Origin of the sequence: Lactobacillus acidophilus, assembly GCF_034298135.1 — a bacterium.
GTDB lineage: Bacteria > Bacillota > Bacilli > Lactobacillales > Lactobacillaceae > Lactobacillus > Lactobacillus acidophilus.
The window spans coordinates 749,728-1,211,100 of record NZ_CP139575.1 but is presented as its reverse complement, the minus strand read 5'-3'; the positions used below and the strand labels follow the sequence as shown (position 1 = coordinate 1,211,100).

Here is a 461,373-nt window from a genome sequence, read left to right as displayed (position 1 = left end):
GAAATTACTAAGGATGCCGAAGAAATATTTAATCGACATTTTCTTTTGGTTGATGTCAGAAATGAACAAGAATCAACTACTAAGCATTATTTTCTGCAAGTTGATAATCAACATAAAATTGAATTCTTACAAAGAATGACAAAATTAGATCATTTTAAAGGTATTCTTTTCTTTGATTCAAATAAAACGATGATGCGTTTTGCTGGAATTTTTGGGCATACTAAAACTAAGTTTGAACTACTAGCTAATGAATTTAGTAAACAAAGACGTGAAAAAGCTCTGAGTGACTTAGCTAGTGGCAAGACTAAGCTTCTTTTAGCTACAGATTTGGCTGCACGTGGGCTTGATATTCCAGGCGTAACATACGTGATTAATTTTGATATTCCTAGTGAGCAAAATACGTATATGCATCGCGCTGGTCGAACTGGAAGAATGAATGCGGAAGGATATGTTGTTACATTAGGTGATGATCATGATTTCCGTGATTTGAAAAAACTTTTAGCAGATCAAGTTGAAATTGAGCGAGCATACTTTGCCGGCTATCATTTAACAACGAAGAAGCCTAAAAATAAAAAAGATAAGAAAGATAAAGAAGATAAAAAGAAAATAACTGAACCTAAAAAGTCTGCTAAATCTAAGAAACGCAAGAAGCGAAATAAAAATAAGGGTTATCATCCACATTACTTGAAGGTGAAGAAATGAATCGATTAGTTAGATGGTTAGAAGATTATGTTTTACCTATAGCTAGTCGGTTGGGACGGATTAGATGGTTGGTAGCATTAAGGGATGCTTTTGTATCTTTGATGCCAATCACGATCGCGGGGTCATTGGCCGTTTTAATTAAGAGCTTAATAGAAGCAGCTCAAACTCATTTGAGCTGGACTACTTTTGCTTTTGCAATGCAGCCATTGGTTTCAATTAGTAATTTAGTATGGCGAGGTACATTTTCGCTATTTGCTTTTTTCTTTGCATTAGCGCTTGGCTATCAATTAGCTAAATCTTTTGAAGGAAATCGGCTAGCAGCGGCACTTGTTTCGCTGTCTTCATTTGCATTAAGTATTGCTAGTGTAGCTAAAATTAAATTTCATGGTGATAGCGTCACAATAAAAAATGCATTTGATATTAGCCAATTTTCAACTACTGGTCTATTTACAGCTATTTTATTTGGATCGATTGGTTTTGCAATATATTTGGCTTGTTATAAGGCTAGAATAATGCTTCATTTATCCGCTAATATGCCACATGCAGAGCAAGCCGCTTTTGATTCACTAATTCCAGCAATGATTGCAATTTTTGGTGTAGGTGGTGTTAATTATCTGTTCCAAACTTTAACAGGTGAGTATTTTGGCACTTGGTTACTAAATAGTATTCAACTTCCTTTGGTTAAATGGGGGCAAGGCCTTGGTACTGTGCTTTTGGTTACGTTGCTTGTTCAGGTATTTTGGTTCTTTGGAATTAATGGACTTGGAGTTTTATCACCAATTCTTGATTCAATTTGGCTAACTGCACAAAACGGTAATATTACTGCGATTAAGAATGGTCATGTTCCCCCTTATGTTTGGGTACGTGGCTCATTTGACGTATTTGCATGGTTTGGAGGCGCCGGTGGTACATTAATGTTGATTGTTGCAATATTGATTTTTTCAAAAAGAAGTGACTACCGTACAATTGCCAAAATTGCCTTAGCGCCAGGAATTTTTAATATTGGAGAACCAATTTTGTTGGGCTTACCTGTAGTGTTAAATCCAGTTTATTTGATTCCATTTTTGTTAACGCCTGTAGTTAACGTGGCATTTTCATATTGGGTAAGCATCATGGGATTGGTTAATCCGGTTCAAGTAGCCGTGCCAAGTGTAATGCCGCCAATTATTGGACCGTTTTTAGCATGTAATTATGATTGGCGAGCAATTGTTTTAAGTATTATAAATATGTTAATAGCACTTGCTATTTGGACTCCTTTTGTAATTGCGGCTGATAAAATTGCCAATAATAATCCTAAGAAATTTTTTATGACTCAATTCTAAAAAAAGATTAACTATTAGCTCAAAGTTTGGTAAAGTTAATCTTAGGTTTGACCCCGTAGTTCATCTGGATAGAACAATGGTCTCCTAAACCGTAGAGGTGAGTTCGAATCTCACCGGGGTCATAATGAAAAAAGATATTCAATGTTTTCAAAACATTGAATATCTTTTTTAGTTAGCCCAACGGATTGAGCATTATAAACGTAATAAGTCCCCAAACTACAAATACACATATTAGAGCGGTATAGAGTAAGTATTTTCTGGTTTTAGGTGCTTTCGACTTATCTAAACCGAATACTAAGCAAAAGCAGCCGATAACAATGATTAATGCTGTTGTAACTAAAAGTAATAAACTTAAATTCATTTTTTATCCAACTTTCGTAACATTTAATTTTATTAAAGCACATAATTTTGATGCAAGATAGGGTTAAATCGGTTATAGTTAAGTTTAGTTATCGGAGGAAACTTATGAACAAGATTAAAGTAATGACTGTTTTTGGTACCCGACCAGAAGCAATCAAGATGGCACCACTTGTTTTAAAATTAAAGCAAGATGAACGTTTTGAAGAAGTTACGGTTGTTTCAGCGCAGCACCGTGAGATGCTTGATCAGGTACTCGATATTTTTAAAATTAAGCCAGACTATGACTTTAACATCATGCATAAAAACCAGACTTTGGAAGAAATTACTTCTAAAGTGATGATTGATTTGGCTAAAGTAATTAAGAAAGAAAAGCCTGATATTGTTTTAGTTCATGGCGATACTACAACTAGTTTTGCGGCAGGACTTGCCACCTTTTATGAACAAACAACTCTGGGGCACGTAGAAGCCGGTCTTCGTACTTGGAATAAATATTCACCGTTCCCTGAAGAGATGAATCGTCAAATGACTGATGACTTGGCAGACTTATATTTTGCTCCAACTGAAGTGTCCAAGGCAAATTTATTAAAAGAAAACCATCCAGCAGATAATATTTTTGTTACAGGTAATACAGCTATCGATGCGCTTCATGAAACTGTTCAAAAAGATTATCATCACGATGTTTTAGATGAAATTAAACCGGGAAATAAAGTTATCTTGGTGACAATGCATAGACGAGAAAATCAGGGCGAACCTATGCGTCGCGTATTTAAAGTCATGCGTCAGGTAATCGATAGCCATGATGATGTAGAAATTATTTATCCAGTCCATTTATCACCAAAAGTACAACAAGTAGCAAATGAGGTACTCGGAGGTGATCCACGTATTCACTTGATTGAACCGCTTGATGTGGTTGATTTTCATAATTTAGCTAAGCGGAGCTACTTCATTATGACTGATTCTGGTGGCGTTCAAGAAGAAGCACCAAGTCTTGGTAAACCGGTACTTGTGCTTAGAGATACTACTGAACGTCCAGAAGGCGTTAAGGCTGGCACCTTGAAATTAGTGGGCACCGAAGTAGATAAGGTAAGAGAAAGTATGCTTGAACTGCTTGAAAATAAAGAAGCATATGACAAGATGGCTAATGCCAAGAATCCATATGGAGATGGTCATGCCAGCGATCGAATCATGAATGCAATTTATTACTACTTCAATAGAGATACCGTAATCAAACCTAAAGATTTTGAATAAAAAAGAAGCGACTTATTTGTCGCTTCTTTTATTTTTTTGTTCTTGAATGCGCATTTTTGCGCGTTCGATCATAGTGTGTTCTTGCTTTTGAAATACGGATCTAGTAGTAAGGTAGTTGAAAACGCCGACTAGTACTTGGTCTATAATCTTGACAAGTAAAGCATTTAAATGAAGCCAGGATAGACCAACAAGCATAATTAAGGTATCAGGAATCAGACTAATTACACGATACGTAAAAAAGACAATTAACTTATGCCAAGTACTGTGATCATGATCGACATTATTAATAAAAACGGCTTTTTGATTAAAATAAAAAGAGGCTAAATTTGACACAATGAAAGCAATGGTATTAGAAATAACCATTACATTATGCCACCATGAGTGTAAAATCATGAACACAACTGTGTTAATAAGCGCTGCAATAAAACCGAAAATCATGTATACCCATAAATTTCGGTGTCGTTTGAGTAATTTTTGACCTAATTTACGAATTTGAGCTTGATCGGTAGCAGTAATTTCTTTTTTATTTTTAGTCATTTAGCTTATCGGCCATTTCCTTTGCGGCGTTATCGATCAAATCGATAGCGTCATCATCTGGAGCATTTTCGATAGTTACAGGTTTAGTAATTTCAGTTGCATGACAATCCAAAAACGCTTTTTCAAAATCAAAAACATTCTCACAGTAATGTTCTCCGTATGTTTTGTCGCCTGAGCCCATTACCGCAAAATATTTACCGCTAAGATCTAATTTCTTTAATTCTTCGTAAAAATCCGCAAGTTCATCAGTCATTGCACCTTCACCATAAGTATAAGTAATGAAAATACAAATATCACTGTCTAAATAATCGCTTGCGTCAGTGAAACCAACATCACTAGTTTCAACATCGAAACCATAATCTTGAAGATCTTCTTCTAATATATCTGCCATATCTTCATCGTTACCAGTCATACTGGCATAGACAATTCTTGCTTTCATGATTTTTCATACCTTTCACTGCATTATACGACACCCTATTATACATGAAACCGTGAATTTTTCTCTCAGTTTTGATAAACTTTTAAAAATATTCATTAAAACGTTATAATAATAGGGAGAATAATTATAAAGGAGAAATTATTTTGATTACAATTAAATCAATTCGTGAACTTAAAGGTATGCAAGCTTCAGGCCATCTTCTTGCAACAATGTTTGAAGGCTTACGTGATGTTATCAAACCAGGAATTTCAACTTGGGAAATTGAAGAATTTTGTCAAGATTTTGTTAAAAGTCGTGGTGGTCGTCTTTCAGAACAAGGTTTTGAAGGCTACAAATATGGTACTTGTATTTCAGTTAATGATGAAATTGCTCACCAAACCCCAAGAAAAGATCGTATCTTAAAGGAGGGCGACATCGTTAAGGTTGATGTTACTTGCAACTTGAATGGCTATGAATCAGATTCTTGTACTACTTACCCAGTAGGTAAAATTTCAGAAGCTGATAAGAAGTTGATTGAAGTAACTAAGAAGGCAATGTATCTTGGAATCGATCAAGCTGTTTTGGGTAACCGTATTGGTGACATTGGTGCTGCAATTCAACATTATGTTGAAGTAGAAAATCATTATGGTGACGTTCGTGAATTAATTGGTCATGGTATTCAACCTTCAATTCACGAAGATCCGGAAGTTCCTCACTGGGGTAAAGCTGGTCATGGTCTTCGTCTTCGTGAAGGTATGACTATTACTTGTGAACCAATGGTAGAAGCTGGTGGAGACTGGCATATTGATCAAAGAACAGTTGATGATCCAAACGATGATTGGGTATATTACGCAACTCCAGATGGTTCAAATGCTGCACAGTTTGAACATACTTTTGCTATTACTAAAGATGGTCCTAAGATTTTAACTTTACAACGTCCTTATGATGGCTTAGAAAAGTACATCCCACACTTTGATGAAATGGATGACTAGGTTTTTTAATGGAGAAAAAAGAAAATCAACTAAAGAATAAATTTGTTCAATTCATTCTTACGTTGCGAACAACTCTTTCACAAGGAGAAATATTCGATAGTTCGATTATAATTGCCTATTACATTTTATTTTCTATTTTTCCAATTATCATTATTATTGGAAATGTATTACCTTTATTCCATATTGATACTGCACCAATTGCTAAGTACCTTAATATCGTTTTTCCTGATCAGGTGTCTAGTTTTATAATGCCTATTGTTAATTCCCTTTTAAAAACAACTTCAACGGGTTATATGTCTTTTGGTATTGTGCTTGCAATTTGGTCGTTCTCTAATTTAGTAAATGCAATTCGTTTAGGCGAAAATCGATTGTATGGTGTGCATCAGATCGAGTTAAGGTTATCAATTATTAATTTTATTTGGACAAGAGTTATTACTGTGGTATTTACTGCATTAATGATTATTATCTTTACTTTTGCAAGTATTGTCTTGGTATTTGGCCAACAGGTATTAAATTTCTTAAAGCCGATTACTAATTTACCTGTAGAAGAAATTAGTCGAGTCTTTAGTTATCGTTATCCGGTTGTATTGTTAATGATGGTTTTGGCGGTCTTTTACTTAAATTATGTATTACCAAACATCAAACTAAAAAAACGAGTAGTTTGGCCAGGTGTATTTGCAACAGTTATTGGTTGGCTGGCGTTATCATTTTTATTTAGTTTTTATCTCCATCATTTTCCAATTACATGGGAAAACTATGGTATTGTGGGGACATTTATTATCTTCATGCTTTGGCTTAATATAGCTGCATTTTTATTTCTTTTTGGAGTGGCAGTTAATGCGGCTATTATCCATAACCGAGTAGGAGAGTTAGAGTATTCTGCTGGTCGAATTGCTAACTATATTCAAAACAAAAGAAAAAAACAAAGTAGATGAGAATCTAAAAATTTGCTATTATGATCTTAAATATAAGTTGAAAAAGAAAGTGTATATATATGAAAGTAAGAAAAGCTATTATTCCTGCAGCTGGGTTAGGTACTAGATTCTTACCTGCAACTAAAGCTTTGCCAAAAGAAATGTTACCAATTGTTGATAAGCCAACAATTCAATTTATTGTTGAAGAAGCTAAAAAATCTGGAATTGAAGATATCCTGATTATTATTGGTAAAAATAAGCGCCCAATTGAAGACCATTTTGATGCAAATCCTGAACTAGAACAGGATTTGAAGGAAAAAGGGAAAGATGAACTTCTTGAATTAACTCAGGGAATTACTAATTTGGGTGTTAACTTATATTACACTAGACAACCTCATCCAGCAGGCCTTGGAGATGCAATTTATCGTGCCCGTAGTTTTGTTGGAGATGAACCTTTTGTAGTTATGCTTGGTGATGATTTGATGGACGACAAAGTTCCATTAACTAAGCAATTAATTGATCGATACAACAAGACTCATGCCTCAACTATTGCTGTTATGCCAGTACCACATGAAGAAGTATCAAAATATGGTGTTATCGAACCAGAAAATGAAATTTTACCTGGTTTAATTAACGTTAAGTCATTTGTCGAAAAACCAGATGTTGACAAGGCACCAAGTGACTATGCAATTATTGGCCGCTATTTGTTAATGCCTGAAATTTTTGAAATTTTAGCAAATCAAAAACCAGGTCGTGGTGGAGAAATCCAATTAACTGATGCCATTGATACAATGAATAAGACTCAACGTGTATTTGCCCATGTCTTTAAGGGTGAACGTCATGATGTTGGTAACAAAGAAGGATATCTTGAAACTTCAATTGAATATGGTTTAAAGCATCCAGAAATTAAAGATCAATTGCGTGAATATATTCAACGCTTAGGCAAAAAATTTGAAGCTGAAGATAAGCGAAAAAATAAATAATTAGTTAAATTATTGAAAGGCTACGCATTTGCGTAGTCTTTTTATATAATCCTTAATATTTTTTTGTTATTATCATATTTGTCAAAATTTACATATGTAGAGGGATATTATGAAAGATATTTATATTGTCGCTGCTAAAAGAACCCCTTTTGGCAAATACCGTGGTTTTTTTAAAGACGCTTCTGCAGTTGATATGGGAGTAATGGCACTTAAAGGAACTTTAAAAGCAAGTGGAATTAATCCTGAAGATGTGCAAGCTTTATTTATGGGAAATGTTTTAGAAACAGGACTTGGTGAAAATATGGCTCGTCAAGTTGCTCTTTATTCGGGAATGAAGGAAAGCTCTGCTGCAGTTACAATTAATGAAGTTTGTGGATCGAGTTTAAAGGCCGTCCGACTCGCACAAGGTCAAATGGAGATGGGAGATCTTGATTTAGTAGCCGTTGGTGGAAGCGAGAGTATGACTCGTGCACCATATTTTATCAATAAAGAAGATAAAGATAATCCAGAGAAGATGACCAGTACAATGCTTAATGACGGTCTAATGGATGCTTTTTCAGGTAAGCACATGGGAATTACTGCAGAAAATGTTGCAGAAAAATATAATGTTTCGCGTGAAGAAATGGATAAATTTAGTTTAGCATCACATCAAAAGGCTGCTAAAGCTACTGAAGCTGGTTTGTTAAAAAATGAAATTTTGGATGTTGAGATTGATGGTCAAGTATTGGATCACGATGAACCAATTCGTCCAGGCACTAGCTTAGAAGCATTGGGTAATTTGAAGCCAGTATTTAAAGAAGATGGTCAAGTAACAGCCGGAAATGCTTCACCTCTTACTGACGGTGCCAGCATGGTGATTTTGGCTACTAAAGAAAAGATGGAAGAATTAGATTTAACTCCTGTTGCTAAATTAGGTGATTTTGCGGAAGCCGGTTTTGATCCTGCATATATGGGATATACCCCTTACTTTGCTGTAAAGAAGCTATTAGCCAAAACTGGTCGTTCAATTAATGACTATGATCTAATTGAATTAAATGAAGCTTTTGCAGCACAAAGTATTCCAGTTGCACGAGACTTAGAAATTCCGATGGATAAGTTAAATATCATGGGAGGAGCAATTTCTCTTGGTCACCCATTAGGTGCGACGGGTACTCGTTTGATTAGTACAGCAGTTAATGGATTGAAAAATAATGATGGCAAGTTGGCTTTAGTCACTCTATGTATTGGTGGTGGTCAAGCAATTGCTTATGAAATCGAGAACGTGTAATGAAGTTTTATCAATTAAAGCCTGAACAAAGACGAGAACTTTTACAAGCTGAAGGAATTAAATTAGAAAAAATTAATGAAGAAGTGCTTAATCGCTTAGATGAATTAAGTGAAAATGTGATTGGCCAATTGCGCTTACCATTAGGTGTTGTTCAACAATTACATGTGAATGGTCGTGAATTCTGGGTGCCAATGGCAGTGGAAGAGCCGTCGGTTGTAGCTGCTGCTAATCATGGTGCAAGTATTTTTGCCAAAAATGGTGGAATTTTTGCACAAAGCATGCGGACAGGAATTTATGGTCAAATTGTTTTAAAAGTAAATGATGAGTTCTCTTTGTCTAATTTAAATAATAAAATTCCAAAATTAATTGATTTAGCTAATCAGGAATTTGTTAGTTTAATTAAACATGGTGGCGGAACTAGAACTATCTCTGCTGATCAAAAAGAAAATCTAGTTTATCTTAAGGTATTGGTTGATCCTGCAGAAGCAATGGGAGCCAATAAAACTAATTCAATTCTGGAATTTTTGGGAAGAAAGTTAAAACAATTTGCAGGTGTAGAAGAAAAACTTTTTGCTATTTTGTCGAACTATCCTAGTCAATTAACTAAGGCAAAAGTAAAAATAGATCCAAATACAATTGGTGGTTTGAAAGTTGCTGAAAGAGTTGCACTATTAAGTAAAATTGGCTATGAAAACGTGTATCGTGCAGTTACTAATAACAAAGGAATTATGAACGGCGTGGATGCTGTTTTGCTAGCTACTGGCAATGATTATCGTGCAATTGAAAGTGCAGCTGCAGTACTGGCAAATCAAGATGGACATTATCGTAGTTTGTCTAAATGGACAATGGAAAATAACATGTTAATAGGCGAATTGACTTTGCCAATGGCAATTGGCGTTGTCGGTGGTTCGATTAAAGCACGAAAAGATGTCCAACAAAGTTTTGCAATTTTAGGGAAAAATGTTGATAGTAAAACTTTGGGTGAAATTATAGTTGGAATTGGGTTAGCTAATAATTTAGCTGCTTTATTAGCTATTTCGACTGTAGGCATTCAAGCAGGTCACATGAAACTCCAAGCTCGTAATTTTGTTGCTGAACTTAATGCAAGTGAGCGGGAAAAAAAGCAGGTTTTGGGTAGAATGATTGAGGAAAAGAAGTATTCTGAAAGCCATGCTAGAGAAATTTTACAAGAAATTAGAGAGGGTAATTAAATGCAAGTAGGAATTGATAAGATTGGACTTTTTACACCAAATAAATATGTAGATATGGTGGACCTAGCACATGCTAGAAATCAAGATCCCAATAAGTTTTTAATTGGGATTGGTCAAAGTGAAATGAGTGTAGCCGATCAAACTCAAGACGCAGTTTCAATGGGAATTAACGCTACAATGAAATATATTGACCGCATTGATAAAGATAAGGTTGGGTTGCTCGTTTTAGGTACAGAAAGTGGAATCGATCAATCAAAATCTGCGTCATTATTTGTAAAAACTGCTTTAAAATTAAAGCCTGAAGTTAGAACTTTTGAAGTTAAGGAAGCTTGCTTTGGGCTAACTGCGGCTGTAATGATTGCTAGAGACTTTGTTAGAGTTCATCCTGATCAAACTGCAATTGTAATTGGTAGTGATATTGCACGTTATGGTGTTAATACTGGGGGCGAAGTAACGCAAGGCGCTGGTAGTGTAAGTATGTTAATTAAGGCAGATCCAAAGATCCTTGCTTTAAATGATGGTCATAGTGCATATAGTGAAGATATTAATGATTTCTGGCGTCCCAATGCTTCTCGTGTTGCTATGGTTGATGGTAAATATTCCACTCAAGTATATTTAGACTTCTTTAAGAAGACTTTCAATGATTACAAGAAGCAAAAAAACTTAGAAACTAGTGCTTTTGATGCCATTGTTTACCATTTGCCGTTTACTAAGATGGGACTTAAGGCAAATAGAATTGCAGTTGAGGATCAAGATCAAGCTGTAACAGAAAACTTAGAAACTAGTTTTGAAGCTTCTAAGCAATTGTCTCGTCGTGTAGGTAATATTTATACTGCTTCTTTATACATGAGCTTACTTAGTTTATTAGAAAATGGTAATTTAGCAGCAGGATCATTAATAGGTTTATTCTCTTATGGTTCAGGGGCTATGGGTGAATTTTACAGCGGTAGTTTAGTTGAAGGCTATGAAAAAGAAATAGATCAAATTAAGGATCAAGCAATGCTTGATCACCGTAAGAAGTTAACTATTTCAGAGTATGAAGATGTCTTCAATACTGCATTAGAAGATCCAGAAGATGGTGTAGTACTGGAAAGTGATGATAAAGAAGGTACTTGGTATTTTGCCGGTACGCAAGGCCATGTTCGTCAATACAAAGTTAAATAAAGCAAAAATGAGTTTGGATTTTTCCAAACTCATTTTACATTAGTACGGCGGTTCTGGAATCTTCTCTGATTTGTAAGCCAAAAAGAGGTATTTCTTGTTCATTTACTTTAACTCTTAAAGGGATGCCACGACCGTGGATATGAGCTACTAATTTAATTAATTTATTTTTGGTCATCGCAATTTTACCCGGGTAGAGAAGACATTTATCGTTTTCAATAGTCAATTTACCCCAAGGTAAAATTTGTTCATTGATTTTAAGATAAAACTTAGTATTAGTATTTAAATCATTAATAAGTTGTAATAAGTCTGTTAAACGCATTTTTAAGTATAATAAACATTGGTAATAATTAATTTTTAGCACGTGTGTTCTAGCTATCTTGTTAATTATATCAAACGCATGTTTTAAAAATAAAGGAATAAGAATTAGTATTTAAGAATATTGGAAGTGCAAAATGAAGAAAAAAGTATTACTATCATTGATTACAGGTGCAGGTATTGGTCTAATTGCAGCTGGAGAGTATTTTTTTAAATATGCCATGACACCTTATAAGAAAAAGCCAGATTCTAAAAAAATATCACCTAAAGATTCGCTATATCGTGAAAAATTATGGTTTAAAAATTTTCCCAAACAGGAATGGCATTTGAATACTAATAATTTAACTTTATGTGCTCAATATTTAGATCATCATTCCAATAAAACTGTAATTTTATTGCATGGTTTCATGAGTGATAGCGATAGTATGGGGGGTTTTGCCAAGATGTTTTATGATTTTGGCTATAATGTACTTTTACCTGATGCACGTGCTCAGGGCAAAAGTGAAGGCCAATATATTGGCTATGGCTGGGTTGAAAAAGAAGATATTGCTAAATGGATTAATGAAATAATTCAAAAAAATGGAGCAGATTCGAAGATTGTAATAATGGGTCAAAGTATGGGCGGTGCTACAATCATGATGGTCAGTGGGATGAAATTACCAAAGCAAGTTAAAGCTTTTATTGAAGATTGTGGTTATAGTAATGTAAAAGAAGAAATAAAATACCAAGCAGGTAATTTATTTAGCATTCCCAAGATAATTCAAACACCTTTGATTGAAACTGTTAGTGGTATTAATAAATTGAAAAACGGTTTTTTCTTAGGCAAAGCTTCATCGGCTAATCAATTAAGTAAAAATAACCGGCCATTTTTATTTATTCATGGTGGCAAGGATCATTTTGTCCCTACTAAAATGGCTTATGAAAACTATCAGGCAAGTAATGGTCCAAAGGAAATATGGATCGCTCCATTAGCTGGGCATGCCTTGTCATATCCGATGTATAAAACAGAATATCGCAAACAAATAAAAGCTTTTTTAGATAAATATGTTCATTAATGTTGCAAGCGGTTACATAAGCGGATATAATAAATATTGTGGACGAGGTAGAAATAAAATTAACAAAATATGTAAGTTTTTATCTCCAGAATTGTATTATTGGAAACTTAAAAGATTCTCTATATGTAGAGGTGTCAGCCATAAATCATTTAGTTATATTCAAATTATCAGTGGCTGTTCGCAAAAAAATCCAATTCATTAAAAAGTTACGTTTTATGTAAAGACCCGAACAAGTGAATGTTAATATTGGTTGCGATGATGCCATTGTTTTAAGTACATACCAAACAACTAAAAATCGTGACTATCAAATTGATGAGCTACCTGATCCACTTGATTAGCAACTGCTATTAGACAGAATTGTCTAGCAGTTGCTTTTTTTGATAAATAAAAGAACTGGAATATTCCAGTTCTTTGCTTAATATTTTATTTACGTAAAACTAACTTAGCGATTGCTTCACAACGTGGTGTTTGAGGTAACATATCAACATTTTGGATTACGCGAACATCGTATGCTTCGCTGAGCAAGACTAAATCTTGAGCAAGTGTTGATGGATTACATGAGATATATACAAAAGTTTGTGGTTTAACACGTAAAATTGTTTTGATAAGACTCTTAGCTAAACCAGTTCTTGGTGGATCTACGATTAATGCATCAATTGGTACACCATTATTTTGCAATTCTGGCAAAATCTTTTCAGTGCTGCCTTGAATGTAATTGGCATTTTTAATATGGTTAAGTTTAACATTATGTTCAGCGTCTTTTACTGCTTCAGGAATAGTTTCAATTCCGATTACTTGTTTAACGCGATCAGCTGCTAGGATACCAAGGGTACCCACGCCACTATATGCATCAATTAAAGTTTGGTCAGGTGAAAGGTCTAAGTACTTTAATGCTTCTGAATAAAGGTTAACTGTTTGGACAGGGTTAAGTTGGAAGAATGCCCGAGGTGATAAAGCAAACTTCTTGTCTAAAATTTCTTCTGTGATTTGATTTTTACCCAGAAGTTTTTCTGTCTTATTTCCCCAAACTTGAGGATTTTGCCATTCAGTTTCATTTTGGTAAACACTCACAACATGATCTAACTTCATGATTTCTTTAGCAAGTGGCATTAAATTTTTGATTTTGTGGTCAATGGTAATCAAAGTAACTTGAATTTCTTTAGTTGCTTCAGATTGACGAACAACCACAGTTTTAATACCTGGTAAGTGGCGACGATAGTTGGCAATAGGAACATGAAGTTTATCAATTAAAACTTTAATTTCACGTTCTACTTTTTGTGTATCTTCACTTTGAGTAGGCATTTTTGGTAAATCAATCAAACGGTGTGAATTTGGAGCAAAAAGACCTAACTTAGTCTTACCATGCAAATTCTCAATTTGATATTGGGCTTTATTACGGTAATGCCATGGATTTGGGGCGGGAATAGTTTTCTTAACTTTGTATTTTGCATAACCCCGTGGATGATATTTTTTAAGAGACTCAAGTACGTTATTCCGCTTAAATTCAAGTTGCTTATCATAAGATAAATGAGCTAGCTCTAGTCCGCCAATTTCTGGATCTACACCTTCTGGGAAGTCAACACGGTCTGGACTCTTTTCTTTGATACGAACAAGTTCACCTTGGATATAGTGAGGATAATCTTTAATAATTTTAGCTACAACTACTTCATCAGGTAGTGCACCCGGAATAAAGATGATCTTCTTTTTATAGTAACCAATTCCTTCACCGTTAATACCTAAACGTTTAACGGTAATAATGACATTTTTTTCGTTTTTTTGTTTATTTTTAGTAAATTTTCTATTCATTACCTTATTCTTTCTACTATAAACTAATTACATTGTTATTAATTGTACTACGTGAAAAAAGTTCTTAGCAAGGATTTAAAAAATTTGCTAGCATGTAACTGAGAAACTTTGCGAGGTGAATTTTAATGCTGATAACTAAAATTAGTGCACAACGACGACAAGGTCGTTATAATATCTTTTTGGATAACAAATATGCTTTTTCTGCTAGCGAAAAGACCGTTGCAGAGTTTGTTCTTTTAAAAGGAAAAGAATTAAATGCTGAAGAAGTTGAAGAAATTAGACAATTTGATGCTGATGCTAAAGCTAGTGATCTTGCAGCGCATTATTTGAGTTACGAACCTCGAACTATCTTTGAAGTATTGCAATATTTAAAAAAGCATGATATTTCAGATGAGGCAGCGAATAATGCTGTAGGTCAGCTGAATGAATTAGGATATTTGGATGATGTGCAATATGCTAAATTGTTTATTAAAAATGATTTGCAAATTGGAACAGACGGTCCTAAAAATTTATTGCGTAAATTAACTCAAAAAGGTGTAGATCCAGCGATTGGTCAAAATGAACTTACTGAAGTTAGTGATGCTGATTGGATCTTAGTTGGAAATCGAATTGTTAAATCACTGCTTAATCAAATAGGTAAAATATCAAGACGAGAGTTAGAGCGGAAAATGAGGACTAAGCTCTTGACGCATGGTTTTAATAGCGAAATTAGTAATGAAGTTATTTCTGCTTTAGAAATTGAAGAGGATGAAGATATCCAAAATGAAGCTTTAAGAAAACAAGGGATTAAAGCCTATAAACGTTTTCGTCGTTTTGATGAAGCTGAGCGTAAGTTTAAAATAAAAAAGTATTTGTATGGTCATGGCTTTTCATCCAGTGAGATTGACGCATTTTTAAATGGTGAAATAATTGATCTAGATGAGTTAGCTGAATATTAAGGAGAAAAAATGAAAAAGAATATCAAGAAGAAATTATTTGTCGGTCGTCCATTTCCAGATGCAATGATGGATGAACAAAAAAGTTTTACAGAAGTTAATCAACAAATGGAAAATGATGAAGTTTTCCAAAAATTTTTAGCAGATAATAATTTGGAAAACAAGCGTACAGTAATGGTTGTTTTCGGGCCTGAAAACTTCATGTATTGGTATGGCGTTTTAGTTGATGATATTGAAGTGCCTACAGGTTTAATGAAATTTGAATTACCTAAAGCAGAAGTAGCAGAAATAGAACAAGAAAATCAAAATTTGGTATTCTTTAATTTACCATTAAATGGTACTATGCCTGAATTTATCCATAAAATAGTTTCAGAGGGTATTGAAGTTTACCAAAATATCGGTGATAGCGAGACTCCATATGTTACCTGGGATCTTGATATGGATACAAAAAAACTGACCCAAGATTTATACTTAAAAGTCAGTGAATAAATTTAATGCTGTTTAGGATCTATAGATAAGTTATCGTATTCGACATAAGCTCCAAGACAAGTTGACACAAACATAATCAATAGTACAAATCCAATTGAGTTGCCTACTATTTGATCTAAAGTTAATGCCCAGCGAACTAAGTAAGTTGAAGCAAAACAAAGAATAAAATCCAAAACGATATTAGCAAATAATAAAAAGTAACGACGACGGATACTGAAAAAACGTAAAAGTTGTTTCAATAAACCATCGTTAGTCTGCATTGCTAACAAGTCAACTGGACGCTGAATAGTTGCTTTTACTGCAAACATAATAATTGAGCCAACTAATGCACCAATGATTGTGCGATATAGTTCAGCTGAATGTAGTACCAGCGCATTGTAGCCTATTCCTATGATTAATAAGCTGCATACATATGGAATAAGTAATAAAAATGTAAAAACAAGCAAGACATGGCTTTTTTTCATTGGTCTTACCTCCTATAGTCTTATGTGCTATTTTAACATAATGATAATTGCTCTATGCTATAATAATTTTATTTAGATGCTTTTTAAGAAAGAGAGTAAAAAAATGAGTAGTGATCCTGGAGCAGGGAATCTTTTTGATCGCTTGAAGAATCGTTTATCCGGTGAGAAAAAAGAAAAGTCTAAAGATCATTTGGAAAAAGAAATCATCAATCTACATGATAATCATAAGATTGATGATACGGAATTTTCAATGTTAGAAGGAATTTTAGACTTTCAAGGTAAAACAGCGCGTGAAGTAATGGTTCCGCGCACAGATGCATTTATGGTTGATGCCGACGTTAGTTTTCAGGATAATTTGAATGAAATCTTGCGAGAACCATATTCAAGAATTCCGGTATATAAAAAAAGATAAAGATAAAATTGTGGGCATTATTCACATTCGAAGTGTACTGCGTAAAGCTAGAGAAAAAGGTTTTAAGAATCTAGATTATGAAGACGTAATGACTGAGCCTTTGTTTGCACCAGAAACCGCCGAATTAGGTGACTTACTTATCGAAATGCAACAAACGCAGCGACAATTAGCAATTTTAGTAGATGAATATGGCGGAGTTACAGGGCTAGCTACAATTGAAGATTTAATCGAAGAAATTGTAGGGGATATCGATGACGAAGTAGATCATACAGAAGTTTTGTACAATCAAATTGCACCTAATAAATATATTATTTATGGGAAAATGCCCTTAGATGATTTTAATGAGCAATTTGGTACAGATCTTAAAATGGAAGATGTTGATACAGTAGCAGGATATGTCATTAATACTTTAAAAGTAATTCCGGCAAAAGGTGAAAAATTAACTGTCGATATTGGCAATGATATGACTTTGACAACTAGAAGAATGAAGGGGTCAAGATTGCTTACTGTTTTGTTATCAATAAATAAGAAAAAGGAAGAAGATATAAAAGACTAATGGATAAAGAGTTAGCAGAGAAAGTTGAAAAAAGAAGAACGTTTGCAATTATTTCTCACCCAGACGCAGGTAAGACTACTATTACTGAGCAGATGCTGTTGTTTGGTGGGGTGATTCGTAAGGCAGGTACTGTTAAAGCACGTAAAACTGGTAATTTTGCTACAAGTGACTGGATGGAAATTGAAAAAAAGCGTGGTATTTCAGTAACAAGTTCTGTTATGCAGTTTGAATACAAAGGTAAACGTATTAATATTTTGGATACACCAGGACACCAAGATTTCTCTGAAGATACATATCGTACTTTGATGGCCGTTGACTCAGCAGTCATGGTTATTGATTCAGCCAAAGGTATCGAGCCGCAAACTAAGAAATTATTTAAGGTTGTAAAACAACGTGGTATTCCAATTTTTACGTTCATGAATAAGCTTGACCGTGATGGTCGTCCACCACTAGATTTAATTGCAGAACTTGAAGATTTACTTGGCATTGAAGGTGTAGCGATGAACTGGCCAATCGGCTCAGGTCAAACTTTGAAGGGGTTATATGACATTGCCAATAATCGGGTAGAACTTTATCGTAAAGATGGTGAAGATAGATTTTTACCATTAAATGATGATGGTACATTGCCTGATAGTGAAGCGCTTAGTCAAGATCCACAATTTAAAGATACTCTTGATGAAATTGAATTAATTAAAGAAGCTGGTAACAAATTTAATCGTGAAAAGATCGCAATGGGTGATCAAACCCCTGTCTTCTTTGGTTCAGCTTTAACTAACTTTGGTGTTGAAACTTTCTTAAATAGTTTTGTTGATTTGGCACCAGCTCCAGAAAGTCATACTGTCAATGAAGATGAAGAATTAAGCCCTGAAGATCCAGAATTTTCTGGTTTTGTATTTAAGATTCAAGCTAACATGAATCCTAACCACCGTGATCGTATTGCTTTTGTACGTATTGGTAGTGGTGAATTTAAAAAGGGTCTGGATGTAACTTTAGCTAGAACAGGTAAACCAATTCGTTTGAATAATGCAACCGAATTTATGTCTAGTGAACGTGTGCAAGTCTCTGACGCAGTTGCAGGAGATATTGTTGGGCTTTACGATACTGGGAATTTTCAAATAGGTGACAGTATTTATTCTGGAAAACGAAAGATTGTTTATCCAGCTCTTCCAGAATTTACTCCTGAATTGTTTATGCGAGTAACTGCTAAGAACGTAATGAAGCAGAAGTCATTCCATAAGGGGATGAATCAGCTGGTACAAGAAGGTGCTATTCAGCTTTATCGTAATTACCAAACTGATGAATACATTTTGGGTGCAGTAGGTCAATTGCAATTTGAAGTTTTCCAGTTTAGAATGAAAAACGAATATAATTCTGAAGTTGAGATGAACAGCATTGGTCACCGTGTTGCACGCTGGATTGATCCTGAACAGCTTGATCCACAAATGTCTAATAGTCGAAACTTACTTGTGAAAGATCGTTATGGTAATCCTTTGTTCTTATTTGAAAATGAATTTGCAGAGCGTTTCTTCCGTGATAAGTATCCAGATATAAAATTGACAGAAAAATTATAATCAATAAAAAAGTAGGGCTAAGATTTAATCTAGCCCTACTTTTTTTACAAAATTTATCTTTTTACTACTTATCAACATGAATTTCAATTACATGACGACTTTTGTCGACAGTTAAAGTATATGAAGAATCATAATCTTTAAGTAAACGTTTAATTATGAATACAATTTCATCTTCACGAACACGACGATCATGATTTTCAAGTGCAATACCAATAGCATTTTTGCTTTCAGTATAAATTACAGAAGTATTACCTAAGGAATATACCTTAACATAATTAGTATCAGTAGTATTAAGTTGACTTTGAACCAAATCAGAATAATTGTTAGTTACATCAATTAAATGCATTAAATTCACCTGTTTCTCATAGTTTATCTTGTTAAATTTAGTATACAACAATTTAGAGTTGATATATTTATTTTTGCGTAAATCATACTGTATTTTCTAACAAAAAAGATTCTAAAATAAATAGTTTTAGAATCTTCTGGAATATAATTAAAATATTTATTTATGTTAGATTATTGAGCTGTTTCGTCACTGATTACGATTTGATCATTAATTACGTCAGCCTTTAAGTTTTTACTTTCAGTATGGTCAAGCTTGTAATCTGCAACTTTATCTTCAATTTCTTCTTGAATTGTACGACGAAGAGGACGGGCACCTAAAGCAGGATTAAAGCCTTCTTCAACAAGCTTATTTTTAGCAGCTGAGGTTACGTCAATATGTAAGCCTTGATCCTTAACCATATTGTTAGTGTTTTGAAGCATAAGATCTACAATTTCCAATAAGTCTGGCTTAGTCAATTCATTGAATTCAATTACATCATCTAGACGATTTAAAAATTCTGGTTTAAAGAATTGACTCATATTATTTCTTGCTGATTCGCTAGATTCGTCATCATTTTCAGCAGTAAAACCAACGCTGGCATTCTTGATACCTTGGCCTGCGTTAGAAGTCATAATAATAATAGTATCCTTAAATGAAACGGTTCTACCTTGAGAGTCAGTTAAGCGGCCGTCGTCTAAGATTTGTAAGAAAAGATTCAAAACATCTGGATGAGCTTTTTCAATTTCATCAAGTAGAATCAAGCTATATGGATTATGGCGAACTTGTTCAGTTAATTGACCAGCTTCTTCATAACCTACGTAACCTGGAGCAGAGCCGATTAATTTGGAGACAGAATATTGTTCCATGTATTCTGACATATCGAAACGAATCATGGCATCTTCTGAACCAAACATTTGCTTGGCTAGTTGTTTAGCTAATTCGGTCTTACCAACACCGGTTGGCCCAACAAATAGGAAGGAACCAATTGGACGTCCTGACTTATTGAAACCGATTCTGTTACGTCGAATAGCTCGAGCAACTTTTTCGACTGCCTTGTCTTGACCAATAACATTAGACTTTAAATCACTAGCCAAGTTTTGCAATTGATTTTCTTCTTGCTTTTGAATATCACCAACAGGAATTCCTGTCTTTTCTTCGACAATCTTGTTCATAATCTTATCGGTAATAATTGGTGATTTATCAGGATCAACTTTTTGATCCTTCATCTTTTCATATTTTTCGATTTGATCACGATAATAAGCTGCTTTTTCGTAGTCTTCGTTCTTTAAAGATTCCTCTTTTAATTGTTCTGCAGCGTTAATACGTTCTTGCATTTTTCCTTTATCAATATAAGGAATAGTTAAATTCATTCTTGAACCGGCTTCATCTAAAAGATCAATAGCCTTGTCAGGTAAGAATCTATCTTGAATGTATCTAGCTGATAATTTAACAGCAGACTCAATGGAATCATCGGAGTATTGAACATGATGATAGTCTTCATAACGTTGTTGGATTCCCTTCAAAATGCGAATCGTTTCATCAATTGAAGGCTCTTTTACTTCAACTGGTTGGAATCTACGTGCTAAAGCTGAATCTTTTTCAATATCACGATATTCTTTAATAGTAGTAGCACCAACTAATTGGAGTTCACCACGAGCTAAAGCAGGTTTGATAATATTACCTGCGTCCATACCGCCTTCGGCATTTCCGGCGCCTACAATTTCATGAATTTCATCAATAAAGAGGATGATATCATCATTTTGTTGTAATTCTCTAATCAATTGTTCCATTCTTTGTTCAAATTGACCACGAATGCCAGTACCTTGAACAAGTGATACAACATTTAATGAAATAATACGTTTATTCTGAAGTTTAGCTGGAACAGAACCATCTACAATTTCTTGAGCAAGGCCTTCAACTACAGCTGTCTTACCAACACCGGCTTCACCAATTAAAACTGGATTATTCTTAGTCCTTCTGTTTAAAATTTCAATTACGCGAGCGATTTCTTTATCACGACCGATAACTGGATCGATTTTACCTTTTTTAGCAAGAGCAGTTAAATCAGTACCATATTGATCAAGTAAGCTTCTACCACCTTGACCACCATTTCCACCACCCATTTGCATTCTTGGGTCGTTATTTTTCATATTATTATTGTTATTTGCGGCGTTGTTGTTATTTCCGTTTAATGCGTTAAATAAATCATCAAAGTCGCCAAAAAATTCGTTATTGTTGTTCATATTTTCTAGATTTCCTTGTTGATTTCTTAATTCTTGATAACATTGTTGACATAAATCAATTTCACGGCTTTGACCATTTACCTTTGTAAAAAGGTGAATAGCGGCAGGCCGTTGATGACAATTTTGGCAAAGCAAATATATTACCGCCTTTCAATTAAACTGTACCAAAATTATATATTTAGCACTCTTGGTAGTCAAGTGCTAAGCGCCAATTTAACTTATTTTTTGTAAGAATTAAATAAAATGTTAATATTTTAGAAAATTTAGTGTAAAGAGTAGAATAAAAAGAAGAAAAATTATAAAATTTAAAAAGTGTGGTGATATTTGTGGATTATCAAAAAATTTTAGACCAATTGGTTTCTGGCGAACTTAAAGAATATAGAGTAGAACCTAAAGATGCCTTTGATCTTCAAAAAACTATTAGAAATTATGGCAAACGACAATATATTACCGGCAGGGCCGAAAGAGGCGGATCTATCGTCTATACTGCGACAAATACCGATGATTGAATGATGTAAACTGTTACATTATTGTTGTCTAAACTGTAAAAACATGATAATCTATTACTCGAATGGGTATTTATTACCAGTTTAATTTTTTTCAATTTAAAGGAGATATTCATAATGGAAAAACGTGATTTTCATATTATTGCAGAAACAGGTATTCATGCACGTCCAGCTACTCTTTTAGTACAAGCTGCTTCAAAGTTTGGTTCAGACATTAACTTGGAATACAATGGTAAGTCAGTAAACTTAAAGTCAATCATGGGTGTTATGTCACTTGGTGTTGGTCAAAACGCTGACGTTACTATCACTGCTGAAGGTGACGACGAAAAAGACGCATTAGACGCAATTGCAGACACTATGAAAAAAGAAGGTTTAGCTGAATAATGACCAAGACTTTAAAAGGAATTGCTGCTAGTGATGGTATTGCCATTGCTCCAGCATATCTTCTTGTGGAGCCTGATCTTTCATTCTCAAAGTCTTCAGTCGACGACATTGATGCTGAAGTAGCACGTTATAACGATGCTATTAAGGAATCAACTGCCGAAGTTGAAAAAATTCGTGATATTGCTAAGAAGAGCTTGGGTGAAGAAGAATCCCAAGTTTTTGAAGCACACTTAATGATTTTGAACGATCCAGAATTTACTGGTGCAATTGAGAATGAAATTAAGGATTCAAAGATTAATGCAGAAGCTGCCCTTGATGAAACTGCACAAAAGTTTATTGCTATTTTTGAAGGGATGACTGATAATCCTTATATGCAAGAACGTGCAGCTGATGTACGTGATGTTTCAAAGCGTATTATGGCTCACTTACTTGGTAAAGAATTACCAAACCCAGCTTCAATTGATCACGAAGTTATTGTTGTAGCACATGACTTGACTCCAAGTGATACTGCACAACTTAACAAGAAATACGTTAAAGGCTTTATTACTGATGTTGGTGGTCGTACCGCTCACTCAGCAATTATGGCTCGTTCACTTGAATTGCCAGCTGTTGTTGGTACTGATTCAATCACCAAAGACGTTAAAAACGGCGACATGTTAATTGATGACGGTCTTGACGGTGTAGCTATTATTTCACCAAGTGAAGAACAAATAGCTGACTACAAGAAAAAGGGTGAAGACTTCCTTAAGCAAAAGGCTGAATGGAAGAAGTTAAAGGATGAACCATCAGTAACTGCAGATGGTAAGCAATTTATTATTGCTGCAAACATCGGTACTCCTAACGATATGCCAGGTGTACATGAAAACGGTGCTGAAGCTATTGGTTTGTACAGAACTGAATTTTTGTACATGGATTCATCAGACTTCCCAACTGAAGATGATCAATTCGAAGCCTACAAGAAAGTTATTGAAGGTATGAACGGCAAGCAAGTTGTTATCAGAACTATGGATATTGGTGGTGATAAGCACCTTGATTACTGGGATTTACCAGAAGAAATGAATCCATTCTTAGGTGTACGTGCTATTCGTCTTTCACTTATGAATGAAGAAATTTTCCGTACCCAATTAAGAGCCTTACTCCGTGCTTCCGCATATGGTAAGCTTGGTATTATGTTCCCAATGGTTGGTACATTAGCTGAACTTCGTAAGGCTAAGGCTATTTTAAACGATGAAAAGCAAAAACTTGTTGAAAAGGGAGTTAAGATCGGTGACAACTTACAAGTTGGTATGATGATCGAAGTTCCTGCTGCAGCTGTTTTGGCTGATCAATTTGCTAAAGAAGTTGATTTCTTCTCAATCGGTACTAATGACTTGATCCAATATACTATGGCTGCTGACCGTGGTAATGATAACGTATCATACTTGTACCAACCATATAACCCATCAGTACTTCGTTTGATTAAGCACACTATTGATGCTGCTCATGAAAATGGTATTTGGTGTGGTATGTGTGGTGAAGCTGCTGGTGATAACACCATGTTCCCAATTTTACTTTCAATGGGACTTGATGAATACTCAATGAGCGCAACTTCAATCTTACGTATTAGAAGCTTAATGAAGAAGCTTGATACCAAAGATCTTAAGGAATTAGCTAATGAAGCTTGTTTTGTTTCAGAAACTGCTGAAGAAAACGAAAAATTAGTTAACGACTTAATGAAGAAAATTAACAAGTAATTTTCAAAAAGAGACCATCTGGTCTCTTTTTTTATATTTTTAAGTAAAACAAATAATTTCTTCACAAATAATTCACGCTTTATTTTTAGAATATAAGTAGTTGTAAGTATAAAAGATAAAATGAGTACTTACAAAAAAGAAGTTAGTATGTTATACTGATTATAAGTTAAAGAACGTATACAAATATTTGTTCTGAGGAGCGTGATTTTTATGGTAGATTTATATGTCTCTCCTAGTTGTACCTCATGTCGTAAGGCAAGAGCATGGCTTGAAAAACATAATATTCCATTTAAGGAAAGAAACATTTTTTCTGAGCCATTAACTAAAGAAGAATTATTAAAGATCTTACGTATGACAGAAAATGGTACTGAAGAAATCATTTCTACTCGTTCAAGAGCTTTCCAACAATTGAAAATTAATTTAGATGATTTATCAATTGATCAATTACTTGATTTAGTAGAAAAGAATCCTAGTTTATTAAGAAGACCGATTATTATGGACGATCGTCGACTTCAAGTTGGTTACAATGAAGATGAAATTCGTCGGTTTTTACCACGTAAAGTTCGTCGCTTAGAATTGGCTGAAGCACAAAAGATCGCAGATTTATAAAATTTTAGAAGTGTTAGTGATATCACTAACACTTTTATTAATTTTTAACGAATAATGATTTTGTAGTAAATATCAGTAAATTTCATTTTAAGTATAAAGTACGATACAATATGATTAGATATTAATTCATGGAGGTGAAACCCTGTGCAAGTAGATCATATTAATGAAAATACGATAAGGGTCAGAATTAATAAAGATGAATTGGCTCGTCGCGGGTTGCGAGTTTTGGATCTATTAGGTGACAAAGAAAAGATTCAAAAATTCTTTTATTCAATTCTTTCAGAAGTAGACACGGATCATACCTTTACTAAAGGTGTACCTGTAACTTTTCAAGTAATGCCAAACAATGGTGGACTTGATTTAATGATTACCAAGGTAAAACCAGATGAGGCAAATAATTTACGTCAAATGATGTCAGGACTTGGTGATGACGATAATCAAACACAGGAGGAGCCTGATTCAAGGAGAAGCTTCTTCGACCTTGATCCTAAGGATGACTTAGATGCACAACTGGATCAAGATGATGAAGATAAAGATCTAGATGCCAATGAAGATGCTTCTGATATTGAATATTGGAAGTTTCAAAAGCGTCATGCATATAGTTTTGATGAACTCGGCGATTTAATTGAATTAGCTGATAATCTAAAAGTTAGTGATTTAGCATCTAGTCTATATTATCAACGTGGCAAGTATTACTTGGAATTAGCTTTTCTTGATGAAAATTATGCAGAATTAAAACCAGCTGATGCATGGGCAATTGCAAATGAATATGGGATTAAGATAGATAACGAAGAAATGAACACTGTTAAAGAGACTGGCAAGTGTATACTTAATCAAGATGCTCTAGGGCACATTCGTTATTATTTTCTTAAACAAATGAATTAAGTAATTATTAAAAGATATAAAGAAAAAGGGACGGTACAAAAAAACGTCTCTTTTTTGCGTAATAAAATATGGGTGAATATAAAATGTATGCAGCCATATTAAATGAAAAATTAGTACTTGCAGTTAATGAGGTATATTTAATTAATTCAGGACATAAAAAAATAAATCAAGAAATTTATCGTTGTCCGCATTGCAATAAAAAAGTGATATTAGTAGTTTCTCAGAAAAAATCAGCTTTTTTTAAGCATTTAACTAGTTATAGACATATGATGGGAGAAAAAGAAGAACATCATATGTCTAAAATACTACTAAAATCAGCTTTAACAGCAGCAGGTTTTAATGCAAAATTAGAAATACCGTTAGCAGATGGACAGCTGAGGGCAGATGTTTTAGCTTCAGAAAAGTTAGCATTTGAAATTCAGTGTGCACCTTTGAGTGAAAAAGAGTTTAAACATCGTCATTTTTTATATAAAAAAATTGGAATAATGGATATTTGGATTGTGGGACAACGCCATTATTTGAAAAGATTTTTAAAAGATACCCAATTAATCTTTTTTAGAAAAAATAAACAATGGGGAAATTATTACTTAGAAATCAATCCAAAGAAGAATAGATTTTGTTTAAAATATAATATCATGCAAGAACCACTAACGCGTGCTTTAAGGTATCAAATTAAATATTTTGCGTTGGATGAGATTAGTATGCAATCTTTTTGGCAATTTAAGCCAATTAAGAAAGATTATCAAGTGAAAGCGACAGAACAAAAACAATATTTAAAAAAACAAATTAAGCAAAAAACAAAATTAGGATTACAAATAGCTGAATTGCTATATAAACATAGGCTAAATATTAATGATTTACCAGATAATTTATTTAATTCCTTACGAGAACCTGGGGATCCTGATCCAGTTACAATTTTTTTAGAAAATAAAAAGCGCCTTAATTAGATAAGGCGCAAATGATGTTGCTCAGGTAGATAGTGAGAAATAGGTTCATCACAATCCTGAAACAGTATATTAGCTAAGTCATGTTGGTTGATTGGACCATCTAACAAAATACCATTTTGGTCACTGTTTTCATCGAACAAAACAACAGTAGGGGTAGCTTTTATATTCCATTGATTAGCTAATTTTTGATCCTCTTCAATTGATGCACGAATGATGTAGTCATCCTGCTTGATTGATTCGAGTGAAGAGGACTTAATATTTAAATCAGTAGTAATTTTTTTCAATAATTCAGGCGAATACACTGAAGCATCGTGACTTAAACTTTTTTGTAATTCGTATAAATATTTACGAGCCTTTTTATTACCATAAGCCAGTTTAATAGCATGGTAATCTTGTAAAGCCTGATAAGTAGCTGAAGAAAACCTGCTGATGTCTGGCAATTTTTGTGCATCTTTTCGACGACGAATAAGATCATCGTTTACAAGACAAACATTAGCAATAGGAATATAGTGATAACAAACGTCAACTCCAAGCTCATCCATAGTTTTACGGATTTGCTTCTCCGTGTCATAACAATAAATCCCTATTGGATTGATGAATAGAAAAATCTCAAACATACTCTCGACCTCTTTAGTGATTTATTCATTGTTACTTTAGCAAGAAAAAAAATAAGTGACAAAAAATATGCTTTATTTTCTATATGGTATTTTTATGTGCACTGGCACGAGCAATTTTATTTTGGTTAGTATTATCGGCTGTTTGTGTGAAGTTAAAGTCTTTTTCAAGGATTTGTTGAACCTTTTGGATTAAAGTTGGATTAGTATTTTCGATTTCTAATTCGTAATCTTTATAGCTATCAGGATAAGATGTGGCATCTAAAGTTAATTCACAATTTTCGGGGCCATTCATCAAGATACGTCTAGTTTTACTCCAAGTAAAGATTGATAATTTATTTTGTTCAGAAGTAAAATGATTAGTAATATATTCTCCAATATTACCCTGAAAAATGACATGTTTTTGTTCAATTAGTTCTTTAGCTTTTTCACGAGTTAGGTTATCATTAATTTCAATAACTTCATGGAAGTTCTTTTGCACTGGGTTAGGATCAGGCACTTTCATTGTTTGTTCTGCATGATCTGCGTAGATCCTAATTCTTAGGCTAATATTATGTTTTTTTAAAAAGTCCTTTGGTGTATCAAAATAATAGTTTTCTTGAATAAAATTATTTTTAACTTGGAAACTATTAGTGATTTTTTGATAGACTTCTTTTGATAAAAGTGTTTTTGCTTCAATTTCTCGATGTTTACTCATAATTTTCCTCCAAAACCTTATATAAACAATTATATGTTAAAATTAGAGTGTTTGCTTAAGAAAGGGATGTTTTCTCATGGAAATAGATTGGGATAACTTCTTATGGCCATATAATGAAGCTGTTCGTGAACTTAAGGTTAAATTTCGTTCTCTTCGACAAGGATTTTTAACTAAAGGTGAGCACTCACCAATTGAATTCGTAATTGGTAGAGTGAAGACAGTAGATTCTATTAAAGAAAAAATGGCGAGACGTGTGATCAGTTCAGATGTAATAGAGATTGATATGCAGGATATTGCTGGAATTAGAATTGTGACCCAGTTTGTGGATGATATTTATAAAGTGGTTGATTTGATTCATGCTCGCGATGATATGGAAGTTGTAGAAGAACGTGATTATATTCAAAATGCCAAACCATCAGGTTATCGTTCATATCACATGGTAATTAGTTATACTGTATATTTACCGGAAGGACCTAAAAAATTAATTGCAGAAATTCAAATTAGAACTATGGCAATGAATTTTTGGGCTACAGTGGAGCATACTTTGAATTATAAATATCAGGGTGTTTATCCAGAAGATATTTCTAAACGTCTTAAATCAACTGCAGAAGCAGCTTATAAGCTTGATGAAGAAATGTCCTCCATCAAAGATGAAGTTCAAGAGGCTCAGAAGATTTTTACTAAAAATAAGGGCAAGGAAAAGTTATGAAAGTAACAATTGCGCACAATAATTACGATAAAACGCTGAAAACTGTTGCTTATTTAAAAGAAATATTAAAAAAGAAAAATGTGGTTTTTGATGCTAAGTATCCAGATGTAGTGATTTCTGTTGGTGGGGATGGTACATTAATCAATGCTTTTCATCGTTATGAAAATCAAGTAGACTCAGTACGTTTTATAGGTGTACATACAGGGCATTTAGGCTTTTACACCGATTGGCGTAATTACGATATCGATAAAATGGTAGATGCACTTTTATTAACGGACGAAGCCCCGGCCAAATATCCATTACTTGAAATTAAATTGATTACCGAATCAGGTGAAACAAAATATCATTTGGCTGTCAATGAGTCAGCTGTAAAACGAGTTTCGCATACACTTGAAGCGGATGTTTATATCAACGATGAGCTATTTGAAAACTTTAGAGGCGACGGATTGTGTGTTTCAACGCCTACTGGTTCAACAGCTTATAGCAAATCTTTAGGCGGCGCAGTTATTCATCCACGATTAAAGGCATTACAAATGACGGAAATTGCTTCGATTAATAATCGAGTATTTAGAACTTTATCTGCCCCGATTGTAATTGCACCAGATCAATGGATTACCATTGTTCCTAATGCGGATCACTTTGTAATGACTGTCGATGGAGCAAGAATTGATGTTAGAAACGCTAAAAAGATAGAATATCGCATTTCGCACCATTCAATTCAATTTGATCAATTTGGTCATCACCATTTTTGGTCACGTGTACAAGATGCATTTATTGGAGAAAACAATAGTAATGACTAGTTTATTTAAGCTAATTGTGCAGGAAAGAGACCCAAAAAAGTTGGGTCCTTTTTTGTTAAAAAAAGGTTTTTCACATCAGGCATTAAATAATGCAAAACATCATCATGGAATGATTTTGGTTAATCATAAACGAAGATATACTAGTTTTAATTTAAAAATTGGTGATGAAGTGATTTTTGTTAGTGGAGAAGAAAAGAAAAATCAATGGTTAAAACATTCGAATAATCCGGTTGATCCAGTTTTAGAAACTAAAAATTATATTTTAGTAAATAAACCTGCAAATGTTTTATCAATTCCTTCTAGATATGAAGATGATGACGCAATAGTTAATCGCTTGATGGGCTATTTTATGGAGAAAAAGGAAAAAGACTTAAAGCCACACGTAATCACAAGATTAGATCGCGATACATCCGGATTGGTTTTAGTGGGGAAGAATTCTATTGCTCATGCTCGTTTCAGCAAAATTGGAAAAGAGAAGTTTATAAAAAAATATCATGCAATTGTTCATGGTAATTTTGCAGAAGATAAATTAGAGGGGTTAATTGATCAACCAATAGGTAAAATTGATGCTGGTGTAAAAAGAGGCGTAGTACTAAATGGAAAAAGTGCTCAAACGGAGTATCGAGTTTTAGATCAGGTCTCAGGAGCTAGTTTGGTTGAGTTACGCTTGTTAACTGGTAGAACACATCAGATACGTGTTCATATGATGTATTTGGGTCATCCATTATACGGTGATCCATTGTATGGCATCGATGATAATTTTTCACGCCAAGCATTGAATTGTTTTTATTTAAGTTTTCCAGATCCATTTGATAATAAAGATAAAATTATTAAAATTGATGATCCATTAGATATGCGTAAATTATGGCAAAAACTAAAGTATAAAAATTCATAAATTTATTTAGCAAAATTGGTTAATTTCTTGCATATAGAAAGCGCTTTTTTTACAATAAGAATATGTAATATAAAACTATACTTATACAGGAAAAGAGGACATCTTTATGTATTATTCCAATGGTAATTACGAAGCATTTGCAGATCCTAAGAAACCTGCAGGCGTGGACAAGAAATCTGCTTATATTATTGGTAGTGGTCTAGCTGGTCTTTCTACAGCCGTATTTTTAGTACGAGATGCACAAATGAAAGGTGAAAATATTCATATTTTAGAAGAATTACCAGTTGCTGGTGGTTCTCTTGATGGTGCAGATCGTCCCAATGCGGGCTTTGTTGTTCGTGGTGGACGCGAAATGGAGAATCATTTTGAATGTTTATGGGATATGTACCGCTCAATTCCAAGTTTGGAAGTTCCAGGCGCATCGTATCTTGATGAATATTATTGGCTTGACAAAGAAGATCCCAATTCATCAAATTGTCGTTTAATTTATAATCGTGGAGATCGTCTTCCAAGTGATGGACAATATGGTTTAGGCAAATGTGCTAATGAAATTGTCAAGTTGATTATGACCCCTGAAAAGGAAATTGAAGGGCAAACTATTGAAGAATTTTTCAGTGATGAGTTCTTTAAGACTAATTTCTGGACATACTGGTCAACAATGTTTGCTTTTGAAAAATGGCATTCATTAGCCGAAATGCGCCGTTATGCAATGCGCTTTATTCATCATATTGATGGGTTGCCTGATTTTACTGCCTTAAAGTTTAATAAGTATAATCAATATGAATCAATGGTTAAACCACTTCTTGCATATCTTAAAGATCATGGTGTGCAATTTGAATATGACTGCCATGTTAAGAATGTCGAGGTAGATCATGAAGGCGACAGTAAAATTGCCAAGAAGATTGTTATGACGCAGAATGGCAAAGATAAAGAAATTGATTTAACACATAATGACATCGTCTTTGTAACTAACGGTTCAATTACTGAAAGTTCTACTTATGGTGATCAGAATACTCCAGCTCCAATTACTAATGCTAAAGGTGATTCATGGAAGTTATGGGAAAATTTGGCTAAGCAAGATCCAGCTTTCGGTCATCCAGATGTATTCTGCGAAAACCTACCAGAACGTAGTTGGTTTGTTTCCGCAACTGCTACATTGGAGAATAAGAAGCTTGCACCATATTTTGAGCGCTTAACCAAGCGCAGTTTGTATGATGGTAAGGTTAACACAGGTGGTATTATTACTATCGTTGATTCTAACTGGGAACTTAGTTTTACTATTCACCGTCAACCACATTTTAAGAGTCAAAACCCAGACCAAATTGTTGTTTGGATTTATGCACTTTATTCAGATACTGAAGGTAACTATATTAAAAAGAGAATTGTTGATTGTACTGGCAAAGAAATTGCAGAAGAGTTGCTTTACCACTTAGGTGTTCCCGAAAGCCAAATTAGTGAATTGGCCAGCGAGGAAAATATGAATACCGTACCAGTTTATATGCCATATATTACTAGTTACTTCATGCCTCGTCGTGATGGTGATCGTCCAGATGTTGTGCCAGAAGGATCAATAAACCTTGCCTTTATTGGTAATTTTGCAGAATCTCCAACAAGAGATACTGTGTTTACTACTGAGTATTCTGTCAGAACAGCTATGGAGGCTGTTTATACATTACTTAATGTTGATCGTGGCGTACCAGAAGTATTTGACTCAATTTATGATATTCGCCAGCTTTTACGTGCTATGTACTACATGTCAGACAAGAAGAAGCTAGCAGATCAAGATATGCCTCTTCCTGAAAAGCTTGCCGTAAAGACAGGAATGAGAAAGATTAAAAAGACTTGGGTAGAAGAACTACTTAAAGAAGCAAATTTAGTCTAATAAAAAAGCTTGAGCATTCACTTAGCTCAAGCTTTTTTAGTACGCTTTTTTATCTCTCTCATAATTAATAAAATTGCTACAGCAAGGACGGCAATTACTATTATCCAAATAATAGATTTAATGATACGTGCACTATCCAGATGCAAGATTGAATCTCCGCCATAAGCATATAGATAAGCAAATGGTGCAACACCAATGATAATCGGGATTAATTGATTTTTACGACTACTTTTGTTAATCATAACATTAACATAACTAACCGTTGCACTAGGAATAAAAGGAATTAAGTATCCAATAGTTAAAGCAATCATAGGATATTTTTGTGTTGATAATAACTTATAGATTTTACTATGGGATATATGGTTAATATCATATAGTTTACGCAATAATTCCATTAAAATGACTTGTCCTAAGATATCACTGACCCAATTGACAATAAATCCGATTGCCGGGCCGTAAAGCACTCCATTTAGAACACAAAAGATCCCATTGGATAATCCAGGAATTGCAACACAAATTGCATTTAATACAAATAAAAAAGCAAGATCCTCAATACCATGACTACGTACCATCTTAATAAGTAGTTCTTCATTACGGTGATCAAAATGAAATACTAATTTTAATTCTGGTAAATAGTTTAGATAAAGTTTATATAAAACAAGTGCTCCTAAAATACCACCAAAAATAAACAAAATAATTCTAATAGTTTTTCGTTTCACTCTGTCACCTTCTTAATCAGATTTATATAATTATATTTTACTTTAATTTTTATAAATGAAAAAGGCATGACTATAAGGTCATGATCTATTTCCTACTTAGTAAAAAGAACGCGCGTACCTTCCGGTACTGGAATTTCTGTTTGAATAGGAGTTAATGTGCCATTTCCGCCGTTTCTTAAATATAATGTAGCATTATCTGTGTTTTGATTTGCTGCTACGACGTACTTTTGCGTTTCATCCCAGTTAAAGTCACGAGGGAAGTCGCCAAAAGTTGAAATTCGTTGTATTAAACTTAAAGTATGATCGTCATTCACTTTAAATACTGTGATTGAATTGTGGCCGCGATTAGAATTATAGATATATTTACCATCGTTAGTAATATATAAAGCAGCTGCACCGTTATGTTCAGTAAAGTCTTCAGGAATTGTCTTATAAGTAGCGATATCTTCAAATTCCCATGTGTTTTCATTAAATTTAACTACGTTAATTTGACTTGAAAGTTCACCTACAACGTAGAAATAATTGCCATCTTTTGAAAATACGATATGACGATCACCAAAGCCGGCTTCATTTTTATATTGAGCAAGATGTTTAAGCTCATTATTTTCAAGACGATAGAAATCAACAGTATCGTTACCTAAATCACAGCTTACTAAATTACCAGCAGGTGTTTCATCAAAAAAGTGTGGGTGTGGTCCATCAACTTGTTCAGGACGAGGTCCTAAAGATTCCGCTTTGTGAGTAGTTTGAGCAACTAAAGCCAGCTTACCGCTATTAGAATATTGAAATACTGATAAAACAGCAGTATGGTAATTTGCAGTATAGAGCAATTTCTTTTCTTTATTAATGCCTATATATGCAGGTGAAGCACCAGGTGTTAAATGACGGTCAATTTCATTTGAGCCATGATCACTTAACTTGAATGCACTAATACCACCTTCATCTCCGGCGTTATTAATTGTAAAAACTAAATCACCGTCTTTTTGAAAGTAAGTTGGTCCGCCAACGCTAATAATATTTTCGGCTTTTTCCAAATGTGCTTCATTATCTTCGCCAATAAAGGGTAATTCGTAAATTCCTTTAGAAGTTTTCTTAGTATATCCTCCGATTAATACTTTCATTGAAGTCCTCCGTTTCTATAGAAAAATACTACTTCAAATTAAGTATACCATGTGAAATACAACGATGGATTATGACTATTTTCATTTAAAAGTGTTAGAGTGTATCTATAAAGAAAAACGAATAGATCTTTATTTTGTTAAAGAAGGCGTGTGTAGATGGATGAAAAGAAAATCCGCAAACTATATGCTCAAAATAATATTAAAGATGTTTTTATTAATTTGCATTCTTCTGTTGATGGCTTATCACAAGACGAGGCTGATAAGCGATTAAAGAAATACGGTCTTAATGAAATAAAAAAGGCAGCAGCAGAATCAGAATGGCGCACTTTTTTAAAAAACTTTACTAGTATGATGGCAATTTTACTCTGGATTTCAGGTTTGATTGCTATTGTATCAGGGACACTTGAGCTAGGAATCGCCATTTGGCTAGTTAATGTGATTAATGGTTTATTTAGTTTCTGGCAAGAGCGTGCTGCTAAGCGTGCTACTGATGCTTTGAATAACATGTTACCAACGTATGTTGACGTGATTCGTGATGGTAAGAAAAAACAGATTGATAGTAAAGAACTTGTCCCTGGGGATGTCTTTGTATTACGAGCAGGAAATTCCATTCCAGCAGATGCGAGAATAATTTCTGCTAGTTCGATGCAAGTTGATCAAAGTGCCTTAAATGGAGAATCTGTTCCTGAATCTAAGACAACTAAATATGATCCAGGAGAAGGTAGTTATGCTGAGAGTAATTTGGTTTATTCTGGAACTACAGTTGGAGCAGGAACGGCTAGAGCAATAGCTTTTGCTACTGGCATGAACACAGAATTTGGACGTATTGCTAGTTTAACACAAAAGCAGACTAAGACAATTAGTCCATTGACGGCAGAATTGAATCGTTTAACTAAGCAAATTTCAATTATTGCTATTACAATTGGCGTGTTATTTTTTATTGCAGCGATTTTCTTCGTTAAATATCCATTAGCTAAGGCTTTTATTTTTGCACTAGGGATGATTGTCGCTTTTATTCCAGAAGGGCTACTTCCAACCGTAACTTTAAGCTTAGCTCAAGGTGTTAAAAGAATGGCCAAGAAACATGCTTTAGTTAAAGAATTAAATTCTGTTGAAACTTTAGGCGAAACCACAGTTATTTGTTCAGATAAAACTGGTACTCTAACTCAAAATCAGATGACAATTCATTATATTTGGACACCGGCTGGTGAATATCAAGTTACAGGAAATGGATATGTTAACAACGGCCAAGTAGAATTAAAACAAAAACAACTATGGTATGAAGAAAATCCTGATTTACATAAATTAGTACAAATTGCTGCATTGGACAATGATACGTCAGTTCAATCAGCTAAAGAAGGTGGTAAACCTAAAATATTAGGTACGCCAACTGAAGCGGCTTTAACTATAATGGCACAAAAAGCCGGTTTTGATAAACAAAAAGTTATAATTAAATATCCACGCTTAAGAGAATTACCGTTTGATTCTGATCGTAAAAGAATGTCAACGATTCATCATTGGAATGATACTCAATATATTATTTTTACTAAGGGTTCTTATAGTGACACGATTAAAGAATGCAATCGAATTCAAATCAATGGTAAAGTTCGTAAAATGACCGATGAAGATCGAGCACGTGCCCAAAAAGCTAATGCTGAATATGCTGCACGTGGTTTACGCAGTATGGCATTAGCCTATCGAATTATTGATCATGATGTTGATATCAATAAGATTAGTATTGAGGATGCAGAAAAGGACTTGATCTTTGTAGGTTTGGGTACAATGAGTGATCCACCACGTCCTGAAATTTATGATGCTGTTAAACGGTGCCATCAAGCAAAAATTAGAATCATCATGGTAACTGGAGATTCTAAATTAACTGCTAAATCAGTAGCTGTTCAAATTGGTTTGACCTCTGATAAGGCTCGCGTTATTTCAGGAACTGAACTTGAAACAATGAGTAATGAAGAATTACGTAAAGCTTTAAAAGGCGAAGTCATTTTTGCTCGTGTTGCTCCCGAACAAAAGTATCGGATAGTGAAAAACTGCCAGGCAAATGGTGAAGTTGTTGCTTCAACCGGTGACGGTGTTAACGATGCACCCGCATTAAAGCAAGCTGATATTGGTATTGCAATGGGAAAAACAGGTACTGATGTTGCTAAGGAAGCAGCTAACATGATTTTGACAGACGACAACTTTGCCTCAATCGTAGCTGCGATTGAAGAAGGGCGTGCAGTTTACAGTAATATCCGTAAATTCTTAACCTATATCTTGACTTCAAATGTACCAGAAGCTATTCCATCGGTTTTGTTTCTTTTTTCAGCTGGATTAATCCCATTACCTATGACAGTAATGCAAATTTTAACTGTAGATTTAGGGACAGATATGCTTCCTGCTCTGGGGTTAGGAGCAGAACCTGCCGATCCAGATGTAATGAAGCAGCCTCCTCGTAAAAGATCAGAACATTTATTAAATAAGAGTGTCATGCTCAGAGCTTTTTGTTGGTATGGCTTATTATCTAGTGTGATTTCGACTGCAGCTTACTTTTTTGTTAACTGGCAAAATGGCTGGCCAACAAAAGCTTTGGCTGCAAGTGGTCCAATATATATGAGAGCAACTACTATGGTTTTAGGTGCAATTGTCTTTACTCAAGTTGCTAATGTATTGAATTGTCGTACTAATAAAGTATCTATATTCAAAAAAGGATTATTTAGTAATAAAAATATTTGGTACGGTATAATTTTTGAAATTTGTTTATTCTTTGTTTTAACAATAATTCCAGGCATTAATAACATTTTCAATACTGTGCCGCTGAATGGGGTAGACTGGTTGTTTCTCTTCCTTCTTCCTATTCCGCTAGTTCTATTAGATGAAGTAAGAAAGTGGTTAATGTATTACAACAAAAATATTAATTAATTTTTATGTAACTTAAGTGTTTAACTGACCTTTCTTATGCTAGAATTGACTTTAAGGAGATATATAATTATGAAATGGATTTCAACTATAACACAAGTCGGTAAAAAAGCTGTCGATAATAAAGATGGCATGGTAATTTTATTTGGCGAAGGTGCTAACAAGGATTTAGAAGACGTATCCGTCATTCAAAAATTTAGTGCTGAAACACCAGTTAGTGATTTTGTATTTAAGAGAGGCGATACTCTTACTGTTGATGGTCAAACTTATGTAGCTAATTATGTAGGTCCAATGGTAGAAAGTAACATGAAGGCCTTAGGTCACGCTACATTATTCTTTAACCGTCCAGTACCAAAAGCACCATTGGCTAACGCTGTGTACTTTGATCCGGATGTTTCTCAACCACTTCCTACTTTTAAAGTAGATGATGATATTGTTTATGAACACATTTAATTATTAGGAATATAGATGAATTATAAAAAACATAGGGGTGAAACCTTATTTAAAAGATGGTTCCTAAATAACCGTTTTAGTATTGTTTTATTAAACATCTTATTATTCTTCTTAATTATTTGGGTTTTTAATAAAATATCATTTGTATTGAATCCTGCTTGGGTATTTTTCAGTGCGATTTTACCGCCATTACTTTTAGCACTTATTCAATACTATATTATGAATCCTGTTGTAGATTGGTTCGAAAAGAAATTCAGAGTTCCAAGAGTATTAACAATTATTGTTTTATTCTTGTTCGTAGTTATTGCTATGATCTGGATTATTAATATTCTGGTTCCTATTGCACAACATCAGATTAATTCATTGGTTAAAAACTGGCCTCATATCTGGAATGATGCAGTTAATGCTACGCAAAATGCATTGCGTGATCCACGTCTTCATTCGGTTAAGGGTAGTATCCAAGGTATGATTGATGATACGCAAAAGACTCTATTTAAGTCTGGACAAAATACTGTAAATTCAACTTTAGGCAATATTTCCTCTGCTGTAAGTATTATTACGATGATAGTAATGACTTTGCTTACTGCACCGTTCATATTATTCTTTATGCTTAAAGATGGTCATCAGTTACGTCCATATATTACTAAATTTGTGCCAGAAACTTGGCAACAAAGTTTTAGTAAATTGCTGTATGATATTAATTATGCTGTAGCCTCATATATTCGTGGTCAAATTACGGTTGCCTTTTGGGTAGGCGTTATGTTTACGATCGGCTATATAATTATTGGGTTACCATATGGTTTGGCCTTAGCTATTTTGGCTGGATTTATGAATTTAATTCCATACTTTGGTACACCACTTGCTTTAATTCCTGTAATTGTAATTTCAATTATGACTTCAGGCTCAATGCTGGTTAAAGTATTAATTGTTTTTGCAATCGAACAAACAATTGAAACAAGAATTTTGAGTCCATTGGTTATGGGGAATAAGATGCAAATGCATCCTGTTACCACAATCTTACTTTTAATCGGTGCAAGTTCTGTATGGGGGCTTTGGGGTGTTATTTTCGGTATTCCGATCTATGCCGTCTTGAAGATTATTGTGTCCCGCGTGTACAATTATTATCGAAGAGAATCTGATATTTTTAGTAACGAAGATGCTGCTTCTTTAACCACGGGGGATGCAGATGAAAGTAAGAAATAATACTAAATAGTTTTAAAGCGTGGCTTAAAAGCTACGCTTTTTTGATTAAGGAGTTTTTATAGATGACGAATCATGTAGTTTTATATGAGCCATTAATGCCTGCTAACACTGGAAATATTGCACGTACTTGTGCGGGTACAAACACAGTTTTAGACTTAATTGAACCCTTAGGCTTTCAAATTGATAATAAGAAAATGAAGAGAGCAGGATTAGATTATTGGGATAAAGTAAAAGTTCATCGTCATGATGATTTAAATGCATTTCTAAAGTCTTTAGGTCCAGATGATGAAATGTATTTAATTTCAAAGTTTTCTTCTAAGAATTATGTGGATGTTGATTATACTGATTCTAAGAAGAATTATTACTTTGTGTTTGGAAAAGAAACAACAGGTTTACCAGAGACATTTATGCGCGAATATTATGATCGTAATTTAAGAATTCCTATGTCTGATAATATTCGTTGCTATAACTTATCTAACTCTGTTGCCATGGTTTTATTAGAGGCATTGCGTCAACAAGGCTTTCCTAACATGGAAGAAACCCACCATTATGAAAATGATAAATTAAAAGACGATTATAACCGTCCAGCAAGATATGAGCGTAATTTAGGAGAATAATATGGATTTTGAAAAGCAAACACCGGTTACAGTGCAATCATTTCACTATGATTTAGTTGATGAAGGCGTAGCAGCTAAAAGTGAAGTTAACCCAGGTATTAGAAAGTTAGATGTAAGTGGCGATGATGAACATTCAGAAGAAGAAGGTAGCTACTATGATGTTGCTGTCTTTTTTGATGTGATCCCTGCACCAGCTGAATTTGAAGTTAGTGGAGCAATTCATCAAATCGTTCAAATTAAGAATTATCATGGAGATGGCACAGATATTAGCAATGCCGATTGGCAATTATTGAGTCGTCCACTCGTTGAATATATTGAAACTTTAACTTATGAAGTAACTCAAGTTACATTTGATAAACCGGTTAACTTGAACTTTAAAGCAGAATTTTAATCACTAAACTTAGGGTGAGTACATGCCTGTAAAAAGGAAAAAGAGAAAGACAAAAAGAAAATATAATAAAAAAAGTAAAGCAAGCAAAAAACAAGCTTTAAATTGGAGTATCTGGGGTTTAGTTCTTATTTTGCTGGCTGTTTTTGCCTTTGTTAGATTTGGAATTTTAGGCAAACAGATTGCTAATTTAATTCGAATATTTTTCGGGGATTCATATTTATTTGCCAGCGGGATATTAGCATTGTTTGGTTTGGTTAATTTGATTTATAATCAGCCAATTAAATTGCCAGTAAAACGTAGCATAGGTTTGTATCTTGCTTTTTTGGGTATTTTATTGCTTCAAAGCGGTATTTATTTTGAACATGAGTTGGTCAACAGTAATTTCTTAAATTCGTTTTGGCATGCCATGTCTGCCGAATTCGGTCGTGCTGGTGTAACAGAGAGTGTTGGTGGCGGTTTATTTGGTTCTTTAGGATACCAAATATTTTATCCATTATTAGGTCAGATTGGGGTAAAAGTTTTTGCTGTATTATTAATGCCAATTGGTATATTAATGTTCTTTGATGTGAAATTTAGAACGATTATTGAAAAATTTCAGTCAGTCGGTCAATTATTTATTCAAAAAAATAAAGAGGCAGGCACTAGATTAAAAGATAAATATAGTGATGTAGCTAAGCAAAAGATTCAAACCCATATTGCAAAACAAAATAGTGCAGATGAGTTAGATAATACTAAGACTATTTTCCCAGATGTAGCTGATTTTGATCCTGATAATGAACCGGAAGAAGATATTCCTGTAACAACTGATGAAGATGTTGAAGTTGACTCAACTCTTGTTTCTGAGCCACAGATCCAAGTTGCACCACAGCATAGTGAATCTAGTGAAGAAAAAGATTTACCTAAATCTCGTTCCTTTGTTGATGAAGATCAAAAATTAAAACAAGAATTAGACCAAGTTGACCATGGTGAAGTAAAAGATCAAAGGCCTATAAATAAGACTTATAAATTACCTCCATTAAGTTTACTTGATCCGATTAAGTCAACAGATCAAAGTGCAGATCGTGATTTAATTAAGAAAAATACACAGATTTTACAATCAACTTTTAAAAGCTTCGGCGTAAAAGTTATTATTAAAAAGGCAATTTTAGGGCCGACAATTACTAGATATGAAGTTCAACCAGCAGTTGGTGTGAAAGTTAGTCGAATTGTTAACTTAGCAGATGATTTAGCATTGGCATTGGCAGCAAAAGATATTAGAATTGAAGCTCCAATTCCAGGTAAGCCTTTTATTGGAATCGAAGTGCCAAACCGCGCTACGTCAGTAGTTTCTTTTAAAGATGTAATGGAACATCAAGATAAAAAAGATAAGGAAAAACCAATGGTTGTTCCTTTAGGTAAAGATGTAACAGGAAGCACTATTTCCGCTAATTTGGCTAAAATGCCGCACTTGTTAATTGCTGGTTCAACCGGTTCTGGTAAATCTGTCGCAATTAATACAATTTTAGCTAGCATTTTAATGAAAGATCGACCAGAAGAAGTTAAACTAGTATTAATTGATCCTAAAATGGTGGAACTTTCGGTTTATAATGGTGTACCTCATTTATTGATTCCAGTTGTAACGGACGCTAAATTAGCTGCTAATGCATTACGCAAGGTAGTTAAAGAAATGGAACGTAGGTACAAATTATTTGCAGCCGGCGGTGTTAGAAACATGACTGAATATAATCAAAAGGTAGCTGAAAACAATGAGGATAAGACTAAGCCTGTAATGACACCACTGCCATATATTTTAGTTGTAGTTGATGAGCTTAGTGACTTAATGATGGTAGGTGGTCATGACGTTGAAGGGGCAATTGTTCGTTTAGGACAAATGGCACGTGCAGCCGGTATTCACATGATTTTGGCAACGCAACGTCCTAGTGTTGATGTTATTACTGGTTTAATCAAAGCAAATGTTCCATCAAGAATTTCATTTGCTGTTTCAAGTGGAGTAGATTCGAGAACTATTTTGGACCAAACTGGAGCTGAAAAGCTACTGGGTCGAGGTGATATGCTCTATATGCCAATTGGTGCTTCAAAGCCCGAGCGTGTTCAAGGGGCTTATATTGCAAGTGATGAAGTTGAGCGTGTGATTGATTGGGTTAAAAAGCAACAAGAAGTCGATTATGACGAGAGCATGATTCCCAAAAAGGGTGAAAATTCCATAACTGGATCTAGTAATAATGATGAACCAGAAGACGAATTTTATAGTCAAGCAGTAGATCTAGTTCGTCGTCAACAGACAGCGAGTGTTTCAATGCTGCAAAGAAGGTTTAGAATAGGCTATAATCGTGCAGCTAGAATAGTTGATGAAATGGAAGCTAAAGGAATCGTAGGTCCGTCAGAAGGATCTAAACCTAGACAAGTATTGCTGCCACCTATAAAGAATGAAGGTAATTCAAACGATGCTAACAACTAATATAACAATTAGAAAAAATAAAAAATTTACAACAGCCGGAATAGGCTGTTTTTTGCGTTTACCGTTAACTAATCATAATTTAGCTTTTGCTAGTTTACTTTCGCGATTGCAAATGAATACTAGTTTGTCATATCCAACAATTGCTGCTCAACAAAGAAAGTTAGCCCAATTATATGATTTGCAGCTTGATATTATGCCGCAACTTTTTGGCAACCAAATTATTTTGATGTATTATGCTAATTTTGTTGAACCGATTGAAGTATTGGATCCAGATTATACTTATGAAGAAATAATCCAAACTATTAGCCAAATTATCAGATTTCCAGCATATGATAATAATTTATTCGATTATGCTAAAAGACAACTTGAAGATGAATATCGTGAAATTATGGTTCAACCTTCAAATTATGCTCTCGATCGCTTTTTTAAATTATGGTATGAAGATCAACCAGAATATGCTGAAAACTTTATGGGGCCAATTGATGAAATAAAAAATACTACGATTGTTGAGATGCGTGATTTTATTGAAAATTTGCGTGATATACCAATGGCGGTAATTGGCATGGGACGAGACAATCAATTAATGACTAAAATACTCAGAAATATTTTTAAAGGGGCTGGAATTATTAAAAAATTCCAAGTTAGTGATTTAGTTATTCCAGCTAAAAGAAAATTAATTGAAAAAGTTGATGAGCAAGACAATATTCAAGCTCAATTATTGATGGGATTTGGTTTTAAACAGAGAATTAGTTATCAAGAACAAGTTGTTGGTTTGCTTTTAGAACAATATTTAGCTGGTGATCAGTCTTCAAAATTATTTAGTCAGATTAGAGAAGAGTTAGGTGCGGCTTATGATGTTCAAGCAAGTGACTTTGCTAATAATTCTCTCTTTTTAATTAATGCTGGAATTGATCCTCAAAAAGTAGAACCAGCCAAAAGAATTATTCTTAATGAAATGCAAAAATTAATGGATGGTAATATAGATGAAGAGCTATTTAGAAAATCCAAAAAGGCTGTATATCGAAACACTAGGATTGGGTTAGACAATCAAAATTGGCAATTAGGACAGGCCTTGCGTGCCGAATTATTACCAGATTATTTAGATTTTGATAGAGAAGCTGCTATAAAAAAAGCAACGCCACATCAATTAATTAATTTTGTTCAAAATTTATTCTTTAATGAAAGTTATATTTTAAAATGATTACACCTAAAATTATAAAAAGAGAATATAAATCTGGCTTTAAAGCAGAAGTTATCTTAAAACCGCATTTTTATCAGCGTTTTTTTGGTATTATTATCGACTTTGGTAGTAGTGATGCACAAAAAATAGCTGGGTCAGCCCATTTTTTAGAACATAAATTATTTGCTAAAAAAGATGGCGATATTTCACATAAGTTTGAAGAAATTGGTGCGGATGTTAATGCATTTACATCATTTAATGAAACTATGTTTTATTGCAGTGGTATTGACCATACGCCTAAAATGCTCGATTTGTTGTTTGAATTAGTTGGAAAACCATACTTTACTAAGCAAAATATTGCTCAAGAAGCCCCAATTATTCAACAAGAATTGGCTATGTATAAAAATGATCCGATTTGGAGTATAAATAATGCGATTATGACTGCAATGTTTGATCATTCAAATTTAGGTACTGAAGTTGTGGGAACAGAAAAATCGATTAATGAGATTACTGTTCAAAACTTAACTAAGGCATATAAGAATAACTATATACCAAGTAAAATGCAGTTTGTAGCATGCGGTGATTTTTCAGATAATCAAGTCCAAACAATTTTACGTACAGTTGGTAAGCTGCAAGAAAAGTACTTTCAAAATAGAAAAGCGACTCCAACTAAAATTGAAATGCCAATTGGAAATTTAAAGGATCAAGTTATTCCTACTAAAAGTGGTTCTAATGTTTTTGGATTGGGTATTCGTTTTAAAAATTTTAAGAAAGTATTATCAAGCTTTGATTTGACTCAAATTCTGTTAGAAATAATGTTAGAATCAAAACTAAGTGTAATGGGCCCATGGTTTGAAAGGATGCGAAAAAATAAGTTATTAACTAATCCACTTCAAATTTCGGTTAATTACACTAGACAGGGTGATTTTGCAACCATTTTTGGTACTAGTCCGCAAGGACAGGAAGTAATTAATGAAATAAAGCATGTTTTAACTAAGCCATTAGTTAAAAATTCTGAACAATATCGCTTTATCGAAGAAAATTTTGAATTGCAAAAAAGAGAATGGCATGCACGCACTGTCAGAACAATTAATAATCTTTCATCATATGCTATTGAAATGGTAGAAGAAAATTTAGATCATGAAGACTTAGATTTAAATTTAAAGAAATTACAAGCAATGGGTTTTGAAGAATTCTATCAAACTTGTCAATTAATTATGAAAGATAGTGCAATTTGTTCCGCTTATTTAGATCCTAACAGGGAGGGATAATTGAATGAAGCGAGCGATTGTATTTGGTGCAACCGGTGGTATAGGAAAGGCAATTTGTCAAGATTTAGCTGAAGATGGCTGGTCACTTTATTTGCATTACAATACTAAAATGCAAGAAGCACAGCATTTAGTAGAACAATTACGGATTGATCATCCGGCGCAAGATTTTATGACTATTCAATTAAACTTTGATTCTGATGATGATGTTTTGGTAAATTTTGTTAAAACATTATTACCAGTTAATGCAGCAGTTTTTGCGCAAGGAATTACAGATTATAGTTTTTTAGGTGATGAAAAATTGGCTGAGATTACTAAGTTAATTAAAGTTAATTTAACTGTACCAATTAAACTAACCAAATTATTAGAGCCTAAATTAATGAAACAGGATTTTAGCCGAATTGTTTATTTAGGATCCGTTTATGGTGGAAGTGGTAGTGCGTTAGAAGCGGTTTATAGCGCTACTAAAGGTGGCTTGACACGTTTTGCACAGGCGTATGCGCGAGAGGTCGCGTCAAATGATTTAACAGTTAATGTTATTGCACCAGGCGCTGTTAAAACTAGGATGAATGCTATTTTTTCTGAAGATACAATTCAAGAAGTGCAAAATGAAATTCCTGCTAACCGCTGGGCGCAAGGACAGGACATTTCATATTGGGTTAGATCACTTTTAAATAAGCGCAGTAGTTATTTAACCGGTCAGACAATTTATGTTACTGGTGGCTGGCTTTTATAACTAAAGCGATTCATGAAGAAATTTATGGTATACTCAATTTGTTAAAATTAATTTTGAAGAGGTAATTATGGCAGATATCGGAGATAAATTAAAGAGCGCGAGAGAGGCAAAGGGACTTTCGATTGAGGATATTGAAAAGGCAACAAAAATTCAAAGTAGATATCTGACTGCAATTGAAAAGAACGAATTTGACAAGCTCCCAGGTGACTTTTACGTCAGAGCATTTATTCGTCAATATGCTCAAGTTGTTGGATTAGATGGTAAGGAACTATTAAGTGAATATCACGAAGATGTGCCTGAATCTAAACCAGATGAATATGTGGAAAATTCAATTGATAATAAGAGTGAAGAAGTACGCGAAACAACTGATAATAAAAAGAATTTATGGAAAAATTATTTACCAAGAATTGCAGTTGGCCTTGGAGTCATTATTGTAATTTTGGTAGTTTATGTTTTGTATGCTCGTCTTTCTTCTGGCGGACAACAACGGAATGAAGCAGATAACAATAGTGTAACTGTATCGTCCCAAAAGACTTCCTCATCTTCATCTAAAAAGCCAGCAAAGAAAGTTGCTGTAAGTCAAGTTAAGGTTAAGAAAATTAGTGATAACGAATATCGTGTTACTGGTCTTAAGAAAAATCGTCGTTTAGTTGTTAAAGCCGGTGATACACAAAATATTTCAGCTAGTGTAACAACTAATGGCACTCCAACTTGGCAATCGACTTTAATTGCTAGACAAAAGCACACTATGACACTTCCATCAGATGCTGAACGTGTTGTGGTAACATTGGGGAATGATGATGGTACCTCAATTACTATTGCTGGTAAGAAGATTCCATATTCAGCAAATAATGGGTACCGTACTATTACTTTGTTAATTGGTAGTGCTAAGAGATCAACTAATAACCATGATTCTAACAATTCAGGTTCAACTACTAATAACAGTACTGGTAATGGCAACACAACTACTCAAAGTAGTACCACTAGAAATAGCACAACTACTAGCAGATCAACTACTCAAAGTAGTCAAACTCAATCATCAACTGCTCAAAGTAGCCAATCTCATGAACAAAGTAGTCAAGCTCAACAATCTTCAACCACTACCCAATCATCAGCAAATACTCAAAATAATACTGGTGATACAGGCAATGGTGGAAATGAAAATAATGCCAACGGAAACGAAGGTAACTAATATTTAGGAGAATGTAGGAAGAATGAATTTACCTAATAAACTTACTGTTTTTAGAATCTTTTTGATTCCAGTATTTATGTTAATTATTATTTTTGGTGGGAATGCACACACTACGGTGGGTAATTTTACAGTTGTTTGGAGCTGGGTAATTGCTGCTATCGTATTTGCAGTTGCTTCAGCAACTGACTGGTTTGATGGTCATATTGCTCGATCACGTAACTTGGTAACAAATTTTGGTAAATTTGCTGATCCTTTGGCAGATAAGATGTTAACCATGACTGCATTTATTTTCTTAGTTGAATTAAAGCTTGCTCCAGCATGGGTAGTAGCTATTATTGTTTGTCGTGAATTGGCTGTTACTGGTTTACGTTTGATTTTGGCAGAAAATAAAGGTCAAGTATTGGCTGCTAAAATGCCTGGTAAAATTAAGACAACTTGCCAAATGCTTTCCATTATTTTCTTATTAATTGGTAACTTCTGGTACATTGGTACAATTTTACTTTACCTTGCATTGATCTTTACTATTTACTCTGGTTATGATTATTTCCACAAATCATGGGGCGTATTCAAAGGTTCTATGTAGCAATAACTCTAAAAGAGGCATGAAAATGCCTCTTTTTTACTTTCTAAGAAAAAATTGATCTTTTTTGCGTAATTAATAATAGACAACAGAATGTTTGAACATTAGTTTGTATTTTGCTTGCAAATTAGATATTGGTCAAAGTATAATTACATAAGTACAAAATTTAGGAGGATGTCATGGCCAAAGATGAAAAAAAGGCTGCTTTAGATGCAGCGCTCAAAAAAATCGAAAAGAATTTCGGTAAAGGTGCTGTCATGCGCATGGGTGAAAAAGCAGACACACAAATTTCTACAGTTCCCACAGGTTCTCTTGCTTTAGATGCTGCTATTGGCGTTGGTGGATACCCTCGCGGCCGAATTATCGAAGTTTATGGTCCCGAATCATCTGGTAAGACTACTGTAGCACTTCATGCTGTTGCTGAAGTACAAAAGCGTGGAGGCACCGCTGCGTATATTGATGCAGAAAATGCGATGGATCCAGCTTATGCCGAGGCACTTGGAGTAGATATTGATTCACTTATCTTGTCTCAACCTAATACCGGTGAAGAAGGTTTGCAAATTGCTGATACTTTAATTTCTAGTGGTGCTATTGATATTGTGGTAGTTGACTCAGTTGCTGCGTTAGTACCACGTGCTGAAATTGAAGGAGAAATGGGTGATGCTCATGTAGGTCTTCAGGCTAGACTTATGAGTCAAGCTTTACGTAAGCTTTCCGGTACCATTTCTAAGACTAAGACAATTGCGATTTTTATTAATCAGATTCGTGAAAAAGTCGGTGTTATGTTTGGTAATCCGGAAACAACACCGGGTGGTCGAGCACTTAAGTTCTATTCAACTGTTCGTCTTGAAGTAAGAAGAGCTGAACAAATTAAGCAATCAGGCGATGTTTTAGGTAACCGAGTAAAAATTAAAGTGGTAAAAAACAAGGTTGCTCCACCATTTAAGGTCGCAGAAGTAGATATCATGTATGGTAAAGGTATTTCTCAAAGTGGCGAATTACTTGACATGGCTGCGGATAAGGATATTATCGATAAAGCTGGATCATGGTATTCATATAAGAGCGATCGAATTGGTCAAGGCCGTGAAAATGCTAAGAAGTATCTTGAGGAACATCCAGATATTTATCAAAAAGTTCAAGAGCAAGTACGTCAAGCATATGGTATTGATGAAAAATCCATTGCTGATCGTGAAAATCCTGAAAAAATAAAGGAAAAACGTGAAGAAACTTCAGAAGAAAATAAGACTGATAATTCTGAAAAGACAAAATAAGAAATAAATTTAACCTTGGAATTATGTTCCAAGGTTTTTTATCTGGATTGACATGAACACCCAGGTTCTTTATCATAAAAGTTGTGTGAATAATTCTAAAAAAAGGCGATAGTAATCATGAATACAATAATTATGATTCCCGTCGCGACTGCTATTGTTTCACTTTTAGTGGGCACAGTTACTGGTTATGCTATTCGTAAGCATTCTTGGGAGCAAAAAGCTCAGAATGCTCAAAATGATGCTGACCATATCTTGGCTGATGCTAAAGCTCAAGTAGCGGCAGCGGAAGCAGAAGTCAATGCACAAAAGCAAGCAGCAATTGCTGTTAAACAAAGTGCAGAAAATACTAAGAAAGAAAAAATTCTTGAAGCACAAGAACAAATTCGAGATTATAGGCAAAAAACTGAAGATGAGCTAAATTCTAAAAAGGACAATTTGGCTCGTCAAGAAAATCGTTTACAACAACGTGAAGATACCTTAGATCATAAGAATTCTTTGTTAGATGAAAGAGAAGCTGGGCTTACAGAAAAAGAAGACCAATTAAAGCAGCAAAATGCTAGTTTAAAGGCAAAATTGGATGAAGCTGACGAATTAGTTGGGATTAGACGACAGAAACTTTATGACGTAGCAAAATTAGATAAAGATCAAGCTAAGAAGATTGTGCTAGATCAATTATCTGATGAATTAGTTAAAGAACGCGCTGAAATGATTAGAAATAGTAACGAAGAGGTTATGGCTAAAGCAGATCGTTATGCTAATCAAGTTATTATTGATGCTATTCAAAGCAGCGCTGCAGATACGGTTGCTGAAACAACAGTATCTGTTGTTGATTTACCAAATGAAGAAATGAAAGGTCGAATTATTGGACGCGAAGGCCGTAATATTCGTTCTTTTGAAGCTTTAACTGGTATAGATTTAATTATTGATGATACGCCGAAAGTTGTAACTTTAAGTGGTTTTGACCCAATTAGACGTGAAATTGCTAAAAGAGCGATGGAACGCTTGATCAAAGATGGTCGAATTCATCCAGCTCGTATTGAAGAGATGGTTGATAAGGCTAGAAAAGAAGTTAATGACGATATTTATGAAGCAGGTGAAAGTGCTCTGATGGAACTTGGAATTCATAGAATGAATCCAGAGCTTGTTAAAACACTTGGCCGCTTAAAATATCGTACTTCTTATGGTCAAAATGTATTGTCTCATTCAATTGAAGTTGGTAAATTAGCTGGTACTATGGCTGCCGAACTGGGCTTAGATGAAAAATTAGCGGTTCGCGCGGGATTATTACACGATATAGGAAAAGCAATCGATCATGATATTGAAGGCTCTCACGTAGAAATAGGTGTAGAGTTGACGCGTAAATATCATGAACCAGATGTTGTGGTTAATGCAATTGCTGCACACCATGGTGACGTGCCTAAATTATCATTTATTGCTGAACTTGTAGTTGCAGCAGATACGATTTCTTCAGCTCGACCTGGTGCAAGAAGTGAAAGTTTGGAAAATTATATCAGACGTTTAACAGATCTTGAAAAGATCGCTAAAAGCTACCAGGGAGTTAAGCAAGCATATGCAATTCAAGCTGGTCGTGAAGTTAGAGTTATGGTTGAACCTGATGAAATTTCAGATGATCGAACAGTAATTTTAGCACGTGACATTCGTAATCAAGTTGAAAAAGAGCTTGATTATCCGGGTAATATTAAGATTACCGTTATCCGTGAAAAACGAGTGGTAGCAATTGCTAAATAACAAAAAGAGTATGAGTTTTTGCTCATACTCTTTTTGTTATTTGTGCAAATACCGCTCTACTTGTATAATTAGAACAAGTATATAAGGAAAGTAGCCGAATATGTTTAAAATTATTGTTGAATTATTCTTATTAGTAATTATTTCAGCTGCAATTACGCCATTTATTAGGCGTTTAGCCTTTGTGTTAGGAGCGGTTGATAATCCTAATGCTCGTCGTGTTAATAAGAAACCAATGCCAACTATTGGGGGATTAGGTATTTTTGTTACGTTTAACATCGGTGCATTTGTATTACTGAGAGAACAATTTCCTACTCATGAAATTTTTTCGATATTATTAGCATCAAGTGTCGTTGTATTAACGGGATTAATTGATGATATTCTTGAACTGAAACCTAGGCAAAAAATGTTTGGTATTTTTATTGCTTCATTAATTATTTACTTCTTAGCAGGAATTAGAATGAATGTATTAAAATTACCATTTATTACCAATGAGATTAACTTAGGTTGGTGGAGTTTTCCAATTACTATTTTTTGGATATTAGCTTTGACTAATGCAGTTAATTTAATTGATGGCCTAGATGGTTTAGCTGATGGTGTATCTATGATATCTTTAACGACTATGGGGATCGTGGGATATTTCTTTTTACATACGCATCAATTGTATGTGCCAATTGCCTGTTTTATGTTAGCAGCATGTTTATTAGGTTTTTTGCCATATAATTTCCATCCTGCCAAGATTTTCTTGGGTGACACAGGTGCACTTTATATTGGGTTTATGATTGCGGTTTTGTCTTTAAAAGGACTGAAAAACGTAACTTTCATTTCATTGTTAGTGCCAATAATTATTTTAGGGGTGCCAATAACTGATACAGTTTATGCAATGATTCGTAGGAAATTGAACAAAAAACCGATTTCAGAAGCTGATAAACATCACTTACATCACCAATTAATGCGAATGGGACTAACTCATAGACAAACAGTTTTAACAATCTATGCACTCTCATTAGTTTTTTCATTCATTTCACTTTTATTTTTACTATCACCAGCTTGGGGAACTTGGCTTTTGATTCTTGGTTTACTGGTTGCACTTGAATATTTCGTGGAATCGATTGGTCTTTTAGGTGAGAAATATCATCCTTTAATGCATATCATTCAAAAAGTTATTAATCAAAAGAGTAAAATTGATCCAACAGTCGAGGTTTGGCATTTAGGTGATGAAAAGCCAGATCAATTGAAAGCAGAAAAGGATAGAAAAAATTATAAAAAGTAAAAGCGTTTGGCCTAGCCAAGCGCTTTTATTGTTCATGATAATTATTATTTTCTACGGGGATTTCGTTATATCGTTTTACACCCTTTTTAAAAGTAATTTGTCCTGATAATAAATTGGTTAAGTCATTTTTGACTGGGGCTTGATTATCATTATCTAGAAAAATATGAATTGTAACATCTACACCATATTCTGTATTAGCAATAAATACGTTATTTGTTTTTAAATAATGATCTACTTCATCAAAACGATTGTAAGGAACATTAAAAATTAATTCTTGTTGTAAAACTCGTTTAATGACACCAACTTTTTCGACTACGCTTGTAACACTGTTGGAATAAGCACGGATTAATCCTCCAGCTCCTAGTTTAATGCCGCCGAAATATCTTGTGACAACGACAGTGACATTTTTTAAATTCATTAATTGTAATGCTTTGAGTTCAGGAACACCGGCAGTACCAGATGGCTCACCATTATCACTTTCTTTTACCTGATCGTCATTTATTCCGATTGTGTAAGCAAAAGTATTATGAGTAGCATCACGATATTTTTTAGAAATTTGTTGAATAAATTCATTTGCTTCTTCAGTAGAACTGGTTCTAGCAATACTAGCGATGAATCTACTCTTTTTGATAATTAATTCATTACTACCATTTTCTTTAATTGTTAAAAAATTTTCTTTTTCTGACAAAAAAATCGCCTCTTTTTACGTAATAGATAATAGGGGTGAAATATGGAAAATATAACTCTATTATCAGGTCGTCAATGGATTGTTAATCAAGAGGATTCTAGCATATTTGAGGGATGCAGCAAAATTTCAGCAATAAAAAATGGGATATGTAATAGATGCGGTACTAAAGTTCAATATAAATTGCCAAGCGGAAAATTTTATTGTCGAAGTTGTATTGGACTAGGTCGGATTGCTGAGGGAGATTTTTTAGCTCGATTGGATGACAATCATATTTTTACTCCAAAAGAAAATGGTGGAAAAACATGGCAAGGGAAATTAACACCGTTGCAACAAAAAATATCTGATAATTTAGTGATAAATTTTCAGCAAAAGAAAAATAGTTTAGTTCATGCTGTTACTGGAGCGGGAAAAACAGAGATGTTGTTTGACTTAATTGCAGAATGTATGAAAGAAGGGAAAAGAGCATGTATAGCTACTCCTAGAATTGATGTGGTAAATGAACTTTTTCCACGTTTTCAATCAGCTTTTGCTGAAATTGAAATTGGTAAATACCATGGTCGTGAATATAAAGAGCCAGGGCTAGAACAATTAACCATTTGTACTACTCATCAATTAATGAAGTTTTATCATGCTTTTGATCTATTAGTAATTGATGAGGTAGACTCTTTTCCTTATGTTGGTAATAACCAATTGCATTTTGCAGCCAAAATGGCAGTAAAGATAACTGGAGTACGAATGTATTTAACAGCTACTCCAACTGAAGATTTGCTTCAAGAGGTAAAGAATAAGAGCCTAAAAATTTTAAAATTAAATCGACGTTTTCATGGTGGATTATTACCAGTTCCAAAAGAAAAACTATTTATAAAACCATTTTTAACCCGTAATAAACTTCATCCTAAACTCTTGCTAGAAATCAAGAAGGTATTGAAAAAAGAGTATCCTTTATTACTTTTTGTTCCTAGAATTGAACAAATTCCCATTTATTTACAAATATTGAAAGAAAAATTGAAGGATGAAAAGATAAGAATTGATGGCGTTCATGCGCAGGATCCTAATCGATTAGAAAAAGTACAAAAATTTCGGGATCGTAAATTAGATTTATTACTAACTACAACAATTTTAGAACGTGGTGTAACTTTTAAAAATGTTTGGGTAATTATTATTGCTGCGGATGATCCTATATATACGGCGGCTAGTTTAGTACAAATTGCAGGAAGAGTTGGACGAGATAAAAATGATCAATCGGGCTTAGTTTTGTATTGCTATCACAAATATACTAAGGATATTCGAAGTAGTATTAAACAAATTAAGGAAATGAATAAATGAAGCAATGTTTATTATGTAATCAATTTTTTACGCCGCCAGTATTATTTACGCAGATCTTTAGATTGAAAAAATATAGAGAAAGAAAATTATGTTCATATTGTTTAAAGCAATTTGAACACTTAATAGGCAATAAATGTGCTTTTTGTTCTAAAGTACTAAAACAAGGGGTTATTTGCGTGGATTGCAAAAACTGGCAAAAAAAATATTCAAATAATCTTCTACATAATTATGCTTTGTATCACTATAATTCAACTTTTCATGATTTAATGGTAGATTATAAGCGGCGAGGTGATTATGCTTTGCGGGAAGTATTGCAAGAATTATGTTACGAATATCTACATAAAACCAAATATGATTATTATGTCCCAATACCTACTTCCCCTGAACATATTAAGAAACGACAGTTTGATACTATATTTGCTATATATGGCGATATTTTGCCGCTTACACCCATTTTAATTAAAAAAGAAGGCAGTCATGCACAAGGGAAAAAGAATAGGGAAGAGAGGCTAAAAACACCGCAGAGCTTTTTAATTGATAAAAATATAAAAAAAAGAGAAAATATACAAACAGGTAAAGTATTAATTTTGGATGATATTTATACTACTGGACGAACGCTGTATCATGCGCGAGACTGTTTAAGACAAGATTTTCCAGAGTTACAAATTGAAAGTTTTTCAATTTGTCGGTAGATTTGTTATGAACCGCTTACATTTTTTGGTATAATAAATGTACAAGATAAAGAACCGCTTAGCGGTGAAAGGAGAATCTTATATGTTAAAATACAATGTTCGTGGAGAAAATATTGAAGTAACTGATGCTTTAAGAAGTTATGTTGAAAAGCGATTAAACAAATTGGAAAAGTATTTTGAATTGAACCAAGATGTGATTGCTCACGTAAACTTGAGAGTTTACCGTGACCATTCTGCTAAGGTTGAAGTTACTATTCCTTTACCATACTTAGTTTTGAGAGCCGAAGAAACCACGGATGATATGTATCGTAGCATTGACTTCGTTTCAGAAAAACTTGAACGTCAAATTAGAAAGTACAAGACTCGTGTAAATAGAAAGAGTCGTGAAAAAGGTTTACAAGACTTCTTTGTAGAACAACCTGAGGAAGAAAAGAAACCTAGCGAATTTGATATTGTTCGTAATAAACGCGTAAGCTTAAAGCCAATGGATCCTGAGGAAGCAATTTTGCAAATGGATATGTTGGAACATGATTTCTTTGTATTTGAAGATGCAGAAACTAATGGCACTAGCGTTGTTTACCGCAGAAACGATGGTCGTTACGGTTTGATTGAAACTAACGAATAATTTTGTTAAAAGCTCATTAATGTAGAAAGCCCCGCGTTTGTACGTCGGGGTTTTTATTTGGAATATTTTTATTTTGCAAATAATCATGTTAAAATTAATCTGTATTTTTAGACTTTACGATATATAAGGACCGATTTAATGGCAAATATTTTAAAGAAACTATATAACACTGATAAAAGAGAACTTAAAAAATTTGAAAAATATGCAACTAAAGTAGAAGAACACGCTGATGAAATGAGTAAATTGTCAGATGAACAATTGCAAGCTAAGACACCAGAATTTCGTGAGCGCATTAAAAATGGTGAAAGCTTAGATGATCTTTTGCCAGAAGCATTTGCAGTTGCTCGTGAAGGTGCAAAGCGTGTATTAGGGCTTTACCCATTCCACGTTCAAATTTTGGGTGGTATTGCATTACACTTTGGTAATATCGCTGAAATGATGACTGGTGAAGGTAAGACTTTAACCGCAACAATGCCCGTTTATTTAAACGCCTTGGAAGGCAAGGGTGTGCACGTTGTTACTGTTAATGAATACCTTTCTAGTCGTGACGAAGAAGAAATGGGACAGCTTTATAGATGGCTCGGCTTAACTGTTGGTTTGAACATTAACTCAATGTCACCAGATGAAAAGCGTGAAGCATATAACTGTGACGTTACTTATTCAACTAACTCAGAACTGGGTTTTGACTATTTACGTGACAACATGGTTGTCTATAAAGAGCAAATGGTTCAACGTCCATTGAACTATGCTATTATCGATGAAGTTGACTCCATCTTAATTGATGAAGCTAGAACTCCTTTGATTATTTCTGGTGAAGCTGAACAAGCAAATAGTGATTATATTCGTGCTGATCGTTTTGTTAAGACTTTGACTGAAGATAAGAGCGATGACGATGCAGATGATGATGAAGATCACGGCGATTACAAGATTGACTGGCCAACTAAGACTATTTCACTTACCAGAACTGGTATTGAAAAGGCTTGTGAACACTTCGGCTTAAAGAACTTATACGATGTTGAAAACCAAAAATTGGTTCACCATATTGATCAAGCACTTCGTGCAAATTATATTATGTTGAAAGATATTGATTATGTCGTTCAAGATGGTGAAGTTTTAATCGTTGATTCCTTTACTGGTCGTGTAATGGAAGGTCGTCGTTATTCAGATGGTTTACACCAGGCTATTGAAGCTAAGGAAGGCGTCAAGATTCAAGAAGAATCTAGAACGCAAGCTACTATTACGTATCAGAACTTCTTTAGAATGTACAAGAAATTATCAGGTATGACTGGTACCGGTAAAACTGAAGAAGAAGAATTCCGTGAAATTTACAACATGCAAGTAATTACGATTCCAACCAATCGTCCAATTGCTAGAAAAGATATGCCAGATATTTTGTATCCAACTTTAGATTCAAAATTCCATGCTGTAATTGAAGAAATTAAGAAGCGTCATGCAAAGGGACAACCTGTTTTGGTTGGTACTGTTGCTATCGAAAGTTCAGAACGACTTAGTCATTTGCTTGATGAAGCAAATATTCCACACGCTGTGTTAAATGCTAAGAATCACGCTAAAGAAGCACAAATTATTATGAATGCAGGTCAGCGTGGAGCAGTAACTATTGCGACTAATATGGCTGGACGTGGTACTGATATTAAACTAGGGCCTGGAGTTAAAGAACTTGGTGGTTTAGCAGTTATTGGTACTGAACGTCATGAATCACGTCGTATTGATAACCAGCTTCGTGGTCGTTCTGGTCGTCAGGGAGATCCAGGTTACACTAGATTTTACCTATCACTTGAAGATGACTTGATGAAGCGTTTCGGTGGAGACCGCGTAAAAGACTTCTTAGATCGTCTTTCAGATAATGATGATGAAAAGGTAATTGAAAGTCGTTTGATTACCCGTCAAGTTGAATCTGCTCAAAAGCGTGTTGAAGGTAATAACTACGATACTCGTAAGCAAACTTTGCAATATGATGATGTTATGCGTATCCAACGTGAAATTATCTATGGTGAAAGAATGCAAGTGATCGAAGCAGATAAGTCATTGAAGAACGTTTTGATTCCAATGATTCACCGTACTATTAATAGTCAAGTGGATATGTTTACTCAAGGCGATAGAAGTCAATGGCGTTTAGATTCATTACGGGATTTCATTTCTTCAAGTCTAGCTTCAGAACAAGTCACTGATTCAATTGACTTTAAGACAATTAGTGTTGAAGATTTGAAGAAGAAATTATATGACATCGTTGAAAAGAACTTTGAAGACAAAGAGAAAGCTTTAGGCGATCCAAGTCAAATGCTTGAGTTTGAAAAAGTTGTTATTTTGCGTGTTGTTGATGACCGCTGGACTGATCATATTGATGCAATGGATCAATTACGTCAATCAATCGGACTTCGTGGGTATGGACAACTTAATCCACTTGTCGAATATCAAGATTCTGGTTATAGAATGTTTGAAGAAATGATTTCAAATATTGAATTTGATGTAACTCGTTTGTTCATGAAGGTTGAAATTAGACAAAATCTTAGTCGTTAATAAAGAAAAAGGGGAGTTAGCAACTTCCCTTTTTTTGTGATAAATAAGGAGAAAATTGATGGAAATTAGTGAAATTCAAAATGTATTAGATGAGTTGAAGAAACGTTTAGACCACTTTAGGGGGTCTCTTTGACTTAGATGGTATTAATGAAAGTATTGAAATAAATGAAGCTAAAATGGCTCAGCCAGATTTTTGGGATAATCAAGAAAAAGCTCAAAAACTAATTAGTGAAAACAATGTTTTAAAGGAAAAAAGAGACTCATTCTTAAAATTAAGCGAAGATTATGAAAATGAGTTAACTGCACTCGATTTGCTGCGTGAAGAGCCAGATTCAGATTTACAAACAGAAGTTGAAACAGATTTAATAGCTTTACAGGAAGCTTTTCATAATTATGAATTAGATTTACTTTTGTCTGGCAAATATGATAGTCATAACGCATTATTTGAAATACATCCTGGTGCAGGTGGTACTGAAGCAATGGACTGGGGACAAATGCTCCTTAGAATGTATCAGCGCTATTGTGATACAGCAGGTTTTAAATTTGAAATAAATGATTATGAACCAGGAGAAGAAGCAGGAGTAAAAAGTGTTACTGCTAGAGTAGTCGGCCATAATGCTTATGGAATGCTAAAGTCGGAAAATGGTGTTCATCGCTTGGTTAGAATTTCACCATTTGACTCTGCCAAGAGACGGCATACTTCTTTTGCATCAGTTGAAGTAATTCCGGAGATTGATGATAGTATCAAAATTGATATCGATCCTAAGGATTTAAGAATCGATGTATATCGGTCAAGTGGTGCAGGTGGACAACACATTAATAAAACATCAAGTGCTGTAAGAATTACGCACTTACCGACTGGAATAGTCACTACATCACAGGCTCAACGCTCACAGATTCAAAACCGTGAGACTGCAATGAATGAGTTGCGGGCTAAGCTATTTCATTTAGAAGAAGAAAAAAAGCGCAAGCAAAAGCAGGCTTTGAAAGGTGATCAAAAAGAAATTGGTTGGGGTTCACAAATTAGATCATATGTATTTCATCCGTACAATTTAGTTAAAGACCTTAGAACTGGATACGAAACAGCTGATACAACTGGTGTAATGGATGGGAAACTTCAACCATTTATTTATTCGTATTTGCAATGGTTGCTTAGTCAGGAAAATCCAGAATAGGTGAAGAATGAGTTTTTTAAGTATAGTTATGCTGGTTTTAACAGCATTAGTTCTCTTAAGCTTGTTATTTGTATTTTTTAAAGCTTTAATTCTCTTATTACCAGTAGCTGTAATTGCAGTCATAATTATATGGCTGATCTATTGGTTTGAGAGAAAGAAGAATAATAACAATATGCCAAGCGATGGAAATAATTATAATAAGTTTAGTTCGAGTGATTCTACTAATAATGCACGTACTAGAAAAAAAGCTCGTGATGTAACTACTAAAGATATCGATAAATAGTTAGGGGGCACAGTTATGGCTGATGAAGTAAAATTAAGTAAATTAATTAAGGATAATAAGAGTATTCTTGAAGTTTATCAAGGACAAGAATATGTTAATGCTAAAAAAATCTATGTTTCAGATATTTATCGTCCGGGGCTAGAATTAACAGGATATTTTGATTTTTATCCTGCACAACGTATTCAGTTGTTAGGAAGAACTGAAATTTCGTATGCAGCTAGACTTGATCATGAGATTAGAACTCATGTATTTACTAAGATGGCTACTAAAGCTACCCCATGTTTTTTAATTTCACGTTCGCTACCAGTACCTGAAGAATTATCCGAAGCAGCAGAAAAAGCAAATATTCCTATTCTACGTACTAGTGAATCTACTACTTATATTTCTAGTATTCTAACTGAATATTTGCGAGCACGATTAGCAAAGAGAAATAGTATTCACGGTGTTTTGGTTGAAATTAAAGGTATGGGTGTACTGTTAACTGGTGCTTCTGGTGTAGGTAAATCTGAAACAGCACTTGGTTTAGTTCAAAGAGGTCATAGACTTATTGCTGATGATCGTGTCGATGTTTTTCAAAAAGATCATAATACAGTTGTAGGTGAAGCACCCAAAATTCTAAGACACTTAATGGAAATTAGAGGAATTGGAATTATCGATGTCATGAATTTGTTTGGCGCAGGTGCAGTTAAAAGCAGAACCGAAATTCAATTAGTAATAAATTTGGTTAACTGGGATCCTAAAGCAAATTATGATCGTCTAGGTTTTCAAGAAAATACTCGCGAAATATGTAATGTTGAAATTCCACAGGTTAATATTCCAGTTAAAGTTGGTCGAAATATTGAAATTATTATTGAAGTAGCTGCTATGAACTTTAGAGCTAAAAAAATGGGATATGATGCTACTCAAATGTTTGATAATAATTTAACTAACTTAATTTCAGAACACTCAAAAGAAGATACAGATAAGGTGCAACATGATGACTAAACTGGTAATTAATCCTGTTGCCTTTCAATTAGGAAGTTTAAGTGTGAAATGGTACGGCATAATCATGGCCGTAGCTATTGTATTAGCCACATGGATGGCAATTAGTGAAGGTAAAAAAAGGCAAATTATTAGTGATGATTTTGTCGATCTTCTTTTATGGGCTGTTCCATTGGGGTATGTTGGTGCTCGTATTTATTATGTGATTTTTGAGTGGGGCTACTATTCTAAACATCCCAATCAGATAATTGCTATTTGGAATGGTGGGATCGCAATTTATGGTGGCTTAATAGCCGGATTGATTGTCCTGCTAATCTTTTGTCATAAAAGAGATCTACCACCATTTTTAATGTTAGATATTATTACTCCCGGTGTAATGGCCGCACAAATTTTGGGGCGTTGGGGAAATTTTGTAAATCAAGAAGCTCATGGTGGTCCAACAACGCTTCACTTTTTACAAAGCTTACATCTGCCTGAATTTGTTATTCAGCAAATGAAGATAGGTGGAACATATTACCAACCTACATTTTTATATGAATCTTTTTTTAATTTAATTGGCTTAATAATAATTTTGTCCTTACGCCATCGTAAACATGTATTTAAGCAAGGCGAAGTTTTCATGTCGTATCTTCTTTGGTATAGTGTAGTAAGATTCTTTGTTGAGGGAATGCGTACTGATAGTTTATACATTTTTGGTATAATACGTGTATCACAAGCATTAAGTTTGGTTCTCTTTATTGCTACAATTATTCTATGGATTTATCGGCGTAAAGTTGTTAAACCTAAATGGTATTTGCAGGGGAGCGGATTAAAATATCCGTACACAAGAGATTAAATAGTAAAAATTTTAGTTTAGAAAGTTTGAGATATTAAAATGACAAAAATCGCAGTTTTAGGTAATGGTTCATGGGGCTCAGTATTAGGATCAATGTTAGCTGATAATGGTAATGATGTGGTTCTTTACGGTAACATTGAAAGCGTTAATGATGAAATTAATGCTACTCATACCAATAGTCATTATATGAAAGATTGGAAATTAAACGAAAATACTAGAGCAACTGGTGATTTAGAAGATGCACTTGATGGTGCAGAAGTGGTTTTGTTTGTTTTACCAACCAAAGCTGTTAGAATTGTTGCAAAAAATGTTCGTGAAATCTTAGATAAAAGCGGTGCTAAACCACTTTTGGTTACTGCAACAAAAGGTATTGAACCAGGTACTAAAAAACTTATTTCAGAAATTTTAACTGATGAAATTTATCCTAATGATGAAGATAAAATTGTGGCTATTTCTGGTCCAAGCCATGCAGAAAATGTTGCTCAAAAAGATTTAACTGCAATTGCATGTGCTTCAACTAATGAAGAAAATGCCAAGAAAGTTCAAAAACTATTTTCAAACGATTATGTTCGTTTCTATACTAATGATGATTTAGTAGGTGTAGAAGTAGGTGGTGCAGTTAAAAACGTTATTGCGATTGCTGCTGGTATTTTAGTTGGGCAAGGATATGGTGATGATGCTAAAGCTGCATTAATGACTAGAGGATTGGCTGAAATTACTCGTTTAGGTGTTAATTACTTTGGTGCTAAGCCAATGACCTTTAGTGGTTTATCGGGTATAGGTGATTTAATTGTAACTTGTACTTCCGTTAACTCACGTAATTGGCGTGCGGGTAAACAAATTGGTGAAGGCAAGAGTTTGGACTATGTTTTAAAGAACATGGGACAAGTGGTCGAAGGCGCAACTACTGTTAAGGCAGTACACGAGCTTTGCGAAGAAAAGAATATCGATATGCCAATAAGTGAAGCAATTTATCGTGTTCTTTATGAAGGTACCGATGTAGAAACTGAAATTAAAAAGATGATGGGCAGAGCACCAAAACCAGAAATTCGTCTTTAATAGGCTGAATAGTTTGAAATAAACAAAATTTATAGTATCGTTTACTTATAAAAAGTAAGTGAAAGGAGCGGCGAATATGGCCGATAAATATGACGTAATTGTAATTGGCGCTGGACCAGGTGGTATGACAGCGGCTTTATATGCTACCCGTGCTAATTTAAATGTATTGGTGCTTGATCGTGGACCATACGGTGGTCAAATGAACAATACTGATGCAATTGATAATTATCCAGGCTTTACTGAAGTTAAAGGACCAGAACTTAGTCAAAAGATGTATGATACTTTAATGAAGTTTGAACCTGATTATAAATACGGTAATGTACAATCAGTTGAATTAGATGGAGACGAAAAAGTTATTAAGACTGACGATGAAGAATATCGCGCTCCAGTCTTAATTATCGCTACTGGTGCAGATCATAGACACTTGAATGTTCCAGGTGAAGAGGAATACTCAGGTAGAGGAGTTTCTTATTGTGCTGTTTGTGATGCTGCATTTTTTAAGGATGAAGATGTGGTTGTAGTGGGTGGCGGTGATTCCGCTATCGAAGAAGGAATTTATCTTTCTCAAATGGCCAAGAGCGTAACTGTTATTCACCGTCGTGATCAATTACGTGCTCAGCCTACTTTGCAAAAACGTGCATTTGCAAATGAAAAAATGAAGTTCATTTGGAATGCTCAAACAGAAGAAATTCTAGGTGATGGTAATCGTGTAACCGGTGTTAAGTATCTAGATAAAGAAAATGGAGAAACTAAAGAAGTTTCTGCTGCAGGTGTATTTATTTATGTGGGTGTGTTACCACAAACTGAACCATTTAAAAAACTAGGTATTTTAAATGAACAAGGTTGGATTCCAACTAATGAGCACATGGAAACAAAAGTATCAGGTATTTTTGCTTTAGGTGATGTTCGTGATAAAGATTTGCGTCAAATTGCTAATGCGGTTGGTGAAGGTAGTGTAGCGGGGCAGGCTGCATATAATTATTTTCAAGATTTAAAAAACTGATATAAAAATTAAAAATTTTAAAAATAAGACCATATTTTATTAATAAATATGGTCTTATTTTTTTACTATACATAGATAAGTGATATATAATTAAAAGTAAAGGAGAATCTTATTTATAATCAAAGTAAGCGCTTTCCGCTTTTTGTAAACTGTAATTTTGATTTTGGAGAAAGCAGTATGGTAACGATAGTGGAGGTTAAACAACATATTAAAAAATTTGCAGCTGGCAATGAGCTATATCTTCAAGAAGTATTAGGGTGTCATTATGAAAATGATATCTATACTTTTAGAGTATGGGCACCAAATGCGCAAAAAGTTTGGCTAGTTGGCGATTTTAATGATTGGGATAAATCATTAGAAATGAGTCAGACTTTAGATGGAGTTTGGGAAATAAAGACCAGCTTACCCAAAGAAGGACAGCTATATAAGTTTCTAGTTAAACAAGCTGATGGTCGTGAGGTAATGAAAATTGATCCTATGGCGTTCGAATTAGAGCCTAGACCAGGCAGTGCAGCTGTGATTGTTAAGTTACCTAATAAAAAGTGGCTTGACGGTGCATGGATGGGACGAAATAAAAGATCGAATCATTTTGCTCGACCAATTAATATTTATGAAGTACATGCTAGTTCATGGAAAAGACATACAGATGGGTCTCTGTATACTTTGAAGGATTTACAAAAGGAATTAATTCCGTATGTTAAAGAACAAGGATTTAATTATATCGAATTTTTGCCTTTAACAGCACATCCTTTAGATGCTTCATGGGGATATCAAACAATTGGTTATTATGCTTTGGAGCGTACTTATGGTACACCACGAGAGCTGCAAGATTTTGTTGAAGCATGTCACAAAGAAAACATCGGTGTTTTGGCTGATTGGGTACCAGGACACTTTTGTATTAATGATGATGCCTTGGCTTATTATGATGGCACACCATGTTATGAATTTAGCGAAAAATGGAGAGCCGAAAATAAAGGCTGGGGAGCTCTAAATTTTGATTTAGGCAAACCGGAAGTGCAATCATTTTTACTTTCTAGTGCCCTATTTTGGCTAGAATTTTATCATTTGGATGGCTTGAGAGTTGATGCTGTTTCTAACATGATTTATCGCGATTATGACCGCAGTGACGGTGAATGGAAAACAGATAAATTTGGTGGAAATCGTAATTTAGAGGGGATAGAATTCCTACAAAAACTAAATCGAACCATTAAAGGCAAACATCCAGAATGTTTAATGATTGCCGAGGAAAGTTCTGCTCAAGTAAAGATAACTGGTCGAATAGAAGATGGTGGGTTAGGTTTTGATTTTAAATGGAATATGGGTTGGATGAACGATATTTTACGTTTTTATGAGATGGACCCATTATTTAGAAAATTTGATTTTAATCTAGCTACTTTTTCATTCATGTATCGAATGAGTGAAAACTTTATTTTACCTTTATCACATGACGAGGTTGTTCATGGTAAGCGAAGCCTAATGAATAAAATGTTTGGCGACCGTGATAAGCAATTTGCTCAATTACGTAATTTACTTACATTGCAAATGACCTATCCTGGTAAAAAGCTTTTATTTATGGGAAGTGAATTTGGACAATATCTTGAATGGCGATATAACGATGGCTTAGATTGGGCAGAATTAAAGGATGAACTGAATGCTAAAATGAAGCATTTTGATCAAGATTTAAATAGTTTTTATTTAAATGAGCCGGCTTTGTGGCAATTAGAACAAAGAGAAGATTCTGTTCAAATTATTGACGCAGATAATAAAGATGAGTCAGTCTTGTCATTTATTCGTCAAGGTAAAACTAGACATGACTTTTTAATAGTTATTTTGAATTTTACACCTGTTGATCGAAAAAAATTACAATTGGTGTTCCATATGCTGGTAAATATTGTGAAGTCTTTAATAGTGCCAGAAAAGAATATGGTGGCAGTTGGAACCAAGAAAAGCAGAATTTGAAAACTCAAAATAATTCATTTAAGAATTTTAATTATCAAGTGCAATTGGATATACCGGGTTTTAGTGCTGTGATTTTAAAACCTGTAGATGTTCATATAAAAAGAAGAATTAATAGAAAAACAAAAACTAAGTAATAAGGAGAAAAAACAATGAGTACCGAAATGTTGGGCTTGATTTTGGCAGGAGGAAAAGGAACAAGATTAGGTAAATTAACCAGTGATCAAGCAAAACCAGCTGTCCCTTTTGGTGGCCGATATAGAATTATTGATTTTACTTTAAGTAATTGTGCTAATTCTGGTGTAAAAAATATAGGAATCATTACACAATATCAACCATTATTGCTTAATGAGCATATTGGTAATGGAGTAAGCTGGGGATTAGATGGATTAAATGCAAGTGCCACAATCTTACAACCATATACTGACAATTCTGGTAGTAAATGGTTTGAGGGCACGGCTCATGCCATTTATCAAAATATTGATTATATTGATAGTAAGGATCCAGAATATGTATTAATTCTTTCCGGTGATCATATTTATAAAATGGATTACGAATCTATGTTGGAAGAACATATTAAGAACGGTGCGTCATTGACCGTAGCTGTAATTGATGTTCCTATGAAAGAAGCATCTCGTTTTGGAATTATGAATACGGATGTTAGTGGTAGAATTACAGAATTTGAAGAAAAGCCTGAGCATCCAAAAAGTAACCATGCATCAATGGGAATTTACATCTTTAATTGGAAGAGATTGCGTGAAGTTTTGACCACCGGATTCACTACTAATGATGATATGGTGGATTTTGGTAAAAATGTTATTCCATATTATTTAAAGAGCGATGAAAGAGTATTTGCATATCATTTTTCTGGTTATTGGAAAGATGTAGGAACTATTGATTCCTTATGGGCTGCAAACATGGAATTTTTAGATGGCAGTGATGGTCTTAACTTATATGATCGTTCCTGGAGAATATATTCTAAAAATCCAATTGATCCTGCACAAGTTATTACTGAGAATGCAGAAGTTAACAATTCAATGATTGTAGATGGATGCTATGTAGATGGTACGATTAATCATTCGATTTTATCGACAGATGTTGATGTACAACGTGGCTCTGAAATTACTGATTCTGTGATTATGCCAGGAGTAAAAATAGGTAAGGACGTTGTTATTAAGCACGCGATTGTTGGTGAGAATGCTCAGATTGGGGACGGAGCTGTAGTTGAGGGGAATAAAGATAACATTAAAGTGATAGGTAATTCAGAAAGAATTGGAGTATTGCCAAATGAAGACTAATAAAATGGCTGCAATTTTTAGTAATCAACATGAGTATAATGAATTACGCCCGTTGACTGACGAACGTTCATTATCTGCTTTATATTTCGCAGGTAAATATCGCATTATGGATTTTGCTCTTTCAAGTATTGTAAATGCAGGAATTAATAATGTGTATACCCTGATTAGTCAAGAAAAAGTAAGATCATATCTTGATCATTTAGGCGGAGGCAAAGAATGGGGGCTAGATACTATAGGCTCTTATGCATATCTTGATTTTTATCAAAAATTATTGCAAAGCCAAGCAAATGGAGGAGAATATTTTAATGATTTAATTACCTTCTTGGCTACAGCTAATGCTCCATATACTGTTTTTCTTGAAAATAAAATAGTTGCTAATGTTGATTTGCAGTCGGTATTACATTTCCATCAAGAAAATGGAAATCGTATTACAGCTGTCTTTAAACGTGTAAGTAAGAAAAATGTGGCGCCAGATGATCAGCTATATATTTTAGACGAAGAAAATACCATAATGTCTTGCCAACAAGCTATTGATACTCAAAGTCAAGATAGCTATAACTTAGGTTTGAATATTTATGTGGCAGATACTAAATGGTTGATTGCTGAATTGAAGAAAGCCCAAAAATGTGGCGCTCCTATTGATATTGGTCAAAGATTTGCAAGTCTTGCAGCAAAATACCGTACAAATGCTTATGAATATACCGGTTATTTGCATAATGTCCATGACATTAAGAGTTATTACGATTCCAATATTGAAATGCTTGATAAGAAAAATCGTGACTCACTTTTACACGGTAATCAAAGAATTATTACAAGAATTAGAAATGAAGTAGGTACGTATTACACTACTTCTTCTAAAGTTAAGAATTCTTTATTTGCAACTGGCTGTAGAATAAATGGAACAGTAGAAAATAGTATCTTATCAAGAAGAATAGATGTTGCTGAAGATAGTAACGTTAAGAACTCTATTGTAATGGCAAGTTGTACTTTAGAAGCCGGTAGTAGTGTTGAATATGCTATTTTAGATAAAAATGTAGTAATAAAAAAAGATGTAGTAGTTAAGGGAACCCCAGATAATCCAGTGGTTATTAAGAAGGGTGACGTTGTAACTAAAGATTTAATTGTTGAATAAGGAGAAATCGTGCGAGTTTTATTTACTGGTGCTGAATGTGCACCTTTTTTCAAAACTGGGGGATTGGGCGATGTATTAGGCTCTTTGCCTAACCAATTAGCTAAAGAAGGTGTTGATGTTGGTGTCGTCCTTCCTTTGTATCAAGATTTACCAGAAAAGTATCGTAAAAATTTAAAATATCAAGGTAACTTTATTGTGCCAGTAGGTTGGCGTAATCAATATTGTGGAATTTTTACTTTGAAATTAAATGGTGTGAATTACTTCTTTATTGATAATGAATATTATTTTAAGCGTCCGGGAATTTATGGTTATTATGATGATGGCGAAAGATATGCTTATTTCCAACAAGCAGTCATCATGATGATGGAGCGTTTTGATTTTATTCCGGATGTGTTGCATTGCAATGATTATCACACTGCATTTATTCCATTTTTACTCCATGAAAAATGGGGCTTTGTCGATGCATATAAAGGGATTAAAACAATTTTAACTATTCATAACTTAGAGTTTCAGGGGAAATATAATGCAAAAACTTTACCGGATTTCTTTGGTATGAATTACGACTGGTTTGATAGTGGTATTGTCCGAATGGATAATGATGTTAACTGGATGAAAACCGGCATTTTATATGCAGACCGTGTAACTACGGTTAGTCCATCTTATGCTCGTGAAATTCAAACTGTTGAATTCGGACAAGGCTTAGATGCGATTTTAAGAATGTGTTCACATAAGTTAACTGGTATTTTAAATGGGATTGATTTTGAAAAATATAATCCCAAGACTGATCCCGTAATTAAGAAAAATTATGATGTTTATCATTTACATCATAAATCAAAGGATAAAATAGCACTTCAAAAAGAATTAGATTTGCCAATTAAGCCAAATATTCCTTTAATTGGTATGGTTTCACGTTTAACTGCACAAAAGGGCTGTCAATTATTGCTTGACGAGTTAGATAATATTTTGCAATTTAATGTTCAGATTGTAATTTTAGGTAATGGTGATCCATATTATGAACATCGTCTAATGGAAATTGCTGAGCGTTATCCAGATAAACTAAAGGTTATTTTAGCGTTTGATGTTAAATTGGCTCAAAGAATTTATGCTGGAGCAGATAGTTTCTTAATGCCTTCTGCGTTTGAACCGTGTGGACTTTCACAGCTAATTGCATTGCGTTATGGTACTTTACCAATTGTTCATGAAATTGGTGGGTTAGCAGATACTGTTTGGGTATATGATGAGACTACCAATGAAGGTACTGGCTTTGGCTTTAAGGAATTTAGTGGTTATCAAATGGTACAAGCAATAAAGAAAATGTTAGCGTTGTATCAACAAAAGAATAATTGGCTTAAAATACAAAAAATAGCCATGAAATCGGACTTTTCATGGAAAAATTCTGCTGATAAGTATAAGTGGATGTATGGAGAGTTAATTGGGTAATCCAATTGGTGTAAAAATATGCAATTAACAAAAGATGAATTTAAAAAGAAACTAAAAAATAAGGTAAATATTTATTTTGAAGAAGAACTTGATGAAGCATCAAATAGTGAGTTATACACTGCATTAAGTGGAGTGGTTAGAGATGGATATGCACCGCAATGGCGTCGTACCCGTATTTCCGAAGCTGATCAAGGACAAAAACAGGTTTATTATTTTTCAATTGAATTTTTGCCAGGAACTTTACTTAAAACTAATCTGCTAAATTTAGGCTGGCTGGATACTGTTAGAGCTGCATTGTCAGATTTGGGATTAGATCTAGACAAGATTGCTGCAGCAGAACCAGATATGGCTTTAGGTAATGGCGGTCTGGGACGATTGGCTGCAGCTTTTATGGATTCTCTTGCTTCAACTGGCTATACCGGAAATGGAAATGGTATTCGTTATAAGTATGGTTTATTCAAGCAAAAATTTGTAAATGGCTATCAAAAAGAACTACCAAATGATTGGCTTAAAAAAGACGATCATTGGGAAGTTAGAAGAGAGAGCAAATCTGTTTTAGTAAGATTTGGCGGTAAAGTACGTATGGTTGATGATAATGGGTGGATGACACCTCAATATGAAGGTGGCGATGTTGTCAGAGCTGTACCGTATGATACTGCAATTGTAGGTTATAGAGATGGTGTAACCAATACATTGAGATTGTGGGATGCAGAAATTCCACCAGAAGAAGAATTGTCATATCCTACTATTTCAGATAGACGTCGTATAGAAGATTTAACTTCAATTTTGTATCCAGATGATTCTAATTATGAAGGTAGATTATTAAGATTAAAGCAAGAATATTTCTTTGTTTCAGCTGGATTACAAAGTATTTTAGATTATTATGTTAAAAAACTTGGTAATAAAGATTTCACTAAATTACCAGATTACGTGGCTGTTCATATCAATGATACGCATCCAGCAATGGCGATTGCAGAATTGATGAGATTGCTAGTTGATGAACATCGTGTCGATTGGGAGACTGCCTGGGATATCACTTTAAAGGTGATGAGTTATACCAATCATACAATTATGTCAGAGGCAATGGAAAAATGGGATACAAATATGCTGTCTCAATTGTTGCCGAGAATTATGCAAATTATTACTGAAATAGATCGTCGTTATTGTGCTTATTTAAACGGACAAGTCTCTAATGATGTAATTGAACGTACTCGAATTATAAAAAATGGACAGGTCCAAATGGCGCATTTAGCAATTATTGGCTCACACTCAATTAATGGGGTAGCAGCATTGCACACCCAATTATTGGAAACCAAAGTGTTAAAAGATTTTTATAATTTATATCCTGATCGCTTTAATAATAAAACTAATGGAATCACTTTGCGTAGATGGCTACAAATTGCTAATCCAGAATTATCTGATTTACTTGATCAAACTATTGGTAAAGATTGGCGTAAAAATAGTGATAAGATGCTCAATTTTGAAAAGTACTACAACGACACTTTAGTATTAGAGCGTATTAATCAAATTAAACTAGATAATAAGAAAAAACTAGCTGAGTTTATCAAAGAACAAATGGGAGTAGAAGTTGATCCAAACGCTATCTTTGATGTGCAAGTCAAGCGACTACATGAATATAAACGCCAGACTTTAAAGTTATTACATATTCTAAAGTTATATCAAGATTTAAAAGCAGGGATTGATCATCCTAAGCGAGTAGTTATATTTGGGGCTAAAGCTGCACCAAGCTATGTATTTGCTAAACAAGTAATTAAAGTGATCAATGAAACAGCTAATATGATCAATTCAGATCCAGATATTAACGGCAAGTTAAAGGTAATCTTTTTAGAAAATTATGATGTTTCTCTAGCTGAAAAAATTATTCCCGCAGCTGATGTAAGCGAGCAAATTTCGACCACTACTAAAGAAGCTAGTGGTACAAGCAACATGAAATTGATGGCCAATGGTGCTTTAACTGTGGCTACAATGGATGGTGCAAATATTGAAATTGCGGATGCAGTAGGTGAGGATAATATCATTACGTTTGGCTTAAATAAGGATCAGGTTTATAAATATTATGCAGAACATTCTTATCACCCAAGAGAAATGTACGAATCAGATCCAGTAATGAAGAAAACAGTTGATGCGTTAACTGATGGTACAATTCCTAATTGTTTTTCGGAAGGACAAGCTCTAGCAAATAAATTTTTGAGTGATAATGAGCAATTCTTTGTTTTAGCAGACTTTGCTGATTATTTAAAAGCTCAAGAGAAAGTAGAACAAGAATGGAAAGATAAACATTCTTGGGCTCAAATGAGTTTGGTAAATATTGCTCATTCAGAACGTTTTGATGTTGATAAGACAATTGAACGATACGCACAAGATATTTGGCATTTAAAAAAATTAAAAGTTGAAAAAGTTGATCACTAATGAAAATAACTTATGATTCTTGGCAAGAGCAGTATAAAAACCCTTTTGGTGCTGTTAAAGCTGGTAATACAGTTAAATGGTCAATCAAAATAGATCAAGTAATACAAGGAGCTGTCTTGTGGTTGACTAAAAGTCGAGAAACACCAGTGGCTTATCCGATGAACTATGATGAACAGACTAAAATGTATACCACACAGGTAAAAATTGGTACATCTGGTTTATACAATTACTACTTTGCTTTGCAACAAAATAATCAAATAGTTTATATAGATCAAGGACTTTTTGGTAAAGGACACGTAACTAAAAGTGATCATGATTTAAGACAGTTTCAATTAACTTGTTATGATATTGCAACTCCACGAATCGATTGGTATCAAAAGGGCATTGTTTATCAAATTTTTCCGGATCGCTTTGCTAATGGAAATCCATATGAAGAAGTTATAGGTAAAAAAAGGAATAGTTTTATCTATGCTACTAAAGAAGATATTCCATATTATATAAAAAATAGTGAAGGTGCTATAGTGCGGTGGGACTTTTTTGGCGGTAATTTAACTGGAATTAGAAAAAAGATCCCTTATTTAAAACAACTAGGTGTTACAGTCCTTTATCTTAATCCAATTTTTTTAGCTAAAAGTAATCATCGCTATGATACAACAGATTTTATGAAAATCGATCCAATGTTGGGTGATGAAAAAGATTTAGCTGACTTAATTAGGGAATTACATGAGAATAATATGCATCTAATATTAGATGGAGTATTTAATCATGTAGGTTTTGATAGCATTTATTTTCAAGGAGCGATTACTGACAAAAATAGTAATTATCGTTCTTGGTTCAACTTTCAAGACTATCCAAATAAATATCAGTCTTGGTGGGGTGTAAAGTCTTTACCGACTGTTAATAAAGATAATTCTGAATATCAAAATCTTGTTTATGGCGATCATGGTGTATTAGCTAAGTGGAAAGTTGATGGTTGGCGACTTGATGTAGCTGATGAGTTACCGATGGATTTCTTGCGTAATATTCGTAACCGTTTGATAAAGGAAAATTGTCCAATTTTGATTGGGGAAGTTTGGGAAGATGCTTCAAATAAATTTGTAAATGGTGAATATCGAACTTATACAGCTGGTGATAATTTAATGGGGGTTATGAATTATCCGATACGCAATTTTATTATCAGTTTGTTATCAGCTCAAGATAGTACTATAGAGATAGAAGCAATGAATGACCTGGCTTTACTGATTGAAAATTATCCAACTGACTTTTTGCATAATTGTTTAAATAATATCGGTACCCATGATACGGTAAGAATTAAAACCGTTTTGAATAAAAATGATAATTTAGTCATGATGGCTTTTGGCTTATTATTTATGATGCCCGGAGTTCCATGTATTTATTATGGCGATGAGGCTGGCTTAATTGGTAAAGAAGATCCAGATAATCGACGTTACTTTCTATGGGGACATGAAGATAAAAAGCTAATAGATTGTGTTAGCAGTTGGACCAAAATACGCAAGCAAAATCCAGTATTGGTAAATGGCAAAATCGGTTTTGTACATTTGTCGGCTGGGGTTAATAGTATAGTTAGATATAATGATCAAGAGATGATTATGTATTGCGTTAATTGTACTAACGAAGATGTGATACCGTTGCGTGAAAAGTATTCATTTTATTGGTTGCCGAGCATAATTATTGATAAAATCAAGGATACTTTGGACCAAATTCAACTTAAAGCACAAACAGATTTTATTAAGAAAATATCGCTATAGTTATTTAAATTAGTTAAATTTAAGTTTTATAATAATACGTGGATAATAGAAAAATATTGATAATTTAAAAAGACATTAGAAATCCATAAATATACGATTTTAATGAATAGAGGAAAAGATGGAAGCTAAGGAAATTTTTAAAGAATGGCAAAATGCTACTGGGTTACCAGATTATTTAAAAGATCAATTAGATACTTTAGGTAAAGATGAAAAATGGATTGAAGATGCCTTTGGTCAGGATATTAATTTTGGTACTGCAGGAATGCGCGGACGCCTTGAACCAGGTACTAATCGAATCAATCTGTTTACTGTGGGTCGCGTTACTGAAGGTTTAGCGCGTTTGATTGATGAAAATGGTGAGGAAGCTAAAAAACGTGGAGTAGTAATTGCTTTTGACTCAAGATATCATTCAAGAGAATTTGCAGAACACGCTGCTAGAGTACTTGGTGCACATGGTATTCATGTTTACTTATTTGATGACCTAAGACCAACTCCAGAATTATCATATGCAGTTCGTCACTTAAATACTTTTGCAGGAATAAATATCACTGCTTCGCATAATGCTAAGCAATATAATGGATACAAGGTTTACGGTGAAGATGGTGCACAAATGGCCCCAGAAAATGCCGATCGTTTATTTGCTTATGCACAAAAAGTTACTGATATTTTTGGTGTTGAAGTTGCTTCAGTTAAAGAATTACGCGCAAATAATACTTTGCAATTAATTGGTGAAGATGTTGATGAAGCTTATTTAAATGAATTAAAGCAAGTTACAGTTGATAAAGAAATGGTAAAAGCTAATGCTGACAAGCTTAAAATCATTTATACTCCACTTCATGGTACAGGTAAAATGCTTTATGATCGTGCATTTAGACAAGGCGGTTTTGACAATGTAATTCCTGTTCCAAGTCAATCAATTATCGATCCAGAATTTCCAACAACTATTAAGCCTAACCCAGAATATCGTGATGTATTTGAACCAGGCTTTAAGCTGGCTGATAAAGTAGATGCCAATGTAATTATTGCAACTGATCCTGATGCAGATAGAATGGGTGCAGCTGTGAGAAAATCCGATGGTGATTTCCAAGTTCTAACTGGTAATCAAATTGCTACTTTAATGGCATATTATTTGTTAGCTCACCTTAAAGAGAGTGGCAAGTTAACTGATGATTATGAAATTGTTACTTCAGTAGTTTCAAGTGCATTGCCATTTAAGATTGCCGAAGATTTTGGTATTAAGACTAAACATGTTTTAACTGGTTTTAAGTATATCGGTGAAGAAGTTGACCGTATGAATAAAGCTGGAGATGCTAAGTTCTTAATGGGCTTTGAAGAGAGTTATGGTTACTTATTTAAGCCTTTTGCACGTGATAAAGATGCTATGCAAGGTGCATTAATGTTTGCTGAAGTTGCAAGCTACTATGCTTCTCGTGGTATGACCGTATTTGATGGCTTACAAGAAATTTGGAAGAAATATGGTGTCGCTTACGAAATTACTCGTGCCATTGAAATGCCTGGTATTGGTGGTCAGAAGAAGATGGCTGAATTGATGAGCAAGCTTCGTAATGAACATCTTACTGAAATTGGCGGTAGCAAAGTAGTTAAAATTCAAGACTTTTTAAAACAAGAAACAATTGAAAATGGTGAAAAGACACCACTTGAAGGTTTCCCAGAATCAAATGTTTTGAAATACTTCTTAGATGATGAAACTTGGGTTGCTCTTCGTCCATCAGGCACTGAACCAGTTATTAAAGCTTATGTTGGTGTAAATAAAGAAAATATTGAAAAAGCAGAAAAGGCTGCAGAAGATTACCAAACTGCCTTGGCAAATTTACTTAAATAATCAAGCATATTGTGTGCGAAAACACGTTCGTGGTAGTAAAATATAAATACTAATTAGAGAAGTTGGACAAAAAGTCCAACTTTTTTCGTGAGGAGCTTTGCTATGATAAAACGACAAAAAGATCGTAAGTTTGAATTAGTATCAAAATTTAAGCCGGCAGGGGACCAGCAGCAAGCTATCAATAAGTTGACAGCGGGTTTTGAAAAGGGATATAAGGAACAAATTTTAGAGGGTGCCACTGGTACTGGGAAGACTTTTACCATGGCTAACATTATTGCTAAGCTTAACAAGCCAACTTTGGTCATTACACATAATAAAACATTGGTTGGTCAGCTTTATGGCGAATTTAAGGGATTTTTCCCTAATAATGCGGTTGAATATTTTGTCTCATACTATGATTACTATCAACCAGAAGCGTATGTTCCACAATCCGATACATACATTGAAAAAGATTCTGCAATTAATGATGAAATTGATCAATTGCGGCATGCTACTACTTCAGCTTTAATGGAGAGAAATGATGTAATAGTTGTTGCTTCGGTTTCATGTATTTATGGGTTGGGTGATCCTAAAGAATATGCTCGTAGTGTATTAATGATTCATGAAGGACAAGAATATGAACGTAATACGTTATTACGTGATTTAGTAAACTTGCAATATGATCGAAATGATATTGATTTTCAACGAGGACGTTTTCGGGTCCGTGGTGACGTTGTAGAAATTTTCCCAGCAGGAAATTCTAACCATGCCTATCGTGTTGAATTTTTCGGTGATGAAATTGACCGAATTGTTGAGATCGATTCTTTAACTGGGGAAGTAATTGGTGAGCGTGAGAGTATATCGCTGTTTCCGGCTACGCACTTCATGACTAATGATGAACAATTAAGACGAGCTCTTAAGGCGATTTCTAAAGAAATGAAAGTGCAAGTTAAAAAGTTCGAAGGCGAAGGTAAATTGCTTGAAGCCGAAAGAATTAAACAAAGAACTACCTATGATATGGAAATGATGGGAGAAGTTGGTTATACCAACGGAATTGAAAATTACTCAAGGCATATGGAAGGTAGAAAAGTAGGAGAGCCACCATATACTTTGCTTGATTTCTTCCCAGATGATTTTTTGATTTTAATTGATGAATCTCATGCAACCATGCCAGAAATTAGAGCGATGTACAATGGAGATCGTAATCGTAAAAAGACCTTAATTGATTATGGCTTTCGTTTACCATCGGCACTTGATAACCGTCCACTAAAGTTGGCAGAATTTGAAAAACATGTTAACCAAATTTTATACGTTTCTGCTACTCCTGGAGATTATGAACTTGAGAGGACAGATCACAAGGTAGAGCAGATTATTCGTCCAACGGGATTATTGGATCCTAAGATTGAAGTAAGGCCAATCGAAGGACAAATTGATGATTTAGTCGGAGAAATAAATAAGCGGATAGATCGTAATGAACGTGTTTTTGTTACTACTTTAACTAAAAAGATGGCCGAAGATCTGACAGATTATTTAAAAGATCTGGGTATTAAAGTTCGTTATTTACATTCAGATATTAAAACGCTTGAAAGAATGCAGATCTTACGTGATTTACGTTTGGGTAAATTTGATGTACTGATTGGGATTAACTTACTTCGTGAAGGTATTGACGTGCCTGAGGTATCGCTAGTGGCGATTTTAGATGCAGATAAAGAAGGTTTTCTTAGAGCATACCGGCCATTAGTTCAAACAATGGGGCGTGCAGCACGTAATGCAAATGGAGAAGTAATTATGTATGCTGATACGATTACCGATTCGATGAAAGCAGCTATCGAGGCAACCCAGAGAAGACGCAAGTTACAGGAAGAATTTAATAAAGAACACGGGATTGTTCCTAAGACGATTATTAAACCTGTTCATGATGTTATTTCAATTACTAAGCCATCTGAAGACTCTAAGAAAGAAAAAACAGATAGTTTTGCAGATTTGAATTTTGATGAATTAACAGCTAAACAAAAGAAGACGATGATTAAGAATTTGCAAGAACAGATGAAAGAGGCCGCTAAGAAACTTGACTTTGAAGAAGCAGCAAACTTGCGGGATGCAATAATGGAATTGCAGTCATCATCTAGAAGACCAAAAACAAGAAAAGGGAAGGCATTAAATGGTAAACGATAAGATTGTTGTTCGTGGAGCACGTGAGCATAATTTAAAAGATATTGATTTAACTATTCCCAAAGATAAATTAGTTGTAATTACTGGATTATCTGGTTCTGGTAAAAGTTCATTAGCCTTTGATACCTTGTATGCAGAAGGAAGAAGACGATATGTTCAATCACTTTCTAGTTATGCAAGACAATTTTTGGGTCAAATGGATAAGCCAGACGTTGATTCAATTGATGGGTTAAATCCAGCTATTTCTATTGATCAAAAAACTACGTCTCATAATCCACGTTCAACTGTAGGTACTGTTACTGAAATTAATGATTATTTGCGACTTCTTTGGGCAAGAGTAGGGCATCCCGTTTGTCCTAATGATGGTACGTTGATTGAGCGTCAATCAGTTGATCAAATGGTCGATCGAATTATGGGATTGCCTGAAAGAACTAAGATTCAATTACTTGCACCGGTAGTTAGAGCTAAGCGTGGTGAGCATAAAGAAGTATTTAAGCGAATTCAACGTGCAGGTTATGTTCGAGTAATTGTTGATGGTGAAATGCATGAGATTGGTGAGGAGTTTAATTTAGAAAAAAATAAGCGACATTCAATTGACATTGTAGTTGATCGTTTAATTGTTAAAGATAGCATTAGATCACGTTTGTTCGATTCAACTGAAGCAGCTTTACGTTTATCAGATGGTTATATGAACGTTGATGTGATTGATGGAAAGATGCTTAACTTCTCTGAAGATTATGCTTGTCCAAAATGTGGTTTTACCGTAGGTGAAATGGAGCCAAGATTATTTTCATTTAATGCGCCATTTGGTGCTTGCCCTGATTGTGATGGATTAGGGATGAAACTGGAAGTTGATGAAGATTTAGTTGTACCTGATAAGTCTCTAACTTTGGAAGAAGGGGCACTTGCTCCATGGAAAACTTCCAATTATTATTCAGAAATGTTAAAGCAAGCTTGTGATGCACTGGGTATTCCAATGGACAAGCCATTTAACAAACTAACTAAAAAGCAAAAGGATATTATTTTACATGGTTCAACTAAGCCGGTAAAGTTTAATATTACAGGTGATTTTGGCGTTAATGCGACAACTCAACCATTTGAAGGTGTAATGACGAATGTTGAGCGACGGTATCGAAGACCAATGTCTAAGTTTATGCGTGATGTTATGGGCAAATACATGACCGAATTAACTTGCTCTACTTGTCATGGTAAACGACTTAATGAAAAAGCATTAGCTGTAAAGGTTATGGGCAAGGATATTGCACAAGCTTCAGATCTTTCAATAAAAAAGGCATTGGATTTTTTCAGTAATATAGAGCTTAGTGAGCAAGAAACAATAATTGCTAAACCTGTTCTAAAAGAAGTACGCGATCGACTTTCATTTTTAGATAGCGTTGGTTTAGATTATTTAACTCTTTCAAGAACTGCTAATACATTATCTGGTGGCGAAGCTCAAAGAATTCGTTTGGCTACACAAATTGGATCTAATTTATCAGGTGTTATGTATGTTTTAGATGAACCATCGATTGGGCTTCATCAACGTGATAATGACAGACTGATTGCTTCTCTTAAGCGAATGCGTGATTTGGGGAATTCGTTAATTGTAGTAGAACATGATGATGAAACTATGCGTCAAGCAGATTATCTGGTTGATATGGGACCAGGTGCAGGTGTTTACGGTGGTAAAGTTATGGCACAAGGTACACCAGAAGAAGTAGAAAAAGATCCTAACTCTTTAACAGGACAATATCTTTCTGGTAAAAAATTTGTTCCTGTCCCATTAAAGCGACGTAAAGGAAACGGTAAAAAGATTACAATAACTGGTGCTACTGAAAACAATTTAAAAGATATTGATGTAAGCTTCCCCTTAGGAAAATTTATTGTAGTTAGTGGTGTTTCTGGTTCAGGTAAATCTACTTTAGTTAATATGATTTTAAAGCGAGCTTTGGCTCAGAAATTAAATAATAATTCAACTAAGCCTGGTAAGTATAAATCAATTCGTGGTTATAAAAATATTGAAAAAATAATTGATATTGATCAAAGCCCAATTGGTCGTACACCACGTAGTAACCCAGCTACATATACAAGCGTTTTTGATGATATTAGAACATTGTTTGCGCAAACTAATGAAGCTAAGATGCGTGGATACACTAAGGCACGTTTTTCATTTAATGTTAAGGGTGGACGCTGTGAAGCTTGTCATGGTGATGGAATTATCAAAATAGAAATGAATTTTTTACCTGATGTTTATGTTCCTTGTGAGGTATGTCATGGTACTCGTTATAATTCAGAAACTCTTGAAGTAACTTACCGCGAGAAAAATATTGCTCAAGTTCTTGATATGACTATTAATGAGGCATGCAAATTCTTTGAAAATATTCCTAAGATTGAACGTAAGTTAAAAACAATTGTGGATGTGGGATTAGGATATGTGAAATTGGGTCAATCTGCCACAACATTATCTGGTGGTGAAGCTCAAAGAATGAAATTAGCTGCTGAATTGCAAAAATTATCAACTGGTAAAAATTTCTATATTCTTGATGAACCAACTACCGGTTTACATACTGATGACATTAAGCGGCTACTTGAAGTATTGCAACGTCTTGTCGATGAAGGTAATACTGTTTTGATTATTGAACATAATCTTGACGTAATTAAAAATGCTGATTGGTTAATTGACTTAGGCCCAGAAGGTGGTGAAGGTGGTGGAACTATTGTAGCTACTGGAACCCCTGAAGAAGTAGCAGAAGTTAGGGAAAGTTATACTGGTCAATATCTGAAACCTGTTTTAAGGCGAGACATACTCTTGACTAAGAGGGCTCAAAAATAGTTTAGCGGTTAAGTGTCTTTTATCCTCAAATAAGTGTAAAATATGGACCAAGGAGGATAAAAATGGATATTTTTTCTAGTTCTAAAGATAATCGCGGATTTGATTGGGGATCTTTTATTGCAGGTATTTTAATGGTTGTAGTTGCTTTTGTGCTTCTTAGACATCCTGCTAAAGGTTTACATGCATTCGTTTTAATTTTTGCAATTATATCAATCGTACAAGGTTTAGTATGGCTTGCAGGCTATTCACGTTTTCGTGAATTTTTTTCACGTAGTTGGGTAGCATTAATCTCAGGTATATTGGACATTATAATCGGTATTTTATTCCTATGTTCATATGATATTGGTGGCTTAACAATCGCTTACTTATTTGCAATTTGGTTCTTTGTAGATTCAGTTGTAGGGATTGTCTTTTCATGGCACTTACGAGATTTCTCAACAGGCTATTTTATCTTTAATTTAATTTTGAATATTTTAAGTTTAATTATCGCAATTTTCTTAATTTTTAATCCAGTATTGGCAGCTTTAAGCTTGGTATGGCTTGTTGCATTCTGGTTGTTAGTATTTGGAATAAATGAAGTTGTGGTAGCATTTATGCACCGTTAAAAAAAGGAAGCCAACGGCTTCTTTTTTTTGCACTATAATGAAACACCCGGTATGATATAATTTATAAGAGGAGGGGTTATTATGGCTGATGAAAAGAAACAATTATTAATTGTTACAGGAATGAGTGGGGCAGGTAAAACCGTCGTTGCTCATGATTTAGAGGATATGGGCTATTTTGTGGTTGATAATCTTCCTCCAACTTTATTAGGAAGTTTTTGGGATTTGATAAATAATTCTAATGATTTTCATAAAGTTGCAGTAGTAATTGACCTGCGTGTAAAAGCTTTTTATACAGATTTATTGGATGAAGTTAATTCATTAGAAGATAATGGCAACGTTCAAGCAACCATTCTCTATCTGGATGCATCAGATGATGTTTTGGTTGCCCGCTATAAAGAAACTCGGCGTCTCCCTCCATTAGCAAATAATGGTAAGGGCCGTCTACTAGATGGAATTCAAGAAGAGCGTCGCATTTTAACTCCAATTAAAAATCGTTCTAATTATATTGTTGATACTTCAAATTTATCAACAAAAGAATTAAAACAAAAATTAATTAATACGTTTAGTGATAAAAAACGTCAACCATTTTCAGTCAACCATTTTCAATTGAAGTAATGTCATTTGGGTTTAAATACGGGATGCCAATTGACGCTGATATTGTGATGGATGTTCGTTTCTTACCTAATCCATTTTATATTCCAGAATTACGTCCTTTTACAGGCTTAGATAAACGCGTGTTTGATTATGTAATGAATAAAGAAGAGACACAAGTCTTTTATAAGAAACTTTTAGATATGTTAGAAACAGCAATTCCTGGTTACATTAAAGAAGGAAAAGAAAAACTGACTATTGCAATTGGTTGTACTGGTGGGCAACACCGTAGTGTATCAATTGCTCAACAACTTGCGCGAGATTTATCTAAAAAGTATCCTGTTGATATTACACATAGGGAAATAAGTAGATACATTAGAAAGTAGGTGCAATGAATGCCGTATGGAGAAAATAAGATTGTCCGTGTGATTAAAGGAAGACGTCCGCGTGTTGTTGTAATTGGTGGTGGGACTGGCTTACCAGTTATATTAAACGCTTTAAAAAAGCAAAATGCGGAAATAACGGCAATTGTTACTGTATCTGACGATGGTGGTTCATCTGGCTCTATTAGAAATTTTATTAATGTTGTACCACCTGGTGATATTAGAAATGTGCTGGTTTCACTCAGTGATTTGCCAAGAGAAGAAAAAATATTTTTCAATATCGTTTTGATTCATCGGATGCATTTTTCTCAGGCCATGCTATTGGTAATTTAATTATTGCTGCTTTAAACGAAATGCACGGAAATATTTTTGATGCTGTACAATCTTTGTCAAAAATGATGCGTGTAGATGGTCATGTTTTTCCAGCTTCAAATGAATCATTAACTTTGAATGCGGAATTTATTGATGGAACAACAGAATCAGGCGAAACTGAGATAACATCTAAAGATAAGAGAATAAAACGTGTTTGGGTGACAGATACTGATTCGGATGATAAGCCAGAAGCAGTACTTCCAGTTTTGGCGGCAATTATGCAAGCTGATGCAGTTGTATTAGGACCTGGTAGTTTATTTACTTCAATTTTGCCTAATTTAATGATTTCTAATTTGGGCGAGGCCGTTAGAGAGACAGATGCAGAAGTAATTTATATTTGTAATATTATGACTCAACGTGGTGAAACTGATCATTTTAGTGATGCAGAACACGTTGAGGTAATTAATAATCATTTGGGTGGACATTATATCAATACCGCTTTGGTCAATGGCGCCAAAATTGATATGAGTAAATTTCATCCAGAAGATTATGATGAATATCTTGAGCCGGTTAGAAATGATTTTAAAGGTTTGAGAGCTCAAGATTGTCGCGTTATTACGGATGACTTTATTGATCAACGTCACGGTCTTGTTTTTCATGATGGAGAAAAAGTAGCTAAGGAAATAATTAACTTAGCATTTGAAGCAATGTCACGTAAAAGAATGAAGGAAGATAATGGCTAGTTATGCTAGTGAGGTCAAAAAGGAGCTAACTTCGCTTGAGGTGCATCCAGAGCATGCCAAAGCAGAATTAGCTGCTTTTTTGCGAATGAACGGAGTGCTAAATCTCCATGATCATCAATTTAGTTTAGATATAACGACTGAAAATCCGGCAATTGCACGCCGAATTTTTAAATTAATTAAAGTTGCATATGGAATTGAACCATTATTAATTGTTTCTCGTAAAATGAAATTAAAGAAAAACAATCAATATTTAGTTCGCTTAAATCAACAAGTGCAAGAAATATTAGAAAACTTGCAAATTTGGGATACAGAAAAAGGATTAGTTACTAGAATTCCAAAAAGAATAATGAGTTCTCGTGAAGGTGCTATGTCTTATTTACGAGGTGCTTTTTTAGCTGGAGGAAGTGTAAATAATCCAGAAACTAGTCGCTATCACTTAGAAATTTATTCAACTTATGAGGACCATAATGAGGATCTTGCTAAGTTAATGAATGAATATTTTTATTTGAATGCCAAAATGACAAAGCGACGCAGAGGCTATATTGTTTATTTAAAAGAAGCAGAAAAAATTGGAGACTTTTTGCATATTGTTGGAGCATTAAACGCAATGCTTAATTTTGAAGATTTAAGAATTATGCGAGATATGCGTAATTCAGTTAATCGTTTAGTTAATTGCGATACTGCAAATATGAAAAAAACAGCTTCAGCTTCAGCTAAACAAGTTGAAGATATTCAGCTAATTCAAAAGGAAAAGGGTTTAGATGATTTATCTGAAAAGTTACAAATATTAGCAAACTTTAGATTAGCTCATCCAGAACTTACTTTAAAAGAAGTAGCTGATCAAATACCAGATGGTCCTATTTCAAAATCTGGTGTAAATCACCGTTTTAAGAAATTGCATGAAATAGCAGAGAGTTTAAGAGAATAAAAAATAAGGCTTGCTTAGCAAGCCTTATTTTAGTAGGTTTTAATTACTTTTTTTGTTGACCATAATTTCATCAATTAAGCCATATTCCTTAGCTTCTTCAGCAGTTAAGTAATTATCACGTTCAGTATCTTTTTGGATCTTTTCCAAAGGTTGACCAGTAGTTTCGTGCAAGATTTCGTTGATCTTCTTACGACTCTTCAAAATTTCATTAGCTGCAATTTGAATATCAGTTTGTTGACCTTGTGCACCACCTAATGGTTGGTGAATAAGAACTGTTGAGTTAGGAAGTGCAAAACGCTTACCCTTTGTACCACTTGTCAAAAGAATAGAAGCCATTGATGCTGCCATACCGATTGCAATGGTAGAAACATCCGACTTGATAAAGTTCATGGTATCCATGATTGCAAGACCAGAAGTGATTACACCACCTGGTGAGTTAATATATAATGAAATATCTTTAGTATTGTCTTGGGCATCCAAGAAAAGTAGTTGGGCGATAATTGAGTTGGCCATTTGGTCATTAATTTCGCCACTCAACATAATAATTCTGTCTTTTAATAAACGTGAGTAAATATCATAGGCACGTTCACCACGAGCAGTTTGTTCAATAACTGTAGGTACTAGCATAAATCTGCCTCCTAAATTTTATTGTCTAATAATTAGCACTCATACAAGTACTGTGCTAATTAAATCACTTCGTAATAAAAGTGTCAAATAAAGAGGCTCACTTGTATAAAAATTGTATTTTTGGAAACATCTTTTGTATATTATAATAAAAAAGTAAGATTAATATATGAGATTATGGAGGATAGTCTTGAAGTATACAAGTAAAATTTTGACTGCTACATCAGCTGTAGCACTTAGTGTTGGTTTGTTGATGGGTTATGCTAAGCCTGTCTCTGCTGCAGATTCTAATTCAACTGCCAAAACTGATAAAAATTCAGATAATTCTAGTAGTACTAAAAATGCAGCTGCACAAACTAGTACCTCATATGATTTAATGGTTAAGGTTGGTAGTGGTAGAAACTACAACGTATATAAGAGTATTAAAAATGGTAAGCCTGTTGGTAAAGTGGCAAATGCAAGCGATTATCAATATGCTCATATTCAATCAGATCAAAGAATTAAGACACAACAAAACGGTACTTATTGGCGTATTTATGTAGATGGACGTAAAGTTGGTTATGTTAATCAAAATTACTTTACCAGAAATACAATCGCCGTACCTAAGACTGTAAGTTTGGTAAGAAACAGTAATTATAGCTTTGATCCTTCTGATGCAATCAGTTACGCTACTAACAGTATGGGTACAGTAATCGATAATCAAGAAGTTAATATTTCTGAAGATATGATCGATTGTACTGAACCAGGTGTTTACAATGTAAAATACAGTTATGGTACTGCTAAGGCTACTGTTAAAGTTACTGTAAGAAAGAGCACCAAGGAAGGTGTTACTAATGCGGATAGTGTAACTGCTCAGCCATTTAATGGTAATTTGAAGTCTTGGAAGACTTATTATGGTAGTTCTGCTAATTATGTAACTAAGGCTGATTTTGCACCAGATAAGTCAAGACATACTTATGATAGTGATAATGGTAATTTAACGTTTAAGACTCGTTTCTTCCAACCGGTCCTATTGAGTGTTGCTAGAGATATTAAGGACGATGACTATATTAACCGTGTAGGTCATATTCCAGAAGGTATCACAATGTCTCAAGGTTGGCTTTACACTAGTCTTTTAAGCAGTACTACCATTAACAATGGTCATATTGTGGGCTACAACTTGAATCACTTAACTAATGCATTTAATGGACAATACTTACTTGATATGTCACAAAAGAAATTTAATTCTTACGTAAAGAACATCAAGGTAAGTCCTGCGATAAATGTAGGTCATGGTCAAGCAATGGGTTCTACAGATAAGTACATTTATGTATTGAATAACTACAATAGAATTGCTTATAACAGTACAGAATCAGAACAATTGATTCAAATCCGTAAGAGTGACTTATGTATTAATAAGATTTGGACAGTTAAGTGCTGGAATGGTGGCGATTCTGAAGGTCGTTACTTCCAAAACGGTGTGGTTGTAAATGATCATAAGATGTACACTACTGCTTACAACAAGGCTAAGGACCAAACAGAATACTGGGAATTTAACCGTACTGGTGATAACTGGTATCCAACTATCGTAGGTGCAACTAAGGGCGGAATTGTTACTAACACTTATACTCAAGGCTTCACTTATGATGCTAAGAATGATAATTTCTATCTTGCATTTAATGATGTAATCGCTAAAATAGCTAAGAATGGTGAAGTTAAGGATGCATATCAATTCCACACAGGTCGTGAAATTGAAGGTATTGCTGTTGATAATAACAGACTTTACATGAACTTAGCTCAACGTGCTGAATTATTTGAAAGTAATCAAAAATTAACTAAGTAAAAATGTTAATTAATCAAAAAGACGCTGCCATTGGCAGCGTCTTTTTGATGCTATTTATTCTTATTGATTTTCTTTAACTTCTTGATACTTTTTAATACCTGGAAGAATTAAACCTAATGCAATTAAAACGATAGGAGTCAAGATATTAAGAAGTAATGTGAATGGATCTGGTGAATATATACCAAAGATACAACAAGCTGCTGTAACTAAGAAACACCAAATACCTGCAGTATATGCTAGCCCTTGATGTTTAGTCATTTGATAAGTAGTCTCAAACTTTTCTTGATGCTTTCTTAAAGCAACATAGGCTGCAAATACCCAAAGGTAACGAAGTGGCATTGTAGTTGAGTTTAATTTAACAAGTTGAGCCATAACAGCTTGTGCGTTAGGGACAAGTGCTTGAATTGCAATTAATCCTCCAGATAATACAACTACCATCCAAATTCCATTAATGTAAGCACCGTGTTTATTGAGCTTAAGCAAGCCTTTAGGAATAAATTCCTCAGCTTCTTTACTACCTAATAACATTCTAAGTGGAGCATCAATACTAATTACTAAGGTTGAAAACTGTCCAATTACATTACACCATGAATAGATATACATAAATAATCCACCCACGTGATAGTATTCACCTAATTTTTGGAAAGCCATATATGCACCGTTTGAAATGTATTCATTAAGGTTAGCGTTAACTATTTTTGGATCAAACATAAGTGCCATAGCAAAAGTTCCCAAAATAGCTGAAATCATGACCATAATTGCTAAAGCCATCATTGCTCTAGGGAAGTTCTTGGATGGATCTTTTACTTTATTAACGTAAGGTGAAATCTTTTCACAACCACCAATGGCAAATACTAAAATTGAAAGTGAAGTAAAATATTTAACATTGAAGGTAGGCATTAAGTTCTTCCAATTGAAATCGATACTATAAAAACCAGCATGAGGATTAATTGCAGGTGCTGCAAACATCATGATAATGAATAAAATTGACATGATAAACATTGAAGAACCAGCAATAGTAGCTAAACCTTTTAAAACAGGCACCCCGCGGCTGGCAACCCAACAGAAGAATAAGAAAATAACTAAAGTTGCAAATTGTGTCCACGCTGTAGGTAGGCTGTCATACCATTGGGTATTTCCAAAAATTCCCCAAGCCATTGCTCTTAAACCACCAGTACCTTTACTTGAAATATATACTACGTGGCAAGCCCAGTAAGTCCATCCGGCATAATAAGCCCATTTTGCGCCCATCGTTGCATTAACCCAGGAGGAAACCCCACCTTCAGCATTTTTGAAAGTAGCGCCTAATTCCCCGACCATTAATGCATAAGGAACAAAGTAGAGCAGGAACATTACAACCCAACTAAAGATGACCTTTGTTCCATCAAAGTAGACATAACCATTAACAACATTACCAAATCCCCACACAGTAGAGAAGGCCATCATTGCTAATGTAATCCACGTCATCTTTTTGGGATTAGTTTGTGATTCAGTCATAAATTATCTCCCTATATACTATTTAATATTTATGCGAACTTTTTAATTATATAACAATAGCGTTTTCAAAGAGGGTATGTTAATGCTAATCTCATAAGAATTTAACGGCTGTAATCATATATATGACTACTATTGGAGTGGAATTTCATAAATCAATTTTTAATGTGAAAAATAATTTTAGATATTTTCTATCTCTTTTTAATTTGGTATGAATTATTGAGCTTGTGCTTTAGATTTAAAGCAAAAAAAGAGCAAAGATTACCTATTTCAGACAATCCTTTGCTCTCGGTTATCGTAATATGGGTCCCCTGGGAGTCGAACCCAGATTTTAAGAACCGGAATCTTACGTGCGATCCATTACACTAAGGACCCGTACAACTGTAACAGTATAACAAAAAATAATAATAAATAAAAATTATTTCACTCTTCTTAGGATATTTTTAAAATAGCACATCTTTTTCTTGAATTACTAAAAATACCTTGTTATACTAACAGTGTCGATTGGGAAATGTATGAATTGAAGAATCGTACGTTTCTCTTATATTTTTAAGTAATCTGGGACAGAAAGTGACACAGGGGTGGTCAATATACGTCCCAGGGAAAGGAGGGAACGATGGATTCGGACTTTTCTTTGCTCGAAGCGCTCGTTCCCGACGTCTTAAAGATCCTTCGACAAAGGTATCTTGTCCTTGAGCAAATTGCTTTGCATGCTCCGATAGGTCGTCGAAGTGTTGCTCAGCATTTAGGACTTTCAGAAAGAAACATTAGAACTGAAACTGAATATTTAAGTCAATTAGGATTAATTGAAATTAAAAGTTTTGGCATGTTTTTAACTGAAAAGGGCGAGAAGACATTAAAAGATGCAGGTCTGTTGATTGATCGTCTCTTTAATGCTCGTGAAACTGAAGTAGAGTTAGCTAAAAAACTTGGAATTGAAAGAACATTAATAGTTCCAGGAAATGCTGATTTGCAGGACCGAGTTTATGAGGAAATGGGAGAGAAATTAAGTTCAGCTTTGAATTTACTCTTGCCATTAGGTCATTCAATAGTTACAATTCTAGGTGGAGCTTCTTTAGCAAAATCTGCTAAATATTTATCTCCAGATCTTGGCAATAATCGCCAATTAGAATTTGTTCCTGGTCGAGGAGCTCTGGGCGAAAATGTAGAGACGCAAAGTAATACAATCGTTCAAGAGATGGCGGCTAAAACTTCAGGTACTTATAAAACTTTGTATTTACCTGAACAAGTTTCAGCTGATGCGTATAAGTCACTTATACGGGAACCTTCGATTGTGGACGTTCTGCAAGATATTTCACAAAGCGATGCTGTAATTCATGGAATTGGGTTAGCTCAAGAAATGGCACAGCGTAGAGGTTATGATTCAATTAAACTTTCAGAGCTTCGTGAAAAGAAAGCCGTCACCGAATGTTTTGGGTGTTTCTTCGATGAAAATGGTAAGGTTGTTGACCGTATCACCCAGGTTGGATTACAGTTTGACAATCTATATAAAATACCCCACATATTTGCCTTTGCTTGCGGTGCTAAAAAAGCTAAAGCAATTAAAGCATATATGCCCAATGCACCTCATCAAACCTGGTTAATTACTGATGAAGGGGCCTCAAATATGATTTTAAAGGGGAAATGAAATCCCGTTTAAAATAAATTGTTGTTTATAGTTCTTAAGGAGGACTTTAGGTTATGACAGTTAAAATTGGTATTAACGGTTTCGGCCGTATTGGTCGTTTAGCATTCCGTCGTATTATGGACTTGGGCGAAAAGTCAAAGGATATCGAAGTTGTTGCAATTAACGACTTGACTACTCCAGCACTTTTGGCACACTTACTTAAGTATGACTCAACTCATGGTACTTTCGACCACGAAGTTTCTTCAACTGAAGATTCAATCGTAGTTGACGGTAAGAAGTACCGTGTTTACGCTGAACCACAAGCACAAAACATTCCATGGGTTAAAAACGACGGTGTTGACTTCGTTCTTGAATGTACTGGTTTCTACACTAGCAAGGCTAAGTCACAAGCTCACCTTGACGCAGGTGTTAAGCGTGTATTGATCTCAGCACCAGCAGGTAACGACTTGAAGACTATCGTTTACTCAGTAAACCAAGATACTTTGACTGCTGACGACAAGATCGTTTCAGCTGGTTCATGTACTACTAACTCATTGGCACCAATGGTTAACGCTTTACAAAAGGAATTCGGTATTGAAGTTGGTACTATGACTACTATCCACGCATACACTTCAACTCAAATGATCTTGGATGGTCCTGTACGTGGTGGTAACTTACGTGCTGCTCGTGCTGCTGCTATCAACATTATTCCTCACTCAACTGGTGCTGCTAAGGCTATCGGCCTTGTTATTCCAGAATTGAACGGTAAGTTGAACGGTCACGCACAACGTGTTCCAGTTCCAGATGGTTCAGTAACTGAATTAGTATCAATCTTGGGCAAGAACGTTACTGCTGATGAAGTTAACGAAGCTATGAAGAAGTACGAAAGTCCTTCATTTGAATATGAACCAAACAATGTTGTTTCAAGCGACATTTTAGGCAGAACTGCTGGTTCAATCTTTGACCCAACTCAAACTATGGTAACTACTGCAGGTGACAAGCAATTAGTTAAGACTGTTGCTTGGTACGACAATGAATACTCATTCACTTGCCAAATGGTTCGTACTTTGTTACACTTTGCTACTCTTTAATCATTAATTTTAATTAACTGATTATAGTTAAGTGGTAATCGAGAAGGCGGAGGGAGATTCTTCCTTCCGCCTTTTTTTGAAGAAAAAATAAATATTTTTTGAGGAGAATATTAATGGCTAAATTAATCATTTCAGACCTCGACGTTAAAGGTAAAAAAGTTTTAGTACGTGTAGACTTTAATGTTCCTATTAAAGATGGCGTTATTGGTGATGATAACCGTATCGTTGCTGCACTTCCTACTATTAAGTACATTATTGAACATGGTGGTAAGGCAATTTTGCTTAGCCACTTAGGTCGTGTAAAGTCAGATGCTGATAAGAAGGAATTGTCATTGAAGCCAGTTGCTGAACGTTTAAGCGAACTTCTTGACAAGCCTGTAACTTTTGTACCATCAAACGAAGGTAAAGAAGTTGAAGAAGCAATCGACAACATGAAAGACGGAGATGTTGTTGTTCTTGAAAACACTAGATTCCAAGATATCGACAACGATTTCGGTAAGCGTGAATCAGGTAACGATCCAAAACTTGGCGAATACTGGGCAAGTCTTGGCGATATCTTTGTAAACGATGCTTTCGGTACTGCACACAGAAGTCACGCTTCAAACGTTGGTATTGCAACCGCTATGAAGGAAAATGGTAAGCCTGCTGCAGCTGGTTACTTACTTGAAAAGGAAATTAAGTACTTAGGTGACGCCGTTGATAATCCTGTACACCCATTTGTTACTATTTTGGGTGGTGCTAAGGTTTCAGACAAGATCGGTGTTATCGAAAACTTGATTCCTAAGTCAGATCACATCTTAATTGGTGGTGGTATGGCTTACACATTCTTAGCTGCTCAAGGTCACAAGATTGGTAAATCATTATTTGAAGCTGATAAGGTTGATCTTGCTAAGGAATTGCTTGAAAAGGCTGGCGACAAGATCGTTCTTCCAGTTGACAACGTAGCTGCAACTGAATTCTCAAACGATGCTTCACGTGAAGTTGTTGGTGACGACATTCCTGATAATATGATGGGTCTTGACATTGGTCCTAAGACTATTGCTAAGTTTAAGGACATCTTAAAGGATGCTAAGACTGTTGTTTGGAATGGACCAATGGGTGCTTTCGAAATGCCTAACTTTGCTGAAGGTACTTTAGAAGTAGGTCGTGCTTTGGCAAACCTTACTGACGCAACTACTATTATCGGTGGTGGTGACTCAACTGCTGCTGCTAAGCAATTGGGTATCGCACCTAAGATTAGCCACATTTCAACTGGTGGTGGTGCTTCACTTAACTACCTTGAAGGTAAAGTATTGCCAGGTATCGCTTGCGTTTCAGACAAGTAATTTAAGTTAAGGAGATAATAGACTAATGAGTCGTACACCAATTATTGCTGGTAACTGGAAATTACACATGAACCCAGAACAAACTACTGAGTTTGTTGACGCTGTTAAGGGTAAGTTGCCAGATCCAAGTAAGGTTGAATCACTTATTTGTGCACCTGCAGTTGACCTTGACGCTTTGAGAAAAGCAGCTGAAGGTTCAAACTTACATATCGGTGCAGAAAACTGCTACTTTGAAGATGAAGGTGCCTACACTGGTGAAACTTCACCTAAGGTCCTTAAAGAAATGGGTATTGACTACGTAATTATTGGTCACTCAGAACGTCGTGGTTACTTCCACGAAACTGATGAAGATATTAACAAGAAAGCTAAGGCTATTTTTGCTAATGGTATGAAGCCAATTATTTGCTGTGGTGAATCACTTGAAACTCGTGAAGCTAACAAGCAAGAAGATTGGGTAGTTGCCCAAATTAAGGCTGCTTTAGACGGACTTACTGCTGAACAAGTATCTTCACTTGTAATTGCTTATGAACCAATCTGGGCTATTGGTACTGGTAAGACTGCTTCATCAGATCAAGCAGAAGAAATGTGCAAGACTATTCGTGAAACTGTTAAGGACTTGTACAACGAAGAAACTGCAGAAAATGTTCGTATTCAATACGGTGGTTCTGTAAAGCCAGCTAACGTTAAGGAATTAATGTCAAAACCTGATATTGATGGTGGATTAGTTGGTGGTGCTTCACTTGATCCTGAATCATTCTTAGCTTTGGTAAACTACCAAGACTAATTGAAAAAAGCTCTTGCAGATGCAAGAGCTTTTTTATATATTTTAAAATAACGGCTTTAATTTACAAAATGAACTGGTAGAATTGACGTATAGATGGTTTTGAATCAAAAAATAACATTTGGGCCTTGAGTTTTTTTGGCAAAAAAGTATAATAGGTACTGGAGGCTAAGTATACGATTTAACCTCCAATATTCAGTCTCTGCCTAATAATTCCTTATTACTTAGTAAATACAAACCTTATGGCAGAAGATACATCTATATCTATATCACTTTCTAAGGAAGTAGTTATGAAAATTTTCATAACTACTTTTTTGTGTTTAATTAGGATTTACTCCAAACTTGTTGCCAATAGGTGGAAAAATTGGCAATTTTAAAGGAGTTACATGCCACTGAGTAAATAATACAGAGCTTAAAAGAATAAATGGGATATCTTCGGGCTTACTAATATCACATACCAAAACCACACCATGATCACCCATCATAGTTTTTACACTGGCTACATTTTTAATTCCGGATCTAAAGGTATAGGTACCATGTTTAATACTACCTGTAACAATATATTTTAATTTGGTTATATAAAATATATTGGTATTAGGTGTGTTTAATTTTTTTACACCTACTAGAGAATGATTTACGACGTCGATAGTAAAAGAAGCAATGAGTCCTGCTCCATCAGAAAACAAACGTCCAATTTCTTCTTTATTAGTGTTATCTAGATACAAAGTATGATTTGGATTATCGAGATTGCCTTGTATGATAAATTGAATTTGTCCGTCTTCACCAATAACAGGGATTTGACCATAATCTTTATCTTGATTGAGTTCTAGCCAAAAAATCATACTTTTACACCTCTAATTTTGCTTATTTTCTTTAATAAATTGATTAAGGATATGAGCAACACCGTCGTCATTATTTTTCTTAGTAACAATTTGAGCTAATTTTTTTATTGCTGGAATTGCATTTCCCATTGCTACACCAACGCCTGCTTCTTTGATCATACTTTCATCATTTAAATTATCGCCAATTGCTGCTATTTCTGATTGTTTAATTCCTTTTAATTTGGCATAATCTAGCAATGCATTACCTTTGGTAGCTTTTGCTGTGTTAATTTCAATGTTAGATGATGAACTGGAAGTAACCACTAAGTTCCCCATAGCATTAATATCTTTTTTAACATCGTCAAAAGCTTCATGACCACGAGAATCAAAAGCCAAAATTTTCATTACTTCAATATTAGGATCCTGAAGTAGTTCTTTAAAACTTCTAACTTGCTGCATATTCATAATTGATTTGTTACCTGCAGAAATGGCAACAGCTTGTTTAAATTCAAGTAATGGATTTAAATCTACCATTAAATGAGCCACATTTGAAATACGATTATTCAAATTCTCACTGTATACTTGGGATGCAGTAACGATTTCAAAATAGAATCCTTCTTGATGGAGTAGATCAACTATTTTCCGAGCAATAGGAGTAGGGATGCTATGTTTTACTAGTAGAGTACCCCGTTTGTTAAAAACAAGAGCGCCATTTAGATTAATAAAACCGGTGTGTAAGTCTGCATCTTTAAGGATAGAGCGTGATTCACGTGGAGCACGTCCGGTAGCAATTAAAAATTCAATGCCATTTTCTTGTGCATTTTTCACAGCTTGAGCATTCACTTTAGAAACTGTCATTTCAGAATTAAAAAGTGTACCATCAAGATCACAGGCGACTAATTTGATCATAATTTTCCTCCCAATTACTGTTAAATTAATGATACCATAAAGAAGATTAGAAAAGAGGGTGTAAGACTTGGCGAAAGAATTAATCGGTAATGATTGGGATCAAATATTAAATCCGATCTTTACAAGTGATAAATATCACGAACTTCATAATTTTTTAAAAAAAGAATATTCAACAAGGCAAATTTATCCGGATATGTATCATATTTTTACTGCTTTTAAACTAACGCCATTTAATAAAACAAAGGTAGTAATTTTAGGACAAGATCCATATCATAATCCCGGGCAAGCTAATGGTATGAGTTTCTCTGTTATGCCAGGTGCTCAATTACCGCCGTCACTTAGAAATATTTATAAAGAGCTTTATGATGATGTGGGAGCTATCCCAGTAAATCATGGCTATCTGAAGAAATGGGCTGATCAAGGTGTATTATTACTAAATGCAGTATTAACGGTTCCATATGGTCATGCAAATGGACATCAAGGCAAGGGTTGGGAAGACGTAACCGATGCGGCAATTAAAGCGCTTAGTAAGCGAGGCAAGGTAGTCTTTATTTTATGGGGACGATTTGCTCAGAATAAAATTCCATTAATTGATCAAAGCAAGAACTTTATTATAAAATCATCTCATCCGAGTCCTTTTTCAGCCGATCGTGGATTTTTTGGTTCAAGACCATTTTCTCGTTGCAATACGGCATTAATTAATTTTGGCGAGACTCCAATTGATTGGCAACTTCCAGAAAAGGTAAGTAAATCTGATTTAATATAAGAGGTATATAAATGAGCGTATTTTCATTATTCAAAGAACAAGTTGAACAAGCTGATGAAAAGAAAAAAATTATTTTCCCAGAAAGTAATGATCTTAGAATCTTAACTGCAGTTTCCAATTTAAATAAGGACAATATTATCGATCCAATTTTGATTGGTAAAAGAGAAGATATTGAAAAATTGGCTGCAGAAAATAATTTAGATCTTGATGGTGTAAAGATTTATGATCAAAATAATTATGCTGGTTTAGATGAAATGGCTGAAGCATTTGTTAAAGCTAGAAAAAAGGATACTAGTATTGCCGAAGCAAAGGCTAAGCTAGCAAAAGGTAATTACTTTGGTACTATGCTAGTAAAGATGGGAAAAGCTGATGGAATGGTATCAGGTGCTGCGCATTCAACTGCTAATACTGTTTTACCTGCTTTACAATTAATTCATGCTGCTAAGGGGATGCATCGCGTATCGGGTGCTTTCGTAATGGAAAAAGGCGATGAAAGATATATTTTTGCTGATTGTGCTATTAATATTGATCCAGATGAAGAAACTTTGGCAGAAATTGGTTATCAATCCGCTCAAACTGCTAAAATGGCAGGAATCGATCCTAAGGTTGCATTTTTAAGCTTTTCAACTAAAGGGTCAGCTGAAGGTCCTATGGTAAATAAAGTTCATGACGCTGCTGCAATGTTCCAAAAAGATCATCCAGAAATCCCTGCAGATGGTGAATTACAATTTGATGCTGCATTTGTTCCATCAGTTGGTGAAAAAAAAGCACCAGGCTCTAAGGTGGCAGGACATGCTAATGTATTTGTATTCCCAGAACTTCAATCTGGAAATATCGCTTATAAGATGGTGCAACGACTTGGTAACTTTACTGCAGTAGGTCCTATTTTACAAGGTCTAGCTGCTCCAGTTAATGACTTATCACGTGGTTGTAGTGAACAAGATATTTACGATTTGGCTATCGTTACTGCTGCACAAGCTTTGGCAAAGGATGAAAAGTAATGACTAAATTAGAGATTAATTCTGCTGAAGATATGCAAAAATTAGGAGCATCTTTGGCAAAAACTGCTGAACCACACGACCTACTGTTGTTAAACGGTGATTTAGGTGCTGGTAAAACTACTATGACTCAAGGATTAGGGCGTGAACTGGGAATTCATAGACCAGTAAAAAGTCCAACATTTACAATTGTCCGGGAGTATCGTGAAGCAAAAATGCCTCTATTTCATATGGATTTTTATCGATTAGAAGATAATGATCTATCTTCAATCGACTTGGAGGGATATTTAGCTGAACCAGGTTTGGTAGTAATTGAATGGCCACAACTTGTAATGGATGATTTGCCTGATAAATATCTTCAATTAACGATTACCCGAGTTGATGATAGTTGGGATTCAACTAAGCGATTAATTAAATTTGATGTACATGGTAAACGTAGCGAAAAATGGCTCGAGGATGCGTTAACAGAATTCAAGAAATAATAAAAACGGGTCTAACTGTGATACATTCCTTGTCTACTTGACAGGAAATGTATCAAACTTTTTTAGACTCGTTTTTATATTTGATAGACTAAATTTTTAATAGCTTCATCACCGAATTGCTTTTCCTGATTAATTAAAATACCAGCACAGGCTTCACTATCGCTTAATGCATTATGATGATGCCATAATTCTACATTGAGAGCATCAGATACTGTATCTAGCTTATGATTAGGTAATTCCGGTTCAAAGAGCTTGCTGGTAGCTAAAGTATCAATAACTAAATAATGAGGTTCTTCAATATTATAGCGCGCTAAACTCTGACGCATTACATTAGTATCAAAGCGGGAATTATGAGCAGCAACTAGCATACCGGGTTGATATAGTCCTTTAATTTTAGGCCAAACTTCTGCCATTGTTGGTGCATTTTTTACATCTTCAGCAGTAATTTGGTGGACTTGAATATTACGGGCATCAAATGGCATTTGTGGATTAATTACTGTATAAAATCGGTCAACAATTTTATTATTTCTCACCATTACTAGTGCAAGTGAACAGGCACTTTCGGGATAATGATTAGCTGTTTCAAAATCCATAGCAATAAAATTCATAAAATTCTCCTTTCAAAGAAGTATAACATTTTTTATGATGAAGCTAAGGCTTTTCTGCGGTAAAATAAAACAAGAAACAATAAGGAGGCAGAGGCGTGGAATTACTTAATTTAAAGAAACAAGGGATTGACATTAAAGAGCAAATTCCATTAAGCAGATATACTTTTACTAAAACAGGTGGGGAAGCTGAATATTTAGCCTTTCCTAAGACTACTGATGAAGTAGAAAAATTAGTAAAGGTGACTCAAGAAAATAAAATTCCATTAACGATTATTGGCAATGCCTCAAATTTAATTATTCGTGACGGCGGAATTGATGGTTTAGTAATTATTTTAACTGAATTAAAAAATATTGAAGTAAACGGTAATGAAGTAACTGCTGATGCAGGTGCTACGATCGTAGATACGGCTTTTACCGCGGCTAACCATGGCCTAAGTGGAATGGAATTTGCTGCAGGCATTCCAGGTAGCATTGGTGGTGGTGTATTTATGAATGCCGGTGCCTACGGTGGTGAAATGCAGGAAGCAGTAAAGAGTGTTAATGTTTTAACACGTGCTGGTGAATATAAAACTTATTCCAATCAAGAAATGGATTTTTCTTATCGTCACTCAATTATTCAAGAAAATGGTGACATTGTTCTTAGTGCAACATTTAGTTTAAAGCCGGGAAATAAGTTACAAATATTAGATCATATGGATTACTTGAATGCATTGCGGCGATATAAGCAGCCGCTTGAATATCCATCATGTGGCAGTGTATTTAAGCGTCCAAAAGGTCATTTTGTTGGACCAATGATTATTAAGGCCGGGCTTCAAGGAAAACAAATTGGTGGCGCTCAAGATTCAACTAAGCACGCTGGATTTATAGTTAATAAAGGTGGAGCTACTGCTACAGATTATTTAGATTTGATCCATCTTATTCAAAAGGTGATTAAAGAAAAATATGATATTGATTTACATACTGAGGTAAGAATCATCGGTAAAGAAAATTAGAAAATGAGAGACAAGCTACAGGCTGCAATGCTTGTAGCTGTTTTTATGGGGATGGATAATGGACATTATAAAATTAAAACATATTACTAAGCGATATGATGATGGTTTCATTGCACTAAAAGATATCAATATAACAATCGAGTCAGGAAAATTCTATTCGCTACTTGGTCCGAGTGGGTCAGGTAAATCCACAATTTTGAGAATAATTGCCGGTTTTACTCAACCAAGTAGTGGACAAGTCTTTTTCGATGGAAAAGATATTACTGATCTTGATGCATCAAAACGCCATATTAACACTGTTTTTCAGAATTATGCACTTTTTCCGCATTTAAATGTTTTTGAAAACGTTGCTTTTGGACTAAAAATCAAGAAAAAACCTCTTAATGAAATTAGGCCAGCAGTTAAAGATGCATTACATATGGTACGTCTTGATGGTTATGCTAATCGCGAGATTTCAGAACTTAGTGGTGGGCAGCAGCAACGTGTAGCAATTGCTCGAGCAATTGTTAATGAGCCTAAAGTACTTTTACTAGATGAATCATTATCTGCACTTGACAAAAGATTACGTAAAGATATGCAATTTGAATTAAGAGCTATCCAAAAAAAGTTGGGAATTACTTTTATTTTTGTTACACATGATCAAGAAGAAGCTCTATCAATGAGTGATGAGATCTTTGTTTTAAATGATGGGCAAATTCAACAAAGTGGTAGTCCTGTAGCAATTTATGATGAGCCGGTCAATGATTTTGTAGCACGTTTTATTGGAGATTCAAATATATTGCCTGGTCGAATGATTAAAGACTATGTAGTAGAGTTTGCTAACAATAAGTTTAGATGTGCGGATGGTGGAATTAAATCAAATGAAAAGGTTGAAGTAGTGATTCGGCCAGAAGATTTAGATATCGTTGCTCCTGAAAAAGGTAAAATTGTAGTAACTGCTCAAACACAATTATTTTTGGGAGATCACTTTGAAATAAAAGCAATTGATGCGAATGAGAATGAATGGTTAATCCACTCAACTAATGGTGTAAAGTTGGGACAAAGAATAGGTCTCTTCTTTGATCCGGAAGATATTCATGTAATGCGTCTTAATGAAAGTCAAAAAGATTTTGATGCCAGAATTGAGAAGTATGAGGGAGACGAAAATGAAGACTAGAAAAGCATTCTTTTTGATCCCTTACTTAATGTGGATCATTTTATTCGTAATTTTACCTATTTTGTTAATTCTATGGTATTCATTTACAGATAGTAATAATGGCTTCACATTGAATAATTATGCGGAATTTTTTAGAAATGGGACCTTTCTTAGAATGATGCTAAACTCCTTTTGGTATGCATTCTTGATTACATTGATTACGTTATTAATTTCTTATCCTGCGGCATATTTTTTAACCAAGATGAAAAATCAGCAGCTATGGTTATTACTAATTATTCTACCTACTTGGATTAATCTCTTGCTTAAAGCATATGCATTTATTGGAATTTTAGGAAATAATGGGCTAGTTAATAAATTTTTACAATTGATTGGAATAGGTCCAGTAAATATTTTATTTACAGATTTTGCATTTATTTTTGTAGCAACTTATATTGAAATTCCGTTTATGATTTTACCTATTTATAATGCTATCAAGGAAATTAATCCAGCAGTTATTCAGGCTTCAGAAGATTTAGGAGCAAGTCGATGGCAAACTTTTCGCTATGTTCTTTGGCCATTATCTAGACCAGGAGTAGAAAGTGGTGTTCAAGCCATTTTTATCCCATCATTATCATTATTTATGTTGACGAGATTAATAGGTGGTAACCGCGTTATTACTTTAGGTACGGCAATCGAAGAGTATTTTATGACAACTATGAACTGGAATATGGGTGCAACTATTGGAGTGGTTTTAATTGTATTAATGATTGTTGTCATGTTGATTACAGGTAAAAGATCTAAAAGAAAGAAGGTAAATCTATGAAAAATAGACATTTAATTGCAAAGATTTATCTTTCTTTGACTTTAGTTTTATTGTATGTTCCGATTTTTTATTTGATTTATTTTTCTTTTTCAAGCGGAAAAAATATGAATAAGTTTGAACATTTTACTTTTGCCCACTATCAGACTCTTTTTCAGGATGATCGCTTACTAGCAATTTTTTTGGAAACTTTGTTATTAGCACTTCTTTCTAGTTTGATAGCGACTATTATTGGGACGTTTGGTGCAATTGCAATTAATGGAATGAGAAGAGAGACACATAAAAAAACTACCTTAGCTTTAAATAATGTTTTGATGGTTTCGCCAGATGTCATCATTGGAGCTAGTTTTTTAATTTTCTTTACAGCACTAGGTATTGGCTTGAATTTTGGATCCGTTTTGCTTAGTCATATCGCATTTTCGATTCCTATTGTTGTTTTAATGGTTTTACCACGCCTCAATGAAATGGATATGTCACTGATTGATGCGGCGCGTGATTTAGGTGCTAATTCGTGGCAAGTATTTAGTGACGTTTTGATACCAACAATTATGCCAGGTATTTTTTCGGGCATGTTTATGGCATTAACATATTCGCTTGATGATTTTGCTGTAACGTTTTTTGTTACTGGAAACGGTTTTTCAACTCTATCCGTAGAAATTTATTCAAGAGCACGGCAAGGAATTGATCTTGAAATTAATGCATTAAGTACTGTGATGTTTTTGTTTGTACTTCTTTTAGTAGGAATATATTATTTTATTACCACTAAAAAGAGTAGGCGAAAGAATCACCGTGTAATTGGAGGATTGGTTAAATGAAAAAAATTGTTATAGCAATTATATCAATTCTCTTGGCTTGTACTGGACTTGCATTTTTGGCTCATCATTTAGATACGTCATCGGTTAAAAAAAGTACACAAAATCTAATTATTTATAATTGGGGAGATTATCTAGATCCGCAATTAATCAAAAAATTTGAGCGACAAACAGGTTACCATATTGTATATGAGACATTTGATTCTAATGAAGCAATGTATACTAAAATCAAACAAGGTGGAACAGCATATGATTTAACAATCCCATCTGAATATATGGTGACTAAAATGCGTAAAGCTCATTTGCTAGAAAAATTGGATAAAGAAAAAATTCCTAATATGAAATATATTGGCAAGACTTTTATGCATAAATCATTTGATCAGGAAAATGATTATTCTGTTCCTTATTTTTGGGGCACACTTGGCATAGTTTATAACGATAAATTTGTCAAACAAGGTGCAATTAAGACTTGGAATGATTTATGGAATAAAAAATATCACCATCAAATTTTACTTGTTGATTCAGCTAGAGATGCTATGGGGATGGCGTTAGTATCATTAGGCTATTCAATGAATACAACGAGCAGCTTGAAATTACAATTGGCTCAAACTAAGTTAGATGGTCTAGGTCCTAATATTAAAGCAATTATTTCTGATGAAATGAAAATGTATATGGTGCAAAATGAAGCTGCAGTTGGTATAACTTGGTCAGGCGAAGCACATGAAATGATGGAAAATAATTCTCATCTTCATTATGTAGTTCCTAAGCAAGGATCAAATTTATGGTTTGATAATTTTGTAGTTCCTAAAACCGCTAAGAATAAAAAAGCAGCATTAAAATTTATTAATTTTATGCTTGAGCCTAAAAATGCAGCACAAAATGCTCAATATGTTGGTTACGCTACGCCTAATATAGCTGCCCAAAAATTGTTGCCCCAGAGAATAAGAAATGATAAGCAATTTTATCCTGATGAAAAAACCTTACAGCATTTACAAGTTTTTAAAGATTTAGGTCCAAAGAAAACGCAAGAATATAATGACTTGTTTTTAGAATTTAAAATGTATGCACGATAAGATTGGTTAGTTATAATAAAAAAGAAAGGAGCACAAATGCATTTTAACGTATCTAATTTTTTTACCTGGAATAATTTGTCGATAGCTTTAGATGTATTAATCATTTGGTATTTAGTTTATCGATTAATCATGCTCATTCGTGGTACTAAAGCAGTACAACTAGCAAAAGGCATCGTCTTTATTTTTATTGTTAGAATTGTTGCTGGTTTACTTCAATTACATGCTGTTACCTATATTGTTGATCAAATTGTATCATGGGCAGTGATTGGAATAATTGTAATTTTCCAACCAGAAATTCGTCGTGGTCTTGAACGATTAGGACGTACACCTATTTTTAGCGGCCGTGGAGAAAGTGAGCATGCTCAGTCCGTAAAAATGGTGAATGAGCTGGATAAAGCAATCCAATATATGTCTAAAAGACGAATAGGGGCTTTGATTACTATTCAACAAGATACAGGTTTAGATGATTATATTGAAACTGGAATTAAGCTAGATGCAGATATTTCCGGTGAGTTACTTATCAATATTTTTATTCCGAATACTCCTTTGCACGATGGTGCAGTTATTATTACTAACAATAGGATTGCAGTAGCTGCAGCATATTTGCCTTTATCTGATAGTAGTATGATTCCTAAGCGATTAGGTACTCGACATCGAGCAGCTGTAGGTATTTCGGAAGTTACTGATGCAATTACAATTGTAGTTTCTGAAGAAACCGGTGGTGTAACTATTACTAGAAATGGTCGCTTTTTATTAGACTTATCTAGAGATGAATATTTGAAGTATTTAAATGCACAATTGGTACCTAAAGAAGAAAAGAAGATTCCTTGGATTCGTCGTGTAATTAACAGGGTTTGGAAATGGGGTGCAGACAAATGAGAGACTTTTGGGATAAACGTTGGTTTATCAAAGTAGTTTCATTGTTGTTTGCTATATTGTTGGTAGTTTATATTGACTCAACGCAAACTGGTTTTGTAACTCAAGGCGAACCTAAAAAAACTAAACAAACTGCTAATGAAACGCAAACTATTAGTGTACCATTGCAAGTTTCAGTTAATACAGATAAATATTATGTAGTTGGCTATCCTGAAAAAGTAAAAATCACATTAGAAGGATCCAGTGCGTTAGTTACTTCCACTGTTAATACGCAAAATTTTCGAGCATACATTGATTTAACACATAGAAGAACTGGTAAACAGACTGTAAAAGTACAAGTTACTGGATTAAATAGTCAATTATCATATACTATTAATCCGGCAACTATTAATGTCGATATTGAACGAAGAAAATCTCGTACCATGCCAGTTCAAATAGAGTATAATAAAAATGTTGTTGCTAATGGATATAATATTGGTAGAGCAAGTGTTGATCCACAAAAGGTAGAAGTCACAGGTGCAAGAGGCGAAGTAGATCAAATAGATCAAATCGTTGCTAAACTTGCCTTACCAAGTGGACTGGATCATACATATGAAAGACAGGTAATGTTGGTAGCTGAAGACAGTAAAGGTCGCCAGTTGAATGTATTGATTAATCCAGCAACAGTTAGAGCTAAACTCCCTATTTCTCTGTCAAAGAAAAAGGTTAAGTTAAATTTGAAACCTGAAAATGAAGATGGAAATAAAGTTTATTCAGTTACCGCGAGAAATGATGAGATAACTTTATATGGGAAGAAATCGGCATTGGCTAAAATTAAACAAATGGATGTTAATGTTGATTTAAAGGGAATTAATACTTCTACGATAAAGAATTATCCGCTAGTTTTACCTAAAGGCGTTGTTAGAACTGATCCTGCGGAAATTCAAATATCCGTTAAAGTAAAAAAAGCAAGCAATTAAAATTTGAAGAACAAGAAAGGTTGTTTATTAAATGTTAAAATATTTTGGAACTGATGGTGTTCGTGGAGTAGCTAATCAAGGTTTAACTCCAGAAATGGCTTTTAAATTAGGCCGTGATGGTGGTTATGTTTTAACTAAGAATAAAAAAGATGGTGAACAAGCTAAGGTCTTAGTTTCACGCGACACCCGTATTTCAGGTCAAATGCTTGAATATGCACTTATCTCAGGTCTTCTTTCCGTTGGTATTGAAGTTCTTGAAGTTGGTGTAATTACCACTCCAGGTCTTTCATACTTAGTTCGTGCTCAAGGTGCAGATGCAGGTATTCAAATCTCAGCTTCACACAATCCAGTAGAGGATAACGGTATTAAGTTCTTTGGTAGCGATGGTTTGAAACTTTCAGATGAAATGGAAGGCGAAATTGAAAAGTTAATTGATGCTGAAGAAGATACTTTACCCCGTCCTTCTGCTGAAGGTCTTGGTACTGTTACTGACTTCCATGAAGGTAGCGCAAAATATTTACAATTTATCGAAAATACTATTCCTGAAGAATTAGATGGTATCAAAGTCGTTATTGATGGCGCTAATGGTGCTTCAAGTGCGCTTATTTCAAGATTATTTGCTGATTGTGGTGTTGACTTTACTACAATTTACACTCATCCTAATGGTTTAAATATTAATGATCACTGTGGTGCTACCCATACCGAAAACTTACAAAAAGAAGTTGTTAAGCAAGGTGCACAACTTGGTTTAGCTTTTGATGGTGATGCTGACCGTTGTATTGCTGTTGACGAAAATGGTAACGAAGTTGATGGTGACCACATTATGTACGTAATCGGTTCATACTTAGCTGAACATGGTCGTCTTAAGAAGGATACTATTGTTACTACTGTAATGAGTAATCTTGGCTTTACAAAGGCTCTTGAAAAAGAGGATCTTAAGAATGTTCGTACTCAAGTAGGTGACCGTTACGTTTCAGAAGAAATGCGTGCACATGGTTACAATTTGGGTGGTGAACAATCAGGTCACGTTATTATGAGCGATTACCATAATACTGGTGATGGTATGCTTACAGGTCTTCACTTGATGTTAGTAATGAAGAAGACTGGTAAATCACTTAGTGAACTTTTGAAGGATTTCAAAGATTACCCACAATGTTTAGTGAATGTTCCAGTTACTGATAAAAAGAGTTGGAAAGAACATCAACCAATTCTTGATGTGATTGCTGAAGTTGAAAAAGATATGGCTGGCAATGGTCGTGTGCTTGTTCGTCCTTCAGGTACACAAGATCTTCTTAGAGTTATGGCAGAAGGTCCAACTCAAGAAGAAACTGATGCATATGTAGATCGCATTGTTAAGGTAGTAGAAAAAGAAATGGGTACTAATAAATAGTTTGTTTATTAGATACCATAAATAAAAAGTCGTGAGTTAACTCACGGCTTTTTGTATAATTAAAGTTGTATGTTTTAATGAGGTCAAGGGGGAATAAAAATGGCAATAAAAATAATCGCAGTCGATTTGGATGGAACTTTATTATCAAGTGGTAATGTTATTTTGCCTGAGACAGAAAGAGTTCTACGTGTTGCATCCGAAAGTGGAATTAAAGTTGTTTTAGCAACGGGAAGACCGCTTTCTGGAGCGTTGCCATTTGCACAACAGTTAGGATTATCTGGAGATGAGCAATACGCTATTGTGTTTAATGGTGCAGTAGTTCAAAGTCTAGATGGTCGTGTTTTAATGAGCCAAGAACTTAATTATCAAGATTTTAATAATATGCTTCGTTTTCAACGTTTGAGTCATGTTGATGTTCACTTTGAAACTACTAAATATTTCTTAACATGTGATCATGATTTATCTGTTCAAATGCAGATTAATGCAGCTTTGACTAATAATATAATTAAGGTTAGAAATCGCAAGGATATTCCCCAAGATTTTACTTTCAATAAAGTTGGTTTTACTTCTATTGAAAGTAGTGATCAAGTTGATAAATTATGGAATAGTTTACCCGCATGGGCATTTGATACATATGATATTGTACGCAGTTTTGATAGTATTATTGAGCTTAACGCATTGGGAGCTTCAAAAGGGAATGCCTTAATGGATTTAGCTTCACGCTTGAAAATTGATCAAAAAGATGTGATGGTCTTTGGTGATCAGGGTAATGATATCTCAATGTTTGAAAATCCTAACTTCAAGAAAATTGCAATGGGCAATGCTATTGAAGCAATTAAAGAAAAAGCAGACTATGTAACTGACGATAATGATCATAATGGTATTGCTAAGGCAATTAAAAAATTTGTATTGTAGGAATATAAAATAATTAAATTAATTGCAGTTGATATGGATGGTACACTTCTTCAATCTAACAATCAGATTGGTGAAGAAACTAGAAAAGCATTAAAAAAAGCAGATAGCTTAGGTATTAAAGTTGTTCCTGCCTCAGGACGACCACTTCCTGGAGTAATTCCATATATGAATGAGCTAGGCATAACAGGTGACAATAATTATGCCGTTTTGTACAATGGGGGCTTAGTTCAATCAATTTCTGGTAGAGTTTTAATAAGTCATCAATTTAATTTCGCAGAATTTGAAAAAATGCTAGAAATTCAAAAACGTAATTCTGGCGTTAATTTGCATTTTATGAAAGAGTATGAGTATTGGACGCTAGATCGAAAGATTTCACTTAAAATGGCAAAAATGTCTTTTGTAAGTGGAGCAACTTTTGTAATCAAAGATTTTAATGAAATTCCTGAAGACTTTAGATTCATTAAGGCAGAATTTACGGGTTCAGTTGCTGCAATGGATAAGCTGCCAGAATACTTTCCAGTTGGTTTTACTGAAGAATACAATGTGGCTAGAAGTGATCCACAAATTTGGGAAATTAATAAAAAAGCAGCATCTAAAAGTAATGGTATCCATGAGTTAGCACAGAAACTCGGAATTAAAGACGATGAAGTAATGATTTTTGGCGATCAGGGTAACGATATGTCTATGTTCGAAAATTTTGATTTTAAAAAAATTGCGATGGGTAATGCTATTGAAGCAATTAAAGAAAAAGCTGATTTTGTGACCAAGACTAATGATGAAGCTGGAATTGCATATGCAATTAATAAATTTGTTTTTTAAGAAGTGATATTTAATGACAAAAAAGAAAAGTCATGTTTTTACAAATTGTTTGCAGTCTGAAAAAAGTAGATAATTTAGAAAGAGTTTTTTTAGATGAATAACATTAAAAAAATAATTTTAAGAGTAGTTCTGGTAATTTGTACGGCAATTTCATTCTTTTTCCTTTTAACTAGTACGATTAGCTTGAAAATTAATGATACTAGGGCAATGGGGAAAGAGGTTATTGAACGAGTTGTTCAAGACACTGATAATCCTAACCTTAAAACAGGAGTCCAATTCCTTGAGGCTTCTGGGTTAGAGCAGACGCTGTTAAACCAGTTACCTAAAAAATATAAAATTGAAATGTCGTATGCTGATTTATATAAGTTATGCGAAAAATATAATGAAAAAGGCAAGATAACTACTAAAGATTTAAAATTAACTAGTAAAACCAAGTTAGAAGAGATTATAAATGAATATATGGTAAAACAGATTAATCATAATTTAAAAGAAAGATCTGATGAAGTATATCATGCAATCACAATCTATGAATATTCTATTTTTATAGTTGCTCTTTTGTTTTTACTTGCAGCAATTTTAATTTTGTTTGGACGAGCCTCAGCAGCAATTCCGCTATTTATAGCAACTATGGGTTCATTTATGGCCTTATGGATTGCAGCCAATGAAGTAATGACGACTTTACAAGATAATGTTTACAGCGGAATTATAGTTACTTTGTCGCAAGGAATATGGATTGGTTTAGGGATCGGTATAATTACTGCGATTATTTGGCCGATGTTGTTAAGGTTAATGAAGGACGTGAAAAATTAAGCAATGAAAAAGTTACTTTTTGTTTGTCATGGTAATATTTGTAGATCACCAATGGCTGAAGCAATTATGCAGTATTTAATTAAAGAAAAAGGATTAGAAGATCAATATGTAGCAGAATCTAAAGCTACAACAAGGGATGCATTAGGAAGTGGGATTGATCCTAGATCTCGGAGAATTTTAGAAGAAAATAAAATACCATATGACCGAGGGCATCGTGCAAGTCAAATGACTGCAGAAGATTATGATAAATACGAATATTTGATTTGTATGGATGAAGAAAATTTTGCTGATATGAATCGAATTACTGGCGGTGATCCTGAGAGAAAAGAACGTAAGATATTAGAATTTGCGGGTTCTTTTAAAGACGTTGATGATCCATGGTATACAAATGATTTTGATACTGCATATAAGGATATTTACCGTGGTTGCCAAGCCTTGGCTGAAAAATTAGCAGAAAACTAAAAGGGATGGAAAATTTTCCATCCTTATTTTTTTGCATTAATTAAGCGAACAATATTTTCAGTAGTACGTTCTACATTTTTAGGTCCATCTTTTAAAGCCTGATTGATATTTTCGGCTTTGTCCAAAATACCGAAAATAGCAGTAAATCCTTCTTTATACAATTGATCGATTCCTTGACCTAAATAGCCAGCAAGTGAGATGACGGGAACATTATATTTTTTAGCTATTTGAGCTACACCATATGGTGTTTTACCAAATTTAGTTTGAAAATCAGTACCGCCTTCGCCTGTAAAAACGTAATCGGCATCTTTAATTTTTTCTTCGAGATGCGTTTCTTGAGCAATTAAGTTAACTCCAGAATGAATTGTGGCATTGGTGAAAGCTAAAAGGCCAGCACCTAAACCACCCGCTGCGCCACTTCCGGGTATTTGGGCTATGTTTTTACCAATAATTTTGCCATAATGGGATAAGTTTTCATCTAATTCTTTAACAGCTGACTGATCTGCACCTTTTTGAGGACCAAAGACATATGAAGCACCATTAGTACCTGTGAGAGGATTAGTAACGTCACTAGCAATTAGAAATTCTGTATTTTTAATTTGAGGATTAATATTGGTTAAATCAATTCTACTGATTCGATTTAACATCCCACCACTTAATTTTTGATTTATTTCATGGTTATTTTGGTCAAAGAATTTGACCCCAATAGCTTGTGCCATGCCGCTACCACCATCATTGGTACTGCTGCCGCCGAGTCCAATAATAATTCTTTTAACATTATGCTTTAAAGCGGCATTGATTAATTCTCCAGTCCCAAAAGTAGTAGTTTTTTTGATGGTTTCAGAGGTCCTTTTTTCTTTAGGTACATATGAAAGACCACTTGCTTCAGCCATTTCGATAATCGCTGTTTGATTATCGCCTAAAATACCATAATGTGCTGTAACTTTATTATTCAATGGACCAGTGACTTCAACTGAATACTTTTTGCCATTAGTTGTATCGATTAGTGAATCAGTAGTACCTTCACCTCCGTCTGCCATTGGAATAGAAAAAATTTGTGCATTAAGGATTACTTTCTGTATACCATTTTTCATTGCTTGGCAAACTTCTTTTGCTGTCATACTTTCTTTGAATGAATCAGGTGCTAAAACAAATTTCATTGTCTTCTCCTTATCTTTCTTTTTCTCTATTTTAAAACATTTTCATTTTTTATAAAACAATTGTTGACACCGCTTTCAAAAATAGCTATTATAATAATTGTAAGTGAGCGGATTACTGATTCGATCAGGTCTTAGCTACTATAGAAATAAAATAGTATACCTTTTAGTATATAATTTTATTCGTAGTAGCTTTTTTGATAGCTCAGATGATTAAATAAGGTGATTCGTGATGAAATTTCTTAAAGCTTTTAATAATAGTGCGGCATTGGTAAGGAATGATGAAGGGCAAGAAGAAGTTGTTCTAGGTAAAGGAATTGGTTTTGGTCTTAAAGAAGGTCAAGATGTTGATGAAAATAAAATTGAACGTTGTTTTGTAACAAGCGATCAATCAGATGAAGTAGCTCAGGTTAAAGAGTTTAAATCACAAACAATTGATGTAACTAATCAGATTGTTAAAATGGTAGAACCGCTTCTACAAACACATTTTACTGATTATCAATTTTTGGCATTGGCTGATCACATTGATTTTGCCGTTACTAGAATTAACGATCATATTGATATTGATCCTGCAAATAATGATTGGGAAGTTAAAAATTTATTCCCTAAAGAATATGCAATTGCGGAAAAAGTTGTCGCGTTAATCAATCGAGAGTTACAGGTAATATTACCAAAAAGTGAAACAACTTTTATGACTTATCACTTGGTAAATGCAGCTTCCGATGATGCGCAAGTTCAAGAAACTATTCAAATTACTAATTTGATCAGTGGAATTATTAGTATTATTCAATTTCAATATAAAATAACTCTAGATACTACTTCTTTTAACTATAGTCGTTTTATTACTCATTTGCGTATTTTATTAGTAAGGCTGCTTCGTAAAGAAATAAAGGAAAATCAAAAGCTAGATCCTTCATTATTATCATTTATGAAGATCAAATACAATAAAGCTTATGACACAGCAGAACGAATCGCTACTTACTTACATTCAAAGATGAACTGGACATTAGATTCAGACGATAAATTTTATTTGGTGTTGCATATCTTTAGAGTAACATCAAGACAAGAAAAATAATATCTATTAACTTAGGTATGTTACTAAGAGAATTAGGCATGAACCCGAGTTACTGAAAGACGTTGAGCACTTTTGTGTTCTCTAGTTTTTGAGTAGCTTGGGTTTTTATTTTGAGGAGGATATCATGGCTAAGAACTATGATCAATTAGCTAAAACCATCATCAAAGATGTTGGTGGCAAAGATAATGTTAATAGCGTTGTGCACTGTGCTACACGTTTGCGTTTCAAGTTGAAAGATGAAAAAAAGGCTGACGATGATGCCTTAAAAAATACAGACGGTGTTGTTACAGTAGTTAAGGCTGGTGGACAATATCAAGTTGTTATCGGAAACGAGGTTGCCGATGTATATGATGCAGTCTTAAAAGAAGGCGGCTTCTCAGGCGGTGGCGAAGTTCCTGATGACTATAGTGAAGATGATAATTCAAGTTTTGTCGATAAAGCCGTCGCCTTAATTTCAGGTATTTTTACCGATATTTTAGCTCCGCTTAGTGCTGGAGGTATCATCAAAGGTTTAGTTGTTTTAGCTGCAGCTATGGGTTGGCTTTCAACTTCATCTGGTGCATATCAAATTTTATATGCAATTGGTGATAGCATTTTTTACTTCTTACCAATTTTCTTGGGAGTAACGGCTGCCAGAAGATTCCACATGAATCAATTTATTGGTTTAGCAATCGGTGCTACATTGACATACCCAACAATGGTGCAATTAGCTGCAAGTAAGACTGTTTTAGGAACACTTTTTGCTGGTACACCATTTGCTTCACAGATTCATACGACTTTCTTTGGTATTCCAGTAATTACAATGAATTATACTTCAACTGTTTTGCCAGTTTTATTCGCAGTTTGGTTTGCTTCAATTATTGAACATTGGTCTAAGAAGTGGATTCCAAGCGTAGTTCAAATGTTTTTGGTACCTGTAGTTACTATGATTATAACTTTGCCAATTGCCTTTATTGTAATCGGTCCTGTAATGACCTGGGTTGGGAATGCAATTGGTGCTGTAATGTCAGGTATTTACCACTTTAGTCCAATTATTGCCGGTCTACTTTTAGGTGGACTTTGGCAAGTATTGGTTATCTTCGGTGTTCACTGGGGGATCGTTGCCGTAACTACAGCCGATTTAGCTGCTCTTGGTTATGATCCAATTTTAGGTATGACTTGCATGGTCTGCTACGCACAAATCGGGGTTGTTTTAGCTATTATTAAACAAACCAAAGATAAGAAACTTAAAGAAAACGCTACTGGTGCATTCTTCTCAGGACTCTTTGGTGTAACTGAACCAGCTATTTATGGTATTACTTTGCCAAGAAAACGTCCATTTGTTTTAAGTTGTATTGCTGGTGCTGTTTCAGGTGCGATTATCGGTGCCTTCCATTCAGTTTTATACATTTTACCTTCAATGGGTTTCTTTGCAATTCCTGCCTACATTAACCCTAAAGGGGGTTCAATGACTCAAATTATCGGCGTAATTATTGCCGGAGTAGTTGCTTTTATAGTTGGTTTTGCTTTACAAATGCTCTTTGGTAAAAAGTCAGTAGATGCAAAATATGATAAAAAGCAAACTGAAAAAGTAGAAGTAAATGAAACTTTACAAACGACTCCAGATGTTGCTACTGCTACATTGGCTAGCCCAGAAAATGGTCAAATTATGCCACTTTCAGAAGTTAAAGATGACGTATTTTCAAGTGGTGCAATGGGTAAGGGAATTGCTATTGAACCAAGTGATGGGGTTCTTCATGCACCTGCAGATGGTAAGATCATTATGACCTTTAAGACTGGTCATGCAATTGGTATGAAAACTAAGAACGGTGCAGAAATTTTAATGCATATTGGTATGGATACTGTTAATCTTCAAGGTAAAGGTTTTGATACTTTGGTAGAAAAAGATCAAAAAGTTAAAGCTGGCGATCCATTAATTAAGTTTGATATTGATTTAATTAAAAAGGCTGGTTACCCTGTAACCACACCTATGGTAGTAACTAATTCACAAGACTTTGATGATATTAAACAGATTGTTAAAGGTGAAGTAAAGGTAGGACAAGCTGTACTCGAACTTGAAGCTCCTGAGGCAAAGGATGTAACTACATCAGTTAATGGACAAGTGCAATTAAATTAATAAGTTTTTGCAAAAGTAATCGCTTTCAGATAATATAAGTATTAAGTGATAAATAGATAAAATATAGAAAAGAGAGTAAATATGTCATTTCCAAAGAATTTTTTATGGGGCGGTGCAACCGCTGCTAATCAAATTGAAGGTGCCTACAATGTTGATGGTAAGGGCCTTTCAGTAACAGATATTACAACTGCGGGTAGTTTAGAACATCCTAGAATGTTGACCTACAAATTGAATGGAAAGCTTGAAGAATCTCCAGCATTACCTGGTGCGGGTTTACCAGAAGGTGCAGTTGGTGCAATTGATTCTAACGAATATTATCCTAACCATGTAGCAATTGACTTCTATCACCATTATAAAGAAGATATTAAGATGTTTGCGGACATGGGTTTTAAGACATTCCGTCTTTCAATTGCCTGGACTAGAATTTTTCCTAAAGGTGATGAAGAAAAGCCAAATCAAGCAGGTTTAGACTTTTACCGCCATGTCTTTGAAGAATGTAAGAAATATGATATTGAGCCTTTAGTTACTATTTCTCACTATGAAGATCCACTTTACTTAAGTGAAAAGTACCATGACTGGCAAGATCGTAAGATGATCGACATGTACGTTAAGTATGCTAAAGTTTTATTTGAAGAATATAAAGGCTTAGTTAAGTATTGGCTTACTTTTAATGAAATTAATACAGCCGTAATGATGCTAGATATGTTCGGCAACAATAATAATTCAGATGAAGCATACCAACATGCATACCAAAAACTTCACTATCAATTTGTTGCAAGTGCTCGTGCAGTTAAGGCAGCTCATGAAATTGATCCAAATTATGTAGTAGGTAATATGATCTGTGGTATCGTTGATTACCCATTAACTCCAGATCCAAAAGATGTATTGAAATGTCGTCATGATTGGGAAAAGAATATCTTCTATTGCGGTGATGTTCAATGCAAAGGTAAATATCCAACTTTTGCTAAGCGTCTTTGGAATGAACACAATGTTCATCTAGATATTACCGATCAAGATCTTGAAGACTTGGTTAAAGGAACTGTAGATATTTACACTTTCTCATACTACATGTCTAATGTTGTAACTACGCATGAAGTAAAGGATAAGGTAGGCGGCAATTTTGCAGCTGGTGCTAAAAACCCATACTTGAATTACTCAGAATGGGGCTGGGCAACAGATCCAACTGGTTTACAATACTACCTTGAAGTAATCTATGACCGCTATGAAATTCCAGTAATGGTAGTAGAAAATGGATTGGGGGCCGTTGATCAAGTTACTAGCGATGGCAAGATTCATGACGATTACCGTATTGACTATCTTCGTCAACACATTGAAGCAATGCAAAAAGCAATTGATGACGGTGTAGATTTGATTGGTTACACAACATGGGGCTGTATTGACTTGGTGTCTGCTGGTACTGGTCAAATGTCTAAACGTTATGGCTTTATCTATGTAGATCGTGATGATAACGGCGAAGGCTCACTTAAGAGACTTCCTAAGGATTCATTCTATTGGTATAAAAAAGTAATTGAATCTCAAGGTGAAGATTTAGATTAATGATAAAAAGTGATGACGAAAGTCATCACTTTTTGTATAGGCAATAATTACTAAAAAATGTCAATATACCATACGAATTTTAAAAGCGTATAATTAACTTTGTGTTATTTTATATAGGAGTTGACATTTTGAATAGAAAACGCAAAAAAGTTTGGTGGATAGTAGGAATTGCGATTGCTGTCTTGATCGTTTTAATTGGAGTAGGAGAAGCATACTTTTTCAATGTGGCTTTTGTACCGGGACAAAAAAGTGTGCTAAATAAATATTCAAGTAAGAAAAAGAAAGACCCATTCGCGCAAAATAAAAAATGGTATGCAGATGCTAAGAAAGAACAATGGTATATAAAATCTGCTTCATCAAATTATTGTCTTGACGCAAATTATATTCCAAAGAAAAATTCGCATAAAACTGCAGTCCTCCTTCATGGCTTTATGAATAATAAAGATACAATGGCTCCTTACGCAGCTATGTTTCATCAATTAGGATATAATGTTTTGATTCCGGATGCCCGAGCTCATGGTAAAAGTCAAGGAAAGTACATCGGATATGGTTGGCCTGAAAAATACGATGTTCAAAAATGGGTTAAAAAGGATATTGCTGAAAAAGGCAAAAAACAAAAGATTGTAATCTTTGGCGTTAGCATGGGGGGTGCAACTACTATGATGACAAGCGGACTTAAGATGCCGAAGCAGGTTAAAGCTTACATTGAAGACTGTGGTTATACTGATGTCAAATCTGAATTTTTGTATGAAGCAAAAGATATATATAAAATGCCTAAGCTAGTTGCTTCAAGTGCCGTTGCAATATTAAGTGGCGTAAGTAAGGCAAATCTTGGTTTTTATTTAGGGGATGCATCAGCTGTCAATCAGCTCAAGAAAAATAAATTACCAATGATGTTTATTCATGGAAGCAAAGATAACTTTGTACCAACTAAAATGGTATATCAAAATTATAAAGCTACTAATGGTCCCAAGGAATTATGGATTGCCGAAAAGGCAGCACATGCTCGTTCGTTTGAAACATATCCCCGTGAGTATAAAGCTCGTGTATCCAAGTTTTTGAATAAATATGTATAAAAAAATCACCAGATCATTTGATCTAGTGATTTTTTGTTTGGTTATAGTATTTTTTTACTTAGTTGCGCCTTGTGGCTTTCTGCGTCCAACAAGCCAAGTAGCAATCAAAGCGATAATAGCTTCAATGATAATCATTGCGATCTTCATAGAAAGGCTAGTGCTGCCAAGCCATACATCAAGGATAATAGAACCAATAATTAAAATTCCCATCCAAATCCATTGAGATTTATCAAAGGCAATACCGTATTCTTCTTCACGACGTCTAATACCTGGCAAAATAGCACCTAAACCAATTAATACGATTACAGCAACGATATTGATAATTAATTCGTACCACCAAAGACCGCTACCGTGCTTAACGTCTTGTGGTGCAAAGCCTAATATTGTGGCAACTGCAGTAACTATTAATAAAGCAAGACCGACTAGCCAAGCAAGTTTATCATTTTTAATATAAACGTATTTTGACGGATATTTAGCTGAGTTCTTTCTTATTCTCATAAATGAGTAGAAGATCCAACAGGTAACACCTGGTGAAACGATTGAATTTAAATTAAGTAACCAGTTAAAGATATCATTCATATCAGGTAGGAAAATACCTAAAATCATAATAAATGATGAAAGGGCAACTGTTAAAATGTAACCGTTAATTGGTAAGCCGTTCTTATCTTTTTTACGTAAGAATTTAGGCATGTACTTATCACCAGTGTCGGAAATAAGCATTCTAGTCATGGCATCCAATAATACGGCAACTAAGGCACAGTTGAATAGCAATGATGTCCAAGCCCAAAGATAAAGCAAGAACTTACCCATACCAAATTGTTCACCAACCATTTGGAAGACATAGTAAGCACCATTCATCTTTAAGTCATTTGGAATATGATATGCGTCGAAGTAAATACCAAGGGCAAATGATCCAAGAATGGTTAAAAATGCAGTCATAATAGCTAAAGCAATCATTGCCTTAGGGAAGTCTGACTTAGGTTTCTTCATCTTAGTTACATAAGGTGCAACTAATTCGCAACCATTCATGGCATAGATAAGCATCCCGACAGTTGACCAATAGTGTAAGTCAAATTTGGGAACGATTGTGTGCCAAGTAAATGGTTGAGTAGCCATATGACCGCCTGATTTTGCTAAACCAACAAAGGCTAAAAGAACAAATAAAACAGTCATAATAACCATTAATCCACCACCAATACTGGAAAGGAATTCCATTGAATTAGCAAAGTGGTGTTCAACAATAATAAAAACAATGAAAACAACAAATGTTAATGCCGCAAACATTGTTGTTGGAATTTTATCTTGAAATCCTTTAGACCCAGTTAATGCCCAGCCAAGGTCAACGATAATTTCGTTTGCTGAGTCAACTGCGTAAGGAATTGAAGCGGCCCAGTATGTCCAGGCCGTAAAGTAACCAAGAAATTCACCATCAGTACCACGTACCCATGATGAAAGTCCACCACCTTCATTACTAAAAGTTGATCCTAATTGTCCAACCATTAGTGAATAAGGGGTTACATAAAGTAAACACATAATAATCCAAGAGGTGATAACCGGCATCCCTTGGTTTTGAAAATTGTACATGATATCGTCTAATCCGATAACAGTACAAAGTGCCATCAAAGTCAAAACAGGCCAGCTGATGGTCTTCATTTTGCTAGTTGAAGTTAAATCGTCCAAGTAATTCTCATCCTTCTCTATTTCTATAGTCTAAACACTTCTCCCACAAATAAATGAGAATGCTGGCGATTTATTTTTAAATTCTTCTCGCATCAATAACTCCTATATAGAAATACCAATATAGATTCTACCTATTAGAAATAACCCTGGCTAGTGTAAAACGCTTTCTATTTACAAAAAGCTCTTTACTTATTTTATGTAAGTTGATATAATGGTACTAACGAAAAGTAAGCTTGTAAAAAGAAAGTAAAGGGGGAGTTAGTATGACAGGACAAATTATCGCTATTGCTATTATTGTGGCAGGTTTATCATTTTTAACTAGAGAGAAAATGCCTGCCGTAGAAAGAGTTAGAAGACACAGATAGAGGTTATATATGGCAAAAACATCACAAGTTATTCGTAATCATAAAGAAGCAAAATACTCAACTAGAGAATATACACGTTGTGAGCGTTGTGGTAGACCGCATTCAGTTTATCGCAAGTTCGGTCTTTGCAGAGAATGCATGAGAGACTTAGCACATCAGGGTCAACTTCCAGGTGTTAAAAAAGCTAGTTGGTAAAATATATACTTCATTAATTAAGTAAAATAAACATCCAAATAAAGTGAAGCTCGAGTTTACTCGGGCTTTTTTGTTGAATTTTTTAGTTTTCTTATCATCTGTTTAATATTATTTTTGGTAAAGTAATTAAAAAGGTACTAAAAAAGGAAGATAGGAAAAACTAAATGGATAAATTTCGTTTTACAAAACGTGAAAAAATATTTTTATTGTTAGCTTTATTTGTATTATTAATGCTATTTGTTTCAAGTTCAATGACGTATCAGCAACAAGAATTACATGATGGCGTAATGAATAAACATTTTAGTTGGCTAGAAGATATCGTTGCCGGTTGGAATTTTACTTATGGCGGAAGAATACATAATGTTCAAATAGATGGAAGGGCAGGCTTAGCCCAATTTGTCCTAAGAAAAATGGCCCATTTTGGTTCATATTTTTTACTTGGTGGTTTTGGGTATTTAGGATTACGCCGAATTTTTAAAGTAAAGTGGGTAGCTCCCATTTTAACTTGGTTTGCAGCAATTGCCTTTGCAGCCTTTGATGAATATCATCAATATTTAACGGGAGATCGTACTCCAAGTGTCCATGATGTGATTCTAGATGGCTTAGGTGCCTTAACTGCGATCCTGTTGATCATGTTTATTTCTTTCATTAAAAATCAATATTTCAGTAAGAAAAGCTAGGTTTAATGTTTGATACCATTGAATTTTAAAGTACTGTGAGTTAAGATAATAACGTTAATTAATATTAGAAAAAAGAAAGAAGGATCCTTATGTCAGGACATTCAAAATGGCACAATATTCAAGGCCGCAAGAATGCGCAAGACGCAAAGAGAGGTAAAGTTTTCCAAAAGTTATCTCGTGAAATTTATATGGCTGCAAAGAGTGGTGGTCCTGATCCTGATGGGAATCCTGCATTACGTATGGTAATTGATAAGGCACGCTCAAACAACATGCCTAAAGACAATATCCAACGTGCGATCAAGAAGGCCGAAGGTGGCTCAGATGAACACTACGACGAAATCACTTATGAAGGTTACGCTCCAGGTGGTGTAGCAGTATTTGTTGAAGCTTTGACTGATAACAAGAACCGTACTGCTTCAGATGTTCGTGTTGCTTTCACTCGTAATGGTGGTTCACTTGGTGCTACTGGTTCAGTTGCTTACATGTTCGACCGTAAAGGTTACATTGTAATTGATCGTTCAACTACTGATGCTGATGAAGATCAAGTTTTACTTGATGTTATGGACGCTGGTGGTGATGACCTTCAAACTAGTGATGATGCATACGAAATTTATACTGATCCTAAGCAATTTGCAGAAGTTCGTGATGCACTTATTAAAGCTGGTTACAAGCTCGCTGATGCTGAATTGACTATGATTCCACAAAACACCACTCCAGTTCCAGCAGATAAGAAGGAACAATTTGAACACTTAGTTGAAGCACTTGAAGATAGTGATGATGTTCAAAATGTTTATACTGCAGCAGCTGATGAAGATTAGTTAAAAAGATATAGCTTAGTCCAATTGGATTAAGCTATTTTTTATTAAAAAAATTTATTTATCAAAAGAAAAATTCTTCTTTTTTGCGTAATAAGTAGTGTGATGCAAAAAAGGAGGATTTTTTTATGCAAGTTAAAGAGATCATAAAGAAATTGTTAGTATCTGCTATTGAACTTAAAGCAAGCGATATTTTCTTTTTTCCTAAAAAAGAAAGCATAGTTGTTGATTATAGAACACATAGTGGCGTTATTAGGCAACGAAGTTATTCTTTATCAGAGGGACAAGAAATCATTAATTTTTTAAATATAGTGCTCAAATGGATATAGCAGAACATCGCCGCCCGCAAGTAGGAGCAATGATTTATAGCTTAGGTGAGAAGAAATATTACTTAAGATTATCAAGTTTAGGTGATTTTACTGATCAAGAATCTTTAGTTATTCGAATTATCTATGGAATTGAAAATAGTAAATATTTTTTTGATAAACAATTTATAAAATTAGAAAAATTAGCCACTAAGCGTGGATTAATTGTAACTAGTGGTCCTACAGGTTCTGGAAAAACTACAACTATGTATGAAATTGCTAAAAAATTAAGTGAAAACAGGATAGTTATGACAATTGAAGATCCAGTTGAAGTATATGAATCATCTTTTTTGCAATCACAAGTCAATAATGAAGCAGGAATAGATTATCAAAGCTTACTAAAAGCTGCATTGAGACATCGACCTGATATTTTGATTATTGGTGAAATTCGAGATCAAGGTACAGCGAGATTATCGGTTGATGCAGCACTTAGTGGACATTTGGTTCTTGCCACAGTACATGCTAAAAGTACTTTTCAAACTATTTCACGGCTAGAAGGGTTAGGAATTAGTAATGATGAACTTAAAAATTGTTTAACTGCTATTTCTTATCAACGTTTAATGCCTAGTGACAATGAAGTTAGGTGTTTGATGGATATCGCAAGTGGTGAATCACTTAAAAGTGAGCTGAACAAATCGATTCGTAGTGACTTTGTTAGTTGGCAGAAAAATTTAAATGCTTTATGGAAAGGAGGAGAGATTAATGATGAAGTATATTGGCAGTACCAAGAAGGATAAATTAAACGGCGAAGAACAATTAGCTTTTTTAGATTATTTGAAAAATAGTTTAAATAATGGCTTTTCATTAAGCAATTCAATTGAACTAATGCCAGTGTTATGGCCAAAACAAAGAGTATTAATGGGAAAATTGGCTCGTAGAATGAAAAATGGTGCTAGTTTAAGTGAAGAATTAATAAAACTGGGTTTTTCAAGAACTATGGTAACTCAAGTAAATTTATCACTGCAACAAGGCAATCTAACAGAATGCTTAGAGCAATTGGCTATATTAAGTCGCTTAAAACAGGAACAAATAAAAAAATTGCGTGCGGAATTATCCTATCCGCTTGTTTTAGCAATTATGATGATTGTTTTATTAATGTTTATGCAGTCTTTTATTTCAATGCAATTTAACAATACAAGTGAGCATTCTGGTGACTTGGTCATATTAATTTTGATTATCTTAATTGGAAGTGGAATTTACTTTTTTACAAGAATCATCTCATTGTTAAATAAGCAAGATTATATTTCAATGAAGAAATTAATTAGATATCCAATTATTGGGAGAATTATTTTATTATATGTAAATTATTTATTAGTTTATGACATTGGGATGTTGCTAGCTGGCGGTTTTTCACTGCAGAAAATGTGTGAGTATGCAATAAAACAAGAGAAAGATTCTCTTCAGCATACTTTAGGACAAAATATTGGGCAGCAATTGGTAAAAGGAAAGAGTATAGAAGAAATAATAAAAAAAGAAGATTTTCTGCCGACTAGTTTGCTTATTTTGCTTAAAACAGGGTCTCAAAGAAGCGATTTAAGTAAAAGATGTTTAATTTTGGGTCGAAGTTTATTTCTTGATTTGACTGCAAAAGTCGAAAAATTAGTTGTTAATATTCAACCTATTTGTTTCATTTTAATTGGGGTTTGCATTATTGGAATGTATCTGAAATTATTACTGCCAATGTATTCAATGATGCAAAATATTTAGAGGTAAAGATATATGAAGAATAAAATAAAGAGATATTTGCTAAATATTTTAGCGAAAAGTCGACGACAAGAGGGATTTACTTTAATTGAAATGGTAGTGGTAATTGCTATCATTGTAATTCTAGTTTTATTGATTGTCCCCAATTTATTAGGGCAAAAAAAGAAAGCAGAGACTAAAACTGGGGATGCCTTTAAAGTAACTATTCAAACTCAAGTTGAATTATATAAAGATGATAAGGGGAAATTACCAGCAAGCTTTGATGAATTAGTAAAGAATGATTATTTGACAGAAGATCAAAAGAAAAAAGCTGAAGAAAAGAAATATTCAATTAATAAAGATGGTGAAGTTGAAATTTCCAAGAATCAAGGCTAGTGCGTTTACTTTAATTGAAACCTTAATTACCTTAACTATTTGTTGCGGAATACTATTAATTGGAAGCTTGCAGTTAAGAAAAAGCCAAAACCGGTTAATTTTTGATAATACAACTAAAGAAGTTATGGCTGCTTTAGATCAGGCTTCGCGAATAAGCACAATTACAGACGATACCGTTACTGTCATTTTTTCAAAAGAAAAACATTATATTAATTTATCTGGTCCAAATTATAATAAGCAAATTGAGATTAATAAAAATATTGATATTGAAGGACTCAGTAAATTCCGCTTTAGCAGTTCAGGATCTTCTAAACCAATTACTGTAACTTTTAGTGGTTATGGACTAAGAAGAGAGAAAAAATATCAGATGCTGTGGGGACGTGCAACAGAATGAAGCGAATACAAGGATTTTTTATGTTAGAAAGCTGTATAGCGATTATTATCTCTGTTATTGCAGTGAGCTGCTTTTATTTAACCGTAGTAGAGAGTAGAAAAAATGGCTATAAAATAGAACGAAAAGCAGATCATGCATATGCTTACCATGTTTTACACAAAAATAATTTAGATCAAATTTTAGTTCATGATCGAATATATAAAAAAGCGGGACCAAATTATATTTATGACACGACTAATCATCAAAAAATCAAAATTAAAAACTAACGGGTTTTTATTGGCTGAAGCTATTTTTTCATTAGTTATAGTTATTTTGATTTTGACAATTTTGCAAAATATATTATTCAGTATTAAGAAAATAAATATGAGTGAAAATAATCAGGTCAATGATCTAGCATATGCGTATGTTCAATTAAATAATTTTATGCATGCTAAGGATACTAGAACAGTTTATCCTGTTAAAGATAATCATGATGATAAGAGTGCTACTTTTACTAGAATAGATAATAAGAAGAACGAGGAAACTTATAATATTGAATATTATTTAAAAAAGAAAGTGTTAAAAGTTTCTAAGGTAGGTACAAAAAGTACGGGTGGATATATGCCATTGATTTTCAATATTAGGGATGCAAAATTTGAAACTAAAAAAGATAAAATTATTATCCATATTGATGAGTACAATAAAGGGAAATCTGATCTAGTATTTCAACTTGACGAAAAAGTAGATGAAAAAGAAGATGTTAAAAAGAAAAAAGATCTCAAGAAAGCTAAAGGGAAGCGTATTATTTAGTAGCATATTAGTATTAGTAACTACAATACTTTTCATTCAAATGTATCAAAATATTTTTATTACTAGTATGGAAAATAATATGCTGATAATAAAAATATTAACGGAATAAATGACTTTTCTTGCACCTCTATTTACCTTTCTTTAAAATAGTGAGGTAATAGGGGGACTACTAAATGGAAAATTTTGAAAAATTATTTAATCAATTTTTAGATTGCGTACAAACTTTACAAAATGCATTGAATGTTTCATTCACAGAAGCATTAGTAGAAACTTTTGATAACTTAGAGCAAGGAAAAATCAAAGTTGAAAATGGTGCACCTGATGAAAAGACCGTTGCAGAATTAAGCAAAAAGTACCAAGCTCTTAATTATGACAGTATTAGTCAAAAGGAAAAAGCGCAAGTATTTACTTTTCTAACCTTAAAGGCGATCAATGATGATGGCCGTGAAGTAAATCAAATGCCAACTCCACCAGCAATTTCAACTGTGGTTGCTATGTTGATGCACAAATTGCTTAGTAATAAGAAAATGGAGATTGTTGATCCAACTGTGGGCACAGGTATTTTACTTTTCTCAGTTATTTCACAGCTCAAGGCACTTAACCATTCTAAGGATCAATATAAACTTGTTGGAATTGATAATGACGAAGAAATGTTGAACTTAGCTGATGTGGCAGCTCATTTAAATGATATTGATATTGAATTGTATTGCCAAGATGCATTAATGCCATGGATGTGTCCAAATGCTGATGCAATTGTAAGTGATCTACCAGTGGGTTATTATCCAATTGATGAGAATGCTAAAAACTTTGAAAATAGAGCAGAAAAGGGTCACTCTTTTGCACACTTGTTGTTAATTGAACAAATTATTAAGAATTTAAAGCCAGGAGGTTATTCATTCTTAGTAGTTCCTAAGTCGATTTTATCTGGTAAGATTGGTGCAGATTTTATGCCTTGGCTCACCAAAAAAGTATATTTAAAAGCCATTGTAGAATTACCTGATGATATGTTTAAAAATAAATTTAATCAAAAATCAGTTTTGGTATTCCAAAATCATGGTGGAGATGCAAAAGCAAGTGAAGTTTTATTAACTAAGCTTGAATCATTAAAGAAACAAGAATCTTTGATTCGCTTTAATGTCAAATTAAACGAGTGGTATACTAAAATCACTGAGTAATTCGCATGCTTAAAAATATACGAGTGGAGGAAAGTATTTTATGAAAAAGGTTTTGGCTATTAATTCTGGTAGCTCATCATTTAAATACAAGTTATTTTCATTACCAGCTGAAAAAGTAATTGCAAAGGGAATGGCCGATCGTGTTGGTCTTGCCAATGCATCTTTTGAAATTAAACTTGCTGATGGAACAGATCATGTTGAAAAAACAGATATTCCTGACCAAGAAGCTGCGGTTAGCTTGTTGTTAAAGTTTTTAAAAGAGTTTAATGTTGTTGAAGACTTAAATGAAATTGTGGGTGTAGGCCATAGAGTTGTTAATGGTGGTGAATACTTTAAAGATTCAACTATTATTAATAAAGAAAATCTACAAAAAATCTATGAATTACAAGATTATGCACCACTTCATAACCCAGCAGAGGGTCGTGGTATTGAAGCCTTTATGAATGTTTTGCCTAACGTTCCTCAAGTAGCAGTCTTTGATACTACTTATCACTATAGTCTTGATCCGGTACATTATTTGTATTCTATTCCTTATAAGTATTATGAAAAATATGGTGTACGTAGATACGGTGCTCATGGTACATCAATTCGTTATACTGCTCCTCACGCTGCAAAAATGCTGGGTAAAGACCTTAAGGACTTAAAACTAATAGTTTGTCATTTAGGATCTGGTGCTTCAATTACTGCAGTTAAAGATGGTAAGTCATATGATACGTCGATGGGCTTTAGTCCAATTGCTGGTGTTACAATGGCTACACGCTCAGGTGATATTGATCCTTCACTTATTCAACATTTGATGCATGTAGAACATAAGTCAATGGATGAAATGATTCATATTTTGAACAGTGAATCTGGCTTATTAGGTTTATCGGGTATTTCTCCTGATATGCGTGATATCAGAGAAAGTGATACTGAACGGGCTAAACTTGCTAGAAATATCTTTATTAACCGCATTGTTCGTTACGTAGGTGCATATACTGCCGAAATGGGCGGTGTAGATGCAATTATCTTTACTGCCGGAATTGGTGAACATGATGCTGGGGTAAGAAAAGCAGTTATGGATGCATTTAAGTTCTTAGGCGTTGAACCTGATTATGAAGCAAATGAAGAAAATGGTGAACACTTTATCACTAAGCCAGGTTCTAAAGTTAAAGCAATGGTTATTCCAACTAACGAAGAATTGATGATTGAACGTGATGTTGTTCGTTTAACTAATATTAATTAGTTTTTTATTCGCTCATTTTGCTGGTCTGTGCTACAATAGGAGAGTCTCAAGGGGATGTTTTGGGATTCGACAGGCGTAGACCCGCATTGACTGCGATTCGTAGGTTACGTCTACGTAAAAACGTTACAGTTAAATATAACTGCAAATAACAAAAATTCTTACGCATTAGCTGCTTAATTTAGCGCATGCGTTGCTCTTGACCAGTTTACTCGTGACTGGTTTTCGAGTATCAACTTTAGCGAGTTACGTTTAACTACCTCACCTGAATAGTTAAAAAGAGTCTTAACAGGTTAGCTGGTTCATACTAGCCCTGTTATATGGCGTTTTGAACTAGTGAAGTTTAAGTAATATAACTATGATCGTAGAGGTTAATGACGAGATGCGTTTGGACAGGGGTTCAATTCCCCTCATCTCCATAGATAAAAATAGAACCGCTCTAGTAAGTTGTCTAGAGCGGTTTTTTTGATGCTTTGCTAGAAAATGCACTAAATTTAATTCAGTCATAAATTCAATCTATATAAATTAAAGATAATCTTTAGTTATGGATAAACTATATAAATAAGTATTAAACATTATAAGTTGCAATAAGTATAATAACCAATGTTAAATAGATTGGAAAAAAAGGAGAATTAAATGATCGAATACAAAAATAATTATTTTGAAGGAGAACGAATTATTTACGGTTTAAACGATGCTACTCTCGATGGTATTACTTTTGGAAATGGTGAATCTCCTTTAAAAGAAACAAAGAATATAAATTTAAAAAATTCAATTTTCAAATGGAAATATCCACTTTGGTATGCTGAAAATATAAATGTAGAAGATACTATTTTTGAAACTATGTCTAGAAGTGGAATCTGGTATACCACTAACATTTCTATAAAAAATAGTGCGTTGCAAGCTCCTAAATTATTTAGAAGAGCCAATCATATTGTTTTAGATAACGTTCATTTTTCTAATGCGGAAGAAACAATGTGGACTTGTGATGATATTAGAATTACTAATTCCCAAATTAATGGCGATTACTTCGGAAAAGATAGTAAAAATATTTATTTAGACAACGTTAGTGTTATTGGAAATTATGTTTTTGATGGAGCTGAAAATGTAGAAGTACATAACTCAACTTTTATTTCTAAAGACGCATTTTGGAATTGTAAGAACGTTGAAATATATGATTCTACAATTGATGGTGAATATTTAGCTTGGAATACTAATAATATAAAATTTATTAATTGTAAAATTGAAAGTGATCAAGGTTTAAATTATATTGATTATTTAACAATTAAAAATAGTTCATTAATTCATGCTGATTTGGCATTTGAATATGTGTCAAATATGGACGTAGAACTTAATGCTACAATTGATAGTATAAAGAATCCGATTTCTGGAAAAATTTCTGTACCTGAAATCAGAACTTTGATTATAAATTCCAATAAAGTGGACCATGCAAAAACAGAAATTGTTTGTTCAAATATTATTCAAAAAGTAGATCATTCAGATACACATCAACAACCAAAGGATTAGTGATAATATGCAATATGATTTTGAAAATGCGCCAGATAGAACAAATACTGGTTCGGTAAAATGAAATGTAAATTCAGGCGAATTACCTATGTGGATTGCAGATATGGATTTTAAAACTGCCCCTGAAATCATTAAAGCTATGAAACAGAAGATTGCCTTGGGTGCATTTGGTTATGAATTTCCTAAAGAAGATTATTTTAATGCAGTAGCGGATTGGTATGAAACAGAGCATAAATATCGTCCAGAGCATAATTGGATGATTTTTACTACGGGTGTTGTACCTGCTATTTCTTCAGTTGTACGAAGAGTTTCTCACATCGGTGACAATGTTCTAGTGCAGGAGCCAGTATATAATATTTTTTATAATTCAATTTTGAATAATGGGCGACATGTTTTATCAAGTGATCTAAAATTTGATGGTCAAGAATATATTGTTGATTGGCATGATTTAGAAGAAAAATTAGCTAATCCATTAACAACATTGATGATTTTTTGTAATCCTCATAATCCTGTTGGTAGAGTTTGGACTGCCGAAGAAGTGCAACGAATTGCAGATCTTTGTTTTAAGCATCATGTAGTTTTACTATCGGATGAAATTCATGGTGATTTGGTTAGAAAAGGTCCAGACTATATACCTGCTTATAGTGTTAGCAGCAAAGCCCGCAATAATGTAATTTCATTAGTTTCTCCAAGTAAGACCTTCAATGTTGCTGCTCTTCATGCAGCAACAGCAATTATACCGGGTGAAAATTTACGGGCAATAGTTAATAGAGGGCTAAACAGTGATGAGATTGCAGAACCTAATCTTCTAGCTATTCCTGCAACTATTGCAGCTTATGAGAACGGACATAAATGGCTTAAAGCTTTAAAGAAACAATTAGATAAAAATTTTGAATATGCGGTAGATTTTATTCGAGATAATATTCCGGAATTAAGAGTTATTAGTGGGGATGCAACCTATTTAATGTGGATGATACTCAAAAAGTTACGATAAGTTCTCAAGAATTAGCTAAATTTATTAGGGAAAAGACAGGCTTAATAATTTCAGCAGGCAATGTTTATCGTGGAAATGGTAACAATTTTATTAGGATAAATTTAGCTTGTCCATTAAAGATGGTTAAAGATGGTATGGCTAGGTTAGCTACAGCTATAAGTAAATATAAAAATTAATTATATATTTAAGAAAAGGGTTTCATTTTTATCAATATAAAGTATATACTTTATGTGAGGTGATTTAAATGGAACCATTATTTTTGACCCCGTACTTTAGACCTAAAATTTGGGGCGGTCGTAAATTAAAAGATATTTTTAACTATGATATTCCAGATGGAAAAGTTGGTGAAGCATGGATTATTTCTGGCTATAAGGATGATGCATCAACTGTTACTGATGGCCCACTTAAGGGTAAGTCATTAAGAGAAGTTTACTTAGAACATCCAGAATTATTTGGTAATCCTAAGGCTAAGGAATTTCCATTACTTGTTAAATTCTTAGATGCTAATGACAATTTATCAGTACAAGTACACCCGGATGATGACTATGCACGTAAGGTGGAAAATGATTCAGGTAAGACTGAAAGCTGGTATGTAATGCAAGCAGATCCAGATGCTTATATTATCTATGGTCACCATGCTAAGAATCGTGAAGAACTTGCAGATATGATTCACAAGGGCGAATGGGATAAACTTTTAAGAAAAGTTCCAGTTAAAGCCGGCGACTTTTTCTATGTTCCAGCAGGCACAATTCATGCTTTAACCAAGGGATGTCTTGTAATTGAAACACAGCAATCAAGTGATGTTACTTACCGTCTTTACGATTATGATCGTGTTGATCAAAAGACTGGTAAAAAACGTGAACTTCATATGCAAAAGTCAATTGATGTAACAACTGTTCCACATGTTGATCCAAAGCTTAATGTGCATACTGAAAAAGATCAAGATGCTGAAATCAAAACTTTAGTAGAGCCACCAGTTTCACCACACTTTTATTTATGGCAAATTGATTTGGATGGTACTTGGAAGACCGGTTTAAAGAATCATCCATATTTGTTAGTTTCTGTAATTAAAGGCGAAGGAAAGCTTGAAGCTGATGGAAAATCATATGATTTAAAGATGGGAACTAATTTAATTATTCCAAATGAGATGAAGAAATTCACATTCACTGGTAAAATGAGAATAGTTATGTCTGCACCAGGTGAGGAATAACCGTTTAATTTATCAGAATTAGGAGTGAGAATTTGTGATCTATATCGCTTGTGGCTCAGTTATGATGGTGATTGGTATAATTTGGCTGATTTCACCGGCTAAAAAACCTAATCGAATTTATGGCTATTTATCTTATCTTGCGCAAGTTAATCAGGAGAGTTTTAAATTTGCTCAGAAGAGGGCAAGTTTGTATTGTATTCTTTTTGGTTTGATTCAAGTTGTGATAGGATTAATTATTCACTTTTTGAATTGGGATCGCTTTTTTCTCGTTTGGCTCTTAACTTTTTATTTATTTATTTTATTGCCAATAGTTTATACCGAAAAAAGTTTGAAAAAATTTTTAGTTAAGCGGCATGAGCTACCACATGACTATATTGATCCCGACAAAGTGAAGCGTCAAAGAACAAAAGGATTTAGGGATCGATAATGAGTTTAAATATATTAATGGTTGAAGATGACAACTCCGTTGCTGAAATGATGGGGATGTTTTTCAAAAAAGAAGGTTGGCAACAAGATATTGCTGTTGACGGTGTCGAAGCCGTCGACATGTTTAGAAAAAATGCAGATAAGTATGATTTAATTACTTTGGATTTGAATTTACCTAAAAAAGACGGTATTCAAGTTGCCAAAGAAGTGAGAGCAATTTCACCTACTGTACCAATTATTATGCTTACTGCTAGGGGAAGTGAATCAGATCAAGTACTAGGTCTTGGTATTGGAGCTGATGAATATGTCACTAAACCTTTTAGTCCAATTGCTTTAATTGCTAGAATCAAGGCACTTCATCGTAGAGTTATGATGGAAGAAGAGCCGGATACTGCTAAAGAAGATAAGCAAGATTATGAAATTACCACAAAACACCTAAAAATTTCTAAAAATAGACGAGAAGTATTGTTTGACAAGCAACCTGTAACTAATTTAACTCCAAAGGAATTTGACTTGCTTTATACGATGGCTCAAAAGCCTAAGTAAGTCTTTTCTCGTGAACAATTATTAGAGCTGGTTTGGGGATATGAATACTACGGAGAAGAAAGAACAGTAGATGCTCATATTAAGAAACTGCGCCAAAAATTAGAGAAAGTTGGAGCTAAAGTTATCCAAACCGTTTGGGGAGTTGGATATAAGTTTGATGATTTGCAGGTAGAATAATAATGAAATTAATTTACCAAAATATGCTAGGGTTTCTATTAATTATTGTAACTACAATTTCAATTATTGGATATTCCGAGATAGGCTATGCACGTGATCAAGCATATATGCAAAATTATCAAAGAATGGAAGGTTATGCTAATTCTTTAGGAAATTTAGCAGCAGCTGAGGGAAAAGACGATACAGCAATATTAAGCAATAGCTTTTTAAATCAGTTAGAATTTATTCTTCGCGGGGATGATGTTCATTTACGAATTTTTAATGAAAAAAATGAGCAAATTTATCCTAAGACTAGAGAAAAAATACAATTATCTAAAAATATTTTTGCTACTTTAAAAAATGGTCAAGAGATTCGTATTCAAAATAATCACAATGAAAATGCGCCAATTGCATCAACTAAGGATGCCTATACAGGTGTTTTAGTTCCTTGGATGAATGGGAAAAATTTAATTGGTGTAGCGTGGATAAGTTCCAGAGTTAAGCATGTTGAAAGACCGATATATATGGCCAAACGCAATTTGCTTAGAGCGTTGTTGACTACAGTTGCAGTTGGTTTGATTCTGAGTTTTATTATTTCATATTACTCTACTAAACGAATTAAACGTTTATCACGCGCTACGCAAAAAGTAGCTTCAGGTAACTTTAATGTGCAGATCAAACATAAAGATAGCGATGAAATTGATCAGTTAGCTGAAAACTTTAATCAAATGGTATTAGCATTAAAGCGATCCAATGAAGAAGTCAAGGCGCAAGAAAATCGGCGGGACCAATTTATGGCAGATGCTGCTCATGAAATGAGAACACCATTAACTACTATTAATGGAATTCTCGAAGGATTACAATATGATGCAATTCCAGAAGAATCTAAACCTAAATCGATAGCATTGATGCAGAGAGAAACTAAACGATTAATTAGATTAGTTAATGAAAATTTGGATTATGAAAAAATTCGTAATAATCAAATCAATTTAATTAAAACTAATTTTAATGCTACGCCGGTATTATTAGACTTAAAATCGCAATTAATGCAGAATGCTAAAAAAGCTGGCGATAAGTTGATTTTTGAAGTACCGACTGATCTACCAATTTATGCGAATCGTGATCGTTTCACTCAAGTAATGGTCAATTTGGTACAAAATGCAATTCAATTTACTCATGATGGTAAAATTAAAGTCTCTGGTAAAAGATTAAAGCATGGAGCTGAATTTAGTGTTAAAGATAATGGTATTGGTATGAGTGACGATCAAATTAAATATATTTTTGAGCGTTTCTTTAAAGCTGATCCATCCCGTGCGCGAATGGGAACAGGTGAATCAGGACTAGGACTTGCTATCGTATCTTCGTTGATTAAGCAGCATGGTGGTAAGATAACCGTTGATTCTAAGCCTGGTCAAGGAGCTACATTTACGGTAACTTTTTATGATAAAGGTTATGAACAATTTATTGAAAAATAGTGCTGAAACGACGTTAGAAGCATCTAACGTCGTTTTGTATTACATAAGATATTGACCTTCTTCATTTTTGTGATATTATGCTTACTAAAAGTAAGCTAATTGAAACTAAGGGAGGCATATTATTATGAACGTAAAATTAGATATCTCATCATTTGGTGAAACTACCCCTTTAGAAAAAACAGGTAAAACTATTAGTCATGATCAACGAATTCGTGATCTATTGAAAGAAATAGTTTTAGCAGACCATCTTGGAATTGATGCATTTGCAATTGGAGAGCATCATAGAAAAGATTTTGCAGTTTCTGCTCCTGAGATAGTTTTAACTGCTGCCGCTGCTAAAACTAAACAAATCCATCTGTCTAGTGCAACGACTAATATGCCAACTATTAATCCAATTCGAGTCTATGAACAATATGCAACTATGCACCAGGTCGTATTGAAATTATGGCAGGACGTGGTTCATTTACTGAAGCATTTGATCTTTTTGGCTATGATTTAGAAAATTACGATGAGCTCTTTATCGAAAAATTAAAAATGTTGCTCAAAATGAATGAGAGTGAAATATTAGATTGGCAAAAAGGTAAATTTACACCGCAGGTTGATCATGTTGGTGTCTACCCACGTACTAATGTACCACTTCCTATTTCTGTTGCTACTGGTGGGAATATCGAATCAACTATTAGAACTGCAGAGATGGGGCTGCCAATTGTATATGCCATTATCGGGGGAAATCCATTAGACTTTAAGCCTCTGATAGATTTGTATCGGGCAGTTGGTAAAAAAGTTAATAATGATTTAAGTAAAATGACGGTGGGAGCTCATTTTTGGGGATGGCTTAATCAAGACAAGGAAAAGGCGATTGATGAATACTTTTATCCTACTAAATTACTTATTGATCAAATTAGTAAGGAAAGACCACAGTGGCAAGAGATGACATATAAGCAGTATTTAGAAGCTGTTGGAGAAAACGGCGCAATTTTTGTTGGAGATAGTAATACAGTTGCCAATAAGATTATTAAAACAATGGAAAATTTGGGATTAAATAGTTTTTATTTACATTTGCCTATTGTCTCAATGCCACATGAAGATATACTCAATGCTATTAGAATTTATGGTACAGAAGTTGTACCTAAAGTTAAGGATTATTTTAGTAAAAAGGACAATACAAAAGCTATTAATTTTAAATAGAAAGAATAACAGGTAGGCGATAACGCCTACCTGTTATTTTATCGTATTGGAACTACTAGATTGACTATTTTTAGTAGTTACATTTTTAATATCTTGAGAAACTTGAGTAATATCCTGAGTTCGATTCTTTAATTCTGGTGCATTAGTACGATAAAGGTTAGTTGTGGTTCCGTGATGCTTACTATAAAGAGAAGTCGAATTAGATGCAAGTTCTTTTCTAATTTCAAGCATCTTTTGATAATTTTCAGAATAGTTAAACTGAGTTGGATCAGTAGGAACAAAACCAGTAGGAGTGTAGAATCGTAATAAATTATGATTATTGAGCAAATCAGAATAGTGAAGAGAATCTTTAGCTTTTTGAGCTAATTCTGTTATTTCTTTCTTTTCTTGAGAGGTAAAGTTAATAATTTGTTTACCATTTTTACGATTATAAACTGTGCCTTTAATTCCTTTTGCCCCAACTATTACGTATTTTTCACTAACAATTGTACCATTTCGAAAAACGATCCAGTTTTGTCTATTCTGTGAAAGCATATCGCTACCAAATTGAACATATTCTTTGGTATTGATTCCCAATAAATGCAGTAAAGTTGGTAAAACATCAATCTCACCAGCAATTTCGTGATTTATTTTACCTTTTAAATTGTTAGCATGAATCATAAATGGAACACGTTGCATTTGGACATTATTATAAGTATTCCAGGTATCAGAACTTTCACCAATAATAGGTGCTAAAGTTTCATTTTCAGAGTTGCTTAAACCGTAGTGATCGCCATAGATGACGACCATAGTATTTTTATAAAGACCAGAAGATTTTAAGTAATCAAAGAATTCTCGAAGAGCTTCATCTAAATAATGAGCTGTTTCAAAATAATTATTTATTGTTTGATCACTAGTGTTAGTCGTTTTAAAGCTAGAATCTTGATCTTCTTTATCTAGATCAAATGGAATATGGTTAGTAACTGTAATGAATTTAGTATAGAACGGCTGTTGCATTTGCTCTAAATATTTAATACTTTCGGCAAATAATAATTTATCCTTTAGGCCATATCCACTACTATCTTTGGCTTGCGAAGTATAATAATTTTTATCGAAAAAGTAATTATAGCCCATGTTTTTATAAACATCGTTTCTATTCCAGAAACTACCTACATTGCCATGAAAGACTGCTGAAGTATAACCATCACTACGTAAAATTTGTGGTGCTGCTTGAAATGTGTTTTCAGAGCCTAATGATGTAAATAAAGAGCCATCTGAAATTCCATAAGTACTAGTTTCAAGCATATTTTCAGCATCACTAGTTCTACCTAAACCTACTTGATGATAAAAGTTATCAAAACTGATAGTATGTTTGTTTTTATAAAGTGAGTTTAAAAATGGAGTAACTTCTTTTCCATTAACTTTTAAATTAATTAAAAATTGCTGGAAGCTTTCAAGGTGAATAACGATAACATTACGATTTTTTTCAACACCGAAATAAGATTTTGCCGGTTTAGCATAATTCTTTTTGGTGAAATTTAAAATGTTGTTTAGGTCAGATGCATTGGCATTTTTAGTAACTTGTACGTTTTGTGCGCTTTTGAATCCGTCATAGGCACTAAATGCATCAATACCTAAGTATTTAACTACATAAGAACGATCGAATGTATTTCTTAAAAGACGAGGACGCGAAGTTTCGGCTAAAAAGAGATTTAAAGTTAAGATTAAAGCTCCGACTGATGTAATTGCGAATGGAGTTGAAAGACCATAGGATTTTTGATCAATTTTGATTTTATGTAGGATCAATAATGTGATGATAACAATTAAATCAATCCAGATAATAATATCGGTTGGATGAAGTAGGGCTACGGTACTTTTCCCTAAGCCTTGTGATACTTTACCAGCATTCGTCATTGTTTTAATTGTTAAAAAATCCGAAAACTGGCGATAATAAATTATGTTAGCAAATAATAGGGCCGTATTAGCAAAGTCCATTACCAGCATAGCAACATAGGAGACAATTGGTTTTGGAAAATAAAAACCAATACTAATTAAAATTGTAGCTGTACCTATGGGACTGAGCCACATGATTATGTGTTGGTATGGATCAGATAAACCCAGGTTGAAGTCGAAATAAGCTGCAAAAATATATTTTATCCAAAAACAAAATACCAAAAGAACTAAGAAGCCTGTACGAGTTTGGATAAAGTTAATAAGTTTCTTTTTCTTCATGATTACTCCTTTAACTTCCTTTAATTTTAAAGGTTGAAACGGGTTAAAACAACGTTTTGCAAAGAGTTATCTCTTTTTTAATAATTTGACAATTGAAAAATGGGTATAATCTATAATGAATACTTTAGAAAGGGGCAAAGTATGCTGTTTTTTGGCCCGCTGTATAGTTTCTTGGCAAAACAATATGCGACAAATATCAATCATTTTGCATTAGTTAAGCTAACCTTGCTCGCTTTAGATAAAACTGTTTTTTATTTTTTGATTTTTGCTGTTATACGTTTAATATGGTTGCTGTTTGTGCGTCGAAGAAGATCAATAAAATCAGAAGCCGGTGTCTGGATTTTTGCATTTTATTTGATTTTGATTTTGATGTTAACAACATTTAGGGATACGTATTTTCCTTGGCAACCTAACTTAAATTTTAGCAGGCCACTTAGTGACGTTAACTTAATTTTTATGAAAGAAACTTGGAAAATGATTTATGCACCTAGTCGGTTAGATTTCTTTTATAATTCCTTTGGTAACGTACTTTGTTTTGTACCTTTTGGAATATTATTTCCAATTGTATTTTCGAAAAAAGAATCTTTTTTAAAAACTACAATTTCAGGTATGTTTCTGTCAATAGGTATTGAAACGCTACAGTTTTTATTAATGACAGGTGTTAGTGATATTGATGACGTGTTTTTTAACACTTGTGGCGCTATTTTAGGCTATTTAATATATATTCTTTTCAAAAAAAGGTGAATGCGCTTATAATTGGTACTGGTATTCAAGAAATAAGATTGTTAAAATAAAAATGTTAAAATTTTTAATAGTTAGGAAGCAGATTTATGAGTTTAATTAAATTTGATAGTAGTAAGTTAACTCCATTTATTCATGAAAATGAATTATCTGAAATGCAAGCAATGGTTAATGCTGCTAATGAAGAATTACGTGATGGTACTGGTGCAGGCAGCGATTTCCGCGGTTGGTTAAATTTGCCAGTTGATTACGACAAAGAAGAATTTGACCGTATCAAGAAAGCAGCTAAGAAGATCCAATCAGATTCAGATGTTTTGATTTGTATTGGTATCGGTGGTTCATACCTTGGTGCACAAGCTGCAATTGAATTCTTGAATAGCAATTTCTACGGCAAGGAAGACAATGGCATGCCAACTGTTGTATTCTGTGGTAACTCACTCTCAGGTTCATACCTCTATGACCTTATTGAATGGGTAGGTGACAAGGACTTTAGTATTAACGTAATTTCTAAGTCAGGTACTACTACTGAACCATCAGTAGCATTCCGTATCTTCAAGGACAAGTTAATCAAGAAATACGGTAAGGAAGAAGCTGCTAAGAGAATTTACGCAACTACTGACCGTCAAAAGGGTGCTTTGAAGACTGAAGCTGATGCAGAAGGCTACGAAGAATTTGTAGTTCCAGATGACATTGGTGGTCGTTACAGTGTTCTTACTGCTGTTGGTTTACTTCCAATTGCTGCTTCAGGTGCTGATATTGATGAATTAATGAAGGGTGCAGCAGATGCTCGTGCTGATTACACTGATACTGATTTGTCAAAGGCTACTCCATACCAATACGCAGCAATCCGTAACATTCTTTACCGCAAGGGTTACACTACTGAAATTGTAGAAAACTACGAACCAAGTTTAAGAATGTTTGGTGAATGGTGCAAGCAATTAATGGGTGAATCAGAAGGTAAGGATCAAAAGGGTATTTGGCCATCAAGTGCTAACTTTACTACTGACCTTCACTCACTTGGTCAATACATCCAAGAAGGTTTACGTAACTTATTTGAAACTGTTATTCGTGTTGAAAATCCACGTCATGATGTTAAGATTCCAGGCGATGAAAAGAACTTGGATCAACTTAACTTCTTGGAAGGCAAGAGCTTAAACTACGTAAACGATCGTGCTTACGAAGGTGTTGTTTTGGCTCACACTGATGGTGGTGTTCCAGTTATGACTATTAATATTCCAGATCAAACTGCACATACTTTAGGTTATATGATTTACTTCTTTGAATTAGCTATTGCTATTTCAGGTTACTTGAATGGTATTAATCCATTCAATCAACCAGGTGTTGAAGCATACAAGCGTAACATGTTTGGTCTTCTTAATAAGCCAGGCTACGAAAACTTACACGACGACTTAGCTAAGCGTCTTTAATAAAAAATATACTCAGCATATTCGATAGTATGCATTTTAATATAATCAGTTATTGATTAAAGAAAGAGTAGAAACAGTGAGTTTCTACTCTTTTTGTTTGTAAAAGGGGATTTATGAAAGAGAATACTAAAAATATATTAGCAGTTTTATCTGCTGCATTTATGTCTTTTGTGGGGATACTAACTGAAACGAGCCTAAATGTAACTTTTCCAACAATGATGAAAGAATTTAATGTAACGTTAGATACAATACAGTGGACTACCACAGGGTATTTATTGGCGATTGCAATTATTATGATTTGTTCGTCCTATTTAAATGAACGCTTTACAGCTAAGCAATTGTTTGTCGTAGCATGTATTGGATTTATGGTAGGTAGTGTGATAAGTGCAATTGCACCGAACTTTCCCATTTTACTTTTAGGTAGATTGATTTCAGCTTTAGGTGCAGGTCTTAGTACACCATTAATGTTTAACCTAGTGACTGAAATTATGCCACGTGCTAAGTGGGGAGCATATATGGGAATTGCTGGGTTAGTTGTAGCTATGGCACCAACTTTAGGACCAGCATTTGGTGGTATTGTTACTTTTTATTTGAATTGGCGTTACATTTTTGTGTTTGTGACAATTTTTGCAGTTATTGTTTTCTTTGCTGGTTTAACGGTTATTGGTAAGTATCATGAACAAAGTAAAAATAGTTTTGATTGGTTATCATTTATTGTTTTAGCCGTTTCATTTATGACTTTAACCATTGGGGTAAATCAAATTGGTAATGGTATTGCTAACCCGTTATTGTGGATTTTATTAGTGGTGACGGTTGTATTAATTGGTGGTTTTGTAAAATTATCAAAGTGGTCATCAAAAAAATTGCTTAATTTAGGAGTGTTCAAGCAAAAAGCATTTATTTATGGTGCATTAGCATATTTTTTACTTCAGTTTAATAATATCGGCATTAGTTTTGTGTTACCCAATTATATTCAAATTGTAGGAAAGCAAAGTTCATTAATTGGTGGCTTAATTTTACTTCCAGGTAGTATCATTGCGGGATTACTTAATCCATATTTTGGTAGTTTATATGATAAAAAAGGTGCACGTTTACCCCTTTATACTGGTGGATTTTTGATGGCAATTAGTTGTTTATTATTTGCTATTTTCGGTTTGAATTTAACTTCAATGTTAATTATTGTTTTCTATGGCATTATGATGTTGGGACATAGAATGGCTTTTAGTAATACAATGGCTGAAGCGCTAAAAGTAGAAAAAGGAACGTTACGTGCAGATGCAACAGCAGTTTGTCAAACTAGTCAACAACTTGCTGGTTCAGTTGGAACTACAATTTTAGCTTCAATCATGTCTATTTGGCAAAAAAGAGCTAATATACCTTATACTCTAGCAACCGCAGAAGGAAGTCGAGCAGCGTTCTGGTTTACTTTGCTGATTAGTTTAATAATTTTATTTAGTTATTGGAAAATGTTTAAAGTAGAAAAAAGTAAGACAGTTAAATAAAAATAAGTTATAATATAACTCGAATGATGAAATTTAGTGAGAGATAAAAAGGCAGCTGACACACAGTTGCCTTTTTTCTATTATATTTTAGAATTTTCATTTAAAAAGCTACGAATAATTTTTTCGCGCATAGCCAAGAAAATAGTGTTGTGGCCAGTAGGATGGACTCTATTAGTTAATAGGATTAAGCCGGATTTTTTTAGTCGATCCAAAATTATTAGAGTACCTGTAAAGCCGGTATGCAGAATAATAGGATAATGATATTTAGGATCAAAGCGAATATCCCAGCCCCAGGAACGTGGTTTTACGCCTTTAGGTGTTTTATCATCGAACAATTCGCTAACAGTGTCTTGACTGTAAGGAAGGACATTTCTTTTTAGACCTAGATAGCCTTGACTAAAAGTAATTAAATCGCGCATATTTGAAAATAGACCGGCTGACCCACAATCTAAACCTAGTTGTCTAGCTTTAGGATCATGGGGAATACCTTGTAATACTTGATCGTTAATGATTGCGGTTGGAACACATTCGCTTTTATTCGGTGTGAATGTAGTATTGATTAAAGGCATTTGGTCAAAGATCTCTTTGGTAGCCACTTCTTGAACAGAGGCACCAAAGATGCTTTTAATTACCAAGCCTAAAAGGATAAAATTAGTATCTGCGTAACGCATTTTATGCTCAAACTCATCAGTAACTGGCAAGTTGATTAACGCATTTAATAATTCATCATGGCTTAACTCATCACGATGAGGGATCCAGCCTCTAATACCGCTTGTATGAGTTAACAGATGATATAATCTTACTTTTGGGTCTTTAAATGTAGGGATAAATTCCTTTAGTGGTTCTGTAAAGTTAAGTTCACCTTGATCATAGAGCTTTAGTAGTACATTCTCTGTTGCTAAAACTTTGGTTAAACTAGCTAAATCATATTCTGCAAAAGGACTAAGTTGGGTAACTTCGGGATAGATACTTGCAAAGCCAGTAGTTGAAGTGAAGATTTGTTTATTTTTAATAAAAGCGTAGTTAACACCAGGGACTACACGTTCAAAAACCATTGATTCAATCAAATGTTGTGTTTTGTTGTAATTAATCATTATTTCACCATTCCTACTGAATTATTATAGACAAAATGACTTGACAAGCATAGAAGAAAAAAGCATAATTATGAGTGTTGATTCGCCCGTTGGTCAAATGGTTAAGACGCTACCCTCTCAAGGTGGAGTTATGAGTTCAATTCTCGTACGGGTGATTTACTGAGATATAGCCAAATTGGTAAGGCACAGGATTCTGGTTCCTGGATGTTTGGGTTCGAGCCCCAATATCTCAATTTTGAGAAAATGTCTTAATGCTGAAAGCTTTAAAAGCCCAGTGTTAAGGCATTTTTGTTTTTTGCGATTTTCTGAAATTAGGTGAAAATAAGCAAAATAATACAATATTCTAAGCAATATTTTGACTGTCATTTACTAGCATCAAAAAATATAAAATTGGTCTAGTTGAAATTATTTTAGTGTGTAGGTGGGCTGATCTTAGATGTTTAGCCATGATATAATAAGCATGTATCATATTTATGTTAATAACCAATGAACCAACGATAAAAAGCGTTGGTTTTATTTTTAGGTAAAATATAGTTAAAAGTAATACATTAAGCATTAGGATGTGGTTTAATTATGATTAAATACAACAAGGGCGTAAGGCATTTTTTTAAAGAAGACTATCCAAGATTATATTTATTATCAGGTAGTCAGATAACCACCAAAATTAATTTAAAGGATAAAAGCCGTGTGGGCTATTATTGGAATATTTTCGCCGTAACATGGTTAACTATCAATAGACTTGAAGACACGCCACAGCATCCCTATAAAACGATTATTGTAGAGCGGTTTGTTAAGCGTACAAGCATGATAAAAGTAAGAGAATTAATTAGTTATAGTCAAGGTAAAAGCAACGATTTAGCTAACCAAGCTCTTAAAAAATTTACTGAAATATTTAAACAGGAACAGATTAAGAACAAGGTTTATCCACTGTTAGAATTTAAATAAAAAATAAGCACCAGTAAGTAATTTACTAGTGCTTTTAGTATGCTGTCAGATTGATTTTAAGAGGGTATAGAGCGATTTTATTAGTGATTTAGTATGACTATGCTTAATAGTGTAAAAATAGTTCAGGCTTTAAATTAAGCAGATAGGACTAAAAGCCATATACCACAAGGGATGCGACATATTTTTTTAGCCTAAAAAAAAGCCCCGAAAACTGAACTTTTCTGCGGTTTTGGAATGCAACATTTAAGGGCGAAAACCTGAATAAACCTGATTTTTTTCTATTGCTGACAGTGGGTTAAATTGCTTCGATGCGTGCAGCTAAAACGTTTGTACTACATTAGCCACGGTTAAAAAAGCCACCATATTAGGAAAAAAGGCGGAAATTTTTTAGTAAGGTTTTGACAGGTTTTAAATTAACTGAAGTTCTTTGAGGGTGTATTGAAACCTCCGTATCTGTGGATACGTATGTATAGGTAGAGCTAAAAAAGCTAGAATGTTAGCAATTGTTAACAATTATTGCGCCGATTTAAGCATTAATAAGAAACGGTATACCTCCGTATCTGTAGATACGCTGGTGAAATCCCGTATTTTTCCCAATTTATCACACCTAAAAACCCCGAAAAACTCTACTTTTCTACACCTAGCATGTGCCGAATTCGCCATTAATCAAAATCGCCCCAATCACTAATATAACTTAGTTTACATAAGGTTTTCTAAGTAAGTAAAAAGCCCCTAAAACGGTCATTTTAAGGGTAGAGAATTATATTAGTATTTATTTGTATAAGTAGAGCTAAAGTCCCAAAATAAGATTGGTTGAGTAAATCCGCTCTTATTCAAAACAATAGCGAAATTATCATTAGTTTTTAAATCAATTCAATTTTAAATCGGTCTCACTTAACATCATGATAACAAAATAGGTGTATCCCTTGAATGGAATACACCTAATAATTAATATTTTGCTCGATGTCTATGTATACGATCTGGTGAACATGTATAACGATAGCCTTTCATTTTGTCGTTAATGGTTTCAACGATTAACCTACCAGTAGTGGGATGAAGCTTGAACCTAATAATAAATCGTGGCGAATCTAGTTCGCTTAAATAATCGTTTGTTTGAGCTATAACTGCCAGTCGTGTTAAATCATTAGCCATATTTCTGGCTATGGTATGACCGTAATTACATTCAGTTTCTTTAATGAATTGCATAATGTTAGACTGTATGGAATCAGGATTAGTTATTTTTGCTCTTCTATGTGTCATAAGTAATTTTCTTTCTAGCAGACCACTGCTATTGGCGTAGAGGTGGTTTGTTGTTTTGGCGAGTTGTTTAATTCAAATACAAAGTGTGGACGTAAAAACACGTCCATTGGACTTATTTAACAAAGTTGTAAAGCGTTGGGACTGTAAGAACAGGACACAAAGGACGCTAAAAACACGTTCTTTTTTAAACTATATATATGTTAAATTTTATTTGACTTGTTTTACTTTTATTATATTTATGTCTTTTAAGTCCAAAGTATATATATTGTAGTAATATCAAGGCTTTAGCATGGACTTAAACTAATTATTTTCGCGTCCATTCAAGTCTTTTAAGTCCATATCGTTCAAATTACCCGAATCGGTTTTTAATTGAATGTTTAACCAAACATCCATTTTGCGACCGTTTCTCATTTTTCTACTTTGTTTTAATCCAATGTCTTCACGCATCCTTTTATTAAAGCCTCTGTAAGTTTCAAGTCCAAATTGATGACCTGTAATTTCAAACCATTTTTTATAGGCTTGATAGGTGTCATCTTTAAATCTATAGCCATTGGTTGTAGGAACAATAATATCATTAGTAAATTGAAGAAATGAATCGCTGTCTATCTGGTTTTCTTTTAAAATCTCATTACTTTCTTGTGTACGAATCATTACACCATCAATTTTTACATCAATCGCTTTTTTAACAATCCATTCCAGTAATTCTTTATTAGAAATGTATTCATCTTTGACCCTTCTATTTTTAGCATTTTCAATATATTTCTTGTTGAATTTAATTACTCTAATACGCCGATATGTGGCATCAGTATTATCTTTAAAGACGGGTAAAGCGTTTAACGATTGAACGATTAAGCATGTAGGTTTATAAGAATAAGCCTTTTCAAATTTGTCATTGATAACAATAGGGTCACCAGTTGACGCACTTTTGAAATTTTCGCTTGAATCAACCGCCCTGTTAGGGTCATTATCATCGCCTATTACAAGTGGTTTGTTTACTATAGTCGCTAAAATTGGTGCTTTTTCAAATTGATTCAGTTTAATCGTTGCGTAATTATTTGGTCCCGCAATATTTTCTAATAATGCTTCAAACGTTCCTTTACCTGCTGACCCTTTTTTACTATCAATCAAGAAAACGGCGGAATGATAACTATAATTACTATTCACTACAGCCTTAATTGTTTGCCAAATAAGTTTTATTTTGTCTGTCTTGTTTTCTGCTATATCTTCATTAATCCACTTGCTAAAACTCCAATTATCAAATCGGGGCTCTTGAGCATTAGGATTATAATTTACAGCTATCTTAGATGTAAAAACACATTTAGGGGAATATGCTAATAGCTTATGCTTTTTAGCATCAAAAATTCCATTGCCTAAAGCATATAAATTAGGGTCATTTGTTAGAAAAAGCCTTTTGCTCTCAATCCTAAGTTTAGATTTAACTTCTTTTATATTTCTTTCTGTAATTTGTGGCTCAACTGTATTTATCAATTCTTCAATCAATAATGAATCTTTTTCATAGATACCACTTTCAGTATTGTAAAAATATAAAGCCGATTTTTGCCAATCTTCTTTGTCGTTGCCTAAAACAGCCCAAATAATGTGGTATTCAAGAATATTTGTTACTGTTCTCATAGGCAAAATAATATTCTTGTCTTTCTTATCGCTTTTATCTTTTAATAGTTGCCTTCTCTCATGACCATCATTTCTCAATATACTTTTAAGGTATGTTAAACTAATAGGAGAATTATTAAATTCATCTACAAGTTTTTGATCTAATTTAGGTGTTATATTTTCCATGTACAAAAGTTCCTTTCACATAAATTATTAATAATCCGATATTATATGTAACTCAATTTAAACCACCACCTTTTAGTTAAATACTTAAGATTAATCTACCTGCACAATTAATATTCTTTAGTCCTTAACTACGCCCATAGTTACGGGCTTTTTATTTTGCTTTTGGGACGGCATCTCATGGGACGCAAGCCACGCTGTTATACTTGCTTTTCCATAGAGTTTGCGACCGTCAATATTAGCCACCGGCATTCCTAAAGAAGCCCAGTATGTAATAGTTGAATCGGCAACGCCAAAATATTTGGCAATTTCTTTGCGGTTTAAGTAAGGCTTGCTTGATTGCATCTTTAACCACATTTAATACATAGGTTTTGATTTCTGTTTCTTGCTGTTCATCTAATTTAAATTCCATGGTTATCATTCCTTTTCTATTGATTTAGCGTTATCTATTAATCTTGTCCCTAAGTCGAAAACATCTTCACTTAAATATTTAAGCGTCTTTTTGGTTGTGATAGGGTCGTTGGGGTCATCTTCTGTTAATTGTTCAATCTCATCTGTTAATGCTTTATAAAGTGGGTAAAGCTGTTCCGCTACGGCTTTCATTTCATATAATGCTTGGTGCAATTTAATTTCATTGTTCATGGTTTAAGCCTCCAAATCTAATAAAACATTTTTCCATTTTTTTCGTCCGTTTATAGAAATAGCATCATCATGTAAAGCTTGTTTGATAGCCTTTTTAAGTGGTTCTTTATCAATCCCAGATAAATTAGGACAGTCGTTATGGTGAATAGCGCTTTGCGGTAAATATCCCAGTACCGTTAAAATGTCGCTTTCATCTTGCGTAGGCATCCCTTGTGGGTAGGAATATTCAACGCCCACATAACCATTTTTAATAGCCCACTCGGTCGGTTCACCCTCGGCATCAATAAAATTAGCTTTTAGTAAATGCTGATAGGTTTGTTCAAGGCTTAAATTAATGCCATGTGCTCGTAGGTCTCTTTGCATATCTATAACTAATTTGCTGTTCATTGTTTAAGCCTCCTCGGGTTCAAAGTCGTCAAAATCATATTTACCACCTTGCAAGTCGTAGACGGTTTGGGCTAGTTCATTTCTCATAACCTCTATATATCTTTCAGGAATCTTATTTCGTCCATATTCCATAATCGTACCGTCTACAAATGCACAATAGAGGTAACCGTCTTTATACCAACGATCAACCACGTTTGAACCGTCTGAACTGTAATTAGTCATTGTTTACCAACTCCTTTGTGGGATGCACTACCGCCGTGTGGGATTGCATGAAATCATCAATAGCGGTTTTGCTAATGCGCTTAGAGTTACCGAACTTAATTACAGGTAATCCTAGCTTAATAACTTTTCTTAAACTGTCGTACGTGGTGAATCCCATGTATGACATAGCCTCTTTTAAAGTTAAATATTCTTTACTCATTTTTGTACTTCCTTTCATCAATACAATTTTGTATTCATGAGTAAATTATACAATACATTTTTGTATAATCAATACGAAAATGTATTATTTTTAAATAAAAAATGCTATTATATGCTAAAGAGGTGAATATTAAAATGAATAGAATAAGAGAAATAAGGGAAAATAAAAAATTATCACTTAAGAAAACTACAGAACTTTTAAAAAGCAATGATCTTTTAACGTTAACCCCTGATGCTTTAGCTAAATACGAAAGAGGGGATAGACAGCCCAACGAACCCACGTGGCAAGCATTGGCTAACTTCTTTAATGTTTCAGTGGACTATTTAAAGGGCCATGGTTATTCAAAAGAGCATATTTATAAATGTTTGGATAATGCTTACAAAGAACCATATACCAAAGATTATGAGATTGAACCACCGTTCACTAATCCTGTGTTATCTGCTAAAGAAGAAATTGAAAAATATTGTGAGCAAAATAAAATCAGTATCCCGAAAGATACTGACTTAGATTTTTGGAAAACTAACTTCAATTTTATTTTTAATGATAAATCAGTTAATCGACTGTTAACTACTAAGGATAAATACAGCGATAGCGATATTAAAGAATTAATTATTAATGCTATTTTCTTTGCTAGTTTAAGCCCAGAAACTAAGCGAGCATTAAATTTAATGAAACACAATTCTTAATGCTGACATCGTGATTCTAAAGCCTAGTTCGTTCTAATTAACTGATAATTATTAAACCTGCATCCCACGGGTTGCCCTAAAATGAGGCAACCCACATATTCAATTCATGTTAAATATTTAAGATTAGTCTACCTGCACACGTACTAATTAAAAGAGGTTATTAACATGAATAATGATATTAAGGAATACACCACGCCTAGTGGTAAAAAACGTTATGGGTTTAATTTATATGTGGGTGTTGATGAAACAACAGGACATTCAATTCAAATTAGAAAACAAGGCTATAAATCAAAGAAAGAAGCACAAGAGGCATATTTAAACTATCAACTTAAAATAATTAAGGGTGAGTATATCCCAGAAAGTAAAGGGCATATTACTTTTAATAAGCTGTATGAAATGTGGCTTAAGCTTTATCGTGAAACCGTTAAGACTAGCACATATGCTACTACTACACGTTATTTTGAAGACCATATCCTAAAGCAATTAGGTAGTAAGTATATTGATAAATTAACCGTTCTAGACTGTCAGAAAGCCGTAAATATTTGGTTTAATGATGCACCTAAGACTTATAAGCGGTTCATGCGTTATACGAATAATGTTTTGAACTACGGCATCAATAATTTAGAACTGATTAGTAAGAATCCAATGAATAAGGTTATCCCACCTAAAGCTAAAAATGAACCTAAACCATTCACCGACTTTTACTCAAAGGATGAATTAAACACCTTTCTAAGGAATGCAAAAGAATACAACTTCAAGTATTTTGTTTTCTTTAGATTGTTAGCTTATTCAGGGATGCGTAAAGGTGAGGCACTGGCACTTAAATGGTCGGATATTAATTTTAAGGATAATACTATTAGCATTAATAAGGATGTTACCGTTGGTTTAAATAATGAATTGTATGAAGACACGCCTAAAACTGAAAATAGTTTCAGAACTTTAGACATGGATGCAACCACAATGGAATATTTAAAAGAGTGGCGGTTAATGCAACAAAAGACCATGCTTGAGTTAGGCTACAACTTCTTAAATATTGATAATTTGCTTTTTCCTACTATTAATAATGGTTATCTTTCAATGTCAAAACCACGGCAGTGGAATGTGGCTATTTGTAAGAAGTACGATTTAAGAAGAATTAAAATTCACGGCTTTAGACATACTCACGCTTCTTTATTATTTGAAGCTGGTGCATCAATGAATGAAGTTAAAGCACGTTTAGGACTAACACGACCATGAATATTTATACCCACGTTACAGACGACCAGAAAAAGGATACAGCTAACAAGCTTGTGCGTCTGGTAGAGGGTAAATAATCAATATTCTAATCAATATTATTTTTTAGGTTTAAAAATGCAGATATACCAAGGCATTGAGACGATGTGATTTGAGCCCCAATATCTCAATATAATTAAGGCTACGACATGGGTCGTAGCCTTTTTTTGTACAAAAAATGATCCGTAAGATCTTACGGATCATTTCAGTTTTACATACCAGCTTTGATAATTTTCTTTTCAGCCATTTTCTTTCTAAGTGCAAGCATTGCAGTATAAGTTGAAAGAATGTAAACCTTCTTGGTTGGTAATTTCTTGATTTCTTCAATCAAGCTATCATCATCTGGATTAGTACTCATCTTGCCTGGATCAAAACCAGCGATTTCAAGTCTAAATCCCATGTCGTGCCAGCGCTGGCCACCAACAAGTACTTTCTTAATCTTGCTACGATCAAGTCCTTCAAAGTCTGCATCCCAAATCCAAGAAGTATCAATCCCATCGGCATGGTTTGCATTTAATAAAGCTACTAATGAATAATCATCTTTTTCAGTGTTAAGCATATGAAGAACTTCATCAAGTCCAACCGGATTCTTAACCAAGATTAAATCAATGTCTTTTCCGCCGTAGTGAATCAATTCTTGACGGCCAAAGATTCGCTTATTTTCAGCAAATGCTTGTGCAACTTCTGCTTCAGTTAAACCAAAATGGCGAGCAACAGAATATGCAGCTAAAGCGTTATAGATATTGTAGGTACCACCAATATTAATCGAATAATCCTTATTACCCATTTGGAATTTTACGCTGTTAGGTGTTTGTTCAAGAATCTTGTTAACGGTAAAAGTTAAATCAGGACGATGATAGCCGCAGTTAGGGCAGAAGAAGTCACCTAAGTTTGCGTAAATTCTTTCATGATAATGTAAAATATGATCACATTTTGGACAAAGAACGCCATCAGTATTAACTGGTGCTTTAAAATCATTCTCTTTTTTATCGTCAGGCAATTTGAAACCGTAGAAAATTTTCTTATTTGGTAAATCTACTGATGAAAAGATGCTGGCGTCACCATTGGCAATAATTGTAGCGTCAGGTGCTAGTTTAATACCATCAACAATTTTTTCATAAGTGGTATAGATTTCACCATAACGATCCATTTGATCACGGAAAATATTAGTTAAAACAAAGACGCTGGGATGAAGCAATTTCGTAACCATTTTTACGTTAGCTTCATCAACTTCTAATACAGCGATTTTACGTTTAACATGCTTATTTTTATGAGCTAAAAATGCTGTGACAATACCTTGTTGCATGTTTGAACCAGATGGATTAGTTAAAACGTCACCATATTTTTTCTTCAATGCTTCAACAATCAAAGCAGTTGTCATAGTTTTACCATTGGTACCTGTAACAATCACTGTTTCATAACCTTTGGCTAAAGAGTTAAGAACATTTGGATCGATTTTCATTGCAAATTTGCCAGGAAAACTAGTACCACCTTTTAAAACATTGTGTAAAAACCAATAACTAGATTTTCCAGCAACTTTAGCGATTCCTGATTTAAAACTCATGTACATCCCTCACTTTAAAACTATGTTTTAGTTTAGCATAGAGTAGGGATTAAAACGAGGTTTTACCATTCATTTAACTGCACAAATTTGATTTTTCCTCTATACTATTAAAGCGAAGACTTTTTGATCAAAAGGGAGGGGCCAAAAGTGGCGCAATTATTTTTTCGTTACGGTGCAATGAGTAGTGGTAAGACGATCGAAATCTTAAAAGTGGCGCATAATTATGAGGCTCAAGGTCGCAAGATTGCTTTAATGACAAGCGGGCTTGATAATCGTAGTGGCGTAGGAACAGTTGCTTCAAGAATAGGAATTCATCGTAAAGCAATCCCAATTACAGAAGAAATGGATTTGTTTGAATATATTAAAGAGATGAACAACCATGATTTAGCAGATGGTGATGGTAAGTTGGCTTGCGTTTTAATTGATGAAGCGCAATTTTTAAAGCGGCATCATGTTTTAGAATGCGCTAAAATTGTTGATGAATTCAATATACCTGTGATGACGTTTGGTTTGAAAAACGATTTTCAAAATCATCTATTTGAAGGTAGCGAGAACTTGTTGATTTTTGCTGATAAAATAGAAGAGATGAAAACCATTTGTCATTATTGTGGCCATAAGGCAACAATGAATTTAAGAATAAATAATGGCAAGCCTGTATACGAAGGTGAACAAGTACAAATCGGTGGAGATGAAAGTTACTACCCAGTTTGTCGTTATCACTACTTTCACCCCAATGTTGTGAGATAGAGAGGAATTAATTTTATGGATAAAGTTATGGCTCAATTAGAGAGCTTAGTAGCCCACTATGAAGAACTTCAAGAAATGATGGCGGATCCTGAAGTCATTAATGATACTAAACGCTACATGGAAATTTCTAAAGAAGAAGCTGATTTGCGCGAAGTTGTACAAAAGTACAAGAAATATAAAGAAAATAAAAAAGAAATTGAAGATAATAAAGAAATTATTTCTAATGAAACAGATTCTGATTTAATTGAAATGGCTAAAGAAGAAAATGCTGAATTAGAAAAAGAAATTCCCGAACTTGAAGATCAAATCAAGATTTTAATGCTGCCAAAAGACCCTAATGATGATAAAGATATTATTATGGAAATTCGTGGAGCAGCTGGTGGGGATGAAGCATCATTATTCGCTGGTGATTTGCTTAGAATGTATGAAAAATATGCTGAACGTCAAAATTGGAATGTTTCAATGATCGATTCAGAACCAACTGAAGTTGGTGGTTATAAGCGTGTTGCGATTATGATTACTGGTGATAAGGTTTATTCAAAATTAAAGTATGAAAATGGGGCTCACCGTGTTCAACGTATTCCAGTAACTGAATCTCAAGGTCGTGTTCATACTTCAACTGCAACCGTAGCAGTTATGCCAGAATATGAACAAGTAGATATTGATATTGATCCAAAAGATATTCGTGTTGATGTTTATCGTTCAAGTGGTGCCGGTGGTCAGCACATTAACAAGACTTCAAGTGCCGTTCGTATGACTCACCTTCCAACCGGTATTGTAGTAGCAATGCAGGATCAACGTAGTCAACAGCAAAACCGTGAAAAAGCGATGCAAATTTTGAAATCTCGTGTTTATGACTACTATGAAAGTCAAAATCAAGCTCAATATGATGCTAAGCGTAAGAATGCTGTTGGTACTGGTGACCGTTCAGAAAGAATTAGAACATATAATTACCCACAAAACAGAGTCACTGATCACCGTATTGGTTTAACTCTTAATAAACTTGACCGTGTAATGAATGGTGAATTAGATGAAATTATTGATGCATTGATTCTTTATAATCAAACTAAGCAATTAGAGGAGTTGGCTGATAATGCCTAAAACTTTAAAGGAAATTCGAGCTAAGGCGGTGGAAACTGCTGAAGATGTCCGTCCAGAAGATGTTGATTATGTTTTAGCTGAACGTCTTAATTTAACGCCTAGTGAATTTGAATTGAAACAGGACATGACTTTGTCTGATGACCAAATTAAACAGGCGAATAAAGATATAAAGAAACTAGCTAAAGGTGTTTCTCCACAATATATTTTGGGTTACGCTTGGTTTTTAGGTTATAAAATCATGGTTCAACGCGGTGTATTAATTCCACGTTTTGAAACTGAAGAATTGGTTACATGGGCGCTTGAATCACTTAAAAACGGTGACACTGTACTTGATTTAGGTACTGGATCGGGATGTATTACTGTTGCTCTTTTAAAAGAAGCTGAAAAAAAGGGCATTAAAGATATTTCTATGTATGCTAGTGATGTTACAGATAATGCTTTAAGAATAAGTGAAGAAAATTTCTTAAACTATAATCTTGATGTCACCACTCGTAAAGCTAATGTTTTAATTGGACTGGGAAAATTTGATTTAATCATTTCAAACCCACCATATATTAAAACTGGTGAAAAGAATGAAATGGATAAAAATGTATTACAAAATGAACCTGAAGAGGCTTTATTTGGTGGAAAAGACGGTCTAGACTTCTATAGAAGGTTTGCCAAACAAGTGCGGGCTCATTTAAATAGTCACGGAGAATTTTTCTTAGAGTTTGGCTTTAGTGAGGAAGATCAACTAAGAGAATTGTTTGCTGAAGAATTACCTGATTTTGATATTGAATTTAGAAAAGATATGGCAGGTAAGCCACGAATGGTTCACGGAAGGTGGCAAAAATGATAGAAACAAAAATTTTTAAAAAAGATCAACTAGATGATGCTGTTGAATTATTAGCAAAAGGTGAGTTAGTAGCTTTTCCAACTGAAACTGTATATGGACTTGGAGCAATCGCAACAAAAGAGGATTCTGTTAGAGGAGTCTATGCGGCCAAAGGCCGTCCTAGCGATAATCCTTTAATTGTTACGGTTTCAGATGAAAAGATGATGGAACGCTATGCAAAAGAAGTTCCAGAAAGAGCTAAAAAATTAATTAAGCATTTTTGGCCAGGTCCTTTGACCATTCTTTTATTTGTAAAACCTAACACTTTACCTGATGCAGTTACTGGTGGATTAAAGACTGTGGCTTTTCGTTGCCCAGATGATTCATTAACGCATGATTTAATTGCAAAATTGGGTTATCCAATTGTTGGACCTTCTGCCAATACTTCCACTAAACCTAGTCCTACTACCGCAGAGCATGTTTATCATGACTTAAAAGGAAAAATTGCCGGTATTATTGATGGGGGACCCACTCGTGTAGGACTTGAATCAACAATTATTGATTTATCTGTAGAAACTCCAATTGTACTTCGTCCAGGTGAGATTACCCCGGAAGAATTAAGCGAAGTTTTAGGTGAAAAAGTATTAATCAATACTGGAAAAGTATCTGATAAAGATGTACCAAAAGCTCCAGGGATGAAGTATCGTCATTACGCTCCAAGTGAACCTGTAATTGTAGTTGACGATCCTGCTGACTTTTCTAAAATCAATTTTAATGAAAAAACAGGTGTTGCTGCTTTAGAGTCTGTTCTGGCTAATATTGATTTACCCGATGAAAATAAATTTAATTTGGGTAATGATTTAGTAGATGCTGATCATAATCTATTTGGCAGTCTACGATATTTTGATGATAAAGATAACGTAGAAACAATATATGTTCAAGGCTTTGATGAAGGCGAAGAAAGTTTAGCTTATATGAACCGACTTAATAAGGCAGCAGGCGGCCATCATTTGAATAAATAAAAAATAAAACGCAAAGGGCTTTAAACCCTTTGCGTTTTTGATTAAAATATTTAATGAATTAAGTTATTTGTTAATAGGAGGCATATATGGGAAAGTTTGTAGTTTTGGATCACCCTTTGATTCAGCACAAATTAACAATTATTCGTCGCAAGGACACAGGTTCAAACGAATTTCGTAGAATTGTTGGTGAAATCGGTGGATTAATGACCTATGAAATTACTAGAGATTTACCACTTGAAGATGTTGAAATTGAAACACCAATGGGTAAGACAGTCCAAAAAGAAATCGCCGGCAAGAAATTGACAATTGTGCCGATTTTGCGTGCAGGTATGGGAATGCTTAACGGTGTTCTTGAGATGGTACCATCAGCTAAGATTGCTGTTATTGGTATGTATCGTGATGAAGAAACTTTGAAGCCGCATGAATATTTCTTTAAAGCTCCAAAGGATATTGCTGAACGTGAATGTTTAGTTGTTGATCCAATGCTTGCTACTGGTGGTTCTGCTAATGACGCTATCGCTGCATTAAAGAAGCGTGGTGTTAAGGATATTAAATTGGCAGTTTTAGTAGCAGCTCCAGAAGGTATTAAGGCAGTCCAAGAAGAAAATCCTGATGTTGATATTTATGCTGCATCAGAAGATGATAAATTGCTGGACAATGGTTACATTTTCCCTGGTTTGGGAGATGCCGGTGACAGACTCTTCGGTACTAAGTAAACACCTTTTCACAAAAAATATTTACTCTAATGCGCTTTCATTTTACACAAAGAAGATATTTGGTGTTAAGATGATTTACGTGTTCGAGTTTTATTCAACACGAGAAGGGAGGTCACGAAGTAATGGAGAAATCATTTGTTTTTAAATTCATGGGCTTGAATTTTGATCTTACTGGGATCATTGGTTCAACGCTAATGGCTTTGGCAGTTTTTCTTATCTGCGTTTGGCTTGCACGAAAAGTAGAAATGAAACCAAATAAAAGACAAAATGTATTTGAATATCTATTAGATTTTACTGACGGTATTGTAAAAGATAACGTTAGCGATGTAGATGCTCAGAAGCACTTGTCATTATATGCTTTCGTTTTATTCCTTTTCATTTGGTTTATGAACCAATTGGGAATGTTCCTAGAAGTCAAAGTTGATGATTGGGTGTTTATTAAATCACCAACTGCCGATCCAGTAGCGACAATGTCGTTTGCAATGATGACCTTGCTTCTATCGTTCACATTCGGCGTACAAAGATTTGGTGTAGGCGGATATTTAAAGAATTATGCGCAACCAGTTGGTTTTTTACTTCCAGTTAATGTAATTGAAGAATTTACCAACTTCTTAACCTTATCATTACGTCTTTATGGGAATATATATGCTGGTGAAGTTTTGCTAACATTAATTGGTAATGATCTAGCACATGCTGGTGGACCATTTACATTGATTCTAGCAGCTCCATTAGCCATGGTTTGGCAAGGTTTCTCTGTCTTCATTGGCTCTATCCAGGCATATGTTTTCGTAACTTTGTCAATGGTTTACATTGGTAAGAAAGTTACTACAGAATAAATTTTTGGAGGTATAAATTTATGACTTTTATGTCAGAAGCTTTTAAATATCTCGCTGCAGCCATTGCAGCTGGATTAGCTGCTTTAGCTGCATCATTAGGTAACGGTAAAGTTATCTCAAAGACAATTGAAGGTATGGCTCGTCAACCTGAAAGTGCGGGTAATTTAAGAGCAACAATGTTCATTGGTGTTGGTTTGATCGAAGCCGTTCCTATTTTGGCTATTGTTGTTGCCTTCTTGATTCTTTTCCTTTAATAAAAAACAAAAATTTTTATTTGAAGGATTTAAGTATAAAGAGAGAAGGGCAGTAAATGACTATTCAAACATTGTTTGCCGCCTCACATCATATTTACCTAGGTAATGCTATTTGGTATTTACTTTGTTTTGCCATCTTGATGCTATTGATTAAGCATTATGCCTGGGGTCCAGTATCAGACATGATGGAAAAACGGCGACAAAAAATTATTAGTGACTTGGATTCAGCTGCAAGTGATCGTAAAAAAGCTGAAACGCTTGCTAATGAGCGTGAAGCTGCCTTGAAGAACTCAAGACAAGAAGCAACACAGATTCTCTCTGACGCTAAAACTAATGCGCAAAATACAAGCAAAGAAATTGTAGCTAGTGCAAATGAAGATGCTGCAGCTATTCGTAAAAAAGCAAATGAAGAAGCTGCTAAAGCTAAATCAGATGCTTTGGATGCTGCACGTGATCAAGTTGCTGATATTTCTGTAGCAATTGCTGAAAAAGTTATTGCCAAGAATTTATCTGCTGAAGACCAAAAGGATTTAGTCGACCAATTTATTAAGGGGTTGGATGATTAATGGCTTTAAGTAGAGAAGAAGTAGCTGCGCGCTATGGTACCGCTTTGTTCGGTTATGCGCAAGATAATAAAGTGTTGGACACAGTTTATGATGAAATGATGGCTTTAAAAAAGGCAGCAATTGCTAATCCTAAATTCATCAGTGTCCTAAGTGATCCTATTTTAAGTAGTAAAGATAAAAAGTCTATTTTGACTGCTGTTGAAAAAGATTTTTCAGATGAAGTACAAGGCTTTTTGAATTTATTACTTGAATATAATCGCTTTGCTGATTTGATTGATATTATTGATCAATTTAGTTTACTTTATGATAATGAAAATAAGATTGCATCTGGTACTGCAACTACTGCAGTGAAGCTAGATGATGATCAACTTGAGCGTTTAAGTGAAAGCTTTGCTAAGAAGTACGATTTAAACGCAGTGCGTCTTGAGAATAAAGTTGATCCAAGTATATTAGGCGGCGTGATTCTTCAAGTTAAGGATCGCGTGATTGATGGATCAGTTAAAAATAAACTGAAGAAGATCCGTGCGCAAATAATTGATGAAAATTAAAAGAGGTGAAACCATTGAGCATTAAAGCGGAAGAAATTAGCTCCTTGATCAAGCAACAACTTGAACATTACGATGATAAGCTCGATATCAACGAAGTTGGTGTTGTAACTTATGTTGGTGATGGTATCGCCCGAGCTCACGGACTAGATGATGTATTGTCTGGTGAGTTATTAAAATTTGATAACGGTTCATTTGGTATTGCTCAAAACCTTGAATCAAATGATGTTGGTATCATTATTTTAGGTCAATTTGACAATATTCGTGAAGGTGACCGTGTTCAAAGAACTGGTCGAATCATGGAAGTTCCTGTTGGTGACGCCTTAATCGGTAGAGTAGTTAACCCATTGGGTCAACCAGTGGACGGTTTAGGTGAAATTAAGTCTGACAAGACTCGTCCTATTGAAGCTAAAGCTCCAGGTGTTATGGACCGTCAATCAGTTAATCAACCACTTCAAACTGGTATTAAGGCTATTGATGCCTTAGTTCCTATTGGTCGTGGTCAGCGTGAATTGATTATTGGTGACCGTAAGACTGGTAAGACTAGTTTGGCTATTGATACTATCCTTAATCAAAAAGGACAAGACGTAATTTGTATTTACGTTGCTATTGGTCAAAAGGAATCAACCGTTAGAACTCAAGTAGAAACTTTAAAGCGTTTTGGCGCAATGGATTACACTATTGTTGTTGAAGCGGGCCCAAGCGAACCAGCTCCTATGCTTTATATTGCACCATATGCTGGTACCGCAATGGGTGAAGAATTTATGTACAATGGCAAGGATGTATTGATCGTATTTGACGACCTATCCAAGCAAGCTGTTGCTTACCGTGAACTTTCCTTGCTTCTCCGTCGTCCGCCTGGTCGTGAAGCTTATCCAGGTGACGTCTTCTACTTGCACTCACGTTTACTTGAACGTAGTGCTAAGTTAAGTGACAAACTTGGTGGTGGATCATTGACAGCTTTGCCAATTATTCAAACTGAAGCCGGAGATATTTCTGCATATATTCCAACCAACGTAATTTCAATTACTGACGGGCAGATTTTCTTGCAAAGTGATTTATTCTTTGCTGGTACTCGTCCAGCTATTGACGCTGGTAACTCAGTTTCTCGTGTTGGTGGTAATGCTCAGATCAAGGCAATGAAGAAGGTTGCTGGTACTTTACGTACTGACCTTGCTGCTTATCGCGAACTTGAAAGTTTCGCCCAATTTGGTAGTGATCTTGATCAAGCAACTCAAGCTAAGCTTAATAGAGGTCAAAGAACTGTTGAAGTTTTGAAGCAACCACTTCATGATCCAATTCCTGTAGAAAAGCAAGTTTTAATTCTTTATGCTTTGACTCATGGCTATCTTGATGCTATTCCAGTCGAAGACATTAGTCGTTTCCAAAATGAATTGTTTGATAATTTTGATAGCAGTCATGCTGATTTGCTTAAGACAATTCGTGAAACCGGTAAATTACCAGATGACAAGGAATTATCAGCAGCTATTGAGGAATTCAGTGAAAGCTTTACACCAAGTGAAAAATAGGAGGTAGATTATGCCTGCATCTTTACTTGAGTTAAAGAGAAAAATTGCTTCAGTTAAACAAACTGGTAAAATTACAGAAGCTATGAGAATGGTTTCTGCATCAAAGTTGAATCAAACAGAAAATCGTGATAAGGATTATACAGTTTATAACGATCATGTTCGTAAAACTATTTCTCACTTAATTAGTTCACAAGTGGTTGATAGTTTACGTGAAAGAGATATTTCAATTGATAAAAATAATATCTCTAAGATCGATTATACTGATGTCTTTGGTCTAGGTATTACTGCTGATATGATTCAACCACGTAAGAATATCAAGACAACCGGATTCTTAGTTGTTACTGGTGATCGTGGATTGGTAGGTTCTTACAATAGTTCAGTTATTAAGAATATGATGAGTATTTTTGATGACGAACGTGCACAAGGACGTGAAGTGAAAGTTCTTGCTGTTGGATCTGTTGGAGCACAATTCTTTAAGAAAAATAACGTTAATGTTGTTTATGAAAAAGATGGTGTTTCTGATGTGCCTACTTTTGATGAAGTTTTACCAATTGTTTCAACCGCTATTAAGATGTTCTTGAATGGCGTATATGATCAGCTTTATGTATGTTATACGCACCATGTAAATTCATTGTCATCTGCTTTCCGTGTTGAAAAAATGTTACCAATTGTCGATTTAGATATTGGTGTTAAAGAAGCTGAAGCACATAAAGAATTAGAATATGATATTGAACCAGATGTTAACAGCGTATTAATGAAGTTACTTCCTCAATATGCTCGTTCAACTATCTATGGTGCTATCTTAGATGCAAAAACTGCTGAACATGCTAGTTCAATGACAGCAATGCAGAGTGCAACTGATAACGCTAATGATTTAGTATCAAATTTAACTACAAAATTAAATCGTGCTAGACAGGCACAGATTACCACTGAAATTACTGAAATTATCAGTGGTGCAAATGCCTTAGAGTAATAAAGAAAAGGAGGTAGATGTTTTGAGTGAAGGTGAAATCGTTCAAGTAATCGGCCCTGTTGTCGATGTAAAATTCCCAATCGATAAGAATTTACCTGATATTAACAACGCCTTACGTGTAATCAAGTCCGAAGATGAAAGCATCGTTCTTGAAGTTACACTTGAACTCGGTGATGGTGTTTTAAGAACAATCGCCATGGAATCTACCGATGGTCTTCGTCGTGGTATGAAAGTCGAAGATACTGGCGCTCCAATTTCAGTTCCAGTTGGAGAAGACACTTTAGGTCGTGTGTTTAACGTTTTAGGACAGCCTATTGATGGTGGTCCAGCCTTTCCAAAGGATCACCCACGTGAGGGTATCCACAAGGAAGCACCTAAATATGAAGATTTAACTACTAGTCGTGAAATTCTTGAAACTGGTATCAAGGTTATCGACCTTCTTGAACCATATGTTCGTGGTGGTAAAGTTGGTTTGTTTGGTGGTGCCGGTGTTGGTAAAACTACTATTATTCAAGAATTAATTCACAACATCGCTCAAGAACACGGTGGTATTTCCGTATTTACTGGTGTTGGTGAAAGAACTCGTGAAGGTAATGACCTTTACTTTGAAATGAAAGCTTCAGGCGTTTTAAGTAAGACTGCCATGGTATTTGGTCAGATGAACGAGCCGCCTGGTGCCAGAATGCGTGTTGCATTAACCGGTTTGACACTTGCTGAATACTTTAGAGATGTTGAAGGTCAAGACGTATTGCTCTTTATTGACAATATCTTTAGATTTACTCAGGCTGGTTCAGAGGTATCTGCTTTGCTTGGTCGTATGCCAAGTGCCGTAGGTTATCAGCCAACTTTGGCAACAGAAATGGGTCAATTGCAGGAAAGAATTACTTCTACTAAGAAGGGTTCAATTACTTCAATTCAAGCCGTTTATGTTCCTGCCGATGACTATACTGACCCAGCTCCATCAACCACATTCGCACACTTGGATGCTACTACTAACTTGGAACGTAGTTTAGTAGAACAAGGTATTTATCCAGCTGTTGATCCACTTGAATCATCTTCAAGTGCCCTTGATCCTGAAGTTGTTGGTCAGGAACACTATGAAGTTGCTACTCGTGTTCAACATGTTTTGCAACGTTACCATGAATTACAAGATATTATTTCTGTTTTAGGTATGGATGAATTGTCAGATGAAGAAAAATTGATCGTTGCTCGTGCACGTAAAGTTCAATTCTTCTTGTCACAAAACTTCTTTGTTGCAGAACAATTTACTGGTGTACCAGGTTCATATGTTCCAATTAAAGAAACCATTAAGGGCTTTAAGCTTATCTTAGATGGTCACCTTGATGATTTACCAGAAGATGCCTTCCGTGGTGTCGGCCCAATTGAAGATGTTTTGAAGAAAGCACAAGAAATGGGTGTAACTCCAAGTGATCCAGAAGCTAAAGCATTACTAGAAAAGTAGGGTGATGTCAAATGGCAGATCCAGAGAAACTTTTTAAAGTAATTGTTGTAACTCCTAATGGAATGATTTATTCTCATCGTGGAAGCATTGTTGATGTACGTGCTATTGATGGTGAACGTTCAATCTTATATAATCACATTCCAATTTTGACTCCACTTGCAATTAGTGAAGTCAAGGTTAAACGAAGTCGTGAGATGGGATCTAGAATTGATCATATAGCCATTAGTGGTGGTTATATTGAGTTTTCCAATAACGTTGCAACTATTGTTGCTGATAGTGCTGAACGTGCTAGAAATATTGATGTGTCTCGTGCACAAGCCGCTAAGGAACGTGCCGAGAAACGTTTAAGAGAAGCGCGTGAGAAGCATGATGAGCGTAATTTGGAACGAGCACAAGTTGCTTTGAAACGAGCAATGAACCGAATTAGTGTTTACAACGCTAGAGGTCATTAAAATAAAAGTGGTCTGGGGAGTTTTCCCAGGCCATTTTTGTTTATTTAAGTAAAAAATAAAGGAATTTTTATGTTTCAATTAGGAATTCATGCCATTATCAGTATAATAGTTTATTTGATTGCAATTGGATTGTCTTTTCAGGCAATGAAAGCTGTTCAATTAGAAAAAATAATCCGCAAAGGACATGTCTTTGAAACGCAACTGTTATATTTATTTTTAGCAATTGCATTAGGATTTTTAATAGGTAACTTTGTGATAACCTTTATAGATACGTCTATGCAATTAAGTAATTTGTTTTAAAGATTATGTTAAAACATTGACAGTAAAGGAAACTATTCGTTATTTATGGTAAAATTAACGATGAATAATTATGGAGGGTTATTGTGGCACGAGATATAGGAATCGATTTAGGGACAGCTAATGTACTAATCAATGTTTCTGGTAAGGGTATCGTTTTAAACGAACCTTCAGTTGTTGCTGTGAATACTGATACAAATAAAGTAGTTGCAGTTGGCTCGGATGCATATGAAATGGTAGGTAGAACTCCTGGTAATATTCGTGTAATTCGCCCATTAAAAAATGGGGTAATTGCAGACTTTGATATTACAGAAGAAATGCTGTCTTACTTTATTGAAAAATTAAACGTTAAAGGCTTTATGTCCAAGCCAAATATTTTAATTTGTGCTCCTACAGGAGTTACTTCAATTGAACAAAAGGCAATTATTCAAGCAGCTGAAAAATCAGGTGGAGGAAAAGTTTACCTTGATTTTGAACCAAAGGTTGCAGCTGTAGGTGCCGGCTTGGATATTTTTAAGCCACAAGGTAATATGGTAATCGACATCGGTGGTGGAACAACTGATGTTGCAGTTTTATCTATGGGTGAAATTGTAACTTCTCGTTCTTTACGTTATGCTGGTGATCGAATGAATCAAGCTGTTATTAGTTATATTAAGAACAAGCATAATTTGTTAATTGGTTCTAGAACTGCTGAACAAATCAAAATTGAAATTGGTAGTGCATTCGAACCAGAAGAAGATAAGCAAATTACTGTACGTGGTCGTGACGTGGTTGATGGTTTACCTAAGCAAACAACAGTCACTGCGCCAGAGATTCAATCAGCTTTGCAAGATGGATTAATGTCTATTGTTGCAGCAGCTAAAGAAGTTTTGGAAACTACACCACCTGAGCTTTCTGCCGATATCATTGATCGTGGTATCATGCTTACAGGTGGTGGAGCATTATTAAAGAATATTGATAAGTTGATCTCATATTATTTGCAAGTACCAGTTTTAACAGCTGATCATCCACTTGAAGCAGTTGCTTTAGGTACAGGTACTTTGCTTAAAAATATTGAAAAGCATCAACGACACTAAGTGAGGAGATTACTTGCGCAAGGTTTTGATTTTTGTGGTACGAGTTTATCAGAAATTAATTTCGCCGCTTTTTCCACCAAGTTGTAGATACTATCCAACATGCTCTAACTATATGATTGATGCCTTAAAAAAGCATGGCCCAATATTGGGACTAGTGATGGGAATTTGTCGTATACTAAGATGTAACCCATTTATTCGTGGTGGAGTGGACCCAGTTCCTGATAATTTTACTATTTTTCGAAATCCGCATCCGGAAAGATATGAAGATGAAATTATCGCATCTAAGTTTCATCCGGATAGCAAGTAGGAGGATTTATGTCTAAAAAGTTAGAAAATATTGATATTGAAGTTAATGAACTTAAGGGCAAAAATTTGCCAACCTGGGAAGTTATTATTCCTAATAAAAAGTCCATTGGTTTAATTGAAAAGGTAGAAGGTCGATATCGTGCTACTACTTCAAAGACAAGCAACGTATTGTTTGCCAATAGTCTTGAAAGTAGTATTAACGATTTGCTTTCATACTTTACATTACATGAAAAATAAAGTTTAAGTAGTGATTATTTAATGGCAAAAGTTGAAAATAAGACGAGCTTAGTAGATCGATTAGCTTGGAATATCATTATTCCTGTAGCACTTTTGGCTTTAATTAGTTTGTACTGTATTTATGTAGCAGCTTTAGGTGATCCGAGTCATATTGGTTCACCAGTTAGAGCGGTTGTTATGCAGGCATTATGGTATTTAATTTCGGTAGCAATTGTTATAGTGGTCATGCAGTTTGATGCAGATCAATTGTTTAAAATTGCTCCGATATTTTTTGGAATAGCGATATTCTTGCTGATAGCGGTATTGTTCTTGTATAACCGTAGTGTGGCCGCAGATACAGGGGCTAAAAGTTGGTTTAAATTAGGGCCGATTACTTTTCAGCCTTCGGAATTAATGAAGCCTGCTTTTATTTTAATGCTGGCTCGCGTGATTAAAGACCATAATGACAAATATGGTCATACGATCCGAACTGACTGGCTTCTTTTAGGTAAGATAATTGCCTGGTTAGCTCCGGTAGCAATTTTATTAAAATTACAAAATGACTTTGGTACTATGTTAGTTTTCATTGCCATCGTTGGTGGTGTAGTTTTAGTTTCCGGGATATCATGGAAAATTATCATTCCGATTTATGGTATGGTAATTATCGGTGCGATTGCTATAATTTTGTTAGTTGTAACTCCAGGTGGACAGTCATTTTTGAGTCATTTCTTCCAAGCTTACCAGTTTGAAAGAATTAAATCATGGCTTGATCCATCTGGCGATACGTCTTCTGGTGCTTATCAATTATGGCAAAGTATGAAGGCGATTGGTTCAGGACAATTGTTTGGTAATGGCTTTGGTAAAGCTAGCGTATATGTTCCAGTTCGTGGATCTGACATGGTTTTCTCAGTTATTGGTGAAAACTTTGGTTTTGTCGGCTGTGTAGTTTTGATTTTGATTTATTTATACTTAATTGTCCAAATGGTAAGAATTTCATTTGATACAAGAAATGTATTTTATTCATATATTTCTACCGGTGTTATCATGATGATTTTATTCCATGTTTTTGAAAATATTGGTATGAATATTGATTTGTTACCATTGACTGGTATTCCATTACCGTTTGTATCGCAAGGTGGTTCCGCTTTGTTAGGTAACATGATCGGTATCGGTTTGATCTTATCAATGAAATTCCATAATCGTGATTACATGTTTAGTACAGCAGGCGATTTTTAAGATAATAAAAAAGATTGATTCAGTTTTCTACTTGAATCAATCTTTTTTTATACAAAAATTATTAAATTATTTTTCTAAAGCATCAGCAATTTCTTCAGCACGGCATACTAAAACGTCACATTTTGAAGTTCTAGTTACATATTCAGTAACGCTACCAATTAATAGACGTTCAACAGCGTTTAATCCGGTAGCACCGACAACGATTAAATCAATGTTATGCTTCTCAGGGAAATCACGAGCAATAATTGTCTTAGGTGAACCAAATTCGATTGAATAGTGTGAATCTGTTACACCAGCTTTGGCAGCACGAGCTTGATAATCTTTCATTCTCTTTTCTGCATCTTTAGAAACTTGTTCAACCATTGCTGAATCAAAGCTAGATACATTTTGAAATGAACGAGTATCAATAACATGTAAAATCTCTAATGTTGCATTATTACGCTTGGCAATAGCAACAGCCTTGCTGAAAGCTAAATCGGCTTCTTTTGAGCCATCGACAGAAACTTGAATATTCTTATATTGTGAAAGCATTTTCTTTGCACCTCTTTCTTATATCTATTTTACCAAAATTCTAGCTATTATTAGGAATTAATTATCTTTTATTATTGGTAATCAGTAGGCTGAACGTCAGGATAGTTAATGAGGCGAGGAATAAAGTAATTAAATTAAGATATTTATTGCCCATGAATAAGATAAAAATTCCAATGACACTTTCAATTAAAAGTGCGATTGAAGTCCATTTTAAAACGTTAGATAAACGAGGATCGCCACCAACATCATAAATTAAGAAATGACCATTGCGTCTGTGCCACATATACCAAGAAGTAAGTAATAATAAAAGGATAAAAATGATCATTACAATTTTAATCGCCATACGTAATTTCTCTCCAACCGTAAAAAAAGACGGCCCGTTAAGACCGTCTTAGTTAATATTCTAAAAAAATCCGAGTTGACTAAACATAGCATAATGACGCTTGTTGAACCCGCAATGTTCAAAAATTCGGTCAGCATCGCAGCGAATATGGATCCTGCAACAAGGCAGTATTCCGATTCGGTAGTTATTTGCCAACCACCACGTCTTATAGTTTGATCGGTCAACTTTATACATTTAAGCTTGCTGATCAACTCAGATCACATATTATGATACGCAATATAATATTTTTTGTCAACAATTATGGGTTCTTAGGACTTCGCTTTGTTAATCCTTTTTTCTGCATATCTTTTAAGTTTTTATAAGTAACTTTATAACGCTCCTCTGCTTTAGAATTGCCCTTAGGAGTAAAGTATTCTGCTTGAGTTAAATTATTGGGCAAATATTGTTGTGGGACCCAGTCATTTTGATAATCATGTGGGTATAGATAATCAATACCATGACCCAATTTCTTAGCACCAGAATAATGGGCATCTTTTAGATGGTCGGGAATAGACCCGATTTTTTTGGTTTTTACATCAGTAAGTGCCGCATCGATAGCAGAAATGGCACTGTTACTTTTGGGCGATAAAGCTAGCTCTATTACGGCATTTGCAAGTGGAATTCTTGCTTCGGGTAATCCGATCATTTGAGCAGCCTGAACGGCAGTTACAGCACGTTCAGCAGCGGGTGGATTAGCTAAACCAATATCTTCGTATGCGATAACCGTTAATCGGCGACAAATAGAAATTAAATCTCCGGATTCAATCAAACGAGCTAAATAATGTAAGGCAGCGTCTGTATCTGAGCCACGAATAGACTTTTGAAAAGCCGAAACCAAATCATAGTGTCCATCACCGGAAGCATCAAAGTTTTGGATTTTAGTTTGAATAGAATCAGCCATTTCTTGCTGTGTAATTAAAATGGTCGACTCGTCTTTATGATTATCTTTTAATTCTTGCTTGGTAGAGAGAACGGCTAATTCAAGGCTATTTAATGTTGTTCGTAAATCACCATTGCCTTTTTCAATTAAAAGATCGCGTGCATCCTCAGTTAATTGAACTTTATATTTCCCTAAGCCATTTTCTGTATCTTTGAGCGCGCGGTCAATAGCCTTAGATGCATCTTCTGCAGATAATGGTTTTAATTCGAAAATTTGACAACGAGAGCGAATGGCAGGAGAAATAGAGATGTAAGGATTTTCAGTTGTTGCCCCGATTAAAATGATTTGACCAGATTCAAGCAGAGGTAATAAAAAATCTTGCTTTGTTTTGTCAAGTCGATGAATTTCGTCTAAAAGCAAAATTACTGTACCACTCATTTTTCCTTCTTCAGCTACTTGTTGTAATTGCTTTTTTCCATCAGTGGCGGCATTCAATTTTCTAAATGCGTATTTGGTTGAACCTGCGATCGCACTTGCAATACTTGTTTTTCCAATACCAGGAGGTCCATATAAAATCATTGATGAAAGAATACGAGCTTCAACCATTCGCCGAATAATCTTTCCAGGACCAATTAAATGTTGCTGACCAACGACTTCATCAATCTTTTTTGGTCGCATACGATATGCTAATGGTTTCATTTTTAGTCCTTATGAAATAAATGGTGCCAAAAACTTTCATGCTTTTTACTTGGCGCACTTAGCTCTGTTTTTGGCATTTCTGGTGGGTAAACTTGGTTAATTTCAACTCGTGGATGATTGATTGCAGTTTTAGCAACAACTAAGATAGCAGTATCTTCAGGACCGGTCTTCGCAGTTTCGTTGTTAACTAAGGTGAAGGGAATATCTTCCTTACTGCAGGCAGCTTCTACTTCGCCCAAAAAACCATCATCTGTGATATTTCCATTAATTAAAATAGTGTATCCCTTAAAATCAGTTATATGTTTTAAAAATAATGCAGTTAACTTAGGATCTTTAACTTCTGTATTATTTAAACGAACTAAGACACGTTCACGTAGAGAACCTAAATAACGTCTACGTTCATCTGGTTTAGTTTGAGGAGTAATACCTTGTGCGGCTTGCTCAACACGTTTATTTAAATCTTCAGTCATAATTAGCCATCCTTTCTATTTTATTAATAATTGTAACAAAAAACCTTTCCCATAAAGAGAAAGGTTTTTGGACAAAATAAAATGTAAAAATTAAAGTAACTTGTTGTACCATTCAACAACGAGTGATTCGTCAATTTCTGGTTCCATTTCGTCACGTTCTGGTAAACGTACAAGAGTACCTTCCATCTTGTTTTCATCAAATGAAACAAATGATGGACGAGCAGTAGTTGCTTCCAAAGCATCCCTGATTTGTTGCAAGTTCTTTGACTTATCCTTCAAGCCAATAGTTTGACCAACACTGACTTCGTATGAAGGAATGTCAACACGCTTGCCATCAACAGTGATGTGACCGTGGTTAACTAATTGTCTAGCTTGTTCTCTAGTAGTAGCTAAACCGAGACGGTAAACAATACTGTCTAAACGGCGTTCAAGCAAGATCATGAAGTTAATACCGTGTTGACCTTCACGAATCTTACCAGCGCGAATGAATAAAGTTCTAAATTGGCGTTCGTTTAAACCGTACATCCAACGTAACTTTTGCTTTTCGTGTAATTGTTGGCCATATTCTGACAAACGACCACGGCTGTTAGGACCGTGTTGACCTGGAGCGTAGTTACGACGTGCAAGTTCCTTACCAGTACCTGAAAGTGAGATACCTAATCTTCTTGAACGCTTCCAACTTGGACCTGTATATCTTGACATGAAAAATCCTCCATAAAATTTAAATAATAATTTCTGGAGTAAAATATTACGAATAAGTTTAACATTCGTGCATCTTAAATTTACATTTTCGCCCAATGCAGCGCGGGTTACTCGTTCACTAAAGCGTTTTAAGATGTTGACGTTCTTGTCACTTATTGCTGCAAATATTTTACACGAATAGTATTATATAGAGTTCAAAATAATAAATCAAGAAAAAGACAGCTTTTCCACCTCTTTAGGCCATGTTTTGTTATAATTATGTTAGTTTTGGAGGATAAACAATGTCATCAATTCAAACTATTATTATTATCGCCGTTGTCATCCTTATTATTGTCGTTATTGCTTCAATGTTACTTGTTAATCGTAAGCAAATGCGAGAAATTGAAGTAATTGATGCATCAGTTAATGAAATTTTAAAAATGCATCTGGAAAATGATATTGAACGACTGGATAAAATGGATTTGGCCGGTGAAAGTCTAACCACATTAAATACCTGGCGTAAAAGTTATAAAGAAGCTTCAACTAAGAAATTACCGCGTGTACAAAAATTAGTCGAAGAAGCAGCAAATGAAAATACAACTTATAAACTTTTTAAAGCTAGAAAGAATATCAAAGAAGCACAGGAAATTATTAAGCCGACCTTAGAGGATGCACGCAATACTAAGGCTGTTTTTACAGAGCTTCTCGAATCAAATAAAGAAAATCAGATTCAATATGATGCTTTGATTAAGGTATATCGTGAGCTGAGAAAAGAAGTTTTGGCAGAATCATTTGAGTATGGAGAAGCTATTGATCAAATTGAAGATCAGCTTGCTTCTATGGAAAGCGATTTTGAAGAAGCAAAGAATCTTTCTTCTCAAGGTGATCATGTTGAAGCTAAACGTGTCCTTTCTAAAATTAGGATGGCTTTAGGTGCTTTGCAAAAGAAACTTCCTAAAATTAAGGAAGGACATCATCAATTAGAAATTGTCTTTCAAGATCAACTTAAAGAGATATCTGATGCATATAAAAAGATGTTGTCAGAAAAATATTACATTACTGACGTAGATGTTTTAGGACGAATTAAAGATATACATGGCGAAATCGATGAAGCAAGAGAACTTTTAGCGGAAACTAAAGTAGATGATTTAGCTAAAGCAAATAAGAAAATTTCTGGTGAAATTAATGATTTGTATGATATTTTAGCTAAAGAATATAAAGCTCGACCATTTGTTGAAAAAAATCAAGCAAAGATGTTAACTTTAATCACTCATCAACAAGCTGCTTCAAAGAAATTAGTTGAAAAATTGCAACATATTGATGAGAGTTATGAATTAACTCATGGTGAATTAGAAAAAAGTAAAGAACTTGAAAAAGAAGTTAACGATATGAATCGTCAATATACGGTTGATACTCAAAATATTGCTGATGGTAAAGGTGTTTACTCTGCAATTCAAGATTCTTGGCTTCAAATGCTTGATCGCTTACGCGAAATAGATGATGAACAAGCAAAGATGTCTACAGATGTTGATGGACTTTATGATTCAGAAAATGTTGCTAATGATTCAATTAAGCACTTTAAGCAAGATGTTTCGTTAGTATATCGTCGTCTTGAAAGACGAAATTTACCAGGTAATCCTGATAGTTTTATTCAAATGTATACTTTGGTTGTTAATGAAATTGGACATGTAAGTGATGAATTAAGTCAAGTAAGAATCAATATGGAAAAGATATCTGCTGAATTAATTCAAATCTCTGACGATGTTGAAAGACTTAAACGTGAAGCTGACGATATAATTAATTCTGCTAACTTGGTTGAATTAACAATGCAGTATTCAAACAAGTATGCTGATAATGAATCTATTAAGCAAGCGCAAAAATTGGCAATGCAATATTACAATGAATATAACTATAAAGAAGCACTTGATACTATTGCTACAGCAATTGAAAAAGTAGAACCAGGTAGTTATCAACGTCTTGAAAACTCATATTATTCGGATCAAAAGAATAAATAATTGAAGCATTTCATTATTTAGGATAAAATTTAAAAGTCATTAAAACGGTCAATTTCTTGGCCGTTTTTTAGTAGAGGGGTAATATTTGTGATTTATTTTGATAATAGTGCAACAACTAAAATAGATCCTCAAGTTTTGGATACATATAATAAGGTAGCAACCAATATCTGGGGAAATCCATCAAGTTTACATAAAATGGGTGATCGTGCCCACCAGTTGCTTGAATCATCACGTAAACAAATTGCTGAATTACTTGGTACTAAGCAACATGAGATTTTCTTTACTTCTGGTGGTACAGAATCAAATAATACTGCAATTAAAGGAACTGCTATTCAAAAGCGTGAATTTGGTAAGCATATTATTACTTCAAGTGTTGAACATGCATCAGTTGCTAATAGTTTAACTGCACTTGAAAATTTAGGGTGGAGAGTAACTCGCCTTCCAGTAGATAAGGAAGGTAGAGTTAATGTCAATGATTTAAGAAATGCCATTGACTCAGATACGACACTTGTTTCAATCATGGGTGTAAATAATGAAATAGGGACTATTCAACCAATTGATGAAATTAGTGACTTGCTTGAAAATTATCCGACTATTCAATTCCACGTTGATAATGTACAAGCTTTAGGGAAGGATATCTGGGATAAGGTCTTTACACCAAGAGTTGACTTATCAAGTTTATCTGCTCATAAATTTCACGCTCCACGTGGCATTGGTGTTCTTTATAAAAAAGAAGGTAAGATGCTTGCCCCATTAAATGATGGTGGTGGCCAAGAAAAGGGTATTCGTTCAGGTACTGAAAACTTACCTGCAATTGCTGGTATGGCCAAGGCAATCCGTTTGCTTTTAGAAAATGAGCCCGAAAAAGCTAGTCGTGAAGCAGCTATTAAGGCAAAGATTGTGGATTACTTAAAAGATAAGCCAGGAATTGATATCTTTTCACCAGTAAGTGACGGCTTTGCCCCACATATTCTTTGCTTTGCCTTAGAAGGTATTCGTGGTGAAACTTTGGTCCATACTTTAGAAGATCAAGATATTTATACTTCAACTACTTCTGCCTGTGCTTCGAAGACAGCAGATGAAGCAAGCACCTTGGTTTCTATGCGTATTGATGATAAGATTGCTACTAGTGCAATTCGTTTAAGTTTTGATGAAACGAATACGCTCGAAGAAGCAGATGAATTTATTAAGGTCTTTGATAAGATCTACAATCATTTTGCTAAAATTAATCACTTGGGAGAAAATTAATGGAATATACAGAAGTTATGGTCCGTTACGGGGAACTCTCAACTAAGGGAAAGAATAGAAAAGACTTTATCAATCGTTTGGCAACTAACGTTGAAAGAGTTTTAAAAGACTTCCCACAAATTGAATTTCATCCTCGTCATGACCGAATGCATATTATTTTAAATGGCGCACCATTTACAGAAGTAGATAAGCGCCTTAAAAAAGTATTTGGTATTCAAACCTACTCACCTGCAATCAAAATTCCTAAGACTTTAGAAGATATTGAAAAAACTTCTTTGGAATTGATGAAAGAAACTTTTAAGCCAGGAATGACTTTTAAGATTAATACTAAGCGTAGTGATCATAAGTTTGAATATGACACTAACCAACTTAACAACTTAGTTGGAGACTTCTTGTTTGATAATATTGATAACTTGAAGGCTGAAATGAAGCACCCTGATTTAGTTCTTAGAATTGAAGTGCGTCAAGATGCTGTTTATATTTCTAACCAACTTCTTCATGGTGTTGGAGGGATGCCGGTTGGTACTGCGGGTAAGGCGGTAATGATGCTTTCGGGTGGTATCGATTCGCCAGTTGCATCATGGCTTGCTCTTAAACGCGGCGTAGATATTGAAATGGTTCATTTCTTCAGTCCTCCATACACTACTGAAAAGGCATTGGCTAAGGCTAAGGAACTTACTGGCATTTTGGCAAATTATGCAGGTAAGATTAATTTTATTGCTGTGCCATTTGCTGAAATTCAAGAAACTATTAAAGAGAAGTTGCCTGAAGGTTACTTGATGACTGTTCAACGTCGTTTCATGCTTCAACTTGCTGATCGCATTCGTGCGATGCGCGGTGGTTTAGCTATCTTTAACGGTGAATCCGTTGGTCAAGTTGCTTCTCAAACTTTGGAATCAATGGTCGCAATTAATGATGTCACAACTACACCAGTTATTCGTCCCGTTGCAACAATGGATAAGACCGAAATTATTGCTAAGGCTGAAGAAATTGGTACTTTCGATCTTTCAATTCAACCATTTGAAGATTGTTGTACGATTTTTGCTCCACCACGTCCTAAGACTAAGCCAAAGCTTGATAAGGCACGTGAATATGAAGCTCGTCTTGATGTTGAAGGTTTAATTCAAAGAGCTTTGGATGGAATTGAAGTAATGCCAATTTATCCAAATCAAAAGTTCTTAGATGATAAGGCACAAGAAGACGCAGACTTATTGTAGGAAAAAAGCTAGAAGCCAGACTTCTAGCTTTTTTTATAGGTGAAATATGAGAATTGATAAATATTTAGCCAACATGAATGTTGGTTCAAGAAAAGAAGTTCATCAATTAATCAAAAAAGGCTTAGTTGATGTTAATGGTAAAACTGTAAAAACACCAAAAGAAAAAATTAATGAAGATGACGTTGTTACTGTAAATGGTGAGAAAGTAGCTTATCAAAAGTATCATTACTTTTTGTTGAATAAACCTACAGGCGTGCTATCTGCAACGGAAGATCGAAGTCAAAAGACAGTTATTTCATTACTTAAGCCTGAAGATCGTTATCAAGGAATAGCCCCTGTGGGTAGGTTAGATAAAGATACGACGGGCTTGCTTCTGTTGACTAATGATGGTCAATTAAATCATGAGTTGTTAGCACCTAACAAACATGTTGCAAAAGTTTATCGAGCGCAAATTGCGGGTGTAGCGGATGATGAAACTGTAAAAACTTTCGCATCGGGTATGACACTGGGCGATGGAACTAAGTTAAAGCCTGCTAAGTTGAGGATTTTAAAGCAGGATAGAGAAAATGCTACTTCTGAGATTGAAATTGAAATATCTGAAGGAAAGTATCACCAAATTAAAAGAATGTTTGGTGCGGTAGGGATGAAAGTTATGGCATTGGATAGATTAGCGATGGGAAAGTTATGTTTGCCAGCTGATCTGAAACGCGGAAAATATGTTGAGCTTAGCTTAGATGAAATAGAGAATGTAAAGTGATAATTTATAAGAAGCAAAGGATATAAGTTTGCTAAATGGAAACATCATCAAGCATAATGTACTAAGTATATTTAAATTTTTTTGGGGGAAATTTAGTAGAATATTAAATTGCTTATAATATAAAGGTAATTTTATTGTAGTCTTTAAATAATAAGAAAATTTTGGGCTCTTTGTTTGATCCGGTTGATGAAATAGATGAAAATAATTCTGTCTTAACTGATACGGGGCGACTAACTGATAATCAAGATACTTATGGTCAAGCAGTCGGTGAATATTTGGAGCGAGAGTACTACGATTCACTTGATTATGAATAGCTCATGTTAAATAAACTTTCTTTTTAAATATTAGAAGAGTCTAGAGAAAATAAGTCAATTCGGTTAGCTTTCCAAATGAAATAAGCACGAAATTCTGTTAATTGAGAATTTTGTGCTTTTATTTTGATCAAAGTAGTTCTTCATATTCATTGACTAGGATTGAATAGCTATATTACTATAATCTAAATCTGTGTCAATTATGGTAATATTAAATTCATTTTAAATTATTCTGAATTCCATACTCTTTGGTTTTAAGTCAGATTGCTCAGACTTGTTTTTATTAAATTATATATATTAGATAAACCAATACATGACGCTTGAAGTGCTCTCCATAAATCTTATTTCCTCATTACCAAATCTCTAATAAATATATCTCTTTTACCATATTAAAAATTTTTAGAAAAAACAATAAATAATTCTATACTTGTGAAAAAATTTATGTTAAGAAGTTCTACCCAATTAGCAGTTACAAATACTGTGAATAAGAAATCTAAGAAGAGTTACATTTTAGCTACTGTTGAAGGGTTTAAGATGATAGCTTCTTTATAAAGAGGTAAGCTTACTAAGTAATATGGTTATGGTCATAAAATTGTCAAAAAAGAAGAAATAATGGTAAGACCTACTACAGTGTCTATGGCAAAAGGCTTTGGGTTCGTGCTAAAGACATCAATTTAATCAAATAAATTATTGAAATCCCTTACCTACTTCAATAATTAATAGACTCATGCTATAATCGTAAACAAAGCCATAATCAAGAGGAATCGACTTTATTTACAGAGAAAAGCCATTGAAGCTGAGAGGCCAGAAGTTGATTTGTAGCTTGATTGCTGATTAACTGAACATAAGTAGGTTAATCCGGACACTTCAGCGCCGTTATCGCTTATTGAGAGAAGCATATTTTATATGCTTAAACCATAGGTGGTACCGCGGTTAGTAAATCGTCCTAGACAATATTGTCTAGGACTTTTTTATTGGAGGAATTTTAATGACAGATTTAGCACCTAAATACAACCCTAATGAGGTTGAAAAAGGCAGATATCAAGAATGGCTTGATGAAGATCTATTCAAGCCATCTGGTGACAAAAAAGCTCACCCATATTCAATTGTTATCCCACCACCAAATGTTACTGGTAAGCTTCACTTAGGCCATGCATGGGATACAGCAATTCAAGATACTTTGATTCGTTTTAAGCGAATGGAAGGCTACGATACTTTGTACTTACCAGGTATGGACCACGCCGGAATCGCTACCCAAGCTAAGGTTGAAGCAAAATTGCGTAAGCAAGGCAAAGATCGTCATGAAATGGGACGTGAAGCCTTTGTTAAGCAAGTATGGGACTGGAAAGACGAATACGCTAATATTATCAAGAGCCAATGGTCAAAATTAGGCCTTTCACTTGATTACTCACGTGAAAGATTCACTCTTGATAAGGGACTTTCAAAGGCTGTTAAGAAGGTTTTCGTTCAACTTTACAACGAAGGTCTTATTTACCGTGGTGAATACATTATCAACTGGGATCCAACGCTTGAAACAGCACTTAGTGATATTGAAGTTATTCACAAAGACGATAAGGGTGCCTTCTACCACGTTAAGTATCCATTTGCAGATGGTTCAGGTTTTGTAGAAATTGCTACTACTCGTCCTGAAACAATGTTTGGTGATACTGCTGTTGCTGTTGCGCCAGGAGACCCAAGATACAAGGATATTGTTGGCAAGGAATTAATCTTGCCACTTGTTGGTCGTCATATTCCAATTATTGAAGACCAACACGTTGATCCAGAATTTGGTACTGGTCTTGTAAAGATCACTCCAGCCCATGACCCTAACGACTTCCAAGTAGGTAACCGTCATAACTTAAAGCGTATCAACGTAATGAACGATGATGGTACGATGAACGAAGAAGCTGGCAAGTATGCTGGTATGGATCGTTTCGAATGTCGTGAGGCTTTGGTTAAGGATCTTAAAGAAGAAGGTTACTTAATTAAGGTTGAACCTATCGTTCACTCAGTTGGTCACTCAGAACGTTCAGGCGTTCAAGTTGAACCAAGATTATCTAAGCAATGGTTCGTTAAGATGAAGCCACTTGCTGACAAAGTTTTGGAAAACCAAAAATCTGAAGGTAAGGTTAACTTCGTTCCTGAAAGATTTGAACAAACTTTGAACCACTGGATGGAAAATGTTCACGACTGGGTAATTTCTCGTCAATTATGGTGGGGACACCGTATTCCTGCTTGGTACAACAAGAAGACTGGTGAAACTTACGTAGGTGAAGAAGCTCCTAAGGATATTGAAAACTGGGAGCAAGATCCAGATGTTCTTGATACTTGGTTCTCAAGTGCTCTTTGGCCATTTTCAACTATGGGTTGGCCAGACACTGATAATCCAGACTTCAAGCGTTATTTCCCAACTAATGCATTAGTTACCGGTTACGACATTATCTTCTTCTGGGTATCAAGAATGATTTTCCAAAGTCTTCACTTTACTAAGGAAAGACCATTCAAGGACGTTGTTTTACACGGTCTTATTCGTGATGAACAAGGTAGAAAGATGTCTAAATCATTGGGTAACGGTATTGATCCAATGGACGTAATTGACAAATATGGTGCTGATGCTCTTAGATGGTTTCTTTTGAACGGTACTGCTCCTGGTCAAGATACTCGTTTCAGCTACACCAAGATGGATGCTGCTTGGAACTTCATTAATAAGATTTGGAACGCAAGTCGTTTCGTAATTATGAACTTGCCAGAAGATGCTAAGCCAGCTCATATGCCAGATACTTCCAAATTTGACTTATCAGACAAATGGATCTTTGATCGTTTGAACCACACAATTGGTGAAGTAACTCGCTTGTTTGGTGAATATCAATTCGGTGAAGCAGGAAGAGAAGCTTACAACTTTATTTGGAATGACTTCTGTGATTGGTATATTGAAATTTCTAAGGTTGCTTTAAATGGCGATGATGAAGAATTAAAGGCAAGAAAGCAAGAAAACTTAATCTGGATTCTTGATCAAATCTTACGTTTGATGCACCCAATTATGCCATTCGTAACTGAAAAGTTATGGCTTTCAATGCCTCATGAAGGCAAGTCAATCATGACTGCATCATATCCAGTAACTCACAAAGAATTTGAAAACAAGACTGCCGATCAAGAAATGGATTTCTTAATTGAAGTAATTAAGGCTGTTCGTAATATCCGTATGGAAGTTAATGCTCCAATGTCTTCAGAAATTGACATCATGATTAAGCTTGATGATCTCAACAACAAGCATATCTTAGATGAAAACGTTGATTATGTTGAAAACTTCTTGCATCCAAAGAAGCTTGAAGTTTCTGCAGATATCGAAGCTCCAAAACTTGCTAAGACTGCTGTTATTCCAGGTGCACAAATCTTTGTTCCATTAACTGAACTTGTTAATGTTGATGAAGAACTTGCTAAGATGGAAAAAGAAGCTAAGCGTCTTGAAGATGAAGTTGCACGTTGCGAAAAGAAGCTTTCTAATAAAGGATTTGTTGATCATGCTCCAGAAGCAGTAGTCAATAAAGAAAAGGAAAAGATGGCTGACTACGAAAGTCAATTAAGCGGTGTTCGTGAAAGAATTCAAGATTTGAAAGAGAGTAAATAATTGAAGTTTACTAGTGCTCAAAAAATAATTGATTATCTGTATTCTTTGCCACATTTACATCCTAAAAATGATCTATCCTTTATCAAAAGATTGTTAAAAAAATTAGGTAATCCGCAAAATCAGGTAAAAACAATTCATATTACGGGTACAAATGGTAAAGGTTCAACTTCCTACTATTTATCAAATCTACTAAAAAAGGCCGGTCAAAAGGCTGGCCTTTTTGTATCACCTTATGTCTATCGATTTAATGAGCGAATTCAGTTAGATAATCAAGACATTAGTGATCAAGATTTGATTGTAGTAGCTAACATTGTTCAAAAAGCTTATGAAGAACTGCAAGAAGAAGATTCAGCCTTTTCTTTAGTTACTTTTGAATATGAAGTTGCTTTAGCTTTTGTATACTTTGCCCAAAAAAAGTGTGATTATGCTGTAATTGAAGTTGGTATTGGTGGTGAGCATGATAAAACTAATGTAATTATGCCCGAGGCAAGTATTATTACAACGATTGGTTTAGATCATGAACAAATTATTGGACCTACAATCCAAGATATTGCACGTGAAAAAAGTGGAGTTATTAAGCATAATCGACCTGTAATATTAGGGAATATTCCTAAAAATGTTTTGCCAATTTTAGAACAAAAAGCCAAGATAGAAGATGCGCCTATCTATTTATTAGGTAAAGATTTCAATGTGAGCATTGATCAGAAAATCCATTATATCGATTCACAGTATAAGTTGAATTTTGTATTACGTGCGCAAGTTGAAGCATATGATATTGCAGTTGCCTTTAAAACTTTTTCATTATTGAATTTGAAGTTAAGTGATGAAGACATTGAAAATGCAATTGATCAAACAATTATTCCGGGACGTTATCATATTTTGGAGCAAAAACCATTGGTTATTTTAGATGGTGCGCATAATATTCAGGCGATGACCAATCTGCTTAATACAGTTCATCAGCTTGCTCAAAAGCGTGGTGGACACGTACATGCTCTAATTACAATGATGAAAGATAAAGATTTGGAGCAAGTATTTAGTTTATTCAATAAAGACGATGATGTGTTACTTACCACGTTGTCATATGCGCGAACTGCGAAAAAAATGATTTTCCAATTGACGTGGAAAGAAGATATAATTATGACAGAGATTATCGGTCTGGGTTTACTAAATTGAAAAATAAAATGGCAGATAATGATGTATTACTTGTCACAGGTTCTTTTTATTTAGTAAGTGCAATTTTAAATTGGAAGAGGCGAAAGAATGCGCGTTAAAGGAATAGATGACAATATTAAAGGCGTGATTTTTGATATGGACGGCTTACTTGTTAACTCAGAAAAATTATACTGGGATGCAAATATTCAAGCCGCAGAAGAAGAAAATATTAATACGCCGAGAGATTCGTATCTAGAATTAACAGGTGCTACAGTTAAAGAAATGCAAGATTTTTATCATAAGTATTTTAAAACTGAAGAGGCTCGCGACCGATTTATTAAAAGGACTGATGATCTGGTCTGGCAGTGGACCGATCAAGGAAAATTAAAACTGCAAAAAGGCGTACAACAGGCCTTAGATGAATTTCAAAAGCGTGGATTACACATGGCGATTGCATCAAGTAATTATGAAGATGTATTACAACATGTGCTCTGGAAAACTGGGATTAGAAATTATTTTGATTTTCATCTTAGTTATTTAGATGTGCAAAAAGGGCATATTAAGGCAAAGCCGGCTCCAGATATTTATCTGGCAGCAGCCAGAAAGATGAATCTTCCTAAAGAAAATATTTTGGTTTTTGAGGATTCATCTACTGGTGTGCAAGCAGCAACTAGTGCTGGGCTGAAATGCGTGATGATCCCAGATTTGATTGCGCCAACAGACAAGGATCGTCAAAATGCCGTAATGATTTGTGATAGCTTTTTAGAATTCTTGAAGAAAATTTAACTCTTTTTTACGTAATAAGTAATGAGGAGGAATTGTATGAGAGATCAAATTTCAAGTCATTACTTTGTTAATACAGATTTTGAATTGGCAATGAAGTTATCTGATCAGATTAAAGATAAAGGTATTGACAATTTTTATGAGTTAGAAAAATTTTTAAAAGATAGAAAAATAGTTTCTTTTGACGATTTGCTTAAATTTGTTACAGGACCAGATTGTTCAAGTGACATTGCAATTGCAGCAGAAGAGTTGCTAGATCGTTTACGTATGGCTTCGCCTAAACGTAAAACTGCATTGACATCTAGTGTAGAACTTGGTACGTATCTGGCTGATAAGCTAGCAGGTCATAAGCAAGAAGAATTATGGGCGCTATATATTGATAATAGTAATCACATTATTGCTGAAAAGAAGCTTTTTCAAGGAACTTTAAACAGATCATTTGCTCATCCACGCGAAATTTTTCGCTGGGCTGTAATCTATGGCTGTTCAGGGATTTTCATTGTTCATAATCATCCTAGTGGCAAATTGACACCGTCTTCTAGTGATTTTGAGTTGACGGAAGATCTATTTGAAGCCGCAAAAATGATGAAAATAGATTTTTTAGATCATTTTATTGTGGGGCAAGGACGATATTTGAGCATGCGTGAAGAAAAATTGTTTTAAACTTCTTTAAAATTCGCGCGAAAATCACCTTTAAAGTTATAGTATGCTATAATTATTCAAGATTTAGAGACCGCAACGATTAAGGAGAGATTTTTGTGTTTGGATTAGGTACAAAAAATATTGGTATCGATTTAGGTACAGCCAATACACTCGTTTATATGGAAGGTAAAGGTATTGTTTTAAGAGAACCTTCCGTAGTAGCAAAGAACACACAAACAGGTGAAGTAATTGCAGTGGGTTCAGAAGCCAAAGAAATGATTGGTAGAACACCAGGTACTATCGTAGCTATCCGTCCTATGAAAGACGGTGTAATTGCTGATTACGATACGACTGCTGCTATGCTTAAATACTTTATGGAAAAGACTGTTGGTAATTCTAAGCCTTCAGTAATGGTATGTGTTCCTTCAGGTGTTACTGAAGTTGAAAAGCGTGCTGTTATTGATGCAGCTAGAGTAGCTGGTGCACGTGAAGCATTTGTGATTGAAGAACCATTTGCTGCAGCTATTGGTGCAGGACTTCCAGTTATGGATCCTACTGGTTCAATGGTTGTTGATATTGGTGGTGGTACTACTGATGTTGCTACAATTTCATTAGGTGGTATCGTGTCATCAACTTCAATTCGTCAAGCAGGTGACAAGTTTAATAATTCAATCATCAATTACATTCACTCAAACTTTAACTTATTAATTGGTGAAAGAACTGCTGAAGATATTAAGATTCAAATTGGTTCAGCTTCTATTGAAAAGGCCAAAGATATCGAATCAATGAATATCCGTGGTCGTGATTTAGTTACTGGTTTACCAAAGTCAGTTGATGTTGATGCAGTTGATATTGCTAAGGCAATTCAAGATGTTGTTCAAGATATTATTGTTGCAATCAAAGAGACTTTGGAACAAACTTCACCTGAAATTGCTGCCGATGTTATCGATCATGGTATCGTATTAACTGGTGGTGGAGCTCTTCTTAAGAACTTGCCAGAAGTTATTTCTGAAGCAACCAAGGTTCCTGTATTTATTGCTCAAGATCCACTTGATTGTGTAGCAATTGGTACTGGTGAATCACTTAAAAATATTGAAGTAATGCGTAGAAGTCGCAAATAATAAAAAAGCCGGCTGTTGCCGGTTTTTCTTTAGGATAAATTCTTAATGAAAAAATTTCTACAAAACAAAAAATTATTATCAGCATTTATTATAGTTGTTGTTATTTTGGCCGTTTTAGGTGGGAGTGTTAATTTGCGCAATAAGCGTAACACGCCATTATTAATTCAAAGTTTAGGCAATGATGTTGTTGCTTGGGGAACTAGAATCGTAGATGTTCCTGTTGGCTTTATATCGGGCGGTCTAAATAGTGTTCATGATATTTTAAATACTCAAGAAGAAAATAATCATTTAAAACGCGAAGTTACTAACTTAGGTCAAACTAAAGCGAGAAATTCAGTATTAGAAAAAGAAAATAGTCAATTAAAATCAGCATTAAAATTAAGAGATACATTAAGTGGCTATACTTTAGTTAATGCCTCAGTTATTTCTCGTGCACCTGATACTTGGTCAGATTTATTGACAATAGATAAAGGTAGTTCTGCTGGAATTAAAAAGAATATGGCCGTAATGTGTGGTGGCGGTGTCATTGGTAGAATCATTGAAACCAATGCTGCTTCATCGAAGGTGGAATTAATTACTACAACTGATGAATCAGCTAACCGTTTTTCAGTTCAAGCAGATGCAGCTAGTGGTAAAACAGTTCATGGAATTATTACTGTAACTAATAATAATAATCTGGCCTTTACTCAAGTAGTTGATGGTCAAAAATTAAAAGCCGGTACACGTGTTTATACTAGTGGTATGGGAGGCAATTCTCCTAAAGGACTTTTGATTGGTACAGTAACTACTACAACTCGTGATTCATTTGGTTTATCAGATCAGATTAGAATTAAGCCAGCAGGTAATATTAATGATCCATCAGTTGTAACAGTTATTGAAAGACAGGTGGCTAATTAATGTCTGTTTTTCGTAAATGGGTTTTAGCAATTAGCTTATTTGTTGCTTTAGTCTTAGAAGGCGTTTGTTCATTTTATCTACACCAATTTATGACTTATGGTAACTATGGAGCTTTTAGTGTAATCTTGCCAATTAGTATTATGTTAATTGGTTTATTTGATGATACTAATGAGAATGAAATTTGGTTAGCTTTGGGTACAGGAATTATTGCCGACATCTATTTTTATGGAATAATCGGTATTTATACCGTATTTTTGCCACTTAGCTGTTGGGCTGGCCAAAAAATTGCTCGTTTTTTACCTGAAATATTTTGGGCACGATTAATTGTAGTTTTAATAGATACGACTGCGTTTATCGTTTATAGTTGGTTAGTATTTAAAATGATTGGCTTTGCGTCAATTTCAATTCATATGCTTTTAATGAGTTTATTAGTAAATCTAGGTTGGACAATTTTATTTTTTGTTCTGCTATATTGGATTTGGGGTAATTTAGCACAAGATTATCCTTTCTTAATAGATTTGAATGCATATCGAGTATAAAAGTAAAAAGACACGAGAAAATTTTCTCGTGTCTTTTTTTAAAACATTCCTGCACTAGCCATTGAACCAAGTACAGAAACGACAACAGCTGCTAAAGTAATGACAGCCATCAGCCAAGCCATTACAATAGTCAATTTTTGAAAACCGGATTTCTTTCTTTTCTTTCGTGCCATAAAACACCCTCCTACTTGAACAATATTTTATGCTTATTAATAGTTTTTTTCAATTCAATTGTAGTTTAAAATGGTTGATGGAGGAACTTTTATGCTTTATATTTTCCTATTACCAATTATTGGTTTAGCTCTTGCTTTTATAATTAATAAAATTTTTCCGCGAGCTCAATTTAGAGGTTATGATGTATTACCTTTCTTTTTTATCGCAGCTTGTAGTTTAATTACTTTACACATAAATAGACCATCTTTTTTGCCATATGGCTTTTTATTATATTTTATTTTAGTGATTGTAGTTTCATTAAGTGATGCAATTAGAAATAAAAACATTTCTTTAGGTAAAACGATTCGTAAATTATGGGATTATCTAGCAGCATGTACGTGCTTTTGGTATCTTGGTTTATTAATAATGATGTTTTTATAATTAAAAATTATTACTGTAGTTAAAGCGACAAATATTTAAATATTTGCTCGCTTTTTTATATTGTCAAAGAAATTTTATAAAGAAATTTAAAAATATGTATTTTTTTCTTGTGCATGTGGTAGAGAGTGGGGAATTGTGGTAAATTATTTAGTGGAAGGGGGCTAGACCATGTTCATGGGTGAGTATCACCACAATCTGGATAGCAAGGGCCGCTTAATTATACCAGCGAAACTTCGTGAACAGATTGGTGATAAGATGGTGCTCACGCGAGGAATGGAAGGCTGTATTTTTGGCTATCCGATGGAAGAATGGCAAAAAATAGAAGCCAAATTAGCAAAACTTCCGTTGACTAAGAGAAACACGCGTAAGTTTATGCGTATGTTTTACTCTGGTGCGATGGAATGTGAGTTTGATAAACAAGGCCGTGTTAATCTAACACCGACATTGAAATTACATGCTAAACTCATAAAAAATTGTGTCATTATAGGTGTTTCTGATCGAATAGAAATTTGGTCTAAGGAACGTTGGGAAAGCTTTGAAGAGGAAGCTAACGAAGACTATGATGACATCGCGGAAGATTTGGACGACATTGAACTATAAAACAAACTATGAAATTCAAACACACCAGTGTACTCTTACACGAAACTATCGACAATTTAAAACCGAAAAACGATGGTCTTTATGTAGATGCAACTTTTGGCGGTGGCGGGCATGCTAAGTATTTACTCAGTAAAATTGACACCGGTACGTTGATAGGTTTTGATCAAGATGAATACGCAATAAAATCGGCAGAGTTGAACTTTGCTAATTTATTGAAGCCGGATAGTGAGCCTAAATTACAACTTGTACATGACAATTTTAGCAATTTGGAAGAGAATCTGGTTAAGCTAGGTTATACAGATGGCATAGATGGCATATATTATGATTTAGGCGTATCTTCTCCGCAATTTGATCAAGCTGATCGCGGTTTTTCATACCGTTATAATGCAAGGCTTGATATGAGAATGAATCAAGATCAAGATCTCGATGCATATCAGTTAGTTAATACTTTAAGTCAAAAAGAGCTGGCAGATATTTTGTATCAATATGGTGATGAAAAATTTTCTCGCCAAATTGCTCATAAAATCGTAGAAAAGCGTAAGGAAAAGCCAATTGTGACAACTTTTGAATTGGTTGACATAATTAAAGATGCTATTCCTGCATATGCACGAAGAACTGGGGGACACCCTGCTAAGAAGAGTTTTCAAGCTTTACGGGTGGCCGTTAATCACGAACTTGATGTTTTACAAGCATCATTGGAAGAGGCTATTAAGGTTTTGCGACCTGGTGGTCGAATTAGCGTGATTACTTTCCAGTCTCATGAGGATAAAATCGTTAAGAAAATTTTTAAAAAGTATTCAGAGGTTGAAGTACCAAGAGGAATGCCTTTTATACCAGATGATATGAAACCAACACTCAAATTGGTAAATCGCAAACCAATTGTTGCTTCTGATTCTGAATTAGAAAATAACAACCGCTCACACAGTGCAAAACTACGGGTTGCAGAGAAATTATAAAGAGGAAAATGCTATGGCTGACAGCTCAGCAAGAAAAATAGAATATGAACCAAGAAAAAGAAATGGTTCCAAGAAACGACAACGAGTTATCCTTGACCCACATAAAGTTCCTTACAGTATCCTAGAGAAAACGTTATTAATTTTAGGTAGTGTCATCACTTTGGGAATGATGATTTTTTTAGTTTCTTCTAGTATTTCTGCAACTTCAGCTCAACATGAGTTGACCGAAAATCAACAGTCAGTTGCTAAGGAACAAAACAAGGTTACCGATTTACGTCAAGAAATTGGTGAGTTAACTTCTACTACACGTCTAAATAAAGTTGCGCGTGAAAAGGGATTAACTCTAATTAATAAAAACATTAGGACAATTCGCTAATGAAAAAAAACAGTAATTTAAAATTACAAAAATCCAAAGCCCACAGCTACCGCTTCACAGTAGGGAGATTTCTCCAAGTAGCTGTCGCTTTGGTTTTTCTTGTATTTACGGCTAGATTTTTATATATAGGTATATCTAAAACGGTTAATGGACAAAATTTGTCCGCTAGAACACAACAGCTTTATAGGCGAAATCAAGTTATTAAGGCAACGCGTGGAACTATTTATGATAGAAATGGTTTAGCCATTGCTGAAGATTCGCATTTATATACTATTTATGCAATTTTGGACAAATCCTCGATTAACTATAAGAATAAACCAGAATATGTTGTTAATAAAACAGAGACAGCAGAAAAACTAGCAACAGTGTTGCCATTATCTGCTGATAAAATTTATCAATATTTAAATCCCAAGCATAAAGCTTTCCAGGTTCAATTTGGAACAGGTGGTAGTGGGTTAACAATTAAACAAAAGAAGAAAATTGAAGCAATGAAATTACCAGGGATTAAGTTTTTGGCTACACCATCTCGTCTATACCCTAATGGTAATTTTGCTTCTCATATTGTTGGCTTAGCTCAACCTGAATATGATAAAAAGACCAATGATGAAACTTTGGTTGGGACTATGGGAATTGAAGCTTATTTCAATAATACATTGACTGGTACAGATGGTTATCGAATTTCTTCAGTAGATGCATCGGAATATCAGATGCCTAACGGTAATCAAGTTTATAAACCGGTTAAAAATGGTAATAACTTGTACTTGACACTTGATTCCCAACTTCAAAGTTATCTTGAATCACGCTTAACTGAAGTTCAAAAGGCTTATGATCCAACTTCAATAACTGCAGTAGTTGAGGATATGAAGACAGGTAAAATATTAGCTGCTTCACAGCGTCCAACGTTTAATCCGCAGACTAAAAAAGGTTTGACCAAATCATATAGAAATATTTTAGTTCAAGATACATATGAGCCAGGTTCTGTCTTTAAAATACTATCGTTTGCTGCTGTAGTAAATAGTGGTAATTATAATCCGAATGAGTATTATCGTTCAGGTTCAGTAAACGTTGGGGGATCTACTATTCACGATTGGTTGACCTCTGGTTGGGGAACTATTCCATTTTCACAAGCCTTTGAACGTTCAAGTAATACTGGGTTTGTTAAGTTAGAACAAAAAATGGGTTCGAAAACTTGGAAGAAATATTTGAATAAATTCCATATTGGAGAAAAAACAGGTATCACTCTTCCTGGAGAACAACCAGGTTTCATTTCATTTAAAACCCCAGTCGATCAAGCGGTTACTGCATTTGGCCAAGGCGTAAATGTTAATGTAATGCAGATGATGCAAGCATATAGTTCATTAGCAAATAATGGTCAAATGGTAAAGCCACAATTGGTTGATAAAGTTACCGATTCAGATGGCAATATGATTAAAGGATACGAAATTCAAAAAGTAGGGTCACCTATTTATAGCAGTAAAACTCGAAAAGTTGTTTTAGCTAACATGAAACGAGTTCTTAACAAACAGTCAGGTACTGGTAATGCTTATAAGATGGGGAATGCAGATATCGCTGTGAAGACCGGTACAGCACAAATTGCCAATCCAAAAGGTGGCGGATATCTCAAAGGTGATAGCAATTATATCTTCTCAGTGGTCGGCGTTTACCCAGCAAGTAATCCTAGATATTGTGTTTATCTGACGATTAAACAGCCTCATTTAGTAGGTGGTGCTACTGCTGAAAAGATCTTAGCATCTATTTTTAAGCCAATGATGAGTAGAATTATTTCTATGGCCAAAAATGATGATACTTCAACTACTGTTAGTGTGCCAGACTTTAAGAACTTAACTTATAGCCAAGCTCTAGCTAAGGCAAAACAAGTGGGACTCAATTTGGTTAAAGTTGGCGACGGTGACAGAATTACCGAACAAGGCCTTAAAAAGGGCGAAAAGTTGGAATCAGGGGATAAAATATTTGTATCTACCTCTGGAAAAGTTGTTTGTCCTAATATGAAAAATTGGAGTATAAATGATTTGCATCAATTTACCAATTTGACAGATGTTAAATTTAGTATAAAGGGAACCGGAACTGTTTCTAGTCAAAGTATAGCTGCAGGAACAGAATTAAAAGCCGGAAAGAAAATAAAAGTTAATTTAAAGGAGTAGCATAGAATGAGTATTATGCTAGCAAGTTGTATTGCTTTAGTTAGTTCACTAGTGTTGACGGTAATTTTTTTACCTGTCTTGATTAATTTCATGCATTCTCACCATGAGGGGCAAGAAATTCGTGATGAAGGGCCTAAATGGCACCAAAAGAAGTCAGGAACGCCTACAATGGGAGGAACCATCTTTGTAATTGCGGCAGTTATCTCTGTTATTTGGGTAGCTGCCTGGCAACATAGTTTAAACAAAGTTGTCTGGATTTTAGTAATCAGTTTATTAGGATATGGAATTATTGGTTTTCTTGATGATGGTATTAAGCTTTACTATAAGCGTAATTTGGGATTAAGAGCTTGGCAAAAGTTGGCATTGCAAATTATTATTGCCGTTGTAATTGTCTTGATTGCCTCAAGCGATCATTTTCAATTTGGTTTATATATTCCTTTTGCAGGTGTTGTTCATAGTATTGCATTATTTACTATCTTCATTATTTTCTGGCTGGTTGGTTTTTCTAATGCTGTTAACCTTTCAGATGGTCTTGATGGTTTAGCAACTGGTTTATCAATTGTGGCATATGGTACATATGCTTATATTGCATTTAAACAAAAGAATTTTGCCGTTTTGGCTTTTTGTATGAGTGTGATCGGTGGATTAATTGCCTTCTTTATTTTTAACCATAAGCCGGCTAAAATCTTTATGGGGGATGCGGGTTCACTTGCTCTTGGTGGTGGACTTGCAACCGTAAGTATTATGCTTAACAGACCATGGTCATTATTACTTATCGGTATTGTATTTGTTTGTGAAACTGCTAGTGTAATTTTACAGGTTATTTCATTCCAAACTACAGGTAAGAGAATTTTTAAGATGACTCCTATTCACCACCACTTTGAAATGCTTGGTTGGTCAGAATGGAAAGTTGATATTGTCTTTTGGCTTGTTGGCTTAATTTGTAGTATTTTGTATTTAGCAATTTGGGGATAAAAAATGAAAGATATTAAAACTTATGATAATAAGAATATTTTAGTTTTAGGATTAGGAAAAAGTGGCTTTGCAGTTAGTGAACTTCTTTTAAAATTAGGTGCTAATTTAACTTTAAACGATAAAGCTGATCTTGATAAAAATGAAAAGGCACAAGAATTAAAAGCTAAAGGTGTGCGCGTAATTGGCGGATATCATCCAGTTGATTTGCTTGAAGAAGAACATTTTGATTATTTAGTTAAAAATCCAGGTATTCCGTATGAAAATCCAATGGTTAAAAAAGCTGAAGAATTAGATATTCCAATTATCACTGAACCTGAAGTTGCTTTAAGCTGTAGTGACGCTCCTTATGTATGTATTACTGGTTCAAATGGTAAGACTACTACTGTAATGCTTACACAAAGAATTTTGGATCATCATTTACAAAAAACAGGCCATCATGCATATGCAGTTGGTAATATTGGTGTTCCTATTTCAGAAGTAGTTCCTAAAGCTACTAAAGATGATATTTTAGTAGTTGAAATTTCAAGTTTCCAATTATTAGGTGTAACTGATATTAAGCCTAAGGTAGCAGCGATTGTTGATATCTATAATAATGTTCACCTTGATTATCATAAGACTTTCGAAAATTACGTTGATGCTAAATTAAACGTTACTAGAACTCAAAATAGCGATGATTACTTTATTGCTAACTTTGATCAAAAAGATATTTTGGCAAAAGAAAAAGAAGTATCCCCAGCCAAAATGCAGACTTTCTCAGAAACTGATCACAATGCTGATTACTTTATTGGTGATGAGTATCTTGAAAGTCAAGACGAAAAGATTATGAAGATTGCGGATATTAAACTTCCAGGCGTTCATAATTTACAAAACAGTCTTGTAGCAATTGCAATTGCTAAACTTATGGGAGCAGATAATGAAGATATTGCTGCTGTATTAAGTACTTTTACTGGTGCTAAACATCGTTTACAATATGTAACAACACTTGATGGACGTAAGATTTATAATGATTCTAAGTCGACTAATATTGAAGCTGCTACGGTAGCTATTCCTGCGTTTAAAGAACCCGAAGTTTTGATTGCAGGGGGACTAGACAGAGGATTTACATTTGATGATTTAGTTCCATTATTTAAGAAACATGTTAAATCAATTGTACTTTATGGTGAAACTAAATATTTATTAGCTGATGCCGCTAGAAAAGCAGGTATTAAGGAGATTGTAATTGTTAATACCCTTCAAGAAGCAGTTCCTAGAGCATATGAATTAACTGAACCAGGTGATGTAATACTATTTTCACCTGCATGTGCTTCATGGGATCAATTTAGAACTTTCGAAGAACGTGGCGATTACTTTGTTAGATTTGTTGAGGAATTAAAAACTAAATAAAAATGAGAGTTATATTTACAGGTGGTGGCACAGGTGGTCACATTTATCCAATCATGGCAATTATTGAACGTTTGAAAGAACGTGGCATTAGTAAAAACGATGAAATCTTATTTGTAGGTACACAAAAGGGATTAGAATCAAAAATTGTGCCTGCTGCAGGTGTTAATTTTGAAACAATCCAAATTCAAGGATTTAATCGTAAACACCCGTTAAAAAATTTTGAAACAATTAAATTGTTCTTCCAAGCTACCAAGAGCGCACGTAAAATTTTGCAAGAATTTAAACCCGATGTCGTTTTAGGTACTGGTGGTTATGTGAGTGGTGCTATGGTATATGAAGCTGCAAAAATGCATATCCCTACTATGATTCATGAATCAAATTCTGTTGTCGGATTAGCTAATAAATTCTTGGGGCATTATGTTGATAAGATTTGTTATACTTTTGATGACGCAGCTAAAGAATTCCCTGAGAAAAAGAAATTGGTAAAAACAGGAAATCCGCGTTCACAACAAGTTTTAGGTCTTCATGAAGATAAGGTGAACTTGCAAAAAGAATTAGGCTTAAATCCGCAAATGCCAACTGTCTTAGTATTTGGTGGATCTCGTGGTGCATTAGCAATTAACCGAATTATGCTTAAATCTTTGATGGAACTTAAGAAAAAGCCATATCAAATTATTTGGGCTACTGGTACCTACTACTTTGATTCTGTTCAAAAGAAATTAGAGGGCGTTGACTATGGTGATAACATTAAGATTTTGCCATATATTCAAAATATGCCTGCATTACTTCCAGAAATGACATGTGTTGTTTCAAGATCTGGTGCAACAAGTATAGCTGAATTTACTGCTTTAGGTGTACCTGTCATTTTAATTCCTAGTCCAAATGTAACTCATAATCACCAAATGAAGAATGCGCTTGATTTAGAAAAAGCAGGTGCTGCATTAGTAATTCCTGAAGATGATTTAAATCCTAATAATTTCGTTTCTTCTATTGATCATATTTTATTAGATGAAAAATATGCTAATGAAATGAGTGAAGCCTCAAAAGCACTTGGAGTACCAGATGCATCTGATCAAGTAATTAAAGTGATGGAAGAAATTTCACGCTAAGAAGGTAGGTGAGGCAGATGGCAAAAAAACCGGTAACTAAAATTGATCCAAGAAAAGAATTATCACCTTACTTGAATCATGAGTTTAACCAACAAAAAAATAGTCGCAAATCTAAAGCAAAGATTTCTGCCTCACTTTCTAGTTTACAGGCAGAAAGACGTAGGTCATTAAGGCGCAGGCTCGGGTTAATAATGACGATTTCAATCTTAGCAATTGCGGCTTTAGGGTACTATATTTCTCCGTTGGCAAATATTAGTACGGTAAAAGTAGTAGGAACTACTGATTTACCAGTTAAGGAAATTGTTAAGATATCCAAAATTAAGGCCAGCGATAAAGTATTTGATTATCTATTTCAACAAAAGGATCTAAGTCAAAAATTATCTAGGAAATATCCGGAGATTCAAAGTGCTCAAGTGCATTTAGGTCATGTAAATCAATTAATTTTGCAAATCAATGAACGTAAAACTTTGGGATATTTAAAAGATGGCGATAGTTATCGTAAAATTTTAGATAATGGTAAATTAGCTACTAAGTCAGTAAAATGGTCACAAGTAGATCAAGATAAGCCCGTTTTTGTTGGATATAGTAAGTCGGCTCCTTTAAAAGAAGACCTTAAGTTGTTTGATAGTTTGCCTAAAACATTCAAAGATCAGGTAAAATTATTAAGTGGAAATACCAGACGAGATTCCCAAGTTATTTTGGTTATGAAAGATGGCAATGTAATAATTGGTAATATTTCAACTTTGAAGAGTAAAGTTAAATATTATGATACGATTAAATTAAAGGCCGGAAAGAATAGTCTAATTGATTTGGAAATAGGTGCATTTAGTAGACCATTAACCTCGAGTGAAAAGAATGCTTATGGTTTATCATAGCGTGTTTACAGAATCATATATGTTAAAATTTTTAATGGTAAGTATTATGGGGGCTTAATTTTGGAGAATTCAAATCTTTTAGTGGGACTTGACATAGGAACCACGAGCGTAAAAGCCGTTGTTGCAGATTCTGGAAAAGTTATTGGCGCAGTCACTACGCCAAATTCTGGGATGCGACATGGACAAATTGTTGATATTGACCAAACTGCAGCGGCAATTAGTCGTGCACTTAAAGGTGTGGCAGAAAAGACAAATGCTAAAATTTATAGTGTTGTTGCAGGTATTCCTGTTGGAATGCTTCAATTGGAGACCGCTACAGGTTTTGCTAATGTAGGTGAACAAGGTCAAGAAGTTGATAATAATGATGTTAGAAGAACGATTCAATCTGCAATTCGTTCAGCAGCAAAAGATAATCGCGAAGCAATAACTTTTTTGCCAAGTAGATTTTTGATTGATGGTAAAACAGAAGTCGATGATCCTAGAAAGATGATTGCGCGTTCTTTGGGTGTAAGTGGAATTTTGCTTACAGCACCTACTGGTCCACTTCATAATATTAAAAAAGCAATTGAACGTGCTGGATATCATAATAACTTTTTTGTACCTACTCCTTTGGCAATCTCTAGTGTTGCTTTAAGCGAAAGTGAAAGAACTTTTGGTTCTGTTATAATTGATCTTGGTGGCGGTGTAAGTACTGCTACTGTCATTAAAGAAGGTCAAATTAAGTATGCGAATATTGACTTAGAAGGCGGAAGCGATATTACTAATGATATTTCTACTGTCTTAAGCATTTCTAAAAGTGATGCAGAACAAATTAAATTAGACTATGGTTTTGCGGATCCAAACTTTGCTTCAAAAAATGATAAATTTTCTGTTAATAGTGTTGGCGCAAATGGTCAACATATGGTTGATGAAGTATATCTTAGTGAAATTATTAATGCAAGAGTTGAACAAATTTTGACTAGACTTGGTAAAGGCCTTGCCAAGCATAATGCTTTAAAGCAACCTGGTGGAATTGTAATTACTGGTGGTACTAGTTTATTACAAGGAATTGACACTTTGACAGCCAATGGCTTAAATGTAAAAGCTCGTATTTATCAACCTGACCAAATCGGAATGCGAAACCCTATTTATACAGCAGCTTATGGCATTGTAAATTACTCTTATAGAATGTCAGAAATTGATTATCTTGTTAATGGCGTAATTTATGGTTTTGGTGAAATTGCTACTGAAGAAACAGAATCTAAGCCAAAAAGTTCCAAGATTTCTAAAAGAACGGTTTCTAGTAGTGAAAGTGAAGCCAAAGAAGCATATAATAGAGGCAAAATGTCCGCAGATGATTCTACTGAGGACGAAGAAAATAATAAAGAAAAAACAAATGGCTTGAAGAGTTTCTTTAAGAAATTCTTTGATTAAAGGTGGTTAATTTAATGGATTTTACATTCGATTCAGACGACAATAAAAATGCTGTCATCAAAGTTATTGGTGTTGGCGGTGCCGGAGGCAATGCTGTTAACCGAATGATCGACGATGGCGTGCAAGGTGTTTCATTTATTGCAGCAAACACAGATGTTCAAGCTTTAAATAGTAATAAAGCTGAAAATAAGATTCAGTTGGGGCCTAAATTAACACGTGGTTTAGGTGCTGGTTCACATCCTGAAGTTGGACAAAAAGCTGCCGAAGAAAGTGAACAAACAATTGAAGATGCACTTAAAGGTGCAGATATGATTTTTATCACTGCTGGTATGGGCGGTGGTACTGGTACTGGTGCTGCTCCTGTAGTCGCAAAAATCGCCCGTGAAACAGGGGCATTGACTGTGGGTGTGGTTACACGTCCATTTAGTTTTGAAGGCCCTAAGCGCTCAAAAAACGCTGCAGAGGGGATCTCTCAATTAAAGCAATATGTTGATACTTTGGTTATCATTGCAAACAATCGTTTACTTGAAATGGTTGATAAGAAGACCCCTATGATGGATGCGTTTAAAGAAGCAGACAATGTCTTAAAGCAAGGTGTTCAAGGTATTTCAGATTTGATTACTTCAACTGACTACGTAAACTTGGACTTTGCTGATGTTAAGACAGTTATGGAAAACCAAGGTGCCGCTTTGATGGGGATTGGTCGTGCTAGTGGTGAAAATAGAACTGTTGAAGCAACTAAGTTAGCAATTTCTTCACCACTTCTTGAAGTTTCAATTGATGGTGCTAAGCAAGTACTACTTAACATTACTGGTGGACCTGATCTTACTTTGTTTGAAGCTCAAGATGCTTCAGAAATTGTATCTAAGGCTGCAGGTGACGACGTAAACATTATCTTTGGTACATCAATCAATCCTAACTTAGGTGATGAAGTAGTAGTAACAGTTATTGCTACAGGTATTGATTCTGAAGCTGAAGAAGCTGCTTCAAAGCAATTACCAGGAAGAAGCCACCAAATTAAGGCACAACCTAAGAAAGAAAGCGAACCCGCTCAAAATAATGATGTCGTTCAACCAAAGGTTCAAACTGTTGATCGTCCTGAAACTATTCAACCAGAAAATAATGTTTCAGAACCTGAAGTTAAGAAACCAAAGCAAACTATGGTTGATCCAACTAGTGTGTGGGATTTAAATAATAATCAAGATAATCAAAGAAGAAATACTAAACCTGCTGAACCTGAAGAAGATAGCGAAAAGTTTAATGCGTTTAGTGACCAAGAACAAGAAGGTATTTCTCAAATTGAAACTAGTGCACAAGACACAAGTGACGATAACAGCGATATTCCATTCTTCAAGCACCGCGGTGAAAACTAGTTTTGGAGGTAGATGTAGATGGCTTTTGACAAATTAGGTAGATTCTTCGGTATTTCTAATGACGATGAATTAGCAAATGATGAAGAATACACTACACAAAATGAAGAAAATAATGAAGACTTGCCTCTCAACTCTATTAATCGTGATAATGTAGTTTCAATCAAATCAGGATTGAACTCATCTAAGAGCAAGATTGTTTTGTATGAGCCACGTGTCTATTCTGATGCTAAGGATGTAGCACAAAATTTATTAAATAATAAAGCGGTAGTCATTAATTTTAGCAGAATGGAAGATAGCTCAGCTCGTAGAATTGTAGATTTTATTACTGGTACTGTGTATGCCTTAAATGGTGAAATTCAACGTATTGGTGACAAGATCTTTTTAGCTACTCCACCTAAATTTGTTACTGATGGTAAAATTAGTGATTTAGTGGATAAGAAAGATAATTTAAGTTAATGTTTAATGTATTGCATTTAATTTATATGATCCTTACTTGGCTTTTATGGCTTTATAGTCTTTTTATCGTAATTGATGCAATTATGAGCTGGTTACCTATGCTGAGTAATTCAGTAGTAGGTAGATTTTTGGATAAGATTGTAGATCCATATTTGAATTTGTTTAGAAGAGGGCCATTTGCCAAACTAGCTTATTCAACAGGAATAGATATTTCTCCAATAAATAGGATTGTTTATTTTATATTTCGTTCAAAATTATGTTTTAGTTTGGATATTTAATATTTTGTTGAGGTTAGTAGGGTAGTGGAGCGTAGACAAGCAAGTAAGTTTTACCCACATTTTAATCAAGAAGAAAGACCAGTAATTGACTATTTTACTGGTCTTTTTAATCAGCTCATTTTTAAACATGAACCGATTTTAACTTCTTTTTTGGATCCGGGTAAGCGAAATATTTTAAAAACAATAGTTGGTAATGATGCATTTATTCAAGAATATGGTGGCTATGCCAATGCAGAGAAAAAGCGAGTATATTTAAGTGAAGAATGGGTAAATCTTCGACCAGATAATTATCAAATTCAGCCGTATGAAATTGAATATCCTCAAAAATTCGTTAAAATTACACATAGTTCCATTTTAGGTACACTTGCTAATTCAGGCATTAATACTGATGCTTTTGGAGATATTATTACTGATGATAATGGAACTTGGCAATTTTTTGCTAAAAAAGAATTAACCGATTTTTTTGAAGAACAAGTTGATCGAATTGGAAGAACGCAAGTTAAACTTAAACCAATATCATTTAAAAACGTTATAGTACCTGAGGACGATTCTATTGAAAAAACTGAAATAATTGCATCCATGAGAGTAGATGCGGTTTTATCTGGAATAAGTAAACAGAGTCGTGGTCAAATTCAGAAAATGATTGATTCTAAATTGGTCAAATTAAATTGGCATGATATAACAGGTTCTAATATAATGGTAAAAGAAGATGATGTCTTAAGCTTAAGACATTTTGGTCGAGTTTTAATTGAAAATGTTTCGGCTACAAGAAAAGGTAAGTATAAGGTGGTGCTAAAACTTTGGCAGACAAAGAAATGCAATTAACCCCGATGGATATTCATAATAAAGAATTTAAGCCTCGAGGCCGTAATGGATACGATCGCTATGAAGTTGATAATTTTTTAGATGAAGTTGTTGACAATTATGGTGATGCTCTTGATGAAGTTGTTGATTTGAAGAATACTGTTATTTCTTTAAATAAAAAGATTGATGACTTACAAGCTCAAGTGGACGAATACAATGAAAAGAAAAAGTCATTGAATAAATCCCTTATCTCAGCTCAACAAACTGCTGATGAATTAAGAGAAAAGGCAGAAGCAGAAGCTAAAAGCATGATTGAAAATGCTAAAAAACAAGTTGAAGTTGATACAGATTATCAAAAACAGCAAAGAGATGTTATTGAGGGTGATTATAAGCGTTTAAAGAAGCAAGTGGGTGAATTTCGTAGCCATATTCAAGCAATGCTTCAAGCAGAAATTGATAATCTAAATGATGAAGATTGGCAACGTGCTTTGGATAAATACTTCCATACAGACCGTTTTTATCCAGGTGGTGACGCAGAACCGATTCCTGCAATTTCAGATACGGATATGGACGATTATGATGAAGGTGAAGACATATTAATCGACGATGAACATGATGAAGATATTGACAACGACGATGAAAATGACGTAAACTCTTCTCAAGACCCTGATGATGAAGCGGAGAGTCCTGCTCCACAACCAATGACAGGGGATAGTCCAAATCATGAGACAATTAGTACTAGAGATGATACAAGTAAGTTGAATCCAACTATTGTCTTTCCGGACGATTATAAAAAATAATAATTAGATTGACAGTAAAACTTAGTGGCGATTCAGCGAGTTAGAGATGGTGTGAGACTAACATAAGTGCCCAAAAGTTGATCGGCTGCCATATTGATCTAAGCGTTTTTTGCACGTTACGCAAAAGTAAGTGGAATTCTTTTTAGAATTCAATTTAGGTGGTACCACGATTAACCTCGTCCTAATTTGGACGAGGTTTTCTTTTTAGAAAGGATTTTATTAATGAGAATTAAAGATACTCTTAATTTAGGTAAAACTAAATTTAAGATGCGCGGTAATTTACCTGTTCGTGAAGCTGAATGGGAAAAAGAATGGGAAGATAACCATTTGTATGAACAAAGATTAAAGTTAAACGAAGGTCATCCTCGTTTTGATTTACATGATGGCCCTCCATTTGCCAATGGTAACATTCATATGGGACACGCTTTGAACAAGATTTCTAAAGATATTATTGTTCGTTACAAGAATATGAATGGTTACTATGCACCATATGTGCCAGGTTGGGATACTCACGGACTTCCTGTGGAACAACAACTTGCTAAAAAGGGCATTGACCGTAAGACTATGGATCGTGCTAAATATCGCGAACTTTGTCGTCAATATGCTGAAGAACAAGTTCAAAAGCAAATGACTGACTTCAAGCGCTTGGGTGTTATGGCTGATTGGGATAATCCATACATTACTCTTCAACATGAATTTGAAGGTCAAGAAATTCGTGTATTTGGTGAAATGTACAAGAAAGGCTACATTTACAAGGGTAAGAAACCTGTTTACTGGTCATGGTCAAGTGAATCAACTTTAGCTGAAGCAGAAGTTGAATATAAAGATGTAGAAGCAAATTCTATCTTTGTAGCTTTTCCAGTAGTGGATGGTAAAGGTATTATTGATCCAAAAGATACCTATTTTGTAATTTGGACTACTACTCCTTGGACTATTCCAGCTAACGAAGCAATCTGTGTTAACCCTAAATTTGATTACTCTGTAGTTCAAGTTGGTGACAAGAAATACGTTGTAGCAACTGGTTTACTTGATAAGGTAGCTGAAGAAATTGGTTGGGATGACTACAAGGTTGTTCAAACTGTTAAGGGTGCAGACATGGAATACATGAAAGCAAAGCACCCACTTTATGACAAGGAAAGTCTTGTAACTGAAGGTTTCCACGTAACTTTAGATGATGGTACTGGTTTAGTTCATACTGCACCAGGCTTTGGTGCTGATGACTTTAACGTAGGTCAAAAATATGATTTGCCAGTATTCAGTCCAGTAGATGCACATGGTCGCTATACTGATGAAGTACCAGAACTTGAAGGTATGTTCTACCAAGATGTAGATAAGTTGATGGTTGAAAAACTTAAAGATGCGGGTGCACTTCTTAAGCTCAAGGTATTTACTCACTCATACCCACACGACTGGCGTACTAAGAAGCCTGTAATCTTTAGGGCTACTACACAATGGTTCGCTTCAATTGCTCCATTTAGAGATCAAATTCTTGAACAAATTGATAATGCTAAATTTATTCCTTCATGGGGTAAGACACGTCTTTACAATATGATCAAGGATCGTGGTGATTGGGTAATTTCACGTCAACGTGCATGGGGTGTTCCACTTCCAATTTTCTATGCAGAAGATGGTACTCCAATTGTTACTCCAGAAACAATTGAACATATTGCAGAAATCTTCGATAAAGAAGGTTCAAATGCTTGGTATACTCATACAGCTAAGGAATTATTACCAGAAGGCTTTACCTCAGAACATTCACCAAATGGTGAATTTACTAAGGAAAAGGACATCTTAGATGTTTGGTTTGACTCAGGTTCATCTTGGTCAGGGGTAATGGAAAAACGTGATGGTTTGCATTATCCTGCTGATTTATACCTTGAAGGTAGTGACCAATACCGTGGCTGGTTTAACTCAAGTTTGATTACTTCTGTTGCTGTAACTGGTAAGGCACCATATAAGGAAGTTTTATCACAAGGATTTGTTCTTGATGACAAGGGACACAAGATGTCTAAGTCACTTGGTAACGTAATTTCACCTAACGATGTAATTAAACGTATGGGTGCTGAAATTATCAGACTTTGGGTTGCTCAAGCTGATACTACTTCAGACGTGGCAGTTTCAATGGGTATCTTGCAACAATCTGCAGAAAGCTACAGAAAGATCAGAAATACTTTCCGTTACATGCTTGCTAACACAAGTGATTTTGATCCAAAGGAAAATGGTGTAGCATACGATGATCTTCGTTCAGTTGATCAATACATGGAAATTAAGTTAAATGACTTAGTTGCAGAATGTCTTGCAGCATATGATAAATTTGACTTTACCACTGTATTTAAGAAGATTTTCAACTTTATTTCAAATGATCTTTCAGCATTTTATCTTGATTTTGCTAAAGATGTTCTTTACATCGAAGGTAAAAACAGTCTTGAACGTCGCTCTATGCAAACTGTTATTTACGATGCAGCAGTTAAATTGACTAAGATTTTGACTCCAATCTTGCCACACACTATGGAAGAAATCTGGGGCTTCTTGAAGGAACCTGAAGATTATGTACAACTTGCTAATATGCCTAAGGTTGAGAACTATACAAATCATGATGAGCTCCTTGAAAATTGGGGTAAATTCATGAATTTACGTGATGATGTCTTAAAGGCACTTGAAGATGCAAGAAATAAGAAGTTAATTGGTAAGTCATTTGAAGCAGCTGTAACTATTTATCCAGATAAGGAAACCAAGGCTATGCTTGATGATTTAGATGCTGATTTCAGACAAATTTTAATTGTTTCTAAATTAACTATTGTTGATGGTGAAGCACCTGAGAATGCTGAAAAATTGAACAATGCAAGCATTGTAGTTGAACATGCCGAAGGTGAAGTTTGTCCTCGTTGTAGAATGATCAGAACAGATATTGGTGAAGATCCTAAGTTGCCAGAACTTTGTGAACGTTGTGCCAAAATCGTAGAAGAAGATTTTCCTGAAGCAGCTCAAGAAGGATTGGAAGAATAATGCGTTTAGGTACTGTTAAGCAATTTGATGACGGTAGCAGTTATGGCTTTATTGAAGATGATAAAAATCATAAATCATACTTTGTTTTTTATAAGGCCATTAAAGAAGAAGGCTATAAATCATTGCGAGTTGGTGACCGAGTTAAATATCAATTAGCTCAAGGAAAAAATGGCTTACAATGTGTCAATGTATATTTAGCCTAAGAAAGGGTATGAGACCTAGTGGATTTAAAAGAAACAGAAATCTCATCACAACAAATTTTTCAAGGACGAATTTTAGATTTATCTGTTCGTACGATTAAGCTTCCTAATGGCGAAACAGCAACTAGAGAAATAATAAAGCATCGTCCAGCATCTGGCGTTATAGCAATTAATGATGAACAAAAAATGCTTTTAGTTAAGCAATGGCGCGAAGCGATTAAACAAATTACGTTAGAAATTCCAGCTGGATTAATTGATCCTACTGATGCTAGCCCGTTAGGTGCTATGAAGCGTGAATTAAATGAAGAGGGTGGCTATAAGGCCGATTATTGGGAAAAGGTGAGCGAATTTTATTCTTCACCTGGTTTCTGTGACGAAAAAATGTATCTCTTTTATTGCGATACATTAACTAAATTGCCTGATAAGCGTTCACTCGATGCAGATGAATTTTTAACTGCTGATTGGTATAGTTTAGATGAACTAAAGAATTTATTAGCTGAAGGAAAAATTGTTGACGCGAAAACTATTTATGCAATAACAGTTTGGGAAAACATGTTATTACGTAATGCGCAGGCCGACAATAAGGAATAAAATGGCAGAAAAACGTTCTGATTACCGTAAAAAGCAGAAAAAAAGTTTAATAGATAAAGTAAAGTCTGCTTTTTCAAATAATGATTCAGAAGAAGTTGATGTCAATCCTGATTTTAAAAGGGAAAGTTCAACCTCGCAGGGTAAAAGGCGCCCTTTAAATGGGAATGGACAAGAATTTTATCAACAAGATGAAACTATTGATAAAGAAATAGTACAAGAGAGTAAATCTTTAAGACTGAAAAAAAGATTAAATCGTGCTATTCTGTTAGTAATTGTACTAATTGTTTTGGTGCTACTTGCACTGTTTCATTTATAATTTGGAAATGAGGAATAAAATGAAGATTGCGATTATCGTTCCAATGGCTGAAGAAGCTGAATTTTATCGTAATCATTTCCATTCAGAAAATAAAGAAATGTTCGGATCAACTGAATTCGAACATTTTTCTGTTAATGGCAATGATGTATATTTGGGTTTAAGTGGTATTGGTAAAGTCCAAGCAGCTATGAATCTTTCAAGTTTGTTAACAAGTGTTGACATAGATGTAATATTTATGACTGGTTCAGCTGGTGCACTTAAGGAAGATGTTCATCAAGAAGATCTAGTTTTACCAAATGCATTTGCCTATTATGATGCCCATAATACTGCAGCTGGTGATTATGTAGAAGGACAAATTCCTCAACAGCCAGCTCAATTTGTACTTGATTCACCAGAGCGTGCAGCTTTTGCAAATTACTTAAAGAAGCAAAAGGTTGCTTTTCGTGAAGGATTGGTTGTAACAGGTGATTCATTTATTGCTTCAAATGAGCAAAAAGATATGATAAAGAAGAACTTTCCAGATGCCTTATGTGTTGAAATGGAAGGAGCAGCTTTTGCGCAAGTCGCTAATGCATTTAAGAAACCATTAGTTGCTATGCGAGCAATTTCTGATAATGGTGATGGCTCAGCTAACGAAGACTTTGATACTTTTGTAAAGAAAGTAGGAGCTAAGGCAGCTAAATTAATTAGTGATTACGTAGAAGAGTTGAATTAATAAGTATAAGTTGCAATATTCTTATTTTTTAAGTGACATATATTGTGCTTTATTCTGTGAAGCTGTTAAAAAATTAATCTGAAAATAAATAGTTGCTTTTAAAAAGAAAGTAACTTATTATAAATAAGTGAGGAAAATTATGGCAAATACAGTTGTGATTAATGGTGATAAACGTAAGTTTACGTTAAATGCTGAATTAAAATTATATGCTTTAATTGATGCTGGTTTCGTAAAGACCGCTAAGGGGAATTTTAATTATGAGCATCCTCTGTATAATGATTCACCTTATAATGCACCAACTAAATTAAAGATAACTATTAATAAAGCTTTAGATCATTGGACTATGGTTGTCACTGATCGCAGTGGTTTGCAGAAAGTTAATATTTTTAAGAATAAGCAATTAGCTCCAACAGTTGAACTTTTGGATTATATCTTAAAGGATTTGGAGGAGCGCAAGATAATTGCTCAGGTAAAGGATTGATTGGATAATGGTTGACAATAGTAAGATTAGAGTAGTTGTTGGAATGAGCGGCGGTGTTGATTCATCCGTATCAGCACTTTTGCTCAAACAACAAGGCTATGATGTTGTCGGCGTCTTCATGAAAAACTGGGATGATACCGATGACTCAGGTGTTTGTACTGCTACAGAAGATTACGAAGATGTAAAAAAAGTTGCCGATAAAATTGGTATTCCATACTATTCAATTAATTTTGAAAAAGAATACTGGCACCGCGTCTTTGAGTACTTTTTAGATGAATACAAGAAGGGCAGAACTCCTAATCCGGATGTTATGTGTAATAGCCAAATTAAGTTTAAGTCTTTCTTAGAATTCGCTATGGACCTAGATGCTGATTATATTGCGATGGGTCACTATGCTAAAACTATAACTGATGCAAATGGTGTAACCCATATGATGCGTCCTAAGGATGGCAATAAGGACCAAACTTATTTCTTGAGTCAATTGAGTCAAGATCAAATTAAGAAGGTTATTTTCCCATTGGCTAACTTAACTAAGCCTCAAGTTAGAGAAATTGCATTAGCAAATGGCCTGGTTACTGCTAAGAAGAAGGATTCTACTGGTATTTGCTTTATCGGTGAAAGAAACTTTAGAAAGTTCTTGAGCGAATTCTTGCCAGCTAAGTCAGGTAAGATGGTTACTCCAGAAGGTAAGGTTGTCGGTGAGCATGCTGGTCTTATGTACTATACTATTGGTCAAAGACAAGGCTTAGGCTTAGGTTCAACTAAGGAATCAACAGATCCATGGTTTGTTGTAGGTAAGGACTTAAAGAAGAATGAATTAATTGTTGAGCAAGGCTATGATAGTCCACTTCTTTACGCTAGTCGCTTAAAGGCTAGTGATATGTCATTCTTTACTGGCAAGCCTGATCATGACTTTGAAATGCACTGTACGGCTAAGTTTCGTTACCGTCAATGTGATATCGGTGTGACTGTTAAATATCATGCTGATGATAATACGGTAGATGTTTACTTTGATGAGCCAGCACGTGCCGTAACACCTGGTCAAGCTCTTGTTTTATATAATGGAGAAGAGTGTATTGGTGGCGGTAATATCGATGCTGCTTTCCAAGAAGATAAGCAATTACAATTGGTCTAATATCTTAAAAAGGACGTTCGAATCATCGAACGTCCTTTTGTTTGTGTTAAACTATTAATATTAACATAGACAATTTGGGGAGAATAGAAATGCAGATTTATTTTGTACGTCATGGAAAAACTGAATGGAATTTAGCCAGTCGTTTTCAAGGCGGGCATGGTGATTCACCATTATTACCACAAAGCTTAGAAGATATAAAAAAATTGGGTCAACATTTAATAGGCGTAAAATTTAGAGGAATTTTTGCTAGTCCGTTAGATCGTGCTTTTAATACTGCGCAAGGAATTGATAACGCAATGAATGCTAATTTACCTGTAGTAATTGATGAAAGATTGCGGGAATTTAATCTTGGTGATATGGAAGGGATGAAGTTCGAAGAAGCAGAGAAAAAGTTTCCTGAACAAATGAATAATTTTTGGCACCATCCTGATAAATATGACCCAACTGAACTTCATGGGGAAGACTATATGCATGTTATTGGTCGTGGTAAATCATTTGCTGAAGAAATGGCAAAGAGATTTCCAGATGACAATGATAAAGTTTTAGCAGTTAGTCATGGTGCAGCTTTATCAGCTATTATGGGAGGCCTTTTAGGCTATCCTTTAAAAGATATTCGAAAAAATGGTGGATTAAGTAATACTAGTCTAACTATACTTGAAACACTTGACGGAGGGAAAACATTTAAACCTGTTGTTTGGAATGAAACTAGTTATTTAGGCAGAAAGTTATCGAAGACGGATTCTCTATAATGGATAAAAAATTGCACAACTTTATGATGAAGGCAAAGTAGATCAGGCGATTCATTTATTGGTTCAAAGAATAGATGATAAACCACAAAATGTTGATAATTATTTACAGCTATCAACCTATTTAATTGAGCAGGGAAGTTTAGATCAGGCACAACAATTGTTAGAACATGCTCAGCATTTGGTTAAAAAGCCTAAAGAATTAAATTATAATTTGGCTATTTGTTATTACATGCACGGAGATTTTGACAAAGCTTTAAATTTATTAGATCAAATTCCTAACGATGATTTAACGCTTTATCAAAAGGCGTTAACTTATTTAAAACTAGGTCAGAGTCAAAAGGCATTAGCATATGCATTAACAATTAAAAATATAGATGAACGTGCTCAGGAATTACTTGGGGATATTTGGATGAGCATGGGTAATAATGATATGGCTCGGCAGATGTACTTAAAGATTCCTTTAGAAAAACGAACAGCAAAGATCTATTTTTTATTGGGTGTATCAACTTTGGAAAAAGATCGTACTCAAGCAAAAGAATATTTTGATCGTGCCAAAAAAATGGATGAAAAATACTATAAACGTGCTATGGATCAATATGCTTCAATTATGAAGATGCTAAATGATAAGGAAAAGAAAAAATAATGGTCGAATTTACCGGTAGAATTAACGGGATCGTTTTCGAAAACGACAAAGATTTATATAAAATTTTAGATGTAGAAATTATTGGTTCGCTTGAAAATTATTCACGTGATGAAATAAAGGTAATCGGTAATTTTGGTGATATTCAAATTGGAAGTAGTTATCGCTTTGATGGTAAGCTGGTTATGCATGAAAAGTTTGGCCTACAATTCAGGGCCAGCAGTTATAAGCAAGTCTTACCACATGAGGAAGGCTCTTTAACAAAGTATTTAAGCTCTGATAAATTTCCAGGTATTGGTAAAAAAGCAGCTAATACTATTATCGATGAATTAGGATTAAATGCTTTAGACATTTTAAAAGAAAGCCCAGCTAAAATAGATACCCTGTCTTTAACAAGTAAGCAAAAAGATAGTTTATTATCTGGACTGAATACAATGGATTCATATTCGGAAATAGTATTAAAACTAGCTAAGTATGGGATTAATAAACGAGTTGCAGGTAAAGTGTACCAGCTCTATCATGGCGATAGTTTAGCTAAACTAGAAAAAGATCCCTATGTGGCAGTTAATGAAGTTGCAGGTTTTGGTTTTAAAACAGCTGATACTTTAGGTAAACAGTTAGATATCAGACTGGATGATCCTCGAAGAATAAAAGGGGCTATTTATCAAGTATTGCTAGATGCATTGAATGGTGAAGGAAATACTTATGTAACTTTAGCAGATTTATTAACGCAGGCTAATGAATTACTACAGATTGAACAATTTGATCCGATTGCTAACTGTATAAATGAATTGCAAGAACAGGGAAAAGTTGTTGTCAGTGGAGATACTGCTGCTTTACAAAATATCTTTCAGACTGAAATAGATATTGCTCGTTCAATGAAAAATTTGGTTCAAAACCAAGCTTTGCAAGAAAATGAAAGTTATGATGATGCAGAAATTGAAGCAGCGATTGAAGATGCTGAAGATAAACTAAAAATTAAATATGATGGTACACAAAAATTAGCAATTAAGAATGCTCTTAAGAATCCTATTTCAATTTTGACAGGTGGACCTGGGACCGGTAAAACTACTATTATTAATGGGATTTTGTTAGCATTAAGAAAATTGGCTGAAATACCTGCTGCTGCATTGTATAGTGATAATCCACCATTCTTATTGGCTGCCCCTACGGGAAGAGCTGCCAAAAGAATGGGTGAGATTACTGAAATTAGTGCTAAGACAATTCACCGGATGTTGGGTTTAGGTATTGGTGATATAGATACTAGTGAATTAAATGAATTGAATGGTGAAATTTTAATTATTGATGAAATGTCAATGGTTGATATGTTCTTGTTTAGACAATTATTATCTAGCATTAATCAGGTGAAACATATTGTCTTTGTAGGTGATAAAGATCAATTACCATCTGTTGGAGCAGGGAATGTTTTTAGTGATTTAATTAAATCAGGTGCGTTTCCTACTGCTATTTTGAAACAAATTCATAGACAAGGCGATGATTCAACTATTATTGCTTTAGCCCATGATGTTAATGAAGGTAAGGACGAGCAGGCTCTATTTAAAAAAACAAAAAATTATTCATTCATTAGCTGCCGCCCTGAACTGGTGGGGGATGCAGTAGGTCAAATCGTAGAATTAGCATTAAAACGTGGATTTGCTAAAGATGACATTCAAGTTTTAGGAGCAATGTATCATGGAAATGGTGGAGTAAACAATTTAAACGATATTATTCAAGATATTATGAATCCACCAAAAGCTAAGAGTAAATCTATTGAAGTCCATAATGAAATTTTTAGAATTGGAGATAGAATTTTACAGTTACAAAATAATCCGGAAAAAGACATTTATAACGGTCAAATCGGTAAAATTATCAGTATTGATGAAAATAATTCCCAAAAATGTATGGTAGCTAATTTTGATGATCGTGAAATAACTTTTAGTAAAAAAGATATGAATGACATAACTAGAGCATATGCAATTACTATTCATAAATCTCAGGGCTCAGAGTTCCCATTGGTTGTTTTAAATTTGACCATGCAAAATTTCGTTATGCTTAAACGTAATCTTTTGTATACAGCAATTACACGTGCTGAAAAAAATCTAGTACTTGTTGGCGATTCCCGTGCTTTTTTAGCTGCTTTTAAAACAGCAGGAAATGATCGAAAGACTGGTTTATCGGAAAAAATTTGTGAGCAACTTGATATTAAAACAAAAAATACTAGTGATGAAGATGAAAAAGTAAAAGAAAAAGAAAGTACTGAAGTGAAAAAAGAAAGTGAAGATTATATTTTAACGCCTGATAAGATATATTCTGGTGAGATCGATCCAATGATTGGTATGATAGATATTAAGTTGTAAAAAAAGCCCCATGATTCTTAATTCGTGGGGCTTTTAGAATATACAAAAGAGTGTTATAATTATTGCTTATAAACATATGTTCAGTTGGTGGTAATTTAGTAGTGAATATTATAATAATTATAAGTGCAATAGGTGTGTTAACCTATTATTTTTTTCGATCAAATAAGAATAAGGATAAAATGAAAAAAACTGAGCTTAGTGATATAGACAAAGAAGAATTAACAAAGATAGAAAAAATCGTAGGCAAACGCATACCATATACATTTGCCAATGAAAAAGGATTGGAATTTCAAATTATAGAATTTATTCGACCAGGTTATATTAAGCGAAGAATTTTTGATCATAGAGGTCATTGTCATTATTTGATTAAATATAATCTTGATCGATCAATTGTAGAATTTATTGAATTTGGAATCAAAGATGGTAATTTTTATCGTAAAACTGTTTTTGATTCAGATAAAGTTAAAGAAGAATTTTATCAAAATAATAAAAGGCGAGTTGCAAATATAGCACAGATAAAAGCAAATTTTAGTTATTACAAATCAATAATCAATGAAGTGCGTGCGATAATAATGCCTATTGAGGCAGATTTAAAACAATATGCTAAAGAGCTTGAAAATCATGCTTATTATCAAAAAGAATGGGTAAGTCGAAATAAGGTAACTAATTCACAAGAAGTATCTTCAATTACTAAAGTTGAAAAAATAGATTTTGCTAAAAAAAGGGATTTACGAAAAGCTTTAAATTCCAATAATATTACAAGAATTAAGGCAATTAACTCAGGTTTTAAAACTTATAATTCATTAGTCGAAAATTTTCAAAAACGTTTAGCTATGTTGCAATTAGATGATGTTAAATATTTACACTCAATGGATATTTTATCTAATAAAGATTTACTGAATATTAGTAATCTTCTTAGTGGCACAGCAGCTGAAGCATTAGTAAATAAAAAAATCCGAGAAGTTCAAGCTGGCAAAGAATTGATGTATAATCTAGTTTTACCATATCCATATAATAAAAAAGATAGTCTGGATAGTAATCAAATTGATCATTTAGTAATTGCAACTAGTGGAATTTTTTGCTTGGAAACAAAAGCGCGAACTATTAAACAAGGAGAATATGATACATCCGAGGATTATAATGATGTAGCAGATCAAGTTTCTAAACATAAGGAAAGTATCAAATATGTACTAGAAAAAAGCCATAATCCTGTAATTATTCAACTTTTAAAGCGAGTACCAATAGACAAGTTAATTCGTAATGTAGTAGTTTTTGTTAGTAGAACAGACGATAATTTTGAGCTTAAGAAAATAGATCGTTATACAAAAATGGATATTGAAGTAATACAATTGAGTGATCTTCAAGCATTAATGGTACGAGCTAAAGATAAGATAAGTTTACAGTCAGAGGAAATTGAAGCACTTAGAGAAGAATTAGCTAATAATAATAGTTTAGAGGAAGAAAAAGCATTTAAGAAGAACGTACTTCTGTTTAGTGAAGGTAATGATTTGGATGAACAAAAAGTAAATGAACAGCTATATCACGCTAATCAGATAATTAAACATATTGAACGAATAAATGGCTTGTTAGATAAATATTTAACTGATGCACGTAAATGGAAAAAGCAATATCAAAATTATCGGTACTGGAGAAAGTTTTATCAAGAAGTTAGTACTTTTACAAGTTCAAAAACTTACTTTAAATCACATCAAGAACACAAAAACATTTTGGATAAAATATAAAAATCGAGTCTAGAAATTTCCTAGACTCGATTATTTTAATAGATTAAAGTGGTTAATTTTAAAATTTACTTTAAAATTTTGTTTATCTACATCTTCACCATCAATTTGTGCATATTCAGGCTTCTTAGTTTCAACTTGGATTTCTTTTGCTTCAACATAATGAAATTCAGGTGCAGTAACATGGGAACCATTTGTTATTAGCTTACCAAAAAGAAATAAAGTTCTATTTAAATTTGGCTTTTCTACAATTACGGTATCTAAATGATGGCTATAGATATCAGCTTTAGGTAAAATAGCAAAGCCACCACCAAAATAGGGATGATTAGTGGTGGTGACTAAGTAAGCATCCCCATAACGTAAAGTTTGGTCAGCAGTTTTGACAGTAACTGCGAAAGTTTTTTGGTTAATTAGAGCTTTAACTACATTTAAACCATAAATTAAATTTCCTGAATTTATATGATTCAATTTCTTTTTTAAAGAAGTATGATTGCTCTGATGAACAACAAAAGCATCGAACCCTATGCCAAAATTATTTACAAAATATCCACTTGGTATTTCAGCTATATTTGATGTGAAATAGCCACAATCCACTTTTTCAGGTTCAGGATCTTGTAACAAATTATTAATTAATTGAAATGGATCATCAGTTAATCCGGCACCACGAGCAAAATCATTTCCTGTACCGGCTGGGAAATAAGTTATTGGAGTTTCAGGATAATGCGATTGTTTGATTCCGTTTAATACTTCATTGAAAGATCCGTCACCACCAACCACAATTAGTATGTTATTCTTAGCCGGATTGTTATTTGCATACTCACAAGCTAGTTTAGTTAATTCACCAGGATAATTACTTTTTTGTTGATCAAAAGGAATATTTAACTTGTTTAAAACTGCATGTAATTCTGTATTTGCCTTAATAGCATTGCCATTACCAGCTACTTCATTTACTAATAAATGTACATTAATTTTCTTACTCATATCGTGTTCTAATTTTATTAATAATAAAAGACTCCCGAAGGAGTCTTAATATTTATTTCTTTTCAATGATAATTGGTAAAATCATTGGACGACGTTCAGTCTTAGAATATAAAAAATCTGATAGATTTTCAGTAATTGCTTTCTTAATTTCGCTTTCCTTTGGTTTATCTGATTTAGACATTTCATTTCTAAGAACATGATATACATGTTTTTGAGCTTGGCTAATTAATTCTGTCGATTCACGCATATAAACGAATCCACGGCTGAGAATATCAGGACCAGCTAAAACACGCTTATGTTTATAATCTACTGTAGCAACAGCAACAACTAAACCTTCTTCGGAAAGAATTTGACGATCGTGGACAACAACATTACCAACGTCTGCTGTACCCGATGTATCAACATAAACATCACCGGCTGGAATCCTACCAGCTAGTCTTGCACCGTTAGGTCCAAAACAAACAACCTCACCATTTGATAAAACAAAAGTATTCTCTGCAGGCACCCCAGCTTGTTGAGCAAGCTGAGTATGAATAACTTGCATTCTGTATTCACCGTGAACAGGAATCATATATTTTGGTTTAGTCAAACGAACCATCATCTTCAATTCTTCTTGACCACCGTGACCGGAAGTATGGACATTATTAACACGTCCATGAATTACATTAGCTCCACCTTCCATTAACTTATTAATCAAGTGGTTAACGCTTAATGTGTTTCCTGGAATAGGGTTAGAAGAAAAGATTACTGTGTCGCCAGGTTGTAAGGTGATTTGTCTGTGAGTTCCATTAGCAATTCTTGATAATGCTGCCAATGGTTCACCTTGTGAACCAGTACATAAAATCATTACTTTATCAGGCGGTAATTTATTGATCTCTTCAGCATCTACAATTAGATCCTTAGGAATATCTAAGTATCCTAGATCAATACCATTATCGACACCATTTTCCATACTACGACCGAAAATTGCGACTTTTCTACCAGTATCTATTGCAGCTTGAATAGCTGTGGAAACACGATAAAGGTTAGATGCAAAAGTGGCAAAAATGATTCGTCCATGAATACCAGTAATAATATTATGCAATGACTGAGCTACAAATCTTTCAGACTTGGTAAATTGAGTAACTTCAGCATTCGTTGAATCTGAAAGCAATGCAAGCACGCCTTCATTTCCCAATTTAGCCATTTTTTGAAAGTCTGGCGCAGGTTGATCCATTACTGGAGTTAAATCAAATTTAAAGTCTCCAGTAAATACAACTGCACCCAATGGAGTATGAACAGCAATACCTAAAGTATCAGGAATGGAGTGGGTAGTTCTAAAGAATGAAACTGAAAGTTTCTTAAATTTTAAAACAGTATCCTCGTGTTCTTCATGTAGTTCTGTTGTCTTTAAAATGCCATGTTCTTCCAATTTACCTCTGATCAAAGATAGAGCAAAGGGCGTTGCATAAACAGGGATTTCTGGAATTTTCTCTAATAAAAATGGAATACCACCGATATGGTCTTCATGTCCGTGACTAACTACAAGAGCTTTAATTTTTTTGCGATTTTTGATTAAGTATGAATAATCTGAAATTACGTAATTAATACCTAATAAATCATCTTCGGGGAATTTGATACCACAGTCCATGATGATAATTTCATCTTGATACTGTACACAATACATATTTTTGCCAATTTCATGCAAACCCCCGATTGCATAAACGGCTACTTCATTATTTTTAATTCGCACTCTTTATTACTTCTTGTCGAACTTCGTTAACTTAAAGTCAGCGTGTTCTTTTTCGTAAGTTAAAGAATTACCTGTTAATTCTTGGATGAGTTCAATGTTATAGGGGGTATTGTCCTCAACCATAGTTCTTGCTTCGACCATATTGTCAGCTTCCATGTAAAGAGTTTGAGTGGTTTCTCTACGAGGATTGACAATCTTGTCTTTTTGATACAAAACTTTGTAAATCATGAATGATTCTCCTTAATTAATGTATAAACGTTCAATTTAGAGTAAAAATACTCAATAGCTATAAAAATTTTATCATATTTATAAAAAGAAGTATATAAATATGTTTTTGTTGAATGATTACTCTAATATTTTTTATGAATTTAGTTAATATTATTGACATAAAATAACATTGGTTGTACGATGAACGTGTAGTGAATGATTAATAAAAACTCATTTACTCGTTATAAGAAGTCTCTTCAATCTTCTTAATTCCCAATGTATGAGCCACTGGTCTAGTCACCCAGTGGTTTTTTATATCAAAAAAGCCTGCTTACGCAGGCCTTTTTTGTTAGTTAAATAACATTAGGAGATCACTACTGTATCTTCTTTGAGTGAATATGGATCCTTTTTGTTGATTCTGTCATAGAATAAGTGTCCATTTAAGTGATCAATTTCGTGAGATGCAACAATTGCTGGGTAATCCTTTAAACGAATTGTTTTTTCTTCACCATCAACTGTGTAGTAGTGAACAGTTAATTTATCAGGACGAGGAACGTAGCCATTGATTACTTCATCTACACTAAGGCAGCCTTCGCCTTCACTTAAACAAGCTTGGCGAACAGATTCAGAAATTATTTCTGGATTAACAAAAATGTCTTTAAAAATGATGTTACCTTGATCATCTGGAACTAAAAGTGCAGCCATTTTAACACCTTCGCCAACTTGTGGTGCTGCTAAACCAACACCTGCTCTAAGTTGATGTTTTTCTGCAATTTTAGGATCTTGTGAATTAATTAGATACTCCATCATATCATCTGCAAGTTTTTTATAGTGATCGCTAAGTGGAAAAGTTAAATCATCTGATACTCTTCTTAAAACCGGATCGCCATCACGTACGATATCTTTCATTAAGATCAAAATAAATTTCTCCTTTTTCAAAAAAATAACCTAAATATATTTTTACCATAATTTAAAGGATTTTGCTTAGTTTTAGCTAAAGTAAATGAAAAGTTAACTTAAAGGTTAAGCGTTGACCCGCGTGCAGTTAGGTGGTAAAATTCACTAACGTAACTATACAGATCAAGAAAGAAGCACTTCGATAAGGCGCATTGCGTTACCGAAACTGTGACGAAGTCACAGTTTTTTTATTGAAGAGTGGGGAGGAATACTTTTGTCAGAAAAAAGAAGAGACGATCTTAGAAACATTGCTATCATTGCCCACGTTGACCACGGTAAAACTACTTTGGTTAACCAATTATTAAAGCAATCAGATACTTTGCCAGAACATATGAATCTGGAAGATCGTGCTATGGACTCAAATGCCATTGAACGTGAACGTGGTATTACTATTTTGTCTAAGAATACTGCTGTTCGATACAAGGGTACTACTATCAACATTTTGGATACACCAGGTCACGCGGACTTTGGTGGTGAGGTTGAACGTGTTATGCACATGGTTGATGGTGCCTTGCTTTTGGTTGATGCATATGAAGGTCCAATGCCACAAACTCGTTTTGTTTTAAAGAAAGCTTTGGAAGCCGGCGTAAAGCCAATTGTTGTTTTGAACAAGATTGATCGTCCAGGTGCACGTCCAAAGAAAGTTTTGGATGACGTACTTGAACTCTTCATTGAATTAGGTGCTAACGATGAACAACTTGACTTCCCAGTTGTTTATGCATCAGCTTTGAATGGTACTTCATCATACGATTCAGATCCAAGTGCTCAAGAAGAAACTATGGATCCAATTTTTGATACTATTATCAAGAATATCCCTGCACCAATTGATAATTCAGATGAACCATTACAATTCCAAATCACTATGCTTGATTGGGATGACTACGTTGGTCGTATCGGTGTTGGTAGAATTTACCGCGGTAAGGTTAAAGTCGGAGACAACATTACTGTCATGAAACGTGATGGTTCAACTCAAAACTTCCGTGTTACTAAATTATTCGGTTACTTCGGTTTGAAGCGTAATGAAATTAAGGAAGCTAAAGCCGGCGATATTATTGCCATTAGTGGTATTAATGATATTTACGTTGGTGAAACTATTGCTTCAGCAGATCAACCAGAAGCATTACCACTTCTTAAGATTGATCCACCAACACTTCAAATGGACTTTGTTGCTAATGATTCACCATTTGCAGGTCGTGAAGGTGATCAAGTAACTCCTAAGAAACTTGAAGATCGTTTGATTCGTCAAACTCGTACCGATGTTTCTTTAAAGGTTGAACCAACTGATCAAATTAATGCATGGACTGTTTCTGGTCGTGGTGAACTTCACCTTTCAATTTTAGTTGAAGAACTTCGTCGTGAAGGCTTTGAATTACAACTTTCACGTCCTAAGGTTATTTACCGTGAAATTGATGGTACTATGTGTGAACCTTTTGAAGCAGTTCAAATTGATACTCCAGACGAATACGTTGGTTCCGTTATCGATTCTCTTTCACAAAGAAAAGGTGAAATGAAGAATATGGAATCAACTGGTAATGGTCAAACTCGTCTTGAATTCTTAGTACCATCACGTGGTTTAATTGGTTACAACAACGAATTTATGTCACAAACTGGTGGTTATGGTATTATGAATCACACTTTTGATTCATACAAGCCGGTCGTTAAGAACTGGAACCCAGGTCGTCGTAACGGTGCTTTGGTTTCAATTAACCAAGGTCAATCAACTACTTACTCACTTCAATCAGTTGAACAACGTGGTGAATTATTCATCGGTGCTGGTGTTGAAGTTTATGAAGGTATGATTGTTGGTCAATCATCTCGTGAACGTGATATTGCGGTTAACGTAACTAAGGGTAAGAACTTAACTAACACTCGTGCTGCTGGTAAGGATCATGCTGCTGCAATCAAGACCCCTAGAACTTTGACTCTTGAAGAAGCTATTGAATTTTTGAATGACGATGAATACTGTGAAGTAACTCCAGAATCTATTCGTTTACGTAAGAAGATTTTGAATACTTCAGAACGTCAAAAGGCTGATAAGAAGCGTAATCGCGCTAACTAATTTTTTATATAAATTTTAAAAAGTCATCGCTTAAATAGAAGTGGTGACTTTTTTGTTTTATAATGAAAAAAGTATTATTTCACATAAAGGGGCAACGCTCGTGCGTCGAAAATTAAGATATCTTAATTACCGAATTTTAATCCCATACTTAATTTTAGTAGTTGTAGGAATAATTTTGGTATATTCAGCAAGTTCAGACATTTTATTAGTTAATGGATTTAAGCCAGATGTTTATGGAATTCGTCAAGCAATCTATGCTGCTGTAGCATTTTTTGGATTTGGTATTCCTTTTTTTGCATTAAGGCTAAAGGTTATTAAAAATCCAAAATTTGTAGCTGGTTTTTTAATAATCTGTATTTTAATGCTGCTATGGTTGGTCTTTTTAAGATTTGCTCATGGTAGTGCAGCAGCCGTTAATGGGGCTGTTGGTTGGATTAACTTGGGTTTCATTAATCTTCAGCCGTTAGAAGTTACTAAATTGGCTTTAGTAATTTATTTAGCTTATGTTTTGGATCGAAGAGACGGAAAATTAGTAAGGGGAAAAATTAAAGATAATCTATCTCATCCTGCTATGCTAGCTGGTTTCTTAATGTGTTTAGTTATTGTAGAGCCTGACTTTGGTGGTACCGCAATTTTATTCATGATTACGTTAGTAATGTTTTCCGTATCTGGTGTACCAGTTAGGTTAGCACTAACTTGGCTACTCGGAATCATACTATTAGTTGGGGCAGTTTTTATTTTAGTAGTTCTTTGGAATCCTAAATTTTTGCAGGATAGTTATCAATTTCAACGATTGATGTCATTTTTACATCCCTTTCAACTTGAAAGAAAAGGTGGAGCCCAATTAGTTAATTCTTACTATGCAATCCATAATGGAGGATTGTTTGGTGTAGGATTAGGGAACAGTATGCAAAAACGAGGATATTTGCCAGAACCATATACTGATTTTATTTTATCTATTACAGCCGAAGAAATTGGCGTTATCTTCACGATTGTACTGGTTGGTCTATTATTTTATTTAATGTGGCAAATTATGGAAGTAGGTATTAATGCCGTCTCACAATTTGATGCATTAATTTGCTTTGGCGTGACAACAATTATTTTTACTGAAGCATTGTTTAATATCGGTGCTGTATTAGGTCTATTACCAATTACTGGTGTTACGCTGCCATTTATTTCGTATGGTGGTTCTTCTATGATCGTTTTAACTGCTGCAATTGGGTTAGTGCTGAATGTATCTGCTAATGAAAAAATGTTAAAAGAAAAGGATGAAACAATTGCATGAGTGTCAATAAAGAAATTGAAAGTACGCACCTGATTAAGCGTGTAGCTCTAATTATTTATTTGAAATCAATTAGTGATCAATATAAATTGCGGCATTATGGCGATATCGTATATTTTTCTAAAAAGATGAAATATTGTGTTCTTTATGTAAGCAGATCTGAAGCAAAAGAAATTCAGAGACAAATTGCTCATTTAGATTTTGTTACCTATGTTGAAATTTCCGCTGAAGAAAAAGTGAATTTAGATAGTCAATATATTGAAAGTCAAATAAATGAAATGGCCAAAGAAGCTGAAAAGAAATTACAACTTGAACAGGAAAATAATGGGGAAGAGATGCAATGAGAATTATTTCAGGTAAATATGCTAAAAGAAATTTATTTACGTTAAAAAGTAATCGTACTCGTCCAACTAGTGATAAAGTTAAAGAATCACTTTTTAATTCATTAGGTCAATTTTTTGATGGTGGCAATGTATTAGATTTATATGCCGGTAGTGGAGCATTGGGAATTGAAGCCGTGTCTCGTGGATATGATAGAGCAAGTTTGGTAGATATAAATCGTGCTGCTTGTTCAATTATTAAAAAGAATGTGGCTTTAACCAAAGAAGAAGCTAAATTTAGCGTTTATAATATGCGCAGTAACGTTGCATTAAAGACATTTGCTGAAAATGGAGAAAAGTTTGATTTAGTTTTTCTTGATCCACCGTATGCTAAAGAAAAGATTGCTAAAGACATGCAACAAATGAATAATTTGGGTCTCTTAAATGAGAATGCAATAATTGTCGCAGAAACTGATGATCATACAGAGTTAGGTAATATTGAAGGCTTTTTATTAATTAAAGATCATCATCTAGGTAAAACTATTGTAAGAATTTATCGAAAGGATAAATAATGACTATTGCACTTTTCCCAGGGAGTTTTGATCCTATCACAAATGGGCATGTTGAAACAGCTAAAAAAGCAGCGCAAATGTTTGATAAAGTTTTTGTGGTAGCAATGACGAATACTTCTAAGAAATATTTATTTACTGCAGAAGAACGAACTGCATTTGCCAAAGATGCTTTAAAAAATATATCTAATATTGAAGTTTTGGAGAAACCGGAAGAATTAACTGTAAAGTTGGCACATGAACTTAAAGCTAATGTAATTGTACGTGGTGTTCGCAATAGTGCGGACTTTTTGTATGAGCAAGAAATTGCGGGGATCAATAAACGTTTAGCCCCTGATATTAATACTGTGCTTTTATTTAGCAGCCCAGATAATAGCTTTGTAGCTTCGAGTATGATTAAAGAATTGGCTCGTTTTGATGAAGATGTTAGTCAATTTTTGCCGATTAAGGCCGCTAAAGCATTAAGAAAGAAACTAAGACATGAATAATGAAGTTAAAAAACATCGTTTACGTAATTGGCTAATTATAGTAATTGCTATCATAGCTGTTGGAGTTCTTGCTTTTTGGCCAACTAATTATTATATCGAGTCTCCTGGTGAAGTCGTACCTGTTAATCAGTTCATTAGATCTAAAAATAAAAAGCCTAATAATTTTTATTTGGTGACAGTTAGTGTAACGAGTCAGCCAGCGTCTATTTTGCAGTATTTGTGGAGTTATACTAGACCATATGATGAACGAGTACCAAGTAAAGAATTACTAGGAGGACAAACTAGTTCGCAATATAATGAATTGCAAAATTGGTATATGGAGACTAGCCAGCAGAACGCCATTTATTACGCAGCTAAAAAAGCAGGGAAAAAACATAGCTTAAAATATTTAGGTGTCTATGTAATGGAAGTGCAGAAGAATTCTAGCTTTAAAAATAAGCTGCAAATTGGTGATACAGTTTTAGGTGCTAATGGACACAGGTTTCACTCGACTGAAGAGATGATGACTTATTTACGTAAACAGAAAATAAATAGTAAAGTAACCATTTCTGTATTAAGAGGTAAAGAGAAAAAGAAATTTACCGGCAAAATTGTTAAGGTAAAGGGTACTGATAAACCAGGAATAGGTATTCAGTTAGTAGAACATGTAACGGTTAAAACAGAACCTGAATTAACTATTAATGCTGGTGAGATTGGTGGACCTTCAGCTGGCTTGATGTTTACATTAGAAAGTTATGAGGTCTTTACTAAACAAAATTTAAGCCATGGTCATAAAATTGCGGGAACCGGTACAATTTCTCCTACAGGGAAAGTCGGAATAATTGGTGGAGTAGATAAAAAAGTGGTAGCGGCAAGTCGCGAGGGAGCAGAAGTCTTTTTTGCACCGACTGATTCTACTAGCGTTTCTAAAAATCAAACCAATTATGCTGTAGCGAAGAGAACTGCTAAAAAAATACATACTAAGATGAAAATTGTACCTGTAAGTACTTTCGATGATGCACTAAATTATTTAAAATCACACTATAAAAATTAAGAGCTCAGAAAAAATTCTGAGCTCTTTTTGCGTAATAAATACTAGAGGTGATTTTATGGATTGGGAAAAGATAAAAGAATTTGTAATTGAGAAAAAAGTTTACGCTATTATTGTGCTAGTCGTCATTGTTGGAGGATTTTGGTTAAAAAAAGAAAATCAAAATAATTCTGAAGTGGAAAATATGCAAATGATGCAGTCGAGTAGTATGTCGTCTTCTAGTTCGACATCCAATGTAAGTAATACTGTTCAAACAAGTAATACGACGTCAAGTAATTCTAAAACTATAACTTGCGATATTTCAGGTGCGATTAAGCATCAGGGGGTTTATACGTTGAAAAATGGAGCTAGACTCCAAGAATTAATAGAAGCAGCAGGTGGGATTACTTCTAGAGCACAAGTTAAGGCAATAAATCGAGCTGTTTTATTGAAAGACCAGGATAAAATTTATATTCCATACAAAGGAGAAAAAGTAGAAAGTGCTGTCACCACACCTAATACTAATTCAGGTAATAATGATTCAGCTAATTCTTCAAATAAAGCAAGTGGCGATAAGGTGAATTTAAATACTGCTAATATAACAGAATTACAAAAGTTGACTGGTATTGGAGAAAAAAAGGCAGAACAAATTATTGCTTATCGAGAACAAAATGGATCTTTTCAAAAGATCGAAGATCTTATGCAAGTATCAGGAATAGGGGAAAAGACTTTTGCCAGTCTCAAAGATCAATTGGCTATTTGATAATGCAGCGGGTTTTTATTTAATAGAAAGCTTGTTATTAGTAACAATATCTTTATTTTGCTTTGCAAGCAGTGATGTAATTCAAAAATTAGTTGCTATAACATTCGGCTTATACTTTATTTTTTTATTAATGAAAAAATATAATTCTAATTTAAAGCTGGCTATCTGTTTATTGTTAGTGTTTTTGGTAGTTATCGTTTTTAATATCCAGAAAGAAAACCCCTTTACTTTAAGTGAGCAAAGCAAAATTGTAATTTATCCAAGTCAAGTGCAGGTTAAAGACAATTATTTAACAGGGATTGGCTCATATAGCCACGGCAAAATTTTATTGAGTGGAAAATTAACAAATGAACAAGAAAATTTGGTTAAGCAAGGTCGTCCACTAGAATTAACTCAGATTAATGGAGAATGCATCCCGATTGAACCAGCAACTAATATAGGTGAATTTAATTATCAGCAATATTATGCAGCGAAAAAGATTAGCCAAAAGTTGAAATATACTAGTTGTAATATAAAAATAACGCAAGTTAATTTGCTTGATAAGTTATACGAAATTCGTTTTTTACTGCAAGAATATTTTAAAACGATGCCACGTTTATTAAGCTTTTTTGCTAGTGAATTAGTATTGGGTGAAAATAATTCCCAAGAAAATCAAGAAGTATTAAATAATTATCGTGATCTAGGTGTAATTCATTTATTAAGTATTTCTGGGCTTCACGTTGCAATTTATGTGCTGATAATCAGCACTTTATGCTTTAGATTTAAATTGACAGATGAAGAAACTTTTATATTTTGTAGTATAGTTCTATCATTGGGGATTTTTTTGAGTAATGGGCAAGCAGGCTTTGTCAGGGCTAGTTTGACATATATTCTAGGCAAAATTTGTAAATTTAAAAATTATCATATTGCATCAGTTGATTTGCTAGGTATGACATGTATTATTCATCTACTCTTTGTACCTCGTTTATTTATGTCGACAGGCGCTATTTTGAGCTATATATTGGCATTTGGATTACAAATAACTAATGAGTTCAATGGCTTACGACAATCAATTTTACTTAATTTATTATTAACCCCATTATTGCTACTATTTTTTTATCAAATAAATTTACTAACAGTCTTATTTAATATGATTATTGTGCCGTATTTTAATTGGATAGTGATGCCATTAACTTTTGGTGGTATTTTTATCTGGCATATTAATAAAGATTTGGTATTTCTGGGCGAGCATATTTTAAGTGGTGGTGAAAAACTAATTGGAATATTTTCTCAATCAAAGTTAGGGTTGGTAATTTTTGGTCAAATTGAATGGTGGCAATCTTTAATACTATTAATAATTACAGGATTATTTATTATTACATTAAAAGAAAAGCCAAAGTGGAAAATAGATTCGAAAAAATTAGGGATTATATTATTAGGTATTTATACTATCTTTTTTAGTTTGATACATTTTCCATTGCGTGGGCAAGTGACTTTTATTGATGTTGGACAAGGCGACAGCATTTTAATTACTACACCTTTTCCACGTAGAGTCTACATGATTGACACTGGTGGAAAGTTGAATTTTACTGGGAAAAAGACGACACCACAACTTAACAGAATTACGATTCCTTTTTTGAAAAGTCAAGGAATTAATGAAATTGATGGAGTATTTGTATCTCATCAAGATGCAGATCATGTTGGAGATTTAGGTCCATTACTTGAACAAGTAAAAGTTAAAAGATTATTTATGGCAAAAGGATTAATTAAAAATTCTTCTTTTCAAAAAAGATTAAATGGTAGGATTAAACATACCCAATTAATAGAACTTTTAGCTGGGATGCAAGTTAAGGAGCCTCAACTTATATTTAATGTGGTCTATCCTGATCATTCAGGAGTAGGGAAAAATGAGGATTCACTGAGTTTGTTTTTCAAACTAGCAAATAAAAATTGGCTTTTTACGGGAGATTTAGATCAAGATGGTGAAAGCCAAATTATGCAAAAATTCAATTTGAATGTTGACTATTTTAAGTTGGGACATCATGGTAGTAAAACTTCGTCTAAAACGGAATTTTTACAAGCAATTCATCCCAAGATGGTATTTATTTCGGCCGGACGTAAAAATCGTTTTGGACATCCACATCAAGAGACTTTACATACATTATCAACTCAACAAATACCGTGGGTTTCAACTCAAGACTGTGGTATGATTAGCTGGTATTATGGTGGGATGCAAGATCCCGAGTTTAGTTACTTTTTAAAGCGGGGTAAAAAATGACCTTACTTTCTTTATTTAAAAATACAAATCGAAATGATAATTTGCATGCTTTGGTTTGGGGAGAAGATGATTTTCTTAACGATTATCTAGTTAATTCTTACGCTAAAGAAGAGCAATTTAAAGACTATGAACATATAGTGGTTGATTGCGAAAGCGATGGTTTAGATGAGTTAATTGCTGATTTAACTGAATCAAGTTTGTTTAGTGAGCAGAAATTAATTGTGATAAAAAATCCATTTTTTTTGACAGCTAAAGTTCCTAAAAAATTTAGTAAACAATTAGATGATTTACAAAAAATATTTGAGAAAATAGCTGATTTAGAAGATGTTGTAGTTATTGAGGCATCTTATGAAAAAATTGATCGGCGTAAGAAATTAACTAAAACTATTATGAAGCAATTTAATGTGTTTGAGCCTAAGATTAGGCCGTATGAAGTAGGTGCTATGACTAAAGCTATAATTAAAGCTGAAGGATACACAATTACACAATCTGCTTTACAAATCTTGGTAGAACGCAGTGATCAAGTTATGGATACAGTTTTGAGTAATTATCAAAAGCTTAAAATGGCTGCTGAAAACAATAAAATTACTGAAAAATCTGTTATTCAAAATGTTGATTTGTCATTAGCTCAAAATATTTTCGCTATTTTAGATGCAGCTTTAAATAAAAATTATCAAGAAGCAACTGACCGATTAAATAATCAATTACGTGAAGGCGCAACACCTATTCAGTTATTAGCGGTTTTTGAAAATCAATTAGAGTTGATTTTGGTAGTGAAAATATTGGCTCAAAGGCAACGTAGTGAATCACAAATTGTTAAAGAGTTAGGAGTGCATCCTTATAGAGTGAAACTAGCTATGAAAAATAAATTAGCAATAAATAAGCTAGAAAAGTTATTGGATGATGCAATTAAATTGGAATTCAATTATAAAAATGGAAATTATCATGAAGATAATTTCTTAAAACTTTTTGTTTTAAATGTTTAAAAACAAAAAAGAGAGAAGAAATATTTCTTCTCTCTTTTTTGTTATTAGTAATAAGTAAAATTACTTGTTTGCTAACTTAGTTAAACGACTCTTATCACGAGCAGCTTTGTTCTTGTGGATTAAGCCCTTTGAAGCAGCCTTGTCCAAAGCGCGAACAGCTTCTAAATGCAACTTGGAGACGTCTTCTTTACTATCAGTTTCAACAGCGTTCTTAAATTTCTTAATAGCAGTTCTTAACTTGCTTAATTCAGAAGCGTTGCGTTTGTTAGTAGCATTTTGCGTCTTAACACGTTTGATAGCTGATTTAATTTGTGGCATGAAATTCACCTCCAATGATTTAGAAATTTACTTCATACATTATACTTAAGAACTATCTAGGATGCAAGGTAATTTGTGCTTGCTTTTTTAAAAAATAATGTGTATTATAATTTTTGTGAACCATTAACGCTGTTTATTTGCTCACGCCGACGATGAACGTTGTTAATGGCAATTTATTTATTGAAAGGTGATTTTTAATTATGGCAATTTCAAAAGCTGAAAAAGATAATATTATTAAAGAATATGCAACTCACGAAGGTGATACTGGTTCTGTTGAAGTACAAGTTGCACTTTTAACTGCAGATATTAACAACTTGACTGAACACATGAAGAGCCACAAGCATGACCACCACTCATACGTTGGTTTACTTAAGAAGATCGGTCACCGTCGTAATTTACTTCGTTACTTAGAAAAGAACGACATTAATCGTTACCGTGAATTGATCAAGAGATTAGGTCTTCGTCGTTAATTTTAAAAAAATCAAGAGAGTCAGCCGACGGCTGGCTTTTTTTGTTTCCTTCTTTATGCTAAAATTGAAACAGATTATTTTTACGTTGTGATCTTATGATCCATAAAAAATTAAATTTTAAATTATAGAAAAGGAAATATAATGGCTAATCAACTAAAGATTATGATCTTGAGCGGTGTACGTGAACAGGGGAAAGATATGTTTGCCGTTCAAGTTAACGATGAAATTTTTGTTCTTGATGCCGGATTAAAGTATCCTGATAGTTCTTTATTTGGTATCGATGTAGTAATCCCTGATCTCGATTTTTTTGAACAATATGGAGATCGGGTAGCGGGGATATTTATAACACATGGACATGCAGATTCTATTGGAGCATTACCATATATTTTAAGAAAATATGATATTCCAGTATTTGGTTCACAGTTAAGTATTGAACTTGCTAAAATTGAAGTTCAACGCGAAAATAAGCATCGAAAAAACAGCTTATTCCACGTTATTGACGCAGATACTGAGATTGATTTTAAGAATGCAAGTATTTCGTTTTTCCATACTACACACTCAATTCCAGATTCTTTAGGGGTTGATGTGCATACTCCAGCTGGCGAAATTGTCTATACCGGTGATTTCAAGTTTGATCCAACTGCAACTAAAAATTACCACACAGATATGGATCGCTTGGCTGAAATTGAACAAAAGGGTGTATTAGCTTTATTAAGTGATTCATCTAATGCAGAAGCATCCTTCCCGAATGCATCTGAACAAGATATTGGTAATTTTGTTACTAATGTGTTCAGAAATGCAACCGGTCGAATTATTGTTGCCGCTAAAGCTTCGAATTTGAATCGTGTTCAAGAAGTTTTAAATGCAGCTAAAGCCACGGGCAAAAGAGTGTTACTAACTGGTCGTGATTTAGCAAAAATTGTTAGAACTTCTATGAAATTGGGCTATTTGGATGTGCCAGAAGGCCTTTTAATGCGTGTTAAAGATTTAAAGACCGTACCAGATGATCAAACCGTTATTTTGGAAACTGGTCGTATGGGTGAGCCATTAAATTCATTGCAAAAAATGGCTCAAAAGCGTCATAGCATGATTACTATTCAAAAGGGTGATTTGGTATTTATTGCGACTACTCCATCACATTCAGTTGAAACGATGGTTGCTGAAACCAGTGATCTAGTTTATAAGGCCGGCGGTACTGTAATTCAATTGGGACGAAATATCCATACAAGTGGTCACGCAACTGGTAGAGACATTCAATTATTAATTGATACTTTAAAACCAAAATTCTTGATCCCTGTGATTGGGGAGTACCGTTTATTGGAAATTGTTCGTGATCTTGCTATTAAAACAGGAATGGATCCTAAGAATATTTACATCACTAAAAACGGTGATTGTCTGGATTATGATTTTAAGAGAAAACGTTTCTACTTATCTGATCCTGTACCAGGCGAAGATACTATGATTGATGGTTCTGGTGTCGGTGATGTTGGTAATATCGTTTTACGTGATAGAGAAGTTTTATCAGATGATGGAATTTTTGTTGCCGTTGTTACGATTGATCGTAAAAAGAAAAAGATCATTGCAGAGCCTAAAGTGACCAGTCGTGGATTTGTATACATCAAAGCTAATCGCCAATTAATGAGCGAATCTATCGATGTGATTAAAAAGGCTATTAATAATAATTTTGAACATAAAAAATTTGATTGGACAGAGTTAAAGCAGGATATTCGCAGTGACTTAGAAAAATTTCTGTATAAAAAAACTAACCGTCGTCCTGTGATTTTACCGGTAGTGATGGAAGTAAATCAAAATCGTCATCGTGCAATGCAGAAGCGCAATGAAAAGACACAGAGCGTCTCTAATAAATCAACGAAAAAATCAAATAATAAGGAAAAGTAAAAATGACATCAGTGAGTCAAAAAAATTTATTGAAACTTGCTGAAGAAAATAAGCGTAATGGTAATTTGGAAGCAGCTATTCAGAACCTAGAAGAAGCACTACGTGGTGAATACTCACTTGAAGTTATTTTGCAGCTGTGCGAGTTATATTGCGCTAACAACCAAGAAGATCAGGCATATGCTTTAATAAAGGAAGAGCCTGATCTTTTTTCAAATCAGCAAATTTTTGAAATGTATTGCAAAATTCTAGAAAAGAATAATTATTTTATAGAAGCGCTACAATTAAAAAATTTAGGACAGATAGATTTGCTGCTTGAAGTTAAACCTGTCTCCGAACAAGCACAACAAAAAATCATGCAAAACTTTAAACAGAAAAAACAGATAAATCAATTTGACTATGCTAGATTGCACAAATTAAATTTAATTAATTTTAAGTCATTTGCTCAAAGTCTTTTGTTAGATCCTACAATTGATTTTGCCGTTCGTTTATCAATTTGCGAAGATTTAGTTAGATTGGGATTGACTGATGAGTTTAAAGTATGGGTAGCAGGAAACATGGAAAGTTTTATTCCAGCAAATGTTTCATTGTTAGAAAAAAATGCTAAATATCGAGAAATAATTTCAGCTATTGGGGCACGTTTTTCTCATAATCCCAGTCAATTACCTTTGATGATTGGAGAAGTTAATTTAGTTGTTGGGAGTTTATATCCCAAAATAAATAAATATATTGATGAACCAGATAGTTTTGCTAGTGATTTGGTATCCTATTTGCAACAAAAAAATGGCAGAAATCATCATAAATTGTTTGAGGATGTATATCAAAACCTACCAAATTAAAATAATAAGCAAAAAAGGTTTACATTTTCGAACTATTTAGTATAATTAGCAAAGGATATTTTCGTTAGGCATATCGCTTAATCTTTTTTACTAGGCATTTGCCGAAGAAAGTAGTACAATATTCAACAGAGAATTATCCGTTAACTTATCTCAACGGACTTCTTGCAAATTTACAGGAGGGTCATTTTAATGGCAGAAAAAGAACATTACGTTAGAACTAAGCCACACGTAAACATTGGTACTATCGGTCACGTTGACCACGGTAAGACCACTTTAACTGCGGCTATTACTACTGTTTTAGCTGAAAAGGGATTAGCTAAGGCTGAAGATTACTCACAAATCGATGCTGCACCTGAAGAAAAGGAACGTGGTATCACTATTAACACCGCCCACGTAGAATACGAAACTGAAAATCGTCACTACGCTCACATGGACGCTCCAGGCCACGCCGACTACATCAAGAACATGATTACCGGTGCGGCTCAAATGGATGGTGCTATCTTAGTTGTTGCTGCAACTGATGGTCCTATGCCACAAACTCGTGAACACATTTTGCTTGCTCGTCAAGTTGGTGTTAACTACATCGTAGTATTCTTGAACAAGTGCGATTTAGTTGACGACCCAGAATTGATCGACTTGGTTGAAATGGAAGTTCGTGACTTGTTGACTGAATACGATTACCCTGGTGATGATATTCCAGTTGTTCGTGGTTCAGCATTAAAGGCTTTACAAGGTGACAAGGAAGCTCAAGACCAAATCATGAAGTTGATGGACATTGTTGATGAATACATCCCAACTCCAGAACGTCAAACTGACAAGCCATTCTTGATGCCAGTTGAAGACGTATTCACTATCACTGGTCGTGGTACTGTTGCTTCAGGTCGTATCGACCGTGGTACTGTTAAGGTCGGTGACGAAGTTGAAATCGTTGGTTTGGTAGATAAAGTTCTTAAGTCAGTTGTTACTGGTTTGGAAATGTTCCACAAGACTTTGGACTTAGGTGAAGCCGGCGATAACGTTGGTGTATTGCTTCGTGGTGTTGACCGTGATCAAGTTGTTCGTGGTCAAGTATTGGCTGCACCCGGCTCAATCCAAACTCATAAGAAGTTTAAGGCACAAGTTTATGTTTTGAAGAAGGACGAAGGTGGTCGTCACACTCCATTCTTCTCAGACTACCGTCCACAATTCTACTTCCACACCACTGATATTACTGGTGAAATTGAATTGCCAGAAGGTACTGAAATGGTTATGCCTGGTGATAACACTGAATTCACTGTTACTTTGATCAAGCCAGCTGCCATCGAAAAGGGTACTAAGTTCACCATCCGTGAAGGTGGTCGTACCGTTGGTGCCGGTCAAGTTACTGAAATCCTTGACTAATTTCTAACGATATAGTTAAAAAAGATGCACTTCTTCACTGGAGCGCATCTTTTTTCTTTTATATTTGTTTTTTGTGCTAGTTTAAGGTAAGATAACTTAGTATGCAAGAAGCAAACTCAAAATTGACATTGGAGGTATTTTATTAATGTCTGTAAAATGGGAAAAAACCGGTAAGACAACCGGTGAACTTACTTTTGATATTTCAAAAGATGAAATTAAATTAGGTTTAGACCAAGCTTTTAAAAGAATAAAGAAAAATTTACGTGTTCCTGGCTTTAGAAAGGGTCACGTTTCTCGTGTTATTTTTGATCAATATTACGGTGAAGAAGCTTTATACGAAGATGCTTTGAATATCGTATTGCCAAACGCATATGCAGCTGCTGTTAAGGAAGCTGGTATTAATGCAGTTGGCCAACCACAAATTGTTCCTGTATCAATGGACAAGGACAAGGACTGGACTATGAAGGCTACTGTTACTGTACAACCAGAAGTTGAATTAGGCGAATACAAGGGTATTGAAGTTCCTAAGCAAAACACTCGTGTTTACCAAAAGGATATTGATGCTGAACTTGACAAGCGTCGTGAACAAAGTGCTGAACTTGTTCTTAAGAAGGGTAAGGCAGAAAATGGCGATACTGTAACTATCGATTACAAAGGTACTATTGATGGTAAGGAATTTGACGGTGGCTCAGCTGAAAACTACTCACTCGAATTAGGTTCAGGTACTTTTATTCCAGGTTTTGAAGATCAACTTGTTGGTCACGAAGCTGGCGATGATGTTGACGTTGTAGTAACTTTCCCTAAAGACTACGGTGCAAAGGACTTGGCTGGTAAGGAAGCACACTTTGCTACTAAGATCCATGAAGTTAAGTCAAAGCAACTTCCTGAATTAGATGATGAGTTTGCTAAAGACGTTGACGATTCAGTAGATACTCTTGATGAATTAAAGGAAAAGATCAAGAAAGATTTAAAGGATCAAAAAGAACAAGTTGCAAATGATGCTATTCAAGAAGCTGCAATCGAAGGTGCTGTAAAGAATGCTACCATCGATGAAATTCCTGATGCTATGATCCAAGAAGATGTTGATACTCAATTAAATCAATACTTGGGTAACATGCAACGTCAAGGTATTGACCCACAAACTTACTACAAGTTGACTAATACTACTGAAGATCAATTACGTTCACAATTTGCTAAGAATGCTGCAGAAAGAGTTAAGACTAACTTAGTTCTTGAAGCAATCGTTGCTGCAGAAGATCTTAAGGCAACTAAGGAAGAAATTGATAAGGAAATCAAGGACCTTGCTGCTGAATACAACATGGATGAAAAGGTTGTACGTAACACCTTGTCAGACGATATGTTGGGTCATGACATTACTGTACGTAAGGCTATGGATCTTATTACTGACAATGCTAAGCAAGTTGCTAAGTCAAAACTTGAAGCAAAAGATTCAGACGATAAAGAAAGCAAGTAAGACTAATTTACTTATTTCTTAAAAGGAGCGGCTTTAGGCCGCTTTTTTTAATGTTCAAGCTTAATATTTACTAATATTAGTTAATTTATGATAATCTAATTTTGGTAGATATAGGAGGAAAAGTTAATGGCAAATCAGTTTACAGATCAAGAAGAGATTAAATGTGCTTTTTGTGGTAAAACTCAAGACCAAGTTAAAAAAATGATTGCCGGAAACGGTGTATATATTTGTAATGAATGTGTTGACTTGGCTAAAAAAATTATTGACGATGAATTACGTGCAGATTCACTAAAAACTGCAAGTGAACTGCCTAAACCAGTTGAAATTAAAAAACAACTTGATCAATATGTAATTGGTCAAGATCGTGCTAAAAAAGTACTATCAGTTGCTGTTTATAATCACTACAAGAGAATCAGCCAAATGGATGTAGATTCATCAACAGAATTACAAAAGTCTAATATTGCAATGATTGGTCCTACTGGATCAGGTAAGACTTATTTAGCTCAAACACTTGCACGTATTTTAAACGTTCCATTTGCAATTGCTGATGCAACCACGTTAACTGAAGCTGGATATGTTGGTGAAGATGTAGAAAACATTTTGCTTAAATTATTACAAAATGCTGATTACGATCTTGAACGAGCACAACGTGGAATTATTTATATTGATGAAATTGATAAGATTTCTAAAAAATCTGAAAACGTATCAATTACACGTGATGTTTCAGGTGAAGGTGTGCAACAATCGCTTTTGAAGATTTTGGAAGGTACTATTGCTTCTGTGCCTCCTCAAGGTGGACGAAAGCATCCGCAACAAGAAATGATAAAGATGGATACTACTAATATTCTCTTTATTGTAGGTGGAGCATTTGATGGAATTGAACAGATTGTTAAAAGCCGTTTAGGTAAGAAAACTATTGGTTTTGGTGCTGAAAACGAAGTTAACAAGGTAGATGCTGATGATTGGACTCGTCATTTAACTACTGCTGATTTAGTTAAATTCGGTATGATTCCAGAATTCATTGGTAGAATTCCAATTATTACCACGCTTGATAAACTTGATAATAAAGATTTAGTTCGCGTATTAACTGAGCCAAAGAATGCTCTTGTTAAGCAATATAAGAAACTTCTATCATTAGATGGTGTAGAATTGAAGTTTACTGATGGTGCATTAAAAGCAATTGCTGATTTAGCTATCCAAAGAAATATGGGAGCTCGTGGTTTAAGAACAATCATTGAAAATTCAATTATGGATATTATGTATGAAACCCCAAGTGAAGAAGATATTGAATCAGTAGAAGTGACTAAAGACGTAATAACCCGTCACGCACAGCCTCGCATTACTCGTAAAAATGCTGAAGAAGTTCAGGTAAAAGCAAATGATAATTAAAAGTAGTGAATATGCTGTTAGTGCTGTGAAAGAGGAACAGTATCCGAAGGATAATTTGCCTGAAATAGCTCTAGCAGGCCGCTCAAACGTGGGAAAATCTAGTTTGATTAATACCCTGCTTAAGCGTAAAAATTTAGCTAGAACGTCATCACAGCCTGGTAAAACACAAACTTTAAACTTCTATTTGGTTAATGATGATTTTTATTTAGTTGATGTACCAGGTTATGGATATGCAAAAGTTTCTCAAAAAAGACGTCAAGAATTTGGTGAAATGATTCAGGACTATTTAGAAACTAGACCTAATTTAAAAGGATTAATTATTCTTATTGATAGTCGTCATGAACCGACTAAAGATGATATTTCCATGTATGAATATGCACAATATTTAAATATTCCCATCTTAGTTGTCTGTACAAAAATGGATAAAATCAAAAAAAACCAAACCAATAAAGTTATGACAGGATTAAGAAAAAAATTAGATCTTAATTATGATCACGTGACGGTTTTGACTTTTAGCTCAGTTACTAAATTTCATGTAACTGAATTAGGAAATTGGATTGAAGATAAGATTAGTCAATAAAAGCGTTGCTCTTTAAGGGCAACGCTTTTTTCTATGCTAAAGTAGTTATGCTGTTAAATTTAGGTAAGTTATCTATGAATTGTTCATATGCTTGTTGTTCTTTAGTTTCAGAAATTTGTACATTTGCAAAATTATTATTCCGTAGGTCACTTTTAGAAATAATGATGTGATGAGTAATTGTGGCATTACCGGTCAATTCAATCCAATATGTACTATCATCATAATGAACTTTTGTTTGAACCATACCACCGGGATTAAAAACGTCAATTTTTGAATTAATATCCACCATGTCAGGATGAGTTAGTAAAAGAGCTAATGAGGTAGCTGACATACCGGTACCGCATGCATTAGTAAAGCCTACTCCACGCTCATATGTACGAACAAATAGTTTATTCTTATCTAAAATTTGAGCAAAGTTAACGTTGACGCCATCAGTGAAGTAAGGGTTATTGTCATTTAGTCTTTTACCTATGTTTCCTAAAATTGGACCGGCGATCTGTTCTTGGTTAACAAAATTAATTAAATGAGGATTGGGTACGGCGATAGAGGTGAAACGCAGACCAGGATAAATTTCCGGTACAAATGTATCAATTAAACGGTTATGACCTAAATTAGTAAAAGGCAATGCCTCTTTATTAAATCTAACCGGTGAAATTTCAACTGAATAAGCTGGCACACCTTTAGCAAAATTTTCTTCTTTATGAACGCGTAGACTTGCATTCATTGTATCAATTAAAAAATGATCTTTTTGATATTTTTCACTTAAATAGCGAGCAACGGTTCTAAGACCATTACCGCACATTGAAGCTTCACTGCCATCTTCATTGATTACGCGCATTTGGGCTAAAGAATTCTTTCGAACGGACTTGTTAATTACTAAAACACCATCTGCTCCATTCAAAATTCCGGTTTTAGGATTAGTAATTTTTTTAGTAAAAGCTCTTAATTCTTTATCTGTAAGAGAATTGTCTAATTCAGTCTGATCTAAAATAAAAAAATGATTTTGTGAGCCATGTACCTTTAATAAATTAACCATACTGTACCTTTCTAATTAAAAAAATCTTGATAAATAATTTTTACTGCTTTATCTGCTTTTTCTTTCTTAGTACCAATCATTATTGAGATCTGGGATGCACCTTGATTAATCATTCTAGGCGTAATTCCTTGGCTAGCTAAAGAATCTAGAATTTGTCGACTAACGCCAGGAGTCTTCTTCATCCCTTCACCAACAACCATAATAATGGCATAGTCATCAATCCATTCAAGTTGATCAGGATTGATAGTAGCTTGAATTTCATTACAGATTTGATCAATTAGTTGATCATTTAAAAAATCGTTATTAAAAATAATAGTAATATCATCAATACCTGAAGGCATATGTTCGTAAGGAATATTATGTTTATATAAAATTTGCAGGATACGAAGAGTAAAACCAGCTTCTTTGTTTAAAAGATATTTGTGGAGATACAGAGCAGAAAAATGTTTTTGACTAGTTACTCCCGTTATGGTGTTATCTGGTGAAAAATTCTTTTCTGGCACAATCATTGTTCCCGGATTATCTGGTTCTTGAGTATTTTTAACATTGATTGGTATTTGTCCCTGAATAGCCGGAATTAAAGCTTCGTCATGGAAAACAGAAAAGCCTGCATAAGATAGTTCACGCATCTCTCGATAAGTCATTTTTTTAATTGAAATGGGATGCATAACAATATTAGGATTAGCTGCGAATATTCCGTTTACATCAGTAAAGTTTTCATAGATGTTTGCATGGAATCCACGGGCTAAAATAGCTCCTGTAATATCAGAACCGCCCCGAGAAAATGTAGCAATATTTCCTGAAGGAGTAATTCCAAAAAAACCTGGAAAAATGATTTTTTCATTGGGATCAATTTTTATTTGATCTAAATTTAAATAACTTTCTGGATTAACTAAAGCATCATTAGGTTCACCTGTTACGATTAATCCAGCATCGACTGGATCAAGAAAGCGGCTTTTAATATTCTCATGTTGTAAGATTAACGCTATCAAGCGAGCATTTAATCGTTCGCCATGTGCCTTAAATGCTGCCATCAAGTAATTATTATCAGGATAATTTTGATTTGGTAAGGCTAATAAAATATTCTGAATAATTTGTAATTTTTCATCGTTTAAACCAAAAAAATATCCAATTTCTTGGTATCTAGCAAAAATCTGTTTAACAATTGCATCTGTTTCTTCATGTTTTAAAACTTGTTCAGCATATTTAATTAAGAGATCCGTAACTTTAGTATCGGCATTATTTCTTTTACCTGGAGCAGAAACGACAATAACTTGTCTTTCTGGATCATTTAAAATTATATTTAAAGCTTGCTCAACGCTTTGTCCACTAGCTAATGAGCTACCACCGAACTTAACTACTTTCATACTAACACCTCATGATTATTGTTTGATAAACTGCTTTCATAAATTGTTAATTTATAGCAAGAGAAGCAAACTAAATTTAGTTGCCATTTTAACATTATTTTTTAATCATGCAACTAAAAAATGATAATAGCAATAATTATAGCTACCTAAAAAATAATAAAATTAAATTTTTATAATAAAAATATTGACTATCTTTTCATAAAAATGTAGACTACATGTAAATCATAGAGGCGCAACTGACAAGAGTAACAATTATAAGTTAGGCAAAACGATGATTAATTGTGAAAGGGGAGGTTGCCGAAGCTTAACCACGCCAAAGGTATAGGCTGGGTCGCAGTTGAATAAATTGCGAACTGTCGCGAAAATTTCGCGGAGCGCTATCGAATATAAGATTGAGTGAAAACTAATCCATTGTTTGCTTGGCGCAGGCAGTGGATTTTTTATTAGCGTTTCGCCTGCACGAACGGGAGAGAAAAGCATGAATCCACAAATTATGGAAAAACAAGTTAATGAAAAAGGGCATTTAACAATTGGCGGTGTTGATACTCTTGAACTTGCGAAGAAATATGGTACGCCGTTAGTTGTATATGATGTAAATCGAATCCGTAATCAAATTAGGGCTTTTAAAAAAGTATTTGAAGAAGAAGGCGTTAGTTATGCTGTGAGTTATGCTAGCAAAGCATTTGCCTGTATTGCTATGTATCAAGTAGCCAATGAAGAAGGTGCATATACTGATGTTGTTTCGGCTGGAGAATTGTATACTGCATTGAAAGCCGGCTTTCCAGCAGAAAAAATTAGTTTTCATGGTAATAATAAATCTTTAGCTGAAATTGAAATGGCAGTTAAAAATCATGTAGGAAAGATTATTATTGATAATTTTCATGAGATTGAACTGCTAGATCAGGTATTGCACCAATATGATACCCAAATAAATGTTATGTTGCGAATCACTCCAGGAATTTCGGCACATACTCATGAATATGATCAAACCGGTCAAATTGATAGTAAATTTGGCTTTGATCTAGAATCAGGACAGGCAGATTTAGCATTAGAGCGAGTTTTAGCTAATTCGAGAATGAATATGTTAGGTATTCATGCTCATATAGGATCACAAATTTTTGAATTAAATGGTTTTGAATTAGCTGCTAAAAAGTTAATGGAAGTAGCAGAAAATTGGCGTAGCCAATATGGATATACAGCAAAAATAATTAATGTAGGTGGCGGTTTTGGCATCAAATATACTGCTGATGATAATCCGTTAAAACCTGAAGAATTCGTAAGAACAATTATTGAAACAATAAAAAAAGGATCAGCTGATGCTGCTTTTCCAACTCCAGAAATTGATATTGAACCTGGTCGTTCAATTGTAGGTCCTGCTGGATATAACTTATATACTGTGGGAAGTTGTAAAACTATTCCAAGTTATAGTCCATATGTTGCCGTAGATGGTGGTATGGGTGACAATATTCGTCCTGCGTTATATCAAGCAAAATATGATGTGGTTTTAGCAAATAATCCTAAGGCGCCAGTCGTTAATCGCGTGAGGATCGCAGGTAAATATTGTGAGAGTGGCGATATTTTAGCTACCGAATCATTACCAGAAGTTAAATCTGGTGACGTACTAGCAATGCTGGATACAGGAGCATACGGATATTCAATGGCGTCGAATTATAATCGAAATCCTCGACCAGCTGTAGTTTTTGCAGAAAACAGAAAAGCGCACTTAGTCGTCAAAAGAGAAAGTTTAGAAGATCTAGTTCATTTAGACAGGTTTTGTAAGGAATAGTTATTTGTAAGGGAAAAATTATGACAAATTTAGATGCAAAAAGCATTATTGAATATATTGGAAATGCTCCTAAGAAAACACCGGTAAAGGTTTTTATTAAAGGTAATTTGGATCAACTTAATTTTCCAAATACAATTGAAAACTTTACTGAACAACATTCAGGTATAATTTTTGGTGATTGGAAAGATGTAGAACCATTTTTAAATGATAATAAGGAAAAGATTGTCCAATATCGAATTGAAAATGATGTTAGAAATTCTGCTGTACCTTTAATTGATTTGAAGAAATTTAATGCACGTATTGAACCAGGTGCAATTATTCGTGACCAAGTGGCTATTGGTAAAAATGCAGTAATCATGATGGGTGCGATTATTAATATTGGTGCTGAAATTGGTGATGATACGATGATCGACATGGGTGTTGTTTTAGGTGGACGTGCGATCGTTGGTAAACATTGTCATATCGGTGCAGGAAGTGTTTTAGCGGGTGTAATTGAACCAGCTTCGGCTAAACCTGTTCAAATTGATGATGACGTTGTTATCGGTGCTAATGCAGTAGTAATTGAGGGTATACATGTAGGTAAAGGTGCGGTTATTGCAGCCGGCGCCATAGTTACCAAGGATGTAGAACCATATACAATGGTTGCAGGTGTTCCAGCAAAAGTAATTAAAAAAGTTGATAATAAAACTTTAGATAAGACTGGATTAGAAGATGACTTAAGAAAGATTTAGTTATGACAGTTTTAAGTGAAAAAGAATTAATTCAAATTCGGCGGCATTTACATGAAATTCCTGAATTAGCTCTCCAAGAAAAAGAAACGCATGATTATTTACTAAAGGTAATTAAAAATTTAAAACAAGATCATTTAACTATTGTAGTGCCTAAGACATTACCAACTGCAATATTAGGTTTAGTTAAAGGAATTAATCCTAAAAAAACAATCGGCTATAGAACTGATATTGATGCATTACCTGTACAAGAAAAGACTGGCTTACCTTTTACTTCAAAACATTCTGGAATAATGCATGCCTGCGGACATGATATTCATATGACCGTAGCTTTAGGCTTATTAAGCTATTTTAGTGAAAATCAACCTAAAGATAATTTGCTATTTTTCTTTCAACCAGCTGAAGAAAGTGAGAGTGGAGGAAAACAGGCATACGAAAAAGGCTTATTTCAGGGAAAATTTAAACCAGATGAATTTTATGGGTTGCATGATAATCCAGAACTACCTGCTGGTAGTATTGGCTGTAGAATGGGAACCTTATTTGCTGGAACAACTGAAATAAATATTGATGTAATTGGTAAAAGCGGCCATGCTGCTTTTCCGCAAAATGCTAATGATACAGTTGTAGCGGCCGCAAATTTAATTATGCAAATTCAAACTATCATTTCACGAAGTATTGATCCAATTCAAAGTGGTGTCATTACTTTGGGTAAGGTTAATGCAGGAGTTATTAGAAATGTAATTGCAGGTCATACTAGAATTGAGGGAACTATTCGTGGGTTAACTCAAAAAATGATTCTACAAATAGATAGACGTTTGCAAGATGTATGTGATGGAATTGCACATAGCTATAATGTAGAAGTAAATTTGGAATTAAATCAAGGTGGCTATTGGCCAGTAGAAAATGATCCTAAGATAACTAAAAATTTCATTTCTTATATGAAGAAAAATCCTAAGGTTAACTTTATAGAAACAGAGCCTAAAATGACAGGAGAAGATTTTGGCTTTTTGCTAGCGAAGTTCCCAGGAACAATGTTTTGGTTAGGAGTTGGTGATCCAAGTTCACAATTACATTCATCTACACTTAATCCGGATGAAAAAAGTATTCAAAGTGGAATTGATGCAATTAAAGGATTTTTAATTGATAGAATGGGGTAAATAATATGGCTACACTAATTGATGCGGATTTGTTAACAGCGATTGTAACACCATTTGATGAAAATAATAAAATAGATTTTTCTAGCTTGGAGAAATTAGTTAATTATTTGATTGGTCAGGGATGCAATGGCTTTGTAGTGGGCGGAACAACAGGTGAAACACCAACCTTGACCCATGATGAAAAAATAGATCTATATAAACATTTTAGTCAGTTTGTTAATAAGCGTGTGCCAATAATTGCAGGAACTGGAAGTAACAATACTGCTGAAACTATTGCCTTTACTAATGAAGTAGCACAAATTGAAGGTATTGATTATGCATTAATAGTTGTACCACCATATAACAAACCAAATCAACGTAGTATGGTAGCGCACTTCAGTGCAATAAATGACGCTACTAAAATTCCATTTTTAATTTATAACATTCCCGGTAGAACTGGTGTAAAGATGGAAAAAGAAACAATCGTCCAATTATCGCGTTTGGATAACATTAAAGGGATTAAGCAATGTGCATCGCTTGAAGAAATGGAATATATTATTGAAAATAAAGACCCAGATTTCCAAGTGTTTACTGGTGAAGATACACAAGCACTTACTGCACGTTTATTAGGAGCTAATGGAGTGATTTCAGTAGCCAGTCATATATATGCAAATCAAATGCGTAGAATGTATGATTCTCTTTATGAAGGTAATTATCCATTAGCCGCCAAGATACAGCGCTGGCTTACACCAAGGATGCAAGCATTATTTATGTATCCTTCTCCAGCCCCAGTGAAAGCAGTCTTAAATGCTCAAGGACTTAATGTAGGTGGTTGTCGTTTACCATTAGTTGAATTAAATGATGAAGAAAAAATAACTTTAGCACAACGCTTAGGTTTGGATGATAATGCACTAATGCAAAAGTTACCACTTGATTTAGGAAAGGAACTTGAGGATGACTAAAAGGGTATTGATAGCTGGTTTTACTGGCGCAATGGGACAAAAAGCTGTTAATTTAGTTAATAGCTTGTCAGATTTTAAAATAGTAGCAGGGCTATCACCATCGGCAGAAAATGACCCTCAAAAATATAATTTGCCAGAGGATGCTCAAATTTTTAATAGTTTAGATGAAATACCTGATAATTTGACAGATATTTGGATTGATTTTACGCTTCCCAAAGCGGTATATAATAATGTAAAATTTGCTTTAACCCATCATATTTCACCAATTGTAGGAACTACTGGTTTAAGTGATGGGCAAGAAGCAGAATTAATTGAAATTTCTAAGGAAGAAAAGGTTGGTGGGATAATTGCCCCTAACTTCGGGATTTCCGCAGTATTATTGATGAAGTTTGCTAAAGAAGCAGCTAAATATTTCCCAGATGTAGAGATTATTGAAATGCATCATGCAGATAAGAAGGATGCGCCGTCTGGTACTGCTTTAGCAACTGCTAAAATGATTGCAGAAAATAGACCTGCTCATCAGACTGCTCCAGATGAAGTTGAAACTTTAGAAAATGTGCGTGGAGGAGATTATGAAGGGATAAAAATCCATTCTGTTCGTCTACCAGGTTATGTAGCACATGAGCAAGTTTTATTTGGTGGAACAGGAGAAGCTTTAACTATTAGACAAGATTCATTTGATCGTCAAAGTTTTATGAGTGGGGTTAAGGTTGCTTTAGAAAAAGTAGATCAATTAAATGAATTGGTTGTTGGTTTAGAAAATATTTTATAAAAGGGAGGCAATGTTATGCCAGAATTAGCTAGCGATTTAGGATTAAGCAAAAAAATTCAAGATGTAAGAGCTTCAGGAATTAGAATTTTTGATAATAAAGTATCAACTATTCCCGGAATTATTAAATTGACACTGGGTGAACCAGATATGAATACTCCTGAACATGTGAAAAAAGCTGCAATCAAGAGTATTGAAGAAAATGATTCACATTATGCACCACAAAAAGGAAAGTTAGAATTAAGAAAAGCAATTAGTAATTACTTGAATAAGGTAACCGGGATTGACTATAATCCAGAAACTGAAATTATAGTGACTGTAGGTGCAACTGAAGCTATTAATGCAACGCTTTTCGCCCTTACTAATCCTGGTGATAAGGTAGCCATTCCAACCCCAGTATTTTCATTATATTGGCCAGTTGCTACATTAGCAGATGCGGACTATGTCTTAATAAATACTGCAGAAGATGATTTTAAATTAACACCACAAAAGTTGGAAAAAGCTGTTGAAGAAAATCCAGCAATTAAAACTGTCATTTTAAATTATCCAACAAACCCAACTGGTGTTGAGTATACAGAAGATGAAATTAGAGCTTTAGCTAAAGTAATTGAAGAAAAACATTTATATGTAATTACGGATGAAATTTATAGTAGTTTAACATATGGTGTGAAGCATTTTTCAATCGCAAGTTTAATTCCTGAAAGGGCAATTTATATTTCAGGTTTATCAAAATCGCATGCTATGACAGGATATCGATTGGGCTATGTAGCTGGTCCTGCAAAGATTATGGAACAAATTGGTAAGGTTCATGGGTTAATGGTTACAACGACTACCGATTCTTCTCAAGCTGCAGCGATCGAAGCATTAGAAAATGGATTAGATGATCCTGACGAATATCGTAGAGTTTATCAAAAAAGACGTGATTTCGTACTTAAAGCATTAGAAGAGATGGGGATGCATGCGGTAAAGCCAGATGGAGCGTTCTACATTTTTGCTAAAATTCCAGCTAAATATGGTAAGGATGATATGCAGTTTGCTTTAGACTTAGCTTTTAAGGAAAAAGTAGGTATCACCCCAGGTAGTGCATTTGGTCCTGGTGGTGAAGGGTATGTCAGGTTATCATATGCTTCAAGTGATGAAAATTTGCATGAAGCAATGAAGCGAATAAAGCAATTTTTACAAGAGGATAAATAATGACTAAAGAATATAATGTTGCAATATTAGGTGCTACTGGTGCTGTTGGTAGAAGAATGATTGATCAATTAGCTAAATCAACGATTCCGGTAAAAAGTGTAAAGCTACTTGCTTCTTCTAGAACTGCTGGTACTATTCTAAAATTTAAGGATCAAGAATTAACTGTTGAAGAAACAACGCCTGAATCATTTGATGGAATTGATTTAGTTTTATCATCAGCCGGTGGTTCAGTTTCAAAGAAATTTTTACCAGAAGCTGTCAAAAGAGGAGCAGTTTGTGTTGATAATACCAGTGCATTTAGGATGGAGCCAGATGTTCCATTAGTAGTCCCAGAAGTTAATCCGGATGCATTGAAGGAACATAATGGCATTATTGCTAATCCTAATTGTTCAACTATTCAAATGGTCATGGCTCTGGAACCAATTAGAAGAAAATTTGGCTTAAAACAAATCATTGTTTCGACTTATCAAGCGGCATCTGGTGCAGGTCAAGCGGCGATTGATGAGTTAAAAAAGAATCTCAAGATTATTTAGAAGGTAAAGATATGCAAGAAGATGCTAAGATTTTACCGACTAAGGGGGATAAAAAGCATTATCCATTGGCATTTAACCTGTTACCCCAAATCGATGTCTTAGAAGATAGTGGTTATTCACATGAAGAATGGAAAATGATCCATGAAACTAAAAAGATTATGTTAGGCGATATGAATGCTAAGGATATCAAGGTGACTGCAACTTGTGTAAGAGTTCCTGTGCCAATTGCTCATGGCGAAAGTGTTTATTTTACTGTTGAAGATGAAAGTGTTACAGCGCAAGATATTATGGATGCAGTTGCTGATTTTCCTGGTGTTGTACTTGAAGATGATATTAAGAATCAAATTTATCCTCAGCCTATTAATGCTGCGGGCAAGAGAGAAACCTTCGTGGGTAGAATTCGTCCAGACTATGAAAATAAAGGTGCATTTAATATGTGGATCGTAGCTGATAATCTTTTAAAAGGTGCAGCTTGGAACACAGTTGAAAATGCTGAATATTTAGTAAAAATGAATTTAATTTAACAAAAAAGTACAGATGCTCTAAAAAAGCAAGTCTGTACTTTTTTGTTGTGGTAAAATATTCCAGAATAATTTTGTAGAGAAGGCTTTATATTGAAACAAACTAAAAAATTCTGGTTATTATTAATTTTGTTAGTGTCTACATTGGGGATGGCATTAGAACAAACGCAAACAGTAAATGCTAAGGTCTATTCTAATAGTCAATTACGTAAATATGTAAGAAAAACCCTAAGAAAGCATCATTTGCGTGGAAGCGTGGTAGTAGTCAAAAATGGACATAGTCAACAAATAAGTGAGGGTTATGGCTATTATAGACGTAGAATCAAAAATGGGAGTAAAAAGTTAGTATATCCAACCGGTTCTTTGCAAAAATCGATAACTGCTGCCATTATTGCTCAATTAATCTATCAAAATAAATTTTCACAAAATACTAAAATTTCAAAATGGTATGCCAATTTAAGAAATGCTTCTAAAATTAGCGTAGGGCAATTAATGACGCATACTTCAGGGATTGGTTTCAGTGGGACTGAATCTAATAATGGCGTTAATTTTTCTGAAAATGGCGCAGTTAATTGGGCAGTAGCAAGAGTAAATGCACAAGAAAATACCGGTATCAATAGTTTTAACTATAATAATGCCAATTACATTTTATTAGCTGGGATTATCCGCAAATCTACTGGTAAATCATATGCTACTAATGTAAAAGAACGCATAATTAAGCCATTACATTTGAAACATACTTATATTTATAACAATATTCCTCGTTCTCAAACGGATGCTATTTCATATCTTTACCGTTATGGCAAAAATTATGAAGCAGCTGCATATGCAAATAAAAATGTAGTTTCTCAATTGCCTGGTGCAGGGAATCTGTTTTCTACACCAGCTGATTATTTAAAAATTCAACGCAGTTTATATAATGGGAAAATTTTAACTGCTAAGCAATTCTCGTATTTAGCTCATTTAAAATCAAAGGTTAATACTTATTCAGGTGGTTTTTACTTGAAAAAAAGTGGTACTTTGAAATTGGCATATGGTAATTTTGGAGATACCCATTTTGTTAATTGGATGCAATTGACTAAAAATAATAAAAATGGAATTGTGATGTTTCTTAACCAAACTTATGGTACTAAGAATCAAATTAAGAGTGTTGGTTATAATATTTTGAAACATATTAAATCTAACACCTTTATAAAAGGATAAATAAAAATCACTTACCAATTTTGATAAGTGATTTTTTTATCGATGGCTTTTAGGCATTGCCGTTTTACGCTGAGCAAAAAGTTCACCGATTACTTTAAAGAAACCATAGATAATTAACAAGACACCAATAATAATAATTGATTGCCTATTAAAGGCTCTAGGATTAACAATAATAATAATGCCAAGTGCAAAGGCAAGTATTGCTTCAATTGCCACAATAATAATTCTAAGTAGTCCAGGTACTCTATGCAAAATTAATCGTCTTAGCCGTACATAGGAATAAATAATTAAAAATATTCCTAAAAAATAATGAGCAAGAAAGATTAATAAACGATTATTAGAGATTAAGGCTACAGAAAGAGCAAAAACAATTAAATAAGAAATAATAAAGAAATTTTTCTGTTTGTCTTTTAAAATTGTCTTAGCAGTATCCAATATTTGATGAACACTAAAGCCAATACCAGTGAAAGCTACTAATGCGCCAAAAGCTCTTAATGCGTACTGTGGTAGGGTTAAACTAATAATTCCGAGTATAACCATAATCCAGCCGACAATTGTATCAGTCGAAAATAATATTTGTGTTAAGTGTCGACTTTTGATCATCTGCCAGATTGATGAAAATAATGAGCCGAAAACAAAACGAGTTCTACGTGATGAAGTAGTTAATGATAACAAAATAGCACCAAAACCACCGAAACCGTTATTATCTAACTCATTAATCTTAGTTGCACCTCCTGCACCTAATGATGAGAATAAATCATTAGTCAGTGATTCACGTTCGTCTAATGTGGCATTACCAATCCATTGATTGATTAATTGGTTATATACTTTAGATTGCGGATTACGATGACGTTTAGTTTCAAATTTTGAACCATTAATTTGCCAACTGAAAGCATCATGCTGGCTTAAATTTTTTCTAGTACTGGTAACAATTGTAGGAGAAATACCTGCCGGTTCAAACAAACGTCCAATAACACTAAAGTCAGGTACAAAACGCCTTAAAGTATTTTGAAGAAACTTTAAAGGAAGCTGTGCTCCGACTTCTTCTGCCAGTCCTGGCGAATCAAATGTATAAATCCGTTTAATTCTTTTACGTAATTTGGGCTCAATATTAATTGCTGCATATTCAGCTAGGTTTCCACCTTTAGAGTGTCCACCTAAGTAGTAATCATTATTGTCAGCTTTTAAAATTCTTTCAAGTAGTTTTACAGCTTGTTTTTGTGCACCGGTTACTTTAAAACTGATTTCGAAGTCTTCTTTCCACCCGATAAGTGAATCATCTGTACCTCGAAAAGCGATGAAATTTGTTCCATCAGTTAATTCAATTTTAATTGCACTAAATTGTGTATGTTCGGTCAAAGTACTAACAAAATATGATAGCTGAGCTTTTTTAAATCGATTAGCTTCAGCCATCAACTTAAAAAGTTGTTGATATTGCATACTATCCTGACGAGGATAATTATCTGCAAAATATTTTTTAGCAGCTGCGTCTAAAGTAATTGTTGTTCCGTCACTATTAACAATATCGGTTAACTCTAAATAGGAAAAAATAGATAAAACAAGTGCATCGATATCGTTAAAAGGAGACGTGCTAAAATCAATATCGCCACGCCATTTAATATATGTAAGAATATTATTGTCTGGATACATGTTTTACCTTCTTCATTGAAAACTTTTAATTCCCTGTTCAATTTTAACTTAACTAATTATAGATAGCGTAACAAAAAAGTCCTTTTGAATAAAATTTCAAAAGAACTTTAACATTTTGCAATAACAATCGTTATTTATATGCTATAATTAAACAGGTAGAAGGGGATTCTACTACCTGTTGCGGGTCATAATTAGGACTTATAGAAACTTTAAAGACCCATAGCTAGTATATCAGTATTTTAAAAATAATGGTATACCAAATGACAATATCTTCGTAGAAAAATATGCATTTATTATAATATAGCAAATGCATATTTTTTTGGAAACGGAGGAATTGTGTAATGTTAAATGATGGCGTTTATTTGGCACAAGCTAGAGGTATGGCTGGTTTTGTTCATGCAAAGTTAACTGTTAAAGATAATAAAATTGTGGGTGTAGATCTAGATTTAACAACAGAAACTCCTGAAAATAAGCCAAAAGTTGAGCAACAACTAAAAAAGGAAATTTTAACTAGACAATCTGCTGATATTGATGCAGTGAGTGGTGCTACATTTACTTCTAATGGAGTTAAAGAAGCAGTACAACAGACATTAAAACAAGCAGAAAAATAGAAAGAGGATTTTTTTGCAAGTCACTACATATTTTGTTATTGCCGCTGTTATTTTAGCAATTATAATTATTTTTCGTTCTGAACGAAAATTTGAATTTTTAAAAGCTGCAATTTTATTTATAATTCAAGTATTTTTTAGTACGATTAATTTTTTAATATTTTTTGTAATTGCTTTTCTTTTGATGCATGATAGAGATTCAGTTAGTTTAGGAAACTTGTTTTTACTTTTAGCTATGTTTGTTGTCTTCTCAGGTATTTTTGTTTATTGGGGAATGAGATTGGCAGCACATGTATTTAAATTTTCAACTACCACACTTACATTGATTGAATATTATATTCAGTGGAGTTTAATCTATGTTACTGTTTATCAAGCAATTTTTAGTAACGTTAAAAAAATTAGTTCAATTGCTCATTTTATTAGAGTAGGAAATTTTTTAGATCCTAATTTAGCAATAGTCCTTATATTACCTTCATTTATTTCTGCATGGATTGCTGTGATTTTATACAAAAAACATATAAAAGCGATTTAGTTTATTGATATTAATGTTAAAATACTAATATTAATAGATAGTTTGGAGGAATATGAATGAAAAAATCTATTAAGGGAATAGTTATTGCCGGTGCGGTACTTACTAGTTTATTTACTGTTGGTGCTCAAGCGCAACATGTAAATGCTAAAAGTTATAGTAAGGCTGTAACTAAGATTGCTGGTACAAAGAATTATCCTATTTACCATAAGGTTACTAAGAATGGACCAAGCGGCAAGTTTACATCAACTAGTTACTTTAAGTACGGTCAAATTCAATCTAAGCAATATGTTTCAACTAAGAAAGGGAATTTTTGGAATATTATTGTTGATGGTCGACCAGTCGGTTGGGTAAGTGAAAACTGCTTTGCAAGAAACACTATTTCTGTTGCTAATGATGTTTCTTTAGTAAAGAATTCTGATTATCCATTTAATACTAGAGATGCAATCAATTATGCAACAGACAGTCATGGAACCGCTATTGATCCAGATCGTGTTCAAGTATCTCAAGCATCTGTAAGTACTAAGGCAACTACAGTTAATTATAGTTATGGTAAAGCCAAGGCATCAGTAAATATTGATGTTAGATCAGGTAATGATGAAATGGGAGAAGCAAATGTAACTCCTAAGTCAGGTTTCAAGACAACGACCACTTGGAATGGTGGTTCAAAAGGTTCATCAAGAAATTGGAATGCAGCACACCACTATACTTCGGAAACTACAAGTAATACTTTTAAGAGTAATGGCTTGACTCTTAGAACTCGTTTATTCCAACCACGTTTTGTTAGTTTAGGCTATGGTCAGTCTGCTGATAAAATGGGTCAAGTTGGTGTGATTCCGGAAGGTATGACTGTTAATGGTGGGATTTTTGCTACATCCATGTTTACCAGTAGTAGTGATCAACATGGACATATTGTTTCATATAATTTGAACACAATTAAGAGCAAATACGCAGTTCAAAATTTAACTACTATGAATTGGTCAACCTTTAAGTCATATGCAAATAATATTAAGGTTAGTCCATATATCAAGTTAGGACATGGACAATCACTAGGTTCATCATCAGATTACATTTATGTAATGGCTAATGATAATAACTACAACAATGGTCCTCGTTCTGAAGAAATTATCCAAATTCGTAAGAGTGATATGAAGATCAATAAAATTTGGACATTCAGAATTGCTGAAAATCGTTACATCCATAATGCAACTTTTGTAGGTGATAACACCATGTATGCTTTATTCCATAATGGTGGTCATAATCACTATGAATACTGGAAGCTGACTAGAAACGGCGATAGCTGGAAGGCAACCGAAGTTGGTGCCACTGCAGGTAGCTTTGTTTCTAACTCTCCAGTACAAGGTTTTGCATATGGTAATGGTAGTTTCTTTATTGGTTTTAACGATAATATCTTTAAGGTAAGTGAAAATGGTGCAGCTCAAAAGCATTACCGTTTCAATACCGGAAGAGAAATAGAAGGTCTTTCAGCAAATGGTTCTGACTTATATGTTCAATTTGCTCAACGTGCAGAATTAACTCAAGGTCGCTTTTAATAATTAATAAATAAACTAAAATACCAATTCCGATACATTTCGAAATTGGTATTTTTTATACAAAACTATTATTTTCTTTTGAGAATCTCATCCATCTTGTCGAAGAATAATTGCTTGTTAGCTTTAGTTACAAGGGTAACTTCTCGTCCATTGGGATCACGGACAAAGCTACCCGCACTAAGACCATCCGTAATTACTCTAGCATGGGCTTGTTCAGTTTCAACTACTTCAGGATAAAGAGCACTGATAGTGGTTAACACATCCCATAAGTATAATTCAGCTGATGGAATAGAAACGATCATACTGTATCCTTGTCCCACTAGATCTATAGCAGGATATCTGCGCAAACTTGCCCAGTGTTGTCTTAGCTCATCATTTAAAGGTAATTCTTCAGTACTTTCTAAGCCCACCATTTGAATTTTGATATTTGAATCAAATACGCGCTTTATAGCATATGGATCCCAGAAGGCATTCCATTCTTGACAACCATCAGCGTTAACAATGGCTACATTACCATGACCATCAAGAGATCCACCCATCCAATAGAGCATATCAATGTTTTTTTCAATATCAGGATCTGTGTCAAGTGCACGAGCTAAGTCGGTTAAAGGACCAGTCATAACTAAAGTAACAGGTTCTTTTGATTCTTTGATTTTTTCAACCATATCAAGGTGGGCAGGTAGCTCTGCTTGTTTAGTATCGATATGTCCTTTTTCATTTAACATTGGTAAATAGTTAAATGAATAGGTTGCCATACGCCATTCATGTGGAAATTGGTTAACTGCTCTTGAATTTGAACGAGCTACAGTTAATTCATCACTGCGTAAGTTAAATAAGTCGGTCATTTTGCGACAAGCTTCGACTGAAGGATCGATATAGCCGTCTGCATCAATTGCACCAACACCCAATAGTTTAATATCTGGTGCTTGCAAAAGTAATAGGTATGATACTAAATCGTCAATGTTACCATCGTGGTTGAAATAAATATTTTTCATATATTGTGTACCTTTCTAACTATGTATCTTTATTTTAGCAAGAGATTAGGAAAAATGATCATTTAAATAGTTCTTTTTTTGATAGTCATTGGGTATTATCTGATATTTTTGCTTAAATTTTGAATAAAATGAATTCTGATTGTGGATGCCAACTAGGTTACAAATGTCGGAAATGGAGTAATCACTTGAAGATAAAAGATATTGTGCTTATTCTAATCTCTTTTTAGTACGTAATTGAACAAAGGTGTAACCAGTTAATTGTTTGATTAGATTTAACAAACTAGGTATGTTTGATTACGAAAAGACTGAAAAGTTCTTCGACTTTGAAGATATTAATGAAGCTAACCAAGCTTCTGTATCAGGCAAGATTATTAAACCAGTTTTGATTATTGATAAGGATTATCAACCTAGTGAATAAAGATAAGGATTAGTAATAAATATTCGCTAAAAGGCCCTTAGATGGAACTTTTTTAATACAATAAAGGCATGAAGATTAATATAGAAAATCTCATTTTTGAGGTAAAATGTGGGAAGATAAAGACAAGGTCCAAAGGATTAAATCTGATGGCTAAATGAATAGCGAAAATATTTAATGTTATATCTCATTTAACATTTAAACTAAGGAAAATATTGAAAAATGAAAATTGGTGAAGCTTTAAAAAAAGAAAGAAAAAGTCATTTTTTATTACAAAAAGATATGGTTAAAGACTTAAATATTTCTAAATCACATTATTCTCAGATAGAAAGTGGGAAACATCGTGTATATACAGACGATTTACTGAAAATGCTGATTAGTAATGATATTGATTATCGAACCTTTTTTGATGAAGTAGTTACGAGTTATGGCTTTGATGAAATTAGAAGTAGATTGGAAACGGCTTTGACAAAAGCCTTTTATGAGAGGAATTTGGATAATGCCGTTAAAATTAAAAAAGAAATAATGATGTCCAACCAAGTATCAGTTGAATTAAAGTATCATGCATTTTTAGTGGTAGCTGAAATAAGCAATACTCAAATTTCAGATTCTATTAAAAAAGAAATACAAAATTTTTTGTTTAAAGATGATAATTGGACTGAACACCGTGATGCGCTAAGATTATTTGGAAATGCAATGAAATATTTTGATCCAGAGGCTAGAAGTGTGCTAATGAATTCTGTTCTAAAAAAATACAAAAATATAAATACATTTTCAAAAGTAACCCAAATTAGAATTTTAACGATTTATATAAATTATTTGTTCAATTATAAAGGAAGAATAGATAAAACTATAAAAGATATAATTCAAGAGATTAAATTAGTGGATCCCCAACCGCAATATTTAATTTATAAGCTATTAGGAACATATTTTGAATTAAAATATCAGGGGGATGAATCAAGTGCAGAGTTGATAAAAACGACTCTATCACTAGCAGGATACAATAAAATTGTAAAACAACTATAAAAAAGTTTCCTACAGAAAACTAATATAACTTTTTCCTAAAATCAATGTAAAGTATGTGTTGAAAGGAGAAATAATATGTTACTTGAAACTTTAACAGTTATCTTTAAATTGTTGTCCAACTAATGTGTGGTTATTCATGAAAGAAAAAGTTATGAAAAGTAAGAAGTTGTTAAAAGCAAGTTTAGCTTTAAGTTTAGTTTTTGGTAGTATTGTTCCAACAGTTGTTTCAGCATCGGACTTTGATACAAATGATACTAACAATATCAGTACAAAAAGTCAGAATGAGGAAATATCTCAAGATGTGGTAGAAAAAGCTGATCACTTTGTTGAGGTGCAGAATAATCAATTTGTATTGAGTAAAGATGCTGAGAATAAATTTGATGATTCTGAAATTTATTCAATTAAGAAATTGATTTCAGAATCCAATACACAGGTTAGACATGATCATTCGCAAATCGATACGAGTGATAAATCGTTTGAAGTAAATAGTGGGGATGCGAGTCCTTTTGTATCCTTTGCAAGTACGCGTAAAGAGTATACATATAAACATTTTTGGTGGGGAACAAGGTTTTATTTCAGAAGTAATGCAGCGTAAGAGAACTTAGGTCTTCAGCTAAGACTATGTCCGCTTTTGGATTGGGTGCTGGAGGAGCTGCAGTAGTCGCAGGTCCATATGCTGCAATTCCTGGCATGCTTTTAGGATTTGCGGCATATACTTATAATAATATGGCGGATTATCTTCATAATTATAATGAAACACATAAGCATCATCAAATTTACATGGATGTAAATTTGACGGCTAGTTATAAGTGTCATATTTTAAAATAGGAAAGTCACTATGCTAAACAATATTGTTTTAACGATAACTTTTATCATGATTGTCATTGCTATTATTGCTATAGTTATTAAAAAAAATTATTTCGTATCTGGTTTAGCGTCTTTGATAATTAGTATAGTTTTTACTTTAGACTTCTTTTTATTAAGGACTGAATTCTCAATAAATCTTATTTCAATTCCTGTACTTCTAGCAATGATTGGTATATTCTTTATTTTAAAGAGCCAATTAAAATGATAAAAAATATGATGTCAAGCCATCCTAAGGCAATAAAAAAGGGTAAAAATGACGGTCAAACAATTCAAGTTCAGAATTAGGATTGATCGTCTGTTTTGTATTTAAGAATTAGTTTTTTCTCAGGTACTTTAGTACAATGAAGTTATGAAAATTAATGATTTAAAAGAAGCTTTTGCAGAAAAAGCAAATGCGGATAACGCACAGCATATGGCTAAATATATGCGCAATCAATTTGTTTTTTATGGTCTCAAAACACCTGAAAGAAAAAATATCTACCACCAATTTTTAAAAGAGGAAAAGAAGAAAAAGCAGATTGATTAGGATCTGCTTGATCAGGCATGGAATGATGAACATCGTGAGATGCAATATTTTGTCTATGATTATCTGTTGGCGATGAAGAAATATGTGTCCTATGATTATCTGTTGGCGATGAAGAAATATGTGTCCTATGATGATCTGTTTAGAATAGAACATTATGTTCGAACTAAGCAGTGGTGGGATACGATTGACAGTCTGGTGAAGATCTATGGCTATGTAGGACTAAAGGATAAAAGAGTAGACCAACTAATGCTTAAGTGGTCAAAAGACCCTGATAAGTGGGTAAGGCGTGTAGCAATTGAACACCAATTGCTTAGGAAAGATAAAATGGATGAAATATTGCTTAGTAAAATTATTGAAAATAATTTGGATAGTAATGAATTCTTTATCAATAAAGCGATCGGCTGGGCTTTGAGAGATTATTCAAAAACTAACCCTAACTGGGTGAATGATTTTATTACAAGATATTATGATCATTTGAGTAAGTTAAGTATTACAGAAGGCAGTAAGTATATTTAGGATGCAAAAAATAAACGATCTTCAAAGTGATCGTTTATTTTTACTTTACATAATTTTATTTAAGCATGCTTATTATTAAGTCTACTTAAAAAGAATGAAACAATAATTACTAAAATAACTGCGCCTAGAATAGATGGAACAATTGCCATTCCAGCTACTTGAGGACCCCAATTACCAAGTAATGCTTCACCAAGTGATGAACCAATAAGACCAGCTAAGATATTAGCGATCCAACCCATGGATTTACCTTTACCAGTTATTGCGCCAGCGATCAAACCAATCACGCCACCGACAATTAATACCCATAGCCAATGTAACATTTTAGGTCACCTCAGTCCTTATCTTGTAAATCTTTTTTAACTTTATCAGCTTTGTCTTTGAGTTTACCTTTAGCTTGTTGTGCCTTACCTTCTGCTTCACGTAACTTATCGTCGGTAAGTTTGCCTTCAACTTCTTTGACTTTGCCGATAACTTTGTCTTTGAGACTACTATTTTCTTTAGTCATAATGCGTTCATTCCTTTCTATACAAATTATTGATTGACAAGTATATTTTACCCGCTCCGTGACATGTTGTCACGAAAATGAACATAAATTAAGAAATAGTTTATAAATTAAGTCATTTGATCATATAATAATTTATTTTTTATGATTAACCTACTTTTTAAACAAAAAAGAGTCAAGATACATTCTGACTCTGCTTATACATATCTATATCGAGTAAATTAACCTAGATTTTTACCATTTGATTCGATAACATTCTTATACCAGAAGAATGAATCTTTTCGTGAACGATCGAGTGTACCTTCGCCGGCATCGTTTTTGTCAACGTAGATAAAGCCGTAACGCTTATCCATTTGACCAGTACCAGCAGAGACTAGATCAATGCATCCCCATGGAAGATAACCCATCAAGTCAACACCATCAAGTTCAACAGCTTTTTCCATTTCTGAAATATGACTTCTCAAATAATCAATTCTATAATCATCGTGAATTGAACCATCTGCTTCAACCTTGTCATAAGCTCCAAGACCATTTTCTACGATGAATAATGGCTTGTGGTAACGATCTTGTAATTGGTTTAAAGCAATTCTGAGACCTTCAGGGTCAATTTCCCAACCCCAATCACTGCGCTTTAAAGTAGGATTTTTAGCAATTGCCTTAGCTAAATCAGTTAAATCATCCGGCATAACTTTTTTGCTTGATACAGTAGTAGATTGATAATATGAAAAGCCTACGTAATCAACAGTGCCTTCCTTTAATACGATTCTATCTTCGTCGGTGATGTCTGGACGGTAGCCATTTCTTTCAATGTAAGCTTCTACAGCATTTGGATATTCACCAAAGACATGAACATCTGAGAACCAATCACGGCGTTGTTCCCACTTATCTGCTAAGAGTACATCATCACTAGATGGAGTAAGTGGGCGAACAGGTGAGTAGTTAATCATACAACCAATTTGAAAATCAGGATTAATTTTATGACCAATCTTAACTGCTAAAGCAGAAGCAACTAATTCATAGTGGCCAGCTTGGTACATTGCAGCTTCTTTATCTTTATCAGTCATACCATCTTTAAATAAAATGCCTGAATTAGTAGCCATTAAGAAATCATCGTTAAATGCAGATTGATTATCTATTTCGTTAAAGGTCATCCAATATTTAACCTTGTTCTTATAACGCTTGAAGCAAACTTCTGCAAAACGAACAAAGAAATCAATTACTTTACGATTGGTAAAACCACTATAATTTTTAGCTAAATTAAATGGTATTTCAAAGTGGGAAAGGGTAATGACTGGTTCAATACCGTATTCATGACAAGTATCAAATAAGTCATCGTAAAATTTTAAGCCTTCTTCATTTGGTTCAGTTTCATCACCGTTAGGGAAGATTCTAGTCCATGCAATAGAAGTTCTAAATGCTTTAAAGCCCATTTCAGCCATTAATTTAATGTCTTCTTTATAATGATGATAAAAGTCAATAGCTGAATGATTAGGATAGTTTTTACCAGGTAACACACCGTCGGTGATTTCACGTGGCTTAGTAGCAGATCCTACTGTCATAACATCGGCAACGGAAGTACCTTTTCCGCCTTCTTTCCAAGCACCTTCAAGTTGGTGAGCAGCAACAGCACCGCCCCATAAAAAATTATTTGGCATTTTTGCTGAATACATTAAGTATAAGTCCTTTCTTTTTATATTATTGAAAACGTTTGCATAAGCAATTGTGACATAGTGCTATATTAATATCAAGTATTAATTAGCCACCATTTACAGTTAACGCGCCACGATCATATCTATTGCGTGATTCAGATAATTCAAATGGTCGTCCGTCTTCTAAATAAGCTTTTTGCTGAACACATAAAACTGGATCATCTTGTTTGCAATCTAAATATTTCATATCATAAGCATCAGATTTTTCAGCAGTAATTATCCGATCATCTTTGCCGAGTTTTAATCCCAATTCGTTTTGAATATATGAATAAACTGATTTATGCAAAATTTCTAAAGTAATACCTGGAACACGTTTAACTGGCATAATTGTGTATTCCAATTTAGCCGGTTTTTCATTTAAAATACGCTGCCTAATAATGTCGTAAACTTCATCATTTTTTCCTAAATTCAATGCTTTGCGTTCTTCAACACTAGGCTTACGAATATTGAAAGCAATAACATGACTAATTAATTTGAAGGCACTATTAATATGACGAGTAAACCCTTCGTGCTCGTTTACACCTGAATTAAGAAAAATATCTGGAATCGATTTGTTGGTAACAAAAGTACCATGTCCTTTAACAGTTTTGATTAATTTCTTATTTTGGAGAATTTTTAAAGCATGAACTATAGTTACACGACTAGTTTGATATTTTTCTGCTAATTCAAATTGTTCTGGCAGTTGTTGGATGTATTTCTTTTCAATAATATCTTTTTCTATATCATTGGCGATTTCTTGATAACGACTCAAAATATCGCCTCCTTTCTATTGTAAAGAAAAATATTACATATATATTCTAACAGCTTTTTTTAGCTGAAGTGAAAGCGGTTGCTGAAAAGTGTTATAATTCAAATTGATGCAGCCGTATGTAAACACTTTATATTTACATATGAATTATATGTATTTGAAAATGCTTACAAAAGAGTGCATAATATTGTCTGTAAGAAACAAAAGTATATATTTTATACTCGTGAGTTATTATATAAGCGCTATAAAAAATATGGCGTATGTATAATTTTTTGTTTACAAGTCAATGAAAGCGTTTTATAATAATTGGTGTAGATCAATTATTATAAAACGTAAGTAATCAGGAGGAATTGAATTATGGCTGAACAAACTATTATGTTAAATTGTAGTGCTGGTATGAGTACTTCACTTTTAGTAACTAAGATGCAAGCTGCTGCTCAAGAAGAAGGTATTGACGCTGAAATTTTTGCTTGTCCTGCTTCAGAAGCTGATGACAAAATGGCACAAAAACAAATTGACTGTGTTCTTCTTGGACCTCAAGTAAGTTACATGAGAGGTGAATTTGAAAATAAGGTTAAGGGCAAGGGCAAAGACGGCAAGGATATTCCATTAGATGTCATTAACATGCAAGACTACGGCATGATGAATGGAAAGAATGTTTTGGCTCAAGCTGAAAAGTTAATTAAGGGCTAATATTAAAAAAGGAGAGACTGATTATATGGCAGAAGAAAAACAAACTCCAGAACAAAAGGACCAAGAAACCTTGATGGCTGCTATGGGCTTAATTGCAAATGGTGGAAATGCAAAAAGTTTAGCTTTTGAAGCAATTCGTCTTGCAAAGACTGGTGATATCGAAGGCGCACGTGAAAAGTTAAAGGAAAGTGATAAGTCACTTCTTGAGGCACACAATTCACAGACAAGTATGCTTACTCAAGAAGCACAAGGTGATCATATGCACGTGACCTTATTGGTAGTACACTCACAAGATCACTTGATGAATGCTATTACCTTTAGAGATTTGGCTGGAGAAATGGTGGATCTTTACGAAAAGCTATATAATTCTGGCGCTCTTAAAAAAGAAGATAAGTAATCGCTAATTAAAAATAGCCCCTGTAACCAGCAGGGGTTATTTTTTTGGTCTAATAAATGATAAACTATGATTAATTAAAATATAAGTTTTGTTTGAGGAAACTGATTGAATGAATAAAGAAAATTTAGAAAAAGAGAAAGAACAAATTGCTAAAATAAAACATAAAGATAGCATCAAATATATGTATTTTAGTCGCTACTTAATGATTAGGTATATTGTAACTATTTTTTTCTTTATAAATTTGATGTGGTTAATTGTAAGTGTATCTTATGCTAGTGTGCTAGCAATTATTTTTTCTTTAATTATGGGGGGTTATGCTACTGTAGCAAGTATTGAACAGTTATCCAAAATGCATAATAGAAAAAAAGATATTCCTATAACCCGCGTATACGTTGGTATTCAGGCTTTAGTAAATATAATATTGGTCGTACTAATGTTTACACCAATAAGAAGATCTATTTTTCCATTTATCATTAATAATAGTATTTTGTATTTTATGTTTGGATTTTTGTTAATTGGAATTTTGCTTTGTGTATTATGTGAATATAGAATTCGACAGATACTTGAAGATAAATATTATAAAGTAATTAAGACGTTTGAGAAATATCAACAGTAATTTTATTTATACTTATTGATGACTGTTAAACCTTAATGTATCAAGAAATAATCATATATTTTTTATAGCAATATAGCATCTGTATATGAAAAGCGCTTACATCAGAAAAGATTTTACTATAATAAAATTGCCCAGATTTAATAACTTGTTTCAGATGCATTGGGGGAAAGAAAAATGGCTCAATTCAGTTTGTCACTATTCTTACCAAGACTAAAATAGTTGCGGGCGGTTATGAAGCATCTACTAGCGGTATTACTAGAATTGCTTCAGTAGGTATTTTTACCGGTTTAGTAATTGCTTGGTTAACTGTTCAAATATATCGTTATACTGTTAAGCATAACTGGAGAATTAAGATGCCTGCATCAGTTCCATCTGGTGTTTCTAATTCATTTAGTGCCTTAATTCCTGGTTTCTGTATTGCGTTAGTAGTTGCTATAATTGAATTGATTTTGGTAACTTTAGGAACTGATATTTTTAAGGTCCTTTACATTCCATTTTCATTCATTAGTAATATTGCTGATACTTGGTGGGGATTCCTAATCATTATCTTCTTGATCCACTTGTTATGGTGGTTTGGTATCCATGGTGCAACAATCATGAGTTCATTTTATACTCCTATTGTTTTGGCTAACATGGCTGCTAACGTAAAAGGGGCTACACACTTCTTTGCTGGTGACCCAATGAATGCTTTCGTAATTATCGGTGGCTCAGGTGCTACTTTAGGTATGGCTATTTGGTTAGCCTTTGGTTCACGTTCAGCCCAATTGAAAGAAATTGGTAAAGTTGAATTAGTTCCAGCCATCTTCAACATTAATGAACCGCTTTTGTTCGGGTTGCCAATTGTTTATAATATCAATTTATTAATTCCATTCATTTGTGCGCCACTTGCTTCAGGCATTGTAGGCTATGTCGCTGTATCGACTCATCTTGTACCTAAGATTATTGTTCAGCAACCATGGCCAACACCAGTTGGTTTGAGTGGTTATCTTGCTACTGTAAGTTGGCAAGGGGCAGTACTTTCTGTAGTTTGTGCGATTGTTGCTTTCTTGATTTGGTTTCCTTTCATTAAGCATTACGATAATGTTCTTCTTAAAAAGGAACAAGCAGGAGCTGCTAAGAACTAAGAGAGAAAATATTGTTAATTATTAAACTTTGACACTTATCTTTGAACTAGAAAAAGCCGTAACTCGATTGAGTTACGGCTTTTATATGCTGAGAGGGTGATTCTAAGCAGCCATATTTGCATAAACATTGTCAGCCATACGTTTTAGTTCTTTATTAGCTCCCATTTTCAGTTGCCAATTGTAAAACATGGTTTGTAGCTTACTATGTTGTTGACGTTCAAAATGAAGCATTTCTTCACTAAAGGTAATTTTAACGCCTTCATCATTATCTTCAGTTAAATACTTGATAATGATATCAAATCTATTAGAAGTAAAGTGCGCAGCATAAACTTTGCCACGTTCATATTCAGTAATTTTAACTTTGGCACCTGATTGTTCATACTCCGTACCAGATTTTAAAACAACCGGCATATCATTATTACGAGCTTTTTTAATACTTTCAATTAATTGACGATCGAGATAATCAAAAAAGTCGTTTGCTTTAAAATTGTATTGTTTAGAAATAGTAATCAATAAAAATCCTTCTCTCTATATCACCATATATATTAATCTTATCTTTTTATGAAAAAAGAGTCTAACTTTTTTGCTAGGCTCTTTATGGCTAATCTAAATCTTCACCATTAGAATCTATAACTTTCTTGTACCAATAAAATGAATCCTTAGGATAACGTTTAAGTGTTCCATTACCACGATCGTCTCGATCTACATAGACAAAACCGTAGCGTTTCTTCATTTCACCTGTACCATTTGAAACAAGATCGATTGCAGACCAGGTAGTATAACCCATTAAATCAACACCATCAAGAGTTACAGCATCACGCATTGATTTAATTTGGCTACGTAAGTAGTTAATACGATAATCATCATGTACTGAACCATCTTTTTCAAGAGTATCTGCAGAGCCTAAACCATTTTCAACTACCCATAAAGGTTTATGATAGCGGTCCCATAAATCGTTTAGAGCGATTCTCAATACATCCGGGTCAGTTGCCCATCCCCATGCATTACTCTCAAGATATGGGTTTTTAACACCACCAGCAGTAACATTACCAGAAGCTTTAGCATCAGCCTCATGAGTAGTTAAAACATTTGAAGTATAGCATGAAAAACTCAAGAAATCAGCGGGATATTTGGCAATTAATTCATAATCTTCTGGGTTATCGTTCAATTTAATACCATCTCGTTCATACTTCTTGAGGCGATAGTCAGGATAACGTCCACCAGTTTGAACGTCGCTATAGAAGAGCATGTCTTGTTTAACTTCCATAACTTTAAGCTGATCTTTAGGATCACAAGTATATGGATAGTAAGCTGAGTAAGCAAGCATTTGACCTACACGATTATTAGTGTCAATTTCATGAGCTAATTTTACTACTTTAGCACTAGCAACAAATTGATTATGTGCACCTTGAGCACGATTTTGTTCACTACCATCAATTAGGCCACCACCCATGTATGGTGCCATATCCATAGCATTGATTTCGTTAAAAGTAAGCCAATATCTAACCTTACCTTTATAATGGTTCATAACGATATCAGCGTAGTGAACAAATGCATCAATCAAATGACGATCTTTCCAGCCGCCAAAGCGGGTAATTAATGAGAGGGGAGTTTCATAGTGAGATAAAGTGACTAATGGTTCAATACCGTACTTAGCACATTCGTCAAATACTTTATCGTAAAATTCTAAGCCTTCTTCGTTGGCTTTCTTGTCATCACCATTTGGTAAAATTCTTGACCAATTCATTGATAATCTGAAGACATCAAAACCCATTTCAGACATTAATTTAATGTCTTCTTTGTAGTGGTGATAAAAGTCTGTTCCTTGATGACTTGGATAATAATAACCATCTAGGAGAGTAGGGACTGCACCATCTGGAAGTTTGAAATCTTGTCCCCATACTAATGGTGTAGCCCCTGTTTCACCATTTGACTTTTTCCAGGTTACTTTGCGTGGTTCGGTTGCAGAACCATTTGTTAAAACATCAACAGCGTTTAAGCCTTTTCCGCCTTCGTTATATCCGCCTTCATATTGATTAGCAGCGGTAGCACCGCCCCAAGTAAATTTATTAGTGAATGACATAAGTTACCTCTAAAATCTATTATTATCTAGTAATACGTAGTCACGTGTATCATAGCGATTGCGACTAGTTGAATATTCGATTGGTTGTCCATTGGTTAACCAAATAATCTGTTCAAGTTCAAGCATAGGATCGTCTTTTTTTGCGTTTAAATACTTTAAGTCGTATTTGTTAGGTTTGGCTGCACGAATTTTGCGATAAGCATGTCCAAACTTTAGATGCAACTTTTGATGAATATAATCATAAATTGAATTATGAAGGATCTCTTCATCTAATTCTGGTACCAATTTAATAGGCATATAGGTATGCTCAATAATAAATGGCTCATTGTTATAAAGTCTTAAACGAACAATATTATAAACGGGTTCATTTCTTTGAATAGAAAGATTTTTTTGCATTTGCTCATCAGGAAATTCGACAGAGAAGTGAAGTACTTTGCTTTCAACATGACTTTTGCCTAATGATTTTCTTAGACCTGTAAAAGCATTTGCTGGAGTATCCGTATCGGACTTTATAGGAATGTTTCCAGTTACAAAGGTACCTAAACCTGATTGCTTATATACTAAGCCTTGTCTTTCTAGACCATCAAAAGCTTTTTTAACGGTTAATCTACTAACATCGAATTCTTTGGCAAAGGCCTCTTGATCGGGAAGGGGCTCTTGCGTACTATATACATCGTTTTGGATTCTTTTTTTTATTTCTTCTGCGACTTCTAAATATTTTGCCTTTGCCATTTATATCATCTGATTTCTATTTTTAAATTTAAATATTATAGTGTTTTATATATATTTTATAGCAAAACTCTATACTTTACTAAAAAAGAGATGTCATTTTACTATTTTTTGTAGCTCAATAACATCTCTTTTTTATATTACTTAAAAGTTAGCTATACCATTTTCAATGGCAATTTCACAATCGTTATCGATCGGGATTCTTAAAATCATTTGTCCGTCGACTTCAATTCCCTTAGGAAGTTGAATAACTCCGGGAAAATGATATCCGTGATGGGCTTTAGTCTCATCATCTAAGTAAACAGAAACTTGTCCATCAGCTGCAACACCAATTTTGTAGTGATGATTATCTCGATCAAATTCTTTTACAATTTTAACTTCGTCTGACATTTTTTTGACCTTTAATAGTATAAGAGAAAATTAATAGCGAAATATTTCTTACTTGGCAGCGTCTTCTTGAGCCTTTTTAGCAGCTTCACGTTTAACAAGAACGTTATCGTACTTCTTAGCAAATGGCCAGTAAATAAGTGTTGAAATTACCAAAGTACATGCTTGCCAGATAGCCATCTTCCAACCACCGATTAAGAAACCGGAAATAATTGCTGGAGTTGTCCAAGGAGCAGCAAATCCGTTAAGTGGTGGAATAATACCAGTTCTAATTACTAAGTAGGTTGAAGCTGCAACAACTACTGGAGTTAAGAAGAATGGAACAGCAAGGAATGGGTTCATAACGATTGGTAAACCGAAGAGGAATGGTTCATTAATGTTAAAGATACCTGGTACTAATTCCAATTTACCAATTGACTTCAATTGAGCTGATTTGGCAGCGACAAGAATGAAGATAATTAAACCAATAGTAATACCTGAACCAGTTAAATTAATAAAGTTGTTGTAGAATTCGTTGGTAACAACGTGTGCACCTTGAGCAATAGTTAACTTACCAGCTTTGTATAATTGAGCGTTATCGAATGAGTTAGCTTGAAGCATAGGACCAGCAAGTGAACCAACAATCAAACCACCGTGAACACCAAAGAACCAGAAGAATGGAACAAGGAAACCAATAGCAAGAGCACCACCAAATGAGTCTGAGATACCTTGTAATGGAGTTTGAATAGTGTTATAAGTCCATTGCAAGAAGTCAGTATGTGCAAATAAGTTGAAGCATGCGTAGATAAGCATTGAACCGATTAAGATAATACCTGCAGGAATCATAGCAGTAAATTGGTTTGAAACTGCAGGTGGAACTTGCTTAGGAAGCTTAATAGTCCAACCTTTTTTAACAATAGCACTGTAAATCCAACCAACAAGAAGACCGATGATGATTGCGGCGATCATACCGTCACCACCAAGCCAAGTGATGTTAAATACACCGGTAACAGGTTGTTCAATATAAGTTTGAACAGCTTTTGGTAATTCGCTAATAGCAGCAGTAAATGCTTTAGCATTCATACCATTAGGAATACCACTGCTTAAAGCAGTTTTAACAGGACTAGCAATTGATAAAGTTTGAAGCATTAAGAATGCAGCACAGGATGTAAGACCTGGTGCTAATGGTTCCAAATTCTCATTCTTAACGTAAATATAGGCGATACCAATTGATGCCCAAAGTGACATTACTGAGAATGTTGTTGTGTAAGCTTGGTTAAAGATTGCTCCCCAACCAGAAGCATTAATCGCATTTGATACTGCAGGAATTGGAATATTTCCTAAAATTAAGAAAATAGAACCAATGATAATAAATGGTAAAGTATAAATCATACCATTTTGTAATGCAGTAATAGCTTTCGTGTTAACAAATTTCATTACAGGAGGCAAAATTTTGTTATTAACAAAACTGCTAAATCCTGATTGTTTTTGATCAGCCATTATAATTCATCTCCATTATCTTTAAGTATTTCTTTAAACCAATAAAATGATTTTTTAGGTACACGTTTCAAATCTTTTAAGTCATGATTTGATCTGTTTACGTAAACGGCGCCATATCTTTTTTCCATATCTGCATGAGAGCTTGGAATATCAATTAAACCCCAACCAAGATATCCTAAGACCTTAGCACCATCTAGGAACATTGAATCTTTCATGGCTTTAATATGATCACGGTGATATGCAATACGTTCATCATCTTCAATCATATTTTTACCATCCCAAGTTTCTTTAAGTCCAATACCATTTTCAATTGGGAAAATAGGGATACGGTAATGATTGTACATGGTAGTTATTGCATTTCTAAAGCCAAGTGGGTCGATTGCCCAACCCCAGTCATTGGTTTTAATGAATTTAGTAGGAACACCGCCTTCATTTAAGTAACGGTTTGGAGCTTCACCTTTAGGAATTTTATCACTTGATAATACCCATGAAGAATAATATGAAAAGGCAAGGAAGTCAGCTTTAGCATGCTTCATAATTTCTTTATCTTCATCAGTAATATCCATGTTGATATTATGATCCTTAGCATATTGCAAAACTTCAGGTGAATAGCCCGCACCAGTATCGGCATCGTAGATGTTGAAGTTCAAAAATTCTTGAACTTGCTTTGCTGCCCAAACATCTTCAGGCTTACAAGTTTCAGGATAAATTTGTTGGAAGGCAAGCATACCACCAATTTTAACATCTGAATAATTTTCATGAATATAATTGGCAATACGGATATGTGCCATCATTGTGTGATGGAAAATAGTGTACATATCATCTAAACTCTTATCGCCTTTTTTATAACCGGAAATATTGAAAACTTCATCTTGGAAGTAAAGGTTATGTTCATTGAAAACGATCCAATATTTTACTCGATCACCAAAATGATCAATCATCTTTTTGCTGAAACGAACGAACGCATCAACTACATGTCTTGACATAAAGCCATTATATTCTTTAGCTAAATGTAATGGCATATCAAAGTGGTAAAGACAAACCATTGGCTCGATGCCTCGCTTAATCATTGCGTTGATTAAACGGTCATAAAATTCGATCCCTTTTTGATTGAATTCACCGTCTCCATCTGGACATACACGTGACCAAGAAATTTGAATTCTGTACATATTCATGTGCATGTCTTTCATCAAGTCTAAGTCTTCATCATATCTATGATATTCATCAATTGCTACATGCCAATCAGTAGTATTGTCAGTAGCTGGGCGAACATCATAAACAGAAAGACCTTTACCGTCTTCATTCCAGGCACCTTCAGTTTGCATACTTGAAACTGAATTACCCCAGAAGAATGAAGATGGCATTTTACGCTTTTCAGTCATCTGATTATCTTCTCTCCCTCTGTAAGCGCTTTCATTTCTTTACACTAATAAGTATATCAGATTATTTTTGAAAATAAAGACTTATTTTAATAAAAATATATACTTTTGCTAAAAACAAAATAAAAAGCCTATTCTGATAGGCTTTTTATAGAAAAAATTGTATTAAAATAACATAAAATTACTGATTATTTATGATTTTGTTCGAAATCCGCAACTGCACCCCTAAGATTTGCATCGCTCTTTAAAGTGCATAAAACAATATCTGGTTTCAAGGTTACTAAATCCAAATCATCTCTTAAACGATCAATTTCTTTATTTAATAAAGAGACTAATTTAGGATTATTAGAAATACCGCCCCCGATAACAATTTTTTCTGGATCAAAACTGTGCTGAATATTATAAATTGCTACAGCTAAAGCATGAATTAAAGTTTGACGTACATCACTAGCTACAGGGTCATCTTGATCAGCAAGTTCAAAAACGGTTTTTCCGTCTAACTTTTTACCCGTTCGCTTATTATAGCGATTTGCCATTGCAACAGGAGAAGCTAACTCACTTAAAGTATGTGTTCCCATAATCATATAACCGAATTCACCACCAAATAAGTGAGCTCCATGCCAAATTTTTTGATCCATGATTAAAGCGCCACCAATACCAGTGCCAATAATAAAGAAAGCCATACTATTACAGCCTTTACCGCTACCTTCAGCTAGTTCACCAAGAGCGGCAGAGTTAGCGTCGTTTTCAATTGAAACAGGCAAGCCAAAGCATTTTTCTAATTCATCAACTATTTTAAAATTATGGATGTATGGAATGGCACTTGATCCACCAATAATCCCAGTTTTTTTATTTACTGCGCCAGGTGAGGAAATTGCTACCCCTTCAATAGGAGTATTTTTTTTAATTTTATTTACTTCATTAGTCAAGACCTGATAAAAACTGTCTAAATTTTCAGGAGTATCGATAGCATGTTTGTCTTGTAACTTTCCATCTTTCCAAGTTGCGATTTTAATAGTAGTACCACCAATATCAATTGCTGCTAAATTCATAGTAAAAATTCTCCTTAACAAAAATATATACTTTTAAATTTATAATAATTATTTTTGTAAGCGTTGTCAATAACTGGCTTAATGTTAGAATAAGACTAAAATAGATATAAATATATAGAGGAAACTCTAGGGAGAAAAAAATGGTAAATTCAATTTTTACAAAAAGAAGAGCTACTAGGCAATTTTTAACTAATTCAATTTCTGATGATAAGATTCAAAAGATTGTTGCAGCTTTTCAAACTTCACCATGTGGAATGCATCAAAATGACGTTATGAATTTAGTTGTTGTAAAAGATGAAGCTTTACGCAAAGAAATCGAAAAAGCAACAGATAATTCATGTTATGGTGCACCAGTACTATTTATTATTAATACCAAGAAGGAGAATATGTTTGGTGAACGTGATGCATCAGTTGCAGCTGAAAATATTATGCTAGAAGCTGCTGATTTAGGATTAGGCTCTGTTTATGTTATGGGTGGAGCAATTAAGTTAAATGATTATACTGATATTCAACGAGAGTTAGATATAGATCCTGACTTCCAAACTACAGTTGTTGTTCCTGTAGGTAAGATTGCAAGAGAACCAGAAAAAGAAGATCGTTCAAGTCGCTATCAAGTAACTATTTATTAATTAATACTGGTGAAAATTTAAATGGAAGTTTTGAATTTTTACCAGTTTTTTATGAACAAAAACATGAGGATGAGATGAAGAAAATTTGGACGGGTATAGCGATTGTATTAGTAACTAATTTATTAGCTGGATGTAGTCAAATCCATTTTGGCAAAGATGCAATCACAATTGGTGATGAGCAAAAAAATCTTTTAAAGAAGAATAAAAAGAAAAAAGTAGTACATCCTAAAATTGAAAAGAAAAAAACAAAAGTAAAAAGTGTTTGGAACAAAACAAAGTATCAGGAATTACAAAAGATTGTAAATAATTGGGGTAGGGTAAAAAAACAACATTATCATTTTTATGATGGCGTCCATTCTTTAAAAATAAAAGCAGGAGTTACATATCCAAAAGCTTTTGATCAAAATGGTTTCGTTTTAAATAAAGAAAAAATCAAAATAGGGTGGAGTCCAGAAGGTAAAAATACGTATCAATACAATGTTGTAGCAATTGCCAATGATAATTTTGAAACATGGCACAATACATATTTGTTTTGTTTAAGAAAGAATAAACCAATTATTTTATTAGATCAGTCAAAACGAAATAAGCTTGTATTAGTTAAGAAAGTGAATAATCCTACTCTTAATAAAGCCTTTAAACAAATTTTAGAAGATAAACAAAAAAGCATGTAGAAAATTAATCTACATGCTTTTTGTTGAAATTGTACTCGGTTAATCGAAATTAATCGTGGTCAACATCATCTGGGAAGAATGCAAGACGTTCGCCCTTGCCAAGTTCTTCTTCGATTTCAAGTAAGCGGTTGTACTTTTCAACACGTTCTGAACGAGCTGGAGCACCGGTCTTAAGTTGACCACCGTTTATAGCAACTGCCAAGTCAGCGATGAATGTGTCACCAGTTTCACCTGAACGGTGTGAAATCATAGTGTTGTAACCATTCTTACGTGACATACGGATAGTTTCAAGAGTTTCAGTAACAGTACCAATTTGGTTCAACTTGATTAATGAAGCGTTACCTGCACCTTCCTTGATAGCCTTCTTCAAAAGTGCTGGGTTAGTACAAATGAAGTCGTCAAGAACGATTTGGATACGGTCCTTGTGAGTTGCAGTAAACTTAACCATACCTTCAACATCGTTTTCGTCGTATGGGTCTTCCATTGACATTAATTCTGGGAATTCATCCAAAAGCTTGTCGTAGTATGCAGCTAATTCATCATCAGTAAGAACCTTACCTTCAAGGTGGTACTTACCATCTTCCTTGTTGTAGAAGTATGAAGCAGCACAGTCACATGCGATACCGATATCTTCACCTGGCTTGTAACCAGCCTTGATGATTGATTCGTGTAAAGCCTTCAAAGCTTCTTCTGAGTTCTTCATGTTAGGTGCGAAACCACCTTCGTCACCCAAGCCAGTTTCGTAACCCATGTCTTCAAGAACCTTCTTCAAAGTGTGGTATACGTTAACGATCTTTTCGAAACCATCACGGAATGAAGTCTTAGCAATTGGAGTAATCATGAATTCTTGAATGTCGATACCGTTGTCAGCGTGTTCACCACCGTTGATAACGTTGTGGAAAGTTTGTGGCATTTCAAGATCAATACCGCCAAGGTAACGGTAAAGAGGTTGACGGTTAGCGTTAGCTGCAGCAACAGCAGTAGCCATTGATACACCTAAGATAGCGTTAGCACCAAGACGGCCCTTGTTTGGAGTACCATCTAAGTCGATCATAGTTTGGTCAATCTTAGGTTGGTCAAATGGGTCCATACCCTTTAAAGCGTCGTTAATTTCAGTGTTAACATTGTTAACAGCCTTTGAAACACCCTTACCACCAAGACGTGAACCACCGTCACGTAATTCAACAGCTTCGTTTTCACCAGTTGAAGCACCTGATGGAACTTCAGCCTTACCTACGACACCGTTTGAAAGAGTAACGTGAACTTCAACAGTTGGGTTACCACGTGAGTCAAAAATTTCGAGTGCGTGTACATTTTCAATAACTGATTTGAGCATTATAAACCTCCTCAAAAATTATGGCATGTAACAAAAATTTTGCATGCCATACGGAACAATTTTTGCTCCGCTTTACAACACAAATTTTAGCCTAACTTTGTGATCGTGTAAACATATGAAAGCGGTTTACATTTTAAAAAATAGTAAAGCACAGTAAAAAATGCTATATCAAAGAGCTATAATATATGTATAACGTAACTAGTAAAAATTAAGGACTATAAAAATATGGAAAATATTAAAATAATTGTAGATTCAAGTTCAAATATGACAGATGATCCTGAACGTAACATAGAAGTAGTACCATTAACAATTTCATTCGGTGGTCATGACTATATTGATAATCCAAACTTAAATATACGTGAATTTTTGGATAATATGAATCAAAATAATGTAGCCGGCAAAACGACTTGTCCTAGTATTCAGGCCTGGCTTGATGCATTAAAAGGAAGCGAAAAAGCGATCATTATTACTATGACTAGTAGCATGAGCGGAACTTTTTCTTCAGCACTACAAGCTAAGGCAATATATCAAGAAAAATACCCTAATAGTAAAATTATTGTGGTTGATTCAAGAAGCGCTGGTCCAGAAATCGCGATTGTGGTTCATGGAATTGAAAAGATGTTAAAAGATGAAATTCGTTTTGTTGATTTAGAAGCGGCAATTGCTGAATATAGAGTACATACACATTTATTATTTGTATTACAATCTTTACATAATTTGTCTTTAAATGGTCGTGTTCCATCAGCTGTGGCAAAAATTACTGGCTTTTTAAAAATAGACCTAATTGGAACAGCAAGTAAAGAAGGAAAATTGGAACCACTTGCTAAGGCACATGGAATGAAAAAAGCAGTTCGCGAAATAATTAGATACATGAAAAAAGATAGCTATCATGGTGGTGAAGTAATCATTGATCATTGTAAAAATGAAAAAGATGCAATGGCAATTAAAGAAAAGATTTTGGCAGAATATCCAGATGCTAAAATTACTATTAGACCGATGAGGGGCCTTTGCAGCTTTTATGCTGAAGAGGGTGGAATTATGGTCGGCTTCCATGAATAAAATGAAAAAAGCGTAATACCGATAAAAAATTATTGTCGATATTACGCTTTTTAAATTGCTAAAAATAATTGTTGAGAAATACTAAAACAAATTATCGCTAAACTAGTAGCACCAATAACATCTGAAGGATAATGTGCTTTTAAACTTAAGCGCGAAATAATCACCATAATCCAAATTGCCACGATTGAAATTATGAAACCCATTCCTAGATCTTTGGCAAATAATTGAAGAAGAATCAATCCCATTGTGGTTGCACCAAGTACGTGACCACTTGGAAAACTATAGCCTTCTTCCATATCTGAATGTAAAATTGGTCGCTTGCGACGAATCGTCCTTTTTAAAATGATACCTGAAATATCGGCAAAGCCTAAAGTACCTAATACCCAAAGTGCCGTCAATTCACGTTCCTGATTTAATAAAAGTCCAGCTAAAAGCACGTCCCAAACGACCATTAGTTTAGGATCGTTAATAAAAGCAATAATTTGCCAGCTATAACCTGTACTTTTTCTGACTAGTTGATGATGCAACCAATGATCAAAAAGATTGAAGCGACGTGAGGTTTTAATATTAAAAATGAGTAACAATAAAATTGACGTTGAAATTAACGCTACAATACAACTATTCATTTAGACGCAATATCCCCATTACTTTTTTGATTAAATCTATTTTAACTGGAAAAATAAAAATAATGTTAATTTTTAAATAAAATTAACATTATTTTTGAATTGTTTTAGTTTTGATGGTTAAATTTAGTTTTATCAAGCATATCATAAGTGATCAAATTGCTGCTATCTAGATCTTCTTTATTCATATCAACAACGTTAATTTGTTTGTTTGAATAAGTGGTGTAGTAGAAAATACCTTTGTCTAAGTTAGTTCCATCAGAATAAATTGTATATTCAAATGAGTTTGGACCAACTTCATCCAGTCCCTTTTGTTGTTCAACCGAATGTAAAATGTGGAAGTAAGTATCAATATTTTCTTCTTCGGTTTCAGCAATTGGAGCATTAAATTTATTGAAAGCTACTCTGACAAAACGTGATTCAGAATCCATTCCACCTGGTAAGTTGTGAGACCCTAATCCACGGCTGTAGCCAGCCATATTTACTTTATCTGAGAAGTTATTTTTAGGCATTTTTGGAGATACGTCAGCATAGTTATTTAAATTGAATAATTGCTTTGGAAATTGTGGATTATTAGTTAAGCAGCCAACTGGATTATCATAAATATGCATTCCATCTTTGTCTGTTTCAACAACTAATGATGTACCTGTTTTATCTGCAATAAGCCAGTGAAGAGAGGAGGTTTGCATTTTTTCGCTGAAATTTAAATCGGCGATGTTGATTCTGCTAAGTAAATCCTTTACTTCGCTAATAGTGCTACACTGTCCTAAAATCCAAGGGATGAATTCAAAGGAAGCAATATTATCTTTATTTTCTTTTTCTTCATAATATGTAGCATTTCCTGGATAGTTGAGTCCGGCCATACCTAAACCTTTTTCATTTGTAGCGTCGAAATATAGGGGATAATCATCCATATCTAATGAGATACCAATCATTGCATAGTGCTTTTTTAAACTGGGCATCTTACGGAATTTAAAAGTGTAATTGCGTGGCGTAATAACAACTTGTTGACCAAAAGTAATTTCTAAATCAAGGTTACGACCAAAGTAATGATCTTTGGGACTGAATATAATTGATGTACACATATTTTTCTCTTTTCTATCAAACTCTATGTGAATTAAGAAACTGATCTAATTTTAACAGCCATATTAAAAATTTTCATCCTAGAATAAATTTATTTTGGACTATTTTTTATAATAGGTTATAATATTAGCGTTATGGAGTGTTGGCAGAGTGGTAATGCACCGGACTCGAAATCCGGCGAACCAAGTTTTCCTTGGCGCGCAGGTTCAAATCCTGTACACTCCTTTTTTACCCAACTAGAAGCCGCATGGTATCAAGCTTTTAACTTGCTCATGTTAGCCAAATGTTAGCCAATGACTCAAAAATTATGCATAATTAAGTTAACCGCTGACGTTTTCCTAAAAAGACCGTAACTATATTTTTTTCATAGTTACGGTCTTTTTTTACTATAAATTATCAAGTATTTCTGTAATTTTGTCATCTGACTTGTTGTTTAAGCTCATCGAGCATATAAGCATATTTTTTAGCAGTCGTGGACATATTGGCGTGTCCTAGACGTTTAGAAATTGCGTAAAGTGGAACACCCTTGAAGGGTAGAAGAGCAACGTGCGTGTGTCTTACGGAATGAAAGTGAAAGCTAGGCTTATCAATATTCAGCTTTTCCAATTGTTTTCTCCAAACTTTATTTACAGCATTGGAAGTGGGAATCGTTCCATCTTTACCAATAAAAATTTTTTCGTGGTCATTTTGTTTTAATTGACTAAGAATGTCCAAGAATTTTTTATCAACTTTAATAATTCTCACGGAATTTGTATTTTTAGTAGATTTATCTATTTCACTGCTATCATAATTATCAACTCTACCTTTGTCATGATTGTAAGACTTGTTAATATTTATTGTTTGATTTTTAAAGTCAATGTCTGACCAGGTCAAGACGGCAATTTCGCCTGGTCGCATCCCTGTGTATAATGCTGTTAGTATCATATATCTACTTATGTAAGTGTGCTTTATATTGTGTAGCAAGGAGTTTTTAAGTGATTGTATTTCTTCATAATTAAGATAATCAATCTTTCGTGTGCGCTCCGAATTCCATGTTAAATTTATTTTTTGAGTAAAATCTTTCTGAATAATGCCATCTGCAACACCATCACGCACACAAGAGCGGATAGAACCATTTGTTTTATAGACAGTATCCTTCGCGTGCTTCTTACCGTATTCGTTCATGAATATTTGATAAGACTTACGCGTAACTTTTGCTAATTTAGCCTTACCGTAGTACGCGTTTAGCTTTTTATAGATTGTTTCGTACCTTACTACAGTTGTTCTGGATTTACCTGGTATTTTATAAGTCCCATACCAGCTTTTAAAATAGTCAGCAAAAACGGGGTTAGCATCTGAAATTTGTTGCTGATCTTTTGCAACTTCCATTTATTGCCCCATTTGTTGGCTTGTGTTTTAGTCTTAAAGCCGCCTTTAGTTTTGTAATGACGCTTACCGTGTACATCATACCACGATACTTACACACTACACGTTTTATCACGTTTATAAAGCTGTGCCATGTTTTTCACCTCAATTTTTATAAGAAACTAATGTTCTTTTTAACCTTATAAATTAAGCCCGCTACCTGTTAAGGCGGCAGGCTTATTTTTATTGACCAGGTTTTACTGTTAAAGCAAATCTCATCGCTATAAATAGCAAAATAAATATAATTGCTGCTGCAATACCAGCATATTTAGCCATCTTTTTATTTTTCTTAACGAGTGCATAAATTAGTAAGATGATTGAAATTACAAATAAAATTATTAGAATCCAATCAATCGCAACTGTTAAAGTTCTCATTGGTCCCATTTTTATTCATCATCCTTCAAGAAATCATATTCGCTGTGTCCGTTAAGTGAAGAATATAGCACCTTATCTGGATTATCTGGATTAACAATTGAAACAAAATCAGCTAATTGCAAGTTCTTATACAAAGATCTTGAAAGGCTATCCATTGAATCGGTGAGGTCTTTCCAATCACTTGTGTCTTGAGTTGCTATTATGTCTAGTAATTCTTCCTTAAATTCTGTGCCAGTTGGTTGAATCATAAAAGCTTTATTGTCTGAGTCATACCAAACTTTAGCTTTGCCTTTAAAGTTTTTTCTCAAGAGTAGAAGAGTAGCAGCTTCTTTTTCTTCATCAGAAATCTCTTTGCTTTTCTTTGTTCCACTCTTTTTGGCCTTACTATGATTTTCGGCTTTAGATTGTTTAGCCTTTTTAGATGTTTGTACAGTTTGTGCGGAATTATTATCACTGTCGTCATCATCGGCACCTAATCCCAGCATATTGCCTATACCACCAACTATACTAAAAACGACTAAAACCCAAAAATACCATCTGGTATGTAATGGCTTGGTCATTTTTCCGTTTTTCTTTTTCTCCGGTTTGAACATGTTTTTGTCATACCAAAAAGCCCAAATGAGCAAGCCAATCCCGAAAATCGTAATTAATAAATACGTAAACACTTATCTAAATCCTCCAAAGTAGAAACTAATTGTCATAAGTTTATAGTCATTGGCTTTGGACTATACTCCCATCGTTAAATAAGTAATAGAGCTTTTTAGGAATACAGAAAGCTTTTGCAAATTTATAGAAGTTGTCAAAATGGTAGTCGTTTTCTTCACATTATTTATATAGCAGATTTATAGCAAAATTTATATAGCAGATTTATAGCAAAAATGTTTGCATTAGCTTCGCCACGATTTACAGTTTTATCGTTTAGATTGTAGTATGTTGGTTTTCGTTTGAGACGTGCGCAATTTCATGAGCTAATTGAAAAGGTATTTCGGTTGGATATGGCCAGCGAGAGTTCATGATGATTAATCTGCCTACGCGATTATAACTAAGAGGTGGTGCAAAAGGAGGAAGGCGATTAGAAAATTCAACACCTATTTTGTAATCGAACATTACAGCATTCATTAGATACTTTATAAGCCTGTCATAATTTTCTTTATTTTCTATGCTAAGTTCATCAAAAGATCTAATCATACTTTTTAATTCTTATTTAGATACTCAGGATGACGTTTGAAGTAACCACGTGCTATATCAGCATAGGTATCCTTTAATTCATCCGGTATTTCTCCACCATAAGGCATACCTAAATCGGCCCAAGTTAGTTCTGAGCCATTTAAGTCCAGTAAGGTATCAGCAGAAATATTGAGTGCTAATGCTATAGCTTTTAATTCATCACTAGATACTTTTCTAGTTCCTTTTTCTATCTTATTAAGAGCGGTTCGCTCAATTCCACTTTTATCTGCCAATTCAGCTTGTGTCATATCTTGAGCTTCTCGATAATTGGTAATTTTTTGAGCTAAATTAGTTTGATTGGTCATTTTATTCCACCTCTATTGCGCTTTTCGCAATAAATATATCATAAATAGCAACTTATGACTTAAAAAAATTGCGAAAAAAGTAGTTACATTGCGAAAATAGCAATGTAATATAATGCGTGTAAGATGAATTGCGAATATCGCAACTTGCAAAAGAGGTGAGCACATGAAAAAAGAAATTAACTTAGCTTTGATTCGTGAAAGACGATTAAAGCGAGGCTTCAGCAATGAGGATATGGCGAAAAGTCTAGGACTAGCTAGTTCCGATAAGTACTTTCGGAGAGAACATGGTATTTATAAGTTTCAAGCCTCAGAACTTCCAGCCCTTTCTAAGAAACTGGGTATTCCTTTAGAAAAATTTTTTATTTAAAATAGTGCGATTTTCGCACGGAAGGAGAGGCGAATGGAAAATTTCAATTATTTAATTTCGAAGGAAACAAAGTAAGAACCTTGAAGGTTGATGATGTACACTCCTTAAGCATGAAAAAGCGAACTAAGTTAATTTTTACTTAGTTCGCTTTTATTATGTTGTGAATAAATTTTCCCTTGACAAACTACTAAAATCAAAAGTAAATTAATTTCGATGATTATCTAAAGGATAGAGTATTTATAATACATGGAGTTGAGTTATGGGAAAAAAGAATAAAGTACCCCAGCTTAGCCGAAGCATGACTGCAGGTCAAATGGAAATGATTTCTCTTGGCGGTGCAATCGGTGTAGGTTTATTTATGGGGTCGACATCGACTATTAAATGGACGGGGCCGTCCGTACTTTTAGCCTATATGTTTGTAGGACTAATTTTATATATCGTAATGAGAGCATTAGGGGAAATGCTTTACATTAATCCAGGTACAGGTTCTTTTGCTGACTATGCAACGGAATATGTGCATCCATTGGCTGGATATTTGGCGGAGTGGGCAAACGTTTTTGAATATATTGTTGTAGGAATGTCTGAAGTGGTTGCTGCAACTGAATATTTGAAATATTGGTGGCCTAATATCAGTGCTTTATGGTCAGGTGTAATTATTATCGCTTTTCTACTTTTAGCTAATTTGGCTAGTGCAAAAGCATATGCATCACTTGAGTTTTGGTTTGCTATGATCAAAGTAATTACTATTATTTTAATGATCATCCTAGGCTTTATTGTAATTTTCTTTGGTGTAGGCAACGGTGGAAAGCCAATTGGTTTTAGCAATTTATGGGCTCATGGCGGTTTCTTTACTGGCGGAGTAAAAGGCTTTTTCTTCTCGATGTCAATTATTGTTGGTTCATATGAAGGAATTGAGTTGCTAGGCATTTCGGCAGGCGAGGTGGCTAACCCGCAAAAAGCAATTGTAAAGAGTGTCAAGTCTGTTCTTTTGAGAATTTTAATTTTCTACGTTGGTGCAATTTTTGTGATTGTAACTATTTATCCGTGGAATAAGTTAAGTAGCTTAGGTTCTCCTTTTGTAACTACCTTTGCTAAGGTAGGAATCACTGCTGCTGCTTCGATTATTAACTTCGTTGTATTAACTGCAGCATTGTCAGGAGCTAACTCGGGGATTTATTCATCAAGTAGAATGCTATTTAAATTGTCTCATGATAATGAAGCACCTAGTGTATTTAAGCATATTTCTAAGAGAATTGTGCCTGATCGCGCCATTATGGGGATTTCTGGTGGGATTTTTATTGGGTTTATTTTAAATATAATTGCATCTCAATTTAATCATTCGGCATCAGATTTATTTGTGATTGTCTTCAGTTCATCAGTTTTACCAGGAATGATTCCATGGTTTGTAATTCTATTGGCTGAGTTAAGATTTAGAAGACATAATCAAGATATGATGAAAGATCACCCGTTCAAATTGCCGTTATATCCATTTTCTAATTACTTCGCATTTTTAATGCTGTTAGTAATTGTTATCTTTATGTTTATTAATCCAGATACTAGAATTTCAGTAATTACCGGAGCATTGGTATTAATTGTGGCTACAATTGTTTATTTAGTTAGACATAAAGATGAATTTAGTAAAAATAATTAATGATTAAGAAGTCTTGAAATTTCAGGGCTTTTTATTTTTACCAAATACTAAATATTGATACTTGCATTATCAAAAATACTAGATCTATGGTATCTTAAAAAGAAATGATACTTAAAGGGTGAGATAAATGGCAATTCTTGAACAACCATATTTAGATTTGATTAATAAAATTATGATTGAAGGTCATGATAAAAATGATCGTACAGGAACTGGAACTAGGAGTTATTTTGGTGCTCAAATGCGCTTTGACTTATCAAAAGGGTTTCCAATTTTAACCACTAAAAAGGTTCCATTCGGTTTAATTAAAAGTGAACTCCTATGGTTCTTACGAGGGGACACTAATATTCGTTTTTTATTAGAACATAAAAATCATATTTGGGATGAGTGGGCATTTAAAAATTGGGTTAACAGTGATGAATATACTGGTCCTGATATGACTGATTTTGGTTTACGAAGTCAAAGTGATCCGGAATTTAATAAAATTTATCAAGCTGAATTAAAAAAATTTGATCGACGTATCCTTGATGATGAGAACTTCGCCAAAAAATATGGTAATTTAGGCGACGTTTATGGTGCACAATGGCGCCATTGGCAAAAGCGAGATGGTAGCTTTATTGATCAAATTGAAAATGTAATTGAACAAATTAAAAATAATCCAGATTCACGCAGGATGATTGTAACAGCCTGGAATCCAGAAGATGTACCAACTAGTGCTCTTCCTCCGTGTCATGTTATGTTCCAATTTTATGTGGTAGATGGAAAAATTAGCGTTCAGCTTTATCAGCGTAGTGGAGATATGTTTTTAGGCGTGCCATTTAATATTGCATCATATGCACTTTTATTAAATATGATTGCCAGAGAAACTGGTCTGCAAGTGGGTGAATTTATTCATACATTGGGGGATGCTCATATTTATAGTAACCACTTTAGTCAAGTGAAGGAAATGCTTAGTCGCAAGCCATATGAATCTCCACAGTTATGGCTTAATCCTGAAAAAAAACATATTGAAGATTTTGATATGCAAGATATTAAGTTAGTGGATTATAAGCATCATGGCACAATTAAGGCGCCAGTTGCTGTTTAAGGTGAAGTAATGATTGAATATGTTTGGGCAGAAGATAAAGAAAAAAATATTGGCTTGAATGGACATTTACCATGGTATTTGCCGGCTGATATGAAGCATTTTAAAGAAGTAACAATTAATCATCCAATAATTATGGGAAGAAAAACATTTGAAAGTTTTCCTAATTTGTTACCTAAAAGAAAACATATTGTTTTAACTCATAATGAAGAGCTAAAAAATAAATATCAAAATAATGATCAAGTGACTATTTTACCCACAGTTGAAGATTTACATAATTTTGTGGCAGAACATCAAGATGAGCGGATGTGTGCAATTGGTGGAGTGTCGATTTTTAACGCTTTAATGGACCAAGTAGAAGTATTAGAAAAAACGGAGATAGATGCGATTTTTGAAGCAGATACTAAAATGCCTGAAATTGATTATAGCCGTTTTAATTTAGTAGCTAAGAAGCATTATGAGCCGGATGAGAAAAATAAGTATCCATATACTTTTTTAACTTATAAATTAAAGTAAAAAAAGCCCGCAATTTGCGAGCTTTTTTGAATCTTAGGTATAATATTAATAAATATTAAGTTTCTTAGGTAATAATATATGAATGAAGAAAAAACAAATTTAAATACGGGCCTGACAGCTGCACAAGTTAAGCAAAAAATTGAAGCTGGTGAAATTAATAAGGCCGTTGATGATCAATTTAAAACAAATAAACAAATTATTGCAGAAAATTTATTTACTTACTTTAACTTGATTTTCTTAGTACTATCATTACTTTTGATTTTTGTTGGCGCATATAAGGATTTAACTTTTTTGCCAGTCATTGTTTTAAATACTGTAATTGGAATTGTGCAAGAAATTCGTGCTAAAAAAATATTGAACAAGTTAAACGTAATGAATGCTACAGATATTGGGGCTTTGCGAGATGGAAAAGAAGTACAAGTACCAATAGAAGAGTTAGTTAAAGGCGATATTGTTTTATTAAAAACAGGCGATCAGATTCCAGCAGATGGACAAGTGGTTAAAGGAAATATTCGTGTTAATGAATCGCTACTCACAGGTGAGGCAGATGAAATTTCTAAAGATGTTGGTGATGAACTGATGTCAGGCTCATTCGTTGTTTCGGGTTCAGCCTATATGCAGCTGGAAGAAGTTGGTAAGAATAGTTATATTTCCAAATTAACCATTAAAGCAAAAGCAATGGGTAGTAGCGAACAGTCTGAGATGGTGCGCTCAATTAATAAATTGATAAAATGGGTAGGTATTATCATTATCCCACTAGGGATAGCTCTATTTTCAATGAGTTATTTTGTCAATCGCATGTCGCTATATCGCAGTATTGTTTCTATGGAAGCCGCAATTATAGGAATGATTCCAGAAGGGTTGTATCTATTAACTACTATTGCTTTGGCATTATCTGCTGTTAGATTAGCGCGCAAAGAAGTTATGCTTCATGATATGAAAAGTGTTGAAACCCTGGCACGCGTGAATGTGCTTTGCGTTGATAAAACTGGTACTATTACAGAACCTAAGATGAGTGTAGAAAAGACGGTCAGTTCTAAGAGTTTTAAAGCTAATAATTTAGATCAAATTATTGGTGATTTTGCTAAAAACATGCCGCCTGATAATGCTACTATGAAGGCAATAAAGAACTTTTTTGCCAATAATACTGGTAAGAAAGCTAGCAGTATTTTGCCATTCACATCAGTAAATAAATATAGTGGTGTAATCTTCAATGATCATACAATTTTAATTGGTGCACCAGAAATGGTTTTACGTGATCAGTTTGATCAATATAAAGATGAATTTGAACAATATGCTTCAACAGGTTATCGTGTGCTAATTGTGGCAAATTATCCGGATGTTTTAACAGAAGATGATTCTAAGTTAACTAAAGACGTTGAAGTCTATGGATATATTTTACTAGCCAATCCAATTAGAAAAGAAGCTAAATCTACTTTTGAATATTTTGCTAAACAGGGAGTAGAGATTAAGGTTATTTCTGGGGATAATCCGGTTACTGTTTCTAGAGTTGCTCAACAAGCAGGTATCAAAAATGCTGAAAAGTATATTGATGCTCAAAAAATTGAAGAAGATGGATATGAAGAAGCAGTTAAAAATTATAATGTTTTTGGTCGAGTAAAACCGGAACAAAAAAGAAAATTTGTGAAGGCATTACAGAATTTAGGTAATACTGTTGCTATGACTGGCGATGGTGTTAATGATATTTTGGCAATGAAAAAAGCGGATTGTTCAATTGCGATGGCGTCAGGAAATAGTGCTGCAGTTCAAGCTTCACAAGTTGTTTTATTAGATTCTAATTTTGCTAAAATGCCTGATGTGGTAAATGAAGGTAGACAAGTAGTTAACAATATTCAACGATCAGCTAGCTTGTTTTTAGTAAAAAATATTTTTTCATTTTTAATGGCGATTTTCTCGTTAATAATGATTATTAATTATCCGTTACAACCATCACAAATTACATTAATTTCTGCATTTACGATTGGCCTGCCTTCATTTCTATTGGCTTTAGAAAGTAATCATAATCGCATTCGTGGGCAATTTATTCCTAACGTCTTATCTCGTGCAATACCAGGTGGTGTAACTGATATGCTTGCAGTAAGTATTTTGGTTATAGCTGGTGGATATATTTCACTTGATCACAACGATGTAGGTACCACTGCTACTTTACTTTTAGTTGCAGTAGGTGCAATGGTTTTATATCATATTTCAGCTCCACTTAATAAATTTAGATTACTAGTAATGTTGGGTTCATTTTTGGGTTTAATTTTAGCAATTATTTTCTTGCATGATCTATTCTCACTAACGATGATTTCAGATAAAGCAATCTTTATTTTGATTGTATTATTCTGTGCCGCAACTACTATTTTTCGTTGGCTATCTAGAATTTTGGATGGTGTGCGTGAGGTATTAATTATTTTTGATCAAAAAGGAAAGAATATGACTTTTGGTGATCTGCGTGAGGCTTATCAACGAGGACGTAAAAGTCCAAGTAATTAAGAAATAAGATAATAGTAGTAAAAATTAAAAAATGTGTTGACTAGATTAAAAAATGATGATAACTTATTTATAACAAATTATAACTAAACATCTTGAAGAGCTGAGTAGCGAGAATTTTATTTTTAAAGAGAGCTAACGTTGTGGTGAAAGTTAGCAAATAAAACCTGGTGAATATGGGCTTGGAACGATGACTGATGGTGACATTTAGCTATCAGCGGAGTTGTATCCGTTAACAATGCAGGCTATTATTTGATAGCTAATGAGGTTTATTACGTAAGTGATAAATGAATTAAAGGTGGTAACGCGAGCATTCGTCCTTTTGGATGAATGCTCTTTTTATTTTCATTAAAAAGATTAGGAGTGGAGTTCTTATGAGAAAGCGTAGACGGAGAAATACGATCATCTGGACAATTATTGGAATTTTAATTATTATTGCCGGCTGGTTTAGTTTTGGTCCGGGAATACCTAGTCAAGTACCAAACAAGACTGTAACTGTTGGAATTGTTGGCGAAAGTAAACAAGAAGAAGCTATTTGGAAGAGCGTTGCTAAAACAGCCAAAAAGAAATATGGTGTAATTATTAAAACTAAAAATTTTACTGATTATAATCAACCTAATAAGGCTTTAAAATCCGGCGACATTGATATGAATGCTTTTCAACATTATGCATTTTTAAATGATTGGAATAAAGCCAATAATGGTGGTGTTGTAGCGATTGGTAAAACATATATTGCACCAATTAGAATTTATTCAAAGAAATATCATAAATTAAGTGATTTGCCAAATGGGGCAACCGTTGCTGTACCAAATGATGCAACTAATGAATCCAGAGCTTTATTTGTTTTAAAGAATGCAGGTTTAATTAAATTAAAGAAGGGTAAAACACTTGTTACGGTAGCTGATATTGCTTCTAATCCAAATGATTTAAAGATTAAGGAAATTGGTGCTGAACAAACTGGACGTGTTTTAAACTCAGTCGATGCGTCTGTTGTTAATAATAACTATGCAGGACCCGCTGGTTTAATCGATAAGCAAACTGTTTATGTGGAACCAGTTAATAAGGATTCTGAACAATGGATTAATATTTTAGCAGTTAAAAAGGGCAATCAAGATAAGAAAATCTATCAGGATGTAGTTAAGGCCTACCAGACTGCTGCAACTAAGAAGTTATACCAAAAATTTTATGGTACATCTCAAATTTCTGCTTGGGATGTTAAGCTTAAGTAAAGGGGGAGCAATAAATGAGTATTATTGAGTTGAAAAATGTTGATGTGGATTTTCCGCAAAAAAAGGAAAACTTGTTAAGGCAGTAAATAGTGTTTCACTATCAATTGAAAAAGGTGATATCTATGGCATAGTTGGCTTTTCAGGAGCAGGTAAGTCAACATTAGTTAGAACTATTAATTTATTGCAAAAACCTAGTGCAGGTGACATTGAAGTTGATGGTACACAGTTTGTTAAGGATGGAAAACAAGTTATTTCCAATAAAGAATTACAATTAAAAAGAAGAAATATTGGAATGATTTTTCAAGGTTTTAACTTGTTAAATGAAACTACGGTTTTAGAAAACGTTGCTTTTGCCTTAAAACATGAAAAGCTAAGCGATGATGAATTAGAAAAGAAATCACTTGAATTACTTGAATTGGTTGATTTAAAAGAAAAGGCCAACTTTTATCCTTCAGAACTATCAGGTGGTCAAAAACAAAGAGTGGCAATTGCTCGTGCGCTTGCCAATAATCCAGATATTTTAATTTCCGATGAAGCAACTAGTGCTTTGGATCCTCAAAATACTCAACAAATTTTGGACTTGTTGAAGAGATTGAATAAGCAGTTTAATTTAACAGTTATTTTGATTACTCACGAAATGGATGCAGTAAAAAAGATTGCTACTAAAGTAGCCGTAATGGAACATGGACAAGTAATTGAAAAGGGCTCGCTTCGTCAAGTATTCTTACACCCAAAGCAAGAATTAACCAAGAAATTTGTTGGAGGATCACTTGAAGCTATTTCAACTTTGAATTCACTACATCTAGATAAATTAAGTAAAAATGAATCTATTTACCAGTTAGTATATAGCGTAAATAATGTAGCTAAGTCTATTATTATTGAGCTATACAAAGAAATTGGTGTTGAAGTCAGCATGCTTTATGGCAACGTTGAACTATTAAATGATGAACCAATTGGTACTTTGGTAGTACTTATTAAAGGGGATCAAGAAAAACAAAAACAAGCTAAAGAATTTTTACAAAAACAGGATGTTACATTGACTCGCTTAGATGAAAAGGGGAATATTTATGATTAGCTTTTTAGATAAATACTTACCAAATGTTGTTCAATTAGGCTGGGGGGGAGATGCTGGCTGGGGGACTAGTATTTTTCAAACTTTATTTATGACTTTTTGGTCCGCAATCTTTGGTGGAATTTTAGGAATTATTTTTGGTATTATTCTTGTTTTAACTAAAGATGATGGAATTCGTCCAAATAAATTTTGGTACAATCTTTCAGATAAATTAGTTTCAATTTTTAGAGCCATTCCTTTTATTATCTTACTTGCTTTTGTAGCACCGGTTACGCAAAAAATTGTTGGTACTCAGATTGGAATGAAAGCCGCACTTGTCCCATTGACTTTAGGTGTTTTTCCATTTTATGCTCGTCAGGTTCAAGTTGCTCTTGAAAGTGTTGATCCTGGTAAAGTAGAAGCGGCTGAAAGTCTAGGTGCAACGACTCGTGACATTATTTTTGATGTATATTTAAGGGAATCACGTTCTGAATTAATTCGTGTTTCTACTGTAACAATTATTAGTTTAATTGGTTTAACTGCAATGGCTGGGGCAGTTGGCGCTGGTGGTTTAGGTAATACGGCTATATCATACGGCTACAATAGATTCAACAATGATGTTACATTAGTAGCTACTATATTAGTAATTATTTTGATCTTTATTGTTCAAATTATTGGTGATTTCTTTGCTAAAAAATTAAATCATCAATCAAGATAAATTAAAAATGCTAAGTCTTATATTTTTTATAGACTTAGCATTTTTTACTTTGTATTGATCATAATTTTGATAGAATTTAAAGATATGAATTGTGGACATCGGTGTATATCTCTAATTGAAAAAGAAAACCTTTACAGGTATGATAAAAGTGATTAATTATTAACGATAACCTTATGTTCAGATATAAGGAGGAAAAATTATGAGTGAAGAAGAATATCGTATTGAAAGTGATACTATTGGACCAGTAAAAATCCCTAAAGGCGCATTATGGGGACCCCAAACAGAAAGAAGTCGTAATAACTTCCCAAGTGGTGAATTGATGCCATTGCAAATTATTCGTGCTTTCTTACATTTGAAAAAAGCAGCTGCCGAATCAAATGTTGAAGTAGGGGATGAACCAAAGGAAAAAGGTGAAGCAATCGAAGACGCAATTGATCATCTTTTGGCGTTAAGTGATGAAGACTTAAGAAAAGATTTTCCACTTCACGTGTTACAGACGGGTTCAGGTACACAAAGCAATATGAATGTTAACGAAGTAGTTGCTAACTTAGCTAATAAATTGCACTCAGGTTTGAATATTTTACCTAATGATGATGTAAATCGTGGGCAATCTTCGAACGATACTTTTCCAACAGCGATGAATATTGTGGCTGTTGAAGCTCTAGATAAGTTGGAACCAGCTGTTCAACATTTAATTGATGAATTAGTAATCAAAGAAAAGAAGTATTGGAAGACAGTCAAGGTTGGACGCACACACTTGCAAGATGCTACTCCATTAACTTTTGGACAAGAACTTTCAGGCTATATTTCGGCATTAAAGCATGATTTATCTTACATCAAAGAATTAAAGCCAACTCTTTATGAATTAGCTATTGGTGGTACTGCAGTAGGTACCGGTTTGAATGCCGCACCAGGTATGACCGAAAAAATCGCTGATAAATTATCAGCAGTCTATGGCCATGAATTTAAAGTTAAGACAAATAAGTTTTGGGGGCTAGCTCATCATTCAGGTCTTGATGTAGTTCACGGTGCTCTTAAGACTCTGGCAGCTGATATGTTTAAAATTGCTCAGGATATTAGATTCTTGGCATCAGGCCCACGAGCTGGTTATCATGAATTAAATATTCCAGCAAATGAACCTGGTTCAAGTATTATGCCAGGCAAGGTAAATCCAACTCAAGCAGAGGCTGTAACTATGGCGACTGCTAAAGTTTTTGGAAATGATACGACAATTACTTTTGCTTCAAGTCAAGGTAACTTTGAAATGAATGTATTTAAGACTGTCCTTATAGCATCATTTCTTGATTCATGTGATATTTTGACTGGGGCTATTATTGGATTTGCTGATAAAATGATTCATGGCTTAACAGTTAATGAAGAAAGAATGGATGAATTACTTGAAAATTCACTCATGACTGTTACTGCTTTATCACCACATATTGGTTATCATGCTGCTGCCGAAATTGCACAAACTGCTGATAAAGAAGGTACTACTTTAAAAGAAGCAGCATTGAAGAGTGGTAAAGTTACTGAAAAACAATATGATGAATGGATGGATTATATGAAAATGACTAATATTGATAAGTCAAATCCGGAAGAATAAATAGGGAGAAAATATGCCTAACGTTAAAGAATTAAAGAATAAATATGATGCAATTATAATTGGTTCGGGTGGTACTGGATTGACTGCAGCACTTCAAGCACATGAATTAGGTTTAAATGTAGTTGTTCTAGAAAAAAATGAAAAAACTGGTGGAAATACTAGCCGTGCTTCTAGTGGAATGAACGCCTCCGAATCTTTGGTTCAACTTGATGAAGGGATCATTGATAATAACCAAGATTTTTATAATGAAACCCTAAAAGGTGGCGGATTATTAAATGATCGTGCTATGCTTAAATATTTTGTCGATCATTCAGCTATCGCAATTAGTTGGCTAATGAAATATGGTGTGCGTCTGACAGATTTAACCATTACGGGAGGGATGAGCAAAAAAAGAGCCCATCGTCCCGGCTCAATGGAACCAGTAGGCTTTTATTTAACTTCTCGTTTAACTAATCAGGTAAAAAAATCAGGTGTTGATATTTTTACCGGTGCGAAGGTAACTAAATTATTACAAGATAAAAGTAACAAAGTTAATGGTGTTGAAGTTACTACAGAAGATGGTGTAAAAACTATTAAAGCTAAAGCGGTGCTTCTTGCAACTGGTGGATTTGGTGCATCTAAGGATATTATTAAGAAGTATCGTCCAGATTTAGTGGATTATAAAACAACTAACCAACCTGGAGCAACTGGAGATGGAATGAAGCTTGCAAAAGAAATCGGTGCACAATTAATGCAAATGAACTTTATTCAAGTTCACCCAACTGCAGATACTGACAATCCGCATGTTTACTTAATTGGTGAAGGGTTGCGTGGTGAAGGTGCAATTTTAGTTAATAAAAATGGTGATCGTTTTGTTAACGAATTAAGTACTCGTAAAATTGTTTCAGATGCTATTACTAATTTACATGAAGATGGTGCATATTTAATTTTTGATTCGGGTGTTCGTGCTCACTTTGGTGCAGTTGAATTCTATGATCAAATTGGTTTAGTTCAACATGGTGATACTTTAGAAGAATTAGCTAAAAAAATCGGTGTTGATGGTTATAACTTAAACGAAACAGTTGAACGTTGGGATAAGGCCGTTGAGAATCATAAGGATAAAGAATTCGGTCGTACTACAGGTATGGATCGTCAACTTGATCGTGGACCATACTTTGCTATTCATATTCATCCGGCTATTCACTATACTATGGGTGGTATTCATATTAATACTGATACGGAAGTATTAGATACTAACGGTAATGTAATTAAGGGCTTATATGCTGCTGGTGAAGTTTCTGGTGGACTTCATGGTAATAATCGAATTGGTGGTAATTCTATTGCTGAAACTGTGATTTTTGGTCGACAAGCAGGTATTCAGATGGCCAAATATGCTAGAGAGCATGGAAAAAAATAATCTGAAGAAAAAGGAGGCTAGTATACTAGTCTCTTTTTTCTTTAGATTAAAATAACAAACTTAAAGTGCGAAAAAGGATATTTTTAACGTTGTATAAAATTGCGTCTTGATGTTATTATCAGTGTATAAGCTATTGAAAGTATGAAGGACTTTTTATGAGCAAAATAACATTTTTTTCTAAAACAATACATATAAAAATTAAGTTTGTTGATATGGATAATTGGAGTCCGATCCTTAAGCCTATTGAAGTTAAAGGTAAAGAAGGAAAAACAATTGATTGTAGTATAAATAATCAACTTGAAGAGGCAAAAAAACAAGGATATGAACTTGCTAGTAATGAACTTGAACAAGATGGTCAGAGAAAAGAATTTTCTAGTGATAATGATGAATATATAATTGGCTTTCATCATGGTCAAGCTATTATTGATGCTATGCATCCTGGCTATGGATATACAAAGGGTCAATTAGAGAAAACAATTACTCAAATAGTTCATTATCAGGGAGCATCAAGTAAGACGCCAATTGACAATAAGATCTCAAGAGTTCTTAGGCGAAAATTAATAATTGATAAAGTAAATGGAAAGATAATTAATGATAGTGGCTGGAATAATCAAGGATATTTTAAATTGATTGCTACTCCTGTGGTCCCTGGATTCAAAGCAGATCATTTAATTGCAGGTGGTGGCAAAATTGATCCACACAATCCGGTTCAAAACTATGTGGTAGAGTATGCTTTAAATAATGAGCCAGTGTCTGAAAGGCAAACTGCTAAGATTCAATACGTTGATATATTAAACAATAATCGGGTAATCTTAAGTGATGAAGTGGTAGGAAAAGCAAATGATTGGATTGAATATGATCCTCAGAATAGAATCACTGAGTTACGAAAAAATGGATATGAATTAGTTGATAATGCGTTTAATGCAAATGGAAACGTTCAATTTTTTGGTGATAGCAATGAAGAATTTGTTTTCATCATTACAATGAAGCATACCTTTATCAATGTTGATATTAAGCATCCTTTTGATAAGATACTTCCTAAACAGTATCTTAAAGCAGTTAATTTTAGAGTAGTTTTTCAAGGGGCAGGTATTTTGACTCCGGATGAAATTACGCAAACAGCAATTTTAAATAGAAGTTTAAAGGTAATTCCTGAAACTGGAAGAGTATTATCTAAAACAAGATGGTTTAGTGATATTGACTCTTTTCATGATGTTAAAGTTCCAGTTGTTGAAGGTTTCGTAGCTGATAAACTAAAAATAAAGGCACCAGAAATCGTGCCAAGTGATATTATAGTTACTGTCAATTATATTGATGCGATGGTGGCCAAGCTTAAAAAAGCAGAAAAAAGATTGCAGGAACAAAAAAAGTTAGAAATGGCAATCATAACTTTTATTGATATTGACAAAAATGGTACACAAATTATGACATCTGGTGCAATAACTGGACAACCTGGAGAAAGTATTAATGATTCTTATAGTACTAAAGAACCTTTAAAAACTTTGAAGAATGAAGGGTATGAAGTTGTCTTTAATAATTTCGATATTCCAGGTATGGTTCAACGTTTTGATAATAATGATTTACAGCCACAAGTATTTACAATTGGCTTAAAAAAAGTGGCTCAAATAGAATCTAATCTTAAAATTGTTAGAGATAAGTCAGAAGCGACCATAATTAAATAATAAATTGTGCCTAATGAAAGCGCTTAGTGTATAATTGATATGTAAATTAAAAAAGATAAAATTCTTTTGAAAGGACTAATTAAGTTATGAGTAGAAAAGTGTTTCTTGTAGGTGATGGTGCTGTTGGTTCAACTTTTGCAAATGACTTATTGCAAAATACAACTGTTGATGAATTAGCGATTTTTGATGTTGCTAAAGATCGTCCAGTTGGTGATTCAATGGATTTGGAAGATATTACTCCATTTACAGGTCAAACTAATATTCATCCAGCAGAATATAGTGATGCTAAAGATGCAGATGTGTGTGTAATTACTGCTGGTGTTCCTCGTAAACCTGGTGAAACTAGACTTGACTTAGTTAATAAGAATGTAAAGATTTTAAAGACTATTGTTGATCCGGTTGTTGAATCCGGTTTTAAGGGTGTATTTGTTGTTTCAGCTAACCCGGTTGATATTTTAACCACATTGACTCAAAAAATATCCGGTTTTCCAAAAGATCGTGTAATTGGTACTGGTACTTCACTTGATTCAATGCGTCTTCGCGTTGAATTGGCAAAGAAACTTAATGTTCCAGTAGCTAAGGTTAACTCAATGGTTCTTGGTGAACACGGTGATACTAGTTTTGAAAACTTTGACGAATCAACTGTTGACAATAAGCCACTTCGCGATTACTCAGAAATCAATGATAATGTTTTAAGTGAAATTGAGTCAGACGTCCGTAAAAAGGGTGGAAAGATCATCACTAACAAAGGAGCTACATTCTATGGTGTTGCTATGATGCTTACTCAAATTGTTAGTGCTATTTTAGATAATCGTTCAATTTGTTTGCCATTATCAGCCCCAATTAATGGTGAATATGGCATTAAGCATGATCTTTACTTAGGTACTCCAACTATAATTAACGGTAATGGTATTGAAAAAGTTATTGAAACTAAACTTTCAGATGTAGAAAAAGCTAAGATGATCAATTCTGCAGATAAGATGCAAGAAGTTTTATCAGGTGTTGAAATGTAATAAATATATTTTTCTAAAAGCGCTCGGAGCAATCCAAGTGTTTTTGTGTTCTGAATAATACTTGCTATAAAAAATAAAAGAATGTATTATGATTGATAAATTAACAAAAAATTAAAAAGGAGAACTTTATGGCAATTATTTCAGATCAAGAAATTGCGGATTTTTCCGCAGATTTTAATTCTAATAGTGAAAACTTAGTTGCATCTTGTGCAGCTCGGCGTAATGGATTATTAGAAGCTTCTTTCAATGATCGAGTTTCAGAAAAATTAAATCATGTTTTTTCAACTGAACTTGATATTGGTGGTGTAACTAATCAAAAACAATCTGGGCGTTGTTGGGAGTTTGCCACATTAAATGTTTTACGACATTATTTTGGTAAGAAAAATAATGTGAAAGATTTCACTTTTTCTCAAGCATATAATTTCTTTTGGGATAAAATTGAACGGGCAAATGCATTTTATGATGCAATGATTCGCTTAGCCGATAAACCGATTAATGATCGTGAAGTTCAATCATGGTTATCTTTTGCAGGTGAAGATGGCGGATTATGGAGTATGGCAATTAATTTGGTTAAAAAATATGGGGTAGTACCATCATATGCAATGCCAGAAAGTTTTAATTCTAATCATACAGCTGGATTGATTGATTCACTTGCTCGTAAAGAAAGAAAAGATGCAATTCTTTTACGTAAATTAGTGAATGAAAATAGGCAAAATGAGATTGCAGAAACTAAGAAAAAGGCTTTAAATGAAGTTTATCGAATGGTTTCTGTAGCATTAGGAGAACCACCTAAAAAGTTTGATTTAGAATATCGTGATGATGATAAAAAATATCATTTGGAAAAAGACTTAACTCCACGTGCTTTTGTTCAAAAGTATTTTAAAGACTTTAAATTTGACGATTATGTAGTGTTATCTAATTGTCCAAATCATGAGTTTAACAAATTGTATCATATGCCGCTTTATGACAATGTGGATGGTGGTGATCAGATTAAGTTTTTAAATGTACCAATTGAATATCTTTCTCAAGCCGCTGTAGCTCAGCTTAAATCAGGGGATGCCGTAATTTTTGGCAATGATGTTTCCAAACAAATGGAGCGAAAAACTGGATATTTAGATACAAATCTTTATGAAACAGATAAATTATTTGGTGTAGATACTAAAATGAGTAAAGCAGATCGCTTGGCAACGGGAGAAGGATTTGCTACACATGATATGACTTTAGTTGGTGTTGATGAAGATAATGGTCATATTCGCAAGTGGAAAGTAGAAAATTCTTGGGGTGATAAATTTGGTCATAATGGATTCTATGAAATGAGTCAACAATGGTTTGAAGATTATGTCTATGACGTAGTAGTCAGAAAAGAATTTTTAACTGACGAACAATTAAAATTGGCAGAAGGTCCTGCAATTGATCTTAAACCATGGGATAACATTGGCTAAAAGTATCATAAATAGTAATAGTATATGAAAATAACTAAAAAAGCTCGCAAATTATTGTGAGCTTTTTTAGTTAATAAATAATAACAAGTATAGATTTGAACATATTTCGTAAGATATTTTACTTTTAAAATGATGAAAAAACATTATTTATTTTGAAATTATTTAAAAACAAAATAAAAAGTATATAATGAGTATGTGAAAAAATTCATTTTATATTGATTGCTTTGATAAAACTAAGCAGGGGAAGGAAAATGAAAACACTAGAAAAAGTAAATTATAAAGGCTTCATTTGGCCTTTGGCAGTCGGAATAGTTCTATGGTTAATCACTCCTTGGCGCCCTGGCGGATTATCGGTTCAGGCATGGGAAATGTTTGCTATTTTCGTTGCTACGATTGTTGGATGTATCACAAAGCCTTTACCGATTGGTGGTACCACTTTACTAGGAATGGTAGTTACGGTATTAGTTGGTCTTGCTCCCGTAAAGGATGTAGTTAATTCTAAGGGCGTTGTAATACAAACTGGAATTTTAAGTTCATTTGGTAATTCAGCAGCATGGTTAATTGCCATGGCATTTATCATGGCCCATGGTATTAGTAAAACAGGTTTAGGTAATCGCGTAGCTTATGTAATGATTGAAAAGTTTGGTAAGCGTTCAATTGGAATAGGCTATGCTATTACTGGACTTGAATTAATGATGGGGGCTTTGATTCCATCTAATAGCGCAAGAACTGGTGGTGTTACCTGGCCAGTAGTAGAATCAATTTCTAAAAGTTATGATTCTAAACCTAATGATCCTTCAAGAAAAAAGATTGGTGCATATTTAGACTTTATGGCTTTTCATGCCAATATTTTGTCAACTGCATTATTTATTACAGGTGCAGCACCTAACTTAGTTGCTCAACAAATGGCAGCACAAAAAGGTTACCAAATGAGTTGGGTTAGTTGGTTCTGGGCAGCTCTTGTGCCAGTTCTTGTAGCTACAGTTATTATTCCACTTGTGATATATAAAATGTATCCACCTGAAGTTAAAGAAACACCTAATGCTAAGAATTGGGCCGATGACAAATTAAAAGAAATGGGACCAATATCAAAGCCAGAAAAAATTATGGCTACAGTTTTTTGCTTAGCTATCTTGCTTTGGGTACTGTCTGGTTTCTTTAAGATTCCACAATTAGATTCTGCATTTGTTGCCTTTTTAGCTGTAACATTATTATTAATCACTGGTGTTTTAAGTATGGAAGATGCTTTGCACGAAACCGGAGCTTGGAACATTTTGATTTGGCTTTCAATTTTAATTTTTATGGCTGGTAAGCTTATTTCTTACGGTTTTATTGCTTGGTTTGCTAAATTTATTCAAAGTGAAGTACATGGAATTAATTGGGGATTAGTTCTTGTAGTATTAATTTTGCTTATGTTTTATACCCACTATTTCTTTGCATCAGGTACAGCACATATGACTGCACTTTATTTACCATTTTTAACTGTAGCTACTGCAATGGGTGCACCCCTTGGTCTTTCGGCAATGCTTTTGGCTTTTACGGGTGTAATTAATGCTTCAACTACTCATTATGCAAATGGACCAGCATCTATCTTGGCGACAACAGGCTATGTAAAACAAAGTGAATGGTGGAAGATGAACTTTATTTTAGGGCTTATTTACATGGTGATATTTGGTATAGTAGGAACTATTTGGATGAAAATTATTGGTATTTGGTAAAAATAAAGGCAATCTGATTTCATAGATTGCCTTTTTTGCGTGATAATTGAGGGGTAGGAATAGAAAGAAGAAAAAGATGAAATTTAAAACAAATGATAATGTAATTTTGCATTATACTGACACGGGTGAAGATGATAAACCGGTTATGTTGGGAATTCCTGGTATAGGTGGATCTATTGAGATGTGGCAAGATCTAATCCAACTTTTTAATGATAAATATCGCTTTGTAATGCTTGATCCAAGAAATCAAGGACAATCAGAGCGAACTTATCGCGGTCAAAGAATTAGTAGACATGCAGTTGATTTAAAAGAATTAATGGACAGATTAAATTTACAAAATGTTGTGGCTATTGGTAATTCAATGGGAGCCGCTAATATTTGGGCATATTTATCTTTATATGGTAAAGGTAGAATAAAGGCAATGATTGACCTGGATCAATCTCCCAAGATGATTGCAGATAAGGGCTGGAAATACGGTTTTAAAGACCTAAATTGGGACAATTATCCTGAGATGCTTAAATTAGATTTTGGTAAAGCTTTTTATCATCATATCGATGAAAAGATGTTTGAAGCTGCTAAAAAAGAATATAAAGAATTTCCGTATGATCCAGTAGAAAACTACAATTGTTTGGTAGAGCATGCAGAACAAGATTGGCGTGATATGATCATGGATACTCCAGTGCCTATGTTGGTAATTGCAGGTGAAAAATCACCATATTTTAATCCAGAATTTACTAAAGCAGTTAAGTATTTAAATGAAAATATACAAACTGCAATTATTCCTGAATGCGGTCATCTACCTCAGGCGGAGCGACCAGATGAAGTATATAAAATTATTAGTGATTTTTTGAAAAATTTAAAAAACTAGTTCTAAAATTGAAATAATTAAACTGCAGGAGTACACTGTTCTTGTGAAAAAGATTACTTTTTATTAATGCTTAGTAAGGTGGCACATTTATGGATAAAGTCGTTGATTTATTTTTAAGCGACACTTCAACTCGTAAAAAGTGGGAAGATCTACTGATTTCTCTTGGTTTACATGATTTTAGTGAACGGGAAATTGATGGAATTGACCATACTATTGGACTTGAAGATGAAGAAGGAAACTTAGTTGGTACTGGCAGCGTAGCTGGAAATGTATTGAAATACATTGGTGTGAAAAACGATGATGCAGAGCAAGGTACACGTTTTAATAAAGTGGTCTCTAGTTTGATGCAGTATTTGGTGAATGAAAAAATTTTTCATTCATATGTTTTTACTAAAGCTAAATATGCTGAAAGTTTTGAACATTTACATTTTAATTTATTGGCTAAAACTTCTGAAGCAGCTTTTCTGGAAAACGGTACTCCGGATATTAATGATTTTGTAAAAGCATTACCTCAAATAACTGATCAAGAGAACAAAAAGATTGCTGCAATTGTGATGAATGCCAATCCTTTCACATTAGGGCATAAACATTTAGTTAAAATGGCTAGTGAAGAAAATGATTTAGTTTATGTTTTTGTTGTAGCTAATGACGTTTCGTTATTCAATTTTGATGAACGAATGAAGCTTGTTAAAGAAGGCACAAAAGAATTTGATAATGTAAAAATTGTTTCTGGTGGTGATTATATGGTTTCACCAGCGACTTTCCCAGCTTACTTCTTAAAGTCATCGGATGATTTAATTGACGTCCAAACTGCAATAGATGCATCGGTCTTCAAAAATAAGATAGCTCCTGCTTTAAATATTACGCGTCGATATATTGGTAAAGAACCTATTTCAAGAACTACACATTTTTATAATGTAAGTTTAGCTCATGAACTAGGGCCAGATATCGAAGTAATCGTTGTTAAACGTTTGGAAAAAGATGGAGAAATTGTCACTGCTACAAAAGTTAGACAATTAATCAAAGATGGCAATTTGAAAGAAATAGATAAATTCGTACCAGAATCTACTTACTTATTTATTAAACAAAATATGGATAAATTACAATCCAGAATTAAGAAAGGTATGAGCATCAATGGAAATTAAAACTACTGCAGTTGCTGGAACACTTGAAAGCTCTGACATTCAAATCATGATTTCGAAAGGTTCCGATGGGATAAAAATTGATTTGGAATCAGAAGTAAAAAAAGCATATGGTGATCAAATTGAAAAAGTGATTACTGAAACTTTGAAAAAGTATGGCTTAGATAATGTTAATATAAAAGCTACTGATAAAGGTGCATTGGATTGTGTAATTAAAGCTCGTACATTAGCTGCAGCTCAACGTGCAACTGAAACACAGGATAAGCCGGATTTGGAGGTGCTCTAATGACTTATATTAAAAATCGTTTGCGTAGAACGATGATGTTTGTCCCAGGAAACAACCCTGCGATGATTAAAGATGCTGGTATTTATGGTGCTGATTCAATCATGTTGGATTTAGAAGATTCAGTGTCTTTAACTGAAAAAGATGCTGCTAGAATGCTGGTTTATGAAGCGATTAAAACTATTGACTTTGGCGATAGTGAAATCGTAGTTAGAGTTAATGGACAAGATACACCATTTTATGATGAAGATGTTCGTGCGATGGTTAAGGCTGGTGTTGATGTAATTCGTTTGCCAAAAACTGAATCAGCAGCGATGATTCAAAAATTGGTTAAGGACATTGAACACTGGGAAGATGAATACGGCATCGAAAAGGGCTCTATTGGTGTGATGGCTGCTATTGAAAGTGCTAAAGGCGTATTGAATGCTCCAGAAATTGCTACTGCAACACCATTAATGATGGGTCTTGCTGTTTCAGGTGAAGATTACACTGCGGATATGCATACGCATCGTTATCCAGATGGCCGTGAACTTGAATTTGCACGTAATATGGTGTTACAAGCAGCACGTGCAGCTAATGTTTATGCCTTTGATACGGTATTTTCTAATATGAAGGATACAGAAGGCTTTTATCGTGAAACTAATTATATTCATGAATTGGGGTATGACGGTAAAAGTTTGGTTAACCCGCGTCAAATTGAAATGGTTAATGAAGTCTTTAATCCAACTAAAGAAGAAATTGAACAAGCTAAAAATGTTGAAAATGCTATTCGGGAAGCTAAGGCTAAGGGTTCAGGTGTAATTTCACTTAATGGTAAGATGGTTGATAAACCAGTTGTAGAAAAGGCAACCCGCGTTCTTGAAACTGCTAAAGCTTCTAACTTGATTGATGAAGAAGGTAACTACATTGGAGAATAAAGTTAAACGTGAATTACCAGATAACTTAATGGAAAAGATGGATTTGAAGCCATTTGAGACTACTGAAATTGGTCACCCAGTAGTGCAACGTGTAGCACCAAAGGTAAGAGTCACAACTGGTCAAAATAAAATTGCTGATTCACTTGATAGTGTAATTAAAGATAATCTTAAAGATGGAATGACTATTTCATTCCATCATCACTTTAGAAATGGTGATTATATTTTTAATATGATCATGGATAAGATTATTAGTATGGGCTACCAAAATTTAACTTTGGCACCAAGTTCATTAACCGGTGTAATGAACGATAAGGTTATTGAAGCAATTAAAAAGGGTGTAATAACCAATATCACTTCTTCAGGGATGCGTGGGTCACTTGGTGATTTCGTTTCACATGGTGGGTTAAAGAATCCTGTAATCTTTCGTTCTCATGGAAATCGTGCTCGTTCAATTGAAGAAGGAGAAATTAAGATCGATGTAGCCTTTTTAGGTGTACCAGTATCTGATCCAGCTGGTAATGCTAATGGACAAGATGGGGATGCTGTCTTTGGTTCGTTAGGATATGCATTAATGGATGCACAATATGCAGATACAGTTATATTACTAACTGATAATATTGTTGACTACCCAAATACACCGGCTTCAATCAAGCAGGATCAGGTTGATTATGTGGTTAAAGTTGATAAAGTTGGTGATCCAGACAAAATTGGCTCAGGTGCAACTCGTTTTACTAAGGATCCTAAGGAACTTAAAATTGCACAAATGGTTAACCAAGTAATTGTAAACTCTCCTTATTACAAACCTGGTTTTAGCTTTCAAACTGGTTCCGGTGGTGCTGCATTAGCAGTAACTCGTTACTTACGCGAAAGTATGCTTGAGGATGGTATCACTGCTTCTTTTGCAGTTGGTGGTATTACTAAACCTACTACTGATTTACTCGAAGAAGGATTAGTTAAAAAGGTCATGGATGTTCAGGACTTTGATAAAGGTGCTGCACAATCAATGGCTAATAATAAGAATCAACAGGAAATTGATGCATCTTGGTATGCTGATCCGCACAATAAGGGAGCTGTTGTTAATAATCTGGATGTATCAATTTTGTCAGCGTTACAAATCGATACTAACTTTAATGTAAATGTTATGACAGGTTCGGATGGTGTTATTCGTGGTGCTGTAGGTGGACACCAAGATTCAGCAGCAGGGGCTAAAATGACTATTATTACAGCACCTCTTGTACGTGGTAGAAATGCTACAGTAGTACCTAGTGTAGAAACTATTGTTACACCTGGTTCATCTATTGACGTTTTGGTAACTGAACGTGGAATTGCTATTAATCCAGCTCGTAAGGACTTAATTGCTGCATTTAGTCAAGTTCCAGGTTTGAAGATATTAGATATTAAGGAATTACAAAAAATGGCTGAAAAACAAGTAGGCATTCCTAAACCACTTGAATATACAGACCGTACAGTTGCATTAGTTGAGTATCGCGATGGTACGGTAATTGATGCAATTAAAGAGGTTAAAGATTAGCTTGGAGATGAGAATGTGTTTTAAAGCACATTCTTTTATTTTGGCAAAAAATTTTGCAATTGATCAAATTCAATCTTTTTTATACAAAAACACTCCATTCATCTGAATGGAGTGCACGTATACAATATTTATTTCTGAGTAACTATATTATTGCATAAGGTGAAATTTATTTCATCTATTTTGTCTTAATAACTATTTTTTGATACAGTAGAAAAATAAACATCATAAAAGGGGAGTATGAAATGGAAAGTTGGTTATTTCTTGCATTGATTTTGGTTGTAGCATTATTAGGCAAGAACATGTCTTTGATTATTGCTACAGCAGTAGTTATGCTTTTTAAATTATTACCATTTACTGGAAAGTGGCTACCTACTATTCAGGCTAAAGGAATAAATTGGGGAGTAACTATTATTTCTGTGGCTATTTTAATTCCGATTGCTACTGGTCAAATAGGTTTTAAAGATTTAATTAGAACATTCAAAACACCAGCTGGGTGGATAGCTATTTTGGCTGGTATAGCAGTTGCTGTTTTATCAAGATATGGTGTTAATCAACTTGCTGCAGTTCCTCAAGTAACCGTTGCTTTAGTACTTGGAACGATTATTGGGGTTGTAGCATTTAAAGGCGTAGCTGCTGGGCCTGTAATTGCGAGTGGAATGACATATTTAGTAGTTACTTTGTTTAACCTGCATTTTTAGAATGATATAATTGGGGTGAAATGAGGTGATGACATGGCAATAATTGTACATGAAAATATAACTGAGCGACTAGATGATTATTTAGAGCGACGGTTGCGCAATTATGAAGTTATTACACCACCTATCCCCAGAAAGCCTAAAATTGTTACTATACCAAAAGATGACAAAAAGAGATCAAAAAGTTAATACTTTCTGGTCTCTTTTTTAGATAAATGGATTATAGAAACGACCGTGATCAATATGCCAAAGTAAGGCAACTATTAAAACAAGTACAATCGCTAATCCCATTACCCAATAATCATTTTTTAAAAGATTGAGAAACATACCAAGTACGTTTCTTTTTGGATCCGAAACGTCTAAGTTGCATTGCCGTACTAATTGTATCTATTCTATCAAGACTAGAAAAAATTAATGGCATTACAATATTTAGTGTTCCTTTAATACGCTGAGATAATTTGGCTTTTTTAGATAATTCAATACCGCGTGCTTGCTGAGCTGCTGATATTTCCCAATAGGAATTTTGAATATCCGGAATGTAGCGTAGAGCTAAGGCTACAGCATAAGAAATTTTATAGCTAATACCAATTTTGTTTAAACTAGCAGCAAATTGACTGGGATTAGTTGTAAGTAAAAATAGTAATACAATTGGAATGGAACAAACATATTTTAGCAATAAATTAAATAGGTAAAATACTTCTTGTAAAGTTAAAGTGAAATAACCTGCATGAATTAAAATACTGCGTGAATGATAGATATCTTGTCCATATGTTGGCTGAAAAAGATAAACAAATAATAGATTTAAAAGCATAAAAGCAGCAATAAATTTTACGATAAAAGAGATTTGACTCCACTTTATTTGTGCTTCTTTGAATAAAAAGACTGAAAATACACAGATAGCTAATAAAAATCTGGTGTCATAAGTTATCATACAAGCAGCAGAAACCAGTAGCATAAATACTAGTTTGGTTGTGGCATTTAATTGATAAATAAAACTAGTTCCTGGTTGATAACCTAAAATTTGGTTTTCATTATACATCTACTTATCCCTTTCCGAATCAATGTAGGCACGGACAAAATTGTCTGGATTGTTTAAATTATACTTCTTAGCTAAATAGTATAAACTAGTACGTTTTAGTGCTGCTTTTTTAACTAAATTCTTCACGGTTAATAATTTAATTGGGTTAGTATCAGCAATTAGTTCACCATTGGCAAAGGCTAATGAACGATTAGTATATTCCATCATTAAATACATATCATGAGTAATAATCATGATTGTTTTTCCTTGTTCATTTAACTTTTTTAGAAATGACATAATTTCTGTATAAGTCTTCCAATCTTGCCCTGCTGTCGGTTCATCTAAAATAATTAATTCAGGTTCAAGAACTAAAATAGAAGCAATGGTAACTCGCTTCTTTTGACCGAAACTAAGAGCAGAAATAGGCCAATTCCGGTAGGGATAAAGACCACAAATTTTTAATGCTTGATAGGCTTTATCTTTAATATCTTTTTTACTGTAGCCTCTTAATCGTAATCCTAATGCCACTTCATCAAAGATCATCTTCTGAGAAATCATTTGATTAGGATCTTGCATGACATAACCTATTTTTTCAGAACGTTCTTTTATGGAAAGATTACTAATATCTTCACCGTTTAAAAGAATACGACCTTCGTTTGAAATAAAACCACAAATAATTCTACAAAGTGTGGTTTTACCTGCACCGTTTTGTCCAACGATTGAAATAAAATCACCTTGATTGATTGTAGTATTAACATCATGTAAAGGATTTACCTGCATTTTATTATAACGATGACCTACATCTTTTAATTCTAATAAAGGTTTTGGTTCAATAGAATTAATTTTTAATGTATTTTTTTGTTCCCATTCTTTTAATTTCTCAGATATTATGCTGTTATCGGGTAATTTATCAACTGATGATATATCTGGAATTTGCTCAATATCTATATTGGCTTTCTCTAATGCTTTTAGATATAGAGGACTTCTTATTCCAATATTTTCTAATTTGTTTTCATGCAATAATTCATTAGGTGTTTTATTTGCTACAATTTGTCCATCATCAATTAAAATGATTCTATCAATTGGTTGACTCAGAACTTCTTCTAGACGGTGTTCGATAATAATTACTGTGGCGTTAAGTCTTTTTTGAATTTGATCGATTAAACTCATTGTCTTCATTCCTGAAGCTGGATCTAAATTGGCTAGTGGTTCGTCAAACAAAAGGACAGGAGATTCATCAACTAATACTCCTGCTAAAGCTACGATTTGTTTTTGACCGCCTGATAAGTTTTGAGGTGACTGCTTTAAGAGTTTACCAATTTCAAGTTCATCTGCCCAGCGATGGACAGTTTGACGAATTTTGTTTTGTGGTTGGCAATCGTTTTCTAACGCAAAAGCGATATCTTCGCCAACAGTTAAACCAATAAATTGGCTATCTGCATCTTGCAAAATGGTTGAAGTAGTAAATGATAAATCAAATAAGCTGGTTTCTGTGATATTTTTGCCATTAATAATACATTTACCAGTAATATCGCCAGAGTCAATATTAGGAATGAGTCCGTTTATACAGCGTCCAATAGTTGATTTACCACTGCCTGATGGCCCTGCAATTAATATTTTTTCACCCTTATTAATATCTAAGTTGATGTTTTTTAACGTGGGTTCTGCTTGGCTATCATACTTAAATGAGAAATCTTTAAATGTAATTATTGCTTCAGTCATAGCAAACCTTTCTAATCTTCCTTACGTAAACTACCTTTTTTAATTTTAGTACTGGCGTATGCTTTTAATAAAATTGTACCGATAATTAAGATTGAAATTCCATTAGAAATAGTAGCGCTAATACCTTGAACAAAAACTTTATTTGCTGGTTCACTATAAATAATGATGTCCCCAATTGGGGCAACTACAATCCAAGCTAATATATTGGCAATAATTTGTACTATATTAAATAAAATGATTTGCTTAAGACCAAAAATTCCATTTTTTAAGTCTAATCGTTTATAAGCTAAGCCAATAATCCAACCTAGAATACCTGTTGCAAGTACCCAGCTCCACCAAGTTTGTCCATACATAATAAAATCTGATAATGCGTGTCCAATAAATCCAACACTGAAACCTACAGTTGCTCCATAAATTGATGCAAAAAATGCTAAAAATGGAAAAACTAGTTCAATATTCGTATTTGGAATAGGGGTAGGAATTGAAGTAAAACGTGCTAAAATAACATAAATTGCTGAACCTATTCCTATGGCAACGACTTTTTTAACTGATAAACCTGTATTATTCATTGTTCTCTCCAAAATGTGATTATAATTAAAGGTATAATTTGTAAGCGATTGCCGTCAAGGTAATAGTGGTATTCTTTCATTAAAATCCAGGTTAGATTTGGTATAGTATAATATATATTGATATATAAGTGGTTTGATTAGAGGAAAACAATGGATAAAGAACAATTAAGAACAGATATTGGCAACTATGTTGCTTCTCAAACTAATATAGTTCGTGTTGATAAACGTACTTTACAAATAGCTACAATGATGATTGATTCTTATGGTGATACAGTTTATGTCTGGGTTGAGGAAGGAGAAGATCATTACCGAGTAAGTGATGATGGCAGAATTTTATTTAAGCTCGATCCAGGTCAAGAAGATAAAGAACTATATGATACTGCAGAAGATATTGCATTAGGCTCTGGTTACGAATTCGATGAAGAACATTGTGAGATTTATGTTGATATTGATAAGAAAAATGTGGCACAAGCTGCAATGAAGCTGGCACAATTGCAAGTTGCAATTTCATATTTAAACTAAAAACTATCCCTGCTAGCAGGGATAGTTTTATTCTTTTCTTTTGTTATCATGCTGCATAAAAATAAAGAATGCAGATACAATATTAACAATAACAGCTGGTAAAGCTAATGCAGCGGTAAAGCCATACAAAGCATTACCAATCACGCCTAAAATAGGGCCAACCATAGAAATTTGAAAATTGTGTGATTGTACCACGGCAATGGTATTTATAATGGCACCTGTCCAAGCAAACAAATAAAAGAACATTGCCATTCTGGTAGTGAAATCTGCACCAAAAATTGCAAACCACGAAATAATAAATAGGATACAGTTAAATAAATTAATGCCACCGATCCACAAGTCAAATTTGGATTTTTTCATAGCTTATCCTCCCATAAGTACTATACTTTAATGAAAAAGAAAAGCAATGTAAAAATTAATAACTATTTTGTAAAACACGGTTTGCTATATCATCATTGGTTACTAAATGAGTAATGACGCCACTGCGCAATGCACCCAATAAGGCATCTGATTTAAAGCGATTGCGAACAATACAAAATCGAATAGGGGTAGCCATAATATCTTCCATGGAGATACCACAAATATGTTGTTCAAAACCTTCAAAGAATTTACCGTTTATGTCATAAGGACGTCCCAATATCATTCCGGCTATATCATCTTTAGGAATATTCTGGAATAAACGAGGACCATAATTTTCATCCAAAAATTGATTAACATCGAATGATTGAATGGTTCCCAGACCTGTGAATAATAAATCTAGATTATGATAACAATTCTCGATTACCTTGAAGTAAGGCTCATGCTTTAGGGCTGGTATAATTTTAGGATTTACTACATAAAGTGGACCAGGCAGTGTCAGACTATGAGCATGTAATTTTTCAGCGGCTTCTTGAGTTAAAGGATTTTTACGACGATTAGAATTAATTGGATGCCCTAGCAGTTGAATAAGGTATAAATTGTCAAAATTTTTTTCATTGAAATCATTGATAACCCCACGCATTGTAGCACCCCAACTAATTCCGGCTACATGAGTCTTTTGCAAGTACATTTCAATTTCTTTTGCTGCAAATTTAACTACAATTTCATTATTTTCATCTTTATCTTCGTAGCTTTGCAAAATGAAAGCTTCTTTTAAACCAAATCTTTTTTGAAATTCACGTTCTAATACTTGATTACGTTTAATCCCCTGAGTAATTTGGATTTTAACAATTCCGCGTTGTTCAGCATCTTCCAGTGCCTTAGTGATAATATAGCGTGATAGATCGTACTTCTCGGAGATTTCAGCAATATTTAACTTGCTTAAATAAAAGTCATGTGCGATGCTTGCAAGTTCTTCATCAGATAATTGTGTCACTTTGTTATCGTCCTTTGTTTATATTTCTGTTAACTTTATATATCTATTATAAGTTTAAAATAATAAAAAGGGAGCTTCAAATTTAAAAAATGAAAGCATTTTAGCTTTGTTGGCTAATACGATACCTGTGGTAGAATAAAAGAGCTGTAATTTTATTAAAATTTAAGAATGAGGGAATTTGATTTTACCAATGGAAAATGAACAGGCACGTCGATTATCACAAAAACATCATATGAAGATCCTTTGGGAGGATTTTTTTAAAAGTGACGATGATACGATAGCTCAAGATGCTACTTTGGTTGAAAAGACATCTATTGTTGGACGAATAGGAATTATGTTGCTTAGTTGCGGTACTGGTGCATGGAGAGTCCGTGACTCAATGGATACAGTTGCTAGAACGCTTGGTATAACTTGTTCAACAGACATTGGTCTGGTTTCGATTGAATATACTTGCTTTGACGTTGATAATGAATCCTATTCACAAACTTTGTCTTTACCATCTACCGGTGTAAATATGACTAAATTAAATGAATTAGAAAAATTAATTCGTCAATTTGAAAAAGAACGTGGAAATTGGACAATAGGTCAAATCCATAAAAAATTGCGTGAGATTGAAAATCAGAAGTCTGCATATCCGTCTATAATAGCAGGATTAAGCGCAGGACTGGCATGTGCTGGATTTATCTTTTTATTGGGTGGAGGCCTACCCGAGGTTATCTGTGCATTTTTTGGAGCGGGTGTCGGTAACTATGTTCGCTCAATTATGGGAAAACGAAAAATTACATTAGTTGCCAAGATTGCAGTAGCAGTAGCAATAGCATGTGCTGTTTATTTTATTTGTTTTCATATTGGCATGATATTATTTCACTTGGATTATCATCATGCATATGGCTATATCGGTGCTATGCTGTTTGTTATTCCAGGTTTTCCATTTATTACATCTGGTCTAGATATGTCTAAATTAGATATGAGATCGGGACTTGAGCGTTTAACGTATGCAATTTTAGTCATTATTATTGCTACTATGGCTGGCTGGGCTGTAGCAACAATTTTGAATTTACATCCAGGTTCAATGCTAAGATTGAAAATTGATCCCGGTATGTTAACCTTTTTGAGGTTAATTGCAAGCTTTTGTGGAGTATTTGGATTTTCTATTATGTTTAATAGTCGTCCTCCAATGGCAGCAACTGCAGCTATTATGGGGGCGATGGCTAATACTTTGCGCTTAAGTTTAGTTGATTATGCACATATGGCACCTGCTCTTGCAGCATTTATTGGTGCTTTAACCGCGGGGCTGTTAGCAAGTGTTGTTCGCCAAAAAGTGGGATTTCCTAGAATTGCCATTACAGTTCCATCAATTGTAATTATGGTACCAGGGCTTTATATGTATAGAGCTGTCTTTAATTTCGGAGTCACTAATATTAATATTGGTGCTTTTTGGATTACTGAAGCATTGATGATTGTTATTGCTTTGCCATTGGGACTTTTAGCGGCACGTATATTGACTGATAAGAAATGGCGTCATGCTGATTAATTAATCAAAAAGAAGCAGTTTAAACTGCTTCTTTTTGATTGTTAATATTTTATTTTGCAATAGATATTGCGGTTACAATGACTGCTGCAGTCATTGCAACTACAAAGCCAATAATTCCGAATAGTATATTCATTTTTGTCATCCTCTTTAGTTTTTAAATACATCTATATATGTGTGGCATACGGATAGTTTACCATAAAAAAAGAGTGATGACACAATTATTTGAAAGCGTTTTTATTCTAGCAGATCGGCAAATTTGGCACTTGTTACTTTAGCTAGATCCTCAGGGTTTAAAAATACACTGCGCCCGAGTTTACCACTTGATACACCAATTTCTTCTTGTTCTTTCATAGAATTGTCCAGATAAATAGGAAAATGATGTGTATGGTAAATTCCAATAGGAGTATTGGCCCCATGTACATAGCCTGTTGTTTTAGCTAACTTCTTTAAAGGGAGCATTTCGCATTTTTTATTACCAGATACTTTGGCTAGTTTTTTCATGCTTAAGTGCTCTGTAATCGGTACAACGCCTACTAAAGGACCTGTTTTATTTCCTTCACAGACTAAGGTTTTATAGACGAATCGTTCTTTGTCCCTTAGAATAGAAGTGTCCATTTCTGCAACTCCACCTTTATCTTCGGAGACAGCAAATTCGGCTTGACGATACTTGATTTTATGTTGATCTAATATTTTTTCAACTAATGTTTTTTCAAGTTTATTTTTTTGTTTTTCTTCTTTGACATATTTATCACCTTTATACATGATAGCATTGCGCAAAGAAAATCCCAAAGGAGTTTATATTTATGAAATTATTGATTATTAAAATTGATACTAGTTATGAAGTAGAGGATGCATTAGGCGTTTTTGCAACTGATAATTTAAAAGCGTTAGGCATTGAGTCCAGAAAACGTAGTGATTTTGAACAAGCTGGTTGGTTACATGATTCAACTGTTGTAGAAATGGATGACATTAAAGACTTGCCTAAAGATACTTATTTTTATGCTTACTTTGATGAAGAAGCTGATAAAGATGAGCTTGTAGAGAAATTTCAAGCAAAACTTGAAGAGCTTAAGAGTTATGGTTTAAATACTGGTGAAGGTAAAATTACAACTTCTTATATTGAAGATCAAGATTGGAATACAGCTTGGCAAAAGTATTATCATGTAATAGACTTTTCGCGGCACTTAGCTATTGTTCCTGAATGGGAAGATTATCAACCAGCTTTTAGCGATCAACAACTCATTAAGCTTGATCCAGGTTTAGCATTCGGTACAGGAAATCATAAAACAACTCAATTGGCAATGATGGGAATTGAGCGTGCTATGGTAAAACCAATGAGTGTAGTTGATGTTGGTACTGGCTCTGGTATTTTAGCTATTGCCGCTTCTAAATTAGGTGCAACAAATGTTTTAGCAACTGATATTTCTGATGAATCTATGACTGCTGCTAAGCAAAATTCAGCATTGAATAACCTAACTAATATTAAGGTTCAAAAAACTAGCCTACTTGCAGGCGTAGAAGGTAAATTTGATATTATTGTTGCCAATATTTTAGCTGAAATTTTATTAGATTTAATTCCTCAAATGGATGCCCATTTGAATAAGGATGGACAAGTAATCTTTTCGGGTATCGATTATTTGCAATTACCTAAAATTAAAAAATCATCGGATGAAAACAACTTTAAGATAGATTTGACTATGAAACAAGGACGGTGGATAGGTCTAGCAATTACTAGAAAAGAAAAATAAACGTGGTAAAATATTATCAATTAAATTAGACTTTGATGAGAGGCATAATTCTTTGATGAAAAAGATAGGAGAAAAAATCAAAAATATTTCGATAATTAACAAGCTAAATACCTATGTATGGATGCCGCTTATCTGGTGGAGCATTTTAGTTGCAATATTACCGTATGCGTTTAGTATGTGTCACATACCAATTTTGTGGCGAGTGGGAATATTATTTTTTATAATTAATTGTTCAATTTCGTATCATTTAGGTAAATTAATTATTAAATTGCGATTATCTAAGTGGTGGGTTTTGTTTATGCCAGTAATCTTTTGCTTAGCAATATTACCTAAATTTGCTTTGTATAATTTAATATTTGGCTTAATTTATTTAATATTTGAAATATTCGGATTAATGAATAAAGATATTTACCGTTAGAAAGGATGACCAAAATGTCTAAATATGTTGAAATGACGCATGATCAAGTAATTGATACTTGTAAAAAGTATATGAATGAAGATCAAGTTGCCTTTGTTGAAAGAGCATATGAATTTGCTAATAAAGCTCATGCTGGACAAAAGCGGGCATCCGGACAACCTTATATTATTCACCCAACTCAAGTTGCTGGTACATTAGCCAATTTAGGACTTGATCCAGATACGATTGCCGCTGGTTTTTTACATGATACCGTAGAAGATACGCCAGTAACTAATGATGAATTAAAAGAAAAATTTGGTGAGGATGTTGCTTTCATCGTCGATGGTGTAACTAAGCTAAATAAGTATGAATATAATTCTCACCAAGAATTTTTAGCTGAAAATCACCGTAAAATGTTGATTGCAATGGCTAAAGATTTACGAGTTATTATGGTTAAATTAGCTGACCGTTTGCATAATATGCATACTTTACAACATTTGCGTCCTGATAAGCAAAGACGAATTGCTTCAGAAACGATGGATATTTATGCACCATTAGCTGATCGTTTAGGTATCGGAACAATTAAGTGGGAATTAGAAGATATGAGTTTCCACTACTTAAATCCTGAAGCATATTACCGTATTGTTAACTTAATGGATGTCAAAAGAAGTCAACGTGAGAAATATATTTCTGATACTATTAAGACTTTGAAGAAAACACTTGATGAGTTGGGAATTAAATACGATATTTATGGTCGACCAAAGCATATTTATTCTATCTATAAAAAGATGGTAAATAAGCATAAGGACTTTGATGAAATTTATGATTTGCTTGCAGTTCGTGTAATTGTTAAAAACGTTCGTGATTGTTATGCTGTTTTGGGTGCTGTTCATACTGAATGGAAACCAATGCCAGGTAGATTTAAAGATTATATTGCGATGCCTAAGGTCAACGGATATCAATCACTTCATACTACGATTATTGGACCAGGTGGTCGTCCACTTGAAATTCAGATTAGGACCGAGCAAATGCATGAAGTTGCTGAATACGGTGTTGCTGCTCACTGGGCATATAAGCGTGGTAATTTCAATGGGGTTGAAGCAACGTCGTCAGGTGAAAAGCTGGATATGGTTCGTGAAATTCTAGAATTAAAGGATGAGACTAAGGACGCCGGCGAGTTCATGAAGTCAGTTAAAAGTGATATCTTTTCTGATCGTGTGTATGTCTTTACTCCAAAAGGTGAGGTATATGAATTGCCTAAGGGATCAGTTACATTAGATTTTGCTTATGCAATTCATACTCAAGTAGGTAGTCATGCCGTTGGTGCTAGAGTAAATAATAAATTAGTACCACTTGATTATAAATTAAGAAATGGCGATGTAATTGAGATTATGACGCAGACCAATGCGGCTCCATCACGTGATTGGGCGGATATGGTTAAGACGTCAAGAGCTCGTAACAAGATTCGTCGTTACTTTAGAGGTCAAGACCGTGAAGAAAGTATCGAGCATGGTGAGCAAATGGTGGCTAATACCATTCGTGATGAAGGACTCGTGCCGAAAGACTTCATGGATAAAGAGCATATTGAAAAATTACTTGAACATTTTAATTACAATACTTCTGAAGAGTTATACGCAGCAGTAGGTTTTGGTGATCTGTCAGCACAAGCGGTTGTTAATAGATTAACAATTGATTTGCGTCGTGAAGATGAAAAACAAAAGCAAAAAGAACTAGAAGAAAAGATTTTGAATTCTGGTCAGCAGGCAATTAAAGAAGAACAACCTAAGAAAAATTCAAATTCTGTCATGAAAGTTAAGCATAAGAATGGAGTAATGATTCAAGGCGTTAGTGATTTAATGCTCCATTTAGCTAAATGTTGTAATCCGGTTCCTGGAGATGAAATTATTGGTTACGTCACTAAAGGACGTGGAGTGACTATTCACCGAACAGATTGTAGAAATATAACTAAGGAAGCGGAAGAACAAGGTCGATTGATTGATGTTGAATGGGAGAACGTTGAAGAAAACAATGTTCAATCATTTAATGCAAATATTGAGGTCTTTGGCTATAATCGTTCTAATTTGCTTAGCGATGTAATCAATAAATTGAACTCATTAACTAAAAATATTAATAATATTTCTGGTAAAGTTAATGATGATAACATTGCGCATATTTATGTGACTGTTGCTGTTAGAAATGCAAAGCAACTTGATGAAATTTTAAGCAAATTGCGTGATATTCCTGATGTATATGAAACAAAGAGGTCAGACAATTAATGCGAGTTGTAATCCAAAGAGTTAATCATGCCCAAGTAGATATTGATGGGAAAACGGTTGGTAATATTGGTAAGGGTTTTTTATTACTAGTAGGTATTAAAAATGGGGATGATTTATCAGTAATAAAAAAAGCAGCAGATAAAATTGCTAAAATGCGTATTTTTGAGGATGAAGAAGGAAAAACTAATTTATCTTTGAAAGATGTTAATGGTGAGATTTTAAGCGTTAGTCAATTTACATTGATGGCTAATACTAAAAAAGGAAATCGACCTAGTTTTGTTGAAGCAATGCGTCCACCAATGTCTAAAGAATTATGGGAAGATTTTAATAAAGAATTAGAAAATGATGGCTTTCATGTCGAGACCGGTGAATTTGGTGCCGATATGAAAGTGAGTCTGGAAAATGATGGTCCATTTACCATTGTATTAGATCTTTAGATAAAATTGCTTTCAAGTCTTGACTTTGATGCAAGAAAAATATAAGCTAAAAAAGAATTATCGATGACGAAGAATGAAGATTAGCAAGATCTATTTGAAGAGACTGTCAGGTTGGTGAGATGGCAGATAGATCGCGGTCTGTGACACCTTTAGCAGATAATGGTTCGTTTGGCGAGCGTTAATCGCAGCAACCAAAAAGGTGGTACCGTGCTAATGTAAGCGCCCTTGAATTTATTTCAAGGGTGCTTTTTATTTTAGTAAAGTTATCAAAATATAAAAAAGGATGATTAAATGAGAGTTCAAAAACCTAAGGGTACAGTTGATATTTTGCCTGATCAATCTAGTTCATGGCAAAAGGTCGAAGAAACTGCAAGAAATTTCTTCAATCGTGCCAACTATCGTGAAATTCGCACACCAAGTTTTGAAAACTATGAGATTTTCTCACGTTCAAGTGGTGACAGTTCAGAAATCGTTGAAAAACAAATGTATGATTTCAATGATAAGGGCGGTCGTCACATTGCCCTTCGTCCAGAAGGTACAGCTGGTGTTGTACGTGCCTATGTTGAGGATAAGATGTATGCACCTGAAGTTGTAAAACCATTCAATGTATTCTATATGGAATCAACTTTTAGATATGAAAGACCGCAAGCAGGCCGTCAACGTGAATTTCATCAAATTGGTGTAGAAAGTTTTGGCTCAAGTAATCCACTAGCTGATGTTCAAACTATTATGATGGGTCACGATTTACTTGCTGAATTAGGTGTTAAAAACTACCAGCTTCACATTAATACTTTAGGTAATGAGCAAGTACGTAAAGACTATCATGATGCGTTAGTGAACTACTTTACTCCAGTGAAGGATGAATTATCAGAAGATTCCCAAAGAAGATTACGTGATAATCCGCTTCGTATTTTGGATTCTAAAGATGAACGTGATAAGAAGTTCTTGCCAGATGCACCAAAGATCCGTGAATTCTTAGATGATGATACAAAGAATAATTTTGAATCAATTTTGAAGATGCTTGATCAATTAGGTATTGACTATGTAATTGATGATGATTTAGTTCGTGGTCTTGACTATTATACTGGTGTAATTTTTGAATTTATGGTGGAAGATAAGAGCCTGTGGGAATCAGCCACTACTATTTTAGGTGGTGGTCGTTATGATCACTTAGTTGAAGAATTCAACGGCCCGGCAACTCCAGCAGTTGGTTTTGGTATTGGTGAAGAAAGATTAATGCTTGTTTTAGAAAAGCAAAATCCTGCTTTGTTTGAATCAAATAGTATCGACTTTTTCATTGCTAATATTGGTGAAGGTACTGCTCAAAAGGCAATCGAAATTACTAGAAGTTTACGTAAGCAAGGCTTTGAAGCAGACTTTGACGTCAACCAAAAGAAGCTTAAGGCTCAATTTAAAAAAGCAGACCGCGATCATGCTAAGTATGTAATTACTTTAGGTGAAAAGGAACTTGAAAATGGTGTCTTAAATATTAAGCGTTTGTCTGATGGTAAAACAATCGATTTAAGTCTTGAAGATATCAATGATATGAGTAAAGTAATGGGAGAATTAAAGGACTAGTTTAATTATGGAAAAAAGAACAGATTATTGTGGTAATATCACTGAAAAATATATTGGCCAAGATGTAAATCTTTACGGTTGGGTGCAACGTGTGCGTAACCTCGGTAACTTAGTGTTTATCGATTTACGTGACCGTGAAGGTCTTGTACAAATCGTCGTTAACAAGGATTCTGGTAAGGATTTAATGGAAATCGCTAACTCTCTTGGTAATGAATATGTTATTCAAGTAAGAGGTAAAGTTGTTAAGCGTTCAGAAGCAAACCCAGATATGAAGACTGGTCAAGTTGAAGTTGATGCAACTGAAATTATTATTTTAAATGAGGCAAAGAACCCTCCATTTGAAATTAAAGATGGCGTTGAAATCTCTGAACAAACTAGATTAAAGTATCGTTACCTTGACCTTCGTCGCCCAGAGGTTCAAAAAGCAATTATTTTACGTTCAAAGATTTTGCGTGCTACTCATGAATTCTTCGATGAAAATGGTTTTATTGATATTGAAACCCCAATTTTAGGTAAATCATCCCCAGAAGGTGCACGTGATTACTTAGTACCATCAAGAATTTACCCAGGTAGTTTCTACGCACTTCCACAATCACCACAATTGTTCAAGCAACTTTTAATGGGTGCTGGCTTTGACAAATATTACCAATTGGCACGTTGTTTCCGTGATGAGGACCTTCGTGGTGACCGTCAACCAGAATTTACTCAAATCGATATGGAAATGTCATTTGCCGATGAGCAAACTATCCAAGACTACACTGAAGGTCTTTTGAAGAAAATCATGAAGGACGTTATGGGAATTGACCTTAAGACTCCAATTAAGCGTATGTCATGGACTGACTCAATGAACAAGTATGGTTGTGATAAGCCTGATACTCGTTATGGGATGCTTATTCATGACTTAAGCTCTATCTTTAAAGATAGTGACTTCAAGGTGTTCTCAGGGGCAATTGCTGACGGCGGATTTGTTAAGGGAATTGCTGTTAAGAATGGTGCTAAGGAATATTCACGCAAAAAGATTGATAAGAAGGCTGACTTTATTAAACGCTTCCATGCTAAAGGTTTAGCTTGGGTTAAATTTGAAGATGGTGAATTCTCCGGTCCAGTTGCTCGTTTCTTAACTGATGAAAATAAAGAAGCATTAAAGAAGGAATTTGATCTTGAAGGCGGCGAATTAGTAGTATTTGTTGCTGACAAGTGGAAGGTTGTTTGTGATTCATTAGATCACCTTCGTCGTGAATTTGCTAAAGAAACTGGTATTATTCCTAAAGGTGTTTATGACTTTGTATGGGTTGTTGACTGGCCATTATTCGAATATGATGAAGGTCTTGGCCGCTGGGTAGCAGCTCACCACCCATTCACTATGCCTGACGATGAAGGGGTAAAGCTTTTGACTACTGATCCACATAAGGCACATGCACGTAGTTACGATATTGTTATGAACGGTGATGAAATGGGTGGTGGATCAATTCGTATTCACAAACGCTCAATTCAAGAAGATATGTTCAAGGCATTAGGCTTTACTAAGAAACGTGCTTATGAACAATTTGGTTACTTAATGGATGCCTTTGATATGGGATTCCCACCTCACGCAGGTCTTGCAATTGGTCTTGATAGATTTGCAATGATGCTTGCTGGTAAGGACAATATTCGTGACGTATTGGCATTCCCTAAAAATGCAAGTGCTTCAGAACCAATGATGCACGCTCCAGCTCCAGTAGCAGATCAACAATTAGCTGATCTAGGTATTGAAGTTGAAAAGCAATACGAAGATAGTGTAAAGGCTACTGAAGAACGTCTTGAAAAGATGGCTGCAGAAGATGCAGAAGAAAATTCAACTTGGGATAAATAATATATATTCTAATCAAAAAGCGAGATCTCATAAGAAGAGATCTCGCTTTTTTGCTGTCTTATATTTTATAGATTATCAACGAAATTAGTAATTCTTTGTAAACTTTCACGAAGTTGTTCAGTTGATGAAGCATATGAAAGTCTTACGTATCCTTCGCCGCCTTTACCAAAGTAACGACCGGGTGTTACACCAACTTTTGCTTTTTGAGCCAGTTCAAAAGCAAAGTTTTCATCGTCGGTACCATATTTTTCAGGAATTTTAGCGAAAATATAGAAAGCACCCTGGGGTGTTGCCATTTCAAAACCTAACTTTTCAAGCCCGGTTTGCATAAAGCGTAAACGACTTTCGTAAATTTTTCTAGCTTCTTTTGGATCATTTTGACCATTGTTTAAAGCTTCAACTGCAGCCATTTGGACATTATCTGTAACGGAAGTAATTAAGAAAGAATTTACTTTGCGAATGGCTTTCATAATTTGTTTTGGTCCAGCAATATAACCTAATCGCCAACCGGTCATTGCATATGCTTTTGATAAACCAGAAATTAAAATATTGTGTTCAGGGATATATTCAGATAAAGAATGATGTTTTGCATCCCCATAAACTAATTCAGCATAAATTTCATCAGTAATTGAATAAATTTTATATTCCTTAATTATCTTTGCCAATTCCTTTAAAATTTCTTCAGGATAAACACGACCTGTTGGATTAGATGGATCTGTTAAAATTATGGCTTTAGCACCTTTACCACGTCCATTTAGAACATGGCGTAAATGCTCAGGTGTTAAAACAAAACCATCTTTTTTAGTGTCAATTTGAATAGGAATTGCACCAGTCATTTTAATTAATTGAAAATATAATGCCCAAACTGGAGTAGGTACTAGGATTTTATCTCCAGGATTGAGTAAAGTCATGAAAACATCATTTAATGCACCAGTGGCACCTACAGTTACACAAATTTCACTTTCTGGATCGTAGTGAACTCCAATAGAGCGATCAAGATAATTACTTATAGCATCCAGAAGTTCAGGTTTACCGGCTTGTGGGGCATAATGAGAATCATTAGCTTGAATATCATTAATTGCGGCATCTTTGACGTGATCTGGTGTAGCAAGATCAGGTTCGCCAATGGTAAGCTTGATGATGCCAGGAATACTTGATACTTTTTGATCAAATGCCCGAATTTTAGAAGCAGACAAATTATTAAGTCTATTATTAATAATTGATTGTAAATCATTAGATAAGTTTGGCATATGTAAAGTTCCTTTCTTTAATTACTTAAATTTTAATGTACGAATTCACATATGACAACCTTTTTAATATAAGTTAGGATAGTAATTTAAAAAATATTAATTTTAAAATTAATGATAAAATAAAACTAAATTTATTTTGAGAAAGGATATAACGACATGACGCGAATAGCAGTGTATATGACAGGAGGAATAGCAGTTTATAAAGCTGTGCAAGTTGTTCGTGACTTAGAAAAAAATGGTCATGAAGTACGAGTAGTAATGACAAAAAATGCAGAGCATTTTGTTACTTCAAACACTTTGGCTGCATTAACTAAATACCCAGTTCTAGATGATCTCTGGAGTAAGGAAAATGAAGCTAGTATTCCACACGTTCATTTAGCTCGTTGGAGTGAGCTAGCTTTAGTTGTACCAGCTACTGCTAATTTTATCGCTAAAATGGCAAATGGCCTTGCTGATGATGCGGCTAGTACAACAATTTTGGCTACTGCTGCTCCTAAAATGATAGTGCCAGCAATGAATGATCAAATGTGGAATAATCCAGCAACGCGTCATAATGTGCTATTTTTAAAAGAAAATGGTGTAAAAATTATGGATCCTGCGGTAGGAATGCTTGCAGAAAGTTATGCTGCTAAAGGAAGAATGCCTGAACCGGCAGATGTTGTTGATTGGGTAGAGAAATATTTGAACCAAAAAAATAGTTTGCAAGGTAAAATATTTGTAATTACAGCAGGTGGGACAGAGGAATCCATTGATCCTGTTCGTTTTATTGGTAATCGCTCTAGTGGTAAAATGGGCTTTGCTTTAGCGGAAAATGCAGCAAGATTAGGTGCAACAGTAAAGTTAATATATGGCAATGTTACTGCAAATCCACCACAAAATAAAAATATTAAAATGTATCATGCAACCAGTAGTGAAGATATGTTTGAACAAGTAAAAAGTGAATTTAAAAAAAGTGATGTATTAATTATGGCTGCTGCAGTGGCGGATTGGCGTATGCCTAAAGTAGCGGATCATAAACTAAAAAAGCAAATAGGTCAAGAAACTTTAAACTTAACCCTTATTAAAACTAAGGATATTCTTCAAGAAGTAGCGCATCACAAAAAACATAATCAACTTGTAATAGGATTTGCTGCGGAGACAAATGACTTGCTTGAAAATGCCGAAAAGAAGTTAAAGAAAAAGGGTGCAGATATGATCGTAGCAAATGATGTATCTCACAATGTTTTTGGAAATGATTATGATCAAGTCACTCTTTTGACTCAAGATGGTCATATCGACAAATGGCCTAGAATGTCTAAGCAAGAAATTGCTTATGGGCTAATAGAGAAAATTGCAAGGGAATTGAAGTAATAACAAAAATATTATGTAATATTTTTGTAAAATAACGTATAGATATTGATATGGTGGTTTTACTCATATATTTGTTTATTTAAAATCTAAATTAATACTTGTTTTACGCTTAAAAACTAGTATCATAGGTGTTGGGAATTAAGAGACTGAGGAGAAAGAGTTGATGATTATTAATCAGCCCTTTCTTTTTTTATACTAATATAAAAGGTATACAAGAATATAAATTATAATTACCTCACGAAAATTATAGATAGTTTATTATAGATTAAAATATTTTTTAAATACTCCAATATACTTTGGATAGTGCAGTTAGAGATAAGGTGTATAGATATGTGTTTTAATAAAAGTGTGATACTTAACAATGGAGAAAAAATTCCACAAATTCAATTGGGAACTTGGCTAATCAATAATGATGAAGTGAATAAAGTTGTTCGACAAGCAGTTAATATAGGATATCGCGGCTTTGATACAGCTAAAGATTATGGCAATGAAAGTGGAGTTGGTAAAGGAATCTGGAATTCGGATATTGAACGAAGTGATATATTTTTAACAACTAAATTACCTACAGCAGTTAAAGATTATGAAGGAACTAAGAAAGCAATTGATGCTGCTTTAGATAAGTTTGGTTTGGAATATATTGATTTGCTTTTAATTCATTCCCCTCAACCTTGGATTGAAGTGAATAGAACTAATGATCGTCATTTTAAAGGGAATCTTGAAAATTGGCGAGCAATGGAAGAAGCTGTAAAGGCTGGAAAAGTACGATCAATAGGTGTATCAAATTTTTTGCAAGAAGATATCGAGAATATTGTTAATAATGGTACAATAACGCCAGCTGTTAACCAGATTGAGGTACATATTGGTAAAGTGCCAGTGGAATTGATGGATTATTGTAAAAAGTTAGGTATTAAGATTGAGGCATATTCACCATTGTCACATGGAAAATTATTAAATGATGATCAAATAATTGCATATGCTAAGAAATATAATGTTACTCCAGCTCAATTAATGTTAGCTTTCGATATGCAATTGGGTTGTATTGTAATTCCTAAAAGTGATAATGTTACTGAGATGAAAGAAAATTTGAATATTAACTTTAAGATCAGTGATGAAGATATAGCTAAATTAATTAAAATTAAAGAATAATAATTTAGAGTGTTACTGTAGAGTGACGCTTTTATTTTTGAAGTGGAAATTATGAGAGATATTAAATTAATTGCAATAGATATTGATGGTACCTTAGTTAATTCTAAAAAAGAAATTACGCCGTTAGTAAAAGAGACTATTTTAAAAGCAAAAAAGTTAGGAAAACAAATCGTTATTTGTACAGGACGACCATTATCCGGTGCTCAGCAGTATCTAGATGAACTTGGATTAAACAATCAAGATAATGAATATGTAGTTAGCTTTAATGGAGCTGTAGTTGAATCTACCAGTGGTCAAGTAATTTTTGAACAAGGACTTACTTATAATGATTATATTGATCTAGAATCAATTGCTAGCAAGTTAAATTTGCACTTTCATAGTGTGAGTTTGGATAGGATTTATACTGCCAATCGTGATTTGGGCTACTATACAATATATAATTCGCAGATAGTAAAATTAGGTGTTTCCTATAGAACACAGGAAGAGATGCGAAGAATTCCAATTATAAAATGTATGTATATAGATGATCCAGATTATTTAGATAATAAAATTTCGAATCCTTTATTTAATACTATGAGAGATAGAGTGGTTTTTTCAAAGACAGAACCATTCTATTATGAGGCAACCGCTGCCGGTGTCGATAAAGGTAGTGGTTTAAAACGATTGTGTGAGTATTTAAATATTAAACCAGAAAATGTGATGGCTTTAGGTGACCAGGCTAATGATATGCCAATGTTAGAATATGCAGGATTAGGTGTAGCGATGGGGAATGCTGTAGACTATACTAAAAAGTATGCTAATGAAATTACTGAAGATTGTGATCATGATGGTGTAGCAGTAGCTATTAATAAAATTTTAGAATAGGCTAGTTTATTTTTGTATTAGTGCTATTGTTAAGTAATAATGAAGTCGAATAGAGGTTATAGAAACATGAATAAAGCAAAAGTTTTGGTTTTAGGTGGGTTAATAGATGATGCATTAGATGATTTACGCTCAACCTGTGAGGTAACTGTTGGACCAGTTGGTCATAGACCTAATGATGATCGACAATGGGTTTTAAAAAATATCGCTAAATATGATGGGGTAATTGTAGCTAAGATGATTTTTGATAAAGAAATAATCGATGCTGCTAAAAATTTAAAAGTAATCTCAACATATGGTGTAGGCTTTGATCATATAGATATTGATTATGCTAGAGAAAAGGGAATTGTAGTCACAAATTGCCCTAATAGTGTTTTGCGTCCTACTGCTGAACTTGCGTTAACTATGATTATGGCATCAGCACGTCGTATTCGTTATTATGATCATGCTTTACGCGAAGGAGTATTTTTAAATGTTGATGAATATGATAGTCAAGGTTATACAATTGAGGGCAAAACTTTAGGTATCTTAGGTATGGGCAGAATTGGACAACAAGTTGCACGTTTTGCTAAAGCTTTGGGAATGAAAATAATATATCATAATCGTCATCAATTGAAGCCTGAACTTGAAGCTGAGTTAAATGCTAGATATGTTGATTTTGCTTCATTGGTTAAGAATTCAGATTTTTTGAGTTTACATGCTCCTGCAACTGATGAGACATACCATATTATTGATAAAGATGTTTTTAATAATATGAAGGATACATCATTTTTAATTAATGTAGCTCGTGGATCACTGGTTGATAGTGATGACTTAGTAGCTGCATTAAAAGAAGGAAAAATTGCAGGAGCAGCACTTGATGTTTTTGAAAATGAACCATATCCTAAGCAAGATTTAGTAAATATGGACAATGTAATTATGACACCTCATGTTGGTTCAGCAACCCATAAGGCTAGATATAATTTAACTAAAGAAGCTGCTAATAACATTTTAACTTTCTTCAAGGAAGGAAAAGTAATTAATAGTGTTAACTAAAAAAAGACGCGATAGAATCGCGTCTTCTTTAGTTCTATTCATGATCTAATTGACTGTGATGATATCCATATGCAAAATAAATTATTGCACCTAAAACTAACCAGATGAAAGCCATTAAATAAACTTCAGAACTTAAATGGCAAATCATAAAAATACAGATTAAACCAGATATGATTGGTAAGAAAGGATATCCAGGAACTTTAAAGCCATCATTAGTAATATCTGTTCTTTTTCTTAATTTAAGAATTCCAAATGAAACTAAAGTAAATGCAAATAAAGTACCGAAGTTAACTAGATTAGCCAATTGATCTACTGAGAAAAATGCTGCGCCTAATGAGATGATAATGGTTACTGCGATCAAGGCATTTTGTGGAGAATTGTGTTTTTTATCTAGTTTACTAAAAGTAGATGGCAATAATCCATCACGAGCCATTGCATAAATTAGTCTTGAACTAGAATAAATCATTGTTAGCATCATAGTTGCCATTCCCAACATAGCACCGAATGAAAGGAGTTCGGCAACCCAGTCTTGATGAACGTATTGTAAAGCAAATGCTACTGGATTAGAAACATTAAGTTGTTTATAATTTACCATTCCAGTTAAAACAATCGATACACCAAAATATAGTAATGCTGCAATCGCTAAAGTTCCAATAATACCGAGTGGCATATTTTTCTTAGGATTTTTAACTTCAGCTGCTGAAGATGAGACAACGTCAAATCCTAAAAAGGCAAAGAAAACAGTAGTAGCACCCTTGATAACGCCAGAGAAATGATATGGTAAAAATGGATGATAATTAGCTGGCTTGATAAATTGTACACCCACGAAAATAAAAATTAAGATAATAGCAATTTTTATGAAAACCGCTATAATGTTAATCTTAATGGAATTTTTCATACCACGTGAAAGTAAAATACTAATAATTAAAATAACTAAAACCGACACTAAATCGAAGTATACCCCTTTTGAAAGGTTCATCGGTCCTGAGACTGCATTAGGAATTTTTAAGCCAAATGGACTAATAAATGAACTAAAATATGATGACCAACCAGCAGCAACAGTAGCAACTGATAACATATATTCTAGAATTAGTGCCCAACCAATTATCCAGCCAGTAAATTCACCATAAACGATATTTCCATATGAATATGCACTACCTGCAACGGGAATAGCTGAAGCAAATTCGGCATAACACATTCCTGCAAGGGCACAAACTATAGCAGCAAGCATGAAAGATAAACTTACTCCTGGCCCAGAAAGTGATGAAGCAACGGTCCCAGGCAAAATAAAGATACCTGTACCAATAACTGCTCCTACACCTAGTGAGATTAAATCTAGGGCATTCATTGTCTTAGAAAATTTAATATCTTTTCCTAAATAATTTTGAATGCTTTGTTTTCTAAAAATATTAAGTTTCATTAACATCTTCCCTTTTATATAAACTAGATTAATTTTACATTATATTTTTAATTTTTTGAAGAAGAAAAAAACCTATTAAAAATAGGTTTTTAGTAATTAATTAGTTTTAATCTTTTTTCTGTACCACTTTACAGAACCATATACTAAAGCAATTAAAATTAAAGCTGCAATGATTAATGAGTATTCTTCAAAAATCGTGACAATAACTTGCCAATTTTCTCCCATATATGATCCAAGACATACAAGAATAGTATTCCAAATCAAACTTCCTAATGTAGTGTAAATAAGGAATTTAGATAATTTTACTTTTGCTGTACCTGCAGGAATTGAAATTAAACTACGAATTACAGGGATGCAACGTCCATAAAAAATAGCACCTGTTCCGTATTTATCAAACCAGCGGATTGCTTTTTTTACATCACCTTTTTTAAAGCCAAGTATTTTAAACAGTTTATGATTAAATATCTTTTCTAAACGTTCTTCGTTTAAAAGATAGCCAATCCAATATAAAATTAAAGCTCCTAAAACTGCACCAATTGTTGAAGCAATAATTACTAATGGTACGGTCATTTGAGAATGGTGGGTAGCAAAACCTGCAAAAGAAAGAATAACTTCAGAAGGAATAGGGGGGAAGATATTTTCAATTGCAATTAAAAGACTAATGGCTAAATAGCCAGATTGGTTAATTAAGTCAAAAACTATATTAGTCATATAAATTTCTCCTGAGTTTTTATTTTAATATATCAAGTTTTAATGTGGATAGCTATTTGAATAAGCAAAATTAATATCTTCTTAAAAAAGCTATGGTAAACTATTAAATACAAATTTTTAGTAGGATGCGATAAAATGGCGACAGAATTAATAGAAAATAAATTGAAACTTTTGCCAGAAAAACCAGGCTGTTATTTGATGAAAGATATCAATGGTACAGTTATTTATGTGGGCAAATCTAAGAACTTAAAAAATAGAGTACGTTCATATTTTAAAAGTAAACAAGTAGGTAGACGTGCTGAATTAGTTCGTGAGATTAGAGATTATGATATCATCACTGTTTCTACTGATAAGGAAGCGTTTTTACTTGAAATAACTTTAATAAAAAAATATCAACCATATTATAATGTTCAGTTAAAACAAGGAACTGGGTATCCATATATTGAAATCACTAGAGAACATGATCCGCAAACTCGTCTTACAAGTGTAGTACATAAAGATGGGGGGTATTATTTTGGCCCGTATCCTAATGTTTATGCTGCACAGGCAACTTTGAAGTTTATTCGAAAGGTTTATCCATTAAGACGCTGTCATGGCTATCAGGGACGTCCATGTTTGTATTATCATATGGGACAATGTTTGGGAGCATGCTTTAAAAAGGTGCCTCAAAAAGAATATGATGAGCAAATTAAAAAAATTAAGAGTTTTTTGAATGGTGATATAACCTCTGTAAAACAAGATTTAACTACCAAAATGGAAAAAGCTTCTGAAAATCTTGAATTTGAACGAGCTGCTGAAATTCGTGATCAATTGAAGTATATTGAAGAAACTGTTGAAAAACAGAAAATTATTTCTAATGATAATACTCAACGTGATATTTTTAACTATTACGTAGATAAATCTTGGATTTCCATTCAGATTTTCTTCTTAAGGCAGGCGAAATTACTTAGAAGAGAAACTAGAATGTTTCCTTTAACTGACGCCGCTGATCCAGAAGATGCGTTTACTTCATTTATTGTTCAATTTTATGGGCAAAAAAATCGAATTTTACCTAAAGAAATATTGATTCCTTCAGGATTTGATGATGATACTCTAGCTGAAGTTTTAAATGTAGCAGTTAGAACACCTCAAAGAGGTCAAAAAAAATCATTACTTGATATGGCTAAAGATAATGCCAAACTAAAATTAGATGATAAGTTTAGATTATTAGAATTAGGCAATCGAAAAACTAAGGGGGCACAAAAAGAAATATTTGATGCCTTAGGCTTGCCTTATGGCCATGTAATTGAAAGTTTTGACCACTCTCATATTCAAGGAGCTGATCCAGTTTCTGCTTTAGTTGTCTTTAAAGATGGTGAACCAGATAAAACCTCTTATCGTAAATATAAACTAAAAGGTGAAGTAGAACATCAAAATGGTGGTGATGAAGTCAGAAATACTCGTGAAGTTGTTAGAAGAAGGTACGGCCGTCTTCTTCGCGAACATAAAAAGATGCCTGATTTAATTTTGATGGATGGGGGGCAAATTCAAGTTGATGCTTGTGAGGATGTATTACGTAATGAGCTCAATTTAAATATTCCGGTAGCCGGAATGGTAAAAGATGATAAACACCGGACTAATCATTTACTTTTTGGTGATCCAATTAATGGTATTCCATTAAAGTTAATCCCATTAGATCCTAAATCTGAGGGGTTTTACTTAATGACACGTATTCAAGATGAGGTACACCGGTTTGCAATTACTTTTCATCGTAGGCGTCATGCAAAGAATGCTTTATCAAGTAGATTGGATTCTATTAAAGGAATTGGACCAAAAAGTCGTAATAAATTACTTAGGAATTTTGGCTCATTGAAGAAGATTAAAGAAGCTTCTATTGAAGATTTGCGTGCAGCGGGATTAACTTTGCCTCAAGCACAAACAGTAAAATTAATGTTGTAAACCCAGAAAACGCATTAATTAGCACATTTTCTGTGGTATAGTATAAAAGTTAGATTAAGACGGAAGGAAGAGATAAACATGCCTACATTTGTTGATCAAACTAAAATTGAAGTACAGGCCGGAAAAGGCGGCGATGGCATGGTGGCTTTCCGCCATGAAAAATACGTTCCTAACGGCGGTCCAGCTGGTGGTGACGGTGGCCGTGGCGGTAGCATTATTTTTGTTGCTGACAGCGGATTGCGTACATTAATGGATTTTCGTTATCGTCGTAAGTTTAAGGCGGATAACGGTGAAAATGGTCGAATTAAATCACAATATGGCCGTGGAGCAAAAGACTTATATTTAAAAGTTCCTGTTGGAACAACAGTTTACGATTTTAATACAGGTGAATTAATCGGTGACTTGGTCGAAAAGGGACAAGAATTAGTTGTTGCAAAAGGCGGCCGTGGTGGAAGAGGTAACATTCACTTCGCAACAAGTGTTAATACTGCACCAGAAATTGCTGAAAATGGTGAACCAGGTGAAGATCGTGTCCTTCGGTTAGAACTTAAGTTGTTAGCTGATGTTGGATTAGTAGGATTTCCTTCAGTTGGTAAATCAACATTGTTGTCAGTTACAACTAAAGCTAAACCTAAAATCGCAGCATATCAATTTACTACTCTAACTCCAAATTTGGGAATGGTAATTTTACCTGATGGTCGTGATTTTTCAATGGCTGACCTCCCTGGTTTAATTGAAGGGGCTAGTCAAGGGGTAGGATTAGGTATTCAATTTTTACGTCATGTTGAAAGAACTAAGGTAATATTACATTTAGTTTCGATGGATCCAAATAATGGTCGTGAAGCCATTGAAGATTATCATACTATTAGACAAGAACTTAAGAGTTATGCAACAGATTTATCTGATAAGCGTGAATTAATTGTTGCTTCACAAATGGATATACCAGGTGCTGATAAAAAGCTTGCACAATTCAGAAAAGACTTGGAAAAAGAAAGCAATGATGAACCCGTTTATGCAATTTCAAGTGTTACTCATGCTGGTGTAAGTAAATTAATGAATGATACTGCTACTTTGGTTGAAGAAGTTGAAAAAGAACGTGTTGAAGAACCTAAAGTTGTTCAAAAGACCAAAGAATACAAGTATAAAGCACCACAAAGAAATGAATTTATGGTAGAAAAAGTTGGAGAACACGAATTTGTCGTTAAGGGTGAACAATTGGAGAGATTAGTTCAAATGACTAATTTGGATCACCAAGATGGTATTATGCGTTTAGCAAGACGACTTAAACGTTTAGGTGTCGATGATGCTTTACGTGAAAAGGGTGCTGTTAATGGCGACGATGTTGCTATTGGTAAATTTGTGTTTGAGTTCGTACAATAATAAAAAAGTAGAGAAAAATTATGAGAAAAAATCGGTTTATTACAGGGTATTCTGGTCTTAGAGCGTTAGCAGTAATCGGGGTAATTCTTTATCACCTTGATCCTAATTCCTTTATGGGAGGGTATCTGGGAGTACCGATTTTTTTCGTGCTTTCAGGATATTTGGTAACTGATCATATGTTCAATTCATATGATCAAACAGGTACATATAATAATCGACGTTTTTATTTAAACCGAATAAAAAAGATATATCCTCAGCTAATTTCAGTATTATGGCTAAGTGCAGCATATATTTTTCTGTTTCAACGTAATTTACTTGCTAAGCTGAATCAGATAGTATTTGCAAATATATTAAATGTTTATAACTTTTGGCAAATTCATAATGGTCAAAGTTATTTTGAACGTTTTGCAGCAAATGAATCACCGTTCACCAACTTGTGGACGATGTCAATTGAAGGACAATTTTATATTGTTTGGCCAATTGTGATTTTTTTGTTGGTTAAATTTGCTAAGAAAAAGAAAAATATTTTTTGGATATTAATGGGTTTGTCAATTGCATCTGCGATTATGATGACCAGTTTGTATTTGTTGAAAGCAGATATAAATCGTATATATTATGGTACAGATACACGCTTTTTCTCATTAGGTTTAGGGGCTGCACTGGCAGTAATTTGGCCAGTTGAGAAGTTAAATACAAATATTCGTAAGAAATATACAATAATTCTTGATGTTACCGGATTTGTTTCTTTTGCATTGTTAATATTGATGTATTTTTCAAAATTAATGGATCCACAACAAGCATTTACTTACTGCGGTGGAATGTTACTCTTCACACTTGATGTATGTATTTTTGCTGCAGTTATTGCTCATCCGGGCAGTCATTGGAATCAGATTATGTCCAACAAAGTTTTTGATTGGATAGGTTCAAGAAGTTATGGAATTTATCTTTATCAGTTCCCTGTAATGATTTTTTTTGAAGATAAAATTGGTAATATTGGTGAGCATCCATTTATGTATCATACTATCGAAGTGATTTTGATTTTGTTGATTAGTGAGATAACTTACCGATTAATTGAAAAGCCAATGGGAAAAATTAGTTGGGATAAGACCAAGAAATACTTCATACGTATCTTTAATATAGAAACTAAAGATTACGTTAAAAAATTTCAAGCTGTATTTGCTATGCTTGTTTTGATTGTAGGTAGTATTGCAATTGCTGTTTCACCAAATGTAAAAGCTGAAGATTTTAATAAGAGTCAATTAGCTCAAAGAATTAATCAAAATACCAAAAAGCAAAAAAAGATAATGCTAAATTAATTGAAAACCTGAAAAAGCAGAGGAATAAACAAGAAAATAAATCTAAGATTGTTAAAGAGGCGGCTCAAGAGGCTAAAAAACATCCAGTTAACAAATCTTATGTAAAGTATGGAATTTCGCAGCTTGATTTGCAATTAGCACAAAAAATTCAAGTCACCGCAATCGGTGATTCTGTGATGGCTGGAGCAAGTAACAATTTGAAGCAATTGATGCCTAAAGCACTAATTGATGCAGCAGTATCTAGACAATTAAATGTGGCTTTTGGTCTTTTAGACAATTATCAAAATCAAGGTGTACTTGCAGATAATGTATTAATAGGCCTAGGAACTAATGGACCATTTTCAATGGATGATTTAGATCGAATTATGCATCAAGTTGGACCTAAGCGTAAAGTATTTTGGATTAATGTCCATGTTCCAACTAGAGATTGGCAGAATCCGGTGAATGATTTGCTAAGACAAGGTGCAAAACGGTATCATAATCTTATAATAATTGATTGGTATTCATATTCAAAGAATCATCCAAAATGGTTCTACGATGACCATACACATCCAAATATAGAAGGATCAAAGTATTACAGTGCGTTGATTACCAAAACAATTGTTAAGCATTCAAAATTTTAAACATATAGAATAGGATTTTCATGGAATTACAATTTTTGGGAACCGGTGCAGGGCAGCCTTCTAAGCAGCGTAATGTTTCAAGTGTTGCGTTGAAGCTGTTAGATGAGTTAAATGAAATTTGGCTGTTTGACGTTGGAGAGGCTACTCAGCATCAGATTTTAAGAACAAATATTAGATTACGAAAAGTTACTAAAATATTTATTTCACATAATCATGGTGATCATATTTTTGGATTACCTGGATTACTTTCAACTCGCTCTTTTCAAGGTGATGTAGGCCCATTAACTATTTATGGACCTGCAGGAATTGAAGATTTTGTTAAAATATCTTTGAAAGTATCTAGAACTAAAATTTCATATCCAATCCACTATGTGGAATTATCTGAACCGGGGTTAATTTGTGAAGACAGAGGCTTTAAAGTGTATACGGATCGTTTAGACCATCGCATTCCTAGTTTTGGCTTTAGAGTTGTTGAGGATTCTCATCCAGGTGAACTATTAATTGACAAGTTAGCAGAATATAATATTCCTAATGGCCCAATTCTTGGTAAACTAAAGAATGGTGAGCAGGTTGCTTTGGCTGATGGAACTATTTTGGATGGAAAAGATTTCTTAGGTCCTGAAAAGCCTGGACGAATTATCACCATAATTTATGACACACGTTCAACATCAAGCATTGCACATTTAGCTAAAGATGCAGATGTATTAGTCCATGAATCTACTTTTGCTGGTGATGAAAGTAAAATGGCTCATAATTATTATCATTCTACATCTGTACAAGCAGCTAAAATAGCTCGACAGGAAAATGTTAAACAATTATGCTTAAATCATATCTCAGCTCGTTATATGGGTGCTAAAGCTAAGAAGTTAGAAAATCAAGCTAAAAAGGTATTTCCAAATACCATTTTGGTAAATGATTTTGATCGGGTTAATATTCCAATGAAAGGTTCAAAAAAATGAAAGATTCATTAAGAAACAAAGTTGTTGTTATTACTGGTGCTTCGAGTGGTATTGGCCGCTCAATTGCGCTTGAAAGTGCAGGCCGCGGTGCAACGGTGATTTTAATCGCTAGAAGAAAAGATCGTTTAGAAGAAATTACTGCTGAAGCAAAAGAATTATCGGGTGCAGAGGCATATGTTTTTCCAACTGATATGGGTAAGCCAGAGAGTATTGAAAAAACTTTTGATGAAATTACTAAACAAGTTAAACATATTGACTTTTTAGTTAACTGTGCTGGCTTTGGTAAATTTGAAGAATTCATGGAACAAAAGATGCAAGATGTTACTAATATGTTCCAAGTTAATGTTTTGGGGCTAATGTACTTTACTAGATTGATTGGTCGTGTCATGATGGATCAAAAGACTGGTCAAATCATTAACTTTGGTTCAATTGCGGGCAAGGTTCCAACAACTAAATCTGCTGCATATAGTGCATCCAAGGCAGCAGTTATTCAATTTTCTAATGTATTACGTCTTGAACTTAAGCCATTTGGTGTTAAAGTGATGACCGTAAATCCAGGTCCTGTATATACTAATTTCTTTAATGTTGCAGACAAGACTGGTAATTATGTCAAAAATGTTCAAGAGTTTATGCTTGATCCAGATGATGTCGCATGGCAAGTAGTTCATTTCTTTGGTAGTGATAAGCGTGAACTTAATTTGCCACTTAGTTTAGCAGTTTTAGCTAAGTTATATAATTTATTCCCAACAATTGGAGATAAAATTTCTTTGGAGTTTGCTTCTAGAAAGTAATAAAAATGGAAAATCAAAAAAATTTGATTATTGGTTCAATCGTAGCTTTAATTGCAGTAATTTTTGTTGTTTTAAATACTTCACCAGTAGCAATTAATTTTGGCTTTTTCAAAGTGAAATTACCTTTGATTGTCGTTTTAGTGGTAATGGTAATTATTGGGATGGTTATTGCGTGGTTTTTCGGTCGAAACAAAAATGAAAAACAGCATAATAAGCTGGCAATTTTAGATAAAAACAAGAAGAAAAACTAATAAATCTTGATTTATTGCTTTTAGAATAGTATCATTGAATCACGTGAGTAATTCAGAGTCATTTGACTTTGAAGCTTAAGATTACAATAAAGGAGATCAATTAAATGGCAGTTCCTGCAAGACATACTTCTAAACAAAAGAAACGTTCACGTCGTGGTCATATTAAGTTGAGTGTTCCAGCTATGCACTATGATGCAACTACTGGTGAATACCGCTTAAGCCACCGTGTTTCACCAAAGGGTTATTACAAGGGTCGTCAAGTTGTAAATAACAACGATAACGGCAATAACTAATTAAAAGACACCTGTGACCATGGTGTCTTTTTTTATGCCTAGATAAGGAATTAATAAATGAAATTAGTATTTTTACATTCTAGTGATACTCATGGCTTTTTATTGCCTACTGATTATCAAAATAAGACGGATTACAATGCGCCTTTCAGTTTGAGTAGAGTTAGCTCAGTAATTAAGGCAGAAAAGAAAAAATATGGCGATAACAACGTTGTTGTAACTGATGCAGGAGATTGTCTGCAAGGTTCACCACTTGCTTCTTATGCACATTCTACAGGTGATTATAGTGATTTACGTAAGTTCACTGAAGCATATAATGCAGTAGGATATGATGCACGTTGTTTAGGTAACCACGATTTTAATTTTGGTTTAGATTATTTAAGCTACTACGTTGATAATAATACTGCACCAATTATTAATGATAATGTTCTAGATGCAGAAACTGATGTACCTTTCTTTGGTCGAGAATATATTATCGTTAAAAGAAATGGACTCAAAATCGGTATTTTGGGTATAACTACTCAATATATTCCTCACTGGGAACCTAAGGAAAATGTCGCAGGATTAAAGTTTGCCTCTGCATATGATAAAATTAAGCATTATGCAAAGATTTTACGTCCACAAGTTGATGTTTTGGCTGTAATGTATCATGGGGGCTTTGAAAGCGATCCAGAAACAGGTAAGGCGACTGAACCTCATCGTGGTGAAAATGAAGGCTATAAGATTTTAGATGAGATTCCAGAAGTTGATGTCTTTTTAACTGGTCATCAACATCGGCGTTTGAATTTAGTTACTAAAAATACAGCTATTGTCCAGCCAGGGTACCGTGGAGAAGCTGTTGCAGAAGTTATTGTTGATGTAGACGATGACACTAAAAAGATTACTAATATGTCAACTAAGTTAATCGATACTAAAGATTATGATCCGGATCCAGAAGTTTGGGATAAAGTTGTCGATTTAGATAAAAGAACTCAAGCATGGCTGGATAAACCAATTGCTCATTTAAATAAGCCTGCCCGTATTGAAAATGCTATGGAGGGCAGAATTGAGGGAGCACCATTTATTAATTTAATTCAACAAATGCAAATGTGGTTTACTGGTGCTGATGTTTCAGCAACTGCTGTAATGAGTGAAAATGCTAAGGGATTTGATAAGACGGTTACAATGCGTGATGTTTTATTAAATTATCCATATGCAAACCAATTATGTAAAGTTAAGTTAACTGGTAAGCAATTACGCCATATTGTTGAGCATAGTGCCGGTTTCTTGAAAAAAGATCGGGATGGTAAGATTGGATTCATTGATCGTTGGATCAAACCTAAGCCAATGCTTTACCATTTTGATGTATTTTATCCAGTGGAATATGAAGCTGACTTATCAAAGCCAGAAGGTGAACGGATAACTAAGTTGACTTTGCATGGAAAGCCTATTGAAGACGATAAGATTTATCACTTAGCTGTTAACAATTATCGAGCAATGGGTGGTGGTTTTTATCCAGAATATAGCATGGATAAGATCGAAATGACACTTGATAAGGACTATGTACAAATGTTTAGTGAATATTTGACACATGGCGATGTTGAAGTAGATACTAAGAAAAATTACAAGTTTTATTAACTAAAGTAAAAAGGCTGATAACTCTCTCTTTGAGGTTATCAGCCTTTTTATCTAAAAATAATTATTTTAAATTACTGTATTTACTATTATCTTTATGTGAGTGAGCGGTAATAGTTGCAATAATTGCTGCAAAAAGAATGCCAAAGATAACACCAATAATCAAGCAATTTTTCATGTCATTTGCATTAAATGAGGCACTTTGAGTTAAAGGACCAGCAATAAAGCCTACAACAAACATGTAGATTACGCTCCATACGATTGTGACAATATAACGACCCATCTTGATTCCTTCTTTCGCATAGAATTTTATCAAAAATAAAGTTTAATTTCAAACCTGTTTAGTTCAATTTGTTATACTTAATTTAACATATTTAAGTATTGAAAGGTGGTAAATTTATGCAAGTAGCAGCACTTCAAAACTTAAGTTCATTTACATTACTTGATAGTCCTACTAAAGTTTCAGATTTGATTAATACTGCTAAGGAAAAAGGCTATCAATCTGTTGGATTGACTGATATAAATGTGACTTATGGTTTGGTTAATTTTTATGAATTAGCTAAAAAAGCTGGAATCAAGCCACTTTTAGGGATGCAGGTGCGGCTAAATGGTTTAATAGATAGTACTCAGAAATATGACTTAATTGTTTTTGCTAAATCTGATGCTGGCTATCATAATCTCTTACGTTTATCTAGTGCCATTAATTTGCTAACTGAAAATGGTCAAAACGATAAAATTTTAACATTGAAAGAATTGACTAAGTATCTTAGTGATTTGTTGGTTATTGTTCCTGCTAATACTAAAAGTGAATTAGTGGCCTTATTTGAAACTAACCAACAATTAGGTAGTGACTTTTTAAGAGAATTAAGAAAATTATCTAGTGATGTATATTTAGGTGTTTATGCTTCTAAAAATGGCGAAAATTATATTAATTATTTGCGGACTTTAAATAAGCAATTCAATTTGCCCTTAGTTGCAGTTGAAGATACGGAATATTTAAAACCGCGAGATCAATTTTTGCAAAAGACACTTAGATCGATTAACAGTGGACAAAAATTGCAGGATATATTGCCTCTGGCCAAACAATCCGGTTCGCATTATTTAGCTAGTGCTGAAGATGTACTAGAACGATATCATCAATTAGACTTAGATGAAGCTGTAAATAATACTTGGAAGATTGCTCAAGAATGTAATGCAAACGTTGTTTTTCAAAAACCAGTTTTGCCTAAATATCGACAGAATAAATTTACAACTTCTGAAGAATATTTACGTTATTTAGCACGAACAGGATTAAAAGATAGATTTAAGCAAAAAACAATCCCTGCTGAATATCAAAAAAGGCTTAATTACGAACTACGAATAATTAATCAAATGGGCTTTGATGACTACTTCTTAATTGTGTGGGATGTAGTTAATTATTGTCATCGCGTAAAGATTACTACAGGTCCAGGAAGAGGATCAGCATGTGGTTCTTTAGTATCATATGCCTTAAAAATTACAGAAGTAGATCCATTAGAATATAATTTGCTTTTTGAGCGTTTTTTAAACCCAGCCAGACATGAAATGCCCGATATTGATTTGGATATTCCCGACGTACAAAGAGATACCGTAATTAAATATATGTATCAAAAATATGGAATGGACCATGCGGCTCAGATTTTAACGTTTGGTACATTAGCAGCTAAACAAGCATTACGAGATGTGGGGCGCGTATTTGGTTTAACCATGGTGGAAATCAATAAATGGGCTAGGGCAATTCCTTATTCTAAAGGAAAAATATCTTTGAAGCAGGCTTATGAAGAATCACGTGAGTTACGTTTGTTGGTTGATGCAACGCAAGAAAATAAGTTGCTTTTTCAAACTGCTATGAATTTGGAAGGATTACCACGTCATTATTCTATTCATGCTGCCGGTTTAGTGATCAGTGATGATTCAATTGCAGGTATTTCTGGGTTACAGGCAGGTCCATTAGGAATTCCTGTGACTCAGCAGACTAAAAAATACGTGGAATCACTAGGTTTATTGAAGATTGATTTTTTAGGATTGAGGAATTTAACTGTTTTAGGAAATATTTTAAATTTAATATGTGAACAGGGAATAAAGATTGATCCTAACGAAATTCCATTAGATGATTCGGAAACTTTGCAACTTTTTCAAGAGGGGAAAACTGATGCTATTTTCCAATTTGAATCTGGTGGAATTAGGCAAGTTTTACGCAAATTGCATCCTAATAATTTTGAAGATTTGGTGGCTGTAAATGCACTATATCGACCAGGTCCGATGCAAAATATCGATATTTTTATTGCACGAAAAAATGGACAAGCGGGTGTTAAATATCCTGATCCTAGTTTGAAACGAATTTTACAGCCAACCTATGGCATTTTGGTCTACCAGGAGCAGGTAATGCAAACTGCACAAATCTTAGCCGGTTTTTCACTAGGCGAAGCCGATATTTTACGGCGAGCAATGTCAAAGAAGAAACAAGATGTAATTGAACAAGAAAAAAGTAAATTTATTTCTGGAACAATAAAAAAAGGTCACGCCAAAGAAGTAGGTGAGCGTGTATATCGCTATATTGAGCAATTTGCTAATTATGGATTTAATCGTTCTCATGCAGTTGCATATACCAAGGTGGCTTTTTGGTTAGCATATTTAAAAGTGCATTATCCAGCGGCCTTTTATACTGCAATGTTAAATTCTTCAACTTCCGTAAAGGCACAGTCATATATTATGCAGGCCCAGGAAGCAAATATTAAAGTTGTGTCACCTGATATTAATCAAAGCAAGTTGGATTATTCACTTGATAATAAAAATATTTTAGTTGGGTTAAAAGCAATAAAAGGGTTGAGAATGGACTTTGCTCAAGAAATTGCTAACAATACTAAACCATATAAATCGCTAAATGATTTTTTAAGACGAATCGATCCTAAATTTCTACAGGTTGATGCTATAGAGGCACTTATTATGGCTGGTGCTTTTGATCAGATTGAAGATAATCGAAATGAATTACTAATTAACTGTAAAGAAATTATTGCAAATGTGCAGTTAACAGGACAAAATATGTCTTTATCAGAAATTTTAGGGGATGCACCACTAAAACATGCAGATAAGCCAACAAATGCTGAAAAGGCTGAAATGGAAGAAAAAGTTTTGGGCTTTACGACAACTACTACTCCTTTAGTTGCTGTTCAAAAATTTGCTCGAAAATTTAATGCTAGACCATTAAGTCAATTTCAAATAAATGAGTCTGGAATTAGCGTTGGTAAGTTGATGAAATTTAAGCCAATCCGTACAAAAAATGGTAAAAATATGGCTTTTGCTAGTTTTGCAGATTCCTCTAGTGAACAAGAAGTTATTATTTTTCCACAGGTATATGACAAATTTAGTCCAGCTTTGAAAATAGGAGAAATTTATTTGTTAGGATTGCGTACACAAGGCGATCGATTTGATCAAAATAAAAAGCAATATATGTTAACCAATTTACGTAAAGTAAACTTTAAAGAATAATTGTCTACTTTAAAGAATTGAATTATCAATATATGTAAGTGCTAACATAAACTCTGAAGTGAGAAACAATAAATTAGCCCAATTTTTGTGAGATTTTTGGTCTAAAAAATGTTAATATTTACTTGATGTGAGAAATTACACAAAATAATCATGATGAGGTGAATTCATGAAACGGATTGGTATTTTAACTAGTGGTGGAGACGCCCCTGGTATGAATGCAGCAATTAGAGCTGTGACAAAGACTGCTATCCATCATGGACTTGAAGTCTTTGGGATTCGTTATGGTTTCGCTGGTTTGGTTGCAGGTGACTTTATTCCGCTTACTACGGAAAATGTTGACCACAAGATTAGTGAAGGCGGTACTTTCTTGTACAGTGCTCGCTTCCCTGAATTTGCACAAGAAGAAGTGCAACAAAAGGGTGTTGAGCAACTAAAGAAACATGGTATTGATGCTGTTATCGTTATTGGCGGTGATGGATCATATCATGGTGCTTTAGCCTTAACTCGCCACGGCGTAAACTCAGTTGGTTTACCAGGAACTATCGATAATGATATTCCTTATACTGACTACACGATCGGCTTTGATTCTGCTTGTCGTACTGCTATGGATGCGATTGACAAGATTCGCGACACAGCAAGTAGTCACCACCGCGTATTCGTTGTTAATGTAATGGGTCGTGAATGTGGTGATATTGCTATGCGTGTAGGTGTAGCTAGTGGAGCAGATGCAATTGTTATTCCTGAACGTCCTTATGACGTAAAGGAAATTGCAGAAACTATTAAACGTGGTTTTGCAGATGGCAAAGATCATGGTATCATTGTCTTGGCAGAAGGCGTTATGGATGCCGAAGAATTTAAGGATGAATTACTTAAATACGGTGATTTTGATGCTCGTGCTAATGTTCTTGCACATATGCAACGTGGTGGCTCACCAACTGTTGAAGATAGAGTAAATGCTACTAAGATGGGTAACTATGCTGTTAACTTACTTCTTGATGGGAAGGGCGGTTTAGCTGTCGGCATGGAGAATGGTAAGTTGAATACCCACGACATTTTAGATCTATTTGACAGTAAGCACCAAGGCGACTTTTCACTGCTAGATGTTAATGAAGAAATGACTAAAGATTAGTCAGTTTTTGGAGAGGATTTATTAAATAATGAAGAAAACTAAGATTGTTAGTACTTTAGGACCAGCTTCAAACGATATTGAAACTATTACTGCTTTAGCTAACGCAGGCGCAAACGTATTCCGTTTCAACTTCTCACACGGTGACCATGAAGAACACCGTTCACGTATGAACATGGTTCGTGAAGTGGAAAAGAATACTGGTAAGCTTCTTGGTATTGCTCTTGATACTAAGGGTGCTGAAATCAGAACCACTGAACAAGAAGGTGGCAAGTTTACTATCAATACTGGTGACACAATCCGTATCTCAATGGACGATACTAAGAAGGGTAACAAGGACATGATCCACGTTACCTACGACGGCTTGTACGATGATACTCACGTTGGTGGTCACGTATTAATCGATGATGGTTTGGTTGACCTTTTGATCAAGGAAAAGGACGACGCTAAGAGAGAATTAGTTTGTGAAGCTCAAAACACTGGTTTAATCGGTTCAAAGAAGGGTGTTAACGCTCCAGGTGTTGAAATTCGCCTCCCAGGTATCACTCAAAAAGATACTGATGACATTAACTTTGGTTTGAAGGAAGGTATCAACTTTATCTTTGCTTCATTCGCACGTAAGGCTCAAGATATCTTAGACATCCGTAAGCTTTGTGAAGCAGCAGGTGCTGACTACGTAAAGATTTTCCCTAAGATCGAATCACAAGAAGGTATCGACAACGCTGACGAAATTTTACAAGTTTCTGATGGTTTGATGGTTGCTCGTGGTGACATGGGTGTTGAAATTCCATTTATGGAAGTTCCATTTGTACAAAAGAACTTAATCAGAAAAGCTAACGCACTTGGTAAGCCAGTTATTACTGCTACTCAAATGCTTGACTCAATGCAAGAAAACCCACGTCCAACTCGTGCTGAAGTTTCTGACGTTGCTAACGCTGTTCTTGACGGTACTGATGCAACTATGCTTTCAGGTGAATCAGCAAACGGTTTGTACCCAGTTAACGCTGTTAAAGCTATGGCTGAAATCGATGAACGTACTGAAAAGCAAATGCTTAAGCGTAACACTTTAGCACTTCAAAGATTTGAAGCATACAAGGGCTCAAACGTAACTGAAGCTATCGGTGAATCAGTTGTACGTACTGCACAAGAATTAGGTGTTAAGACTATCATCGCTGCAACTAACTCAGGTTACACTGCTCGTATGATTTCTAAGTACCGTCCAAATGCTGACATCGTTGCAATGACCTTCGATGAAAAGATCCAACACTCATTGGCAGTTGTTTGGGGTGTACAACCAGTATTAACTGACAAGCCTAAGTCAACTGATGACATATTTGAAAAGGCAGCAGAAGTTGCTAAGGAAAAGGGCTACGTTAAGGATGGTGACCTTGTAATTATCGTTGCTGGTGTTCCAGTTGGTGATTCAGGTACTACTAACTTGATGAAGTTACAAATTATCGGTAACAAGCTTGTTCAAGGTTTAGGTGTTGGTAACGGTTCAGTTATCGGCAAGGCTGTTGTTGCAAACTCAGCAGAAGAAGCTAACAGCAAGGTTAAGGAAGGCGACATCTTAGTTGCTAAGACTACTGATCCAGACTACAACCCAGCTATCAAGAAGGCTTCAGGTTTGGTTGTTGAAGCTTCAGGTTTAACTTCACACGCAGCAGTTATTGGTTTATCATTAGGTATCCCAGTTGTTGTTGGTGCTACTGACGCTACTGAAAAGATTTCTGACGGTTCAACTATTACTGTTGATGCTCGTCGTGGTGCTATTTACCAAGGTGAAATCTCAAACCTTTAATAATATATAAATAAAACAGATTAGCTAATCAAAAAATAGTCAGCTTTTGAGCTGGCTATTTTATTTTGTTCGAATATCTCTTATACTTATATATAAAGAATATGTAAAGTAGGAGATTTTTTAATGCTTGGAACTATTGCAAAAGGAAAAATAATTGATAAAAATGATAAAGCTTACTATGTTCAAATAGATGGCATTACTTATGAGCTTAAGAAGCATGAAATTACTCAAGACGATATTCCCAAAATTGGTGATGTGGTTGAAGGATTTATTTATGATAATAAAGATCATGATCGTGAAATGACACAATTTTTACCTTTTGCTCAACCAGATCAATATGGGTGGGGGAAAGTGACCGAAGTTCGTCCGGGATTAGGTGTATTTGTTGATGTAGGTCTTCCAGATAAGGATGTAGTTGTTTCAATGGATGATTTACCACGAGAAAAAGAAAGATGGCCACGTCGTGATGATCAGCTTTTAGTACGATTGGAAACTGATTATAAAGATCGTATTTGGGCAAAATTGGCTGATGAAGATATTTTTGATCAATTAGCAGCTAATTTCCCACGTGGTATGAATAATCAAAATGTTTTTGGTACAGTTTATGCTAGTCGTGATATCGGTGCTTTTGTATTAACTAATGATTATTATCTTGGTTTTATCCATGAATCACAAATGCCAAGACCGATGAGACTTGGAGAACAATTTAAAGGTCGAGTAATTGGTGTTAGCCAATATGGACGTTTGAATTTAAGTGCATTACCACGTGCATTTGAAGAAATTGATGATGATGCGCAAATGATTTTAATGAGTTTACGTAGAAGAGAAACTAAAACATTGCCATTTTATGACAAATCTGATGCTCAAGAGATTAAAGCTTACTTTGGAATTTCTAAATCAGCATTTAAGAGAGCATTAGGTCATTTACTTAAAGCTGGTTTGATTGAAGAAGATAAGGATGCTGGTACTATTACTTTGATTAAGGATCCAGAAGAGAATACTGATGACGAATAGTAATTTAGAAGATCAAATTGATGATTATCTACGTTATAGTCAAATTGAACGTGGACTAAGTGTTAATACTATCAATGCATATCGTCAAGATTTAGAAGAATATTTAACCTTTGTTAAAAAAGAAAATATGACTTCGTGGCCTACTGAAGCTACTGATGTAGATGCCTTTTTGGCTCGTCAGCATGATCTTAATAAAGCGACTAGTTCAATTAGCCGTCTTATTTCGAGTTTACGGAAGTTTTATCAATGGCTAGCTCGTCAGAATATTCAAAAATTGAATCCAATGTTAGAGATTGATTTACCTAAAAAAGAGCATAAATTACCAATTGCGTTAACTCAGGACGAAGTGGTAAATTTATTGGATCAACCAAATACTAAGCAGAAATTAGGCTTGCGCGATAAAGCTATTTTGGAGACTTTATATGCTACAGGTATGCGAGTTAGTGAATTAATAAATTTGAAATTACAAGATCTTCATGAAGATCTTGGTTTAGTGCGAGTACTAGGTAAGGGGGCCAAAGAGCGGTTAATACCTATTAGTTCTGTAGCACTTGATTGGCTAAAAAAATATGAAAAGCAAGTACGTGACCCACTTATATTAAATGTGGGTAAAGATGATGAACATATTTTTTTGAATAATAGAGGAAAACAGCTCACTCGACAAGCTATTTGGCAGATGATTAAAAAGTATTGTCAATTAGCAGGGATTGCTAAAGATGTTACGCCTCATACTTTACGTCATACTTTTGCTACTCATTTACTTGAAAATGGTGCAGATTTACGAGTTGTACAAGAAATATTAGGACACTCAGATATTAGTACAACGCAAATTTACACTAATTTATCGCAAAAACATATCTTGCAAGTATATCAGAAGACACATCCTCGTCTTTAGGTGAGAAAAATGCTAATACAATATAAAAAAGATTATGAAAAAACGGCAATGGGTCTTTTATCTTATTTGCCGGATTTTAAAAATATAAAAAATTTGAATGAAGAAATATCTTTGAATCAAGAAGATAATGACTTTATGTTGTATCTTTACCGCAATGAACAAAATAATATTGTAGGAGTTTTAGGTACACAGATTTCGGATCAATTTGTTGTAATTAGGTATCTATCGTTAGCACCCGGTTTTCGTGAGATAAAATACGAAAAAGATATTTTAAATGAGTTAAAAAATGAATATCCTAAAAAGCGAGTAACTGCAGTACCTGAATACACTAATTTGATAAAGACGGTTGAGCAAAAAAATGAACAAAAGTAATTTAACATTAGAATTACCCAACTTTGAAGGTCCATTAGATTTATTGCTACATTTAATCCAATCACAAAAAATAGACATTTATGATATTCCAATTGCGCAAATTACTAGTCAATATCTTGAATATTTAAAGCGGATGCAAAGTTTAAATTTGCAGCTTGCAGGTGAATACTTTGTAATGTCGTCAACATTACTTAGAATTAAGTCGCAATATTTATTGCCACAAAATGATTTTGTAGATGAAATTGGACCTGAAGAAGATCCAAGAGATGAATTAGTACAACAGTTAGTGCAGTATTCAGTGTTTAAAAAGATATCTGCATATTTTAAAGAAAGAAATGAAAAAGTACCAATTACTGTTTCTAAGGAAGCGAGTGTTTCAAAGTCTGTTAAAGTACAGCCACTTCCTGAAGGGCAAATCACTTCAGATGAGCTTGCAACTACGTTTAGTATGGTTTTACGTAGATTAAAATTACGTAGACCAGATACTGCTTCAATTAAGGTGGCAGAAACACCTATTACTGAGATGATTACTTTCTTACAACAAAGATTAACTAGAAAAAAATGTGTAAGTTTTTTCAGTTGCGCTGATCAGATGCAAAATGTTTCCGATGTAATAGGACTATTTTTGGCAATGTTAGAATTATGCAAAAAACACGAAATTCATGTTTCGCAAGCAAGAGAATTTGGTGATTTAAATTTAGAAAGAATTGATGTAAATGGCAAGTAAAGAGGCAAATTTAGAGGCACTTCTGTATGCAGCTGGTGATAATGGCATTGAAGAAACGCATTTAATCGATTTACTTGAAGTTAATAAAGAAGAATTAAGTGAAATAGCTGACGAATTGGAGAAAAAATTATCAACTGATACAAATTCAGGTATCCAAATAATTCATATTGCGCATACTTATAAATTAACGACTAGTCCTCAAACAGCAAAAGTAATTGAAAAATATTTTCAAAAAGATCTGACTAAAAATTTAAGTCAATCTGCTTTAGAAATTTTAGCTATTATTGCATATCGTCAACCAATAACTAGAGTAGAAATAGATGATATTAGAGGCGTTAATTCTTCTGGTGCGTTACAAACTTTAATTTGGCGAGGACTAATTGAAACTAATGGCACTAAAGATGCACCAGGACATCCTAAACTATATGTAACGTCAGATTATTTTTTGCAATACTTTAATTATCAAAGTTTGGCAGATCTTCCGTTGATTGAAGAATTTGCAGATAATGAAAATGACATGGAAATGGATTTATTTGATTCAAAAGGTATGGTAGACAGACAAATAGAGAAAGAAGGAGAATAATGGCAGAAAGATTACAGAAAGTTATTGCTGAAGCGGGTATTGCTTCTAGAAGAAAAGCAGAAAAGATGATTACAGCCGGTAGGGTTAAAGTTGATGGTCAAGTAGTTACTAAGCTAGGTACAAAAGTTGATACTTTTAGTAACATTACTGTAGATGATGAGCCAATTGAAAGAGAAAGCTTACATACTTATATTTTTTATAAACCTCGTGGTGTAGTTTCTACTGCTGATGACGATAAAGGTAGAAAAACCGTAGTGGATTATTTCGAAGATATACCTTATCGTGTCTATCCTATAGGACGTTTAGATTATGATACTTCAGGACTTCTTTTAATGACAAATGATGGCGAATTAGCCAATTTATTAATGCACCCTAGAAATGAAGTTTCAAAGGTATATGTTGCTAAAATAAAAGGAATTTTAACACCAGAAGAAATTAAAAGCTTGACTAAAGGTGTAAAATTAGGTCGTTTTAAGTCTGCTCCTGCTAAGGTAAAGGTATTGAAGACTGATAAACGTAAGAATACTCAAATCGTGCAAATAACTATTCATGAAGGACATTATCATCAAGTTAAACGGATGTTTAAAGCCGTGGGTCACTTGGTTGAAAAATTATCTCGTGAAAAGTATGCATTTTTGACATTAGATTCGTTAACTTCAGGTCAATATCGTGAATTGTCTAAAAATGAAGTTGACAAACTCATGAAATTGAATTAGCTTATAAGTGTAAATATTAATATTACAGGTTGTTGTCTTCAGGGCAGGGTGAAAATCCCGACCGGCGGTTAGAGTCCGCGACCCACGTAAGTGGTTGAATCGTTAGATACCGATAGTTATAGTCTAGATGGAAGAAGACAGACTAATAAAAATAAATCTTACTTTACTTTTGTGGTCTGTTGCTGAAGCAATGGACCTTTTTGTTTAGAGAGGAAAGTAAGTTATGGATAAGTTAAAAACTGGTGTCAACAGTTTAACTAATACTATTGCTTATGCGTTAATTGGCTGTATTGCATTTGTAGTAATGAAATTTTCATTTCCAATTATTCCAGGAGTAGGTTTTTAAAGTTTGATTTTTCAGATGTAATCATTACAATTGGGATGTTTATATTTGGTGCTATACCAGGTGTAATAATGGCATTAATTAGAATGATTTTAAGTCTTATCTTTGAAGGATTTGCTTTGCCAAGTGTAATTGGTGAAATTGCTGCTTTTTTAGCCACTATGTCATTTTCGTTGCCATTTTATTATTTAAGCAGAAATATAACACAGGAAAATAGAAAAACAAAAGTTGGCAGATTAAAACCGATTTTAGGCTTAATTATTGGTATTTTGGCAATGACGTGTATTTTAGCTTTAGCTAATGCCTTTATTTTAACGCCGGCATATGCCGTGACGGCTGTACCTAATTTACCAACTATTAATAGTTATGGTGCGTTATATCATTTCACAGAAAAAGTATATTTGGGTCAATTATTACATTTACCATCAATGAGTACATATATCTTCAGTATTATTGTTCCTTTTAATTTGTTAAAGGGAATCATTAATGCGGTAGCAATATACTTGATTTTTGAGGCTACAATTAAAACTATTAAACCGTTTGTACGTAAAAGATTTAAATTAAATTAATTAAAATCCCGTTGACTTAAAAAGTCGATGGGATTTTTCATATTCAAAGAGACCTAAAATATGCTAGAATTAATCCGTTAAGTGAATGGAGGAATTTTAGATGGATAAAAAATCAACTGGACCATACCAGCATTATGAACGGCCTACTAAGAAGAGGAGCTCACAAGATAAGCAACCGAGAGGCTCAGCCCGCTGGATTGCAGTTATTGTAATTTTAGCAGTTATTTTGATTACTCTTATTCCAGCTGTTCATCGCTTGGCTTCAAAGCACTCTCAAAAAGCTGAGGAAGTTCAAACTCTTAAAAAGGTTTCTTCTAGTTCTGCTAAATCATCAAAAGAAAAGAAAACTTCGTCTTCTTCAGCTAAAAAGAGTTCGTCACAATCTAGTTCAAGCTCAAGCTCGTCTAAAGAGACAACACCTAAGACTTATACTGTTCAAACAGGTGATACTTTAACTAGTATTGCAGAGCAATATGGTATGACAGTTGATCAATTAGCCAGATTAAATAATCTTGAAGACTCTTCAAACGTCAATATTGGCCAAACACTTAAGTTGAAATAATTTTTCAGAAAGGAAAAAGAGATTGATGATAAGATCTCTTTTTGGTGGGGATGCAAGTAGCAATAGATGGTCCTGCATCAGCAGGTAAAAGTACTGTAGCTAAGATTATTGCAAATAAGTTATCATTTGTTTATATCGATACGGGTGCAATGTACCGTGCATGTACAGTTATTGCCCGTGATCATGATTTAGATTATGGGGATGAAGCTGGAATTTTAAATGCCATTGATAAAGATGGAATTGAACTTAAATCTGAAGATGGTGAACAAAAGGTATATGTAGCTGGAAAGGATGTTTCTAAAGAAATTAGAACTCCCGAAATATCAGCTAACGTATCACAGGTTTCTGCTTTGCCTAAGATACGAGAAAAAATGGTTAGTTTGCAACGTCAAATGGCAGGAAAAACTAATGTAATTATGGATGGCCGTGATATTGGAACGACCGTTCTACCTAATGCTGAAGTGAAAATATTTTTAGTGGCTTCAGCTAGATCTCGCGCTGAGCGTCGACTTTTAGATTTTAAACAGCGTGGTATTAAAACTAATCAAACAGTTGATGAAATTGAACAAGACATTGCACAAAGAGACTATAAAGACTCTCATCGCAAGGTTTCACCACTAAAAAAGGCAGATGATGCTATTGAAATTGATACTACAAATATGTCAATTGACCAGGTTGTAGATGCAATTTTAGCTAAAATCAAAGAAAATTAAAAAATTTTTTTAAAAAAACAGCACAAAATAGTAGAAAAATATCACAGTTTCCTTTAAAATGGGACATGATATTGGGAGGTACATATGTCAGAAAACAGTAATCAATTTTTAGACGCATTAAAGCAAATGCAAGGAGTTGAGGTCGGAGATATTGTCGATGTCGAAGTATTAGACGTTGAAGACGGCCAAATCGATGTTGGTGTTGAAAATGCCGGTGTTGAAGGTGTTATTACTCGTCGTGAATACACTTCAGATCGTAACGCAGACTTACGTGATTTAGTTAAGCCTGGTGACAAGTTCAAGGCCTTAGTATTAAGAAGAGCTGGTGGCGATAAGGAAAATGGTGAATTCTTCTTCTCAGTTACCCGCTTAAAGGAAAGAGAAGCTTTCGACAAGTTACAAAAAGACTTCGAAGAAGGCAATGCTATCGAAGGTACTGTAACTTCATCAGTTCGTGGCGGTTTGCTCGTTGATGTTGGTACACGTGGTTTCTTACCAGCTTCATTAATTTCTAACCGTTACGTTTCAGATCTTAAGCCATACATTGGTAAGACTATGAAGCTTAAGATTACTGAAATCGATCCAAACAAGAACCGTTTGATTCTTTCACACAAGGACTTAGTTGAAGAAGAACGTGAAGAAGCATTTGATAAGGTTGCATCACAATTAGTTGTTGGTGACGTTGTTGAAGGTAAAGTATCACGTTTAACTAACTTTGGTTCATTCATCGATGTTGGTGGTGTTGACGGTTTAGTTCACATTTCAGAAATTTCTTACAAGCATGTTGACAAGCCAAGTGATGTTTTGAAGGTTGGTCAGGATGTCAAGGTTAAAGTCATTGGTATTGACAATGATAGACATCGTATTTCCCTTTCTATTAAGCAAACTGAACCTTCTCCATTTGAACAAGCTACAGCTGACTTAAACGAAGGTGACATTTTTGAAGGTGAAGTTAAGTCATTGACTAACTTTGGTGCATTTGTTGAAGTTGCTGATGGTATCCAAGGTTTGGTACACGTTTCAGAAATTTCAAACAAGCATGTTGATAAGCCAAGTGACGTTTTGAAGGTTGGTCAAACTGTTAAAGTTAAGGTTTTGAATATCGACCCTAACGACAGAAGAATCTCACTTTCAATCAAGGCTGCTGACTCAAACTCTTCTTCATCAGATAACCACAATTCTCGTCCACGTCGTTCACGTAACGAAAATACAGTTAACAAGAAGTACATGAGTGACAACGACAACGGCTTTGCTTTAGGTGACATCATTGGTGACCAATTAAAGGACCGTAAGTAGTCATTTCTATAAAAAAGTCGACCTATGTCGGCTTTTTTTATTTTTATACATACTATAAAAATATTTTTGCGAAGGAGGGCGAAATATGGTTTTACCAGTTGTTGCAATCGTGGGACAACCTAATGTTGGGAAATCCACACTTTTTAACAGAATAATTAATCAACGTCTAGCAATTGTAGAAGATAAACCTGGTGTAACACGTGATCGTAATTATGCACAAGCTGAATGGATGGGACATAAGTTTGATTTAATCGATACTGGGGGAATTACCTGGGAAGGCGGTAAAATCGAAGATGAAATCCGTGCTCAAGCTGAAATAGCCATTGAAGAAGCTGATGTTATTGTCATGCTAACCAATGTGGTAAATCACGTTACTGATCTGGATGAAAGAATTGCCCGTCTTCTTTATCGAACAAAAAAGCCAGTCATTTTAGCAGTAAATAAAGCTGACAATCCTGAACAGCGAAATGATATTTATGATTTTTATAGCTTAGGATTAGGCGATCCGATTCCAGTTTCAAGCAGTCATGGTACGGGGATTGGTGATTTACTTGATGAAATTGTTAATGATTTCCCAGCTGAAAAAGATAGTGAAGCTGATGATGTTATTTCATTTAGTATGATTGGTCGACCGAATGTAGGTAAATCTTCTTTAGTAAACAAGTTATTAGGTGAAGATAGAGTAATCGTTGCCAATGAAGAAGGTACTACTCGTGATGCAGTGGATACTCCTTTTACTAAGGATGGTATTAAATTTAAAGTAGTGGATACTGCTGGAATCAGAAGACGAGGTAAGGTTTACGAAAAAACAGAGAAGTATTCCGTTTTGCGCGCTATGAGTGCTATTGAGCGCTCAGACGTGGTTTTATTAGTTCTTGATGCAAGTACAGGCATTAGAGAACAAGACAAGCACGTAGCCGGATATGCCCATGAAGCGGGGCGCGGTATTATTATCGTTGTTAACAAATGGGATTTACCTGAAAAAAACAGCACTAGTGCTAAAGAATTTGAACGAGAAATAAGAAGTGAATTCCAATATTTGGATTATGCTCCTATCTTATTTGTATCGGCTAAAACGGGTCAACGTATTGATCAGATTCCATCAATGGTTAAGGAAGTTTATGACAATCAAAATCAACGTATTCAATCAAGTGTTTTGAATGATTTACTTCTGGAAGCAAGTAAGTTGGTACCTACACCAATGATTAAGGGAAAGAGATTACGTGTTTACTACATGACGCAGGTAAGCACTAATCCACCAACATTTGTTGTCTTTGTTAATGATCCAGAATTAATGCACTTTTCATATGAGCGTTTTTTGATAAATCAATTACGCCAAAACTTTGATTTTACAGGAACACCTATTAAAATTCTTCCTCGGAAGAGAAAGTAATGAAAAAATTATCAATTTTGATAAAAAACCTTGTTGTAATAAGGGTTTTGTGATATTTTGGTTTTTAGGGAACAATGATTAGTCGTGATCATTTTTTCCTTGTTTTTTCAAAACAAAGAAAAAAACTTGAACTTCGGGTTCAATTCAGGAGGTGAAATTATTTATGGCAAATAAAGCTGAATTAGTTTCTGAAGTTGCTTCAAAGACTAAGTTGACCAAGAAAGAAGTTGCTGCTGCAGTAGATGCTATCTTTGGCTCAATTCAAGACAATCTTGCTAAGGGTGAAAAGGTACAATTAATCGGTTTTGGTACTTTTGAAGTACGTCACCGTGCTGCACGTAAAGGCCGCAACCCACAAACTGGTGATGAAATCGAAATCCCAGCAAGTGAAGTACCTGCATTTAAGCCAGGTAAGGCTCTTAAGGAAGCTGTTAAGTAATATAAAATTTACTTAATAAATAAAAAGGCGTTGGAATTTGATTCTAGCGTCTTTTTTAGTACAATAAAAACCTGATTGGAGGCAAAAATGAGCTATTCAGAACAACTACTCGATTCAATTCAAAATCATGACTTTTCACAAAGTAAGCACTTATTAAAAAATGCTTTAGATAATGATGATCCCGAAATTCTTGCATCTTTAGCAGAAAACTTAACAGGATTAGGTTTTACTGATCTAGCTAAAGAAGTATATCGTGCATTGATTTCTCAATTTCCGCATGAAGATTTATTTAAAGTATATTTAGCTGAGATACTGTTAAATGATGGTGAAGAAGATGATGGCTTATCACTGCTTTATAGCGTCCCTGAGGGCTCTTCTGCTTATTTAGATAGTCTACTGGTACAAGCTGATTATTATCAAACTAGCGGCTTGATAGAGACAGCTAAGGACAAGCTATTACAAGCACTTAAAATAGCACCCGAAGAAGATGCGGTGAAATTTGGCTTAGCTGAATTAGATTATTTAAGTGGTGATTATGAACAAGCCTTAGCATTGTATGAAGATTTAATTCAAAGGCAAAATGTATTTGGTGAAATTGATCTTAACCAAAGATTATTTGCTACAAATGCTAAATTGGGTAATTATGAAAAAGCTGCTGATATTATTAAAAAACGTGGTGATAGTATTTTAGATATTGATAGTAAATACGAAGCCGGTTTAGTAATGCTATCTGTTGGCGATGATGATCGTGCAATTAAATTTTTAGATGAAGTCATTCAGCAAAGTCCAGATTACGTAAATGCCTATCCGTTATTAGCGCAGGCCTATGAGCATAAGCATGATTATACTAAAGTATTAAGAACTGCTCAGGCAGGACTTGCATATAATGAATTAGATGAAACTTTGTATTCAATGGGTGCAAGAGCAGCTGCCAATTTGGATGAATTATCAACTGCACGTGAGTTATTAGAAAAAGGATTAAAAGTCGCTCCTGATAATAGTGACTTACGATTACAGTTATCTAATTTATACTTACATAATCATCAGGATAAGGAAAATATTGCTTTATTCAAAGATTTAGATAGTAATAATCTAGAGCCTCAAGCTCATTGGAATATGGCTTTATCTTATGAAAGACTAGATAATAGCGAAAAAGCCCAAAGTGAATTTTTATTGGCCTATCCGGACTTTAAAGAAAATCCAGACTTTTTACGACAAATGATTTTATTTTTCAATGCACAAAGTAATACCGATATTACAAAACAATTGCTTGAAAAATATCTTAAACTTGTACCTGAAGATGTTGAAATGCAAGATTTATATAATAATTTGTAAAAAAATAAACCGACAATTTTGCCGGTTTATTTTTATTTGCGTATGAAAAAGTGATGTTTTTTCTGATTATAAGTGAAACCTTCACCTAATGCTTCATGAACTTCAATGATTGAAACAAAAGCATTAGGATCTTCCTGTCTAATTAATTGCTTTATGGTAGCAATTTCTCTAGGAGAAACGACAACATAAATTACACGTTTTTTATCTTGTTTGTAGCCACCTAGAGCATTTAGATAAGTAAAACCACGTTCTAGTTTTAAATCGATCATTTGTCCTATTTGTTTGTATTTATCAGAAATAATTAAAAGGCCCCGAGCTGTGTATGCACCTTGTTGGACGGTATCCATTACACGAGATAAAACAAAGGAGGCTAATAAGGTATAAAGCATATGTTTAATATCTAAATAAGACAAGGATGCAAATAAAACTACAGCATCACAAAATAAAAGTACTTTGCCTGAAGATATTCCTAGTTTTATTTGACAAACTCTAGCAATAATATCTGTTCCGCCGGAAGTTCCGTTATAGCGAAAAACTAATCCTAATCCTAAACCAGATAGTAAACCTGCTGAAATTGCAGAAAGGAAGAGGTCGTGTTCTAAATCTAATTGTTTTATAATAGGTACTGAGCGCCAAAACCAAAGAAAGAATGAAAGGCAAAGTGTACCCCAAATGGTATAAGCCAAGGCACGTTTTCCCATAAAACGGTAGCCGATCAATATTAAAGGGATATTAAGCATTAGGGTAGATAACCCCATATTAATACCCCAGAAGTGGCGCAAAATAAGGGAAATCCCGCTTATTCCTCCATCGGCTAACTTATTAGGGACAGAAATCATATCTAGACTTATGCCGTAAATAGCACATCCAAGTGCAATCATACAAATTTCGATGAGTGTATGCTTGTTGATTTTTTGCATAATGATTACCTCCTTATGCTTTTTACTTCATTCTAACAGACAAAAGTGATAATTAAAGAATAAGAAGAATTGAGATTTTATTAATGATCAAAATAGACAATTTACCAAATATATTTACAAAGGCAATGCCTGTTTTGCAAAGATTAGAAGATGCAGGCTTTGAAGCATATTTTGTGGGCGGTTCAGTTAGAGATGTCTTACTTGATAGACATGTTCATGATATTGATATTACCACTAGTGCATATCCAGAAGAAGTTAAAGAATTATTTGAAAAATCAATTGATACAGGTATTAAACATGGGACTGTGACCGTTCTTTATGAAGGAGAAAGCTATGAAATTACTACCTTTAGAACCGAATCAGGCTATCAAGATTTTAGAAGACCGGATCATGTGACTTTTGTGCAAAATCTTGATGAAGACCTTAAAAGACGTGATTTCACTATTAATGCTTTAGCAATGGATATTCGTGGTCAAATTATTGATTTATTCAACGGTGTAGAAGATCTAAAAAAACGTGTTATTCGAGCAGTAGGGAATCCTGAAACAAGATTTCATGAAGATGCACTAAGAATGATGAGAGCTGTACGTTTCATGAGTCAGCTGGAATTTAAGCTTGAAGAAAAAACAGAACGCGCTATTAAAGACAATCATGAGTTACTAAAGAAAATTTCGATAGAAAGAATTCGTGAAGAATTTGTAAAGATGGGGTTAGGATCCCATTCAAGACAGGCTTTTCAAGTTTTTTTGGATACTCAGTTAAGTGAGGATGTACCAAATTTTGCTGGCAAAAAAGATTTATTATCAGTTTATCCTAAATTGCAGTTTAGTCCAACTATGGAAACCAGCTTGTGGTCAATCATCATAATTTTATTAAAGATGCCAAATGAAAGTATTGGTAAATTTATGCGTGCTTGGAAAAATTCCAATGCAATGACAGAAAAAGTTGAGCGCATTATTAATTTGTTTGATTTAATTTCTGAACATGCACCCACAGATTATGAGTTATTCCAAGCTGGAGAAGAAACATTAATTAATACAATTGATGTGGCACATATTTTAGGGCAGCCTATATCTTCAGAAGCTTTAGTAGATAGATATATGGCACTCCCAATTAAAAAGTCTTCGGAATTGGCAATTGACGGTCGATTTTTAATTGAACAGGGAATGCGTCCTGGGGCTAAATTAGGTGAAACTTTGAATAATATTCGTAAGTTGGTTGTTTCAAGTGAAATAGAAAATACACAAGAAGCAATAGAGGTATATTTAGATGAATTGAAGTAATAAAAAATGCGGAGGTTTAATATAAAACCTCCGCATTTTTTAAACATATAGTAAAACAGAAAAATACATTAAGATTGATCCCAATATAACGAATAAATGCCAGATGGTATGAATAAACGCTACGCTACGCATACTAAATAAAATTGCTCCAATAGTATAAGCGATACCGCCACCAACTAATAGCCAAAATCCAGTTGAACTTAGGCGGACATATAAATATGGTCCAGACAATATTACTAACCATCCCATGGCTACGTATAATATCGTATCGAAAATAACGTGTTTTCCTCGATTAAATACGTAATAGATAATTCCAAAAATAGTTAATCCCCAAATAAGTCCGAATAATGTCCATCCCCATACACCACCAATAGCTACTAGTGAATATGGAGTATATGAACCAGCAATTAATAGAAAAATTGATGAGTGATCAAAGATTTGAAAAACATTTTTAGCGCGGGTGAAGACCAAGCTATGATATAAAGTGGAAAATAAATAAAGTAAAACTAAACACGCTCCATAAATAGTAAATGTTACAATTCGCATAGGACTGCCCGTATGAGCTGCCTTAACGATTAAAACTACTAATCCTGCTATTGCTAATCCAAAGCCGATACCGTGGGTAATGGCACTAAAGATGTTATCTAAAAGATAATATCTTTTAGATCTTTGTTTAGGCTCTTGCCAAAGTTGATTAATTTTCATAATGTAATACCTAATCAATCCTTTTTTCTTATGTAATTTTTTTGATACAATACTTAGTATATATTGCTCACATTTTATCATAAAACAAGGGAAATAAATTAGAATTGAAGGCGAATACGTTGTCAAAGATAAAAGTTATGACGGATTCTTCTGTCCAATTAACACCAGAAGAAATTAAAAAATATAATATTACGGTAGTACCATTAACAATTACTATTGATGGGCATTCTTATATCGACGGGGTTGATATTACTAGAAGCGATTTTGTTAAAAAGATGAATGAAGCTGAGTCTTTGCCCAAGACTAGTCAACCTCCGATTGGACGTTTTGTTGAAACAATTGAAAAATTAACTGCTGATGGTAGTCAAGTTATAGGCATTTTTTTGGCCAAAGCACTTAGCGGAACTGTTGATGCTGCAAGACAAGCTGTTGAAATAGCAGGTCAAACAGATAATGTAACAATCATTGATTCAGAACTCACTGATAGGGCTGAAGGTTTTCAAGTATTAGCTGCAGCTAAAGATAGCCAAGCCGGCAAGAGCATGGATGAAATTATCGCCCATGTTAAAAAATTCGTGACAACCAGAAGTTAGAAATGATGGTTGTTAACTTGCAAAACTTAATTAAAGGTGGTCGTCTGGGTGCTGTATCTGGTCGAATTGCTACTATGTTAAATATTAGAATTTCACTTCAAATGCCTAAAGGCGAGTTACAAGTTTATAAAAAAGGTCGAGGCAAAAAGTTTACTCGTGCATTTGATGAACGTGTATTAAAAGAAATTGCAGACAACAAAGATAGAATTAAAGAAATAGGAATTTCTTATGTAGACACGCCAGAACAAATGCAAGAACTAGCTGATAAAATTAAAGAAATCAATCCTGATATTGATATTCTTGTTGCAGAAACTAGTCCAATTATTGCTACACATGCTGGTAACGGGGCTTATGCAATATTGTATTATTTGGAGTAACTATGGCTTATCGAGAAAGTTTTTATCGTTATTTGATGACACAAAGAGATGCTGATTCGTCAGATGAAGTAGCTCAATTTGCTAATAATGCACAACATGATCTGACTTTTCCTAAGCAAGAACAAGATTATGAAGAATTATCAGATTATTTAGAACTTAATGCTAGTTATTTACCAAGCATGTCAGTTTTTGATCGTGCATATAAAATGTATGAAGAAAAAATGATGTATTAAGCCCAAGCCTAAAAAGCCTGGGCTTTTTTATTGGAGGTGTAAGAATGAAAATAATGGTTTTTATAGGGATCATTATGTTGGCAGTAGCATTTTCAACAATGATCCAGCAACGTTTTTTTAAGATAATATCTGTTAATTACATTGCAATGGCAATGGGAATGATTCTGGCATTAATTCCTCAAACTAATTTATTAATTGAAAATTTTAGCTCTGAGGTTTTTATGGGGTTAATTGTTGCACCCCTTTTATTTTTTGAAGGACAAAGAACACGGCTATACAGTATATTAAGAAGTTGGCGAGCAATCCTTGGATTAACAGTAATAATGATTGTTTTGGCAACTATTACAGCTAGTTTTGGTATTTATCTAAGTTTAGGTGTGTCCTTGCCTTTGTCATTTATTTTAGCTGCAATATCAACTCCGACTGATGCTACAGCTACGGAATCTGTAACGCATGGCTTAAAGTTACCTAAAAAAATAGAATTTTATCTAAAAGATGAATCACTTTTTAACGATGCTTCAGGTATCATTTTGTTAAATATGGGTGTTGATTGGTATATTCATCAACGTCTACGCGTTGGAGCTGCCATAGGCAATTTTTTGTATTCTGCCGGCGGTGGAATAATTTTTGGTGTATTAATTGCTATTTTACTAATTTTTTTACGACAAAAAAGTCCGCGATCAAAATATCATTTAGCTAATAGTGTTTTAATGTCTATAGAAATTTTGTTTTTATTAACGCCATTTTTTATCTATTTTTTAGCAGAAGAGATACATGTTTCTGGTATTATTGCTGTTGTGGCTGCTGGATTAGTCCATAATGTGGAATCGGAGCGCAGCCGTTTGACTAATGCAGCCATTTTTTATAATAGTAAACAAATTTCACAATTATTAACTGATATTTTAAACGGTATAGTATTTATTGTATTGGGTATTATTATTGTTCGTTCTATGCGTGAGGATGTCTTTAATAAACAAACAATTGAAGCAATTATAATTGGTATAATTCTGTATCTTGCCAATTTAATAGTTAGATTTTTGTATTGTCGTTTTTCTCCTTTAATTAAGGGAAAAATAAGTTCAAAAGATGCTTGGATTTTTAGTTTAGGTGGCATCCACGGTGCTGTTACTTTTGCTTTAGCATACACTTTAAGTGAAATGAGTGTCAATATTGCAGATTTACACTTGATTTTAATAAGTGAAATTACATTAATTTTGTTAAGTATGATTGTACCTACAATTTTATTTAGATTTATTCTTGAACCAGATAAACCAGATTTAGATCAAAGAAAAGAAGTTGATCGTGTACGGGTAGAAATGGTTCAATATGCAATGGAGCAAATGAATAAAATTTATTTGCCTAAAAAGATAAAAAAGCAATTAGAATTTGATTTGCGGGCACAGATGAATCAAACTTCAATAGAAGATTTTATTAAAGAGCTTAAATATACTGCTAAACAAAAAGAATTGCCTGAGGATGAAAAAGATTTTAGAGCGACAGTGTATCGTTATGCGTTTAGGCAGGAACGTAACTATTTAGGAAGAATTGTGCAGCAAGAACGCGAATACAGACATGGTTTTTTAGTTTTATATCGTGAAATTTTGATTGCTGAAGTTATTTTCTTGGGCGATGAAGAAATTGATTGATAAAGTTAAAACAAAAGAAAGGAATTAACTAATATGGCAACAATTCAATGGTATCCGGGTCACATGAATAAGGCACGTAATCAATTAGAAGATAAGTTAAATTTAATTGATGTTTTAGTAGAAGTATTAGATGCAAGAATTCCTGAATCATCTAGAAATCCAATGATTGAAGAATTGGTGGGAAATAAACCGCATATTATTATTTTAAATAAAGCAGATTTAGCTGACCCTATTTTAACTAAAAAATGGGCTGAAAAATTTAGTGGACCAGATAAGTACGTTTTGGCACTAGATTCGCTTCATAATACCAATATGCAAAAATTAATTTCATTGGTAAAGAAAGCTGCATCTGATAAAACTAAAAAATTAGAAGCAAGAGGAGCTTCTAATCCAACTATTAGAATTGCTTTGGCAGGAATTCCAAACTGTGGCAAATCAACTATTATTAACCGGTTAGTTGGTCGTAATGTCGCTGAAGTGGGAAATAAACCAGGAGTGACTAAAGGTCAAAGATGGCTTAAAACAAGTGCTAATATTCAAGTGTTAGATACGCCTGGGATTTTATGGCCTAAGTTTTCTGATCAAACTGTTGGTTATAAACTTGCCGCATTTGGTGCAATCAAAGATAGTATTTTTCATGCTGACGATGTAGCTTTATATGTTTTAGAAAGATTACGCGAATATTATTTAAAAGATTTAATTAAATTTTCTAAGTTAAATAGTGCAGATATTGAAAATTTATCGGATGCAGATATCTTATTAGCAATGACTGAAAAATACGGTATGCGAGATGATTATGATCGTTTTTCGTTGTTTATGTTGCAACGACTTCGTAAAGGTGCAATTGGCAGGATTACTTTAGATAGACCGGATGAATATGACAATTAAAGAAATTAAAGAATTACTAAAAGGCGATGTAAGTGAAGAGGAAATTGCTAATTTAGAAAAAGATTCGCGTTCTGGCGTACAAAAATTATTAATTAGTTATCGTAAAAAGCAGAAAAAGCTATTCGAAAAAAAACAGGCGTTTTTAGAACGATTTTTATATGAAAAGCAATTTTGGCAAAAAGGTCAGTTAGTAGCTGGAGTGGATGAAGTAGGACGTGGTCCTTTAGCCGGGCCGGTTGTGACTGCAGCAGTAATTATTGATCAAGATTTTGATTTACTGGATGTTAATGATTCTAAGAAATTGTCACCAGAAAAGCGACTTAAACTTTATCCTAAGATTCTTGAAGAAGCAGTTAGTGTTGCAGTAGGCGTGAAAAATGCACAGGTAATTGATCAAATTAACATCTATGAAGCAGATCGTCAGGCAATGGCACAAGCTGTTAATGCATTAGATATTAAGCCTGATGCATTATTAGTTGATGCAATGAATGTACCGGTTGATTTGCCACAGATTGAATTGATTAAAGGAGATGCGAAATCTAATTCAATTGCTGCTGCCTCTATTGTAGCCAAAGTGTTTCGTGATAAATTAATGGATGATTATGATAAAATTTATCCACATTATGGTTTTTCTAGAAATGCAGGCTATGGAACTAAAGAACATATTGATGCATTAAAACAATATGGTCCAACACATATTCATCGAAAAACTTTTGCACCAGTGAGTGATTTTTTTAAGTAAAAATTAGCTTTTTAAGAAAAAACACCCTTTTTTACGTAATAAAAAGGGGAGGCTCTTTTTTATGAAAAAGACAAAATTTTTATTAAAACTTAAACTGCAAAAGGGAATTGGCTACGTAAAGTTGCTGACAATTGCTAATAAATTAGATAATAAGTCAGAAGTTAATTTGAATGATCTGGAAAATTTAGATTTACCAGAAAAATTAATGATGGCATGTTATCGAGCATTTCAAGATTCAAAACTTGATAAATTAGTCACACAAATTTACCGCCAATGTGAGGTAATTGGTTTTTTTGATAAAGAATATCCTGAAAAATTACGGCAGATTTATCGTCCACCGATAATTTTGTTTGCACAAGGAGATATTTCATTACTTAATAAAGAGATAACTACAATTGTTGGATCACGTTATCCTACTGGATACAGTAAAGATGTTATTACAAGATTAGTTCCTAATTTGATTGAACAAAATATTGTTGTAGCTAGTGGATTAGCTAGAGGAGTAGATGCCTTAGCACATATCGCTACTTTGAAAAATAATGGTAAAACAATTGCAGTTGTAGGCAATGGATTAAATTATTCATATCCAAAAGAAAATGTTGATTTGCAAAATCAAATTAAGCAAAAAGGATTAATAATTAGTGAATATTTACCAGATACACCGCCTAGACCATATAGATTTCCTGAGCGTAATAGAATATTAGCCGGATTAAGTAAAAGTATAATTGTTACGGAAGCAAGGGAAAAGTCTGGCTCATTAATAACAGTAAGCCTGGCTTTACAAGAAAATCGTGATATTTACGCAGTCCCTGGTCCAATTACTAGCTCACTTTCTGCAGGGCCCAATCAGTTAATAGAAGCTGGGGCAATGCCAATTGTAGATTTTAAATTTAAAACGGAAAGATTTGACAATTGTTAAAGTATTATTTAATCTGACAGTATAATTAGTAAAAATAATATTTATATAAGGAGGCATTTAATGCCTACTAAAGCAAAGAGTAAATCAAAAACTAAAAAACGTAAAAAAATATTGGTCATTGTGGAATCTCCTGCAAAGGCCAAAACTATTGAAAAATATTTAGGTAGAAATTATCACGTTATTGCCTCAAAAGGGCATATTCGTGACTTACCTAAGTCACAGATGGGAATAGACTTTGAAGATAATTACAAACCAAAGTATATTTCTATTCGTGGTAAGGGTGATACGATTAAGGAGCTGAAGAGTGAAGCTAAAAAAGCTAAAGAAGTATATTTAGCATCTGACCCCGATCGTGAAGGAGAAGCAATTGCTTGGCACGTAGCTCATGCTCTTGATTTAGATGAAAATGCTAAGAATCGTGTAACCTTTAATGAAGTTACTAAGGATGCTGTTAAAGAAAGCTTTAAGCATCCACGTAGCATTGATATGGATACTGTTGATGCGCAACAAGCTAGACGTGTCTTAGATAGAATTGTGGGTTATTCACTCTCACCGATTTTATGGGCTAAAGTTAAGAAGGGGTTAAGTGCTGGTCGAGTTCAATCAGTTGCCTTAAAATTAGTTATTGACCGTGAAAAAGAAATAAAAAACTTTAAACCAAAAGAATATTGGTCAATTGATGCTGAATTTAGTAAAGGAAAAGATACTTTTAAGTCATCATTTTATGGGATTGATGGTAAGAAAAAGGAATTACCTAATAATGATGCTGTCAAAGAAGTTCTAGCTAAAATTGATAAGAGAAAGAACTTCGAAGTAGAAAATGTTGTTTCAAGACAACGTCGTCGTCAACCCGCTGCTCCATTTACTACTTCAACAATGCAACAAGAAGCTAATAAACGTCTTGGTTATAGAACTCGTAGAACAATGAGTATTGCTCAGCAACTATATGAAGGAATTAGTTTAGGAAAAGAGGGAACTGTAGGTTTAATTACTTATATGAGAACTGACTCTAAGCGTACTTCACCAGTTGCTCAACAAGAAGCTTCTAAATTCTTGCACGAAAATTATGGTGCTGAATTTGCTGCTAAAAGTCAAAGACATTTTAAAAACCAAGAAGATGCTCAAGACGCTCACGAAGCAATTCGACCAACTAGCGTATATAGAACACCGGAATCTTTAAAGAGTGTATTGACTACAGAACAATATCGTTTATATAAATTGATCTGGTCACGCTTTTTGGCTAGTGAAATGACTCCGGCCGTTTACGATACAGTAAGAGCAGATATTGTTCAAAATGGTGTAATGTTTAGAACTACTGGTTCTAAAATGAAATTCCCAGGCTTTACCAAAGTTTATGATAATCAACAAGAAAAAAGTGTTGATTTACCAGACTTACAAGAAGGCGATAAAGTCAAAATGACTAAGTCAGATAATAAACAACACTTTACTTTGCCTCCAGCACGATATACTGAAGCCAGTTTAGTTCGTGCGTTGGAAGAAAACGGTGTGGGTCGACCATCAACATACGCTCCGACAATTGATACTATTCAACGTCGTTATTATGTTAAACTTGATGGTCGTTCAATTGTTCCAACTGAATTGGGAGAAATTGTTGATACATTAATTGAAGAATTCTTCCCAGATATTGCTAACGTTGACTATACAGCACATCTTGAAAATGAGCTGGATGAAGTTGAAGACGGAAAGAAAGAATGGGTTCATGTGGTTGATGAGTATTATCAACCATTTAAGAAAGAATTAACTAAAGCAGACAGCGAAATTGAAAAGGTTCAAATTAAGGATGAACCTGCTGGCTTTAATTGTGATATCTGTGGTGCTCCAATGGTAATTAAAATGGGGCGGTATGGTAAATTTTACGCATGTTCACGTTTCCCAGATTGTCGCAATACTAAACCCATTGTTAAGGAAATTGGCGTGGTTTGTCCAAAATGTGGTAAAGGTGAAGTCGTTGAAAAGAAGTCGAGAAGAAATCGAAAGTTTTATGGCTGTTCACGTTATCCAGAATGTGATTTTGTTTCATGGGATAAACCAATTGGGAGAAATTGTCCAAATGACGGACACTTTTTAGTAGAAAAACACTCTAAGAAAGGTCCAGTTGTTTTGTGTCCAAATGGTGATTATAAAGAAGAGCCACAAGAAGGCGAAACGGACAAATAATTTTATAGAAAATAAAAGGTGATTTAATGCCAGAAAATGTAACTGTAATCGGAGCAGGACTCGCAGGTAGCGAAGCTACTTGGCAATTGGCTAAACGTGGAATTCATGTAGATCTTTATGAGATGCGGCCTAAAAAAGAAACGCCAGCTCATGAGACTGGTGAATTTGCAGAACTTGTTTGCACTAATTCGATGCGTTCAAATCAATTATCAAATGCCGTAGGTCTTTTAAAAGAGGAAATGCGTCATCTTGATTCATTGATTATGAAAGCTGCTGATATGACTCAAGTACCTGCTGGTGGAGCATTAGCAGTTGATCGTGATAGTTTTAGTAAATATGTAACTGATACTTTAAAAGGTATGGATAATGTTACGGTGCATGAAGAAGAAATAGTTAAAATCCCTGAAGATGGAATTACTATTATTGCAACAGGTCCGCTTACAAGTGATGCCTTAGCAAAACAAATCCAAGCATTTTCAGGTACTGATAGTTTACATTTCTTTGATGCAGCGGCACCTATCATAGCAGCTGATTCAATTGACATGGATATTGTTTACAAAAAATCACGTTATGATCGTGGTGAAGCTGCATACTTGAATTGTCCGATGTCTAAAGAACAATATGAAAAGTTTGCTAATGAGTTGATTAAGGCGGAAACAGCTCAACTACATGGCTTTGAAAATAGTGATGTCTTTGAAGGATGTATGCCGATTGAAGTGATGGCAGCTCGTGGAGCTAAAACAATGCTTTTTGGACCATTGAAGCCAGTAGGTCTTGAAGATCCTCATACAGGCGAAACTCCATATGCCGTTGTGCAACTTCGTCAAGATAATGCAGCAACTTCAATGTATAACATCGTTGGTTTTCAAACTCACCTTAAGTTTGGTGAACAAAAGCGTGTCTTTTCAATGATTCCTGGCCTAGAAAATGCTCGTTTTGTTCGTTACGGTAAGATGCATAGAAATACTTACATGGCTTCGCCTAACGTTTTAACAGCTAGTTATGAGGCAAAGAATCGTCCTGGATTGTTTTTTGCTGGACAAATGACTGGTGTTGAAGGTTATGTTGAAAGTGCAGGAAGTGGTTTAGTTGCTGGAATTAATGCAGCACGTGAAGCATTAGGGAAAGAAACTGTTGCGTTTCCTAAGAATACGGCACTTGGTTCAATGGCTAATTATGTAACTACAACTAGTGCTAAGCATTTTCAACCAATGAATGCTAGTTTTGCTCTTTTACCAGCTCTGGAAGGTAAGAAAATTCGTAAAAAGCGTGAACGCCATGAAAAGATTAGTGAGCGTGGTTTAGCTAGTTTAGATGCATTTAAAACAGAAGTTTTAGATTAATGATAAAAGAAAATGATGAACTAACCCTTTTTATTTCTTATTTGCAAAATGAACGACATTATAGTTCTAAAACGATTGCTTCTTATAAAACAGATTTATTAGAAGTGGAAAAATTTTTAAAAGAAAATGGCGGCTATAATGGCTGGAAGAATATAACAGAACGAGATATTCAACTTTATTTGCAGCATTTGTCTGATAGAAAGTTAGCTAGAAGTAGTCAATTACGACAAATGTCTAGTTTGCATTCTTTTTATCGTTTTTTGACTAGAAGAAAAATTGTACAGGTTGATCCAACACAACAGATTACTTTAAGGCGAGGAGAAAAAAAGCTTCCGGAATTTTTCTATGAACCAGAAATTAAACAAGTTTTTGATTCGTTAAGCGGAGATAAACCGTTGACTGTGCGCAATTTGGCCTTGTTTCAACTATTTTATGCAACAGGGATGCGAGTTAGTGAAGTTAGTAGTTTAACCTTAAACCAAATTGATTTAACGATGCAGACTATTTTGGTACATGGAAAGGGTAAAAAAGATCGCTATGTTGCCTTTGACGATAAGACGAAAAGATCTTTGACTAAGTATCTTGAAATTGCTCGTCCTAAGTTATTAAAGAACGAAGATGAACCTCATGTATTTTTAAGTAATTTGGGTAAGCCGATAAGTAATCGTGGAATCCAATATGTAATGCAAAAAACTTTTAATCAGGCAGGAATAAGTGGTAAAGTACATCCACATGAGCTACGTCACACTTTTGCGACAGCTATGATTAATAATGGAGCTGATTTACGTAGTGTGCAGGAATTATTAGGCCATAGTAGTCTATCTGCTACACAAATATATACGCATGTGACAATGGCTCATTTGAAATCAGATTATGAAAAATATTTTCCTCGTAATAAAGAAAGTTGAGATTTAATAATGACAACAATTTGTTCAGTAAGATTTAATGGAAAAACAGCTATTGCTGGAGATGGTCAAGTTACTTTAGGTGAAAAAGTAATTGCTAAGGCAACTGCAAGAAAAATTCGTCGTATTTACCATGATCGTGTAGTTATCGGCTTTGCCGGTGGTGTTGCGGATGCTGTAAGTTTACAAGATATGCTTGAAGGAAAGCTTGAAAGTTATAGTGGTGATTTACGCCGTGCTGCTGTTGAAATGGCACAAGCATGGCGTAAAGATCCAACTTTGCAAAAATTAAACGCAATGCTGATCGCTTTTGATGATAAAGATCTTCTTTTGATTTCAGGAAATGGTGAGGTTCTTGAACCTGATGAAAATGTTGTAGCGATTGGTTCAGGTGGTAATTTCGCTCAAGCTGCAGCCATTGCAATGACACGTCATGCTAAAGAAATGAAAGCCGATGAGATCGCACATGAAGCAGTTAAGATTGCGTCAGGTATTGACGTGTTTACTGATGATCATATTGTTACTGATGAAATTTAGGAGTAAAAAATATGGCTATAAAGACCCCAAAAGAAATAGTTAAAATCTTAAATGAATATATTATTGGCCAAGATGAAGCAAAAAAATCTGTAGCGATTGCTTTGTATAATCGCTATCGTAGAATGCAATTGCCAAAACAAATGCAACGTGAAATCACACCTAAGAACTTACTTATGGCTGGTCCTACCGGTGTAGGTAAAACTGAAATTGCTCGCCGCTTAGCTACAATTGTTGAAGCTCCATTTGTTAAGGTTGAAGCAACTAAATTTACTGAAGTTGGTTATGTTGGTCGTGACGTTGAATCAATGGTGCGTGACTTAGTTGGCGAAGCCGTTAGGATGGAAGAAAAAGACCAATTTGCACGTGTAAAACCTCAAGCTACTAAAGAGGCTAATAAAGAATTAGTTCGTTTGCTTGCACCTGGCGAAAAGCGTGAAAAACGTGAGAATCAAGTACAACAGATGCAAGATATGATGTCCATGTTAATGGGTGGAATGAATAACCAAACTAATAATAACCAAGAGGAAATTAGTGAAGAAGTTCGTAACCAAAGAATGGACGTAGCTGAAAAATTAAATAAGGATCTTCTTGAAGACCGTGAGGTTACTATTGAAGTTGAGCAAGCTCCCAAAGCTAATCCAATGAGCGATATGATGGGACAAATGGGCATGGACATGGGCTCAATGCTTAATGACATTATGCCTAAAAAGAAGGTTAAGCGTACTTTACCAGTTAGAGAAGCACGTGAAGTTTTAATTCAAGAAGAATCACGTAAATTAGTTGACTATGATACTATTTACCAACGTGCAATTGAACGAAGCCAAAATAATGGTATTATATTTATCGACGAAATTGATAAGATTATTGCTGGTAATAAGCGTAATTCTGGTGAAGTTTCTCGTGAAGGTGTACAAAGAGATATTTTGCCAATCGTTGAAGGTTCAACAGTTAATACAAAATATGGTCCTGTTTCAACCGATCATATTTTATTCATTGCAGCTGGTGCATTTGCTGAAAGTAAACCAAGTGATTTAATTCCTGAACTTCAAGGTCGTTTTCCAATTAGAGTAGAACTTAACGCTTTAACTAAAGATGATTTTGTTAAGATCTTGAAGGACCCACAAAACTCACTTTTAAAGCAATATATTGCACTGCTTAAAGCTGACGGAATTAAATTGATTTTTACTCAAGAAGCAGTTGATAAAATTGCAGAAATTGCCTTCGATGTTAACCAAGGAACTGATAATATCGGTGCAAGACGCCTTTCTACTATTTTAGAAAAGTTGCTTGAAGATGTTCTTTACGAAGGGCCAGATATGGAAATGGGTGAAATTACTATTACTGAAGCTTATGTTGAAGAAAAGCTTGGTGATATCATCATGAATAAGGATTTAACTAAGTTTATTCTTTAGTAATAATTTGTATATTTTAAGCACTTGAATGTAAATTCTAAGTGCTTTTTTGCATAAAAATATTCTGTTATATTCAGCCAATAATGTTAAAATATAGGTAATCAAAGCGATTACATTATGTTTTTTTATTGTTTGATATGTAAAGGATAAGTAAGTTATGGATTATACAATTGAAAATAATATGATTAAAGTCGTGATCTCAGATCATGGTGCTGAAATTCAAAGTGTAAAAAGTGCACATACTGATGAAGAATTTATGTGGCAAGCAAACCCTGAAATATGGGGACGGCATGCCCCTGTGCTTTTTCCAATTGTAGGTCGTCTTAAAAATGATGAATATACCTACAAGGGTAAAACATATCATTTAGGTCAACATGGTTTTGCCCGAAATGCTGATTTTGAAGTAGAAAATCATACCAAAGAAAGTATTACTTTTTTATTGAAAGACAATGAAGAAACTCGTAAAGTTTACCCATTCAAGTTTGAGTTTAGAGTAAACTATAATTTAATGAACAACTTACTTGAAGAAAACTTTAGTGTTGTTAATAAATCTGATGAAACTATGATTTTTGGCGTTGGTGGACATCTAGGCTTCAATTTACCAACTGATCATGGTGAAAATAAAGAAGACTTTTATTTTGATATGCATCCATCAGTAACCCGTGTTAGAATTCCTCTTAAAGATGCTAGTCTTGATTGGAATAATCGTTCACTTGCGCCTACTGATAGTTTAATTGCATTAAGTGATGATTTGTTTAAAGATGATGCTTTAATCTATGAATTACGTGGAAATGATAATAAGGTTTCGCTTAGAACAGATAAAAATAAATTTCACGTAAATGTTTGGACAAGGGATGCACCATTTGTGGGTATTTGGTCACAATATCCAAAAACGGATAACTATGTATGTATTGAGCCATGGTGGGGAATTGCTGACCGTGATGATGCTGATGGTGACTTAGAACACAAATATGGTATGAATCATTTAAAACCAGGAAAAGAATTTCAAGCTGGTTTTAGTATGACATATCATTCAACTACAGATGAGGTAAAATAAAAATTTTTAATGAAGATGTACCTAGTAATTTTCATAGTTTGATGGTGAAAAAGGTATTTAAATCGAGTTATTTAACAAAATAACTCGATTTTTTGGTTTGATGAAACAAAAATAAAAATCCCATTGATATTTATCAATAGGATTTTTATTTCTTAGATATACAAATTAATTAAAATTTATGAGCATTCTTAAGAATTTCTTTTGCTTTTTCTAGTGAATGATGTTCTGCTCTATAACGTTTAATGTCATAACCGTCTTCGTCTTTCAAATGACTAAGCTTGTCATCTAGATCTTTAAATTCAGATTTAAGATCATCGATAACCCCAGCTTCATCAGTGGTATACACAGAGTCTTTACTGTCATCTTTTTCAGCTTCGATCTTGATATCGTCTTCGCCGACTTTTTTAGCATGTTTTAAGATAGACTTGATATCTTTAATAGTTTCGTGTTGTGCAGTACGGTGGCGCTTATCAGGTTCACTTTCTTCAATTTTAGTTAAATGACTTTCAGCATCAGAAATCTTCTTAGCAATTCTGTCCAATGCTTTTAATTGTCTTTTATTGTAATCTGCCATAATATGAACCTCCTAAATATATATATTTACTTAATACACGATCAGTCTAGGTCTATTCTTAAAAAATATCAAGTAAATACACACGGTAGTAAACTATTTTGCATTACAATAGAAAAAATAAATTAAATTTTGAAACGCTTTTTTTCTTGTCCTTTTTCTTTTAAAAATGTATATTTAAAGAAAAATGAAAAAGGGGATTTTTATGAATGAGGATAAAATAGTTAGTTGGCTTGTTAAGTACAAACAATTAACTTTTATAAAAATCTTACAACAGACAATGGTCTCGCTCTTTCCTGTTGCTTTGATTGGAACATATTGTTGGACATTGGTTAATAGTTGTTTAACGACAAATAGTTTTTTTGGTCGTTTAACCAATATAACCAAATGGTTTCCAGATCATAATTTTGCTAGTGCAATAGTTAATGATGTTAGTTTAGCTACAACGGGAATTTTTGCACTTTATGCGGCATTTGTCAGTGCAGAACTAACAATGCGACATTATGGAAAAGCTTCTAGTATTGTAGGTATAGCAAGTGTTTCGTCATATATATTGATTTTTGTTCATACTATTCGCAATACTCAACGAGTGGAAATGAGTTATTATGGTGCGACTTGGTTCATTTGCGGTATTATTGTGGGGTATTTTGTAGGATTAGTTTTTGCTAAAGTAGGGCATGATATTCCGCGTATTAAAGATCGAGATATTATTAAAGAAATTTTTATTAATATTCGTCCCATGTTAATTGTGTTAGCTGTGGCATTATTGATTCATTTAGCTTTTGCAACATATCGGCAATATCAAATGGATCGTATAGTTGCTCAAAGTGTATCAACTGTAGCTAATCAACATAGTAGTTATGGCCTATCAATTTTGATATCTTTAATTACTGCCTTTACTATGTGGTTAGGATATGCTGGAACATTAAACTTTAGTAGTAATATTTTTGGTAGTGAATCTATTGCTAATTTGTCATATGCGTTATCCCATAAGACACCTTGGAATATCCCGTATCCTTTTACCTTACAAGCACTTTTTAATGGATTTGGAAAAATTGGTGGAGTTGGCGCTACACTAGCTTTAGTCATTGCTTTGATTTTACTTAGTAATAGAAAGCAAAAGCAAAAAGTTGCATTAGCTAGTTCTGTACCTGTTTTTTTTAACGTTAATTTTGCTTTAGTATTGGGTATACCAACAATTTTGAATCCAATTTATTTAATACCATTTGTTTTAACGCCAATTGTGAATATGTTTTTAGGTAGTATTGCAATCTTACTTAAAATGTTTCCACCATTAGTTTATCCAGTACCAGATGGTCTACCAGGTATTTTGGGACCTTTAATGGGAACTGGCGGAAATAATTTAGCTTTGATTTATACAATTTTCATTTTAATAGTAGATGTTTGTATCTATCTACCTTTTGTTAAATTAGATAATAAAGTCGCTGATAAATACGAGGAAAGTTTAAAATGAAAATATATAAAAAATGTTTGTGTCCTATAGTAATTTTAATAATAACCATTGTATTGGCTATTCCAGCTACAATTTATGCAAATCAGAATGCAACTAAATTACAAATGAGACGGGATTCTAGGATGTCACCTGTGATTATGATTCCAGGAAGTTCAGCATCTATTAATCGTTTTGACACATTAGTACAAAAAATTAATGAAAGAGACCATAAGAACCATAGTTTGCTTAAAGTATATGTTAAAGAAAATGGTCAATTGGTTTTCACAGGACGAATAAGACGTCAAGATAATGAACCTTTTATTGTAGTTGGTTTTCAAAATAATCATGATGGTTATAGCAATATTAAGAAGCAGGCAAAATGGTTTAATCTTGCTTTTAATGAGTTAAAGCAACGCTATAACTTTAATAATTTTAAGGCAATTGGTCACTCAAATGGTGGTCTTATCTATACTGCATTTTTAGAGAATTATTTCAATACAACAAGTAATCGACTTATTCGGATGAAAGTTTTAATGACAATTGGCTCACCGTATAACTTTGCGGAAACATCAAACCGTCCAACACAAATGTTAAAAGACTTTATTAAGAATAGAAAAAATTTGCCTAAATATTTAACTATGTATTCAGTGGCAGGAACTAAAAATTATGTAGCTGATGGTATTGTACCTGTTTCTAGTGTGGAAGCTGGTAAGTATATTTATCAAGGTGTGGTAAAACATTATACTCAGATCACAGTTACAGGACGATTGGCTCAGCATTCGGAATTACCTCAAAACAATCAGGTTTTGCAATTAATTGAAGAATATGTATTAAATGATACAGATAGAGTAGGCAGAAATAATAGAAGATAAAAAATAAGCTAAGAAAATTTCTTAGCTTATTTTGGTAGTTGAAAATCTTCTGTAGCAACGTAAAGCATTAAATTCTTACGGTAATAGTTAAGTGACTTTATTGAAATATTCAGCGTTTGTAGAATTTCATTATCGGATAATTTATGATTGGAAATAATTGAATAGACGAAGCTCATCCTCAATTTATGCGATGTTAATTGCATCCCAATTTTAGAACGGTCAGGTGCAATTGTTTGGTTAATTTTGAAATCTGAAGCATAATGTTCACCATTTTTACGACTGAATATGTATGGATTATCATTATTTGAATAATCTGTGTGCTTAATTATGTATTGCTTGATTTCATCATTTTTAAGTAAATCTAGTAATGTGTTGGTCCTTAAGACCACGATTTCCTTAGGCTTAAATCCTACAGCAACTGCTGCCATCATTTTAATTGTTTCAGGATGTATTCCTTTAATTTTAGCTATTTCAGGTATATGGTCCATCCAATTAATAATATACTTTTGTTTGCGATCAAATCTGTTACCACGTAAAGTTAATAAAGGATAGGTAATAATATAACCATATTCACTTAAAAAAACGAAATACATCTTAATATGACTAAGATATTTATTCACCGTATTGCTTTTCATGTGGAGGTTCTCTTCTAGTGATGCTAAAAAGTTACGAATATCGCCAGCCTTGACTTCATTTATATCAGCATCTTTGCCAACATTAGCAGTATAGTAATTCCAAAAAGTACTTATTGATTTTGAAGCAAGAGAGATGGTAGAATCAGCTAATTTCTTTTTTTGTTTGCAATAAGCTCGAAATTTATTTTCATAAGGAAAGCTCATAGTATTTTTCCTTTCTAATTATTTCTTTTTATTATAGCATCAAGTATATTGTTACTAAATTATTTTCCAACTTAAACCTTGCCATTTAAAAAAAGAAGTTGTATATTTTTATTTGTAAAGTAAAAAGGTGATGACGTTCACCGTTAATCGAGAAATCTAATGACGTCTACTTTATCCCAAGGGGTGGAGTGGACGTTTTTTGTTTGGAGGAATTCGTTTTGTCTACAAAAACTGGTAATTACATTAGTATTGCAATTTTTGCTTTTTTTGGTGGAATAGCACGTGCATGGTTAAATTCTAGTTTTGGCTTTTATGGCACATTTTGGGGCAACATTATTGGTTGTTTTCTATTAGCATTTTTCACGTATTTATTTATGGAATTTAAAGATGTACGACAATGGTTAACAGTTGGATTAGGAACAGGTTTTGTGGGGGCATTTACTACTTTTTCAACTTTTAATTTGGATGTTTTAAAGAATATACAAGCTAATGTGCCAATAACTGCTTTAATTTATTTTTTGAGTTCAATCATTTTTGGTTTTTGTTTTGCTTATTTAGGAATGAATGCCGGTAAGCAAGTGGGAAATTTATTGAGAAAGGAAGATTAAGTTGAATTTTTTATTAGCGGGAATAGGCGCCTCAATAGGAGCAATGCTGCGATATGCAATCACTAATTATGGAAAAAAGCATTGGGAATGGATTGGTAATAAATTCTCTAATTTACCCACACCAACTCTATTTATTAACTTAACTGGGGCTTTCATCTTAGGATTTATTTTTGGAATTAAAACAAACGTCTTTATTTATGCAATTGTTGGTACTGGAGTCTTAGGAGGATATACAACTTTTTCAACTATGAATACTGAATTAGTGGAACTATATAAGAGTAAAAACTATCGGGGATTTATTTTTTATGCTTTGTCTTCTTATTTAGGAGGGTTAATTTTAGTTTTTGTAGGCTATTATTTGGCAATTTTATTTTAAGTCAAAAAAGAGTAAACGTGTTTTGTGCGTTTACTCTTTTTTAATTAAGCTTCTTTAGTCAATTCATAAATTGCTTCAGCATAGATAGCAATAGAATCAATTAAGTCATCAACTTTCATGTATTCATTTGCTTGGTGCATAACCATTGGCGCATCTTCAGGTTGAGCACCATATGCAACACCGTGCTCGAATAATCGGCCATAAGTACCACCACCGATAACAACTTCATGTCCTTTTTTACCAGTTTGACGTTCGTAAACCTTAAGTAAAGTTTGAACTAGTGGATCATCACCAGGTACATAGTGAGGTTTTTCAAATGAGTCAAAACTAGCACTTAAAATATCGCTAAATTTTTCGGTAACTTGTTTTACCATTGTACTTGGATCTGTACCTTGAGGATAACGAATATTGTCTTTAAGAATGGCAACACCGTCTTCTTCATATTCAAAGATAGAAGGAGCGGATGACAAATCACCCATTAAGTCATCATGATGAAATACACCTAATTTCTTACCTTGGAAGTCTTCATGTTCAACGTCTGCTAAGAAGTGAATATAATTTTTATCACGACCTGCAAAGTCAAATTGATCTAAGAATAAAGCTAAAAAGGTAGCAGCATTACGCCCAACTTGTGGAGCAGATGCATGAGCACCTTGGCCAGTTAATTCAATCTGAGCAATATTATCATCAATTTCAAAATGTCCCTCTAGATTATTTTCCGCCAGAAATTCACCAAATTTAGCTTTAATTTCGTCAAGATTGTCAGCTTGAATAGTGGCAAAAGCCTTTTGTGGTGTAACATTTGTAGCAATACCGGCTTTAAATTTCTTGAGGACTACTGAGCCTTTTGGCTTATCGTCTTTGAAATTAAGTTCTAATGTGTAGATGCCTTGTTCACCATTAATAATTGGATATTCCGCATCAGGTGAGAAAACTTGATCAGGAGTCGGTTCATGTTTTAAGTAGTAATTAATACCAACCCAATTAGTTTCTTCATTAGTACCGACAATAAAGTCAATTTTCTTTTTAGGTTTAAAGCCAGCTTCTTTAAGTAAAAGCATACCGTAATAAGCTGCCAAAGCAGGTCCTTTGTCATCAGCTGAACCACGACCAATGATTTTTCCATCTTTAATAATCATCTTAAATGGATCTGTAACCCAGCCATCACCGGCAGGAACTACATCCATATGCCCAATAACGCCTAAACGCTTTTCACCTTCACCGTAATCAACGCGACCAGCATAGTTATCAACGTTTTTAACGTGGAAACCATCACGTTCAGCAAATGATAAAAACTTCTTCATTGCCTTAACTGGGCCAGGACCAACAGGATATTCAATAGATGTATTGTCTAAATCTTCTGACGAGTCAATTGCAATTAATTCGCCAAGATCACGAAGAATATCTTCTTTTTTAGCTTGAGCTAATTCCTTATAATCTAAATTCATATTTTCCCTCTTTTCTTATTTTTCGTTAGTTAAAATTTTATCAGAAATTCATTACTTTTAGCAATGTAAATAATTGTCAGAACTGAAAAAGAACCGATTTAACCGGTTCTTTTTCTTAGTTATATATTCATTTCACGTTTTTCTTCACGTCTACGTAGCCAAGGCAATAAGAAGCCTAATCCAAAGAGTACGGTAACTGTGATGATATTCATGATCAATTGGTGATTAAATGCGGTACTACCAAATGTAGCTTCTGCTTCTTGAGGGATAAAACCTAAGGTAGCACAGATGAAAGTGAAGATTAAGCACCACCAACCCATGATTAGGGCACCCGTTCTATTTTTTATAAAAACATAATCGGAATGAAATTTCTTTTGGTGCATACGCATCATGATAAAAGCAAAGAATACCCAACAAGTTTTGTATGGTGAAATAATACCGTTAATGTTTAATAACCAATTATAAATAGAATTGATATTTGGTAAAGTACCAGTAAGTAAAAGCAAGAATAAAGCCAAGCCACAAGTCAAAGTGTAAGAGTGGATCGGACGTCCTGTCTTGTCCTTTTTGCCGGTAAGCCACTTAGGCATGTACTTATCGGCAACGTCACCTGCGAATACACGACTAGATGCATCTAGTAACACGGCTAATTGTGCCATCATAAAGATGGCTTGAACGACGGCAAAGATGTACATTAAGACTTTACCCCAGCCTAAACTTTCCCCTAAAAGTTGGAAAGCATAGTAAGGTCCGTTCATCTTAAAGTCGTGTGGAATATGGTGAGCATTAAAGAAGAGTGCTAATGCTAAAGTACCAAAGATGGTTAAAAAGCCAGTCATAATAGCTAGCATCCACATTGCTTTAGGAAATTCGTGTTTTGGATCTCGCATTTGTACAATGTAAGGCGCAGCAAGTTCAGCACCAGACATAGCAAAAATCAATAAACCAGTAGTTGAGAAATATCTCAAACTAAACGATGGTTTAAATGCACTTAAGTTAAATGGCTGAGTAGCAATATGATGACCATGCATAACGGCCCAAGCTGCAAGTAAGACAAACAGCATAGACATAATGAACATGGCACCCCCACCGATTAAAGAAAGAAGCTCAAGTGAGTTCTTAATAGCATTTTCTATCAGGATAAAAGCCAAAATAATTACAAATGTTAAGATTCCGAACCAGAAAGTAGACATGTGCTTGTCTAAAGTATTATTGCCTAAAATAATCCAAGAGAATGAAACAATAACTGAATTGGATACGTCAACTAGATAAGGGACGGTTTGTACCCAATACATCCAAGAGGTCCAATAACCTAAAGTATCATTTGATGAATGACGAACCCAAGAAGCAAGTCCACCTGCTTGATCTTTAAAAGTCAACCCCATTTGACTACACATCAAAGCATAAGGAATAACATAAGCAAATAAAAGGAAGATCCAAGAAACAACAACGGATAATCCTTGGTTTTGAAATGGATAAAAAATATTTTCAAAACTAATAATAGTAACAAAGTCAATCAAAGCAATGACTGGCCAACTCATATAATGCTTTTTGCCGGGTTCGAAATTAATAGTTTCAATTTCTTCTGACATGAAATTTTCCTCCAAGTATAGTTATTCAATTTTCAACACTTAAACTTCCATACTTGGAGGAGAACATGGCATATGCACTTGTTTAAAACCCCCAATATTTATATAATTTGTTATATACATGTGCTTTATTTTATGAATAAGTAAAACAAATGCACAGTTCTGTAAAAAGATTATAAAGATTTATTTAAGTTTTGCAATATGATAACGAGATTTATATGAAACCTAGAAAGGAAATAGATGGATTTTTTAAAAATAGCTATTGGAAATAATGTTAGTATCGATAAATTAAAAGATTGGACATTAGTTCCAATTGGTCAAGCTGAAAATAGTGCGGAGCTTGCAGCTATTGTCATTAAGCAAAATGATATCTTAGCTAAATTAAAAGCTGATGAATTAAAAAAACAATCTGGGTTTCCGATTCCTGTGATTGAAGTAGAGCAGCAAGTTGATTCAAAAGTAAAACAAGATATAATTCAAAAAGCGGAGAACTATCAACATGAAATGGTGCCCGGTTTTTTAACTGATTTGATTAATTTCGCTCAGGCTAAACCGATTAGTTTTACTACGCCGGGTCACCATAATGGTCAATACCTTGATTTGCATCCCGCTGGTGTAGTATTCAATAGGTTCTTTGGCAAGAATATGATGTTTGCAGATACAAGCGATACCGTTCCTCAATTGGGTGATACGATGACTCATACGGGTACACCACTTGACGCAGAGAAAAAGGCGGCAGAAACTTATCATGCTGATAAAGTGTATTTCTGTACGAATGGTACAACTAGTGCTAATTCTATCTGTGCAAGTGCGCTTTTGTCTGAAGGTGATTTAGTATTATTTGACCGTAATAATCACAAGTCCTTATACAATAGCGCATTAGTTATGAGCGGTGCTAAGCCTGTATATATTCCAACTGATCGCAATGCTTTGGGATTAATTGGCGAAATGGACCCTGACTTTTTAACAGAAGATAAAATTAGAGCTGAAATTGCCAAAGTTGATCCAAAAAAAGCTAAATTAAAGCGTCCATTCAGATTAGCCATTGTGCAAGCTGAAACTTATGATGGTATATTTTATGATGCTAAGTGGATTCTTGATCGAATCGGAAAACTTTGTGACTACATCTTATTCGATTGTGCATGGGGCGGATTTGAAGAATTTGTTCCAATTATGAAACACTTATCACCATTACTCCTTAACCTAGGGCCTGATGATCCTGGTATTTTGGTAACTCAATCACTGCACAAGCAACAAGTTGGTATGGCTCAGGCTTCTCAAATTTTGAAGAAGGACTCCCATATTCAAGGCCAAAAGCGCTATGTTGACCACAAGCACTTTAACCATGAATACTTGAAGTTTGTTACTTCTTCATATGCCTATCCACTTTATGCATCTTTGACTGTTAACTCTTATGTTACTGCTGGTGAAGGTAACAAAAAGTGGTGGGATGAAATCTTGCGTATGGGTATTGAATGGCGTAAGGAACTTCTAAAGAAGTCTAAATTATTTAAGCCATTTGTTCCAGTTAACTTTTTAGATATTCCGACTAATGAATTGGCAACTAATGCTAAGTATTGGAATATGAGCAAAGAAGATAATTGGCATGGGTTTACTAAGATGGGTAAAGGCGAAGCAATGATCGATCCACTCAAGATTACGGTAAAAACTCCTGGTATTGATGTCCAGAATGCTAAATATGAAGAAACAGGTATTCCAGGTGCAGTTGTAGCAGAATTCTTGATGGAAAATCATATTATTCGTGCAAAGAACGACTTGAATTCGCTTTTGTTCTTGCTAACACCAGGTGATACTAAAGAAGAACTTGATACCTTGCTTGATGCATTTTTGAAGTTTGAAAAGTATTATAACGATGATGGTTTGGTAAAGGATGTCCTTCCAGTTTTGTACAAAGAATATCCTGATCGCTACAAGGGCTACACTGTTAAGCATCTTTGTCAAGAAATGCACGAATACTATAAAGAAAATAATACTTTTGTTTTGCAGCAAGAACTATTTGAAAAGCCGGGGATGCAAGATTACAAGATGACTCCTGCAGAAGCTGATCAAATGTTTAAGCGTAATGAAAATAAAGTAGTCAACCTTGAAGATGTGGTAGGTGAAACCGCAGCTGAAGGTGCTTTGCCATATCCACCGGGAGTCTTTATTGTAGCTCCTGGTGAAAAGTGGGGCACAATTGATCAAAAGTACTTCGAAGTTTTGGCACATGCAATTGAAAAATTTCCAGGTTTTGTGCCAGAAATTCAAGGAGTATATTTGGATCAAAATGCTGATGGTACGTTGAGAGTACAAGCTGAAGTTATTAAGAAATAGAAATAAAGAAGAAAAGGAAGTAAAGAATGAGTTTTTCTTGGAAAGAGAATTTACCACAAGAATTAAAGGAAAAAGTTACTAAGGTTGAGAAGATGATTCAACCTCGAATTGAAGAAATTGATGAACAAGTTTTGTATAACCAACAACGTGTTCTTGATTTATTTAGAAAACACCATGTTGGTGAAGAAGATTTAGTTCCATCAACAGGTTATGGTTACGATGATATCGGTCGTGACAAGATTGAAGATATCTATGCAGACTACTTCAAGGTGGATGATGCTTTAGTAAGACCACAATTTGGTTCAGGTACACATGCAATTACCGTGGGTCTTTTCAGTATGCTTCGTCCAGGTGATACTCTTTACTACTTGACTGGTACTCCATATGACACTATTCAAGAAGTTATTGGATTAGCAGGTAATAAGCCAGGCAACATGAAAGAATGGGGTATCAACTTCAAGACAACCGAATTAACAGATGATGGTGAAGTTGATTATGAAAAGGCCAAGAAAGATCTTCAAGATAAATCTATTAAGGTTGTAGCTATTCAAAGATCTCTAGGTTATGCAACTCGTAAGACTTTCACTATGGACAAGATCAAGAAGATGCTTAAGTTCATTAAGGAAGTTCGTCCTGACGTTAATATCTTTATTGATAACTGCTACGGTGAATTTTCTGAATGTGAAGAACCAACTTTCTATGGTGCAGATATGATGGCTGGTTCACTTTACAAAAATGCCGGTGCTGGTTTAGTTAAAGGTGGTGCATTCTTAGTAGGTCGCCAAGACTTGATTGATGGTGCCGGCTCACGTTTAACTGTGCCAGGTGCTGGTAAAGGTGAAGGTGCAACTTGGGGCTACTTACGTGATATTTACCAAGGTTTCTTTATGGCACCTCATACTACTGGTGAAGCACAAAAGGGTATGGTCTTTACTGCTGCGCTTTTAGAAGAAATGGGTATGGAAGTTTCACCTAAGTGGAGTGATCCTCGTAGTGACATTGTTCAAACTGTTACTTTTGGCAAGCCAGATCCAATGGTTAAATTTTGTGCTGCAATCCAACACTATTCACCAATGAATTCATTTGTTGATCCAATTCCATATCACCAAGATGGTTATGAAGATGAAGTAGTTATGGCTTCAGGCTCATTTGTGGAAGGTTCAACTATTGAATTATCATCTGATGGTCCACTTCGTGATCCATATATGCTGTATATTCAAGGTGGTTTATCTTACGCACATGATAAGATTGCCATTACTCATGCAGTTGAAGAAACATTTTATAAGTAATGAAAAGGGCATTTTAAATGCCTTTTTCATTTGAGCAAAAAGATTACATTACTCTTTTTCATTTAAAGCTTACTAATAGTTGATAAATTGAAGGGGCAAAAAAGGTAAATTAAATATTGGTTCAAATAACATGAAGAGAGCTATTAAAGATTTAGGCTTTTAGAGAATAAAGTTTCACTTGAATTTTAAGCTTACCAACTTGATCCTAATCCACCTAAAAAGTACTTCAATCTTCAGATCATGAATTAACTCCTAGAATGAAGCAGATTGAAGACTATGCTCATCAAAGTGGTCTTGAGATGTACTTATAAATACACTTAAGAAAATTTCTAGTGAGGAAGATTAAAATGGATAAAGATAAGGCAGAAAAATAATAAATAATAAAAACAACCTTGAGAATGATATGTTCTCAAGGTTGTTTTTATATATTCAATAATTATTTTTCTTCTCGCAAGATATCGTCAAGTCTTTGAACTGCTTTGTTTGAGCCGATTAAGGTAATTTGATCATGCGGAGCAATGACATCTGTAGCAAGTGGAACCTGATTCAATTTTCCATCATGAACAATACCAATGACGCTAACATCATAGTTTTTACGAAAATCTAAATCACCAAGTGATTGGTTAAAAAATCGTGAATTTTCTACACTAACTTCGATTAGAGAAATATTTTTAGAAAGGTTAAAGTAGTTAACCACATTTGGATGAAGCTGACGAAAAATTAGTTGACGTGCCATATCTTGCTCAGGCTCAATTACATGGTCAGCACCAATTTTTTCTAGAACTAAACGGTGATTATGGTTATTTGCACGAGTAGTAACATCAGGAGCACCAAGCTTTTTGGCGAGCATAGTGGTAATAATACTCCCTTCGACGTTTTCTCCCATAGTGACGAAAACGTGATCGAAAGAGCCGATATCTAAATCCCGTAGTTCGTCTTCATCAGTTGCATCTGCAATTACAGCGTGAGTAACTAAGTGAGCAACATCGTTAATTACTTCTTCGTTTGAATCAATTACAAGCACATCTTGTTCAGCCTTTAAAAGAGCTACAGTTAGTGCCATACCAAATTTTCCTAAACCTAAAACAGCAAAACTTTGATCAGCCAATGATAATTTCCTCCTCTGGATAACGATAACTTTGTTTTGAAGGATGTGATTTGAAAATAGAATACATGAATGTGTAAATACCAACACGTCCGATAAACATCAAAGCCATAATAATAATTTTTCCGAATAAATTAAGGTGCGGGGTAAGTCCTAGTGTTAATCCAACTGTGCCAAATGCAGAAACAGCTTCAAAAACAGCCTTCGTGACACCATTGTGACCTAAGGATGGTTGAGTCATCGTTAATAATAATGTAGCTAAGATGATTAATAAAATTGCAGAAAAGAATAAGGTCAATGCGCGATTAATATTATCACGGGTGAACCGACGATGAGAAAATGCAGGTTCTTTACCAGTAAATGTTCCAATACTTTGCAGGAAAAGAATACCGATAGTTGAAGTCTTAACACCTCCAGCGGTTGAACCAGGAGTACCACCAATAAACATTAAAATAATAGTAATAACGATTCCGGCAGTACTTAGTTTAGTGTAAGGAACTGAGAAAAATCCAGCCGTTCGTGGCGTAACTGCTAAAAATAGGGTGTTAAAAAATCGATCTACTCCATTTAAGCTGCTACTAAACTGCTTAAGATTTTGCTCACTAAATAAAAAGCCAATGATTGATAATACTAAAATAATCAAACCAACTGTTAAAGCAAAGCGAGTGTGCAAGGTAATCTTATGGCGAATATGATATGTTAGTAAGTCTCGCCATACTAGAAAACCAAATGAGCCAGCGCCAATTAAAAGCATAAATACAGTTAAAATATACGGATTATTGTTAAGCTGTTCAACTGATGGACCAAATAAATCAAAACCCGCGTTACAATAAGCTGCTGCTGAGTGAAAAAGACTATACCAGATACCTTTTTTAACTCCTAAGGATGGCTCTAATGCAATAAAAAGTAGTGCAGCTCCAACTAATTGAATGATTAATGAAAGTCTAATAATTAATTGTACTACGCGAAGCTGCGAAAGGTGATGTAGGTTAAGTGCTTCCTCAGTCAGCATTCTGGCGCCTAGACTCATTCTTTGATGAGCAAAATTACTAAGCATAACAGCAAAAGTCATGAAACCTAAACCGCCTATTTCGACTAAAATCATAATAATTAATTGCCCAAAGAATGACCAGTGTGTTGCCGTTGTAACTGTACTTAATCCTGTGACACAGACTGCTGATGTTGCAGTAAAAAGTGCATCTGAGTAATCAGTTGCACGTCCCACTTTGTCTGCAAAAGGTAGTGATAATAAAATACTTCCGATAAATATCAAAATTAAAAAGCCAATGGTTAAAGCTAGTGAGAATGTGATACGTCGGTGGAAGAGATGTATCAATGTTTTTCCTTCTTTCTGACTTGGAATACTTTAATTATAATCCTTAGATACAGGCATGACTTGATTGAACTGCAAAAATTCGGCTATCTGCGTGATAAAGAAAAAAAGCAAAAAAATCTGTTAAAATAAGGAAAATGTTTCATATAAGTTAGGAAAATCTATGAATCCAGAAAAAGTATTAAAACAAACCTTTGGTTATGATAGTTTTCGTCCAGGTCAAAAGAGAGTTATCGATTTAGTTTTAAATAGACAAAATGTATTAGCAGTAATGCCGACAGGTGCAGGGAAATCACTTTGCTATCAAGTTCCAGCACTGATGAATTCAGGGATTACTTTAGTTATTTCACCTTTGATTTCGTTGATGAAAGATCAAATAGATGCATTAAAGCAAAATGGGATTAATGCGGCAGCTTTAAATTCAGCAACATCACAAGAAAAAGTTAATCCTATTTTGCGACAGGCTTATGAAGGAAAGATCAAGTTAATCTACATCACACCTGAACGGTTGGCAATGGATTATTTCAGATATCAGCTAAATTTTTTAGATATTGCTTTGGTAGCAGTGGATGAGGCTCACTGTATTTCGCAATGGGGACATGATTTTCGTCCGGCTTATCGGCGAATATATGAAGGGATTACTTCTTTAAAAAGTAATCCCAATGTTTTAGCATTAACAGCTACTGCTACACCCGCTGTTCAAGATGATATCAGTGAACAATTAAATATTCCTAAAAAAAATACTATAATAACTTCTTTTACAAGGCCAAACTTGAGCTTTAAAGTGGTCGCTTTCCCTCAAAATACACCACTGTATATTGCTAAATATATTAAGTTGCATCCTGATCATGCAGGAATTATCTATACAAATACACGCAAAAAAGTGGAAGGATTAACTAATTATTTAGCTAAAAATAATATTTCAGTTGGAGCATACCATGGCGGAATGGAAAATAAAGAACGAGAAGATGTTCAAGAGGCTTTTCAATTTGATCGTTTTCAAGTGATAGTAGCTACCAATGCTTTTGGAATGGGAATTGATAAAAGTAATGTTCGCTTTGTTATTCATGCTTCAAGTGCTAGAAATATTGAGAGTTACTATCAAGAAGCAGGTCGTGCTGGTCGAGATGGTGAGGAAAGTGAAGCAATTATGATTTATCACTCAGGTGACTTGAGACAATATCGCTATTTTATAGATAAATCAAACGCTGATGAAAAATATCGTGAATTACAGTATCAAAAATTACAGTCTATAACTGATTATGCTAATACCGGTGAATGTTTACAAAGATATATTGTCCGTTATTTTGGACAAGATTGTGAGCCATGTGGTAAATGCTCTAATTGTTTAAATCAAGATGATTTAGTGGATATTACTTCCGATGCACAAAAGGTAATTGCCATGATTTATGAACTGGATGGACGCTTTGGTAAAAATATTGTAGCGCAATGTTTAACTGGTTCAGATAATCAAAAGATGAGAGAACTTAATGCTAAACAATATAAACATTTTGGTAGTTTGAAATTAAATCAAAAGGCAACAATTAGTTTAATTGATTATTTAATTGCTTCTAAATATTTAGAAGTAGAGGGGACCAAATATCCATTAGTTCATGTAACTAATCGAGGTTGGGATGTACTTGATGGTAAAACTATTGTAAAAAGAAGAATTGCTAAGGTGCAAAAAAGTATACGTATTTTTGATCATAATGAAGATGCAAATCTGTTTGAATTATTGAGAAAAAAGCGGTGGGAGATTGCTCAAAAACAAAAAGTACCTGCTTTCATGATTTTTTCGGATCGTAGTTTACATGATATGGCCAAAATAAAACCACAGAATAAGACTGAACTTTTACAGGTAACGGGTATAGGAAAAGCTAAAATGGAAAGATATGGTGATATTGTAATAAATGCTATAAGTGAATATGAAAATTAAAAGTTATCATAAAATAAGCGCCTTTATATTGGCATGAGAATATTTTTTTATTACAATATGTCTAAATGAAGGAAGGACTAAGTTATGGCTAAAAAAACATTAATTTTATATTATTCTTGGTCTGGTGAAACCAAGAAAATGGCGGAAAAGATCAATAGTGAAATTAAAGATAGCGAGCTCAAAGAAGTAAAAGTATCTGAAGGAACTTTTGATGCTGATATGTATAAGACTTCAGATATCGCATTAGATCAAATTCAAGGAAATAAGGATTTTCCAGAAATCCAATTAGATAATATAGATTATAATAATTATGATTTAATCTTAATTGGTAGTCCAGTTTGGTCAGGCTATCCTGCAACTCCAATCAAAACTTTACTTGATCAAATGAAGAATTATAGAGGCGAAGTTGCATCATTCTTTACTTCAGCTGGAACAAATCATAAAGCATATGTTAGTCACTTTAATGAATGGGCAGATGGTTTGAATGTTATTGGTGTGGCTAGAGATGATAGTGAAGTTGATAAATGGAGTAAATAATTTAAATAGTTAATCACTATAGAAGAGTCATGATTTTTCATGACTTTTTATTTTGCTAGAAAGGGATAATTAATGACAATTCCGAATCAAATTGAAGTACGTGGCGGTCGTGTTCATAATTTAAAAAATATTGATGTTGATATTCCATTAAATAAATTCGTAGCAATTTCTGGATTATCTGGTTCTGGTAAATCTTCTTTAGCAATGGGGATTTTGTATGAAGAAGGATCACGGCGATATTTGGATGCGTTATCTACATATATGCGCAGAAGAATTAAACAAGGAAGTCAGGTGGATGTAACCTCCGTTAAGCATATCCCATCTGCTCTAGCATTACGTCAAAGACCAAGTGTTCCTAATGAGCGAGCCACTGTAGGAACAATGAGCGAAACTTTCAATATATTACGTCTTATTTTTTCACGGTTGGGCTCACCTGTTTGTCCTAATGGGCACAGATTAAAGCCCAGTTTAAAAATTGCGGAATCAATGAGTCTGTCAGGTGAAAAAATGGGTCAGTTAACTTGTCCTGTATGTGGCGAAAATTTTTATGCTCCAAGTGCAGAACAGTTTGCATTTAATTCTGAGGGTGCATGTATAGAGTGTGGTGGGACTGGTAAAGTTCGCCAACTTGATGAAGATAAACTTATCGCTGATGAAAATCTTTCTATTAAAGAGGGGGCTGTTGCATCATGGAGTTTACCTGGCAGAAACTTTATGCCTAATGTTGCTGAATATGCTGGGGTTAGAATTGATATTCCGTATAAAGATCTGACTGCTAAAGAAAAAGATTTTGTCTTAAATGGGCCAGAGAAAAAATATAAAATGGATTTCTTATCTGGTACAGGGCGGGTATTTCATGATTTTAACGTGCTTTATGAAAATGCACATCAAGCTGTTTATCGTTCTGCACAAACAAGTAAAAGTGAACGTGCCCAAAAAAGAATTGCAGAATTTTTTACGTATTCAATTTGTCCTGTTTGTCATGGAAGTAGATTAAAGCCAGAATTGTTAAAGCAATGGGTAGGAAATAGTAACATCAATCAAGTTTCTCAAAAACAATTAGGTGAGTTACCTACTTGGGCAGATCAAATTCAAGCAGAGTTACCCGCTAATATGCATAAAATGGCACATGCCTTATTTGCAGAATTTTTAGATAATCTTCAACCATTATTAGATTTAGGTTTAGATTATCTAACTATGGCTAGAAATGGAAATACTTTATCTACTGGCGAACTTCAAAGGATTCAATTGGCGAGAACCTTACGTACAGAAACAACTGGAGTTTTATATGTACTTGATGAGCCATCAATAGGCCTTCATCCAGCTAATGTTGCAGGACTAATTAAGGTGCTACGTAAGTTAGTAAATCAAGGAAATTCTCTAGTAGTTGTTGATCATAATGTAGATATTATTGCAGCTGCTGATGAGGTAATTGAAATAGGACCAGGTTCTGGAGAAAAGGGCGGTCAAATTCTTGATCATGGACCAATAAGTACTATCAAGAATGATCAACAGTCTTTAATTCGACCATATCTTGATGGTAGTGCTCAGCTTCTTGCCAGAAAAATAGCTAATCAAATTAATAATGATGGCATTTCATTTGAAGTCAAAAATTATTTTAATTTAAAAGATATTAAAGCAAATATACCGTTAAATCAATTGACTGCAGTGACGGGTTTTTCTGGTGCAGGTAAAACTTCTTTAATTTTGGATAGTTTAGTACCCGCTATTAAAGCCGAAAGTAAAAATGAAAAGTTACCTAAACAAATCATTAATTTTTCTGCACCTGTTTCAAATGTGGTTGGTGTTGATGCATCCCCGATTGGTAAGAGTACCCGTTCAACTGTAGCTACGTATACTTCAATTATGAATAACTTGCGGCGTTTGTTTGCAAGTCAGCCACTAGCTAAAGAGAAACATTTTACTCCAACTTATTTTTCATATAATAACAAGCAAGGAGCATGTCCAACTTGTGGTGGGACGGGAATTGTTACATTAGATATTCAATTTTTGCCTGATATGCAACAGGTTTGCCCAACTTGTCATGGTGATCGTTATAATCAAAAAGTGCAGCAAGTTAAATGGCAGGGGATGTCTATTGTAGACATTTTAAATTTAGATATTGAAGGGGCATTACCTTTATTTAAAAGGGTTCCTAAGATTGAACGTGAATTAAAATTATTAAAAGAAGTGGGACTAGATTATTTACATCTAGGTGAAAGTACTCCGACTTTATCTGGTGGAGAAGCTCAGCGTTTAAAATTAGTTACACATTTGAGTCACAAACAATCAGATACTTTATTTGTTTTTGATGAACCAACAATTGGTCTTCATCCATTAGATGTTAAGACATTAGTTAAAGTGATGCAGAAGTTGCTTGATCAGGGTGCAACTTTGATTACGATTACACACGATTTAAATTTAATTGCTAATTGCGATTATATTATTGATTTGGGACCACAAGGTGGTAATAATGGTGGTCAAATTGTAGCAAGTGGTAGAGTTATGGATTTGATTAAAGATCCACATAGTTTAACAACACAATATCTAGCTGTTTATTGCGGAAAATTTGATATGTTTAAAGATAATAATTGATTTATTAGCTTAATTAATATAAAATTAAATAAAAATTAATTAATTATATTTTACTGTGAAAAAGGTGAATATATGAATTTAGTTAATCAAGCTCGCAATTTTGGGCTAATATTAGATGGTGCAATGTCTACGGCCCTTGAAAAACAAGGCGTTAATACTAATAATGACTTGTGGACAGCGGTAGCATTAGAAAATGATTTGGATAAAGTTTATAAAGTACACATGAATTATTTTAAAAGCGGAGCACAAATGACCATTACGAATACTTACCAGGCAAACGTGCAAGCTTTTAAAAAACATGGCTATAGTGATGAACATACTAAAAAATTAATTACTGATGCTGTACAAATAGCTAAAAAAGCTCGTGATGATTATCAAACGCAAACTGGTAAGCATAATTGGGTTGCTGCATCTGTTGGCCCATATGGTGCATATCTTAGTGATGGGGATGAATTTCGTGGAGATTATTCATTGACCCCTAAAGAATATTTAGCTTTTCACTTACCAAGATTAAAGATTTTACTAGAAAATAAACCAGATTGTTTAGCAATTGAAACTCAACCTAAGTTAGATGAAGTTATTGCAATTTTAGATTGGTTGAAAGAGTATGCTAATCAGATACCTGTATATGTAACATTCACTTTACATGATACAACCAAAATTAGTGATGGTACTCCTTTGAAAAAAGTAATGCAAAAGCTCAATGAGTATGAACAAGTTTTTGCTGTTGGTGCAAATTGCTTTAAACCATTTTTAGCAACTACTGCAATTGATCGAATGCGAATGTTCACTCAAAAAACAATTATAGTCTATCCAAATTTGGGTGGTGTTTACGATGAATTTGAACGAAATTGGATTCCGTTCAATGCCGACTTAGATTTCACTAAACTCAGTAAAGAATGGTATAAACATGGAGCACATATTATTGGAGGATGCTGTTCAACCGGTACAAAACAAATTCAACAAATTGCTACCTTTTTCCAAACTATTAGATCTACAAATTAGTCGATAGAAAATTATAAAATTTAATTTTTTAAACTTATTAAGAAATATTTTAAATTATTGAAATATTTTTCTTTATATTTTCCTTGTTATCTGTTATCATAATGTCGGAGCGTGTGATGAGCGCTCCGAGGATGAAAAGGCTAGGCAAGGTGTCTCTTATGACATTTGCTGATAGGAAGAAATTTGAAGGTGTAGAAAAGCCATTAAGGACATTTTCCTTAGTGACTTTTTCTTTTTGGTTATAATACCCAATAAAAAACGATAGCTGTGAAGTTAAGGGAGCTTCAGTAGCTATCGTTTTTTATCTTAAAAATTATTTTTTGAAGTTTGCGGTGTAACTTTATCCCAAATTGCATCAACAATTCCGATCCACATAGCACCTAATGCTACTGAACCACAAACATCAGATGGGAAGTGTGCATACACGTAAACTCTTGAAATCATAACTAAAATTAACCAGATTACTAATAGTACATCTAACCAAATTCTAGTTGTTTTATTTTTGACTAGTGCTGGAATCAAGATGAGCATTAACCAAAAGACAATAATTGACATTCCTAAAGTGTGTCCACTTGGAAAACTGAATCCATCATCAACTGCTAAGTGTCGAACAGGACGAGCACGTTGAATAACATGTTTAACCACCCAGCCAAATGCATCAGCAGTAATTAAAGAAATTACAATGCTGAGCGAGAGTGGGCGCTGCTTTTTAATCCATAAAATAATGGCAATTAACAACATCCAAACCAGATCAACTTTGGTATCGGCTAAGAACGTAATCTTAAGCATAATTCCTTTTAGGCCAGGAATTGTGTGTACGAGTTGTTCAAAGAAATTGTCGAATCCATTGATCCAGCTTGCATGCATCATAATTGAGATTGCCAAGATTAAAAAGATAGGCAATCCTATGCAAATAGCTGTAATATTTTTCTTTCGCATTTTTTCCTCTATAACCTTTAATTTTTAACGACATTAAAAGTTTATCATAGAATAGATATTAAAGAACAATTTTATTGGAACGGAACTTTATTATGATAATTAAAGAAGTAAAACAAAATAAGAAAAAATATTTATCTTTATTGCTTTTAGCTGATGAACAAGAAAATATGATTGATAAATATCTTGAACGTGGGACTATGTATATTCTAATTGATAGAAATGAAGTTATAAGTGAATGTGTTGTTACAAACGAAGACAAGATTTTAGAAATAAAAAATATTGCTACAGTTCCTGATTATCAAGGTCAAGGTTATGCCAAAAAATTAATTAATTTTTTATGTGAAAGATATAAAACTCAATATAAATTTCTGCAGGTAGGAACAGGTGATAGTCCTCTGACAATTCCCTTTTATGAAAAATGTGGTTTTAAAAGGTCTCATAGAGTTCATAATTTTTTATTGATAATTATGATCATCCAATAGTTGAATGTGGTAAAAGATTGATTGATATGATTTATTTAAAAAAATATAAATTATTAAAAAAATTAATTATTATGATATTTTTTTAAATCTGTAACTACAATGAAAAAAATAAATGCTAATATTAATCCTATAAAGATTAACATTTCTGGGGGCCTTTAAAACGAAAAAGATAAATTTAAAAAGGAATTTAATGAAAGCAGCAGCTTCATTGACAGTAATTGCTTCATTGCCAATGGGAGTTTTGGCAAATACCAAAACTGTACATGCTGCATATGATCAAAGTGAAATGCGTAGTTTTGTTAGAAGAACAATAGCTAATTATTATGCCCGTGGGACTACCGTCATTATTAAAGATGGTCATGCTCAACAAATTAGTTATGGTTATGGCTATTACGGTAAAAGGTTAGGTGCTGGTAATAGCAAGGTTGTTTATCCAGTATGTTCTTTGCAAAAAGTGATTACAGGAGCTATTATCACCCAATTGATTTATGCAGGAAAGTTTAATCAAGATACTAAGATTTCAACATGGTATCCTAACCTAAAAGGTGCATCCAATATTACTGTAGGAAACTTGATGACACACACTTCTGGATTGAAAGCAGCCGATACTGAAGTTAATCGTAGACGTATGTATTCTGAAGAGGACGCTATTAATTGGGTTGTTGATCGATTAAATGAAACCTCCCAAAATAATCCAGGTAATTTTTCATATAATAATACCAATTATATTTTGTTAGCGGGGATTATCCGTAAAGTAACGGGTCAATCTTATAAGCAAAATGTTCAAGAAAGAATTATTAGTCCTCTTAATTTGAAGCGGACATATTTCTTAGAAGATATTCCTGCGGGTATGACTGATGGTATTTCGTATACCTGGAATGCTAAGAATTATCAATGGGCGCAATATGTAAAAAAACAACAAGCTTCCCAATTAGTAGGTGCTGGCAATTTATTCTCAACACCAATGGATTATTACCGAATTCAAGTTGGCTTAACTAATGGTAAAATTTTAAATCAAGCTGAATTCAACTATATGACTCATTTGAGTTCAAGATCCAGCAATGGGTATTCCGGTGGGTTATATATGAAAAATAATGATAATTTAAAATTAGCATATGGTAACTTGTATAACACCCACTTTGGTAATTGGATTCAAATGACTTCTGATAATAGGAATGGTTTGATTATGTTCTTAAATCAGACTCAAAATGATGAAGCTAGAAATAAGACTATTGGTTATCAAATTTTAAATCATATTCAACCTAATACATTTAGTGCAAAATAGAATTTAATAATTTTTCCTGCAATTAACTTATGTTAAGCTAATAGCAGGATTTTTTTGATTGGGGTGAAAGTTAAAGTGATAAATGGAGGAGTGTTAATTAGTCAAGATTTATCTTGTGCAGGTCAAGTGTCAACATCAGTAGCTTTACCTATTCTTGGTGCATGTGGTGCCAGACCGACAGTTTTACCGACAGCAATTTTATCAACACATACTGGCTTTAAAGATAATACTTATCTTGACTTAAGTAATGAAATGTCTAGGATTATGTCCCATTGGCAAAAGATTGATTTGGAATTTAAAGCTATATATTTGGGCTATTTAGGTAAAGAAGCATTAGATTTTTGGATTAAAAATATTGAACAAATAATACGTACAAATCAAGTTGTTTTAATTGACCCAGCAATGGCGGATCATGGAAAGATGTATCGAGGCTTAGATACTGATTACATAAAAAAGATGCGTCAATTGATTTTTAAAGCGACAATTTTAACACCTAATATAACTGAAGCTGCGTTTCTATTAAATGAAGATATACCAGAAAATTCATTGGAGAAAGCGCAAGTATTAGCTGAAAAATTAGTGCAAAGATTTGCAATTCCTAATGTAATTATCACAGGAATTACATTGTCTAAAGATAAAATAGGCGAAGTGGGAATAACCAAAGAAGGAAAATGGTCTATTATTCAAGAAAAAATGCCAGGTGATTTTTTTGGAACAGGTGATATGTTTGCGAGTGCATTTTTAGCAGCAGTGTTATATGGGAAAAATTTAGAAAAAAGTTGTGCAATTGCAGCAGAATTTGTTAAATTAGCCATTATTGATATGGATCAAAAATTAGAATCCTTATTTGGACCTAATTATGCTGCTGGTTTACCATGGTTATTAAGTGAGTTAGAAAAGTAGGGTAATAGATATCATGGAAAGAGATAAGAATTCATTACAAGCATTAGTTTTAACAGGGTTGTTTGCCGCAATTATTTACATTGGTATTTGGGTAATTCGTATTCCAGTACCAGCAATGGTAGGACGTCCGTTTATCCATTTTGGTAACACATTAACCGCTGTAGCTATTTTATATTTAGGCTACCGCAATGGAATGATTGCAGGAATTATCGGTTTAGGTGGATTTGATTTACTAAATGGTTATGCTGCAACTTCCTGGTTAACGATGCTTGAAGTAGTAGTAGTAGCTTCTGTTTTAACCGCAGTTTTTAAAGGGATGAATTACCGAGATAGTAAGAAAAATATTATCATTTTGGGGATTATCGCAGGTGTTACTAAGATCTTTACTACATATTGCGTATCAATTGTTGAAGCACTAATGGTTGGTACGAGTCTTCAAGTTGCTTATATAGGTGCGTTTGTTAGTTTACCTGCTACAGTGATTAATTCAATTTCTACTGCAATTTGTACGCCAATTTTATATTTTGCGGTAAAAGATGCTGGAAAATTGATTTTGAAAAAAGCAAAATAATTTCTATTTGTTACATACAATACAAACAATAGATTTTACACTATTTATATTGGGTGCTATATTTAAATCATTAGTTTAATTCAAATAAAGGCAGGATAGATGTATGAATGAAGATCTTAAAAAGAAAAATAAGAGAAATAATCTGATCTTGTTAGTAGTTGGAATTGTAATCATTATTTCGGTGGTTGCAGGATTTGCTATACATAATCATCGTGTTACTACTCAAGCGGCAGCAGAGAAATTTGCTCAAACACACTTTAATCCTAATGTGAAAATTGATGGGGTAAAGGTAGGAAAATTGACTGTCACTAAGGCAATGAATAAGGTTAATAAAAATGCCAAAAACCAAGTTCAGTTAAAAAATAATGAATTAGTTTATAGCTACAATACAAATATTCAAACCATTAATAAGGCAGAGACACAAGCACTTTTTAAAAAGCAACAAACGAAAACTCCATCTGATAAGAAATATAAGTTTACTACTGAAGATTTAACTATTGCTAAAGACAAGTTAAATGCACTGAAAAAGGCAACCTTAAATTATAAGATTAATGGTAAAACTTATGTTTTAAAAGCTAGAGATTTATTGAACAATGTTACCTATCAAAATGATAGATATCAGTATGGTGACACTGCTAAATTAACTGCTAGATTAAATCAAATTAATAAAGAAGTTTCTACTCTGCATAAGAGTTATAAATTTACTGTACCTGTTAATAATAAAGTTAAAGGCAAAACAATCACTATTAAGAATAAAACTTGGGGTTGGGGTATTTATGTAAAAAAGGCTCAGCGTTTAATTTTGGATGCTTTTTCTAAAGGTAAAAAAGATTTCAATGGTGCAGATGCAATATATGGTTTAGGCTATAGCACTTATGCTCATGGCTATGGTAAATCAAACAGCGAAATCGGTGATACTTATGCCGTAGTTTCTTTAAAGAAACAAGAAGTATGGCTAATTAGAAAGGGTAAGTTAGCAGTCCATTTGAGAGATGTTGTTACTGGCACAATGGAAGGTAGCAAGAGTAATCAAACTCCACGTGGAGTTTGGTATATCCATTACAAAGAATCACCAAGTACCTTACGTGGAACTAATGATGATGGTTCAAGTTATGCTTCGCCAGTTAAGTATTGGATGCCATTTACTTTAAGCGGTTGTGGTTTCCATGATGCAAGTTGGAGAACTGACTGGAGTAAGACGGCTTATTTAAAGGGTGGATCACATGGCTGTGTAAATGTAAAGCCAAGTGAAATTAGAAGTGTTTGGAACAATATTTCTAAAAATGAACCAGTTATTATTTATGAATAAAATAGATTTAAAAGCTCATAATAAAATGAGCTTTTTTATTTTTGATTAGTAATTTTGTTTACAAATGGATAATAAAACCAGTATCATTGTATTAAAAGGCATAAAATTAAGAAGGATATAGCAATGAAGATAAATTTTAATTTTATTAAAAAAAGTCAGTTGCTGAAACAGTATGCCAATCAAATACAATCCATATTCATTCTCTATGATAAAAACGATTACGGTAAAGCCGTTAAGATAGTTGGCTCAATTTTTAATAGTATTATGGATACTCTCTTAAATATTGAGAATATTAAAGATAAAAATTGGGAAAACTTTAAGCAGATGCATATATATCCTGAAGCTATTCTTAATGATATTGCAATTATTGTTCATGGTAGTAAAGTTGCATCTAATGATGAGTCAATTACAAAGCAAGATTTTTTAACTCAACTTACAAGTTTACATGATTTTTTAGCTTACATAGTGAACGTGTATGAAGATGGTAAGGTAAAGTATTGGGATGCACAGCTAGCTTATAAAAGTAACTTAGATAAAGATAATTTATTTAAGCCACGTAAAGTAAACTTACCGGTTTCAGATAAAATTATTGATCAGGGACTAGATTTAAATTTTAATAGTGAAAAAATAGATAAAAAGTCAACGACATTTAAAGCTAAACAGATAGATAAAACTAGTGATATTGAAAAAAATAAAATTATTACTAAGCCGCTTGTTAAGCAAGTAGCCGATAAGCAAAAGCCAAAAGATAAAACCAAAAACCATAAAAAATCTAGAGTATTTAAGACTATCATCATGATTAGTATTTTGGTAATTATCGTAGGAAGCGGCTTTGCGATTAGTAAGCTATTAAATACTAATACTCATCCTAAGACTGTTGTTTCAGATACTAAAGTTTCTCGAAAAATCAATAAAAAGAAAATTGAAAAAGCAAAAAAGCTCGCATTGCAAAAAAAGAAAAAAGAAGAAAAATTAAAACGAGAAAAAGCTCGTAAAGAAAATTGGATTTCAGGGAGTATATATAGTCTAAACATTAAAACAAAAAGTATATCTGGAACTATTAATAATAAAATTAAGAAGCGCAATTTGGCCTTGCCTAACCCACAGCTAAATCAAAAGGTTTATATTGCATTTAATCCTAATTATATGGATAAAAAATTTATCAGTATAACTAATTGGAAAAAAGCTAAACAGGTAGTCAAAGATCAAAACAGTTTTAATAAATTGGCAACAAAGTCAAAAAATACTGAATATCAATTTAACGAAAATAAATTAACTATGAATATATCTGGACTTAAATGGAATTATCCAATGAGTCCATACAATGCAATTCAGTTAAGTAGACAAGGACGTAGAAAAGTAAATAATATATTTGCCAGGGCAGTAACTGATGCCAAATTAAACAAAAAAACAGGTAGAAATACTTTTATACTGACAAAAAAATTAAGTGGTAAAGATTACTCAAATACAAGTTGGGACAATTACCGTGCTAATTATAAAATTCAAGTTAGCTTTAATAAGGTTAAGTAAAAATACATTTATTACTTAACAAATAAGAAAAATAGAACTATCATAACCAATGGCTGGACGAAATATCCTTCCTCCTTAAAGAAGTGATTATAATCTATTTTCTTCATTTAAAAATCTTGCTAAAAGAGTATCTGTAAATATTTTTACGGATGCTCTTTTTATTATGATGATAATTAGAATTTTTACTTAGTACCTGGACGTTGTTTCTTTTCAACTTTTTTACCCATGGTCATATTATCATTATAGCCCCAAACCCAGGTAACAATGAATGCAACCACAATAGAAACAGCACTAGCGATTAAGAATGTGTAGAAACTGTTTAGTTGAGTAGGATGAGCCGGATTGAAGAAACTAGAAAATCCAATTAGACCACCAGTAAAACCGTACATTGTACCATGCATAAGACCGGTTACAAGACCACCAAATGCTGAACCGACACAGCCTGAAGCAAAAACTTTCTTGTATCTTAAGTTAATTCCATAAATCGCTGGTTCGGTAACACCGCAGAATGCTGAGATAGCAGCTGCAATACCTAATTCTTTCATGTCAGCCTTCTTTGACTTAACTGCAACAGCTAAAACGGCAGCACCTTGAGCGATCATAGTTGAACAAATAATTGCATTTAATGAACTTTGACCAGTAGAAGCAATTTGTTGAGCGACCAGTGGTACAACACCCCAGTGAAGACCGAAGATAACAAGTAGTTGGTAAAAGGCACCGATTACTAAGCCGCCGATCCAACCTGATGATGATACTAACCAATTAATAAATACTGCGATGCCGTTAGCAGCACCTTGAATAACTGGCCCCGTAATTACTAAAGTGATGGTTGATACAGCTAAAATAGTAATTAATGGTACGAAAATCATTTGTAAATAGCTTGGTAAAATTTTCTTAAGCCAATCTTCGCATTTAGCAGCAAGCCATGCAGCCAAGATCATTGGAAAGATTGAGTAACTGTAGTTTAAGAATTGGAAGTTCCAATTACCTAGATTAAACATCATCTTACCCGCAGTACCCCAACTAATCATTTGGGGATAAGTAATAAAACCACCAATTACAGCTGCAATAATTGGATCACTATTAAGTCGTTTAGCAGCCGAGAATCCAACTAAAATTGGTAGGAAGAAGAATGCTGAGTCAGCCATTGCACTAACTGTTATATAGACAGGACTTTTAACGTTTAATAATGCTCCAAGTTGTGGAAGAGTGAGTAAAGCCAAAAATCCTTTAATAATACCTGATGCAGCGATTACGCCAATTACTGGACTCATTGAACCAGTAATAAAGCCGATCAAGTTGCCAAATGCCTTTGAAACAGGATTACGGTCATCATTTTCATTAGTTTGTGGAGCAGGTTGATCACTTAAATTAGGAAGCTGTTTCATTACTGCATCATAAACATTAGTAACTTCATTTCCGATAACAACTTGATATTGACCACCAGCATGCATAACATCAAGAATACCACGTTGATTCTTTAATGCTTCGTCATTAGCTTTACTTTCATCTTTCAAGTAGAAGCGTAGACGAGTGATACAGTGAATTAAATTGTTAATATTATCTTTGCCCCCAACATTTTTTATGATAAAAGTTGCCAGTTCATCATATGAAAGCTTTTGATTTGAGGTATTCTTTTGTTCTACTTTTAGGTATGCATGAGCTATAACGTCGCCAGTTCTAGCAGGACCTTCAGAAACGTCTAAACCCTCAAGCTTATCATTTGAGTTTGTGATTAAAACCATAATGGTAGTATCAAGATTGCTACTTTTAATGGCTTTAAGATTCATTGTGGCAATATCTTGCCCGGCTTCAATAGTTTGACCATTTTTAACTAAAACTTCAAAAGGCTCTCCCTTAAGACTAACTGTATCAACTCCCATGTGAACTAATACTTCAAGCCCATCATCTGTGGTTATTCCAATAGCATGTTTAGTATCTGCAATCATTGAAACTTTTCCACTTATTGGTGCAACAACTTCACCATCAGATGGTGTAAGACCAAATCCTTGTCCCATTGCACCTTTACTAAAGATTGGATCACTTGTTTTACTTAATGCAATTACTTCACCGCTTGCGGGAGCGAGAATTGCAATTTCATTGTTTTCATTCATTGTTTTTCTCCTGTATAAAGCGTTTTCATTAGATTTAGCTATTATATTAAACTTGTATATACAAGTTGTCAATATATTTTTTGAAAGCGATCACAATATTTACTTTATAGTAACTTAAATTATGCTTTACTTGTCTATACATTTATGAATATAATAAATGTACAAAGAAAGGAAAGACATAAATGACGGAATCAAAATCAGACATTATTGCACAAGATATTGCTGCTAAAATACAGCATCAACAATTTAAAGCTGGTGAGTTACTTCCAAGTGAGAGTCAATTAACAACACTATATGGTACATCTCGCGAGACAGTTCGTAAGGCGTTGAATCAATTAACTGCGTTGGGTCTAATACAAAAAATACGTGGAAAAGGTTCAATAGTTTTAAATTTAGAAAAATATTCTTTTCCTATTTCTGGAATTACTAGTTTCGCTGAATTGAATAAATCTTTAAACATGCATGCAGAAACAAAAGTAATCACATTAAAAAAGATGGTTGATTTACCAGAATTTTTTAAGGAAAAATTTCCAGAGCAAAAAAGGCAACCAGGAATCTATGTTGAAAGATTGCGTGTAGTTAATAATGAGCCTGTCGTATTAGATTGTGATTATTTGTTTTCACCACCAATTGATGAATTACCAAAAGAGGCAGCAGAAAAATCTATTTATGATTATATTGAAAATAAACTTAAATTAGATATTTCATATGCTACAAAGGTAATTACAGTTGAAAAAATTGATGATAAATTTAAAAAGTTATTACAACTGGATGATAGTTTAGCTGTATTAGTAGCCAGTCATAATTTCTTGAATGACACTACGTTATTCCAATTGACATTATCTTTCCATAATCCAAGTAAATTTAAATTTGTTGATTTTGCAAGAAGACAGAAGATTAAATTGTAAGGAGAAAAGTATGATTAATTTAGGCAAAAAAATAATTTATCAAATTTATCCTAAATCTTTCTATGATTCAAATGGCGATGGGGTAGGAGATCTTCAAGGAATCATTCAAAAGATTGATTATATTAAGAAGTTAAATGTAGACATGATCTGGTTTAATCCATTTTTTGTTTCACCGCAAAATGATAATGGTTATGATATTGCTGATTATTACAACATTGATCCTCGCTTTGGTACAATGGCTGATTTTGAGAAATTGGTAAAGAAGCTGAAAGAAATCGGTGTGGGTGTAATGCTAGATATGGTGCTCAATCACTGCTCAACTGAAAATATTTGGTTTAAAAAAGCACTTGCTGGCAATGAAAAGTATCGTAAATTTTTCTACTTGAGAAAAGGAAAAAACGGAGGTTTACCTAATAATTGGCAAAGTAAATTCGGTGGTACTGCTTGGTCAAAATTTGGTGATACCGATTACTACTACCTTCACTTGTATGATCCAACTCAAGCAGATCTTGATTGGCATAATCCTGAAGTTCGTAAAGAATTATTTAAAGTGGTTAACTTTTGGCGTAGTAAAGGTGTCCATGGCTTCCGCTTTGATGTAATTAATGTTACGGGTAAAGCGGAAAAACTAGTTGATTCAACAGATCCTGTAGAAGAAAAGAGTTTGTACACTGATACTCCAATTGTTCATAAATACTTAAAAGAGCTTAATGCTGCAACTTTTGGTCAAGACCCTGAATCAATTACTGTGGGAGAAATGTCATCAACGACGATTGCCAACTCAATTGAATATTCAAAACCAAGTGAACATGAATTATCAATGGTTTTCACTTTCCATCATTTGAAAGTTGACTATCAGGATGGTGAAAAGTGGTCTAAGATGCCATTTGATTTTATGAAATTAAAGGAATTATTCACTGAATGGCAAGAAAAAATGGATCAAGGTGATGGCTGGAACGCATTATTCTGGGACAATCATGATCAGCCTTGGGCATTAACTAGATTTGGTGATACTGGTAAGTATCGTGGAAAGTCAGCTGAAATGCTTGCCACAGCAACTCATCTTATGCGGGGAACACCATATATTTATATGGGTGAAGAAATTGGTATGATTGATCCTGATTATTCTTCAATGGATGATTACGTAGATGTTGAGGCCAAGAATGCTTTTAAGGCTTTAACTAAAAAAGGTTTGAGTGATAAAGAAGCTTTTGAAATAGTTAAATCAAAAGCTCGTGACAATTCACGTGTACCAATGCATTGGAATAGTGAAAAATATGCAGGTTTTAGTGAACATAAGCCGTGGCTCATACCAACTGATCAAGAAAAAATTAATGTTGAAGAGGAATTAGCACATGGTGAAATTTTTAATTACTATCAAAAGTTAATTAAGCTGCGTAGAAGCGAAGATTTAATCTCTGATGGTCATATTAAGATGTTCTTGAAAGATGATCCGCAGGTTTTTGCTTATGAACGCTACTTAAAAGATAGTGATAAAAAGTTATTGGTATTTACTAACTTCTATGGTAAAGAACATAGTGTTAAATTACCCGAAGAATATCAAAACAAAGAATACCAAGTTTTAATTAACAATTATGATACTAAAGATAGCCAATTAACCGATGAAATTATATTGAAGCCATATGAAGCATTAGCTATTAAAATTAAACAATAAGATAGAAAAAAGTAGTTAACTTAATAAGGCGAACAGACAAATTATTACATCTTATTTTATGACTTTAGAAACACATGCTTGCTATAGTTTTGATAAAAATTTTGAAGTAGTATAGAGAGAAGTAAAAAGAAGTTTAGTCTTAAACAGACTAGACTTCTTTTTTACTTTAAGGTCAGATTTTCTAAATTACCTAAGGCTATTTTGGCTGAACGTGCAACATTTAATGTTTTACCGTAACTGCGATATTCTTGTCTCATTTTTATTAATTCTGAGGGATGCTCGAACCAGTAATCAATTTTTTGAGCAAGAGCTCTACTGTCTCCAGCAGAGAAACGATTATTTTCGCTTAAAGCATAGCTAACAGTAGAAGATAACGAACTATCAGCAATTACAGATACACAGCCACTAGAAAAAGCTTCCATGCAAGCCATTCCCTCTATTTCTACATCAGCACAGTGCACAACCAAATCGGTCTGAAACATAATTTCTTTCAAATCTGCTGGAGCAAAATAGCGCATGATAGGTTTCTTAGGAAGCTGTTTAGCTAATTTGGCATATTCCTTTTCTAAAGGTCCTTGTCCAGCAAAAATAAGACGGATTTCAGAAGTATGTTTGGATAGCTGCATTGCTTTGAATAAAGTTTCTTGTCGTTTTTCGTGTGAAAATCTTCCGATACATAAAATAGTGAAGGGGTGTCCAACTTTTTCTTTGTGCGGATTTTGAATAAACTTTTCGCTGATACCGTTTGAAACAATAAATAGCTTCTGTTTGAAATGATTTTTCTTTAACCATTTAGCTACTTTAGGTGTAGGAACTTGTAATGCAGTACAATTTTTAAATGATTTTACTTTGAAGAAAGTCATAAAGCACCAATTGCCAAATTGATTATTCAAAATTGGCACCGAAGTAGTAATGTTTTGTGGATATATATGAAAGGTACCTATTACAGGTTTATTTTGTTTCTTAGCAAGTTTTGCCGCACGCCATGAAACAGGAAAGGGGGTTTCAACTTGAATAACGTCTGCCCAACTAACTGCTTCTTTTAAAGTCTTTCTGATTGGTTTAGCAAAGCGAAAACCTTGTTTTTCAATTAAACTATGAATAAACGGAAGATTAATTTTTAGCTCAGGTACAGGATAATTTGCATCTTTTCCTGTAGAAATAATGCGTACTTCTTGTCCTAAGTTTCTATATTCATGTGTAAATCACTGAGTTGAAATGCACATACTGTTGCTTTGGTTAAAATAATCATCAATTACAATTAAGATTTTCATGTTTTTCCTTAAGATGTGTTAATAGAAAATGTTAGTTATAATGAAACCAATGAATTATAGAGATAAAAAATATGATCTTTGGTGCAGATAATAAAGTAGCTGCAATTAATGCAGTTGAAGTAACTAGTGATACAGCTGATATTGTAGTTAATATCACTTATGTAGCCGATAATCAGTATATGCATATCATCTATACGGATAGGAATGATGAAGTGGTTAGAATTGATAAAGTTAGTAGTCAAACAGATCAAACTGTAAATGTTAATTCTAATGTACCTAATGGTTGGAAATTGCTCGATAATGAAAAAATTCCAGCAACTATTCACTTTACTGGAACGCCAATAGCTGATATCAAGTTAACAATTGAACATAGTTTTACTAAGGTTACTCATGACAAGCCAGTTGAGTTAAATAGTAAGACTATTACAGGTCAAACAATTAGTGGTGCTCATCAAAATGATTTGAATCAGGTGATCACTCGTAAAATTACAATATATGAACCTGATAAAAAGGTACAAACAATTAAACAAATTGCTAGAATTTACCGTAATGCCATGATAGATAATGTTACTGGTAAAGTAAAATATAATGATTGGTCAAACAGATCAAAATATAGTCATCACTTATAGCGCTAATATTCAACAAGTTAAAATTCTATATGTTGATGAAAAAGGTAGTGAAGTTTCATCAATGTTATTGAAGGGGAATACTGATCAAACAGTTAATGTCAGTTATTCAGTACCAGACCATTGGATAGCTATCTCTGGTCAAGATAGTCCATTGCAATATACATTTAAGGCAAAAGATAATAAAAATATTGTAATTAGAATTGGTCATAAGTTAGAAGATCAAGAAAATGATATCCATAAAATAATTCGCAATGTTAATATTGTGAATCCCGATGGTAGTGTAGCTAAAGTATCGCAAACAGCTATCTTTACAAGAGTTCATCAACGTGATGAAGTAACTGGGGAAGAAGTTTATGGTAACTGGGATAAGATATCGCAAGATTTTAATGCTATAGATATACCCAAAATATTTGGTTATACTGCAACTTCTTCAGTTGGAAAGATGACTGTAACTCCGGATTCACAGAGTGAAAATATAACTATTACTTATACGGCTGATATTCAAAATAATAAAATTGTGATAATTGATGATGAAAGCCATGGATCCCAAATTAATACAGTTGGGTTTACTGGTAAAACTGGGAAGAGTATTGCATGGCAAGTAACTATACCAGAAAATTATGATTTAGCTGCTGGTGGTAAGATATCAGGGAATTATACTTTTAATGCTGTGAATCAAATCCCAATTGAAGTTCATGTTCGGCATAAGCATGTACAAGATGACGAATCTAAATCAGTTACACGAACCATCGTTACTAACTTGCCAGGATTAGATAAATCTGAAATTGTTCAAACTGTAACATTTAGTAGAATTATAGATAAGGATTTAGTAGATGGTAATTAAGTTATGGTGCATGGAAATCTGACTCGGATACTAAATGGGATGCATTTATTCCTTCAACAATTAAAGGTTATACTCCGGATAAACTAGAAATTGTTAAAGAAAATGTTTCTGTTGATACTAAAAATCAAACTATTGTAATAGATTACATAGAAAATGTTGCTCATGTAAATTTGGATGGGAAAATAGCCCACAAATATAGTCAATTTTTATCACTTTCTGACTTAAAAAATATATTTCAGTTTCAAATAATGAATTTAAGCTTCCAGAATTATCGTTTGATGATTTTGATTGGTATCAAAATGGTGTCCAATTAAATAAAGTTCCTAAAATGTTGGTGAATATACTGTCAAATTAAATAATAAAATAATATCTGCTTTAAATAGTCAGAATGATAATTATAATTTTAAATTTGACAATAATAGCCTAGATTATACAATTTCTCCAGCTACTGCAACGGTTAAACTGGTTGGTTATGATACGCAACAACAAGGTAATCAATTTGATTTAAATAAATATGCAATTCAAATAGGTTCAGAAATGCGTCAACTATCAGATTTGAACTGAGATCGAAGTTATTTATACCTTAATAAAAATAATAATATTCCAGGTAATTATTCAATTGAATTAAAAAAAGTTGCACAAGAAAAGATTCAAGAATTATATCCTAATTATTTAATAGATTTTGAAAATCAAGCTTCTTTTGATTTATGGAATACTGAGTTGATTCAATACGTAGGTGAAAATGGTGAAGTTATAAGTGAAGATACTTTTGTTGGAAAAGATCAAGAAAAACAAGATGTTACCATAAATTATCCAAAAGGATGGATTTTATCAGATCAAGAAGTACCAACTAAAATCCAAATTAATGGTGGGATTACACAAATTCATATTAAACATGCAAAAACAGTGGTAAAAGCTGATGATCCAAAAACTACTGATGATGTTTTACCTCATAATACTGATGCACATTATCCAGATGGAGTGAAAAAAGAAGATCTGAATAAAACTATTACAAGAAAGATCATTATCAATTTGCCAAATGGTGAAGTAAAGACTAGGGTGCAAATAGCTAATTTTACTAGGGATGCGGAAGTTGATGAAGCTACCGGAGATATTCATTATTTGAAGTGGAGATTGGATAAAAATGGGCTAACAGAATATCTAGTGCCTAAATATCAGGGCTATAAGGCTAATTTGGAAAAAGTTAATTATGAGATACCAAATGTAAATAGCCACTATGATGATTTAGTGATTGAATATGTTGCTGACAAACTTTCTGATGATTCACCAACGGATTCACATGACGATGTTATTAATACTAACTCGAGTCTTGATAATTTTCTGTCAGAAAAAGATCGAGAAGATAATAATAGTCAATATGAACGATTAAATCAAAATGATGATATATTTAATGCACCATTAGGTAAGGCGGAAGTACCAGATAAACGGTCAGATAAGAAGACACAATCATATAAAAACCATCATAAAGTGATAAGTAATGCCAATATTACTCAGTTTAACAAATATGAATCTTCGAAAAAATTAATAACAAATGATCGGATTCCAAATAGCACTGAGAAAGATAAAAAAGTTAATAAAGTTGAAAATATAAAATTACGCCAGAAAATATCATTTAAAAATAGTACAAAAATATTACCTGAAACTGGTGAAAATAATCAATATCTACCATGGATGGGTATTTTACTTTCCATGTTGGGGTTAAATGGTTTAGTCGTTAGACGTAAAAAGAAGATGAAATAAGTAATAGCTTATTTCTGGTTTTAGAAAAAATGAAGAATAGTAGTAAGGTAGTAAGCGTCAAAAGTTATGGGGCGCAAGAATTGGCTGTTTTTTCAAAGCTTTGAAGGCACACAGACAAGCAGCATCATTTTAAGCTTGATCGAAACAGCTAAGAGGTATGAATTAGACCCAGAAAAATACTTAAATTATTTGCTTTAAAAACTGCCTAACGAGGGAATTTTAAACTGGAAGCACTGAAAGCTTATTTGCCATGGCAAGTAGAAATTCAAAAGATATGTAAATAGAAGACACGACAAAAGCCGACCTAGGAAATCACCTAGATCGGCTTTTCAATATACTTCGTTATCTGACGCTTACAAAAAGTTAGCTACTTTAAAGAATGAAACTGACTATTGGTGGAGCTAATAAAAATAATGGTAAGAAAACTGCAATAATTATAGCTATAGACTAAATATTTATAATTTTTAGATAAAATGAGCTTAATTTAAAAAATAACGATAAATTTTATGAATAAAATCTTTAGCAAATTCTTATAAGCGCTTACATGATATACTGAGCTTATCAGTAAGACTGAAAGTGTTATTGTTTATTGCGCTCATTTGTTATAAATGACCACAATTATTAAATTTTGTACAAAATTAAAAGATATGGATATATAAAATTTATGTTTAAATGCCTGAAAATATAATTTTAACTGTTTTATCGGATATGTAATAAGGGTGATAAGGAATTAATCATCCGAAGTATACAGGAAATCGGAGGGCATGAAAAATGATTTCTAAAAATAATCGCATTAAGAGAATGGAAGCAACTTCAGAGCGCAAACAGCATCATGGGATTCGTACACTATCTGTTGGTGCCGTTTCAGTTCTTTTAGGAACTACTTTGTGGATTAGTATTCCTACTAGCACAGTTCATGCTGATGAAATTAATATTGATGACAATCAACCTAAAACAAATTTAGAAAGTAATGAATCCGCTTCAACTGATCATGTAGAAAAAGTGATTGTTGAACAAAATCAATCATCAAGTGAAGGTGCTCAACAAGATATTAATGCAGCAAATGATGTATCTGCACAAAATGATCAAAAAAGTGTTAATAAAATAAATGATGAAATTATAAAAAATGAAAATGTAGACGCTGATATTAAAACAAACACTGATAACAGTCATGCTGAAACATCTTATGGTCAAACTGAATCACAAGAAATAATTGAAAATAAACAAAAAACAGATGTTGAAAAAAATAAAACTCAAACAACAGATAATATTACACCAGTTGAGCAAACTGGCAATTCATCAGAAAATACATCTACGAATGTAACCACTCAAAGCCCTGTAGATAATAGTACTAATAATGATGTTAATGTAAATAATTCTAATTTAGCTGATACACAAGCAGAATTAATTGATTCAAATACACAGTTTTATGAAAGTTCGCCTTTAATTGATCAAATTGGTCAGCAAGGAAAAACTACGGTTAATTCTAGTAACAATACTAGTTCTAAATTAAATATTGATGATCTTTCACCAGATTTAAGCGATGAAGTATTAAAGGCTAATTTAACTCAAGGTAATCAAATATTGCTAAATCAATCTAATTCTAGCGATACAATGGCAGGTAAAAATGCTGATCCTACTAAACAATTAGAGGCAATGGCTAGGACAGCTACCCTTGTTGCAGCGAGTCCAAATGCAGATAATTACACTACTGTTAATAACTATAATGATCTTCAAAGAGCTGTTAGCAATTATAGTGTAAGCGGAGTAAATATCGATGGTGATATTTATGTTTTTGGTAATTTAACTATTAATCGTGCTTTTACTATTAAGGGAACTAATAATGCAAAGTTAAATTTAAATCAAAATGCAATTATTAATAATTCTACTTTAACTCTTGAGGATATTACTGTTAATGGTTCAATTATGGGTAATGGAACAGTAAATATTAAAGGGGATGTTATTTCTAATGTTAATGAATCTAATGGTTATACGCTTACCAATTCTGAAAAAGCAACTCCTGGTGTTAAGGTGAATTGGACTCAAACTAAAGGATATAACATTCAATCAAGTACTGTTAATGTCGATGATAATGCTTCACTAACAATTAATCGCTCATCTGTTGGCGATGGTATCCATTTGTTAAGTAATGGTATTGTTAATGTTGGTAATTATAGCCAATTAACTATTAATATGAATACTAATAATGAATTGGGCACAGGAGCTACTGCTCGTTACCATGATGCAGGTATTTTTGCTGAAAGTAATGGTAGTTTTACTACAGGATATAAGTCTGTAGTGACTCTAAACACCAGTATTGGTCAAGGAATTGCGATGACAGGTCTGAGACCTAACGTAACAGATAATGATCGTTTTGGTGGATATACTCGTGATCGCGCGAATGGTGCGGGTCAAATTAATTTGGGTCAATACTCTACTTTAAACTTTACCGGTCGTGATGGAGTTATTTTGGGTAATAATTCTAATTTTAACGTTGGTGAATATGCCAATGTCCACTTTGAAAATAAAGGACGTGGTGTTGCTCTTGATCTAGCAAATAATAGTAATATTAATATTGCTGATCATGCAGTAACGTATTTCCATTCAGTAGGTAAGAATACCACTAATGCTATTGGTGTTGTAGTTGGTCCATCAGGTAGTTATGAGGGTTATAACTATATTGGTGTAAATGAAGCAGGAAATATTACTATTGGTGAAGATGCAACTTTTAGAGTAATCATGGAAAATCGTGGCGACAATGCTTGGGATGATGTTATTTCTTTAGATTCACAGTTGGCAACAACAAATGCTGCCTTTACTTCCAAAAAAGGTGCTATTATTGACATTCGTGATGATAACACTAACTTCTATGCAGAATTGATTTCCTTCCCATTAGGAGCTGCAAATTCACGGATTGATATTCAAGATCCGCTGCTTCTTAACCTACAACGTTATTCAGCTGGTGGTGAGACTACTGGCTGGATGGCTGGAGTTGGTGGGGTAGCTATTAATTCTACTTCTGAAAAATATACTGCTAACTTGATTTATATGGGTGGTACTAAAGGTGTTTTAAGTATTGGTGGTACTAACTATGTTGTTTACCAACAGATTAAATCAGATGGTGCCCAACAAATTTGGACTGATGTAGATAGTGTAGAATTCCATAAAAATGGTTTTGCTTCACAAGATATTTTCAATAATGGAGCTAATTCTGATGTTTCAATTAGCGGTAATGGTTTCACAAGTGGAATTCGTGCTAACCAAATCCGTGACAATCAGACTGATCCGACTTTAGTGAACTTACAAAATAGTCCTGCTTACGGTATTTCAACTATGCGTGCAAGTCATCAAATTTGGATTCCACATGAAACTTCTACTCAGATTAAGGGAACACATACTAATACTATTAGTTATGTATATGAAGATGGAACACCAGTTATGGGTGCCGATAGTCAACCATTAGTTGTGACTCAAAACTTGAATTTAGCACGTGATTTAACTCTTGATCTAACTTCTGAACAAATTAAAACAATTCAAGACTATGCCTTAGGACATACTGCTGATGAGACCTTGAATTATATTAGAAGTGGCTACTCAGTAACTCAAGATTCTGGTTGGACGTACACTAATGATCAAGGACAAAAAGTGACTGATCCATATGCATCTGTGACTTCCCCAGTAAAAGAAGGATATATTATTACTATTCAATCAACTAATGCACCGGGTGTAACTTTAGGTGCTGATGGTCAAACTGTAAAAGCTAATTTTGTGTTTGATGCAGCCAATGATGTGGTGCAAAATGGTCAATTGTCAGCTGGGTATAGAAATCAAGGTATTACTGGTATTCCGGACAATTATCAAACGATCGTTGTTTACAAGAAAGCAGAAAAGGGTTCTGTTCAAGTAATCTTTTACGATGATACGACTAACGATGCTATCCCAAGTGTTGGTTTTAATTCAGGGACAGAGGAAGCAGGAACACCAGTTACATATACAACTGCACAAAATATTAGTGATTTAGAAAAACAAGGATATGTATATGTAAGTACAGATGGTGTGATTCCAACAACTATACCTAATAATGCAACCCTAATTACTGTTCATATGAAGCATGGTACCAATCCAGTCAACCCTGATCAGCCAACTGATAAGTATACTAAGGAAGATTTGCAAAAGACAGTAACTCGGACAATCAATTATATTGACACTGCTGGCAATATAATTGCTGACTCTGTTACTTCGACGGTTGTCTTTACAGGTTCAGGCACAATTGATACAGTGACAGGTAACTTAGTAACCGTTGATGCAAGTGGTAATATTGTAGATCAAAACGGTCAACTCACTTGGACTTATTCAGTAGATGGCGATAGTGCTCAAAGTGGTAATTCTTATACATTTGCTGAAACTGCTGCCAAACCATCAATTGATTATAATGGATCTACATATAACTTTGTTTCAGTAACTCCTGGTAACTATAGTGCCGGTAATGGTAGTGTGACGAGTTATGAAGTAAACACTAATAATTCACATGACTTAACAGTTGATGTTATTTACAATGAGGGAGCAACTTATCATACAGGCAAGACTGATACTAAAAATGTAACTAGAATAATTAATTATTTAGATGGTAAAACAGATGAAAAAATCCCAATCAACTTGATCCTAGCTAATCCAGTTGAACAAACTGTAAGTATGTATCGAACTGAAATTTTGGATTCAACTGGCAAGGTGATTGGCTATGGTACAGTGAGCCAAGATGGTAAGATGTACACTCTTAATAATAATTGGATTATTGATGGAATTTGGGAAAGTGTGAATTCACCTGATTTAACTACAAATGGATATAAGGCACCACGGTTCGAAGATAGTAGTTTAGCTGCAATTGTAGCTGAATATATTGTTAATGCTGATACTAAAAATGCAACGGTAAATGTATACTATGATCACCAAGTGATTCCAATTGGACCGGATACTCCAGACAAACATGGTGTAGATATAAATCAAGTTGAAAAGGTTGTTAAAGAAACGGTTCATTATGTTGGCGCGGGTGATAAGACTCCTGCTGATCAAGTTCAAACTTCTAAATGGATTCGTACTGTTACTGTGGATGTCGTGACTAATGAAGTTGTTCCAGATGGAGAATTTACTACTGATTGGACAATTCCAAGTGATGAAAAAAGCACTTACGATCAAGTAGATACTCCAGTAGTGAATGGCTACTATGCTGATCAAGCTAATGTTCCGGCAACTGCTGTAACTCAAAATGATATTGAAAAGACTATTACTTATAAACAAATTGGTAAAGTAATACCAGTTGATCCATCAGGGAATCAGATTCCGGGTATTGATACTCCACATTTCCCTAACGATCCAAATGATCCAACTAAGGTAATTCCAGGAGAAAAGCCATATGTACCAGGATATCATCCTGAAACTGGAAAACCAGGTGACGCAGTTGATCCAGCTCCAGGTGATCCGAGTAAAGATGTTGAAGTTCCATATACTCCGGAAACTCCAATTGTAGATCAAAAAGCAGTAGTAAATTATATTGATTCTGATGAAGAAAACAAAGTGATCACTTCTTCAGGTGATTTAATTGGAAAACCAGGTGAGCAGATTGATTATACAACTATACCAACAATTACAGATCTTACTAATAAAGGATATGTGTTGATTTATGATGGCTTTCCAACTAGAGTAACTTTTGATGATGATGATGGTATTACTCAAATATTCACGGTGGTATTAAAACATGGTACACAAACTGTAACCCCAGAAAAACCAGGAATACCAGGCGATCCCATTAATCCGAATGATCCAGATGGACCTAAGTGGTCAGATGAAACTGGAAAAGATAGCTTGATTAAGACTGGTACTCAAACAATTCATTATGAAGGAGCAGGTAGTAAAACTCCAACAGATAACGTGCAAAACTTCGAGTTTACTAGAACCGCTGTGATTGACAAAGTAACTGGTGAAGTAATTAGCACTAGTGGTTGGAATGTAACTAGTTATACATTTGGTAATGTTGATACTCCAATAGTTGAGGGCTATCATGCAGATAAACGGAATGCTGGTGGTACAACGATTACACCAGATGATTTGAACAAGATGCTGGTAGTAAGATACACACCAAATGGTAAAATTATTCCAGTTGATCCAGCTGGCAATCCAATTCCGAATGTACCAACGCCGCAGTACCCAACAGATCCAACAGATCCAACGAAGGTAGTGCCGGATGAACCAGTGCCAGCTATTCCTGGCTATAGACCAAGCACGCCAATAGTTACACCAACAGATCCTGATAAAGATACTCCGGTTCCATATGCTCCAATTCAAGGTTCAATACAAGTAATTTTCCACGATGACACCAGTAATCAAACTATTCCAGATGTTGGTTATAACTCTGGAGTACAAGATGAAGGTACTAGGATCGATTACACGACTAACAAAAATATTACCGACTTGATTAATAAGGGGTATGTATATGTAGGAACAGATGGTAATGTCCCAGCAGAAATTGTTGCTGATCAAAATATTACTATAACAGTCCACATGAAGCATGGAACAACCACGATTACTCCTGATCAGCCTGGTAAGCCAGGTGAACCAATTAATCCAAATGATCCCAACGGGCCTAAGTGGCCAAGCGATACTGACACTAAGGGATTGACTAAACAAGGTAATCAAACTATTCATTACGTTTACGTTGATGGAAATAAGGCAGCTGATGATAATGTTCAAAATGTTACATTTGTTCATACACTTGTATTTGATAATGTAACTGGTCAAGTGATCGATGATAGGGGATGGACTCCTGAAAGTCATAAGTTTAATAATGTGTTCTCACCAACGATTGATGGCCATCATGCAGATAAAATCGTGGTTGATGGTGTTACAGTAACTGTTGATAATCCAACAAGCGAAACTACTGTGGTTTATGCTAAGAATGGTCAGGTGATTCGTGAGCAGCAAGAAGTTAAAGCTTCGCAGATCGTTAAGTATGTAGATGATGAAGGTAATGAATTACATAAATCTGAATTGCAAGAATTTACATTTACTTATACAGGTGATGCTTATGATGAAGTAACTGGTGCGAAGGTTCAAACTGGTACTTGGAATGCAATAAGCACAGACTTTCCTGTTGTTGATGTTCCAGTAATTACCGGTTACGTAGCTGTTTCTGGCTATACTAACAATAATGGAAAATACATGGCCGGAGGATTTACTACTACTCGTGAATCTAGTGAAGATCAACGTAATCGTGTATTTACAGTTCTTTACAAGAAAGTTGGTAATATTGTACCGGTAGGTCCAGATGGTACTACACCAATTCCAGATGCACCAACTCCGAGTTACAAGAATGATCCAACAAATCCAACTAAGGTAATACCTGATGAACCGGTACCAAAAGTTCCAGGATACACACCAAATACTCCAACAGTAACACCAGGAGATCCTACTACGGATACTCTAGTTCCATATACTCCAGGAAATCCAATTACAGATCAAAAAGCTGTAGTAAATTACATTGATGCTGATGAAGGTAACAAAGTAATTATTAGTTCAGGAAATTTGATTGGTAAAGCAGGAGACAAGGTAGACTATAATACTTCTGATACAATCAAAAATCTTGAAAACAAAGGATATGTATTGGTTCATAATGGTTTTCCAGATGGTGTGACATTTGATAATGATGACAGCACCATTCAGACTTACACAGTTATCTTGAAGCATGGAACAACTATTGTAATACCTGATAAACCAGGTAAGCCAGGTGAACCAATTAACCCTAACGATCCAGATGGACCTAAGTGGCCAGATACAACCGGTAAGGATAACTTGAGTAAGACTGGTACTCAAACTATTCATTATACTGGGGCAGGAAACAATACTCCTAAGGATAATGTACAAAGCTTTACCTTTACTAGAACAGCTGTAGTTGATAATGTAACTGGTAAGGTAATTAGTACCGGTGCTTGGAATGTAACCAGTCATACATTTGGCAATGTAGATACCCCAGTGGTTGAGGGCTACCATGCAGATAAGCGTACTGCAGGTAATACTACAATTACCCCAGAGGACTTGAATAAGATCGTAACTGTAAACTACACAGCCAACGGAAAGATTATTCCAGTAGATCCAAATGGTAAGCCAATACCAAACGTACCAACGCCAACCTACCCAACCGATCCGAATGATCCAACTAAGGTAGTGCCAAATGAACCGGTACCAACTATCCCAGGTTACAAGCCAAGTGTGCCAACGGTGACTCCAAGCGATCCAGGCAAGGATACGCCAGTACCATACGCACCACAAACTACGCCAGTAACGCCGAATATACCGGTAACTCCAAATGAGCCAAGTACTCCAACAACACCAGATACATCAGCTCCAACACCGCACGGAGAAGATGTACCGGTAACACCGAATGAGCCAGATACACCGGCTCCAGCACCACATGGTGAAAAGCCGGAAGAACCAGACAGACCAGCTCCAGCTCCACATGCACCAAAGGCACCTACTGCTAAGGGCAATAACACTCCAGAAAAGGAAGATAAGACTGTTCCAACTGCAGCTGCTGTAGTTAAGAATGAACAAACTCCTGAAGCAGAGCTTCCACAAACAGGTGAAAAGAATGACAGTGCAGCTGCAATTCTAGGAGCAACGGCAGGAATGATAGGTTTAATCGGATTATCAGGTGTTAAGAAGAAAAAATCATAATTAAAAAATATTAAATAAAGCCACATTATTATTTTATCTGAATTAATAATGTGGCTTTTTATAATCAATACGAGAGTTGAATATTGAAATGAATAGATTAAAAATAAGATTACAATTATATGAAATTGTTTTGGTTGAAGTGAACTTATAAATTTATTAAATAGTAGTATTTTAGTTTGAAAATATCTGTGTATTTTGGCGTAAAACTATAAATATAAAAGATGTTATTTAAAACTTGAAAAAATAAATTACACTTGTTATTATTAATGTGATGAGGGTGATAAGGAATTGGTCATCCATGTGAGATGTATAGAAATAGGGGGACACGAGACATGGTTTCTAAGAATAACCGCGATAAGAAGATGGAAGCGGTAGCCGAACGTAAGCCACACTTTGCTATTAGAAAGTTGACTATAGGTGCAGCTTCAGTTCTTCTAGGTACAAGTTTATGGATGAGTACTTCTACTAGTACGGTTCATGCTGATGAAACTGACAATAATGACAGTGATGCTAAGACAAATTTAGAAAGTAATCAGTCTGCTTCAACTGGTCATGTTGAAAAGGTTGTTGTTGAACAAAATCAAACAGCAAATGAAAATACAGATGATAGTACTAAAACTAACAATGTATCCGCACAAAATACTCAAGAAAGTGTTGATGAGTCAAGTGATATATCTTCAGATAATGCACAACAAAATAAAGCTATAACTTCTGAAGAACAAAATTCTGATGCTGCAGTAACTATTGATAATAATCAAGCAGCAGATGAGAATAAGGCTGAGACTCAAAAGGTAACTGATAAGACTACTAAAACTAAGCAAGATGATAATAAGAGTAGTCAAACTATTGATAATAAAAAGTCGTCAGAAAAAGCTGCTACAGATACTAGTAATAAAAACAATGTAGAACAAAGTGCTAATTCTGTAGAAAATAATGCTAATATAGACAATTCCATTGCGGCAAACACTCAAACAGATATAACTAAATCAAATATACAACTTAATGAAAGTTTGCCTTCAATAGCTCAAGCTGGTCAAAACGGTAAGACTATTGTTAAAGATAATGATACAACTACTCAAGAATTAAAGATTGGTGATCTTTCATCAGACTTGAGTGGAGATGCCTTAAAAGCTAATTTAACTAAGGGAAATCAAGTATTATTAAACCAATCTAATTCTAGTGAAGTTGTAGTAGGTAAAAATGTAGATCCTACTAAGCAATTGCAAGCAATGGCAAGAACTGCTATGTTTGCTGCAGTAAATCCTAATGCAGCTGATAACTACACTACTGTTAGTGACTTTAATGCTCTTCAACAAGCTGTTAATGATTACAGTGTCAGTGGTGTAAATATCAGTGGTAACATTACTGCATATGGCGATTTAAACATTAATCGTACATTTACTATTAAGGGTGCTGACAATAATGCTACATTAAGTCTTGGTCAAAACAAGATTAATAATAATGGTCAATTAACTCTTGATGACATTACTGTTAATGGTTCAATCCTTGGTAATGGTACTGTAAATATTAAGGGTACTGTTACTTCAAATGTAAATAGTGTTAACTCATCTGTTCCAACACAGGATCAATTTAAAGCTCAAAATTATACTGGTAATAGAAATAACTTTAAGAATTCTAACATTGCTGGTAATAGTGTAAATATTGAAAACGGTGCATCATTAACTATTAATAGTTCTGAAATTAATGATGGTATTAATTTAACTGACGGTGGGACAGTTCGTGTTGGCGATAACGCTACCTTAAATGTTAATTTAACTAACGCTTCAACTACTGCTACTCGTTACCATGTAGCCGGTGTATTTGCAAAAAATGGCGGTAACTTTATTAGTGGTTACAAGTCAAACGTCAACTTTAATACTGGTTTAGGACAAGCTATTGCTATTGGCGCTACTCGACCAACTGGTACTGATTCAGATCGATTTGGTGGATATGGTGCACGTTCAAGAAATGATGGACCAACATTAGCTCAACTAGGTGATTCATCGACATTTAATTTCACTGGTCGTGACGGTATTATCTTAGGTAATAACGCCAACTTTATTTCTGGTGAAAATTCAAATGTTCATTTTGAAAATAAGGGTCGTGGGGTTGCCTTAGATTTAGCTGCTAACTCAAATATCGAAATTTCTAAGCACTCTACTACATATTTCCATTCTGTCGGTAAGACTGGAACGTCAGGTAGTTATGATGGTTACAACTACATTGGTGTTAACGAAGGCGGTAATATTACTGTTGATGAGTACGCTACATTCCGTGTAATTCTTGAAGGTCGTGGCGATAACCCATGGGACGATGTTGTTTCACTTGATTCACAAAATGCGAATACTACTGCTGCCTTTACTTCAAAGAAAGGTGCGATTGTCGATATTCGTGATGATAATACCAACTTCTATGCTGAATTAATTTCCTTCCCATTAGGTGGATCTAATTCACGCATTGATATCCAAGATCCATTGATGCTTAACTTGCAACGTTATTCTAAAGGCGGAGCAACTACTGGTTGGATGCCAACCGGTGGTGACATGATTAACACCACTTCAGCAGAATATACTTCCAATTTGATTTATATGTCTGGTAACAAAGGAGTATTTAGTGTTAGTGGTGGCGACTATGATCCATCAAATCCTAATAGTTCAGGGTTTGTTGTTTACCAACGTATTAAGTCAGATGGTTCAAAGCAAATTTGGCTTAATGTAAATGATGTAAATATTCCAATGAATGGATTCCAGACTAAGGATATTTGGAATAATCAGGCAAACCCAGATGTATCAATTACGGGTAATGGCTTAACTGGTGGTATTAGAGCTAACCAAGTTCATAACTATAATGGTTCTCCATTAACAGGTAAAGATGCACCATATTATGGTATTTCTACTCAGCGTGCGAGCCAACAAATTTGGATTCCTCATAGAACACCGTTGGAAATAACTGGTAATCATACAAATACTATTAAGTATGTTGATGAACAAGGGAATGAAATTTTCCCAGAAAATACCTCATCCTTAAATTTGAAGCGTAATATTATCCTTGATATTACACAAGACCAAATTAAGAAAATTCAAGATTATGCATTGAACCATACAGCTGATGAAACATTAGAGTATATAAAGAATAGCCAATCAGTTGCTCAAGATTCAGGATGGAAATTTACTAACGGTAGCGGTCAGACAGTGACAGATCCATATGCTACCGTAGAATCACCTAAACTGGATGGCTATACTGCTACTATTCAATCAACTAATGTTCAAGGTTTAAAGGTTGGAGAAGACGCCTCTTCTGTAACTGCTAAATTTGCAGTAAATCCATCCGAAGATATAGTTCAAAATGGTGAATTGACAGATAGCTATAAGAATGACGGTATTACTGGCATACCTGATAATTATGTTACTGTTGTTGTCTACAAAAAAGCAGTTGAAAAAGGTTCAGTAAAAGTTGTTTACCACGATGATACTACTAACACTGAGATTCCAAATACTGAATACAATACTGGTTCAGTAGACGCTGGTACTAAAGTGGACTACACAACTACAACTACTATCACCAATCTTGAAAATCAAGGATATGTATATGTATCAACAGATGGTACTATACCTTCAACAATTGAAGGAAATCAAAACGTAGTAGTAACTGTACATATGAAGCATGGTGTGCAACCAGTAACTCCAGATACACCAACTCCAGATGTACCAAAGAATACTCCAGCAGAAGCACAACCTGATCAATTAACTAAAAAGGTTAACTTAACTGTTAACTACGTAAATAGCGATGGTTCAACCTTTACTGCTACTGTTCCTGCAAATGCTAAGCAAACTGTTACCTTCACTGGAACTGCTTATGTAGATAAAGTTACTGGTCAATTGGTTAACGCTACTCAACAAAATGGTCAGTGGGTAATCGATGAGAATAATACTGCAACTCCACAAATCACGTGGACTAGCGATAAGACCTCATTTGATAAGGTTGTTTCTCCAGTAGAACAAAATTACCATTTAATCAGTATTTCTGATCATCAAGATGGCAACGATGTTGCCACAATTACTGGTCTGACTAAAGATAGTGGAGATATTACCGTAACTGTAACTTATGCTCCTAATGGTAAGATCATCCCAGTTGATCCATCAGGGAACCCAATTCCAGATGCACCAACACCACAATATCCAACAGATCCAACGGATCCATCTAAAGTAACTCCAAACGAACCAGTACCAAATGTTCCAGGTTACACTCCAAGTGTTCCAACAGTAACACCAATAGATCCTGGTAAGGATACCCCAGTTCCATACACTCCTGAAACGCCAGCTAAGGATCAAAAGGCTGTAGTAAACTACGTTGACGCTGATGAAGATAATAAGTTAATCACTAGTTCAGGTGACCTAACAGGTAAGGCTGGTACAAAGATTGACTACTCAACTAATTCAACTATTGAAGACCTCACTAACAAAGGATATGTATTGGTAAACGATGGCTTCCCTAAGGATGCTACATACGACAATGACGACAATACTACTCAAACTTATACAGTGGTATTACGTCATGGTACTCAACCAGTAAATCCAACTAACCCAGGTAAGCCGGGCGAACCAATCAATCCTAATGATCCAGATGGTCCTAAGTACCCAACGGGTTCTAATGAAGTAACTAAGACAGTTACTAGAACTATTCAATACTTAGACGAAGATGGTAATAAAGTTAGTGATTCTGTTGAGCAACCAGTCAACTTTACTGCAAGTGGTGTTCTTGACAAGGTAACAGGTGAATGGACAACTCCATTAACTTGGAGTGTTGATCAAACTGTCTCAGCAGTTAAATCTCCAGTTGTTTCTGGATATCACTTGGTAAGTGTTGATCGTGATCAAGATGGTAATAATGTAAAGGATGTAACTCTTACTCATGATGATAATAGTTACATAGTGACTGTGCGTTATGCTAAGAACGGTAAGATTATTCCAGTAGATCCAAATGGCCACCCAATTCCAAATGTACCACAGCCACAATATCCAACCGATCCAAATAATCCAGCTAAGGTAACACCGGATGAGCCAGTGCCAAATATTCCTGGTATGACTCCAAGTGTTCCAACAGTGACACCGACTGATCCAGGTAAAGATACTCCAGTTCCGTATACTCCAGTAGCACCAGCTAAGGATCAAGTTGCTCAAGTAATTTACCGTGATGTAAATGATCCAAACAAGGTAACTCAACTTGCAACTTCAGGTGATCTTACTGGTAAAGCTGGTTCCGAGATCGATTACAATGCACAATCTGAAATCGATAACTTGATTAATAAGGGTTATGTGCTTAAGAACAATGGCTTCCCAGCAGGTGCTGTGTTTGATAATGATGACAATAAGACACAGACCTTCTATATTGACTTTGTTCATGGTACTGTTCCAGTAACGCCAACTGATCCAGGTAAGCCAGGTGAACCAATTAACCCTAATGATCCAGATGGACCTAAGTGGCCAGATGGTACTAGTGAAGATAGTTTGAAGAAATCAGGTACACAAACAATTCACTACGTATACTCAGATGGAAGCAAGGCTAAGGATGACAATGTACAAAGCTTTGATTTTACTAAGAGTGCAGTAGTTGATAAAGTAACCGGTGAAATCATTAGTCAAACTGGTTGGAATGTAGATAGTCATACATTTGGCAATGTAGATACTCCAGTAATTGATGGCTACCATGCAGACAAGCGTACTGCAGGTGGTACCACAATTACTCCAGATGATTTGAACAAGGAAGTAACTGTAACTTACACACCAAACGGTAAGATTATTCCAGTAGATCCAAATGGTAACCCAATTCCAAATGTACCAACACCACAGTATCCAACCGATCCAACTGATCCGACTAAGGTAACACCAGATGAACCGGTACCAAATATCCCTGGTTTGACTCCAAGTGTTCCAACAGTAACTCCAACCGATCCAGGTAAGGATACACCGGTTCCATACAACCCAGTAGTTCCAGCTAAGGATCAGGCAGCTGTAGTAAACTACGTTGATGCTGATGAAGATAATAAGTTAATCACTAGTTCAGGTGACTTAACAGGCAAGGCTGGCGAAACTATTAACTATAGTACTGCCGATACAATTAAAGATCTTGAAAACAAGGGATATGTATTGGTAAATGATGGCTTCCCAGCAGGTGCAAAATATGACAGTGATGACAACACTACTCAGATTTACACCGTTGTCTTGAAGCATGGTACAACTACTATTACTCCAGATAAGCCAGGTAAGCCGGGTGAACCAATTAATCCTAACGATCCAGATGGACCTAAGTGGCCAGACAATAGTGGTGAAAACAATTTATCTAAGACTGGTACACAAACTATTCACTACACTGGCGCAGGTGACAAGACTCCTGAAGACAACAAACAAGAGTTCACTTTCACTAAGACAATGGTAGTGGATAACGTAACTGGCAAGGTAATTACTGATGGTGCTTGGAATGTAACTAGTCATACATTTGGTAATGTTGATACTCCAGTAATTGATGGTTACCATGCAGACAAGCGTACTGCAGGTGGTACCACAATTACTCCAGATGACTTGAATAAGACTGTAACTGTAAACTACACACCAAACGGAAAGATTATTCCAGTAGATCCAAATGGTAACCCAATTCCAAATGTACCAACACCACAATATCCAACTGATCCAACTGATCCAACTAAGGTAACACCAGATGAACCAGTACCGACTATTCCAGGTTACACTCCATCGACCCCAACAGTAACACCAACCGATCCAGGTAAGGATACACCGGTTCCATATAACCCAGTAGTTCCAGCTAAGGATCAAAAGGCTGTAGTAAACTACGTTGATGCTGATGAAGATAATAAGTTAATCACTAGTTCAGGTGACCTAACAGGTAAGGCCGGCAAAAAGATTGACTACTCAACCAGTTCAACTATCGAAGATCTTATTAACAAGGGATATGTATTAGTAAACGATGGTTTCCCTAAGGATGCTACGTACGACAATGACGACAATACTACTCAAACTTATACAGTAGTATTCAAACACGGCACTGTTCCAGTAACACCAACCAATCCAGGTAAGCCAGGTGAACCAATCAATCCTAATGATCCAGATGGACCTAAGTGGCCAGATGGCACAGGTGAAAACAGTATTGATAAGACTGTAACTCGTACCATTACTTTCGTAGATAGCAATGGTAAGGAAGTTTCAAGTCCTGTAGAACAAAGTGTTCACTTTACTGCAGTGAAAGATTAGTACTTTGCAAATACTTGATAATTGTAAATTGAAAAATCTGATCTAATTTATAATATCGATACTTGGATTGTGGGTCCTGATAGCTAGGCTTTAATAAACCAATATCTGCATAATAACGTAAAGTTTGAATACTTGTGTGACAATATTCTGCCATCTTACCAATAGAAAACATATTTACTCCTTGGCTCTATAGTTACTATAGACTTTATCATAAATTCAAAGGAGTGAATATTATGATAGAAAAAACAATTCGATTAGTTGTTCCAGATTGGCAAGCAGGTGATAATCCCGTCTATAAATTAGGAGCAAAAGTTTTAAAAGCAATAGCACCGGAGAATAAAGAACAAAAGACAATTACGGTAAAAACTGCTGATAGTAACCAAACGTTAGAGAAAGAAAATAACGTAACAGCTCAATCAGCTGTATTAAAAAATATTAGAAATACTAAAAAAGTCATCATTACCGAACAACCAAATAAAATTATTACCTTCGGTGGTAATTGTTTAGTATCGCAGCAACCAATTGACTATCTTAACGGAATCTATGGAGAAAAATTAGGTGTTATCTGGATTGATGCACATCCTGATATTTCTAATCCGGAAGTTTTTTATAATGAACACGCTATGGTAGTGGGAAATCTATTACATCGTGGTGATCCAGCTATTCAAAAAGAGGTAGATAATCCGTTAAAATCTAATCAAATTTTCTACGCTGGTTTACAAGAGCCGACTAACAATGAAAAGAAATTAATTGAACAAGCAGGTATCAAATATAAGGTTCAAGATGAAAATCAAATAGATTCTGAAAGAGTAATAGATTGGATCAAAGAAAATAATTTTGAACATATTTATATTCACTTAGATGTGGATGTAATGAACTCTGATTCAAAGAATTTCTATGCCACATATTTTAACAATCCTGATCTAGGAGAAATACCTGACAATGCAGCAGTAGGTAAAATGAGTAGAAAGAGCATCTGGCAATTTATTAGTAACTTCAGCCAAGAATATAATCTTGTTGGTCTAACCTTAGCTGAGTATTTGCCTTGGAGTGCTAAAGAAATGTTAGATTTAATGAATAATACTAATATTTTTTAGATTTTCTTGAGCACTTATAAAAAGTAAGTTAAAATGTATTTAACTTAATTAAAAAATCATTTATTAATTCAAGGAGGAGATAATCATGCAAATTTTTGTAGCAGGTGGTTCTGGTCGTGTCGCAACTGAATTGATTAAGGACTTAGTTGCAGATGGTCATACGGTTATAGCAGGTGCACGTCATGAAGATCATGTTATTAAGTTAGATAATGTAAAAGCAGTTCATATGGATCTTCATGCTAGCGTTGATGACTTAGCTAAATTAATTAAAGGCAGCGATGTCGTTTACTTTACAGCTGGTTCACGTGGTAAGGATCTGCTTCAAACAGATGCATTTGGTGCTGTAAAGACTATGCAAGCAGCAAAGAAACTTGGTATTGAAAGATATATCATGCTCAGTTCTATCTTTTCATTAGAACCAGAGATGTGGCACATTGACGGGTTGAACCAAATTATGGACTATAATGTTGCTAAGTACTTTGCAGATAATTATCTTATAAATCAAAGTGGACTTAAATATACTATTTTGCAACCAACTGGCTTAACAGAAGAAGAGGGTACGGGCAAAATTAGTTTAAATGTTACTAAAGCAACTACAAATCCAATTCCTGATGTAGCAAAGACTTTGGCTGAGATCCTTAAACATGATAATACTATTGGCAAAGTCATTATGATGAAAACTGGTAATACACCAATCGATGAAGCTTTAGATAGTGTTAAGTAGAATAAGCAATGTAAATAAAAATGCATCCCCAAATTTAGAGATGCATTTTTATTTACCATCAATCTGTTTTTGCCCAAACATCCTTAATGTCTTGAATTAATGGCATTACGCGCTCTTTATTTTTTGATAAATAATTTGCATAAAAAGACATGGATGCATCTTTATCAGAAATTGGGACAGGGATTCGATCAACTTGATCTTTCTCTTCCCATCTAGGATCGAAAACTGAGAGATTGGTAGTGAAATATGGAAAAATAGAGTAATTCTTTATTTCATCAAAATCGCTACGTTTACTTTGATATAAAAACTTAGCATCAGGAATCTTTTGCTGGATAAGTTCACGCCAAATACCAATATCCTGCAAAACAATAAAACTCATTCCATGTAAATCACTAAAAGAAACGCTTGTCTGACTTGCTAGGGGAGTAAACTCATTTAAATTGGCAATTAAATGCTCAACTCCGAGATATGCGCTATCAATTTTGTCGTTTTTGATAGAACTATTAGTAAAGACAATGGTATATTGCTCATTAATTAGAGTTTGTTTCAACTTGTCGGATGGTAATAGCTCGTCTTGGATTGCTAAGTTTGAATTATCCAATTGATTCAATACGATTAATGGTCCTGGTGCAGTTGAAGCAATCGTAATTTGCTTTTGACTTTGATCAAAAGATTGTACTTCACTAACAAAGTTATTGTTCATTGCTAAAACTTCAGCTGCCTTTTTTGCTGCAAATTTTCCAGTCTCATTCAAACTAATCTTATTTGGTGTACGTTCAAAGAGCTTTAATCCGAGTTCTTCTTCGATCTTCTTTGTCCCACGTGTAATCGCTGGTTGCGACACATTTAAATGTTCTGCAGTTTGAGCCAGTGTATTGTATTTTGCAAAAGCAACCAGCTCTTCTAATAAATAGTTATCAATCATTTTCATCACCTTACGCTAAGCGTATACTACCATGCAATAGTTTGAATTTTCAACTACTAATTTTCAGACTAAGATAATAACTGTAAATTGAAACAAGTTAGGAGCTATACACATGGTAGAAACTTTTAAATTAAACGATGGAAACAATATTCCTGCAATTGGATTTGGTACATTTCAAATTCCAGATGACGGTTCAACTTATAAGGACGTTCTTAATGCGTTAAAACTTGGCTATCGTCACATCGATACTGCCGTTGCTTACTTCAATGAAGATGAAGTAGGTAAGGCTATTCGTGACAGTGGTATTCCACGTGATCAAATTTGGGTAACTTCAAAGTTATGGCTTCAAGATTATGCATATGAAGATGCTAAGAAAGCCATTAATCTATCACTTAAAAATCTAGGTTTAGATTACATCGATCTTTACTTAATTCACCAACCATACGGTAAAGTTGATGAAGCCTGGAAAGCAATGGTTGAAGCTAAGAAGGCTGGTAAGATTCGTTCAATCGGTATTTCTAACGTAACACCAAAGATTTGGCACAAGTGGGAAGACATCTTTAAAGAAAACAAGCCAGCAGTTAACCAAGTTGAATTTAATCCATACTTCCAACAAAAAGAATTACGTAAAATTATGGCTGAAAATCAAATTACTTTGGAAGCATGGGCACCACTTGGTCAAGGTAATCATAATTTATTTAAAGAACCTGTTCTTAATAGACTTGCTAAGAAGTATGACAAGAACGTTGGGCAAATTATGCTTAGATTTGAACACCAAGAAGGCATAATCGTCTTTCCTAAGTCAGTTCATGAGGCACGGATTAAGTCAAACAAGGACATTTTTGACTTTGAATTGACTAGCGACGAAATGGATGCAATTCGTGCATTGGATAAAGGTAAAGGGATGCATGATCCAGATGCTCCAGGCGTTGAAGAAATGCTTAGCAAATATAACGTTCACGCAAATGATTAATAAAAAGGGAGATAAGAAATATGACAGACATTCCAAAGATTAAGTTAAATGACGGCAATGAAATTCCACAATTAGGTTTTGGTGTATTCCAAATTTCTAACCATGATGAAGCAGTAAAGGCAGTAGAATCCGCAATTAGTAATGGCTACCGTTTGATTGACACCGCAGAAGCTTACAACAATCAAACTGCTGTCGGTGAAGCAATCAAGAATAGTGATGTTAACCGTGACGATATTTTCTTGACTACTAAGTTGTGGGTATCAAACTTTACTTACGAAAAAGCTTCCAAGGCAATTGACGAGGATTTGAAAGAACTTGGTACTGATTACATTGACATGATGCTTTTACACCAAGCTTACGGTGATGTAGCAGGCGCATGGCGTGCCTTGGAAGATGCACAAAAGGCTGGCAAGACTAAGTCAATCGGTGTATCTAACTTCTGGCCAGATCAATTGATGAACTTGCAATTGATGAGTAATGTAAAACCAGTTGTTAACCAAATCGAAGTTAACCCATGGTTCCAAAGAGAACCCGAAGTTAAATGGAATCAAAAAGATGATGTTGCAGTAGAGGCTTGGGCTCCATTTGCAGAAGGTAAAGATGGCATTTTCACTAACCCGGTTTTGACTGAAATCGGTAAGAAATATGGTAAGTCAAACGGTCAAGTTATCTTGCGTTGGCTCATTCAACGTGGCATTATCGTAATTCCTAAGTCAGTTCACGATGCGCGACAAAAGGAAAATATCGATATCTTTGACTTTGAACTGAACAATGACGATATGCAAAAGATTGCTGCATTGGATAAGAATGTAAGTCAATTTTTTGATCACCACGATCCTACTACTATTGAGCAAATCTTTGGTTCTAGCTTAAATCAATTAAGAAGATAGTTGCTTTTTAAGACAGTCATTAATGAGAATATCGTTGATAACTGCCTTTTTTGGCATAATCACATTGAGCGCATCTTGGGTATCTTTTATAGGATTTGTCTAAACCTACTAAAGAGTGACCTCTGCATACCTCCTGAAATCGATAAGTAATTAAATTGAGTTTTGTAAGTCGTTTATTAGCGCTTACAAAGCTTTTTAGTATATACTTAGTTTGATACTTAAAATATAATATATAACTTAGGAGAAAATAATGAATTTTAACTCTTTACAAGATACTTACACATTAAATAACGGTGTGAAGATTCCGATTATCGGTTTTGGTACTTGGCAAACACCTGATGGTGAAGTTGCTGAAGAATCTGTTTTGGCCGCATTAAATTGTGGCTATCGTCATATTGATACAGCTAGTGCTTACGGTAATGAAGATAGTGTAGGTAGAGCCATTCAAAAGAGTGGTATTAATCGCCATGAATTGTTTATCACTACCAAATTGTGGAACTCTGATCACGGATATGAAAAGACTAAGAAAGCAATTGATCAAAGCTTGCTTGACTTAAAGCTTGATTATCTTGATATGTACTTAATTCACTGGCCAAATCCAAGCAGTATGCGTGATCATTGGGCTGAAATAAACGCGGAAAGTTGGAGAGCAATGGAAGAAGCAGTTCGCGCTGGAAAAATTCGTGCAATCGGAGTGTCTAACTTTAGAAAACATCACTTGGATGCATTGATGGAAACTGCAGAAATTAAGCCCGTTGTTAACCAAATTTTCTTGAATCCAAGTGATTTACAATCTGAAGTTGTTACTGAAAACAAGAAGCTTGATTTGCTAAGTGAAGCTTATAGTCCACTTGGAACTGGTGGTTTGTTAGGTAACGAGGTAGTAAAAGAAGTTGCTGCAAATTATGGCAAATCTACAGCTCAAGTATTGATTCGCTGGTCACTTCAACATGGCTTTTTACCGCTTCCAAAGTCAGTTCATCCAGAATACATTAAGGCAAATGCAGATGTATTTGATTTTGAAATTAGTCCAGAAGATATGGCTAAACTTGATAACTTGCACGGTGTGGCTGGTGTAGCTAACGATCCAGATAAAGTTGATTTTTAATCAATAAAGTTAAAAATCATTAATCCATTAATTGGGATTAATGATTTTTTGTTTACTGTTGGCACTTTGATAAATTCGTTTAAATCAGTTTATATTATTTGATTGAATATTTATATTTATTATATTGCTGGATAAATTAATAATACTAAATATTTACTAAGAAAGCTGTTCAACAAGCGACATAATAGCAATTGAGTATAAACAGATAGTATAATTACTTTATACAATAGAAAATATAATAATTATAAAAAGGAAAATAAATGATGAAGTTTAATAAGAAAATAATAGTTAGCTCACTAATTTTGGCTACAATTGCAGCACCTAGCGCAGGGTTAATCATGCAAAGCAATGATGCTAATGTAGTTCAAGCTGCCACTAGTAATAAGAAAAATACGATTAAGTTAATTAGTACTAACAATAATATCAAAATTCCTGTGTATGACCGTCAAGGTAAGCAAATTAATGGATTTACAGTTGAATCAGGTGCCAATGTAACTGTTATCGGCAAACCAATTATTGTTCAACAAAAGTATAGAAAAGATGTCTTTGAAGGTATAAAAATTAATGGTAAAACTTATGCATCCCTAGGCGATGGAGGTTATATTCCAATAAATGCTACAGGTGTTATTACATCTAAAGGAATGAAAATTACACGTGATACTGCCGTTTATAACAAAAACGGTAAAAAATTGAGTACATATCGCGGACACACGGCTACTTTAAAAAAGGATTCAATCGTAAAATACGGTGGCGCAACTACCTATACAATACCGGTATCTTACTTCAACATTGGTAATGGTCGTTATGTAAGAGCCAGCTATGTTCAAGAATATAATGGTCAAACAGTTTTAACTTTGAATTATAATACTTTTGTTTATAACAAAAAGGGTAAACGTATCAACTACGATGGCCAACGTAAATTAATGAACGGTGGCGTAGTAACTACTAATAGTAAAATTAGAGAAGCTAAGTCTTCAGATCAAAACTACTTCTATAGTAGTGCTAATTATACTGATAAAAATAAATTAGCTTTTACGACTACAAAAATTAAGGGCCAAGATTATCTTTCAATTGGTAAAGGTGAATATATTAAAATTGCTAATGTAAAAACAGCTAATGGAATGATTTTATTTACTAAAGGTCCTATCACTATTACTTTGCCTAGTGACACTACTATTTACAGCTCTAATTTCAAGGAAACGAAGAAACAAATTGCTGCTGGTAAGAAAGTAATTTTGGATAAAACTGAAATTGATAATAGTTTAAGTGATCCACAATTATATTTCAGAATTAAGGGTACTAATGAATTGATCTACTGGGGCGATTTGGGAGAATATCCTGGTGTTGATCACACTGCTGTTTACGATCCAAATTATTATAGTATTTATTCATTCCCACTTAGACAATTTATGGAATAGATATTAGAACACACAATTTCCGCAAAAATTGTGTGTTTTTTGTTTTCAATTATTGAAACAATAAAAAGTCACGGCTATGTAATATATGATATATCAGATTGGATATAGATTTTTGCTATGAATATTAGATTTGTGATGTAAAAACATCCCTAGACATAAATAGTGTCAGAGATGCTTTTGTATTGTATACTCAAAATAAAAATTTAAGGAAGGCGCTATGTCAGAGATTAAAATACGTAAAATTGATGAAACTCGTGCTTCTGATGCCAGAATACCTAATCAACCATTTAAAATATGGGGACGAATGATTCCTGGTTTAGATCACGGTAAATGGAATTATAAAATTGAAAAGTTGAAACAAACTACAGAAGATTGTTTTCCTGATGAACCCTATGATGTGGCTAAGGATGATGCAATATTCTTAGGTGCATACGATGGCAATACTTGTATTGGTCTTGCTGTACTTCGTAAAGAAATGTTCAGATATTTGTATTTGAATGATTTAAAAGTAAATCGTGATTATCGCGATCATGGAGTCGGTGGAATGTTGATTAAGACTTGCATGGATGAAGCGAAAAAGCTAGGAATGCAGGGTGTTTACACGATTGGGCAAGATATTAATCTTTCAGCCTGTTTGTTTTATTTAAGACACGGCTTTGAAATCGGTGGATTTAATAATCGTAATTATCGTGGTACTCCTCAAGAGAAGTCAGCAGATATTTATTTCTATAGGGATATAAAAAATGATTAACATAGAAGGATTAAAAGGAATAAATAAAGATGCATTAAATTAATGTTCAATTTTTGATCGTTTATTAGTAAATTGATGTATCTATTCCTACTGTAAAAGCTGATATATTGTACCCGAATATACTTTATGTTTATTTCGTAGTTAGGATAAATCTTAAAAACTAATTATGCTATAATCACGATTAAATAATTGGTATATTCAGTTAAGAGGTGCTTGATATAATGGGATTAACAATATACTGCTATGATCCAGTCATTAGAGAAAAAACGCTCAGAGAGTTTAAAAGTAAGTATGGTATATCTTATAAAAAATTAGATAACATTTCCAATAATAAAATTTTAAATAGTAATACCAGATTCTATAAAGAAATGCTGGCTGCTAGTCGCAAATGCAAAGAATCTGGCTATATAATGAATTTCACTTTTAGTATAGGTGATTTGAGCTATATGGATTTGCGAAGTTATTTAGCTAATTTGATGGGGATTGATTTTTATTTTAATGAACGAAAGAGAATTCAATATGAATGTCCTGAAGAATTAATAAATACGCCTGTCATGAATTTCTTGCTACATAGTGATAAGCATGGAGAATTTAGTGCACAAGAATTAAAAGACTTATTAACCCAAATAGAAGATAAAATACCAGAAAAGATGAAGTTTAGCCCAATTAAGATAAAACGAGATGAGAAATATGTTATTTATATGCAAAACGAAGATAATCGGGACATTGAATATATAACAACTTCATTTTTTAAATTTTTAAAAGCGACTGTGGCGAATAATTTAGGATGGGCATACGAGCAAAATAATGCATAATGCCCTTTAAGTAACAATATGAGTTAGAAGAGAAATTAATGTTAGTAAATGCCAAAAATTTAAGTGAGCAAGCACTGTCAATTTTAGTTTTAGGAAAGGGATATAGAAGTAATGACCAAAGCGTTTGGTTTGAACCGGACAATCCTAAAAAAATTCTTGCTTATGAAATCAATGAACTAGGCAACGAAGATATTCCTAATTTTTTAGCAGAAAATTATGAGCTTAATGATAAAACAAATATCACTTTAATTGATAAGTGTATTAAAAAGCGACTTAATTCTGCTAATTATAAACTTATTTGGTTATGTAGTACTGCTAAAGAAGCAGAAAAATATGCTGATAGTTCTAGAAGTGTTTATGAATTTTTATTACCTGAAAATCCTCAAGATTATATTCTAGTTTCCGATTTAGGTGCAAAGGGATGTTTAATTGCTTATACTAAAATATAAAGGAATTAGATTTTTAAAATTATTATTGAATTGCCAATAATAATTAAAGGAGAAAAAATATCGAAAGACTAAGGATCAAAAATCCTTAGTCTTTTTTTATATTAATCATCGACAATGATTATCCTAGGATATAAAAGGAGATGATTTTTATGGCAAATGTAGTAATTCTTGGTGGTAATGGCTATCTGGGTAGAAATATTACTAAGGTGTGGTTAGAGATAGATCCTAAGCTTGAGTTTTATATTGTTTCTCGTTCAGGACAGAATAAATTAGTTGATAAACGCATTCACAACATTAAGGTCGACGTTACTAATGAAAAAGATGTAGCAAAGAAACGTCCTGATACTTTTGATTACATTATCGACTGCATCGGTGTCCCTGAAAAAGATCCTGAAAAGTTTAAACAAATTAATGATTTACCAGCCGAAACAATGTTAGCCTTAGCTCGTAAACAAAAGGATCCAGTAATGGGATTTATTTCAGGTAGACTTGGACCTAAGACCTTTATCGACGGAAAAGCCCAGATTTTAAAAGAGTTGCAAGACAGTAGCATCAAAGTTGCATCAGTTAGTCCAAATGTGGTTTATGGCAATGGTAGAAAAGATTCAATGACTAAAATGGTGCCATTTTTGAAGTTTATGGATCTGTTTTCTGCTAAAATGAACCCCGATGATGTTGTAAAAGACTTGATCAATCAAATGATTAAACTTCACAATAGTTAAATAGGTGATTTTTTGAAAATAAATAAAAGTGTAGAACAAGCTACTTATGTTTTACTGATCTTGGCATTGCAAAAAAAACATACACCTTTAAAAAGTCGCGTTTTAAGCAAAACAATGGGTGTATCTGACTCATATTTAAAGAAAATATTGATGATGTTAAAACATAACGAGTTGATTACTGCTAGTGCAAGCAAAAAGGTCGGCTATCAGTTAGCACGCCCAATTGATGAGATTAGTTTAAAAGATGTTCTTTATGCATTAGAGCTAAATCATAATCAAATCGAGTTTAATCATTTAGCTAATAATATTTTTGATGATCAAGATCACGTTGAAGAGAGCGAAAACAAGATCATCAATACTTTGCAGGCAGGTTTAAGTAGTTTTTATGACGAATTAGATGAGTTGAAATTATCTGACTTATTAAAAGACGGTGCCTATCAAAATGGTTGCATCGACTGGAATGCAAAGGGTTAACGCATCAACTTTTTAGATAAAATAATTAAATTAGACAGCTTATCTTTATTACTAATTCGATAATTAGCATAAATATGCACTTTAGATTCAGGATTAATAATCGGAATCAGTTTCCGTTTATGGTCCTGAAGCTTTTTGTATGCATCGAGTTTATTGGTCAAATTAGTTTTAAAAATAGGAAAGTTAGAATTAGTAATCAATTCGCTAATGGCTTTTATATTGTCCTGGAAAATAAATAGAGCCGAAATATGCTTTTGAATAATATCTCGTCAAATACCGATGTGGTTGTATACAACAAATTCATGTCCCGTTAAGTTAGCAAAGGTGACATTGCTGGTGCTGCATCTGGAGTCGTAAATACAGTTCATCAAATTGGTGGAGCAGTTGGACTTGCAATTGTTTCAGAAGCAGTAGCTGGTATTTCTTCAGCAATAACTTCAATTGATCATGCTCAATGGGTAATGGTAATCCTTGCTGTAATCATGCTTTTAGTAGGATTAAATATTTTACGTAAAAAGCATGAATAAGTTTTAAAAAACTATTGACATTTATTATAACTATATTAAAATAATATCTAACAAATTTAATTAATTCTGAAAACAAAAAGAAAGAAGAGTAGTTCATTCTTACTTTTCAGCGAATCCCGTTAGGTGTGAGGGGATAAAGTTAAGTTTAAGCGAAAATCACTTTCTAGTTCTGTTTCTCAACTATTGAGTAAGAAACAGTGGGAGCGCCCATTATAGTGCCAACGTATCGCCGATTAAGTCGGCCGCACGTGAAAGGTATTATTAGCAATAATAATATGAATAAAGGGTGGTACCACGCTAATGACGTCCCTCAGCCAAAGATATTTTGGCTGAGGGACTTTTTTGTTATTCAGAGGGATTTATTTTTAGGAGGAAAAGGTATGAAGTCGAAGAAACTTACCTGGAAGGAATATCTAGTTGTTGCATCTTTGCTGTTCGGATTATTCTTTGGAGCTGGTAACTTAATTTTCCCATTGCATTTGGGTCAATTAGCCGGTGCAAATTGGGGAACAGCTGCAGTTGGATTCTTAATCACCGGTGTATTATTGCCGTTATTATCAGTATTAGCCGTTGCGATTACCCGTTCAGAAGGAGTTTACGATATCGGTAGACCACTTGGAACAGGATTTGCAGTTGTTTTTATGGTATTAATTCATGCAACTATCGGACCATTATTTGGTACACCAAGAACTGCCACTGTATCATTTACTGTAGGTGTTGCGCCGTTTTTACCAAGTAATATGCAAACTCCAGCTTTGTTAATTTTTTCAGCATTGTTCTTCTTAGCTGCTTTTGCTTTTTCTTACCATGAAAATAACATCTTATCTAACGTTGGTAAGGTATTAAATCCATTATTTTTAGCACTATTATTCTTAGTATTTGTTGTTGCATTTCTTAATCCATTAGGTAATCCGCAAACTGCAGCTGTCACTAGTGCGTACAAGCACTCAGCTTTAGTTAACGGATTCTTAGAAGGCTACAATACAATGGATGCTTTAGCTGGGCTTGCATTTGGTGTGACTGTTGTTACTGCTGTCCGTTCTATGGGGCAAAAAGATGCCAAGAGTGTATCAAAAGTTGTTGCTAAGTCTGGTGTATTGGCTGTAGCTGCTATTGGTTTGATCTACTTATTGCTTATCTTGATGGGAGCTATGTCATTAGGCCAATTTAAGGTATCTGATAATGGTGGTGTCGCATTTAACCAAATTGTTAATTACTATGGTGGAATGTTTGGTCAAGCTTTACTTGCATTTTTGTTAACTGTTACTTGTTTGACTACTGCTGTTGGTTTAGTAGCTGCTTTTGCGCAAGACTTCCATAAACATTTTCCTAAGGTCAGCTACCATGCTTGGCTTGCACTTAGCTGCTTAGCGTCATTTTTAACCGCTAACTTTGGTTTAGATCAAATCATCGCTTGGTCAACTCCAATGTTGATGTTCTTATATCCCTTATCAATGGTTTTGATCATCCTTTCAGTTTGCTCACCATTGTTCCAGAAAGATGGAGTTGTTTATTTCTTCGTAATCTTATTCACTGTTGTGCCAGCATTGGGCGACATGGTGGTTGCATTTCCAAGCGTTGTTAGTCAAAGTAGTTTTGGCTTGACCGTAGCTTCAATGAGAAACACCTTACCGCTTGCTAGCATGGGATTATCATGGCTTGTACCAGCTGTAGTTGGTTTAGTAATTGGTTTACTTGTCCACTTTGTAAGAAGTAGGAACGTTGCACAAGTTTCTGATGAATTAGAATAAAAATAAAGAGATCTGAGAATTAATTTTCTCGGATCCTTTTTTTGAGTAATACTTAAAAATTATGGTATTCAATAATTTCAAAGTCTTAGATATGGATAGTTTTTAAACGTACAATAATCTTAATTAAGAAAGGATTGATTACATGTCTATTTTTGATGAAACTTTAACAATGAATAATGGCTTAAAAATTCCTAAAATGGCACTTGGCGTATGGGAAATCCCTGATACTCAAACGCCTAAAGCTGTAGAAGAAGCAGTTAAGATTGGATATCGTCATATTGATACTGCTCAAGCTTACGGTAATGAGCGCGGGGTAGGCGAAGGTGTTAAAAATTCTAGTGTTGCTGGTGATGAAATTTTTATTAATTCAAAGGTAGCTGCTGAGATTAAGAATTATAAAGAAGCTAAGACTTCAATTGATGAAACCTTGGATAAAATGGAGTTAGATTATCTTGATATGATGATCATTCATAATCCTCAACCTTGGAATAAAGTAAATCAATCAAGTGATCGCCATTTTGAAGGAAATCTTGAAACTTGGCGTGCAATGGAAGATGCCGTAAAAGAAGGTAAACTCCGCACCATTGGTGTTTCAAGTTTTGAAAAAGAAGACTTAGATAATATCATTAAGAATAGTTCTACTAAACCAGCTGTAAACCAGATTTTAGTTCATATTGGTGAAACTCCAATGGATCTGATTAATTATAGTCAAGAAAACGATATCGTTGTTGAAGCCTTTTCACCTATTGCTCATGGTGCTGCATTGAATAATCCTCAAGTTAAGCAAATGGCTGATAAGTATGGTGTAAGTGTTCCTCAATTATGTATCCGTTACGATTGGCAACTTAATTGTGTTGTTTTACCAAAATCTGCTAATCCAGAACATATGAAGAGTAACGCGGAAATTGACTTTAAGATCAGTGATGAAGATATGGCTGAACTTAAGAAATTTACTCCAGTTGATTATGGTAAAGCTGACATTTTCCCAGTATTTGGCGGTAAGATGTAAAAATATTTTATAAGCAAAAAAGAGAGAGTTGCTAGCCCTCTCTTTTTTTATTATTTTATTTTCAATAATTCAGGTCTGCGTGCTAATTCGATATATAGTTGTCCATTCTTACGGCAATTCCTTCAGATTCACGTAAGGTACGGAATTGATAGTGTTTTAAAACTTTACCAGATTGAGCTACTTGAAAAATATTGTCGTTAAAAGCTAGATAGAAATTATTATTAGCATAAGTAAAGCCTTGAAGGGGAGAATTATTTTTTACAAAATTGGATTGAGTAGCTGAAATTTCAGTTGGAATTCAAGTATTTCTTCGGCGAATAAGACGCCAGTATTTGTAAGTGCCTTTGCTGGAATTATGAAAAACAGCATACAGCAAATGACTGTTTACAAAATATGCATTATGGAAGTAGCATGGAAAGTATTCTGAACGATTCCAAACTTTGATTGTCCACAGATTCTTTATTTGGTAATTCTTACGAGATATTTGTAAGATTTCTGTTGATTTTGCCGGGTTAGCTTCACGATTGTTGCTGGCTAAAACGTAGATATAGTTTTTGGTAGTTCCAAGTGACTGACCGTGGCCTAATTTTAAATATGGAGAAACGCTGATGTTTTGACTTGTTTGCTTAAAATCGCTCCAACTCATTGTCCGTAAATTCTGCGTTTGAATTGGATCCGACAAATTATTGAGGTTATAAGTTACCAAGTGTCCCCAAGTTGAATTAGGCTGACCAAAATACGAGACTGTTAATTGGTTATTCAACAAATTGATTCCTTGAGGAATGACTCCCACTTGATTTAGCTGATCATCGTATTGCTCATAGTCAAGTAAGCGAAAACGTGGTTGATAAAAAGCGGTTTGCATAGTGGCACCATTTTTACCATGATAGGTATTAATTTCCATCTCAGGTTGATAACCATTTTCCATATTCCAGTTAGGCGATGAAGATTGAGAACTTCCTATAAACGACTTTGCCTCAGAAGGATCGCTTGTGGCAGTTTTATTAGCAACAGCTATTCCTTCATTATAATTGGAGCGCACATTAACTATGGTACGCGTTTTAATTTTTTCATATTTAAAGGTGACGGAGTAAGCACCGGGAGTAGCTGAGCTAATTTGTTTTTGTGAAACTTTTATCTGGTTAGGGTTTATTAATGTCCCATGCTTATCTACCACATATGCGATGGCATCACGCACTGGAAAAGCATAGTAGTTATTCCTAACTAAAGAAATATGCTTAGCAACTGAGATCTCATTTCTACGGAAGAACTTTTCATTAACCCAACTGGTTTCTCGTCCGTTAATAACTAGTTGCCAATATGTTCCGTTTTTTGTTTTAGCCGAGCGCTGCGACTGCAGTAATCCTTTTCTAAAATATTTAGTTGAAGAGAAGGCGTTAACGCCGCCTTTTTGAGATACATTTCAATAAATTGGATAATTCCGTTTACCGGCTAGCTTGGTATGAACGTTTTGATATTCAATGATTTTGGCTGGTTGTAAAACAATCTGCCCATTTTTTACTGGATTAACTTTTTTAGGGATGAAGAAATATCCCAGTAGTAAAAAAATAGCAATTATAACTAAAAATCTAAAAAACTTTTTCATAATGTTGAATATTATTAGTCTAAATAATGAAATTTGAAATAAATAAGCACTGGACTTTACCAAGTTTTAAAAATTATTCATTAAGCGATTTGCGTAATTCTTGTAAAAATAGATTAGCTAAATTGGAACGTCGAACATTCTTATTCCAAATGACCATATTGGGATCAGTGACTTTAGGTGAAAGAGGACGCGAGACAAGGTTTAAATAATCTTTATCAACTAGATGATCATAAGTGATTTGAACTGCATCTTTTTGACTAGCTAAAATTGCTGCATTAAAAGCAAGGTTGCTTTGTGCTAATAATTTAACATCATGGTATAAATTTCCCCACAAATTATGAAATTTATCAGTAACCAAAATTTGCATGGATATGATAATTGGGTATTTGATTAATAATCGTGCTAAATCATACCAAGAAGCAGAGATTCCTGGAAGAATGGCTCAACATAGTCGTTTGCATCGTAATTCTCAGGTAGATCAACTTTTGATTAATTTTTTGTGGAGATAATAAAAAGCTAGATTGACAAAAGTATAAGAAAATTAAAATAAATCAAACTTTTTTTAATGAGCTTATTGACAATAAGTAAGCAGAGACCTAAACTTATTTATAGTTAATAGCTTACTTATTAAAAGTGTTCGGAAAGGAGTACTAATCATGTTGAAATTAGCTGCAAACAATCAAATTGTTAATGTATGTTGTCAATGCTGTCAACTTTCTTTGTTATGCAGAAAATTCAGCATCCCGTACTTCAATAATTAATAATGCTATATAGTAATAATTAAAGACCTACGATCTAAGCTGAATTTAGATTGTAGGTCTTTTTATGTTGTTTGGGAGGATTTTTAATGAATTGGACGATTATCCAGCAGGCAATGCCTGCATTTATGGCAGGTTTCAAGCTAACACTTTGGTTATCGTTAGTTGGAATCATTGGATCAATAATAGTGGGAATTATAGTCAGTTTATTTCAATATTTTAAAGTACCTGTTTTAAGTCAAATATCTACCGCATATGTAGAACTTGCACGAAACACACCATTATTAATTCAACTATTTTTCTTATATTATGCGTTTCCAATCTTCGGTTTAAAGATGTCCGCAGAAGTCTGCGGTATTATCGGCTTGATCTTTTTAGGTGGGGCATATATGGCAGAAGGTTTTACCGGTGGATTTAATGGTGTAACTAAGAGCCAAATTAATAGTGGTAAGGCTTTAGGGATGAATAGATTACAACTTGCTAGATATGTTGTCTTTCCACAGGGGGTAGCACTCAGTGTACCAGCACTTGCCGCCAATATAATCTTTTTAATTAAAGAAACATCAATCTTTTCTGTCATTGCAATTCCAGAATTGACTAACACAGCGATGGACTTGATCGGAATGTATTATCGTTCAAACGAATACTTATTTATGCTGGTAGTTGCATATGCAGTAATTTTGATTCCATTAATTTTAATTTTAAATTGGTTAGAAAAGAGAGTTCGTTATGGTGCATTCGGGAATTAATGTTTTATTTGAAGGAACAAATCTAGCACGCTTAATGGCTGGATTATGGGCATCTATTTGGATTGCAGCAATTTCATTAGTTATTGGTTTACTTTTAGGTACAATTCTAGGAATCTTACGTACTATGCCTAATAAAATTGTTCGTTTTGTTTTGAGACTATATCTTGAATTTTTTAGAATAGTGCCAACAATTGTACTTTTATATTTGGTTTATTATATTTTGCCAAGAACATTCCATGTTAATTGGTCGGCAACTTGGATGGCAGTTTTGGCCTTTGCATTATGGGTAGCTGCTGAATTTAGTGATATTGTACGTGGAGCACTAGAATCAGTGCCAAAGAACCAGCGAGAATCAGGTTTGGCACTGGGTTTAAGTAATATTCAACTCTTTAGATATGTTTTATTACCACAAGCAATCAAATTAGAGCTTCCTGCAACAATTAATCTTGCAACACGTGTGATTAAAACAACTTCACTTTTGATGGTGATCAATATTATGGAAGTAATCAATGTAGGACAACAAATTATTGAAGCTAATAATCAAAAATATCCAACAGGTGTATTTTGGATTTATGGTTTTATTTTCATTTTATATTTCATTTTAGATTATCCATTATCAGCATGGGCAAAGCGGTTAACAGCAAATAAAGAGTAGGTGTAATTATGACAGAAGAAATTTTAAAGGTAGAACATTTAGATAAATTTTACGGTGATTGGCGGGCTTTACATGATATTAACTTCAATCTTAAAAAGGGTGAAGTTTTAACCCTTCTCGGCCCATCAGGCTCGGGCAAGAGTACGCTTTTACGTACTTTAAATGGCTTAGAAGATTATCAAAAGGGTAGTATTTATTTTCATGATAAAAAAATTGATCCTACTCCAAAAGAATGGCAATTATTAAGACAAAAGATTGGTATGGTTTTCCAGAGCTATGATCTATTTCCTAACTTAACCGTAATGGACAATATTTTACTTGCTCCAGTAAAAGTGCAACATCGAAAAGAAGATGAAGTTAGAAAGCAAGCTGAAGAATTGCTAAAACGGGTAGGGATGCAAGATTATGCATCATCATATCCAAGAGAATTATCCGGTGGTCAAAAACAAAGAGTAGCAATTGTCCGTGCAATGGCTATGAATCCCGAAATTTTGCTATTAGACGAAATTACTGCATCTCTTGATCCAGAAATGGTTCGCGGTGTTCAAGAAATTGTAGAGCATTTATCTAATAGAGATCATATGACCATGATTGTCGTAACTCACCAGATGAATTTCGCTGAAAAGATTGCAGATGAAGTACTATTCCTTGAAAATGGTAAAATCTTGGAAGATACACCAGGAAAAGAGTTCTTTAAGAACCCCCAAACTGCTCGTGCTCGTGAATTCCTAGACAGCATGGATTTCTAGTGGAGGGTTAGGTATGAAAGTTAAGAACATTTTCAATTGGACTATCAGCATACTAGCTATTTTACTCGTGATTATCTCTGCTTATTTTGGTTTTGCGCAAAAAGGTTTAAATAGTGGTACTTCTGCTAGCCGATGGAGTAATCAAAACGGAGTTTCTGAAATTAAAAGACGCGGCTACTTAAGAGTAGCGGTTTTTGGTGATTTACCACCTTATGGCTGGGTTAATTCAAATGGTAAGCGTGTAGGTTATGATGTTTACTTGGCACACCGTATGACCCAGGATTTAGGGGTGAAAATTAGATTTGTTCAAGTTAATGCTAACAATCGTGTTGACACTTTGAATTCAAATAAAGCTGATATCATTTTGGCTAACTTTACAGTTACACCTGAACGAAAAGATGTAGTAGACTTTGCTAAACCATATATGAAGGTTTCTGTTGGTGTCATTTCGCCTAAGAGTGCACCAATAACTTCTGCTAATCAGTTAAAGAATAAAAAATTAATTGTTACTAAGGGTACGACTGCTGAAAACTACTTCTCACAACAAAAGAATGTAAACTTATTAAAATTCGATTCTAAAACGCAGCAATTCAACGCTCTTAAGAATGGTCGTGGTGCAGCTTTAGCTGATGATAACTCATACCTTTACGCTTGGGTAAAACAAAATCCTAAATATACTGTAGGAATTAAGAGTATTGGTCCCAAACAATATATTTCTCCAGCAGTTAAAAAAGGGAATCGTTCACTATTAAAATGGACAAATAAAGAGATTACTAAATTGAATAAGGAAAGCTTTTTCGTAGAAGATTACAATAAAGAATTACGTCCATACTTTGGTAAGGATATCAAGCCAACTGATATTATTTTGGCTTGATGCCAAATGATATTTGATAGAATTCAACTAAAAATAAACAATGAGAAAGGCATTAGGCTACTAAATCAATGTCATTAAGTTAAGACATTAATGCATTGAAGCTCATGCCTTTTTTAACGCAAGAAATCCTATTGATAGAATATCGTAGAAATCTATCAATAGGATTTCTTATAGAATATCAAACATTATTACAGAAAAAAGAAGTGTTTACTCCTAAGATTTTAAAAATTGGGTAAGCGGTTCTTCTTTTTCTATGGATTGATTTTGGTGAAGATATAAATCCTAATGCAATTGTTTTAATTCGTTTAAAACTGCATCATAATTAGGTTCATGTGTAATTTCATCAACTAATTCACGATATAGGATTTTACAATTAGGGTCGAGAACCCAAACAGAACGAGCAAGGATGCCGAATTCTGGAATTAATAAACCGGTCGCTTTGCCAAATGACAAATTTTTATCAGACATCAATTTCATATTTTTAACGTCTTCGGCAGCACACCAAGTTTGCTGGTCTTCAATAGTATTGGTGGAAATAGTCAAAAAGTTAATTTCTGGGAATTTATCCATTGCCTTATTAAAAGTTTTGGTTTGAATACTGCAAACAGGAGTATTGATATTTGGTACTACACTAATCAAACTAAACTTGCCTAGCAAATCAGACTTAGTAAATTCTTGATTATTCTTATCTAGTACTGTAAAGTTGGGCATTTCTTCTCTAACTGCTGGCGGAGTACCTACTAATTTAACTTCTTTACCTTTAAAAGTAATTTTCATAAGTTTTACCCTCTCTTTCTTTTTATTATCTTAAATATAACAAATTATAGAAATTATCTTAAATATTTTAACCTTTATATTGAAGCCCATACCTTTAAAAAAGTAAATATAAAATATAATTGATAGAAATAAGGAGTTTTGTGGTAATCTTGTCTTGAGATATTTTTGAAAGGTAAAGCTTATGATAACTATTTACTTGATGCGTCATGGACAAACTTATTTCAATCTGTGGCATAAGATCCAAGGCTGGACCGATTCTCCTCTAACTGAAGAGGTGATTAAGCAAGCAAAAGAAATTGGACGATATTTTAGAGAAAATAATATTAATTTTGATAAAGGCTATAGTTCAACTTCTGAAAGAGCATCAGATACTTTAGAACTGGCAACTGATCATCAATTACCCTATCGAAGGTTGAAAGGCTTAAAAGAAGAATATTTTGGTTCTTTTGAGGCAGAAGATGAACGACTAAATCCGCCTGTACCTTATGAAGATTTCTTTGTGAAATATGGTGGTGAAAGCGAAGATCAAGTAAAAATGAGAATGCATGATACGATGTTAAAGATTGCAAGAGAAAATGCTGATAATAGCAACATTTTGATAGTCTCACACGCAGGTGCAATTTTTAACTTTCTTTCTACTATTAATATGAGTATTGATCAACTTTTTAAAATTGGCTTTACCAATGCTTCGGTTGCTAAAATTGAATTCAAAAATGATCAATTTAAGGTTGTTGAGATTATTAATAAGAAAAATAATAAATTCGAAGTAACTCAAGTGAATTAAGGAAGTAAAAATATGACCACAAAAATTGATGCGTATGCTCACATTTTACCGGCTAAATATTATCAAAAGATGCTGTCTGTTGAGCCAAATATTCCTAATATGTTTCCATTTATTAAAATTAAAACTTTGATGGATTTGGATGAGCGATTAACTAAGTGGCCAGATCAAAATACTAAGCAGGTAATTTCTTTAGCTAATATCAGTCCAGAAGATTTTACTGATTCAAAGACTTCTGCAGAACTGTGTCAAAGTGCTAATGAAGAATTATCGAATCTTGTAGATCAACATCCAGGTAAATTTGCTGGTGCAGTTGCAATTTTACCAATGAATAATATTGAATCGGCTTGCAAAGTTATTTCATCTATTAAGGATGATGAGAATTTAGTTGGTGCACAAATCTTTACTCGTCATTTAGGTAAAAGCATTGCTGATAAAGAATTTAGACCAGTATTAGCACAAGCAGCTAAATTGCATGTTCCCTTATGGATGCATCCCGTTTTTGATGCAAGAAAGCCTGACAACAACTTAGTATTTTCATGGGAATATGAATTGTCACAAGCAATGCTTCAGTTGGTGCAAAGTGATCTTTTCCAAGATTACCCCAATTTAAAGATTCTCGTCCACCACGCGGGAGCAATGGTGCCATTCTTCAGTGGCAGAATTGACCATATTTTGGATGAAAAGCATGCTCAAGATTTCAAGAAGTTCTATGTAGATACAGCTATTCTTGGTAATACTCCAGCATTGCAATTGGCTATTGACTACTATGGTATTGACCATGTTCTATTTGGCACAGATGCACCTTTTGCTGTGATGCCATCAGGTGCTGATCAGATTATCACTCAGGCAATCAATGATTTGACAATTAGTGATAAAGATAAGCAAAAGATCTTTCACGATAATTACTATAGTTTAATTAAGGAATAGAAAGGTCAAAAATATTATAAGGGGATAGAAACATGTTTTTGACTGTAACTGGGGGAGAGTGGCTTTTACCACTTTTAGTATTTTTAGCTATGTTAGGAATTGCTGAATACATTGCTAAAAAGAAAAATATACCTAAAATAAATAAGATAATAAATATTACTGTTTATGCAGTTTCGATTGGCTTGTTGATTATTTATTGGATTTTGTATTTTGCAACACCAAAAGAAGTGTCTCTTTTTAATGTAGTATTTTTCACGATAGTTATACTTTATTCATTAAATGATAAATTATTAAATCATTTTAAGGAGCAATTGAAGTCAAAATATAGAAAACTAAGAATTGCAATTATAATTCTCTATATTCTGATTATTGTCATGATGATTTTATACGGATCACATTTTTCGGTAGTGGGCTGGATTATTGCTGTAATTGTGGCAACTATTTTTGGAATACTGGAGTACATGGTTAACCAATATGAATAAGATATAAAAATAAGTAGTTAACTTTGAAACTATAGCTAACTACTTATTTTTTATTGCTTTACTTTTGAAAAGTCGTATCTTCGATATCTAAGTGCCGTATTTTTATCTTTAAAAGCTGCCCCATTAATAGCATTAGAATTAGTGCCATAACTCATGAATAAACAATGTTTTCCTTTAAATTGTCCTAATTTATAAACCATATCGACAGTATCCAGAAAGCCACGTTCTCTCAAAATTCCATTTTCGGTTGAGATCATGATTGCATTACCAGCATATTCTTTATTTTGCTTTTCAGAATTATGATCTAATTTTAAATTAGGATCAGTTTTTTGATAAGTTACGTAACCGTTAAAAGTATGAGAAGTTATAACTAACTTAGTAGCTTTTTTACTATAAGGATCAGCACGATACCATGTACCGCGATATTCAGTTGGTACGGTTGTTAATTTAAATCCTTTATATTTTTTATGCAAATTAATTTTAGATGAAGTGCTTTTATATTGTTTTTTATTAGAATGTTTTGCTATTTTTTTATAGCTATTTTCAGTAGATATGTGATGGCTAGCTGGTGAACATCCCGTTAACAATCCGGTTATCAAAATGATAAAAATAAAGGTCAATTTTTTCATAATAATATTACTTCCAATCTGCATATGACTTTATGAGTTTAATTTACTTATCTTTTTCTGTAGTAGCTTTACCCATTCGTTTAAGCTGCTTTCTGGTTGAAATTTGCTTGTGCTTTTCTTTAACACCCACAGCTTGCTTAATTCGAGGATTCTTTCTCAAGATACTCATTCTATATCCCAAAGTTGAGGCTACGGTTAAAACCCACACGAACCATTCAGAATGCCAGAACATAAAGAAACCAGTTGAAACATCCTTAAGTAAGTCGATTACAAGATCAGATGAGATTGATTCCGTATTCATTTGCTTACCAAAATAGATTTGTAAACTAATATTTATAGCAAAAATGACAATCCAACCAATTAAATATGGCCAATTACGTTTGATTTTTATTACTGGCCTACCATATTGATCAGTTTCACCATTGTCTTTAATACTTACACCGCGAGCTTGAAGCCAACCGATAAAAATACCAAGAAATAGTAATAAAAACGTTAATAAAATATTCTGCCAACTCATATCTTTCTCGATAGATACTAGCATCATAATTAAAGAATAAACCGGCAAAATCACCATTTCTTTGCGTGTGATTTTTTCATATTCAAAAGTACCTTTAAGAAATGGACGTAATAGTAAAATTAGTAAAATTAATAGCCACATAATTTCCTCCGTGTGTATAATAGCTATAAATATTATATACGAAAGGGACGAATATAAGTTGAGAATCAACGTTTTACAACATACGCCTAATGAAGGACCTGGTTCAATTGAAAAATGGGCTAATGAACATAATGCGGAATTTTATGTTTATCATCCAGCAACTTTTGGTAAATTACCAACTGCTGAAGAAACTGATATGTTAGTAATTCTAGGCGGACCAATGAGTCCTAATGACGACTTTCCATGGATTCATCAAGAAAGAGAATTAATTAAGGAATTAGCTAAAGAACATAAGCCAATGTTTGGTGCATGCTTTGGTGCACAACAAATTTCTATGGCCTTTGGTGGTACTATTTCAGATGCACAATATAAGGAAGTAGGTTGGGCGCCAGTATATTTGAAGAATCATGAAATTCCAGGAATTCCAGATAAGCTAGAGGCACTACATTGGCACCAACAAATGTTTTCAATTCCTGAAGGTGGAAAATTGTTGTTCTCAAGTGACTTGCTTGAAAACCAAGGTTTCTTATTAGGGAACAACATCGTTGGTCTGCAATTCCATTTCGAGCCAATGGAGGATAACTTACGTGAGATTGCGATTAATGATAGCTCTTATCCTGATGATAAGAATACATTAAAGCAAAATGCTAGTGAAATCATTGCACATGGTGTTCCAGCAGAAAACAAAGATGTGATGTTTGCAATCTTGGATTACATTAACAAATAATAAAATATAGAAAATCCGTTAGATAGTTAGAAAATTAACCGTCTAACGGATTTTTTTACCTAATTAATTACTTTAATTTCTTAGGAACACCGTGCCAGAAGTAGTTAATCAAAGCGATTGCTAAGAAAATTACGGCACTAACAATTACACCATACCAACCGAAATGTCCCCAGACATCAATTCCGATTAAAGTACCAAGTGAACCGCCTAAGAAGTATGAGAACATAAAGATTGAATTGTTACGACTGTTAGATTTACGACTCAATGATTGAATAATGGCTTGGTTAGTAACCTGACTGAATTGTGTACTTAAGTCCAAAATCACAATACCAATCATTAACATGTAGATTGAACGAGTAAAGATTGCAAAAATGATATAAGCGATAACGCCGAACCACCAACTAATTTGAATGTTGGTTCTTGGCGAGTATTTATCAACCATCCTACCAATGAATGGTGCCGCAAAAATTGAAACAATTCCGAGTAGACCCATACTACCAGCAACCGCACTATCGTAACCATAATATTTTGCTAAAAGAAAGGCTAAAGTTGACCAGAATAGGTTGGCAATGCCGAACATGCAAAACGCATTGAGGGATGAACCACGAAGGTATTTGTACTTCTTAAACAATCTTGGCAGAGAAGCAATAATTTCGCTATATTTCTTGCTTTCAGTAATTTTTCTAGGATCATCTGGTACCCAATAATGAATAAAGATTACCAAAATCAAGTTGATAAGAGCAGCCAGACCATAAACCATGTGCCAGCCTAAAACTGTGGCGATGATACCACTGAAAGTTCTAGCAAAAAGAATACCGGTAAGCATCCCACTGATCATTGCACCCAAGATTGGTCCTTGCTTTTTAACAGGAGTTAAGTAAGCAATATAAGGAATGATAATCTGGCGACCGATAGATGTTAAACCGATGATGATCACGGCTAAACCGAAGATCCAGAAGTTGGGTGCGATAGCCGCTACAAGCAATGCAATAATAGAGATCAATTCCATTACTTGTAAAAATTTATAACGATTGAATGCATCACCAAGCGGTACAAGGAAGAGCAAACCTAAAGCATAGCTGACTTGAACCAGCATTGCGAGCACAGCAGTGGTAGATGATGAAATATGATAGCTTGAAGTGATTAGTGGTTCAATTGGTTGAATGTAGAACATATTAGCCACAATAACACCAACACTTAAAGCCATGAAGATAACTTTGTAAGTAGGTAAATCGATATAATTGTCTTTTACCTCATCCATAAAAATCCCCCTTTGGATAATTATTGTTCACATACTTACTTTAATGAAGAAAGAAAATTATGGAAGTGATCATTTATCCTAAGGGGGTGTGCTGGATTATCATAGTTGAGAAATTAAGAATCTCTGGACATCTTGATTACGAGTAAATAAACTAATAGTACGTGATGGGAAATCAACTAGTTTACTTACTTGGAAGCGATGATCATTTTTTAATAAGCTCTGCGTAATTTGCCATGGTAAGATGGTTTGATAATCAGAGATTGCCACCACTTCTAGTAAGGTGTTAGTGTGACCAATCTGTTTAATATCTTCCGCGGAATCAAAGATATTAAGCAGTTGTTGACTAACAGGACAGTAGCGTGGTGCTATGATTAATTTAGATGGATCTAGGTCAGTTAAAGAAATTGAGTTTGGTAGATCAACTTTTTTATTTGTAACTACGCCAAAAGACTCCTGCGTTATTTTAGTTTCTAGGAATTCACCTGAAATACCTTGATGGCTTTCTTCATTAATAATGATGGCGTCTAGTTGTCCGTCGTTGAATTTTTGGACTAAATCAATGCCTCTTACTGTAATATAAAATTGCTTAACTTCATTTAAACGTTCGGCAACAAGATCAGGATAATGGTAAGCGGCAATGTTATCAAGAATACCGATACGCAAAATGTTCCAATCTATTTTGGGCTGTAAATTAAAATTTTTTAGATCAAGTAGGAGCTTTTGAGCATTGTTTTTGAAATTGATTCCTTCAGTAGTTAACTCAACACCTTGATTATTTCTGATGAAAAGTTGCTGATGAAGCATCTTTTCTAGTTGGCGTATTTTTTTACTAACAGTTGATGGATCTAGGTATAAATAGTTTCCAGCACGACTGAAACTATGAAATTTACTAACTGCTAAAAAGATTTTTATAAGTTCAACATTAAAATTATTCATTTGATACCTCGTATTTAGTACATACAAGTATAACAAAGAAAGGATTTTCAATGAAAGATATCGATCAATTCACTAAGTGGGCAACAGATTTACAAAGTATTGCTCAAGCAGGATTACGTTATGGTAAAGATGTATTCGACCTTGAGCGGTATGAGCAGATTCGTAAAATTGCCGGTGAAATGATGGAGGCAAAAACTGGTCTTCCTAAAGAAAAGATTAGGACATTATTTTTAGGAGATGAAGGATACCAAACACCTAAAATTGAAACTCGGGCCGCGATTTTTAAAGATGACAAGATTCTTTTGGTTAGAGAAAGAATGGCACAACAATGGTCACTTCCAGGTGGTTGGAACGATTATGATCAAACTACTGCTCAAAACTGTGCCAAGGAAGCTCGAGAAGAATCTGGTCGAATCGTTAAGCCAGTTAAGTTGATTGCTGTTCAAGATAGAAATCATCATAATAAACCAATTTTGGCTACTAATGTGACGAAGGTCTTCTACTTGTGTGAAGAGCAAGGTGGAGAATTTGTGCCAAATGATGAGACTGATACATGTGATTACTTTGCATTAGACAATTTGCCAGAGTTGTCAATTGATCGTAATACTAAGGAACAAATCGAGATGTGCTTTAAGGCAAGTAAGGATCCTAATTGGAAAACAATTTTTGAATAGAAATAAAAGTTGATAATCCACGATTGTGATACGTAACCGTGTCAAGTATATAATTGAAATATACAAAATGAACTGATTAATCAATCCGCATAAACAGGTTAGTTAATCAGTTCATTTTGTATATTAAAAGGCTATTAGTCTTCTGTATCATCTAATTGTTTTGCATATTTAAAAACATAAAAAAGTTGAGTTATTAATGTAATTAACCAAATTGCTGTTAATGTTCCAGAAATAGCAAAAAGAATATATGAAAACTGTGGAGCCTCTTTTAATTGACTTGAAGCATAAAGCATTAATGCAAAGCCACACCAAAAACACAGGTTGCTTATTATATCTAGTGATTTAGATTTAGCATTTGTTTCAATCGTTTTTACATCAGAGTCTTCATCCGATGTGTCATCAGTAACGTTTTTAATTGCATCTCTAAAGTAAATGAAAGCAGTGATAAGCAAAATAATAATTTCTAATATGTGCCAGATAATGGATCCATAATCATGGGTTTGTATTTGCAAATAAGTTACGAATATTAACGCTCCAAGTCCAATTATTGAAATAATTGCTCCAAGAGTATTTTTGATTCTGTTTTTCATTCAATCATCCCCAATTCAACGTTGTAAAAATATAAAATTATGATAGATTAATATTAAATAAAAATATTATTAATGTAAATATAAATAAATGAAAAAATTTACTTCTAACAGATTCGATGAATTGATAATTAATTATAAGGATAGAACGTAATTGGAGTAAGTTATGGAGAAAAATATGTGCTTAATTTGTGATCGAATTAAAATGATTAAAATTAATCAAAATAAATTCTTTGTAAAAGAATTGAAAACAGGTTATGTAGTACTAGGAGATAATCAACATTTTAAAGGTTACACTTTGTTTCTTTACAAAGAACATGAAAATGAATTATATCAATTAGAGCCGAATGAAAAATTAAATTTCTTAGAAGAAATGTCATTAGTGGGGGAAGCTGTATCAAAAGCCTTTGAATGTGAAAAAATGAATTATGAATTATTAGGAAATGGTGATTCACATCTGCATTGGCATTTATTTCCAAGAATTAGCGGAGATTTAGGGGAATATGGCTATTACGGTAAAGGGCCGGTATGGTGGTATCCACGAGAAAAAATGTATAGCACTGATAACGAACCAACTGATGAAGAACTTGAAAAGTTAAAACAAAGGCTAAACGTTGAATTAGATAGATTATTTTATGAAAAATAATATAGAAAGGAGTTTGAAAAATGGTTCAAATTGAATTAACACGATTTCGAATTAAAAAGGGGAAGGAAGAAAAAGCACAAGAATGGATGGATTTTTTAAACAGTCATTCCGAGGATACTGTAGCTACAATGAAGAATGAAAAGATGTATGTCGAAAATGTCTTTAAGGAAGAAAATTCAGACGGATATACATATTTTTATTGGTATTCAGTACAAGGCGAGAATGGAAAAGCAGTAGAAGAATCAGATAGTTACATTGATAAGAAGCATATTGAATATTGGGATGAGTGTATCGATGATGCTTATCATCCAGTAGATATGATGTTAGAAGAAAGTTTGATTGCTCCTGCGATTCAGAAGATTATTGAGAAAGAAGGCTAAACATCATGAGACCATTTACTCTATATAGTTTTGATGTTAATAAACATTCAATCTCATTAGTGTTACCAGAAACTTGGCAAGCACCTGCTTTATTTGAACAATTAGAAAAGAATCATGTGCAATTTTCAAAATATCTAAAATGGGCTAATAGTATAGATACTGTTCAAAAAGAAACTGAATCAATTAAAATTTTTCAGCAAAAAATGGTAGATGACACAGCATTCAACTTAGTAATTTTGATTGACGAAAAGCCAGCAGGGATGATTGATTTACATCAATTAACTCCTGAATCTGGTGAGGTAGGATATTGGCTTTCAGGTGATTATCAACATTTAGGAATTATGACTAAATGTGTTGAATTTTTAGTTGATTATTCATTCGCACAATTAAAGTTGAATTACCTGCTTTTGCGAACTGCGCAGGACAATTTGGCTAGTCAAAATGTTGCTTTGCGAACCGGTTTTAAGTATGAAAAAGATGATGAACTAGGCATGAAAGTATTTAAAAAGAGGGTTAAGTAATTGGAATGATTAGGTTAAGCATGAAAAGAAAAGAAGTTGAAACTGAATTTGGCAAAATTAATATTGCATATAAAGAGGGTAAACCACTAATTGTTTATTTAAATGGTTTTGGTAGTTTCGATACAGCACAATCATTTCAAAAGGTAATTGATTCTTTACCAAATAACTACGGGGTATTTGCTCCAGATTATTTAAATAGTGGATTTAGTGATAAATCATTGAAAAACTACACCATCATAGATGAAGCAAATCAATTAGCTAAAATCATTAATAACGTGAAGGCAAACAAAGTAATTATTTTAGCTCATAGTATCGGTGGTGTTTATGCTATGCAAATGAAAGATAAAGTTAACAACTTAAAGGCTTTTATTGGTATTGAACCTACTACTAGAGAAATAATTTTAAATCCACCAAAAGAAAAAAACTATATCGAAAAAAGTAAATCCATTGATAAACTAGAAAAGCAGATTAAAAATGATCTAGCTAGAATTCTTACTCCTGAGGAAAATGAAGAGTTTTGGAATACTACAGAACAAAATGCTGCGAAATTTGATGAGAAAGACAACCAAAATGCTCAAAGTTCTCTAGAAAACGATTCATATTGGAAGAGTGACATGAGAATGGATGATGATATTCCTAGCATAATTATTACTGAAGAATATCGTGAAGAAGAGTATAAACGTTCTGAATATCATACTAGCAATCCAAAATCTAAAATAATTTCTCTGGGAGATTATCATTATATTCATTTTGAGTATCCAGAGAAGATTACCGATATAGTTGGAGATATCATTGAAATAGTATAGCGAACAGAAGTGGTGATGATTATGAAGGTAAAAAGTATAAATTTTAAAATTGCAGTTTTATTTTTAGCTTTTACAGCAGTGTTTACGCTATTCCGATCATCAATGTCAGGTATATTTTCATTATTCTATGCTAGAAATGGTATCCTAAATGTGAATATTAGTTCGATAAAATCGTTTCAGAATATTGGTATTATGGTTGGATTGCTTCCAGCAGGATGGCTGGCAGATAGAATTGGTAGATTAAAAGTTCTAGCTTTGTCTTCTATAGTTATTGCTAGCAGTTTTTTGATTCTTATTCTTTTTAGGAACTTTTTGTTCTTCTCTTTAGCAGAGTTGCTATATGGAATTGGACTTGCACTGAATTCGGGAACTTTAATTGCTTATATAACTGATTTACAAGAATCTAATCATATATCTCCTAATAGCCAATTAATGGGGATGCAAGTTATTATTTTGAATTTAACAACATTAATAGGTGGAAACATTGGGACGTGGCTTTTTGCAATAGACGTGGCTTTTTGCAATAAAAGATACTGCACCCATTTGGTTTGCACTGATTGGCTTAGGATTATATCCAGTGTTTATTTTTATTGTGATAAAAGTTTTATCTTTTTCTGATAATAAAGCAATGAATAAACAGCAAACTAATAATATTAAAAATATTGTTGGTTTCTTTAGAAAAAGAAACTTCTGGATATTATTGTTGTTAAATGTTGACTATGATTGTGGAACACAGTTTATTTTAATATATTGGTCAATTATCTATGTTGAAAAATTTGGCTTTAATTTATCTGTTGTGTACACCTTATTTATGTTTGCGCTTATTTTAGGTTCAAGTATATTTAATAAATTGTCTGTATTAGCAAATACAAAGAGTATTACAATTTTAAATATTACATGTATGATCTTAGCATTTATTTTAAGCGGGATTATAGAAAATAAATATTTATCGTTAATTCTTTTTCTATTGATTGAATTATTGATGGGAATGATGTCAGGGCAAATCTCTGCTACTAGTAATGAAGTAATTTATGGAGAAAGTAATAAATCAACTATGCTTTCTACAGTTTCGTTTATTGCCGAAATTTTAGTTAGCTTCTCTTTATTTATAAGTAATGCAATTATGAAAATTGCTGGTAATTTAAAAGTGATGTTTTTTGTGTCAGCGGCTTATTTTAGTATTACTTTATTGATTATTCCTTTGATAAAACAAAGAGAATAATAATTTTAGTTCAAAAAGAGGTGATCCGTTTGTCTAAATTAATCATCATCAGAGGTAATTCTGGCAGTGGCAAAACCACATTAGCTAAGGAGATTCATAATCAATTATACCTTACTCATTCCGCAAGATACAGTTAGACGGGATATGCTGCGCGTCAAGGATGGTAAGAATACTCTAGGTCTACCATTATTTAAGGAAGCTCAACATCTTTTCGGCAATGCAATTTATACCTATTATTTCGACATTCCTTTTGAAGTAACGGTAAGGCGGCACAGCCAAAGGCATATTAGCTCTTTTGGAGAAAAACAAATGCGTTCTTGGTGGAAGGTACATTGGTTTCATCCCTGAGACTAAGTTTTCTAATGAGCTAAGTTTGGCAGATGAGATTGACATTATTATGAAGGATATTAAAGAGGAATAGAATTTGATTTATTTATTATGTGAGGAGTATGTATGAAAGAAGAGCGGTATATTTTACAAAAGGATAGTAATCCCAAGGCCATCATTGAACCTAATTATGAAAATCACCCTTTTCGATTTCACCCTACATTGCTATTTGCTTTTGTCCCTAAGGAGGATATAGACAACTTTTTGAAAGAAATTCCACATAAAGTGTTAGGTAATTACGATACTATTTCTTTTCAACCTGATATTTATGAAATTGAAAGAAGGGGTAAATATTTTACGTTATGTCAAGCACCACTAGGAGCACCTGCAGCAACACAACTTTTAGATTGGCTAATAAGTTATGGTGTCAAAAAGGTGTTAGCCTTTGGCAATGCTGGAGCGATAACCAATTTACCAGAAAATGCGATGTTTATTCCAACTAAAGCTATTAGAGATGAAGGGACTTCTTTTCATTATTTGGAAGATAGTCTAACAGTTGATTTGAGGTCTCATTTTTTAAGCAAAATAGAAGAACAACTTGATAAGTTAAATCTAAAGTATGATGAAATAACAACTTGGACAACAGACGGATTCTTCAGAGAAATACCTAAAAAGGTTGCACAATTTCGACAATTAGGGGCCAACACAGTAGAAATGGAATGCTCAGCATTGGCTGCATGTGCTAAGTTTAGAAAAGTTGACTTCGTTCAAATCTTATTTACTGCTGATACTTTAGCAAATGAAAAAGATTATGATCCACGAAACGGAGGTACGGCTTCGCATCGTCGAGGGTTAGATATTTGTTTTGAAATATTGAAAAGACTATAGAGTAGAAAATAACGTGGTGGATAAATTATGCGATTATTAGTAGTTAGACATGGTCAAAGTGAAGCCGATATATTAAAAGTATGTGAAGGTCGAGCAGATTTTTCTTTGACAAAATTAGGGCATGAACAAGTAGAAAAAACTGCAGAGTATATTTCAGAAAACTACAAAGTAGATAAGATTTATTCAAGTACTTTAAAACGAGCTATGCAAACCGCAGAACACGTAGCGAAGAAAACAAATCTTAAAGTTAATTTAGAAGATAAATTGCAGGAATTTAATAACGGTTTAAGAGCGGGGATGAATTATAAATTGGCTTATGAAAAATATCCTAATATACCTGCTGCAATACATGAATCACATTATCAGCAAGAAAGTGAACTTGAATTTAGGATGAGGGCCGAGTATGTTCTCTCACAAATCACTAGTGAAAATGATCCTACTTCAACAACTGTAATAGTTAGTCATGGTGGAATGATTATGCGATTATTTCAAGCCTTTCTTCAATTACCAATAGGATCTAATGTTAAGTTAATTACCGGAGATGCTGGGATTCATGACTGGTCAATTGAAAATGAACAAAAGTTTATAAACTATTCTAATTTTTGTCCATTTTTATCGAATTAATGGAAATCAAGACATGGGGGAGTATATATGAATCAACAACCATTCATCTTAGACTTTGACAATGATCAAAATGCAGTGCTTGAACCAGATTTTGAAAATTTACCATATCATTTTCATTCAAGATTACTTTATGCATTTGTTCCTAAAGAAAAAATCGATGTTTTCTTAGATCAATATCCGCATCGTACCTTAGGAAGCTTTCGAACTATTTCATTTAGACCCAAAATCTATGAAGTTAAAATTAAAGATGAATATTTTACGTTATGTCAAGCACCGCTGGGAGCACCTGCAGCTACTAAATTGCTAGATTGGTTAATTAACTATGGTGTGAAGAGAGTTTTAGCCATAGGAAATGCAGGTGCATTGGTAGATTTGCCAGAAAATACAATGCTTTTGCCTAGTCGTGCAATTCGTGGTGAGGGGACTTCCTTTTATTATTTAAAACCTAGTCAATTTATAAAAATAAACCGTAATTATTTAACTCAAGTCGAAAAAGCTATTCTAAATTTAGGTTTCAAATATGATGAAATTACTACTTGGACAACAGATGGATTTTTTAGGGAAACATCTAAAAAGGTTGCACAATTTCGTCAACTGGGGGCCAGCACAGTAGAAATGGAATGCGCTGCATTAGCTGCGTGTTCTCAATTTAGAAAAGTAGATTTTGCTCAGTTGCTATTTACGGGAGATTCTTTAGCTAAAATGGAGAATTATGATAGACGAAATTGGGGACGTAAGTCGTACAGCATGGGTTTAGAAATTGGAGCTAAAGTTCTCATTAATTTGAACGAAGAATAACAGGGAGAGTAAAACTATGAACCAACAACCATTCATCTTAGACTTTGACAAAAATGCACATGCAGTAATTGAGCCGGATCATGATCAAGAGTCATTTCATTTTCATTCAAGATTACTTTATGCATTTGCGCCCAAAGAAGAAATAGATTTATTCTTAGACAAGCATCTTCACCGCACCATAGGAATGTTTGATTCTGTATCTTTTACTCCTAAAATTTACGAAGTTGAAATTAATGGCAAATTTTTCACTTTATGTCAGGCACCGCTAGGGGCACCTGCAGCAACACAACTTTTAGATTGGTTAATAAGCTATGGTGTCAAAGAAGTTTTAGCAGTCGGTATTGCAGGAGCATTAATAGATTTACCAGAAAATGCCATGCTTTTACCTACTCGTGCAATTCGCGATGAAGGGACTTCCTTTCACTATATGGAACCGGGTCAATTTGTTGACTTGAACTACCAGTTTATAAAAAAGTGGAGGAACAGCTTGATAAATTAGATCTAAAGTATGACGAAATAACAACTTGGACAACGGATGGATTCTTTAGAGAAACACCTAAAAAAGTCGCACAATTTCGTCAGCTTGGTGCCAGTGTTGTAGAAATGGAATGCGCTGGGATGGCTGCATGTGCTCATTTTAGAAAAATTAATTTTGCACAACTTTTGTTTACTGCAGATTCACTAGCCGATACAGAGAATTATGATGTGCGAGATTGGGGTAGTGAATCACATAGTACTAGCTTAGATATTGGATCGCAAGTTCTAATTCAAATGTAGTTTATAATTAATGCATAACCTAACGAAAGAGTAGACGAAATGCTGAAAAACATAATTTTTGACTTTGGAAATGTATTAATTGATTACGATTCTGATAAGATTCTTGACCACTATGATGTAAATGACGACGAACGTGCTATTTTTAAGAAAAATATCTTTGGTTCAAAAGAATGGCTTGAAGTTGATGCAGGGGAGATAACTGAAGATGAAGCTACTGAGATATTCAAAAGAAAACTCCCAGAAGAATTGCATCCCAAGATTGAAAAGATCATGACTATGTGGCCTAAAGAAGTGATCTATTTCCCTGAAATGTTGACTTTCATGAAGGATATGCGCCAAAAGGGCTATCACATGTTTGCTTTATCTAACACGGGGATGCGATTTGCTAATTACTTAATGAGGACCGACTATGGTAAATACTTCGAAGGCGAAGTTTTCTCAGCGACGGAGAAGCTAATGAAGCCAGATCAAAAGATTTATCAAGTTTTGCTGAATAGATATGATTTGATTCCTGATGAGTGTCTCTTTATCGATGATCGTCCAGAGAATACGGAAACTGCGCAGAAGTTGGGGATGCATGACTTTACTTTTAATATCAAGAAGCTTCCTGAGTTGAAAACCTATATTGATGAATTGAAGTAACAGGTAAGTATTTATACATCAAACCCGCTAATATAGATGGTGTAACTAGAAAAGCAACTCATAATACTTATATTTATAAGAGCTCTACTGGTTAGACTTCATTTAATGGCAACCAAGCAATTTATCATATTAAAGGTACTTAATTACTGGATCTATTCAATTGACGTTGATGCAGCAGGATTAATGCAAGAAAAATCATATGAAAGTAAATAAAATTATTAATAGATATTAGTTTTGAGAGTCTGACATTTTCAGGCTCTTTTTGTTTATAAAGACAAAAAACGCCGATGAACTTCACTAAAAAATTCACCGGTGTTTTCATATTCACTATTTTACAGCATCTTATGCTTCTTCATTCGTTCTTCAAAGATGCTATTAATCAAATCAGTCATTTCTTGTTTTTGGATTTTAGTAGGTTCGCCATTTTCAAATGCCTTATATAAATCAGAATGTTCTTTAGCAATCAACTTGCAAGTATTATCAGTAGCATGCTTTCTAAAGATTTTTGGAATCTTCTTCAAATACTCTGGCTTTACAAGGGTAATAATTTTCTCGTTTGCTGTCATCTCATATACCTCCATACAAAATTTAAAAGTTATTTTAAGCTTATTGTCTTAATCATTCAACCAAGAGGTTTCATTAGCTAATATTTTTTATTCAAAGTTGATCAAACTAGTGCTTGCTGTCCAATTACTTTATTACCACGACGTGTAAAACAAATTATAGAGTGATGTTGTAAATCTAAATTAAAATCAATCTTTAACTAAAAGAGTTGAAACTTAAAAATTTTGGTCCTTTTTGATTCTTATAGAAATTTTTAAAATATTTAAAATTTTTCTTCATTTCTTGATAAATAAAAAATGATATAAACGCTATGCCAATATCCAATACATATAGAGCAGTTTTTAATCAACTAAAGATTTGATTATATGAAGGGAGAAATATAAATGACAACATTTCTATCATCAGTATCTAGCGTAGTGGTTATTGTATTAATAATGGTATTGGGGTATATCTTGAGAAAAAAAGGCTGGCTTGCCGATACATTCTCCGGCAATATTTCTAAATTAATTACACAAATTGCGCTGCCAGTATCTATTTTTGTCTCAGTCCAAAATAATCTTACAAGAAGTAGCTTAATCGGATTATTTGAAGACTTACTTTTGCCATTTATTGGCGTAGTTATTTCATATATCGTAGCATTTATTCTAGTTAAAGTTTTAAAAATAAGAGTAGGTCGTCGCGGTACTTTTATTAATATCATAGCTAACGCTAATACTATTTTTATTGGAATGCCTTTAAACATTGTATTGTTTGGGAATCGCGCGATGCCTTAATTCTTGATCTACTATGTAATCAATACTGTCTCAACCTGGGCTTTTGGTGTATTTCTAATAAAAAACGAAAATTGAATACAAATGAAAAAAGCCCAACCTTGAATTGGCGTTCAAAGTTGAGCTGTACGTGAAACTACAAACGCACCTTTGTAGCTTCACGCTTTTCTAACAATCTTATCGCTAATTAAATTAGCTAATCAAGATTGTAACTTGAACTGAAGAAGAAATCAAGATGTGAGACACAAAGGGGACGGTCCTATTTATCTTCCTCATTACTAAGATGAATAGGAAGCGCAGGGGGTAAGGCTTCAAGGCCCCCGTTAAGATGAAAAGAAGTGGGCAGGCAAATTCGGTCTTATAATTAAACTGATGAGCTACGATTTATCGGAGAATTTAGCGCCGAGGTAACTTGGGCATTTGAAAAGGTAGATTTTCGGGAGCTGGACATCCAAGGATATAAGATTAGACGCATGCGGGCGCTCAATTTTGGGTGCTGGGACTGATGTAGAGGTTTATTTTAATGCCGTGTAGGGGCATGTAGACGCACGGATTGATACATCAGATAATTCAGTAATGACTGTAACGGACGGGCATCGCCGACGCATAAGTTGAGGAATTTTCCTTATTTTTCTAACATAGGGAAATTCTCTGCTCTGAACCTAACAAACACCTCAACATAAGTCTGGGGTGTTTATTGAAGACCTTTCGGGCTTTTGAGATGAAAATTAACAGTGAATCTATGCAGTATTTTTTCACTTTAAAAAATTTCAATATTAATATTATGTATTGAAAAACATCAAAATAGATAGGTTCTCCGGATCACAATATATTATATTAAAATTATAAATTTTATAATTTAACTAATAAATAATTAAAATTGCTGTTGACTTTTAATTTTTATCACTGTAATATTATGATCAACAAAAAATAATAACGGCTTTGACAAGGAAAGTAAGTTTAACTGAAGTACTACAGAGAGTTTCTGGTTGGTGCGAAGAAACAACGAAGGTTTAGCTGAAAATCACCTTTGAGCAGAAATTACGAATTGAGTAGTTTCAGGGCACGCCCTTTACAGCGTCGACGTATCGCTCTTTTTGAGCCGCACGTGCAACGAGGCTGGGTTTATGCCCAGCGAACATAGGTGGTACAGCGCCCAAAGCGCCCTATTAGATCAAAATAAAATTGGTCTGGTAGGGCGCTTTTTTCTTTAACAAAGCTGTTAAGTATAGGAATAATTGGAGGAAAATTATTATGAAAAAAGTATTGAAATCAACATCAGTTGCTCTACTTTCTGCAACTTTGTTAGCTACTGTTACTCCAGCATTAACGAATACAGTTAGTGCCACTACAAACAGTTTTGAATCAAAACAGCCGGAAAAATCTCCTTTAATTACCTCAGAATGGTTTGAAGAAGATAATTCTGTCAATAGCAAATTATCTGCACAAGATGTTGATAAAGTAGTTGAAACATTAAAGAAGAGCTATCCCGATTTAAGTACAGATTACTTACGAACAATTGTTAATAATCAACGTCAAGGAGATTATAGTTTACCCGCTTTGGATCAAGTTTCTCAACGTCATTTACATGGTACTTTAGCAGTACAAGGTGGCTGGAAAGGAATCACTGTGTCACAAATGGGTGCTGTGATTGATGCAGCACTTATTGGTGCTTCTGGTGGTGTGGGTTCATTGGGTGTAAAATATGCCATCAAAAAACTTGGTAAAAGTGCAGCCAAAAAGACTATTCAAATAGCTTTACAAGGCATTGTAGGAGGGGCTGCAGGAAGAGTAGCTTCTAAAGTAGTCGATCAGGCTCTTGATTATGCTGGTAGTCCAGGATATTATATTGCAAAATATTGGGATGCTCATGATAAGTATCCAAATAATGGACGTATCAACTTTTAAAGAAGTAAGCGGAGGCACAAATGGGTAAAAAAATTGCTGTTTATTTGTTACCGCCAATTGGGCTTGTAGCTCTATTTTTAATTTATGATTTGCTAACTAATCAGCATAATTTATGGATGTCAGCTATTGGAACACTGGGATGGTGGATGTTTTCTTTTGGAAGTGAATTTTTAAGTAAAAGTTGGCAAAAGGTATTATTTTTAACCTGTATTGCATTTTTAGTTTTTGTAGCAGGATTTTGTGTTTATATAAAATTAACTTCTTAAAACATTTGTTAGTATTATATGATTCTCTAACTCCCCGCAGCGGAGGGGAGTTAGAGAGCAAAACAAAAAGCAGTTTTCGAACTGCTTTTTTTCGTGTATTTAAATTAAATAGATGCAGACGATATATTAGGATCATGCAGAAAATGGGTGCTTGATACTACCATTGTGTGATGATATTTAACTTTTTTAGTTGCTTCATCAATTGAAGTAGATACCTGTAGTCTGCCTTGGCACAAAATTTGACGACCTTTGTCGCAGTGCTTATAGATTGTTATCGAAGGCTAAACAGCGGATGTAATCAGCTTCTTTTCGGTTATCTTGTCGAGGCACGGCCATTGTAAACCATGTATAAGGGCGCCCATTAGCTGATTGTTTAAGTTCAGGTGTCTTCCTAATAAATTAATATCGTTCATCTCTACTCTCCTAATTTAAATTTTTCCGTTTAATTAAATATAAAGTCTAACATATTAAGCCTTATTATCCGAAAGGTGCATGATTGCTGAAGTTAGACTGTCCAATTTACTCTCAATACGTATAAGCAGGACTAGGGCAATTACCACGCCAGATGCCTGTTCCAGTACGTATTTGATGATTTCTTGCGTCATAATTTAAATCATTGTCCTTCCCTTAAATAAACTCTTATTTAGCGTTAAAAATAGGAGTACTTTGAGTTTCGTAGTATTTAGCTCCTACGATGGTAGCGTAGAGGTTAAGACCTGCCTTCTCAAAGATATTTGCGTTAAAATTTCCCAAAATTCTTCTTCCGCATCTGTCATAATGTGGTTTTCTCTAGTTGCAGCAGCCAAGATAAATTTAGGTTGATCTTTATCAAGCAAAGGGATAGAAATCACATCATCATTTTCAGTAATTGATAATGTAGTCAAATATGATATACCTAAGTTCTGCGCCACTATATTTTTGACTACTGTGACATCGGGACTACGATAAATTGTATTTAAATTAATTTTACTCTTTTTAAGCATTCGATCTAATGCCTTGGTATGGATATAATCGCTGCTTAAGCCAATAAAATTTTCATTAGCGATCTCTTTAAAGGAGATCGCTTTTTTGGTAGCCAAAGGATGAGTCTTACTTACCACAATACACATTGGATAGCTTTTAACCACTTCCAACTTAATACCTGGTTCTACATTAACTTTGGTTAAGCCAAGCATAGAAAAATTAATATAACCTTCAAGTAAGAGATGATAGAGATCATATGAGCCATTTTCAATTACGTTTAAGCGGTGAAGAAGTCCTTTAGCAAACAATTGCGATACAATCTTAGGAAAATAATTTCTCCCGATAATTGGTGGTAAGCCAAAAGGAATAGAAGCATTCTGATTCTGTTTAATTTCTTCTTCTACAATATTAATTTCATTTAAAATTGATTGAACATGCTCATCAAACTGCACCCCCAATCGAGTAATAATAATGCTTTTATGAGGCTGGTCTCTAATTAAAAATGTACCACCGAATCTATTTTCTAATCTTTTAACGGCTGCAGTAATTGTAGGTTGGCTAACACCAAATTTTTCTGCAGTTTTCGTATAGCTTTTCAGATTGACCAATTCATGGAAGTATCGTAAATCTTGAATATTCAACGTTTCTTATCCTCATATAAATAAATCTTTGGTATCGCACACCATTTGACTATAAATTTTTTAAAGTTTTATACTCCTAAACAATGATACAAGAAAAAAGTAAAGGAAGACAAACAGGGGGCATTTGAATGACGAACGCATATAACATTTTAAACGATCCATTTTTGAATAAAGGAACTGCTTTCACTAAGAGTGAAAGAGAAAGCTTAGGATTAATTGGAGCACTTCCAGCTAAAGTTCAAACCATTGATGAGCAAGCAACAAGAATTTATGATCAAGATCAACTTCACGAAAAAGGTATTGATCAAAGAAAATTCTTAATGGAACTTTTTAACACTAATCGTACACTTTTCTACTATGTAATTGAACAACACATTGAAGAATTAATGCCAATTATTTATGATCCAGTTATCGCACCGGCAATTGAAGAATATAGTGAAATTTTTATGAAGCCACAAGGCGCCGCATTTCTTTCAATTGATAATCCTGGCGAAATAGAAGCTAGCTTAACTAATGCAGCTGGTGGACGTAAGATCAAACTGATTGTTGTTACAGACGGTGAAGGAATCTTAGGAATTGGAGACTGGGGTTCAAATGGTGTTAACATCTCAGTTGGTAAATTAATGGTTTATACTGCAGCTGCAGGAATCGATCCACGTGAAGTATTACCAATCGTACTTGACGTAGGTACAGATAACCAAACACTGATCGATGATCCACTTTATTTAGGTGAAAAGCACGCCAGAGTTACAGGCGACAAGTACTATGACTTTGTTGATAAGTTTGTAAAAATTGCACGTAAGGTCTTCCCAGATGTTTATATTCACTTCGAAGACTTTGGTCGTGACAACGCTACTAAGATTCTAAACAAGTATCGTAAAGAAATTCCTGTCTTTAATGGTGATGTTCAAGGAACAGGAATTGTATGTTTAGCTGGTGTACTTGGCGTACTTAATATCTCTAAACAAAAATTCAGTGATCAAATTTTCCTTACCTTTGGTGCAGGAACTGCAGGCATGGGAATCGCTAATATGATGTATCGTGAAATGCTAGTTGAAGGAATGGATCCTGAAGAAGCAAAGAAACATTTTTATTTGGTTGATAAACAAGGTTTGCTATTCAGTGACACACCAGGCATCACTCCTGAACAAAGACCATTTGTACGGGAAAGATCAGAATTTGTTAATGCCGATGAATTAACTAATTTAGAAGCGGTTATTAAGACCGTTCATCCAACAGTAATGATTGGTACTTCTACCACACCGGGCGCATTTACTGAAAAAGCAATTAAAGAAATGGCTACACATACTGAAAGACCGATTATTTTTCCAATTTCTAATCCAACTAAATTAATTGAAGCTTCTGCAGAAGACTTGATCAAGTGGACTGATGGTCGTGCATTAGTTGCTACAGGTGTACCATCAGATCCTGTAAAATACAATGGCGTAACTTACCATATTGGACAAGCTAACAACGCTTTGATTTACCCAGGACTTGGTTTAGGTGTTTTGGCAAGCAAAGCCAAATTAGTTACTGATGAAATGCTTTCTGCCGCTGCTCATTCACTTGGCGGAATTGTTGATCCAAATGAAAAGGGGGCTTCAGTATTACCACCGATTTCTAAGATTAGAATTTTTTCAGATAAGGAAGCAATTAGTGTAGCGCAAACTGCAATTGATCAAAAACTTGCGACTCCAAATATTACAGATGCCAAAGCAGCTACTGAAAATATTAAGTGGATTCCTAAGTATTAAAAATAATTACTTATTCCCAAAAAACAACCCAGACTTTTGGCAAGCCTGGGTTGTTTTTTTAAAATATTAATTTTGATACAGAATTCTTACTTTCATTCCTGCATTAAACAAACTAATAATTGCACTACATAAAACGATTGTAAACAAAGATGGATTAATTAGGCAAATAGCATAACCAATAGTTAAACTAATGATCCAGCTGGTAAGGTTCATTTTATTAATAGAATTATATTGAATTTTATTATAAGTAACTGCAATAGTTATCCCCACGTAAAATAAAAACATGCCACCATATAAACAAGATATTGCAAACAATGAGTTGGCTTCTTTTTCACTGATAAACTTCAAAGATACAGTAATTAAACTTAAGCCAAGTAAGATAAAATAGTGAAGATAGATCAGTAAATTACCAGTTTGACCAGTTTTCTTTTCTTCAATTAAATGATCAAACTCAGTTATATAAACAAAAAACAAACATGCCACGATAACAAAAATCAAAATGGAATCAATTGAAAATTCATTGGGTTTAAAGCAGTCAGCAATGCCAATAATTGTCTCACCAAAGGTGATAATAATTAAAAGAGTTAATCTTTCAAGTAAGTGAGAAAAAATGATAGGATGTTTCTTAGTGTACTTACTTGTAAAGCTAGGCAAAATCCAGCTAATAATTATTCCTATCTATCCATTTCATGTTAATTACAATTTAGAAAAGGATATAAAAGAAGCAAGATTATTTAAAAATTGGAAAGGAAAATTAATGACATTTAAACAACCACTAGCCGATCTAATGCGACCTAAGACCTTAGGTGAAATGGTAGGACAAAACCATTTATTGGCTAAAGGCAAACCACTTTATCAAATTATTAAAGAGCATATACTTCTTAGCTTATTGTTATGGGGACCACCAGGATGCGGGAAAACAACGCTGGCTTACGTAATGTCTCAAACATTGAGATTACCTTTTGAAAAGTTTAATGCATCCATTCAGAATAAAAGTCAGCTGCAAAAATTAATTCAAAAACATCCAGATGAAAGTTTTGTTTTACTTTTAGACGAAATTCACCGCTTAACTAAACCAATTCAAGATTATTTATTACCATATTTAGAAAATGGTCATGTATTGCTAGTCGGAACGACGACTGAGAACCCTATTATGTCAATCCAACCGGCAATTAGATCAAGATGCCAAATTTTTGAGTTTTATCCCATTAAGGCAGAAGATATTGAATTAGTATTAATTAAAGCCGCCGAGGAACATTTAAATTTTGATTTACCAAAGAAACAAGCGCATGCTATTGCAAATAGTGGCAATGGGGATGTGCGTGTATCTTTAAATATTTTAGACACTCTCAATGCTATGCATCCCCAAAACATCTCAATGGCAAATATTGAAGAATTTGCTAGAAATCAACACTTTGCCTTTGATAAAGATGCCACTAAGCATTATGATTATTTATCAGCTTTTCAAGATTCAATTGAAGGATCTGATGCTGATGCAGCTTTATATTATCTTGCAGTTATTCTAAAATCTGGCGACCTTGAATCAGTTGTAAGACGTCTTAAGGACTTAGCAGCATTGGATGTTGGTTTGGCTGATTCGGCAAGAGTAGCGCAAGTAATTACTTTGGCAAATACAGCTCTAGAGATCGGCTTACCACGTGCTTCAACACATCTAGCTATGGCAACAATTTTACTAGCAGTAGCACCGCGTTCTGATTCAGCAATGCAAGCATATTATCAAGCAGCTAAAGATGCTGAACATCCAGCTGATCATCCGATGCCAAAATATTTACAAGATTATCATTATAAGGGAGCGGGGAAATTACGCGGTGCTGGAGAAATGCAGAATATGTTTGATTTACCACACAATATTGCTAGACAAGAATATTTGCCTAAGGATTTAGTTGGTAAGCATTACTATGTCCCAGCACAAAATAAGGCAGAAGAGAAACTATATTCTCAGTATCAAGCCCTATATAAATATATCTATCAAAAGCCATTTATTCCGACTGAATTTTCAGATCATTTTGAACATTTTACTAATTAAATTAGGGAAGTTAAAACCACATTATTAATAAGTAGTAGAATATAAAATGTTAGTACGTAATATTTATAGAAAGCGTGCAGTAAATGTGTACATCAATTTGTTATAATCCTAACGATCATTATTTTGGTAGAAATCTTGACTATGAAATTGCTTATGGTCAAAAAGTAGTCATTGTACCAAGAAACTACGAATTTAAGTATAGAGAAATGCCCTCTCAAAAGATGCATTATGCTTTTATCGGAGTATCTGTAGTTAATGATGATTATCCATTATTATGTGATGCAATTAATGAAAAGGGGCTTGGTATTGCAGGATTAAATTTTCAAGGTCCTAATCATTACTTTCCTAAAATCGAAGGTAAGAAGAATATTGCTTCTTTTGAATTAATGCCATACTTATTAAGTAATTGTGAAAATACTGACGATGTTAAAGAAATCTTAGATAATGCAAATATTTTAAATATTAGCTTTTCAGCAAATTATCCTGCAGCTGATTTACATTGGATTTTAAGTGATAAAGCTGGTAAGAGTATCGTAGTTGAATCAACCAATTCAGGTTTACATATTTATGATAATCCAGTGAATGTCTTAACTAACAATCCTGAATTTCCGGATCAATTAATTAAATTAAGTGACTACGCCGACGTTACTCCACATAATCCTAAGAATACATTGGTTCCTAATGTTGATCTTAATCTATATAGTAGAGGCTTAGGTACTCACCACTTACCTGGTGGAATGGATTCTAGCTCTCGATTTGTTAAGGTAGCTTTTGTCTTGGCACACACTCCACAAGGAAAAAATGAAGTGGAAAATGTTACTAATTATTTCCATATTCTGCATTCAGTAGAACAACCTGATGGTTTAGATGAAGTAGAAGATAATCGCTATGAATATACTATGTATACAGATTGTATGAACTTAGATAAAGGTATTTTGTACTTTACTACTTATGACAATAATCGGATTAATGCAGTAGATATGCATAAAGCAGATTTAGATTCAGAAGATTTAATCTGCTACGATTTGTTTAAGAAACAAGATATTGAATATATGAATTAATTTTATATACACTCAATAAAGACCATCCAGATCTGGATGGTCTTTATTTTTATCTTTTGTTTGACGGTTAACTAATTTTAGAAGGTTATATATTAGCTGTCTAACAAAGGAAGTAATAAATTATGGAATAGATTAAGAAACTAGTTAAGTAAGCATCAACACAGATTGAAAAGGAACGAGATCATTTCGCAGCCAGACCTAGTATTACTGGCATGTAAAATGCTTTTATTAATCGTGGCTATTATCATCTGGGCTCTATTTTTTTAATATATAAAAGATAAGCATTAATTTATCGATTTCTGGTGTAAAATATAGCTAAATTTACTTGAAAGTAGAGATCGAAAAATGAAGACAAACTTTAAGATGGCTTTAATGACTGCTATATTGCTGGCATTTCCGATGGCTACTAATGTTGCACAGCCGGTTAATGCCACAACAAAAACGACAGTAGTAAAATTAAAAAAATCGGACTTTCAACCATATAATGATCCTGCTGATCTACGCAAGATGACCGGAAACTATTGGTTAAAGTCTAGTGAAACTAAAACAGCATATCCTAACTTACGCAAAGTTAAGAACTTGAATTTACGTGTTTCTATTTTGGGTAACCGCACCTATGTTAGAAGTGGGAAGAAAGTCCTTTATACTATGTACAGTTCTGCTGGCAAGATTGTAGATGGTAAAAGCTTAACACCAACTGGTACTTATCTCACTAATTCGTATCATCCACATCGTTTTTCAGAAGCTTTATATCCAGTAGGCTGGATTGGTCAATTATATTTATTCCACTCTGTACCAACTCATATGTGGTCAAATCAATTTGTGATTAGGGAAGCCAATAAATTAGGGAAGATGCCCGCTAGTCACGGATGTGTTCGCCTATCAGTAAGGGATGCCAAGTGGCTTCATGATCATGTTCCATATAATACAAAAGTAAATATCTATTATAAATAAGAAAAATAGAATACAATATGTATTCTATTTTTCTTATTTATGATTTTTTTGAATATTTTATTAAAAAATATTGACAAAGTTAATCTAAGATTATAATATAATATCAAATCAAGATAACAAGCGACGAAGAAAAGATAAGTAGTTAGCGTGTACCGTCAAAGAGAGCTGCGAATGGTGAAATGCAGTACGGGAGGACCTGATGAAAATGGTCTTGGAGTCCATTGGATTGCAAGCAGTAGTAAGTAATTCACGGGGGATGCCCGATATAGCATACGAGTATAATTTCTTAATTAGAAACGTACTTAGTAAGGATATTAATGTGAATTAATATCGAATATGGGTGGTAACACGCTGAAGCGTCCCTAGGCTATACTAGCCTAGGGACGCTTTTTTTCGTCATTTTTAACATATAGGGAGAATGAGAATATGAGTAAAACTTTAGTACATTATGACATTGTTGGTAGTTTCTTAAGACCAGAAGAATTGAAAAAGGCACGTGCTGATTTTGCAGCGGGTAACATTTCAAAAACTGACTTGAAAAAGGTTGAAGATGAAGAAATCGCTAAATTAGTTAAAAAAGAAGAAAAAGCTGGTTTAAAGATTGTAACTGATGGTGAATTCAGAAGAAGTTATTGGCACCTTGATACTTTTTGGGGCTTCGGTGGAATTAAGCACACTACTCAAGAACATGGCTACTTCTTCCACGATGAAGAAACTCGTAATGATTCTGCTCAAGTTGAGGGAAAGATTAAATTTACAGGTGATCATCCAGATTTAGAAGCATTTAAGTTTTTGAAGAGTTTAACCGATGGCAGTGATGTAACTCCACGTCAAAGCATTCCTTCACCAGCCCAATTTTACGCAGAACTCGTCCGTGGCCCAGAAAATGTTGCAGCAGTGAAGAAAGTTTACGATACCGAAGACGAACTTTTAAACGATATTTCAAAAGCATATTATGATTTAATCATCGCACTTTACAAAGCAGGTTGTCGCGATGTGAAATTGGATGACTGTACTTGGGGAATGGTCGTAGATGATGATTTCTGGGCAACAATGGTTAAACAAGGTTTTGACCGTGACGAACTTCAAGAAAAATACCTTCGTGTTAACAATGGCGCACTTAAAGATCTACCAGCTGATTTAAGAACTTCAACTCATATTTGTCGAGGCAATTACCACTCAACTTGGGCTGCTAAAGGTGGTTATGGACCGGTTGCCAAATACGTTTTTGCACAAGAAAATGTCGATGCATTCTATCTTGAATTTGATAATGAAAGATCAGGTAACTTCGATCCAATCAAGGAAATTCCTGCTGATAAAGAAGTAGTACTTGGTTTAGTAACTAGTAAGAAACCTGAATTGGAAAAGCCAGAGGATTTGATTGCTCGTATCAATGAAGCAAGTAAGTTCCACGATTTAGCCAACTTAGCCTTAAGCACTCAATGTGGTTTTGCATCAACCGAGGAAGGAAACCAATTGACAGAAGACGATGAATGGAAAAAGATTGGCTTAGTAATCGATACTGCTAAGCAAGTTTGGAAGTAATTTATAAAAATAAATTAAAAAAGGGAGGACAAAGCAATGAAGAAGAAACTATGGATTACAGCACAGGTAGTATGGGGATGTTTGATTTGCTTTGGCCTCTATGTTGCAGCAAATTTATAAAATCTCGAGCATATCGAACAAGATTTAATTTAAAAGATAATATAATTATTTAAAAAAGGAGAAATTAATATGGCAAAAGTTGAAAGTTTTACATTAGACCACACTAAAGTTAAGGCACCTTACGTTCGTTTAATTACTGTTGAAGAAGGTCCTAAAGGCGACAAGATTTCTAACTATGACTTACGTTTAGTTCAACCGAACGAAAATGCAATTCCTACCGGCGGATTGCATACTATTGAACACTTACTTGCCAGCTTACTTCGTGACCGTCTTGATGGTGTAATCGATTGTTCACCATTTGGTTGCCGAACAGGATTCCACCTAATCGTTTGGGGTGAACATTCAACTACTGAAGTTGCTAAAGCATTGAAGTCTTCATTAGAGGAAATTCGTGACACAATTACTTGGGAAGATGTACCAGGTACAACTATTAAGACTTGTGGTAACTACCGTGATCACTCATTGTTCACCGCAAAAGAATGGTGTCGTGATATTCTTGAAAAAGGAATTAGTGATGACCCATTCGAAAGAAATGTGATTTAAATAATTTCCCAATAATCCCCAGAGTGGGATTATTTTTTTACCCTAAAATCCATACATTTCAATTTAAAAACAAAATGAATTTCGGAATCGCTCAGAGAAAAAGAGTAGAATTAATTAGTAAAAATCTATTGGAGAATAAGAATTGAATGGAAGGATCGATAAATGAAAACATTGCATAAAATTTGGAAAGTGATTTTATGGATTTTATTTTGGTATTATCTAATTCCTTATTATCTGTTGAAAAAATATGCTTTCCACAATGTAAAACGACCAATTCTATGGTCAAGTTTAAGTTCTATATTTATGGTTTTCGTTTGCTTGGGAATATTAGGAAACATTTTGCCGGATGATAGCAAGGGTACCAGTAATTCTGAAGCAAAAACTCATTATGTTATTAAGAAAGTGGGGAAGAAAAGACTAACTGCAGCTTTAGCAACACAAAAATTACTAGCAAAAGAAGAGAAGAAAAAGAAAGCCGAATACGAAAAGTTGCGGTCTGAACTTAGTCGCAATAAAGAAAAAGCTAAAAAAGAAAAAATAACTCAAGCAAAAGCTCAACAGGAAAAAGAAAATAAGAAGGCTGAGGAGCAGGAACAAAAAACTGGAAGCAATGAGGCATCTAAGTCATCATCTCCGAAGCGTTCAAATGATTCTACCGGTAATCCCGCAAGTAATCATGGTGATATGAATACAGCTGAAACGGGTAAAATTGTTGGTAACAGAAATTCCCATATTTATCATGTTCCAGGTCAAGCTGGATATCGTATGAATTCTGCTAACGCTATTTACTTTAATTCAGAAGCAGAAGCACAAGCTGCCGGTTATAGAAAGGCAAAAAGATAATGATGGAAAAGAAATTAGTTTCACTTACCGCAGGAATATTACTTACGTTTTCAGCGTTTAGCTACTCTGATATACAAAATATTGCTTTAGCTAAAACTCCTAAAACAGTAATCAAATATAATCGTACAGATGAACAAAAAGCTAAAAAGATAGAAAAAGAAAATACAAAAACTGAAAGTCGCATTAAGATACTGGATAAAAAAATTGCTAAACTTCGTCAGCAATTAAAGAACTATAGCAGTGCACATACTGTAGAATCAGTAAGTAAAGCGAAATTAGCATCATTAAATTATAATGGTCAAAATATTATTACTGTAAATAATAATGATCCTAGTTTTTCAAAAAGCGATTTGAGCACATCAAATGGTGCATGGCAAAGATACGGCAACTTGGATGATTTAAACAGAGTAACATCTGCTAATGCTCTTTTGAATGAATCATTAATGCCCAATTCTCCAAGAGAAGCTTTGCATGTTGATCCAACTGGTTGGCATAACAAACGCATTCCTCGCGGTTGGCTTTACAATCGGTGCCACTTAATTGGGTATCAATTGACTGGACAAAATAATAATTTAAAGAATTTAATGACAGGTACACGACAATTAAATGATCCTGATATGCTTAGATATGAAGATCAAGTTGCTGATTACATAAAAGAAAGTCGGAATAATTACGTTCGTTATCGTGTTACACCAATTTTTAGAGGAAATGAGTTATTAGCACGTGGTGTTGAAATGGAAGGTCAATCTACTAATGGTAATACTATTCACTTTAACGTTTATATTTTTAATGTACAAGATGGTGTAAAGTTAAATTACTCCAACGGTACAAGTATAATTCAGTAAATTTTGATTATTAACTTAGTAAGATATATCCTCAGACATTTCAGTTAATTGGTGTTACATTGAAGATGTAGTTTAGATTATTAAAGTGAGGCTTTAATATGAAAGTCGGAGTTATTGGCGCTTCTGAAATGGCAGGAAGTGCAATTTACAAACTTGCAAAGCAAAATCTAGAAATCGATGTAACAGGGATTGTTAGACATGAATCTAAAGCGAAGAAAGTACTCGGTGACGACGCCAAATTAATTGTGGGTGATATCTTTGCATTATCTGATAACATCTTAGATAAATTTGATGTAATTATTGATGCTTTTGGGACTGATCCTAAGAACGCAGAAGAACATGTTATATTAGCTAAGAAATTGATTAATTTAGTACGAAAGAATAAGATAAGAGTAATCTTTATTTTAGGTGCTGGTAGCTTACATACTGGTGACGACGAGCATTTAGTAGTTGATGACATTGCCCAAATGGATAATGCTGATACGTGGATTAATACACCACGGCAACAATTGAAAGAGTTAGAATATCTTAACAGTATAGACGATGTCGATTGGCTAGGTATTTCTCCAGCTTTACAATTTGAAGCAGGACCCGCTACTGAATATATTGAAGGTACTGACGAATTACTCTATAACAAAGATGGAGATTCAAAGTTAACATCTGGTACTATGGCAACAGTAGTCATTAAGGAAACGGTTGATTCAGTTCACCACCAAGAACGAATTACAATTGCTAATGCGTAAAAATTAAATATAAAAATAGCGATCAAGTAATGAATACCTGATCGCTACTTTTATATTTAAAGTACTATTTTAATCGTTTTTATCCATTTTCTTAACCACATATAAAACAGGTAATCCGATAATTACGATTCCTGCAAATAATAATACACCAGCAGGATCATTGAATAATTCACTAACTAAAACAAAAATTCCTCCAGCAATTGCAACAATTGGTACGAATGGATAAAGTGGTGTACTAAATGGTCGCTTACTATTTTTCTTTCTTAAAATAAAGATACCAAAGAAAGTCAATAAGTAAAAACAATAAATAGTAAATACACATAAATCTGAAAGATGATCTGGATCAAAGAAGAGCATCATGATTGTAGCAAGTAGGATGATGAATATTGTTGCTACAACAGGTGATTTTCCTTTAGGTGTTACATATGAAAGAATACGTGAAAAAGGTAAATCACCTCGACGCGCCATTGCATAAACAATTCTAGGGAAAGTAATAATTTTACCATTTAAAGTACCCATCATTGAAACAATAATTCCGATTGACAATAATTTACCACCAATATCACCAAAAGCCCTAGTTGCAAGATAAGAAGTAGTGTTTTCACCTAAGCTATGAATCATGTTGGCAGGAACAAATCTAAAAATACCAACAGTGATTAAAGTATAAATTACTAAAACAGTGCTAATTCCTAAAATAATAGCCTTAGGTAGCAATTTTTGAGGATTTTTCATTTCACCACCTAAATTAGCAATTAAGATCCACCCATCATAACCGAATAAAGTCGCTAAAACTGCTACACCGAATCCACCAGCTGAACGATTAATTTCACTAACAGTTTGTCCGAGTGCATCTTGATGCCCCCAAAATAAACCGAAGATAATAATAGCTGCGATTGGAATCATTTTACCAATTGTTGTAATTACTGAAAAAGCTGCAGCAACTTTATTTTCTAAAAAATTCATTAATCCAATAGCAATGATAATAATTAAAGCAATAGGAATACGCCATTTAGCATCAATTCCAAAAAGATTAGTAATCATGATACTCATAAACCCAGCTACCGAAGCAATAATTGCTGGGCCATAAACAATAACCTGCATCCACCCAGCTAAAAAGCCACATATTCGGCCATATAGATTTTCAACATAAACATATAGTC

Annotated in this window: 422 protein-coding genes, 5 tRNA genes, 1 other RNA gene, 25 pseudogenes, 3 riboswitches and 3 other annotated features (2 of these 459 cut by a window edge); of the genes and pseudogenes, 352 read left to right on the top strand and 101 right to left on the bottom strand. The window is 34.1% G+C overall.

Annotated features, from left to right (window positions below):
* The 3 genes from SO785_RS05550 to SO785_RS05540 form a co-directional block, all read left to right on the top strand.
* Positions 1–702, top strand: the 3' portion of a protein-coding gene (locus tag SO785_RS05550) for a DEAD/DEAH box helicase (protein WP_003546440.1). Its footprint begins 537 nt before the window's first position; only the last 702 of its 1,239 coding nucleotides appear in the window; its start codon lies beyond the left edge, outside the window; it ends in the stop codon at positions 700–702.
* Entirely contained in the window at positions 699–2,024 is a 1,326-nt protein-coding gene (locus tag SO785_RS05545) for a PTS sugar transporter subunit IIC (RefSeq protein ID WP_021874048.1), read from the top strand. The genes SO785_RS05550 and SO785_RS05545 overlap by 4 nt, the downstream gene beginning before the upstream one ends.
* A gap of 49 nt (positions 2,025–2,073) precedes the next feature.
* Positions 2,074–2,146 (top strand) — tRNA-Arg (locus SO785_RS05540).
* A 50-nt stretch (positions 2,147–2,196) separates the two neighbouring features.
* Here the strand turns inward: SO785_RS05540 and SO785_RS05535 are convergent.
* On the bottom strand, positions 2,197–2,385 hold the full coding sequence (locus SO785_RS05535) for a hypothetical protein (RefSeq protein WP_021721293.1): 189 nt from the start codon (positions 2,383–2,385) through the stop codon (positions 2,197–2,199).
* Between the two features lie 104 nt (positions 2,386–2,489).
* Here SO785_RS05535 and wecB point away from each other — a divergent pair, with 104 nt between their 5' ends.
* Positions 2,490–3,632, top strand: a complete 1,143-nt coding sequence (gene wecB / locus SO785_RS05530; RefSeq protein WP_011254207.1) for a non-hydrolyzing UDP-N-acetylglucosamine 2-epimerase — start codon at positions 2,490–2,492, stop codon at positions 3,630–3,632.
* Between the two features lie 12 nt (positions 3,633–3,644).
* On the opposite strand, the gene SO785_RS05525 is transcribed toward wecB, so the two are convergent.
* Both SO785_RS05525 and SO785_RS05520 read right to left on the bottom strand, forming a co-directional pair.
* A complete protein-coding gene (locus SO785_RS05525; RefSeq protein ID WP_003546446.1) occupies positions 3,645–4,169 on the bottom strand; it encodes a GtrA family protein in 525 nt (174 codons plus the stop codon).
* Complete coding sequence (locus tag SO785_RS05520; RefSeq protein WP_003546448.1) at positions 4,162–4,608, bottom strand: flavodoxin domain-containing protein; 447 nt, start codon at positions 4,606–4,608, stop codon at positions 4,162–4,164. The genes SO785_RS05525 and SO785_RS05520 overlap by 8 nt, the downstream gene beginning before the upstream one ends.
* Before the next feature lie 143 nt (positions 4,609–4,751).
* On the opposite strand from SO785_RS05520, the gene map reads away from it, so the two are divergent.
* From map to SO785_RS05490, 6 genes are all read left to right on the top strand, one after another.
* Positions 4,752–5,579, top strand: a complete 828-nt coding sequence (gene map, locus SO785_RS05515) for a type I methionyl aminopeptidase (protein WP_011254208.1) — start codon at positions 4,752–4,754, stop codon at positions 5,577–5,579.
* A gap of 8 nt (positions 5,580–5,587) precedes the next feature.
* Positions 5,588–6,514 (top strand): YihY/virulence factor BrkB family protein, encoded by a 927-nt coding sequence (locus SO785_RS05510; RefSeq protein ID WP_003546451.1) that lies wholly within the window; start codon positions 5,588–5,590, stop codon positions 6,512–6,514.
* 59 nt (positions 6,515–6,573) lie between these two features.
* Positions 6,574–7,476 carry a UTP--glucose-1-phosphate uridylyltransferase GalU gene (gene galU / locus SO785_RS05505; RefSeq protein WP_003546456.1) on the top strand — a complete coding sequence of 301 codons (903 nt, stop codon included), beginning with the start codon at positions 6,574–6,576 and terminating at the stop codon, positions 7,474–7,476.
* Between the two features lie 109 nt (positions 7,477–7,585).
* The gene (locus tag SO785_RS05500) at positions 7,586–8,743 is read left to right on the top strand and encodes a thiolase family protein (RefSeq protein WP_003546457.1); all 1,158 of its coding nucleotides are present in this window, start codon (positions 7,586–7,588) and stop codon (positions 8,741–8,743) included.
* Positions 8,743–9,954 carry a hydroxymethylglutaryl-CoA reductase gene (locus tag SO785_RS05495; RefSeq protein ID WP_021874049.1) on the top strand — a complete coding sequence of 404 codons (1,212 nt, stop codon included), beginning with the start codon at positions 8,743–8,745 and terminating at the stop codon, positions 9,952–9,954. The genes SO785_RS05500 and SO785_RS05495 overlap by 1 nt, the downstream gene beginning before the upstream one ends.
* Positions 9,955–11,118, top strand: coding sequence for a hydroxymethylglutaryl-CoA synthase (locus SO785_RS05490; RefSeq protein ID WP_003546460.1), 1,164 nt, complete (start codon positions 9,955–9,957; stop codon positions 11,116–11,118).
* A gap of 34 nt (positions 11,119–11,152) precedes the next feature.
* Here the strand turns inward: SO785_RS05490 and SO785_RS05485 are convergent, their stop codons facing one another.
* Complete coding sequence (locus tag SO785_RS05485) at positions 11,153–11,437, bottom strand: hypothetical protein (protein ID WP_003546463.1); 285 nt, start codon at positions 11,435–11,437, stop codon at positions 11,153–11,155.
* Between the two features lie 133 nt (positions 11,438–11,570).
* On the opposite strand from SO785_RS05485, the gene SO785_RS05480 reads away from it, so the two are divergent.
* A complete protein-coding gene (locus SO785_RS05480) occupies positions 11,571–12,488 on the top strand; it encodes an alpha/beta hydrolase (RefSeq protein WP_003546465.1) in 918 nt (305 codons plus the stop codon).
* 423 nt (positions 12,489–12,911) lie between these two features.
* On the opposite strand, the gene rlmD is transcribed toward SO785_RS05480, so the two are convergent.
* Positions 12,912–14,294 (bottom strand): 23S rRNA (uracil(1939)-C(5))-methyltransferase RlmD, encoded by a 1,383-nt coding sequence (rlmD, locus tag SO785_RS05475; RefSeq protein WP_003546467.1) that lies wholly within the window; start codon positions 14,292–14,294, stop codon positions 12,912–12,914.
* A 125-nt stretch (positions 14,295–14,419) separates the two neighbouring features.
* On the opposite strand from rlmD, the gene recX reads away from it, so the two are divergent.
* A complete protein-coding gene (gene recX / locus SO785_RS05470) occupies positions 14,420–15,232 on the top strand; it encodes a recombination regulator RecX (protein ID WP_003546469.1) in 813 nt (270 codons plus the stop codon).
* Between the two features lie 9 nt (positions 15,233–15,241).
* On the top strand, positions 15,242–15,718 hold the full coding sequence (locus tag SO785_RS05465) for a hypothetical protein (RefSeq protein WP_011254210.1): 477 nt from the start codon (positions 15,242–15,244) through the stop codon (positions 15,716–15,718).
* Positions 15,719–15,720: 2 nt separating this feature from the next.
* Here the strand turns inward: SO785_RS05465 and SO785_RS05460 are convergent, their stop codons facing one another.
* Positions 15,721–16,182 carry a hypothetical protein gene (locus tag SO785_RS05460; RefSeq protein ID WP_003546471.1) on the bottom strand — a complete coding sequence of 154 codons (462 nt, stop codon included), beginning with the start codon at positions 16,180–16,182 and terminating at the stop codon, positions 15,721–15,723.
* 103 nt (positions 16,183–16,285) lie between these two features.
* Between SO785_RS05460 and SO785_RS05455 the strand changes: the two are divergent.
* Together SO785_RS05455 and SO785_RS05450 are read left to right on the top strand one after the other, a co-directional pair.
* Positions 16,286–17,150 (top strand): annotated as a pseudogene (locus SO785_RS05455) (hemolysin family protein).
* The gene (locus SO785_RS05450; protein ID WP_003546473.1) at positions 17,150–18,721 is read left to right on the top strand and encodes a peptide chain release factor 3; all 1,572 of its coding nucleotides are present in this window, start codon (positions 17,150–17,152) and stop codon (positions 18,719–18,721) included. Before SO785_RS05455 ends, SO785_RS05450 begins: the two are co-directional and overlap by 1 nt.
* Before the next feature lie 64 nt (positions 18,722–18,785).
* Here SO785_RS05450 and SO785_RS05445 read toward each other — a convergent pair whose 3' ends face one another.
* Both SO785_RS05445 and SO785_RS05440 read right to left on the bottom strand, forming a co-directional pair.
* A complete protein-coding gene (locus tag SO785_RS05445; RefSeq protein WP_003546474.1) occupies positions 18,786–19,067 on the bottom strand; it encodes a DUF1827 family protein in 282 nt (93 codons plus the stop codon).
* 170 nt (positions 19,068–19,237) lie between these two features.
* Positions 19,238–21,424: an ATP-dependent Clp protease ATP-binding subunit gene (locus SO785_RS05440; RefSeq protein ID WP_011254211.1), complete on the bottom strand. Its 2,187-nt coding sequence runs from the start codon at positions 21,422–21,424 to the stop codon at positions 19,238–19,240.
* A 191-nt stretch (positions 21,425–21,615) separates the two neighbouring features.
* Between SO785_RS05440 and SO785_RS05435 the strand changes: the two genes are divergently transcribed.
* The 6 genes from SO785_RS05435 (at position 21,616) to SO785_RS05410 (ending at position 26,353) form a co-directional block, all read left to right on the top strand.
* Complete coding sequence (locus SO785_RS05435) at positions 21,616–21,798, top strand: hypothetical protein (RefSeq protein ID WP_015613328.1); 183 nt, start codon at positions 21,616–21,618, stop codon at positions 21,796–21,798.
* A gap of 114 nt (positions 21,799–21,912) precedes the next feature.
* Positions 21,913–22,179, top strand: coding sequence for a phosphocarrier protein HPr (locus SO785_RS05430; RefSeq protein WP_003546482.1), 267 nt, complete (start codon positions 21,913–21,915; stop codon positions 22,177–22,179).
* A complete protein-coding gene (ptsP, locus tag SO785_RS05425) occupies positions 22,179–23,912 on the top strand; it encodes a phosphoenolpyruvate--protein phosphotransferase (protein WP_011254212.1) in 1,734 nt (577 codons plus the stop codon). The genes SO785_RS05430 and ptsP overlap by 1 nt, the downstream gene beginning before the upstream one ends.
* A 210-nt stretch (positions 23,913–24,122) precedes the next feature.
* The gene (spxA, locus tag SO785_RS05420; RefSeq protein WP_011254213.1) at positions 24,123–24,521 is read left to right on the top strand and encodes a transcriptional regulator SpxA; all 399 of its coding nucleotides are present in this window, start codon (positions 24,123–24,125) and stop codon (positions 24,519–24,521) included.
* 144 nt (positions 24,522–24,665) lie between these two features.
* Positions 24,666–25,406, top strand: a complete 741-nt coding sequence (locus SO785_RS05415; protein WP_003546487.1) for an adaptor protein MecA — start codon at positions 24,666–24,668, stop codon at positions 25,404–25,406.
* 83 nt (positions 25,407–25,489) lie between these two features.
* Positions 25,490–26,353, top strand: coding sequence for a competence protein CoiA (locus tag SO785_RS05410; protein WP_011254214.1), 864 nt, complete (start codon positions 25,490–25,492; stop codon positions 26,351–26,353).
* Here SO785_RS05410 and SO785_RS05405 read toward each other — a convergent pair.
* Positions 26,350–26,970, bottom strand: coding sequence for a DsbA family protein (locus SO785_RS05405; protein ID WP_003546492.1), 621 nt, complete (start codon positions 26,968–26,970; stop codon positions 26,350–26,352). The two genes, SO785_RS05410 and SO785_RS05405, sit on opposite strands and share 4 nt — an antisense overlap.
* Positions 26,971–27,049: 79 nt before the next feature.
* Complete coding sequence (locus SO785_RS05400; protein ID WP_003546493.1) at positions 27,050–27,664, bottom strand: CYTH domain-containing protein; 615 nt, start codon at positions 27,662–27,664, stop codon at positions 27,050–27,052.
* 76 nt (positions 27,665–27,740) lie between these two features.
* On the opposite strand from SO785_RS05400, the gene SO785_RS05395 reads away from it, so the two are divergent.
* From SO785_RS05395 to SO785_RS05380, 4 genes are all read left to right on the top strand, one after another.
* The gene (locus SO785_RS05395; RefSeq protein WP_003546495.1) at positions 27,741–28,373 is read left to right on the top strand and encodes a GTP pyrophosphokinase; all 633 of its coding nucleotides are present in this window, start codon (positions 27,741–27,743) and stop codon (positions 28,371–28,373) included.
* The gene (locus SO785_RS05390) at positions 28,370–29,173 is read left to right on the top strand and encodes an NAD kinase (RefSeq protein WP_011254215.1); all 804 of its coding nucleotides are present in this window, start codon (positions 28,370–28,372) and stop codon (positions 29,171–29,173) included. The genes SO785_RS05395 and SO785_RS05390 overlap by 4 nt, the downstream gene beginning before the upstream one ends.
* Positions 29,166–30,068 carry an RluA family pseudouridine synthase gene (locus SO785_RS05385; RefSeq protein ID WP_003546500.1) on the top strand — a complete coding sequence of 301 codons (903 nt, stop codon included), beginning with the start codon at positions 29,166–29,168 and terminating at the stop codon, positions 30,066–30,068. Before SO785_RS05390 ends, SO785_RS05385 begins: the two co-directional genes overlap by 8 nt.
* 106 nt (positions 30,069–30,174) lie before the next feature.
* On the top strand, positions 30,175–31,950 hold the full coding sequence (locus SO785_RS05380) for an oleate hydratase (RefSeq protein ID WP_011254216.1): 1,776 nt from the start codon (positions 30,175–30,177) through the stop codon (positions 31,948–31,950).
* Between the two features lie 26 nt (positions 31,951–31,976).
* Here SO785_RS05380 and SO785_RS05375 read toward each other — a convergent pair whose 3' ends face one another.
* Both SO785_RS05375 and SO785_RS05370 read right to left on the bottom strand, forming a co-directional pair.
* The gene (locus SO785_RS05375) at positions 31,977–32,669 is read right to left on the bottom strand and encodes a TVP38/TMEM64 family protein (protein ID WP_011254217.1); all 693 of its coding nucleotides are present in this window, start codon (positions 32,667–32,669) and stop codon (positions 31,977–31,979) included.
* 92 nt (positions 32,670–32,761) lie between these two features.
* Entirely contained in the window at positions 32,762–33,790 is a 1,029-nt protein-coding gene (locus tag SO785_RS05370; protein WP_003546505.1) for a lactonase family protein, read from the bottom strand.
* 156 nt (positions 33,791–33,946) lie between these two features.
* Between SO785_RS05370 and SO785_RS05365 the strand changes: the two genes are divergently transcribed.
* The 14 genes from SO785_RS05365 to SO785_RS05300 all read left to right on the top strand — a co-directional run bounded on the left by SO785_RS05365 (position 33,947) and on the right by SO785_RS05300 (position 51,071).
* On the top strand, positions 33,947–36,706 hold the full coding sequence (locus SO785_RS05365) for a cation-translocating P-type ATPase (protein ID WP_003546507.1): 2,760 nt from the start codon (positions 33,947–33,949) through the stop codon (positions 36,704–36,706).
* 69 nt (positions 36,707–36,775) lie between these two features.
* Positions 36,776–37,156: a PTS glucitol/sorbitol transporter subunit IIA gene (locus SO785_RS05360; RefSeq protein ID WP_003546509.1), complete on the top strand. Its 381-nt coding sequence runs from the start codon at positions 36,776–36,778 to the stop codon at positions 37,154–37,156.
* A gap of 15 nt (positions 37,157–37,171) precedes the next feature.
* Positions 37,172–38,359, top strand: coding sequence for an AI-2E family transporter (locus SO785_RS05355; RefSeq protein WP_003546511.1), 1,188 nt, complete (start codon positions 37,172–37,174; stop codon positions 38,357–38,359).
* Between the two features lie 62 nt (positions 38,360–38,421).
* Positions 38,422–38,976, top strand: coding sequence for a tRNA (cytidine(34)-2'-O)-methyltransferase (locus SO785_RS05350; protein WP_003546513.1), 555 nt, complete (start codon positions 38,422–38,424; stop codon positions 38,974–38,976).
* A gap of 1 nt (position 38,977) precedes the next feature.
* A complete protein-coding gene (locus SO785_RS05345) occupies positions 38,978–39,367 on the top strand; it encodes a DUF1149 family protein (protein WP_003546515.1) in 390 nt (129 codons plus the stop codon).
* Between the two features lie 22 nt (positions 39,368–39,389).
* A complete protein-coding gene (locus SO785_RS05340; RefSeq protein WP_003546517.1) occupies positions 39,390–41,825 on the top strand; it encodes an FtsK/SpoIIIE family DNA translocase in 2,436 nt (811 codons plus the stop codon).
* On the top strand, positions 41,812–43,026 hold the full coding sequence (locus tag SO785_RS05335; protein WP_011254218.1) for a M16 family metallopeptidase: 1,215 nt from the start codon (positions 41,812–41,814) through the stop codon (positions 43,024–43,026). The genes SO785_RS05340 and SO785_RS05335 overlap by 14 nt, the downstream gene beginning before the upstream one ends.
* Entirely contained in the window at positions 43,023–44,276 is a 1,254-nt protein-coding gene (locus tag SO785_RS05330; RefSeq protein ID WP_003546521.1) for a M16 family metallopeptidase, read from the top strand. Before SO785_RS05335 ends, SO785_RS05330 begins: the two co-directional genes overlap by 4 nt.
* A gap of 4 nt (positions 44,277–44,280) precedes the next feature.
* Positions 44,281–45,009: an elongation factor P 5-aminopentanone reductase gene (gene ymfI, locus SO785_RS05325; protein ID WP_003546523.1), complete on the top strand. Its 729-nt coding sequence runs from the start codon at positions 44,281–44,283 to the stop codon at positions 45,007–45,009.
* A 67-nt stretch (positions 45,010–45,076) separates the two neighbouring features.
* Positions 45,077–46,201, top strand: a complete 1,125-nt coding sequence (locus SO785_RS05320; protein WP_003546527.1) for a helix-turn-helix domain-containing protein — start codon at positions 45,077–45,079, stop codon at positions 46,199–46,201.
* Positions 46,202–46,223: 22 nt separating this feature from the next.
* Positions 46,224–46,784 carry a CDP-diacylglycerol--glycerol-3-phosphate 3-phosphatidyltransferase gene (pgsA, locus tag SO785_RS05315; protein WP_003546529.1) on the top strand — a complete coding sequence of 187 codons (561 nt, stop codon included), beginning with the start codon at positions 46,224–46,226 and terminating at the stop codon, positions 46,782–46,784.
* 176 nt (positions 46,785–46,960) lie between these two features.
* Positions 46,961–48,052 (top strand): recombinase RecA, encoded by a 1,092-nt coding sequence (gene recA, locus SO785_RS05310; protein ID WP_003546531.1) that lies wholly within the window; start codon positions 46,961–46,963, stop codon positions 48,050–48,052.
* 117 nt (positions 48,053–48,169) lie between these two features.
* The gene (rny, locus tag SO785_RS05305) at positions 48,170–49,801 is read left to right on the top strand and encodes a ribonuclease Y (protein WP_003546533.1); all 1,632 of its coding nucleotides are present in this window, start codon (positions 48,170–48,172) and stop codon (positions 49,799–49,801) included.
* A 100-nt stretch (positions 49,802–49,901) separates the two neighbouring features.
* Positions 49,902–51,071, top strand: a complete 1,170-nt coding sequence (locus tag SO785_RS05300; protein WP_003546535.1) for a glycosyltransferase family 4 protein — start codon at positions 49,902–49,904, stop codon at positions 51,069–51,071.
* 25 nt (positions 51,072–51,096) lie between these two features.
* Here the strand turns inward: SO785_RS05300 and SO785_RS05295 are convergent, their stop codons facing one another.
* Entirely contained in the window at positions 51,097–51,759 is a 663-nt protein-coding gene (locus SO785_RS05295; RefSeq protein WP_003546537.1) for a YigZ family protein, read from the bottom strand.
* A 42-nt stretch (positions 51,760–51,801) separates the two neighbouring features.
* On the opposite strand from SO785_RS05295, the gene SO785_RS05290 reads away from it, so the two are divergent.
* The 23 genes and pseudogenes from SO785_RS05290 to whiA all read left to right on the top strand — a co-directional run bounded on the left by SO785_RS05290 (position 51,802) and on the right by whiA (position 82,687).
* Positions 51,802–53,085 (top strand): helicase-related protein, encoded by a 1,284-nt coding sequence (locus tag SO785_RS05290; protein WP_003546538.1) that lies wholly within the window; start codon positions 51,802–51,804, stop codon positions 53,083–53,085.
* Positions 53,082–53,777 carry a ComF family protein gene (locus SO785_RS05285; protein WP_011254220.1) on the top strand — a complete coding sequence of 232 codons (696 nt, stop codon included), beginning with the start codon at positions 53,082–53,084 and terminating at the stop codon, positions 53,775–53,777. Before SO785_RS05290 ends, SO785_RS05285 begins: the two co-directional genes overlap by 4 nt.
* A gap of 82 nt (positions 53,778–53,859) precedes the next feature.
* Positions 53,860–54,402: a ribosome hibernation-promoting factor, HPF/YfiA family gene (hpf, locus tag SO785_RS05280; protein WP_011254221.1), complete on the top strand. Its 543-nt coding sequence runs from the start codon at positions 53,860–53,862 to the stop codon at positions 54,400–54,402.
* Positions 54,403–54,540: 138 nt separating this feature from the next.
* Positions 54,541–56,940 carry a preprotein translocase subunit SecA gene (gene secA, locus SO785_RS05275; RefSeq protein ID WP_021874053.1) on the top strand — a complete coding sequence of 800 codons (2,400 nt, stop codon included), beginning with the start codon at positions 54,541–54,543 and terminating at the stop codon, positions 56,938–56,940.
* A 58-nt stretch (positions 56,941–56,998) separates the two neighbouring features.
* Positions 56,999–58,115, top strand: a protein-coding gene (gene prfB / locus SO785_RS05270; protein WP_095522727.1) for a peptide chain release factor 2 whose coding sequence is annotated in 2 segments (ribosomal slippage) — positions 56,999–57,070 and positions 57,072–58,115 — 1,116 coding nt in all. Because the reading frame shifts where the segments join, the coding sequence is not laid out codon by codon here.
* A gap of 7 nt (positions 58,116–58,122) precedes the next feature.
* Positions 58,123–58,398, top strand: a complete 276-nt coding sequence (locus SO785_RS05265; RefSeq protein WP_003546557.1) for a hypothetical protein — start codon at positions 58,123–58,125, stop codon at positions 58,396–58,398.
* A gap of 15 nt (positions 58,399–58,413) precedes the next feature.
* Positions 58,414–59,382, top strand: coding sequence for an HPr(Ser) kinase/phosphatase (hprK, locus tag SO785_RS05260; protein WP_003546560.1), 969 nt, complete (start codon positions 58,414–58,416; stop codon positions 59,380–59,382).
* Positions 59,375–60,214: a prolipoprotein diacylglyceryl transferase gene (gene lgt / locus SO785_RS05255; protein ID WP_015613330.1), complete on the top strand. Its 840-nt coding sequence runs from the start codon at positions 59,375–59,377 to the stop codon at positions 60,212–60,214. Before hprK ends, lgt begins: the two co-directional genes overlap by 8 nt.
* 39 nt (positions 60,215–60,253) lie before the next feature.
* Entirely contained in the window at positions 60,254–61,273 is a 1,020-nt protein-coding gene (locus tag SO785_RS05250; protein ID WP_003546563.1) for an NAD(P)H-dependent glycerol-3-phosphate dehydrogenase, read from the top strand.
* 76 nt (positions 61,274–61,349) lie between these two features.
* Positions 61,350–62,276 (top strand): thioredoxin-disulfide reductase, encoded by a 927-nt coding sequence (trxB, locus tag SO785_RS05245; protein WP_011254223.1) that lies wholly within the window; start codon positions 61,350–61,352, stop codon positions 62,274–62,276.
* Between the two features lie 177 nt (positions 62,277–62,453).
* A pseudogene (glgB, locus tag SO785_RS05240) lies at positions 62,454–64,369 on the top strand (1,4-alpha-glucan branching protein GlgB).
* Between the two features lie 15 nt (positions 64,370–64,384).
* The gene (locus SO785_RS05235; protein ID WP_003546570.1) at positions 64,385–65,530 is read left to right on the top strand and encodes a glucose-1-phosphate adenylyltransferase; all 1,146 of its coding nucleotides are present in this window, start codon (positions 64,385–64,387) and stop codon (positions 65,528–65,530) included.
* Complete coding sequence (gene glgD, locus SO785_RS05230) at positions 65,520–66,662, top strand: glucose-1-phosphate adenylyltransferase subunit GlgD (protein WP_003546573.1); 1,143 nt, start codon at positions 65,520–65,522, stop codon at positions 66,660–66,662. The genes SO785_RS05235 and glgD overlap by 11 nt, the downstream gene beginning before the upstream one ends.
* Positions 66,663–66,671: 9 nt before the next feature.
* Entirely contained in the window at positions 66,672–68,102 is a 1,431-nt protein-coding gene (gene glgA / locus SO785_RS05225) for a glycogen synthase GlgA (protein WP_003546574.1), read from the top strand.
* Positions 68,103–68,120: 18 nt separating this feature from the next.
* Positions 68,121–70,532, top strand: a complete 2,412-nt coding sequence (locus SO785_RS05220) for a glycogen/starch/alpha-glucan phosphorylase (RefSeq protein WP_003546577.1) — start codon at positions 68,121–68,123, stop codon at positions 70,530–70,532.
* Complete coding sequence (locus SO785_RS05215; protein WP_011254225.1) at positions 70,532–72,301, top strand: glycoside hydrolase family 13 protein; 1,770 nt, start codon at positions 70,532–70,534, stop codon at positions 72,299–72,301. Before SO785_RS05220 ends, SO785_RS05215 begins: the two co-directional genes overlap by 1 nt.
* Positions 72,302–72,419: 118 nt before the next feature.
* Positions 72,420–74,144 carry a phospho-sugar mutase gene (locus SO785_RS05210; protein WP_003546584.1) on the top strand — a complete coding sequence of 575 codons (1,725 nt, stop codon included), beginning with the start codon at positions 72,420–72,422 and terminating at the stop codon, positions 74,142–74,144.
* A gap of 102 nt (positions 74,145–74,246) precedes the next feature.
* Positions 74,247–76,298 (top strand): excinuclease ABC subunit UvrB, encoded by a 2,052-nt coding sequence (gene uvrB, locus SO785_RS05205; protein WP_003546586.1) that lies wholly within the window; start codon positions 74,247–74,249, stop codon positions 76,296–76,298.
* The gene (gene uvrA, locus SO785_RS05200; RefSeq protein WP_003546588.1) at positions 76,285–79,125 is read left to right on the top strand and encodes an excinuclease ABC subunit UvrA; all 2,841 of its coding nucleotides are present in this window, start codon (positions 76,285–76,287) and stop codon (positions 79,123–79,125) included. The genes uvrB and uvrA overlap by 14 nt, the downstream gene beginning before the upstream one ends.
* A gap of 62 nt (positions 79,126–79,187) precedes the next feature.
* Positions 79,188–79,730, top strand: coding sequence for an HdeD family acid-resistance protein (locus SO785_RS05195; RefSeq protein WP_003546590.1), 543 nt, complete (start codon positions 79,188–79,190; stop codon positions 79,728–79,730).
* An 81-nt stretch (positions 79,731–79,811) separates the two neighbouring features.
* Positions 79,812–80,707 (top strand): annotated as a pseudogene (gene rapZ / locus SO785_RS05190) (RNase adapter RapZ).
* A gap of 9 nt (positions 80,708–80,716) precedes the next feature.
* A pseudogene (locus tag SO785_RS05185) lies at positions 80,717–81,759 on the top strand (gluconeogenesis factor YvcK family protein).
* Positions 81,752–82,687, top strand: a complete 936-nt coding sequence (gene whiA, locus SO785_RS05180; RefSeq protein ID WP_003546596.1) for a DNA-binding protein WhiA — start codon at positions 81,752–81,754, stop codon at positions 82,685–82,687. The pseudogene SO785_RS05185 and the gene whiA overlap by 8 nt, the downstream one beginning before the upstream one ends.
* Before the next feature lie 39 nt (positions 82,688–82,726).
* On the opposite strand, the gene clpP is transcribed toward whiA, so the two are convergent.
* Positions 82,727–83,314 carry an ATP-dependent Clp endopeptidase proteolytic subunit ClpP gene (gene clpP, locus SO785_RS05175; protein ID WP_003546597.1) on the bottom strand — a complete coding sequence of 196 codons (588 nt, stop codon included), beginning with the start codon at positions 83,312–83,314 and terminating at the stop codon, positions 82,727–82,729.
* Between the two features lie 187 nt (positions 83,315–83,501).
* Here clpP and SO785_RS05170 point away from each other — a divergent pair, with 187 nt between their 5' ends.
* The gene (locus tag SO785_RS05170; RefSeq protein ID WP_015613331.1) at positions 83,502–85,133 is read left to right on the top strand and encodes an SH3-like domain-containing protein; all 1,632 of its coding nucleotides are present in this window, start codon (positions 83,502–83,504) and stop codon (positions 85,131–85,133) included.
* Positions 85,134–85,193: 60 nt separating this feature from the next.
* On the opposite strand, the gene SO785_RS05165 is transcribed toward SO785_RS05170, so the two are convergent.
* Together SO785_RS05165 and SO785_RS05160 are read right to left on the bottom strand one after the other, a co-directional pair.
* Positions 85,194–86,630 (bottom strand): APC family permease, encoded by a 1,437-nt coding sequence (locus tag SO785_RS05165; RefSeq protein WP_003546599.1) that lies wholly within the window; start codon positions 86,628–86,630, stop codon positions 85,194–85,196.
* A 300-nt stretch (positions 86,631–86,930) separates the two neighbouring features.
* Positions 86,931–87,002: transfer RNA gene (locus SO785_RS05160), tRNA-Arg, on the bottom strand.
* A 241-nt stretch (positions 87,003–87,243) separates the two neighbouring features.
* Between SO785_RS05160 and SO785_RS05155 the strand changes: the two genes are divergently transcribed.
* The 4 genes from SO785_RS05155 to tpiA all read left to right on the top strand — a co-directional run bounded on the left by SO785_RS05155 (position 87,244) and on the right by tpiA (position 91,454).
* On the top strand, positions 87,244–88,275 hold the full coding sequence (locus tag SO785_RS05155) for a sugar-binding transcriptional regulator (protein WP_003546600.1): 1,032 nt from the start codon (positions 87,244–87,246) through the stop codon (positions 88,273–88,275).
* 53 nt (positions 88,276–88,328) lie between these two features.
* Positions 88,329–89,345, top strand: coding sequence for a type I glyceraldehyde-3-phosphate dehydrogenase (gene gap, locus SO785_RS05150; protein WP_003546601.1), 1,017 nt, complete (start codon positions 88,329–88,331; stop codon positions 89,343–89,345).
* Positions 89,346–89,458: 113 nt separating this feature from the next.
* Positions 89,459–90,670 (top strand): phosphoglycerate kinase, encoded by a 1,212-nt coding sequence (locus SO785_RS05145; RefSeq protein ID WP_003546602.1) that lies wholly within the window; start codon positions 89,459–89,461, stop codon positions 90,668–90,670.
* A 25-nt stretch (positions 90,671–90,695) separates the two neighbouring features.
* Positions 90,696–91,454: a triose-phosphate isomerase gene (gene tpiA / locus SO785_RS05140; protein ID WP_003546605.1), complete on the top strand. Its 759-nt coding sequence runs from the start codon at positions 90,696–90,698 to the stop codon at positions 91,452–91,454.
* A gap of 317 nt (positions 91,455–91,771) precedes the next feature.
* Here tpiA and SO785_RS05135 read toward each other — a convergent pair whose 3' ends face one another.
* Both SO785_RS05135 and SO785_RS05130 read right to left on the bottom strand, forming a co-directional pair.
* Entirely contained in the window at positions 91,772–92,293 is a 522-nt protein-coding gene (locus SO785_RS05135) for an LURP-one-related/scramblase family protein (protein WP_011254226.1), read from the bottom strand.
* A 12-nt stretch (positions 92,294–92,305) separates the two neighbouring features.
* The gene (locus SO785_RS05130; protein ID WP_003546611.1) at positions 92,306–93,181 is read right to left on the bottom strand and encodes a Cof-type HAD-IIB family hydrolase; all 876 of its coding nucleotides are present in this window, start codon (positions 93,179–93,181) and stop codon (positions 92,306–92,308) included.
* A gap of 67 nt (positions 93,182–93,248) precedes the next feature.
* On the opposite strand from SO785_RS05130, the gene SO785_RS05125 reads away from it, so the two are divergent.
* Genes SO785_RS05125 through tsaE form a run of 3 tightly spaced genes read left to right on the top strand, consistent with a single transcriptional unit; the run spans position 93,249 to position 95,427 of the window.
* Positions 93,249–93,947 carry a uracil-DNA glycosylase gene (locus SO785_RS05125; protein WP_003546612.1) on the top strand — a complete coding sequence of 233 codons (699 nt, stop codon included), beginning with the start codon at positions 93,249–93,251 and terminating at the stop codon, positions 93,945–93,947.
* Between the two features lie 11 nt (positions 93,948–93,958).
* Positions 93,959–94,948 carry a phosphate acetyltransferase gene (pta, locus tag SO785_RS05120; protein WP_011254227.1) on the top strand — a complete coding sequence of 330 codons (990 nt, stop codon included), beginning with the start codon at positions 93,959–93,961 and terminating at the stop codon, positions 94,946–94,948.
* Complete coding sequence (gene tsaE / locus SO785_RS05115) at positions 94,948–95,427, top strand: tRNA (adenosine(37)-N6)-threonylcarbamoyltransferase complex ATPase subunit type 1 TsaE (RefSeq protein WP_003546616.1); 480 nt, start codon at positions 94,948–94,950, stop codon at positions 95,425–95,427. Before pta ends, tsaE begins: the two co-directional genes overlap by 1 nt.
* 74 nt (positions 95,428–95,501) lie before the next feature.
* On the opposite strand, the gene SO785_RS05110 is transcribed toward tsaE, so the two are convergent.
* Positions 95,502–96,035, bottom strand: coding sequence for a 3'-5' exonuclease (locus tag SO785_RS05110; RefSeq protein WP_003546623.1), 534 nt, complete (start codon positions 96,033–96,035; stop codon positions 95,502–95,504).
* A 95-nt stretch (positions 96,036–96,130) separates the two neighbouring features.
* On the opposite strand from SO785_RS05110, the gene murB reads away from it, so the two are divergent.
* The 12 genes from murB (at position 96,131) to SO785_RS05050 (ending at position 107,098) form a co-directional block, all read left to right on the top strand.
* Positions 96,131–97,027, top strand: coding sequence for a UDP-N-acetylmuramate dehydrogenase (gene murB / locus SO785_RS05105; protein ID WP_003546624.1), 897 nt, complete (start codon positions 96,131–96,133; stop codon positions 97,025–97,027).
* Positions 97,028–97,085: 58 nt separating this feature from the next.
* A complete protein-coding gene (locus tag SO785_RS05100; protein WP_003546625.1) occupies positions 97,086–98,183 on the top strand; it encodes an ABC transporter ATP-binding protein in 1,098 nt (365 codons plus the stop codon).
* On the top strand, positions 98,173–98,985 hold the full coding sequence (locus tag SO785_RS05095; RefSeq protein WP_003546626.1) for an ABC transporter permease: 813 nt from the start codon (positions 98,173–98,175) through the stop codon (positions 98,983–98,985). The genes SO785_RS05100 and SO785_RS05095 overlap by 11 nt, the downstream gene beginning before the upstream one ends.
* Positions 98,982–99,797: an ABC transporter permease gene (locus tag SO785_RS05090; protein ID WP_011254228.1), complete on the top strand. Its 816-nt coding sequence runs from the start codon at positions 98,982–98,984 to the stop codon at positions 99,795–99,797. The genes SO785_RS05095 and SO785_RS05090 overlap by 4 nt, the downstream gene beginning before the upstream one ends.
* Positions 99,794–100,867 carry an ABC transporter substrate-binding protein gene (locus SO785_RS05085; protein ID WP_003546630.1) on the top strand — a complete coding sequence of 358 codons (1,074 nt, stop codon included), beginning with the start codon at positions 99,794–99,796 and terminating at the stop codon, positions 100,865–100,867. The genes SO785_RS05090 and SO785_RS05085 overlap by 4 nt, the downstream gene beginning before the upstream one ends.
* 36 nt (positions 100,868–100,903) lie before the next feature.
* Entirely contained in the window at positions 100,904–101,746 is an 843-nt protein-coding gene (gene cdaA / locus SO785_RS05080) for a diadenylate cyclase CdaA (RefSeq protein WP_011254229.1), read from the top strand.
* Positions 101,743–102,702, top strand: a complete 960-nt coding sequence (locus tag SO785_RS05075; protein ID WP_003546633.1) for a CdaR family protein — start codon at positions 101,743–101,745, stop codon at positions 102,700–102,702. Before cdaA ends, SO785_RS05075 begins: the two co-directional genes overlap by 4 nt.
* Before the next feature lie 31 nt (positions 102,703–102,733).
* The gene (gene glmM, locus SO785_RS05070; RefSeq protein WP_003546635.1) at positions 102,734–104,092 is read left to right on the top strand and encodes a phosphoglucosamine mutase; all 1,359 of its coding nucleotides are present in this window, start codon (positions 102,734–102,736) and stop codon (positions 104,090–104,092) included.
* 99 nt (positions 104,093–104,191) lie between these two features.
* A complete protein-coding gene (locus tag SO785_RS05065; RefSeq protein WP_003546636.1) occupies positions 104,192–105,007 on the top strand; it encodes a Cof-type HAD-IIB family hydrolase in 816 nt (271 codons plus the stop codon).
* A 9-nt stretch (positions 105,008–105,016) separates the two neighbouring features.
* On the top strand, positions 105,017–105,826 hold the full coding sequence (locus SO785_RS05060; protein WP_025079773.1) for a Cof-type HAD-IIB family hydrolase: 810 nt from the start codon (positions 105,017–105,019) through the stop codon (positions 105,824–105,826).
* A gap of 93 nt (positions 105,827–105,919) precedes the next feature.
* The gene (locus SO785_RS05055; protein ID WP_003546642.1) at positions 105,920–106,636 is read left to right on the top strand and encodes a hypothetical protein; all 717 of its coding nucleotides are present in this window, start codon (positions 105,920–105,922) and stop codon (positions 106,634–106,636) included.
* Between the two features lie 3 nt (positions 106,637–106,639).
* Positions 106,640–107,098 carry a low molecular weight protein-tyrosine-phosphatase gene (locus SO785_RS05050; protein WP_003546643.1) on the top strand — a complete coding sequence of 153 codons (459 nt, stop codon included), beginning with the start codon at positions 106,640–106,642 and terminating at the stop codon, positions 107,096–107,098.
* A 23-nt stretch (positions 107,099–107,121) separates the two neighbouring features.
* On the opposite strand, the gene SO785_RS05045 is transcribed toward SO785_RS05050, so the two are convergent.
* On the bottom strand, positions 107,122–108,258 hold the full coding sequence (locus SO785_RS05045; RefSeq protein ID WP_003546645.1) for a glycerate kinase family protein: 1,137 nt from the start codon (positions 108,256–108,258) through the stop codon (positions 107,122–107,124).
* Between the two features lie 229 nt (positions 108,259–108,487).
* Here SO785_RS05045 and SO785_RS05040 point away from each other — a divergent pair, with 229 nt between their 5' ends.
* The 4 genes from SO785_RS05040 (at position 108,488) to SO785_RS05025 (ending at position 114,079) form a co-directional block, all read left to right on the top strand.
* A complete protein-coding gene (locus SO785_RS05040) occupies positions 108,488–109,330 on the top strand; it encodes a PRD domain-containing protein (protein WP_003546647.1) in 843 nt (280 codons plus the stop codon).
* Positions 109,331–109,454: 124 nt separating this feature from the next.
* Positions 109,455–111,446: a beta-glucoside-specific PTS transporter subunit IIABC gene (locus tag SO785_RS05035; protein WP_003546650.1), complete on the top strand. Its 1,992-nt coding sequence runs from the start codon at positions 109,455–109,457 to the stop codon at positions 111,444–111,446.
* A gap of 81 nt (positions 111,447–111,527) precedes the next feature.
* Positions 111,528–113,003 carry a glycoside hydrolase family 1 protein gene (locus SO785_RS05030; RefSeq protein WP_003546652.1) on the top strand — a complete coding sequence of 492 codons (1,476 nt, stop codon included), beginning with the start codon at positions 111,528–111,530 and terminating at the stop codon, positions 113,001–113,003.
* A gap of 128 nt (positions 113,004–113,131) precedes the next feature.
* Positions 113,132–114,079, top strand: a complete 948-nt coding sequence (locus SO785_RS05025) for an alpha/beta hydrolase (protein WP_011254232.1) — start codon at positions 113,132–113,134, stop codon at positions 114,077–114,079.
* A 54-nt stretch (positions 114,080–114,133) separates the two neighbouring features.
* Here SO785_RS05025 and SO785_RS05020 read toward each other — a convergent pair whose 3' ends face one another.
* Positions 114,134–115,759, bottom strand: coding sequence for an APC family permease (locus tag SO785_RS05020; protein ID WP_003546656.1), 1,626 nt, complete (start codon positions 115,757–115,759; stop codon positions 114,134–114,136).
* 374 nt (positions 115,760–116,133) lie between these two features.
* On the opposite strand from SO785_RS05020, the gene SO785_RS05015 reads away from it, so the two are divergent.
* From SO785_RS05015 to SO785_RS04925, 19 genes and pseudogenes are all read left to right on the top strand, one after another.
* Complete coding sequence (locus SO785_RS05015; protein ID WP_003546664.1) at positions 116,134–116,319, top strand: type Z 30S ribosomal protein S14; 186 nt, start codon at positions 116,134–116,136, stop codon at positions 116,317–116,319.
* Positions 116,320–116,483: 164 nt separating this feature from the next.
* Positions 116,484–116,999, top strand: a complete 516-nt coding sequence (locus tag SO785_RS05010; protein ID WP_011254234.1) for a VanZ family protein — start codon at positions 116,484–116,486, stop codon at positions 116,997–116,999.
* A gap of 89 nt (positions 117,000–117,088) precedes the next feature.
* Positions 117,089–117,817 carry a YebC/PmpR family DNA-binding transcriptional regulator gene (locus SO785_RS05005; protein ID WP_003546668.1) on the top strand — a complete coding sequence of 243 codons (729 nt, stop codon included), beginning with the start codon at positions 117,089–117,091 and terminating at the stop codon, positions 117,815–117,817.
* Between the two features lie 125 nt (positions 117,818–117,942).
* Positions 117,943–118,916, top strand: a pseudogene (gene comGA / locus SO785_RS05000) (competence type IV pilus ATPase ComGA).
* Positions 118,885–119,886, top strand: coding sequence for a type II secretion system F family protein (locus SO785_RS04995; RefSeq protein ID WP_021721297.1), 1,002 nt, complete (start codon positions 118,885–118,887; stop codon positions 119,884–119,886). Before comGA ends, SO785_RS04995 begins: the two are co-directional and overlap by 32 nt.
* A gap of 12 nt (positions 119,887–119,898) precedes the next feature.
* Positions 119,899–120,258: a competence type IV pilus major pilin ComGC gene (gene comGC / locus SO785_RS04990; RefSeq protein WP_003546673.1), complete on the top strand. Its 360-nt coding sequence runs from the start codon at positions 119,899–119,901 to the stop codon at positions 120,256–120,258.
* Positions 120,224–120,652, top strand: coding sequence for a type II secretion system protein (locus tag SO785_RS04985; RefSeq protein WP_003546675.1), 429 nt, complete (start codon positions 120,224–120,226; stop codon positions 120,650–120,652). The genes comGC and SO785_RS04985 overlap by 35 nt, the downstream gene beginning before the upstream one ends.
* On the top strand, positions 120,649–120,918 hold the full coding sequence (locus tag SO785_RS04980; RefSeq protein ID WP_003546676.1) for a hypothetical protein: 270 nt from the start codon (positions 120,649–120,651) through the stop codon (positions 120,916–120,918). Before SO785_RS04985 ends, SO785_RS04980 begins: the two co-directional genes overlap by 4 nt.
* On the top strand, positions 120,878–121,441 hold the full coding sequence (locus SO785_RS04975; RefSeq protein WP_003546679.1) for a ComGF family competence protein: 564 nt from the start codon (positions 120,878–120,880) through the stop codon (positions 121,439–121,441). The genes SO785_RS04980 and SO785_RS04975 overlap by 41 nt, the downstream gene beginning before the upstream one ends.
* A 173-nt stretch (positions 121,442–121,614) precedes the next feature.
* Positions 121,615–122,616 carry a class I SAM-dependent methyltransferase gene (locus SO785_RS04970; RefSeq protein WP_003546680.1) on the top strand — a complete coding sequence of 334 codons (1,002 nt, stop codon included), beginning with the start codon at positions 121,615–121,617 and terminating at the stop codon, positions 122,614–122,616.
* A 40-nt stretch (positions 122,617–122,656) separates the two neighbouring features.
* Positions 122,657–123,841, top strand: coding sequence for an acetate/propionate family kinase (locus SO785_RS04965; protein WP_003546683.1), 1,185 nt, complete (start codon positions 122,657–122,659; stop codon positions 123,839–123,841).
* Positions 123,842–123,891: 50 nt separating this feature from the next.
* Positions 123,892–124,260: a transfer-messenger RNA gene (gene ssrA, locus SO785_RS04960) on the top strand.
* Between the two features lie 214 nt (positions 124,261–124,474).
* A complete protein-coding gene (locus SO785_RS04955) occupies positions 124,475–125,365 on the top strand; it encodes a DUF3737 family protein (RefSeq protein WP_003546685.1) in 891 nt (296 codons plus the stop codon).
* A 7-nt stretch (positions 125,366–125,372) separates the two neighbouring features.
* A pseudogene (locus SO785_RS04950) lies at positions 125,373–126,535 on the top strand (MalY/PatB family protein).
* A gap of 68 nt (positions 126,536–126,603) precedes the next feature.
* On the top strand, positions 126,604–127,569 hold the full coding sequence (gene manA, locus SO785_RS04945) for a mannose-6-phosphate isomerase, class I (protein WP_003546690.1): 966 nt from the start codon (positions 126,604–126,606) through the stop codon (positions 127,567–127,569).
* A gap of 34 nt (positions 127,570–127,603) precedes the next feature.
* Positions 127,604–127,996, top strand: coding sequence for an SdpI family protein (locus tag SO785_RS04940; protein ID WP_015613337.1), 393 nt, complete (start codon positions 127,604–127,606; stop codon positions 127,994–127,996).
* A pseudogene (locus tag SO785_RS04935) lies at positions 127,996–128,718 on the top strand (winged helix-turn-helix domain-containing protein). Before SO785_RS04940 ends, SO785_RS04935 begins: the two are co-directional and overlap by 1 nt.
* 2 nt (positions 128,719–128,720) lie before the next feature.
* Positions 128,721–130,172: a sensor histidine kinase gene (locus tag SO785_RS04930; protein WP_003546698.1), complete on the top strand. Its 1,452-nt coding sequence runs from the start codon at positions 128,721–128,723 to the stop codon at positions 130,170–130,172.
* A gap of 124 nt (positions 130,173–130,296) precedes the next feature.
* Positions 130,297–131,360: pseudogene (locus SO785_RS04925) on the top strand (LLM class flavin-dependent oxidoreductase).
* Positions 131,361–131,393: 33 nt separating this feature from the next.
* Here SO785_RS04925 and SO785_RS04920 read toward each other — a convergent pair.
* On the bottom strand, positions 131,394–133,571 hold the full coding sequence (locus tag SO785_RS04920; RefSeq protein WP_003546703.1) for an LTA synthase family protein: 2,178 nt from the start codon (positions 133,569–133,571) through the stop codon (positions 131,394–131,396).
* Positions 133,572–133,712: 141 nt separating this feature from the next.
* Between SO785_RS04920 and SO785_RS04915 the strand changes: the two genes are divergently transcribed.
* The 3 genes from SO785_RS04915 to SO785_RS04905 all read left to right on the top strand — a co-directional run bounded on the left by SO785_RS04915 (position 133,713) and on the right by SO785_RS04905 (position 137,241).
* Positions 133,713–134,315, top strand: a complete 603-nt coding sequence (locus SO785_RS04915; RefSeq protein ID WP_011254238.1) for a VanZ family protein — start codon at positions 133,713–133,715, stop codon at positions 134,313–134,315.
* Between the two features lie 86 nt (positions 134,316–134,401).
* Positions 134,402–135,739 (top strand): glucose-6-phosphate isomerase, encoded by a 1,338-nt coding sequence (locus tag SO785_RS04910; RefSeq protein WP_003546706.1) that lies wholly within the window; start codon positions 134,402–134,404, stop codon positions 135,737–135,739.
* A 113-nt stretch (positions 135,740–135,852) separates the two neighbouring features.
* Positions 135,853–137,241, top strand: coding sequence for an MFS transporter (locus SO785_RS04905; protein ID WP_011254239.1), 1,389 nt, complete (start codon positions 135,853–135,855; stop codon positions 137,239–137,241).
* A gap of 80 nt (positions 137,242–137,321) precedes the next feature.
* On the opposite strand, the gene SO785_RS04900 is transcribed toward SO785_RS04905, so the two are convergent.
* Positions 137,322–138,335 (bottom strand): serine hydrolase domain-containing protein, encoded by a 1,014-nt coding sequence (locus tag SO785_RS04900; RefSeq protein WP_003546711.1) that lies wholly within the window; start codon positions 138,333–138,335, stop codon positions 137,322–137,324.
* A gap of 83 nt (positions 138,336–138,418) precedes the next feature.
* On the opposite strand from SO785_RS04900, the gene SO785_RS04895 reads away from it, so the two are divergent.
* The 3 genes from SO785_RS04895 (at position 138,419) to SO785_RS04885 (ending at position 139,280) form a co-directional block, all read left to right on the top strand.
* Positions 138,419–138,490: transfer RNA gene (locus SO785_RS04895), tRNA-Glu, on the top strand.
* A gap of 5 nt (positions 138,491–138,495) precedes the next feature.
* Positions 138,496–138,568: transfer RNA gene (locus SO785_RS04890), tRNA-Gln, on the top strand.
* Positions 138,569–138,908: 340 nt separating this feature from the next.
* Entirely contained in the window at positions 138,909–139,280 is a 372-nt protein-coding gene (locus tag SO785_RS04885; protein ID WP_011254240.1) for a hypothetical protein, read from the top strand.
* Positions 139,281–140,840: 1,560 nt separating this feature from the next.
* Here SO785_RS04885 and SO785_RS04880 read toward each other — a convergent pair.
* From SO785_RS04880 to SO785_RS04855, 6 genes are all read right to left on the bottom strand, one after another.
* The gene (locus SO785_RS04880; protein ID WP_003546718.1) at positions 140,841–142,337 is read right to left on the bottom strand and encodes a DNA primase family protein; all 1,497 of its coding nucleotides are present in this window, start codon (positions 142,335–142,337) and stop codon (positions 140,841–140,843) included.
* Between the two features lie 117 nt (positions 142,338–142,454).
* Positions 142,455–142,679: a DNA-packaging protein gene (locus tag SO785_RS04875; RefSeq protein WP_011254242.1), complete on the bottom strand. Its 225-nt coding sequence runs from the start codon at positions 142,677–142,679 to the stop codon at positions 142,455–142,457.
* Between the two features lie 72 nt (positions 142,680–142,751).
* Positions 142,752–142,976 (bottom strand): hypothetical protein, encoded by a 225-nt coding sequence (locus SO785_RS04870; RefSeq protein ID WP_003546721.1) that lies wholly within the window; start codon positions 142,974–142,976, stop codon positions 142,752–142,754.
* 3 nt (positions 142,977–142,979) lie between these two features.
* Positions 142,980–143,363 (bottom strand): hypothetical protein, encoded by a 384-nt coding sequence (locus SO785_RS04865; protein WP_003546722.1) that lies wholly within the window; start codon positions 143,361–143,363, stop codon positions 142,980–142,982.
* Between the two features lie 3 nt (positions 143,364–143,366).
* The gene (locus SO785_RS04860; RefSeq protein ID WP_003546725.1) at positions 143,367–143,585 is read right to left on the bottom strand and encodes a hypothetical protein; all 219 of its coding nucleotides are present in this window, start codon (positions 143,583–143,585) and stop codon (positions 143,367–143,369) included.
* A complete protein-coding gene (locus tag SO785_RS04855; RefSeq protein WP_011254243.1) occupies positions 143,578–143,784 on the bottom strand; it encodes a MerR family transcriptional regulator in 207 nt (68 codons plus the stop codon). Before SO785_RS04855 ends, SO785_RS04860 begins: the two co-directional genes overlap by 8 nt.
* Before the next feature lie 134 nt (positions 143,785–143,918).
* Here SO785_RS04855 and SO785_RS04850 point away from each other — a divergent pair, with 134 nt between their 5' ends.
* The gene (locus SO785_RS04850; RefSeq protein WP_011254244.1) at positions 143,919–144,470 is read left to right on the top strand and encodes a helix-turn-helix domain-containing protein; all 552 of its coding nucleotides are present in this window, start codon (positions 143,919–143,921) and stop codon (positions 144,468–144,470) included.
* 165 nt (positions 144,471–144,635) lie between these two features.
* Positions 144,636–145,783, top strand: a pseudogene (locus tag SO785_RS04845) (tyrosine-type recombinase/integrase).
* Between the two features lie 170 nt (positions 145,784–145,953).
* On the opposite strand, the gene SO785_RS04840 reads toward SO785_RS04845, so the two are convergent.
* On the bottom strand, positions 145,954–147,306 hold the full coding sequence (locus SO785_RS04840) for a Mur ligase family protein (RefSeq protein ID WP_003546733.1): 1,353 nt from the start codon (positions 147,304–147,306) through the stop codon (positions 145,954–145,956).
* A 147-nt stretch (positions 147,307–147,453) separates the two neighbouring features.
* On the opposite strand from SO785_RS04840, the gene SO785_RS04835 reads away from it, so the two are divergent.
* The 18 genes from SO785_RS04835 (at position 147,454) to SO785_RS04750 (ending at position 161,454) form a co-directional block, all read left to right on the top strand.
* Complete coding sequence (locus tag SO785_RS04835; protein WP_015613340.1) at positions 147,454–148,053, top strand: thymidine kinase; 600 nt, start codon at positions 147,454–147,456, stop codon at positions 148,051–148,053.
* A gap of 15 nt (positions 148,054–148,068) precedes the next feature.
* A complete protein-coding gene (gene prfA, locus SO785_RS04830; RefSeq protein WP_003546735.1) occupies positions 148,069–149,154 on the top strand; it encodes a peptide chain release factor 1 in 1,086 nt (361 codons plus the stop codon).
* Positions 149,147–149,989 (top strand): peptide chain release factor N(5)-glutamine methyltransferase, encoded by an 843-nt coding sequence (gene prmC, locus SO785_RS04825; RefSeq protein WP_003546736.1) that lies wholly within the window; start codon positions 149,147–149,149, stop codon positions 149,987–149,989. The genes prfA and prmC overlap by 8 nt, the downstream gene beginning before the upstream one ends.
* Positions 149,989–150,990, top strand: coding sequence for an L-threonylcarbamoyladenylate synthase (locus SO785_RS04820; RefSeq protein ID WP_029779746.1), 1,002 nt, complete (start codon positions 149,989–149,991; stop codon positions 150,988–150,990). The genes prmC and SO785_RS04820 overlap by 1 nt, the downstream gene beginning before the upstream one ends.
* 86 nt (positions 150,991–151,076) lie before the next feature.
* The gene (upp, locus tag SO785_RS04815) at positions 151,077–151,706 is read left to right on the top strand and encodes a uracil phosphoribosyltransferase (protein ID WP_003546738.1); all 630 of its coding nucleotides are present in this window, start codon (positions 151,077–151,079) and stop codon (positions 151,704–151,706) included.
* Positions 151,707–151,828: 122 nt separating this feature from the next.
* Positions 151,829–152,542: a F0F1 ATP synthase subunit A gene (atpB, locus tag SO785_RS04810; protein ID WP_003546739.1), complete on the top strand. Its 714-nt coding sequence runs from the start codon at positions 151,829–151,831 to the stop codon at positions 152,540–152,542.
* Positions 152,543–152,571: 29 nt separating this feature from the next.
* Positions 152,572–152,796, top strand: coding sequence for a F0F1 ATP synthase subunit C (gene atpE, locus SO785_RS04805; RefSeq protein WP_029779745.1), 225 nt, complete (start codon positions 152,572–152,574; stop codon positions 152,794–152,796).
* A 56-nt stretch (positions 152,797–152,852) separates the two neighbouring features.
* Entirely contained in the window at positions 152,853–153,362 is a 510-nt protein-coding gene (gene atpF / locus SO785_RS04800; RefSeq protein ID WP_003546741.1) for a F0F1 ATP synthase subunit B, read from the top strand.
* The gene (locus SO785_RS04795) at positions 153,362–153,910 is read left to right on the top strand and encodes a F0F1 ATP synthase subunit delta (protein WP_003546742.1); all 549 of its coding nucleotides are present in this window, start codon (positions 153,362–153,364) and stop codon (positions 153,908–153,910) included. The genes atpF and SO785_RS04795 overlap by 1 nt, the downstream gene beginning before the upstream one ends.
* 14 nt (positions 153,911–153,924) lie before the next feature.
* Positions 153,925–155,436, top strand: coding sequence for a F0F1 ATP synthase subunit alpha (gene atpA / locus SO785_RS04790; protein WP_025079772.1), 1,512 nt, complete (start codon positions 153,925–153,927; stop codon positions 155,434–155,436).
* A gap of 10 nt (positions 155,437–155,446) precedes the next feature.
* Positions 155,447–156,409, top strand: a complete 963-nt coding sequence (locus tag SO785_RS04785) for a F0F1 ATP synthase subunit gamma (RefSeq protein ID WP_003546744.1) — start codon at positions 155,447–155,449, stop codon at positions 156,407–156,409.
* A gap of 22 nt (positions 156,410–156,431) precedes the next feature.
* A complete protein-coding gene (atpD, locus tag SO785_RS04780; protein ID WP_003546745.1) occupies positions 156,432–157,871 on the top strand; it encodes a F0F1 ATP synthase subunit beta in 1,440 nt (479 codons plus the stop codon).
* An 11-nt stretch (positions 157,872–157,882) separates the two neighbouring features.
* Positions 157,883–158,323: a F0F1 ATP synthase subunit epsilon gene (locus SO785_RS04775; RefSeq protein WP_003546746.1), complete on the top strand. Its 441-nt coding sequence runs from the start codon at positions 157,883–157,885 to the stop codon at positions 158,321–158,323.
* 69 nt (positions 158,324–158,392) lie between these two features.
* Positions 158,393–158,623 (top strand): DUF1146 family protein, encoded by a 231-nt coding sequence (locus SO785_RS04770; protein WP_003546747.1) that lies wholly within the window; start codon positions 158,393–158,395, stop codon positions 158,621–158,623.
* 83 nt (positions 158,624–158,706) lie between these two features.
* Positions 158,707–159,696, top strand: a complete 990-nt coding sequence (mreB, locus tag SO785_RS04765) for a rod shape-determining protein (RefSeq protein ID WP_003546749.1) — start codon at positions 158,707–158,709, stop codon at positions 159,694–159,696.
* A gap of 13 nt (positions 159,697–159,709) precedes the next feature.
* Positions 159,710–160,003 (top strand): membrane protein insertion efficiency factor YidD, encoded by a 294-nt coding sequence (yidD, locus tag SO785_RS04760; RefSeq protein WP_021721303.1) that lies wholly within the window; start codon positions 159,710–159,712, stop codon positions 160,001–160,003.
* Between the two features lie 8 nt (positions 160,004–160,011).
* Positions 160,012–160,239 (top strand): DUF2969 domain-containing protein, encoded by a 228-nt coding sequence (locus SO785_RS04755; RefSeq protein WP_003546751.1) that lies wholly within the window; start codon positions 160,012–160,014, stop codon positions 160,237–160,239.
* Positions 160,240–160,260: 21 nt separating this feature from the next.
* Positions 160,261–161,454, top strand: a complete 1,194-nt coding sequence (locus tag SO785_RS04750) for an FtsW/RodA/SpoVE family cell cycle protein (RefSeq protein ID WP_003546752.1) — start codon at positions 160,261–160,263, stop codon at positions 161,452–161,454.
* Positions 161,455–161,520: 66 nt separating this feature from the next.
* Here the strand turns inward: SO785_RS04750 and SO785_RS04745 are convergent, their stop codons facing one another.
* The 5 genes from SO785_RS04745 to rpsD form a co-directional block, all read right to left on the bottom strand.
* Positions 161,521–161,985, bottom strand: a complete 465-nt coding sequence (locus SO785_RS04745) for a universal stress protein (RefSeq protein ID WP_003546753.1) — start codon at positions 161,983–161,985, stop codon at positions 161,521–161,523.
* A 61-nt stretch (positions 161,986–162,046) separates the two neighbouring features.
* The gene (locus tag SO785_RS04740; RefSeq protein ID WP_003546754.1) at positions 162,047–162,328 is read right to left on the bottom strand and encodes a hypothetical protein; all 282 of its coding nucleotides are present in this window, start codon (positions 162,326–162,328) and stop codon (positions 162,047–162,049) included.
* Positions 162,329–162,626: 298 nt separating this feature from the next.
* Positions 162,627–163,946, bottom strand: a complete 1,320-nt coding sequence (locus SO785_RS04735) for a replication-associated recombination protein A (RefSeq protein ID WP_003546755.1) — start codon at positions 163,944–163,946, stop codon at positions 162,627–162,629.
* A gap of 2 nt (positions 163,947–163,948) precedes the next feature.
* A complete protein-coding gene (locus tag SO785_RS04730; protein WP_011254248.1) occupies positions 163,949–164,416 on the bottom strand; it encodes a YueI family protein in 468 nt (155 codons plus the stop codon).
* 90 nt (positions 164,417–164,506) lie between these two features.
* Positions 164,507–165,118, bottom strand: coding sequence for a 30S ribosomal protein S4 (gene rpsD / locus SO785_RS04725; RefSeq protein WP_011254249.1), 612 nt, complete (start codon positions 165,116–165,118; stop codon positions 164,507–164,509).
* A gap of 281 nt (positions 165,119–165,399) precedes the next feature.
* On the opposite strand from rpsD, the gene ezrA reads away from it, so the two are divergent.
* The 12 genes and pseudogenes from ezrA to mreD all read left to right on the top strand — a co-directional run bounded on the left by ezrA (position 165,400) and on the right by mreD (position 179,407).
* Positions 165,400–167,112: a septation ring formation regulator EzrA gene (ezrA, locus tag SO785_RS04720; RefSeq protein ID WP_003546759.1), complete on the top strand. Its 1,713-nt coding sequence runs from the start codon at positions 165,400–165,402 to the stop codon at positions 167,110–167,112.
* Positions 167,113–167,199: 87 nt separating this feature from the next.
* Complete coding sequence (locus SO785_RS04715) at positions 167,200–168,360, top strand: cysteine desulfurase family protein (RefSeq protein WP_003546760.1); 1,161 nt, start codon at positions 167,200–167,202, stop codon at positions 168,358–168,360.
* Positions 168,360–169,577, top strand: a complete 1,218-nt coding sequence (thiI, locus tag SO785_RS04710) for a tRNA uracil 4-sulfurtransferase ThiI (RefSeq protein WP_003546762.1) — start codon at positions 168,360–168,362, stop codon at positions 169,575–169,577. The genes SO785_RS04715 and thiI overlap by 1 nt, the downstream gene beginning before the upstream one ends.
* Positions 169,578–169,623: 46 nt before the next feature.
* Positions 169,624–170,334 carry a pseudouridine synthase gene (locus SO785_RS04705; RefSeq protein WP_003546764.1) on the top strand — a complete coding sequence of 237 codons (711 nt, stop codon included), beginning with the start codon at positions 169,624–169,626 and terminating at the stop codon, positions 170,332–170,334.
* Between the two features lie 161 nt (positions 170,335–170,495).
* Positions 170,496–170,648, top strand: a complete 153-nt coding sequence (locus SO785_RS04700) for a hypothetical protein (RefSeq protein WP_011254250.1) — start codon at positions 170,496–170,498, stop codon at positions 170,646–170,648.
* Positions 170,649–171,633: 985 nt separating this feature from the next.
* On the top strand, positions 171,634–174,273 hold the full coding sequence (locus SO785_RS04695) for a valine--tRNA ligase (protein ID WP_003546768.1): 2,640 nt from the start codon (positions 171,634–171,636) through the stop codon (positions 174,271–174,273).
* A pseudogene (locus SO785_RS04690) lies at positions 174,274–175,544 on the top strand (bifunctional folylpolyglutamate synthase/dihydrofolate synthase).
* A complete protein-coding gene (locus SO785_RS04685; RefSeq protein WP_003546772.1) occupies positions 175,534–176,211 on the top strand; it encodes an HAD family hydrolase in 678 nt (225 codons plus the stop codon). Before SO785_RS04690 ends, SO785_RS04685 begins: the two are co-directional and overlap by 11 nt.
* Before the next feature lie 36 nt (positions 176,212–176,247).
* Positions 176,248–176,871 carry a JAB domain-containing protein gene (locus SO785_RS04680; protein ID WP_003546774.1) on the top strand — a complete coding sequence of 208 codons (624 nt, stop codon included), beginning with the start codon at positions 176,248–176,250 and terminating at the stop codon, positions 176,869–176,871.
* A 95-nt stretch (positions 176,872–176,966) separates the two neighbouring features.
* On the top strand, positions 176,967–177,971 hold the full coding sequence (locus SO785_RS04675; RefSeq protein ID WP_003546776.1) for a rod shape-determining protein: 1,005 nt from the start codon (positions 176,967–176,969) through the stop codon (positions 177,969–177,971).
* Between the two features lie 45 nt (positions 177,972–178,016).
* Positions 178,017–178,868 (top strand): rod shape-determining protein MreC, encoded by an 852-nt coding sequence (mreC, locus tag SO785_RS04670; RefSeq protein WP_003546779.1) that lies wholly within the window; start codon positions 178,017–178,019, stop codon positions 178,866–178,868.
* A complete protein-coding gene (mreD, locus tag SO785_RS04665; protein WP_003546782.1) occupies positions 178,868–179,407 on the top strand; it encodes a rod shape-determining protein MreD in 540 nt (179 codons plus the stop codon). Before mreC ends, mreD begins: the two co-directional genes overlap by 1 nt.
* A 38-nt stretch (positions 179,408–179,445) precedes the next feature.
* On the opposite strand, the gene SO785_RS04660 is transcribed toward mreD, so the two are convergent.
* Complete coding sequence (locus SO785_RS04660) at positions 179,446–179,580, bottom strand: DUF4044 domain-containing protein (protein WP_003546784.1); 135 nt, start codon at positions 179,578–179,580, stop codon at positions 179,446–179,448.
* Positions 179,581–179,671: 91 nt separating this feature from the next.
* Here SO785_RS04660 and SO785_RS04655 point away from each other — a divergent pair, with 91 nt between their 5' ends.
* The 26 genes and pseudogenes from SO785_RS04655 to SO785_RS04530 all read left to right on the top strand — a co-directional run bounded on the left by SO785_RS04655 (position 179,672) and on the right by SO785_RS04530 (position 205,493).
* Positions 179,672–180,001: a DUF3397 domain-containing protein gene (locus SO785_RS04655; RefSeq protein ID WP_011254254.1), complete on the top strand. Its 330-nt coding sequence runs from the start codon at positions 179,672–179,674 to the stop codon at positions 179,999–180,001.
* A gap of 168 nt (positions 180,002–180,169) precedes the next feature.
* Positions 180,170–180,601 (top strand): division/cell wall cluster transcriptional repressor MraZ, encoded by a 432-nt coding sequence (gene mraZ / locus SO785_RS04650; RefSeq protein ID WP_003546787.1) that lies wholly within the window; start codon positions 180,170–180,172, stop codon positions 180,599–180,601.
* A gap of 8 nt (positions 180,602–180,609) precedes the next feature.
* On the top strand, positions 180,610–181,557 hold the full coding sequence (gene rsmH, locus SO785_RS04645; RefSeq protein ID WP_003546789.1) for a 16S rRNA (cytosine(1402)-N(4))-methyltransferase RsmH: 948 nt from the start codon (positions 180,610–180,612) through the stop codon (positions 181,555–181,557).
* A 13-nt stretch (positions 181,558–181,570) separates the two neighbouring features.
* The gene (gene ftsL / locus SO785_RS04640; protein ID WP_011254255.1) at positions 181,571–181,933 is read left to right on the top strand and encodes a cell division protein FtsL; all 363 of its coding nucleotides are present in this window, start codon (positions 181,571–181,573) and stop codon (positions 181,931–181,933) included.
* On the top strand, positions 181,933–184,095 hold the full coding sequence (locus tag SO785_RS04635) for a penicillin-binding protein (RefSeq protein WP_003546793.1): 2,163 nt from the start codon (positions 181,933–181,935) through the stop codon (positions 184,093–184,095). The genes ftsL and SO785_RS04635 overlap by 1 nt, the downstream gene beginning before the upstream one ends.
* A gap of 6 nt (positions 184,096–184,101) precedes the next feature.
* Entirely contained in the window at positions 184,102–185,070 is a 969-nt protein-coding gene (gene mraY / locus SO785_RS04630) for a phospho-N-acetylmuramoyl-pentapeptide-transferase (protein WP_003546795.1), read from the top strand.
* Between the two features lie 3 nt (positions 185,071–185,073).
* Positions 185,074–186,453 carry a UDP-N-acetylmuramoyl-L-alanine--D-glutamate ligase gene (gene murD / locus SO785_RS04625; RefSeq protein WP_003546797.1) on the top strand — a complete coding sequence of 460 codons (1,380 nt, stop codon included), beginning with the start codon at positions 185,074–185,076 and terminating at the stop codon, positions 186,451–186,453.
* A 2-nt stretch (positions 186,454–186,455) separates the two neighbouring features.
* On the top strand, positions 186,456–187,562 hold the full coding sequence (gene murG, locus SO785_RS04620) for an undecaprenyldiphospho-muramoylpentapeptide beta-N-acetylglucosaminyltransferase (RefSeq protein ID WP_003546799.1): 1,107 nt from the start codon (positions 186,456–186,458) through the stop codon (positions 187,560–187,562).
* Between the two features lie 17 nt (positions 187,563–187,579).
* Positions 187,580–188,437, top strand: a complete 858-nt coding sequence (locus SO785_RS04615) for a cell division protein FtsQ/DivIB (RefSeq protein WP_003546801.1) — start codon at positions 187,580–187,582, stop codon at positions 188,435–188,437.
* 60 nt (positions 188,438–188,497) lie between these two features.
* Positions 188,498–189,850, top strand: coding sequence for a cell division protein FtsA (ftsA, locus tag SO785_RS04610; RefSeq protein ID WP_011254257.1), 1,353 nt, complete (start codon positions 188,498–188,500; stop codon positions 189,848–189,850).
* A gap of 14 nt (positions 189,851–189,864) precedes the next feature.
* On the top strand, positions 189,865–191,223 hold the full coding sequence (gene ftsZ, locus SO785_RS04605) for a cell division protein FtsZ (protein WP_003546805.1): 1,359 nt from the start codon (positions 189,865–189,867) through the stop codon (positions 191,221–191,223).
* 18 nt (positions 191,224–191,241) lie between these two features.
* Positions 191,242–191,679: a cell division protein SepF gene (locus SO785_RS04600; protein ID WP_003546807.1), complete on the top strand. Its 438-nt coding sequence runs from the start codon at positions 191,242–191,244 to the stop codon at positions 191,677–191,679.
* A pseudogene (locus SO785_RS04595) lies at positions 191,679–191,982 on the top strand (YggT family protein). Before SO785_RS04600 ends, SO785_RS04595 begins: the two are co-directional and overlap by 1 nt.
* The gene (locus tag SO785_RS04590; RefSeq protein ID WP_003546811.1) at positions 191,982–192,782 is read left to right on the top strand and encodes a YlmH family RNA-binding protein; all 801 of its coding nucleotides are present in this window, start codon (positions 191,982–191,984) and stop codon (positions 192,780–192,782) included. The pseudogene SO785_RS04595 and the gene SO785_RS04590 overlap by 1 nt, the downstream one beginning before the upstream one ends.
* The gene (locus SO785_RS04585) at positions 192,758–193,561 is read left to right on the top strand and encodes a DivIVA domain-containing protein (protein ID WP_011254259.1); all 804 of its coding nucleotides are present in this window, start codon (positions 192,758–192,760) and stop codon (positions 193,559–193,561) included. The genes SO785_RS04590 and SO785_RS04585 overlap by 25 nt, the downstream gene beginning before the upstream one ends.
* Positions 193,562–193,783: 222 nt before the next feature.
* On the top strand, positions 193,784–196,567 hold the full coding sequence (gene ileS, locus SO785_RS04580) for an isoleucine--tRNA ligase (protein WP_021721459.1): 2,784 nt from the start codon (positions 193,784–193,786) through the stop codon (positions 196,565–196,567).
* Entirely contained in the window at positions 196,567–196,770 is a 204-nt protein-coding gene (locus SO785_RS04575; RefSeq protein WP_003546816.1) for a cold-shock protein, read from the top strand. Before ileS ends, SO785_RS04575 begins: the two co-directional genes overlap by 1 nt.
* 18 nt (positions 196,771–196,788) lie before the next feature.
* Positions 196,789–197,358 carry an NUDIX hydrolase gene (locus tag SO785_RS04570; RefSeq protein ID WP_011254261.1) on the top strand — a complete coding sequence of 190 codons (570 nt, stop codon included), beginning with the start codon at positions 196,789–196,791 and terminating at the stop codon, positions 197,356–197,358.
* A gap of 1 nt (position 197,359) precedes the next feature.
* Complete coding sequence (locus SO785_RS04565; protein WP_003546819.1) at positions 197,360–197,674, top strand: hypothetical protein; 315 nt, start codon at positions 197,360–197,362, stop codon at positions 197,672–197,674.
* A 19-nt stretch (positions 197,675–197,693) separates the two neighbouring features.
* The gene (locus tag SO785_RS04560) at positions 197,694–198,389 is read left to right on the top strand and encodes a 5'-methylthioadenosine/adenosylhomocysteine nucleosidase (RefSeq protein ID WP_011254262.1); all 696 of its coding nucleotides are present in this window, start codon (positions 197,694–197,696) and stop codon (positions 198,387–198,389) included.
* 139 nt (positions 198,390–198,528) lie between these two features.
* Positions 198,529–198,870 (top strand): DUF1831 domain-containing protein, encoded by a 342-nt coding sequence (locus SO785_RS04555; RefSeq protein WP_003546822.1) that lies wholly within the window; start codon positions 198,529–198,531, stop codon positions 198,868–198,870.
* 7 nt (positions 198,871–198,877) lie between these two features.
* Positions 198,878–200,005 carry a tRNA 2-thiouridine(34) synthase MnmA gene (gene mnmA, locus SO785_RS04550; RefSeq protein ID WP_003546824.1) on the top strand — a complete coding sequence of 376 codons (1,128 nt, stop codon included), beginning with the start codon at positions 198,878–198,880 and terminating at the stop codon, positions 200,003–200,005.
* An 89-nt stretch (positions 200,006–200,094) separates the two neighbouring features.
* Complete coding sequence (locus tag SO785_RS04545; protein ID WP_003546826.1) at positions 200,095–200,754, top strand: histidine phosphatase family protein; 660 nt, start codon at positions 200,095–200,097, stop codon at positions 200,752–200,754.
* A 10-nt stretch (positions 200,755–200,764) separates the two neighbouring features.
* Positions 200,765–201,397, top strand: a complete 633-nt coding sequence (locus SO785_RS04540) for a tetratricopeptide repeat protein (RefSeq protein WP_042930412.1) — start codon at positions 200,765–200,767, stop codon at positions 201,395–201,397.
* Positions 201,397–203,751: an SF1B family DNA helicase RecD2 gene (gene recD2 / locus SO785_RS04535; protein ID WP_003546830.1), complete on the top strand. Its 2,355-nt coding sequence runs from the start codon at positions 201,397–201,399 to the stop codon at positions 203,749–203,751. Before SO785_RS04540 ends, recD2 begins: the two co-directional genes overlap by 1 nt.
* A gap of 179 nt (positions 203,752–203,930) precedes the next feature.
* Positions 203,931–205,493, top strand: a complete 1,563-nt coding sequence (locus SO785_RS04530) for a nuclease-related domain-containing protein (RefSeq protein ID WP_015613343.1) — start codon at positions 203,931–203,933, stop codon at positions 205,491–205,493.
* A gap of 30 nt (positions 205,494–205,523) precedes the next feature.
* Here SO785_RS04530 and SO785_RS04525 read toward each other — a convergent pair whose 3' ends face one another.
* From SO785_RS04525 to def, 4 genes are all read right to left on the bottom strand, one after another.
* Positions 205,524–206,471, bottom strand: a complete 948-nt coding sequence (locus tag SO785_RS04525) for a diacylglycerol/lipid kinase family protein (RefSeq protein WP_003546833.1) — start codon at positions 206,469–206,471, stop codon at positions 205,524–205,526.
* 52 nt (positions 206,472–206,523) lie between these two features.
* The gene (rnjA, locus tag SO785_RS04520) at positions 206,524–208,203 is read right to left on the bottom strand and encodes a ribonuclease J1 (protein ID WP_003546834.1); all 1,680 of its coding nucleotides are present in this window, start codon (positions 208,201–208,203) and stop codon (positions 206,524–206,526) included.
* A 6-nt stretch (positions 208,204–208,209) separates the two neighbouring features.
* On the bottom strand, positions 208,210–208,431 hold the full coding sequence (locus tag SO785_RS04515; protein WP_003546835.1) for a DNA-dependent RNA polymerase subunit epsilon: 222 nt from the start codon (positions 208,429–208,431) through the stop codon (positions 208,210–208,212).
* 342 nt (positions 208,432–208,773) lie between these two features.
* Positions 208,774–209,328 carry a peptide deformylase gene (def, locus tag SO785_RS04510; RefSeq protein ID WP_003546838.1) on the bottom strand — a complete coding sequence of 185 codons (555 nt, stop codon included), beginning with the start codon at positions 209,326–209,328 and terminating at the stop codon, positions 208,774–208,776.
* Between the two features lie 253 nt (positions 209,329–209,581).
* Here def and typA point away from each other — a divergent pair, with 253 nt between their 5' ends.
* The 9 genes from typA (at position 209,582) to holA (ending at position 219,100) form a co-directional block, all read left to right on the top strand.
* Positions 209,582–211,426, top strand: coding sequence for a translational GTPase TypA (typA, locus tag SO785_RS04505; protein ID WP_011254264.1), 1,845 nt, complete (start codon positions 209,582–209,584; stop codon positions 211,424–211,426).
* Between the two features lie 100 nt (positions 211,427–211,526).
* Positions 211,527–212,711 (top strand): FtsW/RodA/SpoVE family cell cycle protein, encoded by a 1,185-nt coding sequence (locus SO785_RS04500; protein ID WP_011254265.1) that lies wholly within the window; start codon positions 211,527–211,529, stop codon positions 212,709–212,711.
* Positions 212,708–213,052 (top strand): YlbG family protein, encoded by a 345-nt coding sequence (locus tag SO785_RS04495; RefSeq protein ID WP_003546844.1) that lies wholly within the window; start codon positions 212,708–212,710, stop codon positions 213,050–213,052. Before SO785_RS04500 ends, SO785_RS04495 begins: the two co-directional genes overlap by 4 nt.
* The gene (gene rsmD / locus SO785_RS04490; RefSeq protein WP_003546846.1) at positions 213,049–213,600 is read left to right on the top strand and encodes a 16S rRNA (guanine(966)-N(2))-methyltransferase RsmD; all 552 of its coding nucleotides are present in this window, start codon (positions 213,049–213,051) and stop codon (positions 213,598–213,600) included. The genes SO785_RS04495 and rsmD overlap by 4 nt, the downstream gene beginning before the upstream one ends.
* Positions 213,600–214,085, top strand: a complete 486-nt coding sequence (coaD, locus tag SO785_RS04485; RefSeq protein WP_003546847.1) for a pantetheine-phosphate adenylyltransferase — start codon at positions 213,600–213,602, stop codon at positions 214,083–214,085. Before rsmD ends, coaD begins: the two co-directional genes overlap by 1 nt.
* Positions 214,078–215,118 carry a SepM family pheromone-processing serine protease gene (locus SO785_RS04480; RefSeq protein ID WP_003546849.1) on the top strand — a complete coding sequence of 347 codons (1,041 nt, stop codon included), beginning with the start codon at positions 214,078–214,080 and terminating at the stop codon, positions 215,116–215,118. Before coaD ends, SO785_RS04480 begins: the two co-directional genes overlap by 8 nt.
* Positions 215,119–215,173: 55 nt before the next feature.
* Positions 215,174–215,857 carry a helix-hairpin-helix domain-containing protein gene (locus SO785_RS04475; protein WP_003546852.1) on the top strand — a complete coding sequence of 228 codons (684 nt, stop codon included), beginning with the start codon at positions 215,174–215,176 and terminating at the stop codon, positions 215,855–215,857.
* Positions 215,826–218,114, top strand: coding sequence for a DNA internalization-related competence protein ComEC/Rec2 (locus tag SO785_RS04470; RefSeq protein ID WP_003546854.1), 2,289 nt, complete (start codon positions 215,826–215,828; stop codon positions 218,112–218,114). Before SO785_RS04475 ends, SO785_RS04470 begins: the two co-directional genes overlap by 32 nt.
* The gene (holA, locus tag SO785_RS04465) at positions 218,111–219,100 is read left to right on the top strand and encodes a DNA polymerase III subunit delta (protein ID WP_003546856.1); all 990 of its coding nucleotides are present in this window, start codon (positions 218,111–218,113) and stop codon (positions 219,098–219,100) included. Before SO785_RS04470 ends, holA begins: the two co-directional genes overlap by 4 nt.
* 60 nt (positions 219,101–219,160) lie before the next feature.
* Here holA and rpsT read toward each other — a convergent pair whose 3' ends face one another.
* Positions 219,161–219,418 carry a 30S ribosomal protein S20 gene (gene rpsT, locus SO785_RS04460; RefSeq protein WP_003546858.1) on the bottom strand — a complete coding sequence of 86 codons (258 nt, stop codon included), beginning with the start codon at positions 219,416–219,418 and terminating at the stop codon, positions 219,161–219,163.
* A 200-nt stretch (positions 219,419–219,618) separates the two neighbouring features.
* Between rpsT and rpsO the strand changes: the two genes are divergently transcribed.
* From rpsO to yihA, 7 genes are all read left to right on the top strand, one after another.
* A complete protein-coding gene (gene rpsO / locus SO785_RS04455; RefSeq protein ID WP_003546859.1) occupies positions 219,619–219,888 on the top strand; it encodes a 30S ribosomal protein S15 in 270 nt (89 codons plus the stop codon).
* Between the two features lie 141 nt (positions 219,889–220,029).
* A complete protein-coding gene (locus SO785_RS04450) occupies positions 220,030–221,787 on the top strand; it encodes a ribonuclease J (RefSeq protein WP_003546860.1) in 1,758 nt (585 codons plus the stop codon).
* A gap of 2 nt (positions 221,788–221,789) precedes the next feature.
* Positions 221,790–222,623, top strand: a complete 834-nt coding sequence (locus tag SO785_RS04445; protein ID WP_011254267.1) for a hypothetical protein — start codon at positions 221,790–221,792, stop codon at positions 222,621–222,623.
* 189 nt (positions 222,624–222,812) lie between these two features.
* Positions 222,813–224,003, top strand: coding sequence for an elongation factor Tu (gene tuf / locus SO785_RS04440; RefSeq protein ID WP_003546862.1), 1,191 nt, complete (start codon positions 222,813–222,815; stop codon positions 224,001–224,003).
* 145 nt (positions 224,004–224,148) lie between these two features.
* Entirely contained in the window at positions 224,149–225,477 is a 1,329-nt protein-coding gene (tig, locus tag SO785_RS04435) for a trigger factor (RefSeq protein ID WP_003546863.1), read from the top strand.
* A 126-nt stretch (positions 225,478–225,603) separates the two neighbouring features.
* On the top strand, positions 225,604–226,866 hold the full coding sequence (gene clpX / locus SO785_RS04430; protein ID WP_003546864.1) for an ATP-dependent Clp protease ATP-binding subunit ClpX: 1,263 nt from the start codon (positions 225,604–225,606) through the stop codon (positions 226,864–226,866).
* Positions 226,856–227,446, top strand: a complete 591-nt coding sequence (gene yihA, locus SO785_RS04425; protein WP_003546867.1) for a ribosome biogenesis GTP-binding protein YihA/YsxC — start codon at positions 226,856–226,858, stop codon at positions 227,444–227,446. Before clpX ends, yihA begins: the two co-directional genes overlap by 11 nt.
* 31 nt (positions 227,447–227,477) lie before the next feature.
* On the opposite strand, the gene dapF is transcribed toward yihA, so the two are convergent.
* Positions 227,478–228,482, bottom strand: a complete 1,005-nt coding sequence (gene dapF / locus SO785_RS04420) for a diaminopimelate epimerase (protein ID WP_003546870.1) — start codon at positions 228,480–228,482, stop codon at positions 227,478–227,480.
* Between the two features lie 11 nt (positions 228,483–228,493).
* Positions 228,494–229,849 carry an aspartate kinase gene (locus tag SO785_RS04415; RefSeq protein ID WP_003546873.1) on the bottom strand — a complete coding sequence of 452 codons (1,356 nt, stop codon included), beginning with the start codon at positions 229,847–229,849 and terminating at the stop codon, positions 228,494–228,496.
* Positions 229,850–230,066: 217 nt separating this feature from the next.
* Positions 230,067–230,237: riboswitch (Lysine riboswitch) on the top strand.
* 90 nt (positions 230,238–230,327) lie between these two features.
* On the opposite strand from SO785_RS04415, the gene lysA reads away from it, so the two are divergent.
* The 8 genes and pseudogenes from lysA (at position 230,328) to SO785_RS04375 (ending at position 238,681) form a co-directional block, all read left to right on the top strand.
* Positions 230,328–231,635, top strand: a complete 1,308-nt coding sequence (gene lysA / locus SO785_RS04410; RefSeq protein ID WP_011254268.1) for a diaminopimelate decarboxylase — start codon at positions 230,328–230,330, stop codon at positions 231,633–231,635.
* Positions 231,636–231,655: 20 nt separating this feature from the next.
* The gene (gene dapD, locus SO785_RS04405; RefSeq protein WP_003546878.1) at positions 231,656–232,366 is read left to right on the top strand and encodes a 2,3,4,5-tetrahydropyridine-2,6-dicarboxylate N-acetyltransferase; all 711 of its coding nucleotides are present in this window, start codon (positions 231,656–231,658) and stop codon (positions 232,364–232,366) included.
* A 2-nt stretch (positions 232,367–232,368) separates the two neighbouring features.
* Positions 232,369–233,520, top strand: coding sequence for an N-acetyldiaminopimelate deacetylase (locus SO785_RS04400; protein ID WP_003546881.1), 1,152 nt, complete (start codon positions 232,369–232,371; stop codon positions 233,518–233,520).
* Between the two features lie 5 nt (positions 233,521–233,525).
* Positions 233,526–234,461 carry a 4-hydroxy-tetrahydrodipicolinate synthase gene (gene dapA / locus SO785_RS04395; protein WP_003546883.1) on the top strand — a complete coding sequence of 312 codons (936 nt, stop codon included), beginning with the start codon at positions 233,526–233,528 and terminating at the stop codon, positions 234,459–234,461.
* Positions 234,454–235,233: a 4-hydroxy-tetrahydrodipicolinate reductase gene (gene dapB, locus SO785_RS04390; RefSeq protein WP_003546885.1), complete on the top strand. Its 780-nt coding sequence runs from the start codon at positions 234,454–234,456 to the stop codon at positions 235,231–235,233. Before dapA ends, dapB begins: the two co-directional genes overlap by 8 nt.
* Before the next feature lie 15 nt (positions 235,234–235,248).
* The gene (locus tag SO785_RS04385) at positions 235,249–236,424 is read left to right on the top strand and encodes an aminotransferase class I/II-fold pyridoxal phosphate-dependent enzyme (protein ID WP_003546886.1); all 1,176 of its coding nucleotides are present in this window, start codon (positions 235,249–235,251) and stop codon (positions 236,422–236,424) included.
* Positions 236,424–237,481, top strand: a pseudogene (locus SO785_RS04380) (aspartate-semialdehyde dehydrogenase). Before SO785_RS04385 ends, SO785_RS04380 begins: the two are co-directional and overlap by 1 nt.
* A 147-nt stretch (positions 237,482–237,628) precedes the next feature.
* Positions 237,629–238,681, top strand: coding sequence for a serine hydrolase domain-containing protein (locus SO785_RS04375; RefSeq protein ID WP_003546891.1), 1,053 nt, complete (start codon positions 237,629–237,631; stop codon positions 238,679–238,681).
* Positions 238,682–238,717: 36 nt separating this feature from the next.
* On the opposite strand, the gene SO785_RS04370 is transcribed toward SO785_RS04375, so the two are convergent.
* On the bottom strand, positions 238,718–240,331 hold the full coding sequence (locus SO785_RS04370; protein WP_003546894.1) for an Mbeg1-like protein: 1,614 nt from the start codon (positions 240,329–240,331) through the stop codon (positions 238,718–238,720).
* Between the two features lie 341 nt (positions 240,332–240,672).
* On the opposite strand from SO785_RS04370, the gene SO785_RS04365 reads away from it, so the two are divergent.
* From SO785_RS04365 to SO785_RS04355, 3 genes are read left to right on the top strand one after another with little or no spacing between them, the layout of a single operon-like run.
* Entirely contained in the window at positions 240,673–240,942 is a 270-nt protein-coding gene (locus tag SO785_RS04365; protein ID WP_003546896.1) for an FMN-binding protein, read from the top strand.
* Positions 240,943–240,955: 13 nt separating this feature from the next.
* Positions 240,956–241,471 (top strand): SA1002 family membrane protein, encoded by a 516-nt coding sequence (locus SO785_RS04360; RefSeq protein WP_003546897.1) that lies wholly within the window; start codon positions 240,956–240,958, stop codon positions 241,469–241,471.
* A 56-nt stretch (positions 241,472–241,527) separates the two neighbouring features.
* Positions 241,528–243,021: an LBA0864 family S-layer associated protein gene (locus tag SO785_RS04355; RefSeq protein WP_021874064.1), complete on the top strand. Its 1,494-nt coding sequence runs from the start codon at positions 241,528–241,530 to the stop codon at positions 243,019–243,021.
* 68 nt (positions 243,022–243,089) lie between these two features.
* Here the strand turns inward: SO785_RS04355 and SO785_RS04350 are convergent, their stop codons facing one another.
* Both SO785_RS04350 and SO785_RS04345 read right to left on the bottom strand, forming a co-directional pair.
* Positions 243,090–244,016 carry a nucleoside hydrolase gene (locus tag SO785_RS04350; protein WP_011254272.1) on the bottom strand — a complete coding sequence of 309 codons (927 nt, stop codon included), beginning with the start codon at positions 244,014–244,016 and terminating at the stop codon, positions 243,090–243,092.
* A gap of 45 nt (positions 244,017–244,061) precedes the next feature.
* A complete protein-coding gene (locus SO785_RS04345) occupies positions 244,062–244,163 on the bottom strand; it encodes a hypothetical protein (RefSeq protein WP_229266078.1) in 102 nt (33 codons plus the stop codon).
* Positions 244,164–244,278: 115 nt separating this feature from the next.
* Here SO785_RS04345 and SO785_RS04340 point away from each other — a divergent pair.
* The 5 genes and pseudogenes from SO785_RS04340 to SO785_RS04320 all read left to right on the top strand — a co-directional run.
* Positions 244,279–244,434, top strand: a pseudogene (locus tag SO785_RS04340) (NAD(P)-dependent alcohol dehydrogenase); the annotation flags it as partial.
* A 219-nt stretch (positions 244,435–244,653) separates the two neighbouring features.
* Positions 244,654–245,457: a helix-turn-helix domain-containing protein gene (locus SO785_RS04335; protein ID WP_011254274.1), complete on the top strand. Its 804-nt coding sequence runs from the start codon at positions 244,654–244,656 to the stop codon at positions 245,455–245,457.
* Positions 245,458–245,593: 136 nt separating this feature from the next.
* Entirely contained in the window at positions 245,594–246,052 is a 459-nt protein-coding gene (locus tag SO785_RS04330; protein WP_003546908.1) for a hypothetical protein, read from the top strand.
* 26 nt (positions 246,053–246,078) lie between these two features.
* A complete protein-coding gene (locus SO785_RS04325) occupies positions 246,079–246,285 on the top strand; it encodes a hypothetical protein (protein WP_003546911.1) in 207 nt (68 codons plus the stop codon).
* Positions 246,286–246,673: 388 nt separating this feature from the next.
* Positions 246,674–247,366, top strand: a pseudogene (locus SO785_RS04320) (DNA alkylation repair protein).
* A gap of 59 nt (positions 247,367–247,425) precedes the next feature.
* Here the strand turns inward: SO785_RS04320 and SO785_RS04315 are convergent.
* From SO785_RS04315 to SO785_RS04300, 4 genes are all read right to left on the bottom strand, one after another.
* On the bottom strand, positions 247,426–247,686 hold the full coding sequence (locus tag SO785_RS04315; protein ID WP_003546917.1) for a GlsB/YeaQ/YmgE family stress response membrane protein: 261 nt from the start codon (positions 247,684–247,686) through the stop codon (positions 247,426–247,428).
* Positions 247,687–247,697: 11 nt separating this feature from the next.
* A complete protein-coding gene (locus SO785_RS04310; RefSeq protein ID WP_003546918.1) occupies positions 247,698–247,871 on the bottom strand; it encodes a CsbD family protein in 174 nt (57 codons plus the stop codon).
* 218 nt (positions 247,872–248,089) lie between these two features.
* Positions 248,090–249,538, bottom strand: coding sequence for a 6-phospho-beta-glucosidase (locus tag SO785_RS04305; protein WP_003546921.1), 1,449 nt, complete (start codon positions 249,536–249,538; stop codon positions 248,090–248,092).
* An 85-nt stretch (positions 249,539–249,623) separates the two neighbouring features.
* Positions 249,624–250,328, bottom strand: coding sequence for a GntR family transcriptional regulator (locus SO785_RS04300; RefSeq protein ID WP_011254276.1), 705 nt, complete (start codon positions 250,326–250,328; stop codon positions 249,624–249,626).
* A 354-nt stretch (positions 250,329–250,682) separates the two neighbouring features.
* Here SO785_RS04300 and SO785_RS04295 point away from each other — a divergent pair, with 354 nt between their 5' ends.
* From SO785_RS04295 to celB, 4 genes and pseudogenes are all read left to right on the top strand, one after another.
* A complete protein-coding gene (locus tag SO785_RS04295; protein WP_003546926.1) occupies positions 250,683–251,018 on the top strand; it encodes a PTS sugar transporter subunit IIB in 336 nt (111 codons plus the stop codon).
* 25 nt (positions 251,019–251,043) lie between these two features.
* Positions 251,044–251,415, top strand: coding sequence for a PTS lactose/cellobiose transporter subunit IIA (locus tag SO785_RS04290; protein ID WP_003546929.1), 372 nt, complete (start codon positions 251,044–251,046; stop codon positions 251,413–251,415).
* A gap of 109 nt (positions 251,416–251,524) precedes the next feature.
* Complete coding sequence (locus tag SO785_RS04285) at positions 251,525–252,031, top strand: hypothetical protein (protein ID WP_011254277.1); 507 nt, start codon at positions 251,525–251,527, stop codon at positions 252,029–252,031.
* Positions 252,032–252,201: 170 nt separating this feature from the next.
* Positions 252,202–253,155 (top strand): annotated as a pseudogene (celB, locus tag SO785_RS04280) (PTS cellobiose transporter subunit IIC); the annotation flags it as partial.
* Between the two features lie 102 nt (positions 253,156–253,257).
* Here the strand turns inward: celB and SO785_RS04275 are convergent.
* The 7 genes from SO785_RS04275 to SO785_RS04245 all read right to left on the bottom strand — a co-directional run bounded on the left by SO785_RS04275 (position 253,258) and on the right by SO785_RS04245 (position 260,264).
* Positions 253,258–253,668, bottom strand: coding sequence for a DUF3284 domain-containing protein (locus SO785_RS04275; RefSeq protein WP_011254279.1), 411 nt, complete (start codon positions 253,666–253,668; stop codon positions 253,258–253,260).
* 88 nt (positions 253,669–253,756) lie between these two features.
* Entirely contained in the window at positions 253,757–255,238 is a 1,482-nt protein-coding gene (locus tag SO785_RS04270) for a family 1 glycosylhydrolase (protein WP_003546937.1), read from the bottom strand.
* Positions 255,239–255,247: 9 nt separating this feature from the next.
* Entirely contained in the window at positions 255,248–255,970 is a 723-nt protein-coding gene (locus SO785_RS04265; protein ID WP_011254280.1) for a GntR family transcriptional regulator, read from the bottom strand.
* 141 nt (positions 255,971–256,111) lie between these two features.
* Positions 256,112–256,357 (bottom strand): hypothetical protein, encoded by a 246-nt coding sequence (locus SO785_RS04260; protein WP_003546942.1) that lies wholly within the window; start codon positions 256,355–256,357, stop codon positions 256,112–256,114.
* Between the two features lie 48 nt (positions 256,358–256,405).
* Positions 256,406–257,833 carry a PTS sugar transporter subunit IIC gene (locus SO785_RS04255; RefSeq protein ID WP_011254281.1) on the bottom strand — a complete coding sequence of 476 codons (1,428 nt, stop codon included), beginning with the start codon at positions 257,831–257,833 and terminating at the stop codon, positions 256,406–256,408.
* Positions 257,833–259,215, bottom strand: a complete 1,383-nt coding sequence (locus SO785_RS04250; protein WP_003546946.1) for a glycoside hydrolase family 1 protein — start codon at positions 259,213–259,215, stop codon at positions 257,833–257,835. Before SO785_RS04250 ends, SO785_RS04255 begins: the two co-directional genes overlap by 1 nt.
* A 185-nt stretch (positions 259,216–259,400) precedes the next feature.
* A complete protein-coding gene (locus tag SO785_RS04245) occupies positions 259,401–260,264 on the bottom strand; it encodes an ROK family protein (protein ID WP_015613346.1) in 864 nt (287 codons plus the stop codon).
* A 140-nt stretch (positions 260,265–260,404) separates the two neighbouring features.
* Between SO785_RS04245 and SO785_RS04240 the strand changes: the two genes are divergently transcribed.
* Positions 260,405–260,893: a nitroreductase family protein gene (locus SO785_RS04240; protein WP_003546951.1), complete on the top strand. Its 489-nt coding sequence runs from the start codon at positions 260,405–260,407 to the stop codon at positions 260,891–260,893.
* A 74-nt stretch (positions 260,894–260,967) separates the two neighbouring features.
* Positions 260,968–261,564 carry a DUF4767 domain-containing protein gene (locus SO785_RS04235; protein ID WP_011254283.1) on the top strand — a complete coding sequence of 199 codons (597 nt, stop codon included), beginning with the start codon at positions 260,968–260,970 and terminating at the stop codon, positions 261,562–261,564.
* 49 nt (positions 261,565–261,613) lie between these two features.
* On the opposite strand, the gene eno is transcribed toward SO785_RS04235, so the two are convergent.
* Positions 261,614–262,900 (bottom strand): phosphopyruvate hydratase, encoded by a 1,287-nt coding sequence (eno, locus tag SO785_RS04230; RefSeq protein WP_003546959.1) that lies wholly within the window; start codon positions 262,898–262,900, stop codon positions 261,614–261,616.
* A 225-nt stretch (positions 262,901–263,125) separates the two neighbouring features.
* Between eno and SO785_RS04225 the strand changes: the two genes are divergently transcribed.
* Positions 263,126–263,959: a DegV family protein gene (locus SO785_RS04225; protein WP_003546960.1), complete on the top strand. Its 834-nt coding sequence runs from the start codon at positions 263,126–263,128 to the stop codon at positions 263,957–263,959.
* Positions 263,960–264,009: 50 nt separating this feature from the next.
* Here the strand turns inward: SO785_RS04225 and SO785_RS04220 are convergent, their stop codons facing one another.
* Entirely contained in the window at positions 264,010–264,585 is a 576-nt protein-coding gene (locus SO785_RS04220) for a phosphatase PAP2 family protein (protein ID WP_003546962.1), read from the bottom strand.
* Between the two features lie 104 nt (positions 264,586–264,689).
* Positions 264,690–265,667 (bottom strand): choloylglycine hydrolase, encoded by a 978-nt coding sequence (gene bsh, locus SO785_RS04215; RefSeq protein ID WP_021874066.1) that lies wholly within the window; start codon positions 265,665–265,667, stop codon positions 264,690–264,692.
* A 134-nt stretch (positions 265,668–265,801) separates the two neighbouring features.
* Between bsh (SO785_RS04215) and SO785_RS04210 the strand changes: the two genes are divergently transcribed.
* Positions 265,802–265,890: transfer RNA gene (locus SO785_RS04210), tRNA-Ser, on the top strand.
* A 192-nt stretch (positions 265,891–266,082) separates the two neighbouring features.
* Here SO785_RS04210 and SO785_RS04205 read toward each other — a convergent pair.
* From SO785_RS04205 to SO785_RS04190, 4 genes are all read right to left on the bottom strand, one after another.
* The gene (locus tag SO785_RS04205) at positions 266,083–267,033 is read right to left on the bottom strand and encodes a tyrosine-type recombinase/integrase (RefSeq protein WP_003546967.1); all 951 of its coding nucleotides are present in this window, start codon (positions 267,031–267,033) and stop codon (positions 266,083–266,085) included.
* Between the two features lie 219 nt (positions 267,034–267,252).
* On the bottom strand, positions 267,253–267,453 hold the full coding sequence (locus SO785_RS04200) for a hypothetical protein (RefSeq protein ID WP_003546969.1): 201 nt from the start codon (positions 267,451–267,453) through the stop codon (positions 267,253–267,255).
* A 2-nt stretch (positions 267,454–267,455) separates the two neighbouring features.
* A complete protein-coding gene (locus SO785_RS04195; RefSeq protein ID WP_021874067.1) occupies positions 267,456–268,109 on the bottom strand; it encodes a phage capsid protein in 654 nt (217 codons plus the stop codon).
* A 528-nt stretch (positions 268,110–268,637) separates the two neighbouring features.
* The gene (locus SO785_RS04190; RefSeq protein ID WP_003546974.1) at positions 268,638–268,976 is read right to left on the bottom strand and encodes a helix-turn-helix domain-containing protein; all 339 of its coding nucleotides are present in this window, start codon (positions 268,974–268,976) and stop codon (positions 268,638–268,640) included.
* A 163-nt stretch (positions 268,977–269,139) separates the two neighbouring features.
* Here SO785_RS04190 and SO785_RS04185 point away from each other — a divergent pair, with 163 nt between their 5' ends.
* The 21 genes and pseudogenes from SO785_RS04185 to SO785_RS04085 all read left to right on the top strand — a co-directional run bounded on the left by SO785_RS04185 (position 269,140) and on the right by SO785_RS04085 (position 292,564).
* Positions 269,140–269,343, top strand: a complete 204-nt coding sequence (locus tag SO785_RS04185) for a helix-turn-helix domain-containing protein (RefSeq protein ID WP_003546976.1) — start codon at positions 269,140–269,142, stop codon at positions 269,341–269,343.
* A gap of 259 nt (positions 269,344–269,602) precedes the next feature.
* On the top strand, positions 269,603–270,994 hold the full coding sequence (locus SO785_RS04180) for an amino acid permease (RefSeq protein ID WP_003546978.1): 1,392 nt from the start codon (positions 269,603–269,605) through the stop codon (positions 270,992–270,994).
* 127 nt (positions 270,995–271,121) lie between these two features.
* Positions 271,122–272,078 carry a thymidylate synthase gene (locus SO785_RS04175; protein WP_003546979.1) on the top strand — a complete coding sequence of 319 codons (957 nt, stop codon included), beginning with the start codon at positions 271,122–271,124 and terminating at the stop codon, positions 272,076–272,078.
* A gap of 9 nt (positions 272,079–272,087) precedes the next feature.
* Positions 272,088–272,591 carry a dihydrofolate reductase gene (locus SO785_RS04170; protein ID WP_003546982.1) on the top strand — a complete coding sequence of 168 codons (504 nt, stop codon included), beginning with the start codon at positions 272,088–272,090 and terminating at the stop codon, positions 272,589–272,591.
* A 78-nt stretch (positions 272,592–272,669) separates the two neighbouring features.
* Complete coding sequence (locus SO785_RS04165) at positions 272,670–275,090, top strand: HAD-IC family P-type ATPase (RefSeq protein ID WP_003546985.1); 2,421 nt, start codon at positions 272,670–272,672, stop codon at positions 275,088–275,090.
* Between the two features lie 83 nt (positions 275,091–275,173).
* Positions 275,174–275,412: a binding site (T-box leader), on the top strand.
* Between the two features lie 49 nt (positions 275,413–275,461).
* A complete protein-coding gene (locus SO785_RS04160) occupies positions 275,462–276,316 on the top strand; it encodes a MetQ/NlpA family ABC transporter substrate-binding protein (protein WP_011254284.1) in 855 nt (284 codons plus the stop codon).
* 14 nt (positions 276,317–276,330) lie between these two features.
* Positions 276,331–277,391: pseudogene (locus tag SO785_RS04155) on the top strand (methionine ABC transporter ATP-binding protein).
* Positions 277,384–278,085, top strand: a complete 702-nt coding sequence (locus SO785_RS04150) for a methionine ABC transporter permease (protein ID WP_011254285.1) — start codon at positions 277,384–277,386, stop codon at positions 278,083–278,085. Before SO785_RS04155 ends, SO785_RS04150 begins: the two are co-directional and overlap by 8 nt.
* A gap of 199 nt (positions 278,086–278,284) precedes the next feature.
* Positions 278,285–279,688, top strand: coding sequence for a class II fumarate hydratase (locus tag SO785_RS04145; protein ID WP_003546995.1), 1,404 nt, complete (start codon positions 278,285–278,287; stop codon positions 279,686–279,688).
* 13 nt (positions 279,689–279,701) lie between these two features.
* Positions 279,702–281,084, top strand: a complete 1,383-nt coding sequence (locus SO785_RS04140) for a flavocytochrome c (RefSeq protein WP_003546997.1) — start codon at positions 279,702–279,704, stop codon at positions 281,082–281,084.
* Between the two features lie 155 nt (positions 281,085–281,239).
* Positions 281,240–282,766, top strand: coding sequence for a mucin-binding protein (locus SO785_RS04135; RefSeq protein ID WP_003546999.1), 1,527 nt, complete (start codon positions 281,240–281,242; stop codon positions 282,764–282,766).
* Positions 282,767–282,852: 86 nt separating this feature from the next.
* Positions 282,853–283,779 (top strand): L-lactate dehydrogenase, encoded by a 927-nt coding sequence (locus tag SO785_RS04130; RefSeq protein ID WP_003547001.1) that lies wholly within the window; start codon positions 282,853–282,855, stop codon positions 283,777–283,779.
* Positions 283,780–283,907: 128 nt separating this feature from the next.
* Positions 283,908–285,221: a C1 family peptidase gene (locus tag SO785_RS04125; protein WP_003547002.1), complete on the top strand. Its 1,314-nt coding sequence runs from the start codon at positions 283,908–283,910 to the stop codon at positions 285,219–285,221.
* Between the two features lie 251 nt (positions 285,222–285,472).
* The gene (locus SO785_RS04120) at positions 285,473–286,939 is read left to right on the top strand and encodes a DASS family sodium-coupled anion symporter (protein WP_011254286.1); all 1,467 of its coding nucleotides are present in this window, start codon (positions 285,473–285,475) and stop codon (positions 286,937–286,939) included.
* Between the two features lie 76 nt (positions 286,940–287,015).
* Positions 287,016–287,807: an alpha/beta fold hydrolase gene (locus SO785_RS04115; RefSeq protein ID WP_003547007.1), complete on the top strand. Its 792-nt coding sequence runs from the start codon at positions 287,016–287,018 to the stop codon at positions 287,805–287,807.
* Positions 287,808–287,896: 89 nt separating this feature from the next.
* Complete coding sequence (citC, locus tag SO785_RS04110) at positions 287,897–288,952, top strand: [citrate (pro-3S)-lyase] ligase (RefSeq protein WP_003547009.1); 1,056 nt, start codon at positions 287,897–287,899, stop codon at positions 288,950–288,952.
* Complete coding sequence (gene citD / locus SO785_RS04105; RefSeq protein ID WP_003547011.1) at positions 288,942–289,235, top strand: citrate lyase acyl carrier protein; 294 nt, start codon at positions 288,942–288,944, stop codon at positions 289,233–289,235. The genes citC and citD overlap by 11 nt, the downstream gene beginning before the upstream one ends.
* Entirely contained in the window at positions 289,235–290,149 is a 915-nt protein-coding gene (gene citE / locus SO785_RS04100) for a citrate (pro-3S)-lyase subunit beta (protein WP_003547014.1), read from the top strand. The genes citD and citE overlap by 1 nt, the downstream gene beginning before the upstream one ends.
* The gene (gene citF / locus SO785_RS04095) at positions 290,139–291,680 is read left to right on the top strand and encodes a citrate lyase subunit alpha (protein ID WP_011254287.1); all 1,542 of its coding nucleotides are present in this window, start codon (positions 290,139–290,141) and stop codon (positions 291,678–291,680) included. The genes citE and citF overlap by 11 nt, the downstream gene beginning before the upstream one ends.
* Positions 291,681–291,922: 242 nt before the next feature.
* On the top strand, positions 291,923–292,378 hold the full coding sequence (locus SO785_RS04090; protein WP_003547019.1) for a DUF441 domain-containing protein: 456 nt from the start codon (positions 291,923–291,925) through the stop codon (positions 292,376–292,378).
* 33 nt (positions 292,379–292,411) lie between these two features.
* The gene (locus SO785_RS04085) at positions 292,412–292,564 is read left to right on the top strand and encodes a hypothetical protein (RefSeq protein WP_003547021.1); all 153 of its coding nucleotides are present in this window, start codon (positions 292,412–292,414) and stop codon (positions 292,562–292,564) included.
* A gap of 18 nt (positions 292,565–292,582) precedes the next feature.
* On the opposite strand, the pseudogene SO785_RS04080 reads toward SO785_RS04085, so the two are convergent.
* The 3 genes and pseudogenes from SO785_RS04080 to SO785_RS04070 all read right to left on the bottom strand — a co-directional run bounded on the left by SO785_RS04080 (position 292,583) and on the right by SO785_RS04070 (position 295,684).
* Positions 292,583–293,414: pseudogene (locus SO785_RS04080) on the bottom strand (energy-coupling factor transporter transmembrane component T family protein).
* Positions 293,415–295,115 carry an ABC transporter ATP-binding protein gene (locus SO785_RS04075; protein WP_003547024.1) on the bottom strand — a complete coding sequence of 567 codons (1,701 nt, stop codon included), beginning with the start codon at positions 295,113–295,115 and terminating at the stop codon, positions 293,415–293,417.
* An 11-nt stretch (positions 295,116–295,126) separates the two neighbouring features.
* Complete coding sequence (locus SO785_RS04070) at positions 295,127–295,684, bottom strand: ECF-type riboflavin transporter substrate-binding protein (RefSeq protein ID WP_003547026.1); 558 nt, start codon at positions 295,682–295,684, stop codon at positions 295,127–295,129.
* 150 nt (positions 295,685–295,834) lie between these two features.
* Between SO785_RS04070 and SO785_RS04065 the strand changes: the two genes are divergently transcribed.
* A complete protein-coding gene (locus tag SO785_RS04065; protein ID WP_003547028.1) occupies positions 295,835–296,206 on the top strand; it encodes a DUF1828 domain-containing protein in 372 nt (123 codons plus the stop codon).
* A gap of 27 nt (positions 296,207–296,233) precedes the next feature.
* On the opposite strand, the gene SO785_RS04060 is transcribed toward SO785_RS04065, so the two are convergent.
* Positions 296,234–296,566 carry a transporter gene (locus tag SO785_RS04060; protein WP_003547029.1) on the bottom strand — a complete coding sequence of 111 codons (333 nt, stop codon included), beginning with the start codon at positions 296,564–296,566 and terminating at the stop codon, positions 296,234–296,236.
* Between the two features lie 55 nt (positions 296,567–296,621).
* Positions 296,622–297,560, bottom strand: a complete 939-nt coding sequence (locus SO785_RS04055) for a sugar-binding transcriptional regulator (protein WP_003547030.1) — start codon at positions 297,558–297,560, stop codon at positions 296,622–296,624.
* Between the two features lie 190 nt (positions 297,561–297,750).
* On the opposite strand from SO785_RS04055, the gene SO785_RS04050 reads away from it, so the two are divergent.
* A complete protein-coding gene (locus tag SO785_RS04050; protein WP_003547031.1) occupies positions 297,751–299,094 on the top strand; it encodes a threonine/serine exporter family protein in 1,344 nt (447 codons plus the stop codon).
* 234 nt (positions 299,095–299,328) lie between these two features.
* Here SO785_RS04050 and ybaK read toward each other — a convergent pair whose 3' ends face one another.
* Positions 299,329–299,856, bottom strand: a complete 528-nt coding sequence (gene ybaK, locus SO785_RS04045; protein ID WP_003547032.1) for a Cys-tRNA(Pro) deacylase — start codon at positions 299,854–299,856, stop codon at positions 299,329–299,331.
* A gap of 41 nt (positions 299,857–299,897) precedes the next feature.
* On the opposite strand from ybaK, the gene prmA reads away from it, so the two are divergent.
* The 6 genes from prmA to aspS all read left to right on the top strand — a co-directional run bounded on the left by prmA (position 299,898) and on the right by aspS (position 307,382).
* Positions 299,898–300,842 (top strand): 50S ribosomal protein L11 methyltransferase, encoded by a 945-nt coding sequence (gene prmA, locus SO785_RS04040; RefSeq protein ID WP_021874073.1) that lies wholly within the window; start codon positions 299,898–299,900, stop codon positions 300,840–300,842.
* Positions 300,843–300,897: 55 nt separating this feature from the next.
* A complete protein-coding gene (locus tag SO785_RS04035) occupies positions 300,898–301,260 on the top strand; it encodes a hypothetical protein (protein ID WP_003547034.1) in 363 nt (120 codons plus the stop codon).
* Between the two features lie 14 nt (positions 301,261–301,274).
* A complete protein-coding gene (locus SO785_RS04030; RefSeq protein WP_011254292.1) occupies positions 301,275–303,515 on the top strand; it encodes a RelA/SpoT family protein in 2,241 nt (746 codons plus the stop codon).
* Positions 303,515–303,952, top strand: a complete 438-nt coding sequence (gene dtd / locus SO785_RS04025) for a D-aminoacyl-tRNA deacylase (protein WP_003547036.1) — start codon at positions 303,515–303,517, stop codon at positions 303,950–303,952. Before SO785_RS04030 ends, dtd begins: the two co-directional genes overlap by 1 nt.
* A gap of 291 nt (positions 303,953–304,243) precedes the next feature.
* The gene (gene hisS, locus SO785_RS04020) at positions 304,244–305,530 is read left to right on the top strand and encodes a histidine--tRNA ligase (protein WP_003547037.1); all 1,287 of its coding nucleotides are present in this window, start codon (positions 304,244–304,246) and stop codon (positions 305,528–305,530) included.
* Positions 305,531–305,537: 7 nt separating this feature from the next.
* Positions 305,538–307,382: an aspartate--tRNA ligase gene (gene aspS, locus SO785_RS04015; RefSeq protein WP_003547039.1), complete on the top strand. Its 1,845-nt coding sequence runs from the start codon at positions 305,538–305,540 to the stop codon at positions 307,380–307,382.
* 65 nt (positions 307,383–307,447) lie between these two features.
* Here aspS and SO785_RS04010 read toward each other — a convergent pair whose 3' ends face one another.
* Positions 307,448–308,632: an aminotransferase class I/II-fold pyridoxal phosphate-dependent enzyme gene (locus SO785_RS04010; RefSeq protein ID WP_003547041.1), complete on the bottom strand. Its 1,185-nt coding sequence runs from the start codon at positions 308,630–308,632 to the stop codon at positions 307,448–307,450.
* A 156-nt stretch (positions 308,633–308,788) separates the two neighbouring features.
* Here SO785_RS04010 and coaBC point away from each other — a divergent pair, with 156 nt between their 5' ends.
* The 4 genes from coaBC (at position 308,789) to SO785_RS03990 (ending at position 313,024) form a co-directional block, all read left to right on the top strand.
* Positions 308,789–309,982 (top strand): bifunctional phosphopantothenoylcysteine decarboxylase/phosphopantothenate--cysteine ligase CoaBC, encoded by a 1,194-nt coding sequence (gene coaBC, locus SO785_RS04005; RefSeq protein WP_011254293.1) that lies wholly within the window; start codon positions 308,789–308,791, stop codon positions 309,980–309,982.
* 330 nt (positions 309,983–310,312) lie between these two features.
* The gene (locus SO785_RS04000; RefSeq protein ID WP_003547045.1) at positions 310,313–311,128 is read left to right on the top strand and encodes an aldo/keto reductase; all 816 of its coding nucleotides are present in this window, start codon (positions 310,313–310,315) and stop codon (positions 311,126–311,128) included.
* 51 nt (positions 311,129–311,179) lie between these two features.
* A complete protein-coding gene (yidA, locus tag SO785_RS03995) occupies positions 311,180–311,992 on the top strand; it encodes a sugar-phosphatase (protein WP_003547047.1) in 813 nt (270 codons plus the stop codon).
* A 66-nt stretch (positions 311,993–312,058) separates the two neighbouring features.
* Positions 312,059–313,024: a 2-hydroxyacid dehydrogenase family protein gene (locus SO785_RS03990; protein WP_011254294.1), complete on the top strand. Its 966-nt coding sequence runs from the start codon at positions 312,059–312,061 to the stop codon at positions 313,022–313,024.
* Between the two features lie 34 nt (positions 313,025–313,058).
* On the opposite strand, the gene SO785_RS03985 is transcribed toward SO785_RS03990, so the two are convergent.
* On the bottom strand, positions 313,059–314,444 hold the full coding sequence (locus SO785_RS03985; protein WP_015613351.1) for an APC family permease: 1,386 nt from the start codon (positions 314,442–314,444) through the stop codon (positions 313,059–313,061).
* 96 nt (positions 314,445–314,540) lie between these two features.
* Positions 314,541–315,155: a DedA family protein gene (locus SO785_RS03980; protein ID WP_011254296.1), complete on the bottom strand. Its 615-nt coding sequence runs from the start codon at positions 315,153–315,155 to the stop codon at positions 314,541–314,543.
* 135 nt (positions 315,156–315,290) lie between these two features.
* On the opposite strand from SO785_RS03980, the gene uvrC reads away from it, so the two are divergent.
* From uvrC to SO785_RS03940, 8 genes and pseudogenes are all read left to right on the top strand, one after another.
* Positions 315,291–317,093: an excinuclease ABC subunit UvrC gene (gene uvrC, locus SO785_RS03975; protein WP_003547051.1), complete on the top strand. Its 1,803-nt coding sequence runs from the start codon at positions 315,291–315,293 to the stop codon at positions 317,091–317,093.
* Positions 317,094–317,171: 78 nt separating this feature from the next.
* The gene (gene obgE / locus SO785_RS03970; protein ID WP_011254297.1) at positions 317,172–318,473 is read left to right on the top strand and encodes a GTPase ObgE; all 1,302 of its coding nucleotides are present in this window, start codon (positions 317,172–317,174) and stop codon (positions 318,471–318,473) included.
* Between the two features lie 20 nt (positions 318,474–318,493).
* Positions 318,494–320,412 (top strand): annotated as a pseudogene (locus SO785_RS03965) (acyltransferase family protein).
* Between the two features lie 20 nt (positions 320,413–320,432).
* Positions 320,433–321,371, top strand: a complete 939-nt coding sequence (rnz, locus tag SO785_RS03960; RefSeq protein ID WP_003547055.1) for a ribonuclease Z — start codon at positions 320,433–320,435, stop codon at positions 321,369–321,371.
* Positions 321,368–322,162 (top strand): SDR family NAD(P)-dependent oxidoreductase, encoded by a 795-nt coding sequence (locus SO785_RS03955; protein WP_003547056.1) that lies wholly within the window; start codon positions 321,368–321,370, stop codon positions 322,160–322,162. The genes rnz and SO785_RS03955 overlap by 4 nt, the downstream gene beginning before the upstream one ends.
* 5 nt (positions 322,163–322,167) lie before the next feature.
* Positions 322,168–322,413, top strand: a complete 246-nt coding sequence (locus SO785_RS03950; RefSeq protein ID WP_003547057.1) for a lipopolysaccharide assembly protein LapA domain-containing protein — start codon at positions 322,168–322,170, stop codon at positions 322,411–322,413.
* A 104-nt stretch (positions 322,414–322,517) separates the two neighbouring features.
* Complete coding sequence (gene rpmF, locus SO785_RS03945) at positions 322,518–322,706, top strand: 50S ribosomal protein L32 (RefSeq protein WP_003547064.1); 189 nt, start codon at positions 322,518–322,520, stop codon at positions 322,704–322,706.
* A gap of 57 nt (positions 322,707–322,763) precedes the next feature.
* Positions 322,764–324,320 (top strand): bifunctional metallophosphatase/5'-nucleotidase, encoded by a 1,557-nt coding sequence (locus SO785_RS03940; protein WP_003547066.1) that lies wholly within the window; start codon positions 322,764–322,766, stop codon positions 324,318–324,320.
* Positions 324,321–324,381: 61 nt separating this feature from the next.
* On the opposite strand, the gene SO785_RS03935 is transcribed toward SO785_RS03940, so the two are convergent.
* Positions 324,382–324,600 (bottom strand): YjzD family protein, encoded by a 219-nt coding sequence (locus tag SO785_RS03935; protein WP_011254299.1) that lies wholly within the window; start codon positions 324,598–324,600, stop codon positions 324,382–324,384.
* A gap of 116 nt (positions 324,601–324,716) precedes the next feature.
* Between SO785_RS03935 and SO785_RS03930 the strand changes: the two genes are divergently transcribed.
* The 16 genes and pseudogenes from SO785_RS03930 (at position 324,717) to SO785_RS03855 (ending at position 341,708) form a co-directional block, all read left to right on the top strand.
* A complete protein-coding gene (locus tag SO785_RS03930; protein WP_003547069.1) occupies positions 324,717–327,824 on the top strand; it encodes a DNA polymerase III subunit alpha in 3,108 nt (1,035 codons plus the stop codon).
* Positions 327,825–327,990: 166 nt separating this feature from the next.
* A complete protein-coding gene (gene pfkA, locus SO785_RS03925) occupies positions 327,991–328,953 on the top strand; it encodes a 6-phosphofructokinase (RefSeq protein WP_003547070.1) in 963 nt (320 codons plus the stop codon).
* Positions 328,954–328,981: 28 nt separating this feature from the next.
* Positions 328,982–330,751 (top strand): pyruvate kinase, encoded by a 1,770-nt coding sequence (gene pyk / locus SO785_RS03920; RefSeq protein WP_021874075.1) that lies wholly within the window; start codon positions 328,982–328,984, stop codon positions 330,749–330,751.
* Between the two features lie 123 nt (positions 330,752–330,874).
* Complete coding sequence (locus tag SO785_RS03915) at positions 330,875–331,765, top strand: CvfB family protein (protein WP_011254300.1); 891 nt, start codon at positions 330,875–330,877, stop codon at positions 331,763–331,765.
* Positions 331,755–332,660, top strand: a complete 906-nt coding sequence (gene xerD / locus SO785_RS03910; protein WP_003547075.1) for a site-specific tyrosine recombinase XerD — start codon at positions 331,755–331,757, stop codon at positions 332,658–332,660. The genes SO785_RS03915 and xerD overlap by 11 nt, the downstream gene beginning before the upstream one ends.
* 9 nt (positions 332,661–332,669) lie before the next feature.
* Positions 332,670–333,032: a reductase gene (locus SO785_RS03905; protein ID WP_011254301.1), complete on the top strand. Its 363-nt coding sequence runs from the start codon at positions 332,670–332,672 to the stop codon at positions 333,030–333,032.
* The gene (locus SO785_RS03900; protein ID WP_003547078.1) at positions 333,019–333,759 is read left to right on the top strand and encodes a segregation and condensation protein A; all 741 of its coding nucleotides are present in this window, start codon (positions 333,019–333,021) and stop codon (positions 333,757–333,759) included. Before SO785_RS03905 ends, SO785_RS03900 begins: the two co-directional genes overlap by 14 nt.
* Complete coding sequence (gene scpB / locus SO785_RS03895) at positions 333,749–334,342, top strand: SMC-Scp complex subunit ScpB (RefSeq protein WP_003547080.1); 594 nt, start codon at positions 333,749–333,751, stop codon at positions 334,340–334,342. Before SO785_RS03900 ends, scpB begins: the two co-directional genes overlap by 11 nt.
* Positions 334,342–335,058 (top strand): pseudouridine synthase, encoded by a 717-nt coding sequence (locus SO785_RS03890; protein ID WP_003547082.1) that lies wholly within the window; start codon positions 334,342–334,344, stop codon positions 335,056–335,058. The genes scpB and SO785_RS03890 overlap by 1 nt, the downstream gene beginning before the upstream one ends.
* A 30-nt stretch (positions 335,059–335,088) precedes the next feature.
* Positions 335,089–335,201, top strand: a riboswitch (FMN riboswitch).
* An 80-nt stretch (positions 335,202–335,281) separates the two neighbouring features.
* Positions 335,282–335,970, top strand: a pseudogene (locus SO785_RS03885) (ECF transporter S component).
* Positions 335,971–336,070: 100 nt separating this feature from the next.
* Positions 336,071–336,532 carry an SAG1386/EF1546 family surface-associated protein gene (locus SO785_RS03880; protein WP_003547087.1) on the top strand — a complete coding sequence of 154 codons (462 nt, stop codon included), beginning with the start codon at positions 336,071–336,073 and terminating at the stop codon, positions 336,530–336,532.
* Positions 336,533–336,582: 50 nt separating this feature from the next.
* Entirely contained in the window at positions 336,583–337,245 is a 663-nt protein-coding gene (cmk, locus tag SO785_RS03875; RefSeq protein ID WP_011254302.1) for a (d)CMP kinase, read from the top strand.
* A gap of 84 nt (positions 337,246–337,329) precedes the next feature.
* Positions 337,330–338,541: a 30S ribosomal protein S1 gene (gene rpsA, locus SO785_RS03870; RefSeq protein WP_003547091.1), complete on the top strand. Its 1,212-nt coding sequence runs from the start codon at positions 337,330–337,332 to the stop codon at positions 338,539–338,541.
* A gap of 85 nt (positions 338,542–338,626) precedes the next feature.
* Complete coding sequence (gene der, locus SO785_RS03865) at positions 338,627–339,934, top strand: ribosome biogenesis GTPase Der (RefSeq protein ID WP_011254303.1); 1,308 nt, start codon at positions 338,627–338,629, stop codon at positions 339,932–339,934.
* A 163-nt stretch (positions 339,935–340,097) separates the two neighbouring features.
* Positions 340,098–340,373 (top strand): HU family DNA-binding protein, encoded by a 276-nt coding sequence (locus SO785_RS03860; protein WP_003547110.1) that lies wholly within the window; start codon positions 340,098–340,100, stop codon positions 340,371–340,373.
* A gap of 87 nt (positions 340,374–340,460) precedes the next feature.
* On the top strand, positions 340,461–341,708 hold the full coding sequence (locus SO785_RS03855) for a tetratricopeptide repeat protein (protein WP_003547113.1): 1,248 nt from the start codon (positions 340,461–340,463) through the stop codon (positions 341,706–341,708).
* A gap of 32 nt (positions 341,709–341,740) precedes the next feature.
* On the opposite strand, the gene SO785_RS03850 is transcribed toward SO785_RS03855, so the two are convergent.
* Positions 341,741–342,628, bottom strand: a complete 888-nt coding sequence (locus SO785_RS03850) for a YitT family protein (RefSeq protein ID WP_003547115.1) — start codon at positions 342,626–342,628, stop codon at positions 341,741–341,743.
* 83 nt (positions 342,629–342,711) lie between these two features.
* Between SO785_RS03850 and SO785_RS03845 the strand changes: the two genes are divergently transcribed.
* Complete coding sequence (locus SO785_RS03845; protein ID WP_003547116.1) at positions 342,712–343,911, top strand: CCA tRNA nucleotidyltransferase; 1,200 nt, start codon at positions 342,712–342,714, stop codon at positions 343,909–343,911.
* 39 nt (positions 343,912–343,950) lie between these two features.
* Here the strand turns inward: SO785_RS03845 and trhA are convergent, their stop codons facing one another.
* Positions 343,951–344,616 carry a PAQR family membrane homeostasis protein TrhA gene (trhA, locus tag SO785_RS03840; protein ID WP_021874078.1) on the bottom strand — a complete coding sequence of 222 codons (666 nt, stop codon included), beginning with the start codon at positions 344,614–344,616 and terminating at the stop codon, positions 343,951–343,953.
* Between the two features lie 119 nt (positions 344,617–344,735).
* Between trhA and SO785_RS03835 the strand changes: the two are divergent.
* From SO785_RS03835 to SO785_RS03780, 12 genes and pseudogenes are all read left to right on the top strand, one after another.
* A pseudogene (locus tag SO785_RS03835) lies at positions 344,736–345,586 on the top strand (DegV family protein).
* A 2-nt stretch (positions 345,587–345,588) separates the two neighbouring features.
* Positions 345,589–345,819, top strand: coding sequence for a YozE family protein (locus SO785_RS03830; RefSeq protein WP_003547128.1), 231 nt, complete (start codon positions 345,589–345,591; stop codon positions 345,817–345,819).
* A 44-nt stretch (positions 345,820–345,863) separates the two neighbouring features.
* Positions 345,864–347,465: a cation:proton antiporter gene (locus SO785_RS03825; protein WP_025079755.1), complete on the top strand. Its 1,602-nt coding sequence runs from the start codon at positions 345,864–345,866 to the stop codon at positions 347,463–347,465.
* 33 nt (positions 347,466–347,498) lie between these two features.
* The gene (gene ylqF / locus SO785_RS03820) at positions 347,499–348,353 is read left to right on the top strand and encodes a ribosome biogenesis GTPase YlqF (protein WP_003547131.1); all 855 of its coding nucleotides are present in this window, start codon (positions 347,499–347,501) and stop codon (positions 348,351–348,353) included.
* Positions 348,343–349,095 (top strand): ribonuclease HII, encoded by a 753-nt coding sequence (locus SO785_RS03815; protein WP_011254306.1) that lies wholly within the window; start codon positions 348,343–348,345, stop codon positions 349,093–349,095. Before ylqF ends, SO785_RS03815 begins: the two co-directional genes overlap by 11 nt.
* A 61-nt stretch (positions 349,096–349,156) precedes the next feature.
* Positions 349,157–350,014 carry a DNA-processing protein DprA gene (gene dprA / locus SO785_RS03810; RefSeq protein WP_003547135.1) on the top strand — a complete coding sequence of 286 codons (858 nt, stop codon included), beginning with the start codon at positions 349,157–349,159 and terminating at the stop codon, positions 350,012–350,014.
* Positions 350,015–350,074: 60 nt separating this feature from the next.
* Positions 350,075–352,192: a type I DNA topoisomerase gene (gene topA / locus SO785_RS03805; RefSeq protein WP_003547140.1), complete on the top strand. Its 2,118-nt coding sequence runs from the start codon at positions 350,075–350,077 to the stop codon at positions 352,190–352,192.
* A 26-nt stretch (positions 352,193–352,218) separates the two neighbouring features.
* On the top strand, positions 352,219–353,535 hold the full coding sequence (trmFO, locus tag SO785_RS03800) for a methylenetetrahydrofolate--tRNA-(uracil(54)-C(5))-methyltransferase (FADH(2)-oxidizing) TrmFO (RefSeq protein WP_021874079.1): 1,317 nt from the start codon (positions 352,219–352,221) through the stop codon (positions 353,533–353,535).
* The gene (gene xerA, locus SO785_RS03795; protein ID WP_003547143.1) at positions 353,535–354,443 is read left to right on the top strand and encodes a site-specific tyrosine recombinase/integron integrase; all 909 of its coding nucleotides are present in this window, start codon (positions 353,535–353,537) and stop codon (positions 354,441–354,443) included. Before trmFO ends, xerA begins: the two co-directional genes overlap by 1 nt.
* Before the next feature lie 9 nt (positions 354,444–354,452).
* A complete protein-coding gene (gene hslV / locus SO785_RS03790; RefSeq protein ID WP_011254307.1) occupies positions 354,453–354,977 on the top strand; it encodes an HslVU peptidase proteolytic subunit in 525 nt (174 codons plus the stop codon).
* A gap of 11 nt (positions 354,978–354,988) precedes the next feature.
* Positions 354,989–356,389 carry an ATP-dependent protease ATPase subunit HslU gene (gene hslU, locus SO785_RS03785; protein WP_011254308.1) on the top strand — a complete coding sequence of 467 codons (1,401 nt, stop codon included), beginning with the start codon at positions 354,989–354,991 and terminating at the stop codon, positions 356,387–356,389.
* A 157-nt stretch (positions 356,390–356,546) separates the two neighbouring features.
* The gene (locus tag SO785_RS03780) at positions 356,547–357,446 is read left to right on the top strand and encodes an aldose 1-epimerase family protein (protein ID WP_021874080.1); all 900 of its coding nucleotides are present in this window, start codon (positions 356,547–356,549) and stop codon (positions 357,444–357,446) included.
* A 169-nt stretch (positions 357,447–357,615) separates the two neighbouring features.
* Here the strand turns inward: SO785_RS03780 and SO785_RS03775 are convergent, their stop codons facing one another.
* Entirely contained in the window at positions 357,616–358,020 is a 405-nt protein-coding gene (locus SO785_RS03775; RefSeq protein ID WP_003547151.1) for a hypothetical protein, read from the bottom strand.
* Positions 358,021–358,222: 202 nt separating this feature from the next.
* Here SO785_RS03775 and SO785_RS03770 point away from each other — a divergent pair, with 202 nt between their 5' ends.
* Together SO785_RS03770 and SO785_RS03765 are read left to right on the top strand one after the other, a co-directional pair.
* Positions 358,223–359,491 (top strand): PTS transporter subunit EIIC, encoded by a 1,269-nt coding sequence (locus tag SO785_RS03770; protein ID WP_015613355.1) that lies wholly within the window; start codon positions 358,223–358,225, stop codon positions 359,489–359,491.
* The gene (locus tag SO785_RS03765; protein ID WP_003547155.1) at positions 359,488–360,342 is read left to right on the top strand and encodes an alpha/beta hydrolase; all 855 of its coding nucleotides are present in this window, start codon (positions 359,488–359,490) and stop codon (positions 360,340–360,342) included. The genes SO785_RS03770 and SO785_RS03765 overlap by 4 nt, the downstream gene beginning before the upstream one ends.
* A gap of 26 nt (positions 360,343–360,368) precedes the next feature.
* Here the strand turns inward: SO785_RS03765 and SO785_RS03760 are convergent, their stop codons facing one another.
* Positions 360,369–361,181 carry a site-specific integrase gene (locus SO785_RS03760; RefSeq protein WP_003547157.1) on the bottom strand — a complete coding sequence of 271 codons (813 nt, stop codon included), beginning with the start codon at positions 361,179–361,181 and terminating at the stop codon, positions 360,369–360,371.
* Between the two features lie 117 nt (positions 361,182–361,298).
* Positions 361,299–361,357, top strand: a riboswitch (Fluoride riboswitch).
* A 42-nt stretch (positions 361,358–361,399) separates the two neighbouring features.
* On the opposite strand from SO785_RS03760, the gene SO785_RS03755 reads away from it, so the two are divergent.
* Together SO785_RS03755 and crcB are read left to right on the top strand one after the other, a co-directional pair.
* A complete protein-coding gene (locus tag SO785_RS03755; RefSeq protein ID WP_011254309.1) occupies positions 361,400–361,789 on the top strand; it encodes a fluoride efflux transporter FluC in 390 nt (129 codons plus the stop codon).
* Position 361,790: 1 nt separating this feature from the next.
* Complete coding sequence (gene crcB, locus SO785_RS03750; protein WP_003547161.1) at positions 361,791–362,165, top strand: fluoride efflux transporter CrcB; 375 nt, start codon at positions 361,791–361,793, stop codon at positions 362,163–362,165.
* A 44-nt stretch (positions 362,166–362,209) separates the two neighbouring features.
* Here the strand turns inward: crcB and pepV are convergent, their stop codons facing one another.
* Both pepV and SO785_RS03740 read right to left on the bottom strand, forming a co-directional pair.
* Entirely contained in the window at positions 362,210–363,613 is a 1,404-nt protein-coding gene (gene pepV / locus SO785_RS03745) for a dipeptidase PepV (RefSeq protein ID WP_003547162.1), read from the bottom strand.
* Between the two features lie 119 nt (positions 363,614–363,732).
* Complete coding sequence (locus SO785_RS03740; RefSeq protein ID WP_011254310.1) at positions 363,733–365,205, bottom strand: APC family permease; 1,473 nt, start codon at positions 365,203–365,205, stop codon at positions 363,733–363,735.
* Positions 365,206–365,442: 237 nt separating this feature from the next.
* Here SO785_RS03740 and SO785_RS03735 point away from each other — a divergent pair, with 237 nt between their 5' ends.
* Together SO785_RS03735 and SO785_RS03730 are read left to right on the top strand one after the other, a co-directional pair.
* On the top strand, positions 365,443–367,536 hold the full coding sequence (locus SO785_RS03735) for a putative ornithine decarboxylase (RefSeq protein WP_003547166.1): 2,094 nt from the start codon (positions 365,443–365,445) through the stop codon (positions 367,534–367,536).
* 26 nt (positions 367,537–367,562) lie between these two features.
* Complete coding sequence (locus SO785_RS03730) at positions 367,563–368,825, top strand: methionine gamma-lyase family protein (protein WP_003547168.1); 1,263 nt, start codon at positions 367,563–367,565, stop codon at positions 368,823–368,825.
* A 436-nt stretch (positions 368,826–369,261) separates the two neighbouring features.
* Here SO785_RS03730 and SO785_RS03725 read toward each other — a convergent pair whose 3' ends face one another.
* Positions 369,262–369,933 carry a potassium channel family protein gene (locus tag SO785_RS03725; protein WP_003547171.1) on the bottom strand — a complete coding sequence of 224 codons (672 nt, stop codon included), beginning with the start codon at positions 369,931–369,933 and terminating at the stop codon, positions 369,262–369,264.
* Positions 369,926–371,266: a TrkH family potassium uptake protein gene (locus tag SO785_RS03720; RefSeq protein ID WP_011254311.1), complete on the bottom strand. Its 1,341-nt coding sequence runs from the start codon at positions 371,264–371,266 to the stop codon at positions 369,926–369,928. The genes SO785_RS03725 and SO785_RS03720 overlap by 8 nt, the downstream gene beginning before the upstream one ends.
* 160 nt (positions 371,267–371,426) lie before the next feature.
* On the opposite strand from SO785_RS03720, the gene recQ reads away from it, so the two are divergent.
* From recQ to mmuM, 4 genes are all read left to right on the top strand, one after another.
* Positions 371,427–373,199: a DNA helicase RecQ gene (gene recQ / locus SO785_RS03715; protein WP_003547178.1), complete on the top strand. Its 1,773-nt coding sequence runs from the start codon at positions 371,427–371,429 to the stop codon at positions 373,197–373,199.
* A gap of 84 nt (positions 373,200–373,283) precedes the next feature.
* Entirely contained in the window at positions 373,284–373,736 is a 453-nt protein-coding gene (locus SO785_RS03710; protein ID WP_003547179.1) for a flavodoxin family protein, read from the top strand.
* 72 nt (positions 373,737–373,808) lie between these two features.
* Complete coding sequence (locus SO785_RS03705) at positions 373,809–376,331, top strand: AAA family ATPase (RefSeq protein WP_003547181.1); 2,523 nt, start codon at positions 373,809–373,811, stop codon at positions 376,329–376,331.
* Between the two features lie 72 nt (positions 376,332–376,403).
* Positions 376,404–377,336, top strand: coding sequence for a homocysteine S-methyltransferase (mmuM, locus tag SO785_RS03700; protein ID WP_003547183.1), 933 nt, complete (start codon positions 376,404–376,406; stop codon positions 377,334–377,336).
* Between the two features lie 306 nt (positions 377,337–377,642).
* Here mmuM and SO785_RS03695 read toward each other — a convergent pair whose 3' ends face one another.
* A complete protein-coding gene (locus SO785_RS03695; protein ID WP_003547184.1) occupies positions 377,643–378,275 on the bottom strand; it encodes a phosphatase PAP2 family protein in 633 nt (210 codons plus the stop codon).
* Between the two features lie 92 nt (positions 378,276–378,367).
* Between SO785_RS03695 and SO785_RS03690 the strand changes: the two genes are divergently transcribed.
* From SO785_RS03690 to SO785_RS03665, 6 genes are all read left to right on the top strand, one after another.
* Complete coding sequence (locus tag SO785_RS03690) at positions 378,368–378,757, top strand: GNAT family N-acetyltransferase (protein ID WP_003547185.1); 390 nt, start codon at positions 378,368–378,370, stop codon at positions 378,755–378,757.
* 190 nt (positions 378,758–378,947) lie between these two features.
* The gene (locus SO785_RS03685; protein WP_003547186.1) at positions 378,948–380,042 is read left to right on the top strand and encodes a serine hydrolase domain-containing protein; all 1,095 of its coding nucleotides are present in this window, start codon (positions 378,948–378,950) and stop codon (positions 380,040–380,042) included.
* A 54-nt stretch (positions 380,043–380,096) separates the two neighbouring features.
* Positions 380,097–380,945: a PfkB family carbohydrate kinase gene (locus tag SO785_RS03680; RefSeq protein ID WP_011254313.1), complete on the top strand. Its 849-nt coding sequence runs from the start codon at positions 380,097–380,099 to the stop codon at positions 380,943–380,945.
* A gap of 13 nt (positions 380,946–380,958) precedes the next feature.
* Positions 380,959–381,516: an ECF transporter S component gene (locus SO785_RS03675; RefSeq protein ID WP_003547188.1), complete on the top strand. Its 558-nt coding sequence runs from the start codon at positions 380,959–380,961 to the stop codon at positions 381,514–381,516.
* Positions 381,517–381,619: 103 nt separating this feature from the next.
* Entirely contained in the window at positions 381,620–382,825 is a 1,206-nt protein-coding gene (locus SO785_RS03670) for a L,D-transpeptidase family protein (protein WP_003547189.1), read from the top strand.
* A gap of 123 nt (positions 382,826–382,948) precedes the next feature.
* Positions 382,949–384,355, top strand: a complete 1,407-nt coding sequence (locus tag SO785_RS03665; protein WP_011254314.1) for a hypothetical protein — start codon at positions 382,949–382,951, stop codon at positions 384,353–384,355.
* A 182-nt stretch (positions 384,356–384,537) separates the two neighbouring features.
* Here the strand turns inward: SO785_RS03665 and SO785_RS03660 are convergent, their stop codons facing one another.
* Positions 384,538–386,469, bottom strand: a complete 1,932-nt coding sequence (locus SO785_RS03660; protein WP_003547194.1) for a glucose PTS transporter subunit IIA — start codon at positions 386,467–386,469, stop codon at positions 384,538–384,540.
* Positions 386,470–386,651: 182 nt separating this feature from the next.
* Here SO785_RS03660 and treR point away from each other — a divergent pair, with 182 nt between their 5' ends.
* Positions 386,652–387,377 (top strand): trehalose operon repressor, encoded by a 726-nt coding sequence (treR, locus tag SO785_RS03655; protein WP_003547196.1) that lies wholly within the window; start codon positions 386,652–386,654, stop codon positions 387,375–387,377.
* Between the two features lie 10 nt (positions 387,378–387,387).
* A complete protein-coding gene (treC, locus tag SO785_RS03650) occupies positions 387,388–389,052 on the top strand; it encodes an alpha,alpha-phosphotrehalase (RefSeq protein WP_011254315.1) in 1,665 nt (554 codons plus the stop codon).
* 161 nt (positions 389,053–389,213) lie between these two features.
* Here the strand turns inward: treC and SO785_RS03645 are convergent, their stop codons facing one another.
* Positions 389,214–390,215: a glycosyltransferase gene (locus tag SO785_RS03645; RefSeq protein ID WP_229266076.1), complete on the bottom strand. Its 1,002-nt coding sequence runs from the start codon at positions 390,213–390,215 to the stop codon at positions 389,214–389,216.
* A 182-nt stretch (positions 390,216–390,397) separates the two neighbouring features.
* On the opposite strand from SO785_RS03645, the gene SO785_RS03640 reads away from it, so the two are divergent.
* The 8 genes and pseudogenes from SO785_RS03640 (at position 390,398) to SO785_RS03620 (ending at position 409,549) form a co-directional block, all read left to right on the top strand.
* Positions 390,398–390,955 (top strand): mucin-binding protein, encoded by a 558-nt coding sequence (locus SO785_RS03640; protein WP_003547204.1) that lies wholly within the window; start codon positions 390,398–390,400, stop codon positions 390,953–390,955.
* Positions 390,915–391,799 carry a mucin-binding protein gene (locus SO785_RS03635; protein WP_003547206.1) on the top strand — a complete coding sequence of 295 codons (885 nt, stop codon included), beginning with the start codon at positions 390,915–390,917 and terminating at the stop codon, positions 391,797–391,799. The genes SO785_RS03640 and SO785_RS03635 overlap by 41 nt, the downstream gene beginning before the upstream one ends.
* 47 nt (positions 391,800–391,846) lie before the next feature.
* Positions 391,847–392,113, top strand: coding sequence for a hypothetical protein (locus tag SO785_RS09630; RefSeq protein WP_425604250.1), 267 nt, complete (start codon positions 391,847–391,849; stop codon positions 392,111–392,113).
* A 49-nt stretch (positions 392,114–392,162) separates the two neighbouring features.
* The gene (locus SO785_RS09605) at positions 392,163–392,363 is read left to right on the top strand and encodes a hypothetical protein (RefSeq protein WP_157950737.1); all 201 of its coding nucleotides are present in this window, start codon (positions 392,163–392,165) and stop codon (positions 392,361–392,363) included.
* Between the two features lie 156 nt (positions 392,364–392,519).
* Positions 392,520–393,560 carry an LPXTG cell wall anchor domain-containing protein gene (locus SO785_RS03630; protein ID WP_003547208.1) on the top strand — a complete coding sequence of 347 codons (1,041 nt, stop codon included), beginning with the start codon at positions 392,520–392,522 and terminating at the stop codon, positions 393,558–393,560.
* A gap of 57 nt (positions 393,561–393,617) precedes the next feature.
* Positions 393,618–393,844: pseudogene (locus tag SO785_RS09625) on the top strand (transposase domain-containing protein); the annotation flags it as partial.
* Positions 393,845–394,331: 487 nt separating this feature from the next.
* Positions 394,332–402,284, top strand: a complete 7,953-nt coding sequence (locus SO785_RS03625) for a mucin-binding protein (protein WP_025079756.1) — start codon at positions 394,332–394,334, stop codon at positions 402,282–402,284.
* 332 nt (positions 402,285–402,616) lie between these two features.
* The gene (locus SO785_RS03620) at positions 402,617–409,549 is read left to right on the top strand and encodes a mucin-binding protein (protein ID WP_021874081.1); all 6,933 of its coding nucleotides are present in this window, start codon (positions 402,617–402,619) and stop codon (positions 409,547–409,549) included.
* Here SO785_RS03620 and SO785_RS03615 read toward each other — a convergent pair.
* Complete coding sequence (locus SO785_RS03615) at positions 409,530–409,721, bottom strand: MerR family DNA-binding transcriptional regulator (RefSeq protein ID WP_011254319.1); 192 nt, start codon at positions 409,719–409,721, stop codon at positions 409,530–409,532. The two genes, SO785_RS03620 and SO785_RS03615, sit on opposite strands and share 20 nt — an antisense overlap.
* Before the next feature lie 61 nt (positions 409,722–409,782).
* Between SO785_RS03615 and SO785_RS03610 the strand changes: the two genes are divergently transcribed.
* Together SO785_RS03610 and SO785_RS03605 are read left to right on the top strand one after the other, a co-directional pair.
* Complete coding sequence (locus tag SO785_RS03610; protein ID WP_003547285.1) at positions 409,783–410,646, top strand: arginase family protein; 864 nt, start codon at positions 409,783–409,785, stop codon at positions 410,644–410,646.
* An 85-nt stretch (positions 410,647–410,731) separates the two neighbouring features.
* Positions 410,732–411,370: an SDR family oxidoreductase gene (locus SO785_RS03605; RefSeq protein ID WP_003547287.1), complete on the top strand. Its 639-nt coding sequence runs from the start codon at positions 410,732–410,734 to the stop codon at positions 411,368–411,370.
* Between the two features lie 58 nt (positions 411,371–411,428).
* Here SO785_RS03605 and SO785_RS03600 read toward each other — a convergent pair whose 3' ends face one another.
* Positions 411,429–412,295: a LysR family transcriptional regulator gene (locus tag SO785_RS03600; RefSeq protein WP_011254320.1), complete on the bottom strand. Its 867-nt coding sequence runs from the start codon at positions 412,293–412,295 to the stop codon at positions 411,429–411,431.
* A gap of 112 nt (positions 412,296–412,407) precedes the next feature.
* Here SO785_RS03600 and SO785_RS03595 point away from each other — a divergent pair, with 112 nt between their 5' ends.
* The 11 genes from SO785_RS03595 to SO785_RS03545 all read left to right on the top strand — a co-directional run bounded on the left by SO785_RS03595 (position 412,408) and on the right by SO785_RS03545 (position 423,182).
* Complete coding sequence (locus SO785_RS03595; protein WP_021874082.1) at positions 412,408–413,268, top strand: aldo/keto reductase; 861 nt, start codon at positions 412,408–412,410, stop codon at positions 413,266–413,268.
* Between the two features lie 20 nt (positions 413,269–413,288).
* Positions 413,289–414,158 carry an aldo/keto reductase gene (locus SO785_RS03590; RefSeq protein ID WP_003547292.1) on the top strand — a complete coding sequence of 290 codons (870 nt, stop codon included), beginning with the start codon at positions 413,289–413,291 and terminating at the stop codon, positions 414,156–414,158.
* Between the two features lie 250 nt (positions 414,159–414,408).
* Positions 414,409–415,266: an aldo/keto reductase gene (locus tag SO785_RS03585; RefSeq protein ID WP_011254321.1), complete on the top strand. Its 858-nt coding sequence runs from the start codon at positions 414,409–414,411 to the stop codon at positions 415,264–415,266.
* Between the two features lie 260 nt (positions 415,267–415,526).
* Positions 415,527–416,684, top strand: coding sequence for an LBA1029 family S-layer associated protein (locus tag SO785_RS03580; protein WP_003547296.1), 1,158 nt, complete (start codon positions 415,527–415,529; stop codon positions 416,682–416,684).
* Positions 416,685–416,901: 217 nt separating this feature from the next.
* Positions 416,902–417,435 carry a GNAT family N-acetyltransferase gene (locus tag SO785_RS03575; RefSeq protein ID WP_003547298.1) on the top strand — a complete coding sequence of 178 codons (534 nt, stop codon included), beginning with the start codon at positions 416,902–416,904 and terminating at the stop codon, positions 417,433–417,435.
* Between the two features lie 221 nt (positions 417,436–417,656).
* Positions 417,657–418,250, top strand: coding sequence for a protein kinase (locus tag SO785_RS03570; protein WP_011254322.1), 594 nt, complete (start codon positions 417,657–417,659; stop codon positions 418,248–418,250).
* A gap of 38 nt (positions 418,251–418,288) precedes the next feature.
* Complete coding sequence (locus SO785_RS03565; protein ID WP_003547301.1) at positions 418,289–418,699, top strand: hypothetical protein; 411 nt, start codon at positions 418,289–418,291, stop codon at positions 418,697–418,699.
* Positions 418,700–418,848: 149 nt separating this feature from the next.
* Positions 418,849–419,421: an NAD-dependent epimerase/dehydratase family protein gene (locus SO785_RS03560; protein ID WP_003547302.1), complete on the top strand. Its 573-nt coding sequence runs from the start codon at positions 418,849–418,851 to the stop codon at positions 419,419–419,421.
* A 12-nt stretch (positions 419,422–419,433) separates the two neighbouring features.
* Positions 419,434–419,895: an Rrf2 family transcriptional regulator gene (locus tag SO785_RS03555; protein ID WP_011254323.1), complete on the top strand. Its 462-nt coding sequence runs from the start codon at positions 419,434–419,436 to the stop codon at positions 419,893–419,895.
* Between the two features lie 593 nt (positions 419,896–420,488).
* Positions 420,489–420,736, top strand: a binding site (T-box leader).
* A 66-nt stretch (positions 420,737–420,802) separates the two neighbouring features.
* Positions 420,803–422,173 carry a branched-chain amino acid transport system II carrier protein gene (brnQ, locus tag SO785_RS03550; RefSeq protein WP_011254324.1) on the top strand — a complete coding sequence of 457 codons (1,371 nt, stop codon included), beginning with the start codon at positions 420,803–420,805 and terminating at the stop codon, positions 422,171–422,173.
* A 142-nt stretch (positions 422,174–422,315) separates the two neighbouring features.
* Complete coding sequence (locus tag SO785_RS03545; RefSeq protein WP_003547312.1) at positions 422,316–423,182, top strand: aldo/keto reductase; 867 nt, start codon at positions 422,316–422,318, stop codon at positions 423,180–423,182.
* 298 nt (positions 423,183–423,480) lie between these two features.
* On the opposite strand, the gene SO785_RS03540 is transcribed toward SO785_RS03545, so the two are convergent.
* Entirely contained in the window at positions 423,481–424,380 is a 900-nt protein-coding gene (locus SO785_RS03540) for a hypothetical protein (RefSeq protein WP_003547313.1), read from the bottom strand.
* 481 nt (positions 424,381–424,861) lie between these two features.
* Positions 424,862–425,155, bottom strand: coding sequence for a transcriptional regulator (locus tag SO785_RS03535; protein WP_003547319.1), 294 nt, complete (start codon positions 425,153–425,155; stop codon positions 424,862–424,864).
* Between the two features lie 16 nt (positions 425,156–425,171).
* On the opposite strand from SO785_RS03535, the pseudogene SO785_RS03530 reads away from it, so the two are divergent.
* The 5 genes and pseudogenes from SO785_RS03530 to SO785_RS03510 all read left to right on the top strand — a co-directional run.
* A pseudogene (locus tag SO785_RS03530) lies at positions 425,172–425,297 on the top strand (alpha/beta hydrolase); the annotation flags it as partial.
* A 338-nt stretch (positions 425,298–425,635) separates the two neighbouring features.
* On the top strand, positions 425,636–426,295 hold the full coding sequence (locus tag SO785_RS03525) for an amino acid ABC transporter permease (RefSeq protein ID WP_003547323.1): 660 nt from the start codon (positions 425,636–425,638) through the stop codon (positions 426,293–426,295).
* Positions 426,276–426,950, top strand: coding sequence for an amino acid ABC transporter permease (locus SO785_RS03520; RefSeq protein WP_003547325.1), 675 nt, complete (start codon positions 426,276–426,278; stop codon positions 426,948–426,950). The genes SO785_RS03525 and SO785_RS03520 overlap by 20 nt, the downstream gene beginning before the upstream one ends.
* An 8-nt stretch (positions 426,951–426,958) precedes the next feature.
* A complete protein-coding gene (locus SO785_RS03515; protein WP_003547328.1) occupies positions 426,959–427,699 on the top strand; it encodes an amino acid ABC transporter ATP-binding protein in 741 nt (246 codons plus the stop codon).
* A gap of 13 nt (positions 427,700–427,712) precedes the next feature.
* The gene (locus SO785_RS03510) at positions 427,713–428,573 is read left to right on the top strand and encodes a transporter substrate-binding domain-containing protein (protein ID WP_011254325.1); all 861 of its coding nucleotides are present in this window, start codon (positions 427,713–427,715) and stop codon (positions 428,571–428,573) included.
* 282 nt (positions 428,574–428,855) lie between these two features.
* On the opposite strand, the gene tpx is transcribed toward SO785_RS03510, so the two are convergent.
* Positions 428,856–429,350: a thiol peroxidase gene (tpx, locus tag SO785_RS03505; protein WP_003547331.1), complete on the bottom strand. Its 495-nt coding sequence runs from the start codon at positions 429,348–429,350 to the stop codon at positions 428,856–428,858.
* A 181-nt stretch (positions 429,351–429,531) separates the two neighbouring features.
* Here tpx and SO785_RS03500 point away from each other — a divergent pair, with 181 nt between their 5' ends.
* The 3 genes from SO785_RS03500 to SO785_RS03490 are packed head-to-tail and all read left to right on the top strand — an operon-like array spanning position 429,532 to position 431,543.
* Entirely contained in the window at positions 429,532–430,134 is a 603-nt protein-coding gene (locus SO785_RS03500; protein ID WP_011254326.1) for a histidine phosphatase family protein, read from the top strand.
* Between the two features lie 12 nt (positions 430,135–430,146).
* Positions 430,147–431,061, top strand: a complete 915-nt coding sequence (locus SO785_RS03495) for an amidohydrolase family protein (RefSeq protein ID WP_011254327.1) — start codon at positions 430,147–430,149, stop codon at positions 431,059–431,061.
* 32 nt (positions 431,062–431,093) lie between these two features.
* Positions 431,094–431,543 (top strand): hypothetical protein, encoded by a 450-nt coding sequence (locus SO785_RS03490; RefSeq protein ID WP_003547336.1) that lies wholly within the window; start codon positions 431,094–431,096, stop codon positions 431,541–431,543.
* Positions 431,544–431,593: 50 nt separating this feature from the next.
* Here the strand turns inward: SO785_RS03490 and SO785_RS03485 are convergent, their stop codons facing one another.
* Together SO785_RS03485 and SO785_RS03480 are read right to left on the bottom strand one after the other, a co-directional pair.
* Positions 431,594–432,172: a hypothetical protein gene (locus SO785_RS03485; protein WP_015613359.1), complete on the bottom strand. Its 579-nt coding sequence runs from the start codon at positions 432,170–432,172 to the stop codon at positions 431,594–431,596.
* Between the two features lie 43 nt (positions 432,173–432,215).
* The gene (locus tag SO785_RS03480; protein ID WP_003547339.1) at positions 432,216–432,830 is read right to left on the bottom strand and encodes a hydrophobic protein; all 615 of its coding nucleotides are present in this window, start codon (positions 432,828–432,830) and stop codon (positions 432,216–432,218) included.
* A 58-nt stretch (positions 432,831–432,888) separates the two neighbouring features.
* On the opposite strand from SO785_RS03480, the gene SO785_RS03475 reads away from it, so the two are divergent.
* A complete protein-coding gene (locus SO785_RS03475) occupies positions 432,889–433,557 on the top strand; it encodes a type 1 glutamine amidotransferase (RefSeq protein WP_011254328.1) in 669 nt (222 codons plus the stop codon).
* 67 nt (positions 433,558–433,624) lie between these two features.
* Here SO785_RS03475 and SO785_RS03470 read toward each other — a convergent pair whose 3' ends face one another.
* A complete protein-coding gene (locus SO785_RS03470) occupies positions 433,625–434,818 on the bottom strand; it encodes an MFS transporter (protein ID WP_003547342.1) in 1,194 nt (397 codons plus the stop codon).
* A gap of 99 nt (positions 434,819–434,917) precedes the next feature.
* Positions 434,918–435,754, bottom strand: a complete 837-nt coding sequence (locus SO785_RS03465) for a LysR family transcriptional regulator (protein ID WP_003547343.1) — start codon at positions 435,752–435,754, stop codon at positions 434,918–434,920.
* 50 nt (positions 435,755–435,804) lie between these two features.
* Between SO785_RS03465 and SO785_RS03460 the strand changes: the two genes are divergently transcribed.
* The gene (locus tag SO785_RS03460) at positions 435,805–436,428 is read left to right on the top strand and encodes an NUDIX hydrolase N-terminal domain-containing protein (RefSeq protein ID WP_003547344.1); all 624 of its coding nucleotides are present in this window, start codon (positions 435,805–435,807) and stop codon (positions 436,426–436,428) included.
* A gap of 134 nt (positions 436,429–436,562) precedes the next feature.
* Here the strand turns inward: SO785_RS03460 and SO785_RS03455 are convergent, their stop codons facing one another.
* Positions 436,563–437,018, bottom strand: a complete 456-nt coding sequence (locus tag SO785_RS03455) for a hypothetical protein (RefSeq protein ID WP_003547345.1) — start codon at positions 437,016–437,018, stop codon at positions 436,563–436,565.
* 175 nt (positions 437,019–437,193) lie between these two features.
* On the opposite strand from SO785_RS03455, the gene SO785_RS03450 reads away from it, so the two are divergent.
* The 12 genes and pseudogenes from SO785_RS03450 to SO785_RS03395 all read left to right on the top strand — a co-directional run bounded on the left by SO785_RS03450 (position 437,194) and on the right by SO785_RS03395 (position 444,646).
* Entirely contained in the window at positions 437,194–437,661 is a 468-nt protein-coding gene (locus SO785_RS03450) for an HIT family protein (RefSeq protein ID WP_011254329.1), read from the top strand.
* A gap of 20 nt (positions 437,662–437,681) precedes the next feature.
* Complete coding sequence (locus SO785_RS03445) at positions 437,682–438,041, top strand: DUF6176 family protein (protein WP_003547349.1); 360 nt, start codon at positions 437,682–437,684, stop codon at positions 438,039–438,041.
* Positions 438,042–438,046: 5 nt separating this feature from the next.
* Positions 438,047–438,562 (top strand): GNAT family N-acetyltransferase, encoded by a 516-nt coding sequence (locus SO785_RS03440; protein WP_003547351.1) that lies wholly within the window; start codon positions 438,047–438,049, stop codon positions 438,560–438,562.
* A 20-nt stretch (positions 438,563–438,582) separates the two neighbouring features.
* On the top strand, positions 438,583–439,368 hold the full coding sequence (locus tag SO785_RS03435; RefSeq protein ID WP_003547353.1) for an alpha/beta fold hydrolase: 786 nt from the start codon (positions 438,583–438,585) through the stop codon (positions 439,366–439,368).
* 21 nt (positions 439,369–439,389) lie between these two features.
* Positions 439,390–439,986: an MFS transporter gene (locus SO785_RS03430; protein ID WP_003547355.1), complete on the top strand. Its 597-nt coding sequence runs from the start codon at positions 439,390–439,392 to the stop codon at positions 439,984–439,986.
* A complete protein-coding gene (locus SO785_RS03425; RefSeq protein ID WP_003547357.1) occupies positions 439,946–440,590 on the top strand; it encodes an MFS transporter in 645 nt (214 codons plus the stop codon). The genes SO785_RS03430 and SO785_RS03425 overlap by 41 nt, the downstream gene beginning before the upstream one ends.
* A 23-nt stretch (positions 440,591–440,613) precedes the next feature.
* Positions 440,614–441,011 (top strand): annotated as a pseudogene (locus SO785_RS03420) (AAA family ATPase).
* A 32-nt stretch (positions 441,012–441,043) separates the two neighbouring features.
* A complete protein-coding gene (locus SO785_RS03415; RefSeq protein ID WP_003547361.1) occupies positions 441,044–441,805 on the top strand; it encodes a nucleoside phosphorylase in 762 nt (253 codons plus the stop codon).
* 27 nt (positions 441,806–441,832) lie between these two features.
* Positions 441,833–442,429, top strand: coding sequence for a histidine phosphatase family protein (locus tag SO785_RS03410; protein WP_003547363.1), 597 nt, complete (start codon positions 441,833–441,835; stop codon positions 442,427–442,429).
* Between the two features lie 27 nt (positions 442,430–442,456).
* Complete coding sequence (locus SO785_RS03405) at positions 442,457–443,227, top strand: nucleoside phosphorylase (RefSeq protein ID WP_003547366.1); 771 nt, start codon at positions 442,457–442,459, stop codon at positions 443,225–443,227.
* A gap of 16 nt (positions 443,228–443,243) precedes the next feature.
* Positions 443,244–444,004: pseudogene (locus SO785_RS03400) on the top strand (nucleoside phosphorylase).
* A 39-nt stretch (positions 444,005–444,043) separates the two neighbouring features.
* Positions 444,044–444,646, top strand: coding sequence for an HAD family hydrolase (locus SO785_RS03395; RefSeq protein ID WP_003547369.1), 603 nt, complete (start codon positions 444,044–444,046; stop codon positions 444,644–444,646).
* A 332-nt stretch (positions 444,647–444,978) separates the two neighbouring features.
* Here the strand turns inward: SO785_RS03395 and SO785_RS03390 are convergent, their stop codons facing one another.
* Complete coding sequence (locus tag SO785_RS03390) at positions 444,979–445,212, bottom strand: hypothetical protein (protein ID WP_011254332.1); 234 nt, start codon at positions 445,210–445,212, stop codon at positions 444,979–444,981.
* A gap of 381 nt (positions 445,213–445,593) precedes the next feature.
* Here SO785_RS03390 and SO785_RS03385 point away from each other — a divergent pair.
* The 3 genes and pseudogenes from SO785_RS03385 to SO785_RS03375 all read left to right on the top strand — a co-directional run.
* Positions 445,594–446,055, top strand: a pseudogene (locus SO785_RS03385) (AEC family transporter); the annotation flags it as partial.
* An 858-nt stretch (positions 446,056–446,913) separates the two neighbouring features.
* Positions 446,914–447,152 (top strand) — a binding site (T-box leader).
* 82 nt (positions 447,153–447,234) lie between these two features.
* Positions 447,235–447,888, top strand: a complete 654-nt coding sequence (locus SO785_RS03380; protein WP_003547377.1) for a hypothetical protein — start codon at positions 447,235–447,237, stop codon at positions 447,886–447,888.
* A gap of 20 nt (positions 447,889–447,908) precedes the next feature.
* Positions 447,909–448,154 carry a hypothetical protein gene (locus SO785_RS03375; RefSeq protein WP_003547379.1) on the top strand — a complete coding sequence of 82 codons (246 nt, stop codon included), beginning with the start codon at positions 447,909–447,911 and terminating at the stop codon, positions 448,152–448,154.
* Between the two features lie 261 nt (positions 448,155–448,415).
* On the opposite strand, the gene SO785_RS03370 is transcribed toward SO785_RS03375, so the two are convergent.
* The 3 genes from SO785_RS03370 to SO785_RS03360 form a co-directional block, all read right to left on the bottom strand.
* Positions 448,416–448,490, bottom strand: a complete 75-nt coding sequence (locus SO785_RS03370) for a hypothetical protein (protein ID WP_021721329.1) — start codon at positions 448,488–448,490, stop codon at positions 448,416–448,418.
* Positions 448,491–448,621: 131 nt separating this feature from the next.
* The gene (locus SO785_RS03365) at positions 448,622–448,759 is read right to left on the bottom strand and encodes a YvrJ family protein (protein WP_003547384.1); all 138 of its coding nucleotides are present in this window, start codon (positions 448,757–448,759) and stop codon (positions 448,622–448,624) included.
* Positions 448,760–448,843: 84 nt separating this feature from the next.
* Positions 448,844–449,758: a LysR family transcriptional regulator gene (locus SO785_RS03360; RefSeq protein WP_003547386.1), complete on the bottom strand. Its 915-nt coding sequence runs from the start codon at positions 449,756–449,758 to the stop codon at positions 448,844–448,846.
* Between the two features lie 128 nt (positions 449,759–449,886).
* Here SO785_RS03360 and SO785_RS03355 point away from each other — a divergent pair, with 128 nt between their 5' ends.
* On the top strand, positions 449,887–451,512 hold the full coding sequence (locus tag SO785_RS03355; RefSeq protein ID WP_003547389.1) for a malolactic enzyme: 1,626 nt from the start codon (positions 449,887–449,889) through the stop codon (positions 451,510–451,512).
* A gap of 66 nt (positions 451,513–451,578) precedes the next feature.
* On the opposite strand, the gene SO785_RS03350 is transcribed toward SO785_RS03355, so the two are convergent.
* A complete protein-coding gene (locus SO785_RS03350) occupies positions 451,579–452,166 on the bottom strand; it encodes a low temperature requirement protein A (RefSeq protein WP_003547391.1) in 588 nt (195 codons plus the stop codon).
* Positions 452,167–452,269: 103 nt separating this feature from the next.
* Between SO785_RS03350 and SO785_RS03345 the strand changes: the two genes are divergently transcribed.
* From SO785_RS03345 to SO785_RS03310, 8 genes are all read left to right on the top strand, one after another.
* Complete coding sequence (locus SO785_RS03345; protein WP_011254333.1) at positions 452,270–453,559, top strand: replication-associated recombination protein A; 1,290 nt, start codon at positions 452,270–452,272, stop codon at positions 453,557–453,559.
* 83 nt (positions 453,560–453,642) lie between these two features.
* Entirely contained in the window at positions 453,643–454,620 is a 978-nt protein-coding gene (gene bsh / locus SO785_RS03340) for a choloylglycine hydrolase (protein WP_003547395.1), read from the top strand.
* A gap of 345 nt (positions 454,621–454,965) precedes the next feature.
* Positions 454,966–455,574 carry a L,D-transpeptidase gene (locus SO785_RS03335; protein ID WP_003547397.1) on the top strand — a complete coding sequence of 203 codons (609 nt, stop codon included), beginning with the start codon at positions 454,966–454,968 and terminating at the stop codon, positions 455,572–455,574.
* A gap of 426 nt (positions 455,575–456,000) precedes the next feature.
* Positions 456,001–457,119, top strand: a complete 1,119-nt coding sequence (locus SO785_RS03330; RefSeq protein ID WP_003547400.1) for a 5-methyltetrahydropteroyltriglutamate--homocysteine S-methyltransferase — start codon at positions 456,001–456,003, stop codon at positions 457,117–457,119.
* Positions 457,120–457,308: 189 nt separating this feature from the next.
* Positions 457,309–457,782 (top strand): S-ribosylhomocysteine lyase, encoded by a 474-nt coding sequence (locus SO785_RS03325; protein WP_003547404.1) that lies wholly within the window; start codon positions 457,309–457,311, stop codon positions 457,780–457,782.
* Between the two features lie 162 nt (positions 457,783–457,944).
* Positions 457,945–458,625: a sunset domain-containing protein gene (locus tag SO785_RS03320; RefSeq protein WP_003547406.1), complete on the top strand. Its 681-nt coding sequence runs from the start codon at positions 457,945–457,947 to the stop codon at positions 458,623–458,625.
* Positions 458,625–459,470 (top strand): DNA/RNA non-specific endonuclease, encoded by an 846-nt coding sequence (locus tag SO785_RS03315; protein ID WP_003547408.1) that lies wholly within the window; start codon positions 458,625–458,627, stop codon positions 459,468–459,470. The genes SO785_RS03320 and SO785_RS03315 overlap by 1 nt, the downstream gene beginning before the upstream one ends.
* Positions 459,471–459,568: 98 nt before the next feature.
* The gene (locus SO785_RS03310; RefSeq protein WP_003547411.1) at positions 459,569–460,213 is read left to right on the top strand and encodes an NAD(P)-dependent oxidoreductase; all 645 of its coding nucleotides are present in this window, start codon (positions 459,569–459,571) and stop codon (positions 460,211–460,213) included.
* A gap of 69 nt (positions 460,214–460,282) precedes the next feature.
* Here SO785_RS03310 and SO785_RS03305 read toward each other — a convergent pair whose 3' ends face one another.
* Positions 460,283–461,373 carry the 3' portion of an APC family permease gene (locus SO785_RS03305; RefSeq protein ID WP_021874087.1) on the bottom strand. It continues 229 nt past the right edge of the window, so the window shows 1,091 of its 1,320 coding nt (coding positions 230–1,320); the start codon falls outside the window, past its right edge; the stop codon is at positions 460,283–460,285.

Coding starts and splice junctions, on each gene's coding strand:
- SO785_RS03405 (WP_003547366.1), top strand. CDS start 442,457: ATGAATCAACAACCATTCATCTTAGACTTTGACAATGATCAAAATGCA.
- citD (WP_003547011.1), top strand. CDS start 288,942: ATGGAAATTAAAACTACTGCAGTTGCTGGAACACTTGAAAGCTCTGAC.
- ylqF (WP_003547131.1), top strand. CDS start 347,499: ATGGCAACAATTCAATGGTATCCGGGTCACATGAATAAGGCACGTAAT.
- SO785_RS05030 (WP_003546652.1), top strand. CDS start 111,528: ATGTCATTTCCAAAGAATTTTTTATGGGGCGGTGCAACCGCTGCTAAT.
- coaBC (WP_011254293.1), top strand. CDS start 308,789: ATGACGCGAATAGCAGTGTATATGACAGGAGGAATAGCAGTTTATAAA.
- SO785_RS05355 (WP_003546511.1), top strand. CDS start 37,172: ATGAATTATAAAAAACATAGGGGTGAAACCTTATTTAAAAGATGGTTC.
- SO785_RS04010 (WP_003547041.1), bottom strand. CDS start 308,632: ATGCCAAACTTATCTAATGATTTACAATCAATTATTAATAATAGACTT.
- SO785_RS04370 (WP_003546894.1), bottom strand. CDS start 240,331: ATGTATCCAGACAATAATATTCTTACATATATTAAATGGCGTGGCGAT.
- SO785_RS04565 (WP_003546819.1), top strand. CDS start 197,360: ATGGCAGAAAAACGTTCTGATTACCGTAAAAAGCAGAAAAAAAGTTTA.
- SO785_RS03775 (WP_003547151.1), bottom strand. CDS start 358,020: ATGGCAGATTACAATAAAAGACAATTAAAAGCATTGGACAGAATTGCT.
- SO785_RS03705 (WP_003547181.1), top strand. CDS start 373,809: ATGACAATTCCGAATCAAATTGAAGTACGTGGCGGTCGTGTTCATAAT.
- SO785_RS04995 (WP_021721297.1), top strand. CDS start 118,885: ATGAAGTATATTGGCAGTACCAAGAAGGATAAATTAAACGGCGAAGAA.
- SO785_RS03465 (WP_003547343.1), bottom strand. CDS start 435,754: ATGAATAATTTTAATGTTGAACTTATAAAAATCTTTTTAGCAGTTAGT.
- uvrB (WP_003546586.1), top strand. CDS start 74,247: ATGATAAAACGACAAAAAGATCGTAAGTTTGAATTAGTATCAAAATTT.
- SO785_RS03935 (WP_011254299.1), bottom strand. CDS start 324,600: ATGGGTCGTTATATTGTCACAATCGTATGGAGCGTAATCTACATGTTT.
- SO785_RS04150 (WP_011254285.1), top strand. CDS start 277,384: ATGATTAGCTTTTTAGATAAATACTTACCAAATGTTGTTCAATTAGGC.
- SO785_RS04600 (WP_003546807.1), top strand. CDS start 191,242: ATGGCTTTTGACAAATTAGGTAGATTCTTCGGTATTTCTAATGACGAT.
- SO785_RS05365 (WP_003546507.1), top strand. CDS start 33,947: ATGGATGAAAAGAAAATCCGCAAACTATATGCTCAAAATAATATTAAA.
- SO785_RS04260 (WP_003546942.1), bottom strand. CDS start 256,357: ATGTCAGACGAAGTTAAAATTGTAAAAGAATTTGATCGAGATAATCAT.
- pfkA (WP_003547070.1), top strand. CDS start 327,991: ATGAAACGGATTGGTATTTTAACTAGTGGTGGAGACGCCCCTGGTATG.
- SO785_RS05085 (WP_003546630.1), top strand. CDS start 99,794: ATGAAAAAAATTGTTATAGCAATTATATCAATTCTCTTGGCTTGTACT.
- SO785_RS04255 (WP_011254281.1), bottom strand. CDS start 257,833: ATGGCTGATCAAAAACAATCAGGATTTAGCAGTTTTGTTAATAACAAA.
- ftsZ (WP_003546805.1), top strand. CDS start 189,865: ATGGATTTTACATTCGATTCAGACGACAATAAAAATGCTGTCATCAAA.
- ezrA (WP_003546759.1), top strand. CDS start 165,400: ATGTCATCAATTCAAACTATTATTATTATCGCCGTTGTCATCCTTATT.
- SO785_RS03415 (WP_003547361.1), top strand. CDS start 441,044: ATGAAAGAAGAGCGGTATATTTTACAAAAGGATAGTAATCCCAAGGCC.
- SO785_RS03990 (WP_011254294.1), top strand. CDS start 312,059: ATGAATAAAGCAAAAGTTTTGGTTTTAGGTGGGTTAATAGATGATGCA.
- SO785_RS04295 (WP_003546926.1), top strand. CDS start 250,683: ATGGCTGAACAAACTATTATGTTAAATTGTAGTGCTGGTATGAGTACT.
- SO785_RS04375 (WP_003546891.1), top strand. CDS start 237,629: ATGGCATTAGAACAAACGCAAACAGTAAATGCTAAGGTCTATTCTAAT.
- SO785_RS04310 (WP_003546918.1), bottom strand. CDS start 247,871: ATGACTAAAGAAAATAGTAGTCTCAAAGACAAAGTTATCGGCAAAGTC.
- SO785_RS04530 (WP_015613343.1), top strand. CDS start 203,931: ATGAAAAAAACTGAGCTTAGTGATATAGACAAAGAAGAATTAACAAAG.
- SO785_RS05130 (WP_003546611.1), bottom strand. CDS start 93,181: ATGATCAAATTAGTCGCCTGTGATCTTGATGGTACACTTTTTAATTCT.
- SO785_RS04920 (WP_003546703.1), bottom strand. CDS start 133,571: ATGAAGAAAAAGAAACTTATTAACTTTATCCAAACTCGTACAGGCTTC.
- SO785_RS03825 (WP_025079755.1), top strand. CDS start 345,864: ATGAAAATAATGGTTTTTATAGGGATCATTATGTTGGCAGTAGCATTT.
- dapD (WP_003546878.1), top strand. CDS start 231,656: ATGACAAATTTAGATGCAAAAAGCATTATTGAATATATTGGAAATGCT.
- holA (WP_003546856.1), top strand. CDS start 218,111: ATGACCTTACTTTCTTTATTTAAAAATACAAATCGAAATGATAATTTG.
- SO785_RS05445 (WP_003546474.1), bottom strand. CDS start 19,067: ATGCATTTAATTGATGTAACTAACAATTATTCTGATTTGGTTCAAAGT.
- mreD (WP_003546782.1), top strand. CDS start 178,868: ATGTCTGTTTTTCGTAAATGGGTTTTAGCAATTAGCTTATTTGTTGCT.
- SO785_RS03490 (WP_003547336.1), top strand. CDS start 431,094: ATGTTTTTGACTGTAACTGGGGGAGAGTGGCTTTTACCACTTTTAGTA.
- SO785_RS03445 (WP_003547349.1), top strand. CDS start 437,682: ATGGTTCAAATTGAATTAACACGATTTCGAATTAAAAAGGGGAAGGAA.
- SO785_RS04225 (WP_003546960.1), top strand. CDS start 263,126: ATGGAAAATATTAAAATAATTGTAGATTCAAGTTCAAATATGACAGAT.
- SO785_RS04475 (WP_003546852.1), top strand. CDS start 215,174: ATGGATTGGGAAAAGATAAAAGAATTTGTAATTGAGAAAAAAGTTTAC.
- SO785_RS04240 (WP_003546951.1), top strand. CDS start 260,405: ATGGTAAATTCAATTTTTACAAAAAGAAGAGCTACTAGGCAATTTTTA.
- mreC (WP_003546779.1), top strand. CDS start 178,017: ATGAAAAAATTTCTACAAAACAAAAAATTATTATCAGCATTTATTATA.
- SO785_RS04170 (WP_003546982.1), top strand. CDS start 272,088: ATGATTGAATATGTTTGGGCAGAAGATAAAGAAAAAAATATTGGCTTG.
- SO785_RS04735 (WP_003546755.1), bottom strand. CDS start 163,946: ATGAAACCATTAGCATATCGTATGCGACCAAAAAAGATTGATGAAGTC.
- SO785_RS05535 (WP_021721293.1), bottom strand. CDS start 2,385: ATGAATTTAAGTTTATTACTTTTAGTTACAACAGCATTAATCATTGTT.
- hprK (WP_003546560.1), top strand. CDS start 58,414: ATGGCTGATGAAGTAAAATTAAGTAAATTAATTAAGGATAATAAGAGT.
- SO785_RS04085 (WP_003547021.1), top strand. CDS start 292,412: ATGGCAATAATTGTACATGAAAATATAACTGAGCGACTAGATGATTAT.
- SO785_RS03450 (WP_011254329.1), top strand. CDS start 437,194: ATGTGCTTAATTTGTGATCGAATTAAAATGATTAAAATTAATCAAAAT.
- SO785_RS05145 (WP_003546602.1), top strand. CDS start 89,459: ATGGCTAAATTAATCATTTCAGACCTCGACGTTAAAGGTAAAAAAGTT.
- SO785_RS05075 (WP_003546633.1), top strand. CDS start 101,743: ATGAGAGACTTTTGGGATAAACGTTGGTTTATCAAAGTAGTTTCATTG.
- SO785_RS04060 (WP_003547029.1), bottom strand. CDS start 296,566: ATGAAAAAATCCAAATTTGACTTGTGGATCGGTGGCATTAATTTATTT.
- clpP (WP_003546597.1), bottom strand. CDS start 83,314: ATGCTAGTACCTACAGTTATTGAACAAACTGCTCGTGGTGAACGTGCC.
- trxB (WP_011254223.1), top strand. CDS start 61,350: ATGGCCGATAAATATGACGTAATTGTAATTGGCGCTGGACCAGGTGGT.
- rlmD (WP_003546467.1), bottom strand. CDS start 14,294: ATGAATAGAAAATTTACTAAAAATAAACAAAAAAACGAAAAAAATGTC.
- SO785_RS03435 (WP_003547353.1), top strand. CDS start 438,583: ATGAAAAGAAAAGAAGTTGAAACTGAATTTGGCAAAATTAATATTGCA.
- SO785_RS05290 (WP_003546538.1), top strand. CDS start 51,802: ATGGAAAATATAACTCTATTATCAGGTCGTCAATGGATTGTTAATCAA.
- SO785_RS05410 (WP_011254214.1), top strand. CDS start 25,490: ATGTATGCAGCCATATTAAATGAAAAATTAGTACTTGCAGTTAATGAG.
- atpB (WP_003546739.1), top strand. CDS start 151,829: ATGGAGAAATCATTTGTTTTTAAATTCATGGGCTTGAATTTTGATCTT.
- SO785_RS03575 (WP_003547298.1), top strand. CDS start 416,902: ATGTCAGAGATTAAAATACGTAAAATTGATGAAACTCGTGCTTCTGAT.
- atpF (WP_003546741.1), top strand. CDS start 152,853: ATGACTATTCAAACATTGTTTGCCGCCTCACATCATATTTACCTAGGT.
- SO785_RS03730 (WP_003547168.1), top strand. CDS start 367,563: ATGAGTTTTTCTTGGAAAGAGAATTTACCACAAGAATTAAAGGAAAAA.
- SO785_RS04205 (WP_003546967.1), bottom strand. CDS start 267,033: ATGGAAGTTGCAAAAGATCAGCAACAAATTTCAGATGCTAACCCCGTT.
- SO785_RS04290 (WP_003546929.1), top strand. CDS start 251,044: ATGGCAGAAGAAAAACAAACTCCAGAACAAAAGGACCAAGAAACCTTG.
- SO785_RS03760 (WP_003547157.1), bottom strand. CDS start 361,181: ATGAGCTTTCCTTATGAAAATAAATTTCGAGCTTATTGCAAACAAAAA.
- SO785_RS04860 (WP_003546725.1), bottom strand. CDS start 143,585: ATGACTAATTACAGTTCAGACGGTTCAAACGTGGTTGATCGTTGGTAT.
- SO785_RS05045 (WP_003546645.1), bottom strand. CDS start 108,258: ATGAAATTTGTTTTAGCACCTGATTCATTCAAAGAAAGTATGACAGCA.
- SO785_RS03670 (WP_003547189.1), top strand. CDS start 381,620: ATGAATGAAGATCTTAAAAAGAAAAATAAGAGAAATAATCTGATCTTG.
- SO785_RS03690 (WP_003547185.1), top strand. CDS start 378,368: ATGATAATTAAAGAAGTAAAACAAAATAAGAAAAAATATTTATCTTTA.
- tpiA (WP_003546605.1), top strand. CDS start 90,696: ATGAGTCGTACACCAATTATTGCTGGTAACTGGAAATTACACATGAAC.
- SO785_RS04385 (WP_003546886.1), top strand. CDS start 235,249: ATGCCAGAATTAGCTAGCGATTTAGGATTAAGCAAAAAAATTCAAGAT.
- SO785_RS04145 (WP_003546995.1), top strand. CDS start 278,285: ATGAGTGAAGAAGAATATCGTATTGAAAGTGATACTATTGGACCAGTA.
- SO785_RS05285 (WP_011254220.1), top strand. CDS start 53,082: ATGAAGCAATGTTTATTATGTAATCAATTTTTTACGCCGCCAGTATTA.
- dapA (WP_003546883.1), top strand. CDS start 233,526: ATGGCTACACTAATTGATGCGGATTTGTTAACAGCGATTGTAACACCA.
- SO785_RS04970 (WP_003546680.1), top strand. CDS start 121,615: ATGGAAAATTTTGAAAAATTATTTAATCAATTTTTAGATTGCGTACAA.
- SO785_RS04745 (WP_003546753.1), bottom strand. CDS start 161,985: ATGCTTTCACAATATAAGAATATTCAAGTTTCTGTCGATGGCTCAAAA.
- SO785_RS04265 (WP_011254280.1), bottom strand. CDS start 255,970: ATGGCAAAGGCAAAATATTTAGAAGTCGCAGAAGAAATAAAAAAAAGA.
- tpx (WP_003547331.1), bottom strand. CDS start 429,350: ATGAAAATTACTTTTAAAGGTAAAGAAGTTAAATTAGTAGGTACTCCG.
- SO785_RS04975 (WP_003546679.1), top strand. CDS start 120,878: ATGACACGACTAATCATCAAAAAATCAAAATTAAAAACTAACGGGTTT.
- SO785_RS04035 (WP_003547034.1), top strand. CDS start 300,898: ATGAAAAAGATAGGAGAAAAAATCAAAAATATTTCGATAATTAACAAG.
- dapB (WP_003546885.1), top strand. CDS start 234,454: ATGACTAAAAGGGTATTGATAGCTGGTTTTACTGGCGCAATGGGACAA.
- tuf (WP_003546862.1), top strand. CDS start 222,813: ATGGCAGAAAAAGAACATTACGTTAGAACTAAGCCACACGTAAACATT.
- SO785_RS03765 (WP_003547155.1), top strand. CDS start 359,488: ATGAAAATATATAAAAAATGTTTGTGTCCTATAGTAATTTTAATAATA.
- SO785_RS04445 (WP_011254267.1), top strand. CDS start 221,790: ATGACATCAGTGAGTCAAAAAAATTTATTGAAACTTGCTGAAGAAAAT.
- SO785_RS04135 (WP_003546999.1), top strand. CDS start 281,240: ATGAGCAAAATAACATTTTTTTCTAAAACAATACATATAAAAATTAAG.
- SO785_RS05210 (WP_003546584.1), top strand. CDS start 72,420: ATGGAAGCTAAGGAAATTTTTAAAGAATGGCAAAATGCTACTGGGTTA.
- rpmF (WP_003547064.1), top strand. CDS start 322,518: ATGGCAGTTCCTGCAAGACATACTTCTAAACAAAAGAAACGTTCACGT.
- spxA (WP_011254213.1), top strand. CDS start 24,123: ATGGTAGATTTATATGTCTCTCCTAGTTGTACCTCATGTCGTAAGGCA.
- citC (WP_003547009.1), top strand. CDS start 287,897: ATGGATAAAGTCGTTGATTTATTTTTAAGCGACACTTCAACTCGTAAA.
- SO785_RS04245 (WP_015613346.1), bottom strand. CDS start 260,264: ATGAATTTAGCAGCAATTGATATTGGTGGTACTACTATTAAAATCGCA.
- SO785_RS03395 (WP_003547369.1), top strand. CDS start 444,044: ATGCTGAAAAACATAATTTTTGACTTTGGAAATGTATTAATTGATTAC.
- SO785_RS03315 (WP_003547408.1), top strand. CDS start 458,625: ATGATGGAAAAGAAATTAGTTTCACTTACCGCAGGAATATTACTTACG.
- hslU (WP_011254308.1), top strand. CDS start 354,989: ATGGCTATAAAGACCCCAAAAGAAATAGTTAAAATCTTAAATGAATAT.
- SO785_RS04190 (WP_003546974.1), bottom strand. CDS start 268,976: ATGACCAATCAAACTAATTTAGCTCAAAAAATTACCAATTATCGAGAA.
- SO785_RS04850 (WP_011254244.1), top strand. CDS start 143,919: ATGAATAGAATAAGAGAAATAAGGGAAAATAAAAAATTATCACTTAAG.
- mnmA (WP_003546824.1), top strand. CDS start 198,878: ATGGTTGACAATAGTAAGATTAGAGTAGTTGTTGGAATGAGCGGCGGT.
- pgsA (WP_003546529.1), top strand. CDS start 46,224: ATGAATTTACCTAATAAACTTACTGTTTTTAGAATCTTTTTGATTCCA.
- SO785_RS04120 (WP_011254286.1), top strand. CDS start 285,473: ATGAAAACACTAGAAAAAGTAAATTATAAAGGCTTCATTTGGCCTTTG.
- SO785_RS03560 (WP_003547302.1), top strand. CDS start 418,849: ATGGCAAATGTAGTAATTCTTGGTGGTAATGGCTATCTGGGTAGAAAT.
- SO785_RS05510 (WP_003546451.1), top strand. CDS start 5,588: ATGGAGAAAAAAGAAAATCAACTAAAGAATAAATTTGTTCAATTCATT.
- SO785_RS04525 (WP_003546833.1), bottom strand. CDS start 206,471: ATGAGTAAGAAAATTAATGTACATTTATTAGTAAATGAAGTAGCTGGT.
- SO785_RS05405 (WP_003546492.1), bottom strand. CDS start 26,970: ATGTTTGAGATTTTTCTATTCATCAATCCAATAGGGATTTATTGTTAT.
- SO785_RS04575 (WP_003546816.1), top strand. CDS start 196,567: ATGCGTTTAGGTACTGTTAAGCAATTTGATGACGGTAGCAGTTATGGC.
- SO785_RS05195 (WP_003546590.1), top strand. CDS start 79,188: ATGGATATTTTTTCTAGTTCTAAAGATAATCGCGGATTTGATTGGGGA.
- treC (WP_011254315.1), top strand. CDS start 387,388: ATGATTAATTTAGGCAAAAAAATAATTTATCAAATTTATCCTAAATCT.
- mraY (WP_003546795.1), top strand. CDS start 184,102: ATGAGTATTATGCTAGCAAGTTGTATTGCTTTAGTTAGTTCACTAGTG.
- SO785_RS03815 (WP_011254306.1), top strand. CDS start 348,343: ATGACAATTAAAGAAATTAAAGAATTACTAAAAGGCGATGTAAGTGAA.
- gap (WP_003546601.1), top strand. CDS start 88,329: ATGACAGTTAAAATTGGTATTAACGGTTTCGGCCGTATTGGTCGTTTA.
- SO785_RS03610 (WP_003547285.1), top strand. CDS start 409,783: ATGATAGAAAAAACAATTCGATTAGTTGTTCCAGATTGGCAAGCAGGT.
- SO785_RS05005 (WP_003546668.1), top strand. CDS start 117,089: ATGTCAGGACATTCAAAATGGCACAATATTCAAGGCCGCAAGAATGCG.
- SO785_RS03460 (WP_003547344.1), top strand. CDS start 435,805: ATGAAAGATATCGATCAATTCACTAAGTGGGCAACAGATTTACAAAGT.
- SO785_RS05335 (WP_011254218.1), top strand. CDS start 41,812: ATGCTAACAACTAATATAACAATTAGAAAAAATAAAAAATTTACAACA.
- SO785_RS04315 (WP_003546917.1), bottom strand. CDS start 247,686: ATGTTACATTGGCTATGGGTATTAATTGTCGGTGGCGTGATTGGTTTG.
- SO785_RS05110 (WP_003546623.1), bottom strand. CDS start 96,035: ATGAATTTTATTGCTATGGATTTTGAAACAGCTAATCATTATCCCGAA.
- rsmD (WP_003546846.1), top strand. CDS start 213,049: ATGAGAATTATTTCAGGTAAATATGCTAAAAGAAATTTATTTACGTTA.
- SO785_RS04115 (WP_003547007.1), top strand. CDS start 287,016: ATGAAATTTAAAACAAATGATAATGTAATTTTGCATTATACTGACACG.
- SO785_RS04250 (WP_003546946.1), bottom strand. CDS start 259,215: ATGACTGAAAAGCGTAAAATGCCATCTTCATTCTTCTGGGGTAATTCA.
- SO785_RS05500 (WP_003546457.1), top strand. CDS start 7,586: ATGAAAGATATTTATATTGTCGCTGCTAAAAGAACCCCTTTTGGCAAA.
- bsh (WP_003547395.1), top strand. CDS start 453,643: ATGTGTACATCAATTTGTTATAATCCTAACGATCATTATTTTGGTAGA.
- pepV (WP_003547162.1), bottom strand. CDS start 363,613: ATGAATTTAGATTATAAGGAATTAGCTCAAGCTAAAAAAGAAGATATT.
- SO785_RS04855 (WP_011254243.1), bottom strand. CDS start 143,784: ATGAGTAAAGAATATTTAACTTTAAAAGAGGCTATGTCATACATGGGA.
- SO785_RS05395 (WP_003546495.1), top strand. CDS start 27,741: ATGGAAATAGATTGGGATAACTTCTTATGGCCATATAATGAAGCTGTT.
- SO785_RS03615 (WP_011254319.1), bottom strand. CDS start 409,721: ATGTTTTCTATTGGTAAGATGGCAGAATATTGTCACACAAGTATTCAA.
- SO785_RS03930 (WP_003547069.1), top strand. CDS start 324,717: ATGCAAGTAGCAGCACTTCAAAACTTAAGTTCATTTACATTACTTGAT.
- secA (WP_021874053.1), top strand. CDS start 54,541: ATGGCAAATATTTTAAAGAAACTATATAACACTGATAAAAGAGAACTT.
- SO785_RS05490 (WP_003546460.1), top strand. CDS start 9,955: ATGCAAGTAGGAATTGATAAGATTGGACTTTTTACACCAAATAAATAT.
- SO785_RS03600 (WP_011254320.1), bottom strand. CDS start 412,295: ATGATTGATAACTATTTATTAGAAGAGCTGGTTGCTTTTGCAAAATAC.
- SO785_RS03635 (WP_003547206.1), top strand. CDS start 390,915: ATGATTGGTCAAACAGATCAAAATATAGTCATCACTTATAGCGCTAAT.
- cmk (WP_011254302.1), top strand. CDS start 336,583: ATGCAAGTAGCAATAGATGGTCCTGCATCAGCAGGTAAAAGTACTGTA.
- SO785_RS03860 (WP_003547110.1), top strand. CDS start 340,098: ATGGCAAATAAAGCTGAATTAGTTTCTGAAGTTGCTTCAAAGACTAAG.
- SO785_RS04900 (WP_003546711.1), bottom strand. CDS start 138,335: ATGATTAATTACAACAAAACACAACATTTGATTGAATCAATGGTTTTT.
- SO785_RS04050 (WP_003547031.1), top strand. CDS start 297,751: ATGGAAAATGAACAGGCACGTCGATTATCACAAAAACATCATATGAAG.
- SO785_RS04930 (WP_003546698.1), top strand. CDS start 128,721: ATGAAATTAATTTACCAAAATATGCTAGGGTTTCTATTAATTATTGTA.
- SO785_RS04185 (WP_003546976.1), top strand. CDS start 269,140: ATGAAAAAAGAAATTAACTTAGCTTTGATTCGTGAAAGACGATTAAAG.
- SO785_RS03590 (WP_003547292.1), top strand. CDS start 413,289: ATGACAGACATTCCAAAGATTAAGTTAAATGACGGCAATGAAATTCCA.
- SO785_RS05300 (WP_003546535.1), top strand. CDS start 49,902: ATGTTTAAAATTATTGTTGAATTATTCTTATTAGTAATTATTTCAGCT.
- xerD (WP_003547075.1), top strand. CDS start 331,755: ATGACGAATAGTAATTTAGAAGATCAAATTGATGATTATCTACGTTAT.
- SO785_RS04685 (WP_003546772.1), top strand. CDS start 175,534: ATGCGCGTTAAAGGAATAGATGACAATATTAAAGGCGTGATTTTTGAT.
- galU (WP_003546456.1), top strand. CDS start 6,574: ATGAAAGTAAGAAAAGCTATTATTCCTGCAGCTGGGTTAGGTACTAGA.
- SO785_RS04450 (WP_003546860.1), top strand. CDS start 220,030: ATGGCTAATCAACTAAAGATTATGATCTTGAGCGGTGTACGTGAACAG.
- SO785_RS05345 (WP_003546515.1), top strand. CDS start 38,978: ATGGATTTTGAAAAGCAAACACCGGTTACAGTGCAATCATTTCACTAT.
- dtd (WP_003547036.1), top strand. CDS start 303,515: ATGCGAGTTGTAATCCAAAGAGTTAATCATGCCCAAGTAGATATTGAT.
- SO785_RS04325 (WP_003546911.1), top strand. CDS start 246,079: ATGTCCGCTTTTGGATTGGGTGCTGGAGGAGCTGCAGTAGTCGCAGGT.
- SO785_RS04740 (WP_003546754.1), bottom strand. CDS start 162,328: ATGGCGATTAAAATTGTAATGATCATTTTTATCCTTTTATTATTACTT.
- SO785_RS05480 (WP_003546465.1), top strand. CDS start 11,571: ATGAAGAAAAAAGTATTACTATCATTGATTACAGGTGCAGGTATTGGT.
- SO785_RS03665 (WP_011254314.1), top strand. CDS start 382,949: ATGAAGATAAATTTTAATTTTATTAAAAAAAGTCAGTTGCTGAAACAG.
- SO785_RS03830 (WP_003547128.1), top strand. CDS start 345,589: ATGGCTTATCGAGAAAGTTTTTATCGTTATTTGATGACACAAAGAGAT.
- bsh (WP_021874066.1), bottom strand. CDS start 265,667: ATGTGTACATCAATTATATTCAGTCCCAAAGATCATTACTTTGGTCGT.
- SO785_RS04200 (WP_003546969.1), bottom strand. CDS start 267,453: ATGGGACCAATGAGAACTTTAACAGTTGCGATTGATTGGATTCTAATA.
- SO785_RS05035 (WP_003546650.1), top strand. CDS start 109,455: ATGGCTAAGAACTATGATCAATTAGCTAAAACCATCATCAAAGATGTT.
- SO785_RS03500 (WP_011254326.1), top strand. CDS start 429,532: ATGATAACTATTTACTTGATGCGTCATGGACAAACTTATTTCAATCTG.
- recA (WP_003546531.1), top strand. CDS start 46,961: ATGGCCAAAGATGAAAAAAAGGCTGCTTTAGATGCAGCGCTCAAAAAA.
- SO785_RS04330 (WP_003546908.1), top strand. CDS start 245,594: ATGAAAGAAAAAGTTATGAAAAGTAAGAAGTTGTTAAAAGCAAGTTTA.
- SO785_RS03325 (WP_003547404.1), top strand. CDS start 457,309: ATGGCAAAAGTTGAAAGTTTTACATTAGACCACACTAAAGTTAAGGCA.
- obgE (WP_011254297.1), top strand. CDS start 317,172: ATGCCTACATTTGTTGATCAAACTAAAATTGAAGTACAGGCCGGAAAA.
- SO785_RS05050 (WP_003546643.1), top strand. CDS start 106,640: ATGAAAAAGTTACTTTTTGTTTGTCATGGTAATATTTGTAGATCACCA.
- SO785_RS03535 (WP_003547319.1), bottom strand. CDS start 425,155: ATGCAAATTTTGGTTACTGATAAATTTCATAATTTGTGGGGAAATTTA.
- SO785_RS05465 (WP_011254210.1), top strand. CDS start 15,242: ATGAAAAAGAATATCAAGAAGAAATTATTTGTCGGTCGTCCATTTCCA.
- SO785_RS05495 (WP_021874049.1), top strand. CDS start 8,743: ATGAAGTTTTATCAATTAAAGCCTGAACAAAGACGAGAACTTTTACAA.
- SO785_RS05330 (WP_003546521.1), top strand. CDS start 43,023: ATGATTACACCTAAAATTATAAAAAGAGAATATAAATCTGGCTTTAAA.
- SO785_RS04415 (WP_003546873.1), bottom strand. CDS start 229,849: ATGAAAGTAGTTAAGTTCGGTGGTAGCTCATTAGCTAGTGGACAAAGC.
- SO785_RS04165 (WP_003546985.1), top strand. CDS start 272,670: ATGAATGAAGAAAAAACAAATTTAAATACGGGCCTGACAGCTGCACAA.
- SO785_RS03675 (WP_003547188.1), top strand. CDS start 380,959: ATGGAAAGAGATAAGAATTCATTACAAGCATTAGTTTTAACAGGGTTG.
- rpsO (WP_003546859.1), top strand. CDS start 219,619: ATGGCAATTTCAAAAGCTGAAAAAGATAATATTATTAAAGAATATGCA.
- brnQ (WP_011254324.1), top strand. CDS start 420,803: ATGAAGTCGAAGAAACTTACCTGGAAGGAATATCTAGTTGTTGCATCT.
- SO785_RS04885 (WP_011254240.1), top strand. CDS start 138,909: ATGATTAAATACAACAAGGGCGTAAGGCATTTTTTTAAAGAAGACTAT.
- SO785_RS05525 (WP_003546446.1), bottom strand. CDS start 4,169: ATGACTAAAAATAAAAAAGAAATTACTGCTACCGATCAAGCTCAAATT.
- SO785_RS04980 (WP_003546676.1), top strand. CDS start 120,649: ATGAAGCGAATACAAGGATTTTTTATGTTAGAAAGCTGTATAGCGATT.
- SO785_RS03985 (WP_015613351.1), bottom strand. CDS start 314,444: ATGAAACTTAATATTTTTAGAAAACAAAGCATTCAAAATTATTTAGGA.
- trhA (WP_021874078.1), bottom strand. CDS start 344,616: ATGAAAATTAATCAACTTTGGCAAGAGCCTAAACAAAGATCTAAAAGA.
- SO785_RS05385 (WP_003546500.1), top strand. CDS start 29,166: ATGACTAGTTTATTTAAGCTAATTGTGCAGGAAAGAGACCCAAAAAAG.
- SO785_RS04680 (WP_003546774.1), top strand. CDS start 176,248: ATGAGAGATCAAATTTCAAGTCATTACTTTGTTAATACAGATTTTGAA.
- SO785_RS04000 (WP_003547045.1), top strand. CDS start 310,313: ATGTGTTTTAATAAAAGTGTGATACTTAACAATGGAGAAAAAATTCCA.
- clpX (WP_003546864.1), top strand. CDS start 225,604: ATGGCAAATCAGTTTACAGATCAAGAAGAGATTAAATGTGCTTTTTGT.
- topA (WP_003547140.1), top strand. CDS start 350,075: ATGCCTACTAAAGCAAAGAGTAAATCAAAAACTAAAAAACGTAAAAAA.
- SO785_RS04400 (WP_003546881.1), top strand. CDS start 232,369: ATGACAGTTTTAAGTGAAAAAGAATTAATTCAAATTCGGCGGCATTTA.
- SO785_RS04785 (WP_003546744.1), top strand. CDS start 155,447: ATGCCTGCATCTTTACTTGAGTTAAAGAGAAAAATTGCTTCAGTTAAA.
- ybaK (WP_003547032.1), bottom strand. CDS start 299,856: ATGTATAAAGGTGATAAATATGTCAAAGAAGAAAAACAAAAAAATAAA.
- yihA (WP_003546867.1), top strand. CDS start 226,856: ATGATAATTAAAAGTAGTGAATATGCTGTTAGTGCTGTGAAAGAGGAA.
- SO785_RS04545 (WP_003546826.1), top strand. CDS start 200,095: ATGCAGATTTATTTTGTACGTCATGGAAAAACTGAATGGAATTTAGCC.
- SO785_RS03525 (WP_003547323.1), top strand. CDS start 425,636: ATGAATTGGACGATTATCCAGCAGGCAATGCCTGCATTTATGGCAGGT.
- pyk (WP_021874075.1), top strand. CDS start 328,982: ATGAAGAAAACTAAGATTGTTAGTACTTTAGGACCAGCTTCAAACGAT.
- rpsA (WP_003547091.1), top strand. CDS start 337,330: ATGTCAGAAAACAGTAATCAATTTTTAGACGCATTAAAGCAAATGCAA.
- trmFO (WP_021874079.1), top strand. CDS start 352,219: ATGCCAGAAAATGTAACTGTAATCGGAGCAGGACTCGCAGGTAGCGAA.
- SO785_RS03915 (WP_011254300.1), top strand. CDS start 330,875: ATGCTTGGAACTATTGCAAAAGGAAAAATAATTGATAAAAATGATAAA.
- eno (WP_003546959.1), bottom strand. CDS start 262,900: ATGCTCAAATCAGTTATTGAAAATGTACACGCACTCGAAATTTTTGAC.
- SO785_RS04915 (WP_011254238.1), top strand. CDS start 133,713: ATGCTGTTTTTTGGCCCGCTGTATAGTTTCTTGGCAAAACAATATGCG.
- SO785_RS03950 (WP_003547057.1), top strand. CDS start 322,168: ATGGAAAATCAAAAAAATTTGATTATTGGTTCAATCGTAGCTTTAATT.
- SO785_RS03365 (WP_003547384.1), bottom strand. CDS start 448,759: ATGACGCAAGAAATCATCAAATACGTACTGGAACAGGCATCTGGCGTG.
- SO785_RS04365 (WP_003546896.1), top strand. CDS start 240,673: ATGTTAAATGATGGCGTTTATTTGGCACAAGCTAGAGGTATGGCTGGT.
- ymfI (WP_003546523.1), top strand. CDS start 44,281: ATGAAGCGAGCGATTGTATTTGGTGCAACCGGTGGTATAGGAAAGGCA.
- SO785_RS03595 (WP_021874082.1), top strand. CDS start 412,408: ATGGTAGAAACTTTTAAATTAAACGATGGAAACAATATTCCTGCAATT.
- SO785_RS04655 (WP_011254254.1), top strand. CDS start 179,672: ATGCTTTATATTTTCCTATTACCAATTATTGGTTTAGCTCTTGCTTTT.
- SO785_RS05215 (WP_011254225.1), top strand. CDS start 70,532: ATGAAAATAACTTATGATTCTTGGCAAGAGCAGTATAAAAACCCTTTT.
- SO785_RS04070 (WP_003547026.1), bottom strand. CDS start 295,684: ATGAATAATACAGGTTTATCAGTTAAAAAAGTCGTTGCCATAGGAATA.
- SO785_RS05350 (WP_003546513.1), top strand. CDS start 38,422: ATGACGAATCATGTAGTTTTATATGAGCCATTAATGCCTGCTAACACT.
- tig (WP_003546863.1), top strand. CDS start 224,149: ATGTCTGTAAAATGGGAAAAAACCGGTAAGACAACCGGTGAACTTACT.
- SO785_RS04305 (WP_003546921.1), bottom strand. CDS start 249,538: ATGTATTCAGCAAAAATGCCAAATAATTTTTTATGGGGCGGTGCTGTT.
- prfA (WP_003546735.1), top strand. CDS start 148,069: ATGGATAAAGTTATGGCTCAATTAGAGAGCTTAGTAGCCCACTATGAA.
- SO785_RS03770 (WP_015613355.1), top strand. CDS start 358,223: ATGAATGAGGATAAAATAGTTAGTTGGCTTGTTAAGTACAAACAATTA.
- SO785_RS05040 (WP_003546647.1), top strand. CDS start 108,488: ATGAAATTTCTTAAAGCTTTTAATAATAGTGCGGCATTGGTAAGGAAT.
- SO785_RS04125 (WP_003547002.1), top strand. CDS start 283,908: ATGGCAATTATTTCAGATCAAGAAATTGCGGATTTTTCCGCAGATTTT.
- recX (WP_003546469.1), top strand. CDS start 14,420: ATGCTGATAACTAAAATTAGTGCACAACGACGACAAGGTCGTTATAAT.
- lysA (WP_011254268.1), top strand. CDS start 230,328: ATGAATCCACAAATTATGGAAAAACAAGTTAATGAAAAAGGGCATTTA.
- SO785_RS03845 (WP_003547116.1), top strand. CDS start 342,712: ATGATCAAAATAGACAATTTACCAAATATATTTACAAAGGCAATGCCT.
- rsmH (WP_003546789.1), top strand. CDS start 180,610: ATGAAATTCAAACACACCAGTGTACTCTTACACGAAACTATCGACAAT.
- SO785_RS05235 (WP_003546570.1), top strand. CDS start 64,385: ATGAGTACCGAAATGTTGGGCTTGATTTTGGCAGGAGGAAAAGGAACA.
- wecB (WP_011254207.1), top strand. CDS start 2,490: ATGAACAAGATTAAAGTAATGACTGTTTTTGGTACCCGACCAGAAGCA.
- SO785_RS05520 (WP_003546448.1), bottom strand. CDS start 4,608: ATGAAAGCAAGAATTGTCTATGCCAGTATGACTGGTAACGATGAAGAT.
- SO785_RS05220 (WP_003546577.1), top strand. CDS start 68,121: ATGCAATTAACAAAAGATGAATTTAAAAAGAAACTAAAAAATAAGGTA.
- SO785_RS05065 (WP_003546636.1), top strand. CDS start 104,192: ATGGCAATAAAAATAATCGCAGTCGATTTGGATGGAACTTTATTATCA.
- prmA (WP_021874073.1), top strand. CDS start 299,898: ATGAAATTATTGATTATTAAAATTGATACTAGTTATGAAGTAGAGGAT.
- cdaA (WP_011254229.1), top strand. CDS start 100,904: ATGCATTTTAACGTATCTAATTTTTTTACCTGGAATAATTTGTCGATA.
- SO785_RS04705 (WP_003546764.1), top strand. CDS start 169,624: ATGAGAATTGATAAATATTTAGCCAACATGAATGTTGGTTCAAGAAAA.
- SO785_RS03980 (WP_011254296.1), bottom strand. CDS start 315,155: ATGACTAATATAGTTTTTGACTTAATTAACCAATCTGGCTATTTAGCC.
- SO785_RS04865 (WP_003546722.1), bottom strand. CDS start 143,363: ATGAACAGCAAATTAGTTATAGATATGCAAAGAGACCTACGAGCACAT.
- scpB (WP_003547080.1), top strand. CDS start 333,749: ATGGCAAGTAAAGAGGCAAATTTAGAGGCACTTCTGTATGCAGCTGGT.
- SO785_RS04515 (WP_003546835.1), bottom strand. CDS start 208,431: ATGATTTACAAAGTTTTGTATCAAAAAGACAAGATTGTCAATCCTCGT.
- SO785_RS05340 (WP_003546517.1), top strand. CDS start 39,390: ATGCCTGTAAAAAGGAAAAAGAGAAAGACAAAAAGAAAATATAATAAA.
- SO785_RS04615 (WP_003546801.1), top strand. CDS start 187,580: ATGGCAAAAAAACCGGTAACTAAAATTGATCCAAGAAAAGAATTATCA.
- atpE (WP_029779745.1), top strand. CDS start 152,572: ATGTCAGAAGCTTTTAAATATCTCGCTGCAGCCATTGCAGCTGGATTA.
- ptsP (WP_011254212.1), top strand. CDS start 22,179: ATGACCAAGACTTTAAAAGGAATTGCTGCTAGTGATGGTATTGCCATT.
- ileS (WP_021721459.1), top strand. CDS start 193,784: ATGAGAATTAAAGATACTCTTAATTTAGGTAAAACTAAATTTAAGATG.
- SO785_RS03380 (WP_003547377.1), top strand. CDS start 447,235: ATGAAAAAAGTATTGAAATCAACATCAGTTGCTCTACTTTCTGCAACT.
- SO785_RS03880 (WP_003547087.1), top strand. CDS start 336,071: ATGGATAAAAAATCAACTGGACCATACCAGCATTATGAACGGCCTACT.
- SO785_RS03430 (WP_003547355.1), top strand. CDS start 439,390: ATGAAGGTAAAAAGTATAAATTTTAAAATTGCAGTTTTATTTTTAGCT.
- der (WP_011254303.1), top strand. CDS start 338,627: ATGGTTTTACCAGTTGTTGCAATCGTGGGACAACCTAATGTTGGGAAA.
- SO785_RS03355 (WP_003547389.1), top strand. CDS start 449,887: ATGACGAACGCATATAACATTTTAAACGATCCATTTTTGAATAAAGGA.
- SO785_RS04335 (WP_011254274.1), top strand. CDS start 244,654: ATGAAAATTGGTGAAGCTTTAAAAAAAGAAAGAAAAAGTCATTTTTTA.
- hslV (WP_011254307.1), top strand. CDS start 354,453: ATGACAACAATTTGTTCAGTAAGATTTAATGGAAAAACAGCTATTGCT.
- SO785_RS04160 (WP_011254284.1), top strand. CDS start 275,462: ATGAGAAAGCGTAGACGGAGAAATACGATCATCTGGACAATTATTGGA.
- SO785_RS05390 (WP_011254215.1), top strand. CDS start 28,370: ATGAAAGTAACAATTGCGCACAATAATTACGATAAAACGCTGAAAACT.
- aspS (WP_003547039.1), top strand. CDS start 305,538: ATGGAAAAAAGAACAGATTATTGTGGTAATATCACTGAAAAATATATT.
- SO785_RS04555 (WP_003546822.1), top strand. CDS start 198,529: ATGGCAAATACAGTTGTGATTAATGGTGATAAACGTAAGTTTACGTTA.
- SO785_RS04140 (WP_003546997.1), top strand. CDS start 279,702: ATGCCTAACGTTAAAGAATTAAAGAATAAATATGATGCAATTATAATT.
- rny (WP_003546533.1), top strand. CDS start 48,170: ATGAATACAATAATTATGATTCCCGTCGCGACTGCTATTGTTTCACTT.
- SO785_RS04220 (WP_003546962.1), bottom strand. CDS start 264,585: ATGAATAGTTGTATTGTAGCGTTAATTTCAACGTCAATTTTATTGTTA.
- SO785_RS03330 (WP_003547400.1), top strand. CDS start 456,001: ATGAGTAAAACTTTAGTACATTATGACATTGTTGGTAGTTTCTTAAGA.
- rnz (WP_003547055.1), top strand. CDS start 320,433: ATGGAATTACAATTTTTGGGAACCGGTGCAGGGCAGCCTTCTAAGCAG.
- rpsD (WP_011254249.1), bottom strand. CDS start 165,118: ATGTCAAGATATACAGGTCCAAGTTGGAAGCGTTCAAGAAGATTAGGT.
- SO785_RS04910 (WP_003546706.1), top strand. CDS start 134,402: ATGAGTTTAATTAAATTTGATAGTAGTAAGTTAACTCCATTTATTCAT.
- glmM (WP_003546635.1), top strand. CDS start 102,734: ATGTTAAAATATTTTGGAACTGATGGTGTTCGTGGAGTAGCTAATCAA.
- SO785_RS04355 (WP_021874064.1), top strand. CDS start 241,528: ATGAAAAAATCTATTAAGGGAATAGTTATTGCCGGTGCGGTACTTACT.
- SO785_RS05055 (WP_003546642.1), top strand. CDS start 105,920: ATGAATAACATTAAAAAAATAATTTTAAGAGTAGTTCTGGTAATTTGT.
- yidA (WP_003547047.1), top strand. CDS start 311,180: ATGAGAGATATTAAATTAATTGCAATAGATATTGATGGTACCTTAGTT.
- SO785_RS03685 (WP_003547186.1), top strand. CDS start 378,948: ATGAAAGCAGCAGCTTCATTGACAGTAATTGCTTCATTGCCAATGGGA.
- SO785_RS03375 (WP_003547379.1), top strand. CDS start 447,909: ATGGGTAAAAAAATTGCTGTTTATTTGTTACCGCCAATTGGGCTTGTA.
- SO785_RS05400 (WP_003546493.1), bottom strand. CDS start 27,664: ATGAGTAAACATCGAGAAATTGAAGCAAAAACACTTTTATCAAAAGAA.
- murG (WP_003546799.1), top strand. CDS start 186,456: ATGAGAGTTATATTTACAGGTGGTGGCACAGGTGGTCACATTTATCCA.
- SO785_RS03485 (WP_015613359.1), bottom strand. CDS start 432,172: ATGAAAAAATTGACCTTTATTTTTATCATTTTGATAACCGGATTGTTA.
- SO785_RS03510 (WP_011254325.1), top strand. CDS start 427,713: ATGAAAGTTAAGAACATTTTCAATTGGACTATCAGCATACTAGCTATT.
- SO785_RS03640 (WP_003547204.1), top strand. CDS start 390,398: ATGATCTTTGGTGCAGATAATAAAGTAGCTGCAATTAATGCAGTTGAA.
- SO785_RS03515 (WP_003547328.1), top strand. CDS start 426,959: ATGACAGAAGAAATTTTAAAGGTAGAACATTTAGATAAATTTTACGGT.
- SO785_RS04285 (WP_011254277.1), top strand. CDS start 251,525: ATGAATAAAGAAAATTTAGAAAAAGAGAAAGAACAAATTGCTAAAATA.
- SO785_RS03940 (WP_003547066.1), top strand. CDS start 322,764: ATGAAATTAGTATTTTTACATTCTAGTGATACTCATGGCTTTTTATTG.
- SO785_RS03345 (WP_011254333.1), top strand. CDS start 452,270: ATGACATTTAAACAACCACTAGCCGATCTAATGCGACCTAAGACCTTA.
- SO785_RS05450 (WP_003546473.1), top strand. CDS start 17,150: ATGGATAAAGAGTTAGCAGAGAAAGTTGAAAAAAGAAGAACGTTTGCA.
- SO785_RS05545 (WP_021874048.1), top strand. CDS start 699: ATGAATCGATTAGTTAGATGGTTAGAAGATTATGTTTTACCTATAGCT.
- SO785_RS03695 (WP_003547184.1), bottom strand. CDS start 378,275: ATGCGAAAGAAAAATATTACAGCTATTTGCATAGGATTGCCTATCTTT.
- uvrA (WP_003546588.1), top strand. CDS start 76,285: ATGGTAAACGATAAGATTGTTGTTCGTGGAGCACGTGAGCATAATTTA.
- SO785_RS03565 (WP_003547301.1), top strand. CDS start 418,289: ATGTTAGTAAATGCCAAAAATTTAAGTGAGCAAGCACTGTCAATTTTA.
- SO785_RS03735 (WP_003547166.1), top strand. CDS start 365,443: ATGGATTTTTTAAAAATAGCTATTGGAAATAATGTTAGTATCGATAAA.
- coaD (WP_003546847.1), top strand. CDS start 213,600: ATGACTATTGCACTTTTCCCAGGGAGTTTTGATCCTATCACAAATGGG.
- SO785_RS05265 (WP_003546557.1), top strand. CDS start 58,123: ATGAGTTTTTTAAGTATAGTTATGCTGGTTTTAACAGCATTAGTTCTC.
- SO785_RS04985 (WP_003546675.1), top strand. CDS start 120,224: ATGGTGAAGTTGAAATTTCCAAGAATCAAGGCTAGTGCGTTTACTTTA.
- recQ (WP_003547178.1), top strand. CDS start 371,427: ATGAATCCAGAAAAAGTATTAAAACAAACCTTTGGTTATGATAGTTTT.
- SO785_RS03545 (WP_003547312.1), top strand. CDS start 422,316: ATGTCTATTTTTGATGAAACTTTAACAATGAATAATGGCTTAAAAATT.
- SO785_RS04775 (WP_003546746.1), top strand. CDS start 157,883: ATGGCAGATCCAGAGAAACTTTTTAAAGTAATTGTTGTAACTCCTAAT.
- SO785_RS03890 (WP_003547082.1), top strand. CDS start 334,342: ATGGCAGAAAGATTACAGAAAGTTATTGCTGAAGCGGGTATTGCTTCT.
- dprA (WP_003547135.1), top strand. CDS start 349,157: ATGAAAAAGACAAAATTTTTATTAAAACTTAAACTGCAAAAGGGAATT.
- SO785_RS05135 (WP_011254226.1), bottom strand. CDS start 92,293: ATGATTTTTTGGCTAGAACTCAATCAAGATAAAGATTATGGTCAAATC.
- SO785_RS05485 (WP_003546463.1), bottom strand. CDS start 11,437: ATGCGTTTAACAGACTTATTACAACTTATTAATGATTTAAATACTAAT.
- SO785_RS04770 (WP_003546747.1), top strand. CDS start 158,393: ATGTTTCAATTAGGAATTCATGCCATTATCAGTATAATAGTTTATTTG.
- SO785_RS03660 (WP_003547194.1), bottom strand. CDS start 386,469: ATGAATGAAAACAATGAAATTGCAATTCTCGCTCCCGCAAGCGGTGAA.
- SO785_RS03570 (WP_011254322.1), top strand. CDS start 417,657: ATGGGATTAACAATATACTGCTATGATCCAGTCATTAGAGAAAAAACG.
- rpsT (WP_003546858.1), bottom strand. CDS start 219,418: ATGCCACAAATTAAATCAGCTATCAAACGTGTTAAGACGCAAAATGCT.
- SO785_RS03410 (WP_003547363.1), top strand. CDS start 441,833: ATGCGATTATTAGTAGTTAGACATGGTCAAAGTGAAGCCGATATATTA.
- SO785_RS04090 (WP_003547019.1), top strand. CDS start 291,923: ATGGAAAGTTGGTTATTTCTTGCATTGATTTTGGTTGTAGCATTATTA.
- SO785_RS03625 (WP_025079756.1), top strand. CDS start 394,332: ATGATTTCTAAAAATAATCGCATTAAGAGAATGGAAGCAACTTCAGAG.
- SO785_RS04030 (WP_011254292.1), top strand. CDS start 301,275: ATGTCTAAATATGTTGAAATGACGCATGATCAAGTAATTGATACTTGT.
- SO785_RS05380 (WP_011254216.1), top strand. CDS start 30,175: ATGTATTATTCCAATGGTAATTACGAAGCATTTGCAGATCCTAAGAAA.
- SO785_RS03520 (WP_003547325.1), top strand. CDS start 426,276: ATGGTGCATTCGGGAATTAATGTTTTATTTGAAGGAACAAATCTAGCA.
- SO785_RS03710 (WP_003547179.1), top strand. CDS start 373,284: ATGGCTAAAAAAACATTAATTTTATATTATTCTTGGTCTGGTGAAACC.
- SO785_RS04235 (WP_011254283.1), top strand. CDS start 260,968: ATGAAGAAAATTTGGACGGGTATAGCGATTGTATTAGTAACTAATTTA.
- murD (WP_003546797.1), top strand. CDS start 185,074: ATGAAAGATATTAAAACTTATGATAATAAGAATATTTTAGTTTTAGGA.
- SO785_RS04870 (WP_003546721.1), bottom strand. CDS start 142,976: ATGAACAATGAAATTAAATTGCACCAAGCATTATATGAAATGAAAGCC.
- SO785_RS05320 (WP_003546527.1), top strand. CDS start 45,077: ATGGCAGATATCGGAGATAAATTAAAGAGCGCGAGAGAGGCAAAGGGA.
- citE (WP_003547014.1), top strand. CDS start 289,235: ATGACTTATATTAAAAATCGTTTGCGTAGAACGATGATGTTTGTCCCA.
- comGC (WP_003546673.1), top strand. CDS start 119,899: ATGAAGAATAAAATAAAGAGATATTTGCTAAATATTTTAGCGAAAAGT.
- SO785_RS03900 (WP_003547078.1), top strand. CDS start 333,019: ATGAACAAAAGTAATTTAACATTAGAATTACCCAACTTTGAAGGTCCA.
- SO785_RS04495 (WP_003546844.1), top strand. CDS start 212,708: ATGAGTGTCAATAAAGAAATTGAAAGTACGCACCTGATTAAGCGTGTA.
- SO785_RS05430 (WP_003546482.1), top strand. CDS start 21,913: ATGGAAAAACGTGATTTTCATATTATTGCAGAAACAGGTATTCATGCA.
- SO785_RS04660 (WP_003546784.1), bottom strand. CDS start 179,580: ATGGCACGAAAGAAAAGAAAGAAATCCGGTTTTCAAAAATTGACTATT.
- SO785_RS03780 (WP_021874080.1), top strand. CDS start 356,547: ATGGATTATACAATTGAAAATAATATGATTAAAGTCGTGATCTCAGAT.
- SO785_RS05155 (WP_003546600.1), top strand. CDS start 87,244: ATGGATTCGGACTTTTCTTTGCTCGAAGCGCTCGTTCCCGACGTCTTA.
- SO785_RS03310 (WP_003547411.1), top strand. CDS start 459,569: ATGAAAGTCGGAGTTATTGGCGCTTCTGAAATGGCAGGAAGTGCAATT.
- SO785_RS05165 (WP_003546599.1), bottom strand. CDS start 86,630: ATGACTGAATCACAAACTAATCCCAAAAAGATGACGTGGATTACATTA.
- dapF (WP_003546870.1), bottom strand. CDS start 228,482: ATGGTTAATTTATTAAAGGTACATGGCTCACAAAATCATTTTTTTATT.
- SO785_RS04880 (WP_003546718.1), bottom strand. CDS start 142,337: ATGGAAAATATAACACCTAAATTAGATCAAAAACTTGTAGATGAATTT.
- SO785_RS03480 (WP_003547339.1), bottom strand. CDS start 432,830: ATGTGGCTATTAATTTTACTAATTTTACTATTACGTCCATTTCTTAAA.
- SO785_RS05095 (WP_003546626.1), top strand. CDS start 98,173: ATGAAGACTAGAAAAGCATTCTTTTTGATCCCTTACTTAATGTGGATC.
- SO785_RS04560 (WP_011254262.1), top strand. CDS start 197,694: ATGAAGATTGCGATTATCGTTCCAATGGCTGAAGAAGCTGAATTTTAT.
- SO785_RS03470 (WP_003547342.1), bottom strand. CDS start 434,818: ATGGATGAGGTAAAAGACAATTATATCGATTTACCTACTTACAAAGTT.
- hpf (WP_011254221.1), top strand. CDS start 53,860: ATGTTAAAATACAATGTTCGTGGAGAAAATATTGAAGTAACTGATGCT.
- mmuM (WP_003547183.1), top strand. CDS start 376,404: ATGAATTTAGTTAATCAAGCTCGCAATTTTGGGCTAATATTAGATGGT.
- SO785_RS04905 (WP_011254239.1), top strand. CDS start 135,853: ATGAAAGAGAATACTAAAAATATATTAGCAGTTTTATCTGCTGCATTT.
- SO785_RS04695 (WP_003546768.1), top strand. CDS start 171,634: ATGACAGATTTAGCACCTAAATACAACCCTAATGAGGTTGAAAAAGGC.
- SO785_RS04965 (WP_003546683.1), top strand. CDS start 122,657: ATGAAAAAGGTTTTGGCTATTAATTCTGGTAGCTCATCATTTAAATAC.
- SO785_RS03455 (WP_003547345.1), bottom strand. CDS start 437,018: ATGAAAAACAGAATCAAAAATACTCTTGGAGCAATTATTTCAATAATT.
- whiA (WP_003546596.1), top strand. CDS start 81,752: ATGGCTAGTTATGCTAGTGAGGTCAAAAAGGAGCTAACTTCGCTTGAG.
- SO785_RS04180 (WP_003546978.1), top strand. CDS start 269,603: ATGGGAAAAAAGAATAAAGTACCCCAGCTTAGCCGAAGCATGACTGCA.
- SO785_RS04795 (WP_003546742.1), top strand. CDS start 153,362: ATGGCTTTAAGTAGAGAAGAAGTAGCTGCGCGCTATGGTACCGCTTTG.
- thiI (WP_003546762.1), top strand. CDS start 168,360: ATGGAATATACAGAAGTTATGGTCCGTTACGGGGAACTCTCAACTAAG.
- ftsL (WP_011254255.1), top strand. CDS start 181,571: ATGGCTGACAGCTCAGCAAGAAAAATAGAATATGAACCAAGAAAAAGA.
- SO785_RS03855 (WP_003547113.1), top strand. CDS start 340,461: ATGAGCTATTCAGAACAACTACTCGATTCAATTCAAAATCATGACTTT.
- SO785_RS03390 (WP_011254332.1), bottom strand. CDS start 445,212: ATGACAGCAAACGAGAAAATTATTACCCTTGTAAAGCCAGAGTATTTG.
- SO785_RS04750 (WP_003546752.1), top strand. CDS start 160,261: ATGGCAAAAGTTGAAAATAAGACGAGCTTAGTAGATCGATTAGCTTGG.
- SO785_RS05360 (WP_003546509.1), top strand. CDS start 36,776: ATGAAATGGATTTCAACTATAACACAAGTCGGTAAAAAAGCTGTCGAT.
- SO785_RS03320 (WP_003547406.1), top strand. CDS start 457,945: ATGAAAACATTGCATAAAATTTGGAAAGTGATTTTATGGATTTTATTT.
- manA (WP_003546690.1), top strand. CDS start 126,604: ATGGAACCATTATTTTTGACCCCGTACTTTAGACCTAAAATTTGGGGC.
- SO785_RS04480 (WP_003546849.1), top strand. CDS start 214,078: ATGAATAATGAAGTTAAAAAACATCGTTTACGTAATTGGCTAATTATA.
- SO785_RS05370 (WP_003546505.1), bottom strand. CDS start 33,790: ATGAAAGTATTAATCGGAGGATATACTAAGAAAACTTCTAAAGGAATT.
- pta (WP_011254227.1), top strand. CDS start 93,959: ATGAGCGTATTTTCATTATTCAAAGAACAAGTTGAACAAGCTGATGAA.
- mraZ (WP_003546787.1), top strand. CDS start 180,170: ATGTTCATGGGTGAGTATCACCACAATCTGGATAGCAAGGGCCGCTTA.
- SO785_RS03740 (WP_011254310.1), bottom strand. CDS start 365,205: ATGTCAGAAGAAATTGAAACTATTAATTTCGAACCCGGCAAAAAGCAT.
- SO785_RS03585 (WP_011254321.1), top strand. CDS start 414,409: ATGAATTTTAACTCTTTACAAGATACTTACACATTAAATAACGGTGTG.
- SO785_RS04955 (WP_003546685.1), top strand. CDS start 124,475: ATGATCGAATACAAAAATAATTATTTTGAAGGAGAACGAATTATTTAC.
- SO785_RS05250 (WP_003546563.1), top strand. CDS start 60,254: ATGACAAAAATCGCAGTTTTAGGTAATGGTTCATGGGGCTCAGTATTA.
- SO785_RS04875 (WP_011254242.1), bottom strand. CDS start 142,679: ATGCAATCAAGCAAGCCTTACTTAAACCGCAAAGAAATTGCCAAATAT.
- SO785_RS05090 (WP_011254228.1), top strand. CDS start 98,982: ATGAAAAATAGACATTTAATTGCAAAGATTTATCTTTCTTTGACTTTA.
- SO785_RS04755 (WP_003546751.1), top strand. CDS start 160,012: ATGTCTAAAAAGTTAGAAAATATTGATATTGAAGTTAATGAACTTAAG.
- SO785_RS05010 (WP_011254234.1), top strand. CDS start 116,484: ATGGATAAATTTCGTTTTACAAAACGTGAAAAAATATTTTTATTGTTA.
- SO785_RS04840 (WP_003546733.1), bottom strand. CDS start 147,306: ATGAGTTTTAAATCAGGAATCGCTAAAGTTGCTGGAAAATCTAGTTAT.
- tsaE (WP_003546616.1), top strand. CDS start 94,948: ATGACTAAATTAGAGATTAATTCTGCTGAAGATATGCAAAAATTAGGA.
- SO785_RS05460 (WP_003546471.1), bottom strand. CDS start 16,182: ATGAAAAAAAGCCATGTCTTGCTTGTTTTTACATTTTTATTACTTATT.
- prmC (WP_003546736.1), top strand. CDS start 149,147: ATGCCTAAAACTTTAAAGGAAATTCGAGCTAAGGCGGTGGAAACTGCT.
- SO785_RS04635 (WP_003546793.1), top strand. CDS start 181,933: ATGAAAAAAAACAGTAATTTAAAATTACAAAAATCCAAAGCCCACAGC.
- recD2 (WP_003546830.1), top strand. CDS start 201,397: ATGGTCGAATTTACCGGTAGAATTAACGGGATCGTTTTCGAAAACGAC.
- uvrC (WP_003547051.1), top strand. CDS start 315,291: ATGGCGACAGAATTAATAGAAAATAAATTGAAACTTTTGCCAGAAAAA.
- treR (WP_003547196.1), top strand. CDS start 386,652: ATGACGGAATCAAAATCAGACATTATTGCACAAGATATTGCTGCTAAA.
- SO785_RS05015 (WP_003546664.1), top strand. CDS start 116,134: ATGGCAAAAACATCACAAGTTATTCGTAATCATAAAGAAGCAAAATAC.
- SO785_RS03620 (WP_021874081.1), top strand. CDS start 402,617: ATGGTTTCTAAGAATAACCGCGATAAGAAGATGGAAGCGGTAGCCGAA.
- SO785_RS04175 (WP_003546979.1), top strand. CDS start 271,122: ATGGCAATTCTTGAACAACCATATTTAGATTTGATTAATAAAATTATG.
- SO785_RS04065 (WP_003547028.1), top strand. CDS start 295,835: ATGGATAAAGAACAATTAAGAACAGATATTGGCAACTATGTTGCTTCT.
- SO785_RS03440 (WP_003547351.1), top strand. CDS start 438,047: ATGAGACCATTTACTCTATATAGTTTTGATGTTAATAAACATTCAATC.
- SO785_RS03905 (WP_011254301.1), top strand. CDS start 332,670: ATGCTAATACAATATAAAAAAGATTATGAAAAAACGGCAATGGGTCTT.
- SO785_RS03335 (WP_003547397.1), top strand. CDS start 454,966: ATGAAGACAAACTTTAAGATGGCTTTAATGACTGCTATATTGCTGGCA.
- SO785_RS04075 (WP_003547024.1), bottom strand. CDS start 295,115: ATGACTGAAGCAATAATTACATTTAAAGATTTCTCATTTAAGTATGAT.
- SO785_RS03495 (WP_011254327.1), top strand. CDS start 430,147: ATGACCACAAAAATTGATGCGTATGCTCACATTTTACCGGCTAAATAT.
- SO785_RS04730 (WP_011254248.1), bottom strand. CDS start 164,416: ATGACTGAAGATTTAAATAAACGTGTTGAGCAAGCCGCACAAGGTATT.
- SO785_RS03580 (WP_003547296.1), top strand. CDS start 415,527: ATGATGAAGTTTAATAAGAAAATAATAGTTAGCTCACTAATTTTGGCT.
- SO785_RS03955 (WP_003547056.1), top strand. CDS start 321,368: ATGAAAGATTCATTAAGAAACAAAGTTGTTGTTATTACTGGTGCTTCG.
- xerA (WP_003547143.1), top strand. CDS start 353,535: ATGATAAAAGAAAATGATGAACTAACCCTTTTTATTTCTTATTTGCAA.
- upp (WP_003546738.1), top strand. CDS start 151,077: ATGGGAAAGTTTGTAGTTTTGGATCACCCTTTGATTCAGCACAAATTA.
- glgD (WP_003546573.1), top strand. CDS start 65,520: ATGAAGACTAATAAAATGGCTGCAATTTTTAGTAATCAACATGAGTAT.
- hisS (WP_003547037.1), top strand. CDS start 304,244: ATGAGAGTTCAAAAACCTAAGGGTACAGTTGATATTTTGCCTGATCAA.
- SO785_RS03605 (WP_003547287.1), top strand. CDS start 410,732: ATGCAAATTTTTGTAGCAGGTGGTTCTGGTCGTGTCGCAACTGAATTG.
- SO785_RS05100 (WP_003546625.1), top strand. CDS start 97,086: ATGGACATTATAAAATTAAAACATATTACTAAGCGATATGATGATGGT.
- SO785_RS04130 (WP_003547001.1), top strand. CDS start 282,853: ATGAGTAGAAAAGTGTTTCTTGTAGGTGATGGTGCTGTTGGTTCAACT.
- SO785_RS03850 (WP_003547115.1), bottom strand. CDS start 342,628: ATGCAAAAAATCAACAAGCATACACTCATCGAAATTTGTATGATTGCA.
- SO785_RS04350 (WP_011254272.1), bottom strand. CDS start 244,016: ATGAAAAATATTTATTTCAACCACGATGGTAACATTGACGATTTAGTA.
- SO785_RS04270 (WP_003546937.1), bottom strand. CDS start 255,238: ATGTCATTCACTAATAAATTTACTTGGGGCGGTGCTACCGCTGCTAAT.
- lgt (WP_015613330.1), top strand. CDS start 59,375: ATGACTAAACTGGTAATTAATCCTGTTGCCTTTCAATTAGGAAGTTTA.